Raw genomic sequence first — 455832 nt, forward strand, 5'->3', positions numbered from 1 at the left:
TTCCAGATGATCCTTCATGGCGGCGCTGAGGCCTTCTTTGTCGCCTTTGTAGATCTTCTTCAGGATCGGCAGCATTGCCCACGTAAACCCACCGGCCTGCATACGCTCATAGTTAAAGCTGGCCTGAAGCAGAGAGGAGCGAAACCCCAGGCGAGTAATGTCTTTTTTACTAATTTCAGATCCCATTGCTGTAATCCTCTGCATCGTTTTTCTGGGTTGTCGCCTGCGCCTGGGCGGCATTTTTAGCTTTGGCATTAAAGAATTCATAGACCGCAAACCCGGCGCCTAATACCGCAACCGGCAGCAGGTTACTGACCTGGATATAGCATACGAACAGGAAGCCGGCGATGAGGTAAGGGATGTATTGGGCTTTGAACATGACGCGCAGCAGCAGGCCAAAACCTACCGCGGGCAGTATGCCGCCAGCGACTTCAAAACCATGCGTCAGCCAGGCCGGCATGGCTTTTACCAGCGCCTGCATCGCGCCCTGCGCAAGATAGGTACAGAGAAAGGCGATAACCGCATAGGAGCAGGCGACAATGAGCGTTGTGGTCCAGTTAAGACGGGAGAATGCCGCCGTATTAGCTTCTTTCGCGCACTTATCGGCTTTTGACATAAAGAGTGAAAATGCCGAGTAGAAAAACAGAATGATGTACTGCATCAGCAGGCTAAACGGCAGACCTAAACCAATTGCGGTTTTCGCGTCCACCCCGGTTGTCCAGGCGATGACGGTCGTCATTACGCCTGCCATAATAGGGTTCGGCGGCTGCACGCCTCCGGCAGGCGTCAGGCCTGCAAAAGCCAGCTCGGTGAGGCCGCCGGTGATCAAACCAATATGGATATCGCCAAGAATCGCTCCGGTAAGGGTACAGACAATAATCGGACGAAAAAGGAACAGTGCTTCCAGCCAAAAATCTATCCCAAGAACAAAAACTAACGCGGCCAGGGATATTCCCTGAAGGAGTGTAATTTCGTGCATTTTGTTGCCTCGTAATGGTGACTTTAGCTATTAGAATACCGAGACTCTGCAATTAATCAGGAATGCCCTCTTTCGCATCACCAGGAACGTCCTGAATAAATAGATTAACGCCGCTGCGCTTGATAAATCGTAGATCGTCTAAATCACGATCATCGACATATACCTTGCTGCTGATCTGTTTTTTCCCCTCAGAGAAATGCATATTTCCTACGTTGACATCTTTTAACGACAGGCCGCCTTCGATCAGCTTTCTGACAATGGCCGGAGTGCGGCAGATTAGAAAAATCTTTTGATGAGGGGCTGCCTTTGAAATGATCGCGACTGTTTTCTCGATAGAGAAAAAACGAATGCCGAAGCCATAGGTATCAGCGGTAATGCCCATTAGCTTTTGCTGTATATCGTCATTTGCGACTTCATCATCCACGACAATCAGTAAGTTAGCGCCAATGGTTGATGTCCATGTGACGCCAACCTGTCCATGTACCAGGCGGTTATCAATACGGGTTAATAAAATATTTGGAGTACTCATATTAGTAATTCCTGCCGATATAGGCTGCGAGTTACGCGTTGTTGAAATAATATAATTATGTTTAATTTACGAAAGGGATGGCGAACAGGTCACTAATTTATTCGCTGAGCCGCAGACGTTGATTTTGCTTTTTACCACTTCTTTCATGGCGTCCATCCCGACACGCATGTAATAGCGTGGGTCATTGCCATCAGGATGTTCGCCAAACCATTGTTTTACGGCACCGGAAAACGCGATTTTCAGCTCGGTTGCCACATTGACTTTGCAGACCCCGAGTTCGATGGCGCGACGCACATACTCATCAGGCACATCGCTGGCACCGTGGAGTACCAGAGGAACGTCGACCACCTGACGAATTTCGCCTAAGCGCTGGAAGTCGATTTTTGGACGTTTGGTATAGAGCCCATGTGCGGTACCGATAGCTACGGCGAGACTATCAACACCCGTCAGCTCAACAAAGCGTTTTGCTTCCTGCGGATCGGTCAAAAACGCGCTTTCAGCATCAACGCTCATATCATCTTCCACCCCGCCCAGGCGACCGAGTTCAGCCTCTACGCTGCAATCGCGCGCGTGGCAAAAATCCACGACCGATTTCACCAGCTTCACGTTCTCATCGAAAGGGAAGTGGCTACCGTCGATCATCGCGCTACGCACACCGGCGTTAACCTTGCGGCGGATATCGTCCAGAGTTTCATGGTGATCGAGATGCAGCGCCAGAGGCATCTCATAGCTGGTGGAGTAAGCGCTGCACAGCGCGTAGATCTCCTCCAGCGCGATATGTTTGAAGGTACCCGGCGTACCGGCGAGGATCACCGGCGATCGCATCTCGCTGCAGACTTCGAGGATCGCCTGGATCGTCTCGGCGTTATGAATGTTAAATGCAGGTATCGCATAGCCTTTTGCCTGGGCATCCAGCAGAAGATATTTCGTAGAAATAATGCTCATGATGCGCTCCTCTCAAGCATTCCAGGGGTGAATGACGACGCCTTGCACCACGCGGTTAACCGTACCGCTGGCGGAAGGGGTATCCGGGGTATTGCCAACGCTGATGGACTGCGCGAGCGCGAACGCCTGGGCATACATCAGGAAGCAGAAAGCCTGCTCGACATCGATAAAAGCGCGGGAAGGCGGCAGCAGGATGTGCGGACCCGCAGTGACAGGGGCTGCGGCTTCGGCGGCAATCGCCACCACGCGCATTGCCTGTTTGTCGCGACGCAGTTCAGCCAGCAGGTCGAGGTCGTACTGGCGCGTGTACGGGTGGCTGGAGACAAACACCACCACCAGCGTTTCGTTATCCACCAGTGATTTCGGCCCGTGACGAAAGCCGGTTGGGGAGTCATAAAACGCCGCCAGTTTACCGGCGGTCAGCTCGAGGACCTTGAGGGCCGATTCGCGCGCCGCACCCTGTAATCCGCCGCTGCCGAGATAGACGATCCGTCGCCACGGCTCATTGCCAAATACGCTGCCGCTAAATTCGCCGAGCGAGGTGAGGATCGTCTGACAACGATCCGCCACGTCGCGGAAGGTCCTGCTGTTGATCGCTTCGGGCGCGAACACCGCAAGGCAGCTCGCCATCATGGTGGTAATACTGCTGGTCATCGCGAAGCCGCGGTCGTGCGTTTCTGTCGGCATCAGTAGCGCAAAGGCGTTGTCGCTGTTTACCGCGTTTTGATACAGGCTGCCGGCTTCATTACAGGTAATCGACAGGTGGTAACAGTTCGGGACGAACTGATTGGCCAGCTCTACGGCGGCGACGCTCTCCGGGCTATTGCCGGAGCGGGCGAAGGAGACCAGCAGCAGAGGGTGCGCGGCGTTCAGGTAGTCCATAGGATTGGTTACCAGATCGGTCGTTGGCACCGCGCTGATGTTTTTTCCGGTGTGACGCGATAGCCAGGGCGAAACGATCTCACCGATAAAGGCGGAGGTTCCTGCCCCCGTCAGAACAATTCGCAAATCGTCTTTACGCAGCAATGGCGCGAGGAAGTCGTCGATCGCCGAACGGAGATTGTCGATGTTGGTCAGCGAGCGGAGCCAGCTGGCGGGCTGTTGACGGATTTCGGCTTCTGTCCAGGTGCCGGTCGCGGCGGAGGTTGCGGTATAGGTTTCAGGCATAACTCAGTCCTTAGTCGTGTGAATTCCACATCAGACGCTGGCAAAATTGTCGCTATCTTTCGTTTCGTTTCACTTATTCATGTAATCAGTTAAATAAAATTTATAGCAAAGAAATCGAAAGTTCAATCAAAGAAACAAGAAATAAAATGAAAACTGTGATCAAAAAGCAATGAATTTATATATCTATATGATAAATATATTTTTTTAATTAAATAATCGCGGGGATTGACGCTATTTTCGCAAGAAAAAGAAAGGCCTTGCGCGCAGAGGGCGAAGGCCAACATGACACATAATGAAAGGGCTAAAGGGGGAGAGCCTGGCCCTGAATCCAGATTTGCTGAAGGTGTAGCCTGTCGTTTAGCGCAATAACATTCGCGCATTTCCCCGTGCGTAACGATCCCAATCGGTCGTCGATACCCAGCAGGCGGGCGGGGTGCAGCGAAGCCATATGGATGGCATCTTCCGGCGCAGCACCCGCCAGCTCGACCATGTTGCGAACGGCCGCATCAAGCGAGAGCGTACTGCCTGCGAGGCTACCGGAGGCCGTTCGTACGATACCGCCGCGCATCTCCACCGCTTCGCCGCAGAGCGAATAGCGGCCATCGGGCATACCGGCTGCCTGCATCGCATCGGTGATCAGGACAATGCGTTGCCCGGCGCAGCAGCAACACAGACGCATGGCGGCGGGATGGACATGATGCCCGTCGGCAATAAGCTCCAGCCACGCCTGCGGCGTGGTGAACCCGGCGCCGACCATGCCCGGTTCCCGGTGATGTAATCCGCTCATCCCGTTGTAGCAGTGCACCAGCCCGTCGGCGCCGGCAGCGAAGGCGGCACGGGTCTGGTCATAGGTGGCGGCGCTATGGCCCAGCATCACCCGCACGCCCTGCCGTTTAAGATGATGAATCGCCGCTATTGCCCCCGGCTTTTCCGGCGCCAGCGCCACCACCCGCAGGGTTCGTCGCGAGCAGGTAATCAAGGAGTCCAGCTCGGCGACGTCCAGCTCGCGGAACAGCTCAGGCGGATGGGCGCCTTTATTCTGCGGAGTGAAGTAGGGTCCTTCCAGATAGCTGCCCAGCACCTGCGCGCCGGGGCCACCGGAAAGCACTCGCCGGGCGATGCGTTCCAGCGCGCCGTGGATGGCCGGCAGCGGTGCGGTGACGGTGGTCGGCAGCCAGGCGCCGACCCCCTCGCGCGCTTTATATATTGCCAGCCTGTCGAGCGCGTCCGGCGTTTCGTCCATCACATCAATACCCGCGCCGCCGTGGACGTGAATATCGATGTAAGCCGGGCAAAGCAGATCGGCGTCGCGAGCGGTCACGCCGGCGGGAACCGGCTCGACTGCGGTGATGACGCCAGCTTCTATACGCAACTGATGATCGGCAAGCCAGCCCTGCTCGGTCAGCAGGCGTCTGGCGCGCAGAATCTGCGTCATATCCCTTCCTCTACCGGTTTCTCTTCGCGACAGCGCGCGAGCTCGTCGACCAGGCTGGTTAACCCGCGGTGCCCGCACTCCAGCGCCTGCAGACGAAACGCCTCGCCGTTCAGGCCCTCACGTTCCAGCACCATTTCCAGCAGCAGCTGCAGATTGGTGCCGGTGATCACTTCCCTCCCTGGTTTTTGCATCGCCAGCGTTGAGGCCACGCGAAACGGCGTCCCGCCCAGCAGGTCCGTCAGAAAAACGATATCGTCTTCAGCGTCCAGCTGGCTCACCGCCTGCTCAAGCTGTGAGGTGAGCAGTGCGGTCGTTGAGGTTTCCGGAAAATCGATAGCGATAAACTGCGACTGCTCGCCCAGTATCTGTTTCATCGCCATTGCCATACCGCTGGCAAAGCCGCCATGACCCGTCAAAATAATACCTAACATCGCATACCTCTTTGTATTTACAGAAAGTGGCAGAATTTACCCACGACACCCAGTACGACGGTGAGCGCGATGAGTCGCAGCGGGCTCCAGCCGCGGCGCACCAGCCAGAACATGGTCAGGGTATAAACCAGCGGTAGAAACGCCGGCATCAGCTTATCGATAACATCCGTTTGCAGTTTCACCACCGCATCACCTGCGGTGATCTCCAGCGTGGTGCTGAGGCGAACATAGGTTGCCACCAGCGCGCCAATCACCGTCATCCCGACGATTGACGCCGCGTGCCCGACCTTTTTGGTATTGGCTTTAATTAACGGTATCGCCGCCACGCCCATACGATAAGCATAGTGCGCAAGGCCAAAGCGCAACCCGAGATGCACCACGTTAAACAGCACAATAAACACCACCGCGCCGAGGATAGAACCTTGCAGCGCGAGGCTGGCGCCAATGCCGCCGCAAATCGGCAGCAGCGTCAGCCAGAACATCGCATCGCCAATCCCGCCCAGCGGGGCGCCGACGGCGATTTTAGTGCTCTGGATGCTGTTGACGTCCTGCTTGGAGCGCTCCATCGCAAGGATGATGCCGATGACAAAGGTCACCAGGAACGGGTGGGTGTTGAAGAACCCCATATGACCTTTCATGGCGCGTGCCAGGTCGCGTTTGTTGGTGTGGATCTTTTTCAGCGCCGGCAGCAGGCCGTACAGCCAGCCGGACGCCTGCATACGTTCGTAGTTGAACGAGGCCTGCAGAAGCATAGAGCGCCAGGCGACGCGGTTAATATCTTTTTTCGTCAGCTCCGCACCGAGGGTCTGCTCTTCGTAGACGTTTTCATTTACGCCGGAAAGCAGCGTCTCTTCGGAGGTGGAGGCGCCTGGCAGAGTGGTTTGATTAGATGCCATCTTCGAATTCCTCTTTCTGTGCCGCCGGCGCAGCCGGTTCCGGAGATTTGCGCAGCAGGTCAATGAGCGCCATCGCCAGCGCCGCGGCGGCAATCGCCAGCACCGGTAGCTTCAGCCATGCTGCGGCGACAAAGCCGATGATAAAGTAGGGGATATAGACGTTTTTCATCATGATTTTCAGCAGTACGGCGAAGCCGATAGCCGGCATGATGCCGCCCGCCACGCCGAGGCCGTCAATCAGGCGCTCCGGTAGCACATCGATGGCGGTTTTCGCATGTTCCGCCCCGAAAAAGATAGGCAGGAAGGCGCAGAGAAAATAGAAGATCCCTAACGCCAGCAGGGCCAGATAGTTCACTCGCTCAATACCCCTGGTATCGGCGTTTGCCGCCATGCGGTCGCAGCGGGACATCACGCCGGACATCACCGAGAACAGGAAGGTGATCCCCATCTGTACCGCGACGGCGAAGGGGACGGCGACGCCGACGGCGACATCAGGCTTCACGCCTGTGGTAATGGCAAAGGTGGTACCGACGATAGTGCCGATAATCACGTTTGGCGGCTGGGCGCCCGCCAGCGGGGCCAGCCCCATCCAGACCAGCTCCAGCGTGCCGCCGGTTAAAATACCGGTATGCAGATCGCCCAGAATCAGGCCCACCAGCGGGCCGAGGACCACCGGACGGTGCATATGGGTTAACCCGTTGAACATATCCAGGCCGGCAATAAAGGCAAGAATACCTAATGCAAAAGCCTGCAACAGACTGATTTCCATTATGAATCCCTCAGAGTAGTTTAAAGAGATCCAAAGCGGGTTCTGTTGGAACGCCCTGAACGAAGCATTCCACCCCGGCGGCCTTGAGGCCGTTAAACGCGGCAATATCGTTCGCGTCTACAGAAACCGTTTTGGCAATATGCTGTTTGCCATTGGCGTAGTGCATATTTCCTACGTTGATACGCGTGACGGGAACTCCGCCCTCCACCAGCCTGAGGAAGTCAGCCGGTGTTTTACAGACCAGCAGAATTTTTTGCCTGTCGGCGGCGCGGTGGATATTTTCAATCACTTTTTGCAGCGACCAGAAGCGTACGGCGATCCCCTCCGCCAGCACCATCTCCATCAGATTTTGCTGTACCGAATCTTCAGCAACCTCATCGTTGGCCACCAGCACCAGGTTCGCTCCCGCAAACCCGACCCACTGGACGCCCACCTGACCGTGGATCAAACGTTCATCGATACGACTTAAGACAATGTTTGGCATCGCGTTTTCCTCTTCGTTGTTATGCGTTATGGGACGTAACGCCCTTACAGGCAGCGTGGTACTGCTGCAGTATGTCCTGAATGTGGTCGATGATGAGCTCCCGCGGTGCCGCCTTGAGATCGCCCTCGCGAACTTTGGTGTACTGCAACGGCATATACTGGCTGATGAGCGGCAGCGGAATCGTCCAGTCGGCAAGATTGCGCACCAGGCGTGCAAACGCCTCATCGATCTGGCTGTCCGGCCAGTAGTAGCGGACGCGGTCGGAGTAGCTGTATCCGCGCGCCAGGCGCCGCGCGTTGCCGTCGCCGTGATAGTGGTTTTGCCAATATTCCGGGCGATCGAGCATCACGTTTTCCAGCACCTGACGCAGGCCGGAGCACGCTTTCGCGGGCAGGAGTTCTTCCTCTATTGCCGCCAGCGAGAACAGCGCTTCACGCAGGGCGAAGGTGAGCGCCGGGCCGACCTTCAGAATGGCAAAATGATCTTTCACCAGCTGACGAAGCGCCTGCGGCGTCTGATAGTCCGTGGAGTGGGCTTCAAATATCAGCGTGTCATAAGCTTCCACCATTGCGCTCAGCGCTACGGCTTTCTGCGGCTGATAGTCGATAACGTTGATATGATCGAATTCGACGCCGGGCTGGACCACCAGCCCGATAATGCGCGGCCAGATATTGGTCAACCCGCGCTGCGCAAAGGCATGGCGATGCGCTTCCAGCGTCGCGCGCGCCGCGTCAGGAGTGGTGACCTGCAGTTCGGTAAGCGTTTCATGGGCGCCGCCTGGGACGGGCACTTCGGTGCCTATCACGTAGACCAGGTCGGATTCGCCAAAGTGCTTACGGCAGGTCTCTTCGGCTATCTTTGCCAGTCGGGCGGCGCGATCTGCAACGATCTCATCGGTTAACGGCAGCGGATCGCCCTCGCAGGACATGCTGCAATCGAGATGGATTTTCTTAAAGCCTGCTGCGACGTAGCTTTTAATGAGATCGTCGGCATTGGCCATCGCCTGGGCTGCGGGCAGATTTTGCCAGCGGTTAGGGCCGAGATGATCGCCGCCGAGGATCAGCTGCGACTGGGGAAAATCGAGCGAGCTGGCGAGCTGGCAGACAAAGCCGCGGAAATCAGTGGGCGTCATGCCGGTATAGCCACCGAACTGATCCACCTGATTGGAGGTGGCTTCGATCAGCAGCGGAGCCTGCTGGGCCCGGGCGTAACGAATGGCCGCTTCAAGTACCAGCGGATGCGCGGAACAGACGGCATAAATTCCGCTTGTACTCCCTCGTTTATGCTGTGCCACCATTTCTGTAAGATGTTTCACTTTCCTCTCCATTTCGGATGGTAATGACATTAATCTTTCGTTTTGTTTCATTTAATACTGCGTCATGGTGCTGTAAAAATAAAACGAAAGATAATAGTTTTCCGATCTATTTCACAAAAGAAACATAATGAAAGGTTTCAGCGTCAGGATGTGGACCGCCGTAGCGCGTTGCGGGGCTTGCATTCCGCTAAAAGAAAGGTGTTAATAGGCAAAACGAAATGAAACGAAAGATTTAGCTAAAGGAATACTTATGAGCAGTACCGACTCTTCTGCAGATAAGCGCATCAGCGGCACCAGTGAGAGGCGCGAGCAAATTATCCAGCGGCTGCGGCAGCAGGGAAGCGTGCAGGTGAACGACCTTGCTCTGCTATATGGCGTCTCGACGGTGACGATTCGCAACGATCTGGCCTTTCTGGAAAAGCAGGGCATCGCCGTTCGCGCCTATGGCGGGGCGCTGATCTGTGACGGTACAACGCCCGCTGCGGAGCCGTCAGTGGAAGATAAAAGCGCGCTCAATACCGCGGTGAAGCGCAGCATCGCGCAGGCGGCGGTAGAACTGATTCAACCGGGGCACCGGATTATTCTCGACTCCGGCACCACAACGTATGAAATTGCCCGTATGCTGCGTCAGCATACCGATTTGATAGTCATGACTAACGGGATGAACGTGGCGAATGCGCTGCTGGATGCCGAAGGGGTGGAGCTGCTGATGACCGGGGGACACCTGCGCCGCCAGTCGCAGTCGTTCTATGGCGACCAGGCGGAGCAGTCTCTACAGAATTACCACTTTGACATGCTTTTTCTTGGCGTCGATGCCATCGATCTCGATCGCGGCGTGAGTACCCATAATGAAGATGAAGCGCGTCTGAATCGCCGGATGTGCGAAGTGGCGGAGCGGATCGTTGTCGTGACCGATTCAACGAAATTTAATCGTTCGAGCCTGCATAAGATTATCGACACTCAGCGGATTGATATGATTATCGTTGATGAAGGCATCCCGACCGAAAGCCTTGAAGGGCTGCGCAAGAGCGGCATTGATGTGCGACTGGTGAAGGGCTAAACGTGGCCCCTCTCCTCGCAGGAGAGAGGCTCAACGCTGCGCCGTCCGGCGGTAAATCAGGTTACCGGCGCCGGGTTAAACACCGCCAGCTGGTTATGCAGCCCCCACTGATCTGAGAAGGTTTTCTTCCGGCCGCTGGCGACGTCAAGAATAAACTCAAACAGCTTCAGGCCAACCTCTTCGATACTCTCTTCGCCGGTGGCGATTGTGCCAGCGTTAATATCCATCAGGTCATACCAGCGGTTCGCAAGCTCGGTGCGGGTTGCCATTTTTATGACCGGCACCGCGACGAGGCCGTATGGCGTACCGCGGCCGGTGGTGAATACCTGAACCGTAATGCCTGATGCGACCTGCTGGGTTCCGCAAACAAAATCGCTGGCGGGCGTGGCGGCAAATATCAGCCCGCGTTTCGTCGGGCGCTGGCCCGGCGACAGCACCTCGACAATCGCACTTTTCCCCGATTTGGCGATAGAGCCCAGCGCCTTTTCCACCACGTTGGCGAGGCCGCCCTTTTTATTCCCCGGAGAGGGGTTGGCGCTGCGATCGGTTTGACCGAGGTCGAGATAGTTATCGTACCAGGCCATCTCTTCGAGCAGGCGTTTACCGACCTCCTCGTTCACCGCGCGTGGCGTTAGCAGATGAATGGCGTCACGGACTTCGGTGACCTCTGAGAACATCACCGTCGCGCCGCAGCGTACCAGCAGGTCGGAGGCATAGCCCACCGCCGGGTTGGCGGTGACGCCGGAAAACGCGTCGCTGCCGCCGCACTGCATGCCGACCACCAGCTCGGAAGCCGGACAGGTTTCGCGCTGGCGCTGGTTGAGCTTCGCCAGGTGACGCTCCGCAACCTGCAGAATATCGTCGACCATTGATTTAAAGCCAACGTGATGTTCATCCTGCAGCCGCACGATGCTGGCGCTGTCCACGGCGACAGGCTGGACATCTTCTGTCCCCTGCAGCAGGCGCTCCGGCTGCAGCTTTTCACAGCCCAGGCCAACCACCATCACCTCGCCGCCAAAATTCGGGTTCAACGAGATATTGTGGATGGTGCGGATAGGCACGACGGCCGCCGGCGCGTTGATGGCTACGCCGCAGCCGTAGAGGTGATTCAGGCCCACGACGCCATCGACGTTCGGATACTTCGGCAGCAGGTCGCGTTCGATGATTTTGACCACGTAATCGACAACCCCAGCCACGCAGTGCACGCTGGTGGTGATGCCGAGCAGATTCTTGCTCCCGACGCTGCCGTCGGCATTGCGATAGCCTTCAAAGGTATACCCTTCCAGTGCGGGCAGCGCCTGCGGGACTTTGGTGGCCAGCGGCAGGGTATTCAGCGGCGGCGCGCTGGGCAGTTCTACCGTGGATTCGTCAATCCAGCTGCCGCGCGCGATATCGCGAACGGCGTAGCCGATGACTTCGCCATAGCGGATGATTTCGCCGTGAACGGGAATATCCACCAGCGCCACCTTATGGCCCTGAGGAATATGTTCAATCAGCTCCAGTCCGTCCGGGAAACGACTCCCGGCTTTCAGACCATTATCATTAACAATAATTGCCACATTATCGGTGTCATGTACTTTTATATAAAACGCGCTGGGCGATTCTTGTCTAATTTCGATGTCGGCCATTGTCCAGTATTCTCCAGCCAGGTGGGGATAATAAAATAATAAACTCTATATATTTTGAATCTAATTGAGGATGTTCTCAGTATTGTGGAATTAGAATGTCAGGAGTTCGCCATCAAGAATGTGACCGCGATCACTCATTATCGTGATAGCCGCGCCAGCAGCGGCATCAAAGCGTAAATATGTGCATCAGCGCCCATTATTATATGCATATGTTTAAAGTAATATTTATATTAACCTAATTAATTGTGCGTTTGCACAATGCACGGCGGATGCCTGCTGTTTATACTGAATGACGATTTCATTACGCCAGATTTGCTATTTGATGTTTGTTTTTATTTGAAGGGCATCTTTAGTGTAACGCTCAAATAATAATAAAATAACTTCTCGAGTACCTGAGGTAAATAAAATGATGCTTGATACGGTTGAAGCAACAAAAAAGGGATTCCCCACCCGATATTTAATTTTACTGATAATATTTATCGTCACCGCCGTTAACTATGCCGACCGCGCAACGCTCTCCATTGCCGGAACCGAAGTAGCAAAAGAGCTTCAGCTCAGCGCCGTGTCGATGGGATACATTTTCTCCGCCTTTGGCTGGGCCTATTTGCTGATGCAAATCCCCGGCGGCTGGCTGCTTGATAAGTTTGGCTCGAAGAAAGTCTACACCTACAGTCTGTTCTTCTGGTCGCTGTTTACCTTTCTGCAGGGCTTTGTTGACGTCTTTCCGCTTGCCTGGGCCGGGATCTCGATGTTCATTATGCGGTTTATGCTGGGCTTTTCGGAAGCGCCATCATTTCCGGCTAACGCCCGTATCGTCGCGGCCTGGTTCCCGACGAAAGAGCGCGGTACCGCCTCCGCTATCTTTAACTCTGCACAATATTTTTCACTGGCGCTGTTCTCGCCTCTGCTCGGCTGGTTAACCTTCGCCTGGGGCTGGGAGCACGTGTTTACCGTTATGGGGGTCATTGGTTTTATCCTCACCGGCCTGTGGGCAAAGCTGATTCATAACCCGACCGACCATCCGCGGATGTCAAAAGAAGAGCTGAAGTTTATCTCTGACAACGGCGCGGTAGTGGATATGGACCATAAAAAGCCCGGCGGCAATGCGGCCAGCGGGCCTAAACTCCACTATATCAAGCAGCTGTTAACCAACCGCATGATGCTGGGCGTATTCTTTGGCCAATATTTTATCAACACCATCACCTGGTTCTTCCTCACCTGGTTCCCGATTTACCTGGTGCAGGAAAAGGGGATGTCGATTCTGAAAGTGGGGCTGGTGGCATCCATCCCGGCGCTGTGCGGTTTCGCCGGCGGCGTACTGGGCGGCGTGTTCTCCGACTATCTGATTAAGCGCGGTTTTTCTATCACTCTGGCTCGTAAGCTGCCCATCGTTCTCGGCATGCTGCTGGCCTCAACCATTATTCTGTGTAACTACACCGATAACACCGCGCTGGTGGTGACCCTGATGGCGCTGGCGTTCTTCGGTAAAGGCTTTGGTGCCCTCGGTTGGCCGGTGATTTCCGATACCGCTCCGAAAGAGATTGTTGGTCTGTGCGGCGGGGTCTTCAACGTATTCGGTAACGTGGCGTCCATTGTTACTCCGCTGGTCATCGGCTATCTGGTCAGCGAACTGCATTCATTTAACGCAGCGCTGGTGTTTGTCGGTTGTTCAGCTCTGATGGCGATGGTTTGCTACCTCTTCATTGTTGGCGATATCAAACGTATGGAATTGCAAAAATAATTCACGGTTAAGTGACAAGGTATAAGCGATGAATAACGATATCTTCCCGAACAAATTCAAGGCGGCGCTGGCTGCTCATCAGGTTCAGATTGGCTGCTGGTCCGCGCTGGCCAGCCCCGTTAGCACCGAAGTATTAGGCCTGGCGGGCTTTGACTGGCTGGTGCTGGATGGCGAGCATGCGCCAAACGATATTACGACCTTTATTCCACAGCTGATGGCCCTGAAGGGCAGCTCCAGCGCTGCGGTTGTCCGGGTCCCGACCAACGAGCCGGTTATCATTAAGCGCCTGCTGGATATCGGTTTTTATAACTTCCTGATCCCTTTTGTTGAAAGTAAAGAAGAGGCGGTTAACGCCGTGGCCTCCACCCGCTATCCGCCGGAAGGCATCCGCGGGGTGTCCGTTTCTCACCGCGCCAACATGTTTGGCACCGTGCCGGATTACTTCGCGCAATCAAACAAAAACATCACCATTCTTGTACAGATTGAAAGCCAGCAGGGCGTAGATAACGTCGATGCCATCGCGGCAACCGAAGGCGTTGACGGCATTTTTGTCGGCCCAAGCGACCTCGCCGCGGCGTTAGGCCATCTGGGCAATGCCTCACACCCTGAGGTTCAGCGCGCTATTCAGCAAATTTTTGCGAGTGCGAAAAAGCACGGTAAGCCGAGCGGAATTCTGGCGCCGGTAGAGGCCGATGCGCGTCGCTATCTGGAATGGGGCGCAACCTTTGTTGCCGTCGGCAGCGATTTGGGCGCATTCCGCTCCGCCACGCAGAAGCTTGCGGATTCTTTTAAAAAATAACCCTCGGGATCAAAAGAGAGAGAACGTTATGACGATGAAAGTTGGTTTTATTGGCCTGGGCATCATGGGCAAGCCTATGAGCAAAAACTTGCTGAAAGCCGGTTACTCGCTGGTGGTCTCCGACCGTAATCCTGAAGCGGTTGCCGAAGCGATTGCTGCCGGGGCAGAAACAGCGGCAACGGCGAAGGCTATTGCCGAACAGTGCGATGTGATTATCACGATGCTGCCGAACTCCCCGCATGTGAAAGAAGTGGCGCTGGGTGAAAACGGCATTATTGACGGCGCGAAGCCGGGTACCGTACTGATTGATATGAGCTCCATCGCGCCGCTGGCCAGCCGCGAAATCAGCGAAGCGCTGAAAGCGAAGGGCGTGGATATGCTCGACGCGCCGGTAAGCGGCGGCGAGCCGAAGGCGATCGACGGCACGCTGTCGGTGATGGTCGGCGGTGATAAGGCTATCTTCGATAAATACTACGACCTGATGAAGACGATGGCCGGTTCGGTCGTGCACACCGGAGAAGTAGGGGCAGGCAACGTGACGAAGCTGGCCAACCAGGTGATCGTCGCGCTGAATATTGCCGCGATGTCTGAAGCCCTGACCCTGGCCACCAAAGCGGGCGTCAATCCGGATCTGGTGTATCAGGCTATCCGCGGCGGCCTGGCGGGGAGCACCGTGCTGGATGCGAAAGCGCCGATGGTCATGGATCGTAACTTCAAGCCGGGTTTCCGCATCGACCTGCATATTAAGGATCTGGCCAATGCGCTGGATACGTCCCACGGCGTGGGCGCTCAGCTGCCGCTGACGGCGGCGGTGATGGAAATGATGCAGGCGCTGCGTGCCGACGGTCTGGGTACCGCCGACCACAGCGCGCTGGCATGCTATTACGAAAAACTGGCGAAAGTGGAAGTCACTCGCTAACAAGAAGGGCGCGAAACGCGCCCTGTAATTCTTGCCTTGCGCGGCACTGTCAGGCTACATAACTATGAAAATCGTAATCGCCCCAGACTCTTATAAAGAAAGCCTTTCTGCCATTGAGGTAGCTCAGGCGATAGAAAAAGGATTTCGGGAAATTTTCCCCGATGCAGAGTATGTTTCCGTTCCGGTTGCCGACGGTGGTGAAGGCACCGTTGAGGCCATGATTGCCGCCACGCAGGGTTATGAATATACCGCTCTGGTTACGGGGCCGTTAGGTGAAAAGGTGAATGCCAGCTGGGGAATGTCCGGCGACGGTAAAACGGCGTTTATCGAGATGGCGGCCGCCAGCGGACTGGGTCTGGTTCCGCCGGCGCTGCGCAACCCGCTGCTGACGACATCGCGCGGGACCGGCGAGCTGATTCTCCAGGCGCTGGATCATGGGGCGAAAAATATCATTATCGGCATCGGCGGCAGCGCCACTAACGATGGCGGCGCTGGCATGGTGCAGGCGCTAGGAGCCAGCCTCCGCGATGCTAATGGCAGCGAGATTGGCAACGGCGGCGGGAGCCTCGCCAGCCTGAATGCTATCGATCTCCGCGGTCTGGACGCCCGGCTTCAGGAGTGTGCGATCCGCGTAGCCTGCGACGTGACCAATCCGCTGACTGGTGATGTGGGCGCCTCGCGTATTTTTGGCCCGCAGAAGGGAGCGACCGAAGCGATGATCCTTGAGCTGGATCGCAATCTTGAACACTATGCCGATGTGATAAAAACGGATTTGCGCGTGGACGTGAAACAGGTGGCGGGAGCCGGCGCCGCCGGAGGTATGGGGGCCGCGCTGATGGCGTTCCTGAATGCCGAACTGCGCAGCGGGGTCGAGATTGTCACCCAGGCGCTGAATCTGGAAGAGCATATTCTCGACTGCTCGCTGGTGGTGACCGGCGAAGGGCGGCTTGATAGCCAAAGTATTCATGGCAAGGTGCCGGTCGGCGTGGCGAGCGTGGCGAAAAAATACCATAAGCCGGTGATTGGTATTGCCGGTAGCCTGACCCGCGACGTTGGCGTGGTGCATCAGTTTGGCATCGATGCGGTATTCAGCGTGCTGACCAACATTACAACGCTGGAAGAGGCGTTTCGCGGGGCATCGGACAATATTTATCGCGCGTCGCGCAATATCGCCGCGACATTGCGGGCCGGGATGGCGATGGAGGGATGACAACCGGCGGCAAACCCTCTATACTTCGCGCCGAAGCTGACCAGACAGTCGCCGCTTCGTCGTCGTCCTCCTTCGGGGGAGACGGGCGGAGGGGAGGAAAGTCCGGGCTCCATAGGGCAGGGTGCCAGGTAACGCCTGGGGGGGAAACCCACGACCAGTGCAACAGAGAGCAAACCGCCGATGGCCCGCGCAAGCGGGATCAGGTAAGGGTGAAAGGGTGCGGTAAGAGCGCACCGCGCGGCTGGTAACAGTTCGCGGCACGGTAAACTCCACCCGGAGCAAGGCCAAATAGGGGTTCATAAGGTACGGCCCGTACTGAACCCGGGTAGGCTGCTTGAGCCAGTGAGCGATTGCTGGCCTAGATGAATGACTGTCCACGACAGAACCCGGCTTATCGGTCAGCTTCAACTCATTCGACACCAAACCCGCTCCGGCGGGTTTTGTGCTTTCTGCGCGGATGAATGACTGTCCACGACGCTTTCCATGAAAAGAACGCGGCTTATCGGTCAGCTTCAACTTTATTCAGGAACCCCGCTTCGGCGGGGTTTTGTGCTTTCTGCACGGATGAATGACTGTCCACGATGCTCTTTATGAAAACAAAGCCGCACGGCGGAGGTCAAAATGGCCTGGTCAGGCGGGATGACGCGGCATCGGCCCCGGCAGGAGCCGATTTTGGGTATCAGGCGACTTTTTCTTCATCCTGAAGTCGTATCTCCGCATCGGCGACGATAGCCTCCAGCTCGCTTAGCATCTCTTCGTAGCCAAAGCTGACGACGTTTGTTGTTTCCGGCAAGGTCGGCTGAATCGGCGATGCGCTCTTCTTCGATTTCTTCTTACTCACTGATAAGCTCCATGACTCCCGTTTTTACACCGGTAAATCTATCAGTAAAGCGCGCAAAGGCGTATCGGCAACGAGGGTAATGTTAGCTTCATCACGAATAAATGCGCCGTCGCCGCAGGTCAGCGCCTGCTTTTCCTCTTCATGCGCCACGGCGTGCACGGTCCCGTGAATCGACTGCAGATAGGCGCGTGGTCCGTGAAGCTGCACGTTAATCCGATCGCCTTTAGCGAGATCGAGATGATGGATCCAGACCTGCTGGCGTAGCTGCAAACTATTCTGCGCGCCGTCGGGTGAAGCCAGCAGCTGCCGGGGACCTTCGGTGATACTCATCTTCTGTACCAGCGGATTTTCACGCTCCGGGCAGGCGTCCAGCCACAGCTGCATCCGCGTTAGCGAACGATCTTTACTCAGATTATGCTCGCTGTAGCTGACGCCCGGCTGGGTCGAAATCAGCAGCGCTTCGCCGGCTTTGGCGTGCATGTGGTTGCCGTCGCTATCGCGGTACTCCGCTTCACCTTCCAGGATCAGATTCAGGATATCGACTTTCGGATAGGTACGCGGCTGGAACGATGCGCCCGGTGCCAGAACTTCCTGGTTGAGCACGCGCAGGGAGGCGTAGCCTAACAGTTTAGGGTCGAAGTAGTGTCCAAAGGAAAAGGTGTAGCGGGCCTGCAGCCAGCCGAAATCTGCTTGTCCGCATTGTTTGGCTGTTCGGGTAGTAATCATTGTCTTGACCTCTCTTTACACTAAATCAATGGTAAAGGTATGGACGCTGTATTGTTAGCCAGATATTCTGCCCGGTATATTCAAATTTCCTGAATGAGAGCGCTATGGCTAAAGAGAGAGCATTAACGCTGGAGGCGTTGCGCGTAATGGATGCGATCGACAGGCGCGGGAGCTTTGCCGCCGCGGCTGACGAGCTCGGACGCGTCCCTTCGGCGCTTAGCTACACGATGCAAAAACTGGAAGAGGAGCTGGACGTGGTGCTGTTTGACCGCTCCGGTCATCGAACAAAATTCACCAACGTTGGCCGCATGCTGCTGGAGCGTGGACGCGTCCTGCTGGAGGCGGCGGATAAGCTCACTACCGATGCTGAAGCGCTGTCCCGCGGTTGGGAAACGCACCTGACTATCGTCACCGAAGCGCTGGTACCGACCACCGACTTTTTCCCGCTGATTGAAAAGCTGGCGACCAAATCGAACACGCAGCTCTCCGTCATTACGGAAGTGCTTGCCGGCGCATGGGAGCGCCTTGAGCAGGGCCGGGCGGATATCGTCGTCGCGCCGGATATGCATTTTCGCTCTTCGTCGGAAATTAACTCGCGTAAGCTCTACTCGGTGCTGAACGTCTATGTTGCGGCGCCGAATCACCCTATTCATCAGGAGCCGGAGCCGCTTTCCGAAGTCACGCGGGTGAAATATCGCGGCGTGGCGGTGGCGGATACCGCGCGTGAACGTCCGGTACTGACGGTGCAGCTGCTCGACAAGCAGCCGCGTTTAACGGTCAGTACGATTGAAGATAAGCGCCAGGCGCTGCTGGCAGGGCTGGGGGTGGCGACAATGCCTTACCCGCTGGTTGAGCAGGATATTGCCGAAGGGCGCTTACGGGTTGTCAGCCCGGAATATACCAATGAGATTGACATTATTATGGCCTGGCGCCGCGATAGCATGGGCGAGGCTAAATCCTGGTGCCTGCGGGAAATTCCGCGACTGTTTACCGGGAAGTAAATCAGCGCCGCGTGCCGCCCGAAGGCGGCGCGCGTTGTTCACGATGAAAGGGGTTTTGGATCGGGCCCGAAGCGGTTATTTCCGGGCGTTCCGCTTTGGCAATTGAACACCAGAATCACCAGCCAGCCAATCACCGGGATCAGCAGCAGCAGTAGCCACCACGCCGAGCGGTCCGTGTCATGCAAACGCCGAAACTGTACCGCCCACCACGGCAAAAAGATCAGCACGCCGTAAATCGTCGTCAGGATGCCTTCACCTCCCGCCCGCTGCCAGCCCAGCATTTTATCGATAATGCTGAGCACGCCGGTCAGGATGATATTGACCAGAATAAACATCCAGTACTCTTTACGGCGGGCGCGGCCGCCAAAGCCAATATAGTTTCTTATTACCCGTAGATACCAGTCCATTCTCATGCCTCGATTAGCCGTCAATCACTTGTTTTTAAAGAGATCGTAATAAGAATAGACGTGAATGAAAGGCGGGTAAATATCGCGGCTCTGAAATTTCAGGCGCCGCAAAGGGCGCCCGATACATCAGCGAAAAAGAAGATCGCGGCCGTGCGGCTCGTTGAGATCCTGCTGCGGACCGACGGAGATAATTCCGGTCGGGTTGATGGTTTTATGGCTGCGGTAGTAGTGGTTGCGAATATGGCCAAAATCAACGGTCTCCGCAATGCCCGGCATCTGGTAGATGTCGCGCAGGAAGCCGTACAAATTAGGATAATCGCTGATGCGCCGCTGGTCGCATTTAAAGTGGGTCACATACACCGGGTCGAAGCGCACGAGGGTCGTCCACAGACGAATGTCGGCTTCGGTCAGCTGGTCGCCCGTCAGGTAACGGTGCCGGGCAAGGATCTGCTCCAGGCGTTCCAGCGAAGCAAATACGCCATCAACGGCTTCATCATAAGCCTGCTGGCTGGTGGCGAACCCGGCTTTATAAACGCCGTTGTTCACGCTGTCGTAAATCCAGCCGTTCAGCTCATCGATGTTCTCGCGTAGCGCAGGCGGATAGTAATCTCCGGCCGTCGCCCCAAGCCCGTCGAAGGCGGTATTGAACATACGAATAATTTCAGCTGATTCGTTGCTGACGATAGTTTGCTGCTTTTTATCCCACAGTACCGGCACCGTCACTCTCCCGGTATATTGCGGGTCGGCATGCAGATAGAGCTGATAAAGGAACTGGTGCTGATACAGCGTATCGCCGGTAGCGTCAGGGAAGCTGCTATCGAACGTCCAGCCGTTCTCGAACATCAAGGGATTCACCACCGAGACGGAGATAAACGGCTCCAGGCCTTTTAGCTTGCGCAGAATAAGGGTGCGATGCGCCCAAGGGCAGGCGAGAGAAACGTACAGGTGATAGCGATCTTTTTCGGCAGCGAAGCCGCCATCGCCGCTCGGCCCCGGAGCGCCATCGGCGGTCAGCCAGTTACGGAAGGCCGAAACGGAACGCTTGAATCGTCCTCCGGTGGATTTGGTGTCATACCAGGTATCGTGCCAGACGCCGTCGACTAATTGGCCCATTTTTTCCTCCTTCAGACTGTAGATAGCAAAAGCGAGGAGATATCTCCTCGCTTTTCGATTCAGTATAGTGCGCTTACCACTTTTTATTCAGCACGCGGTCGATGCTAAATGCGCCCGGACCGGTGATAGCCAGCAGCAGGAAGCCGCCTGCGATGGTCAGGTTTTTCATGAACATCAGGGAGTTCATGCCTTCAGCAAAGTTGCTGTGGAACAGGAACGCGGTCAGCAGGGTAAAGCCGGCGGTGAACAGCGCGGTAGTACGGGTCAGGAAACCGAACAGGATTGCCAGGCCGCCGCCGAACTCAAGCAGAATGGTTAACGGCAGTAATGCACCCGGTACGCCCATGGCTTCCATGTATTGTTGAGTGCCGGCATATCCGGTGATTTTTCCCCAGCCTGCGGTGATAAACAGGATTGGCATCAGGATACGTGCTACCAGTACACCAACATCTTCTAATTTTTTCATTTCTTACTCCAGAAAACCCAAAGGGCGGCGATTTTGTTTTTTGGCGCAAACCTGCGTAATTACGCGGGGTTGCTGTCGATGGAGAGAATATTAGCGAGAGGTTGAAGTAATTGTTAGCAAGGAAAACTGTAGATCTTCTTCAAGAATTCTGAGTAATTGCTTATGCGACAGGCAAATAAAAGGACCGGTTAAGGTCCTGAGAGCAGAGCGGGGGAAAAACTCAGCGCGATGATTGCTGGCGCAGCAGGCCTCTGACCATGCGCCAGGTACTCCAGGCGCCGACGCCGCGCCGGGTCCAGCGCAGAAGAAAGCGAGGATGGCGAACTGACCAGATTGCCATGATACCGCTGCCGACCATCGCCCACGAGCGAAGGTTTTGCAGCGTCAGCCAGCCTCGGTCGAGCGGCGCGGTGGCCGTCAGCCAGTCGCGGCGGCCGGCGGTTAAATCCAGCCGCTGCTGCTGGATCTGCCGCAGCAGAAGGGCCTTACGCCGCTCACGTTCCTGTTGACTGCTCACGGTTGATCATCCTCCAGCAGCGCTCTGTCGTTAGCCAGCTCTGTGCGGGTGTGACGCAGGAATGTGGAACGCCGGGCCTTACGTAGCGTCCAGATACCGCCGATCAGCGAAGCGAGCAGCAGCACGACGGTGGTCGCTATCATGACGTTCAGGCGGTACTGCGGATCGACGGCCCAGATAATGAGCACCAGCAGGCTCATCAACCCGAACGCGGCGAACAGCAGGGTCAGCCCCAGAATCAGAAACAGCTGGAAGAGGTTAGACTTCTCTTCTTCCAGCTCCACGACCACCAGACGCAGACGCGTTTCCACCATTTCAACCAGCAGCGAGACGATGCGCTGGCCAATGCCGAAAACGCTCTGACCTGGTCCTTGCGTGCGTTGAGAGTCCGCCATAATTAGCGACGCGTCAGCAGGACACCCAGCACCAGCCCAACGGCTGCGCCAATACCTACGCCGGTCCACGGATTTTCGCGAACGTATTCGTCGGCGCGAGCGGCGCTTTCACGGGTCTGCCTGACGATGGCATCGCCGGTTTCACCCAGGCGCACGCGGCTTTCTTTCAGCGCGCTTTCCGCTTTGCTGCGCAGCTTGCCTATCTCTTCCTTCGATTTATCCGTGGAGGAGTTCAGCACTTCTTCCAGGGTATCAGCCAGAGTCTTCAGTTCTGCACGCAGGTCGTCTGCAACGTTATCTTTAGGCATCTTTCTCTCCTGTAAAGTGATCCATATACATACTAGTACTCACGTGACTCAAGCGCTTTCAGCTCTTGCTGCGCTTCATCAAGTTTACGCTGACGCTTGCTGATTTTCTCAGCATCGCCTTTCTGTTTGGCTTCGCGCAGATCGCGCTGACGTTCGCTAATTTCTTCCCGCTGTTTAGCGATTTTTTGCTGGTGATCGGCTTTAAGCTTGCTGTCGCTACAGTGTGCCTTAACTTCACTCAGCGCCTTGTTGAGGCCATCAATACGGTTCTGATTATGATGTTTCTCGGCATAGCTAATCTCCCGCTGGATATCCTGCTCTTTTTCCTGACAGGGGGAGAGGGCAAAAGCGCTGGTGCTAAGCGAAGTTAAAACCAGGAGCAAAGCGATGCGGTGTTTCATGGATGCTACCTTCCATTGTGTGAGGGCATATTCATAAGATATACCCGATCCAGTTGATTAACGTCAGCCCGGTGGCTCCCGCAGTCTTAAGCATAGTAAGGAAAACAGGAAACCACCAAACTGCGTGAAAATATTCAGAATTTTGGCAATTATCCAAACCTGTGTGGCGTATCGCGCAGGCGGGAGAGCCATGCTGTTGGCGTGTTATCTTCCTCCAGCAAAGCAATAATATAGCCGTGTGGCAGGGCGCGTCCCAGCACTTCTTTCGCCGCTATTCCCTGGGCGCTGGAATCGAATTTGATCAGCAGGCCATCTTTTTGCGGCGTGATGCTTTTAAAACGAATGCCGTTGGCATCAAGATGGTGCCAGACGGAAAAGCCGTCCGGCATGCCAACATCCTGACTTACAGGGTGGATAGCGAGAGTGGCTTCGTGGTGTTGCGCCGCCAGCCAAAGCCAGAACAGGGCGCACAGCAAAAGAGAACCGCCCAGCATCCAGCCTGTCTGACGCAGAGAAGGGCGTTTTTTAACCATCATCAGCCCCGACTTCTGTGTTTTTTCTTCCACATCACAATGAGCGAGCCGATTAAGCCAAACACCAGCAGCACCACCGGCAGCAGCATCAGGCAGGACATGAGCTGATCTTCATATTTCAGGAATACTGGCGTTTTGCCCAGCAGGTAGCCCAGTGAAGTCAGAATCAGTACCCACAGCAGGCCGCTCATCCAGTTAAAGAACTGGAAGCGCGCATTATTCAGCCCCGAGATGCCGGCAATCGTCGGCAGCAGGGTGCGAACGAAAGCGATAAAGCGGCCAATCAGCAGCGCGGAAAGCCCGTGCTTATGGAAAAGATGGTGCGCGCGCTGGTGGTAGTGGGACGGCAGATGCGAAAGCCAGTTTTGCACAATTCGCGTATTGCCCAGCCAGCGGCCCTGAATATAGCTCAGCCAGCAGCCGAGGCTGGCGGCGGCGGTGAGCAGCAGCAGCGTTTCGGGAAAGCCCATTGCGCCCTTAGCAATCAGGACGCCAACCAGAACTAACAGGCTATCGCCCGGTAAAAAAGCGGCCGGAAGCAGGCCGTTTTCGAGAAATAAGATCATAAATAAGACGAAATAGAGCATGCCAATCATGGAGGGATTGGCGAGAGTTTCGTAATCCTGGCTCCACAGAGCATTTAACAATTGGGTTAATAGTTCCATTCACGATTCCTGGTACATCGGTTAACGGTACGTCTGAACGCAGTGTAAATATAGCGACATAGGTTGTTATAGGATTATGGTCGCTGCTGATGCGATCTGAACGGATCCCTGTCTGACATCATCTTCTTCAGGTCGTTCCAGGCTACTTTGCGCGGAAAAACCAGCCCCACGTTGCCGGGTTTTTCTTTCTTTGCCCTCTGAACGCACCCTGAACTGTTTTGTGCATCAGATAAACATAAGCAAATGCGGGCTACAGAACGACGAAATGCATCTAATTGTAACAAAACCGCTGACTTTACGGCAGATAAATTGCAGTTTGTTGCATGTTGATTTTGCTGATTGCGGCGGCGGGTGGCGAGTGTCTTTACACAGGCTGACACTATAGATGTTTGCTTACCTGGTCAGGACTGCGGGCAGACGCTGGGTGCCGGCCCGGAATGAGGATAATCGCTTATTTTACGCCGTTGGCGGCGGTATCAAGGTGAACAACCGGATTTTCCGCAAACAGGTAGCGATCGGCGTTGAATTCAAAATCATCGCTGGTTTCGTTGAACAGCATCAGCTTGGTATTTTCCAGATGCTGCCACATCGCCAGCTTCGCGGCGTGCGGATCTTTACGAATCAGCGCTTTAAGGATCTGGTCGTGATCGTCGCACCAGCTATCGACGGTGCGCATGTCGATATGGTCGTGCAGTTTTTTCCAGTAGGGGTTGTGTACGCGCTGGGTCCACATTTTTTCGACAATAGCCGCGAGCGCGGTGTTCTGGGTCGCCAGCGCAACCTGAACGTGAAACTGGAGGTCCCACTCGGAATCGCGGAAGCACTTCTCTTTCCGCGCCTTCTCCTGGATCTCCATAAGCTTCATGATGTCCTGCTTGGTCACCTGGGTGGCGGCAAACTCGGCGATATTGCTCTCAATCAGCTGGCGGGCCTGCAGCAGCTCAAACGGACCGTAGTTCGCGAACTCCAGGCTTTCGTCGATCGGCTGCTGGTGCTTTGGATGATTGGAGATAACGTGAATGCCTGAGCCTTTGCGCACTTCAACATAGCCTTCGACTTCCAGCATGATAATGGCTTCGCGAACCACGGTACGGCTAACGCTTTTCTCGTCGGCAATGAACCGCTCTGCGGGCAGCTTATCGCCCACCAGGTAGACACCTTGTTCAATACGTGCCTTCAACTCTGCGGCAAGCTGTTGATACAAACGACGTGGTTCTGTGATTTCCATATTCGCTCCCGGAAGATGGCGACAATATTGGATTTGTTATACCACTTTTACGCGCATCCCACCACTGCCAGGCATGAAAAAGCCGCCTTTATAGAGGCGGCTTTAGCGGGTCAATCGAGCGGGGCAGGCGCTAGCTTTGCGTCACCGGTTTACTCGCGCTGAGCGGAGTGGGGTCATCATCGTTCGCCGATTTGTTCTTCAGTACGGTCCAGATGACGACGGCGCCCAGCAGGTCGAAGACTGCCAGCACGGCGAACAGCGGGCTAAAGCCGATGGTATCCGCCAGCGCGCCGACCACCAGAGCAAACATGGTGCTCGCCATCCAGGCCGCCATCCCGGTCAGGCCGTTGGCGGTCGCTACCTCATTACGGCCAAATACGTCGGAAGAGAGCGTAATCAGCGCACCGGACAGCGCCTGGTGAGCAAAGCCACCGATGCACAGCAGAGCGATAGCCACGAACGGGCTGGTGAACAGACCAATCATACCCGGGCCAATCATCAGTACGGCGCCCATGGTGACGACCATTTTACGCGAGACGATCAGGTTGACGCCAAACCAGCGCTGGAACAGCGGCGGCAGGTAGCCGCCAACGATACAGCCGAGGTCAGCGAACAGCATTGGCATCCATGCGAACATGGCGATCTCTTTCAGGTTAAAGCCATACACTTTAAACATGAACAGCGGGATCCACGCGTTGAAGGTCCCCCAGGCCGGCTCTGCAAGGAAGCGCGGCAGGGCGATACCCCAGAACTGACGGTTGCGCAGAATCTGCCACGGCGACATTTTCTTACCGTTGTTGGTCTGATGCTGAGACTCCTGGCCGCCGATGATGTAGTCGCGCTCTTCGGTGGTTAATTTTTTCTGGTCACGCGGATGTTTATAGAACACCAGCCACGCCATTGCCCATGCGAAGCTCAGAACGCCGGAAATAATGAACGCCATCTGCCAGCTGTGCATCACAATCGCCCACACCACCAGCGGCGGCGCGATCATCGCCCCGATCGAGGAGCCAACGTTGAAGTAGCCAACGGCAATAGAGCGCTCCTTTGCCGGGAACCATTCAGAGCTGGCCTTCAGCCCTGCAGGGATCATGGCGGCCTCAGCGGCGCCGACGGCGCCACGAGCCAGCGCTAATCCGCCCCAGCTGCCTGCCAGCGCCGTTGAGCCACAAAAAATAGCCCAGGCGACAGCGAAGAAGGCGTAGCCGATTTTGGTACCCAGAATATCCAGCACGTAGCCCGCAACAGGCTGCATAACGGTATAAGCAGCCGAGTAGGCCGCGATGATATAGGAATACTGTTGGGTGGAGATGTGTAACTCTTCCATCAGAGTTGGCGCAGCCGCAGCCACAGTGTTACGCGTCAGGTACCCCAGCACGGTGCCCAATGTCACCAGCGCGATCATATACCAACGTAACCCTTTAATTTTACGCATGTAAAACCTCATCGTTTATTTTATATCCGCAGCGTGTGCGGCCATCTTCAGTTCTGTAACAGAGATGAAGAGGGAGAACGGAGGGCTCAGGGTGGGAAACCCGTATGGCCCGAACCTTGCCATCAATCGTTATGTTTAAGCCGGCATCCATACCGTTCAATCCGATGCGTGTTGTCATCGGTAATGCATTCCGTCGGTTCATATGTTTCGACGAAAGCAAGATAACTTGTCATACAACTTCAAAGGTTGAGTGCCGTCACAAAAGTGGGAAAGTTTATGGGGGTATTATTCTCTGCGAGCAAAGCCAGTGCTGGCGCGGCCTGGCGAAGCTTTTACTCCTTTGGCGGTAATTTTTTTGTCAGCGTTTATTGATCTAACTCACGAAAAAGATTTCAGCCTCTGGAAATTGGTGTGATAACTTTGTCAGCATTATAGTCAATCATCTGAAGGGCTCCCCAAAGGGGCGAAGAGGAAAAGAAAATGACACCGTTTATGACTGAAGATTTTCTGCTTGATACCGAGTTTTCCCGCCGTCTGTACCATGACTATGCCAAAGACCAGCCGATTTTCGACTATCACTGCCACCTGCCTCCGCAGCAGATTGCCGAAAATTATCGTTTTAAAAATCTGTATGACATCTGGCTGAAAGGCGATCATTACAAATGGCGCGCGATGCGCACTAACGGCGTTGCTGAACGCCTGTGTACCGGCGATGCGTCGGATCGCGAGAAGTTTGCCGCCTGGGCCGCCACCGTACCGCATACTATTGGCAACCCGTTATACCACTGGACGCATCTTGAGCTGCGTCGTCCTTTTGGTATTACAGGTACGGTGCTATCTCCGGCTACCGCCGATGAAATCTGGGATCGATGTAACGAGCTGCTGGCGCAGGAGCGTTTTTCTGCCCGCGGCATCATGCAGCAGATGAACGTGAAAATGGTCGGTACGACCGACGATCCGGTTGATTCGCTGGAACACCACGCGGCGGTGGCAAAAGACGGTAGCTTCACCACCAAAGTTCTGCCGAGCTGGCGTCCGGATAAGGCGTTTAATATCGAACAGGCGACCTTTGGTGACTACATGGCGACGCTTGGCGAAGTATCCGATACCGATATTCGTCGCTTTGCCGACCTGCAGTCTGCGTTAACGAAGCGTCTCGATCACTTCGCGGCTCACGGCTGTAAAGTCTCTGACCACGCGCTGGATGTGGTGCTGTTTGCCGAAGCCAGCGAGGCCGAGCTGGATAGCATCCTCGCACGCCGCCTGACCGGCGCCGTCCTCAGCGAGCGCGAGGTCGCGCAGTTCAAAACCGCCGTGCTGGTCTTCCTCGGCGCAGAGTACGCCCGCCGCGGCTGGGTACAGCAGTACCACATCGGCGCGCTGCGTAACAATAACCAGCGTCAGTTCAAGCTGTTAGGGCCAGACGTTGGCTTCGACTCCATCAACGATCGGCCGATGGCGGAAGAGCTGTCGAAGCTGCTGAGCAAGCAGAATGAAGAGAATCTGCTGCCGAAAACCATCCTCTACTGCCTGAACCCGCGCGACAACGAAGTGCTGGGGACCATGATCGGTAACTTCCAGGGCGAGGGGATGCCGGGCAAGATGCAGTTCGGCTCCGGCTGGTGGTTCAACGATCAGAAAGATGGCATGGAGCGCCAGATGACCCAGCTGGCTCAGCTTGGCCTGCTGAGCCGCTTCGTCGGCATGTTGACCGATAGCCGCAGCTTCCTGTCCTACACGCGTCATGAATATTTCCGCCGCATCCTGTGCCAGATGATCGGTCGCTGGGTCGAAGCGGGCGAAGCGCCGGCGGATATTCAGCTGCTGGGCGAGATGGTGCAAAACATCTGCTTTAACAATGCGCGTGATTACTTCGCCATTGAACTGAACTAAGACCAGAGGTCGGTTGATATGCAATACATTAAAATCCATTCGCAGGATAACGTCGCGGTTGCGTTGGCTGATATGGCTGCAGGTACTACGGTCACTATCGACGATGCGGTGGTGACGCTAAGCCAGGATATCGTCCGCGGGCACAAGTTCGCGCTATGCGGCATTGCGAAGGGAAAAAACGTCATTAAGTATGGTTTGCCTATTGGTCATGCGCTGGCGGATATCGCGCCAGGGGAGCATATTCACGCCCATAATACGCGGACCAACCTGAGCGACCTTGACGAGTATAGCTATCAACCGGATCTCGCCGAGCCGTCGGCGCAGCCCGCCGATCGCGAGGTACAGATTTATCGTCGGGCTAACGGCGACGTCGGGGTGCGCAACGAGCTGTGGATCCTGCCGACCGTTGGCTGCGTCAACGGCATCGCGCGTCAGATCCAGAATCGCTTCCTGAAAGAGACCCAGGATGCGGAAGGCACCGACGGCGTTTTCCTCTTCAGCCATACCTACGGCTGTTCGCAGCTGGGGGATGACCATATCAACACCCGCACCATGCTGCAAAACATGGTGCGTCATCCAAACGCCGGCGCGGTGCTGGTGATTGGCCTCGGCTGTGAAAATAATCAGGTCGACGCCTTCCGGGAGACGCTGGGCGATTTCGATCCGCAACGCGTGCATTTTATGGTCTGCCAGTCTCAGGAAGATGAAGTGGAAGCGGGGATCGAACATCTCCACCAGCTTTATCACGTGATGCGCCAGGACAAGCGCGAGCCGGGTAAGCTCAGCGAGCTGAAGTTTGGCCTCGAATGCGGCGGCTCGGACGGGCTGTCGGGGATCACCGCCAACCCGATGCTGGGGCGTTTTTCTGACTACCTGATTGCTAACGGCGGCACAACCGTACTCACGGAGGTGCCGGAAATGTTCGGCGCCGAGCAGCTGCTGATGAGCCACTGCCGCGATGAAGCGACCTTCGACAAGCTGGTCACCATGGTGAATGACTTCAAACAGTATTTTATTGCGCACAACCAGCCGATTTACGAGAACCCGTCGCCGGGCAACAAAGCGGGCGGGATCACCACGTTGGAAGATAAGTCGCTGGGCTGCACGCAGAAAGCGGGCTCCAGCCAGGTGGTGGACGTCCTGCGCTACGGCGAGCGCCTGAAGGTGCACGGCCTGAACCTGCTGAGCGCGCCGGGCAATGATGCGGTCGCGACCAGCGCGCTGGCCGGCGCCGGTTGCCACATGGTGTTATTCAGCACCGGTCGCGGCACGCCTTACGGCGGCTTTGTGCCGACGGTAAAAATCTCCACCAACAGCGAGCTGGCGGCGAAAAAGAAACACTGGATTGATTTTGATGCCGGCCAGCTGATTCACGGTAAAGCCATGCCGCAGCTGCTGGAAGAGTTTGTGGATACTATCGCCGAGATTGCCAGCGGCAGGCAGACCTGTAACGAACGCAATGACTTCCGCGAGCTGGCGATCTTCAAAAGCGGCGTCACCCTCTGATTACCCGTTATCTTTCACGTCCCTGCCGCGTTTATTCGCCCCGGTCGCTGACTTCAGTAAGCTCCCGGGGTGTCTGAACTTGCCGCCTTGCCGTGGCGTGAAATCTTTTGAGTAATAAAGGGGAGGCGGTTCAAAATCGGCGTTGCAGATAATGCCGCGCCGTTTTGTTTTATAAGGATTTTTCATGACTGCGTATTGGCTGGCCCAGGGCGTAGGTGTCATTGCCTTTCTGATCGGTATTACCACTTTTTTCAACCGCGATGAGCGCCGGTTCAAGCTGCAGCTTGCCGTCTATAGCGCAACCATTGGCGTACATTTCTTTTTGATGGGGGCATACCCGGCGGGAATGAGCGCCGAGCTTAATACCGTTCGAACTCTTATCTCAATGCGCACCCGCAGGCTGTGGGTGATGGCCGTTTTCATTGTGCTTACGCTGGTGCTGGGATTGGCAAAACTTCAGCATGCGATGGAGCTATTGCCGATTATCGGCACGCTCGCCAGCACCTGGGCGCTGTTTCGCTGTACGGGGCTGACCGTTCGCGGCGTGATGTGGTGCGCGACCGCCTGCTGGGTGGTACATAATTTCTGGCTGGGGTCGATCGGTGGCACGTTGATTGAAGGCAGTTTTCTGGTGATGAATGGGCTGAATATCGTTCGTTTCCGACGGATGCAAAAGCGGGGTATCGATCCGTTCAAGGTGGCGACAGCGCAGGTGAAAGAGAGCCCCTCCGCGCGCTAGCGGAGGGGGGCGGATTAGCCACGCAGGGCGTTTTTCGCTAAACGCGCATCTTCCGCCTGGCATACCGCAGCGGTAAACATCACGTCGGTGGAGGAGTTAACGGCGGTTTCGCAGGAATCCTGCAGGACGCCGATGATAAAGCCGACGGCCACGACCTGCATGGCGATCTCGTTGGGAATACCGAACATGTTGCAGGCCAGAGGGATCAGCAGCAGCGAACCGCCCGCGACGCCGGACGCGCCGCAGGCGCACAGCGAGGCGACGACGCTCAGCAGCAGCGCCGTGGGCAGATCAACCGGAATGCCCAGCGTATGTACCGCCGCCAGCGTCAGCACGGTAATGGTGATGGCCGCCCCGGCCATGTTCACCGTTGCGCCCAGCGGAATAGAGACGGAGTAGGTGTCGCGGTCGAGATTCAGCTTTTCGCACAGCGACATATTCACCGGGATGTTGGCCGCCGAGCTGCGGGTGAAGAATGCCGTCACGCCGCTTTCGCGCAGGCACATCAGGACCAGCGGATAGGGATTCCTGCGGGTCTGCGCGAAAACCAGCAGCGGGTTAACCACCAGCGCGACGACCGCCATGCAGCCAATCAACACCAGCAGCAGCTGGGCGTAACCCCACAGCGCGGAAAAACCGGTGGTCGCCAGCGTGGATGACACGAGCCCAAAAATGCCGATCGGCGCAAAGCGGATCACCAGCCTGACGATAAAGGTCACCGCATCGGAGACGTCATTGACAAGGTTTTTGGTGCTCTGGTTGCCGTGACGCAGGGCAAAGCCGAGGCCAACCGCCCAGACCAGAATCCCGATATAGTTGGCGTTGATAAGAGCATGAACCGGGTTCGCCACAATGCTCATCAGCAGGCCGTGGATAACCTCGACGATACCCGACGGCGGGGTAATATCCGTGGCCCCTGTCGTCAGCTGTAGCGTTGAAGGGAAGATAAAGCTGAACAGCACCGCGATCAGCGCGGCGCTGAAGGTGCCCAGCAGATAAAGGAATAAAATGGGGCGAATATTGGTCTTTTGTCCCTGCTGGTGGTTGGCGATAGAAGCCATAACCAGCATCAGAACCAGCACCGGAGCGACGGCTTTCAGCGCGCCGACAAACAGCGTGCCCAGCAGGCCAACGGCGATGGCGGCAGGTTTTGACACCAGCGCCAGCAGCACGCCGAGAACCAGACCCAGTAAAATTTGTTTGACCAGGCTACCCTGGGACAGGCGCTTTAGCAGGCCCGATGGGGGAGTATGAGTCGTCATTATTCATTCCTTCCTGTGATGTTGCGTCCGTTCCGGGGCGTATTCTTTGCTACGTTTATGTCCGGATGTAAGTAAATGTTTGCCCGGTTGAGTATACGGAAACAGCGGCGAGGAGAAAGCGTAAAATGCTGCTTATTGCGTCAGGATGTGATTTTTTAACTGTATTTTAACGGTTTTGTGACATTGGTAGGGATAACGCGCGGTAAACGCGAAGGACCGGGGGAAATGGCGCTCCACCCGGTCCGCAAAGGGCCTACTGCAGCCGTTTTTTCTTATCGTGCTGCTGATTGACCCAGGCGTTAATCAGCAGCGTCAGCGTCAGAATACCGCCTACCGCCCCGAGCGAAACGCCGATCGGGATATGATAGAAATCGACGATCAGCATCTTGATACCGATAAAGACCAGGATGACCGACAGGCCGTATTTCAGCATCGAGAAACGCTCCGCAACGCCCGCCAGCAGGAAGTACATCGCGCGCAGGCCGAGGATCGCGAACAGGTTCGAGGTCAGGACGATAAACGGATCGGTGGTGACGGCGAAAATAGCCGGAATGCTATCGACGGCGAAAATGACGTCGCTTATCTCCACGAGGATCAGCACCAGCAGCAGCGGCGTGGCGAACAGCACGCCGTTTTGCCGGGTAAAGAAGTGCTCACCCTCAATTTTGTCGGTCATCCGCAGGTGGCTGCGGATCCAGCGTACCAGCGGCTTATCGCCGATGCCGGAATCATCCTCTTTCGCCAGCGCCATCTTCACCCCGGTAAACAGCAGGAACGCGCCGAAGATGTAGAGCAGCCACTCAAACTGGGAGATAAGCCAGCTGCCGGCGAAAATCATCACCGTACGCAGCACGATCGCCCCAAGAACGCCGTATACCAGCACCCGACGCTGTAGCGCAGGCGGTACCGCGAAGTAGCTAAACAGCATCAGCCAGACAAAGACGTTATCGACGGCCAGCGCTTTTTCGATCAGGTAGCCGGTGAGGAAGGCCAGCGCCTGCGGATCGGCGACCGCGCGCCCTTCGGTTTGCACCAGATACCACCAGAAAGCGGCGTTAAAGAGAAGGGAGAGAGTGACCCACAGAATTGACCAGCCCGCAGCCTGCTTCATGGTCATGCTATGCGCACCGCGACGTCCCTGAAGCAGCAGGTCGATAGCCAGCATGATCGCTACGACCACAGCGAATCCGCCCCATAACAACGGTGTGCCGACACTATTCATTACGATATTCCTTACATAAAAACAAAACGGCTGACGTCGGAAGACGGCAGCCGCTGCGTGTTTATGCATAGACCTCGCCTTCCGGCAAGGTCTCACTTACAACTCTAAAAGTACCCGCCCACAGGACGCGGCCTTTTATCGTTGCCCGGCGACCGGATGCGCGTTTGACGCACATCGTAATGACGATCCACCGGCAAGGAAGTTACTCCCCTTTGCACGTAACAAAGTATTACAACTCATAAATGGCGTCAATGGTCGCTGACGGCCCCTTTACACTCTTTTACGCCGCCGGCAGGCTATCCGCCGGGAAAACGACTCCGGTCTGACGGCGAATCTCGCTCAGCAGCTGCGCCGTAATGCGGCTAACCTCCAGCCCCGGGTGAGTCACCTGATTGGCTTCAACCAGCCGGGCAAACTCTTCCGCTTCATACAGCATCGTATTGATATGCTGCGGCTGCGTCAGGTCCTGGGCTTTCCCGCCGCGCGGAATAAAGCACACTTTCTGGCATTCGGAGATTTTCTCGATCACCAGCGAGCCGGCTTCCCCCTGGATTTCACTCGGCAGCGTAGAGTCGCTCACTTTTGAATGGTGCAGGGTGACGTCGAAATCAGGATAGCTCAGCACCACCGTGCCCTGGGCATCGACGCCGCTCTCCAGCAGGCTGGCGCTGGCGTGGACGGCTCGCGGCTCGCCCCACAGCGCGACCGCCGAGGCCAGGCAGTAAAAGCCGATATCCATGATCGAGCCGTTAGAGAAGGCCGGATTGAAGGTGTTCGGGTTCTCGCCGTCGAGATAGCGCTGATAGCGCGAAGAGTACTGGCAGTAGTTGATAAAGGCTTTGTGGAGGCGGCCAATTTTGCTAAGCGACTGCTGCAGCAGCTGGAAGTTTGGCAGGCTGGCGGTTTTAAAGGCTTCGAACAGCACCACCTGGTTTTCCCTGGCGGCGGCGATCGCGGCCTCGGCTTCGCGGATATTGGAGGCCAGCGGCTTTTCGCAAATTACGTGCTTTTTATGCGTCAAAAACAGATGCGTTTGCGGGAAGTGCAGGGAGTTCGGGCTGGCGATATACACCGCGTCAACGGCATCGCTCTGCGCCAGATCGTCCAGCGAGGTGAACAGGTGTTCCACCGGATAATCGTTAGCGAAAGCCTGCGCTTGTTCAAGGCTGCGGGAGTAGATGGCGGTGAGCTTATACTTGCCGGTTTCATGGGCGGCATCGACAAACTGGCGGGTTATCCAGTTTGTGCCAACAACTGCGAAACGTATCATAAACGTTGACGAACTCCGTGAAAGGGAACCTTTCGTCACTCTAGCATGCCATCATGACAAAACCAGTGCGCTACTGCGCAGAACGATTTAGCGAAAGGTGCGTTAGCCACAGGCGGGTATCGAACTCCAGCTGGTGATACTGCGGCTCCATATAGCAGCAGAGCTGATAGAACGCTTTGTTGTGGTCCTTTTCTTTCAGATGCGCCAGCTCGTGAACCACAATCATCCGCAGAAAGGCTTCCGGCGCGTCGCGGAACACCGTCGCGACGCGAATTTCAGCCTTCGCCTTCAGCTTGCCGCCCTGCACGCGTGAAATGGCGGTATGCAGGCCGAGCGCGTTGTTCAGCACGTGGATCTTGCTGTCATACATCACTTTATTCACCGGAGCCGCGCCGCGCAAAAAGCGGGTTTTCAGATCCTGGGTATATTGATACAACGCCTTATCGCTGTTGACGTCGTGGCTCTGTGGATAGCGTTTTTCCAGCACCGCGCCAAGGCGCTGCTCGGCAATTAATGTGCGCACCTGAGAGAGTAAACTCTCCGGATAGCCCTGCAGGTAAGTTAGTTGACTCATCAAAGCCCCAAATAAAAAATAAAAAGGGTATACTCACGCACCCTTTTCAGGGATAACGCCAAAATTTTACCACTCAGGAGGGCCGATGAGCCACTTAGACAACGGTTTCCGTTCACTGACACTGAAACGTTTCCCGGAAACGGACGACGTTAACCCGCTGCTGGCGTGGGAAGCGGCGGATGAATACCTGCTGCAGCAGTTGGACGATACGGAGATTAACGGCCCGGTCCTGATTCTGAACGACACCTTCGGCGCATTGAGCTGCGCGCTGGCCGAACATACGCCTTACAGCATCGGCGACTCTTACCTCACCGAGCTCGCCACCCGCGAGAACCTGCGCCATAACGATATTGCGGAATCCAGCGTCAAGTTTCTCGACAGCACCGCCGAATATCCGCAGGCGCCGGGCGTGGTGCTGATAAAAGTGCCGAAAACGATGGCGCTGCTGGAGCAGCAGCTGCGCGCGCTGCGCCTGGCGGTGACGCCGCAAACCCGCATTATTGCGGGGGCTAAGGCGCGGGATATCCATACCTCGACGCTGGAGCTGTTTGAAAAGGTGCTGGGCCCGACCACCACCACTCTGGCCTGGAAGAAAGCGCGCCTGATCAACTGCACCTTCAGCGCGCCCGCGCTGGCCGATGCGCCGGAGACCCTGAGCTGGAAGCTGGAAGGAACGGAGTGGACGATCCACAACCACGCGAACGTCTTCTCCCGTACCGGGCTGGATATTGGCGCGCGCTTCTTTATTGAACATCTTCCTGCAAACCTCGAAGGCGAGATTGTCGATCTCGGCTGCGGCAACGGCGTGATTGGCCTGACGCTGCTGGAGAAAAACCCGCAGGCCAGCGTGGTGTTTGTGGATGAATCACCGATGGCCGTTGCCTCCAGCCGCCTGAACGTTGAAACCAACATGCCCGAAGCGCTGGACCGCTGCGAATTTATGATTAACAACGCGCTGTCGGGCGTGGAGCCTTTCCGCTTCAACGCCGTGCTGTGCAACCCGCCGTTCCACCAGAAGCATGCGCTGACGGATAATATCGCCTGGGAGATGTTCCACCACGCGCGCCGCTGCCTGAAGATCAACGGCGAGCTGTATATTGTGGCAAACCGTCACCTGGACTATTTCCATAAGCTGAAGAAAATTTTCGGCAACTGCACCACCATCGCCACTAACAATAAGTTCGTGGTATTGAAAGCGGTGAAGGCGCGTAAGCTGCGCTGATTGACGAACTTGCCAGCGGCGGTTGCCCGGACGGACGCAGCGCCGCCGGGCAGGCGCGGCTAAATCTCCAGCGCCAGCCGGGTTCCCTGGGCAATTGCGCGGCGGGCGTCGAGCTCCGTCGCCACGTCGCAACCGCCTATCAGATGCACCGTTTTCCCCGCCGCCCGCAGCGGGTCCGCCAGCTCGCGCTTCGGCTCCTGGCCGGCGCAGATAATCACCCGATCGACGCTGAACAGCTGCGCTTCGCCGCCGATGGTTACGTGTAGCCCCTCATCGTCGATCTTCTGATAGCTCACCGCCGGGATCATTTTCACGCCGCGAGCCAGCAGGGTGGCGCGGTGGATCCAGCCGGTGGTTTTGCCTAAGCCGTCGCCGGGTTTACCGGCTTTACGCTGGAGCATGACGATCCTGCGCGGGCTTTTCGGCTGCCGGGCGCCTTCTGCCCGCAGTCCGCCCGCGGTCTGCAGGCTGGTATCAATTCCCCACTCCTCGCAGAACCCGGCAATATCCTGGCTGGTGGCGGGCCCCGGCTGGCTGAGGTACATCGCGGTATCAAAGCCGATGCCGCCGCAGCCGATAATCGCCACGCTATCGCCCACCGGCACTTTATCGCGCAGCACGTCGAGATAGCTCAGCACCTTCGGATGAGTAATGCCGTCGATATCCGGCATCCGCGGGGCGATACCGGTGGCGAGGATCGTTTCATCAAACTCCATCAGCCGATCGGCGTCGATCGGCGTATTCAGCCGCAGATCGACGCCGGTCAGATCCAGCATTCGCCGGTAGTAGCGTAGGGTTTCATAGAACTCCTCTTTGCCGGGGATCTGCTTCGCGATATTAAACTGGCCGCCGATCTCTTTTTGCGCGTCGAACAGCGTCACGTGGTGCCCGCGCGAGGCGGCGTTGACGGCAAAGGCCAGCCCGGCGGGGCCTGCGCCAACCACCGCCAGCCGTTTCGGCGCGGCGGCGGGGGTGACCGGCATCAGGGTTTCGTGGCAGGCGCGGGGGTTAACCAGGCAGGAGGTCACTTTACCGACGAAGATCCGATCGAGGCAGGCCTGGTTGCAGCCGATACAGGTATTGATCTCATCCGCACGGCCGCTTTGCGCTTTCGCCAGGAATTCACCGTCGGCGAGGAAGGGGCGGGCCATCGACACCATATCGGCGTCGCCGCGGGCGAGGATCTCCTCCGCCACCTGCGGATCGTTAATTCGGTTGGTGGTGATGAGCGGAATCGACACCGCGCCTTTCAGCTTGCGGGTCACCCAACTGAAGGCGCCGCGCGGCACAGGGGTGGCGATGGTCGGAATGCGCGCCTCGTGCCAGCCGATGCCGGTATTGATAATCGTCGCTCCCGCCGCCTCAACGGCTTTTGCCAGCGTAATCACTTCCGGAAGGGTGCTGCCATCGTGCACCAGATCGAGCATCGACAGGCGATAAATAATAATAAAGTCGTCCCCCGCGCGCTGGCGCACGGCCCGCACGACCTCGACGGCAAAGCGCATGCGCTGGTTGTAGTCGCCGCCCCACCGATCGTCGCGCTGGTTGGTGCGCGCGGCGAGGAATTCGTTGATCAGGTAGCCTTCCGAGCCCATCACTTCGACGCCGTCGTAGCCCGCTTCCCGCGCCAGCTGGGCGCAGAGGGCAAAATCGTCGATCAGCCGCAGAATCTCATCGTGGCTCAGGGCGTGCGGGGTAAAGCGGTTAATAGGGGCCTGCAGCGCCGAAGGAGCCACCAGCTGCGGCTGGTAGCTGTAGCGGCCGGTATGCAGGATCTGCAGGGCGATTTTGCCGCCTTCCCGATGCACCGCGTCGGTAATGTGCCGGTGATGCGCGAGGTGGCTGGCGTCGTTGAGCACCGCCCCGCCCGCCATCGTAACGCCGGAGGCGGCAGGCGCCACGCCGCCGGTCACAATCAGCGCGACCCCGTGGCGAGCGCGCTCGGCGTAAAAGGCCGCCAGCCGCTCCGCGCCGTCGGCGTGTTCCTCCAGCCCGGTATGCATCGACCCCATCAGCACGCGGTTTTTAAGCTGGGTAAAGCCCAGATCGAGCGGAGCGAATAACGACGGATAGTGGCTCATAATGGCTTCCAGTAGCTAATATGTAACATTATTGTTATGTGGTCGGATGAGTTACTAATTTAGCCGTCGCGGGAGAAAAGGGAAAAGGGGAGTGCGGCGATTGTGATGGGATTCAAAGAATGATGCGCGGCGCCGCGCCATCGGCTCTCAGCGATGGCGCGGTAGCCGGTGGGCTACGTCCGGTGGCGAGGCGCTGTCGGAGAGAGTCCCGGCGCCTGCCACATGGAGGTGGTCAGCCCGCTGTCCACCAGCCCGAGCTGGTCGGCGTAGACCGACTGCCATTTGCTCATCATCTCCTGATAGAGCTCGCGATGCGCCGGGTCAGGGGTAAACACCCGATGCCAGCCCACCAGCTTTTCACCCGTCGCCGCCATATCGTCGTACAGCCCGGCGCCGGTCCCGGCGGCGATGGCGCAGCCGAGCGCGGTGGCCTCGCGCACCACCGGTACGCGCACCGGCAGGCCGGTGACGTCGCTGAGGATCTGGCTCCACAGCGCGCCTTTCGAACCGCCGCCGGCGAAGACCAGGCTATCGAACGTGACCCCCGAGAAGCGGGAGATTTGCGCGAGATTGCAGGCGGAGACAATCGCCGCATTCTCTTCCAGCGCGCGGAACAGGGTCGCCTTATTGCACTTTTCCGGGTCGATGGAGAGGTTAATAAACGACGGCGCGGCGTGGTACCACTGCTTAAAATGCATCGCATCGGAGAAGATCGGCATCACCCCGTGGGAGCCGGCGGGCACCCGGCTGGCCATCTCCTCCAGCAGGGAATAGGCGTCAACGCCGAGGCGCTCGGCCACCAGCTTCTCTTCGGCGCAAAAGGCGTCGCGGAACCAGCGCATGGTGAGGCCGGTAAAGAAGCTAATCGACTCCGCCTGGGCCATGCCGGGAATGACGTGGGGATTGACGCGAATATTCATCTCCGGGTCGGTGCGCGGCTGCGGCAGGTTGACCACCTGCTGCCAGAAGGTGCCCCCCAGCACGGCGGTCTGCCCCGCGCGCACCACCCCGAGGCCGAGGCAGCCCAGCTGCACGTCGCCGCCGCCCATCACCACCGGCGTGCCAGCCCGCAGCCCGCACTGCTGCGCCGCGGCGTCGGTGACCGCTCCCAGCAGCGTGCCGGTCTCTTTCACCGGCGAGAGCATATCGGCGCGCAGCCCGGCCATATCCAGCAGCGCCGGACGCCAGTCGCGGCTGAACAGATCGAGCATCCCGGTGGTGCCGGCGTTGGACGGGTCGACGGCCAGCTCGCCGGAGAGTTTTGCCGCCAGCCAGTCGCTAATCATGGTGATGGTTGCCGCCTGGCGGTAGATATCCGGGCGATGGTGGGCGAGCCACAGCAGGCGCGGCATGGCGCTGAGCGCCAGGGTTTGGCCGGAGACCTCATACACTTCGGACTCAAAGCGGAAATCGTGGATCTCTTTGAGCTCCGCCACCTCGCGGCTGGCGCGCGCGTCGACGTTGGCGCAGGCCCAGATGGCCTCGCCGCTGCGGTCGTACAGGACGATGCCTTCGCGCATCGAGCAGCAGGCGACGGACTGAATATCCGCCGCGCCGAGGTGAGCGGCGGCCAGCGCCTGGCGGATGCACTGGCAGGCCAGCTGCCAGTTGGTGCTAAGGTCGAACTCCATCGAGCCGGGAACATTTTCCACGCTTAGGTGTTTCCATTCGGCCTGGCCGACCGCCACCTGGCGCCCCGCAAGATCGAAAACCACCGCCCGAATGCTGCCGGTCCCGGCATCTAACGCTAACAGGTAACTCATGACATGCGCCTCGCTGGTATTGCGCGGCGCATGGCCATCAGGAGGCCAGCGTAAGAACCGCGCGTGCTGTTGTCTCTTCCGTTACCAGGCCATTAATCCGCTTGCCGATCAGGGCCGCGTAAATCGCCTGCGCTTTTTCCGTTCCTCCGGCAACGCCGACAATGGTCGGCAGCTGCGCCAGTTCGTCAAGGGTAACGCCGAGCAGTTCCCGGTGAATTTCCAGCCCCTCAACCCGCCTGCCGTCGGCCTGCAGGAAATAACCCAAAATGTCGCCTATTGCCCCTTTACGGGCGTACATCAGCTGTTCGCCTTCGCTGATATAGCCGGAGCGCAGGATGGTGGCGTCGCGGCGCTGGTCGATAGCCCCGATGCCCACCACCGCCGCATCCGCCGCGGTGGCGGCGAGGATCACGTCGCGCACGCTCGACTCCCGACGCAGGATCTCGGCGACGTCGGCGGAAGAGACCCGCAGCGGCGCCGGAATAATGCTGACGCTACAGGCGGCGTCCAGCTGGCCGATGCCGGTCATGTAAGGACCCACGCCGCCGGAAAGGGTCACCAGCCGCACCTGCTGAGAGCTGATAAAGCCGCTCAGATGCTGCAGGCAGCTCATGGTGGCCTCGCCAAAACCGACCGCCAGCAGCTGCCCCGGCGCCAGCACGCCCATCAGCGACTGCGCCGCGCCGATCCCCAGGCGGGTGTTCATCGGCGGGGTATTCAGCGCCGGAAGAACGCGCGCAATCTTCAGATCGAAACGCCGCTGCAGCTCGGTCTCCAGTGCCAGGCAGCCTTCGTAGCGGGAGTTGATCTGCACGCGGATCACGCCGGACTGACGGCCTTTCTCCAGCAGCCGGGAGATCTTCAGCCGCGGCAGCCCCAGGCGTTCGCCAATGTCATTCTGCGTCAGGCCATCGTGGTAGTAGCACCAGGCAACCCGAGCCACCAGCTCTTCCTCGGCTAACGCCAGCCCGGCGTAGCGGCTCTCTTCCGTAATGCGTTTTTCGCTCATAAATTGAACTCTTATAAAAATTTAGATCATATGTTCGCTATTGCACGGTCGGAAAATGTGAGCCGGCCGGCAAAACCGATCTTTGGCTGTTCGCTGGTTTTATTCAAACGATCTAAAGCATAAAACTGTGATCATCGCACGGTTGTAAATATAGTTCACGGTCTACGCTTTTGAACATTATTAAATTAAAAAATCATTTGTTCAAACCGAGGCGTGATAATGAAGCCACTGCTTGAAGCCCGCCAAATCTACAAACAGTTCTCCGGCATTAGCGTGCTGAAGGCGATTGATTTCACGCTATTTTCCGGCCAGGTACACGCCCTGATGGGCGGCAACGGCGCCGGGAAATCGACGCTGATGAAGATTGTCGCCGGAGTGGAAACCCCCGACGGCGGCGAGCTCACCCTCGGCGGCAGCACCTTTGCGCGCCTGACTCCCGCGCTGGCTCATCAGCAGGGCGTTTATCTGGTGCCGCAGGAGCCGATGCTGTTTCCCAACCTGACGGTGCGGGAAAACATCATGTTCCGTCTGCCGAAGCGCGCCGATAGCGCCGCGCAGCTGCAGGAAAAGCTGCGGCAGCTCAGCTGCCAGCTGAATCTCGACGCGGCGGCCAGCACCCTGGAGGTGGCGGATCAGCAAATGGTCGAGATCCTGCGCGGCCTGATGCGCAAAGCGCAGATCCTGATCCTCGACGAGCCCACCGCCTCCTTAACGCCGGGCGAAACGGCGCGTCTGTTTTGCCAGATCCGCGCGCTGCAGGATCTCGGCGTCGGCATCGTCTTTATCTCGCACAAGCTGCCGGAGATCCGCCAGATCGCCAGCCACGTCTCGGTCATGCGCGACGGCGCGGTGGTGCTGAGCGGGCATACCGCCGACTACAGCGACAATCAGCTGGTGAGCGCCATGACGCCCGTCGACCGGGAGCACGCCCTCAGCGATACGCAGAAGCTGTGGCTGGCGCTGCCGGGCAACCGACGCACCCAGCCGCAGGACTTCCCGGTGCTGCGGGTGGAAGATCTCACCGGCGAGGGGTTTATCGATCTTAGCCTCGAGATCTACGCCGGGGAGATCGTCGGCCTCGCCGGGCTGGTGGGGTCCGGGCGCACCGAATTTGCCGAAACCCTCTACGGCCTGCGGCCGCTGCGCGCGGGGCGGGTCTGGCTGGAGAACCGCGATATCAGCGGTGCCAGCACCCGGGCGCGGCTGGCCGGCGGGCTGGTCTATCTGCCGGAAGATCGTCAGGTTTCCGGACTGTTTCTCGATGCGCCGGTGCGCTGGAACACGGTGATGTTTAACCAGCCGTCGCTGTGGCAGCAGGATAAACGCGAGGCGGCGGCGGTGGAGCGCTATCACCGGGCGCTGGGGATCAAATTTGCCGATAGCGACCAGCCGGTGCGCACGCTCTCCGGCGGTAACCAACAGAAGGTGCTGCTGGCGCGCTGCCTCGAGGCCAACCCGCTGCTGCTGATCGTCGACGAGCCGACGCGCGGCGTGGACGTCTCCGCCCGCGCCGATATCTACCAGCTGCTGAAAAGCGTCGCCGCGCAGAACGTCGCGGTGCTGATGATTTCCAGCGATCTGGATGAATTTGTTGGCCTGGCCGACCGGGTGCTGGTGATGCATCAGGGCAGACACAGCGGCGAGCTGGCGCAGCAGGCGGTGACCGTCGAACGCATGATGGCGCTGGCATTTGGAGGAGCGGCATGAAAACGTTATTGAAAAATCGCGAACTGAGCGCCTTTCTCGCCATCGTGGTGCTGTTCGCCGGGCTGGTGGCGCTCAATCCGGCCTACTTCAGCCTGCAGACCCTGGGCATGATCTTCGCCAGCTCGCAAATCCTCTGCCTGCTGGCGCTGGGGGCAACCCTGGTGATGCTGACCCGCAATATCGATGTTTCCGTCGGTTCCACCGTCGGCCTGTGCGCCATTGCGGTGGGCGTGGCGCTCAACGGCGGCTATGGCCTGACGGAAGCCATTGCTTTTGCGCTGGCGATTGGCGCCCTGGCGGGGGCCTTTAACGGCCTGCTGGTGGTGGGTCTGCGCATTCCGGCGATTGTCGCCACTCTTGGCACCCTCGGGCTGTATCGCGGGGTGATGCTGCTGTGGACCGGCGGTAAATGGATTGAAGGCCTGCCGGATAGCCTCAAGTCGCTCTCGGAACCGGCGTTTATCGGCGTCTCGCCGCTGGGCTGGCTGGTGCTGGTTCTGCTGCTGGCCGGGGCCTGGATGCTGTCGCGGACCGCCGCCGGCCGCGATTTCTACGCCGTCGGCGATAATCTGACCGCCGCGCGCCAGCTGGGAGTGGCGGTAAACCGCACGCGGATGCTCGCCTTCACCCTTAACGGCATGCTGGCAGCCTGTGCGGGCGTTGTTTTTGCCGCCCAGATTGGCTTCGTGCCCAACCAGACCGGCAGCGGACTGGAGATGAAGGCCATTGCCGCCTGCGTGCTCGGCGGTATTTCCCTGCTTGGCGGCACCGGGACGCTCATCGGCGCGTTTCTCGGCGCCTTCTTCCTCACTCAGATTGATACCGTGCTGGTGCTGCTCAGGCTCCCGGCGTGGTGGAACGACTTTATCGCCGGGCTGGTGCTGCTCGGCGTGCTGGTGCTCGACGGGCGGCTGCGCCAGGCGCTGAGCCGCCACCAGCGAGCGCTGAAATATGCCCGCTTTCAGCCTGGTAATAAGGGGGGAAAGCGCGTAGCCCCGTTTACAAAGCGTAAAAACAAAGAGGTGGCGTGATGAAGCTCAGCTGGGAAAGCGCGCTGCTGGCGCTGCTGGTGGTGGAAATTCTGCTGTTCGGGGCCATTAACCCGCGGATGCTGGATATCAATATGCTGCTGTTCAGCACCAGCGATTTTATCTGTATCGGCATCGTGGCCCTGCCGCTCACTCTGGTGATCATTAGCGGCGGGATCGATATTTCGCTCGGCTCGACCATTGGCCTGTGCGCCATCGCGCTGGGAGTGATGATGCAAGCGGGCTGGCCGATGGGGCTGGCAATCCCGCTAACGCTGCTGCTTGGCCTGCTGTGCGGGCTGATTAACGCGGCGCTGATCCACTACACCGGTATCAGCCCGCTGGTGATTACCCTCGGCACCCTGTACCTCTACGGCGGCGGAGCGCTGCTGCTCTCCGGCATGGCGGGCGCGACCGGCTATGAAGGGATAGGCGGCTTCCCCGACGCCTTCACCGCCTTCGCCAACCTGACGCTGTTCGGCCTGCCGCTGCCGCTGGTGTTGTTTATCGTCATCACCTTTTTCTTCTGGCTGCTGGCCCACCGCGGGCGCTTTGGCCGCCACCTCTTTCTGCTCGGGCAGAACCCGCGCGCCGCGCGCTATGCCGCGCTATCGGTTAACGGCATACCGTACGTGCTGTATGGCCTGGTGGGCGTGGCGTCGGCGGTAGCCGCGCTGGTGATGGTCTCCTATTTCGGCTCGGCGCGTTCGGATTTAGGCCGCGACCTGCTGATGCCGGCGCTGACCGCCGCGGTGCTTGGCGGGGCGAATATCTACGGCGGGTCAGGTTCGGTTATCGGTACGGCGCTGGCGGCGCTGCTGGTGGGATATTTACAACAAGGTTTACAGATGGTCGGCATCCCCAACCAGGTGTCGAGCGCGCTGTCAGGGGCGCTGTTGGTTGTGGTGGTGATGGGGCGCTCGCTGAGCCTGCACCGTGAATGGGTGCGAATGACCTGGCGACGCCTTTCTCGCGCATAAAACAATCGGAGCACACATACGATGAAAACCAAACGAATCCTGCAAATGAGCGCCCTGGCGCTGGCAATGAGCGTGGTGACCGCTCAGGCCGCAGACCGCATTGCCTTTATTCCTAAACTCGTTGGCGTTGGCTTCTTTACCAGCGGCGGCAACGGCGCCAAAGAGGCGGGCAAGGCGCTGGGCGTCGACGTCACCTACGACGGTCCGACCGAACCGAGCGTCTCCGGCCAGGTGCAGCTGATCAACAACTTCGTCAACCAGGGCTACAACGCGATTATCGTCTCCGCCGTGTCGCCGGACGGCCTGTGTCCGGCGCTCAAGCGCGCGATGCAGCGCGGCGTGAAGGTGCTGACCTGGGACTCCGATACCAAACCCGAATGCCGCAGCATCTATATCAACCAGGGCACCCCGCAGCAGCTCGGCGGACTGCTGGTGGATATGACCTCGCAGCAGGTGAGCAAACCGGCCGCTAAGGTGGCGTTCTTCTACTCCAGCCCGACGGTGACCGACCAGAACCAGTGGGTCAAAGAGGCCAAAGCGAAGATTGCCAAAGAGCATCCGCAGTGGCAGGTGGTGACCACCCAGTTCGGCTATAACGACGCCACCAAATCGCTGCAAACCGCCGAGGGAATATTAAAAGCCTATCCGGATCTCGACGCCATTATCGCCCCGGACGCCAACGCGCTTCCGGCGGCGGCGCAGGCGGCGGAGAACCTCAAGCGTCAGGGGGTGGCGATTGTCGGCTTTAGCACCCCGAACGTTATGCGCCCGTACGTCGAGCGCGGGACGGTGAAGGCTTTCGGCCTGTGGGATGTGGTCCAGCAGGGCAAAATTGCGGTTAACGTCGCCGATCGTCTGCTGAAAAAAGGCGATCTTAACGTTGGCGACAGCGTGGAGGTAAAAGATATCGGGACGCTGAAGGTCGAGCCGAACAGCGTTCAGGGCTATCAGTATGAGGCGAAAGGCAACGGCATCGTGCTGCTGCCGGAGCGCGTGGTGTTCACCAAAGAGAACATCAACAACTACGACTTCTGACGGGGGATGAAATGGCAGATTTAGACGATATCAAAGAGGGGAAAAACTTTGGCCTGGACCGACCGCAGCAGAACGCGCTCTACGGGCTGAAGGGCTGCGGATCGCTGGAGTGGGGGATGCAGTCCCGGCTGGCGCGCATCTTTAACCCACACAGCAACCGCACGGTGATGCTGGCCTTCGATCACGGCTATTTTCAGGGGCCGACCACCGGGCTTGAGCGGATCGATCTCTCCATCGCCCCGCTGTTTGATGAGACCGACGTGCTGATGTGTACTCGCGGGATCTTAAGAAGCACGGTACCGGCGGCCACCAATAAGCCGGTGGTTTTGCGCGCCTCCGGCGGTAACTCAATCCTCAGCGAGCTTTCCAACGAATGCGTGGCGGTAACGATGGAGGACGCGCTGCGCCTTAACGTCTGCGCGGTCGCGGCGCAGGTCTATATCGGCAGCGAATATGAGCATCAGTCGATCGGCAACATTATTAAACTGGTGGATGCCGGGAACCGCTACGGCATGCCGGTGCTGGCGGTCACCGGGGTTGGTAAAGAGATGGCCCGCGACGCGCGCTATTTCTCGCTGGCCAGCCGGATCGCCGCCGAGATGGGGGCGCAGTTCGTAAAAACCTATTTTGTTGAAGAAGGTTTTGAAAAAGTGACCGCCAGCTGCCCGGTGCCGATCGTGATTGCCGGCGGCAAAAAGCTGCCGGAGCAGGAGGCGCTGGAGATGTGCTGGCGGGCGATTGACCAGGGCGCGTCCGGCGTCGATATGGGGCGCAATATTTTCCAGTCCAGCGCGCCGCGCGCGATGCTGAAGGCGGTGAAGAAAGTGGTGCACGAGAATATGAGCGCCCGCGAGGCGTATCAGTTCTGGCAGGAGGAGAAGCAGGGGGAGCTGAAATGAACGTGACGCTGGTCGAAATCAATATCAAGCCGGAGCGGGTGCACGAGTTTCTCGACGTCTTTCGCGCGAACCATGAAGGGGCGCTGCAGGAGCCGGGTAACCTGCGCTTCGACGTTCTGCAGGACCCGGAGGTGAAGACGCGGTTTTTTATCTACGAGGCCTATAGGGATGACGAAGCCGTGCTGGCGCACAAAAAAACGCCGCACTATCTGGCCTGCGTCGAGAAGCTGGATGAGATGATGTCGCAGCCGCGGCAGAAGCGCAGCTTTATAGGCCTGCTGCCGGAATAGCATTGGAAACTGGCCTGCGGGCTCGTCCGGCGAACGGATTACCGCAGGCTAAGTCCCGGCTGGAGGGGGGCAAGGGACTTTTCCCTGGATACGGGGATGTACCACTTCAGGAGCCGGGTCATTGGTGGCGATTTTAACGCCGTGGTGAAGATAGATTTTATTGCTCAGTAAACCAAAGGGTGGTTCACAGTATGGGCCTTATCCATTAATTGATCTGGAAAATATAACTTTCTTCGGGAATTTAAATTTTCAATTGAGAGCCTCCTTCCATAAATAACCCTTCCGTACAACAGAATGAATTTATTCTCACGTCGCTTCTGCAATATTAGGTTTTACATGTATCATCCTTCACTATTCTTACCGCAGCGCACGGCGAGCTTTTTGTATTGTTGATATCGTGTGTATGGTTATGTCTCAATACCTATAGCAGCCTCAATGAATCCCACTCTTGATATATTCAGCATGTTTATATATACAGAAATGAACTGCTAACTAAATTATTAATTAACACTCTACGAATGAACAGTTCGAGAGTTTAAGGTGTTTTTTGTGATTTTCATTTGAGTTGTTTGTTTTTTCGGCATATATTTCCATTTAACAATATTAAAAGTAAGGACACTTTATGAAGGCCTCCAGCTATTTAAAGATGAAGTTACAAAGTGACAGGCAGTTAGCTGTTTATGGACAACAGGGCGTGACCTCCACATGGAAAGCAATGAAGGGTATTGGTTCTGATATTTACTCTGGAGTTGAGCGGGTAAGCTGGTATTCTTCTTGTCTTATCCCCCGCTATCATGATGTTTGTAATAAATTAGTTTCTGAAGAACAGCGCATGTATAAGTCGATTCTTTCTGTTTTTCGTTATCACGACGTAATTGGTCATATGTTCTACCTCTATTTTGAAATGATCATTAACGATAGCAAAAATGACAATCAGCAAGGCAGTGTACGATATGTTGACTCCAAAATTACACAAATGGCTACGAAAGTACCCGTTGGTAGAGCAACTCGCTTTGCATTGGCTCTGACTCTTTCGAAAGCTCTTTCTGCATCCGATTTAGTATCTGACGCCGTAATTAAGCGCCTGTCAAAGCGCACACCGGCAATCGTCATGGCTCTTCAGCTTTTTGGTTCTGAGCAAAAATGCGCTATTGCCGCACGACAACTTAAAACACTCGATCCATCGTATTACGCAATCCTTTATAATGCAGAAGTTGAAATGTTGTATTATTTTATTGATCCCATTCTTTCAGATGTTATCAAGCAATATCAAATGCGATTCTATAATAACTACGATGAATTTTATGCTTATCTAAAGAGCCACTACCATGTTTAAAAGCTTGCTATCAATACTCTTTACGGAAATACTTTTCCTCGTTTGGATATTTGCAAGTGGATTAATTTTTATGTATTTAGTCCCTGAATACTGGTTTGTATTGACTGTGGTTTCAGTCATATTGTTAATTATTGTCCATCCTGTTTTATTCGGGCGATTTGATAAGTACGATAAATAATTACTACGAAAAGGATCTTTTATGTCAAACCCAGCTTATTTATGGTTGACGGATGAAAATGGTTCACCAATGGTTGGCCCATCGCTTGTATTGGGTCGTGAAGGTGCTATCGAGTTGAAATCATTCACCCATAATGTCAATATTCCAGTTGACGGCAATACCGGAAAACTGACAGGTACGCGTATTCATATGCCGATTATGTTCCAAAAAGAATTTGATCGTGTAACCCCCATGCTCTATCGCGCGCTGAGTACCGGGAAAACCCTACAATCTGCGATATTCAAAATGTACCAGATTATTGAGGCCGGATTAGAGCAGGAGTACTTCAATATTATTCTCGAAAACGTAAAGCTGACATCAATTACACCGGATTTATACCCAGGAGCAAATACAGGAACGCATCTTGAAACGATTCTTATGCGCTATGAAAAAATTACCTGGAAGCATTGCGATGGCAATATTATCTATACTGACTCATGGAATGAGTGGGCGACATATTAACTTTATGGGCAAACGGCGCATTGCATAAGGATGAAAGCCGGGCGATAACGCGTCTCCCGGGTCAGTATGGCGGAACGGCAGGCGTAAAAAAGCCCGGTGAATATCGCTTCCACCGGGCTTTTTGTTGGCTATCGTCAGGCTTCTTCCACTGAAACCCGCAGCTCGGCCAGCGCGTTCCGCGCCGCCTTCAGCACCAGCTCGCACTGCTCAAGGGTCAGGGTCAGCGGTGGTTCGATGCGGATCGTCCTCGCGTTGTTCAGGGTGCCGGCCACCAGCACCCGCTGGCGGAACATCAGGCTGGCAAAGTCATAGCCGATTTCGTTATCCACGAACTCAATGGCCATCAGCATCCCTTTACCGCGGACTTCGTTCACCAGCTCCGGATACTCGCGAGCCAGCAGGCGGAAGCCGTCCAGCAGCAGATCGCCTTTCTGCTCGGCCTGCGCCGGCAGATTCTCCGTCAGCAGAACATTGATCGTCGCCAGCGCCGCGGCGCAGGCCAGCGGGTTACCGCCGAAGGTGGTGGTGTGCAGGAACGGATTGTCGAACAGCACCGAGAAGACCTCTTCGGTGGCAACCGTCGCCCCAATCGGCATCACGCCGCCGCCGAGCGCCTTGGCAAGGCACAGAATATCCGGATGAACGTTTTCATGCTCGCAGGCAAACATTTTGCCGGTGCGGCCCATGCCGGTCTGCACTTCGTCGAAGATCAGCAGCGCGCCAAACTCGTCGCACAGCTTACGCACCGCGGGGAGATAGCCCTGCGGCGGCAGGATCACCCCACCTTCGCCCTGGATCGGCTCAAGGATCACTGCCGCGACGTCATCGCCGGTTTTTTTACACTCGCTGAGCAGCGTGCGCATGGCGTTGATGTCGCCAAACGGCACGTGACGGAATCCCGGCAGCAGCGGCATAAAAGGCTTACGGAACGTCGATTTGGCGGTAGCAGACAGCGCGCCCAGCGATTTGCCATGAAAGGCGCCGCTGGTGGCCACAAAGGTAAACTTGCCGCGCGGGGACTGGTAGGCTTTAGCGAGCTTCAGCGCCGCTTCGACCGACTCGGTGCCGCTATTGGAAAAGAAGCTGTATTTCAGTTTGCCCGGCGTCAGGGCCGCCAGCGTTTTGGCCAGCATGGCCCGCAGCGGATCGAGCAGTTCCTGACTATGAAGAGGTTGCTTAGCGAGCTGATGCTCTACGGCGGAAACAACGACTGGATTACGGTGCCCTACATTAAAAATCCCAAAGCCACCCAGACAATCAATAAACTCTTGTCCCTGAGTGTCGACAAGCGTATTTAAACTTCCCGCCTGCCACTCTACGGCTCCGTAATCCCCGCCAGCGGTAACAGATTTTCGATACGCTAAAAAACCCGGATTTACGTGCTCTTTAAAGTACTCTCTGACCTCCTGGTTAAGTGCTTTCATCTCCTCATGATCGAGCGTTTGCTTTTCAATGAGATTCAGTGCGTGTGCGCTACAGGCCAGAGCCGATGCGCTGGAAGGTAACCTGTTCAAAGTGGGCTCCTGGGATGGGCGTATCACATGATACTGAATTAAGTATTGCAGGGATTACGCCACTTCGGTGGAGGAGCTGAAAATCGGGATAAACGCAGCGTGAAAGCGCAATTGCGCAATATTTAATCTTCCGGCGATATTTTTGGCATGCTTTACTCCTGAGCGGGCGCGGCATGCGCTCTGCGGGCTCTATGCCGCATGCTTCGCCGCGGTGCGCTTTGCCCAACGCTGGGGCAGAAGAGGGCCGGCTGGCGGGCGGCACGCGGCGATAGCTTAATCGAGCTGGGAGATTTCCATCGCCGCGCGGTCGATGACGGCAATAATCTGCTTTAGCTGCGCTTCGCTGATGGCCTGCTGATTAACTTTTAAATCCAGCACGGCTTTAAAATTTTCCAGCGCCCGCTTCATCTGCGGATTTTTGCGAAGTTCGCAGCCGACCATCCGCGCCTGAAGACGCTCCTGAATGTCGGCCAGGGACTGCAGATTCTCCGCGTGCAGGCGGCGACCGTCTTCGCTAATCGAGATTTTTTTACGCCCGTTTTCCTCCTCAACGCCGATCAGCCCCTGATCCTGCAGCAGGTCGAGGGTGGGGTAGATAACGCCGGGGCTCGGGCTGTAGTTGCCCTGAGTCAGGCTCTCGATCTCTTTAATCAGCTCGTAGCCGTGGCTGGCGCTGCGGGTGAGGATATCGAGGATAACCAGCCGCAGTTCGCCGTGGCCGAAGAAACGCTGGCGCCGCCCGCCGCCTCTCCGCCCGCGATCGCCACGTTCACCGTGATGCTCGCGCGAGTCGTGCTCTTCTTCATGATGGTTGCGCATCGTTTTCTCCTGTCTGTTTTGATATATCTAATTTATATCTAAATGTAATATCATGGCAAGTTTGATTGCTTTGTTTTTATTAAGTAATTGATAGTTATTATCTTTATTTTGTTTTTTGGATTTTCATGTCTTTTGGTTTGACTATATCAAAAAAGAGCTTGCATTCTTTTTTAATGGCAATCATTATCATTTGCAAAGTATTTAGATATATCTGTTTAATTTCACGAAGGCCGCTGATGATGACAACAATGAAAAAAACGCAGTATCCGCAACGCGTACAAAACGAACTCCGTTTCCGCGAGCTCACCGTGCTGCGCGTTGAGCGCGTGGGCGCTGGCTTCCAGCGTATCGTGCTGGGCGGCGAAGCGCTGGATGGTTTCGTTTCGCAGGGTTTTGATGACCATACCAAGCTCTTTTTCCCGCAGGAGGGCGCGACCTTTACGCCGCCGCAGGTGACGGATGAAGGCATTAACTGGGGCGAGGGCGTGCGCCCGGCGAGCCGCGACTACACGCCGCTGTACGATGCCGAACGCCACGAGCTGGCCTATGATTTCTTTATTCATGACGGCGGTATCGCCAGCCGCTGGGCGCTGGCGGCAAGCGTCGGCGATAAGCTGGTGATTGGCGGGCCGCGCGGTTCGCTGGTGGTGCCGGAAGACTACGCCTGGCAGCTGTATGTCGGCGATGAGTCCGGGATGCCCGCGCTGCTTCGTCGCCTGCAGGCATTAAGCCAGCTGCCGGTTCAACCGCAGGTTACGGCGATCGTCACCATTGGCGATGAGTCTTATAAAGACTATCTGGCGGATTTTGATGGCTTCAATATCGAGTGGGTGGTGGGCCATAACCCCGCCGCGGTGGCCGAACGTCTGGCGCAGGTGAGCGTCCCGGCTGAGGATTACTTTATCTGGGTGACCGGCGAAGGCGCGGTGGTGAAATCGCTGCTTGAGCGCTTTAAAGGGGAAGAGATCGACCCGCAACTGGTGCGCTCGCAGGCCTACTGGCACAGTAAATAAGCGGATGCCATGAAGTCCCGGGCCGCGGCTAACGTCCTGTCCGGGCCGCATTGCCAAAATGCCCTGTATTCCCACAGGCGCCGTGCGCCTGCGGGAATGTTTGACTAATCCTGCCTCTCTGCCAGCGCCTTAAACACCATCGCCACCGCGTGAGCGCCCGGGTCCATATTGCCCAGCAGGCTATCGCTGTTCAGATACGATGCGCGCCCGGCGTTGGCTTTGCTGGCGTGAAGGGTGCTTTCTGCGCCGGCCTGAGCCGCAGCGAACGCCGCCTGCAGATTTTCAGGCGCGGCCAGCAGCGACGCCAGCGCCGGCTGCAGCGCGTCAATCATGGTGCGATCGCCTTCGTCCGCCCCGCCGTAAAACTTCATCTGCGCCAGGCCGGCGTTCAGCGCTTCGGCGACGCCTGCGCCCTGTTCCAGCTTCTGCCCGGCGGCGGTAAAGAAAATAGACATCAGCACGCCGCTGGAACCCCCCATCACCACGGTCAGGCGTTCGCCGATCAGCGCAAACAGGGTGGCTAGGTCGGCGAGCGGCAGCTGCTGGCGATGCAGCAGGTCAGCAACGTCGCGCGCGCCCGCGGCGAAGGTCGAGCCGGTGTCGCCGTCGCCGACTTTGGCATCCAGCGCGTTCAGGTGGGCCTCAAGGTCGGACAGCGTTGCGGTCACCTTCCCGACATAGCCCGCAACGAGGCTATTGTCTGAAGGCTGGAACTCCACGCGGCTACTGCGCAGCGAGCAGGGCATGACGCCGACGGCGCGCGGCTGAACCGGCTTCTGCCAGCTGGCGGTTTCCACCTCGGACAGCAGTGCTTTCTCAATGCTCTCTTCCAGCACGATCGCGGTAATCGAGAAGCCTTTCATATCCAGGGCGGTGACCAGCGAAGCCGGGCCAATCAGCCAGTCAATGCGCTGATGGAGCGGGGTATTGGCCAGCTCGCGGGTGAGGATCGCCATCTCCGCGACCGACACGCCGCCGAGATTATTGAGCATTACCGCCAGGCGGCCGGTTGCCGGCAGGGCCGCGGTCAGCTTCTCCGCCATCAGCTGCATAATCTGCCCGCTGTTCTGGGTAGCGATAACCGAAGCGCCGGGCTCGCCGTGAATGCCCATCCCCAGCTCGGCCCGATCCGGATGATGGCGCGGGGCCGTTTCGGCCTCCTGCGGCAGGTGGCAGCTGGAGAGCGCGAGGCCGAGGCTGCAGGTGTTGTTCGCCGCGTACTGCGCCTCGCGCAGCACGGTCGCCAGGTTATAGCCGCGTTCGGCGAAGTAGCCCGCCACTTTGTGTACCAGGATGGTCCCGGCAATGCCGCGCGGATGCTTGTTATCCGGCAGCGAAATATCGTCGCCGACAATCAGCATCTCGACGCTATAGCCCAGACGACGCGCTTTCTCCGCCGCGAGGCCAAAGTTAAGGCGATCGCCGGTGTAGTTCTTGACGATCAGCAGGCAGCCCGCTTCGCCGGTGACGGCCTGGATGGCCGTCAGCACCGCATCGACGCTCGGTGAAGCAAAAATATCGCCGCAGACGGCGGCGGTGAGCATGCCTTTACCAATAAAGCCCACGTGGGCCGGTTCGTGACCTGAGCCGCCGCCGGAGATCACCGCGACGTTGCTCTTATTCAGATCGCTGCGCACGACTACGCGGATCGCCGGATCGCTCTCCAGCCGCGCCAGGTTATTCCACGGGCTGGCGATAATCGCCCCTTCAATAACGTCGCTGACGAGGCTGGTGCGCTGATTAAAAAAGAATTGAGACATAACGGTTCCTGGAGGTTGAGCGAAAACAGAGTCCCCGGAGGCAGTGCCTCCGGCGTAAGGTCAGTGGGGCAGGCAACGGCTTACCCGCGGATAATGCGCTTTTCGGCGATATCAAGGGTGATGGCATCGCCGCCGTGCAGCGTTTTCAACGCGTCGCCCTGCTGGCACAGGCAGGCGATCCCGGCCTGGCGCGCGATAATCGCGCCGTGGGAGACGTCGCTTCCGCCCTGCAGGCAGATCCCTTTGACCTGCCGGGCGTCGAGCTGCAGTACGGTAGAGGGGAAGATATCATCGGCGATGATAATCACCGGTTCATTCACCGCCAGCGGCACCTCGCTGCGGCCCTGAAGATGGCGCAGCGTACGGTGAAGAAGATCTTCGATATCAATATAGCGCGCCTGCAGATAGGCATCGCTCAGCTGGCGATACTGCTGGCTGAGATCGACCAGCACCTGATACCACGCCCACTCGGCGCAGCACTGCTCCTTGCTCAGGATGGCGCAGGCGGCGTCATAGAGGTCCGGGTCGTCGAGCAGGGTATGGTGGCCGGAAAAAATGGCTGCGATATCGGCGGAATAGCGCTCCTCCGCCAGGCGGGTCAGCGCGTTGAGATCCGCCAGCGTCTGGTCAATGGCCTGCTTCAGGCGCCGCTGCTCTTTGGCGCTATTGGCGCTGTTTCGCCGTCTCGGCTCGGCATGCGGCAGGGGATAAAACAGCGCCTTCCCCTGGACACGGGCGGTGGAGGGGGCGGAAGCCGCCGGGGCGGCGTCCGGCTGCTCGCCAAAGTTCTCCGCCGCCAGCGCCTGGAATGCGGCCAGCGCCGCCTCGGCATCCGGCCCGCGGGCCAGCAGCCTTAGCCGGTCGTCGCGGCGCACCTGCAGCAGCGCGATTTTATTGATGCTGTCCGGCGCCACGCACTTCCCGCCTTTCTCCAGCAGCAGATCGGCGTTGAAACCGGCCAGCGCCGCCACCAGGCGCGAGGCCGGACGAACGTGCAGGCCGTTGTGGTTGCTAATCACCACCGAAACCGACCGCGCGCCGTCATCCTCGGCAAAGGGGGTCGCCTCAGGGGCGGCCTGAGCGGGCGACGGTAACCCCAGCTGAACGCGCTTAGCCTCCAGCGCATTCATGGCGTCCTCAATAACCTTGTCGATCGTTGAACCGGTCGCCGCGCTGACCGTGGCCGCCAGCGTACCTTCGACCAGCGGGGCCGCGCAGAGGCGAACCTTAGCGGCGATAGCGGGATCGAGAAGATCCAGCGCCGTCTCGGCGCTCAGCAGGGCGCTGCCGATATCCATCATCACCAGCACGTGATCGGCGTCGGCAACGGATTCAATCGCCTCCATCACCTTAATGGGATCGGTGCCGATCGGGTTCTCAGGATCGTCAATCCCGGCGGCGATCGCCAGACGGCAGCCGTCGCCGATTAACATCTGCCGGGCCAGTTCTCCGACACCTTCGCCCAGCCGGGCGCTATGAGAAACAATCACCAGGTTTACCATCGCTTTTTCCTTACTCTTTGGCTGCCGCAGCCAGCTCCTGAATCATAAACATCACCGAGGTCGCGCCCGGATCCTGATGTCCGATGCTGCGCTCGCCGAGATAGCTGGCGCGGCCTTTGCGCGCCTGCATGGTGATGGTGGAGCGGGTGGCGATTTCCGCCTGCTTGCAGGCGGCATCCAGCGCGGCGTGCATCGATAGATGCTGTTCGCTGGAGTGGCGCAGCGATTCAACGACCGGTAGCCAGACGTCGCACATCGTTTTATCCCCCGGCTCCGCCTTGCCGCGGTTGACCACGCCGTCCGCGCCTTCGCGCATCATCTGATACAGCTCGTCGAGGCTGAGGCTCTGGTGCGCCTGGGTTACCTGGGCCGCGCGGATAAAGAAGGTGCCGAACAGCGGGCCGCTGGCGCCGCCAACGTTGGAAAGCAGCGTCATCCCGGTATTTTTAAGGATAAAACCGATGTCCTTATCGGCAATAGAAGGCAGCTTTTCCACCACCTTGCTGAAGCCGCGATGCATGTTCAGGCCGTGGTCAGCATCGCCAATCTCTTTATCCAGCCCGGTAAGAAAATCCCGCTCTTTGGTAAAGATCTCGCCGCAGCGATAGAGCCAGTTAACGATCTGCGTTCTGTTTAGTGACATGTTGTGCTCCTTAATGGCCCCAGTTCAGCGCCGGGGTATGGACGGGGGCATCCCACAGGGCCAGCGTATCGTCGTCGGCTTTCAGCAGGGTGATGGAAAAGCCCACCATATCCAGAGATGTGCAGTAGCTACCGATAAGGCTGCGGGCGATAGCGATCCCGCTCTCCTCGCAGCGTTCGGCGAGGCGGTTGTAGACGCCGTACAGTTCCGATAGCGGCGTGGCGCCGAGGTTATTGACCAGCGCGATAACGCGGTCGCCGCTCTGTAGCGCCTGTTTACTCTGCTGGACGTCCTGCCAGCTGCCTTTGGCCGGGTCCCACTGGCGCAGGGTGCGGCTGTAGGTACCGTTTTCCAGCAGGGTGGCGAACATTTCGTCCACGGTCTGGTCGAGGGAGCTGAAGGCGCGGCGGTCAATCCCCGGCTCGCCGTGGATGCCGACGCCGAACTCCATTTCATTATCCTGCAGCTCAAAAGAGGGCTGCCCGGCGGCCGGAACGGTGCAGGCCGCGAGGGCGATGCCGATGGAGTGGCCGAGGTTGTTGAGCCTGCGGCCCAGCTCGGCGCAGGCTTCCAGCGAGTCGCCGCGCTCGGCGGCGGCGCCCACCAGCTTTTCAACCAGCACGGTGTTGGCTACGCCCCGGCGACCGGCGGTATAGAGGCTGTCCTTCACCGCCACGTCATCATCGATAACCACGGTGGTGACCTTGACGCCGCTCTCATGCAGCAGCTCGGCGGCGGTTTCGAAATTCAAAATATCGCCGGTGTAGTTTTTGATAATCAGCAGCACGCCTTCGCCGCCGTCGATATTCATCGCGCATTCAAACATTTTATCCGGCGTCGGCGAGGTGAAGATCTCCCCGGGACAGGCGCCGGAGAGCATGCCCTGGCCGATGTAGCCGCAGTGCATTGGCTCATGTCCGCTGCCGCCGCCGGAGAGCAGCGCCACTTTTCCGGCAACCGGCGCATCGGCGCGGGTGACGTACACCGGGTCCTGATGCAGCGTTAATTCGGGATGGGCCTTCGCCAGGCCCGCCAGCTGTTCGCTCAGGACATCTTCGACACGGTTAATCAGTTTTTTCATCTTTATGCTCCGTCGCAGTGGTTCGATGCAGCCTCTCTGCTGGCGGAGGCGGTCATCGTGTAGGGGTTCGCCAGCCGATAAGCGCTGTCCGGCGATGTAGTGATTCTGGCTGAGTTAGCGAAAAAAAAAATCTGCCCGAAGAGGGTTTCATTACGGAACGTGATTGCTGATAAATGTTCCGTAATGAAACGTTTATTGCGAAGAAAAAAGCAAAATGCGACCCAGAGCGGTTTTTTTCATACCGCCGCGAGGCGGATAAGCGGCGATGGCGAAGCGGGTTTTTAGTTTTTTTTCGCGGCCAGGGGCCGATTTCCCGGTGAGCTATGCTGTTTGCCGGGCAAATTTACGCCGCACGGGCGGATCGGGATCGCAATCCCGGCGTTTCATGATGATTAATGTTTCAATATGAAACGCAAAAAAATTTTCTCTGTTCCATATCAGAACAAAATTACGAAAGATTTTTTTGTTCTCCGCTCGCCCTACAGTGGTTGCATCGCTCCGGTAGCGCTCCCGTTCCCCTCATTAGCAGAAGGCGGAGCGGAGTGGCGCCAGGGCTCATTATGTAAAAACATGCACTTAGAGCCTATCCCATTAGGGCTATTTTACTTGCCATTTGGAACCTGGGCAGTGCTCGAAATCCTCACGTACTACGTGTACGCTCCGGTTTCTCCCGCTGTCCGTGTTCAAACTGGCTACGCCAATTACGCCTGGTGGGATAGGCTCTTATTTGAGGATGAAAGGAATGCTAAAAGTTATTCAATCTCCAGCCAAATATCTCCAGGGACCCGATGCATCCACGCTGTTTGGCGAGTACGCCAAAAACCTGGCGGACAGCTTTTTCGTGATTGCCGACGACTTCGTCATGAAGCTGGCGGGAGACAAGGTGCTTAACGGCCTGCATAGCCACAATATTAGCTGCCATGCCGAGCGCTTTAACGGTGAATGCAGCCATGCGGAAATCAACCGCCTGATCGCGATTCTGCAGCAGCACGGCTGCCGCGGCGTGGTGGGGATTGGCGGCGGCAAGACCCTCGATACGGCGAAAGCCATCGGTTTTTACCAGAAGCTGCCGGTGGTGGTTATCCCCACCATCGCCTCGACCGATGCGCCAACCAGCGCGCTGTCGGTTATCTACAGCGAAGCGGGCGAGTTTGAAGAGTATCTGATCTATCCGAAAAACCCGGATATGGTGGTGATGGATACGGCGATTATCGCCAAAGCGCCGGTGCGCCTGCTGGTGGCCGGGATGGGCGATGCGCTCTCCACCTGGTTTGAAGCGAAGGCCTGTTTTGATGCCAGGGCAACCAGCATGGCGGGCGGGCAGTCCACGGCGGCGGCCTTGAGCCTGGCGCGCCTGTGCTATGATACGCTGCTGGCCGAGGGTGAAAAGGCGCGTCTTGCCGCCCAGGCGGGGGTGGTGACCGATGCCCTGGAACGCATCGTGGAAGCCAATACCTACCTCAGCGGTATCGGCTTTGAAAGCAGCGGCCTCGCCGGCGCGCATGCGATCCATAACGGCTTTACCATTCTGGAAGAGTGTCACCATCTGTACCACGGCGAAAAAGTGGCGTTTGGTACCCTGACCCAGCTGGTGCTGCAAAACAGCCCGCTGGAAGAGATTGAAACGGTGCTGAACTTCTGCCAGAAAGTGGGCCTGCCGGTGACCCTTGCGCAAATGGGCGTGAAGGAGGGCATTGAAGGGAAAATTGCGGCCGTGGCGCAGGCGACCTGCGCGCCGGGCGAAACCATCCACAATATGCCGTTCCCGGTTACCGCCAGCAGCGTCTACGCCGCGATTCTGACCGCCGACCTGCTGGGGCAGCAGTGGCTGGCGCGGTGATAGCGTGCCGGTAAGTCTCTTCTCTGGAGAGTAAAGAGACCTCTTCTCCCCTTCGGCAGCTTCTGCCGGAGGGGTTGTCGTTTTTAACACAGCGGAAATGGATATGACTGCGCAGACTCAGAGCTTTTCTTCGGTGATAACCCAGTCATGGCATCGTTGCAGCAAGTTTATGCAGCGGGAAACCTGGCAGGCGCCGCACCAGGCGCAGGGGCTGACGTTTGAATCCATCTGTCGGCGCAAGACCGCGCTGCTGACGATTGGCCAGGCCGCGCTGGAGGATGCCTGGGAGTTTATGGATAACCGCCCCTGCGGGCTGTTTATCCTCGATGAGTCCGCCTGTATTCTCAGCCGCTGCGGCGATCCGCAAACCCTTGACCAGCTTGCTGAGCTGGGCTTTCGTGACGGCAGCTACTGCGCGGAAAGCATTATCGGCAGCTGCGCGCTCTCTTTGGCCTCCATGCTCGGACAGCCGGTGAAAACCGCCGGCGACAGCCACTTTAAGCAGGCGCTGCGGCCGTGGTCGTTCAGCTCGACGCCGGTGTTTGATAACCACGGCCGGCTGTTTGGCTCTATCTCGCTGTGCTGCCTGACGGAACAGCAGGCGACGTCGGATTTATCGCTGACCCTCGCGATTGCCCGCGAGGTGGGGAACTCTCTGCTGACCGACAGCCTGCTGGCCGAGTCCAATCGGCACCTTAATCAGATGTACGGCCTGCTGGAAAGCATGGATGACGGGGTGATGGCGTGGAACGAGCAGGGGGTTCTGCAGTTTCTCAACGCGCGGGCCGCGACGCTGCTGCATCTCGATGTGCAGGCCAGCCAGGGACGCAATATTAACGAGCTGGTGACGCTGCCGGCGCTGCTGCGCAGGGCGATTAAGCACGCGCGCGGGCTGAATCATGTGGAAGTCACCTTCGAAAGCCAGCACCAGTTTGTCGATGCCGTGATCACGCTGAAGCCGATTGTCGAAGAGCAGGGCAACAGCTTTATTCTGCTGCTGCACCCGGTGGAACAGATGCGCCAGCTGATGACCAGCCAGCTGGGCAAGGTGAGCCACACCTTTGAGCAGATGTCGGCGGACGATCCGGAAACCCGGCGCCTGATTCATTTTGGCCGCCAGGCGGCGAGAGGCGCTTTTCCTGTGCTGCTGTGCGGGGAAGAGGGCGTCGGCAAAGAGCTGCTCAGCCAGGCCATCCATAATGAAAGCGAGCGGGCGGGCGGCCCCTATATTGCGGTGAACTGCCAGCTGTACGCCGACGGCGCGCTCGGGCAGGATTTTATGGGCAGCGCGCCGACCGACGACGAAAACGGCCGCCTGAGCCGGCTGGAGCTGGCCAACGGCGGCACCCTGTTTCTGGAAAAAATCGAGTACCTGGCGCCGGAGCTGCAGTCGGCGCTGCTGCAGGTCATTAAGCAGGGCGTATTAACCCGCCTCGACGCCCGGCGCCTGATCCCGGTGGACGTGAAGGTGATCGCGACGACCACCGTCGACCTCGCCAACCTGGTGGAGCAGAACCGCTTTAGCCGCCAGCTGTACTACGCGCTGCACTCGTTTGAGATCGTGATTCCCCCGCTGCGGGCGCGGCGCAACAGCATCACCTCGCTGGTGCATAACCGTCTGCGGAGCCTGGAAAAGCGCTTCTCGTCGCGCCTGAAGGTGGACGATGACGCCCTGGCGCAGCTGGTGAACTACTCCTGGCCGGGAAATGATTTTGAACTGAACAGCATTATTGAAAACGTCGCGATCAGCAGCGACAACGGGCACGTTCGCCTGAGCAACCTGCCGGAGTACCTGTTTACCGAACGTACCGGCACCGACACTTCCTCTTCGCTGCTCCCCGCCAGCCTGACGTTTAGCGCCATTGAAAAAGAGGCGATTATCCACGCCGCCCGCGTGACCAGCGGCCGGGTCCAGGAGATGTCGCAGCTGCTGAATATCGGGCGTACCACGCTGTGGCGCAAGATGAAGCAGTATGACATCGACGCCGGCCAGTTTAAGCGTAAACATCTGGAGTAGACGCCTACTCGCCGTACGGCGTCAGGGCAACGGCGGCGTCGCGGCACAGCCATTGCGTCCGGCGCTGGGCCAGCCCCGTCCGCTGCTGCGCCGTCGGGGGACGCTCGCTGACGACATAGTCAAAATCGCCGACGTGGCCGTTGCGGCACAGCGCCGTGCGGCCAAACTTGGTGCTGTCGATTGCCAGCACCGTGACGTCCGCGCCGGCGGTTAACGCCCGCCGCGCCACCACTTCATCATCGTTAAAATCGTACAGCTCGCCGGCTTCGTCGATGCCGCCGACGGACACCACGCCAATATCAACCCGGTAGCGGCTAAAGAACGCCAGGGCGTCGCCGCCGATAATATCCAGATCGCGCTTGCGGATACGTCCGCCGGCTATCGTCAGCGCACAGTCGGGAAGCTGGCTGAGGGGCTGCGCCGCGTGCAGGTTATTGGTGAAGACGGCGAGAGAAACGCTCTTCGGCAGGGCGTGCGCCACCATCTCCACCGTGGTGCCGGTGCCGAGGAAGCAGCTTTGCGCCCCGCAGAGCAGCTGCGCAACCTGCTCGCCAATCCAGCGTTTGCCGTTGATATTGACGATCTCCCGCTGCTGATAAGCGATGTTTTCGCGCGCGAAAGGCGCGACCAGGCCGTGGCGGCGCAGCAGCAGCCCCTGCGCCGTTAAGTCACGCAGATCGCTGCGTATGGTCTGCAGCGATACGCCAAAGTGTCTGGAGAGCGCTTCAATGCTGATTTCGCCGCGTTCTGTCGCCAGCGCGACAATGGCGCTGCGACGGGTTTCCGGTGTCATATTCCCTTCCTGCCACGCTATTTTCGGCCATGCTAGCGCGGCAATGTGAAGCTATGACTACGAAAGAAGGTGGTCATATTTTTGTCAGATTCCCCTGTTTTAATCGTCGCAACGAAAACACCGGGGACGGAACGATGAATAAAAAAAACGCGCTGGCGGCGATGCTGCTGACCATCATGAGCGCATCGGCTTTTGCCAAATCGACGCTGACGCTCTATACCAGCCAGCCCAACGAAGACGCGCAGACTACCGTCAGCGCCTTTGAAAAAGCGCATCCCGATATTGAAGTGAAATGGATCCGTGACGGAACCACCAAGCTGACCGCCCGCCTGCAGGCCGAGCTCGCCGCCGGCGCCGCCGCGCCGGACGTGCTGCTGATCGCCGATAGCGTCACCATGGAGGCCCTGAAGCAGCAGAACTTACTGGCCGGCTATCGCTCGCCGCAGGCCGCCCGCTTTGACGCTCAGCTGTACGATAAAGACGGCTACTACTACGGCACTAAGCTGATCACCACCGGCATCGCCTGGAATACCAGAGCGCCGGTTAAACCGACCTCCTGGCTGGATCTCCTGAAGCCGGAGCTGAAGAATATGACCACGCTGCCCAGCCCGCTTTACTCCGGCGCGGCGCAGATCCATCAGGCCACGCTGATGAACGCTCCCGATCTCGGCTGGCAATACTACGAGAAGCTAAAAGCGAACGGCGCGATGCCGCAAAGCGGCAACGGCGCGGTGATGAACGCCATCGCTTCCGGCAGTAAGGCCTACGGCGTGCTGGTGGACTACATGGCCATTCGCGAAAAGGCCAAGGGCGCGCCCATCGAATTTACCTTCCCGAAAGAGGGGGTCAGCATCGTGACCGAGCCGGTGGCGATGCTGAAGAACGCCAAAAACCCGCAGGCCGCGAAGGCGTTTATCGACTTCTTACTCTCGACGGAGGGGCAGAGGCTGGTGCTGCAGCAGGGCTACCTGCCGGCCGATGCTTCTCTGCCGGTGCCGAAGGGCTTCCCGCCGCGCGACAGCATTAAGCTGATGCCGTTCGACGCCGCCAAAGCGCTGGCCGATACCGAGGCTAACAAAAAGCGCTTTGCCGACCTGTTCGGCAGCCGTTAATTGATGAGCGATATGACTCTGCGGCAAAACGCCGGCGGCAGCTCGCTGAAGGGGCTGCTGTGGCTATTATTATGCCTCGTGGCGCTGGTCAGCCTGCTGCCCAGCCTGCGCCTGCTTATCGCGGCGCTGATCGACTGGCGGCAGGGCAGCGACAGCAGCCTGTGGCGCGTGCTGAGCAATCCCGCCACCTGGACCGCGCTGTATAACAGCCTGTATACCAGCGGGCTGGGAACGCTGATCTCGCTGCTGCTTGGCAGCCTGTTCGCCTTTTGCCTGGCGCTGACCAATATCCGCTTTAAGCCGGTGTGGGTGTTCCTGTTTATGCTGCCGATGATGATCCCGCCGCAGGTCACCGCCCTGAGCTGGCTGCAGCTCTTCGGGCCGAGCAGCATTCTGCTCAACAGCATCGGCCTGGCGCCGGGATTTGGCAGCGCTAATCCGCTCTACTCCGCCGAGGGCATCGCCCTGCTGCTCGGCATTCAGCATGCGCCGCTGGTGTTTCTGGCCCTGCGCACGCAGCTGCAGTGCCTGCCGAAGGAGCATATCGAAGCGGCCAGGCTCAACGGCGCCTCGCTGTGGCGGGTCTTTTTCGATATCGTGCTGCCGCTGTGCCGCACGGCGTTATGGGGCGGGGCGGCGATTGCTTTTGTTTCCGCGCTCGGCAACTTCGGTATTCCGGCGATGCTGGGGATCCCGATCTCTTTGTTTGTGCTGCCGGTCTATATCTACCAGACGCTCTCCAGCTTCGGCCCGTCGATGCTTAATGAGGTGGCGGCGCTGTCGGTGCTGATGGGCGTGCTGGCGATCGGGATTGTTATCGTCCAGGGCCATATGCAGCGCCGCTACGCGCTGCCGCTGATTGGGATGGCGGGGCGCGCGCTGGGGTTCTCGCTGGGTAAGTGGCGGCTGGCGACGGAGGCGCTGCTGGGCGTCGTGCTGTTCGCTATTCTGGTCGCGCCGCTGCTGGCGCTGATCGCCACCTCGCTGGTGCCGACGCTCGGCGTGCCGCTCAACGGCGAGACGCTGACCTTTGCCGCCTGGCGCGGAGTCGTTGATGCGCAGAGCGCCACCTGGCGGGCGCTGAGCAATAGCATGCTGCTCTCGATTAGCGCCGCGGCGGTGCTGATGCTGCTCAGCCTGCCGCTGGCGTGGCTGCTGGTGCGCCATCCTTCCCGGCCGCTGCGCTGGCTGCACAACCTTATCGATATTCCCTACACCCTGCCCGGCGTGGTGCTGGCAATTGCCTGCATTCTGCTGTTTGCCCGCCCGCTGCCGCTGCTGAATATCAGCCTCATCGGCACGCTGACGATTATCTTTTTCGCCTATCTTGCCCGTTTTCTCACCGTCTGCCTGAAGCCGGTACACAACAGCATGCTGCAGCTGGACCCGGCGATGGAGGAGGCCGCCAGCCTCGCCGGAGCGAACGTTTCGCAGCGCCTGCGCCACATCGTACTGCCGCTGATGGCGCCGGCGGCGTTTGCCGGCGCGCTGCTGGTGTTCCTCTCCGCCGTCAACGAGCTGACGGTATCGGCGCTGCTGTGGAGCGCCGGGAAAGAGACGCTGGGGGTGATGATTTTCAATCTTGATGAGAGCGGAGATAAGGTGCTGGCGTCGGCGGTTTCGGTACTGGTGGTGGCGCTGGTGGCGGTGGTGATGCTGCTGCTCAGCGCGCTCGGCAGATATTTACCCAAAGGAGTGATTCCATGGCAGAACTGAGGCTGGAGCGGCTCAGTAAAGTATTTGGCAACCAGACCGTGGTACGGGATCTCAATCTGACCATCCCGCAGGGCGCCTTCACCGCGCTGCTGGGGCCGAGCGGCTGCGGCAAAACCACCACGCTGCGCATTCTTGCCGGCCTTGAGCAGCTTAGCGATGGACGCCTGCTGCTGGGCGATCGCCTGCTGGCGGATACTGCCGTCCATTTGCCGCCGGAGCAGCGCGATATGGGGATGGTGTTTCAGTCCTACGCCCTGTGGCCGCACATGACCGTGGCGGAGAACGTCGGCTATCCGCTCAGGCTGCGTAAAGTTAACGGCGCCGCCCGGCAGAAGCGGGTGATGGAGGCGCTGGAGGTGGTCGAGCTCGGGGCCTATGCCGGGCGTTCGCCGCAGGAGCTGAGCGGCGGCCAGCGTCAGCGGGTGGCGCTGGCGCGCTGTCTGGTCTCCGAACCGCAGGTGGTGCTGCTGGATGAGCCGCTGGCGAACCTCGATCGGCACCTGCGCGCGACGATGGAGCAGACGTTCCGGGAATTTCACCGCCGTACCGGCGCCACCTTTGTCTACGTGACGCACGATCAGGCGGAAGCGATGGCGCTGGCCAGCCACATCGCGGTGATGCATCAGGGCGCGTTAATGCAGTGGGGCGCGCCGCAGGAGCTCTATCAGCAGCCGCAAAACGCCTGGGTGGCGCGCTTTATCGGTAAGGGGCAGGTGCTGTCGCTGGCGATACCCGGCCAGCAGCGCCAGCTGGACTGCGCTCTGCTGCATGAGGGATTTTCCGCGGGCCAGCATGCGGCAGCGCAGCCGGTGCTGGTGCGCCCGGAACACGTGCAGCTCGCGGAGAGCGGGCTGAGCGCGGAGGTAGAAAACTGTATCTATCAGGGAGAGCGTTATCTGGTGGATTTGCGCCTCGCTGACGGGCAGTCGCTGAGCGCCTTCCACCACTCGCCGCTGCAGGCGCAGCAGAGCGTCCGCGTACGGCTGACCCAGGGCTGGCGTCTGGAGGCGGCGTGAAGGGCGTGAAGATCGAAATCATTAGCGGCTTAAACCGCAAGGCTCCGGCGGCTATTTTGCTGAGCACGCAGCGCCAGCGCATCCTGCTGGATGCCGGCGGCGCGCTGGAGCCGGATGAGGCGCCGTGGCCGGTCCCGGCGGATATCGACGCGATTCTGTTAAGCCACGATCATGTGGATCATATTGCCGGGCTGAGCCGTCTGCCGGCGGAAATTCCCATCTACTGCAGCGCCGTCACCGGCCAGGCGCTGCCTGCGGGGCGCAACGTCCACCCGGTAGCGGTGCGCGGTCAGTTTTCCCTCGGCGAGATAACCGTGACCACCGGCAGCTGCGGCCACGCCTGGGGCGGGATGTGGTTCCATCTGAACGTGGCGGGCGGCCTGTTTTACAGCGGTGATATCAGTATGGAATCCCTGCTGTTCCGCTTTGATGTTCCGCCGCCCGCGCGCCTGGCGCTGGTGGATGCCTCCTACGGTTTATACGATGTGCCGCAAAGCCGGCAGCGGGAAAAGCTGCGCGCGCATCTGCTGCAGCCGACCCTATGCCCGGTGCCGCCTTCCGGACGCGCCGCCGAGCTGGCGCTGTTTATGGCCCGCGAGCGGCGGCCGAACGTCGCCATGGACGCCGCCTGCCTGAGCATGCTGGCGCAGATGGCGGAGCATGACGATGGCAGCCTGCAGCATGGCGTCGCCGCAGAGCTGCGGGCGCTGGCCGCGGCGCTTCCGGTCTTTTCGCCCCACGCGCCGCTGGTATTGGCCGCCGACCCCGACGGCATGAGCGGCATGGCGGGCGCGCTGCGGGCACGGGAGGATTTTCAGCATCGAACCCTGTTTACCGGCCACCTGAATCAGCTCGCTCACCAGCAGTGGCTGGCAGGCGACGTCGATTTTTGCCGCTGGAATGTGCACCCCACCGTCAGCTGTCTGCAAACGCTGATCTCTCAGCTCTCCTGCCGCTATTTCGCGCCGCTGTTTACCGCCATTGACAACCCGCTTCTGTGGCAGCAGGCGTTGAGCTGCCAAATTATGACTCATCCGACGATCGAGATGGAACTATGCCAATAATCTGTAAGCCTTTTGTCTTCGTTCGCCACGGCGAAACGGCCCTTAACCGGGATAAATTAATCGGCGGAAGCACGGACGTACCGCTCACCGAAGAGGGCGAGCTGCAGGCGCAGGAGGTTCGTCCGCTGCTGGGGCGCTATCGCTGGAACGGCATCGCCGTCAGCCCGCTGCTGCGCGCGCGACAAACGGCCGAGCTGGCGCTCCCCGACGTGCCCTATACGGTGTTCGACGATCTGCGCGAGCGGGACTGGGGGGAGTTAGAACGGCGTCCGTGGAGCGAACAGCCGCCGTATGAAGAGACGCCGCCGGGCGGGGAAAGCTGGGAAGCGTTTTGCCACCGCGTGACCGGCGCGCTAAATACGATCCTGACGCAGTACGAGCGCCCGTTGATTATCGCCCATTCCGGCGTGTTTCGGGTGCTGCGCCGCCATGCGCTCGGTACGCCCTACGGCATCCGGCTTGGTAACGTGGTGCCGATGTGGATTTCACCCGGACAGCAGCCGAATGAGTGGCGCATCGTTCCGCTGGAGGAAGCCGACGAGCGCTAAGCTCGCGAGAGCGGGGATGATGCTGGCGGGATCGCCAATAAACTCGGTCCGGAACCGCCGCTCCCGTTAACGCCGCGCGCAGCCTCGATTCACCGCTTTACCCGCCCGCCTGACCTCGAAAATAGGCCATGATTGATAAAGCTGGCGCCGGCCGGTTGCCGGCGCCAGCCTCCCTCCGAACTCTTCCGACGCAGATGCGGCTAAAAAGCTTATTGAAAATGAGAATCATTTATGTGATTTATAGTGGCTTTGATGCAGGCTCTTCAGGGAAAAGTTAATGTCCAATATTGAGCTGCAGGTGCTGTTTGAGCGTCATGCCCAGCCGCTGTTGGCGTATCTGAAAAGCCAACTGCACGATGCGCAGCTGGCTGACGATTTGATGCAGGAGAGTTTTGCCCGCCTCTCCGAACATTATCCACAGGGAAAAATTCAGGACAGTGAATCCTATCTGTTCCGTACGGCGAGGAATCTGCTGTTCGATCATTACCGCCAGCAGCAGCGGCGGCAAACCATGGCGTTCAGCGATGATGAGATGGCCCACTTTCCCAGCGACGATCCGGGCGCTGAACAGCGCGCGATTGACCAGCAGCAGGTTGAGAGGATTATCGGCCAGCTGCTGAATCTGCCGGAACGGACGCAGGCTATTTTTCGTCTTAGCCGGCTTGAGGGGCTGCCGCAGGCGGAAATTGCGACGCGGCTGGGCGTATCGCTCAGCACCGTAGAAAAACATCTGGCGCAGGCGCTGGCAACCCTGATGTGCGGAATACAGAAATAATGGCATTTTTTTTACGGGTTTTACCTGGTTCAAACGTCTTAATGATTAACCCGGATAGTCAGGAAGCAGTGAAATGAGTCAGTTGAGTGAGGCAATACGTCAGCAGGCCGCGCTATGGGCTGTGAAAATGGCCGAGCGGTCGCTGACGGATGATGAGGAGCGGGCGATGGTCGCGTGGCGGGATGCAGATCCGCAGCATGCCGACGCGCTGATTCAGGCGCAGCAGCTGTGGCTTATGCTCGGAACATTGCCGCGATCGGCCCCGGCCGCCTGCGGAGCGGATACGCTATCTCCCACGGTGGTTCCTTTGCCTTTGCCCGTTCCGCCGGCGGCGATCGCTCGTCCCCGCTGGCGCCACTGGGCGACGGCCGCCGTCGTCGTGCTGGCGTCCCTGCCGGTACTGTTGATGCTTCCCGACGCCTGGCTGCGCTGGCAGGCCGATTATTACACCGCCGCCGGCGAAATTCGCCAGGTGACGCTGCCGGACGGCAGCCGGGTCGATCTCGATAGCCGCAGCGCCATCGAGCTGCATTTCAATGCAAAGGAGCGGCGCGTTACGCTCCTCTCCGGACACGCCTGGTTTACCGTGGCCCCGGTCGGCGCCAGCGAGATGCGCCCCTTTCGCGTAGAGGCGAACGGCGGCATTACGCAGGCATTAGGGACGCAGTTCAGCGTCGATATTGACGGCAGCGGAGCGGACGTGGCGGTGCATGAGCACAGCGTGCGGGTCAGCTATAAAGGGCAATCGCTGGTGCTGGCTGAACGGCAGGGCGCGCGCTATGCCGATAATAGCCTGACGCGGCGGCCGGTTTCGCCGGCGCAGTTCGCCTGGCGGCGCGGCTGGCTGATTATCGACAAGCAGCCGGTAAGCGAGGCGGTGGCGCAGATAAATCGCTACCAGAACCAAACGGTTATCGTCGTCAACCCGACGCTGAGAAAGCGGACCGTCAGCGGCGCTTTTGCGCTCAAGCAGCCTGAACGCGCCGTTGAAACCCTGCGCCAGACGCTGGGGGCGAAGCAGGTGACGCTGCCGGGAATGACGCTCCTGTACTAGGTCCTGCGGGGGTTTTTGTGGCCCCATTTTTATATTTTTACTTTTTCTAAAAAATTTTTACGGGTTTGTGTACGTCGTTCGTCTTTATTGTTGAATGAGATTGATTACCATTATCAACGATAATCGAGTACACACATGCACCCATTACAGCCCCAATTTTGCAAAAGCCGTCGTCGCCTTGCTTTTGCCATATCGCTGACGTTAGCGCTGACCGCGCCTGCGCTAAGCCAGGCCGCGTCGGCGGCAACGGAAGCGGTAAAACAGAGCAAAACTTTCGCTATTCCCCCGCAATCCCTGCAAAGCGCGCTGCTACGATTTGGCGAGCAGTCCGGCGTGCAGATCTTTTTTGAAGACCGCACGGTGCAGGGGATGAAGTCGCAGTCGCTTAACGGCACGATGCCGATCGCCGCCGCGCTACGTCAGCTGATTGGCAACAACGCCGTGGCGCCGGAATTTACCGCCGACGGGCAGATTATTCTCCGCACGAAGCGCGCCGATGAAACCCGCATCGGCGGGCCGGTGAATGACGATACCTTGACCGTTACCGCCACCTTAAATTATTCCGCGGATGACTGGGTCTACGAACAGCCTCGCTCCGTCAGCGTGATCGACCGCAAGAAGATGGACGACCGGCCGGCTCGGCACGCGGCGGATATCCTCGAACAGACCGCCGGCGTTTACTCCAGCGTGAGCCAGCAGGATCCGGCCCTGTCGGTGAATATTCGCGGGATGCAGGACTATGGCCGGGTCAACATGAACATCGACGGGATGCGGCAGAATTTCCAGAAAAGCGGCCACGGTCAGCGTAATGGCACCATGTATATCGATCCGGAGCTGCTGAGCGGGGTCACCGTCGAAAAAGGCACCACCGGCGGCATGGGCAGCGCCGGCACGCTGGGCGGCATCGCCACCTTTAACACCCTGAATGCCAGCGATTTTATCTATGACGGCAAAGAGCTGGGCGGCAAGCTGCACGCCAGCACCGGCGATAACGGCACCCGCTTTATCGGCAGCGGCGCGCTGGCGTGGGGCAATGAGACGGGAGATATTCTGCTGGCCGCCAGCGAGCGCCACCTGAGCGACTACTGGCCGGGTAATAAAGGCGATATCGGCGACATTCGCGTCAACAACGACACCGGCAACTACGATCGCTATGCCAGCGCCTTAAAAAACAATCAGATTACCGATAGCCGCTACAAGATGCTGTCGCGTATGGCGAAGGTGGGCTGGAATCTGCCCGCTAACCAGCGTCTGCAGCTAAGCTATCTGCAAACCCAGGTGAGCTCGCCGACGGCCAGCACCCTGACCGCCGTCGGCGAAGGCGATGACCGGACGCTGGGCTGGAAGCAGAGCGGCTACGACGTGGTGATGGCGCGCAACGTCGCCCTCGACTACAGCCTCGCGCCCTACGATCGCGACTGGCTCGATCTGCACGCCAAGCTCTACTACGTCGATACCGACTCGAACAGCGATACTTACGGCAGCGGGACGACGGACGATTACTGGACGCAAACCCGCCTGCGCACCTACGGCGCCCAGCTGCAAAACACCTCGCACTTCTCGCTGGCCGCGGAGCATACGCTGAAGGCGAACTACGGCGCCGAGTTTTACTATGACAAAGCCACCAGCCGCTCAACGTCTGAGGATATGGAGGGCGTGACGCCCGGCGGAAATCGGTCGATATTCAGCCTGTTCTCCACGCTGACCTACGAGTACGACGACTGGCTCACCGTCGAAGGCGGGCTGCGCTATGACCGCTATCGTCTGCGCGGCACCACCGGCATGAACTACCCCGAAGCGACTTACACCATTGATAACCCCTGCACCTCGCGTCGTCTGAGCGGCTGCCTCATTTCCAGCTCTTACCATGAATGGCTGGTGGATCGCGAAGAGTCCCGCGTCTCGCCGACGCTGGCGCTGGCGGTGAAGCCGGGCGTCGACTGGCTGGAGCTGTATACCACCTACGGCCGCTCCTGGCGTCCGCCGGCCATCACTGAAACCCTGACCAGCGGCAGCGCCCACGGCGACTCCACGCAGTACCCCAACCCGTTCCTGCAGGCGGAACGCTCCCGCGCCTGGGAAGTGGGGGTGAACCTGCTGAAAGGCGGTCTGCTGCAGGAGGAGGATCGCCTGGCGGTCAAAGTGGCCTACTTCGATACCAAGGTGTCGAACTATATCAGCATGGCGATTAACCGCGAAAAGCCGGGCATCACGCAGCCGGGGCTGGGCAACACCGCGTACGTCAATAACCTCAACAGCACCCGTTTCCGCGGGATCGAGTATCAGCTGAATTACGATGCGGGCTTTGTTTATACCGATTTCACCTACACGCACATGATCGGTAAAAACGAGTTTTGCTCGCGGAAAGCGTGGCTGGGCGGGAAGCAGCAGGGCGCCGGCAGCGCCAATAACTGGTACTGGGAAGATAATGATGAGGCGAACAACTTCGTGACCTGCGACGGCGGCAGCCAGTTCAGCTCCGCCGCGTTCCTCCCCGGCGATCGCGGCTCGTTTACCCTCGGCGGACGCGCCTTTGACCGCAAGCTCGACGCCGGCGTCACGGTGCGTTTTGCGCCGGGCTATCAGGATCACAGCGTCCCGAGCAACTACCCCTATCTGGCCGACTGGCCGCGCTACACCCTGTTTGACCTTTACGCCAGCTACCGCGTGACTGACAACCTGACGCTGCGCGGCTCCGTGGAGAACGTCTCCAACCGCGCCTACGTGGTCAGCTACGGCGAAACCCTGGGCAATACCTTAGGCCGCGGCCGCACCGTGCAGGGTGGCATCGAATACCGCTTTTAACCCCCGTATGACGCGGCGCAGTTCGGGCGTGCTCTGCACGTAAAAAGGCCGCGATATCTGTAATATCAGGAGACCAATATGGCATTTTCAGTGGATTACGACAGCTCTGTAGGCAGCTATAGCATTCATGATTATCTGGCTGAATGGTCAGCCACGTTTGGTGACGTTAACCATACCAACGGTAACGTGGACGATAGCAACTCTGGCGGCTTCTACGGCGGTGCGCTGTCAGGAAGCCAGTACGCTATCACCAGTACCGCGAATAACATCACCTCATTCGTGGCGGAAGGAAACTTAACCTATACCCTGTTTGCCGACCCGGCGCACACGCTGTACGGCTCCCTTGACGGCCTGTCGTTCGGCGACGGCCTGCAGGGCGGCAGCTCTTCGCCGTACAACATCCAGGCGCTGGACGTTAGCTTCAGCGGACTGGGCCTGAGCAGCGCGCAGTCCGAAGGTCATGACGGCATCGTGCATGAGGTGGTTTATGGCCTGATGTCCGGCGATACCAGCGCGCTGGAAACCGCGCTGAACGGCATCCTCGACCAGTACAACCTGAGCATCGATTCGACCTTCGATCAGATCGCGGCGGTCGTGGGCTCATCGGCAACCGCAGACCATACGGACCTGCTGGCGGCATAACCCTACCGTTTCCCCGCTGCGGCGGGGAAACGGTTCAGGCAGGAGAAAGAATGAGCGAAACTCAGGTGCCTCAGGCGGGACGGCAGGAGATCCTGGCGGCGTTAGCGACCTGCCGGCGCGGCTTCTGGTGCGTGGCGCTGTTCACCGCCGCGATCAATATTCTGATGCTTTCCCCGGCGCTGTATATGCTGCAGGTCTACGATCGCGTTCTGCCGTCCGGCAACCTTATGACGCTGACGATGCTGACCTTGATGATCGTCGGGCTGCTGCTGTTTCTTGGCCTGATGGAATGGGTGCGCAGCGGGCTGGTCATCCGCCTCGGCGCGCAGCTGGATATGCGTCTCAACGCGCGGGTTTTTGACGCCGCGTTTGGCACCAACCTGAAAACGGGTAATGTTCTGGCAGGCCAGGCGTTAAACGATCTCACCAGTTTACGGCAGTTCGCGACCGGCAGCGCGCTGTTCGCCTTTTTTGACGCCCCCTGGTTTCCCCTCTATCTGCTGGTGGTTTATCTGCTGCATCCGTGGCTTGGCGTTCTGGCGACCCTCGGCGCGGCGCTGCTGTTGGCGCTGGCCTGGCTCAATCTGCGCTTAAGCCAGCCGCTGCTGGAGCGGGCGGGAAAGGTAGCGCTCCACGCCAGCCAGCGGGCCAACGGCCAGCTGCGGCAGGCCGAAGCGATAGAAGCGATGGGGATGCTGCAAACCCTGCGTCAGCGCTGGCGCTGCCAGCACGCAGAGTTTTTACATTTGCAAAGTCGCGGTAGCGAGAGAATGGCGCTGATCACCTCCCTGACGCGTACGCTGCGGCTGGCTCTGCAGTCGCTGATGCTCGGCTGCGGCGCGCTGCTGGCGGTCAACGGCGATATCACCTCCGGCATGATGATCGCCGGCTCGATCCTGATTGGCCGCGTGCTGGGGCCTATCGATCAGCTGATCGGCAGCTGGAAGCAGTGGCTGGCGGCCCGCGAAGCCTGGCAGCGGCTGCAGGTGCTGCTGGCCGCGAATCCGCCGCAGCCCGAGCGTTTACCGCTGCCCGCGCCGCAGGGACATTTACGCGTTGAGCAGCTGACGATTACGGCGCCGGGAGGCCGTCAGCCCATATTGATGCAGCTGCAGTTTTCGCTGGCTGCCGGCACCGTTCTGGGGGTGATTGGCGCATCCGGTTCGGGTAAAACGCAGCTGATGAAGCAGCTGGTCGGCGTGCAGAAACCGCTATCCGGCAGCGTGCGGCTGGACGATGCTGAAATCCATCAGTGGGATAAAACGGCGCTGGGTCCGCATATCGGCTATCTGCCGCAGGATATCCAGCTGTTTGCCGGAACGCTGGCGGAAAACATCGCCCGTTTTGGCGAGGTGGATGCCGATAGCGTGGTGCTGGCCGCGCAGATGGCCGGTATCCACGCGCTGATTTTACGCCTGCCGCAGGGCTATGACACGGTGCTTGGCGAAGGCGGCAGCGGTCTGTCGGGCGGTCAGCGTCAGCGGGTGGCGCTCGCCCGCGCGCTCTATGGTTTACCGGCCCTGGTGGTGCTGGACGAGCCGAACGCCAACCTTGATAAAGAGGGCGAAGCGGCGCTGCAGCAGGCGATTCTGACCCTGAAAGAGAAAGGGAAAAGCGTGGTTCTGGTGACGCACAAACCGGCTATTCTGGCGATTACCGATCGTCTGCTGGTGCTGGCCGCCGGCAGAATGCAGCACGAAGGCCCGAGCGCCGAGGTGTTGAAAAAGCTGCCGGGCATGGCCGGCGCGCCGACCTCCGGCGCGGTGACGCCGATCGGCGCGGGCCGGCACGGCGGTTTTAACGTGGGCTATACCGCGGTGCAGCCGCGGGTACGCGCTGAGGGTAAATTATGAGAGCGCTGACGCAGCCCGAACAGCTGGCCTGGTATGAAGGGTCGTTCAGCGAACGCGCCTATTTACGCTGGGGATTATGGCTGGTGATCGTCGGATTCGGCGGGTTTCTCTGCTGGGCCAGCTTCGCGCCGCTCGACCGCGGCGTGCCGGTTTCCGGCAGCGTGGTGGTGACGGGAAACCGTAAAGCGGTACAGCATCCCGGCGGCGGGGTGATTGCGCAGCTGCGCGTTCACGACGGCGAGAAGGTGCAGGCAGGTCAGGTGCTGGTGGTGATGAATACCGTGACTACGCAAACCCGACGCGACGCGCTGCAAAGCCAGCTGCGCAGCCTGCAGCTGCAAATGGCGCGCTGGGCGGCGGAACGAACGGGTGAGAGCGAAATCGTGCTGCTGCCCGATCTGGCGGCGGTCAGGGATGAACCGGAGGTGGTGGAGCAGCTGGCGCTGCAGCGTCAGCTGTTAATCAACCGCCGCGCCGCCCTGCGCAGCGAGCTGGCGGCCATTGATGAAGGCGTGGCCGGTACCCAGGCGCTGCTCAGCGGCATGCAGTCTTTACTGAGCAGCAAGCAGCAGCAAAAGCGTCTGCTCAACGAGCAGCTCTCCGGCATCCGGGGGCTGGCCGCGAAGGGCTACGTGGCGCGTAATCAGCTGCTGTCGATGGAGGGGGAGCTTGCCAGCGTGGAGGGGGAGATTTCACAAACCCACGGCAGCATCGGGCGGCTGCAGCGGCAGGCTATCGAGCTGCGGCTGCAGGCGCAGCAGCGTCGGGATGAGTACAGTAAAGAGGTGAATACCCAGCTGGCGGACGGCCAGGCGCAGATCGCCGCGCTGAAAAACCAGCTGGAGAAAGCGCAGGCCGATCTGCAGGATACGCAGATTAAGGCACCGGTGGCGGGAACGGTGGTCGGCATGGCGGTATTTACCGAGGGCGGCGTTATTCAGGCCGGGCAGCAGCTGATGGAGATCGTGCCGGAGGATTCGCCGATGGAGGTCGAAGCCCGCGTGCCGGTCGAGCTGATCGATAAGGTGCATCAGGCCCTGCCGGTGGAGCTGCTATTTTCAGCCTTCGATCAAAGCACCACGCCGCGCGTGGCGGGGGAGGTCACGATGGTCGGCGCGGACCGCCTGGTCGATGAACAAACCGGGAAGCCCTATTACGCGCTCCGCGTTAAGGTCACGCAGGAGGGGATGGACAAGCTGCAGGGATTAACGATTCGACCCGGCATGCCGGTTGAAGGGTTTATCCGCACCGGCGAGCGTTCGCTGATGAACTATCTGCTGAAGCCGCTGACCGACCGCCTGCATCTGGCGCTGACCGAATCCTGACGGCGCCCGTCGGCGTAAACGGCCCGACGTTGGGAAAGCGGAAGAGGGGACTTGCGATGCACAAGTGGACTGCATCGTCGGCTCTAGCTGAAGCTTTACGCAACCCCCTGCCCGGCAGGGGGCTACAGGCGAAAGGGCTTAGCCAACTAGTTGAATACGCGCCATGATATCGGGAGTGTCGGTAACCTCGGCAAATTCATAGGCCATAGCGCTCAGGGAGATACGCTGAACCTCTGCTGCGCTCACTTCACCAAACCCCATATCAGGATAGGGCATTGCAGCATTTGCATCGCTCAGGGCTATCATTTTGTATTCCCGATGCACGCCATCGCGAATGGTGGTTTCGCAGCAGACGTTGGTCACCGTGCCGCAGACAATCAGGGTGTCGATATCCTTCATTCGTAAAATCGCATCCAGGTCAGTGTTGTGAAAACCGCTGTAAAAAAGCTTATCAACCACAATGTCGCCTGGCCTGGGGGTGAGCGCATCAATGATTTCAACCGCCGGATTACCGCGTCCCAATAGTTCATTAACGTTAGGGTAGAAATCAAGCATCCGCCCGGTATCTTCGCCGTCTCCCCGTACCACATGGCGCAGATAGATCACCGGCATTTTGCGCTGCCGCATCAGGCTGCTGAGGGCCTGAATGTTTTCGATAATATTCGCGGTCTCAGGAACATATAGCCCTTCGCCTTCGACGCAAAACACCTTTTGCATATCCACCACAATCAGCGCGGTACGAGCAGGATCAATAGCCCACGTCACTTTTCCCATCATTAAAGCGTCTCCTCTTCAAGCGCGGGCTTGCGTAAGCCGCGCACAAATACATTGATAATGAGGTTGAGGAAAATCAGCAGGATGATGCCAACAATCATCGGCTGCGCCACAATGCCCTTCAGGGCGTCGGGAAGCAGATTCAGCACCTCTGGCGGTAGATACATACTCCCCATGGAGAGAATGAAGGCTGGTGCTGCCACTGCGAGGTTCAGTTCATCCCAGTGAATTCGCGCCATTATCTGGATCCCGCTCAGGGTTATGATGCCAAACAGAATGGAGGAGGCGGCAGAAAGTACGGGTTGAGGAAGCGACGCCAGCAATAAGCCAACCGGCGGCAGTAACCCGATAAGCAGCGAGAGAACCCCGGCAGCCAATGTGACAAAACGGCTGGCAACGCCCGAGACGCGGATAATGCCAACATTTTCCGGGTACGACGTCGTGCCCAAACCGCCTGCCGCCGCGCCAATGGCGCAGCCGATAAACTCGGTAAACAGCCCGCGATTAATTCGCTGGGTCGTCAGCGTTTGACCGCCCCAGTCGGCCAGCAGTGAATACATGCCCATCGCTTCCGCTGAGGCCTGCAGAAAAGCCAGCATCATTAGCAAAACCACCGGCAGCGACACGCCGAATCCGAAAGCGAAGAAGTGCGGTAACGCGACAAGCGGCGCGTTGGCGAGATCGGGTAGATGCCACGTCGTCAGCAGCTTAAACACCACCACGCCAACGACGATCCCCCACAGCAGCGCACCGCGTTTTATCAGATCATGGCGGCCAAACACCATGCAGCCAATAATCGCGAGAACCGTCGCCAGAGCGGCGATAAAGCTGGTGCCCAGAGTTCCGCCGCTGGCGGTGCTGAACCAGCCAGCAGGACCGATGCTGGCGAGCTGCGCGCCAATAATCACCAGAAGGGAGCCAAAAACGATAGGAGGAGATATATAGCGAATCAGCAGGCCGGTGATCCCTAGCCGCTTCAGCGGCATGGAGAGTACTGCGAAGATTAAAGCCGCCACAAACATCGATCCAAAAGCGGTGCCCAGCCCAACGCTATGCGCCGATCCCAACACGGCGACCATAAAGGCGGCCGTCGGGCCCTGCACGACCGGAAGGCGCAGAAAACGGCCCGATTGCAAAATGGTGACGATACCGGTCGTAAAAAAGCAGGCCTGTACGATGGTGCCGGTCTGCTGGTTGCTGAGATTCAGCGAGGCGCCAATGATGACCGGGAAGACCCATATCCCGGTCAACGCCAGCAGGTGCTGTAGAGCAAACATCAACGTGCGGGTGGGCGACACCTTGTCTTCGATTCCTACCGACAGTACTACCGATGTGTTGAGCATGCTGATACCTGTAAAAGAATGCGATGTTTATTGGCCCATGGCTTAATCAGGCAATAACCGTGCCTCTTGCGAATAAGCTTCCGTCAAGATAATGATATGCAATGGATTATTTTAAAGTCAGCCTGCCAGGACGCTCGGGAATGGCGTCGCTTCGCACCGCCATCGTGCCAAAAAAGGCGATTCTGAGCAGGCCGATGCCTGCCCAGCTCAGCGGTTAAACGCCAATTTTATAGCTGTGCAGCCAGGAGAAATGCTGTTGCAGGCTATTGAGTACCGCATTACGCCTGGTGCGATCCTGTCCGGCCGGAAGGTGAAGGCAATCATTAAGCCGCCTGGAGGATTGCTGAATTTTCTCGCCACGCCCTTTGCGCTCTTGCTCATAGCGTTCAAGCCCGCCAGCAATCGATGTCGTGGCGCTATCATTGAGGATATGCGCCAGGGCTACCGCATCCTCAAAAGAGGAGATCGCGCCCTGTCCGTGGTGCGGCATCATTCCGTGAGCCGCATCGCCAATCAGCACCGCCCGCCCGCGATACCAGGAGGACATCTGGCTAACCTGAAACATGCCCCAGCGCTCTGCCAGATTAACGTGTTCCAGCAGCTGGCCGACGGCAGGGTGCCAGCCGGTAAAATGGCTGCGAACACTCTTCGCATCTGCCGGGACACGCCACGATTCGTCCTGCCATTTTTCCGGCCCATCCATAAACACCACAATGGTCTGGTATTCGAAATTTTTGCCAACAGGAAAATTCAGCACGTGCATGCCGTTACCCATCCAGTCGGTAAAGGAGCGCGGCTCCGGCAGCAGATCGAGATCGGCTGTTTTCGCCAGCCCGCGAAACGCGCTGTTGCCGGTAAACACCGGTGACGCGTCGGGGCTGACATACTGCCGTACGACCGACTTAATGCCGTCTGCGCCCACCACTAAATCGGCGCTGTCCCTTGAGCCATCCGCCCAATGTAATATGATTTCATCGTCTGCCTCTTCCAGCCGTACCAGCTGTTTGTTCAGCCGAATGGTCTGTTTGCCAATCACATCGAGCAACGCCGACTGAAGATGGGTGCGGAATGCCCCGTAATAGGGATAGCCATACTCATTCCGATACCAGTTCTCCCGCGCCAACGGTTGAGATCCGGCCACGCTGCCGTCCTCATTTCTGAAGAACGCCATCTCCGTTTCACAGGATCGTGCCGCCATCTGCGCGGCGATGCCCATCTCTTCAAACAAGCGCGTGCCGTTAGCCCATAAGGAGATACCCGCACCCAGCTCGGCCAGTTCACTGGCCTGTTCATATATAGTCACCTGGTGCTGACCGTTTCTCATGACCGAAGCAAAGGCCAGACCACCCATGCCGGCGCCTACAATTGCGATTCTTGCCATCACGCTTCCTCTTATTTCTGGCCTGGATAGGTCAGATAGCTCATGCCGGTGATCCACTCCGGTACCGATTCATAGGCAACATAGTCCGGACGGGCCCCTTTCATTGCTCCCATTAGCGCCACCCAGTTCAGGGCCTCATGGCCACCGTGGCCGCCGCGATCTTCCACTTCGTCGTAGGTCAGCGCGCGCATGTAGCTGACGTCACCGGCTTCGAAATGTTCCAGCATTTCGCGGTCCCACTCTTCGTTGACCAACGGGTGGCTGTTACCCAGCGGCCATTCCATTTTGCTCATCATTTCAATTTCATACTGAGCGAAATCGGTATAGAGCGTCGGGTCGTTTATCAGGGCCTCTTTGCCGATGGTCTGGTAGACCTTCATACGCTGCAGCAGCTCATCGCCTTCCGGCGCACCTTCCGTCCAGACCGGAGGCCAGTGCGACAGTCCCCCGGTGGCGAGAAAGTGCACGCGGAACTCATCCGGCAGAGCGTCGATGATTTCACGCACTTTCAGACCGAGATCGTAGGCGCGTGAATAGGGCATTAGCGGTGGAGAGAAGACGTTGATATATACCGGAACGACCGGGATATTGAATTCCGGATTAATAAATACCAGCGGCATCATAAGGTTATTACCGTATTCAATCGGCCCCATCCGGGTGGCTTCAAATCCGCCGTGGATCAGCTTTTCCAGGAGCAGTTGTGCAATTTCAGCGTTGCTGGCAATACTGTGCTGTTTATCAAATTTCAGCGCTTCCATCATATATTCGGCTGGGCCGATATTCGCATCACTGACGGGTACGCCTAATGTCGGCATTAAATTACGAAAATTGTTCTCAAAGTGATCGTCTAAAAAGGCAATGATCAGATTGGGCTTAGTTTCATCGATACACTGTTTTAATCTGGCATGAATTTCCGCCAGCCGCTGGCGTTGTTCAGGGGAAGGCGCATCGGCCCAGCCTAATGCACCGGGAACGTGGGACATGCTGATTGCACTGACAATCTTAGCCATAAGGACTTCCTTCTTTTTATCAGATAATGGTATTGGTTAACTGCCCAATTTCATTCATGGAAACCGTCACGCTATCGCCGCGGACAAGATAACGGGGCGGCGTAAATCCTAGACCCACGCCTGCGGGAGTCCCGGTGGCGATGACGTCCCCGGGCAGCAGGGTAATATTCTGACCGATGGTTTTAATTAATCGCGGGATATCAAAAATCAGATCGGAAACGGACGCTTGCTGGCGCAGTTCACCATTCACATGGCAGGAGATCGTCTGGCTACCGGGGAGGCCAAACTCATCGGCGGTGACCAGAACCGGCCCCATCGGGCAAAACCCATCAATTCCTTTTCCCAGCAGCCACTGGCTGTGCAGTTTCTGCAAGTGGCGAGAAGTGACGTCATTCACCAGGGTATAGCCGAAGACGAAGGACATGGGGTCCTCGTCCTGCGCAATCCGTCCCTTTTTACCCAGCACCACTGCCAGCTCTGCTTCATAATCGATGGTGTTGTACGGATCCAGCGTGCTGTCGATGGCGTCATCAGGGCCACAGATGGAAGTGGTCGGTTTGCTGAAGATGATAGGATTCGCCGGTACGTTGCCCGCCGCCGCGCTGGAGTCATAGCCGCTGTTACCGAACTCCTCAGCGTGCGCATAGTAGTTTTTGCCCACACAGAAAATATTTCGCCGCGTGGCCGGGATTGGCGCCAGCAGACGCACGGCGTCAATGGGCACCGCGTTTTTGCCTGCGCCTTCACAGCATAATTTTAAGCTGTTCTCTATTTCCGAAAAATGCTCGATAAGCACATTCATATCATTGGAGTTTACAATGTCGCTGACGTCGATAATATTTCCAGCGTGATTAATAACGCCAATTCTCTTACTGTCTGAATAGACATAAGTTACTAGCTTCATAATTAACCTTTCCTGCAGTCCTGTAATTAATCGCGTGCGCGGGCGACGGCTTCCACTTCAATCAGAAACTCTTCTTTCACCAGACGGTCGACCACCAGCAGGGTATTGGGCGCATAGTCGGAGGTTGCGAACAGGCTGGGAAAAAGCGCTTCACGATTTTTCATGAAGTTTTCGATGTGCTGCGACGCCACCAGATAGGTATTGAACTTTACCACATCATTAAAATCGCAATTGACGGCGCTGAGCACATCTCCGAGATTTTTAAATACCTGTGAAAACTGCGCATCGAAATCGCCTTTCCCGACCACGTTGCCGTCATAACCGACCGCAAGCTGTCCTGAGATATAATAGAGATCGCCTGCGCGGACTTTGGTCAGGTTAGAGTAGAGCCCCTGCGCCGGGCTGGCATTTTCAGGATTGATATATATAACGTTTTTAGACATAGCAACACTCCTTATAGCAGGATAAATAACGGTAAGAATGCTCAACCTATTTCTAATAAATACTGGCGATGAATATCAGTACGATTCGCGACGGCGAAATCGGTCAAGGACTACCGCCAGAATAATGACCACGCCGACAGCAAGCGTCTGGTAATATGCCGATACGCCGACCATGTTCATGACGTTGGAAAGCAGCGTCAGGACCACCACGCCGGTAATCACCTGGCGCAAATTTCCGGCTCCGCCGGTGAGCGCTACGCCGCCAAGTACTACGGCTGCCAGCGATTGCAGCGTCAGATTCGCTGCCGCAATCGGCTGGGCGGAACTGGTCCAGGCGGTGAGGATAATGGCGCCGATACCCGCGCAGAAGCCGCTGACCATATAAACCAGCACCGTATTAAGGCGGACATTAATGCCGGATTTGGACGCGGCGGAGACGTTAGAACCCATGGCGTAAACGTAGCGGCCAAACAGGGTGTATTTCAGGAGTACGCCAATAGCTGCTGTCAGCGCAACGGCAATCCATACCATCACCGGTATCCCCAGCAGCGTGCCGTAACCTACCGCGTCAATATAAACGGCGGGAACGTCATATATTGGCACCCCGCCGGAAAGGATCAGCGCAAACGCCTGAGCGACTGAGAGCATACCCAGCGTGATCACCAGAGGCGAAGTATTAAAAAAGGAGATCAGCACGCCTGACGCCGCGCCGGTTAGGGAACCCACCAGCACCATCACCAGCAGTCCGGCGGGAATGCCGGCGTGATTCATCACCATGACCCCGGCCACTCCTGCCAGCGACATGGCGGAAGAGAGCGAAAGATCGAGTCCTCCTCGTATCACCGCCACAGCCTGTCCCAGAGAGAGTATTAACAACGGCGCGAGCTGGCAGGCCAGGTTAATGCCGTTACTCAGCGATAAAAACCGCGGTTGAATAATCCCCGTAACAATCGCAACAACGACCACCAGCAGCGGCAGCATCCAGTCGGACATCGAGAATTTACGTTTTATCGCCGGTTTCTGTGGGCCTGTCAGGCTGACATCTCTGCTTGTATTCATCACATCCACTCCTGCTTCAGGCTAACGCTTGATTCATTGGGGCCATCATCGGATGCTTCTTGCCCCACCACATCGGCAATAATTGATGCCTTGTCGTGCTCGTCCGGCGTGCGATAAGTGTTCACCACGCAGCCGTGAAACAGAGTCCAGACCGTATCGCACAGGGACATTGTTTCGGCTAAATCACTGGAAAGCAGGATCACCGAGACACCGCTGTTCGCCAGCGCCCGAATGCGTTGATGGATTTCGTATTTGGCATCGATATCCACCCCAGCAGTGGGTTCCTCCAGCACCAGCACTTTCTTTGCGCTTGCCATCGCCCTCGCCAGCAATACCTTCTGCTGATTGCCGCCGCTCAGGCTGGTCAGTAAATCGTGCTTGTCGGCGAACTTAACCCCGCAGGCTTTGAGAATCTTATCGGCGCTGGCATCAGCCTGACGGGAGCGGATGAATCCCGCTATGCTGAAGGCCTTCAACTGCGTCATCATCAGATTTTCAGCAATCGACAGCGTGGGATAAACGCCATTACTGGCCCGACCCGCAGGTAGCCACGCCACGCCGTTTTTCAGCGCATCCACCACGTTTTTGGGACGCCATTCATAGCCATCCAGCCGGAAACGAGACGAGGCGTCATGCGGTGTGGGGATAAAGCCCACCAGGTTTTGCACCAGCACGTCGCCACCGCAACCGACGACGCCGTAGATCCCCAGTATTTCGCCTTTCCCTAAGCTGAAGACCCTGTTACCGCCGCCGCTGACCGGCAGATTTTCAAAGTCGAGCAGGGGAAGGAAATTCTGCTCCCTCTTGTTCTCCACGCGGTGGCTACCCGGCGCTTTGCCCGTCAGCCGCGAGACGATGAAATCTGCCGTTACCTCCGGGCTTACCTGAAAGGCATCCACCACCTGGCCGTTGCGCATAATGGTGACGCGGTCGCTGACGGCGAGTACATCATCGATATGATGCGTGACCAGTATCGACGCGATGCCGGTTTCACGCAGTCGTCGCAGGACGCTGAAGAACATCTCTTTTTCAACGGCGCCGAGCATGGCGGTCGGCTCATCAAAAATAATGACCCGAGGTTGCGACATCAGCGATTTGCCGATTTCAATCAGTTGCTGAATCGCGACCGGAAAATGGCCAACCGCGCTTTCCATATCGATGTCGTCCAGACCAAGCTGGGTCAGGACTTCTATTACCCTGGTCTTCTCCTGAGCGCGACGAGTGAGCGAGAGGAGCGTTTTTCCTTGCTCCGCTCCCAGCCACAGGTTGGCGCGTACGGATAGACTCGGTGCCAGAGACAGCTCCTGATAAACCATGACGATACCTGCGTGCCGTGCTTCCCGGGAGCTGTTGAAGGCTACCCGCTGTTCGTCATACCAGATACTTCCCTCATCAGCGGGATAGAGCCCGCTGATGATTTTTCCGATGGTTGATTTTCCGGCGCCGTTTTCACCCAATAAGCAGTGGATTTCTCCGGCGGCAAACTGAACCGAGACATTGTTCAGCGCCTGGGTTGCGCCAAATCGCCTGGACAATCCGCTGATACGCAACAGGGGATAATTCGGACTCGTGGTGGTCTCTACATTGTGCATCCGTACTTCCCTCTGGTCGCGTTACTGCATCGCCGGGACTTTCCAGTCCGCCGGTGCAATTTCATAGGTTTCAAAGGGATGTGTCGCTACGTTGCTCTTGTCCAACACTTTATTCGGCACGTTATAGTGGGCGTAGCTCAGACCGTCGGCGCCAGCAGGGGCCAGATTGGGCAGGGGTTTATTTTCCATTTCGCGAATGGCGTACTGCACGATCAGGCGACCCATGATGATTCCCGGTTCGGAAACCACCGCCAGCATTTTGCCATCCTCAATCATTGGCACCGCCCGTTTCACCATTGCGGAGCTGACCACGGCAGCATCGCGATGCTGCTGGCGTATCGCCTGAACGGCCCCCATGCCAAGGGTAATCTGCGGGGTATAAATGAAGTTAATATCCGGGTTACGCAGCATCAGGTCGGACGCTTTGGCCAGCCCTTCCTGCAAATCAATGCCGCCGCCGAATGCCGAATCAATCACTGAAACCGGGCTGGTGCATTTCTGCGCTTCAGCTTTAAAGCCCTCGTAGCGTAGACGCACCCACTCGGCACCGGCCGGGCCCGGGATCATCGCCACTTTTTTCGGTTTTGCAGCGGCTTTACACACCGCATCGGCCATCAGTTTTCCAATATAGGTGTCATCCTGAAGCACACCAAAATCGATGTTCTTGCTGTCAACCGGGATACCGACCGAAGCGACCTTAATGCCCGCGTCTTTAAGGGATTTGATTATGGGATCGAAACCGTTATAGGCGGCTGGGGCCAATACGGCGACGTCGGCGCCAATGCTTTTAAAGGCTTCAAGCTGAGCAAACTGTTCACGGACGTTGCCGTAAGCACCGGCTACGGAAACCTGCACGACATTCACCCCAGTCCGTTTGGCTTCATCGGTAATGCCGTAAATGATACCTTTATAAAAGTCATCATTAAGGTGTACTACCGTCACCGCCAGTTTAAATGGCTTTGCTGCTGTTATTGCGGGGATAAGCCCCACCAGGCGATCCTCTTCCGCTCTGGCTGGCGAGGTCATTAATACTGAAAATATTATCGATGTAATAAAACAGGTTAAACGTAAAGATGCAGGTGTATTTTTATATTGAGACAGCCAGTTCATTATTGTTTCCTCGTTTCACAAAACACAGGGACAGATGTATCCCCCCAGATTTAATGGCGTTTTCGAAATAAAAGGCGGCATGTTTCCAGATGTAGTATTAACCCGTAATAATATAATCCGTGATAGCGACCTCGGGTAAAAGAAAAAGGATTAACTAAAAAGCTGATTTACCGCTGACAAAAAGGAGCGGCTTCGTTCAAACGCTACCGAATGCGAGCATCCATGAAGAATATAAAGATCGGCCTGTTTTATCTTTTTTGCCAGCACTTCAGAAGTTTCCGGCGGGAATGGAACATCTTCGCGGCCATGCAGCATGATTACCGGACAATTAATTGCCGACAATGTTTGTTCACTCAGCGTCGTTTGTTCTACATATTGCCGTGGATCGCCGGAAAACATGCTGTTAAAGTAATCGGCATAGCCTTGGGCAAAAACAACCGGCTCACGTGCAGCAATATAGTCATCGTCAATAATGGATGTATCATGAATTAATGTGCTAAGTGCCGCCACTAATTCGACTCGATTTTCCGGGCAGCGCCATATACGTCTGGTTGCGTCGGATACGGAAAAAGGGGCACCAATGGCGCCGGTGGTTAACACTGCGGAAATTCGCCGATCGGCTGATGCCAGCTGCAGGGCGATTGCCGCCGACAGAGAATGACCAATAACGCCGATTTGCGGTGCGTCGATTAAATCGAGCATCGCTTTAGCCTGGCGAACCCACATTCCGAAATCGAAATAGGGCGGCGCAGGTTTGCGGCTGCTGATGCCAAAGCCAATCAGATCCATCGCATAGATGCGGTAACGCTGGCTCAGGTCATCCAGTACCCGGCTCCAGTTTCCCTGACTGGATGCGCCCGGGCCGGAGCCGTGAATCATCATGAGCGGTTCTCCCTCTCCGCCGCTGTAATAACCTACCTCCATACCTTCAAACTCAAAAAATGACCTCTTCAGTGTATGAGACATATCAACTCCTGCGTCGGATGGGGTGTAAGGCTGATAATACCCGGCGAAAAACTTTTTTAAAGTAAAAAATGGATTTTTTTGTTAATTATAAGTTTTTGGTATTAATGTCTTCTTAACATCTTTTGTGCTACTATTAACACAATGATGGACTTTTAAAATTAACTTATTGAAAATTAAACAGAGGTTGCAATGAAAACGCTCAAGGAAGGAAGGTCGCTGAATCAGACGATCTATGCTCGTATCAGGGAACTGATTCTGACCGGACAACTGATACCGGGGAACAAGCTGAAGATTTCTGAGCTGGCCCATCGCTTTGATGTCAGCCTCAACGTTATCAGGGAAGCACTGAATCGTCTGGCGGGTGAATTGCTTGTAGAAGTGGCCCCTCAGCAGGGTTTTAGCGTTCGTGGGCTGGATGCTGATGACCTTCGGGATCTCACCGAGCAGCGAATTCTTTTTGAAAGTATCGCCCTGCGTAAATCAATTGCAACGCGAGATGTGGAGTGGCAGGCACGGCTGGTGGCAGCGAACCATCGGCTGGTGCATACGCCACAAACGCTGGCAGAAGAGCCAGGAAAGCTCAATCCAGGATGGCACTCTCGCCATGAGGATTTCAACTTTATCATGATGGAAAATTGTGGGAGTGACTGGCTGTTTCTGATGATAAAACAGCTGGCTGAGGCTTTTTCTATCTATCAGCGCGTTTTATTACCCGTCACAGCCGAAGAAGGGGAGCGCAACGCCGACCACAATGAGCTTTTGGAGGCGATCCTTGCCAATGATGCCGATCGGGCGACTGCCATACTGACGGAACATCTTAATCAAACCCGGGACGTCATGCTGAGTGCGCTCAATGCGGTTTCTCCCGGGAAGAAGGCATCTTTTATCCCTTGAGTCAGAGGAGCGGTACGTGTGGATAAGCATGAAAGTCGCCTGTTACGCCCGGCCTGCATTCGCCAGATCGCCGACATCAACCCACGAATGACGCGTGTGGTGCTGTCTGGTGAGGCGGTGGCCCATTTTGCTGATGCTCTGCCCGGCGCCTGGGTGAAGCTATTTTTTACCCCGCCCGGCGAGGCTGAGGGCCCTGGCCGGGCCTACACGATCAGCAGCCTGAATCAGGAGGCGCAGACGCTTAGCCTTGATATTGTTCGGCATGGCAGCGGCCCCGCCATGAGCTGGATAAAAAGCGCACGCCCCGGAGAGATTGTTCGCCTTGCCGGCCCCAGAGAAGGGCTGGCCGTCGAGGGGGTCGGCTCCCTGCTGCTGTTCGGCGACGAAACGGCTATTCCTGCCATATTTGCTATTATTCCGACGCTGGCAGCGAATGCCACCGCGCACGTTATTTTGGCTCTTGATGACAAACAAGATTATCCGCCGCCGCCGGTCTGCTGCACGCTTAGCGTAACCCGATTGTCCCCCCGGTCTGATGATTTTTGCACGCACGTGATTAATACAATCCAGCGCCTTGCCCCTGAAAAGGTATGGGGGGCCGGAGAGCATGGCGATGTCATTCAAATTCGTCAGGCGCTATTCAAATCAGGACGTAGCCGGAAAAACGCGGATATCACCGCCTACTGGAAGCTGGGGGAAGCCGATCACCGGGATTGCTGATCTCCTCCCCGTTGATGCGGTTCTTCGTCGGAGAGCTTGTTTCACATTGATGCATCAGCGCGATTTCGTACCGGGCGCTGGCCCTGCAACTTTCTTGATTGCCACACCAGGGACGATAGTCGCCCCTCGGTAAGCGGCCCGCTGTCCCTATGATAAACGCCCACCAGATATGGTCTTTTTTACGCCAGTAATAACATCGTGTAACAAAAAAGCCACTCTTTCGAGTGGCTTAATTATATGATTTTAAATCTAAAATTTGGTGGCCCCTGCTGGACTTGAACCAGCGACCAAGCGATTATGAGTCGCCTGCTCTAACCACTGAGCTAAGGGGCCGTGGCGAGGGATTATAAAGTAACTGGCAGACGCAATCCAGCCTAAAACGCGCGGCTGCTGTTTTTATAAACAACGCATTTTCAATCCTTTATAATCAGCTTTTAGCTATTGAGCAGGGGGCACGATGATTAACGATATTCTGGCACCGAACCTGCGGGTGGTCTTCTGCGGGATCAATCCGGGAAAATCCTCCGCCCATACCGGCTTTCATTTCGCGCATGCGGGGAATCGCTTCTGGAAGGTGATTCATCAGGCGGGCTTCACCGACCGGCAGCTGAAGCCGGAAGAGGAGCTGCAGCTGCTCGACACCCGCTGCGGGATCACCATGCTGGTGGAGCGTCCGACGGTGCAGGCCAGCGAAGTGGCGCTGCAGGAGCTGCGTAACGGGGGGCGAGAGTTGGTGCAGAAAATAGAGCAGTATCAGCCGCGGGCGCTGGCGGTTCTTGGCAAGCAGGCCTTTGAGAAGGCGTTTCAGGCCCGCAGCGTGCAGTGGGGCAGGCAGCAGGAGACTATCGGGGCGACCGAGCTATGGGTGCTGCCGAATCCCAGCGGACTGAACCGGGCGACGCTGGATAAGCTGGTGGAAGCGTATCGGGAGCTTGACGACGCGCTGGCGTCGCGCGGTCTATAGCTTCCGTTCCGGAGGCAAACGCCGGGCAAAAAAAAGCTCCCCGTAGGGAGCTTTTTGCATTTACTGCCTGACGATTAATCGTCCAGGAAGCTACGCAGAACCTCAGAGCGGCTCGGATGGCGCAGCTTGCGCAGCGCTTTCGCTTCGATCTGACGAATACGTTCGCGGGTAACGTCGAACTGTTTACCCACTTCTTCCAGCGTGTGGTCGGTATTCATGTCGATACCGAAACGCATACGCAGGACCTTCGCTTCACGAGCGGTCAGGCCAGCCAGAACGTCGTGGGTGGCAGCGCGCAGGCTTTCCGTGGTAGCGGAGTCCAGCGGCAGCTCGAGGGTGGTATCCTCGATGAAATCACCCAGATGCGAATCTTCATCGTCGCCGATCGGCGTTTCCATGGAGATAGGCTCTTTGGCGATTTTCAGCACCTTACGAATTTTATCTTCCGGCATCAGCATGCGCTCGGCCAGCTCTTCCGGCGTCGGCTCGCGGCCCATTTCCTGCAGCATCTGGCGGGAGATACGGTTGAGCTTGTTGATGGTCTCAATCATATGCACCGGAATACGGATGGTGCGCGCCTGATCCGCGATGGAGCGGGTGATCGCCTGACGGATCCACCAGGTTGCGTAGGTGGAGAACTTGTAGCCGCGACGGTATTCGAACTTATCTACTGCCTTCATCAGACCGATGTTACCTTCCTGAATCAGATCCAGGAACTGCAGGCCGCGGTTGGTGTATTTCTTGGCGATAGAAATAACCAGACGCAAGTTTGCTTCAACCATCTCTTTCTTCGCACGGCGGGCTTTCGCTTCACCGATGGACATACGACGGTTGATATCCTTAACCTGCTCGATGGTCAGGCCGGTTTCTTCTTCAATCTGCTGCAGCTTCATCAGGCCGCGCTGAACGTCTTCTTTGACGTCGTGCAGCTTTTCAGACCACGGTTTGTTCATGGCGACAGCCGCGTTGAACCAGGTTTCGCTGGTTTCATTGCCGGTGAACAGCGTAATGAAGTTTTTCTTCGGCATTTTGCACTGTTCGACGCACAGCTTCATGATGATGCGTTCCTGAGTACGCACTCTGTCCATCATGCTACGCATGCTGCCGACCAGGTAATCGAACTGTTTCGGTACCAGGCGGAACTGTTTAAAGACTTCAGACAGCTTGAGAATTTCTTCCTGTGCTGCGGCGTGGCTACGGCCTTTTGCTTTGATGGTATCGCGGGTCAGTTCGTATTGCGTACGCAGCTCACCGAATTTCTCGCGCGCCAGCTCAGGGTCGATGCTGTTGTCGTCATCGCTGCTGTCGTCGTCTTCTTCTTCTTCATCTTCTTCGTCGTCATCCATCTCTTCCTGAGACAGTTCGGAGCCGACGTGCGTGGCGGTTGGCGCCATGTCTTCTTCGGCGTTCGGATCGACGAATCCGGTGATCAGGTCTGACAGACGCGCTTCTTCAGCTTCAACGCGATCGTACTGTTCCAGCAGGTAGGTAATGGCTTCCGGATATTCGGCAACGGAGCACTGGACCTGATTGATCCCGTCCTCGATGCGCTTAGCGATGTCAATTTCGCCTTCGCGGGTCAGCAGTTCCACGGTACCCATTTCGCGCATATACATGCGCACCGGGTCGGTCGTGCGTCCGATCTCTGATTCAACACTGGACAGAACCTGTGCAGCTGCTTCTTCTGCATCTTCGTCGGTGTTGTTGCTGTTTTCAGCCAGCAGCAGATCGTCGGCATCCGGTGCTTCTTCCATCACCTGAATGCCCATATCATTGATCATTTGGATGATGTCTTCGATCTGATCGGAGTCGACGATATCTTCCGGCAGATGGTCATTGACCTCGGCATAGGTCAGATAGCCTTGCTCTTTACCTCGTTGGACAAGAAGCTTAAGCTGTGACTGCGGGTTTTGCTCCATAAGACGGTATCCACACTTAATTCGTTTGATTGGTGTTGACAGACAAACTGCCAGCATTTAAAGCGAGGGCGTACTTATATTATTGCCGCTGCGCCTCAGCGCGGCTGTCGGGGGCTTCCCGAACGATATTCGGCACTTAAGCCGTGCAATTCATTTTTTTGCCAGCTCCTGGCTGATAGTCCAGAGCTCCCGGCGTTCCTCACTGCTTAAGCCGTGCGTGCGATCGCGAGCTATCAACTCTTCCTGTCGCAGTTCAAGCAGTGAATCAAACATATGGTTGAGCGAGTCGGTGAAGGTTTTTTCTGCGATATCTTTATCTGCTATATCGTCCCACATCGACAGTTTTTCAAGGGTCGTGGCCTCATTTGTGCCGCGATACTGCTCTAAAAGTTGCCCGGTGGTCAGACCCGGCTGAGACAGACAGGTGTTAACCAGTTCGCTGAACAAGCCCAGTCCCGGCATTTTGCGCTGATCCAGGCCTGCCAGAGGCGGTACCAGCGGCGCCAGATCCGGATTTTGCACCAGCAGTCCTATCAGTATACGCATGGTCGTGCGTTTTAGCTGCGGCGCAGGGCGCGGTGCGCCACTTTCTGTCAGTTTCGGCATTAAACGTTCAAGCTGGGCGTCATCTAAAATCCCCAGCTTATTGCCCAGCTCCTGGCGCAAATAAATGCGCAGCGTCTCGCCCGGAACCTGAGTGATCAGCGGCAGCGCCAGCGTGCTTAGCTGCGCGCGCCCGTCCGGGGTGCTCAAATCAACCTGCGGCAGCAGGCTGTTAAACAAAAACGTGGAGAGCGGCTGAGCCTGCTCCATCCGCGCTTCAAACGCGGCCTTACCCTCTTTACGCACCAGCGTATCCGGGTCTTCGCCGTCGGGCAGAAACATAAAGCGTAGCTGACGGCCGTCGGACATATACGGTAGCGCCGTCTCCAGCGCTCGCCATGCGGCCTCGCGGCCCGCCCGGTCGCCGTCGTAACAGCAGATGACCTGATTGGTCGCCCGGAACAGCAGCTGAATATGGTCGGCGGTGGTCGACGTGCCAAGCGACGCGACGGCATAGTTAATGTCGTACTGCGCCAGTGCGACGACGTCCATATAGCCTTCGACAACTAACAAACGCGGCGGTTCGGCGTTGTTCTGCTGCGCTTCATACAGGCCGTACAGCTGACGACCTTTATGGAAAATATCGGTTTCCGGGGAGTTAAGGTACTTCGGCAGGGCATCACCCAGCACGCGACCACCAAAACCAATTACCCGGCCTCGCTTATCGCGGATCGGGAACATCACCCGTTCGCGGAAGCGGTCGTAACTGCGTCCCTTATCGTTAGTCACCAGCATGCCGGCATCGATAAGCGACTGGCGGTTTTCCTGATTGCCGCCAAAACGTTTTAAAACGTTGTCCCAACCGGGGGGCGCGTAGCCAATCGCAAAGCGCGCAATGACCTCGCTGCTTAAACCACGCTTCTCCAGATACTGGCGCGCGGGGTCGGCGGCGGGCTGCTTCAAAGACTGCTGATAAAACGCATTCAGACCATCCATCAGCTGATAGAGACTTTGCCGTTGATGGCGTTCTATCTGACTGGGTCCGTTGCCCGCTTCGTACGGCACTTCAAGGTTGTGCATGGCGGCCAGCTCTTCGACCGTCTCCACGAACTCGAGCTTGTCGTAGTTCATCAGGAAGTCGACGGCGTTGCCGTGCGCACCGCAGCCAAAGCAGTGGTAAAACTGTTTTTCACCGTTGACGGTAAAAGAGGGGGTTTTTTCGTTATGAAATGGACAGCACGCGTGGTAGTTCTTGCCCTGCTTTTTGAGCTTTACCCGCGCGTCGATAAGATCGACGATGTCGGTTCGCGCCAGCAGGTCATTGATAAATACGCGTGGGATTCGTCCAGCCATAGGCCCCGTAAATTATACACCTTATCCATCAAGCTGCTTCAGCGCCGATGCGCCCCTGCCACTGACGTCAGCCAGCTCCTGGGATTCGCTCTTTTGCTGCTTTGGTGCATCCTGAAGGGTGGGGCGTATATGCTAATGCATAAACGAAAATAAGCCGCGCATTCCTTCCGGAAGCACGGCCTTACAACTTACAACTCAGCCTGAATTGAGGGCTTTAGCCCTCAACAGATTAGTACAGACGAGTGCGGCGTGCGTTTTCGCGAGCCAGTTTCTTCGCGTGACGTTTCACTGCAGAAGCTTTAGCGCGCTTACGTTCGGTAGTCGGTTTTTCATAGAACTCACGACGACGAACTTCCGCCAGAACACCTGCTTTTTCACAGGAACGCTTGAAGCGACGCAGAGCTACGTCGAACGGCTCGTTTTCACGTACTTTAATTACCGGCATGTGCCTCTCACCTTTGATTAATTCGGTTTGCTGCTGGCATCAGCGCCAGCTTATTTCAAAATGGTGCGGAATTTTACTGCAACTACTGCTGCTTTGTAAAGCACCTGCGCCCTTTTTGAAAGGACTTTTATAAGGGTGAGGAGTATACACGAGGGTTCTTCCTGGGGCGAACAAAGTTTTATGTCCGCTGCCCCGGAGTCCGTCCCGGGGCCGGCTTTTCTCGCCCGCCCCGCCCGCGTACCCCTTGTGGGCTCCGGGCCGTGTCGCGCTGCTGCCTGGAATTCTTAGGGTATACATCAACCCGCATTGGTCCTAAACTGCGCGGTATTAGAGCGAGGTAAAACAAGACATGCGTGTACTGGGTATTGAAACATCCTGCGATGAAACCGGCATCGCCATTTACGACGATAAGCAAGGCCTGCTGGCCAACCAATTGTATAGTCAGGTGAAACTACACGCTGACTACGGCGGCGTGGTTCCTGAGCTGGCTTCGCGCGATCACGTGCGTAAAACGGTGCCGCTGATCCAGGCGGCGCTGAAAGAGGCTGGGCTGACGGCAAAAGATATTGATGCGGTTGCCTACACCGCCGGGCCGGGGCTGGTCGGCGCGCTGCTGGTTGGCGCAACGGTAGGCCGTTCGCTGGCGTTCGCCTGGAACGTACCGGCGATCCCGGTACACCATATGGAAGGGCATCTGCTGGCGCCGATGCTGGAAGATAATCCGCCGGACTATCCTTTTGTGGCGCTACTGGTTTCCGGTGGCCATACCCAGCTGATTAGCGTGACCGGTATTGGTCAGTATGAACTGCTGGGTGAATCGATAGATGATGCGGCAGGGGAAGCGTTCGATAAGACCGCGAAGCTGCTGGGCCTCGATTACCCCGGCGGCCCGATGCTCTCTAAAATGGCCTCCCAGGGGAGCGAAGGCCGTTTCGTCTTCCCGCGCCCGATGACCGATCGTCCGGGGCTGGATTTTAGCTTCTCTGGCCTGAAGACGTTTGCCGCCAACACCATCCGCAATAATGAAAATGACGAGCAGACCCGGGCGGATATTGCGCGGGCGTTTGAAGATGCGGTGGTGGATACGCTGATGATTAAGTGCCGTCGGGCGCTGGAGCAGACCGGCTTTAAGCGCCTGGTGATGGCGGGCGGCGTGAGCGCCAACCGCACGCTGCGCGCGAAGCTGGCCGAGATGATGAAAAAGCGCGGCGGCGAAGTGTTCTACGCTCGCCCCGAGTTCTGTACCGATAACGGCGCGATGATCGCCTATGCCGGAATGGTGCGCCTGCGGAGCGGAGCGAAGCCCGACCTCGGCGTCACCGTGCGCCCGCGCTGGCCGCTCGCCGAGCTGCCGGCGGCCTGATCCTGCTAACAGGCCGACCTCGCGTCGGCCTGCCTTTCTGAGCTATTCCATACTCTTACACAGCGAGCAAATCGCCCCCTGATGTTTTGCCGAGTGCATCACGTCCGGACGTTCGTACTCTTCCCGGCAGGTAATGCAGCGATACACGGTGGTGGAGGCGTTCCCCTGAGCGTCGTAGCGCGGTTCGGCAATGCCGTCATCGTGCTGTTTGATGTAGTAGCGGCCGCGGGTCAGAATGCCCATCAGCGGCGTCATCACCAGGGCGACAGCCAGCGCAATCAGCGGTGAGAACGGGGCCAGGGTGGTGCCGAGCAGGCCGAAGAATGCGCAGATAGAGAGCCCGGCGGCGAGAGCAAAGGCAACCACGCCCACCGGGTTAACGTTATGGATCATCCCCCGGCGATATTCCGGCTGGGCCGGCGCCAGCTTCAGCAGGCCTTTATTGACGGTAATATCGGTGGCGACCACCACAACCCAGGCAATGGCGAAGTTGGAGTAAAAGCCGAGGATCCACGACAGCGCGCTGAACATATCGCCTTCCATCAGCGCCAGTGCAATGGCGAGGTTGACGACAACGAAGACGATCCGCCCCGGATAGCTGCGGGTGGTGCGCGTCCAGGCGCTGGTCCAGGCCAGCGAGCCGGAGTAGGCGTTGGTGACGTTAATTTTAATCTGCGAGATAACCACCAGCACTACGGCCAGGGTCAGCGCCAGCCAGCCGGGCACCAGATTGTCAAAGACGCTGACGAACTGCTGAACCGGCTCGGTGTTATGTACCGCCGGGAAGCGGGTCAGCAGGTAGAAGCCGAGGAAGGCGCCAATAATCTGTTTAATCGCCCCCAGCACCACCCAGCCCGGACCGGCGGAAAAGACCGCCAGCCACCAGCTTTTGCTGTTCTCCGCCGTTTTCGGCGGCATAAAGCGCAGATAGTCAATCTGCTCGCCGATCTGCATGATCAGCGACAGGCATACCCCGGCGCCCAGCATAATGGCGGTTAAATCCACGCGCGAGGCGTCGTTCTTACCGGCGAAGTTCATAAAGCCATCCACCAGCTGAGGATCTTTAGCGATAAGCCAGGCCACCGGCACGACCATCAGCACCAGCCACAGCGGCGAGGTCCAGACCTGCAGACGGGTCAGGGCCTTCATGCCGTAAACGACCAGCGGCAGTACCATCAGGGTCGCGATGAGGTAGCCCATCCACAGCGGGATCCCGAGGCCGACCAGCAGCCCCTGCGCCATAATCGAGCCTTCAAGGGCGAAGAAGATAAAGGTAAATCCGGCAAAAATGATGCTGGTAATGACCGAACCAAAATAGCCGAACCCGGCGCTGCGGGTGATTAAATCGAGGTCGATGTTATAGCGGGCGGCGGTGATCGCCAGCGGAATGCCGGTCAGGAAAATCACCAGCGCGGCCAGCAGAATCGAGTAAATGGCGTTGGTGGTGCCCCACGCCATGCCAATGCTGGCGCCGATAGAAAAGTCGGCCAGATAGGCAATGCCGCCCAGCGCGGTGACGGCGACGACGCCCGGCCCCCAGCGGCGAAAGCTCAGCGGAGCGTAGCGCAGGGTGTAATCTTCCAATGTTTCACGGGAGCCGGATGTGCCGGTTTGTGCAGGTAGCTCAGTTTTAATATCCAGTGATGACATAGTCATTCCTTAATGGTCAGGTATGACTGTAATTAGCAAACCTTATGCCACTTCGTAGAGCAGGCGCCGCAGGGGGCTGTGGGGGAGGGGAGGATAAAAAGAGGGCGTCGAATGCACCATCCGGGCGCGGGCGCGTCCGGATGGTGCACGGGCCTAGCGGCGCAGCATGCCTTTGTCTTCGAGGAAGGCAATGATGCTCTGCAGGCCGTCGCCGCTCTTGAGGTTAGTAAAGGCCCACGGACGCTCGCCGCGCATCCGCATGGTGTCGCGCTCCATCACTTCCAGCGAGGCGCCCACATACGGTGCAAGGTCGGTTTTGTTGATCACCAGGAAGTCCGATTTGGTGATCCCCGGGCCGCCTTTGCGCGGGATTTTCTCCCCTTCCGCCACGTCGATGACGTAGATGGTCAGATCGGCCAGCTCTGGGCTAAAGGTCGCGCTGAGGTTATCGCCGCCGCTTTCGACGAAGATAAGTTCGAGGTTACCGAATTTTTCGCTCAGCGCTTCCACCGCCGCCAGGTTCATGGACGCGTCTTCGCGGATGGCGGTATGCGGGCAGCCGCCGGTTTCGACGCCGACGATACGTTCCGGCTCAAGCGCGCCGGCTTCGGTGAGGATGCGCTGATCTTCTTTGGTGTAGATATCGTTGGTGACGACGGCCAGCTGATACGTGTTGCGCATGGCTTTACACAGCGCTTCCAGCAGCGCGGTTTTCCCGGAACCGACCGGGCCGCCGACGCCCACGCGCAGCGGATGTTTGTAGTTGTTCATGCTTTCTCCTAAGAACGGAATAATCGGGAATACTGCGTTTCATGCCGGGCGGAGGCGATGGCGGCCAGCGGCGTGGAGGAGCCGATCGCGCCGTCCGGGGCGGCAAGCGCGCTGGCCATATCCGCCGCATAGCGATCGCACAGGCGGATGATCAGCTGCTGCGCGGCCTGTTGCCCAAAAGGCACCAGCTTAACGCCGGCCATCACCGCGCCCTCAATCCAGCTGTAGCCGAGGCTCAGCGCCAGATCGGCAAGGGGGATTTGCCAGCGCACGCCAAGCCAGGCCATCCCGGCAAGCTGGCTTTGCTGGCACAGCGTCCGCCACTCTTTGGGGCACTCCGGCTGCCAGTCGGCAAGCAGTCGGGTGAATGCCGCCCCGCGATTACGCTCCTCTTCGCGCAGCTCGCGGGTTTCTCTGCAGGCGAGCAGATACGCCGCCCAGCGCTGCGCCTCGGGCAGGTTGTTATCTTCGCAGGCGCGATAGAGGCGGGCGAACAGCGGCAGATCGACGGTAAAAAAGCTCTGCTCCATCTGCTGCAGCTGCCAGCGTTCGAAGGCCTGAGTATCGGCCACCCAGCCCGCTTCCACCGCCCACTCCAGCCCCTGCGACCAGCTATAGCCTCCGACCGGCAGATTGCTGCTGGCCAGCTGCATCAGCCGCAGGCGTTTTTCCAGCGACGACATTCAGTGGCTGTGCTCATGGTGGTCATCGTGGCTATGGCCATGATGATGCCCGTGTCCATGCCCGTGGCTCTCGCTGGCGTAGGCGCCGGCTTCCGGTTCGAACGGCAGCCGGGCGAAGCTTACCTGCAGGCCGAACTGGCGCAGCATATCGTCCAACACGTGGTCGTGGTGGTAGCGCAGCTCGCCGGGCATAATCTGCAGCGGAACGTGGCGGTTGCCGAGGTGATAGCAGGCTTTCGCCAGCGTAAACGGGTCCTCGCAGCGCACGACGGAGACGCCCTCATCGGCGGCAATGACTGCGACAAACTCGCTGCCCTCTTCATTACTCAGAACGTCACCGCCACGCAGCAGCAGGCCGCGCGGCAGCAGCAGGCCCGCTTCGCGCCCATCGTTAAGGGTGACTTTGATTCGGCTTTTTACCCGCACATCAATCGGCAGCGTGACGCTGGCCGTTGCCTGCGCCGGCGTCTCCACGCGTTGGGTCAGATACAGCATCCGGACTCCTTAAAACAGAAAGTAACGTTGCGCCATCGGCAGCACTTCTGCCGGTTCGCTGGTTATTAGCTCCCCGTCAATGCGCACCTCGTAGGTTTGCGCATCAACGGTAATATTGGGCTGCAGGCCGTTATGGATCATGTCGGCCTTCTGCAGCGTTCGGCAGCCCTTCGCCGTGGCCGTGGCGCTGTGCAGATTGAGGCGCTGCGCCACGCCGCTGTCTATCGCCGCCTGCGGCAGGAAGGTCAGCCGACAGCGATGGCGGGCGCTGCCCAGCGCCCCGAACATCGGCCGATAGTGCACCGGCTGCGGGGTAGGAATAGAGGCGTTAATATCGCCCATCGGCGCGATGGCAATCATCCCGCCCTTCACCACGCACGCCGGCTTCACGCCGAAGAACGCCGGGGACCACAGCACCAGATCGGCCAGCTTGCCGGCCTCAATCGAGCCGACCTCATGGGCGATACCGTGGGTCAGCGCCGGGTTAATGGTGTATTTAGCGATATAGCGCTTAACGCGAAAATTGTCGTTGTCGCCGCGCTCTTCCGCCAGCGGGCCGCGCTGGACCTTCATGCGGTGGGCGACCTGCCAGGTGCGCAGCACCACCTCGCCGACGCGGCCCATGGCCTGCGAATCGGAAGAGGTCAGCGAGAAAGCGCCGATATCGTGCAGGACGTCCTCCGCGGCGATGGTTTCCCGCCGAATGCGCGATTCGGCGAACGCCACGTCCTCCGCGATGTCCGGGTCGAGGTGATGGCAAACCATCAGCATATCGAGGTGTTCATCGATGGTATTGACGGTGTAGGGCAGCGTCGGGTTGGTGGAGGAGGGCAGAATGTTGGGGTGCGCGCAGGCGGTAATAATATCCGGCGCGTGGCCGCCGCCGGCGCCTTCGGTATGGAAGGTGTGGATGGTACGCCCGCCAATCGCCGCCAGGGTATCTTCGACAAACCCGGACTCGTTGAGGGTATCGCTATGCAGCGCCACCTGAACGTCCATCTCATCGGCGACGGTCAGGGCGCAGTTGATGGCCGCGGGCGTCGCGCCCCAGTCTTCATGGATTTTCAGGCCAATCACCCCTGCCGCCACCTGCTCGCGCAGCGCGTCCGGATTGGAGCCGTTGCCTTTACCCAGCAGGCCGATGTTGACCGGCAGGCTATCCGCCGCCTGCAGCATCCGCGAGATATACCACGGACCGGGGGTGCAGGTGGTGGCGTGGGTGCCCGCCGCCGGTCCGGTGCCGCCGCCGACCATCGTGGTGACGCCGGAGACCAGCGCTTCTTCCGCCTGCTGCGGGCAGATCCAGTGGATGTGCGTATCGACGCCGCCGGCGGTGACTATCTTACCTTCGGCGGCAATGATTTCCGTCGCCGCGCCGATAGGGATGGTGACGTCAGGCTGGATATCCGGGTTGCCCGCTTTGCCGATGGCGAAGATGCGCCCCTCTTTGACGCCGATATCCGCCTTCACGATCCCCCAGTGATCGACGATCAGCGCATTGGTCAGCACCAGATCGACGCACTCCGCTGAGAGCATTTGGCCCTGGCCCATGCCGTCGCGAATCACCTTTCCGCCGCCGAACTTCACCTCTTCGCCGTAGGTGGTGAGATCGTCTTCGACCTCTATCCACAGCTCGGTGTCCGCAAGGCGGACCTTATCGCCGGTGGTGGGGCCAAACATATCGGCATAGGCCTGGCGTGAAATTTCACTCATCGTTTGCCTCCAGTTTTCCCATAACCGCGCCGCGAAAGCCGTACACCGCGCGGGAGCCGGCAAGAGCAACCAGCTCCACTTCTCGCTTTTGCCCGGGTTCAAAACGGACCGCGGTACCGGCGGCGATATTCAGGCGATAGCCCGTCGCCTGCTCGCGGTCGAACTTCAGCGCCGGATTCACTTCGGCGAAGTGATAGTGCGATCCCACCTGGATCGGCCGGTCGCCGTGATTTTCAACGATTATGCTGCGGGTCATGCGGCCAACGTTAAGGGCTATCTGGCCGGGTTTCACTTGGTACTCACCTGGGATCATCGCGGAACCTCAGATTATTGGATTGTGGACGGTGACCAGCTTCGAGCCGTCCGGAAAGGTGGCTTCGACCTGGATGTCGGGGATCATTTCGGGCACGCCCTCCATGACCTGACTGCGGGTCAGGACGTGGCGGCCCTCTTCCATCAGCGCCGCCACGCTATTGCCGTCGCGGGCGCCCTCCATAATAAAGGCGCTAATTAACGCCACCGCTTCCGGGTAGTTCAGCTTCAGCCCACGGGCCAGGCGGCGCTCAGCCACCAGCGCGGCGGTAAACAGCAGCAGCTTATCTTTCTCTCTGGGTGTCAGTTCCATAGCGCTCTCTCAGGTCAGCCAGATTCGGGGAGGAACCGGGGGTTTCCCGGTCAGATGCGGGCGCATAAACTGCCATATATCGCGCATCGCCCGCTGGCACAGCAAATTATCATCACTTAAAAATCGGACCGTCAGCAGGCCGTCGGTCAGGCTGGCGCCGGCGTAGCTGGCGAGCCCGGCGAGCCGTTCGCGCACGCCGTCGAGCAGGGTCTCATTAGCCGGATAGAACAGCAGCGTCCCCACCCACGGCCGCTGCGCGATGCAGGCCAGCTGGCCATCGGCGAGGCACAGCCGTTCCACCAGCAGCGGCGTCTCATCAACCCACACTTCCAGGCGGTTCGCGAGAGTGCCGTGGCTAAACGTTTCGCCAATCACCGGGCGGCCGAGGCACAGCAGATCCCAGGCTAAAAGGGTGCTGGTGGCGCAAAGATGGAAGGTGGTATGCAGATTAGCCCGCGCGCCGGGGAAAAAAATAGCGTCCTGCGGCAGCCATTCAAGAATAGCGTGCGCCGCGACGGTGAAGCGCTGGTGCAGATGCGCCTGCGCGCCGCTGCTGCGGTAAAACTTGCTGGCGCCGGGCATGGTCATCAGCGCGTGGCTGCCGCCGTCGAGGGCGGCCGTAATCGTCAGCTCATCGCCGCCAACGATGCCGCCCGGCGGATGTAATAAATAGAGGTGGCAGGTTTCTTCTTCGGGATAAAAAGGGCGCTGGACGGTTAACGGGCCAACGTGACGGGAAGAGGTCAGGACCGTTTTATCGCCGGTAGATTGAAAGCGGAGATCCAGCGTAGCCTGCCAGCCTTTTTTTGTCTGTGGTAACACGGTGCTGTGCAATGTTGCGCCCCTGCAAACTCAAGATAAAACAGCAGCGATGAGTATTGATCGGCCGCAAAGCATCCCGATCATATGAAAAGCTTATGGCTGTTGCCCCGTAAACCGCCCGGCGGCTGCGGATAGAGTCCGTCCCTGGACCTTCCCCCGCAGGCGGGATAGCTACATGTTGAAAGGTGAGGGGCGGTAAAGGGCGCTCAGCGCGAGCGCCCGGTGGTAACGCTATTTATCCTGATAATCCTCGGCGTCGATATCGTAGCCCGAAGGTTCCCAGCGGATGGCAAGCAGCGACAGCAGGCCGATAAGCGGCGCCGCGGCGATAACCCAAAAGACGCGCGTATCCAGCGCCGCGACCAGCAGCGGGAAGAGGAACAGCGATAGCGTTGAGCTGCTGCGCATCAGGGTTTGGTTCAGGCCGACGCCGACGCCGCGCAGTGAAGTCGGGTAGCTCAGCGAGGCAAAGGTCATGGTGTGCGCGCCGGGGCCAAAGCCCTGGCCGAAGAGGAACAGCGCCAGCATGGCAACCGCGGCGATCCCTTCGGCGGCGCCTTCCGGGCGGCCAATCAGCGCCAGCCCCAGCAGCGCCGCCAGCTGGCAGGCGTATCCCGCCAGCGACATTTTCCATGCCCCAAGGCGCGGCACCAGCCGTACGGCCAGCAGCCCGCCGACGAAGGCGAAGAGCAGGTTCAGCGCCAGCGAGATCAGAATCGTGGTCAGCATCGACTGGACGAAGAAGCTGGAGATAATCACCGGCAGGCCGAAGGCGACGGCGTTATAGGCAAATGATGAGACTACGGAGAGCAGCGTTGCCAGGGTCGTCCGCCGCAGGTAAACCCCCTGGAACAGGCGTAAGTAGTTGCTCCATTGCGCTTTTTTCACCACCGGCGCCGGTTTATCCAGCGCATCCTGCGCCACGTGGGCGTTGATGTTGTAGGCCTGGCGCAGAATGGAGGCCGCTTCACGCAGGTTGCCCTGATTGGCGGCCCAAACCGGCGACTCGCTCATATAGCAGCTGCGAATGGCGATAATCACCAGCGCGGGGATCGCGCCGAAGCCGAGAATCAGCCGCCACAGCCAGTCGCTGTGGCTTTCCGGCAGCGCGGCGTAGAAAAATAGCACCAGCAGATATGAGACGCTGATGGCGGCGTACCAGGTCGGGCACCACATGGCGACGCTGGCGGCTTTGTTGCCCGGCCCTTTGAGTTTAGAAAATTCGCTCAGGAAGGCCATCGCCACCGGCAGGTCGATACCCACGCCGAGCCCCATGACGAACCGGGCGCCGGTGAGGACGTATTCGTTGGGCGCCAGCGCGCAGGCGATAGCGGCAACCACGAAGAACAGCATATCCGCCATAAAGACGCGGTAGCGGCCGATTTTATCCGTCAGATAGCCGCCCAGCAGCGCGCCGACGATGGCGCCGAAGGTGATGGCTGAGGCCACCATGCCGGTGCCGGCGGGCGTCAGGTTGAATTCACGGGTAATGTCTTTCAGGCCAAAGGCCAGGGAGCCAAGATCGTAGGCATCGAGAAAAATCCCGCCTAGCGCGATGCCCATGACGATGCGCGCGTTGCTGCGCCCGCTGCTGCCCTCGTTAATCAGGCGCGAAACGTCCGCCGCGCCGCGTATCCATCGAACTTCCCCGTCAGGCGACCCTGCCGCTGCAATCGGCGCCGCATTGATTACGTCTGTCATATTATTGTTCTGTTGTGTCTTATCAGGAGATTCAGAGTAAACATCGCGGGGCGGGCGAATAAATCATTTTTGGTTATAAGACATAACTAAGTGATTGTAGCGAAAGGATTATCTTTTAAACGGCGGCGCGGTGGAATGATTGGCTGTAAGGCCGGGGGATCAAAAGATATTGTCGGGGAAAATCGTGCCCGGCAGCGCCGGGCGCGGAGATTATTTCTGTTCCGGCTTTTTCTTGTTCTTCTTCAGCCGGGCCCAGATTTTGGTTTCCTGACGGCGCCACAGGCGCTGGATATTGTCATGATGGCGCAGGAGGATCAGGCAGGAGAGCATCGATACCGGAAAGGTGTACTGCGGTTTGAACCACCAGACGTAGAACGGCGCAATAAGCGCGCTGACGATGGCGCCGAGCGAAGAGTAGCCGCTGAGCAGGATGGTCAGTAGCCAGGTTCCGGCCATGACGCCGGTGAGATCCCAGCCGATGGGCGCGATGGCGCCGAAAGCGGTCGCAACGCCCTTGCCGCCGCGAAAATTGAAGAACACCGGCCAGATATGACCAATGCAGGCGGCAATCGCCACCAGGCCCAGCCAGAAAGGGGTCAGACCGAGTGCCCATGCGCCCCAGACCGGCAGCATGCCTTTGAGCACATCGAAAATAAGCACCGTTACGGCCGCTCCCTTGCCGCCAATTCGTAGGACGTTGGTCGCCCCAGGGTTGCCTGAGCCGCTATCGCGAGGGTCGGGCAGGCCAGCGAGGCGGCAAACCAGAATGGCGCTGGAAATTGAGCCGCAGAGGTAGGCAAGGATAACGAGTCCAGGCGCGATTGCACTCATCAGCTGTTCCATTTTGAAAGTGTCGTTTTATCCCCGTCATCCTTGGCGCAGCCGGTGCGTGGGCTCTCCTCGCGCGCCCGGATACATAGTGACGCTATGCTCCCGGAAGCTCGCTGCGCCGCCGCCTTCCTGCAACGCAAATTATTTAGGGGATGTCTTTGCATCTGTGGATAATACGCATAATTCGCCGGAAGTGGTATCCGGTTTAGCCAAAAAGCAGGCAGGTCGTGATGGATATTGTATTTATAGAGCAACTTTCGGTAATCACCACTATTGGTGTTTATGACTGGGAACAAACCATTGAGCAGAAGCTGGTGTTCGATATCGAAATGGCGTGGGATAACCGTAAAGCGGCGTCCAGCGATGACGTGAGCGATTGCCTTAGCTATGCCGATATTAGCGAGCTGGTTATCAACCACGTTGAAGGGGGGCGTTTTGCGCTGGTCGAACGCGTGGCCGAAGAAATTGCCGATCTGCTGCTGGCAAAATTCTCCTCACCGTGGGTGCGAATTAAAGTCAGTAAACCGGGCGCGGTTGCCCGCGCGGCCAACGTCGGCGTCATCATTGAGCGTGGCCTTAATCTGAAACAAAACTTTTAAGGTCATATTGATTAAACAATTTGGGCTTATACAGGTCTTAGTGCCGGCCGTCAGGTTATTTTATTTGCCATATTCTCCTCGAACGGGGCTCGAAATCCTCACGTACTCCGTGTACGCTCCGGAATTGACGCGCCGTCCGAGGCCAAACTGGCTGCACCAATGACGCCTGATGGCATGGCTCGTAGTGCCTGGTTTTTTCATTTTACTTTTAAAGGGTTTATTGGATGAGCGATATACACTCGCTGCTGGTGGCGGCAATATTGGGTGTGGTTGAGGGTTTGACAGAGTTTTTACCTGTTTCCAGTACTGGTCATATGATTATTGTTGGTCATCTGCTGGGATTTGAAGGTGATACTGCAAATACATTTGAGGTGGTCATTCAGTTAGGTTCTATTCTTGCCGTTGTCGTTATGTTCTGGCGTCGTTTGTTTGGCCTGATCGGTATCCATTTCGGTAAACCACCTGCGCATGAAGGGCAGGGCAGCGGTCGCTTATCGCTTATCCATATTCTGTTAGGGATGATTCCGGCGGTGGTGCTGGGCCTGATATTCCACGACACCATTAAGTCGCTATTTAACCCGGTCAACGTGATGTATGCGCTGGTGGTCGGCGGCGTGCTGCTGATTGCCGCTGAGGTGCTGAAGCCGAAGGAGCCGCGCGCGGTAGGCGTTGACGATATGACCTATCGTCAGGCGTTCGTGATTGGCTGCTTCCAGTGCCTGGCGCTGTGGCCGGGCTTTTCTCGCTCCGGCGCGACGATTTCCGGCGGCATGCTCATGGGCGTCAGCCGCTATGCGGCCTCGGAGTTCTCGTTCCTGCTGGCAGTACCGATGATGATGGGCGCCACCGTGCTGGACGTTTATAAAAGCATCGGCTTCCTGAACGCCAGCGATATTCCGATGTTTGCCGTCGGCTTTATTATGGCGTTTATCGTGGCGCTGATTGCGATTAAGACCTTCCTGCAGCTGATTAAACGTATTTCGTTTATTCCGTTCGCTATCTACCGCTTTATCGTGGCGGCGGTCGTTTACGTAGTCTTCTTCTAAGACCCTGGCCCTCAGTCTTGCGGCTGAGGGCAGCGTTCTTCCTTCCACTGCGCGAGCGCCAGAATACGCCGCCGCGTTAACTCCTCGCGAATCTCCGGTCCTTTAAAACCTTCCGCCACCACCTCTTTCGTCGAGACCGACCGGGCGATATGCCACGCTTCCAGCAGCAGGCGCCCCTGCGGATAGTCGCAGGCTTCGAAGCCGGTGCGGCCGCGAACGTCGGCCTCGCTGGTGAGGGCAATTTTTTCCACCCGCTGCGGCTTGCGCCAGGCGTCGATGCTGTCGAACAGCTTGACCAGGGTTTTGGGCTGCAGTATCGGCAGGGTATGAATCAGATCGTGGAATTCGGCGACCAGCTTCGCCAGGTCGCGGATCTCATTCGGGACGCGCAGGCGAGCGCAAAGCTGCTCGACCAGCTTGACGCCGGCCGGCCCGTGGCCGTGATGACGAGGCCAGAGCGCTTTCGGCGTCAGCCCTTTGCCCAAATCGTGGCACAGGGTTGCGAAACGCACGTCGATTTCCGGCGACAGCATTGCCGCCATGGTCAGGGTCATCAGGGTATGCAGGCCGGTGTCGATTTCCGGATGCCATTTGGCCGGTGCGGGTACGCCGTATAGCGCCTCGATTTCCGGGAACAGCACGCCGAGCGCGCGGCAGTCGCGCAGGGTCTGGAAAAAGACCTGCGGGTTGCGGGTGCCCAGCGCGCTCTCGGTCTCTTTCCACACCCGCTCCGGCGTCAGATGCGCCAGCTCGCCGGCATCGGCCATCGCGCGCATCAGCGTCATGGTGTCATCCGCAATGCGGAACCCGAGATGGGCGTAGCGGGCGGCAAAGCGCGCTACGCGCAGAACGCGCAGCGGATCTTCGCTAAAAGCCGGTGAAACGTGGCGCAGCAGGCGCTGGCGCAGATCGGACTGGCCGCCGTAGGGGTCGATAATCTGGCCGTCTGAATCCTGGGCGAGGGCGTTAACCGTCAGGTCGCGGCGGAGTAAATCCTGTTCGAGGGTGACGTCGGGCGCGGCGTAGCAGGTGAAGCCGGTATAGCCGGCACCGGATTTACGCTCGGTTCGCGCCAGGGCGTACTCCTCCCGGCTTTGCGGGTGCAGGAACACGGGAAAATCGCGGCCTACCTGCTGGTAGCCCGCGTCAAGCAGCTCTGAGGGCGCGGCGCCCACCACCACCCAGTCTCTGTCTTTGACCGGTAGTCCGAGTAATGCATCCCGGACGGCACCGCCGACCAAATAAATCTTCACGCCTGATTCTCCCGTATCTACTTTGCGCTGGATGATACGTAAGTCTGGCAGAGAAGACGAATTAGTTCATCCACCGGTCTTTACGCTTGCGGCTCGGGATCAGATGCGGCAGCACCAGCCCAAGCAGCAGGCCAACGCCCAGCACGCCGCCGCCGTACATAAACCACTGCATAATGATGGTGCGCTGCTTATCATCAAGCTGCAGATTCGCGGCATTGACCTTTTTCTGCGCGACAACCAGCTCATTTTTCAGCTTCTGGTTCTCATCTTTCAGGGCGTTAATAGCGTTATCGCTCCCGGCGACCTTCTTCTGCATGTCCGCCGTGCGCTGGTTCCAGGTGGTGTCGATGTTGTTAAGCTTGTCGGTCAGGGTCTTAACCTGATTCTCGAGATCCGGTACGCGGGTGCGCAGGCTGGGCTCATTGCTCAGCTCTTTCAGCGGGATCCAGGCGGTGCGGCCGTTGCTGTCGCGGATCTGGGCGTAATTCGTGCTGTCGTTGGTCTGCAGCAGAGAGACCTGCTCCCCGGCATTAATGGTTCCCTGGAGACGATAATTATCGCCAGGACCGGTGCGAACCCAGGTGTTCAGCTCATCAGAAACATAGCGTTTTTCTTCTGCATGAACCGCCGTAGCGGCGCTAAGCGCCAGCAAAGTTATCGTAATCAGGCGTAATTTTGGCATCAGGTCATCGTTTGGTCATAAAAAGTTGAACGATAGTAGTGGCATCACCATAGCGACGCAAAGTTTTCCGCCACAATCGGAAACATCCAGGAGGTGGCCCGGCAAAATGCGCATTGCATGGCGATTCGCCGCAAAATATTATCTACTGACAAGAAATATCGGCGTTAGTTCGCCGTATTTTCCCTGCAGAGCACAGAAGCGGAAAAATTCAGTCATGGCGCAAGAAATCGAATTAAAATTTATCGTCTCCGATAGCGGTGTGGAAACACTGCGTCAGCACCTTAATACGCTCAATGCGCAGCACACGCCCGCAGGACAGCTGCTCAATATTTACTATGAAACGGCGGATAACTGGCTGCGCCGTCATGATATGGGGCTGCGTATTCGCGGCGATCGCGGTCGTTACGAAATGACCCTGAAAATTGCCGGCCGGGTGGTGGGCGGGCTGCATCAGCGCCCGGAATACAACATCCCGCTGGAAAAACCGGAGCTGGCGCTGGGCCTGCTGCCGGCGGAAGTGTGGCCGCAGGGTGAACTGCCGGCCGAGCTGGCGCAAAGCGTACAGCCGCTCTTCAGCACTGATTTCGAACGTGAAAAATGGGTGGTGAGCGAAGGAGACAGCCAGATTGAAATCGCCCTCGATCGCGGTGAGGTTAAGGCCGGTGAGCATCAGGAAGCCATTTGTGAACTGGAGCTGGAGCTTTTGTCCGGCAATACCGCAGATGTCCTGATCCTCGCCCGTCGTCTGCTGGATACCGGCGCGCTGTGTCAGGGGAGTCTGAGCAAGGCGGCGCGAGGCTACCATCTGGCTCAGGGCGACGGCGAACGTCCGCTGACCGCGCTGGATATTCTGCCGGCTGTAGCGAAGGCCAGCGTTGAGCAGGGAATGGAGGCGGCGCTGGAGAGCGCCCTGGCCCACTGGCTTTATCATGATGAAGTCTGGAGCCGCGGCAACCCGGCGGCAAAAGGCGAAATTCTGCGGGCGATTGCCCGCCTGCGTCATACGCTGGCGCTGTTCGGCGGCATCGTGCCGCGTAAAGCCACCGCGGCGCTGCGCGAGCAGCTAAGCGAAGCGGAGGCGGCGCTGTCAGCGGCTGAAAATGCGCAGGCGGCGCTGTTCAGCATCGCCACCGTCAGCGCGAAGCTGATGCTGACGGAATGGCTGGTAAGCCGCGGCTGGCGCGAGTTTCTCAACGAGAACGCGCAGAAGAAAATTGCCGGGTCTTTTAAACGCTTTGCCGATATTCAGCTTTCGCGGGCGGCGGCTGAATTGAAAAACGCGTTCCTGCAGTCGCTGGGCGATGAGTATGAGGGCCAGCTGCCGCGCCTGGCGCGCGAAATCGACACTATTCAGCTGTTAGCCGGCGCTTACGCCGACGCCGCATCGTCATGGCTGGAAAACTGGAAAGAGCTTCGTCGGGCCGTTGAGCACCGGGACAGCAGCGTCATTGAATATTTCCGTCGTCAGGCGCTGGCCGCGGAACCGTTCTGGCTGCATAGTGGAAAACGATAATTTCAGGCCAGGGAGACCCCTATAATGCCGCTTTCTTCGCAGTTACAGCAGCACTGGCAGACGGTTGTAGACCGGCTACCAGCGGATTTTCCATTACAAACGTTAAGTCCGCAGGCGCAGTCGGTTATGGCGTTCAGCGATTTTGTCGAGCAGAGCCTGGTTGCCCAGCCGCAGTGGCTGGTAGAGCTGGAGAGCTCGGCGCCGGAAGCGGATGAGTGGCGCCACTATGCCGACTGGCTACGGACGGCGCTGGCGGAGGTCAATGACGAAGCGGCGCTGATGCGCGAGCTGCGCCTCTTTCGCCGCCGGATTATGGTGCGCATCGCCTGGGCCCAGGCGCTGTCGCTGGTCAGCGAAGAGAGTAGTTTGCAGCAGCTCAGCGTGCTGGCGGAGACGCTGATTGTCGCCGCCCGGGACTGGCTATATGCCGCCAGCTGCCAGGAGTGGGGCACGCCCTGCAGCGCCGAAGGCAAGCCGCAGCCGCTGCTGATCCTCGGGATGGGTAAACTTGGCGGAGGAGAGCTTAACTTCTCCTCCGATATCGACCTGATTTTTGCCTGGCCGGAGCACGGCGCAACCCGCGGCGGGCGCCGCGAGCTGGATAACGCCCAGTTCTTTACCCGCCTCGGCCAGCGTTTAATTAAGGCCCTCGATCAGGCCACCCAGGACGGTTTTGTCTACCGCGTGGATATGCGCCTGCGCCCGTTTGGCGACAGCGGCCCGCTGGTGCTGAGCTTCGCCGCGCTGGAGGATTACTACCAGGAGCAGGGGCGAGACTGGGAGCGCTATGCGATGGTTAAGGCGCGGATCATGGGCGATAACGAAGGAATCTATGCCAGCGAGCTGCGCGCCATGCTGCGGCCGTTCGTCTTCCGTCGCTACATTGACTTCAGCGTGATCCAGTCGCTGCGTAATATGAAAGGGATGATTGCCCGCGAGGTTCGCCGCCGCGGGCTGAAGGACAATATCAAGCTCGGCGCCGGCGGGATCCGCGAAATTGAATTTATCGTTCAGGTATTTCAGCTGATCCGCGGCGGCCGCGAGCCCGCGCTGCAACTGCGGGCGCTACTCCCAACCCTGGCGGCTATCGACGAACTGCATCTGCTGCCGGAAGGCGATGCTTCCCGGCTGCGCGAGTCTTACCTGTTTTTACGTCGCCTCGAAAACCTGCTGCAAAGCATCAACGATGAGCAGACGCAAACCCTGCCGCAGGATGAGCTCAACCGCGCTCGCCTGGCGTGGGGGATGCAGGTTGCCGACTGGGAGACGCTGAGCGCGCAGCTGGAAGAGAAAATGGCCAGCGTACGGCGGGTGTTCAACGAGCTGATTGGCGATGATGAAGCGCAGTCGCCGGATGAACAGCTCGCCGAGTACTGGCGCGAGCTGTGGCAGGACGCGCTGGAGGAGGATGATACCAGCCCGGCGCTGACGCATCTCGATGATGCCGATCGGCGCAGCGTGCTGGCGCTGATCGCTGATTTCCGTAAAGAGCTGGACAGGCGCACCATTGGCCCGCGCGGGCGGCAGGTGCTGGATCAGCTTATGCCGCACCTGCTCAGCGAAGTGTGCGCGCGCGCGGACGCGCCGGTGCCGCTGGCGCGCATTACGCCGCTGCTGACCGGCATCGTGACCCGCACGACCTATCTTGAGCTGCTCAGCGAGTACCCCGGCGCGCTCAAGCACCTGATATCCCTGTGCGCCGCCTCGCCGATGGTCGCCAGCCAGCTGGCGCGCCACCCGCTGCTGCTGGACGAGCTGCTGGACCCGAATACGCTCTATCAGCCGACGGCGACCGACGCCTATCGCGATGAGCTGCGCCAGTATTTACTGCGCGTACCGGAAGAGGACGAAGAGCAGCAGCTGGAGGCGCTGCGTCAGTTCAAGCAGGCGCAGCTGCTGCATATTGCCGCCGCGGATATCGCCGGCACGCTGCCGGTGATGAGAGTGAGCGATCACTTAACCTGGCTGGCCGAGGCGATGATCGATGCGGTTGTCCAGCAGGCGTGGATGCAGATGGTGGCGCGCTATGGCCAGCCGACGCACCTGCGCGACCGTCAGGGGCGCGGCTTTGCCGTCGTGGGCTACGGCAAGCTGGGCGGCTGGGAGCTGGGCTACAGCTCCGATTTGGATCTGGTATTCCTCCACGACTGCCCGCCGGAGGCCATGACCGACGGCGAACGCGAGATTGACGGCCGCCAGTTCTATCTGCGTCTGGCGCAACGCATTATGCATCTCTTCAGCACCCGCACCTCTTCCGGGATCCTGTATGAAGTGGATGCGCGCTTACGTCCGTCAGGCGCCGCGGGCATGCTGGTCACCACCGCCGATTCATTCGCCGACTATCAGCAAAATGAAGCCTGGACCTGGGAACATCAGGCGCTGGTCCGCGCGCGCGTGGTCTACGGCGATCCTGAGCTGCAGATCCGCTTTGATGAGATTCGTCGCGCTATCCTCACCCGCCAGCGCGAGGGGGCGACGCTGCAGACGGAGGTGCGGGAAATGCGTGAGAAAATGCGCGCCCATCTTGGCAATAAGCAGCGCGATCGCTTTGATATTAAAGCCGATGCCGGCGGGATCACCGATATTGAATTTATCACCCAGTACCTGGTCTTACGCTATGCCCACGACAAGCCGAAGCTGACGCGCTGGTCTGATAATGTGCGCATTCTGGAGCTGCTGGCGCAGAACGACATTATGGATGAAGAAGAGGCCCGGGCGTTGACTCATGCTTACACCACGCTGCGCGATGCGCTGCACCATCTGGCGCTGCAGGAGCAGCCGGGAAACGTCGCGCCGGAGGCCTTTGCTCATGAACGTGAGCAGGTCAGCGCCAGCTGGCAGAAGTGGTTGATGGCTTAACTAAAAAACCGGGTGTGCTATTATCGCGCGCAAAGTTTGCATCTCGCAGGAGAGAGTAATGAAAGTAACGCTGCCGGAATTTGAACGAGCAGGAGTGTTGGTGGTTGGCGATGTGATGCTGGACCGCTACTGGTATGGTCCCACCAGCCGTATTTCCCCTGAAGCCCCGGTGCCGGTGGTGAAAGTGGAAAATATCGAAGAACGTCCCGGCGGCGCGGCAAACGTTGCGATGAATATCGCGTCGCTCGGTGCGACCTCGCGGCTGGTTGGCCTGACCGGGATTGACGATGCCGCCAGGGCGCTGAGTAAAGCGCTGGCCGACGTCAACGTGAAGTGCGACTTCGTTTCGGTGCCGACGCACCCGACCATCACCAAGCTGCGCGTGCTGTCACGCAACCAGCAGCTGATCCGTCTTGATTTTGAAGAGGGCTTTTCCGGCGTCGATCCGCAGCCCATGCACGAACGTATTCAGCAGGCGCTGGGTTCTATCGGGGCGCTGGTCCTGTCTGACTATGCGAAAGGCGCTCTGGCCAGCGTGCAGACGATGATTAAGCTGGCGCGGGATGCGGGCGTCCCGGTGCTGATCGACCCGAAAGGCACCGATTTCGAGCGCTATCGCGGCGCCACGCTGCTGACCCCGAACCTCTCTGAGTTTGAAGCGGTGGCGGGGAAATGTAAGGACGAAGCGGAAATCGTTGAGCGCGGCCTGAAGATTATTGCTGATTTTGAACTGTCCGCGCTGCTGGTGACCCGCTCCGAGCAGGGCATGACGCTGCTGCAGCCGGGCAGACCGCCGCTGCATATGCCAACCCAGGCGCAGGAAGTGTATGACGTCACCGGCGCCGGTGATACGGTTATTGGCGTACTGGCGGCGACGCTTGCCTCAGGCAATACGCTGGAAGAGGCGTGCTATTTCGCCAACGCGGCGGCCGGCGTGGTCGTCGGCAAGCTGGGCACCTCAACCGTTTCACCGATCGAGCTGGAAAACGCGGTCCGCGGGCGCGCGGAGACCGGTTTTGGCGTGATGAATGAAGAAGAGCTCAAGCAGGCGGTTGCCGCGGCGCGTAAGCGCGGTGAGAAAGTGGTGATGACCAACGGCGTGTTTGACATTTTGCACGCTGGCCACGTTTCGTATCTGGCAAACGCGCGCAAGCTGGGCGATCGCCTGATTGTTGCGGTTAACAGCGATGCGTCGACAAAACGTCTGAAAGGAGAGTCCCGTCCGGTGAACCCGCTTGAGCAGCGGATGATCGTCCTGGGCGCGCTGGAGGCCGTTGACTGGGTGGTCTCTTTCGAAGAGGACACGCCGCAGCGCCTGATCGCCGGGATCCTGCCGGATCTGCTGGTGAAAGGCGGTGACTATAAGCCAGAACAGATTGCCGGAAGCGAAGAGGTCTGGGCAAACGGCGGTGAGGTACTGGTGCTGAATTTTGAAGATGGCTGTTCGACCACTAACATCATCAAAAAGATCCAGAAAGATAGCGGGAAGTAATGTTTTACTGCTAAGCGGCGGCTCGATCATCGTCCCGGTAAGCACGACGCGGTCGGGAAGGTAGCGAGAAAGTCATGCTGGAGAGGCCTGCGATCGTCCGATCGCGGGCTTTTTTTATTTAATTGATGACGGAAATGATTCAGCGCAATAATTGTTCTTATTTTGCGCATTTTTCGCGCAAAAAAAGTTAACGTAAGGATAAATACTGAAGTCAGTAAAGCATATGACCAATCAGAACACCAACGGCTGAAGGAGTATGCGGATGAACCATAACGACCTGTATTCAATGAATAATTTCGATTTTCTGGCACTGAGCTTTGCCAGAATGCGCGCGCAAGGCCACGTCGTTGATCTTGAGGCAATTGTCGGCAATATGGATGAGGATCATCGTGAATGGTTTTGCCAGCGGTATGAGCTCTACTGTCGTCAGGTCAGCCAGGCAGAGGCGCCGACGCGAGAGCTGGAGCACTGATACAACAACGGGCCTGATGGCCCGTTATTTTTTACTGCTTCTCTTCGACGATCGGCGCGGCCGAACGGCTTTCCAGATCGCTAATGCGCTGTTCGAGTAAAGCCAGCTTTTCGCGGGTGCGCAGCAGCACCTGAGTCTGCACGTCAAACTCTTCACGGCCTACCAGATCCAGGCGGGTCAGCTGCGACTGGAGCACCTGACGGATCTTTTTCTCCACGTCTTCCCCAAGATCACGAAGGCCTTTCGGCATCGATTCATGGACCTGGCGGGCGATCTGTTCAATTTTTTTCGGGTCAATCATGGTGGTTTCCTGCTCTGGTCGATTTACCGTCCATTGTAGTGCGATCGGCGCCGCCTATAAACCAGAAATGTTTGAAGCTTATGCATTGCCGAGGATAATCAATAGCGTTATAGTTATCTCGCTTATTCTCAGGGCGGGGCGAAATTCCCCACCGGCGGTAAATCAACCATAGCGTTGAAAGCCCGCGAGCGCTTTTTGCGAAAGCAGAAAGGTCAGCAGATCCGGTGTAATTCCGGGGCCGACGGTTAGAGTCCGGATGGGAGAGAGTAACGGCTCAGTCGGATTGCATCCGCTTGCGTTGACTTTTGCCGCTTAACCGGCACTCCTAAGACTGCCCTGATTCTGGTAACCATAATTTTAATGAGGTTTTTTTACCATGAATCAGACGCTCCTTTCCTCTTTTGGTACCGCTTTTGAACGTGTGGAACACGCTTTAAATGCACTGCGCGAAGGCCGCGGTGTGATGGTGCTGGATGATGAAGATCGTGAAAATGAAGGCGATATGATTTTCGCCGCCGAAACCATGACCGTTGAGCAGATGGCGCTGACCATTCGCCACGGCAGCGGTATTGTTTGCCTGTGCCTGACCGATGAACGCCGCAAGCAGCTTGACCTGCCGATGATGGTGGAAAATAACACCAGCGCCTACGGCACCGGCTTCACCGTGACCATCGAAGCCGCCGCTGGCGTCACTACGGGCGTCTCTGCGGCCGACCGCGTCACCACCGTACGTGCTGCGATTGCCGATGGCGCAAAACCATCCGACCTGAATCGTCCTGGCCACGTATTCCCGCTGCGCGCTCAGGCGGGCGGCGTGTTGACCCGCGGCGGCCACACCGAAGCCACTATCGATCTGGTGACTCTCGCAGGCTTCAAGCCGGCTGGGGTTCTGTGTGAGCTGACTAACGACGATGGCTCTATGGCCCGCGCGCCGCAGTGCATCGAATTTGCTCAGCAGCACAATATGGCCGTGGTCACCATTGAAGATCTGGTGGCCTATCGCCGCGAGCACGAGCGTAAAGCCAGCTGATCCGGCTTCGCTGCATCCCAAAGCCCACGTAATCGTGGGCTTTGTTGTTTTTGGCGTTAGCCAATCCCCATCGCCTGCAAAGCCACGAGGCTAAATCCCATCACCGACATACCGCACAGCACGCCATAGCTTGGGTTGCTTTGCGGATCGATCTCTTTTGCCAGCGGCATGAGCTCATCAACCGACAGCGCCACCATAATCCCGGCGACGGCCGCCATAATGGCGCCCATCACCACCGGCGATACCAGACTGCCGAGGATCAGCCAGGCCAGCAGGCCGCCGAGGATCTCGGCCATTCCGGATAGCCCGGCCCAGAATACCGCCTTGCGGCGTGAGCCCGTCGCGGCATACACCGGGCCCGCCACCGCCAGCCCTTCGGGAATGTTATGCAGCGCGACGGCCAGCGCGACGCCTATGCCCAGCTCCAGGTTGTTGCTGGCCGTCACGAAGGTGGCGATGCCTTCCGGGAAGTTGTGCAGGCTGATACCGAGCGTCAGCAGAATTGCGGCGCGGCGCAGATTGCGCGGGCGGGGGACGCCGGGCGACATCAGATCCTGCGGATGGGCGTGCGGCAGCATATGGTCCAGCGCAAAGTAGCCCAGCAGGCCGATAACAAACATGCCGTAACCGAGCAGCGCCGACATTCCCTCGGCGTTCAGCGCGGCGGGCAGCATCTCCATCAGCGAGATAAGCAGCATGATCCCGGCGGCGAAACCCAGAGAAAAACCCAGCAGGCGGTTGGAAGGTTTCTGGCCCAATACGCCGAAAATCGCGCCGATAAAGGTCGCGCTGCCGGCCAGCAGGGTCAATATTAGGGGGGATGACATCACTCAGCTCCTTTGATAATGATTATCATTCATAATATCCATATTGTCTGACGGCAGCGAGAGGGAAATGAGTCCTTTACCGCGACTTACATTCAAATTTTCTGATGATGATCATCACGCTTATCTGAGTTTATCCTGATGCAAAAACGCGTAATGTGAAGGCATCAAATCTCCTCTACTCAAGGATATCATCATGTCCCTTACCCGAATGCCAGCGTTGTTTTTAGGCCACGGCAGCCCGATGAACGTGCTGGAAGATAACATCTATACTCGCGCCTGGCGGCATCTGGGCGAAACGCTGCCGCGTCCGCGGGCGATTGTGGTGGTCTCCGCACACTGGTTTACGCGCGGTACCGGCGTCACGGCGATGGAAGCTCCGAAAACGATCCACGATTTTGGCGGCTTCCCGCAGGCGCTGTACGATACGCACTATCCGGCCCCCGGTTCCCCTGAGCTGGCGCAGCGTCTGGTTGAGCTGCTGGCACCCGTACCGGTGACGCTGGATAAAGAAGCCTGGGGCTTCGACCACGGTTCGTGGGGTGTGCTAATCAAAATGTACCCTGATGCCGATATTCCGATGGTGCAGCTGAGCATCGACAGCAGCAAGCCGGCGGTCTGGCATCTGGAGATGGGGCGCAGGCTGGCGGCGCTTCGCGATGAAGGCATTATGCTGATAGCGAGCGGTAACGTGGTGCATAACCTGCGCACGGCGCGCTGGCATGGCGAAAGCACGCCGTATCCCTGGGCGGAGTCGTTTAATGAGTATGTGAAAACGAATCTGACCTGGAAAGGGCCGGCTGAGGAACATCCGCTGGTGAACTATCTGGCGCATGAGGGCGGGTCGCTCTCAAACCCGACGGCGGAACACTTCCTGCCGTTGCTGTACGTGCTGGGCGCCTGGGACGGCGAAGAGCCGATTTCCGTGCCGGTAGAAGGAATGGAAATGGGGTCGTTAAGCATGCTGTCAGTGCTTGTCGGCGCGTAGCGGGGAAATGGAGATGCCCCGGCAGGCGCAGTGCTGCCGGGGCGGGATACTACTCGACGAAAATGTGCGGATAGAAACGTGAAAGATCCTGGGTGATCAGCGCCCGATCTTCACGAACGCCGATCCCGGCTGGCTTATCGTTGATCAGCCAGCTGCCGATCAGCGTATAGCTATCGCCAAACTTCGGCAGCGGATAGAACTCCTGCACGATGGTACCTTCTTCGCCGTACGGGCCTTCTACCGCTTCCACCACCTTGCCGTTTTCAACAATCGACACGTTTGCGCCTTCGCGGGAGAAAATCGGCTTGATGACGTACTTCTCCATTTCGGGATGCGCGTCTTCGCTGAACCAGGATGCCAGCAGGTTAGGGTGGTTCGGGAACATCTTCCACAGCAGCGGCAGCAGCGCCTTGTTGGAGATAATGCTCTTCCATGCCGGCTCAAGCCAGCGTACGCCGGCGTCTTCCAGCTTGGTGGAGAACACCTCGCGCAGCATATACTCCCACGGATAAAGCTTGAACAGATTGCCGATAACCTGATCCTGAACATCGGTAAACTGGCCTTTTTCGCCCAGACCGATATCTTCGATATAGAGGAATTCAGTGGCGACACCGGCTTCGGCAGCGCAGTCCTGCAGATACTGTACGGTACCGCGATCCTCTTCGGTATCGCGGCAGCACGCCATGTGCAGCAGCTGGAAGCCAAACTGTTCGCGAAGCTCGGTAAAGCGCTCAATCAGCTTTTCCTGCAGGCTGTTGAACTGGTCGCTGCCTGCCGGCAGCTGGCCGGCGTTGAGCTGATCTTCCAGCCAAATCCACTGAAAGAAGGCCGCCTCATACAGCGAGGTTGGCGTATCGGCGTTGTTCTCCAGCAGCTTTGGTTCCCCAACGCCGTCCCACGCCAGGTCGAGGCGCGAATAGAGCGACGGCTGGTTGGTTTTCCACGACTGGCGCACGAAGCCCCAGGTGTGTTTGGGGATACGGAATTTGGCCATCAGCTCATCGCTGCCGATCACGGTTTCTACCGCCTGCAGGCACATCTGATGCAGCTCGGCGGTAACGTCCTCCAGCTTCTCAACCTGCGCCAGGGTCAGCTTGTAATAGGCCTCTTCGCTCCAGTACGGCTCGCCGTACATGGTATGAAAGCTAAAGCCATATTCATTCGCCTTTTCGCGCCAGTCCGGGCGCTCCGTGATGCTGATTCTTTCCATGAGTGTTAGCCGCCCATTGAGCGTTTGGATGAGGTGGTACCAGCGGCGCTACGCTGCATGGCGGACTGTTTCGCCACCGACTCGCCGAAGCCGCCGCGGGTCACGGTGCTGGTGGTCGCTGGTTTTGGCGCCATCGCCGTCTTCGGTACGTTCATAGAACGACCCGGCTGCGCGGCGCCGTAGCTCTTGCCGCCGGCATCGGTGTACTGACCATAGGCCGGGCTGGCCGGGTTTTTCGAGCTGAACAGCGGCTGCTGCGCGCCCATGCCGCCGCCCATCATGCGGCCCATCATGTAGCCGGCCATCAGCGGCATCCAGAAGCTGCCGCTGCTTTGTGCCTGAGCCTGATTTTCCGGCGCTACGCCTGCCTGAGCCGGCGTTTGCTGGCACTGGCCTTCACCAAACTCCGCCACGCAATCTTCACGCGTGGCGTATTTTGGCGCGGTACGTTCGGCTTCTTTGGTCGCGTTATTAAAGGCGGTTGTGCACTCTGCGCCTTTGCCAGGGTTGGCTGCAGAGCAGTCATCGGCATTTTGATACAGAGAAACCGTCTCGTCGGTTTTTTCGCAGCCGGCGAGCATAAAGACGGCCGTCACGGCAAGAGCGACCGGCGTCAGATGGCGTGCGCTCCAGCTTTTGCGGAACGAGGCATGATTAATATTTTTTGTCCGTTTCATTTTTGTCTTCCTGGACCCAGTGGTATGGCGGTTTGTTAACGCTCAGGATAGAGGATGAGTGGTGGAAAATGAAGCGAATAGGGGCGGAAAGGAGGGGATCTTTACGTTGCCTTACGTTTAGCGCTCCGCTTAACGCAATCCGTTAAGCGAAGCGCTATGACGCAACGAAGATTATTGGCGGAAAGGATTCGCGCCGCTGGTTTTCGTGGTGTGAGCTGCCGCCGGTTTAGCCGCTGGCGCTGCGCTGTTGCCGTAGCCGTCGGCGCTGGCGTCCTGCTGCGGGGTTTCCGGCGCAACGCTATCCGGTGAGGTCGCGACAGGTTTGCCCAGCGTATTGTTCAACGCAACCAGATCCTGCTCATTCAGGGTACCGAGCGCGGACTTGATGTTCAGCTGGTTAATCAGGTAGTTATAACGCGCGCTGGAGAGCTGCTGCTTGGCGTTATACAGCGTAGTTGTCGCATCCAGCACATCAACGATGGTACGCGTACCAACGGAATAGCCAGCTTCCATCGCATCAAGGGAGCTCTGGGCAGAGACCACGGCCTGTTTGTAGGCATTGATGCTGCTGATTGAGGCGTTGATGTTATTAAAGGAAGAACGAACGGTCTGCACCACGGTGCGGTGCGAGCTTTCCAGCTGCTCGCTGGCGCCGACGAAGTTGTACTGCGCCTGTTTCACCTGCGAGTTAACCATCCCGCCCTGATACAGCGGCAGCGAGAAGCTCAGGCCGATTTTGTTCTGGCCCGCGTCGTTGTCGTTATACTGGTTGCTGTTATGGGTTTTTGAACCGCTATAAGAGGTGTTGGAGACACCTGTGGAGGCGGTTAAATCCAGAGTCGGCATGTGGCCGTCCTGCGCCTGGCGAATTTGCTCACGCGCCAGATCCTGGTTCAGACGGGCCTGCAGCAGCGACAGGTTGCGGTTTTCCGCTTCCTTCAGCAGCGCGTTAACCGTTTCCGGCTTGTTGGTTTTGAAGCCGTCAACGTTCAGCGACGACAGCTGCGGATAGTAGTTGCCGGTCACCTGACGCAGCGCTTCAACCGCATTATCGAGGTTGTTACGTGCGGTGACTTCGTTCGCCAGCACGGAGTCGTACTGGGAACGGGCGTTCTGCACGTCGGTAATGGCAACCAGGCCCACGTTAAAACGCTGAGTGGTCTGATCCAACTGACGATAGATCGCCTGTTTCTGCGCTTCGGTATAGGAGAGCGTATCGATGGCGCTCAGCACGTTAAAGTAGGCCGTAGCGGTGTTCAGGATCAGCGTCTGCTGGTCAGTCTGATAGGTGACGTCCTGAATACCGGCCGTTTTTTCCTGCAGCGTCAGGGCGCGCCATTTCGACATATCGAACAGCGTTTGCGTTAACTGCAGCGACCCGCTGGTGACGTTAGAGTTAATGCCGTTGCTGTCGCGATAGCCGTTGGTATAAGTATAATCTGCACCCAGACCGAGCTGAGGCAGTAACGGGCTACGTGCTTCGTTGATCTTTTCGAATGCAGCATCACGATCGGCTGCTGATTTACGCAGGTCAGGGTTGCTGATGCGCGCCTGCTGATAAACCTGCATCAGGTTTTCTGCCTGGCTTATGGCGCTGAAGCCAGTCAGGCCCAGGCCGATAAGGATGGGGAAAAATTTCTTCATTTGCATTCCTTGTTGTGAAGCATAAAGCGCTGCCCAAAATCTAAATATATCTGCTGATTGTATAGAGTCTGTCGCCGTAAAAAGTTGGCGTTACGTGCCATCCGGCGGTAATTTGCACCAATCTAACATACGGACTGTAAAACGGTAGCCAAACGGCTTATAAATCCCTACTTTCGAATTCGCAGGACACCGACAATGAGCAAGCCCAACAAGCAGGGAATTACCTTCGCTAAAAACGATGTAGAAATTATTGCACGCGAAACGCTTTATCGTGGTTTTTTTTCGCTGGATTTATACCGCTTTCGCCACCGTCTGTTTAACGGCGGGATGAGCGGCGAAGTGACGCGCGAAATTTTTGAGCGCGGGCATGCCGCCGTCTTGCTACCCTTTGACCCGATACGTGATGAAGTTGTGCTGATCGAGCAGATTCGCATTGCCGCATATGATACCAGCGAGAGCCCGTGGCTGCTCGAAATGGTTGCCGGCATGATTGAAGAAGGCGAAACGCCTGAGGACGTCGCCCGGCGTGAAGCGGTAGAAGAGGCGGGCCTTGAAGTCGGACGGACAAAGCCGGTGCTGAGCTATCTGGCGAGCCCCGGCGGCACCAGCGAGAGGCTGTCGATTCTGGTGGGGGAGGTCGATGCGACGACGGCAAAAGGCATCCACGGCCTGGCGGATGAAAATGAGGATATTCGGGTTCATGTGGTAAGCAGGGAGCAGGCTTATCAGTGGGTAGAAGAAGGGAAGATCGACAACGCAGCTTCTGTCATCGCGCTGCAATGGCTGCAGCTGCACTATCAAAATTTACGTAATGAGTGGCTAAAATGAAGCGTTATACACCTGACTTCCCGGAAATGATGCGCCTGTGTGAAACCAATTTTGCCCAGTTGCGCCGCCTGCTGCCTCGAACCGATGCAGTGGGCGATATGGCGGGCTACCAGGTGGGCAGTGCGCAATACCGGCTAACTATCGTTGAATCGACCCGCTACACTACACTGGTGTCGATTGAGCAAACGGCTCCGGCGGTAAGCTACTGGAGTTTACCGTCCATGACGGTACGCCTGTATCATGACGCGATGGTGGCCGAAGTGTGTTCGAGTCAGCAGATTTTTCGCTTCAAAGCGCGGTATGATTATCCTAATAAAAAGTTGCATCAACGCGACGAAAAGCATCAAATTAACCAGTTCTTAGCCGACTGGCTGAGATACTGTTTAGCACATGGAGCGATGGCGATTCCGGTTTGTTAGCGTCGTGAAACCTAAGGACACCATTTGGAAAGCCTGTTAAACCTTCCTTTGGCTGGTGAGGCCAGAGTCAGGATATTACAAATTACTGATACTCACCTGTTTGCTGAAAAACATGAAACGCTGTTAGGCATCAATACCTGGGAAAGCTATCAGGCTGTGCTGGATGCCATCCACGCCTCACAGCGCCAGTGCGATCTGATTGTCGCGACAGGCGATCTGGCACAGGACCACTCGGCCGCGGCCTATCAGCACTTCGCTGAGGGTATCGCGAGTTTTTCTGCGCCCTGCGTCTGGCTGCCGGGGAATCATGATTTTCAGCCGGCAATGTACAGCACGCTGCAGGAATCAGGCATTTCCCCCGCCAAACGCGTTCTGCTCGGCGACCACTGGCAAGTACTGCTGCTGGACAGCCAGGTATTCGGCGTTCCCCACGGTGAGTTGAGCGATTTTCAGCTGGAGTGGCTTGAGCAGAAGCTCGCGGCAGAACCTGAACGCTATACGCTGCTGCTGTTACACCATCATCCTCTCGCCTCGGGCTGTAGCTGGCTGGATCAGCATAGCCTGCGCAATGCCGGGGCGCTCGATCGCGCGTTAGCCGCTTTTCCCCGGGTCAGGCATCTGCTGTGCGGTCATATTCACCAGGAGCTGGATCTCAACTGGAGCGGGCGACGCATGATGGCCACGCCATCGACCTGCGTGCAGTTTAAGCCGCACTGCGACAACTTTACGCTGGATACCGTTTCTCCCGGCTGGCGCTGGCTGGATCTGTATCCCGACGGCACCCTGACGACCGAGGTCTGCCGCCTTAGCGGCGTGAAATTTCACCCGGATATCGCTTCTGAAGGATACTGATGGCTACGCTCCTCTATCTGCACGGATTTAACAGCTCTCCGCGATCGGCTAAAGCGACGGCGCTGAAGGCGTGGCTGGCGCAAAATTATCCTGAAATTAACATGGTGGTGCCGGAGCTGCCGGTTTACCCTGCTGAAGCGGCGGAGCTGCTGGAAGCGATTGTTCTCGAACATGGCGGAGAACCGCTGGGCGTCGTGGGCTCCTCGCTGGGAGGCTACTACGCAACCTGGCTATCGCAGTGTTTTATGCTGCCGACAGTGGTTGTAAACCCGGCTGTGCGCCCGTTTGAGCTGCTGAACAATTTCCTCGGCCTCAATGAGAATCCGTACACGGGGCAGCAATATGTGCTAGAGTCTCGCCATATTTACGATCTCAAAGTCATGCAAATCGACCCGCTGGAATCGCCTGATTTACTCTGGCTGTTACAGCAAACGGGCGATGAAGTGCTGGATTATCGCCAGGCCGTTGGCTACTACGCCTCATGTCGGCAGACGGTAGAGGAGGGCGGCAATCATGCATTTGTCGGCTTTGAAGATCATTTCACTCAGATTATCGATTTTCTGGGCCTGCGCTAAGCATTCCTGGACTACCTACGAATACACACCATGACGCAATCTTCATACAACGCTGATGCCATTGAGGTACTCACCGGGCTAGAGCCGGTTCGCCGCCGCCCGGGGATGTACACCGACACGACACGTCCTAACCATCTTGGTCAGGAAGTTATTGATAACAGTGTGGATGAAGCACTGGGCGGCCACGCTAAACGCGTGGAAGTCATTCTTCATGCCGATCAATCGCTGGAAGTTATCGACGACGGGCGAGGAATGCCGGTCGATATCCATCCTGAAGAAGGGGTTCCGGCGGTTGAGCTGATCATGTGTCGGCTGCACGCGGGCGGCAAATTTTCAGGCAAGAACTACCAGTTCTCCGGTGGCCTGCATGGGGTGGGGATTTCGGTGGTTAACGCCCTGTCGAAGCGCGTTGAGGTTAACGTACGTCGCGACGGCCAGGTCTACAGCATTGCGTTTGAGAATGGCGATAAGGTTGAAGAGCTGCACGTCACCGGCACCTGCGGTAAGCGTAACACCGGTACCAGTGTGCATTTCTGGCCGGATGAAAGCTTCTTCGATAGCCCGCGCTTCTCCGTATCGCGCCTGACCCATTTGCTCAAGGCCAAAGCCGTACTGTGCCCCGGCGTGGAGATCGTCTTCCGTGACCTGGTGAACAACAGCGAGCAGCGCTGGTGCTATGAAGATGGCCTGACGGACTATCTGCGCGAAGCGGTGAACGGCCTGCCGCTGCTGCCGGAACAGCCGTTTGTCGGCAACTTCTCCGGTGAAACCGAAGCGGTCGACTGGGCGCTGCTGTGGCTGCCGGAAGGCGGCGAGCTGTTAACCGAAAGCTACGTTAACCTGATCCCGACCATGCAGGGCGGGACGCACGTTAACGGCCTGCGCCAGGGTCTGCTGGAGGCCATGCGCGAGTTCTGCGAATATCGCAATATTCTGCCGCGCGGCGTCAAGCTCTCGGCGGAGGATATCTGGGATCGCTGCGCCTACGTGCTGTCGGTAAAAATGCAGGATCCGCAGTTCGCCGGCCAGACCAAAGAGCGCCTCTCCTCGCGCCAGTGCGCGGCCTTCGTTTCCGGCGTGGTAAAAGACGCCTTCAGCCTGTGGCTGAACCAGAACGTCCAGGCCGCAGAGCTGCTGGCCGAAATGGCGATTTCCAGCGCCCAGCGCCGGATGCGCGCCGCCAAGAAGGTGGTGCGTAAGAAGCTGACCAGCGGCCCTGCGCTGCCGGGTAAGCTGGCGGACTGTACCGCTCAGGACCTCAACCGTACCGAGCTGTTCCTCGTGGAAGGGGACTCGGCGGGCGGTTCTGCCAAGCAGGCGCGCGACCGTGAGTATCAGGCGATCATGCCGCTGAAGGGCAAGATCCTCAATACCTGGGAGGTCTCTTCGGATGAAGTGCTGGCCTCGCAGGAGGTGCACGATATTTCGGTGGCGATCGGTATCGATCCGGATAGCGATGATTTGAGCCAGCTGCGCTATGGCAAGATCTGTATCCTCGCGGATGCGGACTCCGATGGCCTGCACATCGCCACGCTGCTCTGCGCGCTGTTCGTTAAGCACTTCCGCGCGCTGGTTAAACATGGGCACGTCCACGTGGCGTTGCCGCCTCTGTACCGTATTGACCTCGGCAAAGAGGTTTACTACGCGCTGACTGAAGAAGAGAAAGCCGGAGTGCTTGAGCAGCTCAAGCGCAAGAAGGGTAAGCCGAACGTTCAGCGCTTTAAAGGGCTGGGTGAAATGAACCCGATGCAGCTGCGTGAAACCACGCTTGACCCCAATACCCGCCGTCTGGTTCAGCTGATTATCAGCGATGAGGACGAGCAGCAGACCAACGCGATGATGGATATGCTGTTAGCCAAGAAGCGCTCGGAAGATCGCCGCAACTGGCTGCAGGAAAAAGGCGACATGGCGGATATTGAAGCCTGAGCCGACCGACCGGGACAAAAAAGGGAGCCATTGGCTCCCTTTTTGCTGGCCTGATACCGCAGGCCCGCTCGTTTACGTATTTGCTTAAACGCCCGGCTGCAGGATGCGAATGCTGGTTTCCAGCACGTCGCCCTTCACCGCTTCGCCATACGCTTTCATATGCGGGGTTTGCAGGTGCGCTTCGAGATGCGCCACGCTTTCCCACTGCTCAACCATGACGATAGAGTCAGGCGAGGTAGTCTGAAAACTTACGCCAGCGGCGTGGTCGACCAGCGGGGCATAGCCGTGGCAGCCCTCTTCTTGTAAAACCGTCGGAATAATTTTCGCGAACTGATCGAGCACGGCCTGGCGATGGCGCTGGCCAGGGCGGGTGCGAATTTCGGCAATCACTGTCAACATGATGTACTCAACTCCTTCTGTATGTAGACCTTTAGTTAACCAAAAATCTGCGCCAGATGCTTGCGATATTCTGCGATGTAATGCGGAACATCAGGCATTTTAATCACGTCGTTAGCGATAAACGTCGGCAGGGCGGTCATGCCGAGGAACTGATTGGCCTTGTGGAACGGCAGGTAAACGCCGTCAACGCCGACGCCGTGGAAGAACTGTTCCTCATCGGTAAAGGCGTCCATCGGGGCGTTCCAGGTCAGGGAGAGCATGTAGCGCTTGCCCTGAATTAAACCGCCTGAGCCATATTTTTTGCTGGCATCGGAGCGGGTGCGGCCGTCGCTGGCGTACAGCGAGCCGTGGCCTTCGGTGAAAACATCATCGATATACTTTTTCACGGTCCAGGGCGCGCCCATCCACCAGCCCGGCATTTGCCAGATAATAACGTCGGCCCAGAGGAAATTTTGTACTTCTGCTTTAACGTCGTATTCGCTTTCGGCGCGGACGATTTTAACATCATGCCCGGCGTCGCGCAGATAACCATCCGCGACCTCGGTCAGGGTGTCGTTCAGCTGGCCGTTAGAGTGGGCGAATTTTTTCGCCCCGTTGACAATCAGAATTTTGCTCATTTTTTACCCTTGGGGTTTCAATTTTGTCGACTATTTTACCCCGCATGGCGGGGCGGTAAAATGAGCAAAATGTGCAAAGTCTTTTGCTTTTTTCGCAATAATCCCGCTACCAGCTGACCCGCGCTTCAAAGCCGCCGTCTGGGGCGTTACGGAAGGTGACGGTCATGCCGTGCAGGGCGGCAATGCGCCGGACGATAGACAGCCCCAGCCCGCTGCCCGGCTCATCCTGGCCGGGAGGGCGATAAAAGCGCTCGCCGATACGCGCCAGCGCTTCGGGGCTGATACCCGGACCATTATCGCAAACGCGAAACCCGCGGGCGTCGAGGATGATATCCACCCGGCTTCCGCGCGGGCTGTAGCGTACGGCGTTATCCAGCAGATTGCGTACCAGCAGGCCAAGCAGCAGCGGCTGACCAACGCGCGTCACCTTAGCGGCATGCGGATGCAGACGGAGCTCGATGCCCGCCTGCTGCGCCGCATGGTACATCTCCATCACCGCTGACTGCAGCAGCTCGTCGATGGCGATGCTATCCACGTCTTCGAGCGCGGCCAGGGAGTCGAGGCGCGACAGCGTCAGCAGCTGATCGACCAGCCGGGTTGCGCGATCGATCCCGACGTGCAGTTGCGCCAGCGCCTTTTCACGTCCCTGCGGGTCGTCCATCGACAGCTGGGCCACCTCGGTTTGCACCTTCAGCGCCGCCAGCGGGCTACGCAGCTCGTGGGCGGCGTCGGAGGTAAAGCGGCGCTCGCGGATCATGGCGTCGTGGGTGCGAGCAAACAGCTGATTCAGCGCATCGACCAGCGGACGAACTTCGCTGGGGATACTATCGACGTTAAGTGATTCCGCTGAATCCGGCGCGCGCAGGCGCAGGGTGCGGGCGAGCCGTTTGAGCGGCGCCAGCTCCCGGCTGAGCAGGACAATCAGCAGCAGAAACATCAGCGGCAGCGCAACCAGCCAGGGGGTGAGCTGCGAGGTGACGATATCCAGCGCCATCTCCCGGCGATAGTCCCACTCCTGGCCGACGACAATGCGGTAGCGGCCGTCGGCGGTGGTGAGCTGAAGAAAGCGCCACTCATCATCATCGTTATGCAGGTAGCCGTCGCTGAAGCCTTCTCGTCGGTTATCCCACGGAATATCCTGCCCGTTTTCGCTATCGTGCAGCACCATGTTGCCGTCGGTGGTGAAAATGGCGAATGCCAGTGCGTCGTCGTCAAGGTGGCCATGCCTGACCTTCTTTTTCGCCCGCACCTGCGGGGGAGAGGTATGCAGCTCGTCGAAATTCATCGCGCTCAGACGGCGGGCAAACAGCAGCTGCTGAGTATCAAACAGCTTATCCAGCTTGTGGGTGGTCTGCTGCCAGGCAATAAACGAGGCGCTTCCCCAGGCCAGGCTGGTGAGCAGGAAAAAAAGCAGCGTCAGGCGAACGCGCAGGCTTAGCCGACCCAGCCGCTTCATGCGTCCCCCAGGGTGTAGCCAATGCCGTGGACGGTGCGGATAAACTCGCTGCCGAGCTTGCGGCGCAGATGGTGTACGTGGACCTCCACGGCGTTGCTGGAGACATCGTCGTCCCAGCTATAGAGCTTTTCTTCAATGAGCTTGCGCGGCAGCACGCGCCCGGCGTTACGCATCAGCAGTTCGAGCAGGGCGAACTCTTTGGGCTTCAGCGCCAGAGGCTCCCCAGCCAGAGTGACCGTCAGGCGGCCGGGGTCGAGGGTGACGTTTCCGTGGCGCAGCTCGCTGCTGCTCTGGCCGTGGGCGCGACGCATCAGCGCCTCCAGGCGGGCGGCAACCTCAATAAGCGCGAAAGGCTTACACAGATAGTCATCGGCGCCGAGCCGAAGCCCCTCAACCCGCTGGCTGAGCGCATCGCGCGCGGTGAGGATCAGCACCGGCTCGTGGCGACCTTTATCGCGCCATTCGCGCAGGATATCGAGACCGTCGATGCCGGGCAGCGTCAGATCGAGGATGACCGCGTCATAGGGGGCGGCGTAGAGCGCGGCTTTTCCCTCTTCGCCGCGCGTGAACCAGTCGATGCTGAAGCCCATTTTACTCAGCCCGGCCTTGATGCCGTCGCCGATGAGTTTGTCGTCTTCCACCAGTAAAATACGCATTGGCCTGCTCCTGTGGCTCGCGGATATACGCGCAGTAAAACGCGTTGCTGCGCCCTCTGTACAGCAATAAAATTTCTTTTTTCCGCTTAAGAAGTTGTTAAGTTTTGCCAGCTTTAATGGTGGCGATATCAACATAAAGGGAGAACACATCATGAAGAAAATCGCCGCAATTACCGCGATCGTTGCTTTAGTTTCTATGCCGGTACTGGCTGCCGAACAGGGTGGTTTCTCCGGCCCTGGCGCAACGCAAACCAGCCAGACAGCCGCGCAAAAAGGTGGCTTTATTGGCCCGAACGGCAGCGTGACGACGGTAGCGAATGCGAAATCCCTGCGTGACGACACCTGGGTGACCCTGCGCGGTAAAATCGTTGAGCGTATTTCCGACGATCTTTATAAATTTCAGGATGCCTCCGGCACGGTGAATGTCGATATTGACCACAAGCGCTGGAATGGCGTAACCGTGACGCCGAAGGATACGGTGGAAATTCAGGGTGAGGTCGATAAAGACTGGAACTCGGTGGAAATCGACGTGAAACAGATAAGCAAAGTCGGCCCGTAAAGCCTCTGAGCGGGCCGCCGTCGCCGCTCTCCATTGCAGAATCCTCAACCGGTCTAACGCCCTGTGACTCAGGGCGTTAGATAGGGTATTATCGCGGGTAGTTTTGCCGTCCGAACGGTCGGTACGCAGATTGAGGATTCACGATTAATGAGCGATATGGCAGAGCGCCTTGCGCTGCATGAATTTACGGAAAACGCCTACCTGAATTATTCCATGTACGTCATCATGGACAGGGCGTTGCCGTTCATTGGCGATGGCCTGAAACCGGTCCAGCGGCGCATCGTTTATGCGATGTCCGAGCTGGGTCTGAACGCCACCGCTAAATTCAAAAAATCCGCCCGCACCGTCGGTGACGTGCTGGGTAAATATCACCCGCACGGCGACAGCGCCTGCTATGAGGCGATGGTGCTGATGGCGCAGCCGTTCTCTTACCGCTACCCGCTGGTGGACGGTCAGGGCAACTGGGGCGCCCCGGACGATCCCAAATCCTTCGCCGCGATGCGCTATACCGAATCCCGCCTGTCAAAGTATGCGGAGCTGCTGCTGGGCGAGCTGGGACAGGGAACCGTTGACTGGGTGCCTAACTTTGACGGTACGATGCAGGAGCCGAAAATGCTGCCTGCGCGTTTACCGAATATTCTGCTCAACGGCACCACCGGTATCGCCGTGGGGATGGCAACCGATATTCCGCCGCACAACCTGCGCGAAGTTGCCAAAGCGGCCATCACCCTGATTGAAAAGCCGCAGACTTCGCTCGACGAGCTGCTGGATATCGTTCACGGACCGGATTACCCCACCGAAGCTGAAATCATTACCCCGCGCGCCGAGATCCGCAAAATCTATCAGAACGGCCGCGGCTCGGTACGCATGCGCGCGGTCTGGAAAAAAGAGGACGGCGCGGTGGTGATTAGCGCGCTGCCGCACCAGGTTTCCGGCGCCCGCGTGCTGGAGCAAATCGCCGCGCAGATGCGCAATAAAAAGCTGCCGATGGTTGACGATCTGCGCGACGAGTCGGATCACGAAAACCCGACCCGGCTGGTGATCGTTCCGCGCTCCAATCGCGTGGATATGGATCAGGTCATGAACCATCTGTTCGCGACCACCGATCTTGAAAAAAGCTACCGCATCAACCTGAATATGATTGGCCTGGACAATCGTCCGGCGGTCAAAAACCTGCTGGAGATCCTGACGGAGTGGCTCACCTTCCGTCGCGATACCGTCCGTCGCCGCCTGAACTATCGTCTGGAGAAGGTGCTCAAGCGCCTGCACATCCTTGAGGGTTTGCTGGTTGCGTTCCTGAACATCGATGAAGTGATCGAAATCATCCGCCACGAAGATGAGCCCAAGCCGGCCCTGATGTCGCGCTTTGGCATCAGCGAAACGCAGGCGGAAGCCATCCTCGAACTGAAGCTGCGTCATCTCGCCAAACTGGAAGAGATGAAAATCCGCGGCGAGCAGGGCGAGCTGGAAAAAGAGCGCGATCATCTGCAGGCTATTCTGGCGTCCGAGCGCAAGATGAATAACCTGCTGAAGAAAGAGCTGCAGACCGATGCCGACACGTTTGGCGATGACCGCCGTTCGCCGCTGCGCGAGCGTGAAGAAGCTAAGGCGATGAGCGAACACGATATGCTGCCGTCTGAACCGGTGACGATTGTGCTGTCGCAAATGGGCTGGGTACGCAGCGCCAAAGGTCATGACATTGACGCTCAGGGGCTAAGCTATAAAGCCGGCGACAGCTGGAAAGCATCGTCGAAGGGCAAGAGCAATCAGCCGGTGGTGTTTATTGATACCACCGGGCGCAGCTACGCAATCGATCCGATTACGCTGCCGTCGGCCCGCGGCCAGGGCGAGCCGATTACCGGCAAGCTTACGCTGCCGCCGGGCGCCAGCGTCGAACATATGCTGATGGAAGGCGACGACCAGAAGCTGCTGATGGCCTCCGACGCCGGCTACGGCTTTGTCTGCACCTTCAACGACCTCGTCGCGCGCAACCGTGCCGGTAAGGCGCTAATCTCGCTGCCGGAAAATGCGCGGGTGATGCCGCCGCTGGTGATTGAAGACGAGTCCGACATGCTGCTGGCTATCACCTCTGCCGGACGCATGCTGATGTTCCCGGTCAGCGATCTGCCGCAGCTGTCGAAAGGCAAAGGCAATAAAATTATCAATATTCCGTCTGCGGATGCCGCTTCCGGGCAGGATGGCCTGGCGCATCTGTTTGTGCTGCCGCCGCAGAGTACGCTGACGATCCACGTCGGCAAACGGAAGATCAAGCTGCGTCCGGAAGAGCTGCAAAAAGTCACCGGCGAGCGCGGTCGCCGCGGTTCGCTGATGCGTGGACTGCAGAAAATCGATCGTGTGGACATTGATTCGCCTCATCGCGCCTCGGCGGGCGATAGCGAAGAGTAATATGGGCATCCTCCTCCGCAGGGAAGAGGATGTTAACATTTGCCGCCAAACCGTTGTTTATTCGGCCGTTGCGATTAACAATAGACGCAAAATCATTCAAGATAGCCCGGGGGCGTCAGTCGCTCCCGGCGTCTTCAACGGGCGAACAGCGAATCTGTATCCTGATTAATACCAGCGGCGGCCCGTAAGGGTCGGACAGTGCAGCCTGCGCGCGAGCAGCCTGCGGTATAACGGGTATTATTCTCTGCGGTTTGGGTTTTAGAGGTAGCTATGCTATTTATTTTTCGACTAATTATCGTTGTTATTTACTGTATTTTTGTCTGCATATTTGGCTGTATTTACTGCTTATTCAGCCCGCGTAACCCGAAACACGTGGCGACCTTTGGCCATCTTTTTGGTCGGCTCTCTCCGGTATTCGGTCTGAAGGTGGAAACGCGCAAGCCCGCCGATGCGGAAAGCTATGGCAACGCGATATACATCGCTAATCACCAGAACAACTATGATATGGTGACGGCAGCAAACATCGTGCAGCCGCCAACCGTCACCGTGGGTAAAAAGAGCCTGATGTGGGTTCCGTTTTTTGGCCTGCTGTACTGGCTGACGGGGAACCTGCTGATCGATCGTAATAACCGGGCGAAGGCGCACGGGACGATCGCTCAGGTGGTGAATACGTTTAAAAAACGCAAAATATCTTTTTGGATGTTCCCGGAAGGAACGCGCAGCCGTGGCCGTGGCCTGCTGCCGTTTAAAACCGGTGCTTTTCACGCGGCTATCGCCGCTGGTGTGCCGATTATTCCGGTATGCGTTTCCAATACATCGAATAAAATTAATCTCAATCGCCTGAAAAACGGTCTGGTGATTGTTGAAATGCTGCCGCCGGTTGATACCAGCGAGTTTGGTAAAGACGGCGTTCGCGCGCTGGCGAAACACTGCCGCGAGCTGATGGCTGCGAAGATTGAAGAGCTGGATCGCGAAGTAGCGGAACGTGAAGCCGCAGGTATGAAATAAACAGGAAACGCCGGGCTAACGCGAGCCTGGTGCTAGCGGGAAACGAATTCCCTTTTTGATTTATCAGTATTTCATGGAGTTAATATGTCACTCAGTCGGCGTCAGTTTATTAAGGCTTCAGGCGTAGCGCTGTGCGCGGGAGCCGCGCCGCTGAACGCACATGCCGCCGGCCAACAGCCAGCACTGCCCGTTCCTCCGCTGCTCGAATCCCGCCGCGGCCAGCCGCTGTTTTTGACCCTGCAGCGCGCGCACTGGTCATTTACGCCGGGCACCCGCGCGTCGGTGTGGGGCGTAAACGGTCGCTATCTTGGGCCGACTATTCGCGTGTGGAACGGCGATGACGTTAAGCTGATTTACAGCAACCGCCTGGCTGAAAACGTCGCCATGACCATTCGCGGCCTGCAGGTTCCCGGCCCGCTGATTGGCGGCGCGGCGCGGATGATGTCGCCGAACGCCGACTGGGCGCCGGTGCTGCCTATCCGCCAGAGCGCCTCCACCCTGTGGTATCAGGCGAATACGCCAAACCATATGGCCAAACAGGTCTACAACGGCCTGGCGGGGATGTGGCTGGTGGAAGACGAGGTCAGCAAAAATCTGCCCATTCCTAACCACTACGGCGTGGATGATTTTCCGGTCATTATTCAGGACAAGCGGCTGGATAATTTCGGCACGCCGGAATACAGCGAGCCCGGCAGCGGCGGCTTCGTCGGCGATACGCTGCTGGTTAATGGCGTACAGGGCCCGTACGTAGAGGTCTCGCGCGGCTGGGTGCGTCTGCGCCTGCTGAACGCCTCTAACTCCCGCCGCTATCAGCTGCAGATGAGCGATGGCCGACTGCTGCACGTTATCTCCGGCGATCAGGGGTTTCTGCCGGCGCCGGTTTCGCTGAAACAGCTCTCTCTGGCTCCCGGCGAGCGGCGTGAGATCCTGGTGGACATGACCAACGGCGATGAGGTGTCGATTACCTGCGGCGAAGCGGCGAGCATCGTCGATCGCATTCGCGGTTTCTTCGAGCCCTCGAGCATTCTGATTTCGACGCTGCTGTTAACCCTGCGCCCAACGGGCCTGCTGCCGCTGGTCACCGACAGCCTGCCGGTACGCCTGCTGCCGACGGATATTTTGACCGGGACGCCGACCCGCAGCCGCGATATCTCGCTCGGCGACGATCCGGGGATTAACGGTCAGCTCTGGGATCCGCAGCGCATCGATATTACCGCCCAGCAGGGAACCTGGGAGCGCTGGACGGTACGCGCCGACAGACCGCAGTCGTTCCATATCGAAGGGGTGATGTTCCAGGTGCGCAACGTCAACGGTTCCACGCCGTTCCCGGAAGACCGCGGCTGGAAAGATACCGTCTGGATCGACGGGCAGGTGGAGCTGCTGGTGTACTACGCCCAGCCCTCCTGGTCACACTTCCCATTCCAGTTCCTTAGCCAGACGCTGGAGCTCGCCGACCGCGGCTCGATTGGCCAGATCCTGGTTAACCCGGCGCCGTAATACCCGCTACCCTAACCGGCTAACGGTTAGGGTAAGAGAAAAACTCCCTTCATTTCCTGTGGCAATCCGGCTTATAATCGCCGCCCTTTGGTTATTTTTTTATCATTTTTTCCCCCGGAAGCAATATGAGCGCAATATCCCTGATCCAACCGGATCGTGACCTTTTTTCCTGGCCGCAATACTGGGCCGCCTGTTTTGGCCCCGCGCCGTTTTTACCCATGTCACGCGAAGAGATGGATCAACTTGGCTGGGATAGCTGCGACATCATTCTGGTAACCGGCGATGCGTATGTCGATCACCCAAGCTTCGGCATGGCTATCTGCGGCCGCATGCTGGAGGCGCAGGGGTTCCGCGTCGGGATTATTTCCCAACCGGACTGGAATAATAAAGATGACTTTATGCGCCTGGGTAAACCGAACCTGTTCTTCGGCGTAACCGCCGGCAACATGGACTCGATGATCAACCGCTACACCGCCGACCGCAAGCTGCGCCATGACGACGCCTATACCGCGGGCAACGTCGCCGGCAAGCGGCCGGATCGCGCGACTCTGGTCTATACCCAGCGCTGTAAAGAGGCGTGGAAAGACGTCCCGGTTATTCTCGGCGGCATTGAGGCCAGCCTGCGCCGTACCGCGCACTATGACTACTGGTCCGATACCGTGCGTCGCTCGGTGCTGGTTGATTCGAAGGCCGATATGCTGATGTTCGGCAACGGTGAACGCCCGCTGGTAGAAGTGGCGCACCGCCTGGCCGCGGGCGAGCCGATTACGCAGATTCGCGACGTGCGCAATACCGCAATCATGGTGAAAGAAGCGCTGCCGGGCTGGAGCGGCGTCGATTCCACCCGTCTCGACACTCCGGGCAAAATTGATCCGATCCCGCATCCGTACGGCGAAGATCTGCCGTGTGCGGACAACAAAACCGTTCAGCCGGCAAAACAAGAGGTTAAACCGGTCACCGTTCAGCCGCCGCGCCCGAAACCGTGGGAAAAAACCTACGTCCTGCTGCCGTCCTTTGAGAAGGTCAAAGGGGATAAGGTCCTGTACGCCCACGCGTCGCGTATTCTCCATCATGAAACCAACCCGGGCTGCGCGCGCGCGCTGATGCAAAAGCACGGCGAGCGCTATATTTGGGTTAACCCGCCGGCCATTCCGCTGTCGACGGAAGAGATGGATAGCGTGTTTGCGCTGCCGTATCAGCGCATTCCGCACCCGGCGTACGGCGATAGCCGCATCCCGGCATATGAGATGATCCGCTTCTCTATCAATATTATGCGCGGCTGCTTTGGCGGCTGTTCCTTCTGTTCGATAACCGAGCATGAAGGGCGCATTATTCAGAGCCGTTCCGAAGATTCGATCATTAACGAAATCGAGGCGATTCGTGACACGGTTCCCGGCTTCACCGGGGTGATTTCCGACCTCGGCGGCCCAACGGCCAATATGTATATGCTGCGCTGCAAGTCGCCGCGTGCGGAGCAGACCTGCCGTCGCCTGTCGTGCGTATATCCGGACATCTGCCCGCATATGGATACCAACCACGAGCCGACGATTAATCTTTATCGCCGCGCCCGCGATCTGAAGGGGATCAAGAAAATCCTCATTGCTTCCGGGGTGCGCTATGACATTGCCGTGGAGGATCCGCGCTATATCAAAGAGCTGGCGACCCACCACGTCGGCGGCTATCTGAAGATCGCCCCTGAGCATACCGAAGAAGGGCCGCTGTCGAAGATGATGAAGCCGGGGATGGGCAGCTACGATCGCTTCAAAGAGCTGTTCGATAGCTACTCAAAACAGGCGGGGAAAGAGCAGTATCTGATCCCGTACTTTATCTCCGCGCACCCGGGCACCCGCGATGAAGATATGGTGAACCTGGCGCTGTGGCTGAAGAAAAACCGTTTCCGTCTGGATCAGGTGCAGAACTTCTATCCGTCGCCGCTGGCGAACTCAACCACCATGTATTACACCGGCAAAAACCCGCTGAGCAAAATTGGTTATAAAAGCGAAGACGTGGTGGTACCGAAAGGGGATAAGCAGCGCCGCCTGCATAAAGCGCTGCTGCGCTACCACGATCCGGCAAACTGGGTCCTGATCCGCCAGGCGCTGGAGGCGATGGGTAAAAAGCACCTGATCGGCTCACGCCGCGACTGCCTGGTGCCTGCGCCGACGCTGGACGAGATGCGTGAAGCGCGTCGCCAGAATCGCCATACTCGCCCGGCCTTGACAAAGCATACGCCGGTTGAGCATCAGCGGCAGACGCCTGCCGGCGGAGCGAAAAAACGCGTTCGCTCAGCGTCCCGCTAAGGCGAAGTGCCCCGGCAGCACAGGGCTTGCCGGGGTGATGGAGTAAAGGGATGAGGTTGCCCGGAGAGGGCGGCCGCTGCGCCACCGTCCGGGATAACCGAAAAACCGCCCTGCGGTCAGGAAGGAAGGTTAACCGCCAAACTGGTCAGGGTCTGGCCCGAGGCGCTTGTTAATATCCAGCTTCGCCATTGCTCCCAGTTCGTCTTTATCGAGACGGAAGTCCCAGACGTTAAAGTTCTCCACGATACGCGAAGGGGTCACCGATTTAGGGATCACCACCAGGCCGTTATCGAGATGCCAACGGATCACAATCTGCGCCGGCGTCTTGCCGTACTTATCGGCCAGCTCGCGGACGATTTTCTGATCGAATACGCCTTCGCCCCCCTGAGCCAGCGGGCTCCAGGATTCGGTCTGGATTTTGTGCGTCGCGTTCCAGGCGTGCAGCTGGCGCTGTTGCAGCAGGGGATGGAGTTCGACCTGATTAATAACCGGTACCACGCCGGTTTCATCGAGCAGCCGCTGCAGATGGTGGACCTGGAAATTACAGACGCCAATGCTTTTTGCCAGCCCCTGTTTTTGGAGCTCAATCATGCCCTTCCAGGCTTCAACAAAATGGTCGATCGCCGGAACCGGCCAGTGCATTAAATACAAATCGACGTAGTCGAGCTGCAGCTTGTTCAGGCTCTCCTGCAGCGCTTCGTGCGGGCGTTTTTGATCGTCGTTCCATAGCTTGGTGGTGATAAACAGCTCATCGCGAGGGACGTCAGCCTGGCTCAGCGCGCTGCCGACGCCGGCTTCGTTTTGGTACGCGGCGGCGGTGTCAAAAGAGCGATAACCGACTTCCAGCGCCTTGTGAATGGCGGAGACGACCTCCTCGTTGCCTGCTTTCCACACGCCGAGGCCCAGCTGTGGCATCAGGTTGCCGTCGTGCAGTTTTATCACGGTTGGATGTGTCATGCCTTCCTCCTGTTAATGAAACTTAGCGGGGTACATTTCGCTAAGGGGTAGCATTAAGTCTGGACGAAATAGCTAAAAACGGTAGTTAAACTCCTCTCCTTCGCGTCCGATGACCCGAAGGAGAGGGCGTATCAGCAGGGGAGAATTAGCGTGCAGCCTCGTAAATACGGCGGCTGACGTCGAGAGTGATATCCTGGTTTTCACCGAGCTGAGTCATACCGTGCTCTTCCAGTTTAGCCAACAGCGCCGGGATGGAGCTACCGTCAAGACCGTAGCCGCTCAGGCGAGTCGGTACGCCGAGCTGCTCGAAGAAATTGCGCGTTGCGGCGATAGCCGCGTCGATACGCTCATCTTCAGGACCTTCGGTGATATTCCACACGCGGGCGGCGTATTGCAGCAGCTTAGCGCGTTTGGTATCGCGTTTTTCATTCCACAGCACCGGCAGAACAATGGCCAGAGTCTGGGCATGGTCAAGGCCGTGCATGGCGGTGAGCTCATGTCCCAGCATATGCGTTGCCCAGTCCTGCGGAACGCCGGCGCCGATCAGGCCGTTTAACGCCTGGGTCGCGGCCCACATAATGTTGGCGCGCACGTCGTAGTTTTCCGGCTCTTTCAGCGCTTTCGGGCCATCTTCGATCAGGGTCAGCAGGATGCCTTCGGCAAAGCGGTCCTGGATTTTGCCATCAACCGGATAGGTTACGTACTGCTCAACGGTATGGACAAATGCGTCAACCACGCCGTTGGCAACCTGACGCGGAGGCAGGGTGTAGGTGTAGACCGGATCGAGAATCGCAAACACCGGCTGCACGTGGGAAGACATAAAGGCGCGCTTGTCCCCGGTGGTTTTACGTGAAACTACGGCACCTTTATTGGACTCGGAGCCGGTCGCCGGCAGCGTCAGCACGGAACCCATCGGGATGGCGCTTTTGACATTTTTACCGTAGGTTTCGAGGATTTCCCACGGATCGACGCTTTCATCATAATGCGCGGCGGCCGCGATAAATTTCGTCCCGTCGAGCACGGAACCGCCGCCAACCGCCAGCAGGAAGGTGATCTGCTGTTCACGGGCAATTTTGACCGCGTTCATCAGCGTTTCGTAGGATGGGTTCGGTTCAATACCGCCGAATTCCAGCACCTCAAAATCGCTGAGCGCGCTCAGGGCCTGATCCAGCACGCCGGTTTTTTTCACGCTGCCGCCGCCGTAGGTGACCAGAATACGGGCTCCCGCCGGGATTTGATCGCGCAGGTTTTCGATGGCACCTTTACCAAAGAGGATACGGGTTGGGGTATACAGATCGAAATTGTTCATTGCTCATCACCTCAATAAGAGAAAACTGCCGGCAGAGAAGATATCCCGGCCAGATGACGGACATTGTGGTCCCCTCATCCGTTCCCCTCAATGCACATTCCTGCCGATGTCTTGCCCATTTCTCCGTGGGGCTGGAGAAAAAGCTGCGGAATGCGCACAATGAAGTCGTGAAAAAACGACTGGAGAGTCACCGTAAATGAAGCGTTCCCAGATATGTCAGCTGCTAACTGAAAAGGTTAACAATCTGAAAAATAACGAAGAAAAACTCAGCGAACTCCTGCCTGATATTCGGTTATTGTACGGCACGCAGCCGGGAACGCGCACGCCGGTGATGTATCAGCCAGGCATCGTTTTTCTCTTTTCGGGTCATAAAATTGGTTACATAAATGAGCGGACTTTTCGTTACGACACCAATGAATATCTGCTGCTGACGGTACCGCTGCCGTTTGAGTGCGAGACCTTCGCGACGCCGGAGGTTCCGCTGGCGGGGCTACGGCTGAACGTTGATATTCTGCAGCTGCAGGAGCTGCTGATGGATATTGGCGAGGATGAGCGCTTCCAGCCCGCGGTGGCATCGAGCGGAATCAACTCGGCGGCGCTCTCTGAGGAGATTTTGTGCGCCGCTGAACGGCTGCTGGACGTGATGGAGCGGCCGCTGGATGCGCGCATTCTGGGCAAACAGATTATTCGCGAGATGCTTTACTACGTGCTGACCGGGCCGTGCGGCGGGGCGCTGCTGGCGCTGGTGAGCCGGCAAACCCACTTCAGCCTGATCAGCCGCGTCCTCAAGCGCATTGAAAGCCAGTACACCGAGAACCTGAGCGTCGATCAGCTGGCGGCAGAGGCCAACATGAGCGTCTCGGCGTTTCATCACAATTTTAAATCGGTCACCAGCACATCACCGCTGCAGTATCTGAAAAGCTATCGCCTGCATAAAGCGCGGATGCTGATGATCCACGACGGGATGAAGGCCAGCGCGGCGGCGATGCGCGTAGGCTACGAAAGCGCGTCGCAGTTCAGCCGGGAGTTTAAGCGCTATTTTGGCATGACGCCGGGCGAAGATGCGGCGCGGATCAGAACGATTCAGGGGATGTGACAGGAAGCGTACGCTCCGGGGAAGGCGCGCCGGCGCCCTCCCGGGAAGGTCAATCAGGCGCTGCAGAACTTTTTCTTAATGACCACCACCAGCGTACCCAGCAGGCCGGCAACCAGCAGAGCGATAGGCAGGATCATCAGGCAGGTCATCACCTGATCTTCGTGGCGCTTGACGAAAGGGATCATGCTCAGCGCATATCCGAGTCCGGTAACCACGCCGACCCACAGCAGCGCGCTGAGCCAGTTGAAGAACTGGAAGCGGCGGTTGGAGAGCCCGGAAATACCGGCCATTGTTGGCAGCAGGGTGCGCACAAAGGCCAGGAAACGCCCGGCCAGCAGGGCCAGCAGCCCATGCTTATCAAACATGCAGGTCGCACGCTGATGATATTTTTGCGGCAGATGGGAAAGCCAGCCCTTAACGGTCTCGGTATTGCCGAGCCAGCGCCCCTGGACATAGCTCAGCCAGCAGCCGAGGCTGGCCGCCGTCGTCAGAATGGCGAGGGTGGGCACAAAGTCCATGACGCCTTTAGCAATCAGCGCGCCGGCGAGCAGCAGCAGGCTGTCACCGGGTAAAAATGAGGCCGGCAGCAGACCGTTCTCGAGAAACAGGGTCGCGAACATGACCAGATATACAACGCCCACAACGTGAGGGTTCGCCAATGCGGCAAAATCATGTTGCCAGAGCGCGGCGACAATCTCTTGAATAACAACCATGGACTTTCCTAAGTGGTACCGTATTTTTGACTAGTGTACTCCTGAAGAGGCCCGAACACCTTGATCCCGGGCGCAACAAAAGCGGCCGCCTCTAACAGAACGTCCGCAATTATTGCCACTGGCTGTCACTTTACACGATACGCGCGAAGCCCGCCGCTAAATCCGCCAACAGATCGTCAACATTTTCTAAACCGATATGGACGCGGATCAGCGTGCCGCTGAAATCGACTTCAGCCTCAGGACGGATGGCGGCGATGTGCTCCGGCTGGTTAGCCAGGATCAGCGATTCAAACCCGCCCCAGGAGTAGGCCATGCTGAACAGGCTGAAGTTGTCCAGATAAGCGGACAGCTCGGCATCGTTCAGCCGCTTATTGAGAATAAACGAGAACAGACCGCTGCTGCCGGTAAAGTCGCGCTTCCAGAACTCATGCCCTTTGCTGCCCGGCAGCGCTGGATGGTTGACCCGCGCCACCTGCGGGTGCTGCGCCAGCCATTCGGCGATGCGCAGGCTGCTCTCGTGGTGCTGACGCAGGCGCACGCCGAGGGTGCGCAGGCCGCGGCTGGTCATATAGGCGGTATCCGCGTCGAGCATCTGCCCCATCAGATAGGCGTTCTCACGCAGCTGGTCCCAGCAGCGCGCGTTGGCGACCGCGGTGCCGACCATCGCATCGGAGTGGCCAATCAGGTATTTGGTGCCGGCCTGAATAGAGATATCGACGCCGAAATCCAGCGCCCTGAACAGCACGCCTGCCGCCCAGGTGTTGTCGATCATGATGATCGCTTCCGGGGCAACGCTGCGCACGGCCGCGACGATCGCCGGAACATCGTGGACCTCCATAGTTATCGACCCCGGAGATTCGAGAAATACCACGCGGGTATTCGGCTGGACCAGACGGGCGATATCGGCGCCAATCAGCGGATCGAACCAGCCGGTGCTCACGCCGAGTCTGGCAAGCACTTTGGTACTAAAATCCTGGCTCGGCTCATAGGCGGTATTGGTCATCAGAACGTGGTCGCCCTGCTCAACAAACGCCAGAATCGTATTGGCCACCGCCGCCGCGCCGCAGGGGAACAGGGCGCAGCCGGCGCCGCCTTCCAGCTCGCACATGGCTTCCTGCAGCGAGAAGTGGGTCAGCGTGCCGCGGCGGCCGTAAAACAGCTCGCCTTTCGCCCGGTTGCGGGTGGCATGTTTCTTATCTTCGACGGTATCGAATACCAGCGATGAAGCGCGCTGAATCACGCTGTTTACCGATCCTAAGGTATATTTTTTACTGCGCCCGGCGTGGACCAGAGCGGTATCAAGATGTTTGTCAGCCATGTTTTTGCCTGTTTTTATACGTCTGGACGTCTAAACTAGCATGAATACCCGGATGTGTACCGGCTAACGGCGGATACAGGCAAAAATTTTACCAAATCCCCGGCGGCCACTTTTTTACTGCGTAAGCGCAAGGAAAATAAACGTGATTTGCTGCACAGTGTAAATACTAATGAGAACCACTATCAATTCGATGCCGTTTTGATATTATTATGCTCAGATTTTGTGATTTACGTCCTGGAGACTCAGAGTGGGTAATAATTTGATGCAGGCGGATCTTTCCGTTTGGGGTATGTATCATCATGCCGATATTGTCGTTAAGGTCGTGATGATCGGCCTGATTCTGGCGTCGATAGTCACATGGGCTATCTTCTTCGGCAAGGGTGCGGAAATCCTCTCCAGCAAGCGCCGCCTCAAGCGCGAACAGCAGTTACTTGGCGAAGCACGCTCCCTCGATCAGGCCAGTGATATCGCCAACGCTTTCCATCCTAAAAGCCTGAGCACGCAGCTTATCAATGAAGCGCAAAACGAGCTGGAGCTTTCGGCCGGCGTCGAAGATAACGAAGGCATTAAAGAACGTACCGGTTTCCGCCTTGAGCGCCGCGTGGCGTTTGTGGGTCGTTATATGGGCCGCGGTAACGGCTATCTGGCGACCATTGGCGCCATCTCCCCGTTCGTCGGCCTGTTTGGTACCGTCTGGGGCATCATGAACAGCTTCATCGGCATTGCCCAGACTCAGACCACCAACCTCGCGGTTGTCGCGCCTGGCATCGCGGAAGCGCTGCTGGCAACGGCAATTGGCCTGTTCGCCGCTATCCCGGCGGTGGTTATCTATAACATCTTCGCCCGTATGATCGGCAGCTACAAAGCCACCCTCGGCGACGTTGCCGCCCAGGTATTGCTGCTGCAAAGCCGCGATCTGGACCTTAGCGCCAGCGGCACTTCCCCGGTACGTACCGCGCAGAAATTACGAGTAGGTTGATGCTTTATGGCAATGCATTTTAACGAAAACCTCGATGATAACGGCGAAATGCACGATATTAACGTGACGCCGTTTATCGACGTCATGCTCGTGCTGCTGATTATCTTTATGGTGGCGGCTCCGCTGGCGACGGTTGATGTGAAGGTGAACCTGCCCGCGTCCTCCAGCCAGCCGCAGCCGCGTCCGGAAAAGCCGATCTATCTGTCGGTGAAAGCGGATAAAGCCATGTTCCTCGGCAACGATCCGGTCACCGAAGAGAACATGATCGGCGCGCTGGATACGCTGACTGAAGGTAAGAAAGACACCACCGTCTTCTTCCGCGCGGATAAAACCGTGGACTATGAGACGATGATGAAGGTCATGGATACCCTGCATCAGGCGGGTTATCTGAAGATTGGTCTGGTGGGCGAAGAGACCGTTAAAGCGCAGTAGCCCTCACCGACATCTCTCCCCAGGCTGGCCTTGTGCCAGCCTTTTTTATGTCTGCCGATCCGCGCGCTGACGGGATGTTGCATTCACGCTGGCAGGTTGCGATATAATGCCGGTCGTTTTTTTTAACTTACAGGGTCTTATGGAACGTTTTCTGGAAAATGCCATGTACGCCTCACGCTGGCTGCTGGCACCGGTTTATTTTGGCCTCTCTCTGGGGCTGGTGGCGCTATCGATCAAATTTTTTCAGGAGATTCTCCACATCCTGCCGCATATCTTCAGCGTGGGGGAGTCGGACCTGATTCTTACCCTGCTGTCGCTGGTGGATATGACGCTGGTCGGCGGTCTGCTGGTGATGGTGATGTTCTCGGGTTATGAAAACTTTGTCTCTCAGCTGGATATCAACGAGGGTAAAGAGAAGCTCAGCTGGCTGGGGAAAATGGACGCCACCTCGCTGAAAAATAAGGTGGCGGCCTCCATCGTCGCTATCTCCTCGATCCACCTGCTGCGGGTGTTTATGGATGCGAAGAACGTGCCGGACAACAAGCTGATGTGGTACGTCATTATCCACCTGACATTCGTGCTGTCGGCGTTTGTGATGGGCTATCTCGATCGCCTGACCAAAGTTAAGCACTGATCCCTGCTTGCCCGGCAGCGTTTGGCTACCGGGCCAGCGATTTACTTATCCGACGAAGCCTGCCACAAATTCAGCTCACCATCCGCCACGTGCTGGTCGATCTGCGTCAGCTCTTCGGCGCTGAAAGTCAGGTTTTCCAGCGCCTTTACGTTCTCTTCTAGCTGCTGCGGACGGCTGGCACCAATCAGTACCGACGTCACCCGGCTGTCTTTCAGCAGCCAGCTCAGCGCCATTTGCGCCATGCTCTGACCGCGGCCGTGCGCCATCTCCTGCAGCAGGCGCAGGCTCCGGACGTTTGGCTCGCTGAGCATATTTTCCGTCAGGCCACGATCTCTCTTCCCTTCATAAAACATTCGCGAACCTTCCGGGATCTGCTGGAGATACTTGCCGGTCAGCAGGCCCTGTGCCAGCGGCGTAAAGGCGATGCAGCCTACGCCGTGCTCCTCCAGCGTATCCAACAATCCGCTGCTGTCGACCCAGCGGTTAAGCAGGTTATAGGAGGGTTGATGGATCAGCAGCGGAATTTTCCACTCGCGCAGAAGCGCGGCCATCTGCTGCGTGCGTTCCGGCGAATAGGAGGAGATGCCGACGTACAGGGCCTTACCGCTCTGCACCGCCTGCGCCAGCGCTGCGGCGGTCTCCTCCATCGGCGTGTTCTCATCAACGCGATGAGAATAGAAAATATCGACGTAATCCAGCCCCATGCGCTGCAGGCTCTGGTCGAGGCTGGCCAGCAGATATTTTCGTGAACTGCCGGAACCATAGGGCCCCGGCCACATGGAATAGCCGGCTTTGGTCGAGATAATGAGTTCGTCACGGTGGGCGGCAAACTCTTCCCGCAGCAGGCGACCAAAGTTTTCCTCGGCGCTGCCGGGCGGCGGCCCGTAGTTATTGGCCAGGTCAAAATGGGTAATGCCCAGATCGAAGGCCTTGCGAAGCAGGGCTCGCTGGTCATCCAGCGCGTTACCGTGGCTAAAGTTATGCCACAGGCCCAGCGACAGCGCGGGCAGCTGTAGGCCGCTTTTGCCGCAGTAGCGATACTGCATCCGATCGTAGCGGCCAGGGTTAGCGAACCAGGACATGATCTCTCCTTTTTAATTTAAAACGACGTTCTACTTTAGACGCTAAGTCGCCGATGAGGCGTTTGCTGGATCACACTGCGCGAGATTTCTGGCATCCCGGCGAGCTTATGCTTTGCTTAAAGGGCCTTCACTTACGGAGAACATGCGATGACGCGACTGACGGCCAAAGATTTTCCACAACAGCTGCTCGAGTACTATGACTACTATGCCCACGGAAAAATCAGCAAACGCGAGTTTCTCCAGCTGGCGGGGAAATATGCCGTGGGCGGAATGACCGCGCTGGCGCTGTTTAACCTGCTGAAACCGAACTATGCCCTGGCGGAACAGGTGGCGTTTACCGACCCGGATATCCGCGCGGAATATATTCACTATCCCTCTCCGGACGGTCATGGCGAAGTGCGCGCTTACCTGGTGACGCCGACGAAGATGGCCGGCAAAGCCGCGGCGGTGGTGGTGGTACATGAGAACCGCGGCCTCAATCCCTATATTGAAGACGTTGCCCGGCGGGTAGCGAAGGCGGGCTATATCGCCCTGGCGCCGGATGGCCTGAGCTCCGTCGGCGGCTATCCCGGCAATGATGATGAGGGGCGAGAGCTGCAGCAGAAAGTCGATCCCGTGAAGCTGATGAACGACTTTTTTGCCGCGGTGGCGTTTATGGCGAAGCATCCGCAGGCGACGGGAAAAGTCGGCATCACCGGTTTTTGCTACGGCGGGGGCGTTTGCAACGCCGCCGCGGTGGCGATCCCTGAACTGGCCTGCGCGGTGCCGTTCTACGGCCGACAGCCGCCGCTCAATGAAGTCGACAAGATTCAGGCGCCGCTGCTGCTGCACTACGCCGGCCTCGATAGCGGAATCAATCAGGGCTGGCCGTCCTATGAAGAGGCGCTCAAAGCGCAGCATAAGGTCTATGAGGCTTATATTTACCAGGGGGTTAATCACGGATTTCATAATGACTCCACGCCGCGCTATGACCGGGCCGCTGCGGAGCTGGCGTGGCAGAGAACCCTGGACTGGTTCGGGAAGTATTTACGCTAGCGCGATCGGCTGAAATAGCGCTACCCATTGCTTAAAAAATCGCTATATAATTTTGTATATAACGATTGAGGGGAAAGCGATGGATAACCATTTTGGTAAAGGTTTAATGGCCGGGCTGCAGGCGGCTCAGGCTGACAGCGCCAGCAGCGCCGCGAATTTCTGTGCCGACTATAAGCGCGGGTTTGTACTCGGCTATTCTCAGCGGATGTTTGAAAAAACCGGCGATCGCCAGCTTAGCGCGTGGGAGGCCGGGATTCTCACCCGTCGCTATGGCCTGGACCGGAACATGATTATGGATTTCTTTAAGGAGGGGAGTTCCTGCACTGCGATGCGCTACTTTATGGCGGGATATCGCCTGGAGCGCTAATAGCCGAAGGCCGAAACCTTCGGCTGGCGTGGCCTTATGCCTGGCGCTTGTCTTCCGTTTGGCTGTCGAAGTCGCTGGCGCTATGGCGCTCGTGAAGCTGTTCGTCGAGCGGGCCGTTGGTGCGGTTAACGATCCGCCCGCGCTGAACCGCCGGACGGCTGCCTACGTCCTGCGCCCAGCGCAGGACGTTTTTATAGCTCCCGGCGTCGAGGAATTCAGCGGCGTTATAGACGCCACCGAGTACCACGTTGCCGTACCACGGCCAGATAGCCATATCGGCGATGGTGTACTCTTCTCCGGCAACGTAGCGGTTATCGGCGAGCCGTTTATCCAGCACGTCGAGCTGGCGCTTGGCTTCCATCGTGAAGCGGTCGATTGCGTACTCGATTTTCACCGGCGCGTAGTTGAAGAAGTGGCCAAAACCGCCGCCGAGGAACGGCGCCGCGCCCTGTAGCCAGAACAGCCAGTTCAGCGTTTCGGTGCGCCCGGCCGGATCTTTGGGCAGGAAGAAACCGAACTTCTCCGCGAGATAAAGCAGAATGCTGCCGGATTCAAACACGCGCGTTGGCGGCGTGGTTGAGCGATCGCTCAGCGCAGGGATTTTTGAGTTCGGGTTCACCGCAACAAAGCCGCTTGAGAACTGATCGCCTTCGCCGATCCGGATCAGCCAGGCGTCATATTCCGCATCGCTTACTCCCAGCGCCAGCAGCTCTTCCAGCAGGATCGTCACCTTCTGGCCGTTAGGCGTTCCCAGGGAGTAGAGCTGAAGCGGATGTGAGCCGACCGGCAGCTCTTGTTCATGAGTTGCGCCGGAGACAGGACGGTTGATGTTGGCGAACGCGCCGCCGTTGTTCTGCTTCCATTCCCACACTTTCGGGGGTTGGTAGTTATTCTCTGACATGCTGGTCTGCCTTTGTAGTGAGGTGTTCAGGGAGTGTAGCAGGTGGAATATTAAGGATTTAACAGTGTGAGGCTTATTCACCCGCTGCCGATATTCCCGGACGGCTTCCCCGGCCGCGTTACGCTCGCCGGGGCAGCGCCCTAAATCAGGCCATTATCCGCGCGGCCCAGACGCTGATATCGTCGCCGCTGCCGAGATCCGCCTGCACCAGCCCGTTGACCATAAAGGTCGGCGACACGTGGATACCGTTCTGGCGCGCATATTTGCTATGCCATTTGATCTCCGTCTGCAGCTCCGGGCGGGCGAACGCGGCGGAAAGCAGAACGTGGCTGTAGCGCTCGATACGCTCAACAATTTGCTGCGGGGTGGCGTTCATATTCGGCCCGCTGCAGTGGTCGGTAAATTCGAATTCTTCGCGATGGTCGGCAACCGCTTTCAGCACCTTATGCGCCTGCTCTCTGCCGTGCGGCAGGGTGGAGGCCGCCAGAATACAGCGCACGATGACCCCCGAGAACATATGCCAGGGCTGGGACTGCAGGCGAACTTTGATGGTCACGTTATCCGCGCCGACCTCGTCGAGCAGGTCGTCGAGCTTGTTGAATGCGCGTACCGAATACGGGCAGGTTGGCTCCAGGAAAACCTCAAAAGTACGCGGACCATGTCCCCAGACCAGCGGTTGTGCTTGCAGATGTGGTTGTGTGCTCATAATCAACTCCTGACGTTAATTCGCGATTTGTTGTTATATCTCAGATAAACGATATCACTTTTGCCCTGCGGCGCAGGGTTATTTTCCGTAAGGGCACAATTAGCGAATCGAATGAGTGGTATCATTATTCCACCTCTGTCTGGTAAGTGCCTGCGGCAGGATAAGAAGAGGGAGTTTTGTTCCGCCAACTGCCCGGGCTGCATTAATTTGAGGTCAGGCTAATGAGTAAAGGATCGACAAGCAGTGATGCCCCTTTTGGTACATTGTTAGGCTACGCGCCGGGCGGCGTGGCAATCTATTCATCGAACTACAGCAGCTTAAATCCGCAAGACTATCCGGATGACGCCACGTTCCGCAGCTATATCAATAATGAGTATATGGGGCACAAATGGCAGTGCGTTGAGTTCGCGCGCCGCTTCCTGTTTCTCACCTACGGTTTTGTCTTCACCGACGTCGGCATGGCGTATGAAATCTTCTCCCTGCGCTTTCTGCGCGAGGTGGTTAACGACAACATTCTGCCGCTGCAGGCCTTTGCTAACGGCTCGCGTCGTCCGCCGATGGTGGGTTCCCTGCTGATCTGGCAGAAGGGCGGCGAGTTTAAGCATACGGGCCACGTGGCGGTGATTACGCAGCTGGTGGGTAATAAGGTCAGGATCGCCGAGCAAAACGTTATCCACACGCCGCTGCCGCAGGGCCAGCAGTGGACGCGTGAATTAACCCTCGACGTGAAGGACGGCATCTACACCCTCAAAGATACCTTTACGGACACTCAGATCCTCGGCTGGATGATCCAGACCGCCGATACCGAGCACAGCCTGCCGCAGCCGGTGCTGCCGGGCGAGGCGATGGCCATTCGGGGCGCCCGGCTGCCGAATAACGGGCAGTTTCGCGGTAAGTGGCTGAATGAGAAAGATACGCTGCAGAAAGCCTACGTTGACGCCAACGGCCACTTTATTAATGCCGATCCCTACCAGTATTTCACCATTACCGAAAGCGCCGAGCAGGAGCTGATCAAAGCGACCAACGAGCTGCATTTGATGTACCTGCACGCCACCGATAAGGTGATGAAAGACGACAGCCTGCTGGCGCTGTTCGATATCCCCAAAATTCTCTGGCCGCGTCTGCGCCTCTCATGGCAGCGACGTCGCCACCATATGATTACCGGCCGCATGGATTTCTGTATGGATGAGCGCGGGCTGAAGGTCTATGAATACAATGCCGACTCCGCTTCCTGCCATACCGAAGGCGGGCTGATCCTCGAACAGTGGCTGAAACAGGGCTACTACGGCAGCGGGCATAACCCGGCGGAAGATCTGCTGGATGAGCTGGCGGGCGCGTGGAAGCACAGCCGGGCGCGGCCTTTTGTGCACATCATGCAGGATAAGGATCTGGAGGAGAACTACCACGCGCTGTTTATCCAGCGTTCGCTCACCCAGGCCGGATTCGACAGCAAAATCCTCTTTGGTCTTGATGAGCTGCGCTGGGATGCCGCCGGGCAGCTGATTGACGGCGACGGGCGCCTGGTTAACTGCGTCTGGAAAACCTGGGCATGGGAAACCGCCATCGAGCAGGTGCGTGAGGTCAGCGCTGACGAGTACGCCGCCGTGCCGATCCGCACCGGACATCCGCAAAATGAGGTGCGGCTGATTGACGTCCTGCTGCGCCCCGAGGTACTGGTATTCGAACCGCTGTGGACGGTGATCCCCGGCAACAAGGCGATTCTGCCGGTGCTGTGGTCGCTGTTCCCGAATCATCGCTATCTGCTGGATACCGATTTCGTCGTCAACGACGATCTGGCGAAAACCGGCTATGCGGTTAAGCCTATCTCCGGGCGCTGCGGGAACAATATCGATCTGATAAGTCCTGACGACGAGGTGCTGGATAAGACCAGCGGGAAGTTTGTCGATCGCAAAAATATTTACCAGCAGCTGTGGTGCCTGCCGAAAGTGGATGGTAAATACATCCAGGTATGCACCTTTACCGTTGGCGGTAACTATGGCGGCACCTGTCTGCGCGGCGATGATTCGCTGGTCGTCAAAAAAGAGAGCGATATTGAACCGTTAATTGTGCTGAAAGACAGCGATAGACGATAATTCTGGCGGCGCCGAATCGCACGGGCCGCAAAAGCCCCGGTAAGCGTAGCGCTGCCGGGGCTTTTGCGGTAAAAATTGGTACCAAATAGTTAACAAACCACAACAACAAGACAGACAAAAAAGGAACATAATATGCACGATCGGCGACTCGCCGCCCGCGCGGGTGAACTCAAACCCTCCGCCGTCCGCGAACTTCTCAAGCACAGCAAACTGCCCGGCGTTATCTCTCTGGGTGGTGGGATCCCGGCTCCGGAGCTGTTTGATACCGAAGGTCTGAATCTGGCGGTGCAGCAGGTGATGAGCGGGCGTTTCAACGATGCGTTCCAGTACGGTTTGACCGAAGGCTATCCGCCGCTGCGTCAGGCCGTTAGCGAACTGTGTCAGGCGCGCGGCGTTGCCTGCCCGGCAAGCCATGTCTATATCACCTCAGGTTCGCAGCAGTCTTTGGATATTGTCGCGCGTACGCTGCTCGATCCGGGCGATGCGATCGTTGTCGAGCGCCCGACCTACCTGGCCGCGCTGCAGGTGTTCCAGCTGGCTCAGGCTAATATCCTCAGCGTCGATACCGACGACGACGGCATGCTGGTGGAGCAGCTGGCGGATCTGCTGGAGACCACCAGGGTGAAGGCCGTGTATCTGGTGCCAACCTTCGGCAACCCGGGCGGCAAAACCCTGAGCGCCGATCGCCGCCGTCGGGTGGTTGAGCTGGCGAAGCAGCATGATTTCGTGATTATCGAAGACGATCCCTACGGTGAAATCAGCTTTACCGACGAAGTCCGCCGCCCGCTGTATCAGTATGCGCAGGAGCTCGGCTGCGAGGAGCAGGTGGTGTACACCTCGACGTTCTCCAAGATCCTCGCCCCAGGCATGCGTATTGGCTGGATTGTGATGCCGGACTGGCTGGCGCAGCAAACGGTGATCGTTAAGCAGGCGGCGGATCTCCACACCAACATGCTGTCGCAGGTGATTACCGCGGAATATCTGGCGATGAATCGTCTGGAGAACCAGATAGCCCTGATCCGCGAAGACTATCGCAGGAAGTGCGTCGCGCTGGCCGATGCCCTTGAGAGCCAGCTTGGCGAGCATCTGGAGTTCAGCCGGCCAAAAGGCGGCATGTTCCTGTGGGCCCGTTTCCGCTATCCGTTCGATACTATGGAATGGATGAAAAAGACTCTCGAAAACGGCGTGGTCTACGTGCCGGGTGAAGCGTTCTATAACGACAATCCGGACACCCGCACGCTGCGCCTCTCCTACTCAACGGTGTCGGAAGCGGGTCTGCTGACCGCCGTCGAGCGCCTGGCGAAATCGCTGTAACGACCGCGCTTTCACTCCGCGTCGCGAAACGGCGCGGAGCCTTCACGCTTTCCCGCAGAACGGTGAGTTTATCGGGTGCAGCTGGAACAGCCCGTAGCGCTGCACGACGAGCGCATACGGGCATGTAAAATAAGAGAAGGGAACTGCGCGCCGGGGTTTAGTCCTGCTCGCTGATGCGATCGTCGAGCCAGATCAGCATTAATGAAGAGAGAAAAGCAACTGCCGCTGTGCCAATAAATAGCAACATAAGAAATACCTCAGAGGTTTTTAATTATTTTTCTAATTTTACCGGTGAGTGGGTGTTTTTGTCGGAGATGGTGATTTTGGTTGCGTGTTGGGATGTCGCGAGGGTGAAGAAATCATCGGCATCAATATCAAAATTAAGAACTATTTCCTTATATTTCCCGCAGTTAACTAACTCTTTAGCTTCTTTCATACTACCAGCTGTAATAGTAGGCATCGTTTTATCTCGTTTGAAAAACTGATAAGCAAAATAAGAGCTTGTGCGTATCAGATCAACTACTTTTTATGGTAACAGCAGCCATTGCCAACGGTGATGATGGCGAACTATCTGATTTTTTGAAACATAATTTTTGTTTTGCCTTTACGCATGGCGTAACGTTTTGCCGATCCGCCTGCATTCTGCGCAAATAATCGGCGGCGACGAAATTAATGACGAAATAGTTACAGCGTCGGCATCCGGCGAACGCCCGCAGGGTCGCGGGCGTTCGGGTCATCAGGTTGGCGGGCCTTCGGCAAGGGTAATCATCGCTTCGCCAACGGGCAGGGTGTTACAGCAGGCCGGCTTCCTTCGCCGTACGGTCGATAGCGCGTTTGGTCTTTTCGACCAGCTCATCCAGTTCGCTACGTCCGGCGATCAGCGCCGGCGCCATAATCATGCGCCCCAGCGTCGAGCGAATAATCACCCCCTCCTCAAAACCGATTGTCCGGCAGCGCCAGGCCAGCTCGTTCTCATTGGCGAAGCGGCGACGGGTGCTTTTATCTTCCGCGAACTGCAGGGCCGCGACGAGGCCTGCGCCCTGAACTTCGCCGATCAGCGGATGATTGTCGAACACCTCCCGCAGGGTTTTTTGCAGATACGGGCCGGTGTTATCGCGTACGTTGGTGACGTGATTTTCATCACGCAGCGCCTTCAGGTTGGCAATCGCCACGGCGGCGGCAACGGGGTGGCCGGAGTAGGTCAGACCGTGGGCGAAGACGCCGCCTTTTTCAACCAGCACTTCCGCCATGCGCTTGCTCAGCACCAGGCCGCCCATCGGCACGTACCCGGAGGTCAGCCCTTTGGCGATGGACAGCGTATCCGGCTCGAAGCCGAAGTACTGATGCGCGAACCACTCGCCGGTTCTGCCAAAGCCGCCAATGACCTCATCGGCGCACAGCAGGACATCGTACTTCCGGCAAATACGCTGGATCTCAGGCCAGTAGCTTTCCGGCGGGAAAATCATCCCGCCCGCGCCCTGGAACGGCTCGGCGATAAAACCGGCCACGTTTTCCGCGCCCAGCTCGAGGATTTTCTCCTCAAGCTGACCGGCGCAGCGCAGGCCAAACTCATGCGGCGTCAGGCTGCCGCCGTGCATGTACCAGTAGGGCTCGTCGATATGGGCCACGTCGGGGATCATGCCGCCCATGGCGTGCATCGCCTTCATCCCGCCGAGCGCGGTGGCGGCCAGAGTTGAGCCGTGATAGCCGTTCCAGCGGCCAATCATCACCTTCTTCTGCGGCTTGTCGAGGATCTGCCAGTAGCGGCGAACGGTGCGGATCAGCACTTCGTTCGATTCAGAGCCTGAGTTGGTGTAAATCGCATGGCTGTAGTGCGGCGGCAGCAGGCTGAACAGCAGCTCGGAGAGCTCGATCACCGTCGGGTGGGTGGTATGGAAGAACATATTGTAATACGGCAGCTTTGCGAACTGCGCCGCTGCCGCATCCGCCAGATCCTGGCGGCTGTAGCCGAGCTGGGTGCACCACAGGCCGGACATCCCGTCGAGATACTTGTTGCCGTCGTTATCCCAAAGGTACAGACCCTCCCCGCGTACCATCACGCGGGGCCCTTCGGCATTCAGCGCCTTTTGGTCGAGAAAGGCGTGGATATGGTGTGCTGCATCCGCGCTTTGATAATCCGGGGTGCTGCGCTGCGGGTTATTCGGGGTAGTCATCTTCTTCTCTCCTGTAAGCGGAATCTAAAAATGCGAAAGCTGCCGGGTGCTAGCGAAACTGGAACCAGGTCGTTTTGAGACTGGTGAACTTGTCGAAGGCGTGCAGCGACAAGTCGCGACCAAAACCAGACTGTTTATTGCCGCCAAACGGCACGGTGACGTCCAGCGCGTCGACGGTATTCACCGATACGGTCCCGGCGTTGAGCATTCCGGCAACGCGATGGGCGCGGCGGAGATCGTCGGTCCAGAGCGAAGCGGCGAGGGCGTAAATGTGCTGATTGGCCAGGGTGACGGCCTGCTGTTCGTCGTCAAAAGGCATCACGGCAAGCACCGGGCCGAAAATCTCCTCCTGCCACAGCGAGGTATCGGTATTTGCGACTTCGATCAGCGTCGGTTCAACGTAGTTAGCGACGCCGTCGATCTCAATCTCGCGACCGCCGATAAGGACGCGGGCGCCGGCGCGCTCGGCTGCGCGGATGGCGCTCATAACCTTTTGCGTATGCGCCGCGCTGACCATCGCGCCCATTTTGGCTTCAGGATCGAAGGGATGAGACGGCGCCCACGCCTGCATTTTTTCCCGCAGCTTAGGGATAAATTCGGCGTAAATTGTCCGCTCGACCAGCAGGCGAGAGTTAGCCGAGCAGACCTCGCCCTGGTTGAAGCAGATGCCGAAAGCCGCTTTTTCGGCGGCCAGATCGAGATCCCGGCAGTCGGCGAAGATGATATTGGCGCTTTTGCCGCCGCACTCCAGCCAGACCTGCTTCAGGTTGGACTGCGCGGAGTAGGCCATAAAGGCTTTACCGACGGCGGTAGAGCCGGTGAAGGTGATGGTATCGACGTCGTTATGCAGGCCTAAGGCGCTGCCGGCTTCAGTACCCAGCCCGGTGACGACGTTCAGCACGCCCGCCGGGAGACCCGCTTCCAGCGCCAGCTCCGCCAGGCGCAGCGCCGAAAACGGCGAGTTCTCGGAAGGCTTGAGGATCACGCTATTGCCGGCCGCCAGCGCCGGGCCGAGCTTCCATGAGGCGAGGTCGAGCGGGAAGTTCCACGGCACGATGGCCGCCACGACGCCAATGGCTTCGCGGGTGATGGTCGCCAGAGAGTCCTTCCTGGCGGGCGCTACCTCGTCGTAAATCTTATCCACGCTTTCAGCGTACCACCTGAAAACGTGCGCCGCGCCGGGAACGTCAACGTTCAGCGCATCGTTGACCGGTTTACCCATGCTCGCGCTCTCCAGCAGCGCCAGCTCTTCGCGATGTTCGAGGATCAGCCCCGATAGCCGCAGCAGAACGGCTTTGCGCTCCTGCGCGGATAGCCCTGACCAGATGCCTGAGTTAAAGGCCCTACGGGAAGATTGTACTGCGATAGCAATATCTTCTGCCTGAAGCGCCGTGACCTCGGCGAGCACCGCATTGGACGCGGGGTTGATGACCGGGAAAACGCGGCGGCTTTTGGCGATGTAGGGTTGGCCATCGACGATGGCATGGCCGATCAAGCGCTGCTCCTGCAGCCTGCTCTGCCAAAAGGTTCTGTCAGTCATAAGCCTCTCCGTTTTCGTGTTGCGTAATTGTTATTTATTTGTTGCCGTTAATTCATGATGCCGGAGGGGGGAGAAGTGAGAAAGGACTAAAAATCTAGGTAACCTCCATAAAAAACTTTGTTAGCCCGGCAAAGCGCTGCGGGCCGATGTTTTTGCCGAGGAAAATTTGTGTGACGCCGCTCAAAGGAGTTCGTCAGCCTTGATTTTAATATTATGTAATTAAAGAGTTTTTATTTTATCTGCGGATTTTTAATACCGGCTCGCTATGCTGTCTCTGACAATGTTTAATATTCTCAGGCGCCTACTTAAGGAATTAAAAAAATATAGGCGGCTTTTTTATCTTCAGCCGTCACGCCGCCGTCCCGTGACGGGGCCGCCGTTTTTTCAGCGCCTGCATGTTAATTTTCTGTAAAAACCTGACCGATGTCGGATTGTTGATCTTTATTTGCTGGCGGGGTTGCGCATGAGGGGGAGCATAGTTTAATCCTGTTTAATCCGTCTCTTTGCCAACAAAAAATAAGGTATCGTATGCCCCATTTCACTCTGAAACAGCTCAAATACTTTGTTGCCGTTGTCGAAGCGGAGAGCATTGCCGAAGCCTCCCGGCAGCTCCATATCGCGCAGCCCTCCATCTCTATTGCGGTTAAAACCCTGGAAGATATGTTTGAGCAGCAGTTTTTTATTCGCCACCATGCGCAGGGGGTTTCCATGACCTCCAGCGGGCAGCGCTTTTATGAAAAAGCGAAGGAGCTGCTCCGGCTCTCATACCAGTTCGAGCAAAACTCCAGGGCGGATAATGAGCTGGTGTCAGGGGTGGTTTCTGTCGGCTGCTTCGAGACCGCGGCGCCGCTCTATTTACCCTCACTCATCGCCGGGTTTAAGACCATTTATCCGGATATCACCATTAAAATTTACGATGGCGAGCAGCATGAAATTGCCCACGGCCTGCACCGCGGCCGCTTCGACCTGGCGTTTATGTACGATCTCGAGCTGGATATTTCGATTCACACCGAGAGCCTGAACGCCCCGCAAAAGCCTTACGCGCTGCTGCCGGCAAATCACCCGCTGGCGCAGCGGGCGTCGGTCAAACTATCGGAGCTGAGCCACCTGCCGATGGTGCTGCTGGACGTCGTCCCCAGTCGTAACTATTTTATCAGTATTTTCAAAGACAAAGGCTACAACCCGCAGGTTGCCTATAGTTCGCCGTCGATTGAGATGGTGCGCTGTATGGTCGGCCAGGGGCTGGGCTTTTCGGTTCTGGTGACCCGCCCGGTTTCTGATATCACCTACGACGGGCAGCAGGTACGCTGCGTCGATATTCAGGATGAGATGGCCAACTCGACGCTGGTAATGGCCCATCTGCGCAGCAGCGAGCCCACTAATCCCGCCAAACTGTTTATGGAATATTGCCGCAACGCGGTACTCAGCCCGCCGCAGCAGGAGGCGCGGGTGGCCTGACCCTGGTTTTATTCATCACAGCGGCTCGCGTTAGCGGCGGGTCGTTTTTATATTTAGCGGATCATTTACTGAATATAAAAAAACGATTCTCTGAATATATTTTTTATATCCCCTCGGGGGCGCTCCCGTGCCGTCGCTAAATAATCGCTAAGCGCAAAATTATCTGGCGAGTTATTTTGCGATAAATCTACTTTTATCTTTTAGATTCAATATGCTGCGTTCTGCATCACTATTTTATTCTCAGGATCTAAATTTATAATAATTTACCTGTTTGTTACTGTTTATTAACCTCGGTCCTGCGCAGTGGTTTATTCCTGGCGATTGAACTCCATTCGAAGGACACATGTATGACCGTAGAAAAAACACAAATTGATACGCTGATTGTTGGCGGTGGTCAGGCCGGTATTGCCATGAGTGAGCATCTGACTCAGCAGGGGATCTCGCATCTGGTTATCGAGAAAAACCGTATCGCGGAGGCCTGGCGTACCGGGCGCTGGGATTCGCTGGTGGCGAACGGCCCGGCGTGGCACGACCGTTTCCCGGGAATGGAGTTTAAAGGCGCCCAGCCGGATAGCTTTATTCCCAAGGACGACGTTGCGCAATACTTTGAAGATTACGTCAGGAAATTCTCCCTGCCGGTGCGTACCGGCGTGGAGGTAAAAAGCGTGGTTCGCAACAGCGGGTGCCCAGGATTTACCGTTGAAACGACGGATGGGGTGATCGAAGCGCAGCGTATCGTTGCCGCGACCGGGCCGTTCCAGCAGCCGGTTATTCCGCCGATTGCGCCGAAAGAGGGTAACATTCATCAGATCCATTCCGCCAAATACTACAACCCGGAGCAGCTGCCTGCCGGCGCGGTGCTGGTGGTTGGCGCGGGTTCTTCCGGCGTGCAGATCGCCGATGAGCTCCAGCGCGCGGGCCGCCAGGTCTATCTCTCCGTCGGCGCCCACGATCGGCCGCCGCGCGCCTACCGCAACCGGGATTTCTGCTGGTGGCTGGGGGTGCTGGGCCTGTGGGATGCCCCCGCCAGCGAGCCGGGGAAAGAGCACGTCACCATCGCGGTGAGCGGCGCCCACGGCGGGCGGACGGTGGATTTTCGCGAGCTGGCGCAGCGCGGCATCACCCTGGTCGGGCTGACGAAGGCGTTTGCATCCGGCGTCGCGACCTTCCAGCCGGACCTGGGCGACAACATCCGCCGCGGCGATGAAAACTACCTCTCGCTGCTGGACGCCGCTGACGCCTACGTTGCGGCCAACGGCCTCGATTTGCCGCCGGAGCCCGCGGCGCGCGAATTCTTAGCCGACCCGGCGTGCATGACGTCGCCGATCCTCTCTCTGGACCTGGCGCAGGCAGGCGTGACGAGCATCATCTGGGCGACCGGCTACGCCGTAGACTACGGTTGGCTCAACGTTAACGCCTTTAACGCGCAGAATCGCCCTCAGCACCAGCGCGGCGTCTCCAGCGAACCGGGGGTCTATTTCCTCGGTCTGCCGTGGCTGTCGCGCCGGGGTTCGACCTTTATCTGGGGCGTTTGGCACGACGCGAAGCACATTGCCGACCATATCGCCACCCAGCGGAAATACAGCCAGTACCGGGATGCCGGTCAGCGCTGAACTGTAGCTATTAATCAGGATAAAAATGATGCCGACACATACGCGTATTCGCATGTTTAACACCAAAGAGACCTATCCTAATCAGACCCTGGACAACGATTTGTGCCAGGCCGTGCGCGCCGGTAACACCGTCTACGTGCGTGGCCAGGTGGGCACGGACTTTGAAGGCAATCTGGTGGGGCTGGGCGACCCGCAGGCGCAGGCCGAACAGGCGATGAAGAACGTCAAGCAGCTGCTGGAAGAGGCCGGAAGCGACCTGTCGCATATTGTGAAAACCACCACCTATATTATCGACCCGCGCTACCGTGAGCCGGTCTATCAGGAAGTCGGCAGGTGGCTGAAGGGCGTATTTCCTATCTCCACCGGGCTGGTTATTTCCGCCCTGGCGCAGCCGCAGTGGCTGATGGAAATTGACGTGATCGCCGTGATCCCCGATGACTTTGTGAAATAAGGAGCAGCCATGACGTTTTCTATCGCGGCATTCTGCCCGGAAACCGGGCAGTTTGGCATTGCAATAAGCTCCTCCAGCATTGCCGTCGGCGCCCGCTGTCCGTGGCTGCAGGCGGGAGTCGGCGCGGTATCCAGCCAAAATATCACCCTGCCTGCCCTCGGCCAGCTGACGCTCGCGCAGCTGGAGCAGGGGCTGGCGCCGGAAAAGGCGCTACGCAAGGCGCTGGCGGAGGATGATTTTAGCCGCTATCGTCAAATTATCGCCATCAACGCCAGCGGGGAAACGGCCTCGTTTAGCGGCGATAAAACCCTCGGCATCTATCACGTCGCCGAAGGGGTGAACTGTATCGCCGGCGGCAATATGCTGGCCAGCCCCGCGGTGGTTGAGGCGATGGTTGCCGAATTCCAGCAGGCCGAAGGGGAGATGGCGACGCGCCTGCTGGCCGCCCTTCAGGCAGGGCTGGACTGCGGCGGCGAGGCCGGGCCGGTGCACTCTGCGGCGGTGAAAGTGGTGGATGATTACTCCTGGCCGCTGGTCGACCTGCGCGTTGACTGGCATGAGCAGGATCCGATTGGCGAACTTAGCGCATTGTGGCTGGCGTACGAGCCGCAGATGCAGGCCTATATTACGCGCGCGCTCGACCCGCGGGAGGCCCCCAGTTACGGAGTACCCGGTGATGAATAGCGACCTGAAACGGATCCTGGCAACGCTGCTGGCATTCGACACCACCAGCCGCGAATCGAATCTGCAGCTGATTAACTATATCGATGAGTATCTCCGCGGTTATGGCATAACCACGCGGCTTTTCTTTGATGAGGAAGGCAAAAAAGCCAACCTCTACGCCCGCTTTGGCCCGCAGGGGCCGGGGGGCGTGATGCTGTCGGGGCACACCGATGTGGTCCCGGTTGACGGGCAGCGCTGGACGGTGCCCCCGTTTGAACTCACCCTGCGCGACGACCGGTGCTACGGCCGCGGCAGCACCGATATGAAAGGCTTTATCGCCTGCGTGCTGGCCGCCGTTCCCGACTTTCTCTCCCAATCTTTACGCATGCCGCTGCATCTGGCTTTTTCCTACGATGAGGAGGTCGGATGCCTTGGCGTACGTAGCCTGGTGGACCACCTTAAAGCCTCAAAGGACAAGCCGGCGCTATGCATCATCGGCGAGCCCACCGAGATGCGTCCGGTCTACGGCCATAAAGGCAAGCTGGCCATGCGCTGTACGGTGCAGGGCAAGGCCTGCCATTCGGCCTACGCCCCCCACGGCGTAAATGCCATCGAGTATGCGGCAAAGCTGATCACCCGTTTAGGTTCGCTCGGCGAAAAGCTGGCGCAAAGCCAGGATACCCGCTTTGATCCGCCTTACAGCACGCTGCAGGTTGGGGTGATTAACGGCGGGGCGGCGCTCAATATTGTGCCGGAAAGCTGCCAGTTTGATTTTGAAATTCGCCATCTGCCGGACGTCTCGCTTGAGCCGACGCTCGCCGAGCTGCGCGGCTATGCCGCCGGCGAGCTGCTGACCTCGATGCGGGCGGTTGCGGCGCAGGCGGATATTACCTTTCGCCCGCTCAGCCGCTATCCGGGCCTGCTAAGCGACCCGCAGTCGGAATTTGCCGGCTGGCTGGCGCAGTGGGCGCAAAGCGAGGCGTTTTCCACCGTGGCCTTCGGTACCGAGGGCGGTCTGTTTGATGAAGCGGGCGTAGCCACGCTTATCTGCGGGCCTGGAAGTATGGAGCAAGGACATAAAGCGGATGAGTTTATCGCCCTGGATCAGCTGGAGAAGTGCCTGACGATGCTGGGTAATTTGCGCCGCTGGATGGCTCTGTCTTAACGTTTACGCGCCTGAATTAAGGCGCGTTTTTTACCCCCCGACCTGTGCCTGTCCCTCCTTCCTTCTGTGTTTCAGCCTTGCTCTGTAGCCGTATATGGATAAAAAAACTCCGGATGGTTTATCCGGAGTCAGTAAAACGTACTGAATATACCCGCTATACCTCAAGCTGCCGCCTTCCTGATGTTCGGGTTATTTCGGGTATAGAAAGCGAAGCGCTAAACTTTCTCTTTCACCAGGGCGATATTCTTCACCGCCTTCGCTTTAGAGAGGGTGTAATAGACCGGTGAAACCACCAGCAGGCCAATAATCCATGATAAATCAGCCCCGCCAAATGCGGTTGCAACAGGGCCGGTATAGATCGCCGTCGACATAAACGGCACCTCAACTAATATCCCCAACAGGTAGCAGAAGATGGCGGTAGCATTAAAGTAGCCATATATTCCGCCGTCACGCTTAAAGAAGGACTCAACATCATATTCACCGTGCGCGACCAGGTAATAATCCACCAGGTTAATTGCCGTCCACGGCACCAGAACATATAGCAGGATGGTAATAAAGTTGGTATAGATTAATAAGAAGTTTTCCTGTCCATAGATCGCCAGCGCTATTTCGAGGAGCATCGTGAGGATGGCGGTGATTATCCTGGCGCGAGCCATCGGCGACCAGCCGTCAATAAAGGTCTGACCCAGAGTCAGCGTACAGAGCACGCCGCAGTACAGCATCATGGAGTTAGTGGCGGCAATCCCCAACGCCAGCACCACGATGACCACCGCGCCGAAGCCGCCGGTGAGGTCAATAATGCCTTGAATAATATCATCGCTACCAATACTGGTCGCCACCAGCACCCCGAGAACCATCGGCAGATAAGAGCCTAAGATGCAGCCAAAGTAGCTGGCGTAAAAGACGCTTTTATCGTTGGTGCTGTAAGGCATATAGCGCGAGTAGTCAGAGACATAGGGGGCGTAGGCCAATTGCCACAGTGCGGCAATAGAGACCGCGCCGAGGAAGCCGACTTTGTTGAAGCCGCCGCGATCGAGAAAATCGACCGGCAGCCCGTGGATAAAGACGATCCACAGAAAGGTTGCGGCCAGCACAATACCGGATATCCACGACATAATTCTGGCGTAGGAGTGAATGATCTTATAGCCGAAAATTGTGGCAAACAGGCTCAGGGCGCCGACGATAATAATCCCCACATCGGAGTTCATCGGCTTATAGATGGCGTGCATGGACTGCCCGCCTAATACCAGACTGGAGGCAGTAAATCCGATATACATTAATACGACGATGGACACCACCAGCACCGAACCATAGGAACCAAACTGGCCCTTGGTTTGCACCATTTGCGGCACCCCCAGCCTGGGACCCTGTGCGGAATGCAGGGCCATAAACAGCCCGCCGACCAGGCTGCCGATAAACAGCGCAACGACTGACCAGAAAAAAGAAAGATGGAAAATGGTTACCGACATCGCCCCGGTGATAACGGTTAACAGCATGATGTTAGAGCCAAACCAGATGGTAAACAGATCGCCCGGTTTGCCGTGTCGCATATTCAGAGGGATAGGTCTGATGGTATTGCTTTCGAGATTTTCAACGTTGACAGGTTGATGTTTAGTCATGGTGCTCTCTCATCACTGCGGGTCTATACCGTGAATGATTCGGGCAACAGCAGGCCGCTAGCTGAGCGAACGCAGCCAACAACGATGGCGCCTGAAGCATCATGGGTATAAATCAGCGTTAGATTGATATTCCAATGAGGAGTACAGCTAATCTACTCATCATAACATTTCGTTTACTATTCTCACAATCTCGTATCATTTTGGAAATTATTAAAAATGTCGAACGTCGATATAAAAAAAGTGCTTTACCCGGGACCCGTGGCCTGATTGTCGTTTCCGGACGGCCATCTTCCGCTTTTTTTTAGAAGTTTATGCTGCGGCCTTGCTTGTTTTATATTTAACAATCTGGGCGGGTATTTTAAGCGAGATAATTATTCGAGCAGGAAGATGCGGTGTGGAATGATTGATTGTCTGAAATAAAACCAAAGGCCTGTTTATTGTAGGGAATATAAAAGGCGCTTTAATTCGGCAACCCATGACCATAAATCAGAGAAATGGTAAATCTAATCTGAGGTAAATCATCGCGTTGCTGAGCGGCATCTGCGGAGATCAGCTGCTGCGCATAAATAAAATATGCGAGGTTCTTCACAATAAAATTGATTTATTCATAGTGTGCGATGGATCAATATTTAAAACACGTCGCGTCGGCTTTTATCTGATTCACGGGGAAGAGATGGCCTCTGCATATATAAATAATAACCCGCCAGCATCACGGGTTATTATCATCGGGCGGAGTATCAGTAGCCGACGGTGTATATCCGACCGCTCTGGATCCCCTCCACGCTGCGGCGATACGCCTGGGCCACCGCAGCGGCCGGGACGCTGGCAAAGCCCGGGAAGAACCCGTCATAGGTGGCGGCTGATTCGGTCAGCACCGTAGGGCTGATCAGATTGATGCGGATCCCGCGCGGCAGTTCGCAGGCGGCGGCGCGGACGAAGCCCTCCAGTCCGGCGTTAACCGTTGTGGCGTTGACGCCCTGGGCAATCGGCTCATGCGCGACAATTCCGCTAATCAGGGTAATGGAGCCGCCGTCGTTCAAATAGCGCTGGCCGGTTAGCGCCAGGCGAATTTGCCCCAGCAGCTTGTCCTGCAGACCCTGGTTGAAATCCTCGTCGGTCATGGTGGCCAGCGGGCCAAAGAACAGGTTTCCGCTCGCCGAGACAATCGCATCAACCTGACCAGTTTTCTCAAACAGCGCCTGCACGCTGTGCTGGGAGGTGATATCAACCTGATGGTCGCCCTGAGTACGACCGACGCGAATGACTTCATGCTGACGACTAAGTTCTGCGGTGACCGCACGGCCCACGGTACCGCTGGCGCCGATAACGACGATTTTCATGGCTGACTCCTGATAAGTTGTGAGCCTCTATTCTTTAATGAAATGGATATCGGATAAACTGGCAAAAAGTTAGATGATTACTAACCAGAGGTTTGGAATATGGATAAGCTGCGCGGAATGGAAACGTTTATCGCCGTGGTGGAGTACGGCAGTTTTACCGAAGCGGCATCGCACCTGGAGATGTCGGCGGTGATGGTGGGCAAATATATCGCCCTCATCGAACGTCAGCTGGCGACCCGCCTGCTTGAGCGTAATACCCGTCGTCAGAGCCTGACCGACGCCGGGCGGGTCTACTATGAAGAGGCGAAACGCGTTCTGGAGCAGGTCTCGATCGCCGAAAGTTCGGTTGAACGACTGCGGCTGGCGCCCGCGGGGACGCTGCGCATCAGCGCGCCGACCTCATTTGGCGCCTGCGTCATGGCGCCGCTGACCGCCACTTTCCTCCAGCAGTGGCCGGACGTGCGCGTGGAGCTCGATCTGACCAACCGGCTGGTCGATCTGGTGGATGAAGGGTTCGATCTGGCGGTCCGCATTGGCGATATTCACCAAACAGACCTGGTGGCGAAATATCTCTGCGCCTACCGGATGGTGATCTGTGCCGCTCCCGCCTATCTCAACCGGCACGGCACGCCGCTCACGCCTGCCGATCTTGCCGGCCATCTCTGCCTCTCCCATACGGTGTGGACCGCGCGCAACGAGTGGAAGCTGCCGGGAATAACGGAAGAGGTGCGCTGGAGGCGCGATGCGATCCTCCGCTGCAACGACGGCTACGGCCTGAGGATGGCGGCCATCGCCGGAGCCGGCCTGCTGCTGCAGCCGGAAGTGCTGCTGGCGGAGGATCTTGCCAGCGGAAAACTCGTCCGCATACTTGAGGCCTATACCCCCGAACCGCGCCCGGTACATCTGCTCTGGCGTCAGGATCTTCGTCCGTTGCCGAAGCTGACCCGGTTTGTCGAGCACGCGCTGAACGAGGGCGGGCGCTATTTATGAACTATTATTATCTGGTCTGGTCTGATGAACGTTCTTCATAGATCACTTCTGCTAAAAGGAGATTGGTATGAGTTTATTGAGTTTTGTGAAAGAAGCGGGCGAGAAAATCTGGGATGCCGTTTCGGGCGGGGACAAAGAGAGCCAGGCCGATAAGCTGAAAAAGCATATCGATGCGCTTAATCTTCCCGGCGCGGATAAGGTCAGCATCACCGTGGCCGAAGACGGCACCGCGACGGTCAGCGGCGACGTCGGCTCGCAGGAGGATAAAGAAAAAATTATGGTGGCGGTGGGTAACGTCACCGGCATTGCCCAGGTCAGCGACAACGTTAGCGTGACGCAGAGCGGCGCCGAGAGTCGCTACTACACCGTGAAATCCGGCGATACGCTGAGCGCTATTTCTAAAACCGTGTATGGCTCGGCGAACGACTATCAGCGGATCTTTGAAGCCAACAAGCCGATGTTGAAGCATCCCGACAAGATTTATCCGGGACAGGTGCTGATTATCCCGAATAAGTAAGGCGGGAAAAGCGGCGTTTATGCACGATCTATTGTTACGGAGTCGGTAATGGGACTACTTGATCAAATTGGCGGCATGCTCGGCGGCCAGGCCGGTAAAGCGGAGCAGCTGCAGGCAATCATGGCCTGGGTCCAGCAGCAGGGGGGCGTTCAAGGGATCCTTGAAAAATTCCGCAGCGGCGGCCTGGGCGAGATAGTTGAATCCTGGATCGGCCAGCAGGGCAATATCCCGGTCTCCAGCGACCAGGTCACCTCGGTTTTCGGATCGCCAGCGCTGCAGGATCTTGCGGCAAGGCTCGGGATCGACCCGCAGACCGCCTCGTCGCTCATCTCCGAGTATCTGCCGAAAATTGTCGACGGTTTATCCCCTGAAGGCGAGGCTCCTGCGCAGCAGGATCTGCTGTCTGAAGGCGTGAACCTGCTTAAAGGCAAGCTGTTTGGCTGAGCGCGGTTACGCGCAGCCGATACGCCAAAAGTAAAACCCGCCGGCCGGCGGGTTTGTTGTTTAGTCCCGCAGCGCCTGCTGCCAGTCGGCAATCAGATCCTGCGCGTCCTCAATGCCGACGGAGAGGCGAATGAGCTGGGGCGTAATGCCGTTTGCCAGCCTCTGCTCCAGAGGAATGGAAGCGTGGGTCATGCTAAACGGCTGGCTGACCAGGCTTTCCACGCCGCCGAGACTCTCCGCCAGCGTAAACAGGCGCAGCCTGCCGATAACCTGCTCCGCATAGCGATCGTCGCCTTTCACCACCAGCGAAATCATACCGCCAGGCAGCGCCATCTGCTTATGCGCCAGCTGATGATGCGGGTGCGACGCCAGCCACGGGAACCACACCTTTTCCACCTGCGGCTGCTGTTCCAGCCATTCGGCGAGCGCAAGCGCGTTGCTGCTGTGGCGCTCCATACGCAGAGCGAGGGTGCGAATACCGCGCAGTGTCAAAAAGCTGCTGAAGGGGTCGAGCACGCCGCCCACCGCATTTTGCAGATACCCGAGCCGGTCCGCCAGCTCGGGGTTGTCGCCGACCACCGCGAGGCCCGCCACCACGTCGGAATGGCCATTCAGATATTTTGTCGCCGAGTGCACGACGATATCAAACCCCAGTTCGAGGGGACGATGAATGACCGGTGAGGCGAAAGTGTTATCGGTGACGCTGATGAGATTGTGCCGCCGGGCAATCGCCGCGATGGCGCCGAGGTCCGCCAGCTTGAGCAGCGGGTTGGTCGGCGTTTCAACCCAAATCATTCGCGTGTCCGGCCTGATGGCCGCCTCAATCGCCGCCAGGTCGTCGGGTTTGACCCAGCTTACCCGCAGGCCGGCGCTGCGGCGACGGACGTTTTCGATCAGCCGCCAGGTTCCGCCGTACACGTCGTCGACGGCGACCAGATGGCTGTCTTTATCCAGCAGCTCAAGCACCGTGGAAATCGCCGCCAGCCCGGAAGCAAAGGCGTAGCCGCGGGAGCCGCTCTCCAGTTCGGCAATGGCCGTTTCCAGCGCATGGCGGGTAGGGTTGCCGCTGCGCGAGTACTCATAGCCCGTATGCTGCCCGGGTGCCGGTTGTGCGAAGGTGGAGGTGGCATAAATGGGCGGCATGACAGCGCCGTGCGCATCATTAAAGGTGCCGCCGTGGACGCTCAATGTATTTAAGTTTTTCATGGACGATCCTTAGTGTTCAAGTCGGTTACGCCAGGTGGTCAGCACGTCGCTGCGGGTGATCAGGCCGAGAAAACGATCGTTATCGGCGATGACGGCCACCAGGCCGCGATCGAAAATGGCTTTTAGCGCGCTTTCCGGCGCGCGTTTATCGAGGGTTTCGACGTTGCGGGTCATGGCCTCTCTGACCGGCAGCGCAAAGCGCTGGCTGTCGCCCTCGACGTGGCTAATCAAATCCCACTCATCGACGATCCCAACGACGCGGCCATTTTCCAGTACCGGCAGCTGGGAGATGTCGTACAGGCGCATGCGCGCAAGAATGGTGGCCAACGTGTCGTCCGGCGCGGCGGTGACGGTGGCGTCTTCGTCATGGCGCAGGGCGATAAAATCGGTTAAATCGCCGCGCGAGGGGCGGGTCAGCAGCCCCTGCTGGCGCATCCAGTCATCGTTGAACATTTTCGACAGATACTTGTTGCCGCTGTCGCAGGCAAAGGTCACCACGCGCCTGGCGCTTGTCTGCGCCTGACAGTAGCGCAGGGCGGCGTGCAGCAGCGTTCCTGTTGAAGAGCCGGCAAGAATGCCTTCGGCCTGCAGCAGCTCACGCGCGGTAGCAAACGCCTCCCTGTCGGTGACGCGATAGGCGGTATGAACGCCGTCAAGATGGGCCAGCGGCGGAACAAAGTCTTCGCCAATCCCCTCGACCAGCCACGATCCCGCCTCGCCGGAGCGGCCGGTTTCTACCCGATCGGCGAGGATCGATCCCGCCGGATCGGCAAGAATAAATTCCGTTTTCGGCGAGTGTTCGGCAAACCACGCCTGCAGCCCGCCGAGGGTACCGCCGGAGCCGACGCCAACGACAATGGCGTCGATATCGCCATCCAACTGGGCGAAGATTTCTGGCGCGGTGGTGCTGATATGCGCCAGCGGGTTGGCCTCGTTATTAAACTGATCGATATAGAATGCCCCCGGCGTCTCCTCCGCCAGGCGACGGGCGTAATCCTGATAGTAGGCCGGGTGGCCTTTATTAACATCGGAGCGGGTGAGCAGCACCGTTGCCCCCAGCGCCCGCAGATGGAATATCTTCTCGCGGCTCATTTTGTCGGGGACGACGAGGAGCAGGCGGTAGTTCTTTTGCGCCGCAATGAGCGCCAGGCCGAGCCCGGTATTGCCCGCGGTGGCTTCAATAATCGTGCCGCCTGGCTTTAGCTTACCGAGGCGTTCAGCCTCGTTAATCATCGACAGCGCGACGCGATCCTTAATAGAACCGCCGGGATTTTGGTTTTCCAGCTTCAGGAACAGGCTACAGGGGCCGGTCTCCAGCTTGTGCAACTGAAGCAGGGGCGTGTGGCCGATAAGTTCGCTAACAGAATGAAAGAGTGACATGACTATTTACCCATTCGTATCGAGATGACGAATGGTAGGTCTGTGAATTTGGCAAATTAAAGAATATTTAACCGCTCATAAGAGCAAAATGGAATATAAGATTCTATTTAGCCATCCGGAGGGAAAGGTTGTTAGCCGCCTGGGTGTATTGATATCTGAAAATTACTATTTTTGGCGTAATTTTCAGCGATTAATGCATTTTTGCGGCGACGCAAATGCGTTTTTCAGAAAAGGATGGCTAAAAAAATCATAGCGACAAATATCCAGGGGGAGGTGCCTGAATCAGGCTGCTGGAGCATAGCTTTTTATCGAAAACAAATAACAAAGCCAGATATTCAATACCGTTTTTGATAGATACGTGAGAGCCCGGGCGCATGATAACCTTTATTAAATTAGAACGATTTGCTATTGCGTCCGGGCTTATTCAGCAAGCGCCGGAAGAAAAGGTGAGATGTGCCTGAATTTATATCATTAGCGATAAGTTCATTCTGGCCGATGCTTTATGCCGGGCTGGTTTTTACTATCCCTATTACGTTAATTTCGTTTGCTCTCGGCCTCGGGCTGGGGTTTGTCGCGGCGCTTATCAGGCTGTACGGGCCGCGGCCGCTACGGCTGCTGGTGCGTTTTTATGTCTGGGTTATTCGCGGCACTCCGCTGCTGGTGCAGCTGTTTCTGATTTTTTACGCGCTGCCGGGTATCGGAATTACTCTCGACGCTTTTCCTGCCGCGGTTATTGGCTTTACGCTGAACGTCGGGGCCTTCACTTCTGAGGTTATCCGGGCGACGCTGCTTTCCGTCGCCAGGGGACAGTGGGAGGCCGCGCACTCGATCGGCATGAACTGGTGGCAGTCGCTGCGCCATATTATTTTGCCGCAGGCCGCGCGGGTGGCCGTACCGCCGTTATCGAATACCTTTATTTCGTTAGTGAAAGATACTTCACTGGCGTCAGTGATTACCGTGCCGGAGCTTTTTTTAGCTGCTCAGAGAATTGCCGCCGTGACCTATCAGCCATTAATACTGTATACCGAAGCCGCTATTATCTATTTATTAATCAGCTCGGTGCTGTCGTACCTGCAATCCAGGCTAGAGGCCCGGTTAGAAAAAAATACCTCAGGCAAGGAACATAATAATGATAACCCTGTCCGGGCTTGAGAAAAGTTTCGCTGGGCAAAAGGTCCTGCACGATATTTCGTTAAATATTGCCGAGGGGAGCGTTACCGCGCTTATTGGGCCATCGGGAAGCGGCAAAAGTACGCTATTACGCTGCATTAACCTACTTGAGCTGCCGCAGGCCGGGAAATTAACTATTGGCCAGGAAAATATTGTGTTCTCCGCCGATGCGGCGCCGAAGAGAAAGGATATCAGGCGTATTTGCCAGCAAACCGGGATGGTTTTCCAGAATTTTCAGCTGTTCCCTCATTTGTCGGTACTTGAAAACATTATGACGGGGCTGATTGTGGTGCAGAAATGGCCTGTCGAACGCGCGAGGGCCCGCGCCGAGGAACTGCTGGCGAAGGTGGGTCTGCTGCATAAGCGTCATGCCTGGCCGGCGATGCTGTCCGGTGGCCAGCAGCAGCGCGTGGCTATTGCCCGCGCGCTGGCGCCTTCACCTAAGGTGCTGCTCTGCGATGAGCCAACTTCGGCGCTCGATCCTGAGCTGTCGCTGGAGGTGATTTCTGTTTTGCGTCAGCTGGCGCAGGAGGGGACAACCATGCTGATGGCCACTCACGATCTGCGGCTGGCTGCCAGTATAGCCAGTCAGGTCGTGTTTCTTGAGTCCGGACAGATTATCGAGAGCGGTAGCTCGCGGGATATTTTTACCCATGCGAGGAAAACGCGGACGCAAATTTTTATTTCCACATTGACCGAAACGTTTCCTGATTCCTGGGAAATTTAAAACAACAACACGGCATAGCAGACTAAGGAGTTAATGATGAAAGTACTGATGACGGCATTACTGGCTACCGCGATCCAACTGGGCGTGGCGCATGCGGCGGCTGCGCAGGACGACCTGGCAAAGATAAAAACAGCGGGCGTGTTTAAAGTCGGCACCGAAGGGACCTTCCCGCCGTTTACCTACCACAATACGGCGGGAAAGCTGGTGGGTTTTGATGTTGATATCGCGCGTGAAATTGCCAAACGGATTGGCGTAAAGGCCGAGTTCGTTGAAGGTAAGTGGGATGGCCTGGTGGCCGGTCTGGATGCTAATCGCTACGATGCGGTGATAAACCAGGTATCCATTACGCCCGAGAGGGAGGCGAAGTATGACTTCTCCGATCCCTACATTTCCCCTAAAGCCGTACTGATCGTGAATGAGAAAAACACCGACATTCATACCTTTGCTGATTTAAAAGGCAAGAAATCGGCGCATACCTTGACCAGTAACTATGCGCAAATTGCCCGCGAAAATGGCGCTGAAGTGGTGGGAACCGATGGCTTCGATCAGTCTATCGCGCTGGTGTCGCAGGGACGCGCGGATGCGACTATTAACAGCAACCTCTCGTTCCTCGATTTCAAAAAGCATAAGCCCGACGCCCCGGTAAAAATTGTGGCGGAAAGGGCCGATGCCGAGCGGGAGGCGGTATTAATCCGCAAGGGGAATCCGGATCTGCGTCAGGCTATCAATACGGCGCTGGCGGGAATCAAATCCGATGGCACCTACCAGCGGATCTCCAACGAGTATTTCGCCGCAGACGTATCAAAATAAGACGCCGGCGGCGGCGCTCGTTACTGGTAGGAAAACGTAATGCTCGCGAGGGCGTTTGCGCTGCCCGGCACCAGCTCCCCGGTGCGGACGTACTGCGCCTGGAACGGTAGCGACACTATTTGGGTCGTCGCCGTGGTCTGGATAAAGAACTGGTTTACGGTACCCGCTGCGGAGCTGTCCGGCCCCATCATCAGCGGGCCGCTGCCGTTATAGAAGAACTGTACGCCGATGCCGGAGGCGGTAGAATCGTTGGTCAGCGTAACGACAGAGGAAGTGTTGTCTGGCGTGGTCTGGTCCGTCATTACCGCATAGAGCGCCACCTGTTCGTCGCAGGTCAGGCTGACGTTAAATGAGCCCGATAGCGAGGTGCTGCCCACGTTGGGCAACGTATGAATATCCGGAGCGCCGAGATCGATGCTGGCGCTTTTGGTGCTCACCGTACAGCCGCTGGCCGTCACCGTAATGGTCGTCGGGTTGATGATCACCTGTGCCGTTTTGGTTTCGTTATTATAAGCCGTCAGGATTGCGGCGTTGATGGCTGGGATCTGGTATACGCCTGACTTCAGCGCGCTGTCCGTTTTAATGTACGTTAATTTTGCCGACCAACCTAAATCGAAAGCCATGCCGTTGGTGCCATCGGCGGGGTAGCTTTGGGTCACGCCGGTTTGTAGCGGCACGTAGGTTGTGCCGTTAAAATCCTTCAGGCCGATGATATAGCCGATGCCGGGGATGCCGGTTTCAAAAACGCTATAGCTTACGCCATCGACGTTGACGGCGATCCCCGCAGACACGGCGCTGCTGCCGGGTTCGAGAGTTCCTTTGGTACAGACGAACAGGTATCCGCACCAGAACACCCGCTGCACGCTGGCCGTGGCGCTCCACGCTGAGCCGATAATATTTCCCGGCATAACGGAGTCCGCGGGGCCGGTGTAGGTCATCGGCTGGGGCGAGAGCGTAATGTCGGATACCCAATCCAATGCCAAAACCCTGGCGCTGACGCACAGCCAGCAGACAAGCAGTAAGAAACGCATTATTGATACTCCGTAGTCCAGGTCGCGATGGCCGAAACGTCACCGGCGCTGACGGCGGCGCCGTTGGCCGCCAGCCGGGCATAAAATGTCATCTGCACGCGTTCGTCTCCCGACGCCCCGTAGGCCGCCGTTTGGGCTTCCAGCGGGATCGGTACCCCGTCTTTATCGAGGATTTGTACCGCCACGCCGCTCGCTCCGCCGTCGTCTACCTTAATCAGCTGTGGGTTGAGGTCATCCGGCGTGCCGCTAAAGCGGATCTTCACTCCGATAAAGGTTGGGCCGCACTCTTCCAGCGTGAGCGTGAAGGCCCGTTTGATATTGCTTACCGCTCCCGGCGAGTGAAACTGCTTCATGCCGATGGTGCCCAGCGGGACGGTTTGTTCTGCTGAATCGGCGGAAACCACGCAGGTATTGCCGATCAGGTTTCCGGTTACGGAGACCAGCACGTCGTAGCCGCAAGCCGGGGCGGCGAGGGCAATAAGCAGCGCTATGCCTGATATCCGGGCTGCTACTGACATACCGCCTCCTGCGTATAAAGGCCCGTGCGGGCGCTGTAATCCTCCGGGTTCAGACGATATTTAACGACGCACCTTTTGTCGCTGTCTTGTCCCCAAACGGCGCTGAGCGTGCCTTCAGCCGGCAGGCCGGCGAGATAAAGGCTGCCGCCATCCCCCACGATGCCGCTGGTCTGCTCATCGGCGAGCGATACGATGGCGCCAAACGGCAGCGCCTCGTTGCGGTAGCCGATCGTGAACAGGGCCTTCGCGCCCCGGCGGGTGACGATGGTTGCGCGCACCAGCGCGCCATCGGTCGGCGTTTTGCTCACGATGGCGTTCTCCAGCTCAACGTTGTTTCCGGCGGTAGTGACATCCAGCGCGACCTGGTTGATGCGATACGGCGTGGCGTAAGGAATGACGGCATAGCCGCGGCTATCGGTTTTGACTCCTTTATGATTAAGCACCGCCACGCTACCGGCCCCCGGCGCTTTGATCAGGATGTTAGTATTCCCCAGCGGCTGGCTGAGCGTCAGGCCATCTTCATGCAGCACCGCGCCGCCGCTCATGCCGTAGCTGAGGCTGCGGGAATCGCTGGAGTAGCTGTAGCCCAGGCTGTAATCGCCGCGCTGGCCTTCGTACTGCAACGCGGCATCGCCGCCGTACCGCAGCTGCGCGCCGTAGCGCTGATTAACGTTATAGAACAGGCTCTCCTGCCCGGGAACGTAGCCGCTTACGCCGGCGCTGCTGGTGGCTCCCGTTGAGTCCGCATGGGTGGTGGTAAAACGCGCCCTGGTGGCCAGCTGCGGGTTGCCGAACGGCACGGAAAGCGACATCGCCACAACGTTATCTTTATGGTTATCGAACAGGCTGGTGCTGCGCTGAAAGCTCACGCCAACCGAGACGTTGCGAACCATAGCGTTCCACGCAAACTGCATGCTTTGCGTTTTGCTGGCGGTGCGCCAGTAGGTTTGCCGATCCCATGACAGAGAAAGCGAGCCAAACCTGCCCATTGGCTGCGACAGCAGCAGCTGATTTTTCGCTTTGCGCGACATATGCAGGTTATACACGTTCTCATAGCTGGTGGTGACGGTGCCGTCTGCCTCCGTGACCTGCTTCGTCATACCGCCCGTCATCCCCTTATAGGCGGTATCGCTGAGGGTGTAGAACCCCTGCGTTGAGTAGCGCAGCGAGTAGAAGTTAAAGCGCGTGCCGAAATTGTTCAGCAGCTTGCTGTAGCGCAGGCGCACGGAATCCCCGGTGTAGGGCCGATCGTCGGCCAGTATGCTGCGCGCGTGGGTCACATCGACGGAATACGCGCCAAAGCGCCCGAGATTTTGTCCAATGCCCAGCGCGAGCCCGCTGTAGCGCTCTGCAAGCTGGGCGCCGCCGTAAAAGGTGAGGCCGTATTCCCAGCCGAAAAACAGCTCTCCCTGGGCAAACGTCGGTGTGTTCTGATTGCCGACGGCGCGAAGTTTCCCGGCGCCGAAGGCATATTTTATCTGCCCGCTGCGCACGAGGTTCGGCACGCTGGCAAACGGAACGGTATATTGCGTTTTGCTGCCGTCGCTCTCCTGAATCGTCACCAGTAAATCTCCGCCGGACGATGTGGGGTAGAGATCTTTCAGCATAAACTCCCCGGAGGGGACGCTGGTCTGATAAATGGTGTTGCCGTTCTGCTGGACGGTAACGGTCGCGCTGCTGCGGGCGATGCCGCGAACCTCCGGCGCATAGCCGTTCAGGCTGGCCGGCAGCATGTTATCGTCGGTTTTCAAGGCGATACCGCGTAGGCCTACGGAGTCAAAGACCTGAGCGGAAGTGTAGGTTTCCCCAGCGTACGCCTGCGCCCGTAGGGCGGGTATATCCCGCTGCAGCCAGGTTTGTACGTGGGTAAGCGTATTCGCATCTTTGGTCCACGTCGTGTAGTCGCGCAGCCGCCACGCGCCCAGGTTCACACCGCTGTTCAGGCTAACGAACAGCTGCCGGGTGCGGGTGCGCTTATTGCCCCGGTACTCATTGTTGGCGCCGTTAACGACATAGTTCAGCCACGCAGCAGGGATCCCGGACTCCCAGCTCTCAGGGCTGACGTATCCACGCGGAAGATTACGCATATAGCTCTGCGGCAGGCTGAGATTGAGCGTCAGCGTCTTCTGGTCGAAGTCAAAGCTGGCGCCGGGGAACGCGTGATTTAAAAAATAGCATTGCCGGGTCAGCGGCAGCCGCTCTTCTGCGGCCTGGCGGCTATCAATGCCCAGGGCGGCAATCTGCTGCGCCGTGACGCAGGGCTGGGCGTCGTCCTGCGCTGTATTTTTATCAACGCTGAATGCCACGTTTCCGGTGAAGGCGTAATTTTTATTGATATATACGTTAATGTTGTATTCGCCCGGCGGTAAGGCGCTCCCCGCATTGACCCATGAGAGGTCGACAATATTTCCACTTTCACCGTTGAGGAACGCAGGATTAAATTGCAAATCGTTCTCTGCGGCAGAGACATACCGAATGGCATGGCAGATCATCAGGGCACAGACGATTTTTGCTTTCACGCGATCGCACCTTTTTTATTTTATTTCCGGTTCAACGACAGGCTGACGGTGGGCGTCCATGCGCCGTAATCATTGATGGTCTGATAGCTAAAAGCGCTTGCCTGACTGAATGAGCCCGCCAGCGTGACGCTTGCTTTTGGTGGGACCATCGCCGGCTGCACCGGCTTACCATCGACTTTTAAATTGATGGTGGTGAGGTAATAAGGCGTTGGGTTATTGAGCGTAATTTTGCCCGCGCGGTAGTCGCCGGTTATTTTTTTCCACCCCTCGCTGGCGCCGCTTTGCAGCCCTTCCGGGCGGTAAAAAACTTTTATGCGGTTTGCTGAGGCAAACTGCAGAGAATTGCTGGAGGCGCTTTTGGATTGCTGCGGAATGGCTTTGACCGTAATCCAGTACAGCGTTTCCCGGTCCTGCGGCAGAGATTTACCGCTAAACATAATTTTCACCACGCTCTCGGTTGCCGGTTTTAAGACATACAGAGGCGGCGTAATGACGAAATCGTTGGAGCGCCGATCTTGCTCATTTTCAACCCATGACTGGATGAGGAATGAGGCGTCGGGATGCGTATTTCTGACCTGCAGCATCGACTGGTTCGCGCTGCCGAGGTAGACCATTCGCGTTGCGCCCAGGCCCACGCCGCCGGCACAGGCTGCGGATGAGCACAGCGAGCCGAGCAGACAAATCCATGTTAATGAGCGCATAGCGTCTCTCCTGAAAGTTGAGCCTGGCCCGGCGACCCGCCCGGGCCAGAGGATTACGAATAGGTTACGGTGTAGGTGGCTACAGCGCTGGCATCGCCAGCCGTGGCGTTGCCCTGCGGAGAGTAGTATTTGGCGCTGAAGTTCAGGGTGTTCGAGCCGCTACGCAGCTCGACGGGCGCGGCGGACTCGCCAAGCCTCACGACGTTGCCCTGTTCGTCATACAGGCGAATAGCGACGTTTTGCGCCGAGCTGCTGCTGCCGTTTGAGCCGACGGCCAGGCCGTCAGCATCGGTGCTATCCGGGATGCCGGTGAAGGTTACGGAAACCGTAGTCGCCGGGATTGGGTTTTCCTCGGTGCCGGCGGAGGTATCGGCGATTTCACAATCTTCAAGGGTGATGGCGAACGCTTTTGCCGTGTTGGCTTCACTGCCCGCCGCGGCCAGCGTGGCGGTACGAACTTCACCCAGATCGACGTCAATGTTGCCACTGTTGGCGCTGATGGCGCAGGCTGAGGTCACGACGCTGCCGCTGAAATTTACGGTGCCGCCGCTGGTGGTGGCAGCCAGCGAGGAGCCCGCAGGCAGCAGGGCCGCAATGCCCAGCGCCAGCAGAGTTTTGCTATTTAAGTAAGCTTTCATTTTTCTGATTCCATAGTTTTGTTATTACGAGACTGGCTCTGAAGGCTGCAGATTTAGCTGGTTAAAAACACCAGTAAATCTGTTTTATTCCTGAGCCCGAGTTTTCTTATTGCTGAGCTTTTTAACGCGCTGACACGGCGGTATGAAAGCTTCTCTATTTCTGCTATATAACGTATATCCAACCCATTTCTCAGTTTCTTCAATATCCTCCATTCCCCTGGCGTTAGCGAAAGCGCCATTGATTTCTTTTTCGGTTGATAGCGGCTTTCCGCCACTTTTAATAAACAGGTTCGCCAGCGATAAAGCGGATCCTGTAATGAAATATAGGCATCAATATCACCGTGTACCCACAACAATGAATTCACTGCTGCGGAATACATATATATAAGTACCTCCGGGTAACTGGCTTTAATCGTTTTGATGTACGCCAGACAATCCATTCCGGTATGGTGTTTTTCTATACCTGAAATAAAAATAACGTCAATTTTGGTCATTGCTAAAAGATCGTCAAGGTGCTGGTAATCATTCGTCGATGTTGTGATTTGAATACCAGAATACATTCCTTGCAATAAGGCGGTAATGCCACAGCGTGCAAAGCGATCGCCACCGATTAACGCAATATTTAAATGATGCTGTAGTTCAAGCTTACTCGCCATGTTATTCCCTCGATTTATAATAATAATGAGGTCAGCCCGTATGCGTATGACAGGTATCAACCTGTATTCCTGTATTTTTAAAGCAATTAAGCCCTTCACTCTGTGGAACTACTATACCCCGGGAGATGACTACGTAATCTCAATTAATCTTAATTTATATTAATTGCAAAGCGTGAGGCCGTCCGATGAACCCGTTCGCCGAACTATATTGGCTTAATCGTGGACGAACGGGCCTCAGTTCCCCGCGCCGACAGGTTTTTCGTACTCCTTATTATCGTTTTTTCTCAATGCCTAAACCGCGCGTTAAGCGAAGTTCATATTTTTATTTTTCCTTTTGTATCAGTTGCTTGATGGAGGTTTTCTACGGGAGATATAGCGGCGAAGCGAATGGTCAGGGCACGGGAATCGGGCCGCAGGAAAGCGCTCTCCCGTCGGTTGAGTGAAGATAAGATCTACTTAAGAAAAGATAAGAGAAGGGCGTTGACGCCCGTCAGGCGGCGCTCGGGAACGGGGTGAGGAATGGGGTTAGCGTTTATTGTACTTCAGTTAACCTGCAGAGCAATGACAGGAAAATAAGATGTTTCGCCAGTTGCTGTGATATACAGCAACGAATTTATCGGCCATATTACCCCCAGAGAGGAGAAGGATTAATCTCTTCTCATCCATATGGTGATAAGACCTGGGTACTACCGACATGCTTTAACCGGAGATTTTTCACCGATTGTATGCACAAGCATTATATTATCAATGAAATAGTTGAGTTTCATCCTGTGGACGGCACGCTGCGCGATCTCAGCAACCCGGATCGCGTGGTGGTACTCAATTCGCCCGCAGGGCGCTGTTTATTATTATTAATAGAGCGAGCCGGCGCCATTGTCACGCAACAGGAGTGCATGGATATCGTCTGGCAAAGGCGAGGGATGCTGGTTTCACCCAATACCTATTACCAGAATATTTCTGTTCTACGCAAGGGATTGAAAAAAATTGGCTTCAATAGCGATCCGATCGTCACGATCCCGCGTATTGGATTAACATTATCCAGCGAAACTACGATAACGATTAAAGAGGTTCCGCGGCAAACGTCAGATGATGAAGTATATGATACTGCGCTTTCGGATGCGGAGAGCGTTCCGCAGGCTGAACCTACAGTGCAGCCTGTAATAGCGGCTTATTCACCTAAACGCCTGCGGTGGTGGACGAAAGCGTTATTTTTAGTTTTGTTATTCACAGGCGCAGGAATGATTAATCATAGTTTTTCCCGGGAAACTCTTTTTATCGATGGTTATTACTTTGCGGGTACGGTGGGAGAGTGCCGGGTTTATCTGACCAATAGCATCCAGACGCAGGATGAGCGGGCCAGGGCGCTGACCTACGCCGGGCAATTTAAAGATGGCTGCGTGAATTATCCATGGGTGTATATCGGCAGGTATGCTCTGCTGCCTCGAGCCTCCGTTATTCGGTGCGATCGGTCGATGAAGGAGCCAAACCGCTGCATTTCGGACTATTTTATTGAGGATCGTTAGCATGGCCCATCATCGTCAGGTGCTTTACCTGTCCTGCTTTTGCCTGCTGCTCGGCGCCGTGCTGGCGAGTTATTTTTTGTGGTGTCGCTATTATGTCGCGCCGTTCTCCTGTCGGGTGAGTTTTGTCCAGCATCATCCGGATACGACCCTCATTCTGTGGATGAATTACACCGTAGACGGGAAGAGCGGGACGCTCAGCATTAACGGTCACGTGCAGGGGGAGCCGAACAGAGTTATTAACCGTAAAATATCGTTTTTGGTGACGCGCAAAGGCCGTGTCTGGTACCTGGTATCAGAACACAATATTAAATTCCCGGACGATAACGTGCCGGATAGCTGGCTGGAAAAATATGAGCCGCTGTTTTTCGTCTACCCGGGAAAAAATATCTATATGCGTATTAATGAACAGAAAAATGGTAGCTATCTCTTTCTTTTGGGAACGCTGCCGACCTATATGTGCAGTAGCGCCACGCGTCCGGCTGCGAAAATGTAAAAGCCAACCACGGGCTGGGTTTTCTGTTTACCGCTCCTGCGCGCCTGTCCGCGCACTCATTGCGAGACGCTCTCTCTCATCACTCATCGCCAACTGTCGCCTGTAGCCGGGCCAACGCGGAGCGGTCTGGTGAGACGCTGCGCCACGGCGCGGCCGTTCTCAATGAAACCACGGGGGCGTGACGGACGTCTGGCCGCGTGCCGGCAAGTCTGATGCAGATAGCGACGGCAGTCATTCAGCGCTCTGAGGTATTAAAGCGCCTGAAAACAGAACGCCGAAATAATCCGACCGCAGCGGCTGTTGAAAATAAAAGATGAGTTATATTGTTGGCACGTTCTTTACGCCACCGGTACTTACTCCCCTTATATTGGAGATATCTGTATGAAACTATTACAACTAATCGCACTGGTTCCTGTATTACTGCTGCCAGCTGGCGCATTTGCCTCCTCAGGGGCCGCGTGGAAAGAATTTGATAAAACTATCCAACGCTCCTGCCTGGCAAAGAGCGACCTGCTGCATAAAAAGGTGACAGGACAGCGCATAGATTTTAGTGATGATGTCGGTTACTCGGCCCTCATTATTTCCGGTAAAAGAATGGATAATGGCAAATCGCAAACGATGAAATCTCTCTGTCTGTATAACCGGCAAAAACAAACTGCCAGTCTTGCTGATATGCCATGAGTCGACACCCTTCCCCCTGAAGGGCGACATTTCCTGCAGCATTCGGATCGAAGCTCCGCCGGTTTCGGCCTCTGCGGCCATCAGCCAAATTTACGCGGAAGTATCATTTTTAATATTCTCTAATCTTCTGTTTTTAAAGAAATATAAATTGTAGCGCTCCCACCTCTCCCTGCCCGGCGAAAGTTATCACAAATTTGTGAACGTTTCGGGAGGATTTGATAAGAACTTCCTCTGTAAGTTGACATCATTCCTCTTCCACAAAACGCGGGGCGATGATGTTAAACCGACGAAATTTTCTGCTGGGAGGCAGCGCGATCGCGGCCGGCGTACTGGCGGTAGGGCGCTTCCCCTCTTTGTTTGCCGCTGATGGCAAAGCGACTGCTGCCCCGGCGGGGGCAAAGTTTGCCATAACCCATAGCCCGCAGGAGTGGCAGAAGCTCCTGACGCCTCAGCAGTATTACATCCTGCGGGAGGCGGGGACCGAGAGACCTTATTCCAGCCCGCTGAACGATGAACACTGGCGCGGCACCTTCGTCTGCGCGGGCTGCCAGCTGCCGCTTTTCTCCTCCGCCGCTAAATTTGACAGCCGCACCGGCTGGCCCAGCTTCTGGCAACCGCTGGATGACGCGGTGGCAGAGAGCCGCGATAGCTCATTTGGCATGGTGCGCGACGAAATTCATTGCCGCCGCTGCGGGGGGCATCTGGGCCACCTGTTTAGCGACGGCCCGGCGCCGACCGGACTACGCTATTGCATGAATGGCTATGCGATGCTGTTTAGACCGGAAAAAATATAGCCCCCACAGTCCACAATAAGGACGCTGATTATGCTGGTTATTTTTCTTGCTTATCTTGGGGGCCTGTTGACCATCGCCAGCCCCTGTATTTTACCCGTGCTGCCGTTTGTTTTTGCCCGTTCGGATCGGTCGTTTATGCGCACCGGTCTGCCGCTGCTGGCGGGAATGGCGATAACCTTTACGCTGTTTGCCACGCTGGCTGCCGTGGGCGGAGGCTGGGTGGTGGCGGCCAACCAGTATGGTCGTGACGCCGCGCTGGTGTTGATGGCGCTATTTGGGATAACGCTGCTGTTCCCCCGCCTGGCGGATCGGATCATGCATCCGCTGGTCTCTGCCGGGAATTCCCTGTCAAACCGGATTACCGTCGGTAAATCCTCCGGCGCGGGCAGCTCGTTTTTGCTGGGTATTGCCACCGGTTTGCTATGGGCGCCGTGTGCCGGGCCGATCCTCGGGCTGGTACTGACCGGTGCGGCGCTGCAGGGCGCGAATATCAACTCCACCTTGCTGCTGCTGGCTTATGCCGCCGGCGCGGCGACCTCGCTGGCGCTGGCGCTGCTGATTGGCGGTAAAGTCTTCGCCACTATGAAGCGCTCGCTGGGGGTTGGGGAGTGGATCCGCCGCGCGCTCGGCGTCGGTATGCTGATGGGCGTGGCGGCGATCGGTTTCGGACTGGACACCGGCGTCCTGGCGCGGATTTCGACGGCATCAACCGGCGGTATTGAACAATCCTTGATACAAAAACTCTCTCCGGGCAGCGGAAAATATGCCTCGGCGCCTGCGGCAACCCCCGCCAGCGCCGTGGCCGCGGCCAGTACGGCTGATAACGGTATGTCATCTTTGCTGAGCGATGGAGGATTGGCGCCGCCGCTGACCGGCGCCGTGCAGTGGCTGAACTCGCCGCCGCTGACCCCGGAAGCGCTGCGCGGCAAAGTCGTGCTGGTGGACTTCTGGACCTACTCTTGTATCAACTGCCTGCGTTCACTGCCTTACGTTAAAGCCTGGGCGGAGAAGTACCGCGATCGGGGGCTGGTAGTGATTGGCGTGCACGCGCCGGAATTCGCCTTTGAAAGAGATATTCGCAACGTTGCGAAAGAAGCGAAAAAGCTGGGGGTCACTTATCCGGTTGCGATCGATAACGACTACCGCATCTGGCGCGCCTTTCATAACCAGTACTGGCCAGCGCACTACTTTATCGATGCCAGCGGGCATATCCGTTACGAACATTTCGGCGAAGGCGATTATGACCGCTCCGAACATGTGATTCAGGAGCTGCTGCGTCAGGCGGGGGCGAAAAATGTCGATAACAGCGTCAGTACGGTTTCAGCTACGGGCGTTGAACAGGCTGCCAGCGGTCAAAGCAATATTTCACCGGAAACCTACCTCGGCTATTCGCGCGGAGCAAACTTTGCCTCCGATAAGGTCAGCGAAGACCAGCCCGCTGATTACCATATTGCGGCGCTGCCCCTCGATTCATGGGGGCTGGAAGGGCGCTGGACCATCGGCGACGAGCATATCACGCTGAACGGCGGCACCGGCAAGATTGCCTATCAGTTCCATGCTCGCGACCTGCATCTGGTTCTGGGGCCGGGTAAGGACGGGAAACCCGTTCGCTTTAAGGTGTTGGTCGATGGCCAGGCTCCGGGCAGGATGCACGGCGCCGACGTGGCCGCCGACGGTAGCGGCACGGTGACGGAACAGCGTTTGTATCAGTTAGTTCGCGGGTCTGATGGGGTGGGGGAACACACCTTCAGCATTGAGTTTAAAGATCCGGATGTAGACGCATACGCTTTCACATTTGGTTAATACAGGTGGCTACGAAGATGAAAAAAATGACCCGTTGTATCCGTGCCGTAGGCGCTTCGGCTCTGGTGGTTAGCGCGCTGGTATTCCAGAGCGTCGCCTGGTCTGAAGCTGAACCCGCGGTAATTATTCCCGCGCCGCTGCAGGATGAGGCTCCTGGTTCGACGCGTCTGGAAACCGCCGTCCTTGCCGGCGGCTGTTTCTGGGGCGTGCAGGGCGTTTTCCAGCACGTCAAGGGCGTCACTAATGTGACTTCCGGTTATGCCGGCGGCAAAGCCCGCACCGCGTATTACGATAGCGTGAGCACCGGTATGACCGGTCATGCCGAGTCGGTACAGATCACTTTTGATCCGCAGCAGGTAACCTACGGCAAGCTGTTACAGGTTTTCTTCTCGGTCGCGCATAACCCGACGGAGCTGAACCGGCAGGGGCCGGACTACGGTACGCAATATCGCTCAGCGATATTCCCGATGAATGATTCGCAGGAGAGCGTAGCGAAGGCCTATATTGCCCAGCTTAACGGCAGCCACCGTTTCAACGCGCCGCTGGTGACTACGGTTGAGGAGCGCGCCAGCTTCTATCCGGCGGAGAAATATCATCAGAACTTCCTCAACGACAACCCCGATTACCCGTACATTGTGATCAATGACAAACCCAAAGTTGAGCAGCTGAAAAAAAACTTCCCGGCGCTGTGGAATAGCGAACCGGTGCTGGTGAAAGGTTAATGATTCCCCACCGCGTCGCCGTCAGGGGGCGCGGTTTGCCCTACGGGGCGGCATTTTTTCCGGCTAGCAGCCGGCCGACATCGGGAGAAGAGATATTTTACGACCGGCTGCTTATGTTGCGCTTTCGACCGCGGGGGAAAATTTATATCCCATTCCCCAGACGGTTAGCAGGCGCTCCGGTTCCGCCGGGTTATGTTCAATCTTGATCCGCAGGCGGTTAATGTGCGTATTGACCGTATGCTCATAGCCTTCATGCTGATAGCCCCAGACCTGATTGAGCAGTCTCATGCGCGAGAACACTTTGCCGGGGTTTTTAGCGAAAAAATAGAGCAGATCGAATTCACGCGGCGTGAGTTCCACCGGTTTGCGATCCAGATGTACTTCACGCGCGATGGGATCTATCACCAGGCCGGCAAAACGCAACATTCCTGCATCCATTTTCATGGCGCTGATCATCGCTTCCTGACGGCGAAACAGGGCCTTGATGCGGGCGACCAGCTCCAGCATGGAAAACGGTTTTGCCAGATAGTCGTCAGCCCCCAGCTCCAGGCCAAGCACGCGGTGTATTTCGCTGGAGCGGGCGCTGATAATAATGATGGGCGTATAGCGGGCCATATTACGCGCGCGACGGCAGATCTCCAGCCCGTCGATACCGGGGAGCATTAAATCGAGGATCAGCGCATCCCAGCCGCCGCTTTCCAGCAGGGCGACGCCTTTATTACCGTCATTAGCATGGGTAACGTCATAGCCCTCATCATGCAGGTGAAGGGCGAGAAGGTCGGCAATGTCGGCGTCATCTTCGACGATCAGGATTTTTTTTGCGGTTACGCCTGTCATATTTAACCCCCCATTTTCCCGTCTACTCTTGCAGCTTACACAACTCCCTCTGCTGCCGTTGAAATATCACATTTAATTTAAATTTGCGTGAGGCTTTGGGGAACAGATGTGGCGGATAGTCGGTAATGGTATCGCGGGTGTATCGACAATAACTGAGGAAAATATTATGAAAAAATTAGCTATTTTCGCACTGTCAGCCGTCTGTGCTATGGGCTCCGTGACGGTGAGCTATGCGGCAGATACGACGAGCGAAACGTCATCGACCACCATGATGAAAGCAGACCATAACTCCGGCGCGATGATGAAGGCCGATGATCATTCCGCAACCATGATGATGAAAGCTGATAAACATCCTGGCACCATGATGAAGAAGGAGAAAAAGCCTGGCGCCGGGATGGCGATGAAAAAAAAGGACGAAGTTAAAAAATCCATGTAACGGGAGGCGCTGGCGCGGCGTTTCGGTGAAAGGCACGCCGCCAGCGTTTTTTGTGGAAACGTCGCAGTTCGGCGCTGCCGAACTGTCTTGATGCGCAGCGCAATCAGTACAATAATCGCGCATATGGATGTTTCCTCCCTGAATACAGGCTGCCATGATCATAAAAATCGTTTGTCTGAGTCTTCTTTGCATCATCCTGCTCTCTCTTGGCGCCAGCCTGGCCCAGGCGATGCATCAGCGTGAGCAGCGCTCGCAGGAGGGCTGGTGGTCCGCCCGCCGTGACTCAGCGGGGCTGGCGCCCGACCCTCAGCAAAACGCCAGGCTGGCCATTGTGCAGGTCTACGCTGCGCCGACCTGGGGATGGAGAGGGGTGGTGGCGGTACATCCATGGATCATCTATAAACGCGCCGGCGAGACGGAATATAGCCGTTACGAAGTGATTAGCTGGGGAGGCGGGGAAAAGGTGCGCCGCAATCGCAACCCTCCGGATGGCTACTGGTTCGGGGCGAAGCCCCGTTTGCTGGTGGAACACCGGGGGCAAGAGGCCGAAGCCATGATTCCGCAGATTGTCGCGGCCATTGCCACCTATCCCTGGCCGGATACCTACCACGCCTGGCCAGGGCCCAACAGTAACACCTTTATTGCCCATATTGGGCGCGAGGTGCCTGCACTCAAACTGGATATGCCCGCCAACGCGGTGGGGAAAGATTTTCGCTCGCTGCTGGATCCCATCGGCCTCCCGCCATCCGGACGCGGGGTACAGGTGTCGGTGCTGGGGATTGCCGGTGTTACGCTGGGGGCTGAAGAGGGATTTGAACTCAACCTGCTGGGGCTGAACGTGGGGCTGGATTTCACGCCGTTACGTATACGTCTGCCGTTTATTGGCGGCCTGGGCGATGACAATTTGCGAAATGACCCTGCTAAATAACGCTAATGTCCACCGCGCTGGCATGGATTCGACGGCCGGATGAACGGGGACGACCCCACGGGGCCCGGGGACCTCCTTGAACGCTTGCGCTACGCGGTGATGTAAACAGATGAACGTCGCCTTGCGGGCTGCACCTGGAGTTAAACAAACATTGTTTATATCCCCTCTTGCCGGCAAGAAAGAGCGGTATTGGCATTTTTATTGTTATGTTATGACTTAAACTAGCGCCAATATATTACTCAGATTTATCGCTAGAATATTCAATTCGATAATATTTGCACTCTAAAGAGGCAAGTATTGAATTATCGCCCTGAACGCGCGGGAAGCCCGGAAACCTGATACGGCTATGCAAGCCGATATACATCCGGTAGCACTGGAGATCCGGAACCTGAGTTTTCGTTATGACGGTCAGTCTGCGCCCGTTTTCAGCAACCTGAACACCAGTATAAAACCAGGAGAAATTGTGGCGATTATCGGGCCTTCAGGTTCAGGGAAAATCACCCTGGTAAAGGTACTGTGCGGGCTGTTTGTACCCGAGTCCGGCAGACGGTACGGATATCAGGTCGCTGGGTGTCAATAATTATCACAGAATGATTGCCTGTGTGATGCAGGATGACCGGCTGTTTTCAGACTCTGTTCGAGAAAATATCTGCGGTTTCGCTGAAAATATCGATGGGGCGTGGATGGTGGAGCGCGCCGCCAGATCCAGCTTTATTCACGAAGTTATCATAAAAATGCCCGTGGGTTATGAGGCGCTGATTAGCGAACCGGTAGCAAGATTTTCTGGCGGGCAGAAACCGCGGGTTTTTATTGCACAAGCGCTTTACCGTTGTCCCGGTATTTTATGCATGGATGAGGCCATAAGTGCGCTGAATACTGAGAGTGAAAATTATGTTAATCAAGCGATAAAACATCTTAATATAACACGGATAATTATCGCTCACGGAGAAATAACAGTAAAATCGGCCGCGCGGGTAGTTTTATTGAATGCGTCTGCAGGACACGACTAAAGCAATGCTATTAATATTTCTTCGTCAAAGGCAGGTATCCAGCCTGTACTTACTTACCTGAATCATTCGATACTAAATAAATCTGGTCAAATGAAGAGGAAATGTAACACACTACTACCTGACGAGTCCGAGGCCTTACGCGATGGTAAATTTCGGGTAGAGGCTTAAGTTATTGACTTATATCAGGAATGATGAAATGGAAGACAAAAAATACAGCTGTGAATATATTGAAAGAAACAAATCCGTATCCGGATGTTTTGCTATGTTCATACTGTTTTTCGGGATAACCTTTATCCCCTTATTTTTAAGAAACGGTGCAGAACTTATGGCGCGAGGGCTTCTGATTCCGTTACTCATTACTCTGGAATTTATGTTCATTATTCCTCTCTATTATATCTTTTTCCGTAAAAGAGAAGGCATGGGGGTCGGTAGTTTTCGGCTTAAAACGTTTATGATACTGTTTCTTATTATTCTGCTTGTTCAGTATCTTTTCCCTTATCTTTTCGGGATAAATAAAGCTGAAAAGTGGTCCGAATCCCAGGCGACTCTCGGAGGATACATTTTTTGGATTAATGCCATTCTGCTAATTTTCATTGCGCCTGTCTATGAAGAAATCGTCTTCCGTGGATGCCTGTTTAACATACTTAAATTCTGGTTTCGGGGAAATATTTATGGTGCCGCTATCATCGTGTCCTTGATATTTTCGGCCGTCCACTTGCAGTATACGGAAATAAGGACGTTTATCATGTTGTTTTTGGTTTCTTTAACCCTCACGGCGGCGCGGGTGAAGAGCCGGGGGCTTTTGATGCCAGTGATTCTTCATATGCTGATGAATGCAGTAGTTACCGGTACACAGTATGCGGCTTACATACTTTTAGCCCCTCAAAGTTAATTATTTGGTGTAAAGGATTTTCGTTATGCCTGAGATATTAAATGCAACTCAGTTCCCGGTACTCGGACTACCGGCGGTGACACACTCAGCATTCCGCTGATGACGCTCGACAGCGGATGGCAGGCCGCTTACATTGAAGCAATCTTCAGTGACGGGTATGTAGCTATAACACAGGTGTATAGTACGCCTGACGAGAAATATCCGGAAGCAGCCCCGTCCGGCCGCAGAAATGCAAAAAGCCGCCTTTTGGGCGGGTTCTTTAAATAGTGGTGCCCGGCTCGGACTAACGCCGGAGGCGTTGAACGGCGCGCCTGCCGCGCCGGCCCCGCAGGGGTGAGCCGCTGGCGGCGAATAATCGAACGTAGTTCGATGGAGAGTCCGGCCGCAGAAATGCAAAAACCCAGCCATCGGCTGGGTTCTCTGAATAGTGGTGCCCGGCTCGGACTAACGCCGGAGGCGTTGAACGGCGCGCCTGTCGCGCCGGCCCCGCAGGGGTGAGCCGCTGGCGGCGAATAATCGAACGTAGTTCGATGGAGAATTCGGCCGCAGAAATGCAAAAACCCAGCCATAGGCTGGGTTCTCTGAATAGTGGTGCCCGGACTCGGACTAACGCCGGAGGCGTTGAACGGCGCGCCTGCCGCGCCGGCCCCGCAGGGGTGAGCCGCTGGCGGCGAATAATCGAACGTAGTTCGATGGAGAGTCCGGCTGCAGAAATGCAAAAACCCAGCCATAGGCTGGGTTCTCTGAATAGTGGTGCCCGGCTCGGACTAACGCCGAAGGCGTTGAACGGCGCGCCTGTCGCGCCGGCCCCGAAGGGGTGAGCCGCTGGCGGCGAATAATCGAACGTAGTTCGATGGAGAGTCCGGCCGTAGAAATGCAAAAACCCAGCCATAGGCTGGGTTCTCTGAATAGTGGTGCCCGGACTCGGAATCGAACCAAGGACACGGGGATTTTCAATCCCCTGCTCTACCGACTGAGCTATCCGGGCAACGGGGCGCATTAAAACCGATTCGCCTCGCTGCGTCAACGAAATTTCATCAAATCAACGCAGGATGGACAATCTATCACCACATTGCATTAAAAGCACGCAGCTTCAGGCGAAAAAGAGGCTCCAGGCTGCCGATAGCGGCATTGCCAGCACCAGCGCCGGCAGCATATTAACCACCGCAAACATTTTGATACCGCAGATGCGCAGCCCGGTCGCCAGCAGCAGCATTCCGCCAACGGCGCTGAAATCGGCCATCATCATCGGGGTCGTCAAGGGCATAATTAACGCAGCGCAGGCCGCCAGCGTGAGCTGGATAACCAGCATCGGAACGCTTATCGCCGCGACGGCAATGCCAAGAGAACAGGCAAAAATGGTGGCGGTGAAAAAGTCGAGGAACGCTTTGGCAATAAGAATGCTGGCGTCGCCGGTCATGCCTTCGCGCATCGCGCCGAAGATCCCGGTTCCGCTGGCGCAGAACAGCACGATAATCGCGACGTAGCTCTGAACAAAAGAGTCATGGGCGGCAACCCGCCGCTTGCCCTTCGGCGAAAATATCTGCTGGAGCTTGCCGACCAGCGCGTTGGTCCCTTTCTCCATATTACACACTTCGCCAAGCAGGGCGCCCAACAGGGTGGCGAGCACCATCACCGGCAGGTTGGCGCATTTAACCACTAATAAAATACCAATGCCCAAAGAGGCGAGACCAAAAATAGAGGTCATCGATGTGCGGATGCGCTCCGGCAATCTCTGGCTTAACAGTGCGCCAATGATGCCGCCTGACAGCACCGCGCAGGCGTTAATAAAAGGTCCTGTAACCACAGCGTGCTCCCGTTAATTATCCCTAATAAATGCATTATTATGAACCTGCCACGGCGTAAAGGCTCGTGGAACAGTGATGTGACTGCATATGTAATTCATCTTGCCTGGGTATGGCAAAGGTGACATTATTGCGCGAATTTTCTTCTCTTCAACTATGAGGCCGCCGGGATGACCACATCGCCAACGCATTGCCGCCGCGCGCAGATGCGTAAGCCGCCTCATCTTGCTACTCTTAGTCTCGATCCTCTTCCCCGCATGCGGTGAAGGCAGCGTATGCTCACTGCAGGACAACAGTAAAAGCGGACCCGGTCTGCTTTTACTGATGTCGGGCGGTCGGAGCTGGAATCCAGTCGGACCCTGACATTTCGTTGGACAAGGCATGAACGCCCTGTCTGAGGCCTTTTACTCTCCGGAAACGGGTATTCGCGCTAATGAAATCAATGCACATTGCCGCCAGCTGCGAGCTGGTCCCCCATCTGTCCACCCACCGTCGCGTGGTCGCGCTGGACAATACTGATTTTACCGATGTGGCGGCAGTCGTCATTACCGCAGCGGACAGCCGCAGCGGCATCCTCTCTCTACTTAAGCGTAGCGGGTTTAACCTGCCGGTCTATCTGCTTAGCGAGACCGAAATGGCAAAGCCGGACGGCGTCGCGGCGGTGATGACCGGCAAAGAGCAGGATTGGCTGGAGCTGGAGGCGGCGGCCTGCCGCTATGAAGACAACCTGCTGCCGCCGTTCTTTAATACTCTGACTCAATACGTCGAGATGGACAACAGCACCTTTGCCTGTCCGGGACATCAGCACGGGGCATTTTTTAAAAAACACCCCGCGGGCCGTCAGTTCTTTGACTTCTTTGGCGAGAACATCTTCCGGGCCGATATGTGCAATGCCGACGTCAAGTTGGGCGATCTGCTGATTCACGAAGGCTCCGCCAAGCACGCGCAGAAGTTTGCGGCGAAGGTGTTCAACGCCGACAAGACCTATTTCGTCCTTAACGGCACTTCGGCGGCGAATAAGGTGGTCAGCAACGCGCTGCTCACCCGCGGCGACCTGGTGCTGTTTGACCGTAATAACCACAAATCCAACCACCACGGCGCGCTGATTCAGGCCGGGGCCACGCCGGTCTATCTGGAGGCCTCGCGCAACCCGTTTGGCTTTATCGGCGGCATCGATGATCGCTGCTTTGATGAAGGCTACCTGCGCAACCTTATTCGCGAAGTGGCGCCGGAAAAGGCCGATGCGCCGCGGCCGTTCCGTCTGGCGGTGATTCAGCTTGGCACCTACGATGGCACCGTCTACAACGCCCGTCAGGTGGTGGATAAAATTGGCAGCCTGTGCGACTACATCCTGTTTGATTCCGCGTGGGTCGGCTATGAGCAGTTTATTCCGATGATGGCCGACTGTTCGCCGCTGCTGCTCGATCTGACTCCTGAAGATCCGGGCATTTTCGTCACCCAGTCGGTGCATAAACAGCAGGCCGGTTTCTCGCAAACGTCGCAGATCCACAAAAAGGATAACCACCTGCGCGGCCAGGCGCGATTCTGCCCGCACAAGCGGTTGAATAACGCCTTTATGCTGCACGCGTCAACCAGCCCGTTTTACCCGCTGTTTGCGGCGCTCGACGTGAATGCCAAAATTCATGAAGGCGAAAGCGGCCGCCGGCTGTGGGCAGAGTGCGTGGCGCTGGGTATCGAAGCGCGTAAGGCGATCCTCTCCAGCTGCAAAATGATTCAGCCCTTTGTTCCGCCGACGGTGGCCGGGCGTCCGTGGCAGGATCATCCGACCGAAGCCATCGCCCGCGAGCGGCGCTTCTTCAGCTTTGAGCCGGGCGCCAACTGGCACGGCTTTGAGGGCTATGCGGGCGATCAGTACTTCGTTGATCCCTGCAAGCTGCTGCTGACCACGCCGGGCATCGACGCGCAAAGCGGCGAATATACCGACTTCGGGATCCCGGCGACGATTCTGGCGCACTACCTGCGCGAAAACGGCATTGTGCCTGAGAAGTGCGATCTGAACTCGATTCTGTTCCTGCTGACGCCGGCCGAGAGCGCTGAAAAAATGGTGCAGCTGGTGGCGATGCTGGCGCAGTTTGAACAGCATATCGAAGCCGATACCCCGCTGGCTGACGTGCTGCCGACCATCTATAACAAATATCCGGTGCGCTATCGTGATTACACTATCCGCGAGCTATGCCAGGAGATGCACAATCTGTACGTCAGTTTTGCGGTTAAGGATCTGCAAAAAGAGATGTTCCGCAAGCGGAGCTTCCCGCGCGTGGTGATGAATCCGCAGGATGCGAACCGCGAATTTATTCGCGGTAACGTCGACCTCGTGCGCCTGAGCGAGGCCGAAGGTCGCATTGCGGCGGAGGGGGCGCTGCCGTATCCGCCGGGCGTGCTGTGCGTGGTGCCGGGCGAGGTGTGGGGCGGGGCGGTGCTGCGCTACTTCCTCGCGCTGGAGGAGGGCGTCAATATGCTGCCCGGCTTCTCGCCGGAGCTGCAGGGCGTCTACAGCGAAACGGATCCTGACGGCATCAAGCGGCTGTACGGCAACGTGCTGAAGGCATAAAAAAACGCCCCGGCGCGAGCTCGGGGCGTGGCGTGTTGTTGCCCGGCAGGCGTAGCGCCGCCGGGCTGTTATCAGGCGCTCTGCTGGACTGCGGCAGGCTGTCTGACGTGTTTGTACTTAAACAGCGCGACGAAGGCGAAGGCCAGAACCAGCGAGTATCCGGCGAAGATCAGCCACACCGGCTGCCAGTTGGTGATGCCGTCGGTGGTATACATCTCTACCACTTTCCCGCTCACCACGCCGCCGAGAATGCAGCCAAAGCCGTTGGTCATCATCAGGAACATCCCCTGGGCGCTGGCGCGAATTTCCGGTCTTACCTCTTTCTCGACAAACACCGAACCAGAGATGTTGAAGAAGTCGAAGGCGCAGCCGTAGACAATCATCGACAGAACCAGCAGCACGGTGCCGAACGGCGTTGGGTCGCCGTAGGCGAACAGGCCGAAGCGCAGCATCCACGCCACGATACTGATCAGCATGACGTTCTTAATGCCGTAGCGGCTCAGGAAGAACGGAATGGTCAGGATAAACAGGGTTTCGGAGATCTGGGAAATCGACATCATTACCGACGCATGCTCGACGATAAAGCTGCCCGAGAACAGCGGGTTATTGTCGAAGCTGTGCAGGAAGGTATTACCGAACATGTTGGTGATCTGCAGTTCAGCGCCTAACAGCATGGAGAAGATAAAGAAGATCGCCATCCGCTTGTTTTTGAACAGGGCAAATGCGTCCAGGCCCAGCATGGTGCTCCAGCTCTGGTTTTTCTGCTGGTTAGAGACCGGAATATGCGGCAGCGTCAGGGTGAACAGCGCCAGCACGACGGAGAGCGTTGCACCGATATAAAGCTGCATATGGCTCAGCTCGAAGCCGGCGAAGCTCACGGCCCACATCGCGATGATAAAACCGATGGTTCCCCAGATACGGATAGGCGGGAAATCGGCGACGATATCCATGCCGGCGGATTTCAGACGATAGTAGGAGATGGTGTTAATCAGCCCCAGCGTTGGCATATAGGCCAGCGAGTTGAGGAGAATAACCAGGAACATCTCACCCGGCGTGGTGACCTGGGCCGCCATAAACAGCGTTCCCGCCCCGACCAGATGGCATAGCGCATACACCCATTTCGCGCTGATCCACTTATCCGCCACGATACCCAGCAGCGTAGGCATGAACACGGCGGCAATACCCAGCGAGCTGTACACGGCACCGATAGACGCTCCGTCAAACTTAAGCGTCACAAACATATAGGAGCCCAGCGTAGTCAGCCAACTACCCCAAAGGCAGAACTGCAGAAACGACAATATTTTAAGCTGCAGCTTAAGGTTCATGTTATTTTCCTCACGAGTAAGCGGGGGAGCTGTTGTTATGGTTACATTCAGGACTACGATTTGATGAAATTCTATCAGCAAGCGGCATCATGTTTTGTTACCTTCCGCAAATAAATGCAATCCATATTAATTTGCAGATTAGATTGTGATGCAAATAACGTTTTCGTATGGCGCGTAGCGAAAAGGGCGCCGAACGACCCGGCTCTCGTGCGCGTAACGAGAGCCGGGTAAAGGATAAAGACCCTATTTGCGGCGGTAGGATTTCTGCGCCGTGTTGACTTTATACAGGTAGCGGCGGGATTCCCCGGAGGGGTGGCGGGTGGTGAGCGTCGAGTAGACATCGCCCGGCGTCATGCTGTTAATGATGTTGGCAGCCTGAACCTTATCGCTGGAGAAGACCCGCAGTACGCTTCCCGCGCCGCCGTTATAGGCGGTGATGACGGCGTAGCGCCGCGAGGTGGGGTTGTCGATACCGGCAAGATAGACGTTGTTCAACATCGCCAGGTACGCGGTGCCGGTATCGATATTACTGGCCGGATCGAACAGGAAGCTGCGGCTCGGCAGGCCCGATTTTCCCTGGGAACGGAAAACGTCTTTCCCGGCGCTGTGCTGGACGACCTGCATCAGGCCGAGCGCGTCGGCATGGCTGACGGCGTAAGGGTTAAAAGAGGACTCGGTCTGCATTATCGCCAGGATCAGCGACTCATCAATGCCGTACTTCCGCGCCGACTGGCGCACCATGCCGATATATTTATGCGCACGCTTATCGAGGTGGTTCGGCACCAGGTTGATGGTGATGCTGTAAATGATTCGCAGGCCGTTGCTGCGGCTTTTCAGCCGCGTCTGCAGCAGATAGTCGGCGTAACGCGAGGCGCGCCACTCCCAGCGAATCGGATCGCCGTGATTGTCCACCACCTGGCCGTACAGGAACGGCTCTTTCGAAATCTGGATATCGTCGGTATCGGAATAGAGGTCAATGGAGCCCGGATCGTCCCCCATCAGCAGCGTTTTAATGATCGTCTGACGAAGACGCCCGGTGGGATCGGTTCCGGCGAGGGTCTCGACGGTGATGGTGCCCTCATCAAAGTTGATGTGGCTGCGGGTCTGGTACCCGTCGGTATATTTAACGTAGTCTTTCGGCCCGGCGAGCAGGACTTCGTTATACCCCCAAATATTTTCGACGTTATGGGCAAACTGTCCCATCAGGATATCGAAGCCGTTAGTGTCCTTTACCCACGCTTCGTCATACCCGGCGCCCTTTTTATTCGAGCTGGAACACGAAACGAGCAAAGGCGCAATGAGCGCTAGCGCTAAATATTTTTTCATCATTCCGGGAGCGTGCGTTGTGTTGGTGGGGGCAAGAGCCGTCGGCCCTTACCGTTTTTCCTGCGGCGTATAGCCTTCGATATGCACATCTTTCCCTTCAAACAGGAACTGGATCATCTCCTGCTCCAGCAGCTTGCGGTGCTCCACGTTCATCATGTTGAGCTTCTGCTCATTGATCAGCATGGTCTGCTTGTGCTGCCACTGGGCCCAGGCCTCTTTGGAGATCTCGTTATAGATGCGTTTGCCGAGATCGCCCGGGTACAGCTGGAAATCCTGGCCATCCGCTTCGCGCTGCAGGAAAGTACAAAAAATAGTTCTGCTCATGATTCATCCTCTTTAATTCGCCAGAACGCTATACCAGCGCCCCGGCCTTCAGCTGTTGCAACAGGCGTTCCACGGGAGCCGCCAGACCGACCGACGGCGGCTGCGCTAAGTTATACCAGAGTGCGCCGCCTTCATCCATGCATGCGCCGGATGAGTGCACTGTAAGCCACATCGGTACAATATCCAGGTGGAAATGGCTGAAAGTGTGGCGAAACGCGGTCAACTGCGTCAGATTATCGGCCTTAATCTGCCGCTGTACCAGCCACTCGCGCAGCGTCTCTTCATCTTCAAACTGCGGAAAACAGAATAATCCGCCCCATAATCCCACCGGCGGACGCTGGGCGAGAAACACCTCGTCGCCGTGCTGCATCAGCAGAAAATAGCCGGTGCGTTCCGGAATAGTCTGCTTCGGTTTCTTGCCTGGATATTGAGTCCATGAATTATTGGCGTACGCCTCGCAGCCGTTATTCAGCGGGCAAAGCGCGCATTTGGGCTTCGAACGGGTGCAGACGATCGCCCCGAGATCCATCATCGCCTGGTTAAAACGCTCGACCCCTTTGGCCGGCGTGACCTCTTCGCTAATCCCCCAAAGCCGCTTCTCGACCTCTTTTTTTCCCGGCCAGCCGCTTACCGCATAGCAGCGGGCCAGCACGCGCTTTACGTTGCCGTCGAGAATCGGATAATGCTTGCCCAGAGAGAGCGATAAAATGGCGCCCGCCGTCGAGCGCCCGACGCCGGGCAGCGCGGCCACTTCATCAAAGGTCTGCGGGAATTCGCCGCCGTGCTGGTTTGCCACCTGCTGCGCCGCCTTATGTAAATTGCGCGCCCGGGCGTAGTAGCCGAGGCCGGTCCACAGATGCAGGACTTCATCCAGCGGGGCATTCGCCAGATCGATAACCGTTGGGAAACGCGCCATAAAGCGTTCAAAATAAGGGATAACCGTTGCCACCTGCGTTTGTTGCAACATCACCTCGGAGAGCCATACTTTGTAAGGCGTTTTGCCGATTTGCCATGGCAGGGTTTTACGCCCGTATTTGTCGTACCACTCCAGCACCTGGGTTGAAAATTGCGCGGCGAGAAAAGTCAAAGCTGCAGCTCCGGAATTGCGATAACAGGGTGGCAGATTGCAGCACAAGGGCGAGAGGCTGTAAACCCTTGCATCCGTCGGGTAACTTTGGATAATGCCCGTTTTCCGCACACATTCACAAGCAGACCTAACCTTTATGAAAAACGACGTCATATCTCCGGAGTTCGATGAAAACGGCCGTCCTCTGCGCCGCATTCGTAGCTTCGTCCGCCGCCAGGGCCGCCTGACCAAAGGGCAACAGCACGCGTTGGATACTATCTGGCCGGTGATGGGCGTTGAGTTCACCGGTGCGCCGCTTGATTTAGCTTCGCTGTTTGGCCGCGAGGCGCCGGTCACCTTAGAGATCGGTTTTGGCATGGGCGCCTCGCTGGTGGCGATGGCCAAGGCGAAACCGGAGCAGAATTTCCTCGGTATTGAAGTCCACTCTCCGGGCGTCGGGGCGTGCCTTGCTTCCGCTGAGGAAGAGGGTGTACAAAACCTGCGCGTGATGTGTCACGATGCGGTCGAAGTGTTGCACACCATGATTGCGGATAACTCCCTTAATATGGTGCAGCTGTTTTTCCCTGACCCGTGGCATAAAGCGCGGCATAATAAACGCCGCATCGTGCAGGCGCCGTTTGCTGAACTGGTGAAAAGCAAGCTCAAGCTCGGCGGCGTCTTCCATATGGCGACCGACTGGGAGCAGTATGCCGAGCATATGCTGGAAGTGATGTCTTCGCTCGACGGCTATCGTAACCTGTCTGAAAGCAACGACTATGTACCGCGCCCGGAATCGCGCCCGGTAACCAAATTTGAACAGCGTGGCCATCGTCTTGGCCACGGCGTATGGGACTTAATGTTCGAGAGGGTGAAATAATGGCAAAGAATCGTAGCCGTCGTCTGCGTAAGAAAATGCATATCGACGAGTTTCAGGAAATGGGCTTTTCTGTCGCCTGGCGTTTCCCGGAAGGGAGCAGCGAAGAGCATATCGACCAGACCGTAAATGACCTGATCAATGAAGTGATCGAGCCGAACAAACTGGCGTTTGACGGCAGCGGCTACCTCTCCTGGGAAGGTCTGATCTGCATGCAGGAAATCGGTAAATGCACCGAAGAGCATCAGGCCATTGTCCGCAAGTGGCTGGAAGAGCGCCAGCTTGCCGACGTGCGCACCAGCGAACTTTTTGACGTCTGGTGGGACTAAGTTTGACAAGGGTCGGCAATTGCCGACCCGCTTTGTCTGAAGGGAGCTTTATGATGCGCAAAACGCTGCTGGCGGTGGCGCTGTCCGTCACCGCTTTGACCGCGCATGCGGACTACCAGTGTAGCGTCACGCCGCGTGACGACGTGATCCTCAGCCCGCAGAAGGTGCAGGTGAAAGGGGAGAACGGCGATCTGGTGATTATGCCGGACGGCAGCCTTACCTGGAACGGAAAACAGTATTCCCTGAACGCGGCCCAGCGCGAGCAGGCTCAGGATTATCAGGCCAGCCTGCGCAGCAGCCTGCCGTGGATTGACGACGGCGCGCGCGCCCGGGTTGAAAAAGGCCGCACGGCGCTGGATAAAATCATCACCGAGCAGGTGGGAACCAGCAGCAGCATGCACGGTCGCCTGACCAAACTGGACGCGCAGCTAAAAACGCAGATGAACCGGATTATTGAACGCCGCAGCGATGGGCTGACCTTCCATTATAAAGCGATCGATCAGGTCCGCGCCGACGGCCAGCAGCTGGTCAATCAGGCGATGGGCGGCATCCTGCAGGACAGCATTAACGAGATGGGCGCGAAGGCGGTTCTCAAGGGCGGCGGCAATCCGCTGCAGGGGATCCTCGGTAGCCTGGGTGGCCTGCAAACGGCGATTCAGGAAGAGTGGAAGAATCAGGAAGCGGATTTCCAGCAGTTCGGCAAAGATGTCTGCAGCCGGGTGGTTTCCCTTGAAGATAGCCGCAAGACGCTGGTGAGTTCACTGAAATAACCTTTTCATTGCGCGGCCCGTAACGCCCGAGCCGCGCACTATTCTCTTTAATCCTCTCGATTCAGGCACGCCCGTGCGATACGCGGGAGCGGCGGGCCAGAGAGTCGATAATCACCGCAATCGCCAGCACGCAGCCGGTAATGATATAGCGCAGGGATGACGGCAGATTCAGCAGCGTCAGACCGTTCGAAATCGACTGAATCACGATGATCCCCAGCAGCGCGGACCAGGCGCTGCCGCGCCCGCCAAACAGGCTGGTGCCGCCGATCACCGCCGCGGCGATGGCGTTGAGGTTAACGTCGCCGGTACCGGCCTGCTGGCTGGCTGAGGCCAGGCGCGAAGCCGCCAGAATCCCCCCGAATGTCGCCAGCGTCGCGCAGAGCACAAAGGCGCTGACGTAAATGGCCCTGACGTTAATCCCCGAGCGCCGCGCGGCCTCCCGGTTGCCGCCGACCGCAAACATCGAGCGGCCCCATTTTGTCCGCTTCAGCGCATAGTTGAGCACCATAGCCGCCGCGACAAACAGACCGAAAATCCACGGTACGCCGCGGCCCAGGTTGAGGTAGAAAACGGCAGCCTCAAAAATCACCGTCAGCAGCGCCGCGCGCAGCAGCAGCGAGCTGACGGACTCCGCGGAGAGGTTGGCCTGCAGGCGGCGTACGCGGGTTTTAAGGCCAAACGTCAGCAGCGCCAGACCGGGCAGAAGGGCCAGGGTATGGGAGAACCAGCCCGGCATGACCATCAGCTGGCCGAAGCGAACCAGCGGCGAAGCGTAGGGCAGGTTGATGCTGCCGCTGGGGCCAAGAATGTACAACTGCATCCCGAGCAGCGCGAGCAGGCCGGCGAGAGTCGCCACGAAGCTCGGCATCCCGACGCGGTTATAGAGCAGAGCGTAAATCAGGCCGACGGCGATACCGCACAGCAGCGCCACGCCAATAGCCGCCGCCACCGGCCAGCCCGCGTTGACCCACAGGACGCCGACGATTGCCGAGGCAAGGCCGCTCATCGAACCTACCGAAAGGTCGATTTCCCCTAGCATCAGCACGCAGACGATCCCCAGAGAGATAAAGCCTACGGTGGCGCAGTCAAAAAGCAGGTTAACCAGGTTATTCGGCGCAATAAACACCGGGTTGAGCCAGGTAAACACCAGGGAGATAACAATCAGTCCGGCAATCACCGGGGCGGTGCCGAGATCGCCGGTCCTGATACGATTGATTTGCGCACGCACCACGCCGAACAGACCATCGTTGTGCTGGACGCGCTCGTCGCTGCGATCCAGGGCCGGGCGGGATTCTGTCTTGCTGTTCATAAAATTAAATCACTCCAGAAGAACTTAACTGTGATTTACGTTCAACGCGGCGCGAAACGGCGTTTTCCGTTGCGCCGGTAATGGCGGCGACCAGATCCTGGTTGGAGGCGTCGGGGGTGAAGATCCCTTTATTACGCCCGAGGCGCAGCACCACGATGCGATCGGCAACCGCCCGGACGTCTTCCATGTTATGGCTGATAATAATGACGCCGAGGCCGCGTTCGCGAACGCGCTCGATCAGGTTGAGCACTTCCGCCGTCTGGGCGACGCCGAGCGCGGCGGTCGGCTCATCCAGCATGATAATTTTGGGATTCATCAGCAGAGAGCGGGCAATGGCTACGGTTTGACGCTGGCCGCCGGAGAGCGAAGCGATGGGCTCTCGCACCGACGGAATACGAGCCGCCAGCTCCTGCAGCAGCGTCCACGCCCGTACCTCCATGGCAACCTCATCCAGCTGTAAAGGCGAGATCTCCTGGCCTAAAAACAGGTTGGCCACCACGTCCAGGTTTTCGCACAGCGCTAAATCCTGAAAAACCGTGGCGATACCGTATTCCAGCGCTTTCCCCGGACTATCAAGCGTGACGACCCTGCCGTCGAACTCAATGGTGCCGTCGGTAGGCTGATGCACGCCGGCGAGAATTTTAACCAGCGTAGATTTTCCCGCGCCGTTATCGCCAACCAGCGCCACCACTTCACCGGCGTGGACCTCCAGCTCGATATCCGCCAGGGCGCAGACGGCGCCAAAGTGTTTAGAGACGTTGCTTAGCTTCAGGATCGGTTGCCCGGCCGTCGATACTTTCTCTTGTTCTTGCGACATGGAAGAGACCTCAATTATTGCGAAACTACGCCCGCCGTTGGATGACGGGCGTATGGGCAAAATTACTTTTCGATGCCTAACTTCTGGCAGGCTGCAGCGTATTCGCCGGTACAAACCTGAGCGTAGGTCTGGATCTTTTTATCGAAGATTTCCGCTTTAATATTTTTCGCGGTGATCACCGCCGGGGTGAAGAGCTGCGACGGGGTGTTGTACAGGGTGGTGCTGGCCTGAGGCTTCTTACCCTCAATAAACTCAACGGCCACTTTCGCCGCCGCCGCCGCGACGATTTCAGAAGGTTTTGAGATGGTGTTGTACTGGTCGCCGGCAATGATGAGCTGCAGCGCGGCGATGGTGGCGTCATTGCCGGTGACCGGCGGTAACGGCTGGACGCCAGCGGCTTTGAAGGCGGCAATCGCCCCGCCGCCGGTGCCGTCGTTGGCGGCAACCACGCCTTTAATTTTGTCACCAAAGCGGGTTATCTGCCCGGCAGCCCACTCCTGCGCTTTTGGCGGCGCCCATTCCGGCGTATCAAATTCCGCCAGGGTTTTGTAGCCCGACTCTTTCAGGCCGCGGTGGATACCGTCGCGGATCAGTCCCGCCGCCGCGTCGGTAGGGGAGCCGTTGATTTGCAGCACGCCGGCATCCTGCGGTACGCCGCTCTCTTTCAGGTGGCTGGTCAAGGATTTAGAGATGGCATAGCCAATCCCTTCGTTATCAAACGAGACGTAGAAATCTGCCGGTTTCGCCGGGATAGGGCGGTCGTAGGCGATCACTTTGACATCCTGCGCCTGGGCGTTGGCAACCAGCGCGGCGGCGGCGGAAGAGTCCACCGGATCGAGAACGATGATTTTCGCTCCCTGGGCAATGACCGAGTTGAACTGCTGCTGCTGCAGGGTGGCGCTGGCGTTGGCGTTTTGATAAATGACCTTGCAGTCGGCGCACAGTTTGCTCATTTCCGCCTTGAAGCCGGGAAAATCATGCTGCTCGTAGCGCGTCGATGCCTGGTCGGGCATTAAAAAGGCGACCATGGCGGATTCCGCTGCCTGTGCTGAAGCGGTAATGCCGGCGGATATTGTTGCAAGTGCGATAAAAACTTTACGGTAATTCATTGCCTTACCCTCTTTTTTATATGCTTGAGCCCGCCGGCCTCGGCCGACGTCATAAAGACTTTTTTAATAAGAGTTACCAATAATTCACATGTAGGATACTTCGGTTTTACATTTGCTCAACCGATGAAGCAGGATTACCACTGCGCAAAAAAGGAGTCAAGAAATGGAAAAATATCGATGTGTATTTGTGATTGGCTGCAAAGATCTGAATAAAAAAGGAGCAGGCGCTTTGACCGAAGCGCGGAGGAAAAAACGACCTTGAAAAGGGGGATCGTGCGGCAAAAAAACGGGCGGCGAAGGGCCGCCCGGATGCTTAATCTTCGCTCAGAAACAGCTCCAGCAGAGAGTTTAAAAACAGCTTACCGTGCTCGGTTATCTGCCAGCAGTGCGCGTCTTCAGCCAGGTAGCCCTGGGCGATGGCGGCGGCAATTTGCGGACGAATCACGCTCTCATCAAGGCCGGTATAGCGGCTGAATTCGTCACGCGGCGCGGCTTCCAGCAGGCGGAAACGGTTCATAAAGAATTCGAACGGCTTATCCGCCGCCTCGACGTCGTGCTGGCGCTCAAGGTAGCGGCCTTCCATGTACCCGCGCGGATGGCGCGTTTTTGCCGTTCGCAGAATGCGTCCGTCAGGGAAAGTCACCTTACCGTGCGCCCCGCAGCCGATGCCGAGGTAGTCGCCAAAGCGCCAGTAGTTAAGATTGTGCTGACACTGGTAGCCGGGTTTGGCGTAGGCGGAGGTTTCATACTGCTGATAGCCTGCCGCCGTCAGCAGCTGATGCCCCTGTTCAAAAATATCCCACAGCGCATCGTCATCCGGCAGCACCGGCGGACGGGAGCCGAAGAGGGTATTGGGCTCAATCGTCAGCTGATACCACGACAGGTGCGGCGGGTTGAGCTCGATGGCCTGGCGCAGATCGTCCAGCGCTTCATCCAGCGACTGGTCCGGCAGGCCGTGCATCAGGTCGAGGTTGAAGCTGCGCAGACCGAGGCCGGTGGCCAGATGCGCCGCGCGTTTCGCCTCGGCCGGGCCGTGAATACGTCCCAGACGCTGCAGCTTTGCCTCACTAAAGCTTTGCACGCCGATGGAGATCCGGTTGACCCCCGCGCGCTGATACTCGACAAAGCGATCGGCCTCCACGGTGCCGGGGTTGGCCTCCATGGTGATCTCGGCATCTGCTGCCAGCGGCAGGCAGGCGCGAACGCCGTCGAGCAGGGTCCGCATCGCCGGCCCGGAGAGCAGGCTAGGCGTACCGCCGCCGATAAAAATAGTCCTGACTTCACGGCCCTGGGCGTAGTGCGCGTCGGCCCGCAGATCGTTGAGCAGGTGCTGCACGTAGTCGTCGTGCGGTACCTCGCCTTTCAACGCGTGCGAGTTAAAATCGCAGTACGGGCACTTCTGCACGCACCACGGGATGTGAATATACAGGCTCAGAGGTGGCAAATTAGCCATTACGTAATGCTTCCAGTAACAGTTTCAGCGCGCGCCCGCGGTGGGATATCGCGCTTTTTTCTTCACGACTCAGCTCCGCCGCGGTTTTACCCTCAGACGGAACAAAGAAAATAGGATCGTAGCCAAAGCCGCCGCTGCCTGCCGCGCTGCGGGCAATCACGCCGGGCCAGCTGCCGTGACAAACAATCGGCGTTGGATCTGCGGCATGACGCAGGTAGACCAGCACGCAGTGGAACTGCGCCTGACGCTTATCGTCAGGGACGTCGCGCAGGGCGACGAGCAGCTTTTCCAGGTTCTGCTGGTCGCTGGCATCTTCGCCGGAGTAGCGCGCGGAGTAGATCCCCGGCGCGCCGCCTAGCGCATCGACCGCCAGGCCGGAGTCATCGGCAATCGCCGGCAGGCCGGTAATTTGTGCGGCATGGCGGGCTTTCAGAATGGCGTTTTCGATAAACGTCAGGCCGGTTTCTTCGGCGTTGTCGACTCCCAGCTCGGTTTGAGCAACGATATCCAGACCAAAATCTTCCAGCAGCGAGGCCAGCTCGCGGACCTTTCCGGCATTGCCGGTGGCGAGAACAACTTTTTGCATGATTAATCCTGTTTAGAGCCAGGCTCTTATTCTGTCAGCGCCGCGACCTGAGTCGGGATCTGTTGCGGGTTAATGATTTTTATCTGCTTGTGCCGGCCCAGTTCGCCTTTTTCAAGAAGCACCTGGCTTTTCGCGACGCGAAACTGTTTGGCGAGGAACTTAATCAGATGGGCGTTTGCCTGACCATCAACGGGCGGGGCGGTAATGGCGACTTTGAGCTCGTCGCCATGTAAACCAACGATGCTATCACGGCTGGCCTTGGGCTGAATATACAGCCGCAAGACCAGCCCGTCGGCGCAGGCTTCGACGGCACTCATAGCGCCATCCACAGCCCCGGAAGCAGAACGTTACCGGTTGCCTGCAGCAGTTCGGAAATGCCCATGTTAATCACGTACAGCAGCAGAACCAGCACCATCGGCGAGAAGTCGATCCCGCCCATTGACGGCAGCAGCTTGCGAATAGGGCGCAGCAGCGGGTCGGCGAGCTGCATCAGCACGTATTCAACCGGGCTGCGGCCCTGGCTCACCCAGCTCATAATCGCCATCAGCAGCAGCACCCAGAAAATCAGCAGGCCGATAGTCTTAATCAGGATCAGCAGCGCGGAAATCCAGATGATCGGCTGGAAGGTGACCACCATAAACAGCACGATGGCTTTGATGACGCAGAGAATAAAGGCCAGCAGCATCGAGGCGCTGTCGAGCGGCCCCAGGGCCGGGATAATGCGGCGCAGCGGCCCAACGACAGGCTGGGTTGCCTTCACCACAAACTGCGAGAAGGGGTTGTAAAAGTCGCAGCGAGCCCACTGCATCCAGACGCGTAACAACATGATCATGGTGTAGAGTTCAATGACCGTTGAAAGCAGGAAAGTCAACGTCTTCATGGCGTTCCTCAGATTCCTTAATTTTTGCTGTAGTCGCGCGCACCGAAGATTGCGGTACCGATGCGCACCATAGTGCTTCCCGCCGCGATAGCGGCTTCCATATCATCCGACATTCCCAGAGACAGCGTATCGACCGCAGGGTAGTGCGCCTTAAGTCGCGCAAATGCTACCGCCATTTGTTGGGCGACGGCAAACTGCCTTACATACTCTGACTCTGGGGCCGGGATGGCCATTAATCCGCGCAGCTGCAGATTCGGCAGGGCGTCTATCTCTGCCGCCAATGCATCCAGCTCCTCAGGCGGGATCCCTGATTTGCTTTGCTCGTCGCTGATATTAATTTGAATCAACACGTTAAGCGGCGGCAAATGCGCCGGACGCTGCTCGCTAAGCCGGGCGGCGATCTTCAGCCGGTCGACGGTGTGGCACCAGTCGAAATGTTCCGCCACCAGACGACTTTTGTTGGACTGCAGCGGGCCAATAAAGTGCCACTGTAGATGGCGAACCCCGGCATCCTGAAAGTGGCGAATTTTTTCCACCCCTTCCTGCACGTAGTTTTCACCGAACGCCCTCTGACCGGCAGCCACCGCTTCTTCAACCGCGCTCGCAGGTTTGGTTTTACTGACTGCAAGCAGCGTAACTTCTTCTGGCGAGCGGCCGCAGCGAGCGGCAGCGCCTGAGATTTTGTCCCGGACCTGTGCCAGGTTATGCGCAATATCGTTCATATTCCGAGGATGAGTTATGGAGCTGGAAGAAATAGTGGCCCTTAGTGTAAAGCATAACGTCTCCGATCTACACCTGTGCAATGCCTCGGCGCCGCGCTGGCGTCGCCAGGGGAGGCTGGAGCCCGCGCCCTTTACGTCGCCGGAGATCGGCAAAATACTCGCGCAGTGGCTCAATGATGAACATCAGGCCCAGTGGCAGGCCGGCGGACAGGTTGATTTTGCGCTGGCGCTACCCGGCGGGCCGCGCCTGCGCGCCAGCGCATTCGCCCACACGCGCGGGCTGTCGCTGGCGCTGCGCCTGCTGCCGGAAGCCTGCCCGCGGCTTGATGAACTGAGCGTCCCCGCCGCGCTAACCGAGCTGCTCAATGAAGAGAGCGGGCTGATCCTCGTGACCGGCGCTACCGGCAGCGGTAAATCGACCACCCTCGCGGCGATGGTTGGCTATCTCAATCAGCGCCTCGATGGCCATATCCTGACCCTTGAGGACCCGGTGGAGTTTGTCCATGACAGCGAACGATGCCTGGTCCAGCAGCGCGAAATTGGCCGCCACGCCCCGTCGTTTGCGGCGGCGCTGCGGGTGGCGCTGCGCCAGGACCCGGACGTCATTTTGCTGGGCGAGCTGCGCGACAGCGAGACCATCCGCCTGGCGCTGACGGCGGCGGAGACCGGGCACCTGGTGATGGCCACGTTGCATACCCGCGGGGCCGCGCAGGCGGTTGAGCGCCTGGTTGACGTTTTTCCTGCTCAGGAAAAAGATCAGGTTCGCGGCCAGCTGGCGGGAAGTTTATGCGCCGTACTGGCACAAAAATTATTGCCGGATATATCTGGCGGGAGAGTTGCGCTATTCGAGCTTTTGGTAAATACACCGGCGGTGGCAAATTTGATCCGCGAAGGTAAAACCCATCAATTACCCGGAGTGATGCAGACCGGACAGCAGAGCGGGATGCAGACTTTTACGCAAAGTTTTCAACAGCGTGTGTCATCAGGCCGCCTGTAGCCGGAGGTTTAATATTCAGTCGTCATGCCAGTTTGTTGTTATCGTAATGTTTTATTAATGTTCTTTGATATTGATTATAAATATAGATGAACGTAAATGATTGACGCAGAATAATGAGCGGCGGGAATTGATTTAGACATTATCCTCGCAGAAATGGGAAAAAATTTAGATTATCTTTTGACACTTTTAATGAATTCGACTTATGCTGTTTATGGGCATAGGATGATTCCCATAAAATATTTTTTTTATTATGTAAGCTTATTTCAGTTTATTAATGGATATGTGATTTTTTGTTTTTAATTCATTTAACCACCATGATGGTGGATGCTTGCTAAGGAGAGTTTTAAGTGATTAATTTATCAGGTAATTCAAATCATTCTCGGCAGATTGTCTTTATTACTCATCCCTCGATTCAGAGTAAGTTTTTTGTCGCCAGACTGGCGGAAAAGCTATCGATTGCGGTGACCCTGCATAATATCAATAAGCCTCTGATGCAGCGCTTAGCGAAAGGCTCCGTAATATTATTTGATATTGCCGTGTCGAATAAAAAGCTGAACGGAGTGTGGCGAGATATTATTCGATCGCAGGTAGAGAACCCGCGCCTGCTGATTATCAACAGCGCGCAAAAGTATGAACTCTATGAGATGGCGCAGTGGCCCGCGCTCTACGGAGTCTTCCGCCATGACGATGATGAATCGCGTTTAATTGAGGGCGTTAAGGCCGTGCTGAACGGCCAACAGACGGCTGAATTGAGCGTGATGCACCCGGCGATGTACGCTGCGAATCATACATCGGTACCGGCGGAAAGCTCTCCGCTGACGGAACGTGAATGTGAAATCTTAAACGAGCTGCGCTGCGGTGCGACGAATATGGATATTGCTCGTGCGCTGTTCATTAGTGAGAATACGGTGCGCACTCATCTGTATAACGTCTTTCGCAAGCTGAGCGTGAAGAATCGTACCCAGGCGGTGAGCTGGGCTAACGAGCATCTCCGTCACTAGGTCATAGCGATGATGGCGCCGGTTCGGCGGCGCCATCATCGACGGGCTTAAAAACCCTGCTCGAAGTAGCTTTCCAGAATAACGACCGCCGAGGCCGAGTCGATGCTGCCTTTATTCAGGGCGCGGAATCCGCCGTGCTCGAAAAGCCCGGCGCGGGCCTCCACCGTACTCAGACGCTCATCGTGCAGGGTAATCTGTACCCCAAAGCGGCCGTGAATTTTATTGGCGAAGTTGCGCGCGCGCGCGGTTAGCGGCTGCTCGGTGCCGTCCATATTCAGCGGCAGGCCGACGATAACGGCTTCCGGCTGCCACTCTTTCAGCAGCTTTTCGATAACGTTCCAGTCCGGTTTTCCATCCTGCGCTTTGAGCGCAGGAAGAGGGCGGGCGGTGCCGGTAATGCGTTGCCCTATCGCGACGCCGATGCTTTTGGTGCCAAAATCAAAGCCCAGTAAGGTTCCGCTCATTATGCGTGCCCCGCAACGCCGGGCATCGTCACAATATCGATCCCAATCAGCTTTGCCGCTTCGCGCCAGCGATCGGCTATCGGCGTTTTAAACAAAATATTCTGATCGGCCGGGGCGGTGAGCCAGGCGTTATCAAGCAGCTCCTGCTCCAGCTGTCCCTTCTCCCAGGAGGCGTAGCCCAGCGCGACCAGTACGTTGCTCGGCTGTTTATCGGTTCCGAGGGTTTCCAGCACGTCCCGCGACGTGGTGATCACGGTATTGTCGGAAATACGGATACTGGAAGAGAAATCAGAGGGCGGCGAGTGCAGAATAAAGCCGCGATCTTCCGCCAGCGGGCCGCCAAGCATGACCGGCTTATCGAGGCGAATATCGGGATTGCGCGGCTCAGCGACAATTTTCAGCTTCTCCAGAATCCCGTCAATCTGCAGATTTTCCAGCGGTTTGTTGACGATAATACCCATGGCACCATCATCGTTGTACTCGCAGATATAAACCACGGAGCGGCGGAATATGGGGTCCTGAAGAGCAGGCATGGCAATCAAAAAGTGATGCTGTAAATTCATTGTCAGAGGTTCTGTTCCTGGTTCAAAAAAGCAGCACCTAGTATGCGGGCAAAGTGCCGCTCTGTCGATTCAACTTTATCTTTCACGCTACAGGTGCGTTGGCTTCCTCACTCGCCCCGGTCACATAGTAAACTATGCTCCCGGGCGCTCGCTGCGTCGCCGCCTTCCTGTAACCTGAAATCTTTCGTTGAATCAGTTTGGCCGATTATCGGTTCGAAAAGGGCGAAGAGTAAAAAGCGAAAGATAAAGGGTAAAAAGCGAAGAGCAAGGAGCAAAGAGCAAGAGAACAAAAGAGTAAAGGGGCGTTGGCCCCTTTACTCTTTAGCTTTCGTTGAAGCAAGCTGGCTTGTCCCGGATGCAACAAGGACGCTGCGTTTTCAACTGGCTCATCCGTGAGCCTCGGGCTTACTTAGCGATGCGCTTCTCAATGGCGTCCATCAGCATGCCGGTGATGGAGATCGGGAAGGCCGCCTCAATCTCGCGCACGCAGGTTGGGCTGGTGACGTTAATTTCCGTCAGGCGATCGCCGATGATATCCAGACCGACGAAAATCAGGCCCTTGGCCTTCAGCGTAGGGCCGACGCGGCGGGCGATTGCCCAATCGCTCTCGGTTAGCGGGCGCGCTTCGCCGCGACCACCGGCGGCGAGGTTACCGCGCGTCTCTCCGCCCTGCGGAATACGCGCCAGGCACCAGGGAACCGGCTCGCCGTCGACAACCAGCACGCGCTTATCGCCGTCCTTGATGGCCGGCAGATAGTTTTGCGCCATGCAGTAGCGGCTGCCGAGATCGGTCAGCGTTTCCGCAATCACCGGCAGGTTAGGATCGCCCTCTTTCACGCGGAAAATAGATGAACCGCCCATGCCGTCCAGCGGCTTGAGAATAATATCGCCGTGCTTTTCCCAGAAGGCTTTCAGCTGCGCCTTGTTACGGGTGACCAGCGTTTCCGGCGTCAGGTCGGCAAACCAGGCGGTAAACAGCTTTTCGTTACAGTCGCGCAGGCTCTGCGGCTTGTTGACGATAAGCGTGCCCTTATCTTCCGCGCGTTCCAGAATATAGGTAGCGTAAATGAACTCGGTATCGAACGGTGGGTCCTTACGCATCAGAATCACGTCGAGATCCGCCAGCGGCAGATCCTGCTCGCCGCTGAACTCGTACCACTTGTCGTAGTTCTGCTCTACGCTCAGCGTGCGCGTACGGGCGCGGGCCTCGCCGTTGATTAAGTACAGGTCGTTCATCTCCATATAATGGAGTTCGTAGCCGCGACGCTGGGCTTCCAGCAGCATGGCGAAGCTGGTGTCTTTCTTGATGTTGATGGTTGCGATGGGGTCCATCACGATGCCGAGCTTGATCATTATTATTCTCCGTTAACGCTTCAACCTAAGTCGCCAAAACGCACCTGTAGCGCGGTAATGGCAGTTAGCGCAGTTGTCTCTGTACGCAGAACGCGCGGTCCCAACAGAATATCAGTAAACTGGTAACGAGCGGTCATCGCGATCTCTTCCGCTGACAGCCCCCCTTCAGGGCCAATCAGCAGACGAATGCGCTCCACCGGCAGCGGCAGCGTGTTAATGCTGGCGCTGGCGCGAGGGTGCAGGTTCAGCTTCAGGCTATCATCCTGCTCCGCACACCAGGCCTCCAGCTGCATGGCCGGGCGAATCTCTGGCACCACGTTGCGGCCGCTCTGCTCGCAGGCGGCAATGGCGATTTTTTGCCACTGCTGGATCTTCTTCTGCAAGCGTTCGGCATCCAGTTTAACGCCGCAGCGCTCGGAAAACAGTGGCGTAATGAGGCTTACTCCGAGCTCGATCGATTTCTGGATGGTGAATTCCATTTTTTCGCCGCGCGACATCACCTGGCCGAGGTGAATATGCAGCGGCGATTCGCGATCGTCCCTCTCGCCGCTGACGATCTCAACCGTCACGTTTTTCTTGCCCGCGTCGACGATAGTGGCTGCAAATACCTGATTACTACCGTCAAAAAGCTGAATGGCCTGGCCTTTACCCATTCGCAATACGCGGCCAACGTGGTTCGCCGCGTCGTCGGAAAGGGCTATCTGGCTACCGACGATAATCGGCTCAGGGTGGTGGATGCGGGGAGTGCGCATGCTTGATATTCCGTTCTTCGCGCAGGTCCTCTCTTTCCCGCGGTCGCGGGAGAATAGCGGGACCTGCAAATTAACAATTGCCGCTAGTGTAGGTTAGCTCTTTTGCGCCTGGCAAGCCTGCTGGACGTAAGGATTGTGGTTGCCCTGAACTTTAGCGATACGCTCATCGCGTTCGCACTCCCAGCGGGTTACCGGGTAGGTCTTATTCCAGGCGCTAAAAAGCTGGGTTTGCTGACGGGAAAGCGTGAGCTGATAGCTATCGCGCATATAGAAGTAGGTCCGCGCAATTGCGCCGCGAGCGCGCACCGGCGGCTCGGCAACCTTCTCTTTAAAATCCACCTTCATCGCGCACTGACCGTACTGGCCTTCGCCGCCGTTCCACTGGCTGTACATATAGTTAGCGCGGTCGCCGTTGACCTCGCCGACCGCCGGCTGCAGGTTGTGCATATCGCTTTCCATCCTGCGGTAAACCGGATCTTTGGCGCAATTTTTACGCCCGCCGTCCTGCCAGCACTGGCGCTGGTGGCCAAACTGCCACGCCGGAACGACGTGCTCCCACTCGACGCGGCTGGCGCGGTTTTCGTTTTTACGCACCTTATAGCCGCAGGATTGCAGGTTAATAACGCCTTTTTTACCCTGCCAGTCGATTTTGCAGCCACAGTAGAAGTCACCGGGGGCATCGGCGTTAACCTTCGCTCCGGCGGCTTTTGCCTGGGAAAAACTATTGATTCCTTCGGCCATAGCCTGACCGCTACAGGCCGCAGTCAGCAACGCTGCGGCAAAAATATGAGTACGGGACATCGTGAACTCCGTGTCAAAACGAGCCCGCAACGTAGCGAATGAGATTGTCAGATGCAATCAGTCAGATCAGAAAATTTCCAGTTATACCCGATATTTACTCTTCAGCTACCAGCAGATCGCCGCAGCGAACGCAGCGGTAGGTTGCTTCCCCACGCATCACGCGATTATGACGGCGAACGGTCAGCTGGTGCTGCTGGCATTGGCAGCGGTAGGGGAAGGTATTTCTGCGCACGGAATCAAGTTCGAAGCGATGGGTGCGTCGGGCCGGCACTTCCAGCACGCTTTCCATCATCCATTTCCACTCTTTGCCGTGCGGCGCCACGCGGCCGAAGTGCTTCCACACCAGCAGGTGCGCGAGCTCGTGCGGCACCACCTCATCGATAAACGCCTGCTGATTTTCCAGCAGCAGTACCGGGTTGAGGCGAATTTCATTCTTTTCCAGCCAGGCGGTGCCGGCGGAGGTTCCCCGCTGCTGATAGACCAGCGCGGGTTCCGGATAGCGGCGCTCAAGCTTGAGGTTCGCCAGGGCGAGTTTTTCCCGCAGGCTGCGCATCACGGCCTGCTGCGTAGCGATGGGAATTCGGGGTGTCTTCATAGCGCCAGAGGATAGTGCGGCGAGGAGATGAGAGCAAGAAGAAGCTTCCTCCCGCGGGGGGAGGAAGCGCGGTGATGACTAGTCGCGAGCGCCGATTTCACGCAGCGGGCGGCCCTTCATCAGGTTACGTTCGATATGTTCCAGCGAAACGTTTTTGGTTTCCGGAATAAGCCACAGGGTCAGGAAGATGAACAGGATATTCAGACCGCCATAGACCCAGAAGGTGTTCGCGCTGCCCAGCGAGTTCAGCATGGTCAGGAAGGTCGCACCGACGATCATGTTGGCGATCCAGTTGGTGGCCGTGGAACAGGTGATGCCGAAATCGCGGCCCTTCAGCGGCTGAATTTCTGAACACAGCACCCAGATCAGCGGGCCTGCGCTCATGGCGAAGCCGACGATAAACATCAGCAGCATCAGCACGGAGAAGTACTGTGCGATCGTGGAGTGGATGCCGATATGCATCATGCTGCCCAGCACGCCCATGCCGACGGCCATGACGATAAAGCCGAGGATCAGCGTTGGCTTACGGCCCCAGCGGTCAACCAGGCCGATCGCGATAAAGGTCGCCAGCACGTTGGTCAGGCCGACGATAACCGTCCCCCACATCTGCTCGGTGGTGTTGGCGTAGCCCGCCAGTTCAAAAATCTTCGGCGCGTAGTACATGATGACGTTCATCCCGGTGAACTGCTGCATCACCTGCAGCAGAACGCCGAGGAACACCGCGCGGCGGAAGTTGCTGTTCTCTTTAAACAGCTCCCAGCCGGACTGTTTGACCTTCAGGCTTTCACGGATTTCATCGAGCTCACGTTTGGCTTCCGCGCTGGTATCGCGCAGGCGCAGCAGCACGCGCTCAGCGTCGACAAAGCGGCGTTTGGCGGCAAACCAGCGCGGGCTGTCCGGCAGGAAGAAAACGCCAATCAGCAGCAGAATGGCCGGGATGATTATAACCCCGAGCATCCAGCGCCATGCGCCGCTGTAGCTGAACGCGGTATCCGACAGATAGGCGCCGAGAATACCGATGGTGATCATCAGCTGATACATCGAGATCATGCTGCCGCGGATTTTCTCCGGCGCAATTTCGGACAGGTACAGCGGGGCGGTGTAGGAGGCGACGCCCACCGCGAGGCCGAGCAGTACGCGGGAAATCAGCAGCACTTCAACGTTCGGCGCGGCGGCGGAGCACAGGGAGCCGACAACGAACAGGATCGCGCCGATCATCAGGCTTTTCTTACGGCCCAGTTTGAAAGAGAGCCAGCCGCTGCCGACCGCGCCGACCGCGGCGCCGAACATCATCGAGCTCACCACCCATTCCTGAGTGTGAGCGGTAATTTGAAACTCGTTGGCAATAAAGGGCAGGGCACCCGCAATGACGCCGATATCAAGGCCAAAAAGCAGGCCGGCCAGTGCGGCGAGGAAACAGACAAAGAACGTCATCGTTTTGTTCGAGCGCCCTTGTTTTTTGTTGTCAGGCATAACGCCCTCCAGTTGAGTTATTGATTCTGTCGATGCTTAGAGTAGGGGAGTGCGTAGCAAAAAAATGTGATTGTAATCACGGCTGTGTAATCGCTTACACTAAGGTAAAGAAACGTAATCAATAAATAAACATATAAATCAGTATTATATGTAATTTTAGTCGACGAGATAAAAAACGGGAATCAGACTTTCCTGAAACAGTATGTAACATTGTGAAATTTTGTTTCATTGACGCCGCATCGCAGCTAACTAATGGCTGTTAATCTTATGTAATCGCTTTCATTTTTTTGACATATAAGAGCGGAGAAGCGGAAAGACGCGGAGCGCAGGGGGATGGTATGGAGAAGAGATAAAGAAAAAGGCCAGCGCGAGGCTGGCCTTCGAAACGGTAAAGCGTGCGCTTATTTCAGGCCGGCAGCTTCGCGCAGCAGGGCAGCTTTGTCGGTTTTTTCCCATGGGAAATGTTCGCGACCAAAGTGACCGTATGCCGCGGTTTCTTTGTAGATTGGGTGCAGCAGATCCAGCATCTGAATCAGGCCGTACGGACGCAGGTCGAAGAATTCGCGCACCAGCAGAGTCAGCTGCTCGGAAGCAATTTTTTCGGTGCCGAAGGTTTCAACCATGATAGAGGTCGGTTCAGCCACGCCGATAGCGTAGGAAACCTGAATCTCACAGCGATCGGCCAGGCCTGCGGCAACGATGTTTTTCGCTACATAGCGCGCTGCGTAAGCTGCGGAACGGTCAACTTTAGACGGGTCCTTACCGGAGAACGCGCCGCCGCCGTGACGAGCCATGCCGCCGTAGGTATCAACGATGATTTTACGTCCGGTCAGGCCGCAGTCGCCCATCGGGCCGCCGATAACGAAGCGACCGGTCGGGTTGATAAAGAATTTGGTGGCGCTGTTCAGCCATTCGGTCGGCAGAACCGGCTTAATGATCTCTTCCATCACCGCTTCCTGCAGCGATTTCTGATCGATATCTTCCGCGTGCTGAGTCGACAGCACCACCGCATCGATGCCGACGATTTTGCCGTCGTCATACTGGAAGGTCACCTGGCTCTTCGCATCCGGACGCAGCCACGGCAGAGTGCCGTTTTTACGCACTTCAGCCTGACGCTGCACCAGACGGTGAGCATAGGTGATCGGCGCCGGCATCAGCACGTCGGTCTCGTTCGTGGCATAGCCAAACATCAGGCCCTGGTCGCCCGCGCCCTGCTCCAGCGGATCGGCACGGTCAACGCCCTGGTTGATGTCCGGGGACTGCTTGCCGATTGCGCTCAGAACGGCGCAGGAGTTGGCGTCAAAGCCCATATCGGAATGCACGTAGCCAATTTCACGAACCGTATTACGGGTGATCTCTTCGATATCAACCCATGCGCTGGTGGTGATTTCACCGCCAACCAGAACCATGCCGGTTTTGACGTAGGTTTCACACGCGACGCGGGCCTTCGGATCCTGTTCAAGGATCGCGTCAAGCACGGCATCGGAGATTTGGTCAGCAATTTTGTCTGGATGCCCTTCTGATACGGACTCGGACGTAAAGAGGTGTTTTGCCATGTTTTATTTTACCTGTGGAGTATTCGTATAGCTCATACTGTTGTGTGGAGAGGCTTTGTTAGACGACTCTACCAAAGCTTGCAGGTAGTGACACGAGCAGTCTGAGTGTTAATCAGTATAGACGGATTAACTTCTGGACGGCTATTTTAGGTCAAATCTTAATCCCATTTCCAGACTTTTTTGATGCGCATCGCATTTATGCGCAATAGTCGGTGGAAATTTTTCCTGCCAGACGCGGCAACACGCATATTTTTATTTTGCATTTTAGCCTGCTTATCGGTATAAAACGCCGCGCGCGGCTCATTATGACAGCGCACGAAGAGTACCTCGTGACGCCACTTCCAGCCGGGTTAAGCACTCTGTATTGACAGAATCCCGCAGCGGCCTTTGCGCCTGCTGCCAGGTATATAGCTTTGGCTTGTCGCTGGCCCGTTTCGGGGCAGTGTGGAGGTGATACCAGATAATGAACCCACGTTTTTCACCTGATTCGTCGCGTCGTTCCGTCGCGCGTCAAGATCCCGCAATCTGCATCTCTTTCATGCATACCTGCCGATGTTCTACCCATCTCGGCGCTTCTCAGGATTCCAGGGCCGGAAGGTCGTCAGAAAACTGAACAAGGGCTCTCTTGCTCTCTATCGCAAGAGTTTTCTCGTGGTTTCTCCGGACTGTCACACTACGTTCGGGTACGTGTTTTATTATCATATGAAGAAGAAACCGGTCGCGCAGTCGCAGCGCCAGCACTATCTGCTGGGGTTTAGGACTGTTCATGGGTTGTTATCGCGTCTTTGGACTGCGATAGTAGTTAACTGTCTTACACTTATTATTAAAAATTGAGGTTCGCTATGTCTGACGACATGTCTATGGTTTCGCCTTCGTCAGCAGGCGAACACGGTGTACTACGTTCTATGCAGGAGGTGGCGATGAGCTCCCAGGAAGCTAGCAAAATGCTACGTACTTATAATATTGCCTGGTGGGGTAATAACTACTACGACGTCAACGAGCTGGGCCATATCAGCGTTTGCCCGGATCCTGACGTACCGGAAGCGCGCGTCGATCTTGCCGAATTAGTCAAAGCGCGCGAAGCGCAAGGGCAGCGCCTGCCTGCACTGTTTTGCTTCCCGCAGATTCTGCAGCATCGCCTGCGCTCGATTAACGCCGCCTTCAAGCGCGCGCGCGAATCCTACGGCTATAACGGTGACTACTTCCTGGTTTACCCGATCAAGGTTAACCAGCATCGTCGCGTGATTGAGTCGCTGATCCACTCCGGCGAGCCGCTGGGTCTGGAAGCCGGTTCAAAGGCCGAGCTGATGGCGGTGCTGGCGCATGCGGGCATGACCCGCAGCGTGATCGTCTGTAACGGCTATAAAGACCGTGAATATATCCGCCTGGCGCTGGTGGGCGAAAAGATGGGCCACAAGGTCTATCTGGTCATCGAAAAGATGTCGGAAATCGCCATCGTGCTGGAAGAAGCCGCGCGCCTGAACGTGGTGCCGCGTCTTGGCGTCCGCGCGCGTCTGGCCTCGCAGGGCTCCGGTAAATGGCAGTCCTCCGGCGGCGAGAAATCCAAATTCGGCCTCGCGGCAACGCAGGTTCTGCAGCTGGTTGAGATTCTGCGCGCGGCGGGGCATCTGGAAAGCCTGCAGCTGCTGCACTTCCACCTTGGCTCGCAGATGGCCAACATTCGCGATATCGCCACCGGCGTGCGCGAATCCTCACGCTTCTACGTCGAGCTGCATAAGCTGGGCGTCAATATCCAGTGCTTTGACGTCGGCGGCGGTCTGGGCGTGGACTATGAGGGCACCCGTTCGCAGTCCGACTGCTCGGTGAACTACGGCCTCAACGAGTACGCGAACAACATCATCTGGGCGATCGGCGACGCCTGCGAAGAGAACGGCCTGCCGCACCCGACGGTGATTACCGAATCCGGGCGTGCGGTCACCGCGCACCATACCGTGCTGGTCTCCAACATCATCGGCGTTGAGCGTAACGAATACACCGAGGCGACCCCGCCTGCGGAAGATGCGGCGCGCCCGCTGCAGAGCATGTGGGAAACCTGGCTCGAGATGCACGAGACCGGCAACCGCCGCTCGCTGCGCGAATGGCTGCACGATAGCCAGATGGACCTGCACGATATTCATATCGGCTACTCTTCCGGCACCTTCAACCTGCAGGAGCGCGCGTGGGCGGAGCAGCTGTATCTGAACATGTGTCACGAAGTGCAGAAACAGCTCGACCCGAGCAACCGCGCGCACCGTCCAATCATTGACGAGCTGCAGGAGCGGATGGCGGATAAAATTTACGTCAACTTCTCCCTGTTCCAGTCGATGCCGGACGCGTGGGGTATCGATCAGCTGTTCCCGGTGATGCCGCTGGAAGGGCTGAACATGGTGCCTGAGCGCCGCGCGGTGCTGCTCGATATCACCTGCGACTCCGATGGCGCTATCGATCACTACGTCGACGGCGACGGGATCGCCACCACCATGCCGATGCCGGAATACGATCCTGAGAACCCGCCGATGCTGGGCTTCTTTATGGTCGGCGCCTATCAGGAGATCCTCGGCAACATGCACAACCTGTTCGGTGATACCGAAGCGGTGGACGTATTCGTCTTCCCTGACGGCAGCGTCGAAGTCGAGCTCTCCGACGAAGGAGATACCGTGGCGGATATGCTGCAGTACGTGCAGCTGGACCCGAACACGCTGCTGACCCAGTTCCGCGATCAGGTGAAAAACTCCGGTCTCGACGAGGCGCTGCAGCAGCAGTTCCTCGAAGAGTTCGAAGCGGGTCTGTACGGCTACACTTACCTGGAAGACGAGTAACATGCCGCGCGCCCTCTCTTGTGAAGGAGGGGGCGTCAGGTCGCACAAACGCGATACCGACTTGAACCCGCATGCATTAACGGCGATAATTCGCCCAACAAGCAGTCACCCTATTCAAACCCTTCCTCGTCGGGCCTAACGACGCGGAGGGGTTTTTTTATGTGCATTTTTAACACTATCGCCTGTAAAAAGAGGTCACACCCATGAGCACTTTAGGTCATCAATACGATAATTCCCTGGTCTCTAACGCGTTTGGTTTTTTGCGTCTGCCGCTGAACTTCCAGCCGTACGACAGCGACGCCGACTGGGTGATCACCGGCGTTCCTTTTGATGCGGCAACCTCCGGTCGCGCGGGCGGGCGTCACGGCCCGGCGGCGATTCGTCAGGTTTCCACCAACCTTGCCTGGGAAGGCAACCGCTTCCCGTGGAACTTCGACATGCGTGAACGTCTGAACGTTGTCGACTGCGGCGATCTGGTTTACGCCTTCGGCGATGCGCGCGACATGAGCGAACGTTTGCAGGCCCACGCTGAAAAACTGCTGGCGGCCGGGAAACGTATGCTCTCCTTCGGCGGCGACCACTTCGTCACTCTGCCGCTGCTGCGCGCGCACGCAAAACATTTCGGTAAAATGGCGCTGGTGCATTTCGACGCCCATACCGACACCTACGCCAACGGCTGCGAGTTTGACCACGGCACCATGTTCTACACCGCGCCGAACGAAGGCCTGATCGATCCGAACCATTCCGTACAGATCGGTATCCGCACCGAGTTCGACAAAGACAACGGCTTTACCGTGCTGGATGCGGGCCAGGTTAACGATCGTACCGCTGACGATGTTATCGCTCAGATCAAACAGATCGTTGGCGATATGCCGGTCTACCTGACCTTCGACATCGACTGCCTGGATCCGGCGTTTGCGCCGGGTACCGGCACGCCGGTGATCGGCGGGCTGACCTCGGATCGCGCGATCAAGCTGGTGCGCGGCCTGAAGGATCTGAACATCGTTGGCATGGACGTGGTGGAAGTGGCGCCGGCCTACGACCAGTCCGAGATCACCGCCCTGGCGGCGGCGACTCTGGCGCTGGAAATGCTCTATATCCAGGCGGTGAAAAAGGGCGAATAATCCCTAAGCGCTCACGGCTGCTGCGCGACGCATGCGCAGCAGCAGTACCCCTCCGGCAAGCAGGGTGACCACCTGTGACGCCACCAGTACCGAAAATCCTGAACTGACTGACCCAACCGACTTCATCACCAGCCCCATCAGCAGCGGGATAAACGCCGCGCAGATATTGCCGATACCGTTAATGATGCCGTAGGCGCTGCCTACCGCCTCCTTCGCCGCGTGATGCTGCACCACCGCCGGTATCGCCGCCCCCTGAAGCCCCCAGAAGATATTGGCCGACAGCATAAACAGCGCCAGCCACGCCGGCTGGTGGCTGAGCATCAGCGCCAGTATCGAGCAGGCCGTCAGAAAGCCGCCGCTGATAAACAGCAGCGGGGCCTGTTCAGGACGCATTTTATCGAGCAGCACGCCGCCAAGAAGTTTTGAGCCCAGGCTGAGCAGAAAGGGGATCGCCGCCAGAACGCCGGTGGCCTGTAGCGAGAAGTGATGCTCATCGCGCAGCCAGGCCGGCAGCCAGGCGCTGCTGCCCCACAGATAGCTGAGGGTGGCGATCTCGACCAGCAGGATCCAGCCGAGGAGCGGCGTACGCCAGGCTAGCTGAAACGTCTGCCTGAAGCCGGAGCGAGACCTTTGCGCCGCCGCGGCCGGAGCCGGCAGGAAGCGCCAGATCAGCCCGCCGCCGAGCAGCAGATTAAGCGCGGCCAGGCTATAGAAAGAGCCTTGCCACCCCTGATGCTCGATTAAAAAAGTGACCAGCGGGAAGCCCACCGCCAGCCCCAGCGAGACCCCGAGCGCGGTGACCGCGTTCGGTTTGCCGATCTCGCTGGCGGCGAAACTGTCGCTGATAAAGCGCGTTTTGAGTGAAAATAGCGGCCCTTCCGCAATGCCTAAGATAACGCGGGCGATCAGCATCCCGAACAGCGAGCCGAGCAGCGGAGAAACGGCGCATACCGCCGCCCAGATAGCGATGCTGATTAATAGTCCCTGCCGGTAGTGCAGCCGGTTTTCTATCACCGGCGTTAAGAGTAATGCCGAAATGCCATAGCCCACAAGAAAGCAGGTCATCAGCATTCCTTGTAACATTCTGTTTTCATTTAACTGGAAGTGGGCAGCAAATTCAGGGTTCAGTATCATCACTGAAATATTTACCCGATCAATATAAGAGATGATAATTAACAACAGTAGCGCGATTGTTCCTTGCCATTTTGCGGTCATTTTTATTCTTTTCCCCCGGTCATTTATGAATCAGCTTCATTATTTTTAAATAGCGGTGATAGTCACGGATGTAAAATGATTCATAGGTGAAACTCATTGTTTTATAAAAAATTAATTAAAATTTGTTTCACCTGTGAAACTTGATGTGAAGCCGGCTTTATCATTTTTAATGATTATATGGAAAAGAAGTCAATAGTCGTTTTCGAAAAGTTAAGTTCCCGCTTAATTTATTTTCACGCCACGTTTTAAATATCACAATTTCATATTACCGCAATTTTTCGTGATCGATTGCACACTTAGCTAATTAAATCACGACTACTTAACAAATCCTTCACATTGCCGCTTGACGAAAGATTGAACGCTTTTATATTGACCGTATTAAATAAGAAACAGAGTTTCATATATGAAACAAAGCCTGGAGGATCGTGATGAGCTGGATAGGCGTATGTGACGCAGAGCAGGTACAGGAAGATTTCCCTTATAGCGGCAATATCGACGGTAAAGAAATCGGCATTTATCTGATTGATGGCGAGTATTACGCGCTGGAGGACGTATGTCCCCACGCCTACGCGCTGTTAAGCCAGGGCTTTGTGGAAGACGGCAAGGTCGAATGTCCGCTGCACGAAGCGGTATTCGATGTGAAAACCGGTCAATGTCTGCACGGTCCGGGCGGTCGTAACCTCAATCGTTACCCGGTGCGGGTATTCGACAATCAGATCCAGATTACTTTTATCGAGGAGAGCGTGGCATGAGCGAAACCCTGAACTTCAACCCGGCGCTGCCGGAAAGCCGCCAGTTTACGCCGCCCGCCGAAGGCGGAAACGGCAATATTCACAAGCCGGGCGACTACGAAAATCTTATCTGGCAGACCCGCAGCCGCGTCCCGGAAAGCTGGGAGCTGCAGCTTATCGCCACCCTTGAAGGGCTGTTTGAGCAGGGGGCGGAAAACCTGACGCAGCTGGTGGACGGGCTGAATGGCCTCAGGATGCACGACCAGCAGGGCGAACCGTGGAGTGAAGCCAGCTTTGAGGCTTTTTTGCAGGTAAACGGATACTGAGGACACAGCGATGACGACAACGGTACAGAACTATCTCGATAAAGGTTTACGCGGCCTGTGGTATCCGGTGCTGGCAAGCTGGGAAGTGCAGTCCGCGCCGGTAGGCATCACCCGTCTCGGCGAACAAATTGTGGTGTGGCGTAACAAAGACGGTCAGCTGCAGGCGCTGGAAGACCGCTGCCCGCACCGCGGCGCGCGCCTGTCGATGGGCTGGAACCTCGGCGACCGCATCGCCTGCTGGTATCACGGCGTGGAAGTGGCGGGGAGCGGCGAAGTGAAAGATGTCCCGGCGGTCGACAAGTGCCCGCTGGTGGGCCAGCAGTGCGTGCGCAGCTATAGCGTTCAGGAAGCGCACGGGGCGATTTTTTTATGGTTTGGCGCGACGGCGAACCAGCAGCCGGATGAGCTGAGCTTCCCGGAAGAGCTGGCTAACGGCGACAAATACAGCAACTTTCTCTGCACCGCCGCGTGGAAATGCAACTATCAGTACGCGCTGGAAAACGTTATGGACCCGATGCACGGCACCTACCTGCACTCCTCTTCACACTCGATGGCGGAAGGTGAGCGTAAAGCGGACATGGTGCTTCAGCCGACCAAAACCGGCTTTATCTTTGAGAAAAAAGGCCAGAGCGGCGTCAACTTTGACTGGGTGGAGCTGGGTAACAGCGGGGCCTGCTGGATGCGCCTGTCGATCCCGTACCAGAAACGCTTTGGGCCAGGAGGCCACTTCTTTATCGTCGGCATGGTGGTACCGGAAGATAATGACAACTGTCGGGTCTTTTTCTGGCGTATCCGCGGCGTACAGGGCTGGCAGCGCGATATGTGGCGCTTTATGTACCGCAACCGTCTGGAAAAACTGCACTGGGAAGTGCTGGAGCAGGATCGCGTGGTGCTGGAGAGCCTGGCGCCGAACGCCCGCGATCATGAATACCTCTATCAGCACGACGTCGGGCTGTCGCGCCTGCGCCGCATGATGCAAAAAGCGGCCAAAGAGCAGCTGGCGGCGCGGGATGAACAGCAGGGCGCCGCCTGATGAACGGACTGCTGAACGGAAAACGCATCGTCGTGACCGGGGCCGCGCGCGGGCTGGGCTATCACTTCGCCAAAGCCTGCGCGGAGCAGGGAGCGAAAGTCGTGATGTGCGACATCCTCGAGGGCCAACTGGCCGAGAGCGCGCATGGGCTCAGCGAACGGGGTTTTGCCATCGAGTCTTACGTTATCGATCTGGCCGATCCGCGCTCAATCGAGCAGGTTTTTAGCGCGATTGGCGAACGGGGCTCCATCGACGGGCTGGTGAATAACGCCGCAATGGCCACCGGCGTCGGCGGCAAGAATATGATCGATTACGATCCGGATCTGTGGGATCGGGTGATGTCGGTTAACGTCAAGGGCACCTGGCTGGTCACCCGGGCGGCGGTACCGCTGCTGCGTGAAGGCAGCGGGATCGTTAACGTGGCGTCGGACACCGCGCTGTGGGGCGCGCCCCGCCTGATGGCCTACGTCGCCAGCAAAGGTGCGGTCATCGCCATGACCCGCTCAATGGCGCGGGAGCTTGGCGAGAAGCGCATTCGCATTAACGCTATCGCTCCGGGGCTGACCCGGGTTGAGGCAACCGAGTATGTTCCGGCTGAACGTCATCAGCTGTATGAGAACGGCCGGGCTCTGAGCGGCGCCCAGCAGCCGGAGGATGTTACCGGCAGCGTGGTGTGGCTGCTCAGTGAGCTGTCGCGGTTTATCACCGGACAGCTGATCCCGGTCAACGGCGGATTTGTTTTTAACTAAAGAGGCGAGGCGGTATGGCAAACGAGCGGGAAGTGAAGTACCTGGTGCCGGGCCTGGAGCGGGGGCTGGAGCTGCTGCTGGCGTTTGGCGAGCAGCATCGCGATCTCACCTTTGCCGAGCTGCATCGGCTGGTGGATATGCCGAAAGCGACCGCCTATCGCGTGGTGCAGACGCTGGAATATATGGGCTTTCTGGAGCGCAATCCGCGCACCAATACCTTTTCGCTCGGGATGAACGTCCTGCGTCTTGGCTTTGAATATATCGCCTCCCTGGATGTGGCGCAGGTCGGCCAGCCGGTGATTGAACAGCTGCGCGATACCAGCCAGTGCAGCAGCCACCTGGCGATCCGCGACGGGCGCGACATTATCTATATCGCCCGCGTCAGCGCCGCCGGCTCGCGCATTAATCAGGTCAGCATCGGCACCCGGCTGCCGGTCCACTGCACCTCGCTTGGCCGCATGCTGCTGACCGACGTCTCCCGCCGCGAGTTTGAACAGCTGTTCCCTGACGAACGGCTGCCGGGCAATACGCCGGGGCAAATTCACGACCGCGAGGCGCTGTGGCAGATGGTGCAGCAGGATAAAGCGCGGGGCTTTGTGATTGGCGAGTCCTTCTACCGTCACGGGATCTCCTCCATCGTTTACCCGGTCTACGATCGCAGCGGACGGGTGGCGGCGGTCGTCAGTATCCTGGTGCCGTCGGATGAGATCCCGCAGGCCGACCGCGAGCGGCTGCAAAACGATGTCAGCATGGCGGCGGACAAAATTTCAGGCTTCCTCGGGCATTTAGCTCAGGCTATTTAAATCAATACGTTAACTGCAGGCGCTTGGGTGCGTCGGGCATGTTTTACGCCCAAATCCGGGCGACAGAACGGTAAAGAGGCAACGAACGATGAGTGTAACCGGAATTGAAAAGCTGGAATTTGGCGTCGACGACCTGACCCATAGCGCCAAATTTATGCGTGATTTTGGCCTGACGAGCGATGCCGACGGCCGGCGTTTTACCACCCTGAGCGGCGCTCAGGTGCTGCTGAACCCGATCAACAGCCCGGATCTGCCGCCCGCCTTTGAGGCGGGTAATACCCTGCGCCGGATGACCTGGGGCGTGGCGGACCAGGCGGCGCTGGACGCGCTGCGTCCGAAGCTGGCGCAGCAGCCGGCCTTTCGCGAAGTGGACGGCGCTCTGGAGTGCCAGGACCCGAACGGCATGACGCTGCGGGTCCAGGTGAGCCGGCAGACGCCGGTCGCGCTGGAGGTCGAGCCGATAAACCAGTGGGGCGACGTGCGGAGGATCGATACGCCGAGCCCGGTTTATGACCGCGCTCAGCCGATCAACATCGGCCACGTGGTGTTCTTCGTTGAGGAGCTGGCGGCGGTAGAGACCTTCTACCGCGAGGTGCTGGGTTTCCAGGTTTCCGATCGCTATATCAACCGCGCGGTGTTCCTGCGCTGCGGCGTCCGCGGCGGTCATCACAATCTCTTTTTATTACAGCTGCCGACTCGCAAGCGCGGCCTTAACCACGTCGCCTTTACGGTGCGCGATATTCACGAAGTGATCGGCGGCGGGATCGCGATGAACAAAAGCCAGTGGAGCACCTTTATCGGCCCCGGCCGCCACCCGGTCTCTTCGGCCTATTTCTGGTACGTCAACAGCCCGACCGGCGGGGCGTTTGAGTACTACACCAACGACGACTATCTGACGGAAAACTGGCAGCCGCGCGAGCTGGAACACTCCCTGGTTTCCTTTACCGAGTGGGCGGTGGAGGGCGGTATCGACCACGATACCCGCCGCCAGCAGAAAAAGCCGGAGGCGGTATGACGGTGCGGATAGTGATTATCGGCGGCGGCCAGGCCGGCGGCTGGGCGGCAAAAACGCTGCGTGATGAAGGCTTTGACGGCGAGATTTGCGTCATCGCCGAAGAGGAGTGGGATTTTTACGAACGTCCGCCGCTATCGAAAGCGGCGCTGCTGGAGGCCGAACCGGCGCTGCCGCGTCTGTTTAGCGCGGAAGCTCAGCAGGCGCTGAACCTGAAGTGGTATCGCCCGCAGCGGGCGGAGGCCATCGAGCGCGAGGCGAAAATCGTGCGCCTGAGCGGCGGCGAGCGGCTAACCTACGACCGCCTGCTGATCGCCACCGGCGGCCGCGCCCGCCTGCCCGGCGAGGCCTGGGCGCAGCATCCCCAGGTCTACACCCTGCGTCACTGGCAGGATGCCCGGCGGCTGAAGCAGCGTCTGGCGGCCAGCACCCGGCTGGCGATCGTCGGCGGCGGCTGGATTGGCCTGGAGATTGCCGCCTCGGCGCGCAAAAGCGGCGTCGAGGTCACGCTATACGAACAGCAGCCGGCGCTGTGCATGCGCTCGGTGAGCGGCGAAGTGTCGCAGGAGCTGGAATGGCTGCACCGGGATCAGGGGGTCAACGTCCGCACGGGGTGCGGCGCGCTGGGCCTCGAAGATAGCGACGGCCTGCCGGTGATCCGCTGCGACGGCCGACGTCAGACCTTCGATGCGGTGGTGGTGGGGATCGGCGTCGATCTTAATCTGGAGCTGGCGCAGGAGGCGGGCCTGCCCGTCGATCGCGGGATCGTGGTCGATGCGCAGGGACGAACCGCCGATCCGGCTATTTTCGCCGCCGGCGATGTCGCCCGCCATCACCGGTTCGGCCTGTGCATTCAGTCGTGGGCCTTTGCCCAGAATCAGGCGGTGGCGACGGCAAAAGCGATGCTCGATCCGCAGGCCGAGGGCTACGACGAAGCGCCGTGGCTGTGGTCGGATCAATACGCGCACAATATTCAGATCCTCGGTATTCCGCAGCCGGGAACCCGGACGGTGGTTCGCCGCGATCCCAAAGGGCCGCTGTTTTTCTCGCTCGATAGCGACGGCCGGCTCAGCCAGCTGGTGGCGTTTAACGATGCGCGCACCGTCAAGCTGGCGAAGCGCTGGATGGCGGCGGGGAGGGATCTTTCCGCCGTGCCGCTCGACGATCTGACCTTTTCGCTGATGTCATTGCGATAACACCCGCGCACCCTTAAGGGGGAGAGATGACCACATTAGAGACCAACACCGCGCCCTCCGTGGCGGGCGGTGAGGGCGTCCACGCGCCTGAAAAAGCGGTTCGCTGGGCCATTCCGCTGTCGTTACTGGCCTGCGTGCTGCTGGCGTTCTTCGACAAAATCAGCATCGCGGCGCTGTTTTCCGATAGCCATTTCCAGCAGGCGATGGGCATCTATTTTGATACCACCCGCCTCGGCATCCTGATGAGCGCTTTTTTACTAAGCTACGGTTTCTCCTCGGTTCTGCTCAGCGGGCTGGGAGACCGCATCGCGCCGCTGCGCCTGCTCACCGGCATGATGGTGGCGTGGTGCGTATTGATGGTGATGATGGGATTCACCCACAGCTACAGCGCCATGATCGTGCTGCGCGTGCTGCTCGGTATCGCCGAAGGGCCGCTGTTTCCGCTGGCCTTCGCCATCGTTCGCCACACCTTCCCGCAGCGTCTGCAGGCGCGCGCCACCATGCTGTGGCTACTCGGGACGCCGGTCGGCGCGGCCATCGGCTTCCCGCTCTCCATCTGGCTGCTCAGCACCTTCGGCTGGCAAAGCACCTTCTTTGCGATGGCGATGCTGACGGCGCCGGTGCTGATTTTTGTCCGTATCGGCCTGCGCGGCATCCAGCTGGAGGGCAAAACGTCCGCAGCCGAGAGTTCGCAGGAAGAGCGGCGTAGCGCCCGCCGGGAGCTATTTGTCAGCCCGCACTTTTGGATGATTTGCGTCTTCAATATCGCCTTCCTCGCCTATCTGTGGGGCATCAACGGCTGGCTCCCCGGCTACCTGATTAAGGGCAAGGGTATCCACCTGGAGCACGCAGGCTGGCTGTCGTCGATGCCGTTTATCGCCATGCTGCTTGGCGAAATTATCGGGGCGTGGCTTTCAGACCGGGTGGATAAACGCGCGGCCGCCTGTTTTATCTCGCTGGCCGGAGCGGCGGTGGGCCTCGCGGCGGTGATGCACTTCACCACTCCGCTAACGGTTATCGCGGCGATGAGCTTTAGCACCTTCATGTGGGGAACCGGCGCCCCCAATATTTTTGCGCTGCTGGCGAAGGCGACCCATCCCCGGGTCAGCGCCACGGCGGGTGGGATTTTCAACGGGTTGGGAAACTTTGCCGGCGCCCTGTCGCCAGCGGTGATGGGCGCGCTTATCGCCTTCACCCATAGCATGGATTCCGGACTGATCTTTCTGGCGGTGATGGCGGTCGTGGGCTGTCTCCTGTTGCTGCCGCTGCTAAGACGTTACTGAGGAGAAGACGATGACAGATACAAGCGTAACTGCAAAACAGGGCCTCAAGCCTGAGCACCTGACGATGGAAGAGTGGATTGAGTCGCGCATCGCGCGCTTTGAGGGACGTAAATATGACTGGAACGCGCTGAAGTTCCAGGCCGATTTCGACCCGAAATACCGCCGCGCCCAGATGCGCTACATCGGCACCGGCGCCACCGGCGTCGCCAGCGATACCAATACCGTGGCGGCGGAGAATTTCACCTTCTCCACGATGGTGCTGCCGGCGAAGTGCGAAGGGCCGCTGCACCTGCACGACGATGTCGAAGAGGTATTTTTCATGCTCAAGGGGCAGATAACCCTGATGGTTCAGGACGGCGATAGCTACACCGAAACCGTGCTGCGCGAGCGCGACCTGATCTCCGTCCCGCCTGGGATCTATCGCGGGCTGTTTAACCACGGCGAGGAGGAGGCGTTGATGTGCGTGATGCTCGGCACCCGCAAGCCGAATATCCCGACCTACCCGGAAGATCATCCCCTGTCGAAAGTGAAGCGGAATTAAGGAGGCGGTATGACGGGTTTTCGTCAACAGGGGAGCGGCACGCCGCTGATGCTGCTGCACGGCATCAGCTCCGGCGCGGCCTCCTGGCATAAACAGATGGCGCTGCCCGGCTACCGCGTGCTGGCCTGGGATATGCCCGGTTATGGCGAAAGCCCGATGCTGCCGGTCGCACAAGCCGATGCCGGCGACTATGCCGAGGCGCTGGCGCGCCTGCTGGACAGCGCCGGCGTTGAGCAGGCGGTGCTGGTGGGCCACTCGCTGGGCGCGCTGGTGGCCAGCGCCTTTGCGGCAAAGTATCCCGGGCGCGTTCTGCGCCTGGTGCTGGCCGATGCCGCTCAGGGCTACGGCCGGGCAGAAGCCGCGCAGCGTGAAAAAATCTGGCTGGGCCGCCGGCAGCAGATGGCCTCCGGCGGCGAAGCGATGGCGCAGAGCCGGGCCGCGAAGCTTCTGCACCCCTGTACGGATGAGGCCAACGTCGTCGTCGTCGCCGCCGGCATGCGCAGGCTGCGCGCCGAGGGCTATCTTGCCGCGGCGTGGATGCTGGCCCATGACGATATTCACCGCTGGCTTGGCGATTTCGGCGGCCGCTTTGAGGCGTGGTGCGGTGAGCAGGATGCCATTACCCAGCCGGAGCTGGTGCAGGGGCTGGCGCTACGCTACGCCATGCCGTTCGTCGGCATCCCGCGAGCGGGGCACGCCAGCTATCTCGATAACGACACATTTTTCAATCAACAGCTTTTACGGGTAAGGGAAGAGGTGCGCGATGAATGCACAAATTGAAGGCCGCGTAGCGGTGGTTACCGGCGGGTCGTCAGGGATTGGCTTTGAAACGCTGCGCCTGCTGCTGGGGGAAGGGGCGAAGGTCGCCTTCTGCGGCCGCGATCCGGACCGGCTCGCCGGCGCCCATGCGGCGCTGCAAAACGAATATCCCGGAGCGGAGGTCTTCTCTTACCGCTGCGACGTGCTGAAAGAAGACGAGGTGCAGGGCTTTGCCGACGCGGTAGCGGCCCGCATTGGCGATGCCGACATGCTGATTAATAACGCCGGCCAGGGGTACGTGGCGCACTTCGCCGATACGCCGCGGGAGGCGTGGCTGCACGAGGCGGAGCTCAAGCTGTTCGGGGTGATTAACCCGGTGAAGGCCTTTCAGGCGCAGCTCGAGCGTTCGGATATCGCCTCGATCACCTGCGTGAACTCGCTGCTGGCGCTGCAGCCGGAGGAGCACATGATTGCCACCTCCGCGGCGCGCGCGGCGCTGCTCAACATGACCCTGACGCTGTCGAAGGACCTGGTTGCCAAAGGCATTCGGGTGAACTCCATTCTGCTCGGCATGGTGGAGTCCGGACAGTGGCAGCGGCGCTTCGAGAACCGCACGGACAGGAGCCAGAGCTGGCCCGAGTGGACGGCGGATATCGCCCGCAAGCGCGGGATCCCGATGGCGCGCCTCGGCAGGCCGAACGAGCCGGCGCAGGCGCTGCTGTTCCTCGCCTCGCCGCTGGCGTCGTTTACCACCGGTGCGGCGCTGGATGTCTCCGGCGGCTTTTGCCGTCATCTGTAAGGAGTTGAGATGAAAAAGATCATGCTCATCGGCTATGGCGCAATGGCGCAGGCGGTGATTGAACGGCTGCCGCCGCAGGTCGCCCTGGGCTGGGTGGTGGCGCGCGAGGCGCACCACGCGGCGATCCGCCAGCGCTTCGGCGATGCGGTAGCGGTGCTGGAGGACCCGCAGGCCTGTACGCAAACCCCGGATCTGGTGCTGGAGTGCGCCAGCCAGCAGGCGGTGGCGCAGTTTGGCGAAGCCATTCTCAGGCGAGGCTGGCATCTGGCGGTGATCTCTACCGGCGCGCTGGCGGATAGCGAACTGGAAAAACGCCTCAACGGCGCCGGAGGCCGGCTAACCCTGCTTTCCGGCGCGGTGGCCGGTATCGACGGCCTGGCAGCAGCGAAAGAGGGCGGTCTTGAGCAGGTGACCTACCGGTCGCGCAAAAGCCCGGCCAGCTGGCGCGGCAGCTATGCGGAAATGCTCATCGACCTCAACGCGGTCAGTGAAGCAAAAATCTTTTTTGAAGGCAGCGCGCGCGAAGCGGCCCGCCTGTTTCCGGCGAACGCCAACGTTGCGGCAACCGTGGCGCTGGGCGGCATCGGGATGGACGATACCCGGGTACAGCTGATGGTCGATCCGACGACCAAACGCAATACCCATACGCTGCATGTACAGGGCGCGTTTGGCGAGTTCCACCTGGAGCTCAGCGGATTACCGCTCGCCAGCAACCCAAAAACTTCCACCCTGGCGGCACTGAGCGCGGTTCGCGCCTGCCGCGAACTGGCATAGCGCAAAGAGGCGGCGATGGATGAGTTAAAGATTTTTATCGGCGGTCGCTGTCGCTACGGCGGCGGCAACGTGATGCACAGCCTGTTTCCGGCCGACGGCTCGGTCAACGCCACGCTGCATGCGGCAAGCCTTGACGATCTGCATGAGGCGATCGCGCTGGCCGAAAGCGCCTGGCGCCAGCCGGCGTGGCGCAGCATGCTGCCCCATCTGCGGGCAAAGATCCTGCATAAAGTGGCGGATATTATCGAATCCCGCCTTGATGAGCTGGCGCGGATGCAGAGCCGTGACAACGGCAAGCCGCTGGCGGAGGCGCGAGGCCTGGTGATGAGCGCCGCGGGCAGCGCCCGCTACTTCGCCGCCGCCTGCGAACTGCTGGAGGGCGAACTGCCGACCCCCCGGCAGGCGGATCTGCTGACGCTCAGCCGCTACGAGCCGCTGGGCGTGGTAGCGGCGATTACGCCGTGGAACTCGCCGATCGCCAGCGAAATGCAAAAAGTGGCCCCGGCGATCGCCGCCGGTAACGCGGTGATCCTCAAGCCGGCGGAGGCCACGCCGCTGATGGCGCTGGAGCTGGCGCGGATCTTCGAACAGGCCGGCCTGCCGGCGGGCCTGCTCAGCGTGCTGCCGGGGAAAGGATCGGTAATTGGCGACGCCCTGGCCCGCCACCCTCTGGTGCGCAAGATTTCGTTTACCGGCGGCACCAGCACCGGACGTCATCTGGCGCACGTGGCGGCGGAAAAGCTGATCCCGGCGTCGCTGGAGCTCGGCGGCAAATCGCCGACCATCGTGCTGGAAGATGCCGATATTGAGCAGGCGGCGCGGGGCATCTGCTACGGCATCTTTAGCTCCGGCGGCCAGGCCTGCATCGCCGGCTCGCGGCTGTTTGTGCATGAAAAGGTCTACCCGCAGCTGATGGCGCGCCTGCTGGAGCTGACCCGCGGGCTCAGAATCGGCCATCCGTTTAGCGCAGAAACCCACGTCGGGCCGCTGATTAATGCTAAGCACCGCGACAGCGTGCTGGAGTACGTCGAGCTGGCTAAACGCGAAGGCGGCCGGGTGCTGTGCGGCGGCGAGATCCCGGCGGACCCGACGCTGGCGGCAGGCAGCTATTTTCAACCGACCATCGTTGAAGGGCTGACCAACGCGGCCCGCGCCTGCCGGGAGGAGATCTTCGGCCCGGTGCTGGTGGCGATGACCTTCAGCGATGAGGAGGCGCTGATCCGCGAAGCCAATGATTCCGTCTACGGCCTGGCGGCGGGGATCTGGACGCGGGACAGCGGACGCGCCCTGCGCTTAAGCGATCGTCTGGAAGCCGGGACGGTGTGGATCAACACCTACAAGGTTTTCTCCATTTCCACCCCGTTTGGGGGCTTTAAAGAGAGCGGCCTGGGCCGCGAAAAAGGGATTCAGGGGCTCAAGGCCTGGATGCAACAAAAGAGCATTTATCTGGCGATGGGTAATAGCGTCAACCACTGGTGCGACTAAGAGAAGGGTGTGCAATGAGCGAAATGATAACCGTCGGCGAAGCCATCGCCAGAACGCTGGAGCAGTACAACGTTGAGGCTATTTACGGCGTCATCTCTATTCACAACCTGCCGATCGCCGATGCGGTAGGCCAGCGCGGAAATATCCGCTTTGTTCCGGCGCGCGGTGAGGCCGGATCGGTCACTATGGCCGACGCCCACGGGCGCTTTTCCGGACTGGGCGTGGCGTTGACCAGCACCGGCGCGGGGGCCGGCAACGCGGTAGGGGCGCTGGTCGAAGCGATGAACGCCTGTACGCCGCTGCTGCACCTCACCGGCCAGGTGGAAAAAACCTGGCTCGATGCCGACACCGGCTTTATTCACGAAACCCGCGACCAGCTGACCTTCCTGAAGGCCAGCTCGAAGCGCGCGTACCGCATCAGCAACGCCAGCCAGGCGCTGGCTATCCTGCATAAGGCGATTCAGGAGGCGCAAACGCCGCCGTGCGGGCCGGTCTCGGTTGAAATCCCGATTGATATTCAGGGCGCTAAAATCCCGGCATCGCTGGTGACCGCCGCGCTGAAAGCGGCCCCGGCTGCGGCTGCCGATAGCGCCGCCGTCGATGCGCTGTGGGCGCAGCTCAGGCAGGCTAAACGGCCGCTGCTGTGGCTGGGCGGCGGAACAATAGGCAGCGCGGCGGCGGTGAAAAAACTGGCCGATGCCGGAATGACCGTGATCTCCAGCACCCACGGCCGCGGCGTGCTGCCGGATAGCCATCGCGCCAGCCTGCGCGCGTTCCACAATTCGCCGTCCGTTGAAGCGCTGATGGCGCAGTGCGATTTTACCCTGGTGGCGGGCTCGCGCCTGCGCAGCAACGAAACCCGCTCCTGGACCCTGGAGCTGCCGTCGCCAAGGGTGCAGATTGATATCGATCCGGCGGCGGCCAGCCGTAACTATCTGATGGATAACACGCTGATCGCCGACTGTGCCACTTTGCTGGCGGCGCTGGCGGAAAAAGCGCAGGGGCGTGAATGGGGGAACGATCGGTGGGATGCGCAGGTCAAAGAGGCGGTCGCGCTGGCGGATAGCGGGCTGCGCGAGCAGTGCGGCGCCTACGCGCAGCTGAACGACGCCATCGCGCAGGCGCTGCCTGACGACGGGATCCTGGTGCGCGATATCACCGTTTCCGGCAGCCTGTGGGGGAGCCGTCTGTTCCGCGCCCACGGCCCGTTAATGAACATCCACTCGCTGGCCGGGGCGATTGGGATGGGATTGCCGATGGCGATCGGCACGGCGATTGCCAACCCGCAGCGTAAGGTTGTCGGCCTCGTCGGCGACGGTGGGCTGAGCCTGAACCTGGGGGAGCTGGCGACGCTGGCGCAGGAAAAAGCTAACGTCACGCTGATTATCATGAACGACGGCGGCTACGGCGTGATGCGCGGGATTCAGGATAAGTATTTCGGCGGCCGCCAGTATTACAACGAGCTGCATACCCCGGATTTCACGCTGCTGGCGCAGGCCATCGGCCTGCAGGCGTGGAGCGTTGAGCGGGCGGAGGATTTCCAGTCGGTGATGACCGAAGCGCTGGCGATGCCGGGGCCGTCGGTGGTGGAGATCAAAATGGGAGAGATTGGCGCCCTGCGCTTTGCCGGGCCGCCGCAGAAAACGCTGTATTAAGTCGTTCCCCCTCTCTGGCGCGTGCAGAGAGGGGCGCCGGGATTATTTAATGCCGTCCGCCTTCATGCGATCGCGGATGTGCTGAGCGCGCTCCTGCGATGCCGGGTGATCGTCAAACATGGTGCTTTGACGCCCGGCTTCCAGTTTAGCCAGCTTCTCGAAGCTGGTGGCCAGTCCCGACGGATTGATCCCGCGCTTACGCAGCAGATCGTAGGAGTAGTCGTCCGCTTCGGACTCCTGGCGCTGGGAGAACTGCGAGTTCACCAGCTTTTCGCCCAGAGCGCCCAGCTGAGACTGCGACAGGCTGCCGACGATACCGCCCGCCGACGCGGCGGCGGCGCGAACGGCGTTGGTGCCGAGCGCCACCTGCATGCCTTTCTTCACATGACCCAGCGCGACGTGGCCCATTTCGTGGCCGATAACCGCTTCCACTTCGTTATCGTTCATGATGTCCATCAGGCCGCTATAGACGCGGATGCAGCCGTTAGCCATCGCAAACGCGTTGACGTCTTTGGTTTCATACACTTTGTAGTTGACCGGCTGGCCGTTGATATTGTCGCCCAGCGCGGCGGCGATTTTATTCAGACGCTTGCTGTATTCGCTGCCGGCCGGCGAAAGGGTAGCCTTGCTATCCATCTCTTTACAGGCCTGGTCGCTGAGGGTTTTGACCTGCGCGTCGCTCAGAGAATAAGCCTGAAAAGCTTCGGCGCCGGAGCTGAGGAGGGCGTTGGAGTCCATGTTCTGACATCCGGTAAGGGTTGCTGCAATCCCAAGGGCAAGAATAGTTGAGCGAATTTTCATTTTTATCTTCCACAATCTTACGATTTTTTGTCTGAAAAAGGCGACGATAAGCATGTCGCATCCTGCACAAATTATAAAGAGTATTGCGTGATACGGGCGAGAGGATTCCGGGGCAGCACAACGTGTTCCGGAGATTTCTTAAACCACAAAAGGATGCTCCATGTACATGCTTTGTCGCTTGGGTTACATTGTTGACACTTTTTTCTGGCGTAGCCCAAAACGCGCTCTCGTCAAGTCGTTAAGGGTATGGCCTTCAACAGTCCGAACTGGAGTCAAAATGTCCTCACGTAAAGAGCTTGCTAACGCTATTCGTGCGCTGAGCATGGACGCGGTACAGAAAGCCAAATCCGGCCACCCGGGTGCCCCGATGGGTATGGCTGACATTGCCGAAGTCCTGTGGCGTGATTTCCTGAATCATAACCCGAACAACCCGACCTGGGCTGACCGCGACCGCTTCGTGCTGTCCAACGGCCACGGCTCGATGCTGATTTACAGCCTGCTGCATCTCACCGGTTATGACCTGCCGATTGAAGAACTGAAAAACTTCCGTCAGCTGCACTCCAGAACCCCGGGCCACCCGGAAGTCGGCTACACCGCCGGCGTTGAAACCACCACCGGCCCGCTGGGCCAGGGGATTGCCAACGCGGTCGGGATGGCGATTGCTGAAAAAACCCTGGCGGCGCAGTTCAACCGTCCGGGCCACGATATCGTTGACCACTTCACCTACGCCTTCATGGGCGACGGCTGCATGATGGAAGGCATTTCTCACGAAGTGTGCTCCCTGGCCGGTACCCTGAAGCTGGGCAAGCTGGTGGCGTTCTATGACGACAACGGCATCTCCATCGACGGTCACGTTGAAGGCTGGTTCACCGACGATACCGCTAAACGTTTCGAAGCCTACGGCTGGCACGTGGTGCGCGGCGTGGACGGCCATGACGCCGACGCCATCAAACGCGCGGTGGAAGAAGCGCGCGCGGTGACCGACAAACCGTCCCTGCTGATGTGCAAAACCATCATCGGCTTCGGTTCGCCGAACAAAGCCGGTACCCACGACTCCCACGGCGCGCCGCTGGGCGACGCGGAAATCGCGCTGACCCGCGAGGCGCTGGGCTGGCATCACCCGGCGTTTGAAATCCCGTCTGACATCTACGCGCAGTGGGATGCAAAAGAAGCCGGTCAGGCAAAAGAAGCGTCCTGGAACGAGAAGTTCGCGGCCTACGCCAGCGCCTTCCCGCAGGAAGCGGCTGAATTCACCCGTCGTATGAAAGGCGAGATGCCGGCCGACTTCGGCGCGAAAGCGAACGAGTTCATCGCGAAGCTGCAGGCTAACCCGGCGAAAATTGCCAGCCGTAAAGCGTCGCAGAATGCGATTGAAGCCTTCGGCCCGCTGCTGCCTGAATTCCTCGGCGGCTCAGCTGACCTGGCGCCGTCGAACCTGACTATCTGGTCCGGTTCGAAAGCCATCAACGAAGACACCGCGGGTAACTATATCCACTACGGCGTGCGTGAGTTCGGGATGACCGCGATTGCCAACGGTATCTCCCTGCACGGCGGTTTCCTGCCGTACACCTCCACGTTCCTGATGTTCGTGGAGTACGCGCGTAACGCGGTGCGTATGGCGGCGCTGATGAAACAGCGTCAGGTGATGGTCTACACCCACGACTCCATCGGACTGGGGGAAGACGGCCCGACGCACCAGCCGGTCGAGCAGGTGGCTTCGCTGCGCGTGACGCCGAACATGAGCACATGGCGTCCGTGCGACCAGGTGGAATCGGCGATTGCGTGGAAATACGGCGTGGAGCGTCACGACGGCCCGACGGCGCTGATCCTGTCGCGTCAGAACCTGGCGCAGCAGGAGCGTACGGCAGAGCAGCTGGCGAACGTCGCCCGCGGCGGCTACGTGCTGAAAGATTGTGCCGGCCAGCCGGAGCTGATCTTCATCGCCACCGGTTCAGAAGTGGAGCTGGCGGTTGCCGCGTGGGACCAGCTGTCTGCGGAAGGGGTGAAGGCGCGGGTGGTATCCATGCCGTCCACCGACGCGTTCGACAAGCAGGATGCGGCGTACCGTGAATCGGTGCTGCCGAAAGCGGTTTCGGCTCGCGTGGCGGTGGAAGCGGGTATCGCCGACTACTGGTTCAAATACGTGGGCCTGAACGGCGCTATCGTCGGCATGACGAGCTTCGGCGAGTCTGCGCCGGCCGAGCTGCTGTTCGAAGAGTTCGGCTTCACCGTTGAGAACGTTGTCGCTAAGGCGAAAGCGCTGCTGTAGTTCTGAGCAACGCGCGCCGCGACGCGAGTATAAGAATGAGCCGGGCTAACGCCCGGCTTTTTTGTTGCTGTTATTCCCGATGCTCGTCATGAAGCTGCATATTATTCCAGTAAAAATGTGATGTAGGTCAGATTACAGGCTTCTTGTGCTGGACAAGCATTCCTTTTATTCCTCGTTTGGCTTATTCTAGCTGAAGCGTTTCAGTCGTCTAAATGTTCGACAATTAATCAATCAGTCGCAGTTTGCGACGGGTAAGGTTTCCCTCCGGGCGTTGCTGGATTACTCTGTCAGCCACCTCACATCAGGGATAACCTTGCAGGAGACCTATGACCATACGCATTGCGATTAATGGCTTCGGTCGCATAGGACGCAACGTGGTTCGCGCTTTATATGAATCCGGGCGTCGTGCGGAAATTACCGTGGTGGCAATCAACGAGCTGGCGGATGCTGCGGGCATCGCGCACTTGTTGAAATATGACACCAGCCATGGGCGCTTTGCCTGGGACGTTCGCCAGGAGCGAGAGCAGCTTTACGTTGGCGATGACGTCATTCGCCTGCTGCACGAAGCTTCAATAGAGGCGCTACCCTGGCAAGAGCTGGCGGTTGATATCGTACTTGATTGTACCGGGGTTTACGGCAGCCGTGAGCATGGCGAAGCCCATCTTCAGGCTGGGGCGAAGAAAGTCATCTTTTCGCATCCCGGGGGTAACGATCTCGATGCCACCGTCGTGTTCGGCGTTAACCATGATGAGCTACGTGCAGAGCACCGCATCGTCTCCAACGCCTCCTGCACCACCAACTGCATTATTCCGGTCATTAAACTGCTAGATGATGCCTACGGCATTGAGTCAGGGACGGTAACGACGATCCACTCCGCCATGCACGATCAGCAGGTTATAGACGCCTATCATCCGGATTTACGCCGTACGCGTGCGGCCAGTCAGTCAATTATTCCGGTTGATACTAAACTTGCGGCGGGGATCGCGCGTATTTTCCCTCAGTTTAACGACCGTTTTGAAGCGATTGCGGTTCGTGTACCGACGATAAATGTGACGGCGATCGACCTGAGCGTAACGGTGAAAAAACCGGTAAAGGCTAGTGAAGTCAACCAGTTGCTGCAAAAAGCAGCGCAGGGAACATTTCATGGTATAGTTGACTATACGGAATTACCGTTAGTCTCGACAGATTTTAACCACGATCCGCACAGCGCCATCGTTGATGGCACCCAGACGCGGGTGAGTGGAGCGCATTTGATCAAAACGTTGGTCTGGTGCGATAACGAATGGGGCTTTGCTAACCGGATGCTCGACACGACGTTAGCGATGGCCGCTCAAGGTTTCAGGTAAGACTTACCGTGTACGGAATCTTCAGGTTGCGTCGAGGCGGCAGCTGAATGAATCCCAGGCGTTTACAAAGTAGGTGACTGGGGTGAGTGGGGCAGCCAGCAAAGAGGCAGCTTGCAGGATGAAGCGCATGGCGTCTGCAAAACTTTATGAATCAAATTGAGAGGATTCACCATGTCTGTAATTAAGATGACCGATCTGGATCTGGCTGGTAAACGCGTTTTTATCCGTGCCGATCTGAACGTACCAGTTAAAGACGGTAAAGTAACCAGCGACGCGCGTATTCGTGCTTCTCTGCCGACCATTGAGCTGGCTCTGAAGCAGGGCGCTAAAGTGATGGTCACTTCTCACCTGGGTCGTCCGACCGAAGGCGAGTACAACGAAGAATTCTCTCTGCTGCCGGTTGTTAATTACCTGAAAGACAAACTGTCCAGCCCGGTACGTCTGGTTAAAGATTACCTGGACGGCGTTGAAGTTGCCGCCGGTGAACTGGTTGTTCTGGAAAACGTTCGCTTCAACAAAGGCGAAAAGAAAGACGACGAAGAGCTGTCTAAAAAATACGCGGCGCTGTGCGACGTGTTCGTTATGGATGCATTCGGCACCGCCCACCGTGCCCAGGCTTCTACCCACGGTATCGGTAAATTTGCCGACGTAGCCTGCGCCGGCCCTCTGCTGGCTGAAGAGCTGGACGCGCTGGGTAAAGCGCTGAAAGAGCCGGCTCGCCCGATGGTTGCCATCGTCGGTGGTTCTAAAGTTTCCACTAAGCTGACCGTTCTGGACTCCCTGTCTAAAATCGCTGACCAGCTGATTGTCGGTGGCGGTATCGCCAACACCTTCGTCGCCGCTCAGGGCCACAACGTCGGCAAATCCCTGTACGAAGCTGACCTGGTTGACGAAGCTAAGCGCCTGCTGACTACCTGCGACATCCCGGTTCCGACCGACGTTCGCGTAGCGACTGAATTCTCCGAAACTGCGACCGCAACCCTGAAATCTGTTAACGACATCAAAGATGAAGAGCAGATTCTGGACCTCGGCGACGTTTCCGCGCAGAAGCTGGCTGATATCCTGAAAAACGCCAAAACCATTCTGTGGAACGGCCCGGTCGGCGTGTTCGAGTTCCCGAACTTCCGTAAAGGGACTGAAATCGTGGCTAACGCCATCGCCGACAGCGAAGCTTTCTCCATTGCAGGCGGCGGCGATACCCTGGCTGCAATTGACCTGTTTGGCATCTCGGACAAAATTTCCTACATCTCTACTGGCGGCGGCGCGTTCCTCGAATTCGTGGAAGGCAAAGTACTGCCAGCAGTAGCAATGCTCGAAGAGCGCGCTAAGAAGTAAGTTTGTACAGGCGGGTAACACCGCCTGTTTTTCAAATTCTATTCAATTGTCGCTCTAAATAATTCGCGTTGCCGGAAGGCAGCGACACGGCGAACCCCGGCGGCTTACGCAAGTTAGCGGCGGCGGTAAGCGAGAAGAGCCAACGCACTGGCAGCACGAATTGTGACGAGCAGAAACGGCCGAAGATACAGGACTACGTAACATGTCTAAAATTTTTGATTTCGTAAAACCTGGCGTGATCACTGGTGATGACGTTCAGAAAGTGTTCCAGGTAGCTAAAGAGAATAACTTCGCACTGCCAGCGGTTAACTGTGTGGGTACTGACTCCATCAACGCCGTTCTGGAAGCAGCTGCAAAAGCTAAATCTCCGGTTATCGTTCAGTTCTCTAACGGCGGCGCTGCGTTCATCGCGGGCAAAGCGGTTAAAACCGACGTTCCTCAGGGTGCGGCAATCCTGGGCGCTATCTCTGGCGCGCATCACGTTCACCAGATGGCTGAACACTACGGCGTGCCGGTTATTCTGCATACCGACCACTGCGCGAAGAAACTGCTGCCGTGGATCGACGGTCTGCTGGACGCGGGTGAAAAACACTTCGCCGCTCACGGCAAACCGCTGTTCTCTTCCCACATGATTGACCTGTCCGAAGAGTCCCTGCACGAAAACATCGAAATCTGCTCTAAATACCTGGCGCGCATGGCCAAACTGGACATGACCCTGGAAATCGAACTGGGCTGCACCGGCGGCGAAGAAGACGGCGTGGACAACAGCCACATGGACGCTTCCGCCCTGTACACCCAGCCGGAAGACGTTGATTACGCGTACACTGAACTGAGCAAGATCAGCCCGCGTTTCACCATCGCTGCTTCCTTCGGTAACGTACACGGCGTGTACAAACCGGGCAACGTGGTTCTGACCCCGACTATCCTGCGCGACTCTCAGGAATATGTTTCTAAGAAACATAACCTGCCGCACAACAGCCTGAACTTCGTCTTCCACGGCGGTTCCGGTTCTTCTGCTCAGGAAATCAAAGACTCCGTAAGCTACGGCGTGATCAAAATGAACATCGATACCGATACCCAATGGGCAACCTGGGACGGTATCCTGCAATACTACAAAACTAACGAAGCTTACCTGCAGGGCCAGCTGGGCAACCCGAAAGGCGAAGACCAGCCGAACAAGAAATACTACGATCCGCGCGTATGGCTGCGCGCTGCTCAGACGTCCATGGTGACTCGTCTGGAGCAGGCATTTAAAGAGCTGAACGCGATCGACGTTCTGTAAGAAAATTCCGTTTCTTACCCTGAAGCCCGCTTAATTGCGGGCTTTTTCGTTTCTACTCAAAAGGATATTCCAGGGAGAAACTGTGATCGGCTTGGCAAAATACGTGCTTATTGTTTACCCTTAACCTACCTGCCGTTTTGCAGGCCTGGTTTTTTATTTCCCGCCCGGGTATTTATAAGGAATGTTAAATGGAAGATTTGAACGTTGCCGATAGCATACACAACGCCAGCTCATGGCTGGTGCGTAATCAGGAGCTGCTCCTGAGCTATGCCGTCAACATCGTCGCGGCGATCGCGATTATTATCGTCGGGATGATCGTGGCGCGCATGGTGTCGAACACGGTTAATCGTCTGATGCTGGCGCGTAAGATTGATGCCACCGTTGCCGATTTTCTTTCCGCGCTGGTGCGCTACGCCGTTATCGCCTTTACCCTGATTGCCGCCTTAGGCCGCGTAGGCGTGCAGACGGCGTCGGTGATTGCCGTACTCGGTGCCGCCGGTTTAGCCGTTGGTCTGGCGCTGCAGGGCTCGCTGTCTAACCTCGCCGCTGGCGTGCTGCTGGTGATGTTCCGCCCGTTCCGCGCGGGTGAATACGTCGATCTCGGCGGCGTGGCCGGTACCGTGCTGAACGTGCAGATTTTCTCCACGACCATGCGTACTGCCGATGGCAAAATTGTGGTGATCCCGAACGGTAAAATTATCGCCGGTAATATCATTAACTTTTCGCGTGAGCCGGTTCGCCGCAACGAATTTATTATTGGCGTTGCCTACGATGCCGATATTGATAAAGTGAAACAGCTGCTGACCAATATTATCGAATCAGACGATCGTATCCTGAAAGATCGTGAAAGGACCGTACGCCTGAATGAGCTGGGCGCGTCGTCGGTTAACTACGTGATCCGCGTCTGGAGCCAGAGCAGCGATCTGCAAAGCGTTTACTGGGATGTTCTGGAGCGTATCAAGCGCGACTTTGATGCCAACGGTATCAGCTTCCCGTACCCGCAGATGGACGTGCACGTTATCCGTCCGCAGGAGCAGGCGGAGTAGCTCAGCGCCAGCAATAACCTAAGGCCAGCACCTGCTGGCCTTTATTGTATCTGTATTATTAGCCTGGCTTATTAATGATTAATATTATCAATTTCCTCTAATGATTTGTTCGCGCTATATTCACCTGCATTAACGACCTCATCGGAAAAACCACTATGTTATCGTATTACTTTCAGGGGCTTGCCCTGGGAGCGGCTATGATTTTGCCGCTTGGCCCGCAGAATGCGTTTGTAATGAATCAGGGGATTCGCCGCCAGTATCATCTGATGATTGCGCTGCTGTGCGCCATTAGCGATCTGCTGCTGATCTGCGCCGGTATCTTTGGCGGCAGCGCGCTGCTGATGCAATCGCCGTGGCTGCTGGCGCTGGTAACCTGGGGCGGCGTGGCCTTCCTGTTATGGTATGGTTTCGGCGCGCTGAAAACGGCTTTTAGTAACAATCTGGAACTGGCGAGTGCGGAGGTGATGAAGCAGGGGCGCTGGAAAATTATTGTCACCATGCTGGCGGTAACCTGGCTGAATCCGCACGTCTATCTCGATACTTTCGTGGTGCTCGGCAGCCTGGGCGGGCAGCTGGCGGTTGAGCCGAAGCGCTGGTTTGCGCTCGGCACCATCAGCGCCTCGTTCCTGTGGTTCTTCGGCCTGGCTCTGCTGGCGGCCTGGCTGGCGCCGCGTTTGCGCACCGCCCGGGCGCAGCGGATCATTAACGTGCTGGTTGGCCTGGTGATGTGGCTGATCGCCGTCCAGCTGGCGAAAGATGGCTTTTTACACGTACAGGCGCTGCTCAACCAGGCTTAGTCCGATGGACTTTTCGCTTATACGCGTTAAGCTTGCTGGCATGCGTCCGTATATGGGCGACCAATGTAGATGGAGAAACGACAGTGAAGTTAAAGCTCATGGCCCTGGCGGCAGCGATCGGATTCAGCTCAATGGCAGCTCAGGCAAATGAATTGCCAAATGGCCCCCACATTGTGACTTCGGGGACCGCCAGCGTTGCTGCGGCGCCCGATATTGCGACCCTGGCAATTGAGGTCAACGTGGCCGCGAAAGATGCCGCATCGGCGAAAAAGCAGGCCGATGACCGCGTTGCGCAATACCTCTCTTTCCTGGAAAAGAACGGCATCGCCAAGAAGGATATCAACTCCGCGAACTTACGCACCCAGCCTGACTATGATTACCAGAATGGCAAAAGCATCCTGAAAGGCTACCGTGCCGTGCGCACTGTCGAAGTGACGTTGCGCCAGCTGGACAAGCTTAACGGTCTGCTGGACGGCGCGTTGAAGGCCGGTCTGAACGAAGTTCGCTCCGTATCGCTGGGCGTTGCGCAACCGGATGCCTATAAAGATAAGGCGCGTAAGGCGGCGATCGACGACGCCGTGCACCAGGCTCAGGAGCTGGCTGCCGGCTTCCATAGCAAGCTGGGCCCGGTTTATAGCGTTCGCTACCATGTCTCGAACTATCAGCCGAGCCCGATGGTTCGCATGATGAAAGCCGCCGATGCCGCGCCGGTTTCCGCCCAGGAAACCTACGAGCAGGCGACGATTCAGTTTGACGATCAGGTGGATGTGGTCTTTGAGCTGCAGCCAGCCCAGCCAGCCCAGCCAGCCCAGCCAGCCCAGCCAGCCCAGCCAGCCCAGCCGGCGGCGCCGGAGAAACCGGCCGCCGCGGCGCAGTAAGCCAGATGCAAAAAAGCCACTTCAGCTGAAGTGGCTTTTTTTATGCCCGGCGTTTAGTCCTGGCGCAGCACCTTGTGACCGTAGGCAATCAGCGCATCGGTGACCCGGCGCATCATCCGGCTTTCCGGCGCGAAACGATGCCAGTAGAGCATCCGGCGCTGGAACAGGCCCGGCGTTAAATCGATAAGCTCGCCGCTGTTCAGCTCTTTCTCAATCTGCAGATGCGGGATCATACAGCAGGTGGTGCCCTGACGGGCGAGCTGCACAAAGGCCTCCGATGAGTTAACGATATGACAAGGCACGCTGCCCGGCGGCAGATCGAAGTTCTGCTGCAAAAACGCCTGGTGCATGTCGTCGAGATGATCGAAGGCCACCACCGGCGCTTTGAGCAATGCCGAGCGGGTTACGCCATTGGGAAAATAGCGTTGCGCAAACTCTTTCGAGGCGACAAACAGGTAGTCCAGCGCCCCGAGCTGATCGACCAGGCAGCTTGGCAGCGCCTGCGGCTGAATACTGACCGCCCCGACAACCTCGCCGCGGCGCAGGCGCTCCTGGGTGCGGGTTTCGTCTTCCACCTGCAGGTTCAGGCGAATAGGGGAGTCGGAAAGCACGCTGGAGAGCGCCGGCAGCAGCCAGGTCGCCAGACTGTCGGCGTTCACCGCCAGCGACAGCAGCAGCGGCGTGGATCCGGTTTGCTCATCTCCCAGCCACTCCTCTTCCAGCAGCTCAACCTGGCGCAGCAGGGCCAGCAGCTTCTGCCCCTGCTCGGTAGGACGCGGCGGTACGGTACGCACCAGCAGCGGCTGGCCGAACATGTTTTCCAGCTGTTTAATACGCTGAGAGACGGCGGACTGTGTAATGCATAGCTTCTGCGCGGCGCGCTCAAACCCGCGTTCTCTTATCACCGCGTCCAGCGCTTGTAGTGTTCTGTAGTCCGGTCGTTTCATTGCTCTGGCGTACCCCCATAACTTTTCATTAACTCGCACTATGACATAAATTTCTTTTTGATGAAGACGAAAATAGTCTGCTCAGTTGTGTGATCCCCGTCGCAGGGACAATAACACCCCCGATGTTCTATAATGCGCCTCAGGTATTCACATCTCGGACCATAATCATGACGCAAGATGAACTGAAAAAAGCAGTAGGCTGGGCGGCATTGCAGTATGTACAGCCGGGCACCATCGTCGGTGTCGGCACCGGCTCCACGGCCGCGCATTTTATTGATGCGCTGGGCACAATGAAAGGGCAGATCGAGGGTGCCGTTTCCAGCTCCGATGCCTCCACCGAAAAACTGAAAAGCCTTGGTATTCCGGTTTTCGATCTCAATAGCGTCGACCGTCTGGGAATTTACGTTGACGGCGCCGATGAGATCAACGGCCATATGCAGATGATTAAAGGCGGCGGCGCGGCGTTGACCCGCGAGAAGATTATCGCCTCGGTTGCGGACAAGTTTATCTGTATCGCCGACGCCTCCAAGCAGGTCGATATCCTCGGCAAATTCCCGCTGCCGGTAGAAGTTATTCCTATGGCTCGTAGCGCCGTGGCGCGTGAACTGGTGAAGCTCGGCGGCCGTCCGGAGTACCGCCAGGGCGTGATCACCGATAACGGTAACGTTATCCTCGACGTTTTCGGCCTCGAAATCCTCGACGCGATCGCGCTGGAAAATGCCATTAACGGTATCCCTGGCGTAGTGACCGTGGGGCTGTTTGCCAACCGTGGCGCCGATGTCGCGCTGATCGGCACCGCCGATGGCGTCAAAACCATCGTAAAATAATCCGCTCGGAGGGAGCGCGAATCGCTCCCTCGCAAATATTTTTTCTCCAGGCTGAATTTGGTGACTTCTGTCACATTTATGCAACTAGCCTGAGTAACAATCTACCTTTCTTTCCCTTTCTGGTTTTTTGTCCTGCTATTTCCCTCTGAGTGATATTTCTTCAGGACGTCGACGCAAACGTTCATATTGCCGCGATAGTTTTTTTTGATATGTTGCTGGGATGAAGTGTCGTTCCGCACGACATCAGATAAGACAAAAACAGGACGGGGAAATGGCTAAGGTATCACTGGAAAAAGACAAGATTAAGTTTCTGCTGGTTGAAGGTGTGCATCAAAAAGCGGTGGATAACCTCCGCGCTGCAGGCTATACCAACATTGAATTTCACAAAGGCGCGCTGGATAGCGAAGCGCTGAAAGCATCGATCCGTGATGCCCATTTCATTGGCCTGCGCTCCCGTACTCATTTGACGGAAGAGATTTTCGCTGCCGCAGAAAAACTGGTCGCCGTCGGCTGCTTCTGTATCGGAACCAATCAGGTTGATTTGGACGCTGCGGCCAAACGCGGTATCCCCGTTTTTAACGCCCCGTTTTCTAACACCCGCTCCGTTGCCGAACTGGTCATTGGCGAGCTGCTGCTGATGCTGCGCGGCGTCCCTGAAGCTAACGCCAAAGCGCACCGCGGCGTGTGGAACAAACTGGCGGTCGGCAGCTTTGAAGCGCGTGGCAAAAAGCTGGGTATTATCGGCTACGGCCATATCGGTACGCAGCTGGGCATTCTGGCCGAATCGCTGGGGATGCACGTCTATTTCTATGATATTGAAAGTAAACTCACGCTCGGTAACGCCACCCAGGTGCAGCATCTCTCCGACCTGCTGAACATGAGCGACGTGGTGAGCCTGCACGTGCCGGAAAATGCCTCCACCAAAAATATGATGGGCGCGGAAGAGCTGGCGCTGATGAAGCCTGGCGCGCTGCTGATCAACGCCTCTCGCGGCACCGTGGTCGATATCCCGGCCCTGTGCGATGCGCTGGCGAGCAAGCATCTGGCAGGCGCGGCAATTGACGTCTTCCCTACCGAACCGGCGACCAACAGCGATCCGTTCACCTCGCCGCTGTGCGAGTTCGACAACGTGATCCTGACGCCGCATATCGGCGGCTCTACCCAGGAAGCGCAGGAGAACATCGGTCTGGAAGTGGCGGGCAAGCTGGCGAAGTATTCCGACAACGGCTCAACCCTTTCTGCGGTTAACTTCCCGGAAGTGTCGCTGCCGCTGCACGGCGGCCGCCGTCTGCTGCATATCCACGAAAACCGTCCGGGCGTACTGACCGCAATCAACCAGATCTTTGCCGCTCAGAGCATCAACATCGCGGCGCAGTATCTACAAACCACCCCGCAGATGGGCTATGTGGTTATCGATATTGAAGCCGAAGAGGATGTGGCGCAGCAGGCGCTGCTGGCAATGAAGGCGATTCCGGGCACCATCCGCGCGCGTCTGTTGTTCTAATCTTTTTGCGACTGGCGGGCCGGCTAGCGGCCTGCCTGAATCAGCTTAAAGCGTCATCCGCGTCGGTTAACCCGGCGCTTTACCAGCTCCAGGTTTTCGACGGCGTAACCACCGCGGGCAGCGGGATATCCCACTGCTCCGTCGGCAGCGCGTCGACCTGCTGGCAGTCGTGGGCGTAGCCGACGGGCTGCAGATGATACTGCCGCCAGTTTTGCAGCGTCCTGTCGTAAAATCCCCCACCCATTCCCAGGCGCTGACCGAGCGCGTCAAAGGCGACCAGCGGCGTAATCAGCACATCAAGCTGGGACAGCGGCAGAACGTCGCGCACGTCAAGCTGTGGCTCGTGAATTTTCAGGCGGTTTATCACCAGCTCGCTTTGCGGATGGTAGTGCAAAAACAGCAGGTTTCCCGGGCTGAAAGGGTGGAGCACGGGGAGATAGACGCGTTTTCCCGCCCGCCACAGCTGTTCAATCAGCGGTTGGGTATCCAGCTCGCCGTCAAATGAAAGAAACAGCGCGACGGTTCGCGCGAGGGTCACCGGCGGATAGGCCATCATGCGGTTCGCGCCAAGCCCGGCGAAGCGTGCCTGCTGTTCAGGCGTCAGCGCGCGTCGAAGCTGGCGGATGTGTTGGCGAATCTGCTGTCGGGTTGAGCGGGTATCAGAAATTTGGGTCATGATAGATCGCCTGATTTGGCATTATCACGTCACGACGTGAGCCGGTTATGCATGTAGGCGTAGTGTAATACACAGAAGGTGAAATGCTGAAAGCGAAGTCGTGCGAAATGAAGCGCTAAAAGAAGGGAATCTCCGAGATGCCGCCGCAGGCTGTAACCCTTGAACCCTTGGTTCAAGGTGAATGCGTCGTCACAGTTTTAAGGCTTCTCGGACGAACCGAGCATGCTCACCAACCGTGGAGCGCCACATTCTTGTGGTATGAAATATCGGCTCAGGGGACTGGCCCGCTTGCAAACATCTCAGAGAAATTTTGTTCTTGCGATTACTCTAACACAGTTAATTGCAAAGTGTTATTCAAACTTCGGCCCGGTTCTTTCGCTTATGCGACCTTGCTCAAGCAACGCTTGTTCGATGGTCTGCTGAAGCATCCGAATACGCTGTTCCATACTGGAGGCGTAGTCGCGGGTTTTCGCTTTTTCCTGAGTTAACTCATAGCTGATGTTCAACGCGGCGATGAAGACCAGCTGCTCAGTATTTGTGACTCTAGTGCGTTCTTTTAAATCTTGCAACCGCTGATTCAGGTCGTCAGCTGCCTGACTCAAGGCATCCCTTTGTTCAGGCGGGCAATTCACGCGGAGTGAACGGCCAAAAATTTGGAGATCGACGGGTTGTGCAGACATGCCACCTTCCTGCTGATTGACTGCGCGGCCTTCACGCCCATACCCCGGGCTACGAAGGGGCGACACTATAGCTACCCTGATGCGAAGGTACAAGCCCTATTCTGGTTCACCAGGGTCCAAAGTGGTAGCATATCATGAATATTCCTCCCAACGATGACGAATGCGCATGTCTATACAGAACGAAATGCCTGGTTACAACGCCGTAGACCAGTTACTGAACCAACAGGGCGTGGGCTTAACCCCGGCCGAAATGCACGGTTTGATCAGCGGTATCCTGTGCGGCGGCAATAAAGACAGCAGCTGGCAGCCGCTGGTGCATGACCTGACTAACGAAGGTCTCGCGTTTGGCCACGAGCTGGCGCAGTCTCTGCGCAACATGCATTCCGCAACCAGCGACTCGCTGGAAGACGATGGCTTTCTGTTCCAGCTCTATCTGCCGGAAGGGGATAGCGTGACCGTATTTGAACGCGCCGATGCGCTGGCCGGTTGGGTTAACCACTTCCTGCTAGGCCTTGGGGTGACTCAGCCGAAGCTCGATAAAGTCAAAGATGAAACCGGCGAAGCTATCGACGATCTGCGCAACATTGCGCAGCTGGGCTACGACGAAGACGAAGACCAGGAAGAGCTGGAGATGTCGTTAGAAGAGATTATCGAGTACGTACGCGTTGCCGCGCTGCTGTGCCATGAAACCTTCTCGCGCCAGCAGCCAACCGCACCAGAAGTACGCAAGCCGACACTACACTAATTACAATTTGTTGAGGGGGCGTCATGACACAGCAGGAATTTCTTTCTCGTCGCCAGGCTCTGTTAGCGCAGATGCAGCCAGGCAGCGCGGCGCTCATTTTCGCCGCGCCGGAAGCGGTACGCAGCGCAGATTCAGAATATCCCTACCGGCAGAACAGCGATTTTTGGTACTTCACAGGCTTCAATGAGCCTGAAGCCTTGCTGGTGTTGATTAAAAGCGACGAGACCCATAACCACAGCGTGCTGTTTAACCGCGTCCGCGATCTGACGGCGGAAATCTGGTTCGGCCGTCGCCTTGGGCAGGACGCCGCGCCCTCGAAGCTCGGCGTCGATCGCGCCCTGGCGTTCAGCGAAATTAACCAGCAGCTGTTTCAGCTGCTGAACGGCCTTGACGCCATCTATTTTGCGCAGGGCGAATATGCCTACGCCGATAAAATCGTCTTCACGGCGCTGGAAAAGCTGCGTAAAGGCTCGCGCCAGAACCTGCTGGCGCCAAATTCCGTCATCGACTGGCGGCCGATAGTGCATGAGATGCGCCTGTTCAAATCGCCAGAAGAGCTTGAGGTGCTGCGCCGCGCCGGAGAAATTTCCGCGCTGGCCCACACCCGGGCGATGGAAAAATGTCAGCCGGGGATGTACGAATATCAGCTGGAAGGCGAAATCCTTCATGAATTCAACCGCCACGGCGCCCGCTTCCCTTCCTATAACACCATCGTTGGCGGCGGCGATAACGGCTGCATTCTGCATTACACCGAAAACGAGTGCGAGCTGCGCGATGGCGATCTGGTGCTGATCGATGCCGGCTGCGAATACCGCGGCTATGCGGGCGATATCACGCGCACCTTCCCGGTGAACGGCAAATTTAGTCCGGCCCAGCGCGAGATTTATGACATTGTCCTCGAATCGCTGGAAACCGCGCTGACGCTCTATCGCCCGGGAACCTCTATTCAGGAGGTAAATCAGAAAGTCGTGCGGATAATGGTCGTCGGCCTGGTACGCCTCGGCATCCTTAAAGGAGATGTTGAAGAGCTGCTGGCTAACAATGCGCACCGCCCGTTCTTTATGCACGGCCTGAGCCACTGGCTGGGGCTGGACGTGCATGATGTCGGAAACTACGATGTCGACCGCTCGCGGGTTCTCGAACCGGGCATGGTGCTGACCGTTGAGCCGGGGCTGTATATTGCGACGGACGCCGACGTGCCGCCGCAGTATCGCGGTATCGGTATCCGCATCGAAGACGATATTGTGATAACCGCTGACGGCAATGAAAATCTGACCGCCGGAGTGGTGAAAAGCGCGGACGACATTGAAGCGCTGATGGCCGCGGCACAGCGATCATGAGCGTGCTGATCGTTGGCGGCGGAATGACCGGCGCGACCCTGGCCCTGGCTATCTCCCGGTTGACCGACGGCGCGCTGCCGGTTCATCTGGTGGAAGCGGCGGCGCCGGACTCCTCGCAGCATCCTGGATTTGACGCCAGGGCGATTGCGCTGGCGGCAGGCACCTGCCAGCAGCTGGCGCGCGTCGGTATCTGGCAGGAGATCGCCGACTGCGCGACGCCGATTCAGCGCGTGCACGTCAGCGACCGCGGCCACGCGGGGTTCGTCACTCTGGACGCGCAGGACTATGGCCTGGCGGCGTTGGGCCAGGTCGTCGAGCTGCACGACATCGGCCAGCGCCTGTTTGCGCAACTGCGCGATGCGCCGGGTATTACTTTGCACTGTCCGGCAAAAGTAGAAAACGTCAGCCGATGGGAGGAGGGCGTCAGCATCACGCTGGACAGCGGCGAAACGATCGACGGCAGGCTGCTGGTGGCGGCGGACGGATCGCGCTCGACGATCGGCGCCCGCTGCGGTATCAGCTGGCAGCAGCAGCCCTATCAACAGCTGGCGATTATTGCCAACGTTAGCACCGCTTTGCCCCACGAGGGGCGCGCCTTTGAGCGGTTTACCGAGCACGGTCCCCTGGCGATGCTGCCGATGTCGCAGGGCCGCTGCTCGCTGGTGTGGTGCCATCCTCAGTCACGGTATGACGACGTCCTGAGCTGGTCTGATGAACGTTTTTGCCACGAGCTGCAGCAGGCGTTTGGCTGGCGGCTGGGGCGTATTACCCACGCCGGGGCGCGCAGCGTTTATCCGCTGGCGCTAACCACTGCCACCCGCGTGGTTTCCCATCGCCTGGCGCTGGTCGGCAACGCGGCGCAGACGCTGCATCCCATTGCCGGGCAGGGGTTTAACCTTGGCCTGCGGGATGTGATGAGCCTGGCTGAAACTGTGGCCCAGGCCAGCGGCCGCGATCCCGGCGATTATGCTTTGCTTGACCAGTATCAGGCGCGGCGAGCGGATGATAAGTCCGCCACTATCGGCGTGACCGATGGCCTGGTTCATCTGTTTGCCAACCGCTGGGCGCCGCTGGTAGCGGGGCGCAACGTCGGCCTGATGGCGATGGAATTATTTACTCCGGCGCGCGATGCGCTGGCGCAGCGTACCCTCGGTTGGGTCCCCCGTTAAGGAGTTGAACGTGCAAAGTGTTGATGTGGCCATTGTGGGCGGTGGCATGGTGGGGCTGGCGGTGGCCTGCGGATTGCAGGGCAGCGGGCTGCGCGTAGCCGTACTTGAGCAGGCTGAACCACAGCCGTTGAGCGCCGATGCGCGGCCAGCGCTGCGGGTCTCAGCGATTAACGCCGCCAGCGAGAAGCTCCTGAGCAAGCTTGACGTCTGGCCAACAATTATCGCCCGGCGCGCCAGCTGCTATCACGGTATGGAAGTGTGGGATAAAGACAGCTTTGGCCGCATCAGCTTTGATGACCAGAGCCTGGGCTTCAGCCATCTCGGGCACATTATTGAAAATGCGGTCGTTCACCACGCGCTGTGGCAAAAGGCGCAGCGCTGTTCTGACGTCACGCTGCTGGCCCCGGCGCAGCTGCAGCAGGTCGCATGGGGTGAGAACGAAGCGTTTCTCAGCCTGCAGGACGGCAGCATGCTGACCGCCCGGCTGGTGGTCGGCGCCGACGGCGCCAACTCCTGGTTGCGCAACAAAGCCGATATTCCGCTGACCTTCTGGGACTATCGCCATCACGCGCTGGTGGCCACTATCCGCACCGCAGATCCGCATCAGGCTATTGCGCGCCAGGCCTTCCACGGCGACGGTATCCTCGCCTTCCTGCCGCTCAGCGATCCGCACCTGTGCTCTATCGTCTGGTCGCTATCGCCGCAGGAAGCGGAGCAGATGCAGCAGGCGGATGAGGCGGCGTTTAATCAGGCGCTGAGTATTGCCTTCGATAACCGCCTTGGCCTGTGCCAGCTTGAGAGCGAGCGCGAAGTGTTCCCGCTCACCGGCCGCTATGCGCGCCAGTTTGCCGCCCATCGGCTGGCGCTGGTTGGCGATGCCGCTCACACCATCCACCCGCTGGCCGGGCAAGGGGTGAACCTGGGCTTTATGGATGCCGCAGAGCTTATCGATGAGATCCGGCGCCTGCATGCCCAGGGCAAGGATATTGGCCAGCATCTGTATCTACGTCGCTATGAGCGCAGCCGCAAGCACAGCGCCGCGCTGATGCTGGCGGGGATGCAGGGCTTTCGCGAAATGTTTGCCGGCAGCCATCCGGCGAAGAAGCTGCTGCGCGATATCGGTCTCAAGCTGGCCGATACGCTGCCGGGCGTGAAGCCGCAGCTGATCCGCCAGGCGATGGGGCTAAACGACCTTCCGGCCTGGTTACGTTAAGCGCGTCACACTTCTCTCTCCCGGCCCTCGCGCCGGGTTTCCCCCTCTCATTTGAAATAATCTAATCTCACCCGTTTTTTCGCATTAGTTTTATTAATGTCTCTCTTTTTTTGTGAAAGAAATCAGGCCCGTTTATTCGCATAAAATATCATCATCACCTGCTTAGTTCTTTTGTTATGTTAATTTTATGTGGCATAAATCGCTTTTTGCCAGTCAATAATTCTGTAGAGTTTTCGGCGAGATTTGGTCATAAGCTAATGTGATGTCCTGATTTACCTTATGGTTTAACGCCGGTTTCGGTGGTAAGTTCAGGCCAAAGGTAACGTTTGCGTCGGCGCCAGCGAAGGGCGTCGATGCCGGATTTCGCGGGGCGAAATCGCCGCCAAAAAAAGTAGCTGGTTCCGTTTTATTCGACGAGGAAAAGATGGCTCAACAGACTCCGTTGTATGAACAACACACGCTGTGCGGCGCTCGCATGGTGGACTTCCACGGCTGGATGATGCCGCTGCACTATGGTTCCCAGATTGATGAGCACCACGCGGTGCGCCGCGATGCCGGCATGTTCGACGTCTCGCACATGACCATCGTCGACTTCCACGGTAGCCGGGTTCGCGAGTTCCTGCGCTATCTGCTGGCTAACGATGTGGCGAAGCTCACCGTCCCGGGCAAAGCGCTATACAGCGGAATGCTGACCGCTTCGGCGGGCGTTATCGATGACCTGATTGTCTATTTCCTGACGGAAGACTATTTCCGCCTTGTGGTTAACTCCGCGACCCGCGAAAAAGACCTCGCCTGGATCGGCGAGCAGGCTGAACCTTATGGCCTGGAGATAACCGTGCGCGACGATCTGGCGCTGATCGCCGTTCAGGGGCCGCAGGCGAAAGAGAAAGCCGCCACCCTGTTTAACGAGCAGCAGCGCCAGGCCGTCGCAGGCATGAAGCCGTTCTTTGGCGTGCAGGCGGGGGAGTTATTTATCGCCACCACCGGCTATACCGGCGAGGCGGGCTATGAGATTGCGCTGCCGAAAGAGCAGGCCGCAGATTTCTGGCGCAGCCTGCTGGACGCGGGCGTGAAGCCTTGCGGCCTCGGCGCTCGCGATACGCTGCGTCTGGAAGCCGGGATGAATTTGTACGGCCAGGAGATGGACGAAGGCGTCTCCCCGCTGGCGGCAAATATGGGCTGGACCATTGCCTGGGAACCTGCCGATCGCAACTTTATTGGTCGTGAGGCGCTGGAGCTGCAGCGTGAAAAAGGCACCGAGCAGCTGGTTGGCCTGGTGATGACCGAGAAGGGCGTGCTGCGCGGCGGTCTGCCGGTGCGCTTTACCGACGCTGACGGTAATCAGCAAGAGGGTATTATCACCAGCGGGACGTTCTCCCCTACGCTGGGCTACAGTATTGCACTGGCACGCGTACCGGCAGGCATCGGTGAAACGGCCGTCGTACAGATCCGCAACCGCGAAATGCCGGTAAAAGTGACTAAACCCGTTTTTGTTCGTAACGGCAAAGCCGTTGCGTGATTCCCCCTTTTGGAGATGAATTGATGAGCAACGTACCAGCAGAACTGAAATACAGTAAAGAACACGAATGGCTGCGCAAAGAAGCCGACGGCACCTACACCGTTGGCATCACCGAGCACGCGCAGGAGCTGCTTGGCGATATGGTTTTCGTCGATCTGCCGGAAGTCGGGACGGCCGTTGACGCCGGCGATGACTGCGCCGTTGCGGAATCGGTAAAAGCGGCCTCGGATATTTATGCCCCGATTAGCGGCGAGATCCTTGCGGTGAACGAAGAGCTGAACGACTCCCCGGAGCTGATTAACAGCGAACCGTACGCCGCTGGCTGGATTTTCAAAATCAAAGCCAGCGATGAAGCTCAGGTCGCGGCGCTGCTGGACGCGACGGCCTACGCCGCGCTGTTAGAAGACGAGTAAGTACCTCCATCCTTCACGCCGCAGGCTTTTGTCAGCACCAGGGGTGTCGCTGCCCGCCGCGTGAATGATTTTGCGTATTAAAGCCCGGCGAGCATTAGTGCTCCACCGGGCAAACCAGTCAGACAATTACGATTCACTGCACGTTTCAGGAACCATCGCTCATGACTCAGACTTTAGGTCAGCTTGAAAACCGCGGCGCCTTTATTGAACGTCACATCGGTCCGGATGCTCAGCAACAGCAGGAGATGCTGAAAACCGTTGGCGCCGATTCGCTTAACGCCCTGATTGGCCAGATTGTGCCGCAGGATATTCAGCTGGCAACGCCGCCTCAGGTCGGCGATGCGACGACGGAATTCGCCGCTCTCGCGGAACTGAAGGCGATCGCCGGGCGTAACAAGCGCTTTAAGTCTTACATCGGCATGGGCTACACCGCCGTGCAGCTGCCGCCGGTTATTCAGCGCAATATGCTGGAAAACCCGGGTTGGTATACCGCGTATACCCCTTATCAGCCGGAAGTGTCGCAGGGCCGCCTGGAATCGCTGCTGAACTTCCAGCAGGTCACGCTCGATCTGACCGGGCTGGATATCGCCTCCGCCTCGCTGCTGGATGAAGCAACCGCCGGCGCAGAAGCGATGGCGATGGCGAAGCGCGTCAGCAAGCTGAAGAACGCGAACCGCTTCTTCGTGGCTGCCGACGTGCATCCGCAAACGCTGGACGTAGTGCGCACTCGCGCGGAAACCTTCGGCTTTGATGTTATCGTCGATGACGCGGAAAAAGCGCTCGATCATCAGGACGTTTTCGGCGTGCTGCTGCAGCAGGTCGGTACTACCGGCGAAGTGCACGATTACTCAGGCCTGATTGCCGAGCTTAAAGCGCGCAAGGTCGTGGTGAGCGTCGCCGCCGACTTTATGGCGCTGGTGCTGCTGACCGCGCCGGGCAAGCAGGGGGCCGATATCGTCTTCGGCTCCGCCCAGCGTTTCGGCGTGCCGATGGGCTACGGCGGCCCGCACGCGGCCTTCTTTGCAGCAAAAGATGAATTCAAACGCTCCATGCCTGGCCGTATTATCGGCGTATCGAAAGATGCCGCCGGCAACACCGCGCTGCGCATGGCGATGCAGACCCGCGAGCAGCATATCCGCCGCGAGAAAGCGAACTCCAATATTTGTACTTCCCAGGTGCTGCTGGCCAACATCGCCAGCCTGTATGCGGTCTTCCACGGACCCGCTGGCCTGAAGCGTATCGCCAGCCGCATCCATCGCCTGACGGATATTCTGGCCGATGGCCTGCAGAAGAAAGGGCTCAAGCTGCGCCACGCGCACTACTTTGACACCCTGTGCGTCGACGTTGCCGACAAAGCGGCGGTGCTGGCGCGCGCCGAGGCGCTGGAAATTAACCTGCGCAGCGACATTCACAACGCGGTCGGCATCACCCTTGATGAAGCGACCACCCGCCAGGATGTGCTGAACCTGTTCCGCGCGATCCTTGGCGACGCGCACGGGCTGGATATCGATGCGCTGGACAAAGACGTGGCGCTCGACAGCCGTTCGATCCCTGCCAGCATGCTGCGCGACGATGCGATCCTGACCCACCCGGTATTTAATCGCTACCACAGCGAAACCGAGATGATGCGCTACATGCACTCGCTGGAGCGTAAAGATCTGGCGCTGAATCAGGCGATGATCCCACTGGGATCCTGCACCATGAAGCTTAACGCCGCGGCGGAAATGATCCCGATCACCTGGCCTGAGTTTGCCGAGCTGCACCCGTTCTGCCCGGCGGAACAGGCGGAAGGCTACCATCAGATGATCGCCCAGCTCTCCGACTGGCTGGTGAAGCTGACCGGCTATGACGCCGTCTGCATGCAGCCGAACTCCGGCGCGCAGGGGGAATATGCGGGCCTGCTGGCGATTCGCCACTACCACGAAAGCCGCAATGAAGGCCATCGCGATATCTGCCTGATCCCAAGCTCGGCGCACGGCACCAACCCGGCATCCGCGCAGATGGCAGGGATGCAGGTAGTGGTGGTAGCCTGTGATAAAAACGGCAACATCGATCTCGCGGATCTGCGCCTCAAGGCGGAGCAGGCGGGGGAAAATCTCTCCTGCATCATGGTGACCTACCCGTCAACGCATGGCGTGTATGAAGAGACCATCCGCGAAGTGTGCGAGATTGTGCACCGCTTCGGCGGCCAGGTTTACCTCGACGGCGCGAACATGAACGCTCAGGTGGGGATCACCTCTCCGGGCTTTATCGGCGCGGACGTGTCGCACCTCAACCTGCATAAAACCTTCTGCATCCCGCACGGCGGCGGCGGCCCGGGCATGGGCCCAATCGGCGTGAAGGCGCATCTGGCGCCGTTCGTGCCGGGCCACAGCGTGGTGCAAATTGAAGGCATGCTGACCCGTCAGGGCGCGGTTTCCGCGGCACCGTTCGGCAGCGCTTCTATTTTACCTATCAGCTGGATGTATATCCGCATGATGGGCGCGGAAGGGCTGAAGCAGGCCAGCCAGGTGGCGATCCTCAACGCTAACTACATTGCGACGCGCCTGAAAGAGGCTTTCCCGGTGCTCTATACCGGCCGCGACGGCCGCGTGGCGCACGAATGTATTCTGGATATTCGTCCGCTGAAGGAAGAGACCGGCATCAGCGAGCTGGATATTGCCAAGCGTCTGATCGACTTTGGTTTCCATGCGCCGACGATGTCCTTCCCGGTGGCCGGTACGCTGATGGTTGAGCCGACCGAATCGGAAAGCAAAGTTGAGCTGGACCGTTTTATCGAGGCGATGCTGGCGATTCGCGGCGAGATCGACCGCGTGAAAGCGGGCGAGTGGCCGCTGGCGGATAACCCGCTGGTTAACGCCCCGCACACCCAGGGCGAGCTGGTTGCCGAATGGGGTCATCCGTACACCCGCGAGCTGGCGGTGTTCCCGGCAGGCCTGGCGAACAAATACTGGCCGACGGTGAAGCGTCTGGACGATGTTTACGGCGATCGTAACCTGTTCTGCTCCTGCGTTCCGCTGAGCGAATATCAGTAATTAGCTGATTAGACTATCTTTTAAAGGCGCTGCGGCGCCTTTATTTTTTGGGAGAATGCGATGACGGTAGCACTGATTAGCGGCGCGAGCCGCGGAATTGGCAGGGCGACGGCGCTGCTGCTGGCGCAGGAAGGCTATACCGTGGCGGTGAATTATCATCACAACGTGAGCGCGGCGACGGAAGTGGTGAATGAGATTATTGCCCAGGGCGGCAAGGCTATCGCGCTGCGCGCGGATATCAGCGACGAAGCGCAGGTGGTGGCGATGTTTGCCGGCATCGACCGCCTTGGCGAACCCCTGGGCGCGCTGGTGAATAATGCCGGCATTCTGTTTACGCAGAGCTCTGTTGAAGACCTGACCGCCGAGCGGATTAATCGGGTGCTGAGCACCAACGTCACCGGCTATTTCCTCTGCTGTCGCGAGGCGGTGAAGCGGATGTCGCACCGTCACGGCGGCAAGGGCGGGGCCATCGTCAACGTCTCTTCGGCGGCGGCGCGTCTGGGCTCACCGGGGGAATACGTTGATTACGCCGCGTCGAAAGGGGCGGTCGATACGCTGACCACCGGCCTGTCGCTGGAGGTGGCGGCGCAGGGTATTCGCGTTAACGGCGTGCGTCCGGGGTTTATCTATACCGACATGCACGCCTCCGGCGGCGAGCCGGGGCGCGTGGAGCGGGTGAAAGCGGCGCTGCCGATGCAGCGCGGCGGGCAGCCGGAAGAGGTCGCCCAGGCGATCGCCTGGCTGCTGAGCGATAAAGCTTCCTACGTGACCGGCAGCTTCCTTGAGCTGGCCGGAGGAAAATAACCTCCGGCCAGTGCGCAATACGGGCGGCGGCCTGCGCTTTGCCCGGGTTCATGAGGTTATGACGCCAGCCATAGCCGCAGGCGCACTCCCCAGCCGCTGGTCCAGCCGGTGGCGATGGATTTCACCTCGCCGCGAGAAATCACCTCCAGGGCTGGCGTGACCTGTACGTCCCGCTGGCCTGAAAGCCGCCCGTCGGGGTCGTTAACCGTCGGCAGCGCCATTTTTTTGCGCGCCAGCCACCTCTCCAGCCCCGCCATACGCTGCGCATACCAGCACCACCAGACAGGCAAGGACTACAAAGAAGAATGGCTTTTCGCTGTCGCTTAATCATGATCGCCTCAGTTATTCACATGGCCTATCTTCGCGGGTGGAAGCGTTTTGGCAATGCGAAGCTGTAAAGACGTGTCCGGGCGGGGGGACTCCTCTCCCGGCAGGGGAGAGGAGGAGGCAGAGCATGAAATCAGAGCTTTTCGCCGTTGCTGGCAATCACTTCTTTATACCAGTTGAAGCTCTTCTTACGCGAGCGGGACATATCGCCGGTACCGTCATCGTGCTTATTGACGTAGATAAAGCCGTAGCGCTTGCTGTACTGGCCGGTAGTGAAGGAGACGCAATCGATGCAGCCCCACGGGGTGTAGCCCATCAGCTCGACGCCATCGTAAGTGACCGCTTTTATCATCTCTTCAACGTGGGCGCGCAGGTAGTCGATGCGGTAGTCATCGTTGATGCTGCCGTCCTCTTCTACCTTGTCATAGGCGCCAAAGCCGTTTTCAACGATAAACAGCGGCTTCTGATAGCGTTCGTACAGCTCACACAGCGAGTAGCGCAGGCCCACCGGGTCAATCTGCCAGCCCCAGTCGGAGGCCTTAACGTGTGGGTTCGGTACGCTGCCTTCAAAGCCGGAAATGGCATCGCCGCTGCCGCCTTCGGCCTTCACCGCGTTGGTCATGTAGTAGCTGAAGCCGAGGTAGTCGCAGGTGCCTTCGCGCAGGATCTGCTCATCGCCCTCTTCCATCCTGATGCTGAAGCCGCGTCGCTCCCACTCGTTCAGCACGTAGGTTGGGTAGTAGCCGCGCAGCTGCACGTCGGTGAAGACGTAGCGTTCGCGCATCGACTCCTGAGCGAACATCACGTCTTCCGGCTTGCAGGAGAACGGGTAGAGGGCGACCATCGCCAGCATGCAGCCAACCTGCATCTCCGGGTTGATGCGTCGCGCCGCCTTCACCGCCAGCGCGCTGGCCACGAACTGATGGTGCAGCACCTGGTACATGGTCTCTTCCGGGTTTTCATGCTCGGTATAGACCACGCCTGAGCAGCAGTAGCCGAACAGCGGCGCACGCCAGTTACGCTGGTTGTTGATCTCGTTAAAGGTCATCCAGTATTTCACTTTGTGCTTATAGCGCTCGAAGACCACTTCGGCAAAGCGCACGAAGAAATCGACGACTTTACGGTTCGTCCAACCGCCGTACTGCTGCACGAGGTGCAGGGGCATTTCAAAGTGGGAGAGGGTGATAACCGGTTCGATATTGTACTTCAGCAGCTCATCGAACATGTCGTCATAGAATTTCAGCCCCTCTTCGTTCGGCTGAGTTTCGTCGCCGAGCGGGAAGATGCGGGTCCAGGCGATGGAGGTGCGGAAACATTTGAAGCCCATCTCAGCGAACAGCTTGATGTCTTCTTTGTAGCGGCCGTGGAAATCAATGGCTTCGTGGTTCGGGTAATATTTACCCGGCTCTACCTGGTGGGTAATCTCGCGCGGCACGCCGTGGGCGCCGCCGGTCAGCACGTCGCAAATGCTCGGGCCTTTGCCGTCTTTATTCCAGCCGCCTTCCACCTGGTGCGCCGCGACCGCGCCGCCCCATAAAAAATCTTTCGCTAAAGGTATTTTTTTCATTGTTGCTAATCTCGTCTGATGTTTCGTTGTTTTCGAGTCTAGCAAAGAGCATATAAATGTCACGATATAACAATTTCCCGCGCCTGGAATATGTTACATCGAAAAAACAGGGTGTTATTTTCAGGCTATTTTGCGGGCTAATTTACGCCCCAGACTTTCAAGAATATAAATAACCGGAATTTGCGTCGTAATATCGTAGACGCCGCCGATGCGCGTTTGCGGTATGTGCCAGGAGAGGTTGAAATCAGCCAGCTTCGCCAGCCGCGAGTGTTCGTGGCTGGTTATCGACATCACTTTACAGCGATGCAGGCTGAACTGGCCGGCAAAGCGCAGGATCTCTTCGGTTTCACCGGAAACGGAGAGGACGATTGCCAGCGCGTTGCGCGCCATATCGTTAGTCACCGGAAAATAGGGATCGTCGATATGGTTGCTGAATTTCCCGACGTTGGAGAAGAACCGTGCGCCATATTTCGCCAGCGCGCCGGAGGTTCCGGCACCGACGAAAATAATACGCTCTGAGGCGAGGATAATATCCACAGCGCGTTCGAGTAAATCATCAAATTCATCGTTATTGACGCTTTTAAAAAAGCTCATAATTTCGCTGGCGCCGATATTTGCCTGTTGAGGCTCATTCTGCTCCAGATATAATTTAAAGCGTATGCGAAACTCTGAGTACCCCTCACACTGCAGCTTGCGGCAGAAACGCAGCACGGTGGTGGTGGAAACGCCGGCGGCTTCCGCCAGCTCGCGGATGGTCATATACATCACTTTGTCACGATTCTTAATGACGTAGTGGTAGACCATCATCTCAAGATTATTGAGACTGGCAATAGCGGCGTGGGAGAACATACTCACAGTAATAACTCACAATTCAGAATGACCAGGACGGAATGATATCATGCAGCCGAATGACATAACCTTTTTTCAGCGCTTTCAGGACGACATCCTTAGCGGCCGCAAAACGATCACCATCCGCAATGCCGCGGAGTCGCATTTCAAAGTCGGGGACGTGCTGCGCGTCGGGCGCTATGAAGATGACGGCTATTTTTGCACGATTAGCGTGGTCGCAACCTCAACGGTAACCCTGGCGACGCTGAGCGAACGGCATGCACAGCAGGAAAATATGACCCTCGCGCAGCTGCGGCAGGTCATCGCGGAGATCTACCCGGATGAAGACCAGTTTTATGTCATTGAATTCAAACTGCTTTGATAAATAGCGAACGACTGTTAGGTGAAATTTAGATGTAACATGATGATTTTAAACTACTTACAAATATTCATCGTTTTATTTTAGCTAACAGGTGTTCACTGGAATCATTCTCAGTTACCCTAGGTGGGCGTTGAAAGCTTTCACGTTTTCGGAGTCAAATATGGTTCGCAAACCATTAATCACCCAGGGATATTCTCTGGCAGAGGAAATTGCCAACAGCATCAGTCACGGGATTGGGCTGGTGTTTGGTATCGTTGGCCTGGTGCTGCTGCTGGTGCAGGCGGTGGACGCTAACGCCAGCGCTATGGCGATTACCAGCTACAGCCTCTACGGCGGCAGCATGATTTTGCTGTTCCTCGCCTCTACGCTTTATCACGCGGTTCCGCATCAGCGGGCGAAGCTATGGTTGAAAAAATTCGACCACTGCGCCATTTATCTGCTGATTGCGGGTACCTATACTCCTTTTCTGCTGGTGGGGCTCAACTCGCCGCTCTCGCGTGGCCTGATGATCATTATCTGGAGCCTGGCGCTGCTGGGGATCTTGTTTAAGCTGACCATCGCGCACCGCTTTAAAATTCTGTCTCTGGTCACCTATCTGACGATGGGCTGGCTGTCGCTAATCGTGGTTTATCAGCTGGCGATTAAGCTGGCGGTTGGCGGGGTGACGCTGCTGGCGGTCGGGGGAATCGTCTATTCGCTGGGGGTTATCTTCTACGTCTGCAAGCGGATACCCTACAACCATGCCATCTGGCACGGCTTTGTTCTCGGCGGCAGCGTTTGTCACTTTCTGGCGATCTATCTGTACGTCGGGCAGGTTTAAATAACTCAGCCTGCCCGGGCGCGGCGAAGGTTTTGTCGCGTGGGTCGCGTGGATAGTAGCGTCAGCGCAGAGCGCTGGCGCCATTATCCGCGAACGGAAAGCTACTCTTCTTCCAGCGAGTACGGCAGCGGGGTGATGCTTAACGTTCCGGCATCATCGCGTACGCGGAACACGCTGTCCGCCTCCATGTCGTTATTCATCACCACCTGTACCAGCAGATGACCATCATCTAACTGTACGGCGGCCAGCACGGTGCCGGTTCGGCGCCAGTTCTCGCCCATCTGCAGCTCAAGATCTTCCCCGGCCTGCGGAACGCGGCTGGCTTTCCCGGTCAGAGACCACAGCGCCCGCTTGTTGGCTCCGCGGAATTTTGCCCGGGCGACCATCTCCTGCCCGGTATAGCAGCCTTTTTTAAAGCTGATGCCGCCCAGCGCCTGCAGGTTGGTGGCCTGCGGCAGAAACTGCGCGCTGTTGGCGCTATCGATGACCGGCAAACCCGCTTCAATATTCAGCGCCAGCCACTGCTGGCTATTATTCAGCTGCGCATCGCTGCGCAGGGCTTCGGTCACCCGGACGGCGGTCTCAGCGTCGGTAACCAGCAGGAAACGTTCCGCCGGATGCGCAAACCACAGCAGGCTGGTCGCGCCGTCGGTAACCACCTGCTTATCGGCATTCGGCAGTTCGCTGAACAGCGGAGCCAGCGCGGCGCGGGCCTGGAAACCGGCGACGCCCAGCAGGACGTGTTCATCATCCGCGGCGATGGTCACTTTAGAGAACACCGCGTACTTTTTCAGTTCGGTCAGCTGCGCGTCGCGCAGGCTGCGGCGCTCAATCCACGCGAAGCCACCGTCGCGGTGAAACACGCGCAGGTTGCTCCACATTTTACCCTTGGCGTCACAGTGCGCGGCCAGCAGGTGGCGATCGTCAGCCAGCGCGCTGACATCAGCGGTGATCTGCCCCTGCAGATATTTCTCCGCATCCTGACCGGTGATTGTCGCCAGCGCCCAGTCATCCAGGGTCATCAGCGTTAACGGCAGCCGCGCGGAAGAAGAGGGCTGACGTGGAGGAAAAGGTGTAAAAGCCATAGTCATGTCCTGAATAGCTTAACGCAGAGTGAATGACTAATGGTAAAAGAGCTATGGTGCAATGCAAGCGCTTTCGGCAGGCCATTTGTGCCCTAAGGGCGTAAGGAGGCGAACGAAGGAAATGGATAAAACCATAATAAATTTACGGTTTTTATGGAATGCTGCTCGCGCTTCTCGATAATGCTGTAAAGTAAGAGCTAAAAACGGGTTAAACTAACCTATAGCCTAAATAATTCGAGTTGCAGGAAGGCGGCAAGTGAGCGAGTCCCCAGGAGCTTACTCGGGTAAGTGACTGGGGGGAACGAACGCGGCTAACGCACATGCAACTTGAAGTATGACGGGTATATCCCTTTACGCTGGAAGGATAACATGGACATTACTAACAAAGCCCGCATCCACTGGGCATGCCGCCGGGGTATGCGTGAACTCGACATCTCCATCATGCCGTTTTTCGAGTATGAGTACGATACGCTCAGCGATGAAGACAAGCTGCTGTTCATCCGGTTGTTAGAAAACGACGACCCGGATCTGTTCAACTGGCTGATGAATCACGGCGAACCCTCCGACGCGCAGCTGCAGCGGATGGTAAAATTAATCCAGACTCGGAATCGGGAACGTGGTCCTGTGGCAATCTGATTTACGCATTTCCTGGCGTTCGCAGTGGTTCTCGCTGCTGCTCCACGGCGTGGTGGCGGCTATCGTCCTGCTGATGCCCTGGCCGCTCAGCTACACCCCGCTATGGCTACTGCTGCTCTCTCTGGTGGTGTTTGACTGCGTACGCAGCCAGCGGCGGATCCACGCCTGCCAGGGAGAAATAAAGCTGATGACCGATTCCCGACTGCGCTGGCAAAAAGCGGAGTGGGAGATCGTCGGCATACCGTGGGTGATCAACAGCGGGATGCTGCTGCGTCTGCGCCATACGCAAACGCGTCGCAGCCAGCACCTGTGGGTGGCGGCTGATAGCATGGATGCGAGGGAGTGGCGCGATTTGCGCCGGCTGGTGTTGCACAAACCGGCGCAGGACTAAGAGCCTGGCGCGTCAGGCTCGCCGCTAAACTCAGGCGAACTGTTCGGCCATTTCCCCAAGGATTTGCTCGCACCAGCTCTGGATACGATCGTCGCTCAGGTCATACTGGTTCGTTTCATCGAGCGCGAGGCCAACGAACAGTTGGCCATCGGCGACGATTGGCTTCTGGCTGGTGAACTCATAGCCTTCGGTCGGCCAGTAGCCGATAAACTTCACGCCCCGGGTAGCCAGCCTGTCGTGCAGCATGCCCAGCGCGTCGAGGAACCACTCGCCGTAGCCCAGCTGGTCGCCCATGCCGTACAGCGCCACTATCTTATCCTGCAGATCCAGCGTCCCGAGCTGCGGCCAGATAGCCTCCCAGTCTTCCTGAATCTCGCCGAAATCCCAGGTCGGGATGCCGAGGATCAGCACGTCGTAGCGGGTCATCAGCTCAGGGGAGTCATCTTTCAGATTGTGCAAGGTCACTAATTCAGGGCCGATAATATCGCGGATTTTCTCCGCAGCCATTTCGGTGTAGCAGGTACTGGAACCGTAAAAAAGGCCTATGTTCATGGCGTAAACATCTCAATTCATGCTGTGACTTTGCGTCTAGTCTACCAGAAAGGTGATGATACCCGTCATACTTCAGGCAGCCCGTCGCCGCCGTTTTTGTCCAGTCGTGCGGCTTATTTGGGTATACTGGGGACGATTTAACGAGCAAAGAGGCCGATGTGGAACAGGATCTGGCACAAATCGAACAGTTTCTTGATGCCCTGTGGCTGGAGCGTAACCTCGCGGAAAATACGCTGAGCGCCTACCGTCGGGACCTGACGATGGTCGTGGAATGGCTGCATCATCGCGGGCTGACGCTTGTCAGCGTCAGCGGGGAGGACCTTCAGTCGCTGCTGGCCGAAAGGCAAACCGGCGGCTATAAGGCCACCAGCACCGCGCGTTTGCTAAGCGCGGTGCGCCGTTTTTTCCAGCATCTGTATCGGGAAAAAATCCGTACCGACGATCCCAGCGCGCTGCTGGCGTCGCCAAAGCTGCCGCAGCGTCTGCCGAAAGATCTCAGCGAAGCGCAGGTGGACCGCCTGCTGCAGGCGCCGCTGGTGGAGCAGCCTCTGGAGCTGCGCGACAAGGCCATGCTGGAGGTGCTGTATGCCACCGGACTGCGCGTCTCGGAGCTGGTGGGCCTGACGATGAGCGATATCAGCCTGCGCCAGGGCGTGCTGCGGGTGGTGGGGAAAGGCAACAAAGAGCGGCTGGTGCCGCTAGGCGAAGAGGCGGTGCTGTGGGTTGAGAACTACCTTGAGTACGGACGTCCCTGGCTGCTGAACGGCGTAGCTTCCGATGTGCTCTTTCCCAGCCAGCGCGCGCAGCAAATGACCCGACAGACGTTCTGGTATCGAATTAAGCACTACGCGGTGCTGGCGGGGATCGACAGCGCGAAGCTCTCCCCGCACGTTTTACGTCACGCGTTTGCGACGCATTTGCTAAATCATGGCGCTGACCTACGCGTGGTGCAGATGCTGTTAGGACACAGCGATCTCTCGACGACGCAGATTTACACCCACGTGGCGACCGAGCGTCTGAGACAACTTCATCAACAGCACCACCCGCGGGCGTGAGTGCTGAATAAAAAGGATTGAGTATGAAAAAAGGTTTACTGATGTTCACCCTGCTGGCGGCAACGCTCTCCGGCGCAGCGCACGCCGACAGCGCGACGATCAAGCAGTCGCTGGCCAAGCTGGGCGTGCAGAGCACGGACATTCAGCCTTCGCCGGTTAGCGGCATGAGCACCGTACTGACCGACAGCGGCGTGCTGTACGTGACCGACGACGGTAAGCACGTAATTCAGGGACCGATGTATGACGTCAGCGGCGCCCAGCCGGTTAACGTCACTAACTCGCTGCTGGTGGGTAAGCTGAACGCGCTGGAAAAAGAGATGATTATCTATAAGGCGCCGCAGGAAAAACACGTCATCACCGTCTTTACCGATATCACCTGCGGCTACTGCCACAAGCTGCATGAAGAGATGAGCGACTACAACGCGCTGGGCATCACCGTTCGTTACCTGGCCTTCCCGCGCCAGGGGCTGCAGAGCCAGACGGAGCAGGATATGCAGGCCATCTGGTGCGCCAAAGATCGCAACAAAGCCCTGGATGACGCGATGGGCGGCAAAGGCGTACAGCCGGCCAGCTGCGGCGTGGATATCAGCAAGCACTACACGCTTGGCGTGCAGTTCGGCGTCAACGGTACGCCGGCAATGGTATTGAGCAACGGCTACGTGCTGCCGGGCTATCAGGGACCGAAAGAGCTGAAAGCCTTCCTCGATGAGCATCAAAAACAAACCAGCGGTAAATAATTCGCGTGAAACAACAGACACAACTGCGCCGCCGTGAGGCGGCCGATGGCGCGGAGCTTCCCGCCGACCTTTCGCCGCTGCTGCAGCGGCTCTACGCGAGCCGCGGCGTACGCAGCGCGCAGGAACTGGAGCGCGGCGTTAAAGGCATGCTGCCGTGGGCGCAGCTGAACGGCATCGATAAAGCCGTGGAGATGCTCTACGACGCCTTCCAGCAGGATTTGCATATTGTAATCGTCGGCGATTTTGACGCTGATGGCGCCACCAGCACCGCCCTGAGCGTGCTGGCGCTGCGCGCGCTGGGCTACGGCAACGTCTCCTATCTGGTACCGAACCGTTTTGAAGATGGCTACGGTCTGAGCCCGGAAGTGGTCGATCAGGCCCACGCCCGCGGCGCGCAGATGATTATGACCGTCGACAACGGCATCTCCTCGCATAGCGGCGTCGATCGCGCGCACGATCTGGGGATCCCGGTGGTGGTTACCGATCACCACCTGCCGGGCGACACGCTGCCGGCGGCGGAAGCTATCGTCAACCCGAACCTGCGCGACTGCGGCTTCCCGTCAAAATCGCTGGCCGGAGTCGGGGTGGCGTTTTACCTGATGCTGGCGCTGCGCACCTTCCTGCGCGATAAAAACTGGTTCGAAACGCGGGGAATTGCCGCGCCTAACCTCGCGGAGCTGCTGGATCTGGTCGCGCTGGGAACGGTGGCTGACGTGGTGCCGCTGGATGCTAATAACCGCATCCTCACCTGGCAGGGGCTGAGCCGCATTCGGGCGGGCAAGTGCCGTCCGGGGATTAAGGCGCTGCTGGAAATTGCCAACCGCGACCCGCAGAAGCTGGCGGCCAGCGATCTCGGCTTTGCCCTTGGCCCGCGGCTGAACGCGGCGGGAAGGCTGGACGATATGTCGGTCGGCGTGGCGCTGCTGCTGTGCGATAACGCCGGCGAAGCGCGGGTGCTGGCCAACGAGCTGGATGCCTTGAACCAGACGCGCAAAGAGATTGAGCAGGGGATGCAGGCGGAAGCGCTCACGCTGTGCCAGCAGCTTGAACGCAGCAGTGAAGCGCTGCCCGGCGGGCTGGCGATGTATCACCCGCAGTGGCATCAGGGCGTGGTCGGTATCCTGGCTTCGCGAATTAAAGAGCGTTTTCACCGCCCGGTTATCGCCTTCGCGCCGACGGGCGACGGGCTGTTAAAAGGCTCCGGCCGCTCTATCCAGGGGCTGCACATGCGTGATGCGCTGGAGCGTCTCGACACGCTGAACCCGGGGCTGATCCTCAAATTTGGCGGCCACGCGATGGCGGCAGGGCTGTCGCTGGAAGAGGCCCGCTTCGAGGAGTTTCAGCAGCGCTTCGGCGAGCTGGTGACCGAGTGGCTGGACCCCGCGCTGCTGCAGGGGGAGGTGGTTTCCGACGGCCCGCTGGACGTCGGGGAGATGAGCATGGAGGTGGCGCAGATGCTGCGTGAGGCCGGGCCGTGGGGGCAAATGTTCCCGGAACCGCTGTTCGACGGCCGTTTCCGCCTGCTGCAGCAGCGTCTGGTGGGCGAGCGACACCTCAAGGTGATGGTCGAGCCGGTTGGCGGCGGGCCGCTGCTGGACGGGATTGCCTTCAACGTCGATACCTCGATTTGGCCGGATAACGGCGTGCGCGAAGTCACTCTGGCCTATAAGCTCGATATCAACGAGTTTCGCGGCAACCGCAGCCTGCAGCTTATCATTGACCATCTTTGGCCGGTCTGATGAAAAAACCGGCAACAAAGAGGCCGCCTGAAGGCTGAAGTGTGTATAAAAGAGAGCGGGGATCCGGTACAATTCCGCTCTTATCACCGCATTTTGACCAATCCATTAAAAGAAAATCGATCATGTTTGAAATAAATCCGGTAAAAAACCGTATTCAGGACCTCACGGAGCGCTCCGACGTTCTCAGGGGGTATCTTTGACTATGATGCTAAGAAAGAGCGTCTGGAAGAAGTAAACGCCGAGCTGGAACAGCCGGACGTGTGGAACGAACCCGAGCGCGCACAGGCGCTGGGTAAAGAGCGTTCTTCACTGGAAGCCATCGTTGACACCCTCGATCAGATGTCCCAGGGCCTGGAAGATGTTTCCGGCCTGCTGGAGCTGGCTGTCGAAGCCGAGGACGAAGAGACCTTCAACGAAGCCGTCGCCGAGCTCAATGTGCTCGACGAGAAGCTGGCTCAGCTTGAATTCCGCCGCATGTTCTCCGGCGAGTACGACAGCGCCGATTGCTACCTCGATATTCAGGCCGGCTCCGGCGGCACCGAAGCGCAGGACTGGGCCAGCATGCTGACGCGCATGTATCTGCGCTGGGCCGAAGCGCGCGGCTTTAAGACCGAAATTATCGAAGAGTCTGAAGGTGAAGTGGCGGGCATCAAGTCCGTGACCATCAAGATTATCGGCGATTACGCCTACGGCTGGCTGCGTACCGAAACCGGCGTCCACCGCCTGGTACGTAAGAGCCCGTTCGACTCCGGCGGCCGTCGCCATACCTCCTTCAGCTCCGCGTTCGTTTACCCGGAAGTCGATGACGATATCGACATCGAGATCAACCCGGCGGACCTGCGTATTGACGTTTACCGTGCCTCCGGCGCGGGCGGTCAGCACGTTAACCGTACCGAATCCGCGGTGCGTATTACCCACATTCCAAGCGGGTTAGTCACGCAGTGCCAGAACGACCGTTCACAGCACAAAAACAAAGACCAGGCCATGAAGCAGATGAAAGCCAAGCTTTATGAACTGGAAATGCAGAAGAAAAATGCCGAGAAGCAGGCGATGGAAGATACCAAATCGGACATCGGCTGGGGCAGCCAGATCCGTTCTTACGTGCTGGATGATTCCCGCATTAAAGATCTGCGCACCGGGGTGGAAACCCGCAACACTCAGGCGGTGCTTGACGGCAGCCTGGATCAATTTATCGAAGCAAGTCTGAAAGCAGGGTTATGAGGAACCAACATGTCTGAACAACAAGCACAGGGCGCTGACGCGGCAATTGACCTTAATAATGAACTGAAAAGCCGTCGTGAAAAGCTGGCTGCGCTGCGCGAGCAGGGTATTCCGTTCCCGAACGATTTTCGTCGTGACCATACCTCTGACCAACTGCACGCTGACTTCGATGCGAAAGAAAACGAAGAGCTGGAAGCGCTGAACGTTGAGGTCTCGGTGGCTGGCCGCATGATGACCCGTCGTATCATGGGTAAAGCCTCCTTCGTGACCCTGCAGGACGTCGGCGGCCGCATTCAGCTGTACGTGGCGCGTGACGATCTGCCGGAAGGCGTCTACAACGAGCAGTTCAAAAAGTGGGACCTCGGCGACATCATCGCCGCGCGCGGCAAGCTGTTCAAAACCAAAACCGGCGAGCTGTCTATCCACTGCACCGAGTTGCGTCTGCTGACCAAAGCCCTGCGCCCGCTGCCGGACAAATTCCACGGCCTGCAGGATCAGGAAGCGCGCTATCGCCAGCGCTACCTGGATCTGATCTCCAACGACGAATCCCGCAACACCTTTAAAGTGCGCTCGCAGATCCTGGCCGGCATTCGCCAGTTCATGGTCGGTCGCGGCTTTATGGAAGTTGAAACCCCGATGATGCAGGTGATCCCAGGCGGCGCCTCCGCCCGTCCGTTCATCACCCATCACAACGCGCTGGATCTGGACATGTACCTGCGTATCGCGCCGGAACTGTACCTCAAGCGTCTGGTTGTCGGCGGCTTCGAGCGCGTGTTCGAGATCAACCGTAACTTCCGTAACGAAGGCATCTCCGTACGCCATAACCCTGAGTTCACCATGATGGAACTCTATATGGCGTATGCGGACTATAAGGATCTGATCGAGCTGACCGAATCCCTGTTCCGTACCCTGGCGCAGGATATTCTCGGCAACACCGCGGTGCCTTATGGCGATCAGACCTTTGACTTCGGCAAGCCGTTTGAAAAGCTGACCATGCGCGAGGCTATCAAGAAATACCGTCCGGAAACCGAGATGGCGGATCTGGATAACTTCGACTCTGCGAAAGCGATTGCCGCCGCCGTCGGCGTCAAGGTTGAGAAGAGCTGGGGTCTGGGCCGCGTTGTGACCGAGATCTTTGAAGAAGTGGCCGAAGCGCACCTGATTCAGCCGACCTTCATCACCGAGTACCCGGCTGAGGTTTCTCCGCTGGCGCGTCGTAACGACGACAACCCGGAAATCACCGACCGCTTTGAGTTCTTCATCGGCGGACGTGAAATCGGTAACGGCTTCAGCGAGCTGAACGATGCTGAAGACCAGGCGCAGCGTTTCCTCGATCAGGTGAACGCCAAAGCCGCCGGCGACGACGAAGCGATGTTCTACGACGAAGACTACGTGACCGCGCTGGAGCACGGCCTGCCGCCGACCGCTGGCCTGGGCATTGGTATCGACCGCATGGTGATGCTGTTTACCAACAGCCACACCATCCGCGACGTGATCCTGTTCCCGGCAATGCGCCCGGTTAAATAAGACCGATCGCGAATGATAAAACCCCGGCCTGCGTGCCGGGGTTTTTTATTGGTGCGCCGCGATCCTGCGCGATGGCCGTATGAGGCGAAGCTCAGCTCAGTGACGCAACGTATTTTTGCAGCGCCGCGCGGGCGGCCTCATCCGTGGCCTCCAGCACCATCCACGGGCTGAAGGCCCACGGCGTTATCGCCAGCGCGTTTAGCAGATCTTCCAGCCTGCACCATTGATAGTCCATAACCTCATCGCTATTCGGCCGCAGCGGGCCGGTGACGCGGGCGGCGTATACCGGGCAAACTTCGTTCTCGACGATGCCGTTGGGGGCGACGGCCCGGTAGCGGAACCGAGGCGCGACCGGCGCGATGCCGGTAATTTCGACGCCGAGCTCAAAGCGGCTGCGCCGCGTGACGGCCTGCTCGAACGTTTCGCCCTCCTGAGGGTGCCCGCAGACCGAATTGGTCCACACGCCCGGCCAGGCTTTCTTCTCCAGCGAACGCCGGGTGACCAGCAGCTGGCCCCGTTCATCAAACAGCCAGCAGGAAAACGCGAGGTGTAGTGGGGTATCTAAGGTGTGAGCGGCATACTTTTCCAGCATGCCGGCTGGCTTATCCTGCTCGTCCAGCAAAATGACGTGTTCCCCGGTCATGACGACTCCTGAAAATAAAAAATGACCCGGTACAAACCCGCCGGGCCATGTACTCAGGCCGTTAGGGTAGATCATTTGCGGACGAAAGGCATTATCAAAACAAGCCCAGGCTCCTCGCGGACGGCGGGAAGGCGCTATATTGGCCGCTCTCCGCCGGACGTTTAATCCTTAAGGATAAGAGGCGTATCGATTGGGGATCCGGCTATGGGCTGGTATGATATTCGTCCATTCTGACGAGGTGAGAGTTTGTGTTGAGTGCAGGACGCCTGATGAGAAAACGCTTTTATATCACGATGATGTTGGTTAGCAGCCTGGTGATTGCCGGATGCTCCAGTTCATCTGATTCTGGTTCCGCCTATACCGTCAAACGCGGTGATACGCTGTACCGAATTTCCCGCACCACCGGCACCAGCGTCAAAGATCTGGCCCGGCTGAATAATCTTTCGCCGCCTTATACCATTGAAGTGGGACAGCGCCTGAAGCTGAACAGCGCGTCGGGAGCGAGCGCCGGAAAGGCCGCTAAGAAAAGCAGCGCGACCCGCACCGCTGCGGCTAAGCCGCCGGTATCGTGGCCGCCGGTAGGGCAGCGCTGCTGGCGCTGGCCGACCAGCGGTAAGGTCATCCTGCCTTATTCCTCAAACGATGGTGGCAATAAGGGAATTGATATCGCCGGTACGCGCGGCCAGCCGGTGTATGCGGCCGGAACGGGGAAGGTGGTGTACGTCGGCAGCCAGCTGCGCGGCTACGGTAATCTGATCATGATTAAGCACAGCGATGATTACATCAGCGCCTATGCGCATAACGATAAAATGATGGTCAATAACGGCCAGAGCGTGAAGATAGGCCAGCAGATCGCCACGATGGGCAGCACCGATGCCGACTCCGTGCGTCTGCACTTCCAGATACGCTACCGGGCAACGGCCATCGATCCGCAGCGCTATTTACCGCCGCAGGGCAGTAAGCCTAAGTGCTAACGGGTTATTTTATCAGCAGTTAGCATGGTTCAGTCTTGTCAGACGGTGCGTAAGGTCTATAATGACCCTCGCACCTCTTTGCGGGCGTAGTTCAATGGTAGAACGAGAGCTTCCCAAGCTCTATACGAGGGTTCGATTCCCTTCGCCCGCTCCAGATCTCTCCCCTTGTGGAGAAGCCTTAAAAGCCTTCTCTATCAGCAACTTAAATAGTTACCTATTTTAGTCGCCTATGGGTTCTACCATTGTGATCCGCCCTTGGTAACTGTCACGCTAAGTTACATGGTGAGATGACAGTATAACTCAGCGTTGGCGGCAGTTGCATCCTCACACCGCGACAGTAAAACGTGAAGAAAAAGCCCACCCTGGCATTGTTATGTCATCGACAGATTGATCACACGCATTTTAAGCCCGATGTACGGCCTTGTGGCTGTGTATGTAGTGGTTTACTGAATTTGGCCACCTGAACAGAGGTGATATGCTCACCTCAGAACATTACAGGTGCCTCAATGAAAAAAAGAAATTTCAGTGCAGAGTTTAAACGCGAATCCGCTCAACTGGTCCTTGATCAGAACTACACCGTTGCAGCTGCGGCCAGTGCTATGGACGTGGGGCTTTCTACCATGACGCGATGGGTAAAGCAGTTGCGGGATGAATGACAGAGCAAAATACCTAAAGCCTCCCCTATAACCCCGGAACAGATTGAAATACGTGAGCTAAAGAAAAAGCTACAACGCATTGAAATGGAAAACGACATATTAAAAAAGGATACCGCGCTCTTGATGTCAGACTCCCTGAACAGTTCTCGTTAATCGGGAAACTCAGAGCGCAGTATCCTGTGGTCACCCTCTGCCACGTATTCGGAGTTCATCGCAGTAGCTACAAATACTGGGAAAAAAGCTCCGAAAAGCCAGACGGTTGGCGAGCTATGTTACGCAGTCAGGTTCGAGAGCTGCATAACATCAGCCATGGCTCTGCTGGCGCAAGAAGTATCGCCATTATGGCAACCCTGAGAGGCTTTAGAATGGGACGCTGGCTTGCCGGCCGGCTCATGAAAGAACTGGGGCTGGTGAGTTGTCAGCAGCCTACCCACCGGTATAAACGTGGTGGTCATGAACACATCGCTATCCCGAATCGCCTTGAGCGACAGTTCGCAGTGACAGAACCTAACCAGGTGTGGTGCGGCGATGTGACGTACATCTGGACAGGCAAGCGTTGGGCTTACCTTGCTGTTGTTCTCGATCTGTTCGCAAGGAAACCTGTGGGCTGGGCAATGTCATTCTCACCGGACAGCAATCTGACTATCAAAGCGCTGCAAATGGCGTGGGAAGCTCGCGGTAAACCAGCCGGAGTGATGTTCCACAGTGACCAGGGCAGCCACTATACAAGCAGGCAGTTCCGGCAGTTACTGTGGCGTTGCCGGATCAGGCAGAGTATGAGTCGACGTGGAAACTGTTGGGACAACAGCCCGATGGAGCGCTTCTTCAGAAGTCTTAAAAACGAGTGGGTGCCAGTGGCAGGTTATATAAACTTTAGCGAAGCTGCTCATGCGATCACAGACTATATCGTCGGGTATTACAGCTCGCTAAGGCCGCATGACTATAACGGTGGGTTACCCCCAAACGAATCGGAAAATCGATACTGGAAAAACTCTAAAGCGGTGGCCAGTTTTAGTTGACCACTACATGGTGGCAACAGGATGAAAAAATGCGACGTGCAGACAGGCTGTTTCAGATTCTCCAGATACTCAGGCGTTCGACGCTTCCGGTCACCGCGGCGAAATTGGCCGAAGAGCTTGAAGTATCAAAGCGAACCATTTACCGGGATATTGCGGATCTCGCAGGGCAAAGGGTTCCGGTAGAGGGGGAGGCGGGTTGTGGCTATGTTTTAAGTGCAGATTACGACATGCCGCCTTTGATGTTTACGGCCGAGGAGCTGGAAGCCATCTTTCTTGGCGCAGAGCTGGTGCGGCGCTTACCGGATGCGACTCTGGCGAATAACGCCAGCGATGTGCTGGCAAAAATCGCCTCGGCAGTCCCCGCACGGCTGCTCGGTTATTTATCTTATTCGGCGGTAGGGATAAAACCGGATGAGTCAGGCAGCTTCAAACCCGATACGCGAAAAATACGCATCGCCATTCGGGAAGGCAAAAAGCTGTTGCTGGATTACTGCTCCAGGTCCGGTGACATCACTCAAAGAACCGTTTGGCCGGTGGTGTTGGGCTATGACCAGAACTGCTGTCTCCTCATTAGCTGGTGTGAGCTACGCGGCGGCTTTCGTCACTTCCGGGCTGAGCGCATACGCCAGGTGACGATATTGCATGAAGATATTGGCACCAGCAGGAGTGAGCTCAGGAACCGTTGGGAACGCTGGCGGGATAATGAGATGAGACAGCTCAATGCAGAGTAATGTACAGGCACCCTCGGCTATTCGAGGACATCGCCGCCTGGGGAAAATCAGGCCGATCTCCGTTCGCAAATATCTCTCATCATCCCCGATAGGTCCGGGCGACGGCTCCGCTATCATTTTTTGTGCGGGCCCTTTTCCCGGTTCAGCTAAATCCTAACGCGCGCTACCAGCAGCCTCTCCGCTACCTGTCCATTTCCCATCTGCCCGCCGTTGCTCAGTTCACCACAACCTTTTGTCAGCCAGCGGCTAAGCATTTTCTTGTTCCGTCCAGCTTTCTCCACTCATTGTTGCTTACATCACAAAAACAACTGATCAATTAACGATCAACATCACGTTAATATTTCACTAACACATCTACCATTGGTATTACCACTACAGACCACTGGTGAGATCACATGGAAATCAGGCGCGAAAAGACAGAAGCCGGCAGCGGCTACGACCGAGTTGTAAAATTTTTGCGGGATCAGCTACTCAACGGCGAACTGAAAGCCGGAGACAGCCTTCTGCCGGAGCGCGAGCTTTCGGCAAAGTTAGGCGTCAGTCGGCCGGTACTGCGCGAGGCGCTGCGGGCGCTCGCCATGGTCGGGGCGGTGGAGATCCGCCACGGCGTTGGTACCGTGATAACCAAACCTGATGTCTCCATTCTCGGTGAATTCTTTACTTTTGTACTTGCCCACCAGCCCAACGTGGTAGATGACGTCATGCAGGCACGAATCGCGATTGAGCGTCAGGCCGTTCGCTTAGCCTGTCGCCGCGCAACGCAAAGTGACTACGATCGCCTGGCCGCCTGTCTCGGTGAAATCATTGAGACCATTCGCACCCCCGAACTCGGTGCCTTAGCGGATTTCAGGTTTCATGAAAGCATCGTCACCGCATCCGGTTCGCCCACGCTTATCAATATTTACCAGTCCATCAGCATGTTGATGCGTCGTTCACACCTTGACCGCCGCGAGCAGATCATTCAGGTCGAGGGGATTGAGGAGTTCCTCATTAACCATCATCGCGCCATTTTTTCCGCCATCGTCGAACGTGATGAGAATAAAGCCGATGAGTTACTTGGCCGCCACTTCGAGATTGGCTCAGATTTTCGCCGCCGCGCCACCATCCTCAAGGCCAGCAGCAGTTCATCGACCTTCACTACTCCGTAAAAGGAAAACAGCAGATGCAGATTGTTATTGGCAGTGACCACGCAGGATTTCACCTCAAGCAGGAGCTTAAACAGTGGCTACATCAGGCCGGATATCAGATTGACGATGTCGGCAGCCACGACCCCGAACCGGTTGATTTTCCGGATATCGCCTTAGCGTTATGCAGCAAGGTGCGCAGCAGCGCAGATCGGCGCGGCATTCTGGTATGTGGCACCGGCGTCGGGGCGGTTATCGCCGCTAACAAAGTAAAAGGTATCCGCGCGGCGGTCTGCCACGACGTGCACTCCGCGCACCAGTCGGTGGAGCATGACGATGTCAACGTCATGTGTATGGGGGCGCAAATTGTCGGGCCGTGGCTCGCTCGCGATCTGATTATGGCTTTCCTCGAAGCGAAGTTTGTGCATGACGACGACTTTGTTCGTCGCGTCGCGAAGCTCGCTCAACTGGAACAACTTAACTAACCATCAACCTGGAGCATAACGATGAGTAACAGCACTTCCGGCATTGTCGGGTTTATTGGACTTGGCGTCATGGGCCGCGAGATGGCGCGTAATCTGGCACAGGCAGGTTTTACCGTTCGCGCGTTTGATGTCGTCACAACAGCAGGTGATGCGCTCCGCCAGTATGGCGTGGACGTGGTCAGCGATCTTTCCAGCGCTATCAGCGATGCCGATATCGTCATCTCCATGCTGCCCGACACCCCGCAGGTTGAAGAGATAGTGCGCGGTGCCGGCGGACTGCTGAGCAACCCGCCGCGCGGGAAACTGTTTGTTGATATGAGCACTATCGCACCCGCCGCGACGCGCCAGCTAAGCGAATCTCTGGCAACAATTGGCGTCACGATGCTGGATGCTCCGGTTTCCGGTGGCCCGGTCGGCGCAAAAAACGGCAATCTGACGATCATGGTGGGCGGCAGCGCCGAGGGCTTTGCTCAGGCTACTCCTTATTTGCGCGCGATGGGCACCACGCTCAATCACGTTGGCGCATCCGGCGCGGGGCAGACGGTAAAGCTATGTAACCAGCTGATTTGTGGCATCAATATTCAGGCGATTTGTGAAGCGTTAGCGCTGGCGCGCGCCTGGGATATCAATCTTCCTCAGATGCGCGAGGTGCTGATGGGCGGTTCGGCAGCCTCCTGGATGCTCGATAAGCTGGGGAGCGCCATGATTGACGGTGATGTCTCCGCAGGATTTCGCATCGATCTGATGATGAAGGATCTGCGTCTTGTGCTGGAGGCCGCTCAGAAGCATCCGGTCCCACTGCCCGCTACCGCGCTGGTCGCTTCACAGTATCAAAACGCGCAGGCCTATGGCGAAGGTGCCAACGGCAATCAGGCGCTCTTTAAAGTTTACGACCGCCTGACCGGCCAGCAAAACAGCGTAACAAAATAACCGGGGTTGACCTTATGATGCTCGATTTCACAGCAATTCTCGCGCAGTGGCAGCTTCTGTGGAGTGGCGCGCTACTCACCGCCAAACTGGCTTTGGTGACGACGTTAACCGGTTTTCTGATCGGCACGCTTTGCGCAGCGGCGCGTCGTTCTGATTCGGTTTGGTTGGCGCGCCTGACGGGCGTTTATGTCGAGTCGATTCGCAATACGCCTTTTCTGGTGCAGATCTTCCTGGTCTATTTTGGTCTCTCCAGTCTGGGCTTCTCATTCAGCGCTTTCACGGTTTCAGTCATTGCACTCACCATCAATGTCGGGGCGTATACGGCAGAGATTATGCGCGCCGGCTTCGAGTCGATTCACAAAGGCCAGTGGGAAGCCGCCGAAACGCTGGGGCTGAATCGCTGGCAGCAATACTGGCATGTGGCGCTGCGCCCGGCGATTGAGCGCGTTTACCCCTCGCTAACCAGCCAGTTTATTTTGCTGATGCTGGCATCATCGGTGACATCGCAAATTTCAGCGGAAGAGCTCACGGCAACGGCCAATTTTATCCAGTCAGAAACCTATCGCCCCTTTGAAACGTTCTTCATCGTGGCCTGTATTTACATCGCGCTGTCGCTGTTGATGCGAGTGATATTCTGGCTATTTGGTCAGGTGATTTTCCCTCGCCGCCGCCGTCTTGGCACGTCGATTTAAGGAGAGTCGTAGATGAATATTCCTCTTAACTTTGCCCATCTACAGTTTCTGCTTGATGGCACGCTGTGGACGGTGATTTTGTCACTAATGGCCTTTGGCGGTGGCGGTGGCGGTCTGGTGGGGTTCCTCATTGCGCTGGGACGCATTGCGCCATTGAAGCCGCTGCGTCTTCTGGTCAGCGCATGGGTGCAGCTAATTCAGGGTACGCCGCTACTGATCATCATGTTTATGGTCTACTTCGGCTTACCTCAACTCGGTTATTCGATAGCTCCTCTGCTGGCAGCAGGTATCTCTCTTACCATTTATGCCAGCGCCTATCTCGGTGAGATCTGGCGCGGCTGCATACAAGCGGTTCCACGCGCACAGTGGGAGGCGGCCGAATGTCTGGCACTGTCGCGCACTCAGCGCATGTTCAAAGTGATTATGCCGCAAGCAATCAAGCTGGCAACGCCACCTACCGTTGGATTCTCGGTACAGATAATCAAAAACACCTCGCTGGCGTCGGTGGTGGGTTTTGTCGAGCTGGCGCGTGCTGGCCAGCTCATCAACAACTCGATTTTCCAGCCCTTTATTATCTATCTGATCGTTGCCGTCATTTACTTCTGCCTGTGTTTTCCGGTTTCAGCATTAAGCCGCAGGCTGGAACGCGGAGCACCACAGAAACAGGCTAAGCGCCTGCAGGCCATTGCGGCGCGCGTTAATCGAGGATAAGGATAAAGTTATGTCAATCATTACCTTAAGCAACGTACAGAAGAGTTTTGGTCATAATTCAGTGCTGAAAGATGTCTCGTTTTCAGTGAATCAGGGCCAGGTCGTGGCGCTGATTGGTGCCAGCGGCTCGGGCAAAAGCACTGCGCTCCGCTGTATCGATCGGTTAGAAACCATCAATGGCGGCAGTATCGAAGTGTGTGGCTATAAAGTGGAGGATCCCAAAGTCGATTTGCGTAAGTTACGCCAGGACGTTGGTATTGTATTTCAGAGCTACAACCTGTTTCCCCATCTCACCATTGAGCAGAACGTTACGCTTGGTCCGGTCGCGGTGAAAAAAATGCCGAAAGCAGAAGCCAGAAGGCTAGCGCTCTCCGTTCTGGAACAGGTCGGGCTCGCGGATAAAGTGGACAGCTATCCTGAGCAACTCTCCGGTGGGCAGCAGCAGCGTGCCGCTATCGCCCGCTCTCTGGCGATGAAACCAAAAGTGATGCTTTTTGATGAGGTCACTTCGGCGCTGGATCCTAAATTAACCGGCGAAGTGCTGCGCGTTATTGAGCGGCTGGCTGGGAGCGGCATGACGATGATCATGGTGACGCATGAAATGAATTTTGCACGCAAAGTCGCCGATAAAGTGATCTTCATGCATCAGGGAAAAGTGCATGAAAGCGGGAGTGCCGCCATTTTGCAAGCGCCGGAAACCGAGGCCTTAAAGGAGTTTATTGCCAACGATCTGTAATTCACCCGATACCCTGTACCCATCCTCATCAGGAGAATAATAATGAAATACGCAAAATCGATTGCCCTACTCGCCAGCATGGTAACAGCACTTATCGCCCAGCCGGCCTCGGCAAACGCGCTGGAAGACATTCAACAACGCGGTGAGCTGCGTGTCGCCACCGATATGTCACTGCCGCCTTCAGGCATGCTGGACGCCTCGATGAAGCCGGTCGGCTCCGATGTCGAAACCGCTGAACTGCTGGCGAAGGATTGGGGCTTAAAGCTGAAGTTTATTGAAACAACCGGACCGACGCGTATTCCGAACCTGCAAACGGGTAAGGCAGATATCGTCATTTCAACCCTGTCCGTCACGCCACAGCGTGCGCAGGTGATTGATTTTACCCGTGCTTATGCAGGCTTGCGCTCTGTTATTGCCGCACCTGCCGCCACCAAAGTCAGTGACTGGGCCGATTTAAAAGGGCATGCAATTACCGTTACGCGCGGCACCACTCAGGACTCAATGCTGAGTCAGGATGCGATGAAAAAGGGCTATAGCATTCAACGCTATGATGATGATGCAACCTTAGTCACCGCCACCGTTAGCGGTCAGGCATATGCGGTCGCCACTTCCGCCACGCTGGTTAACCAGATTAAAAAACAGAATCCTAAATTAAGCTTTGAGCCCAAATTAACCCTAACGGTATTTGATTTAGCTATCGGAGTTAAAAAAGGTGAGCCAGAGTTGAAAGAAAAATTAAATGAATGGATTGTCACCAATCTGAAAAATGGAAAACTAAATGCCATTTACGAAAAATACCACGGCGAAGCTATCCCGGCGGAAATAATAAACCGTAAATAGTTTATCGCCCCTTGTCACAGGGTAATTGCAGGCAGCGCATCCATTTAGCTAACCCGGGTGGAGGAGGGGGACTTGCCGACGAAGGTAACGGCTCCAGGCTGCAACCCGGGGAGGTAAGGGCCGCTTACCGGCCCCGATAGCGCGCCTGCCTGCCCCTGGTTAAACCAGCCGGTTCTCCCCATCCTCAGCGGTGATTTTCCTCCACAGCGCTTCGCCAACGGGAGGAGCTTGCTGAAAATAGTCCATCAGGAAATCGATGCATACCTTCAACCCCTGTGCGATCCCCACACCAGCGCCATGCCTTCGCTCTCCGGGCGCACCAGCTGAAAGCCAAATTTTTTATACAGCTCGGGAACGTCGGCGACCAGGCTGACGTAGGCGCCCGCCGGCGCATGCAGCTCAAGCCAGGCCATCAGATGCTCCATGATTTTTCGCCCCAGCCCCTTTCCCTGATGCGCCGGATCGACGGCAACATCGACGATCTCGAAGTTAAGCACGCCGTCGCCAACGATGCGTCCCATGCCGACAATCAGCCCGGAATACTCCACGTATACGCCGTGGCAGCTGCGGGGCAGCGCGCGTTTAGCCGCCTCAAGAGGGCGGGGCGTTAAACCGGAGATGACGCGCAGGCGGCAAAAATCGTCTGCCGGGGGAACGGTTTCCACAAAGGCGTATGCTGCTGACATGTATTGATCTCGATAGTGGGCGTTCCCCTGTTTACCATCAACAACTCATTCGCTCAACCGCTACGCGCGTCGCCGGTAAACCGGCTCATTGCCGATCCGCCGGCAAAAATAGAAATGAATAAAAACGGGTCCAGGCGCGTTTACCGGCTATCGACACTGAGGATAACCCACTATGACGCGCACTGTTTCCGCTATGGCCTTCGGGCTCTTGCTCGGCCCGGCGCCGCTGTACGCGATGCCGGTTAGCTACGGCATCAGCACTCCCGACACCGCTATCGGGCTTTCATGGCACGCTTTCGGCGGCACCTCGCAGGCGCATCTTGCCGGCGTAACGGGGGAGCTGACGCTGGATATGGACAATGACATGGACGATCGTCTGAGCGTCAACATCCCTGTCGCCACCCTCGCGGCCTCCAATAGCCTGCTGACCTGGCAAATGAAAAGCAGCCTTTTTTTCGACGCCGATCGCTACCCGGCGATCCGGTTTACCAGCAGCCGGGTGGTGGCGCTGGGAGGCGGCCACTTTCGGGTCTTTGGCTACCTCGGCGTAAAAAATATTCTGCGCCCGGTCATTCTCGAGGCGACCCTCCAGGAGCCGACGGGCACGCCTGCCGGCCGGGAGGGGCTATCGCTGCATGCCACGACCGCCATCTCACGTGCGGCTTTTAATATGGCCAGCATGGCGGCGCTGGTGGGGGATACCGTCACCATTGATATCGCCATCGAGGCTAAAGTCCGGCATCGGGCCTAAACTCCCCCGCGCGCTATTCGCGCGGGAGGGCAGGGATTAACGGCCGGTGCGACCGGGCAGCATGCGGGACAGCACGTTATCGCGAAACAGGTAGTGGTGGGCCAGCGCCGCCAGCGCGTGGGCGCAGGCGAGAATAATGAGCGCCCACGCCACGTTGTTGTGCCACTCCCCCAGGCTATGCCTGAGCGCGGGATCGATGTTCACCCAGCCGGAGAGATCGAGCCCGCCAAAAAAGCGGAACGGTTCCTGTTGAGCCCAGCGAAACAGAAAGCCCAGCGCGGCCTGGGCGAACAGCAACAGGTACAGCATCCCGTGGACGGCGTGCGCGGCAAGCTTTATCGGGCGCGAATCCCGGGTCGGCGGCAGGGCGTAGCGCGGGGAGCGCTGGCTGATAATACGCCACAGCAGGCGCACGACGATCGTCAGCGCCAGCACGATGCCGCATGAGATATGCAGGGCCTGCAGCTCTTTTCTCAACGGCGTGCCGCGTTCCAGCCACGCCCAGATGTGGGCGCTGGAAAAGAGAAAGATGACGCAGGCGGCGGTCAGCCAGTGCAGCGTCAGCGTCAAGCCGTCATAGCGCTGGCGCTGCGCGGTGGGGGATAGTTCTGTCATAACAAGGGACTCCATCAGCGGTGTTGGTGATGGGTAAACGCGGCAGGGGGAACATCTATTCGGAAAATTTTTCTATCGGGCGATCTTCTGTAGGGAGCGGTTTATTGCAATTTTGTTACATGCATTACATAACGGCGGCTGCGGCATTGCCTGCGCCGCGGTAACAGGCATCATAAAACGACCTTCCGGCAAGAGTATTTCATCATGATCAAAGTCGCCCTGGTGGATGACCATGTGGTCGTTCGATCCGGTTTTGCCCAGCTATTAAATCTGGAAGACGATCTTATCGTGGCGGGACAGTACAGCAGCGCCGCCGAGGCGTGGACCGCGCTGATGCGCAGCGAAATTGACGTTGCGGTGCTCGACGTCGCCATGCCGGACGAGAACGGCCTGAGCCTGCTCAAACGCCTGCGCCAGCAGCACCCCGGATTTCGCGCCATTATTCTCAGCATCTATGACACCCCGGCTTTTGTGCAGAGCGCCATCGATGCCGGGGCGAGCGGTTATCTTACCAAACGCTGCGGCCCGGAGGAGCTGGTGCAGGCGGTACGTTCGGTGGGGATGGGCGGCCACTATCTGTGCGTTGATGCGCTCAAAGCGCTGCGCGGCGGCGAATCATCGCCAAAAGCGCTCGACGTCCTGACCCCGCGCGAGCGGGAGATATTCGAGCTGCTGGTGAAAGGGGAGAGCGTTAAGGCGATCGCCTTCAGCCTGGCGCTGAGCCATAAAACCGTCCACGTGCACCGGGCTAACGTGCTGGGTAAGCTGCAGTGCGGCAGCACCATTGAGCTGGTGCATTTCGCTCTCGATAATCAGCTGCTGACGGGCCATTGATGACACGCGCGTCCCGTCATCTGATCCTGACGCTGTTTATCACCCTGGCCTGGGGAAGCGGCTGGCTGATGCTGTGGACGCTCAGCTTTTATTTGACCCACAACGGCCAGCAGGCGGTGCTGTTCCTGCCGCAGGGCGTCTATCTGGCGCTGCTGATCCTGCTACCGCGCCGCTTTTGGCCGGCGGTTGTCCTGCCGCCGCTGGCGGCGATCGTCTGGCTGCGAAGCGAGCAGCTGCTGACCGGCTACACGATTGCGATCGTCCCGCTGGTGGGCATGCTGTCGGCGTATATGGCGCAGCGTTTCTGGTACCGTTTTCCGCTCTACTGGCAGCGGCTGTCGCTGCTGATTGCGGCGGTCAGCGCCAACGCGCTGCTCCAGACCTTGGCCCTGATCGCCTTTTTGCAGAGCCCCGCGACGCTGCTCGGGCTGGCCTCGTTTACCGGCGGCGTGCTGCTGGCGCCGTTTGTCTATCTGATGTTCGAGTTTTTGCGCCAGCAGCATCGCTATCAGCTGCTGGGGCTGGATACCAGCAACCCGCCGCTGCGCGCCTCGCTGATTATCTGGTGTAGCCTGTTTTTTATCATCGGCATCGGCACCCAGATGGTGCTCTCCCCGGCGCTGGAGCGGCTGCTGCTGATCGTGGTGTTTTTGCCTAACGTGGTGATGGCGTGGAAGTTTGGCTGGCAGGGCGGCGTGCTGTCCGGTCTGCTCGGCAGCATGATGATCGCCATCGCGCGCCAGGTGGGCGGCGGATTTACGGACCTGCTGGAGCTTGAAATTTTCCTCGCCACCCAGTCGCTGCTGGGGATCGGCCTTGGCATCGCCATTAGCCGCCAGCAGCATCTGGCGCTCAATCTCGATCGCTATCGCCGCCGGCTGGAGCAGGAGCTGCAGACGCGGCGCGAGCTGACGGAGAAGCTGATCCACACGGAGGAGGACACCCGCAAGCATCTCGCCCGCGAGCTGCATGATGAAATCGGGCAGAACATCACCGCCATTCAGATCCAGTCGCAGCTGGTGAAGCGGGCCGGCGGCACCGCCCTGGCGATTGAAGCCGCCGGACAGATCGGCGAGCTGGCCCAGCGCATTCACCACTCCACCCGCCAGCTGCTGCGCCAGCTGCGCCCCCCGGCGCTGGACGAACTGTCGCTCAAGGAGGCGCTGCACCATCTGGTGAAGGAGTTCGCCTTTGCCGAGCGCGGGATTAACTGCCGCTTTGACTACCGGCTGGCGGCCCCGCCGGCCAACGAAACCCTGGTCTTTACCCTCTATCGCCTGCTGCAGGAGCTGCTCAATAACGTCAGCAAGCACGCCGGCGCCAGCGAGGTGGCGATCCTGCTTTGCCAGCAGGGCGACGGCCTGTACCTCGAGGTGCGGGACAACGGCAGCGGCCTCGGACCGCAGAATACGCCGGGCTTTGGCATGCAGGGCATTCGCGAGCGCGTCCACGCCCTCGGCGGGGAGCTGACCCTGGAATCACGCGGCGGCACGCGCGTAATTGTTAACCTGCCCACATTTTCGTCACAAACACTTCGCTAACCAGGAAAAAGTCTTAGCCGCACCGGACTTTCTCTCATCCATTTTGCCCCGCGCTTTTATATCGTCAGCCTAAATGGAGAATGCCATGCCCTCACTGTCTGCTGAACAGATCGCTCAACGCTACCGAACCCAGCGCCCGAGGCTGCTGCTGTGCATGGTGATTGGCTACGCCGCGTTCTACCTGACGCGTAAAAGCATCAACTACGTGCTGCCGGTTTTGCAGCTGGACATGGGGCTGAGTAAAAGCGACATCGGGCTGATCGGCTCGCTGTTTTATCTGAGCTACGGCCTGTCGAAATTTGCCGCCGGATTGTGGCATGACGGCCACGGGCAGCGGGCGTTTATGGGGATTGGCCTGCTGGCGACCGGAGTCCTGAACGTGCTGTTCGTGTTTAGCCACTCCCTGCCGGTGCTGCTGTTTATCTGGACGCTAAACGGTTTTTTCCAGGGATGGGGATGGCCGCCCTGCGCCCGGCTGTTAACCCACTGGTATTCGCGCAACGAACGCGGCTTTTGGTGGGGATGCTGGAACACCTCCATCAATATCGGCGGGGCGATCGTGCCGCTGATTTGCGCCTTTGCCGCCCACTTTTGGGGCTGGCGGGCGGCGATGCTGGCGCCGGGTCTCATCAGCATCGTGCTCGGCATCTGGCTGACCACGCAGCTGCGGGGTACGCCGCAGGAGGAGGGGCTGCCGACGGTTGGCGAGTGGCGCAACGATCCGCTGGAGCTGCGCCAGGAGCTGCAGAGCCCGCCGATGGGGCTGTGGCAGATGCTGCGCACCACCATGCTGCAGAACCCGATGATCTGGCTGCTGGGCGCCTCATACGTGCTGGTGTATCTGATCCGCATCGCGCTCAACGACTGGGGCAACATCTGGCTGGCGGAGAGCCACGGCGTCAACCTGCTGAGCGCCAACGCCACGGTCATGCTGTTCGAGGCCGGCGGCCTGCTCGGGGCGCTGTTTGCCGGCTGGGGTTCTGATTTGCTGTTCAGCGGCCAGCGCGCGCCGATGCTCCTGCTGTTCACGCTGGGGTTAATGGTCTCGGTCGCCGCGCTGTGGCTGGCGCCGGTGCACCACTACGCGCTGCTGGCGATGTGCTTTTTTAGCGTCGGTTTTTTTGTCTTTGGTCCGCAGATGCTCATTGGTCTTGCCGCCGTTGAGTGCGGGCACAAGCAGGCGGCGGGGTCGATCAGCGGTTTTCTCGGCGTGTTTGCCTATCTGGGGGCCGCGCTGGCCGGGTGGCCGCTGTCGCAGGTTATCGAACGCTACGGCTGGTCGGGGATGTTCAGCTTGCTCTCGCTGGCCGCCGTATTGATGGGTTTATTACTGATGCCCCTGCTGATGGCGGGCGTCACCGTTTCTCGCAATCACACAACATCCTGAAGGGCTGAATAATGAAAATAACGCTTCTCTCTACCCTCATGGCTTCCGGGCTCGCGCTCGCCGCCCTTACCGGCGCGGCGCAGGCTAAAGGCCGCCTGGTGGTCTACTGCAGCGCCACCAACGAAATGTGCGAAGTCGAAACCAAAGCGTTCGGCGAAAAGTACGATGTTAAAACCTCATTTATCCGCAACGGCTCCGGCAGTACCCTGGCGAAGGTGGATGCGGAGAAGAAAAACCCGCAGGCCGACGTCTGGTACGGCGGAACGCTGGACCCGCAGTCGCAGGCCGGTGAAATGGGGCTCCTGCAGGCCTACCCGTCGCCAAATCTGGCGCAGATCATGGAGAAATTCCGCGATCCGGCGAAGGTGAAAGGCAACCTCTCCTCGGCGGTTTACGTCGGGATCCTCGGCTTCGGCGTCAACACGCAGCGGCTGAAAGAGAAGAATCTGCCGGTGCCAAAATGCTGGAAAGATCTGACCAAAGCGGAATACAAAGGCGAGATCCAGATTGCCGATCCGCAGAGTTCAGGCACCGCCTACACCGCGCTGGCGACCTTCGTTCAGCTGTGGGGTGAAGACCAGGCGTTTGATTATCTGAAACAGCTCAACGCCAACGTTTCCCAGTACACCAAATCCGGCATCGCCCCGGCGCGTAACGCCGCGCGCGGCGAAACGGCGATCGGCATCGGCTTCCTTCACGACTACTCGCTGGAAAAAGAGCAGGGCGCGCCGCTGGAGCTGATCTCCCCGTGCGAGGGAACCGGCTACGAGATTGGCGGCGTCAGCATTCTGAAGGGCGCGCGCAACGCGGAGAACGCGAAGCTGTTCGTTGACTGGGTGCTGTCGAAGGATGCCCAGGAGCTGGCGTGGAAGAAGGGCAAATCCTATCAAATCCTCACCAACACCACGGCGGAAACCTCGCCAAACTCGCTGAAGCTCGATGACCTCAAGCTTATCAGCTATGACATGGATAAGTACGGCTCAACGGAAGTCCGCAAAGCGCTCATTAACAAATGGGTCGCCGACGTGAAGATGGGTCAATAAGCCCGCGACAAGTGGTTATCGCCCGGCGTCCGCGTCGGGCCAACAACACCCGGAAAACTTATGTCACACACATTAGCTCTTCATCCCGCGAAAAAACGGGATGCGGTATTCCTGTGGGTTTTACTCGGCTGGCTGGCGTTTGCCCTGCTGCCGGGCTGGAGCCTGGATTACGGCCTGCTGGAGTCGACGCGCGATGAGATCCTCGCCGCCTACGGCTGGTCACAGGTCAACGTTAGCTGGCTATGGTATCTGCTCCCGAGCCTGCTGCTGGTCCGCCCGCTGAGCGAAGCGCGCCGCGAGCAGCGGGTCCGCCACTATTTTGACGCCGGCTGGGCGCTGCTGTGCATGGCCTTTATCGTCATCAGCGCCAGCGTAGAGGGCCGGGGTTTAGGCTACGCCGCCATCGTGCTGTTCGTGGCGCTGGGCGCGATCATGACCCTGGCGCTGACGCGCCTCGAATGGCTGGGCGGCGACCGCTTTGTGATTGGCTCGCTGATTACCATCATCGCGCTGATCGGCATTTTTATCGTCTGGCCGAGCATCGCCATTTTTATCCCGATGTTCACCAATGCGGCCGGGGAGTTCGCGCCGCTGGCGTTCCTCAGCGTCCTCTCCCAGGCGCATATCGTGCAGGTCATTATCAACTCGATCCTGCTGTCGATTGCCGTCGGGATCGGCTGCACCTTCTTCGGCCTGGTGCTGGCGATTTACACCACCCGCATCGCGAAGCGCAGCGCCATCATCGGGCGCATCTTCTCGATTCTGCCGATCGTCACGCCGCCGTTCGTGGTGGGGCTTGGCGTTACGCTGATGATGGGGCGCTCCGGCTACGTGACCGAATTTATGGTGACGTGGTTTGGGCTGACCAACACCAACTGGCTGTACGGTTTTACCGGCATCTGGCTGGCGCAGGTGCTGGCCTTTACCCCGATGGCGTTTATGATCCTCGACGGCGCCATCAAGACCATCCATCCCTCGCTGGAGGAGGCGTCGTATACCCTGCGCGCCAGCCGCTGGCAAACCTTTAACGGCGTATTCGTCCCGCTGCTCAAGCCGGCGCTGGCGAACGCCTTCCTGATTGTTATCGTGCAGTCGCTGGCCGACTTCAGCAACCCGCTGGTGCTGGGCGGCAACTTCGACGTGCTGGCGACGCAGATCTACTTCTACATTACCGGCTCGCAGCTGGATTATCAGGCCGCCAGCACCCTCGGCGCATTCCTGCTGCTGTTCTCGCTGCTGGTGTTCTGCGTGCAGTATATGTGGATTGGCAAGCGCTCCTACGTGACCGTTTCCGGCAAGTCCTACCGCGGCGACGTGCAGCCGCTGCCGGCGATGCTGGTGCGGGGCGTGGTGGCCCTGCTGGCGATCTGGATTGCCTTCAACGCCCTGCTCTACGGCAGCATTTTCTACGGCAGCTTCACCGTCAACTGGGGCGTGGACTATACCCTGACGCTGGATAACTTTATTAAGCTGTTTGGCCAGGGGATGAGCGACGGCGCGTGGCCTTCGCTGCTTGATACCCTGCTGTACGCCGGGATTGCGGCGCCCATCACCGCAGGTTTTGGCCTGCTGATCGCCTGGGTCGTCGTGCGCCAGCAGTTCAAGGGCAAAAAGACCATCGAATTTACCACCATGCTGTGCTTCGCGGTTCCCGGCACCGTGGCGGGGGTGTCGTACATCCTGGCCTTCAACAGCGCGCCGGTTTATCTCACCGGTACGGCGGCGATTGTGATTATGTCGATGGTGATGCGCAACGTGCCGGTCGGCATTCGGGCGGGCATTGCCGGCCTGGGCCAGATCGATAAATCGCTGGATGAGGCCTCGCTCAGCCTGCGCGCCGGGAGCCTACGCACCATTACCCATATCCTGCTGCCGCTGCTGCGGCCGGCCATTTTGTCGGCGCTGATCTACAGCTTCGTCCGCGCCATTACCACCGTCAGCGCGATTGTTTTCCTCGTCACGCCGGATACCCGGGTGGCAACGGCCTACATTCTCAACCGGGTAGAAGACGGCGAATATGGCGTGGCGATCGCCTACGGCTCCATTCTGATAGTCGTGATGCTGGCGATTATTTTCCTCTTTGACTGGCTGATCGGCGAGGCGCGAATCTCCCGCTCAAAAGCCAAAAATCAGGCGTAATTCTATGACTCAAAAACATTTCGTTGAGCTGCGCAACGTCGGCAAGCGCTTTGGCGATAACACCGTTATCGAAACCATTAATCTTGCCATTCCGCAGGGGCAGATGGTGACGCTGCTCGGCCCGTCCGGCTGCGGGAAAACCACGGTGCTGCGGCTGGTGGCCGGGCTGGAAAAGCCCACCAGCGGGCAGATTTTTATCGATGGCGAAGACGTTACCCACCGCTCCATCCAGCAGCGCGATATCTGCATGGTGTTCCAGTCCTACGCGCTGTTCCCTCATATGTCGCTGGGGGAAAACGTCGGCTACGGCCTGAAGATGCTCGGCGTATCGCGCAGCGAGACAAAAGCGCGGGTGAAGGAGGCGCTGGCGATGGTCGACCTGGAGGGCTATGAGGATCGCTTTGTCGATCAGATCTCCGGCGGGCAGCAGCAGCGCGTGGCGCTGGCCCGGGCGCTGATCCTCAAGCCGAAGGTGCTGCTGTTCGACGAGCCGCTGAGCAACCTTGACGCCAACCTGCGCCGCAGCATGCGGGATAAGATCCGCGAGCTGCAAAGGCAGTTCAATATTACTTCGCTGTACGTCACTCACGATCAGAGCGAGGCCTTTGCGGTCTCCGATACGGTGCTGGTGATGAACAAAGGCAGCATCATGCAGATTGGCTCGCCGCAGGCGCTGTACCGTCAGCCCGCTTCGCGCTTTATGGCCAGCTTTATGGGCGACGCGAACCTGTTCCCGGCCAGCTTCAGCGCCGATTGCGTGGAGATCCACGGCTACCGTCTGCCGCGTCCGCCGCATTTTACCGCCAGCGGAAGCGGCACCGTTGGCGTCCGCCCGGAGGCGATTACCCTCAGCCAGCAGGGGAGCGAGAGCCAGCGCTGCGTCATCCGGCACGTGGCCTATATGGGGCCGCAGTATGAGGCGATCGTTGAGTGGCACGGCCAGCAGATTTTGCTGCAAATCAACGCCACCCGCCTGCAGCCTGACGTCGGGGATAGCTACTTCCTGCAGATTCATCCGTACGGGATGTTTATTTTACAGGACGCCGCATAGGCGTCTGGCCCCCTGCTTAGCGGCGGGGGGCCGCTGGCGCCCGACGACCGGCGCCAAATCAATAGCCGTATTTATCAGCCTTTCCCGACACAGACTCTGCCAACCGCGTATTTACCCTACTTTTAATCACGTTATTCCGCCGCCGCTGGCTATCCATCTTTGCTGAATGGATATTCATTAACTTTATGTTTATAAACAATAAAATTATAAAAATCCCCGAGATGGCAATGTCAACAGCATTCACACCTGGACCAACTTAAAATCTATAAAAGTAGACGTTTGTCGACTTTTCATCTAAAAAGTCTGGGTAAGGGGCTAGACAAAACCACTATCCGGTTATCAAATGGTTAAATAATATTAAATTTTAAGTAAATGATTGGCCAAATGAAAAAATGGTCAACGCGCTTTCCGCGATTTACAGGCGCTTCGGCGCACCTTATTGGGAGAAGTTATGCATTCCTCTGTTAATAAAAACGAAAGTCGGACCTTCTTTGGTCATCCCTATCCGCTAGGGTCGCTGTTTTTTACCGAAATGTGGGAGCGATTCTCTTTTTACGGCATTCGCCCGCTATTAATCCTGTTTATGGCCGCCACCGTCTATGACGGCGGAATGGGGCTGGCGCGCGAAAACGCGTCGGCGATCGTCGGTATCTTCGCCGGCAGTATGTACCTTGCGGCGCTGCCGGGCGGCTGGCTGGCGGATAACTGGCTGGGTCAGCAGAAGGCCGTCTGGTATGGCTCGATTCTGATTGCGCTCGGCCATCTGTCGATTGCCCTCTCTGCCTGGATGGGCGACACCCTGTTCTTCATCGGGCTGATGTTTATCGTGCTCGGTTCCGGCCTGTTTAAGACCTGTATCTCGGTGATGGTCGGCACGCTGTATAAGAAGGGCGACGCGCGCCGCGACGGCGGATTCTCGCTGTTCTATATGGGCATCAATATGGGCTCGTTCATTGCCCCGCTGATCTCCGGCTGGCTGATCAAATCCCACGGCTGGCACTGGGGCTTTGGCATCGGCGGTATCGGGATGCTGGTAGCGCTGGTTATCTTCCGCCTGTTCGCCGTTCCGGCCATGAAACGCTATGACGGTGAAGTGGGGCTGGACTCCACCTGGAATAGTCCGGTGGCGAAGAAAAACGGCGTCGGCGCCTGGCTGCTGGCGCTGGCGATTGGGGTTGCGGCGGTGATTACCCTGATTGCTCAGGGCATTATCGTGATTAACCCCGTGGCGGTCGCCAGTACGCTGGTGTACGTCATTGCGGCGTCGGTCGCGCTGTACTTTATCTATCTGTTCGCCTTTGCCGGCCTGAGCCGCAAAGAGCGCGCGCGCCTGCTGGTGTGCTTTATCCTGCTGGTCTCAGCCGCCTTCTTCTGGTCGGCCTTCGAGCAGAAGCCAACGTCGTTTAACCTGTTCGCCAACGACTACACCAACCGCACCATCGGCAGCTTCGAAATTCCGGCGGTATGGTTCCAGTCGATTAACGCCCTGTTTATCATTCTGCTGGCGCCGGTATTCAGCTGGGCATGGCCGGCGATGGCGCGTAAAAACGTCCGTCTGAGCAGCATCACCAAGTTTGTTATCGGTATTCTCTGCGCCGCCGGCGGCTTCGGTCTGATGATGCTGGCCGCTGAAAACGTGCTGAGCAACGGCGGGGCAGGGGTATCGCCGCTGTGGCTGGTCGGCAGTATTCTGATGCTGACGCTGGGCGAGCTGTGCCTGAGCCCGATTGGTCTGGCGACCATGACGCTGCTGGCTCCGGAAAGAATGCGTGGTCAGATGATGGGGCTCTGGTTCTGCGCCAGCGCGCTGGGTAACCTGGCCGCCGGCCTGATTGGCGGGCACGTGAAGGCCGACCAGCTGGATATGCTGCCGGACCTCTTCGCCCGCTGCTCGATCGCGCTGCTGATCTGCGCCGCCGTACTCTGCGTGCTGATTGTTCCGGTACGCCGGATGCTGGAAAATACCCAGACCAAAACCGCACAGCAGCCGGCGGCGAACGCCTGACGGTAAAAGAAGCGAGATCCTGCAAGCCGGCGCCTGATGCGCCGGCTTTTTTTCGTCTGCGAGCTACGGCTCCCGGCGCGTGCAGCGGTAAATGAGCGGCACGGCAAACGCGTACAGCACCACCACCGACAGCCAGATGGCCCCGGGCCACCATGTTCTGAGTCCGAAATAGAGCGACGAAAAGGCCAGCGGCGCGACGATCGACGCCAGGCTGACGGTGGAGGCCAGTACGCCCTGCAGCTGCCCCTGCCGATCGGCGTTGACCTGGCGGGTTGCCAGCGCCTGCAGGGCGGGCGCGCCGATGCCCCCGAGGGCGATCAGCGGCATCACCGCAAAGACAACCCAGCCCTGGCGGGCCAGCGACAGGATAATCAGCGCTATGCTGGCGCTGGCGATGCCGCAGAGAATAGCCCCGCGCTCGCCGAGCCTGCGGGCTGCCGGGCCGGGCAAAAACGCCTGCGCCAGCGTCTGGCACACGCCGAACGCGCCCAGCGACAGGCCGACCCACAGCCCGTTCCAGTGAAACATATCCTGCCCCCACAGCGTCCAGCAGGTGCCGTAGACCTCCCCGGTGGCGCTTAAGAAGAAGAACACCAGCGCGATGCCGAGCAGCCCTTTGGCCGAGAATAGCCAGCGCATAGGCCGGAGGGGATTGAGTTCGGCGAGCGCCATTTTGCGCTTCGCCGGCCGGCGCGACTCCTGCAGGGCCAGCAGCGCCAGCAGGAAGTTAGCGCCGTTCAGCACCGCGGCGACGAGGAACGGCAGGCGCAGGGCGTAATCGCCGAGCACGCCGCCGAGCACCGGGCCGATGATAAATCCCGCGCCGAAAGTGGCGTTGAACAGCCCGAAGCGGCCGGCGCGCTTTTCCGCCGGCGTCACGTCCGTCAGCCATGCCATCGCCACCGAAATGTTGGCGCTGGTGAGGCCGGCGATAGCCCGCCCGAGCAGCAGCGGCCAAAGATGGCTGGAGAAAGCCATCACCAGATAGTTGAGCGCCGCCCCGGCCAGTGAAATGAGCAGTATCGGGCGGCGGCCGAAATTATCGCTTAGCGCGCCGAGCAGGGGGGCGAAAATAAACTGCATCAGGGCGTACAGCGCCGCCAGAATACCGATGTAAGGGGCGATATCGGCGGTGTGAACCGCCTCTTTAAGCAGCTGCGGCAGCAGCGGGAAAATAAGCCCGATGCCGACGGCGTCGAGCCAGATAGTGATAAAAATAACGCTCAGGGTTCTGTTCATGGTCGGCTCAACGCGGGGCGCTACGCATAGGGAGTATCCTGCGCGGCGGCGCTGGCGGCATGAAAACTACGTTCGAGAAGCGCGAGGAAATGCTCGCGAACGGCGTCTGCGGGCTGGTCCTGCTGCAGGCGCAGCGCGTCGCTAAAGGCAATGCGCCAGCCGTTGAGCACGATGCTGGCGATCAGCTGCGCCAGCGGGTCCCGGTCGGGCCGCTGAAGGCGCGACGAGATCACGGCGCCTAGCGCCTGGGTCAGGAGGGCAAACTGCTCAAGCGCGTAGGCCTGCAGCGACGGGCTGGCGTGAACGCCCTGCCAGAACGCCGCCACCCGCCGATCCATTCTGACCAGCGGATGCTGCTGGCTCATCAGCTCCTGGACCAGCGCGGAGAACACCGCGACCGGCGCCAGCCCGGGATGCCGATCGAAGGCCTGCTGCAGCAGCTGGTGGATTTCGTCGATGCGATCGAAATAGAGTTCCTCTTTACGCGGGAAATAGTTGAACACGGTCATTTTCGAGACGCCGGCCGCGGCGGCAATATCGGCAATGGTGACGTTATCAAAACCGTGCTGAATAAACAGTTCGGTGGCGGTATTGGAGAGCTGCTGACGCGTAAGGCGCTTTTTTTGCTCACGCAGCCCCTGGGTATGCTGGGGGGTATTCACGTATTTGCTCCGTCGGGCTGATGTCGATGTCGACAGGATAATTTTATATCGGGTAAAATATTATGATCGATATAAAATTAAGTCCAGCGCTATGATGCATAGCCGGCAGGCGTGCGGGTGAAGTTAAGCGAGAAGTTAAGTCAGAAGTTAAGCGGCAGAAGGCGTGCGGAAGAAGGGCAATACCAGCCGAACCGCGGGGTGAAAGCGGCCCGGCTTCAGGATTTAGCGGTAGACGATGCCGCCATCGATCAGGATCGCCTGACCGGTAACGTAGTCAGAGTCCGGGCCCGCCAGATAGGAGACCAGGCTGGCCACGTCGTCCGGCGTTTCGGCACGGCCCAGCGCGATGCCTTCCACGTATTTCTTGTAGGTTTCACCCACCGGCGTGCCGGTAATCTCGGAGAAACGTTTGTCGATTTCGGTCCACATGCCGGTACCGACAATCCCCGGACAGTAGGCGTTGACCGTGATGCCGCGGCTGGCATACTCTTTGGCCGCCGCCTGGGTCAGCGCGCGTACGGCAAATTTGGTTGCGGAATAGATCCCCAGCAGGGCGAAGCCATCGTGTCCGGCAATGGAGCAGGCGTTGATGATTTTACCTTTCTGCTGGCGGTCGATAAATTTTTTCGCCGCCGCCTGAATTCCCCACAGCGTGCCCTGGACGTTGATGCGCATGATGCGATCGACCTCTTCCGGGGTCACGTCGGCCAGCGCCTGCACCTGAGCAATACCGGCGTTGTTAACAATAATATCAAAGCCGCCCAGCTGCTTTTCCGCCTCGTCAATTGCGGCGTAAACCTGATCGCGGTCGGCAATATTCGCCACGAACGTGGCCGCCTTGCGGCCCAGGGCCTCGACCTCAGCCGCGACGGCGGCAATTCCTTCCGGGTTGACGTCGACGAGCATCAGCGACGCGCCATCTTTAGCCAGACGTAAAGCAATCCCGCGGCCAATGCCCTGACCCGCGCCGGTGACCAACGCCACTTTATTTTCGATAGCCATTCTGTACTCACCTTGAACTGATTAATAAACGATGGCGGCCCGATGCGTAGCAGGCCCGGCGCGAGAAGGGCGCAGCGGGCCAGGGGAGCATCAGCGCCAGAGAATGGAACTACTGTATAGCGGCGGATAAACGTGGCCTACCCCCCAGCTGGGGGGGATAAGGGGGCCAGCGACGAAAAGGCGGGCGGCGCCCTGGGATCGCAGCGATGGCTTGGTTCAACCTCCTCTCCTTGGGTTACACTCGGGGGATGGACTGGATGAAAAGGTAACGGCACGATGGAATTTTTGCCCTTAACGGATGACTCGCTGAGTGAATTTGTTCCCGAACAACCTTTGGGTTTTACGCGCAAACTGCCGCTTATCGCCACCCGCTTTACGCCGCCTCGTTCACCCGGCTCGCTGCAGCTGCGCGACCGCCTGCTGCAGCGTCTGGATGCCGCCGCCGGCAGCGCGCTGACGCTGGTGTGCGCCCCGGCCGGGTTCGGCAAAACGACCCTGCTGGCCCAGTGGTACCATCATCGGCAGCAGCAGGGGGATGCCATCGCCTGGCTGAGCATTGATGAAGACGACGGCCCGCCGCCGCTGTTTATGCGCTATCTTCAGGCGGCGCTGGCGCCCTTGTGGCAAGGGTGGAGCCCGGCGTTTCTCCAGCAGGCTGATGACAGCCTTGCGGCCGATTTCACGCTGTTTCTGGCGGAGCTGGTTAACCAGCTCCACCGCTGCCCGCACCCGCTGTATCTCATTGTTGATGACTACCAGAACATCTCCCACCCGGCGATCCATGCGGGGCTAAGCTGGCTGCTGAACCACGCCCCGCCCGCCCTGCACCTGATTATCGGCAGCCGCTGCCAGCCGACGCTGGCGCTGAGCCGGCTGCAAATGCAGGATCAGCTGGTGGAGGTGGACGATAGCGAGCTGCGCTTTAACGTCGGCGAAGCCAGCGCCTATTTTTCCGCCGCGCTATCGCCGGGATACAGCCAGCAGGAGATCCCCCGGCTGGTGGCCCTGACGGAAGGCTGGGTCGCGGGGATGAAAATGGCCACCTTATCCAGCGGCCGCGCGCCTTCCCATCCGGCTGCAGGCGGGCTGAACGCCGGATCGCGCTCAATCGCCCGCTATCTTGACGAAGTCATTTTTGCCCCTTTGCCCGCCGAGGTGCTCGACTTCCTTCTGCAAACGTCGGTGCTCAACCGGCTGCATCCGGCGCTGTGCGACGCCGTGACCGGCAAAGCTAACGGCGAAGCGATGCTGGCATGGATTGCGCAGCGCAACCTGTTTCTTTCCGCCCTCGACGAGGGCGGGCTGTGGTTTCGCTACCATCCGCTGATGCGCGACGCGCTGCTTTCTCGCCTGCAGCACGGCGGCGAGGAGGATATTCGCCAGCTGCACGAGCGCGCCGGCAGCTGGTTTGCCGGACAGCAGCTGTGGGCGGAGGCGATACGCCACGCCCTTGCCGCGGGTAAGGGCGGCGCCGGGCATGCGGAAGCGGGGGCGCAGTCGCTGGCGGAAGAGGGGGATATCGACACGATGGTGCGCTGGCTCGGCTATCTGCCGGCGGATCTGGACCCTTCGCGGATCGAGCTGCAAATTAACCTCGCATGGGCGCTGGCGCACCGCTTTCGCTTTCAGGATGCCCGCCGGCTGCTTGATGCGCTCGAAACGCTGGCGGCGGCCAGCGGCGAAGGATTAGCCCACAGCTCGTGGGTGAAGCTGCGCGTGGTGCGGGCGATTTGCGAAGCCTTTGCCGAGAATATTCCGCAGAGTATTGCCATCGTCGAGCCGCTGCTGCGGGAGGTGCCCTGCGGCGACGTGTGGGTCGATGGCCTGGTGTGCAATATTCTCAGCTACTGTCATCTGGCCGACTCCCGGCCTCAGCAGGCGCTCGACGTGCAGCAGCGGGTATCGGGCGCGCGCGAGGCCAACCGCAATCTGTTCGTCGGCGTGTACCGGGCCTTCGTCATGGCCCAGGGATACCTGCGCCAGGGCAATCTGGCGGAGGCGGAACGCCAGGCAAGCCGGGCGTTGCACGCTGCGGAACGGCAGACCGGCGCCCGCTCCAGCAGCGGCGCGACGCTGGCGCCGATCCTCGCCGAAATCGCCTGGGAGCAGGGGGAGACGCAGCGCATTGATGCTCTGCTGACGCTGCGCCTGGAGATGATCGATGATTTTTGTCCCCCCGACGGCTTCAGCCGCTGCTACATCGTGCTGGCGAAGCTGGCGCGACTCAACGCCCGCAGGGAGGACGCGGCGTCGCTGCTGCTGCACGCCGAAGGGCTGGCGGTTCAGCGCGGGTGGCTGCGGGCGCAGGCTCCGCTGCTGGCCGAGCGAATCAGCCAACTGCTGCAGGACGGCGATACCTCCGCCGCCGAAGCGCTGCTCTCCCGGCTGCAGGCGCTGGCCGGCGACGCGGGCAAAAGCGATGTGGCGCACGCCTCGCTGGCCTTAAGCCACAGTCGGGTGCTGATGGCCCAAGGGGAGCCGATGGCGGCGGCGCAGCGGCTCGATGCGCTGGCGACCGCCCAGGAGCGCTGCGGGGAGTGGCTGTTCGCCGTGCGCCTGCGGCTGCTGCAGGCGCAGGCCCTGTGGCAGGCGAATGCCCAGGATCAGGCCGTCGCGGTCGGCGTTCCCGCGCTGCGGCGGGCAATACGCCAGAAGCTGCTGCGCAGCCTGCTGGACGGCGGCCCGGCGCTGGCGTCGTTACTGCAGCTGATCGCTAAACGCGGCGCGGCAGGGGCGGAGTTCAGCGCCGATCTGACGCAGCTTTTGGCGCAGTTTGCCGCCGCCGGAGTCCCGGTTAACGCCGGGCGCTCCGCGCCGGTAGCCGTACGCTTAACCGAGCGGGAACGGCAAACTCTGCGCCTGATTGCCGAAGGCTACTCGAATAAGGGAATGGCGCGGGAGCTGGGGATTTCGGCGGAAACCGTGAAATGGCATCTCAAGCAGCTGTACGAAAAGCTGCAGGTCAGCGGCCGCATCCAGGCGGTCAATCAGGCGCGAGAGTGGCAGCTATTAAACTAAGCGCGCGGTCACTTCTGCGGGGCTGCGTTCGCCGCCCCGGACGCGTTACTTCGCGCTGATTTCAGCCAGCGGGCTGCGATAGTCGCCGCCCAGCGCTTTGATCAGCGTCACGTCGGTGCTCAGGCGCTGAGCCTGGATATCCAGCAGCATCAGCCGCTGGGCGATGGCCGGCCGACGCGCTTCCTGGGCGGCGTAGTAGCTGATCAGCCCGCGCTGATAGTGCGCGCTGGCGCTGTGGGTGGTGGCCAGGGCGGCGGTCACCTTCAGCTTCTGTAGCGCCGCCTGCTGGTTGAGATCGTTGAGCTGGCTTGAGCTTATCGCCACGTCGCGAACGGCGTCGAGAACGGCCTGGTTGTACTGCTTAATCAGAATATTGCTGGCGGTGCGCACCGAGCGCAAGTTGGCGTTCAGGCGGCCGCCGTCGAAGATCGGCAGATAGAGGCCGGGCAGCAGGTTGATCTGCTGGAACGTCGATTTAAACAGATCCCCGACGCTCAGCGCGTTATATCCCCAGAAGGCCTTGATATCAAAGTGCGGGTAAAACGCCGCCTTCGCCGCATCGACCTGGCTTAACGAAGCGCTGACGTAGCCGCGCAGCGCCTGCAGATCCGGGCGGCGGGCCAGCAGCTCGAAGGAGAGCGAGTCGGGCAGCGTTTCCTGCAGCGTCGGCAGCGGAACCGGGTGGAGCTCCGGCATGCTGTGCGCGTCGGCGCCAATCAGCGCGCGCAGGGTTTCGCGATACTGGGTCAGGGTGCCTTTGGCGGCAATCGTCTGCTGCTGCGCCGCCAGCAGCTCGGCCTGGGCGTTGGCGATATCGACGCTATCCTCCACGCCCCGGCGGGTGCGGTGCTCGTGCGCCTGCACCGACAGGCGGGCAATCTCTTCCAGCTGGTTGAGCAGCTCGATTTTCTGGAAGGTGGCCTGCATCGCGAAGTACAGCTGCGCCACGCTGCTGGCGAGATCCAGCTCGATACCGGCGGTTTCCGCCTGGCGCGCGTTCTTCTCGCCGATGGCCGCCGCGACGTGGGCGCGGTCGGCGCCCCATAAATCGATATTCAGCGTCGCGCCGACGCCCACCGTATTCAGGGTGTACCAGGGGCCGTTTTTATCGACCGGCAGAGAGTAGGAGTAGGGCCAGGTGAACTGCTTATTGGTCACCCGCAGGCGGTTTTGCGCCGCCACCGCGGTGGCCTGCACGCCCATTGCCGACTGCGCCAGCTCTACGGTTGACTGCGATTGCGAAATGCGCAGCCGGGCGGCCTGCATGGTCGGGGAATTCTGCAGCGCGCGGTTCACCAGCATGTTGAGCTGGGCGTCGTCATAGCCTTCCCACCATCTGGCCGCCGGCCAGCCGCTGTTCGCCAGATGAATCACCTGCGCAAGCTCCGCCTGCTGAGGGTTGACTATCCTGACCTGCGCGGGCTCGTCCTGAATCAGCGCGCACCCGGCGAGCAGGAGGAAAGCGAGGGGTGAGTAGCGCAGATAGCGTGCTGCGGTGTCCATTTTTCTCATGACTTATCTGCCTGTCGCGGAATAGCTGAAGGTGCGGACGACCACGTCGGTAACGTCGTCAGTAATGTCGCCAGCGGCGGACCAAAGGGATTGCGGCGATCCGGATGAAGCCCGCGGAGCGGCTCCGGCGCGGCCTGCTGGCGTTCGATATCATCAGCGTAGGCCTGAAGCTGCGCGGCGCTGCGCTGCAGGAAATCATCTCCCGGCGCGGCGTACAGCCGGTAGCCTTCGCTTAAGCGCACGATCTCCTGGGCCTGGAGCCAGGTCGCTTTGACCGGCCAGGTTTTGGCCTCCGGATGCGGGTGGGCCCAGGCGTTGAGCGGCTCGGCCGCCACCCGATGCATCAGCGTTTCGGCACCGTTCAGGGAGTGGAACAGGGGCACCAGCTTGACCTCATCATCCCCGGCGCGCAGGTAGCCGGCGATCTGCCGGTAGAGCCGCGCCAGGCGAGATTTTAGCTGCACGGCTTCGCTATCCGGCCACAGGTAGAGGTGGACGATCGAAGAGACCAGCACCCCGAGCAGGATGCCGATAACCCGATCGCGCAGCTCGGTTAAATTGGCCAGCGGCCCGAACCAGTTGAGGAAGGCCAGCGAAAAGGTAAAGCCAATCTGGATCCCAGCGTAGGCGATGCGCTCCGAGCCGGCCGCGATCCAGGCCGACAACGCCATCACCGGTAGAGTCATCCCCAGCAGCCCGACGATAGACTCGGTATGCGGCTGAACGTAGACGATCATCAGCAGCGCCAGCAGGGTCGCGAGCAGGGCGCCGCCGATGCGCAGCCAGGTCTTCTGCAGGGTCGCCCCTAGCCCCGGCTGGGCGACAATCACGCAGCTCAGCATAATAGTATGAATACCCTGCCAGTCGGCGGCGGTATAAAAAACGTAGCACAGCAGGGTCGCCAGCAGCGTTTTGAGGGCGAAGTGCAGGTAGGCCGGATTGCTCCAGGCATCGGGAAGCAGCAGCGGGGCTTTTTCCTCTTCCCCGGCCGGTAGCGCAACCGCTTCGCCGCGGGCCAGCTTGCCCAGGGTGGCGGCCATCTCCTGCAGGATCACGCCGTTGGCGGTATCCCGGGCGACGATCTCCGGCTGCGCGGGCAGCGCGTCGGGGTACAGGTTCCCGGCCAGCGCCGAGAGCGCGGCGGAGAGCTGCTGGCGCTCCGCGGGATGGTCATCTCCCGGCTGAAGCAGCGCGGCAAGGTGATAGCAATGCAGCGCGGCGGCCATCAGCGATTGCCACCCCTGCGGGTCGGCGGCAATCTCCGGACTGGAGCGGGTGGCCTGCTTATAGAGCGAGTTTAGCTGGGCAAAGTTTTCGGCGATCTCTTTAAACGTCGGCTGGTTTTTCAGCGGCCCCGGCTGAACGAGGAGCTGCGCAACCTGGCGCAGCAGGACGACGATCCGCGCCTTGAGCTGGTAGCCGGGAAACGCCTGCTGAAAACAGGCGTTAACCAGCAGCGTGACCACAATGGCGGTATTAATAACCACCCACAGCCACAGCAGCAGGCGCACCAGAATCTCGCTCTGGCTGGTCATCGACGGGAAGGTTTGCGCGTAGATAACCACCAGCGCCACCACGAAGAAGGCCATCCCCAGCTTGCCCAGCACCCGCATCAGGTAGATCGCGCCGAAAAACAGGAATACCGAGGCCACCAGGCGGATCAGCGGATAATCATAGGTCCATTTGATGATCAGCAGCACGCTGCCCAGCGCCACGCTGACGGTGATAAAAAACACCACGCTCACCAGCTTAATCATCAGCACGTTAGGCTGGCTGACGTAAAACACCACGATCAGCGCGACGGCCAGAAAGGGGATCTGCAGGGTCATAAACAGGACTATCAGCACCGCGCAGCTCAGCGTCAGGCGCAGGGTATAGTTGGCCCGGCCCGGCACATCGCGGAGTTCCCGGCTCAGAAATGACCACATGTTTTGCATGCCTTCCCCTTACTGCGGCTGAAGCACGGCGCTGGCGGAGGCGCCCATGCGGAACAGTTCAGGGTCGGGATCTTTGACGGCGATCTTCACCGGGAAGCGCTGGGAAACGTGGACCCAGTTGATGCTCTTCTGAATAATCGGCAGGCCTTCAATCACGCTCCCGCCCTCGGGCAGCACCCCGGAGCCCACGGAGTCCACCACCCCGGCGAAGGATCTGTCGTGGTTGGTCATGACGGTGACCCGCGCCGGAACGCCGGGGCGGACGTTTTTAAGATCGGTTTCGCGGAAGTTGGCGATCACGTACCAGCGGTCGTCATCCATTAAGGTAAATACCGGCTTGAGCGCCGAGGCGTACTGGCCGACGGTGGTTTTCAGCGCCACCACCACGCCGTTGAAGGGGGCATGGACTTCGGTAAATTCAAGGTGCAGTTCCGCCAGCGCAATCTGCGCCAGAATCCCCGCCCGCTGGGCAACCATCGCGTCTACGCCGGAGACGGCGGCGGAGGCCTGCTTCGCCTGCAGCAGCGTCGCCTCCAGTTCGGCGCGGGCGGCCTTTTCCGCGGTTCTCGCCTGGTCGAGATCTTCCTGCGAGGCAAAGCCCTGCGGCACCAGCGGCTCAAGGCGGGTGCGGGAAGAGGTGGTCTGCTTAACCAGCGCCCTGGCGCGCTCTACGGCGGCGGCCACCGACCGGGCGTTGTACTCCTGGGCCTTAACCGTGCGCTGGGTCAGCATGATTTGCGCATCGAGGGTCGTCAGCCGGGCTTTGGCATCGTCGAGCATCGCCTGGTAGGGGCGCGGATCGATGCGGAACAGCAGATCGCCTTTTTTCACCCGCTGATTGTCGCGGATCGGCATCTCGACGATCCGCCCGCTCACTTCCGGCACCACGTCAATGGTGTCGGTATAGACGTAGGCGTCGTTGGTGGCCGGCGAGGTCTGGAGCTGCCAGATAACCACAATAAGCGCCACGATCGCGGCGAGGACGAGGGCCAGCAGGGGCCACTTTTTCCGTAATACGCTTGGGCTGGAGTTTGTCATAGCGGCTTAGTTAACAAAGAAAAGGAACCACAGGATCGTGGCGAACAGGAACATCAGCGCCAGATAGCTGAAGACCAGCGGCGAAAATCGCGACTGCCAGCCCCGGCGGACGATCAGGATATGGCAGGGAATGAGTAAAAATACGCCGCCCAATAAACAGAAGAACCAGCCTGGAAATGCGGCGCCTAATACCGGGATCGCCGGCGATAAAGAGCAGCCGGAAATTAAAGGCGAGGTTAATAATAGTGCCGGAGGGGCCAGCTTCACTATACGATTCAAGGGAGGGTACCTGCGCGCTCATATCATTGTGAAATGAGTTTAATCCCCCTGCGAGCAATCAGGAAGACTCAAGGCCTATATTTCTGCCTCCGGTTGAGGCTCGGTTTTACAAAACTGGTGAATATCAACGCATTTATTTTGCATTAATGGCGCCGGGGCCGGCGAAATAGGGGCGGAGGGTTTCTGTTGCTGCCCGTAGTCAGCGCCTCCCGCCAGGACTATGCTTAGGATCTGAACAATAAAAATAATGGGGCAATGTCATGGATAAGCAGCTACTGGACGCGGGGTTTCGCGCCTACAGGGGAGAGAAAATCGATGTCTACTTCAATACGGAAATTTGCCAGCATTCGGGGAATTGCGTACGCGGTAGCGCGAAGCTCTTCAATCTGAAACGTAAGCCGTGGATCGTGCCGGATGAGGTGGATGTCGCCACGGTCGTGCGCGTCATCGAGACCTGCCCGAGCGGCGCCCTGAAGTATCGCCAAAAATAAGTGAGGACGTGATGGAAATACTGGAAGGTCACAACAAGTTTTACGTCAATGACGCCGAGGGCAATCAGGTTGCCGAAATTGTTTTTGTGCCCACCGGGGAGCATCTCAGCATTATTGAACATACCGACGTGGACGCGAGCCTGAAAGGGCAGGGCGTAGGTAAACGGCTGGTGGCGAAGGTGGTGGAAAAAATGCGCGGCGAGCAGCGTAAAATTATCCCGCTATGTCCGTTTGCTAAACATGAGTTTGATAATACCCGCGAATACGATGATATCCGCGCCTGATATAAATACGCCGGCTTTCGCCGGCGCTAAATTTCAGGGATGAACGCAGGCGCGCTCCTCGCATCCGGGATCTATTTTTTGGCGCTTATTTCGTTGAGAAAGAGCTTAGCCATAATTTTTTGCCGGAGCCGTGCCCGTCAATATTATTTCAGCAGCACGTTTCCGGCTTCGCGCATAAAGTACGCCGCATCTCCAGGCTTTGTTTCTGCTATCAGCGGGTGCCTTCATTTTCCAGCTTCTGCCTTTTACGCAGATGCGGGAAAATGGTCATCCATACCGCCACCACCACCAGCGTGCCAATCCCGCCAAGCGCCGCGGCCGGTACGGCGCCCATCCACGCCGCCAGCAGGCCGGATTCAAACTCGCCAAGCTGGTTTGAGGTATTGATGAAGATGGCGTTCACCGCGTTCACCCGGCCGCGCATATCATCCGGCGTATCCAGCTGCACCAGCGCGCCGCGAATGACCATGCTCACCATATCGAACCCGCCCAGCGCGGCCAGCGCCAGCAGGGAGAGCCACAGCTTCGTCGAGAGCGCAAACAGCAGCGTCGCCAGGCCAAAGCCGGCCACCGAGGCGAACATGATCAGGCCCACGTTCTTCTCCAGCTTGTTGCGGCTGAGCCAGACGCCCACCAGCAGCGCGCCGACCGATGGCGCACCGCGCAGCATCCCCAGCCCCCAGGGGCCGGTGTGCAAAATATCCTGGGCGAAGATCGGCAGCAGCGCCGTCGCCCCGCCGAGGAGCACGGCAAACAGATCGAGCGAGATCACGCCCAGCACGTCTTTTCTCTCGCGGATAAAATGCACGCCGGCAAACAGGTTCTTGAGGTTCATCGGCAGGCGGGTTTGCGGCGGCCGCTCGTAGCGCAGCCGGCTCACCAGCACAATCGAGAACAGATAGAACAGGGCGGAGACGCCGTACACCACTTCCGGACCCGCCACGTACAGCAGGCCGCCCAGGGTTGGGCCGATAATCACCGCCGCCTGTCCCCCAACGGAGCTGGCCGCCATCGCGCGGGCGAGGATCGGCGGCGGCACCAGCGCCGGCAGCATCGAGGTGATCGCCGGCCACTCCAGCGCTTTTGCCACCGAGATTAAGAAGACCAGCCCCCAAATCTCAATTTTGTCCGCCCAGTGCAGCAGCGTCAGCGCCACCAGCCCGAGTAAGGCCGCCCATTCGATGAGCTGGCCTAACAGCACAATGCGCCGGCGATCGAACTGATCCGCGAGGTGTCCGGCGGGCAGGGCCAGCAGCACTGAGGGGAGGAACTGCATCAGGCCGATCATCCCCAGCGCCATCGCGCTGTGGGTGATGGCGTAAATTTGCCAGCTAACGGCAACCGAAAACATCTGAAAGCCAAACGATGAACAGGTGCGCGCCAGCCAAAAAGTGACGAACGACCTGTGCCGCAGCAGCGAATCGTCCGCTGCGGATACCAGTGAACCCATAGTCTTATCCCATTCAAAGCCAATATTCCGGCCGGCATCGTGGTACCGGCCTGGTGAGCAGCCCGTAACGGGCGCTTGTTATCTTTTTTTGCACATTGCAGAGTGCGGCATCTTGTCCGTGCGGACAGTGGCGAGGCGTGCGCTTAGCATGCGGTTGATTATCTTAAATGGGTTTCAGCATGCGCGTCTAAGTATTAACAGGCCTGTAATCCGGGGGGAGCGGCAGGTAAATGGTTTCGGTTACGGCGGGAGGTCAGGGCGGCCGCAATGAGCGGCGCCGGATATCGCACCTGCGTGCGGCCGCGGTCCTGCAAAATGCCCGTATGCTATAGTTTTAAGCTTCTCGGTGAATGAGAAGACGTTTAATCCCCCCACCACGACAGGAAATGTAATTTGCCTCAACCCCCGGAACGGTCGATGCGTCGGACCGCATTTATTGCAGATACCGCTGCGCTGATCCTCTTCTTCACGACAACCGGCATTATTAACGAACGGGTGATAGCCGGTATGACGTGGGAGCAGGTTCTCCACGCCCGTCTTCTGGGAGCGGCCCTGATGGTTCCGGTCGCAAGACCCTACGGCATCTGGCGGGATTGGCTGATGCGGCGCGCCGGCCCTGGGCGGGTGTCTCAGCTGCTATGGGACAGCGCGGCCCTGGTCAGCTTCCAGGTGCCGATCTATGCGCTGATCATTGCCTTCAGCGGCGCCTCGGGAAGCGGGCTGATTCGAGGCACTCTCGGCGCCGCGCTGATGATGCTTTGTCTGGGCAGGCCTTACGGCGCGTTTCTGAACTGGGTGCGTCGGTTATTTGGCCTGCCTCCTGGGGGGAGTAAGCCGATGTCATTGAACAGCTGAACGGGGCTACGACCCGCTGCGCCTTTAGAGTCCGGGCCACATGCCACCAACGCGGCCCATCGGAACCTGGGCGAACATGGGAAGCACCGACCGGTCAATGTCTTCCCACCGCGCATCGTAAGCCAGCCCGATATTTTTAGCCGTTTGACGAAAGGCTTTATCCAGGCTGGAGCTATGAATGGTGCCGGGTGAAACGGTATTCACCGTTTGCAACCGCCCCGAACAGGAATAACGTTATGTAATCTCCCGGCCTTCGCCGCAGCATAATCTGGCCTCTTGTCCGGCGGCATCAGCGCTGCCAGGCTCGAAATATTAATGACTCTTCCCCATGCCTGAGCGCGCATACCCTTTCACCGAGATTTCTTTCCGCTGGTTTTCTGCGCCATCGTGCCGGTCCATCGCCACCAGGTATAGATACGGGGTGCTTACACCTTCATTGACTCCGTAAAAACAGGCGGTGAAAAAGATCGGTCAACAGGTTAGAGACAATAAACACGCAGGCGGCGAAAATGGTGGTGCCAATCACTACCGGGAAATCGCCGTCCAGCGCCGCATCAATCGCCAGCCGTCCGACGCCGTCGAGGCCGAACATCTTCTCGGTGACAATTGCGCCGCCCATAATCGCCGCCAGCTCCAGCCCGGTGAGCATCAATACCGGGCTAAGCGCTGGCTTTAACGCGTGATCGAAGTATACCCGCCACTCGCGCACCCCTTTTGCCCGCGCGGTACGGATATAGTCCTTGTGCAGCACGTCGAGCATACTGCTGCGCAACACGCGTTGAAAAATAGCTGTTTCAGCCAGCGTCAGCGTCAGCCACGGCAGCGCCAGATGCCGCGCCCACTGCCACGGGTCATCGCGCAGGGCCACATAGCCGCCAGCAGGAAACCAGTTTATGTTATGCAGCGACAGCTGATAAAACAGGAAGAAGATAATCAGCATCCCGCTCAGGAAGGTGGGTAGCGACAGCGCGACGTAGGCGAAGAACGCCAGCAGGCGGTCGACAAAGCGGTCGCGGTAGCGTGCCGCCAGCACGCCGGTGAGCAGCGACACCACCGTCCAGATAACCAGCGCCCCCAGCGCCAGCGACAGCGTAACCGGCACCTTCTCCAAAATCAGCTGGGTGACCGGCGTCTGGAAACGGAACGAGTAGCCCAGCGCTGGCGGCCAGTGCAGCATGCCCACCGGCGCGCCCTGGATCTCCGGGCCACGCAGCAGGAAATAGCGCAGCTGCTGATACCAGGGATCGTTGAGGTGCAGCGCCCGGGCTATAGCCGCAACGGCCTCTGGCGTGGCGTTTCGCGGCGCCAGCATCACCGCCGGATCCTGATAGGCGATACGGGTGAGTGAAAAGGCGACGATCAGCACCAGCAGCAGCGTCAGGGCGCTACGCAGCAGCGTGTTAAACAGAGTAGAAAAAGTCATGACTATCGTCTCTCCAGATGAGGGTCCAGTACGTCGCGCAGGCCGCTACTGAGGCAGTTAAAACCGAGGACGATGAAAAACAGCGCCAGCGCGGGGGCAGCCAGAAACCACGGCTGTACCTGATACATCGCCGAACGCTGCACGTCGGCAATCATATTGCCAAGGCTTGCGGCGGGCGCGGGAATACCTACGCCAAGGAAGGAAAGGGTGGCTTCAGCGATGATGTTGGTAGGTAGCTGGATGGCCCAGTACACGCCCATCGTCGGCAACACGCCGGGAATAATATCGCGCCACAAAATGCGCCACTGGCTTTCACCCATCAGCACCGCGGCAGCCACGAACTCCTGCTGGCGCAGATCCAGCACCAGCCCTCGGCTCAGGCGCGCAAAGTAGCCCCAGGAGAAGAAGGTAATCACAAAGATCACGACCCACACAGGGTCGACGCGCGGACCGCTCTCGCCGCCTTGATTCAGCGCCAGCAGGCTGAGCGCCGTGACCACGAACGGAAACGAAAGTACCAGATTGATCAGCTGTTGACACAGCGCGTCAATGCGCCCGCCGCGATAGCCGCCAAACAGCCCGACGAACAGGCCAATCAGCATTGCCAGAGTGGTGGCGGGGACGGCGATCAGCAGCGAAATGCGGGTGCCGTACAGGGTGCGCACCAGCACGTCGCGACCGTTATCATCCGCGCCGAGCGGAAACGCTGCACTCGGCCCTACGGGAAGGCCCATATCCGACAGCGCGCTATCACGGAACTGCCCGGTTTCGCTATGACCTAGCCATGCGGCGACCATTGGCGCAGCTAGCGCCGCAAGTACCATCAGCGCCACAATCACCAGTCCACGACGGGCGCTCGGTTCCCGCCACAGCCTCTGCCAGAACGTCACAGGCGGGAGGGCGAACGGCTCAGAAAGCAGCGGCTGACTCATAGACTACCTCCTCGCTAAAACGATGGCCGGTGCCGGGAATGGCCGCAAGCAGCAGGCGCGTCCATGCGTGCTGGGGCCGCTGGAAGATCTGCTCGGTGCTGCCCTGTTCGATAATGTGCCCTGCCTGCAGTACCAATACGCGGTCGCACAGCGCTGCCACCGCATCGAGGTCGTGCGAAATAAACAGAAGTGACAGGCCATAGCGGCTACGCAGTCGGATAAACAGCTGAATGATGCGGTGCTGGGTGGTGATATCCAGCGCCGACACCGCCTCGTCGGCGACGATAAGCTTCGGTTTCATCGCCAGCGCACGGGCAATAACCACCCGCTGGCGCTGGCCGCCGGACAGCTGCGACGGGTAGCGCGAGGCCGCTAAAGCGGGCAGCTCCACCTGCGCCAGCAGATCGTCGATAGCCGCCCTGAGCGCCAGCGGCGACAGCGGCTGGCCGCGTTCGCGTAGGGCGGTTAGCTGCAGCGGTTGAGCCAGCGTGTCGTCAACGCGCCGCCGTGGATTGAGGCTGCTGTAGGGATCCTGAAACACCATCTGCACCGCGTGGCGTTCCGGGTGATGGCTACCCGGCTCCCTCCACGGCTGGCCCGCCAGCGTCAGCGTGCCGCCGTCCGGGCGGTCCAGTCCGACGACGATGCGCCCCAGCGTGCTCTTCCCGGAGCCGGACTCGCCGACCAGGCCGAGAATCTCCCCCTCATGCAGACTAAAACTGATGCCATCCAATACCGGCGCAGTTGCTTTTCCCGGCCAGAGCCGCGAGGGTCTGACAAAGCTGCGCGAAACCTGACTCACCTCCAGCAGCGGCGTCGCCTCGTCGTAACGGAAGGGAGACGGGGCGCGCGGATGCCAGCCCGCCTGCAGCAGTGAGCGGGTATAGTCATGCTGCGGCGCGTCGAAAAGGGCGCGTGCTGCACCCTGTTCGACAACCTGGCCGTGCTGCATTACCACGATCCTGTCGGCAATATCAGCCACCACCCGTAGGTTGTGGCTGATAAACACCAGCGCGCAGCCATGCTGGCGCTGGAGCCGCTTCAACAGGCGCAGAATTGAGGCCTGGACGGTGGCGTCCAGCGCGGTAGTTGGCTCATCAGCGATAATCAGCGACGGATTCAACGCAATGGCGATGGCGATCATCACCCGCTGGCGCTGGCCACCGGAGAACTTCGCCGGACGCTCGTGATAGCGGCGGGCGGCATCCGCAATGCCTACCTCCGCCAGCAGCGATAGCACCTGCGTGCGTAGGGCCTTACGCCCCACACGCCGGTGAGCGAGGATCGCCTCCTCGATTTGCCGCCCGACGCTTTTCAGCGGGTGCAGATTGCTTAGAGGGTCCTGCGACACGTAGCCTATCTGCGCGCCGCGCAGCTGGCGCTTTTGATTCGCCGTAAAGGCGTGCAGCGGCTGGTCGTTAAAGACAATCTCTCCCTGCACGCGCATCTGCGTCGGTAACAGGCCAAGCACCGCCAGCAGGCTCAGGCTTTTCCCCGACCCTGACTCGCCCACTACCGCCAGCGTTTCTCCCGGCTCGACGTGAAAACTGACGCCTTTGACCAGCGTACTACGCGGGTCAAGGCCAATTGTTAAGTCGCGTACATTGAGTAATGGCATGACGCCCCCTTAAGGCTTCAGCGCAATATTGGTGATATCGGCCTGGGTCGCCAGCGAAGACCACGTCCAGTTTGTGACGCGCTCAGACGTCACCGCAATGCGGCGTTTCTCAAACAGCGGGATCCACGGCAGGTCAGCGGAGACCAGGCGGTCAGCTTCCTGCCAGATAGGGCCAGGGTTGTCCGAGCTGTAGGCCTGCTTCGCTAACTGGTTCAGCTTGTCGTTGCTGTAGCAGATGGCGTAGACGTTGCCGCGCCCGCATGGCGAGGCATCTGAATTCAGCCAGCCTCCGAGCAGCATGCGCGTCGCCGGACCTTGCCAGTCAGGGGAGGTCTGACCGAGTGCAAGATCCCAGCGGTTTTCCGGGCTTTGTAAATACGACATAAACTGCGGCGGCGGCACCGGGATCAGGTTCAGGCGAATCCCCGAGCGGGCCAGATCTTCTTTGAGGATCACCGCCAGGGTGCTGAACTGGTTATTGGCGCGATAGACCAGATCCAACGTCAGCCCATCCGCCAGTCCGGCCTCTTTCAGCAGCGCTTTGGCTTTTTCCGGGTCGCCTTTACTGTCCGTGGTGGCGTACGGATCGAACGGCTCATGGCCGAGCAGGGTGCTGGTGATAATCTGCCCCAGCGGCAGCGCGGCGATTTTCCCACCCTGCGCCTGCACCAGGTGCGACTTGTTCACCGCGTAGGCCAACGCCTGGCGCACGCGCAGGTCGCGCAGGGCTGTTGCGCCGGCGCTCTTCGCCTGCGGCTGAGCGTTAATGGCGATGAAGTTCGCCGCACCGCTGTTGGCGGCGTGCAGATACGGGCTCTTTTTCAGCAGATACTGACGAACCGCGGCCTGCGGCGGTACGTCAAGGTACAGCGACAGATCCGCATCGCCCGCCTGAATACGCTGCATCACGCTGTCTTCGTTGTTGCCGGTAAAACTCACCTCGATGGCGTCAACCCAGGCTTTACGCGCCGGGTCCTCCGCGTGGTTGTAGTCTTTCACTTTGCTTAATACCAGCTTCTGGCCGCTGGCGTAGCTGGCGACTTCATACGGCCCGCTGGACGGAAAGTTTTTGCGAAACTCCTGTGAGTCCGGGAAGTAGCGCGAAGCGACCTCTTCCGGCAGCGGGGTGACGAAGTTCATCGACAGAATGTTGAGGAAGTCGTAGTTTTTGCTGTCGGAGCGCAGTACCAGCGTTTTGTCGTCTGGCGCGCTGACGCCTGCAATCTCGTGGCCGTCAATGAACGCCTTGCTGGCGGCAAGATCGCCGGTAGCGACTTTACTGAACGCCTGGCAGTAATCGGCAAACCCGGAGAAAGCGAGGTTAAAGTAGTTCACCGCCGCCACCTGCTTGTTGGGATCGCAGAAACGCTTGATAGCGTAGACGAAGTCTTTTGCCACAATGGGCCGCGTCGTCGGCCCGGCGAAGCGAATACCGTCGCGCAGGTGGAAGGTGTAAGTTTTGCCATCGGCGCTGACGTCCCATGATTTTGCCAGATCGCCAACCAGCGTGGTGTCATCCTTCAGGCTGCTGGTCGAGCCGGGGTAGGTGACCAGCTGGCGGGTGACCGCCCGCAGGATCTCCCACGAGTCAACCGAGTAGCCGGTCAGCGGATCGAAGGCGTCAAGATCCGGCTGTAATGAGGCAATCTTCAGCGTGCCACCGGGCTGCGGCGCAGCCTCTTCGGCAAACGCCGGAACCATTGCGCTAGTGATGAAGGCAACAAAAAGGGCCTGGCCCATCAGGGGCCAACGAATGCTGTGCATCAAAAAATCTCCAGAAAAAGTTAGAAGAAAATTCCCGACCAGGGATGTTCATGACAGGCCAGCAAGCGCGTCAAACGCGCGGTGGACTGCGAGTGGTGAGGCTGAATACGGCGTGCGGCCACGAGCTGGTGAGCGGTGTATTCGCCGAGCAGCAGCATGGCAAGCGCATCGATACCAAGCGAGATATCCGGTTGGCCGGCGCTGCGCTGAATGCCGCTAGACGATAGCCGCCAGACGCCGCGGTTTGCCTCAATCAGAGGGTCATCAATCGCCAGCGTGAGCGCCTCGCCGTCGCCAAGGGCTCGGGCGTTAAACGTCCGCTCGACGTTGAGGATTCGCAGCCAGCTTTCGTCGACGCGCCTGACTTGCTGCACCGCGCGGGGATTTGCCAGCAGCAGCGGCAGGGCGTCATCCACCGGGCGGTGCGGCAGTTCGATATAGCGCGCGATATCAAGCTGCAGCAGATAGCCGAACAGCTGTGCGGCTATCTGCGGGTCAGCGGCGTGCAGATCGTCAACCACCAGCGTGCGCTCAGTGCTGTACAACCAGTTGTCGTCGGGCCTGGCGTGATAACGCACAAAGCCCTGAGGCTCGCCATCCTTGAGCGCCAGCGCCACATAATGGTTCAGGCTGCTGTGCGCCAGACGATGCTGCTGGAGCGCCCACCACTGCGGCCAGCGGGTCAGCGTGCCGGCGTGGCGCTGCGGGTAGCGCGTCACGACGGTTTGTTGCGCCTCCCAGGCGTCGGCGTGAGGCAGCAGGCGAATATCACCTTCGGCGGCGGGCAGCGATGACAGCTCGCGTTTATCAACTCTAAGATCCTGAATAGCCGTGGCGATACCGTAGCCGAAGCGCCCGTAAATGGTGCCCTGCGAAGCGCGCAGCGTGGCGACGGCTACCCCCTGCTGGTAAAGATCGGCCAGCTGTTGGCTGAATAGCGCCCGCAGCACGCCGCGACGGCTGAAGTGGGGCAGGACGCCGACGTGGGTGACGGCGGCATGCGGCACGCGCTGGCCGCCCGGCAGAGTCAGTTCGCCGGGGAAACTGTTGCTGGTGCCCGCTAATTGGCCGTCGAACGAAGCGGTATAAACGCGCCCCGGCACCACGTAGCGTTCGGCCCACGCCTCCACCGGCGTGACGCCCCCGGGGAGGCCGAACATCGCCTGGCGAAACAGCGTCGCGGCAGCGAGCAGCTCGGCGGGGTCATAGATAATCCGAATCTCCGGCATCGTCGCTTCCTTAGCGTTTCGGCGGCGAGTAGACGCGCGGCGTCGGCAGCTTGCCGCTCAGCACGTAGTCGCCCACTTCTCGCGTACGATAGGTCACCGGATCGTGCAGCGTGTGGGTACGCACGTTACGCCAGAAAACGTCCAGCCCGTACTGATTGCTGGTGGATCGCCCGCCGGTCAGCTCAAAGATCTCGTTGCTGATTTTTAGCGCCACGTTGTTGGCAATGACCTTGGCCTGGTCGGTTAGCAGCGCCAGTTCGCCCCATTGGGTTTCGGTGAGATCGTCGCCGGCATGGAAGGCATCCTGGAAGGCGTGCGCGGTTTTTTCCGCCAGCGCGATCCCGGCGGCGAGATCGGATGAGAGCTCGCCCGCTTTCAGCCGGTGATACGGGTCTTCCAGCGCGCTCTCCACGCCGGACTCCGGCCACGGGCGTACGGTGTCACGGAAATAGGCGGCGGCCTGCTTCAGCGCGCCTTCGGCAATGCCGAGGTAGAAGTGGACAAAAATCAACTGGCTGAACTGGTTGCGCAGGGCGTTGCGCAGCAGCGCGCTCTCCGGCTTCTCCTCCAGCCCGGTGAGGCGATCTTTCTCCTGAAGACGCACGCGGTTGAACTCCAGCGTACCGCTGGCGGTCAGGCGCTGGCCGAGGTTGTCCCAGTCATCGTTAAAGACGATCCCCGGCCGATCGGCGGTAACCTGGTACTGCACCAGCCGATCCTCTATCCATACAGCGATGGTCATTACCTGCGAAACGGCAGCGCCAGTGGCAAAAGTGCGACGCCCGGTGACGTAGAGATCGTTACCGTCCCATTCCAGCTTCAGGCGCGGGTCACGCGGGTTGCTGATGCTCGACTGGAACCAGCCTTCGTTGGCGACGCCGCGGGCGATAAACTCCCACTGCTCGCGGTTGCCGAGAATGTAGCTCCAGACGCCGTTGGAGTAGTGGTAGGTGATCAGCTGGCCGATCGAGCCGTCGGCAGCAGAGATAATGCGGCCAATCTCCAGCGCCTGCACCAGATTCGCCCCTCCACCGCCCAGCGACTTCGGCACCGCCAGCTTGAGCAGGCCGCTCTGACGCAGCCAGTCTATCTCTTCAAACGGATGTTTATTGGCGCGATCGCGCTCCAGCAAGGTGGCATAGAGACGGTCCGCGACTTCCTGAGCCACTACTTTCCAGTGGACGAATTCCTGGTGGTTAAGTCCTGCATAAATGTCCTGAGCATGGCTCATAGTTCCTCTCTTAGGGGCGATGTTTTTTTATGGTTGGTGTGGTGAGTGCAGCAGTCCGCTGCGGCGTAGCAGGGCACCTGCGCCCTCGGCAAACCAGTAAGCTTCTTCAAGATGCGGCTGACCGGATAAAATAAAGTGTTCAATGCCCAGCGCGTGGAAGGCCTGGATCTTCTCCGCGACCTGCTGGTGGCTGCCGACGATGGCGGTACCTACGCCGCCGCGCACCAGCGCGTAGCCGCTCCAGATGTTAGGGGCGATCTCCAGCAGACGGACGTTTTCCGGCGTTACCTTCTCGGCCTGAATATCGTCAAGCAGAGCACTCATGCGCTTTTGCCCGACGGATTCGGTGCGCCCCAAAAGCAGCTGGGCGCTTTGAATGCGCTCCGGGGTTATGCCGAGCAGCAGGCGGGCGGCCTCACGCCAGGCCTCTTCTTCGCTGTCGCGGCTGATGACGTGAAAGCGGATGCCGAAGCTCGGCGTACGCCCTTGGGCGGCGGCCAGCGCGCGCACCGTCGCCAGCTGCTGCGCGACCTGTTCGGGCGGTTCGCCCCAGCTAATCCAGGTGTCGGCCTGCGCGGCGGCAACCTGCTGGGCAGCCGGGCTGGAACCGCCGAAGAACACCGGCGGCACTGACCACGGCGAGGGTAGCAGGGTGGCCTGCTCAAGCTGATAGTGCTCGCCGTGAAAATCGAACGGCTGGCCGCTGTTCCTGGCGTGACTAACGCCTTTAAACGCGGCGATAAACTCGCCGCTGCGGGCGTAGCGCTGGTCGTGATCCAGCCGGTCGCCGTAGCGGCGCTGCTCAACCGGATCGCCGCCGGTGACGATATTGATCATCAACCGTCCCTCGGTCAGCCGCTGGAAGCTTGCCGCCTGATGAGCGGCCAGCGTTGGCGAAATAAAACCCGGACGGAAGGCAACGATAAACTTCAGCCGCTCGGTGTGTTGGCTAATAGCCATGGTGCTGAGCCATGCGTCTTCGCACCAGCTGCCGGTCGGTGTCAGTACGCCTTCAAAGCCCAGGCGCTCTGCGCTGCGGGCAATATCGATCAGATAATCGAGGGTGGCGGGGCGGAACTGGCCGCTGATGCCGCTGATGTGCTGAGAGTCATCGCCTGCGCCGACGATCCCCCGGCTGTCGCCATTGGTCGGCAGGTACCAGTGCAGATGGATGCTCATTGCACCTCCTGAGGATAGCCGTCTGTTAGTTGACGAAAGCGGGTGCCGGGGTGATCGTCGCGCAGCCGCTGCTGCCCGTGACCCTGCAGGCGTTCGCGTAGGGTGAGCGACGTACCGTCCGCCCGACGCATGCGTCCCCGCGCCTGAAGTTCCGGCACCACCCAGCGGACAAAATCTTCGAAACTGCCGGGGCTGATGGCGTAGGCGAGGTTGAAGCCATCAACCCCGGAGGCGTCGGCAAAGGCTTCCAGCTGGTCGGCGACGCTCTGCGGACTACCCACCAGCGTCGGGTGAATGCCGCCGATGCCGATGTAGTTACTGATATCGCCCACCGTCCACTGGCGCTCGGCGTCAATGCGCGTCAGCCCGGCCAGCGCCGAGCGGCTGGCGTTGGTTTCGATATATTTGAGCGGCTCGTCCAGCGACCAGTCGGACCAGTCCACTCCCGTCCAGGCAGAGAACAGCGCCAGCGCCGCTTCCTGACTGGTGTAGTTGAGGTAGTCCTGGAATTTGGCGTGAGCCCTGGCATCGTCCTCATCGACCACCACGCTGATGGCGGTGATAAAGCGAATTGCCTCGGCGCCGCGCCCCTGTTCATGCGCCAGCGTGCGAATTTTGTCGATATTCTGCGCGATCGACTGCGGCGTGGTGCCGCCGAGGAACACGACTTCGGCATTCTGTGCGGCAAACAGACGACCCCGGTCAGAGGTGCCTGCCTGGAACAGCACCGGCGTTCGCTGCGGGCTGGGTTCAGAGAGGTGCGCGTCCGGCACGGTAAACCAGCGCCCCTGATGGCGGATCGGGTGGACTTTGGCGGGGTCGGTATAGACGCCCGCCTCGCGGTCACGGCGTACCGCATCGTCTTCCCACGAGCCTTCCCACAGCTTGTAGGTCACCTCAAGGAACTCCTGCGCACGCTCGTAGCGTTCGTCGTGGTCCATCTGTTTTTCCAGCCCGAGGTTACGCGCGGCGGACTCCAGCACCGACGTCACGATGTTCCACGCCACTCGCCCCTTGGTCAGGTGGTCGAGCGTGGTGAACTTGCGCGCCAGCAGATACGGATGCTCGTAGGTGGTTGAAACGGTGATGCCAAACCCCAACTGTCGGGTGGCGGCGGCCATCGCCGAGACCAGCAGCAGCGGATCGTTGACCGGCGACTGCGCGGCGGTACGCAGCGCGGCATCGGGTTTGCCCTGGTAGACGTCTATCTGCCCCAGCGCGTCGGCGATAAACATAGCGTCAAAACCGGCCTCATCGAGCAGGCGCGCAATGTGCAGCCAGTAGTCGAGAGTCGTGTATTCGCTGGCTCGGTCATCGGGGTGCCGCCACAGTCCGGCGGAGACATGGCCGACGACGTTCATCATAAAGCCGTTGAATAACAGCTGTTTTTTTGCGGTTGTCATGGTGCGTCCTTATTAAAATGGGTCAGGCAAAACGTTTTAACGCCGCGTCCGTCGTGCCCGTTGGCAGCAGGTAGCTGGCGGCCAGCAGCTGCCGGGTGATCGGATGACGATCCGCGGCGTACAGCGCGTGGCGCGGGAAATCGTCCACTATCTGGCCGCGGGCCATCACCACAATGCGCTGGCAAAACTGCGCGACCAGGGCCAGGTTGTGACTGATAAACAGGCAGGTCAGGGCGTGCTGGCGATGCATGCGCGTGAGCAGCGCCATTACCTGCGCCTGTACCGTGAGATCCAGCGCGGAGGTGGGTTCGTCGAGCAGCAGGAAGCGGGGATTCACCGCCAGGGCGCGGGCGATATTGGCGCGCTGGCGCTGACCGCCGGAGAGCTGGTGCGGATAGCGCTGCAGCAGAGCGACGTCCAGCCCAACTTCGCTAAACAGGGACCTGGCGCGCGCTACCGCCTGCGGGCGCTGTGCGACCGTGCCAAGACGGAACTGCGGGCGAACCAGCTGCTCTTCCAGCGTCAGACGCGGGTTGAATGAGGCCAGGCTGTCCTGAAAGACGCACTGAAGCTGACAACGCAGAGTAGTGATGCTGTCCTTATCCTTGTTGCTCACCAGCTCGCCGGCAAAGCGCATTTCGCCGCGATCGCCTGGGATCAGCTGCGCCAGCAGCCGCGCCAGGGTGGATTTTCCGGACCCGGACTCGCCGATAATGCCGACAATTTCGCCGCGCTGAACGGTCAGGCTGACGTCGTTAACCGCCGTAACGGCCACCTTTTTCGGCCACCAGCCCCGCGTCTCCCGGCGCCAGAAATCTTTTCCCAATCCGCGGGTTTGCAGCAGCGGCGCGTCTTCGTCGTGGTATTCGGCCACCGGCGTGGTGTTCGGCCACGGTACCGCCGCCAGCAGCGATTGGGTATACGGGTGCTGCGGCGCGGCGATAAGGTCAGCCGTTGACCCCTGCTCAACGATGCGCCCGTGCTGCATAACTGCGACGCGGTCGCTTAACGCGGCCACCACGCCGAAATCGTGAGTAATGATCAGCAGCGCCATCTGCTGCTGCTGGCACAGCTCTTTGAGCAACTGGAGCACCTCGCGCTGCACGGTGGCGTCCAGCGCGGTGGTGGGCTCATCGGCAATCAGCAGCCGCGGGCGGCACATGGCGGCGAGGGCAATCAGGATGCGCTGGCGCATACCGCCGGAAAGCTGGTGCGGATAGAGCGCCATTACCTGCTCCGGCTGACGGATTTTCATCCGGGTAAGCCACGTCAGCGCCTCATCACGCAGAGCACGCCGCCCCAGCGCCGGATGCAGGCGGCGCAGATTGTGCAGCAGCTGCTTGCCCACTCGCCATGACGGGTCTAGCGTGGAAAGCGAGTTCTGAAACACCATCGCAATATCGTGTCCGCGCAGACGATTAAGCCGCGCGGTGGATTGGTGCAACAAGGGCTGGCCGTCAAAAGCGATGCTGCCGTTGACCGTCGCCTGGCCCGCAGGCAGCAGGCCGAGAATGGCGGCGGCGGTGACGCTTTTTCCGGAACCGGATTCGCCCGCAAGCGCCAGCACTTCTCCGGGAGCAACGGTCAGGGAGACATCGTCCACCGCCTGCACGTTCTGGCGGTGAAAAAGCACGTTAAGGTGGGCAATCTGCAGCAGGCTCATGGTTGCCGCTCCTTATTGGTAAGGGTCAAGGAGATCGCGCAAGCCGTCCCCCAGCCAGTTAAAAGCCAACGACAGCAGCACGATCGCCAGGGCTGGAGCGGTAGCGACGTGCGGCGCACCGAGGATCATCATCTGCGCGCCTTCGCCAACCATGCGTCCCCAGTCCGCCTGCGGTGGCTGTACGCCGAGGCCGAGGAAGCTGAGGCCGGCCAGAAATACCACCATGCCGCCGAGCAACGAGGTGGTGTAAACCAGCAGCGGCGTCGCCACGTTGGGCAGGATTTCACGGAACAGAATGTCGACGGTCGACGCCCCCTGGGCGCGTAGCGCCTCGACGTACTCTTTCGCCGCCTCGGCGCGAGTATCCCGATAGACCACGCGGGTGAGGTAGGGAATGACGCTGCAAATCAGGGTGATGATGAGCGTCGGATAGCCGCTGCCCAGCACCGCTGAGAGGCCGATGGCCAACAGCACCATCGGGAAGGCGAACAGCATGTCCATACTGCGCATAATCAGTTCGGAAAAGGCCGAGGCGCGAAAACCTGCCAGCATGCCGAGCGCGAGGCTAATCAGCGCGGCGAAGATAATCGGCAGCACCGAAGCCGTAAGCAGGCTACGCCCGCCCCAGATGATTCGGCTCAGTACGTCGCGCCCCTGATTATCCAGGCCGAGTAAATGACCCGGCGTTCCCGGCGGCGCCAGGCGCAGGCCGTCAAACGAAGCGAGCGGGTCGTATGGCGAAAGCCACGGAGCCAGCAGAGAGACCAGCAGCGCGGTGAGCAAAATAAACAGGCCGAACAGTGCCAGCCCGTGTCGGGAGAGCCGGCGCAGGAACAGGGTCGTGGTCATGATTAGCGGGCTCCCTGGTGGCGCGGGTCGAGCCAATCCTGCAGGATGTCGCTGAGCAGGTTGACGGCGAGGAAGCAAGCGGCAATCAGCATCACCCCGGTCTGAATGGTGGGGTAGTCCTGGCCAGCCGCGGCGTTGTATAGCTGGGTGCCAATGCCGGGCCAGGCGAAAATTTTCTCGATAAAAATGACGCCGCTCAGCAGGTAGCCGATTTGCAGCCCGGTAATGCTGACAATTGGCGCCAGAAGATTGCGTCCGAGATGCCGCCATAGCAGCAGCGCGGTGGGATAGCCTAGCGCACGGTAGGTGCGGATGTAGTCGGCATTCATAATGCCAATTACGCTGTTACGCACCTGACGAGCGAGGATCAGCATTGAGATCAGCGCCGTCGAAAGCGCCGGTAAAAACAGATGGTGCAGAAGATCGCCGAGTCCGCGATCGCCTCGCATGTCGTACATGCCGGAGACCGGAAACCAGCGCAGCTTGACGGCGAACAGCCAGATGAAAAACACCGCCAGCCAAAAGATGGGGACGTTGTGGCCGAGCTGCACCAACAGCATCACCAGACGGTCACGGCGGGTGTTCTGCCACAGGCCGCACGCCACGCCGACCGCCACGCCGGGGATCAGGCACATCAGCACCGCGGCGCCGGTAAGGATGGCGGTATTGGCGAAGGCGCTACTCAGTACCTCTACCACCGGCGCGCGCAGGGTCAGCGAAGTTCCCCAGTCACCGCTGAACAGATTTTTCAGCCACAGCAGGTACTGGACCGCCGCCGGTTTATCCAGCCCGTAGACGTGACGGATCTGCTCGATAGCTTCGGCGGAGAGCTGGCCGGCCAGCGCGTTGGCGATCGGGTCGCCGGGTACCAGCTTAGCAATCAGGAACACCAGCAGCGAGATCAGAAACAGCAGCGGGACGGCCTGCGCCAGCCGAAGCAGTACGATGCGTATCATGATTTCAGCCACACGCGGGTCAGGTCGTAGAAGTTCTGCGCCGGTACGTTAAAGCCCTGGACGGCAGGCGATGTGGTAAACACGCGGTTCAGCTCCAGCAGCGGGACGAACGCCGCCTGCTGCTGGAACTGCTGGTTGACCTGGTGCCACAGGGTCAACGCTTTCTGACGGTCGATGGTTACGCTGGCCTCGGCAATCAGCGGCGCGACGCCGGTAATCACCTTTTCGCCTTTGCCCCGCGAAACCACGTAGTTTTTCCACGCCACGTTCAGCCACTGCGGGCTAATCAGCCCCCACTCCATGGTGAACAGCCCGGTATCATCGGCGAGGTTGGCCAGATGCGAGCTGTAGGTGATCCACTCCTGCGACACGACCTTCACGGTAATGCCGACCTTGCTGAGATCGCGCTGGATCCACTCGATAACCGGCTGGTTCTGGTCATAAGTGATGATGGTGAAGCTCACTTCGCCGGGCTGGTAGCCCGCATCGGCCAGCAGCTTTTTCGCCCCTTCCGGGTCGTAGGCATAGTCTTTCTGCTCGGCCAGAAAAGCTTCATTAGAACGGTTGAGTATGCTGTAGCTCGCCACCGCGTGGCCGTTGAGCAGCGATTTCACCAGCTCTTCGCGGTTGATGGCCTTAATCACCGCCTGACGGACCGCCAGCTGGCTGGTATATTTATTGGCAAAGTTCCAGCCGAGGAACAGCTGGTTGGCCTCTGTGCTGTCGTGCACCGTATAGCCGCTTTGTGAGAGCAGATCTACCGCGTCGGTCGGGGTACGTGACAGGATATCCACCTGGCCTGATTGCAGCGCGCTGACGCCAGTGCTGCCGTCGAGAATTGGACGGAAGATCAGCCTTTCCATATACGGCTTTTTGCCCCACCAGTCGTCGTTGCGAACCAGCTCGGTGCGGTCGTTGCGTACCCGCAGCACAAAGCGGTACGGGCCGGTGCCGGTAGGGTGCTCCGCCAGCCCGTCCTGACCCCATTTTTTCAGCGCCTCCGGGCTGAAAATACCGGAAACCCAGTTGCCCTGCGGCAAGAAACGCAGGAAATCAGGGAAAGGCTGGTTGAAGGTGTAGCGGACGGTAAGCGGATCAACGACCTCAATTGCTTTCAGATCGTGATAGACCTGAGCCATGGTGGCCTGTGAGCGGGCGTCATAGTATTCAAACTGTGGATCGGTATAACGGCGCACGTTAAAACGCACCGCTTCGGCGTCAAACGACGTGCCGTCATGGAACTTGACCCCTTCGCGGAGATGGAAGGTAAAGACGGTTGCATCATCATTGATTTCCCAGCGGGTCGCCAGTCCGGGGACGATCGGCGGGGTGCCCTGCGCCGCGGGTACGGAGAGATCTTCTGCGACCAACGACTCGTAAATATGTTTATCAACCCGGTAGGTTTCATAAGAATACTGTCGGTTAGGATCGTAAATCGTCGGTTCCAGAGCCTGACCAATAATTAAGATTTTGCCATAACGAGATTTCTCATCGCTATCCTCAGCAAAGGACAAACCGGGCAGTCCTAATCCCATTAATAATGTGGTGGAAATAGCCGTAAGCTGTAATAGCTTACGACGAGATAATAATATCCCGGATGGAAAGTTCTTGTTTTTCATGGCGATGTCCAAGTTTTGACTGCAGGTCTTTGTAATATTTGCCTGAATTTTTTGTCTTTCCATCAGGTCTGAAGGCGATGTTAGCACTGGAAAAAAAAGAGCATAAATGCGCATTTGTGATTTTATATTCTATTTTTTTAATTTGCGGTTTTCGACTTTGGTTTGCCGGATTTAATAATTGTCGATAAAAATGGTTTTATTTATTGTCAGTTCTTTTTATTTCGGTAAATGACATGCGCAATAACATTATTCTCAGCGGGTTTACGATGGCGGCAGTTTCACATATTAACTACGGCATGTGGCGCGACCCGCAGGACCAAAGCCATCGTTATACCGATATTGAGTACTGGGTAGGTCTGGCGAAGCTGCTGGAAGAGAACGATTTTGACTGCCTGTTTATTGCCGATGCGCTGGGGCTGATTGACAGCTGGCAGGGCAGCCCTGCGGCCTCGCTTAAGCAAGGCATCCAGTCTCCGCTTATCGATCCGCTGCTGCTGGTCTCCGCCATGGCGGCACAGACAAAGCGGCTGGGGTTAGGTATCACCGTCTCCACTACCTATGAGCAGCCTTACCTGCTGGCGCGGAAATTTACCACTCTCGATCACCTGACCAATGGGCGTATTGCCTGGAACGTCGTAACCTCACAGTTGGAGAGCGCGGCGCGCAATCTCGGACTGGAAAAGCAGATCGATCATGACGAACGCTACGAGCGTGCCGACGAGTTTCTGACAGTTAGCTACAAATTGTGGCAGCACTCCTGGGAGCGGGCGGCGCTGAAGCGTGATAAGACGGAGGGTCTTTATACCGACCCCGCCAAAGTCCACCCGATCCGCCATCAGGGGCGCTGGTTTACCGTACCGGACGCGCACCTCTCTGAACCCAGCCCGCAGCGGACGCCGGTCATTTTTCAGGCCGGGGGCTCGCCACGCGGCATTGATTTTGCTGCTCGTCATGCGGAGGTGGTGTTTGTCGCCGGGCTGGACGCCAGCGGCGTCCGTCGACAGGTCACGGCCATTAAGTCGCGGGCGGCGGAGTTTGGTCGCTCGCCGGGGGCAATTAAGTTTATCAGCGCGGTAACGGTCATTACCGCAGAGACCGAGAGTGAAGCGCAGCAGCGCTATTCAGAACGACGCGCGCGCTATGATTTACAGGGCGCGTTGATCCATTATGGCGCCAGCACCGGCGTCGATCTTTCCGGCCATTCGCTGGATGCGCCGCTGGCATGGCAGCAGACCAACTCTAACCGCTCGCTGCTGAAAATGGTCACCGGCGAGGATGGACAACCGAGCCGCACGCTGCGCGAAGTATTTCATCCTGAGCAGGGGCTAGGGCGGCAGAAGACCTTTGTCGGCAGTGGTGCCAGCGTTGCCGGGCAGTTGGCGCAGTGGCTGCAAGAGAGCGATACCGATGGCATTAATCTTGCGCAGTGGCTTTCTCCAGGCTGTTTTGAGGATTTTGCCCGTTGGGTGATCCCGGAGCTGAAACAGCGCGGCCTGTTAGGGAACCCGACTGAGACGCTGACGCTGCGTCAGCGGCTTTTCCCCGACGGCGGTGCCGAGCCTGCAGCCGATCATCCGTCGCAGCAAAATTAGCGCACAGAACGAAAGTCGGAAGCTGCATATCTGAGTGGTGTTAGTCCAGGGGACGCGAATAGCATTGCACCTGAGTTTAGTGGGAAATATCTATTAGTTGAGTGTTATGAAACGAATGAAGGGCAGCAGGGAAGCCGTAATAAACTCGCCTGGCTGCAAGAATTCAACGTATTTGTCCCGGTCTCTATGCAAGTAGGTGATAAACCTGAAAGTTCAGTGAAACTGGAAAATGTTAGCGTGATACGTTAATAAGCAGCAGGCTCACCGTTTTCGTCGGTGAGCCTTTTATGACCCTGGCTCGAGTATGGTCCAGACCTGGTCAAGATTAACTGGCGGTGAGAACAATTTCGAATTTCCTCTACTCGCTCAAATCGGCCATTTAAGTCGCTAGTTAAGCGATTAGCAGAAGAACATTCCTGTCAGTGATTATAATCCCTCAGAAAAACTGTCAGCACATCTTTCGGAGGAATACCCCCGCACAAACACGATCCTTTCATTTCAAACCTTACTGGTCCAGTCCGATAATGCTCAAAACAATATTATTTTTCACTGCGCTGAAAAGCATTCAATTATTACGGTTGTTATCAGTCTGAGGGTGCTGGCGGTGGTACTGCAAAGAACTCTTTATTAAATTAAATATGAGAACTGGGCAGACTCAGAAGAGAAAAAGGCCGCCTCATGGCAGCGGCCAGTGAATGACTATAGAGGTGATACCGTCTGGACATTGTGTTGGAAAACGTAAGGATCAGATAGCAACTCAAATTGCTCGTCATCCGGATAGGTGACTGCAATCTGGTACTGTTCGCCTGCGAATGCTTTCACGGCATCAAGATCTTTCCAGTAAGTTGCCAGGAAGAAATGCTCCCATTCACCCTGCGTCTCTCTGCGTACATATGCTCCCAGATTTCCTGGTGTCCCTTCAGAATGTTCAACACCTGTCTTTTGCAGATGATTTGCAAAGCCTTCTGCATGCCTGAACGGTACGCATCCGTGCCATGTTCTGACTACCATGCATCTATCCTCATGTTATGAAAGTTTTTAACCATAACATGGTATGGGAGGAAGTGTGATTCGCGATCGGGATGTTATGGTAGATTGCTTGTCAGTTAGAAAGCAGCCTAACCAAACAACCAGGGAAAGGAGAGTCATCGGTATGACGATTTTAGTGACGATACAGGCTCAGCTCATTACTGGAGAAGCGCAGGTGATAAAAAGCCTGGCTCCTGAGGGGATGCTGGCCGCCGTATTTGAAGACGACGGCCAGACCGGGTATTTCTACGCGCTCGATGAGTCCGTTGATGGAAACCCGATTCAGGATGCAGTACATATCTAAAATGTCGAGGATATTTCAGACGGCCACATTCCTTCTGACGTTAAAATCGGCTGGTCAGAAGACAGTCAGAAGTGCGTGCTCCTTATCAACGGATATCCGCATGGAGCGTTCGATTTCGTGGGGAAAAATGGGTACTGCAGAAGCGGATTTCCTCCCCCGATAAACAAGGTATGGTCTGTGTCCGGCCATGAGTGGAGCGATTCGGTGGATGACTTTTTCCGGTGAGTTACGGTGGGCTTAACGCCTGACTTTATTCTCTATCCATATTTATAATGTCACTCTGAAGAGGGCGGACGATTTCCTGGACTCTCAGGAGATAAACTATGTATTCCGAATGTCCGCTTCTCGCTCAGCGCTGCCCTTTAGTGCTGCCGTTCACCTCGTTGCCTGCACTCTGCTCGCCCCCGTGTCCAGGGTATGGGAGGAGGTGTTCGACAGCCAGCCATTCTTGACGGAGGGCAGGGGATACATACCATCAATACCGCTACTGATGGCAGAAAAACTGTGTGTCCTTATTAATAATGCAACGTACATGAAGTTATATTATTTCCTGAATCCACTTCGCAATAATCAACAATCTTTATGCAATATATACTGTGTTTTTATTCAGTGCGATATAATGAAGCCAGATAAAACTTCGCTTGTCATAACGGAAGGATGGAATAGGTAGAAAGATTATTAAAGAGCGCGGTAAGGAGGTGGTGGAACACCTTCATACCGCTAACCACAGACAACTAAACGGGAGTTGAATATGGCTGAGAAGAATTTTAAGCCAGAACGTGCTATTGCCAAAATAGATTCTGATGAATCAGAAACTAGTGGCAAAAATTGCGAGCTGTTACGTAAAAAATCCGTTAAGCACTTGCAGAATAGATCCACAACGGAGTCATCACAACCGCTTAACCGCACGGAGTTTTATGACCGTATGCGGCATGACTATATCCCGCTCCAGGGGGACTGGCTTTCGCAGGCCGGATTTACGCCGGGTATGCCGGTAAAAATCAGAGTGATGCCAGATTGCATTGTGATCACCGCCCAGAACAGCCGGGAGCTGTTCGGTTGTGCCGAAGGGCTAAGCGCGGCTCATTTCAGCAAGAAGAAAATGGACTTGTGGATCAAGACGTTCCCCGGTGCGCTTAATGATACCGGTGACCTGCCGGTCATCCGGCGGGAGAAGCCCCGCTATGATTGCCTGAAGCGAAGCCGTGACTGACCCTCAAGGTAAAATCCCGGCTCGGCGGCCGGGATTTTTGTGAAGATCAGTCCGGATCTGAAGGAGGCTTTTTACGAGAGTTAAATTTATCTATCAGATTAAAAACTATTGTGGCCAGTGTAATTGCAGAACCAGCTACACACCCAAACACAAATATTCTTTCCACATGGTAGACAGGAAAAAAGAAGTATCCTTTTGTTAGATATATAAATAATGCTGCTCCTCCTATAAGCAAGAAACCAAATGCAATGCAAAAGATACATGAATATATGAGTAATGTAATATAAGGAATCATTCCTTTCTCTCCAGATGCCTTTCAGTCGAAGGCCGACAAACTATCCTAATAGCGGCCGCTATAGATCCAACATTAGCCAGGTCCGTTGATTATTGCGCTCACCATAGCAGATATCGTACCGTTGCTCAGCTTATTTCGAAATTATTTACTGGCTTGGCATGGATATTACCAGATATTATGGCGACTATTTCCGCTGAATAGGCACCGGCCGGAGCACTGTTACCTTACTATGCATTATTTCCAGGAGCCCGGAGGGTCATATCCGTCAGGGGGTGCTGATATCTGACTGGTATACAAACAAGATATTGATATGATTATCCAACTTTTGTGAGAACTTCACAAAAGTTGGAACTCTGCATTCATTGTGTTTTATATACGATTTATATTATTTTTTTTCAAAGCATACTTGCTACCTAAAGCAACAACCTCAGTATCTCTCTCGTCAAAATGACCTAAGAGGAAGAATATGACCCCATCATTGTGGAGTATATTATTTATCCAATGAGTCAGGCGATCAAATTGAGGGTTGTCCTCAATGTTAACATTTGGCTTTATATTTGAAAAAAACAATCTCTCTTCCGAGTTTATTAATTTCTGAAGTTCATTGTCCACATGCTTGATAATATATCCAGTCCCGGTTAATATAAGCCCTTTAACGCCATTGTCAATAAAAGAGCTTTTATCGTAAATGTAGTTTGTGTTTACTCCTGAATTTTCAATTAATCTCCATGTTTTTTTATATTTAACTATTGCGGTGTTAGGCTGCTCGGGAACTAATTGCACCATGACGTGAATATTCTCAGCACTATCATCAGTAACATATGTATACATATCCTTCAATAGTTTTTCGCCATACTCTCTCCGTGTGCAACCGGGTAATTCCCAGCTTACAGCTGAAATTCCATCCAATGAGAAAGATAGCTTATCGAAATTAGTTATGTCATTTTTGACATTTAAATCGGCGGCATATCGTTTTACACAATTAATAGTCATAGTGGTTGCCTTGCTCATCGTTAAAGTGTGGGCCACGGTTTTGGCTGGCATCATCTCCATAAAAATGACCACCGGCATCATCACGAATATACACCTTTTGAGTTCCTCCACCTGGCTTCGGCACATCAAATTCATATATATAGCCGGGTTGAACATTGCCACGTCTATCAGCGTTTGGAGATACTTTACTTGGACTTTGGCTAACAGGAATACCAGATTGCCTTTTAGCTTCATTGAATGCACCAGCCCTTGCTGAACCTTCTGGTGATAAGTTTGCTGGTTTATCTCCTGTAGCCAGGTAAGCCAAATCATCCTTATTCGGCCCATCCGGGATCGGCGTTACTGTGGTATTTCCACCTGTATCCGGCGTATCCTCAGTATTTCCAGTATTACTCCCTCTTTGATCGCCAGACTGATCCGGCGTGATAAGCGACGTTCCCTTATTCTCATCCTGAATCGGGTTTACCAGTTTTCCACCCGTCAGATCATCATTCACCGGCAGAGTTTCAGTTCTGCTTCCTGACCCGTCCGCATGTTTCTGACTCTGTTGTGCTTGAACCACAGCCATCAGCACGCACATTTCATTCGCCAGACAACCTGCACTCAGTCCTTCTTTCACTTTCTTCGTCAGCGCAAGAGCTGCCTGAAACGGAACTGTGGTTGATTCTGAAAGCAAAACTCCCAGCTCGATGAGCGGGAGTTTTTACAGTGACAAGAGATAGATTGCTATTCTGATAGTTCAATATCATCAGGATAAACTGTTAAAACATCTAATGTATCTCCCTCTCTATCAACGAACTCTACTTCATAGCCTATTGTGGGTTTTTGGTATACCAAAACGACTGCACCTAGACATCCTTGTGAAACTGTGGCAGACAAGTTTTTCTTTGCTTTTACTACATCATATTCTTTAAGCATAAAGTAAATACCAGTATTTATTTCTTAGCTGGGATAGCAGTTACAAGTCTAACTACTCCGTCATTATTCTTAATCCAACCAAATTTTACGTTAATAGTTCTACCATTCGTACCAGTTATTGGTATTACCTGATCGTATTTAATACCAAACTGCGTTTCCGTTGTTTTAACGGCTTTAGCAGGATCGAAAACTATTTGTTTTGAAAGCTCGCTCGAGTTTGTTTTGTTAAAACCAAGAGCACTATCGAACCACTCAGCCTTACTTCCTCCGACAGGATGTTGTTTATCCAACAAATAGTTAGCTAATTTCTGCTCGACACTAGATTGTGTTTCTGCTGTATTTTTAATCGAATTTATGACTGTACCATTTCCGGAGTTTTTCACCGAATTAGCTGCCATAGCTTCGGCTTTCGCAGCCGCCGCTTCTGATGCCGTTTTACCAATCCCTATCGCACCACCGGCTCCAACGCCACCTGGAACCAGCGCTTCTGCTGTAGCTATACCAGCATCATTTAGACAAACTATAGGAGCTAATTTACAACCAGCAAGCGCAGTCCTTGCCAATACAGCCACTTCCGCAGTTGCTGCAACTATGGTTACTTCACCCGCAGCGACTATCAAGTTACCTTTCGCTACTCCTTCTGTGATATTCGCTTTACAGGTTGTGTCACAATCCGGTGTCTTCCCTAACCAAAAACCAAGATCTGAACCAGCAGTCAGTGCGTTATTCTCAACCGTCGTCTTTCCGGCCTGCGCGCCGGAAACCGCAGAGGTGCTGCTGTCACCGGCCAGCCCACCCGCCAGTCCCGCCGCCAGCGTTGCCAGGGTCGAGATGGTCTGTTTCTGAGTTTCGTCCAGTTCGCTGACCGTTTTGCCGTACATCTGCGTGGCGATGATGCCGATCAGTTCGCCGGTTGCAGCGCCAGCGGCACCGGCGAGGGCGTTCTGGTTCTGCGCGGCGGCAAGGGCGGCGTTGACTACCGCATGCGCGGCGACCTTGCCCGCATCGTCCAGATTGCTGTAGTGGCCGATAACCTCCGCCACATACGGCGCCGCGCCGCCGGCCAGCGCCGCCTTCAGGTCGCTGCCCGCCAGCCCCTGCACGGCGGCGGTCGCCGCCTGAATCGCCTGCTGGACGCTGCTGCCGGTACCCCATTGCTGCTGCGCGGCCTTATAGCCGTCGGTGGCGGCCAGCTGAGCGTTATATTTCTCCCAGGCCTCCTTGCTGGCGCCTTTCTCCGGCTCGTTGATCTTTTCCTTCGCCAGCTCGGCCTTGCCTGCGTTGATGGCGTTAATCTGTCCCTCGGTGCGCGCAATACCCGCCACCTGGTTGCCAATCTCGCCGATCAGCTGGGTCTGCTGCAGGCGCTGCTGCTCCTTCTCCTTATCGAATATCGGTGACAGGGTCTGGTTGGCATGCTCCACGTCGCGGCTGAGGTTCGCCACGTTCTGGGTCTGCTGGCCCTGGTCGCGGACAATTAGCGTACCATCGCTGACCGCCGCGTGGGTGGTGCTGCTGTCGTGGCCCTCGTTGTTCCCGCCGGACAGCAGGCCGTTGGCCATGTTCCCGGCAAACTGGCTGCCGATGCTGCCGCCGCTGCTGAAGCCGACGCTCTGGTGCTCGGTTTTAAAATCGGCGCGGTTGTCGATATCGCCCCAGCCCAGCGTGCCGGTGTCGAGGCGGTTTTTATCTACGGTGGCAGTGCTGCCAATCACCGCGCCATCCAGCTGCGTATGCTCGCCGACGGTGATGTCATAGCCGCCTTTGCCGGCAAAGATGCCCGTCTGCTCCACCACGGAATCGTAGTTGCTGTGCATCTTGTCCTTGCTGAGGTTGACGCTGGCGGAGCCGCTCATGGAGCCGAAGGTGAAGCTGCCCCCGGCGCTGGCGTTCTGCTGTTTTGAGTCGTAGCGGTCGCTGTCCTGCTCAGAGGTGAGGGTCAGGTTGCGGCCGATATCGGCGATAACCGTGTCGCCGCTGACCTGGGCGCCGGTAAGGGTGGTGTCGCGCCCGCTGTTGAGGATCAGATTGTTGCCGGCATCGACGGTGGTTTCGCTGTGGGTGGTGCCGTTGCCGCTTTCGCTGCCTTTGCCCTTGTTGGCGCTGGCGGAGACGCTGATCCCCCAGCCGCCGGAGCCCACGCCAATCCCGACGCCGACCGTGCCACCTTTGCTTTCGTTTTTGCCTTCAAGCAGCGAGGTGTTTTCAGCAGAGACCAGGTTCAGGTCGCGGCTGGCGGAGAGGGCCACGTTGTTGCCCGCCTTCAGCTGGCTGCCGACCGCGCTCAGATCGCCTTCGCGGGCGGTGATGCTGAGGTCGCGCCCCGCCGTCAGGCTGCTGCCCTGGGCGGTGGTCTGCTCGCTGCGCCGGGTCGATTTCGACGACTGGCTGCCGTAAGAGAGGCTGACGCCAACGGTATTGTTGTTGGTCGGATCGTTGCCCTGCGCCGCATCCAGACGGGCGGCCTGACCGGCCTGCACGCCGGAGAGGGCCGCCTTCACGCCCTGCAGGGCCTGCAGGCGGCTGCTGCCGGCGGATTTGGCGTCCTGGGTGGCCTGAACAACGCTGTTGAGGGCGCTGCCCGCCGTGCCGGAGAGGGCCAGGGTCAGGCCGGAGGTTTTCTGTTCGACCACGTGGGTCTGCCGGCTCTGGTTTTCGGCGGCGGTAATGGCGACGTTTTTGCCGCTCAGGGCCATGTCCTGGCCGGCGATCAGATCGGAGCCGTTGACCGTCAGGTTGTCGCCCGCGCGCAGGGTCAGGTCGCCGTTCACGCTGCCGACGGTGCTGCCTGCCCGGGTAACATCCGCCCCGGTATCGGTGGTTTTCACGCTCTGGGTGCCGTAGCTGAAGCCGATCCCGCCGGAGCTCATCAGCCCCGATTTTTTCTCCTGCTTCAGGTGCTGCTCGCTGTTGTACTCATCCTGGGTGTCGATCCGCAGATTGTTGCCCGCCAACAGCGCCACGTCGCCGCTGCCGGCCACGCTGCTGCCGCGCACGGTGAGGTCGTTGCCGGCGGTGATGCTGACGCTGTCGCCGTTCAGCTCGCTGCCCTGGGCCGTCTGCCGCGACACGCTGTCCTCGGTGCGGGTGGTGGTTTTGGACAGCCAGCCGCTGCTGCCGGTGACCTTGTGGCGCTCGTCCAGCGCCTGGCTGTTTTCGCCCGCCTCGAGGGTGAGGTTATTGCCTGCGCCGAGGTTCAGCGCTGCGCCGGAGGAGAGGAGGGCGCCGCGGGCGCTGAGGTCGTGCCCGGCGCTCAGCGTGACGCTGCCTTTGCCGGTCACTTCGCTGCCGGTGCTGCTGCTCTGGCTCTGGCTGAGGGCGTTGTCGGCATCCCACACCAGACTATCGCGCCAGGCGGTGGTGACGTCGTTGAGCTGGATATCGCGCCCGGCGACCAGCTGGACTTCGCCGCGTTCGCCGCTGGCGACCACCTGCGCGCCGCTGAGGGTGATATCGCGGCCGGAGTGCAGCGTCAGACTGCCGTCATCGCCCTGGACATAAATGCCGGAGACGCTGTCGATGGTGGTGCGGCTGAAGCGGTTATCGCCGCTGACGCTCTGCGCGTCGGCGAGGGTGGTGGTGGCGTTGATGTCCCGTCCGGCCACCGCCTGCAGGCTGCTGTCGCCCTGGATGATGCCGCCGATGTTATTGATATCGTTGCGGGCGCTCAGGCGCACGTCGTCGCCGGTCAGGGTGCCCGCCCGGTTGGTGATATTGTCGGCGTCAAGCTGCAGGACGCGGCGGCCGTTAAGGGTGCCGCTGTTGAAGAGATCGCCGTTGAGCCTGATGCTGACGTTATTCCCGGCGAGCAGCGCGCCGGAGCCGTCGATGTCGCCCGGTTTAACTTTGGCGTAGACCTGCGGCACCAGCACGCTCTGCAGCGAGCCGTCCGGCATCTTCACCGTGGTGTTCACCAGCCAGACGATATCCCCGGTCAGCAGCGCCATCTGCTCGGGGGTCAGCGCCACGCCGCTCTTCAGCGCGTACTGTTTGCCGAAGGTAATACCCTGATCCATCAAGGCTTTAAACTGCTCTTCGTCGCTGGTATAGCCGTCAAGGTAGCGCTGGCCGGTCAGGGCGATCACCTGCTCGCGGATCAGCCGCTGCTCATAGTAGCCGTCTCCCAGCCGTTTCAGCGTCGTGTCGCCATTGCCGGCCAGCGCCTGCTGCATGTAGTCGCTGCCGAGCCACTGCTTCTGGTTGGTGAAGCGCGGATCGGTCTCCACCAGATACGGCACGTCGCTGGCGGGGTTGACCGTAAACAGGCTGTTATCCGGCAGAGTGGTATTCGGGCCGACGATGCGAATCGCCCCTTCCGCGGGCGTGACCTCAAACTGCTGGCCCGCCGGCGGCGTGACCGGCTCGCCGGGCGAAACGGTGTGCTGACCGGCGACGGCGCCCGCCACGCCGATCGCCGCCGCCGTGCCCTGCGGGGTCAGCGGCGCGATGATGAGCGGCGTGCCCTCGACGCTGCCGCCGCTGATAAGCTGCCCCGGCTTCAGGGAAATGCTCTGAATTTCGGTCGGCGGCGTATATGCGGTACGGTCGCGGCCCTGCTCGTCGCCCCCTTTGTGGCGAATGCGGTAGTAGTGGGTGGCGGTACCGACGTCGGTGGTTCGCCGCTCGCCCGTTACGGCGTCGTTTTTCACCTCCTGCAGGCCGGCGATCGCCAGGGTACCGCCGGCGATGACCTGGCTCTTATCGTTCAGCAGGCGGTCGCCGGTGAGCGTTATATTGCCGCCGGCGAGGATCTTCGCCGGGTCGGATTCGAGGACCCGCGTCTCTTCCACCGTGCGGGTATAGTCGAACTGGTTGAAGCTATCGTTATTACTGCCGGTGTCGTCCGGGGTATTCAGATTGCGCAGGCCATCGGCGGAGTTCCTGTCGACAAACACGCCGTCGTCCGCGGCGTTCCAGCGGTTGGGGGAGCCGGTGTGCTGATATTCGGTCACCTGCTCCTGAGCAACGGTGACGATCCCGGTGGTGAAGCGATCGTTGATGTTGTTGATCTGCCCGGCGGCGATCGTCATATCCCCGGCGGACTCGATCGTCGCGCTGTGGTTATCGATCGTTCCCGCCCGGCCGATCGCGGCGCCGTTATCCCCCAGCGCGCCGCCAATCAGCAGATCGCCGCCGCTGTAGATCAGCCCGTGGTCGCGGTTGTTCAGGGTCTGCACCCCGAGGTCGACGCGCTCGCGCCCGGCAAGGGTCGCCGCCGTGCCGTTTTCCGCCAGGTTGTTGAAGGTGACGGCGTTGACGCCAACGGCGTTGCCGTAGATGCGCCCGCTGCCGCTGTTGGTGAGGGTTCCGGCGTTAATCCGCGTATAGCCGCCGTCGATCAGCCCGGCGTTGAACAGCGTGTCGCTGACGTTAAGCGTGTTTTGCCCGGCGTTAATTTCGCCGCTGGTCTCGTTGTTCAGGCTGCGGCTGGTGAGGTCGAGCCTGCTGCCCGCCAGCAGCTTACCGCCGTTGGTGATATCCCCCGCAGAGATGAGCGTGAAGCTGCCGTTGGCCACCATCGTCCCGCTGTTATTCAGCGACTGGCGGCTGCTCAGCGCCATATCGCCGAGCGACAGCAGCTGGCCGCCGCCGTCGAGGCTTTCCGCGTCGATGCGCAGCATCTCGCCGGCTTTCACCGTGCCGCCCTGGTTTAGCAGCGCCAGCCCGTCGCCGCGAATATCCACCGTCCCGGAGGCCGCCAGCCCGCCGCTGCGGTTGTTGAGCTCGCCGCCGTTGCGTACCGTCAGCGATTTATCGGCCAGGATCATCCCGCTCTGGTTATCGATCGTCTCGGTTGCCAGGGCGATGTTCTGCGCCTCCAGCCCCTGATTGTCGCCGAGGGTATTCTGGTTGATAAGCCTGGCGGCCGTGAGCGTTAGCGTCGCGCCGCTGCGCATCAGCCCGGAAATATTGTCCACGATGCCGCGGGCGCTATCGATCAGCAGATCGCCGACGCTCTGGATCTCTCCCCCGCCGTTGTGCAGGTGCCGGCTGCGCAGGGTGGCGGCTGCGCTGCTGATGATGCTGCCGCTGCGGTTGCTGATATCGTCGGCGGCGAGCGTCAGGCCCTCGCCGCTCTGGATCAGGCCGCCGCTATCGTTGACCAGCTGCCCGCCGTTAACGCTCAGCGTCCGCTGCGCCGCCAGCTGGCCGCCCTGGTTGTCCAGCCGGTCGGCGTGGAGCAGGGCATCCGCGTTGCTGAACAGGGTGCCCTGGCGGTTGTCGAGGCTGGTGACGCCAACGTCGAGCGCGCCGCCTGCGCCGACGATCCCGCGAGCGTTGTCCAGCGTGCCGCCGTTCAGCGTCATCGCGCCCAGCGCCTTCAGGCTGCCCTCGTGGTTCTGGAAGGCGCTGAAGCTGGCGTTCAGGGCCTGCTCCGCTGCGAACTGACCGGCACGGTTATCAACATCGCCCCCTTTGAAGGTGAGCGTGCCGCCGCTGGCGAGGTAGCCGGACTGGTTATTGAGCGCGCCGCTATAAATAGCCAGCGCGCCGTGCGAATACAGCGATCCGGACTGGTTGTTGAAGGTGCCGTCGGCGAGCGCCAGCGTGGCCCCGTCGGCGACGATAACCCCCTGCTGGTTATCCAGCCCGGCGGCGCTGATGATCTGCGTTTTGGCCGCTTCGATGCGCCCTTTGCCGTTGCTGACCGCCTGCGTACTGCGGATCTCGCCGCTGCCGGTGGCGGCGGAAATCAGCCCCTCGTTATTATTGAGAATGCTGGCGTCGAGCCGGGTATCGCCCGCCGCGGCGAGGGTGCCTTTGCGGTTATCCAGCGTCGTCCCGGCGTGTGCCGTCAGGCTGCCGCCCTGCGCCGCCAGCACTTTCCCGCCCTGGTTATCGACGGAGTGCGCCGCGAGCTGAATATCGCCGTTGGCGGCAATCTCCCCCTCCCGGTTATCGATATCGCCAGGCAGATTGACCGCCAGGGTGCCGCCGCCGGTCTGCACCAGCTTGCCTTTGCGGTTCGAAAGATGCCGGGCGGAGAGCGTTATCGCGTCGGCGCTGAGCGTGCCGCCGTCGTTGTTGAGCGTTTGGCCGCTGCGCAGGGTCAGATCCCGGGCGTTGACCTCGGCATTTTGGGTGAGCAGGTGGCCCGCGCCGCTGTCCAGCTCGACCCGTTGGCCCTGGGTCCGGCTGCCGCTGACGTCCACCCCCTGGCCGCTGGCGTGCAGGTTTCCGCCGGCCAGCGTCTGGCCGTGGACGCTCAGCTGGCCATCGGCGTGCAGCCGCAGGTCGCCGCTCTCCGCCAGCTTACCGTCATTTTGTACTCCGGCGGCCATCACGCTGCCGCGGCTACTGGTGAGGCTGGCCGCCTGAATGTCCACATTATGGCCGGCGGTCAGCGCGCCGCCGTTGCTGAACTCGCCGGCGGTACGGACGGTGGCGTTTTCGCTGGCGCGCAGCGTGCCGCTGTTTTCAATGCGGCCGTCGGCGGTCAGGTTCACGCTCCCGGCCTGGGCGCCAATGGCGCCGGCGTTGCGCACCCCGACGCCGCTCTCCGTGCCGACCATGCGGATTTTACCCGCGTACATGCCGCCGAGGCTGGCGACATCCACCGCCAGCTGCGGACGCGTTGCCGGATCGTCGCCGGTTTTTTCGATGCGCTGGTGGGCGGCATCCACCCGGTTGCGTCCGGTGGTGACCTGCAGATCCTTCGCCCACAGCCCGGCGTTAACCTTCACCGAGCGGGCGATAATATCTGTGTAATCGGCCCCCGAGCTCTCCATCCCGGCGCCTTCGATGGTCACTTCGCCGCGTTCGACCTGATAGCCGGTGAGATTGCCGTTATTAATCTGCGCCTGGCCGGTGGTCAGGGTGGCGCGGTTGGCGTTGATAAAGCCGCAGCCGTTACAGGTAATGCCGGACGGGTTGGCGATCACCACCTGGGCCTTTTTCCCGGCTACTTCTATCATCCCGTTTAGCCGGCTGGGGTCGCGCGAATTCACCTCGTTCAGAATGACCTTCGCTTCCCCTTTCGCCAGCCAGGGGTTCCCCGCCACCATGCCGCCCAGCTGGGTCTGCACGTTTTTATGCGAGTTATTGAGGATCGCCCCCTGCTGGTTGACGTCGAACTGGCTGTAGGTATTGCGCGATACCCCGGCGGCCGACGGGGTCTGAATATTGACCTGCGGCGTACCGTTGGCGCTCGGCAACACCGTTGGCTGCTGGTTTTTCGGCGCTCCGGCGTCGGCGACGATATTGGCCTGCGCCGGATGAATAACGCCCATCGCCAGCCACAGGCTGAGGCTGATGGCGCTGACCTTGCCGTGCAGCTGGCGCGGGAGGCGTCCCGGCGCGGAAGAACGTGCGGAGCCGGCGCGTCCGGATCGGGCGATGTCCGCCACCACCATCAGCATGCCGCGCGCTTTGTTGAACACAATACGGTAGAGGTTCTTATTCATGGTTTAGTCCTTTAAACGCTTCCGGCAGGTTGACGGCGAGCGGGTGAGTCCGCCGCCAGGCCCTGGCCTGTTCGCGGCTGACGCGGCGGCCGTGGAACGTCACCACCCGCTTGCCGCGCTGCTCGCCCCGGTGATAGAGCGCCCGTGCGCAGTGGTCGGCAAAGATGTCCTGGCGCATCAGGGCGTTCATGGCGGCGGTATGGCCGAACGGCGCGATCCAGTCGCAAAACCACATCCGGTCGCCGCTGTCCCAGTCAGTCTCGCGCATCTCAATCGCCGGACGGGTGAGGTAGCGGGCTTCCGACTCCCGGCTGAGCCACGCCCAGCTGAGAAAAAACACCGGCCGCTCGTTTTGGATAACCAGCACATACTGACGGCGCTTGATGATCGGCATCAGCAGCGTGGGCAGGGCGTGCAGCGGGGCATCCCGGTGCATCGGCGAATGCATCCATAGCCAGACGCTGGCCCCCAGCACTTCGGCTTCGTTGTCAGCGCCGCCGAAGATCAGCGGCGCCTTAATCTCGTATTGTCCAACGCGCATCACCAGCTCCAGTTCAGGTTGAAGCCAAGAGTCACGGCGCTGGTGTGGAACCCATCCGGCTTCGAGAATGGCGTTCCGGCGAACAGGTCATAGCCGGTATTGAAGGCGCTGCCGCGAACGCCGATCGCGCCGCCCGCCAGGTGCTGGCCGATGAGGTAATCAGAGCTGTAGCCGCCGACCTCACCGTAGTCCGCACCGAGATAGAGCTCCTGGCTCTCCAGCGGGGTGCGCCAGGCCAGATCGTTGCGGACGTACCAGCCGTGGCTGGCGCTGAGGGTGCGCTCGCCGTCGAATCCGCGTACCGTCCAGCGGTTGCCGATGGCGAACTGATCCTGCGGCGTCAGCGGGGTGTTGCTGATCTGGCGTAGATACTGCACGTTGTAGCGGAAATTTTGTGTCCCAAGGGTAAAAGGCAGGTCGAGCTGGGCGTTGAGCTGGGTGATTTTGCTCAGCGCGGTGGCATCGCCGACGTACTCTTCCGGCGCGGGCCGCGCGCCAAACCAGCGGGTGCCGCGCTGGTAGCTGGCGCCGAGGTCGAGAGTGGCCTGACCGATATAGTGGCGATGCTGTAGCCCCACGCGCCAGGCTGCCGTCTGGCGACGCTGTACGCCGACTTCGGTATCGTCGATGTAGTTGCGGGTTTCGCGGGCCAGAACGTCGTAGGTGAAGGTCGTTTTCTGCGTACCGCTGCGGTGCAGAACGCGGCTTAGCTGCACGTCGAGATTTTTACTTTTGCCGCTGTAGCGGTAATCGCTGTTGAGGCCTGCCACCGTCTGGTGATAGTCGTAGTCGCTGCCGGTGACCCCTAGCATCCAGTAGCCGTAAGGCACCGAGTAGTGGGCAATGTAGTTGCGGCTGCTCTTGCCGCCGCTATCGTTCAGATCGTGGCTGGCGGAGAGATAGAGTAAATCGCTTAGCGAGAAGGGGTTGTCCAGAGATAGCGTCACGCCGCCCTGATAGCGGCCGGTGGTTTCCGTGCCCGAGTCGTCCAGCGAGAGCCCCAGACGCCACATCTTCGACTGTTTGCGCGTAATAACGATATCGCTCTCGCCGGGATTGTCGCCGGGGACAATTTCCATACTGGCCTCGACGGTAGGCAGACGCTGGAGATTTTCCAGCCCCTGTTCGATATCGCGCAGGTCGAGCAAATTGCCCTCATGGGCCGGAAAGGCGCTATACAGCCGGATATAGTCGTCGCTCCGATCCGTCAGCCGCACGTGGCGCACGTAGCCCGGCACAATAGTCAGCTTCAGGGTGCCGCTTTTCAAATCCTGGGAGGGCGCCAGCACACGGGTGGTGATCCAGCCGCCGTCGACCAGCCGGTTTTGCAGGGTGCTCATCAGCAGGTTAATCCCTTTCCCTCCGAGACAGCGCCCCTGGGCCTGGTCGGCGATGCGCTGCAGCGGCAGCCAGCGGGGGAGCGCCTGCTGGCCGCTCAGCGCCACGCGGTGGATGGGAAAACAGGGGGTTTCCGTCGGAAAAGGGATACGCCCGAAGCTGGAAGAGGGCTCAGAAAGGCGCACGTCCGGCGTCGGCGGCGTCAGCTGCTGTTCCAGCGCCTTCTGACGCTGCTGCTGAATAATAAACTGATCGTCAGGGCCCGCGGCGTGGGCCGGCAGCAGAAAAAACAGGCCTATAGCTGAGGCGATCGCTTTGCAAATAATGGCTTCGCGGTTCATTGGCATCCTTGCAATGTGAAAAATGAACAAATGTGAGTTTGTGTAAAATTGTTCAATTTTTGTCAAGGAAAGGGAACCAGGCATATTCCGAAAAAGAGCGCCCCCCCTGCCGGGATGCAGGAGAGTGGAGGGTGGGAGCCGGCATAAACCGCCGTGATTTCAGTAAGAAGCGCGCGTTACCCGGCAACGGGCGTGGCATATCGCCCCGGTGAAAAGCGTTGAATAAGATCTTCGAGGTTTTCGCGATTGACCGGGGGGGAGATCAGATAGCCCTGAAACCTGTCGATCCCCAGCGCCTTCAGCATATTCAGCTTTTCCAGGCTATCCACCCCCTCGGCAATGCAGCGGCTTCCGGTCAGCTGGCAGTAGTAGATCAGGCTTTTTACCAGCGCCAGCGCGTGGGCGTCGTGCTGGAAATCATTCACGATGCTCATGTCGAGCTTGTACTCGCTAAAGCGCACCGCGCGGACCGGAAACATCACGCTGCTTTGTGAAAAGCAGTCGTCGAGCATAATACGAAAGCCCTGCTGCTGTAATTTCACGATATTGTTGCCGATCTTGCCCTGACGGTTGAGATCGACGGTTTCGGCAAATTCCAGTACCAGCCTCTCCGCCCAGCGTGGTTCAAGCAGCTGCTGGCGGGCCGCTTCCATCATGCGGATGAGATTGTCATGACCGGCGATGACCGGCGGGACGTTCACCGAGAAGTAGTATTCGCCGCTATGCTGGTTGATCCCCTGTACGGCTTCCCGCAGCGCAAAGGCCGTTAGCAGCAGCCACGCATATTCCGCACGCACCTGCGGCAGAAACTCGCCGGGCAGCAGCACATTGCCGTTGCGTCGCCAGCGCGACAGCACCTCGATCCCCTTGAGCATCAGCCGGCCATCGGTAATGGGCTGGAACACCGGAAACACCTGCCGACAGTGGATCGCGTGCACGAACTCGCGCTCAAACGCCGAAAGCGTGGCGAAAGCCTGCGCTTTGTGCCCTTTTGCCTGGCTTCCGGGGAAGCGGGTGGCGAGATGCGGATGATGTTCCACCATCTTTTTCAGTCCTGACAATCTCTGGTTATAAAGGGTTTTATGGCTAACGCCCCGCAGCTCGGCCTGGCGAGTGATGCTGTATCCGCGCAGCCAGTCCAGCGCGGCGTTGAATTCGGGTTTGCTCAGGCCCGTCGGGGGAATGCCGCGCGCGGCCGACTCTTCACAGGCCAGCGTCTCCAGCGAAGGGTAGTCCGGCGCAGCCTGGCCCAGCAGCGAGGCCAGCTGCCGGCAGGGCAGGTCGGAGGCGACGGTTTTGACGGCGGCAAGGCGGCGCCGGCTGCCCACCAGATACAGCAGCGTTTGCCACAGCCAGCCGGCGGGGCTGCGGCTGAGGATCAGCATCGGCAGCGCGCTGGCGCTACGGTCGAGCAGCAACGCTGCCTGGCGCAGGGTAAACAGCAGCCAGAAGGGATCGTCGGGCAGAAACACCACGATCCGCCTGATGGTCGCCGGGTCGGGAAGCGACGGCGCGTCATGAGCCTGAGGAGATAAAAACGTTGGCCGCCGCCCTCCCGCGCCGAGCATCGAAGACAGTCCTTCCGCGGCCATCGAACACGGCGAGAGGATGCAGTCCACCGCTGGGGCGGGCGGCGGGATCGGCGCCTTACTGGTAGACAAACGTCACCCCAATAATTGACTGCACGTTGCCGGCGGTGACCTGCCCGCTGGTGCGCGCATACTCTGCCGTCAGCCCAAGGCTAACCGGCGACGTTCCGACCGTACCCAGCGATACCGGGCTGTTGGCGGCCACCGCCGTACCGCCGCGGGTTAGCTGCACGCCGATCCCCTGCGCCGGCGAGGCGGAGGCGGTATTGGTGAAAATCGCGTTGCCGGAGCCGGTGGTGGTGCCCGACAGGTAGTAGCCCAGCGACTGGTTCTGCGCGCAGTGCACCGTCAGCGGGACGGCCATCGAGCCGGGGTAGTCCGGCAGCGTCACCGTCACGTCGCGGGCGGAGACGTCGCAGCCGCCGGTCGGGACCACCACGTCGTTATTGGCATAAATGTTCCAGACAAACTGGTAGGAATCGCTGTTGTAGTTGTTGGTCTGATGGAGGATCAGCACGGCGATAAGCGAGCCGGAGGTAATGGCGATCCCGCCGGCGGTGCTGACCGGCGTCAGGTAGAGCACGGCTGGCCACGGCTTATCGGTGGTCGAGTCGTAAATCACCCGCGAGGTTTCCGTGGTGGTCGGGAACGGATAAGAGCTGCCGTTGTATTTTACGGTACCGGAGAAGCTCGATAGCACGCCGCCGTAGGCGGAGCCGCGCTGCAGGGTCACGTAGTCGGTGATGGTCTGCGGATAGTCGTTATGGCAGAAAATCTGCGTCGACAGATCGACCACCAGGTTTTGCCCGACGCTCACCGCGGGAGAGAGATTCACGTAGACGTTGGCGCTGCCGCCGCCGATGGGGATCGTTTGTCCGCTAGCGGTTTTACAGGCGAAGGACCAGGCGTTGATCGACCAGCCCATCATCGCCAGCGCGGCCAGCAGGGTGACTATTTTTTTCATAAACGTACTCTCCTGATTCAGGCGTAGGTGTAGGTGACGTTAATCACCGCCTGAATGGTTCCCTGGGTGGCGCCGCCGTTTACCGTCAGCGCTCTGACCTGCAGCGGGAAATGGGCGGACTGGGTGGCGTCATCGACCTGCACCGATTTATTGGCGCCGTTGTTCAGCGTGGTGCCGCCGCTGTCCTGCAGCTCAAGCTGGATATTGCCGGCGGTGCCCTGGTTTTTGTAATAGCCGGTGCCGTCCGCGGTGCCGCTGAAGGTGGCGACCACCCGCGAGGTGCCCACCGGGCAGTTGCTTAAATCGAGCGCCACGCTGTGCCAGGCCGAAGCGGCCCCCGCCGAGACCAGGCTGAAGGTGTAGAGATCGCCGAGGTCGACGGTGGCGTTCGTGGTCGACACCGTGCACGGTTTTGCCACCACCTTGCCGTTAACGGTGATGGTGACGTCGGCGGCCTGTAGCGAGAAGGCGGCCATGAGCAGCGCTCCGGCCACCAGCCATCCTGGGTGAGTCCATTTCATCTCAGCCTCCGGTTACTGAAATTCCAGCGTAAAGGTCGCTGTGGCATTAACGTGTCCGGCGGTGACCGGGATCTGGGTCGCCATCAGGCGGGCGTAAAAGTTCAGGATATTGGTCTGCCCTGGCGTCAGGGTGGTCCAGGCTATCGCCGAGGAAGCGGCGTTCAGCGGCAGCATCGCCTGCTGAGTATCGAGGATCTGCACCCCCATCCCCGCCGCGGCCGACGCGCCGCTGTCCAGCTTTAACAGGCTGGTGTTGTTGTTATCCGCCACCCCGGTGAAGCCAACCTTTACCGCGGTAACCGAACTGCCGCAGGGCGACAGGACGATGCGAAACGGCACCACGGGAGTGGTTGCGCCGACGGCATGAAACTGTTTGGCGGCGTTATCCAGCAGATCGACGGTAAAATCCTTTGATTCTCCCGCCACCGCGCAGGCGTTATCCCGAACATAGCCGCTGATGGAGATCGTGCTGTCGGCGGCGAAAGCGTTGGCCACGGCAAGCGACAGCACGGCCATCAGCAAATAGAGCGATTTTGTCATCATGATCCTTTCCTTAGCGGCACACGGCAGATAGCTGGCTGAGCGCCTGCTGCTGGCTCTCCGGCGGCAGGCGATAATCGGCCACGCAGCCGGCATCCGGCCCGTCTCCCCACTTCACCTGTACCTGACCGGCCAGCGGCATCCCGCTCAGGTAGACCTGCCCGTTATCGGCGACAATGCTGCCGCTCTGATTACTCGCCGAGGTCACCATGGCGCCGAACGGCACCGGCTTGCCGTTGCGGGTGAGGGTCATCAGCAGCTTCATCCCGACGTGGGCCTTGAAGTCGGCGCGCACGATCGCGCCATGCGTTGGCACCACGCTGACCACGGCGTCGTCAAGATCGACGTTGTCGGCGAGGGTGTTGGTATCCAGCGCGATCCGGTTCTCCCTGTACTCGGTGGCGTAAGGCAGCACCGCATAGCCGCGCCAGTCGGTGCGCACGCCGGTCTGGTTTTCCACCTTCACTTTTTCCGCGCCGGGCGCTTTGATAAGGACCACCGTGTCGTTCAGCGGCTGGCTTAAGGTCACGCCGTTGGCATGGGCCAGCACGCCGCCGCTGACGCCGTAGTAGAGCTGCTTAAAGCCGTCGCTGCGGCTGTAGCCCACGTTGGCGTTGCCGTAGCCGCCGCGGTAGTTCAGCGCGGTATAGCCCGTGCCGCCGCTGTTGCCGGCGCCGCCTCCGGCATAGCCGGTCTGCACGCTGTAGCTCAGGTTGTTATCCTCCAGCAGCGTGCCGTAGAGCCCGGCGAGGTTGGTCATCCGGCCATCGAGATCGTGCGACATGCTGTAGCTGGCGCTGGCGTGGCGCCACGCTGATTTGCTGTCCGAGCGCAGCCAGTGGCTGAACGGAATGTTGACGTTGACCGCCAGCATCTGGTCGCGCCCCTGCTGCCAGGCGTTTTTGGTCAGGCTGTAGCTCAGCGTCCAGTTGATATCGTCCACTGCGGCGTTCAGCCCGGCCTGCAGCTGCTGGTCCGCTTTGCCGGTTGACCAGTAGGTTTGATGGCTGCCGCTCAGGTAGAGCGTGGCGGTGCGTCCCAGCTGCTGGGTGACGCTGACCTGCACCTTGCCGCGCTTGCTGTAGGCGAGGTTGTAGTAGTCGGTGAATTTGGGCTTCACCTGGATAACGCCGTCCTGGGTCTCGACGTCGTAGCCGCTCATCCGGCTATAGGTGGTATCGGCAAAGCTGTAATAGCCCCGCGTGGAGTAGCGGTAGCCGACCAGCTGAATATTGGTGCCGATTTCGTTAAGCGATTTGTTATAGAGAAAACGCAGCGACTGCCCCTGATGCTTGCTGTCGTCCGGCAGGGTGGCGTTTGCCTGGGTCACGTCCAGCGACACGGCGCCGAACTCGCCCATGTTTTTACCTACGCCGAGGTTAAAGGCGCGGTAGCGGTCGGCCAGCTGGGAGCCGCCGTACAGCGTCCAGCCCGCCGCCAGGCCGTGCAGCAGCGTCCCCTGGAAGAATTTCGGCTTCTCCTGCTGGTCGTTGCCGCTGCGATATTCCCCCGCCGTCAGGGCGAAGCGCGAATGGCCCTCGCGCTGCAGCACCGGCACCGTTGACCACGGCACGGTAAAGACCTGGCGGGTGCCGTCGGTCTCTTTGATGGTGACCTGCAGATCGCCACCGTTACCTGCGGCATAGAGGTCGTTGATGGTGAACGGCCCGGGCGGCACCGTGCTCTGATAGATCTCGTAGCCGTTTTGCCTGATCGAGACCTGCGCCGTCCCGCGGGCAATCCCGTGAATGACCGGGGCGAAACCTTTCTGGCTGTCCGGCAGCATATTGTCGTCAGAGGCCAGCTGGGCGCCGCGGAAGTTGATGCCGTCGAACACGTCGCCGTTGGTATAGCTGTCGCCGAGCGTCAGGCGCGAGCGAAGGGGGACAATATCCCGCTCCAGCCAGCTGTTAACGTGCTGCCACTTATTCTCGTTGCTCGATGAGCTGCCGCCGCTGCTGTAGCTCCAGGTGGTGTTATCGCGCAGGCGCCAGGCGCCGAGGTTGAGGCCGCTTTGCAGATTCAGGTAGGCATAGCTGCTGCTGCCGCCAATATCGTTGTGCACGTTGTTGCCGGTGAAGTTGTAGTTCAGCAGCCCGGCGTTAATTCCGTCATCCCAGAGCTCAGGGGGAATATAGCCGCGCGCGCGGTTGCCCATAAAGGCCTGGGGAACGGTCAGGTACAGGCGCTGCTGGCCGACGTCGAAGCGGCTGGTGGACTCTTTGATCATGGTGGTCAGCGGTACGCAGGCATCGGCGGCCAGCGCATCCATTCCCGACACGGCGGGAGTATTGACGCCCATACTCGCCAGCTGTCCGCGGGTCAAACAGGGCGCCAGCCGATGATCCTCTTCCCCGGCCTTAAAGGTCACGTCGCGGGTGGTCATAAAGCCGTTGTTCAGGTAGATATCGACCCGATAGGTGCCGGGCGGTACCTCCTGTCCCTTTTCGAAACTGGAGAGGTCCGCTACCGCCGCCGGATCGTCAGCCAAAAAACGCGGGTTAAAATAGAGTTCCGCCCGCGCGGCAAAGGCCTGCGTTGCAAGCGCAAGCAGCAGCGGGAACTGCACCAGCCGTCGTGCAAAAAGCGGGGCATGACGCCGGGCGCGAGGAGAAACCAAACGGTTCGGTCCATATTTCAGATGTGACATAATCCCTCCGGTCCGAAGTCGCCCGGCAGTCAGTTCTTATTATATTTCAGGGGATAACGCTGGTTTCCCCGTAGCTATTGCGCGACGCCCTTCATCCGCGGGGTCAGCGCGCCGTAGTCGTTAATCGTCCGCCAGGAGATCTCGCTGCCGGCGCCCGGCGGTAGCTTCACCGAGGCTTCGCCCATCGGCGGAACCAGCGCGTTTTCCAGCACCCGGGTTCCGGCGTTGAGTTCGGTCACCGTCAGGTAGTAGGGAGTAGGGTTAATCAGCGTGAGGGTGTTCGCACTGCGGCGAAAGCGCAGCTTCTCCGTCGCCTGGTCCGGCGAGAGCGCCAGCTTAGCCGGGCGATAGTAGAGCTTGATGCGGCTGATAATCGCCAGCTGTAGGGTATTGTCGCTGAGCTTCGATTTATCCATCGACGGGATCGCCTTAACGTTCATCCAGAACAGGCTTTCGCGATCCTGCGGCAGCTGATTGTTGGTGGCGTCGATGATCCGCAGGGTGTTCTCTTTTTTACCCTGCATGGCGAACAGCGGCGGGGTGATCACAAAGCGTCCGTCCTTCTGACCGTCGGCATTTTCTACCCACGACTGAATCAGATAGGTGCTGTTGTCATCGTTATTGGTTACCGCCAGCTGGACCTGTTTTTGTCCGGCAGGATAGATGACCCGGGTGGCTCCCAGCGCCACGCCCGCATCGGCATAGGTGCTAAACCCGCCGGTGGCTATCATCAAAAATCCCGCTAACAGGCTGCGCGTTATCCCCAGTCTCTTTCTCACGTTTTCCCCTTTTATACTCACCGTTGTTTCCCGTATCCGGTATGCCTGCTGGCTGGTTACTGATAGGTCAGCGAAAACCAGGCCTGAGCATTTGCGGCTCCGCCGGTCACCTGACGTCCGGTCGCCCGATATTTGGCGACAAAATGTAGCGTGGTTGGTCCCGTATACAGCTGTGACCAGGTCGTTGGTGGGCTATTAAGCGGGATCAGATGGTCCTGGCTGTCAAACAGCGCGACGCCGACGCCGGTAGCGATCCCTGGGCCTTCGCCCACCGAGAGCACGTCCGGATTTTTGCCATCAGCAACGCCGTGAAACGTCATTCCCACCCGCTGGCTGACCGCGGTGCTGCAATCCTGTAAATGGATCGCGAAAGGGACGGGGTCAGTATCTTCTCCTGCTGAATGAAACCGATTGCTGCTGATTTGCCCCATATTGACCGTCAACTGCCGATCCCCTGCTTCAACGCGGCAGGATTCGGCGATAATGACGCCCTGGAAACGCATGTTGCCGCCGGGCAGGGTTACGTTCCACTGGTTACCGGCCAGCGCCAGCGGCGGCAGCAAAAAGATCAACAGACCTGATTTCATTCCTTGCATCGTGATTACCCCAGTCCTGTATGGATAACGGGCCATCCTGGCCCGACGAGCATCCGTGCGTGATGTGTCAATTACTCGTACTGAACTTTGAAGGTCGCGTCGGCGTTAGCGGTACCGGCAGTTGCCGCGCCGGTTGCATAGTAGCGAGCCTGGAATGGAATGATGTTGGTGCCATCATTCAGCGTGGTGGCGGCACCGAAAGTTGCGCCGTCAAGCGCCAGCGCGGTGCCGGTGCTGTCGAGGATCTGTACGCCGACGTTAGTTGCGCCGCCGGCTGCAGAGTTTTGCAGCGCCAGTACGGTAGTGTTGGTGCTATCGACCGCCGTGCCGGAGAAGGCGACGGATGCTTTAGTTGCAACGCTGGTATCACAGTCATCCAGCTGGATGTTGAAACCAACGGCGGAGCTGGTGCTGCCCGCGGTAGCGAGTTTGGCTGAACGCACCTGGCCCAGCTGTACGGTTTGATCGATAGAGCCGGCGTCTACTGCACAGGCTGCGTTGACCACTTCCCCTTTAAAGTGCACCGTCCCGCCGTTTACCGTGGTGGTATCGGCCAAAGCCGCCGCGGAGCTCAGGGACAGGGCTGACAGAACAACGATTGCCAGTGTTTTGATTTTCATGTTGTTTTCCTTTAAACAATGTCGATATTACGAACCGAAATTGGCAGTCTTTGTGCCTTCCAGGCATTCCATATGTCAGCCGAATGGTCCGACTGCCGGCTCTGCTCAGTTTTTGCCCCAACGATGAGTCAATTGGGGCCATTTTGACTCATTGGACTAAAATGCTTAAAGTGTGGATTTTTCAGTGTTTATTTGTCTTTTAAGGCCTTTGTTTTTCTATTTTGTGGTTTTTTATGCTGTATTTTTATTTTTGGTAGCGTAGGCAGAGCGGCTGAGTCAGCGGAGAGGACAAGGCAGAGTTACGAATGGTATGGAAATGAAAGTAAATAAATGTCGGGGTAAAAAGTGTTTTTAATCAATTAGATATTTATTATTTTTGGAAATATATGCACTTGCCAGTTGCAAAAGATTACAAAACATTTTTATGATATAAACAGTTTGGCCCCAATTGACCTGTTCATTCACGAAATTTATCTTATTTATCAAAGTAATAATTTATTTCTTCTGCTCAGGCACGCTTTTATCCAGCAAATTATTTCTTTCCCATAATCCGGCAAAACGTGCGGCATTGCTGGCGGTATAGCGCACCGTATGGCGAATATTTCGATGTCCCAGATAATCCTGAATCAAACGCGTATCTGTCCCTCTTTCGGCGAGCTCATAGCCGCAGGCGTGACGCAGCATGTGCGGGTGGGTGTGGGTCGCGGTTCCGGCCTCTTCGCCGGCGCTGCGGATAATACGATACGCCTGCTGCCGCGAGAGCTGGGTGCCGCGGCGGGAGATAAAAATAGCGTCGCTTGTTTGCGCGGCCTTCCAGCCGGCGCGGACCTGAGTCCAGCGCTCAATCGCCTCCAGCTCGTCAAAGCGCAGCGGGTGGATGGTTGAAAATCCGTTCTTCAGCCGGCGGACGTTGATGCGCCCCTCGCTGAGGTCAAGATCGCGGTAGTGCAGGTTGAGTAATTCACTGATTCGCATGCCGTGGCGAAACGCCAGCAGAATAAGACAATAATCACGTTCGCCGGTTGGTCCGTGCCGTACGGCCAGCATCATAGCCTGAACTTCTTTGGCGGTAAGAAAACGACGTCGATTCACAATACATTGCTCCTGTATTTAATTTACACGAAGGCCTCAGCCTGAAAAAATGTTCAGGCTGATTAAAAAATAATCCGCGATGTTAAAACCGTATTATATTAAGGTATTTAAGTTCAAATAGGCGATCACATTACATTTACACATAGCCAAAATATCGCCACGCGATAATTCTTATTTTTATGGATTTTATTCAATACCACAATAGAGTCGCCGGTAATCGTTGCCAGGTCCATAAAATCAAAAGGGAAAAAGCTATTGGTGGCGATATTATAGATGAAAAATAGCGCTGAATGGTTTCGAAGCTATCCCGTCAGGCTATTTATTTGCCACGTCCTGCAGGGCGCTCCAATGGGTAAACGTGGCGAATAATCCTTACGTACCAGGCGTACGCTCCGGATGCTCCGCGCTGTCGGTGTCCAGACTGACTGCGGCAATTACGTCCGGCGGGACAGGTTCCTGGTCTGGTTATAAATAGCGAATGGATATCCGGAATATATACAGGGATATCGCTATTTGATTCTTTGCTGAGTAAATAAGAACTTGCGGGAACATTAATCTCAATTAACGCATGGTTAATATTTATTAATGTTTCCCCGCTTACTGCTCGTGACAACGCCTTCCCTGGCGTCAGGTAAGATTACTGGATAAGGCTAATACGCCGCTTCTCTTTGGCGTTGTCCCAGATACCGTAAAAGCGGCCGGCGTTACTGGCGGTGTACCAGACGGTATGGCGGATATTTCGATGTCCGAGATAGTCCTGGATTAATCGCGTATCTATTCCCATGTTGGCTAACGCGAATCCACAGGAGTGGCGGAGCATGTGCGGATGTATTTCCAACGACAGCCCGGCATGGCCTCCGGATGAAGAAATAATTTGGTAAAACTGCTGGCGTGAGAGGGGATTGCCTTTACGTGACAAAAATAGCCACTCGCTGTCGCTATCGGGATAGCCGGTACGGATATCCAGCCAGTTTTTTAATGCCTGAATCTCTTTATTTAGTAACGGGTGGGTAGTAGAGAATCCTTTTTTCAGACGATGAATATAAATACATTTTGAACGGAGATCGATATCGGATATTTGCAGGCGGCATATTTCACTGGCGCGCAGACCATGAATAAAACACAATAATGTCAGGCAGTAGTTACGCGCGGCGTGCACTCCTGTATTGGCAGCTTTCAACAGCGACTCTATTTCGGCTTGAGTCAGGAAGTTCCTTTTTTTGATATCGGTGTTATTTTTCATTATCATCCCTTTTAATTGCAGGCATACATTACGTTCTGGCCATCGTCAGCAGGCCAGCTTTTACATCCGACTGTAATTTGTAATCGTTAACTCTACCTCTCCGCGGTACTTTCAGGGGCGCAGGAAAAGTATTCCAGCATATATTACTGCCGGCAGGTCATTATGTTTGAGATAATGAATGAAACATAAAGATCCCCGCAGTTGAGGAGCGGTGGCTTCATAAAGAGTGACGGATGGTTTTTTATCTTGTTGAAAGAATACGGTTTTCCTGGGGGCTTCAACGTCCGGTTCATCCTGCTTTTCTCCTGATTATGCGCTCCGTAAATATAGAGGCATAGGCTATGGGTCTGGAGCTTTCCTGACTCATAGTACTGTAATAATTAAACTCCCGGCGGGCTCGCCATCATTCCCTGACGGAGGGTTCTGGCCGCGTACCGCAGATGAATATTGCGTAAATGTCCCGCAGCTTGCGAAGAACGATATGCACGCCGGATAGCATTCACTGCATCACTACAACAGCGGTTAAACCATACTGCAAAATTCAGGCGGAGAATAGTAATAATAAGTAAAGCGATATGTGTGGCGCCAGCGATCAATTATTAACGCGGCGGGTGAGGGCGAAATCTCCCCGGCGCCGCTGAACCAGCTGAACGCCTTGTTTACGGGGGTTTGGAGTCTTTTGGAGCTATCTGGAATTTTCGGTGCCGGTGTTTTTTACGCCTGAATAAGCAGGCTAATTCTATCGGGTTTTTTGACGCTATTATTATTTGCGTCTGAAGCGATCTTTTTGATCCGCACCGAAGGGTATTCCATGAGGCGGAATCCACGCCGGGAGGCTGACCAAAATAGTGCTGGCCGCTGCGCCATAAATTTACGCAGCGGCGTCAGGGATTAAACGATCAGGACGATATTTCTGCCTTTGCGCCCGTACGGCGGCATTATCCGAGCTGCTCGTAGAATAATAACAGGGCAATTATCACCATGATGATGCCTGAAAGTATGCTGACTCTTTGCGCCATCTGGGGTCGGGTGCCTAATACCGTTTTCGATCCATAGCCGACCAGTAAATAGATAAACGTGCAGGTTATCAGGTGCAGGCAGCCAAGTGCCGACATCTGCATCGCCACCGACCAGCTGCCTTGCGGATCGGTAAACTGCGGCAGCAGGGCGAGGAATAAAAGAAAGACTTTTGGATTCAGGCCGCTAATGCAAAGTCCTTTTATTGCCCAGCCTTGCCAGCTATCCGCCCGCTGCTCTGCGGCCGACGGCGCCGACGGATGGCGCAAAATGGCGATACCGAGCCACAGCAGATAGGCCGCGCCGAACAGCGTGATGGTCGACAGCGCCAGCGGATGCCCGGCGATCAGCACCCCAACGCCGGCGACCACCGCGAGGGTTGCCAGCAGATGCCCGGACATCAGTCCTGCTACGGCAGGAACCACCCGTCGCCCGTGAATACCGGCGCTGATAGCGTAGGCCCAGTCGGCCCCTGGCGTGATAATCAGCAGAAAAGAGACCAGCCAGAAGCTCGCGATAAAACTCATTTCCATAGTGAGCGGTCCCCACCGTGGTTTGGTGCATTTTGCATGGCGATTGCGCTCAAACTCTTGCGAAAAGTTAACAGCAAGAATATCGGGAATGATGCGCAATGAGCTTTCAATGTTATGCTTAAAACACCCTTTAAAAGTGAAAATCTTCCAAATGGACAGCATAGATCGAAAAATTCTTGCCGAGCTGCAGGCCGATGGCCGCCTCTCGATAACTGAACTGGCGGAGCGGGTCAATCTTAGCCTCTCGCCGTGCCATCGACGGCTGCGCGCGCTGGAGCAGGACGGTACTATCACCGGCTATCGCGCCAGCCTCGACCCGGTAAAAATGGGCTTTAACTTTACGGCGATCGTCTTTGCAACCTTAAAAGAGGGGGACAGGCGAGCGGTGAGCGCCTTTGAAGAGGCGGTTGAAGAGATCCCGCAGATCGTGCTAGCGCAGCGCCTGTTTGGCGATCCGGATTATTTGATGCACGTGGTGACCCGCGATCTTCCGGCGTTTCAAAAACTGTATGACGACAAGCTATCCGCGATGCCCGGCGTTCAGCACCTGCGATCGACGCTGGTCATGAAAACCGTGGTGCAGGATCGTCCGTTTCCGCTGGAGAGCCTGAATCCGTCGCGATAGCGCCGCTGAAGGCGCGGTGAGTGAGGGGATAGGGGGATTCTACGTGTGATGAACGGCCGCGCCCGTCGCTGGCGCTGACGTGGGTGGTCAGCAGGCCATCGTCGCGCAGGCGGCCGACAATTTTGGTGACGGTGGGCATTTTGCTGACGGCGTATTCAGTGATGCGGGAGATGCTGGCCCGGTGGTACTGATGAACCAGCATCAGCACTTGAAAGCGGGAGAGGTCGATGTCGATTTTTTTTAATTCGACTTCCATCTGCCGGGTATACTTTGCATAGACGTTGACCACCCAGAAAAAGGGGAGCTCTTCTTTATGGAAGCGGCTTTCGTGGCTGTCTGGGCGCTCAGAAGCGGTATGGTGTTCCACAAGCATCTCCTTGCCTGACGACGATAGATTGGGCTGATGTTATGCGTATTTAGCGGGCTGGCGGAGGAGGAACGTAGGCCGCCCGGCGGTAAATTCAGATCCACTTAATGGCGAAAAATGATGACAACTCGCATTCTCGCGCGTGACTGGCGCCTGCTGTCGCTGGGCTTGCCTGCGCTGGCGTTATTGTCGTGCGGATGGGGGCTCCATGCGCACTGGGGCGCATTTATTCAGTGGTGCCTGGCAACGCAGATCGCGCTACACCGCTATCTGGTGATGTATCTTTTGCAGCTCAACAACCATCAATATAGCGGCGGAGTATGGCTGCTGGGCGGGGCGTTCCTCTACGGCGTGCTGCATGCCGTGGGGCCGGGGCACGGAAAATTTATCGTTACCACCTATCTCAGCACTAATCAGGAGAGCCTGCTGGCGGCGCGGGCGGTGCCGTTTCTCGGCAGCCTGATGCAGGGCGTGTGCGCCATCCTGTTTGTTTTTATTCTGGCGGTAGGGCTGAATCTTGCCTCCGGCGATCTTAGCGCCAGCCGCTGGTACGTGGAAAAAATCAGCGCGCTGATGGTCGGTGCCTTCGGTGCATTTATTATTTATCAAACGCTTAGAAACCTACGGCCGCGAAAAATAGCGATCGGCACGCTGACCCCTCTGCACGACCATAGTCCGAACTGCGGCTGCGGCCACCACGGCGTCGGGCGCGAGCTGGCGCAGGTGGACTGGAAAACCCGTCTCGGGGTGGTGCTGGCGATAGGCGCGAGGCCCTGCAGCGGGGCGATTATGATCCTGCTGTTTGCCAACGCGCTGGGGATCGTTAGCTGGGGGATTGCCGCGGTGATGGCCATGTCGCTGGGGACGGCCCTGTCGATCCTCGGCCTGTCGCTGGCGGTACGCTACGCGCGCGAACGGGCGGTCAGCCTGTTTGCCGGTAACGGTGGTCGCCTGAAGCTGCTGGTTCCGGCGGTGAAGATTGCCGGCGGCATCATTCTGATTCTGTTTGCCTGCGTGCTGTTCCTGACGGTGATCCCGATTAGCGCCAACGGCGACTATATCGCCGCCGGCTGCTAATCCTCTTCCAGCAGGCGCATCAGGACCGTCAGCGCGTCATTCAGCCGCTGGCGCTGTTCTGCAGAGAGTCCCGCCAGCAGCTGGCGTTCGTTTTCGACGTGGGTTTCGACCGCGCGATCGATTCGCTCCCGCCCCTCTGGCGTCAGGGCCACCAGCATGCTTCGCGCGTCCTGCGGATTCGCTAAGCGGTGTATGAATCCCCGTTTTTCCAGCGCTTTCAGACGGTGGGTCATGGTGCCGGAGGTGATCATCAGCGTTGAAAAAAGCTGGGTCGGCGAAAGGGTAAACGGTTCTCCCGCCCGGCGCAGGGTCGCCAGCATGTCAAATTCCCAGCGCACCAGATCGTGGCGGATAAACGCCGCTTCGACGCGCGGTTCCAGCAGCATGGCGCAGCGCTTCAGGCGGCCAATCGGCCCCATCGGGCTACAGTCAAGATCGGGACGTTCCCGCTTCCACTGTTCAAGAATTCGATCTACGGCGTCTGCCTGAGGTGATTTGTCCATTTGTGCCCACTTACCTTGATATCAAGATATCTATCGATACATACTTTGCTGACTAATTTACCTTGATGTGAAGATAAAATCATGACCTTTCTCTCGCGCTCGCCCGTTTTTGACCTGCTGTTGACCGCCCTGGCTCCGGCTATCTGGGGGACGACCTATATCGTGACCTCGCAGCTATTACCGGCGGACAGGCCGTTTATCGCGGCGCTGCTGCGGGTGCTCCCGGCGGGGATCGCCCTGTTAATCTGGTGCCGCCGCTTTCCTCTTCGCGATGAGTGGTGGAAGCTGATCGTCACCGGGATCCTCAATATTGGCGCATTCCAGGCGCTGCTGTTTATTGCCGCCTATCGCTTACCCGGCGGGCTGGCGGCGGTGATCGGCGCCATTCAGCCGCTGCTGGTGATGCTGCTGGCCTGGTCCGTGGACAGGCAGCGATCGCCGTGGATGGCGGTTGCTTCGGCCTGTACCGGTATTATCGGCATGGCGCTGCTGCTGCTTTCTCCGCAGACGGTGCTGGAGCCGCTGGGCATTGGCGCGGCGTTTTTAGGGGCGCTAAGCATGGCGCTGGGCACCTGGCTCTCCCGACGCTGGGCGATATCGCTCCCGGTGGTGGCGCTGACGGGCTGGCAGCTGCTGATTGGCGGTATAGTGCTGGCGCCGATTGCGCTGCTGGTCGATCCTCCTTTACAGCAGGTGACCCTGACCCAGGCGGCGGGCTATCTGTGGCTGTGCGTGGCGGGGGCGATGCTGGCGTACGGTCTGTGGTTCCGCGGGATTAGCCGCCTCTCGCCGGTGGCCGTATCGGCGCTGAGCCTGCTCAGTCCGGTTACCGCGGTGCTGCTGGGCTGGATTGTTCTCGGGCAGAAGATTCAGGGGCTGGCGCTGGTGGGGCTGATCGTGGTGCTGCTCAGCGTGCTGTCGATTCAGCGCGCGCTAACAAAAAAGGCCCCATAAAGGGGCCCGACATTGCTGCATGGTTATTGCGCGGCGGGAGCCAAACGGGCCGCCTTCAGGCGACCAGTCCGGCAGCTCCCTCTGCAACCATTCTCTTATTTGGACAGCTCGGCGGTCATATGAACCTGGTTACCGGTATAGGCTTCGGTAATGTGGTAAGACGCGCCCTGATCTTTAGCGATGGTCGCGATTTTAGCTTCCGCGTTGTCCAGAGTATCTGCGGTCACGCTGACCGGGTGCTGAGCGAAGCTAGCAAAAGAAACCAGGGACAGCATACCGGCGGCGGCAAGTAATTTTACGTTTTTCATGGTGTTTTTCCTTTTAACTTTTCAGGTGGAAAGCGCTGTGCTTTCGATGGGTTTATAATAAGCTTGCTAACTATAACGTGCGTTGCAAAAAGTGCGATTTAGATCACACTTTTGTGCCATTAAGATGACGGTGAGGTGACGTTTTAATTTTACTTAATCAATAAAAACAGCAGGTTGTTGAAATTCTCTGTGATTTATTGCTCAGGCGAAATAAACGCCGACGGCGCTGAGATTTTTCTTCCCCAGGGCCTTAGCTATTGTTTTGGTGAATGCATTGGCGGTTTTTTGACCCGTTCGGCGCAGGGAATACTTCGCCCGGCGGCGAAGCATTGGGGGCGCGGGAGGCATAGAGTGGCGGCATCGCTGAATAAATAAGGATGACACAATGATTGCCGTACTCTTTGAAGCCGAGGTTGCGCCAGCAGGCCAGGCGCGTTACCTGGAGCTCGCGGCGGAGCTTCAGCCGCTGCTCAGCACCATCGATGGTTTTATCAGTATTGAGCGTTTTCAGAGCCTGACGACGCCGGGGAAGATCCTGTCGCTTTCCTGGTGGCGCGATGAGCAGGCGGTGCTGGCCTGGAAAAATAACCTCGCCCATCGGGAGGCCCAGCAGGAGGGAAAAACGAATATCTTTGCCGCCTATCAGATTCGCATTGCCCGGCTGATCCGCGAATACGGCGCGGAAAAGGGCGAGGATCGCGGCCATGTATGATATTTATGTGATTCTGCCAAATCGGCCGGGAGCGCTGGCGCTGCTCGGGCAAACCCTCGGCAGCGGCGGCGTGGGCCTGGAGGGCGGGGGCGTTTTCACCGTGAACGACCAGTGTCATGCCCATTTTCTGGTAGCCGACGGCGCGCGCGCCAGAGCGGTGCTGGAACAGGCCGGGATCCCGGTGATGGCGGTCACTCAGCCGCTTATTCGCCGGCTGAAGCAGGAGCTGCCGGGAGAGCTGGGGGCTATCGCCCGCGCGCTGGCCGGGCAGGGGGTTAATATTTTGACCCAGTACAGCGACCATGATAATCGCCTGATTCTGGTTACCGATAATTTCCCGCTGGCGCAGGAGGCGACGCGCCGCTGGGCCACTAACGCGTGAGGCATTATGCTCAAACCTGCCGCAGTCATTACCGATGATGAGTCGTTGGCCGTCGCCGTGGCGGCGATAGCTTCCGCCATGGCCGATAGCTCGCGGGTAAAGATGCTTTGCGCCCTGATGGACGGCCGGGCCTGGACGGCTACGGAGCTTTCCACGGCGGCGGACATTTCCGCCTCTACTGCCAGCGCGCACCTGAGCCGCCTGGTGAACAGCCGCCTGCTGGTTTGCCTGGCGCAGGGGAGGCACCGTTACTACCGGTTGGCGGGCGCGGACGTCGCCGGCCTGGTGGAGAATATGATGACTATGGCCGGGAAGGGCGCGCTGACGCTGACGACCCGGACGCCGGTTAATTTACGCCGGGCCAGGACCTGTTACGATCACCTCGCCGGCGAGCTGGCGGTGGGCATTTATCACTTTTTACTGCGCGAGGCCTGGATTACGCCCGACGGTTCGGCTGTGACGCCGGCAGGCGAAGCGCACTTTTCCCGTCTTGGGATCGTATTAACCGGCGATAGCCGACGCAAAGCGTGCTGCGCCTGCCTGGACTGGAGCGAAAGGCGCTTTCATGCCGGCGGGAGCGTCGGCGCCGCAATATTACGGCATGCTCAGCAGAAGGGCTGGCTTGTTCTGACGCCGGGCTTTCGCGAGGTTTCCGTTAGCGAGGAAGGACAGCGCGCCCTGGCCCGGCACTTCCAGCTGCAGCTGTAGGGCCAGCGGGCGCCGGGCGCGGCCGTCACCTCAGCGCGGCGGCAGAACGTTTTGTATTGGATTTTGCGTCACCCCATCATCGCTATTATTCAGATTGTTCCCGATGGTCATCAAATAGCAATATTTGTCATTATATTTATCCCCCACAGATATATCCTTTGCGCCTTATCCTTCCTGAAGTAAATAACAAACACATCGTTTTTGGTTATTGTTTATGGATAATTAATAGGTGATGGCTATCGTCAGCGTGATGTAACAAGTTATAAGCAAATGTATATTTATCAGCGAAAAATAGCATTCTTTGACGCCGACAGCATTATCGAATTCATTATTTGAATTCGCGTCCTGACGCCTTAAATATTGCGGCTTCCGGTCAGTCGAAGTTTCTATTCACAGTTGCAGCGGTGGGCATCGCATAACGCTTCTTATCGTCTGCAGATTTACTGTTGGTTTATTGATACAAAACTCACTCTGACAAGGAAATGGCAATGAAAAAGGTTCTTCTCTCTGCAGCAATGGCAACGGCATTTTTCGGTATGGCAGCGGCAAATGCGGCTGATACCAGCGTTGGCGGTGGCCAGGTTAATTTCTTCGGTAAAGTTACCGACGTATCTTGTACTGTTTCCGTAAACGGTCAGGGCAGCGATGCTAACGTTTACCTGTCTCCGGTAACCTTAACTGAAGTGAAAGCGGCGGGTGCAGACACCTACCTGAAACCGAAATCTTTCACCATTGACGTCTCTGATTGCCAGGCTGCCGACGGCACCAAACAAGACGACGTATCTAAACTGGGCGTGAACTGGACCGGCGGTAACCTGCTGGCTGGCGCTGCCGGCAAACAGGTTGGCTACCTGGCTAACACCGAAGCTGCCGGTGCACAAAACATCCAGCTGGTTCTGTCTACAGACGATGCCACTACTCTGAACAACAAAATCATCCCGGGCGACAGCACTCAGCCTAAAGCAACTGGCGATGCTTCTGCCGTTCAGGATGGCGCGCGCTTCACCTACTTCGTTGGCTATGCTACCAGCACCCCGGCTACCGTAACTACCGGCGTGGTTAACAGCTACGCGACTTACGAAATTACCTACCAGTAATTATCGTCTGAAAATAAACCGCCTTGATTGAGGCGGTTATATGCATTGATAAAGCGGCAGCCGCTGCCGCTTATTTTTCCCGTCTGAGGTCAGCATGAAGCGTATTGCCCTTTATTTCTGTTTCATTTTTAGTTTTGCGGCCCACGCCAATAATATTATTGTTAACGGCACCCGCTTTATTTATCCCGGAAATGAAAAAGAAATAACGGTACAGCTTTCTAATACCGCAGATCGCCCGGCGCTGGCGCAGGCATGGCTGGATAACGGCAACGCCGACGCCACGCCGGATACGATTACCACGCCATTTATTATTACTCCGCCAATATCCCGCGTGGATGCTAAAAGCGGGCAAACATTACGTATTAAGCTTGGCAGCAGCGCCGGGCTTGCCAAAGATAAAGAGACGCTGTGGTGGCTTAATCTGCTGGAAATACCGCCGGTAGAGGCTAATCAAAAAAATGAAGGACAGAACATCCTGCAGCTGGCAATTCGTTCGCGCTTTAAGTTTATCTACCGCCCGACCGGATTGGGCAACCGTGACGCTGCGCCGGAGAAATTAGCGCTTTCAGCCAGCGGTAGCAGCCTGTCGGTCAGCAACCCTACGCCATTTTATCTCACCGTGAGCCGTATTTCCCGTGACGGCGGCAAAGCCCTGAACAGCAAAACGGTGATGCTTGCTCCACAGTCCAGTCAGACCGTTGCCCTCTCTTCTGCCGTTAGCCGAGGCGAGACCCTGACGATTAATAATATCAATGACTATGGTGCAGATGTGGCAGTGAAAGTAGCCGTTAAATAAGGGACACTATCATGAAGCAGAGGACCATCTGCCCGGGAAGGTTAAGTTCGGCGATCGCCATGGCGCTGTTCTGCTTTCCGCCATTTTCCAGCGGACAGGAAAACCCGGGAACGGTATACCAGTTTAACGACGGTTTTATCGTTGGCAGTCGGGAAAAGGTCGATCTGTCACGCTTCTCCGCCAGCGCGATCTCTGAGGGGACCTATTCGCTCGACGTCTATACCAACAACGAGTGGAAAGGGCGCTATGAGCTGAAGGTTACCCGTGATAAAGACGGCAACATGGGGATCTGCTACACCAAAGAGATGCTCGAACGTTACGGCATTGCCGCGGAAAAGCTCAACCCACAGCTGGGGAAGCAGGAAGGCTACTGCGGGCGCCTGAAGGAGTGGCGTAGCGAAGAAAACGTTAAAGACAACCTGATCCAGTCCTCTCTGCGCCTGGAAATTTCCGTGCCGCAAATCTACGAAGATCAGCGCCTGAAAAACTATGTCAGCCCGGAATTCTGGGATAAAGGCATTGCGGCGCTGAACCTCGGCTGGATGGCGAATACCTGGACCAGCCACACCTCGGCAAATAATGGCTCTGATAACAGCAGCGCCTATCTGGGGCTTAACGCGGGTCTCTCCTGGGACGGCTGGCTGCTCAAGCATGTCGGCAACCTGAACTGGCAGCAGCAGCAGGGGAAAGCGCACTGGAACAGCAACCAGACCTATCTCCAGCGGCCGATCCCGCAGATCAACTCGATCGTCAGCGGCGGGCAGATTTTTACCAACGGTGAATTTTTCGACACCATTGGTCTGCGCGGGGTAAACCTGGCGACCGATGACAACATGTTCCCTGACGGAATGCGCTCCTACGCGCCGGAAATTCGCGGCGTGGCGCAGAGCAACGCCCTGGTGACGGTGCGTCAGGGAAACAACATTATCTATCAGACCTCGGTACCGCCGGGTCCGTTTACTCTGCAGGACGTATACCCTTCCGGCTACGGTAACGATCTTGAAGTCTCGGTCAAAGAGGCCGATGGCTCGGTGCAGGTGTTTAGCGTTCCCTATGCCTCGGTGGCGCAGCTGCTGCGTCCGGGGATGACCCGCTATGCGCTGTCGGCCGGTAAGGTCGATGACAGCGGGCTGCGGAATAAGCCGATGCTGTACCAGGCAACCTGGCAGCACGGCCTGAATAACGTCTTTACCGGCTATACCGGCGTTACGGGATTTGATGACTATCAGGCGTTCCTGCTGGGGACCGGGATGAATACCGGTATCGGCGCGCTGTCGCTAGATATCACCCACTCCCGGCTGAAAAGCGACACCCTCGACGAGAGCGGCCAGAGCTACCGCGCCACCTTTAACCGGATGTTTACCGATACCCAGACCAGCATCGTGCTGGCGGCCTATCGCTACTCCACCAAAGGCTACTACAACCTGAACGACGCGCTGTACGCCGTCGACCAGGAGAAGAACCGCAACAGCAGCTACACCCTGTGGCGGCAGAAAAACGGCATGACCTTCACCGTTAACCAGAACCTGCCGGACGGCTGGGGCGGTTTTTATCTGAGCGGCCGGATCTCCGATTACTGGAACCGTTCGGGCACCGAGAAGCAGTATCAGCTCAGCTATAACAATATGTTCGGCCGCCTCTCGTGGTCCGCCAGCGCGCAGCGCGTTTATACGCCGGACAGCTCCGGCCACAATCGCGACGATCGCATCTCGCTTAACTTCAGCTATCCGCTGTGGTTTGGCGAAAACCGGACCGCCAACCTGACGTCGAATACCTCGTTTAATAACTCCCGCTTTAGCAGCTCGCAGATCGGGATCAACGGTTCGCTGGATAGTGAGAACAACCTCAACTACGGCGTTTCAACGACCACCGCCACCGGCGGCCAGCATGATGTCGCGCTGAACGGAAGCTACCGCACGCCGTGGACCACGCTGAACGGCAGCTATAGCCAGGGCGAGGGGTATCGCCAGAGCGGCCTGGGCGCCAGCGGGACGCTGATCGCCCATCGCCACGGCGTGGTGTTCTCGCCGGAAAGCGGCAGCACGATGGCGCTTATCGAAGCGAAAGATGCCGCAGGCGCTATGCTGCCAGGCTCGCCGGGCACCCGCGTCGACGGCAACGGCTACGCCATCCTGCCATATCTGCGCCCGTACCGGATTAACTCCATCGAGATCGATCCGAAGGGCAGCCAGGATGATATCGCTTTCGATCGTACCGTGGCCCAGGTCGTGCCCTGGGAAGGTAGCGTCGTGAAGGTCTCGTTTGGCACCACGGTACAGAACAACATTACGATTCAGGCGCGCCAGGCGAATAACCAGCCGCTGCCGTTCGCTGCCAGCATTTTCGATCCGAGCGGCAAAGAGATTGGCGTTGTCGGCCAGGGCAGCATGATGTTTATCAGTGACGCCAGCGTTCAGCACGCGACCGTTAAGTGGAGCGGCGGGCAGTGCACGGTGGAACTGGGCAAGGCAAAATCAAAGGAAAGGGTATGTCGCTGAGTAAACAACTGACGCTTTTTATTGGCTTAATGGCGCTGGGGACCACCTCCGCCTGGGCCGCCTGTACGCGCCTTTCGCAGCCTACGGTGAACCTGGATATGGTGGTCGGCAGGGTTGTGGTTCCCCCCGATCTGCCGGTGGGCTCGGTGATTGTCTCCCGGGACTGGACGATGAATGCGCCGGGCGGGGCCAGCTACAGCTGTACCGCCGGTACCAACCGCTTTGCGGCGAAGATTGTCTCTACAGGCTCCACCGATCTGGGGAATAAGATCTACTCCACCAACGTGCCCGGTATCGGCATGCGCTTTAGCCGCGGCGGCGCGACGGTGAACATCACCTATCCCGACGTTTTCTCATCCACCATCAACCGGACCACCAACTACTCGCTGGAAGGCTCCCGCTTTACGCTGGAGATTATTAAAACGGCCGCGACTACCGGCAGCGGTACTCTGGCGGCGGGGAAATATACCTCCTACGACTGGGAGCGGGGCAACAACCCGATTCTGGAAACCTACCTGAGCGCGAATGCGATTACCGTGGTCTCGCCGTCCTGTACGGTACTCAGCGGTAAGAATATGAACGTTGATGTCGGGACCATTAAGCGCAGCGATCTGAACGGCGTCGGCACTTACGCCGGCGGCAAAAATTTTAATATTGAGCTTCAGTGCAGCGGCGGGCTAAGCGCATCCGGATATGCCAATATCGAGGCCTCTTTCTCCGGTACCCTGGCTACCGGCACTACCGTCACCCGCGGAGCGCTGCTGAACGAAAAAGCCGGCAGCTCTATTGCCAAAGGGATTGGGATTCAGGTGCTGAAAGACGGCGTGCCGGTTGAGTTCAACAAGAATTACAACGTCGGCACCTTGAGCAGTCAGGAAACTCGCTACATCACGTTGCCTTTCCTTGCGCGTTTTTATCAGTATGCGGCGGCCACGAGCACCGGCGAGGTTGAGTCTCATATGATCTTTAACCTGACGTACGATTAATTCGGGAGGCGGGTATGAAGGAAAATGGATATAAGAAAAACGGCAAACGACTTGTCGGCCTGATGGCGATGAGCGGCCTGCTTGTCGCTTCTTCCGCTTCGGGTTTTATGACCAACTATGATGACGGGCGGGTGGATTTTGTCGGCCGGGTCACCGATATCTCCTGCAGCGTGGCGCTTAACGGTGGCCATAATGCCGGCAGCGGCAGCGTCTGGCTGGCGCCGGTAAGCCTGGCGGAAGTGCACGATCGCGGGGCCGGGGCCTTTATGAAAGCGCAGCCTTTTACCCTCGAACTGTCGAATTGCCAGCTGCGTCACGATGGCGGTGCGGCGGATCAAAGCGAAGTCCGGTCGGTGAACGTTCGCTGGATCGACGGGTTTATGGTGAACACCGTCGACAATGAAAATGCGGGCTATCTGGCGAACACCCTGCCGGACGGCGCGCGTAACATTTATCTGGCGCTGTCGACCAATGACAATAATACGCTGGATAAGAGCAATAAAATTGTGCCGGCCGATCCGCTGCAAAATCGGGTACAGATTAAAGAAAAAGCGGTCGATGGCGGCGTATTTACCTATTATATCGGGTACGTTTCCCCGGCGCCGGAAAAAGCCACCTCCGGTCCGATGACCAGCTGGGCAACCTGGGAGCTGGTTTATAATTAAGAGCCTATGTCAGCAGGCTCAAAAACGCGCGTTGCGGCGGATCGTTTACATTATCCGAACGAAAAAAATGCCGGCGAGCCCGGCATTTTTTAAATCACTTTATCTTCTTCGACCAGCTCTTCAATGCTGACCTCTTTCCAGTAGTGGCCCTGGATCGCAAACCACGACATTCCCTGTAGCCACTTTTTATGCGCCTCGCTTTCGACCCCTTCAATAATAACGTTGTGGTTATTATGGGACAGGAAGGTAACCAGCGCATCCATTAGCGGTCGACCGGACTCTTTTTGCATTAAATGCCAGAAAAAGTCTTTGTCGATTTTTACATAATCGAAATGATATCCCCGAATGGCGTTAATGCCCGCATTGCCGGCGCCGAAATCATCCAGCCAGAGGGTGGTGGTTTGCGTACTTTGCCAGGCGCTAAGTGCATTATTAAGCAGGTTATTAGAATTTTCCGTCACTTCAAAATGTACGCAGCCCAGGCGCTGGATATACTCTTCGATCTGCGGCTGGCGTAAAATGCTGAGGATATGGTCGTCCACGTTGATGGTGGCAGAAATATTATTCTTAATAAACCACGCTTTATGCTTCTCAATCAGCGCCAGCTGCTCCATGAAAATACTTTCACGGAGCGCTTTATTGGCGTGGCGGAAGAAATACTCAGGCGCCACGGGAATATGATCGAAGCGGCTCAGGCATTCCACGGCAACCAGTGTGTCCTGCGGTGAGAACATTTTCTGAAAAACATAACGAACAGAGATATCGCCACGTGATAAGTTATGGTCTGAAAATATATTAGCGTTCATTTTCTCGTGTCGGAAATTTAGCAAGCGTAGGCTGCAGGGTGAAAATATTATAAGTGACCTTTATGCCGATGTGAATTTTTATTAAAAGCAAGTGACCAATTGATGACAGTATTTTGATTGGTCACTTGCTTTTGTTTTCAGGCCGGGTCGAAAAAAACGTCTAACACTGATGCATGTGGACTATTTTTGTATTCATAACCCGGGAACTGCCCATGCCGAGTTTTTTCATGATGTGAATTCGATGGCTGTGTACCGTTTTATGGTCAATGTTGAGAACCGCGGCGATACGCTTGTTGTTATAGCTGGCCATAATCAGTTCCAGCACCTGAACCTCTCTCACCGAGAGCTTTTTTTGGGTTAACAGAAACCGGTAATCCACGGCGGAAGTCGGCATGTTTGTTATGTCTGAAAAATCGTTAAGTGATGATTTTTCAGTTAAAATTATCAAGTTTTCCAAAAAAATCAGCTCCCGACACAGTCCGGCGATATCGCTTCTGACGATCAGCACCAGCCGCACGCAGCGCGCCAGGCAGAAGCGCAGTTTGTTAAGTAAATGCACCGTGTCAGCAGCAGAAATATCCTTATGAATAACGTTGAAAATAATGATTTTAGCCTGGGGGACGGCGGCGCCCCGCATGATGTTCTGATAACTTAAGGCGGTAATGTTTTTATCGTTATCAATCATGTAACGATGTATTGATTGACCAATGAGGTTATCATCGGTGTATAGCAATATACTGTCCAAGGGCTTAAACTCTCTTTTTTCTCTTGGCTTCCAGAATCAAATCAAGCAAGATTTTCTCTATCTTTCTCTTATCATCGTGATGTCGAAACTTAAACTGACAGGAAACCTGATGATAGCTTTCCCCCTTTTCATCATCCTCATCGAGGGTCACCATCACGACATTTTTGACCACCAGGTCGACGGTGATTTCTCCATATTCGGCGACGGAAAGAATCGAATTTTTGAGGATTGAATTGTGGGTGAGAAACTTGAGGTTGGGATTTTTGGCCATCAGCGCACAGCCGCCATCTGAAATATCTTTAATTTCAAACGTGTAGTTCTCCCCATTTTTATGGCGGCCATGACAAAAAAAATCATGCTTATGCTGTAAGCGAAATCGCGGGTCCCGCCGTCTTTGAACCACCTGGATACATTCAGGTAGGGTAAATGAGACTTTATTGCTTTTAGCCGTACCACTCCCTGAATGTTTCTTCAGGGTTGAACAGAACTCTATCTTCCCTGAATCGCTATGCAGAACAAATTTGAATTTATGTCCCGGAGGGATTTTACTGTTGGTGACGATGTGGAATTCTGAAAAATCTACACGCGCCAGTTGTGTAATGAAGTTTTTGTTATTATAGAAAATTTCTATCTCAGACTGTTTTCTGAGTTCCTCCCTGAAAATAGCAATGATCTCATACTTACTGGTCTTTATTGTTCCCTCTGTCATGTGAAGTCCTTGTTAATTTTATATTGTGTGTGTGGATTTTTTTTTATAGCAATGACAACATTCTGATTGTGTTAATCAGATGTTTTAATGAGCATTTGATGTTATTAGCTATCTTTGCAGCTAAATTGATTTGTATAAACGTCGAATCAGCGGTTGTTTTTCCTGTAATCAAGAGTTCAAAAAATTAGGATAGATACAAACGACCGCGGCCTCCAATAAGGAGGCCGGTCGAAATAGTATAAAATGATGCTATGTATAGGGTTACTTGCGAAAGGACGGCTGGGGCAAATACCCATTTGTAGGATCTATAGTGCCAGCAGCGTTGAGTTAATTCCAGGCAAATATTAGCGACAGAATACCCCTGTCGCCATGGGCTTAGAAATGCCATGGGCAGGGGAGTGGCTCAGACTTTGAGGTTATCTAATATGCTGAGCGCATCGGCGGGCAGGGTTAAGGTGGCGGCGGCCAGGTTTTCTTCGAGATGCTGGAGCGATGAGGTGCCGGGGATCGGCAAAATATTGGCTGAACGCTGCAGCAGCCAGGCGAGGGCGACCTGCATTGGCGTCGCCTCAAGCGCGGCGGCGATATCGTTCAGCTCCTGTGCCTGAAGCGGAGTAAAACCCCCCAGCGGGAAGAAGGGAACGTAGGCAATATTCTGTGCGGCGAGCGCGTCGATAAGCCCATCGTCCAGGCGATTCGCGACGTTATATTGATTCTGAACGCAGGCAACTGGCGTCAGCTTTTGCGCGTCAGCGACCTGTTTGGCCGTGACGTTGCTGAGCCCAATATGGCGGATTAACCCTCGCTCTTTCAGCTCAAGCAGCGTCGTCAGCGGGCCTTCCAGCGACCCTTCCGCCGGGCCGTGGGTACCCAGCATACTGCGCAGGTTCACAACCTCCAGCACATCGAGATTGAGGTTTCGCAGATTATCCTCGACCGCCTGGGTCAATTCCGCCGGCGACATGGCCGGGAGCCAGTTACCTTTTTCATCGCGGCGGGCGCTGACTTTCGTCACGATACACAGATCGTCAGGGTAGGGATGCAGCGCCTTGCGGATCAATTGGTTGGTGATATGCGGACCGTAAAAATCGGAGGTATCAATATGGTTGACCCCCGCGGCCACCGCCGCCTGCAGTACGCGAATCGCGTTGTCAGGATCTTCCGGCGGGCCGAATACGCCCGGGCCTGCCAGCTGCATTGCCCCGTATCCCAGACGATAAACCTGACGGTCGCCTAAAGTACCGGTTCCGGATAGCTGTACGTTGGACATGGAAACTCCCCCTGATAATGTGCAAGTCCTAAGTGTAAACCGGTCAGGAGGTTTCTAGCGGCGGGAATATTAGCAGAACGTGCGGCAACGGCAGTGGCCGTCGCCGCGGGGGGAGAATTAGCTGAAGAACATCACCGAAACGCACAGCAGGCCGACGACCAGGGTGATGAAATTACCCAGCGATCGGTACGGCTTGAGGGCGGGAATGATGTACGTCGATAGCGTCGGCATGATGAACAGGATCATGGCGATCAGCGGTCCGCTGATGGCATATATCATCGAGATAGCGTTGGGATTGATAAAGCACACCGCGAAGGTCAGCGCCGAGACCAGCAGGATCGACATCGCGCGGTTAAAGGCGCGGCTTTTGCGAATTCCCATCTGCCCCAGCGAGGTTTTCACGATTTCGCTGGCGCCCTCAATCACCCCGAAATAGGTCCCGAGGAAGGATTTTGACATCGCCACGACCGCAACGATAATTCCGGTGACCGCCAGCCAGGCCGGTGAGCCGGGCATCATCGATAGCGCGGACAGGATGGTGACGCCTTCATTTCGCGCGCTTTCAATATAAGAGGCCGGTATCGCCAGCAGGCAGCTGACGACAAAAAACAGCACGCTGGCGCAGATGATGGTGTAGGCCACTTTCATGATTTTTTTGCATTTACCCATGGCCAGCTCGCCGTATTTCTCCTGCTGGTCGATAGCAAAAGTTGAAATAATCGGCGTATGGCTAAAAGCGAAAACCATCACGGGGATTGAGATCCAGACCTGGTGGAACGTATGCGAGTTCAGCTGCATCTGGCTGGTGAGGTGCTCGGGCTGCCAGTCGCCGATTAAGTAGATAGACAGGAACAGGAAGCAGGCAATCAGCGGGAACACCAGAAAACCCATCACCTTAATCGTGATGTGACGACCCATCAGGAAGATCAGGTTCAGCACCAGGACGACGGCGAGGCTGAGCAGCGCGCGGACGCCGGCGGTAATCGGCATATGTCGTGCCAGCTGTTCGGCAAGAGAGTTGGTGATCGCCACGGCGTAAATCAGGACCACCACGAAAAAGGCGAGGAAGTAGAGCCCGGTGATCAGATTCCCGACCTTCTTACCGTAATAGTGGTTGACCGCACCGGTGATGCCAACGCCGGGAGCAACCTTAGCGGAGAGGATAAATTGACTCAGCGCCTTGTGCGGCCAGTAGGTCAGCGGCCACGCGACCAGCGCGGTGATGAGCAGAACAACGGCGCCAGCGGACCCTAGCTGGATCGGCAAAAACAGAGTGCCGGCGCCTACGGCAGTGCCATATAAGGCAAAACTCCAGAGAGTTTCTTCTTTAGACCAAATTTTAGACATTGTATGAATTTATCAACCGTAAAACCAAAAAAAAGGAGTGTAATTTACCACATCTATGTTTTGGTCGTGGCGATAGTTTTATACGATGGGTAGCACGGCGGATCGCCGGGAGCTCCCGCGGCGATCCGCCGGCGCTTAGCTACGCGCGGGGATCCGCTGCCGGCGGCGCTTCAGCACCCGCACGCGCAGCGTGTCCCATGCCCAGTTGAACAGCATGGTGTAGGGCAGGAAGAACAGCATAAAGCCGATTTCCAGCATAAATGCCTGCATCAGCGACACGCCGAGGAGCAGCGCGACGGCGGTGACGCCGATGATGATAAACCCGCTCTCAAAGCCAATGGCGTGCAGGGCGCGAACCTTCAGGTTTCTTGTGACGCGGGAAACCGGCCAGATACGGTCAAAGGCCGCGTTATAGATCAGGTTCCAGACCATCGCCAGCGTCGCGAGCAGAACGCTCAGGCCGCCCATTTCGACCACCGAACGCTGCATCAGCCAGGCCGCGGTGGGGGCGAGGATCAGCGTGGCGAGGCCCTCAAAGCTGACCGCGTGAATAATACGTTCCATCAGCGACTTACGCTGCAGGTTGCTCTGTTGCATGGTTTTTACCTCCGGGTAAAGCCGTCGTTCGCAGCCGTTTAATCGCGATGCCGGCTGAACGGGTGATAAGAAATTACTCCGCATTTTATGGGAAAATATGATAAACAAAAGATAGTTCCCATCGATAAAGTAGATAGGTCATGCGCTATTCTCCCGAAGCTTTAACCGCTTTTGTCGAAGCCGCTGCCTGCGGATCGTTTTCTGCCGCCGCGCGCCGCTTGCGTAAAAGCCAGTCCACCGTCAGCACCGCCATCTCCAATCTTGAAGCCGATCTCGGCGTGACGCTGTTCGATCGTTCAGCTCGCCAGCCGGTGCTGACGCCGCAGGGCGAGCAGGTGCTGGGCTATGTGAAAGCGATTCTGGCGGCAAGCGACCGGCTGGACGAGCTGGCTATTTCTCTGTCCGGCGAAACGGAAGCCCGGCTCACCTTTGTGCTCTCCGATACGCTGCATCCCGATGTCCTTGAAGATCTGCTGGAGCAGTTCGACCGCCGTTTTCCGCACACCGAATTTGAGTGCCTGATCGGCGAGGATGAGGACGTCGTCGACCTGCTGCAAAAGGAGCGGGCGCAGGTGGGGCTGATTGAGGCCAGGGATAGCTATCCTCCGGAAATCGGCTGTACGCGCCTGCCGCTACAAACCGCGATGGCGATTTACGTGGCGCCCCGGCACCCGCTGGCGGCGCAGGGGAGGGTTGTCTGGGATGAGCTGCATAGCTGGCGCGAGCTGCGGCTGAGCACCTACCTGGAGAGCCGGGCCGATCCTGCCCAGGGACAGGTGTGGTCGGCACCCAACTATCTGCTGCTGCTCAGCATGACGGTACAGGGGCTGGGGTGGTGCATTTTGCCCTGCGCGCTGGTTGAGGAGTTTGCCGGCGTCGGAACGCTGGTGCCGCTCGACATTGCGGGCTGGCCGCGGGCGATATCCGTGGATTTATTATGGAATAAGCGGGCGCCTCCGGGAGTCGCGGGGAGCTGGCTACGCCAGCATTTACAGCGCCAGGAGCAGTAAAATCGCCGCAAATCTTTGTGATTCACCTCACTTTTTTTAAACATTTGCGAAATTTTTTGATAACAATTCTCTACTATGTTGTTGTTTCTTTGCACAGAGGCAGGCAGAGGTAGAGGATGAAAGATGTCGTGATCGTTGGCGCGCTGCGGACGCCTATTGGCTGCTTCCAGGGGACGCTATCCCGCCACTCGGCGGTGGAGCTGGGGAGTCTGGTGGTTAAGGCTTTAGTCGAACGCGCCGGAATCGATCCCCACGCTATTGATGAAGTGATCCTCGGGCAGGTTCTAACCGCCGGCACCGGGCAGAACCCTGCGCGCCAGTCGGCGATCCGCGGCGGGCTGCCGAATACCGTTTCGGCGATCACGATTAACGACGTTTGTGGCTCCGGGCTGAAGGCGCTGCATCTCGCCACGCAGGCCATTCAGTGTGGCGAGGCGGATGTGGTGATTGCCGGTGGCCAGGAGAATATGAGCCGCGCGCCGCACGTGTTAACCGATAGCCGCACCGGGGCGCAGCTGGGAAACAGCCAGCTGATCGATAGCCTGGTTCACGACGGCCTGTGGGATGCGTTCAATGATTATCATATGGGCGTGACGGCGGAAAATCTGGCGCGGGAGTACGGCATCAGCCGCGAGCTGCAGGACGCCTGGGCGCTGAGTTCACAGCACAAGGCGCGGCGGGCGATCGACTCCGGGCGCTTTCGCGACGAGATTGTCCCGGTGATGACCGAGCAGAACGGCGCGCCGCGGCGGGTGGATACCGATGAGCAGCCGCGGGTTGACGCCAGCGCGGAAGGCCTGGCCTGTCTGCCGCCGACCTTCGACCGCCTGGGTTCGGTGACCGCAGGCAATGCCTCCACGATTAATGATGGCGCGGCGGCGGTGATGATGATGAGCGAGGCGAAAGCGCTGGAGCTTGGCCTGCCGATCCTCGCGCGGATCCGCGCGTTCGCAAGCGTAGGCGTCGATCCGGCGCTGATGGGTATTGCGCCGGTACATGCGACCCGCCGCTGTCTGGAAAGAGCGGGCTGGCGGCTGGACGAGGTTGACCTTATTGAAGCCAACGAGGCGTTTGCCGCGCAGGCTATTTCGGTGGGCAGGGTGCTGGAGTGGGACGAGCGGCGGGTCAACGTCAACGGCGGTGCCATTGCCCTCGGCCACCCTATCGGCGCCTCCGGCTGCCGCATTTTAGTTTCTCTGGTCCATGAAATGATCAAACGGGACGCCCGTAAAGGGCTGGCCACGCTGTGCATCGGCGGCGGCCAGGGCGTCGCGCTGGCGGTGGAACGAGAGTAGCGGCCAAAAAAGCGTTCCCCTTCTTAGCCTCCTGTTATCAGGGGGCTTTTTTTTTCGCCACCGGGCACGATTTCCGCGATAAATCTCAGCAAAAAGGGCGAATAACGGCCCTATTTGTTGAGCTTTGTCACGTCTTTATGTGCCATGTTTTTTGAAACAAATAATTACGATCTCGATCACTAAAACATCATCCCTTAAAAAATAAAATGCAGTTTCATAAAATAGAAACATAATTTTACTTTTGAGGGGTACCCTATGTTTGCACGATCTCTGGCCCTTGCTGCTCTCTGCGCCGCGTCTTTTGCTGCTTCGGCCGTCACGGTGGATTTGCGTCATGAATTCATCGACGGCGGTAAAACCGATAAAACCAACGCCGACCGAGTCTCCGTGTCGCACCGGTTCGCCAACGGTTTTGGTTTCTCCGTTGAGGCAAAGTGGAAATCAGGAGGGGATAACACCGATCAGCCTTATTCAGACTTTGTTGGCAACGGGCATGAAGAAACCATCAGCTGGCAGTGGAAGGCGAACAAGAATTTCTCCGTAACGCCGGGCTTCAATATTGAAAGTAACGACAGCCGCTCGATCTATAAGCCGAATTTGCGCGTGCAGTATAGCTTCGATAACGGTTTCTACGTTGCCGCCCGCTACCGTTATGACTACACCCGCTATCCGGCAAACGCGGGCAAAGAGGATGATAAAGTTAACCGCGGCGATGCGTGGGCTGGCTTCGTGATGGGCGACTGGCGTACCGAGCTGAACTACGTTTATGCCCGCAGTAGCGAAGGCGTAAATCGTAACGACAATAAACCCTACTCCCAGGAATATAACGTTAAGCTGGCCTATAAGCTGGATAAAAACTGGGCGCCCTACGGCGAGGTGGGTAACGTTGGCGTCAATGACCGCAGCGACCGCCAGACCCGCTTCCGCGTAGGCGTGGCGTATACCTTCTGACATAAACAACAGCCTCATCGTTTACCCCGGCGCAGTTAGCCGGGGTTTTGTCGTTAATCAGCCGCCGTCATCCGTTGATTATTACGCGCGAGGGCGGCCTGAATGTGGCCGGCAGCAGGCCAAAAAAAGCCCTCCGTAAAGGAGGGCAAGGCCAGTGACAGAAACACTCAATCAAACTCAGGTCACAACGCGCTATGCCTGCAGCATTTCGCGCTGCTCAGGGATCTTCGCGATATAGATAGCCGGTTTACCGTCTTTATCGGAGCTAAACAAAATCGCGCTGTCGTCCGGCGTAAAGGAGGGGTGCGGATGGGTCACCTGGCGGCTGTTGGCGATCGTCGCCCATGAAGTATCGTGGCGCGCAACGCGGAAATAAGCCCGTTTCGCCACGTCGAAAACGTACAGATAGGGGTCGTTATCGATGGTATAGCCGCTGGTATCTTTCACGTCCACCGGGGTGCCGGAACCGTCGCCCACCAGCAGCGTGCCGTCAAAATTACTCATCAGATGCGAACAGGCGGGCATCTGCATCAGCGCTTCGTTCACGCCGCTATCCGGGTTAAAGCTGTAAATGGTTCGTCCCTGCTGACCCTTCAGGTAGGAGACGTACACCAGCGCGGAGCCGTCCGGCACCCAGAACTCGTGGGTGCAGCTTTCGCCTTGCGCATGTTCTTTGACTTTACGTACGCCGGTGCCGTCTTCATTCACCATCCACATGCGCGCATCAACGAGATCGTGCGGGCCTTCGTGGCAGAAGGCGACGGTGTGGTCATCAAACGGCCGATAAATAGGATGACCCAGCCAGTTTTTCTCTTCATGGATGGTGCGGCTTTCGCCGCTTTGCAAATCGACGCGCAGCAGGCGGCAGTGCGGGCCTTTATGGAAGAAGTCGTGGAAAGTCTGCCAGTCGTTAAGCGGCGTCCAGTCGCTTTTGGCGATCTCAATGCCGACCAGCTTGCTGCAGTCGCTGTTGGCGACCCAGGTTCCGTAGCCAACCCACTCATCGGCGACGCGATAGACTTCGCGCTCCTGCAGCGTAGTGAGGTTAACTTCCAGCAGCGTGCGGTCATTTTTAACGTAATAGAGCGAAGTATCGTCCGGCGAGAGGAAGCCGCCGAAGGTATTGTCGCCGGCCCCTTCGGTGAGCTGGACGGCTTCGGCCGCGGCGATATCCAGCAGGTAGTAGTTCCAGTGTCCGTCGAATTCACCGGCGAACAGCAGGTGGCTACCGTCATTGAAAAAGCATTTCTGATAGAAATAGTTACGATGGCAGGTCACTTCCGGTGGGGTTAAGCGGGTGACCTCTGCCCCGGTATCGGGGTCGCGGCTGACTTCATAGTTGAGTTTTACCCGCATGCCTTTAGCCATGATGTACTCCTTTTTCCTTCCTGCGGTATCGCTTCCCAAAGGGACGTTTTACCAGATGAGATTGATTTAAAAGATGGGTGTCAATTTATCAAAACATTGTTTCATTATTTGTGATGGCGAGCGCAGTTCGCAATAACTTCCTGCTCTGGATCGCACTTTTTTTGGCTGCTGAGAGCGGTATAGAGAGGGGGACTTTGTTTTTATGCTGACTTTTTACGATCTGATGCCGATTTTCTAAGTTTATATAATACATTGTATTTAAATGAATTTAATTCGTTTTTCCCTCATGTCTGGCCAACGCTTCGTGATCTGTTTTGCATTTTTAGCATTTGCTTACCTAAAAATTGAAACGATGTTTTAATAATAATTGAAAATGGCTTTGCCCGGAGATAAGATGGTTCCACTAGCAAAACGGAACTCTGTTTTATTTTTATGATGGGGCCGCCCCAGAGAGTTCTTCTTACCATAATGGCCAGCGCAAGCAGCCGGTCGAACCGATAGAACCTCGCCTGTGTAGTACGGGCTATCTGAAAGATAAAGGAACCAGGTATGATACTCGATACATTCTCTCTCCAGGGTAAAGTGGCCGTTGTGACCGGATGTGACACCGGGCTGGGCCAGGGCATGGCGGTAGGGCTGGCGGAAGCGGGCTGCGATATTGTCGGTATCAATATTGTTGAGCCAACGGAAACGATTGAGCGCGTTACCGCGCTGGGCCGTCGTTTTCTCAGCCTGACCGCCGATCTGCGCCAGATTGAGGGGATCCCGCAGCTGCTGGAGCGCGCCGTCGCTGAATTTGACCATATCGATATTCTGGTCAACAACGCCGGCTTGATTCGCCGTCAGGATGCCCTCGAGTTCAGCGAAAAGGACTGGGATGACGTGATGGATCTGAACATCAAGAGCGTGTTCTTTATGTCTCAGGCGGCGGCGAAGCATTTCATTGCCCAGGGCAACGGCGGCAAAATCATCAACATCGCTTCCATGCTCTCTTTCCAGGGCGGCATTCGCGTTCCCTCCTACACCGCCTCGAAAAGCGGCGTGATGGGCGTGACCCGGCTGCTGGCGAACGAGTGGGCGAAGCACAATATCAACGTTAACGCGATCGCGCCGGGCTACATGGCGACGAATAATACCCAGCAGCTGCGCGCCGACGAGCAGCGCAGTGCCGAAATCCTTGAGCGCATTCCGGCGGGCCGCTGGGGTTTGCCGGGCGATTTGATGGGGCCGGTGGTGTTCCTCTCTTCCAGCGCGTCTGATTACATCAATGGCTATACCGTCGCGGTTGATGGCGGCTGGCTGGCGCGCTAATTTTTCCCGCTGTGCCGTACAAAAACCTGCCGCAGACGGCAGGTTTTTTTATGTGTGAACATTAATCGTCCATATCGATAAACTAAAAAAATCCATATTAATTAGTTATAGAGTGACAATGAATCGCATGGATATTAAGAATTTTTATGTTGATGAGAAATCGTCTCGCCTTTATGAAAGTTGAATGTCCATCACAAAACGATTGATGGTAGCTATTTAGTCCATATCTTTGGCATCTCCACCCTGACACATTGCCCCGCCGATCCCGTACTTTCTGATCACGTCTTACTATGTTCTGGCAGGGAAAAATGACCTCAATTAATAATGACTCTACGTTAATGCCGCGTACGCAGCGCGATACCCGGCGCATGAACCAGTTTGTCTCCATTGCCGCTGCGGTGGCCGGGCTCCTTTTTGGCCTCGATATTGGGGTAATTGCCGGGGCATTGCCCTTTATTACCGATCATTTTGCCTTATCCAGCCGCCTGCAGGAGTGGGTGGTGAGCAGCATGATGCTGGGCGCCGCTATCGGCGCGTTGTTCAACGGCTGGCTCTCTTTCCGCCTCGGGCGTAAATACAGTTTAATGGTCGGGGCGATACTGTTTGTTGCCGGCTCCATCGGCTCCGCCTTTGCCGGCAACGTGGAGGTCCTTCTGCTGGCGAGGGTTCTCCTTGGCGTTGCCGTCGGGATCGCCTCCTACACCGCGCCGCTTTATCTCTCTGAAATGGCCAGTGAAAATGTCCGCGGTAAGATGATAAGCATGTACCAGCTGATGGTGACGCTGGGTATCGTGATGGCGTTTTTATCCGATACGGCATTTAGCTACAGCGGCAACTGGCGCGCCATGCTGGGGGTGCTGGCGCTGCCTGCGGTCCTGCTGATTATTCTGGTCGTGTTCCTGCCCAACAGCCCGCGCTGGCTGGCGGAGAAGGGGCGGCACGTCGAGGCGGAAGAGGTGCTGCGCATGCTGCGCGATACCTCGGAAAAAGCCCGGGACGAGCTCAATGAAATTCGCGAAAGCCTGAAGCTCAAGCAGGGCGGCTGGGCGCTGTTTAAGATCAACCGCAACGTCCGTCGGGCGGTGTTCCTCGGTATGCTGCTGCAGGCGATGCAGCAATTCACCGGGATGAATATCATCATGTACTACGCGCCGCGTATTTTTAAAATGGCGGGCTTCACCACCACCGAGCAGCAGATGATGGCGACCCTCGTCGTCGGCCTGACCTTTATGTTTGCCACCTTTATTGCGGTGTTTACCGTGGATAAAGCCGGGCGTAAACCGGCGCTGAAAATCGGCTTTAGCGTGATGGCGCTGGGCACGCTGGTGCTCGGCTACTGCCTGATGCAGTTTGATAACGGCACCGCCTCAAGCGGCCTGTCCTGGCTTTCCGTCGGCATGACCATGATGTGTATTGCCGGCTACGCGATGAGCGCCGCCCCGGTGGTGTGGATCCTGTGCTCGGAAATTCAGCCGCTGAAATGCCGCGACTTCGGCATCACCTGTTCCACCACCACCAACTGGGTGTCGAATATGATTATCGGCGCGACCTTCCTGACGCTGCTCGACGCGATCGGCGCCGCCGGCACCTTCTGGCTGTATACCGTGCTGAACGTCGCCTTTATCGGGGTGACCTTCTGGCTGATCCCGGAAACCAAAAACGTCACCCTTGAGCACATCGAGCGCAATCTGATGTCCGGTAAGAAACTGCGCGATATTGGCAACTGATTACAGCGAGTCCCTCGGAAGCCAGGGGCTGGCAACCCGCACCGTATCCCGATGGCTGTCGCCGTTAATAATATGCAGGGCGCTCAGGCGCCCTATTTCATAATGCGGAAGCTGTACCGTTGAGAGCGGCGGTAAAAACAGATCGCCAATGCCGACCATATTATCGTAACCCACCACCGCCACGTCCTGCGGGATGCGCAGGCCCTGCGCCAGCAGCGTCTGATAAACCATAAAAGCGATACGATCGTTACCGCAAATCACCGCATCGAACTGCGGCTTACCCTCGCGGATATTTGCCAGCAGCATCGCCGGAATATCGCGGTAGTGCTCATCGCCATACTCCATGTAGCAGTGTTCGAGCGTATGCGGATCGAGATCCGCTTCCCGGCAGGCGCGCTCCAGCCCCTGACGTCGGCGCACGGTCGCCAGATGTTTAGCCGGCAGATGCAGGCACAGCGGACGGCGATAGCCCGCCGCCAGCAGGGCCTGCACCGCCGTATACTGACCCTGCTCATCGTCCGGGATATAGCTGGCCACCGGGTCGTGCAGGCTTTCGCAGTTGGCCAGCACGCAGGGGATTGTCAGCAGCTTGGCCGGGAGCGGCACCTGGCGCAGCCCCATCGTGGTGTAGATAATCCCGTCCGGCCGGTGGGAGAGCAGCAGATCGACGATGGTTTCCGGGCTATCGTCGGAAAACATATTGACCACGAAGCTGTTCCAGCCGTGCGCCCGCGCGGTTTCTTCGATTGAGAGCGTAATTTCCACCGAGAAGGGGGTGGTGACGGTATCCAGTGCCAGTACCCCGATGGTGTTTGGCGTCGCGTGGGCGCCGCGTATTTTCTTGGCGGAGAGATCGGGGACGTAGTTGGTTTGTTCAATGGCGGACTGGACGCGAGCCAGAGTCTCCGGCTTCAGGCGTTCCGGGCTGTTCAGCGCGCGGGAAACCGTCATCAGAGAGACATTTGCCAGTTTTGCCACATCTTTCAAGGATGCCATATTTACTACTCCAACGTTGCCGCCAGGCAACAGGCTATACAACTAAGTCGCTGATGTAAAAGGATCATGCGATATTCTATCGCAGGTTGTGCGGCCGCGCTGACGAGGAATATTTGATCGCGATCGCATCTCTGTTATGTTAACGTTAACTTATGTGATTAACATCATGTATCTCAGCGAAAGGGCATGAGTTTTGGGTTTTGTTAACGTTACCATTGACGCATTACTCCAACAGAGAACGTCATGATGAAAGCACATCACTCTCACAGCTATCCGATACTCAGCGCCTTACTGTTTTTCTTTTTCGTAACCTGGTCTTCGTCCGGCTCTTTGCTCTCTATCTGGCTACATCAGGAGGTTGGTCTGAAAGCGGGGGATACCGGCATTATCTATGCGGTTCTCTCCGTCTCAGCGCTGTTTGCCCAAATTTGCTACGGCTTTATTCAGGATAAGCTCGGCCTGCGTAAAAACCTGCTCTGGTATATCACCGCGCTGCTGATCCTCTCCGGGCCGGCCTATCTGCTGTTTGGCTACCTGCTGGGCATTAACATTTTTCTCGGCAGTATTTTTGGCGGGATCTACATCGGCCTGACCTTCAACGGCGGTATCGGCGTGCTGGAGTCCTACACCGAGCGCGTGGCGCGCCAGAGCCAGTTTGAGTTCGGCAAAGCGCGGATGTGGGGATCGCTGGGCTGGGCGGTGGCGACCTTTTTTGCCGGCCTGCTGTTTAACATCAACCCGAAGCTGAACTTTGCCGTCGCCAGCTGCTCCGGCCTGGTATTCTTCGTCCTGCTGGCGCGGCTGCGGGTCTCCTCTGCGCCGCAGGCGATGGAGGAAGCGGTGGCGGGCGGCAAGGTGACGCTGGAGGACGCGCTGCGTCTGCTCACCCTGCGCCGCTTCTGGGCGCTGGTGTTTTTCGTCGTCGGCACCTGTATTTACGGCGTCTACGACCAGCAGTTCCCGGTCTACTTCTCCTCGCAGTTCGCCACCCTGCAGGAGGGCAACGCCATGTACGGCTACCTGAACTCTTTCCAGGTGTTTCTTGAGGCGGCGGGGATGTTCTGCGCGCCCTGGCTGGTTAACCGCATTGGCGCGAAAAATGGCCTGATTTTCGCCGGTATGGTGATGGCGCTGCGGATGGTGGCCTCCGGGCTGGTGGAGGGGCCGCTGCTAATCTCGATAACCAAGCTGCTGCATGCGGTCGAGCTGCCGGTTCTGCTGGTATCTATCTTTAAATACAACAGCTTAAACTTTGATAAACGCCTCTCATCGACGCTGTATCTGGTGGGCTTTGCCTGCACCAGCTCGGTTATTGCTACCGTGCTGTCGCCGCTGGCGGGCTATAGCTACGAGATATACGGCTTTGCCCGGTCCTATTTGATTATGGGCCTGCTGGTGTTCTTCACCACCTTTATCTCCATCTTCTTGCTGCGATCGGCTAAGTCGCCTTCGGACCCGCTGATGCCGCAACCCTCCGTTATTTGAATGAAAAGAGTGAAGACTATGACGTACTCAATTAGCAACGCCGAACAGGAACTGCAGGCTAAAAGCGACGCGCTGAACCTGCGCTGGTACCCGCGCTACCATCTTGCCGCCCGCGCGGGCTGGATCAACGATCCTAACGGCCTGGTGTGGTTTGACGGCTGGTACCACGCCTTTTACCAGCATCATCCCTACTCAACGCAGTGGGGGCCGATGCACTGGGGCCATGCGCGCAGTAAAGATTTGGTGCATTGGGAGCATCTGCCGGTGGCGCTGGCGCCGGAAGGCCCGGAGGATAAAGACGGCTGTTTCTCTGGCTCCGCGGTGGTCGACGGCGATACGCTGGCGCTGATTTATACCGGGCATAAATTCCACGGCGATCCGAGCGACGAGGCCAACCTTTATCAGGTGCAGTGCCTGGCGACCAGCCGCGACGGCATCCACTTTGAGCGGCAGGGGATCGTCCTCGATACCCCGCCGGGGCTGCACCATTTCCGCGATCCTAAGGTGTGGCGCGAGGGCGATAGCTGGTACATGATTGTCGGCGCGCGCCTCGGCGATGTCGGCCAGGTGCGCCTGTACCGTTCGGCCGATCTGCGCCAGTGGCAGGATGCGGGCGTGCTTGATGAGGCGGAAAAAGAGATGGGCTATATGTGGGAGTGCCCGGACTTTTTTGCCCTCAACGACAGGCGCGTGCTGATGTTTTCTCCGCAGGGCATGGCGGCGCAGGGCTATCAGAATCGGAACCTGTTCCAAAGCGGCTATATGCTCGGCGACTGGCAGCCCGGCGGCGCCTTTGTGCGCGAAGGCGAGTTTGTTGAGATGGACAGCGGGCATGATTTTTATGCGCCGCAGAGCTTCCTGACTCCGGATGGTCGCCGGATCGTTATCGGCTGGCTGGATATGTGGGAATCGCCGCTGCCGGAACAGCAGGACGGCTGGGCGGGGATGCTCTCGCTGCCGCGCGAGCTGAGCCTGAGCGCGGACAACCGGCTGCAGATGCGCCCGGCTAAGGAGGTCGAAAGCCTGCGCGGGGCATGGTTCCCGTGGCCGGTGAGCACCTTGAAAAACCAGCAGACCATGCTGGTGGAAAACTGTGAGGCGATGGAGGTCATCCTGCACTGGGATAGCGCCAGCTGCAGCGCTGAGCAGTATGGCCTCAGCTTCGGCGACGGCCTGCGGGTCTACGTTGATGCGCAGATGCAGCGCCTGGTACTGGAACGCCATTATCCGCAGCATGGCCTGTGCGGCGTGCGCAGCGTTCCGTTAACCGCCGGGGCGCCGCTCAGGCTACGGGTATTCTTCGACAGCTCTTCCGTGGAGGTCTTCGTTAATGATGGTGAAGCCTGCCTCAGCAGCCGTATTTATCCGGATGGCGCGCGTCGTGAATTAACATTATTTGCCTGGAGCGGATCGGCCAGCTTATCTGAGGCCGGCGCCTGGCAGCTCGAATAATATAATTACTGTTTATTCTGTCGTTAATAACCCGTCTTCGACGATGGGCGGGTTATTATTGTCATCATCGTCGTGCTTTACCCATAACTAAAAAACTTTGTTTTATTAAATAATAAAAGGGTTTACCGATGAATAAAATCTGGGTCGGCTGCATGCTGACGTCTTTATTTACCCCTCTGACCTATGCCGGGCCGTCGTTATCTCTTGAGGAACGGCTGGCGCAAATGGAGCAGCGGCTGCAGGAGACCGAACAGCGGGCGACCAGCGCCGAGGCGGAGATTCGTGCGCTAAAACGTCAGGAGAAGCCAGCCGCGGCGGTCAGCGCCGCGGCGGCTAAACCTACGCTGCAGCTCAATGATTATGGCGAATTAAAATTTTATGGCGACGTTGAGTTTAATATGGACGGCGCCAGCCGCAGCGGTAGCCTGACCTCGGTGAGAACCAGCGCGAATAAAAGCTGGGCGCCGGGGAAAAAAGAGCGCTGGGATATTAACGGGCGTATTCTTCTCGGCTTTGATGGCCAGCGGAAAGGGGCTGATGGCAAGTATGCGGGCTTCAGCGTGCAGCCGCTGGCGGATATTAATGGCAAGATGAATCTGGACGATGCGGCCTTTTTCTTTGGTCAGCAGGATGACTGGAAAATTAAAATTGGCCGCTTCGAAGCCTATGATATGTTCCCGCTTAATCAGGATACCTTTATTGAATATTCCGGCAATACGGCGAACGATCTTTACAGCGACGGCTACGGCTATATTTACATGATGAAAGAGGGGCGCGGTCGCAGCAGCAGCGGCGGCAACTTCCTGCTGAGTAAAACCCTCGATAGCTGGTACTTTGAAGTGAATACGCTGGTGGAAGACGGCAGCACGCTTTTTGTCGATCGCAACTATCACGGCAACGCGCTGGATAACCAGAAAAACGTCGTCTACGTGCGCCCGGTGGTGGCGTGGCAGTCCGGCGCGTGGTCGGCGGCGGCGGCGCTGGAGAGCAACCTCGTCAATAACGCCTACGGCTATCAGGACCCGCGCGGCCGCTGGGTCGATCAGTCGAGCCGTACCGGCTACGGCATGACCATGAGCTGGAACACGCTGAAAACCGATGCCCGGGATGGCGCTGTGGTGAATCTGAGTACCGCCTATCTTGATGCCACGGATGAGCAGGACTTCAGCGCCGGTATCAACGCGTTATGGCATCGCGTGGAGCTGGGCTACATCTATGCGCATAACAAAATCGACCAGTTTAATCTGGCGGGGGTCAGCGCAGAATGCGACAACGATTGTGCCGTGCTCGCCCCGGGGCGTTATGACATCCACACGCTGCATGCCTCATGGCTGCTGCCGAATATCATGGATATGACGAATTTTAATATTTACCTCGGCGCCTACGCTTCGTGGCTGGATTCGTCGGCGGAGAAAAGCACGGGTCCGGACGAACGCTACGGCGCGCGCGTGCGCTTCAAATATCTCTTCTGAGGGTAAAGCAGGTCGCCCGGTCGCAAAGCCCGGCGGGATGATTTTGCCTTTCGTGACGGGCGCCGTGCGAAAAAATCCCCCGCAGCCTGAGCCGCGGGGGAGGTTCGGGGGACGCGTAATTAGCGCATGGCGCGCTTGAGAATGCGGTCTGACTGACGCTGGAAGTCCGCCGCCGTCTCTTCTACGGATTTCTGCCCGTAATCGATGTACTGCAGGGAGGTGCCGAACTGGGCTACGATCTGCGGGTCGTCGAAGTAGGGCGACACGGAGAGTTTCGCCGGCAGGGACTGCGCCAGCTTCAGCCCGGAAACTGCCGGATCGTCGGCCTTGATCGTGCCGTCTTCGGTCAGGTACTGCACCGCCACTTTACTCAGCGGCACGCCGCGCTCGAGTCCTAAGGTATCAACCCCGGCTTTGCTGTTCAGCAGGAAGTTAATGACCTTTGCCGCCGCTTCCGGGTTTTTCGTTGATTTACCGATCGAGAGCATCTGCGCGGGTTTAAAGAACAAACCGGCGTCGGTGGCTCCTGGCAGCATTGGGTATTCACCCAGCTCCAGCTTCGCCGGCGGCTTCAGGTTGTCGGAGTATTTATTGATGGTGGAGTTCCACATGTAGGTTCCCGCCCACTCGCCCTGAATCCACGGCTTCATCTCGTACATATTGCTTTTGCCGAAGGAGGCGTAGTATTTGGTATCCGGCATAACGTGGCTGTCGATAAGCTTTTTATACATCTGGAAAAACTCTACCCACTGCTCTTTGCTGTAAGAGAATTTTTTGGTTTTATCGTCGATAGCCGGCTGGTTGTACTTCTGAATCATATAGGAGTTCAGCAGCGCCAGGGTGTCCTGGTGCTCCAGCACCACCGGGTAGTACTGCTTGCCTAGCTTGCTTTCAAAGGCTTTTCCCGCCGCCATCAGCTCGTCCCAGGTTTTGGGGTAGGCGACGCCGGCTTTTTTCCAGGTTTCGTCGTTAAAGTAGAACACGCGGGCGGTCACGGAAATGGGAATGCCGTTGAGCTTGCCGTTCACGGTGGTGGACTGCAGTTCCTTCGCGTCAAACTGGCTGAGATCGATGACGTCCTTCATCTTATTCAGGTCGTAAAAGCCGTCGCCGTTTTTCGAGAAAATAGGCAGCCAGTTCCAGTTGGTCTGCATCACGTCAGGCTCGGTGCCGCCGGCGATTTGCGTGGTCAGGCGCGAGAGGTGGCCGTCCCAGCCGGTGTATTCCGCTTTGACGTTAATATCCGGATTCTGCTTATGGAATTCTTCCAGCGCTTTCAGGGTCACCTGATGGCGGCCGTTGCCGCCCCACCAGGACATGCGCAGGTCGACATCCTGTGCCAGAGAAGGTAGCGCGGTCAGGCCCAGAGTGGCGGAGATTGCGGCGCTTAAGAGCACTTTTTTCATTTTAATACTCCAGTGATTACAGAGAGATGTTCTGTTCGGTCGCCGCATCAAAGAGGTGGCATTTGTTGAGATCGAACCGGTAATAGACCTTACGATGCAGACCTTTTTCGATCATCGGCCTGGCTTCGTCGGAAGGGACGCGGGCGGTCAGCTCATAATCGGCGACCTTCATATAGACGAAGAACTCGTGGCCCATATTTTCCACGCGAACCATCTCGCCGGAGCCGCAGCCTTCGGCGAACGGCTGGTCCGCAATGGAGACAAACTCCGGGCGCACGCCGTAGAACAGCGTCTGGTCCTTGTAGCCTTCGGCTTTGCTCTGCAGCGCGTCGTTGAGGGGCAGCAGTTCGTCACCGATGTGCATATGCAGGCGGCCGTCGCGCTCAACCAGCTTGCAGGGACGGATGTTCATCTCCGGCGCGCCGATAAAGCCCGCGACAAACATATTTTTTGGCTTGTGGTACAGATTGTCCGGGGTATCAACCTGCATGATGTGGCCCAGCTTCATCACGCAGATGCGGTCGCCCATGGTCATGGCTTCGGTCTGATCGTGGGTGACGTAGACGGTGGTCGCCGGTTTGCCGGACTTCTTCAGCTGCTTGTGCAGATCGGAGATACGAATACGCATTGAGGCGCGCAGCTTGGCGTCGAGGTTAGAGAGCGGCTCATCGAACAGGAACACGTCCGGCTTTTTAACAATCGCCCGGCCAACCGCCACGCGCTGGGCCTGGCCGCCGGAAAGCTGGCGCGGCAGACGGTCGAGCAGCTCTTCCAGCTCGAGGATTTTTGCCGCTTCGTTAACCTGGCTTTCAATCTGATCCTTTGGCAGCTTGCTCAGCTTGAGGCCAAAAGCGAGGTTTTCACGCACCGTCATATGCGGATAGAGCGCGTAGTTCTGGAACACCATCGCAATCCCGCGCGCTTTTGGCGCGAGGTTGTTAACGATTTTCTCCCCGATACGCACTTCGCCGCCGCTGATGGTTTCGAGGCCTGCCAGCATGCGCAAGGTGGTGGATTTGGCGCAGCCGGATGGCCCGACGATCACCATAAACTCCCCGTCAGCGATTTTCAGGTCGATAGCATGTACCGCTTTGAAGCCGTTGGAGTAGACCTTTTCCAGTTTTTTGAAAATAACTTCAGCCATGATATTTCCCTCTTAACCTTTAATTCCGCTGCTGGTGACGCCCTGTACGAAGTAGCGTTGAGCCAGGAAGAATACGATGATGGATGGCAGAATGGAGATGCTCGCCATTGCCAGAATTTCGTTCCACGGAGCGCCTTCCGTGACGTCGATGGACATTTTCAGCGCCAGCGCGATCGGATACTTATCGACGCTATAGACGTAAATCAGCGGACCAATAAAGTCGTTCATTGACCACATAAACTGGAACAGCGCGACCGAGATAATCGCCGGTTTTAAAATCGGCACCACCACGTACCACAGCACCTGGAAGGAGTTGCAGCCGTCAATTTGCGCCGCCTCTTCCATATCGCGCGGCACGCCGCGCAGGAACTGAATCAGCATGAAGACGAAGAATCCCTGGGTGGCGAAGGCCAGCGGCAGGTACAGCGGCAGATAGCTGTTCAGCATGCCCATTTCGCGGAACATCAGGTACTGCGGGATAAGCAGCACGGTGCTCGGCAGCAGCATGGTGGTGATGAGGGTGGCGAACCAAAATTTCTTCCACGGGATCTCGAAGCGGGCAAAGCCGTACGCCACGATGGTGGAGGAGATAATGGTCAGGATCACTTTCGGGATGACGTACTTGAAGGTATTCAGCATGTAGTGGCCGAAGTTGTATTCAGTCCCGGTCTTCCAGCCGTTGATAAACCCGTCCCAGGTCGCGTGAGCGGGCCACAGACTCAAGGTGGTGAAGATCTCGTGGTTCGGTTTGAACGACGCCGAGAACATCCACACCAGCGGGTAGAGCATCAGCAGGCCAACGAACAGCAGGATCACATAGCGGATGCTGGCGTTCATTTTTTCACGCCGCAGCGTTCTGGCAACCTCGCGCTCGGCGATGTCCCGGGCCGCGGAAATTTGTTGGATATCAGCCATTTTTGCCTCCCTTATCGGCGGAGTAGAACACCCAATATTTCGAAGACTTAAAGGCGATAGCGGCAAATACCGCGACGACCAGGAACAGCACCCATGCCAGCGCCGCGCCGTAGCCCATATCGAAGTACTTAAAGGCGGTGTCGTAGATATAGAGTGAGAACAGATAGGTGGAGTAGGTTGGGCCGCCGCCGGTTATCACGTACGGTCCGGTAAACTCCTGGAACGCCTGGGTGGTTTGCATAATGAAGTTGAAGAAAATCACCGGCGTAATCAGCGGCACCGTCACCTTCATAAACATCTGCCACTTCGAGGCGCCGTCGATCATCGCCGCTTCGTATTGCGATTGCGGAACGTTCTGCAGCGCCGCGAGGAAGATCACCATCGCCGAACCGAACTGCCAGACGCGCAGCAGGGTCACCGACATCAGCGCCAGCGACGGCTCGCCGAGCCAGTTGACCGGGTCGAAGCCCAGCACGCCGATAAAACTGTTCAGCAGGCCGTCGATAGCGAACAGCGCGCGCCACAGCACGGCGATGGCGACGGAGCTGCCGAGGATCGAAGGAATGTAATAAGCGGTACGGAAAAAACCGATGCCGCGCAGCTTAAAGTTGAGAACAAACGCGATGCCCAGCGCAAAGGCCAGCTTCAGCGGAATGGTTAAAAAGACATAGGCGAAGGTGACGCCCATAGACTTCCAGAAGAGAGAATCTTCGGTCAGCATGTAGCGATAGTTTTCAATGCCGTTAAATACCGGCGGACTCATCAAATCGTACTCAGTGAAACTGAGGAAGAAAGATGAAACAAAGGGAAAGGCGGTAAAGATTATCAGCCCGATGATATAGGGCGATATCCATGCCAATCCCAGCAGCTTGTTTTCATTCATACATACCTACCTGGCTTACGAGTTTGTAAAACGGATTCGGTTTATACCCGGCGTACTTCAAGCTGCGTGCGTCATCCGCGCAGAAAGCAGCCGGAAAAGTTGATCTGTTGCTGGTGTCTGTGCTGGCGCTTCCTTCCCTGTTGGACCCTGTTTTTGTCATGGTTTGTCACCCGCAGCTCCCTGCTGAGCGTGCACCGGTTCGGCTTTGCTATGCCCGGCGCCTTTAATTTTATAAAACGCCGTTTTAAATTTATTTTATTGCGATTTATTACAGAGTCATTCGATTCATAACGGAAATGTGATCGAAGTCGAAACGATGTTTCAAAAAATGAGATGGCGGGCATTTTGTCCGGACTATAAGGGCTGGTGAGCGATGCCGGGAAGGTGAAGCTGCGCAGGTTTGCGATGTTTTATTGCCCGACTAATGATTGTGTTTGCACATATTTTTTAACAAATAATATTGCGGAGGAGGGATTGCTCGGGCGGGGGAGGGGCATGCCGGACATGCCCAGGGAAGATTAGCTTTGCAGAAAATCCTGACGCACGGGCGTAAAGGTATCCAGCAGGGTTCCCGCCTTCAGGCACACGCAGCCGTGCATAATATTTGGCCGCTTGTAGAGCGTGTCGCCGGCGCTAACCACATGTTTCTCATCACCAATAGTGAATTCGAACTCGCCTGAAAGCACGTAGGTCAGCTGTTCGTGAGGGTGGTTATGCATAGGCCCGATGGCGCCGGCGTCAAAGTTAACCTCAACCGCCATCATTTTGCCATCGTGCGCCAGAATACGCCGGGTCACGCCATTGCCCAGATCGTCGAGGGTGGTCTCTTTATGAAAAATAAACATCCGCTGGTCCTGTGGTTAAGTGAAACAATGTTTCATTTAATTTATCCCACAATTTTCTAAAAAGAAACGATCGACGGGAGAAGTGGAAAGTTGATCACAAGTTTGTTTCACTGGGGGGTAACCATAAAAGGAGCGAATAATGAAAACGATTGGCCTGTTGGGGGGAATGAGCTGGGAATCCACCATTCCTTATTACCGCCTGATCAATGAGGGTATCAAAGCGCGTTTGGGCGGGCTGCACTCCGCCAGGCTGTTGTTACATAGCGTTGATTTCCATGAGATTGAAGCCTGTCAGGCCGCCGGTGAATGGGAACGTGCCGGCGATATGCTGGCGCAGGCGGCGCTGGGCCTGCAGCAGGCGGGCGCCGAAGGCATCGTGCTCTGTACTAACACGATGCATAAAGTGGCCGATGCCATTGAAGCGCGCTGCGGCGTGCCGTTTCTGCACATCGCCGATGCGACCGGGCGGGCGATTGAGAAAAAGGGCATGCGCAACGTCGCCCTGCTGGGGACGCGCTATACCATGGAACAAGAATTCTATCGCGGCCGCCTGCAGCAGCAGTTTGCTATCGAGACGCTGGTTCCGTCCGCTGACGATCGCCAGCGGATCAACCAGATTATCTTTGATGAACTCTGTCTCGGCACCTTTAGCGAGGCTTCGCGCGACTATTACCTGCAGGTTATCGAGGCGCTGGCGGCGCAGGGGGCGGAAGGCGTTATCTTCGGCTGCACCGAGATTGGCCTGCTGGTGCCCGTAGAAAGCAGCCCGCTGCCGGTATTTGATACCGCGGCCATTCACGCCGCGGATGCGGTGGAGTTTATGCTTTCTTAAGCACCGTATCGAGCGGGCGCTGGATCTGCGCCAGGCTGTGCTGCAAGTGGTGAATAAAGGCGTCGACCAGCGCCGAGCCGGGGCGGTGCAGCGGGCGGATCATGCTGACGGTAAACGGCACATCGATGCTGAAGCGGCGCACCGCGACGCCGCTTTCGGCATAATCGAGGGCGGTGAGCGGATTAACCACCGAGATGCCGACGCCCGCGCGCACCATCGCGCAAATCGACGCGGCGCTGTGCGTTTCGACCACCATCCGCCGCTTGACCTGATGTTCAAGGAACAGGGCGTCAAGCAGCTGGCGATAGCTGTCGGTCCGCGACAGGCTGATGTAGTTTTCAGCGTGGAAATCGGCGGGGGTCAGAACCTGCTTCGCGGCGAGCGGATGGCCCTGCGGCAGGACGCAGACTTCATTCAGCGTCAGCAGCGGCGTGCGTTCGGTTCCGGCGGGCGTATGCAGGGTTTCGGTCAGGCCAAGATCGTGGCGCTGGGCGGAGAGCCACTCCTCCAGCAGAGGCGACTCCTGGGGGACGATTTGCAGGCTGACCTCCGGATAGCGCGCCAGAAACGGCTGCAGCAGCAGCGGTAAAAAGGACTGGGAAAATACCGGCAGGCACACCACCGACAGCTCGCCCTGGCGAAACTCGCGCAGGCTTTCCGCCGCGCTGACGATCCTGTCCAGCCCGTACCACGACCGCTGCACCTCTTCAAACAGCCGCAGCCCCTGGACCGTGGGCTGCAGGCGGCCGCGAGCGCGCTCAAAAAGCTTCAGTCCCAGCACCTTTTCAAAGCGCGCCAGCTCCCGGCTGACCGTCGGCTGCGAAGTATGCAGCATGCGGGCGGCCTCGGTCAGATTACCGGTGGTCATCACCGCGTGGAAGATTTCGATATGACGCAAATTGACGGCGGGCATGGCGGCTCTCGGGTGGCATCAGGTGTCCATATCATTTTTGCATAGACTCACGATAAAACGATATTTTTTATTCCCTTCAGGCTATGGCGTAATCATAAAAAACACGCACAACGCAGACAACGCCGGAGTTCACCATGCCACGCTCGCTTTACGCCACCGATACCGACCTGACCGCAGATAACCTGCTGCGCCTGCCCGCCGAGTTTGGCTGCCCGGTATGGGTCTACGACGCGCAGATTATTCGCCGCCAGATTGCCCAGCTCGGCAAGTTTGACGTGGTGCGCTTTGCGCAGAAGGCGTGTTCGAATATTCATATCCTGCGCCTGATGCGCGAGCAGGGCGTGAAGGTGGATTCCGTCTCCCTCGGGGAGATTGAGCGCGCGCTGGCGGCGGGCTACGATCCGCAGCAGCATCCGGAAGATATTGTCTTTACCGCCGATCTGATCGACGACGCAACGCTGGAGCGGGTGAAGGAGCTGCAGATCCCTGTGAACGCCGGGTCGGTGGATATGCTGAGCCAGCTGGGGGAAGTTTCGCCGGGCCATCGCGTATGGCTGCGGGTCAATCCGGGATTCGGTCACGGCCACAGCCAGAAAACCAATACCGGCGGTGAAAACAGCAAGCACGGTATCTGGTATAGCCATCTGCCGGCGGCGCTGGAAGTGATGCGCCGCTATCAGCTGCAGCTGGTGGGTATTCACATGCACATTGGCTCAGGGGTGGATTATGCTCACCTGGAGCAGGTGTGCGGCGCGATGGTGCGTCAGGTGATCGAGTTTGGTCAGGATCTGCAGGCGATCTCCGCCGGCGGCGGACTGTCGATCCCTTATCACGAAGACGAAGAGGCGATCGATACCGATCACTATTACGGCCTGTGGAACGCCGCGCGCGAGCAGGTGGCGAAGCATCTGGGGCATCCGGTGAAGCTGGAGATCGAACCGGGTCGTTTCCTGGTGGCGGAATCCGGCGTTCTGGTCTCCCAGGTGCGCAGCGTGAAGGAGATGGGCAGCCGTCACTTTGTGCTGATTGACGCCGGCTTTAACGATTTGATGCGTCCGTCGATGTACGGCAGCTACCACCATATCAGCGCCCTGGCGGCGGACGGTCGCGACCTCAGCGCGGCGCCGATGATTGAAACCGTGGTCGCCGGGCCGCTGTGCGAATCCGGTGACGTCTTCACGCAGCAGGAAGGGGGGAAAGTGGAAACGCGCCTGCTGCCTGACGTGGCGCCGGGCGACTATCTGGTGCTGCACGATACCGGCGCCTACGGCGCGTCTATGTCCTCGAACTACAACAGCCGCCCGCTGCTGCCGGAAGTGCTGTTCGATAACGGCAGCGCGCGGCTGATTCGCCGCCGCCAGACCATTCAGGAACTGCTGGTCTTAGAGCAAGTCTGATCTAAAAAGGGACCCGTCGTTACCGACTCGCGCAGCACCAGCGTGCCGGTAAACGGCGGGATCGTTTCGATCGGCTGATGGTTGGCAAGCTTGATCGCCTGGTCGATGGCGGTGGTGATCATATTATCGATGGGCAGATAGACCGTCGACAGGCCCGGCTCCAGCCATTTTGCGCTGGGGGCGTCATCAAAACCAAATAGCGAAACGTCCTGCGGGATCCGCAGCCCGGCCTGATGCAGCGCTTTTGAGGCGCCGAGCGCCATATCATCGTTACAGGAAAAAAGCGCGCTGAACGGCGTTTTTTCCTCCAGCAGCTCCCGGCACAGCTCGTAGCCGCGGGTCATCGTTGAATCACCGTATTTAACTTTCTCCGGGTCCCACGCAATACCATTTTTCTTCAGCGCCTTACGGTAACCCTGCAGGCGGGCTTTGCCCGTTGGCGTGTGCATGGGGACGGTCAGGCAGGCGATCTCGCGATGGCCCTGAGTAATCAGATAATTAACCGCCTGGAATGCGGCATCCTCTTGCTCGAAGAACACGCAGCGCTCGCGCGCAAGGCTGACGTCGCGGTTAATCACCACCAGCGGCATATCGACGGAGTCGATCAGCGACATGATCTTCTTTTCGCTCATATGGCGGGTATAGAGGATGATGGCGTCGCACTGGCGATCGGCAAGCATCTGCACCGCTTCTTCTTCGCGCTCCGGCGCATCGTGGCCGTCGGTGACAATCAGCTGCTTGCCCCAGGCTTCCGTCTGGCGCGAAGCCTGCTGCAGCAGACGGCCAAAGTAGAAGCCGTCGAAGGTGGATACCACCAGTCCGATGCTGTTGCTCGTGCGGTTGGCCAGCGAACGGGCGAGAAAGTTCGGCCGATACCCCAGCTCCTCCATCGCTTTGAATACCTGTTGGCGGGTACTCTCTTTTACCTGACCTGTGCCGTTCAACACGCGGGAAACCGTCGCTTTAGAGACGCCTGCGCGAATTGAGACATCCAGCATTGTAGCCATTCATCGATTCCTGATATCACGTGGTGTTTTGCAGTTTATCACAGACATTCAGGGGGATATGACCTCTACGCCGTGCAAAAAACTATCGGGATCACGCTTTTTGCAGGAACTGCGCCGCGGTGAAAGCGATGTCGTCAATGTGGTATGCCAATATTTAATTTTATAAAAATCTGGAATACCAAATAGCGCATTGAGATCTTAATCACAGAAGTTTTTACCACCTCTCACTATTTTTTTGGTATGCCAAAAGGTGTTCGGCTGTACACCTGGCGCGCAAGAAGCCCTTAAACCTGAGGTATCCTTTATGGCATTGCAGGAAAAATTGATCGACTCACTGGGGAGTTTCGCCACGAAATTCAACAGCTACCGCTACATCATGGCGATAAAATCCGCCTTTATTACCCTGATGCCGGTGATCATCGTTGGCGCCTTTTCGGTGCTGATCTCAAACATGGTGCTGGACCCGAAAAACGGACTCGCCAGCTTTCAGTCGCTATCGTTTCTCGCCGCGCTCAAGCCGATTACCAGCGCTATCAACTATGCGACCCTCAACTTCCTTAATATCGGCGCGGTGTTTCTGATCGGCATCGAGCTGGGGCGCATTAACGGTATCAAGAGCCTGTTCCCCGGCCTGCTGGCGGTGATTTGCTTTATCTGCGTCACCCCAACCACCGTCGAGATGATGGTTGACGGGCAGCTGCACGTGGTCAAAGACGTGCTGCTGCGCCAGTTTTCAGATACCCGCAGCCTGTTCCTCGGCATGTTTATCGCCATTTTGTCGGTAGAGATTTACTGCTGGCTGGAGACGCGCAAGGGCCTGAAGATAAAGATGCCGGATACCGTGCCGCCGAACGTGGCGGCGTCGTTTTCGGCGCTGATCCCGGCGATTATTACCACCACCGCCATCGCCACCTTTGGCTTTATTTTCCATCAGCTAACCGGCATGTATCTGTATGACGCGGTCTACCTGGTGGTGCAGCAGCCGCTGGAGCGCGTGGTGCAAAGCCTGCCGGGGATCCTGCTGCTGATGTTCGTCGCCCAGCTGTTCTGGGTTATCGGTATTCACGGCAATCAGATGATCAAACCGATCCGCGAGCCGCTGCTGCTGGGCGCGATTACCGTCAATATGAGCGCCTTTGAGCAGGGAAAAGAGGTGCCGAACATCATCACCATGCCGTTCTGGGACGTCTATATGAGCATCGGCGGCTCGGGGCTGACCATTGGCTTGCTGATTGCGGTAATGATCGCCAGCAAGCGCAAGGAGATGAAAGAGATCGCTAAGCTATCGATTGGCCCGGGGCTGTTCAATATTAACGAACCGGTGATTTTCGGTATGCCGATCATGCTCAATCCGATCCTCGCGATCCCCTTTATCATCACGCCGCTGGTGACCGGCAGCATCGGCTACTTCGCGACGGTGGCCGGGTTTGCCGGAAAAGCGGTGGTGATGGTGCCCTGGACCACGCCGCCGCTGATTAACGCCTGGCTCTCTACCGCCGGTTCGATGGGGGCGGTGGTGACCCAGCTGGTTTGTATCATCGCCGCGGTACTGATTTACCTGCCGTTTGTGAAGATTGCCTCCCGCCGTCTGGAAACCGCGCAGCGGCAGGCGGAAAACTCACAGATTGCCAACAACGCCTGAGGATATGATGAGTACAAAAAGGATTGCGATTCCCGACGATTTTATCCTTGGCGCGGCGGCCTCCGCCTGGCAGACCGAGGGCTGGAGCGGCAAGAAAGAGGGGCAGGACTCCTGGCCCGATCTCTGGTACAAATGCGACCGCCACGTCTGGCATAACGGCTACGGCCCGGCGGTGGCCACCGATTTTATCAACCGCTTTCGCGAGGACGTCCAGCTGATGAAGCTGGCGGGCCTGACCCACTACCGCACCTCAATCAACTGGTCGCGCTTTCTGACCGATTATGAAAACGTCACGGTTGATGAGGAGTATGCGGCCTACTATGACCAGCTGTTCGACGAGCTGCTGGCTAACGGCATCGAGCCGATGATCTGCCTTGAACACTACGAGTTGCCGGGCTACCTGCTGGAGCAGTATGGCGGCTGGGCGGCAAAAAAGGTCGTCGAGCTGTTCGTCCGCTACGCGGAGAAGGTGTTCGCCCGCTATCACCAAAAGGTCACGCGCTGGTTTACCTTCAATGAACCGATTGTCGTGCAAACCCGCGTCTACCTTGACGCGCTGCGCTGGCCCTACGAGCAAAATACCGGGACCTGGATGCAGTGGAACCACCACAAGGTGCTGGCGACGGCGAAGGTGGTCAGGCTGTTTCGCGACAAGGGCTATCGCGGAACGGTAGGCTGCATTCTGAACCCGGAAGTGACCTACCCGCGCTCAGCGGCGGCTCACGACGTGCGCGCCGCCGAAGTTTACGATCTGTTCTATAACCGCATCTTCCTCGACCCGCTGGTCCACGGCGAATACCCGCCAGCGCTATTTGCGCTGCTGGCGCAGCACGACGTCGCCTGGGACTACAGCGCCGAAGAGCTGGCGATTATCCGCGACAATACCGTGGATGAGCTGGGCATTAACCTCTACTACCCGCACCGGGTCAAGGCGCCGTCGCGCGCCTGGCACCCGCAGACGCCGTTCCATCCGGCCTGGTATTACGAACCCTTCGAGCTGCCCGGGCGGCGAATGAACGCCTCCCGCGGCTGGGAAATCTATCCGCGTATCGTTTTTGATATGGCGATGCGGATTAAAAATGATTACCGCAATATTCCGTGGTTTATCGCCGAAAGCGGTATGGGCGTTGAAAACGAAGGGCAGTTTCGCAACGGCGAAGGCACGATTGTCGATGAGTACCGCATTCGCTTTATCAGCGAGCATCTCTGGCAAACGCTGCTCGCACGGGAGGCGGGAGCCAACTGTCACGGCTACATGCTGTGGGCGTTTACCGACAACGTGTCGCCGATGAACGCCTTTAAAAATCGCTACGGGCTGATTGAAATCGATCTGCAGAACGACCGGGCGCGGCGGCCGAAGGCTTCCGCCAGCTGGTTTCGCACGCTGCGCGAAAGCCGCGAGCTGACGCTGGATATCGACGATGAGTTGCGCTAGCCCGGCGTAAATTTTGCTAAGATAGCGCCGATATGGATTCACTCGCAGACAAGGCACAGGTGATATTGTGGAGAAGGCTATCATTCCGCCGGAAAAGAAACCCTACCAGGAAATTGGCGATGATTTACGCGCCCAGATTGCGCAGGGGCGTTACCCCATCGGGTCGCGACTGCCGCCGGAACGCAATATTGCTGAAACCTACGGCGTCAGCCGCACCATCGTCCGCGAAGCCCTGCTGATGCTGGAGCTGCAGGGCACGGTCGATATTCGCCAGGGCTCGGGAGTTTACGTGATGCGTATCCCCCACGAGGATGATAGCGAGGAAGAGCAGATGCTGAGCAGCGACGTCGGTCCGTTTGAGATTCTGCAGGCCCGCCAGCTGCTGGAGAGCAACATTGCCGCCTTTGCGGCAAAAATGGCGACGCGTGCCGATATCGACAACCTTAAGCGCATTATCGAGCAGGAGCAGCGGGCGATTGCCGGCAACGACGCCTCCCAGGATAACGCGCGGATGTTTCACCTGGTGCTGGCCGGGGCGACGCAAAACCAGATGCTGCTGGCAACGGTTGAGCGTATCTGGCTGCAGATGGACAGCAGCCCGCTCTGGCAGCAGTTTAACGCGCATATCGCCAGCCGCGCCTATCGCCTGAAGTGGCTCGGTGAACGGCAGGCGATTCTCGCCGCGCTGCGCCGTCGCGACGTGATGGGCGCCTGGCAGGCGATGTGGCAGCACCTGGAAAATGTTAAAAACAGCCTGCTGGAGCTGTCGGACGAAGACGCGCCGGACTTCGACGGCTACCTGTTTGAGTCGGTGCCGATTTTTCAGGGAAAGCCGGTATGACCATCCTGCCTCTTTACGCCGCGCCGCAGCACGCGCCGCAGGTCGCGGAGTGGCTGTGGCAGGCCTTTGGCGGCGAGACGCTGCCGCGGGCGTTTTTTGCCAGCATCGTCGCCCACAGCCAGACGCCGGGGGCGCTGCCGCTGACCTTTATTGCCGTTGAGGGCGAGCTTCTGCTGGGAACGGTGGGGCTCTGGCGCTGCGATCTGATCAGCCGCCAGGACCTGTTTCCGTGGATGGCGGCGCTGTACGTTGCCGAAGAGGCGCGCGGGCAGGGGCTGGCGGGGAAACTGCAGCAGCATGTTATTGATTATGCCCGCCGGAGCGGCTATCCGCAGCTGCATCTCTACTCCGCCTGCCGGGATTTTTATGAGCGCTTCGGCTGGCGCTATATCGGCGAAGGCCTCGATTATCCGGCCACCGCCGTGCACCTCTACCGCTACGACCTGTCGCTCTCTAATGGGGCGATCACCGAGTGACGGCGAACCAGCGTCGGGCTGAACAGGTGGGTGATTTCCGGCGGCGGGAGTCTGTCCGCCAGCGCTAGCGCCAGTTCGGCCGCCTGGGTCGCCATGGTGACAATCGGGTAGCGCACCGTGGTCAGCCGCGGGCGAACGTAGCGGGATATCAAAACATCATCAAAGCCAATCAGCGAAATCTCGCGCGGTACGTCGATGCCGTTATCGTTCAGCACCCCCATCGCGCCTGCGGCCATCGAGTCGTTGTAGCAGGCGACGGCGGTGAAATTCCTGCCGCGTCCCAGCAGTTCGGTCATCGCCTGTTCGCCGCCGCTTTCATCCGGCTCGGCAAACGTCACCAGCCGATCGTTAATGGCAATACCGCTCTCTTTGAGCGCGTCGTAATAGCCCTGCAGACGATCTTCGGCATCCGAAATCGCATGGTTGGAGCACAGATAGCCGATGCGGGTATGGCCCTGCTGGATCAGATGCCGGGTCGCCAGCCACGCGCCGTAGCGGTCGTCCAGGGCCACGCAGCGCTGCTCAAAGCCGGACAATATGCGGTTGATAAGCACCATGCCGGGAATTTGCTTCATCAGCCCGGCAAGCTCGTCATCGGGGATCATTTTAGCGTGTACCACCAGCGCCGCGCAGCGGTGGCGGATAAGCTGTTCAATCGCCTGGCGCTCTTTTTGGATGCTGTGGTAGCCGTTGCCAATCAGCAAAAAGTTGCCGGTATTGTAGGCGACCTGCTCGACGGCTTTGACCATGGCGCCGAAAAAGGGGTCGGATACGTCGCCCACCACCAGGCCTACGGTTTCCGTTGACTGCTGCGCCAGCGCGCGGGCGTTCGCGTTCGGGTGGTAATTCAGCGTTTCCATCGCCGCGGTGACCGACTGACGGGAAGCCTCGCTGGCTTTCGGGGAGTTGTTGATCACGCGGGATACGGTAGCGACGGACACTCCAGCGAGTCGGGCTACATCCTTAATTGTCGCCATACCAGACCTTTTATAGGGTAAGCGTTTACATTGAGGTTATGTTACGGGAAAGCTCGGCAGATTCAAGGATAAGGGCTAACGGGTTAACGCAAATGTGATGCAGGTTTGCCTTGCTGATGACAAAGTTACACACAGCCGGCGCGGTGAATGAAACGGCGAGCGGTAAATTCACACCTTTGGTTACACTTTGCGATTAGCTGTTGCGAATGTTCGCTGGTTTCTCCGTTCACTGCATTGATATTCTTGTTATCCCAGAGGTATTGATAGGTGGAGTCGACTTCACGTTGACCACTCTAATTACACCAGCCTGCGCAGATGCGCAGGTTTTTTTTGCCCGTCGTAACGCCCCGTGCCGTTCACCCGCAGCGGAAATCATCAGGATGCGCGCACCAACCCCGAACGGAACCTTCCTCCGAACACAGAGAAAGAAAACGTCCTCACCCAAACCAGCCTGAACACAAAAAAACCGCCAAAATCCTCGCACCGTTTTTGCCTGCTATCCGCCGCTGTTACAGTTAGCGAAAATGGTAATAACTGGTTGCACTTAGGCTTATTCCCTTGCGTTTTAACGCTGGTGTCGCGGGGCTAAAAAACCTGACAATCAGGGTCCCAGAGGTATTGATAGGTGAGTTTGTTAAGTACGCATTTCGTACTGATTATCTTGCACCGGCCTGCGCAGATGCGCAGGTTTTTTTTATCCTGAAAATTCTCCCCCACACTGCTTTCAAGCGCCTTCTCGTGTAACCTGCAATGACTTAATAACCGGTCAAATGGAGTTGTTATGCTTTTGGCATTTTTCAGGCTGCTGTTCAAAGGAATGTACCGGGTCAGGCTGACCGGTGACACGCAGGCTCTGCAAGGCAAAAAAGTCCTGATTACCCCGAACCACGTCTCTTTCCTTGACGGGGTCCTGCTGGCGCTGTTTCTTCCCGTTCGCCCGGTCTTTGCGGTGTACTCTTCCATCAGCCAGCGCTGGTTTATGCGCGCGCTGTCGCCGATTATCGACTTTGTCCCGCTTGACCCGACAAAACCGATGTCGATTAAACACCTCGTGCGCCTGATTGAGCAGGGGCGGCCGGTGGTTATCTTCCCGGAGGGACGCATCTCGGTGAGCGGATCGCTCATGAAAATCTATGATGGGGCCGCGTTCGTTGCCGCGAAGTCGCAGGCCACCATTATTCCGCTGCGTATCGAAGGCGCCGAGCTGACCCCGTTCAGCCGCCTGAAAGGGCTGGTCAGACGCCGCCTGTTCCCGCGTATCCGGCTGCACCTGCTGCCGCCAACGCATCTGCCGATGCCGGAAGCGCCGCGGGCCCGCGATCGCCGCAAAATTGCCGGCGAAATGCTGCATCAGATAATGATGGAAGCGCGGATGGCGGTACGTCCGCGGGAAACGCTGTATGAATCTCTGCTGGCGGCGCAGGACCGTTTCGGCGCGCGGAAAAACTGCGTGGAAGATATTAACTTCCAGCCGGATACCTATCGCAAGCTGTTGACCAAAACGCTGTTTGTCGCACGTATTCTGGAAAAATACAGCGCTCAGGGCGAAAAAATCGGCCTGATGCTGCCGAACGCCGGGATCAGCGCGGCGGTGATTTTTGGCGCGATTGCGCGCGGGCGTATTCCGGCGATGATGAACTATACCGCCGGGGTAAAAGGCCTGAGCAGCGCGATTACCGCCGCTGAAATCAAAACCGTGTTCACCTCCCGCACCTTCCTCGATAAGGGCAAGCTCTGGCACCTGCCGGAGCAGCTGACCCAGGTGCGCTGGGTATTTCTGGAGGATTTAAAAGGCGAGGTGACCAGCGCCGATAAGCTGTGGATCTTCAGCCATCTGCTGATGCCGAAGCTGGCGCAGGTCAGGCAGCAGCCGGAAGATGCGGCAATCATTCTCTTCACCTCCGGTTCGGAAGGCCACCCCAAAGGCGTGGTGCATAGCCACAAGAGCATTCTTGCCAACGTCGAGCAGATTAAAACCATCGCCGATTTTACCGCCAACGACCGCTTTATGTCGGCGCTGCCGCTGTTCCACTCCTTTGGCCTGACGGTTGGCCTGTTCACGCCGCTGTTTACCGGAGCGGAAGTGTTTCTCTATCCCAGCCCGCTGCACTACCGCGTGGTGCCGGAGCTGGTATATGACCGCAACTGTACGGTGCTGTTCGGCACCTCAACTTTCCTCGGGAACTATGCCCGCTTCGCCAATCCCTACGATTTTTATCGTCTGCGCTACGTGGTGGCCGGGGCGGAAAAACTTCAGGACAGCACTAAACAGCTGTGGCAGGACAAGTTTGGCCTGCGCATCCTCGAAGGTTATGGCGTAACCGAGTGCGCGCCGGTGGTGTCGATTAACGTCCCGATGGCGGCGAAGGTGGGCACCGTTGGCCGGATACTGCCGGGAATGGACGCGCGGCTGCTGGCGATGCCGGGCATTGAACAGGGCGGTCGCCTGCAGCTTAAAGGGCCGAACATTATGAACGGCTATCTGCGGGTGGAAAATCCGGGCGTGCTGGAAGCGCCGGAGGCGGAAAACCAGCATGGCGAAATGGAGAGCGGCTGGTATGACACCGGGGATATCGTCGTCTTCGACGAGCAGGGATATGTTCGTATTCAGGGGCGCGCGAAGCGCTTTGCTAAAATTGCCGGTGAGATGGTGTCGCTGGAGATGGTCGAGCAGATGGCGCTGGCGGTCTCTCCTGACAGGATGCACGGTACGGCCATCAGGCAGGATGCCAGCAAAGGCGAGGCCTTAGTGCTCTTCACCACCGATAATGAACTGAATCGTGAAAAGCTGCTGCGCTACGCTCGTGAACACGGCGTGCCGGAGCTGGCGGTTCCGCGCGACATTCGCTGGCTGAAGCAGCTCCCGGTTCTGGGCAGCGGCAAGCCGGACTTTGTCACCCTTAAAAGTATGGTTGAAGAGACGGAACATTCTGATGAGTGAGTCAGTACACACTAACAATTCGCTGTACTCGAAGGGGATGGTGGCGGTCATCTGCGCCCAGTTTTTGTCGGCATTTGGCGATAACGCGCTGCTGTTTGCGACCCTCGCGCTGATGAAGCAGCAGCTCTACCCTGACTGGAGCCAGCCGGTGATGCAGATGCTGTTTGTGGGCGCTTACATTCTCTTTGCGCCGTTTGTCGGGCAGTTTGCCGACAGCTTCGCCAAGGGACGGGTGATGATGGTCGCCAACGGCATGAAGCTGGTTGGCGCCGGCTGTATCTGCTTCGGCGTGAACCCGTTTCTCGGCTACACCCTGGTCGGCATCGGCGCGGCCGCCTATTCCCCGGCGAAATACGGCATCCTGGGCGAGCTGACCACCGGCGATAAGCTGGTGAAAGCCAATGGCCTGATGGAGTCCTCGACCATCGCGGCGATTCTGCTGGGCTCGATGGCGGGGGGCATCCTTGCGGACTGGCACGTTCTGGCGGCGCTGGCCCTCTGCGCGCTGGTTTACGGCGCAGCGGTGGTGGCGAACCTGTGGATCCCGAAACTGCCCGCGGCCCGTCCGGGACAATCATGGCGCTTTACGCCGATGACCCACAGCTTCTTCAGCGCCTGTAAAACGCTGTGGCGCAACGGGGAGACCCGCTTTTCGCTGGTGGGAACCAGCCTGTTCTGGGGGGCCGGCGTAACGCTGCGCTTCCTGCTGGTGCTGTGGGTACCCGTGGCGCTTGGGATCGCCAGCAACGCCATGCCCACCTACCTTAATGCGATGGTCGCGGTGGGGATTGTGCTGGGCGCGGGTGCGGCGGCGAAGCTGGTGACGCTGCAGACGGTCTCCCGCTGCATGCCTGCCGGGATTCTGATTGGTATCGCGGTGATCTTTTTTACCCTTCAGCATGCGCTTCTGCCGGCGTTTGGCCTGCTGCTGCTGCTCGGCGTGTTCGGCGGCTTCTTTATCGTGCCGCTTAACGCGCTGCTGCAGGAGCGCGGCAGGCATACCGTCGGCGCGGGCAACGCGATAGCGGTACAAAACCTCGGCGAAAACGTCGCCATGCTGCTGATGCTGGGGCTCTATTCGCTGGCGGTCAAGGCGGGTATTCCGGTCGTTGGCGTCGGGGTTGGTTTTGGTGCGGTGTTCGCGCTGGCCATCGCCGCCCTGTGGCTCTGGGGACGGCGGCGCTAGAAAGTCTTGCACTTACCGGGCTACGACGGTGCGGCTGCCGTAGCCCGGATAAGCCGTTTACGGCGCCGGATAGGTATAAATCCGGTGCACCGCTTCAATCTCCGCCAGAACCTCCTCGCTGAGCTCAAGATGCAGGCTTTCGACGTTGGTCTTCAGCTGATCCAGCGAAGTGGCGCCGAGCAGAGTGCTGGCGACAAACGGCTGACGGCGCACGAAGGCCAGCGCCATTTGTGCCGGATCGAGGTTATGCCGTTTTGCGATATCGACATATGCCGCGACCGCCAGCTGTGTCTGCTCGCCGCTGTAGCGCGTAAAGCGGCTGAACAGGGTGTTGCGCGCCCCGGCCGGCTTCGCGCCGTTGAGATACTTCCCGGTCAGCGTACCGAATGCCAGGCAGGAGTAGGCCAGCAGCTCTACGCCTTCATACTGGCTTACCTCCGACAGCGCAACCTCATAGCTGCGGTTCACCAGGCTATACGGGTTCTGGATAGTGACAATACGCGGCAGGTCGTGCTTATCCGCGAGGTGCAGGTAGCGCATCACGCCAAACGCCGTCTCGTTGGAAACGCCGATATAGCGGATTTTGCCGGCGCGCTGGAATTCGGTTAGCGCTTCCAGGGTATCCAGCAGGGTGACCACCGGCGCGGAGTCGGTCCAGGTGTAGCCCAGCTTGCCGAAGCAGTTGGTCGGGCGCTGCGGCCAGTGAACCTGGTAAAGATCGAGATAATCGGTCTGCAGGCGCTTCAGGCTATCGTGCAGAGCGTCGCGGATATTTTTGCGATCCAGAACGTGATTCGGACGGATGCTGCTGTCGTTGTTACGCGCAGGGCCGCTGACTTTGGAGGCGATAACCAGCTTTTCGCGGCTGCCGTGTTTCGCCAGCCAGTTGCCGACGTAGGTTTCCGTCAGCCCCTGAGTTTCCGGGCGCGGCGGGACAGGATACATTTCAGCGACATCAATCAGGTTGATACCCTGGCTGACAGCGTAGTCGAGCTGTTGGTGAGCGTCGGCCTCGCTATTCTGTTCACCAAAAGTCATAGTGCCCAGCCCCAGCGTGCTGATTTCGAGAGAACTGTGTGGGATACGGTGATACTGCATAGCCGGCTTCCTTTTTTATCGACAAGGTCAGGCTTTCCCCGACAAAGGAGTATCAAAATGGCAGAGGGGAAGAAAAAGAGGAAGTAAAAAGATCAAAAAAGCCGGGCTGGTGGGGTCCGCAGGCTGCTGTCGCGGACGTATCAGGTTTACCCGACTCTTTTCTCAACACCGAGGCTGGTTGCAGAGGGCGCGTTGCCAGGCGATTGCCGGCAAGCGGCGAGCCGCCGCAATCTTTTAGCGCTTAATAATTTGTGAAACGTCGTCACGATTGATCTGCATTTTATTGCCCTGCTGATCTTCGTAGCTGATAAGACCGGTATCGTCGTCAACCGCCGGCTTACCGTCGGTCAAAATCATGCGCCCGTCTTTTGTCGCCATAACGTAATCGCTGCTGCAACCGGAAACCGAGAAGGCCAGTCCTACGGCGGAAATCAACACTGCCCATTTTTTCATCGTTAACACCTCTATAATGGTCGCACCTCACACCAGTGTATTAATAGCCTGATTTGTGAGACATAAAAAGCAGTAAAGTCTTAAAAAAGATTGCAGCCCAGGTTTGGGCTGCATTTTTGCGGGTTACAGCGGATTTTTTTTATTACGCAGCAGGTTGAGGCTTTCGACGGCAATCGAGAAGAACATCGCGAAGTAGATGTAGCCTTTCGGGATATGGATACCGAAGCTTTCGAGCATCAGGGTAAAGCCAACCAGAATCAAAAACGCCAGCGCCAGCATTTTCACCGACGGGTGGCGGTCAACAAAGTCGCCAATCGAGCGGGCGGCAAACATCATCACCAGCACCGCGATAACCACCGCGGCCATCATGATGAACAGATGGTCCGAGAGCCCAACGGCGGTGATCACCGAATCGAGGCTGAAAATGATATCCAGCAGCATAATCTGCACAATTGCGCCCATAAAAGAGTGGACGTTGGTCTTCGGCCCTTCCTCTTCCCCCTCGATCGATTCGTGGATCTCTTTACTGGCTTTCCAGATCAGGAACAGGCCGCCGAGCAGCAGGATCAGATCGCGGAAGGAGACGTCGTGGCCGAACGCGCTAAACAGCGGATTGGTCAGCTTAACGACCCAGGCGATAGAGGCCAGCAGCCCAAGACGCATGAGCATTGCGCCCATTAACCCGATGCGTCGCGCGTGGGCGCGCTGGGCGGTGGGTAGTTTGGCAACAACCAGAGAGAGAAAAATAATATTGTCGATCCCGAGTACGATTTCCAGCAACGTCAGCGTACCCAGCGCCAGCCAGGCGTTAGGATCGGTTATCCATGCAAATAACATTGTTCAAAGTCCTGCAAAAAAGAAAGTAGCAATTATATGCAACCCGGCAGGCAGAACAAAAAATTAATCGTGGCTGAGCAGAAAATGGCGAGCCAGCAGGGCGGCGGTGAAGTTTTTCTTCAGGTAGAAACCGCGCGGCAGGGTGAGGATCGGTTCGCCGTGTGCGCCGATAGCCTCGGTTAAGGCTTTACTGTTGGCGGCTTTCGGGCGCAGCTGCAGCACTTCGCCGTGGCGGGCGGTAATGCGTTCGACCTGACCCAGCACGATCAGATCCATTAACTCTTCCCAGTCCATTCGCAGCTGCCGATCCTCTTCTTCGTTGGGGGTCCAAAGCAGCGGCGCCCCGACCCGACGCTGCGCGAGCGGGATCGCGCGATCGCCCTCTACCGGCACCCACAGTACGCGCTTGAGCTTATGGCGGACGTGGCTGCTCTCCCAGGTGACTCCGCTGTTGCCGGTGAGCGGAGCGACGCAGACAAAGGTGGTTTCCAGCGGCCGCCCCTGGGCGTCCACGGGGATCGTTTTCAGCTCGACGCCCAGCGCGGCGAAATCCTGCTCGGGTTTACTCCCGGCGCTGGCGCCTAGCCAAATCTCCAGCAGGATGCCCGTCCATCCTTTATCGCGCTTCAGATCGCGCGGAATCGGAATACCCGCCAGCGCGGCTAGCTCACCCAGCGAATAGCCCGCCAGCCGCTGGGCCTGGGCTAAAAGCTGCTGCTGGGTTTGCGGCGGTGCAAGCAGGGGCGAGAGGGTGGGCATAAGATGAAACCTCTGGTTAAAAAATAAGCGCTATTTTTGTGCGTTGTGGATAGAGTTTACCTTTTCCTGGGTAAGTATGACAATTTGATGATTCATATGACTTTTTTTTGTCTTTTTTGCCGAGAAAAAAATTACCGCGGCGGGTTTTCCAGAACTGGTCACTGGCAATGAACAGGATCTTACACCATGTTATCCACAGAAAAGTGGGATAACTGGGGAAAAGCGTCACTACTGTTTCCATTTACAGCCTTGACGTGCGACGAAAATCGAATTTTTAGACAAAATATGTCCGATGAGCTCGCGTAATCTGTGGATAAAACCGACATTGTTCGATCTTTCATCAGTTCCGGGATCGCATGTGTGATGATCATCACGTTATGCTGTAATTTATGAAAATAATGCATTCTAACTTAATGAATATAATGCCATTATTAAATATGGCTATGGGTAAGCGTTTAGGACTACTCCGGGTTTTCCCTGGGTAATTCCATACTTCTTCACAACTCTATCCACAGAAAAAGTGAATAAAATGGCGCTGTGATGGCTAACGCTGTTTATAACTCTGCTGATAACTGTGAGTTATTCAAATGTTATTCGTGAGCCGTGTGACAACAGAGTGGTTTACCGTTTCCGGCGAGTGTGAAACAATCGTTCACATTGAAGATTATTTTGAGGTAGTCCGGTGATTGATGACGATGGCTACCGCCCAAATGTCGGTATTGTAATCTGTAATCGCCAGGGCCAGGTTATGTGGGCCAGGCGCTATGGTCAGCACTCGTGGCAGTTCCCGCAAGGGGGCATTAATCCAGGAGAATCAGCCGAGCAGGCAATGTATCGGGAATTGTTTGAAGAGGTTGGGCTAAGTCGTAAAGATGTCCGCATTCTGGCCTCTACCCGTAACTGGTTGCGTTACAAATTGCCTAAACGTTTGGTGCGTTGGGACACGAAGCCGGTTTGTATCGGCCAGAAACAGAAGTGGTTTCTTCTGCAGTTGATCGGCAGCGATACGGAAGTCAATATGCAAACCAGCAGCACGCCTGAGTTCGACGGCTGGCGCTGGGTAAGCTACTGGTATCCGGTTCGTCAGGTGGTATCGTTTAAGCGCGACGTTTACCGCCGGGTGATGAAAGAGTTCGCCAGCGTCACGATGTCGCTGGCCGAAACGGCACCTAAGCCGCAAAGCGCGCCTGCATATCGACGTAAAAGAGGTTAAGCCACGCACATTATGCTCACTCGGTTACGAGAAATCGTCGAGAAGGTCGCGAGTGCCCCGCGTTTAAACGAGGCGCTGGATATCCTGGTTACGGATATCTGCAAAGCGATGGAAACGGAAGTCTGCTCGGTTTATCTGGCCGATCACGACCGACGCTGCTACTACCTGATGGCGACTCGCGGGCTGAAAAAACCTCGCGGTCGCACCGTTGCGCTCGCTTTTGACGAAGGCCTTGTGGGTCTTGTCGGGCGCCTTGCGGAGCCCATCAACCTTGCCGATGCGCAAAAACACCCTAGCTTTAAATATATTCCGGCCGTAAAAGAGGACCGCTTCCGCGCTTTTCTTGGCGTCCCGATTATCCAGCGCCGTCAGCTGCTGGGCGTGCTGGTGGTGCAGCAGCGCGAGCTGCGTCAGTTTGACGAAAGCGAGGAGTCCTTCCTCGTTACCCTGGCGACGCAGATGGCCGCCATTCTCTCCCAGTCGCAGCTGACCGCGCTATTTGGCCAGTATCGCCAGACGCGAATCCGCGCGCTGCCCGCCTCATCGGGGGTGGCAATCGCCGAAGGCTGGATGGACGTCAGCCTGCCGCAGATGGAGCAGGTGTACGAAGCCTCAACGCTGGACACGGCTTCCGAGCGCGAGCGTCTCACCGGAGCGCTGGAAGAGGCGGCCAGCGAGTTTCGTCGCTACAGTAAGCGCTACGCCGCCGGGGCGCAAAAAGAGACATCGGCTATCTTCGACCTCTATTCACACCTGCTCTCCGACGCGCGCCTGCGTCGCGAACTCTTTGCGGAAGTAGACAAAGGGGCCGTCGCCGAATGGGCGGTGAAAAAAATTATCGAGAAATTCGCTGAGCAGTTTGCGGCGCTCAGCGACGGCTATCTTAAAGAACGGGCCGGCGATCTGCGCACGCTGGGCCAGCGGCTGCTGTTTCATCTTGACGATACGACTCAGGGGCCAAACACCTGGCCGGAACGTATCGTCCTGGTCGCCGACGAGCTCTCGGCGACGACGCTGGCGGAAGTCCCCCAGGACAGGCTGGTAGGCGTTGTCGTACGCGATGGAGCGGCCAACTCGCATGCTGCCATCATGGTGCGCGCGCTGGGGATCCCGACGGTTATGGGGGCCGACATTCAGCCTTCATTGCTTCATGGGCATACCCTGGTCGTGGACGGCTACCGCGGCGAGCTGCTGGTCGACCCGGAACCGGCGCTGCTGAAAGAGTATCAGCGCCTGATCAGCGAAGAGAACGAACTCAGCCGCCTGGCGGAAGATGACCTTGAGCGCGCCTCTGAGCTGAAAAGCGGTGAGCGGGTAAAGGTCATGCTGAACGCCGGCCTGAGCCTCGGTCATGAAGAGAAGCTCGGCGGCTTTATTGACGGTATCGGCCTGTACCGCACCGAAATCCCCTTTATGTTGCAGAGCGGCTTTCCGTCGGAAGAGGAGCAGGTCGCCCAGTATCAGGGCATGCTGCAGATGTTTAACGAGAAGCCGGTTACGCTGCGTACCCTCGACATCGGCGCGGATAAGCAGCTGCCGTATATGCCGATCAGCGAAGAGAATCCGTGCCTCGGCTGGCGCGGGATCCGCATTACGCTCGATCAGCCGGAGATCTTCCTGATTCAGGTGCGGGCGATGCTGCGCGCGAATGCCGCCACCGGCAACCTCAGCATTTTGCTGCCGATGGTCACCAGCCTCGATGAGGTTGATGAAGCGCGCCGTCTGATCGATCGCGCCAGCCGCGAAGTTGAAGAGATGATTGGCTACGCCATTCCGCGCCCGCGCATCGGCGTGATGCTGGAGGTGCCATCGATGGTCTTCATGCTGGCGCAGCTGGCCAGCCGCGTTGATTTTATCTCCGTCGGCACCAATGACCTGACGCAGTACATCCTCGCCGTCGATCGCAACAATACCCGGGTGGCGAATATGTACGACAGCCTGCATCCTGCGGTGCTGCGGGCGCTGGCGATGATTGCCCGCGACGCCGAACGTTTCGGCATCGACCTGCGGCTTTGCGGTGAAATGGCCGGAGATCCGATGTGCGTCACCATTCTGATTGGCCTTGGCTATCGCCACCTGTCGATGAACGGCCGGTCGGTGGCAAGGGTCAAATACCTGCTGCGCCGCATTGATATCGAAGAGGCTCAGGAGCTTTCCCGGCGTAGCCTGGAGGCGCAGATGACGACGGAAGTTCGCCATCAGGTGGCGGCCTTTATGGAGCGTCGAGGATTGGGCGGCCTGATTCGCGGCGGTCGATAGTTCTGATGAGGCGTTTGCGCCGCTCTCCGGGTATTCCCGGCCCGGACGGGCGTATCGCGCCGGCCGCAGGGAAATTTTCCGGCGCTTATTCGCATTCGTATACATATCTTTTACACGCCCGGCGCGGATCGCGCCTGGCGCTTATGCTATCATTCGCAACCTTTGGAGCGCCCGTTTTCTGCGAGTGCGCAAGATCACCGCTGTCCACTTTCGGCGGAATAACAAGTCTTTATGGTGACAGATGAATAGTGGCTACCTGCATTTTCCGGAGTTTGATCCGGTAATATTTTCCGTTGGGCCAGTCGCCCTTCACTGGTACGGCATGATGTACCTGGTCGGGTTTGTTTTTGCGATGTGGTTAGCCACCCGTCGGGCCAATCGTCCGGGCAGCGGCTGGACTAAAAACGAAGTTGAAAACCTGCTCTATGCCGGGTTCCTCGGGGTCTTCCTCGGCGGGCGTATCGGCTACGTCCTGTTCTACAACCTGCCGGTGTTTTTGCAGGATCCGCTCTATCTGTTCCGCGTCTGGGACGGCGGTATGTCGTTCCACGGCGGTCTGATCGGGGTGATTCTGGTGATGATCATTTTCGCCAAACGCACTAAGCGCACCTTCTTCCAGGTTGCTGATTTTATTGCGCCTCTGATCCCGTTTGGCCTCGGCGCCGGTCGTCTGGGCAACTTCATTAACGGTGAGCTGTGGGGCCGCGTCGATCCGAGCTTCCACTACACGATGATCTTCCCCGGCTCGCGGGCGGAAGACATGGCGCTGCTGCCTTCGCATCCGGAATGGCAATCGCTGTTCGACACCTACGGAGCCCTGCCGCGACACGCCTCGCAGCTGTACGAGCTGGCGCTGGAAGGTATCGTGCTGTTCCTGATCCTGAACCTGTTTATCCGTAAACCGCGCCCGACCGGCTCAGTCTCAGGCCTGTTCCTGATCGGCTACGGTCTGTTCCGTATTATCGTTGAATTCTTCCGCCAGCCGGATCAGCAGTTCACCGGCGAATGGGTCCAGTACATCAGCATGGGGCAGATTCTTTCGATTCCAATGGTGCTTGCGGGTATCATTATGATGGTCTGGGCGTACCGTCGTCCTCCGCAGCAACAAACTTCTTGAGGAACCATGAAACAGTATCTTGATTTGATGCAGAAAGTGCTCGCCGAGGGCACGCAAAAAAATGACCGCACCGGTACCGGCACGATTTCGATTTTCGGCCATCAGATGCGTTTTAACCTGCAGGAGGGATTCCCGCTGGTGACGACCAAGCGCTGTCATTTACGCTCCATCATCCATGAACTGCTGTGGTTCCTGCAGGGTGACACCAACGTTGCGTATCTGCACGAAAACAACGTCACCATCTGGGATGAATGGGCGGATGAAAATGGCGATCTGGGGCCGGTATACGGCAAACAGTGGCGCTCCTGGCCTGCGCCGGACGGCCGCCATATCGACCAGATTAGCACCGTGATGGAACAGCTGAAAAACGACCCGGACTCGCGCCGGATCATCGTTTCGGCGTGGAACGTCGGCGAGCTGGATAAAATGGCGCTGGCGCCGTGCCACGCGTTCTTCCAGTTCTACGTCGCGGACGGCAAGCTCTCCTGTCAGCTCTATCAGCGCTCCTGCGACGTGTTCCTCGGCCTGCCGTTCAACATCGCCAGCTACGCGCTGCTGGTGCATATGGTGGCGCAGCAGTGCGATCTGGAAGTGGGTGATTTTGTCTGGACCGGCGGGGATACTCACCTCTACAGCAACCACCTTGAGCAGACCGATCTGCAGCTGAGCCGCGAGCCGCGTCCGCTGCCGAAGCTGGTGATCAAGCGCAAACCGGCATCGATTTTTGACTACCGTTTTGAAGACTTTGATATCGAAGGCTACGATCCGCATCCGGGCATTAAAGCGCCGGTGGCGATTTAATTCCGCAGCTATCTCGCGATAAGCAAAGCCGGCGCCCGCCGCGCCCATGCCAGTCAGCTAAGCCGCTGACTGGCATTTTTTTTGCCTTATCCGCTTTTGCTCGCCCGCTTCCTGATTTTCTGCAACTCCCTGTAAATCTCCCGATACTCTTCGACGCGCTACGCTAATGGCTGATCTGCCCCTCGCGCCGGGGCCGGGTCATCCCCATACTCGCCCTATGAACAGACAACGTGGCTATACCCTTATTGAAACCCTGGTGACGCTGGCGCTGGTGATGATTCTCGGCGCCAGCGGGATGTTCGGCTGGAATAGCTGGCAGCAGCAGCAGCGCCTGTGGCAAACCGCCGTTCAGGTCCGCGACTATCTGGTGCTGCTGCGCGATGACGCCAACTGGCACAACCGCGATCGGCTGCTGAGCGTTGGGCAGGCGGAGCTGGGCTGGTGCCTGAGCGCCGCTGATACCCCGGCCGACTGCGCGGCGCAGGGGCCCTTTACGCTGCGCCCGCAGTGGCCAGAAGTCTCGCTGGCTAACATCACGCCGGGCCTGGGCTTTTACGGCCTGCGCAACAGCGCCTGGGCCGGGCATATCCGTCTGCAAAGCGCCGGCGATGGCTGGAATATCATTGTCTCTAACTGGGGACGTATCCGCCTTTGTCGTGGGATGGAGACGGCATCATGTCTGTAGACGCGCGAGGGTTCTCGCTGCCAGAGACGCTGATTGCGATGGCCATTGGCTCCGTTTTGCTGCTCGGAACCGCGCGCTTTCTGCCCGCGCTGCAGCGGCAGGTGCTGAAGCAGACGCAGCAGCAGGCCCTCGATAACGAGCTCTGGCAGCGGCTGTACGCGGTCGCGAAGCACCTGCAGCGCGCCGGCTACTGTCGCGGCAGCTGCGTTGGGCAGCCGCTGCAGATTGCCGGCAGCGGCGATTGCGTTATTGTCCGCTGGGACAGCGCGAGCGACGGCGTCTGGAATACCTCGCCGGAGGCGATGTCCGATGCCACGGGGTTTCGGTTACGCAATGGCGCGCTCGAAACGCGGCGCGGCGCGACCAGCTGCGGCGAGCAAGGCTGGGATCGCATGACCAACCCCAGCGCCATCGAGGTGACCCGCTTTCAGGTTAAGCGCCACAATATTACCGGCTTCGCTCCGGAGCTTAGCATCATGCTGGCCGCGCGCTCGACGCTGGATCACCGCATCACGGCGCAGGCGGAATACAGCGTGACGGGGTATAACCTGTGAACCGTCAGCGCGGGCTCTCTTCGCTGCTGATGGTGCTGCTCCTGCTGGCGCTCGGCAGCCTGCTGCTGCAGGGGCTGAACCAGCAGCAGCGCTCGCTGCTGGCGCAAACCGCCGGCGAAACCCGGGCGCTGCGCGATACCGCTGGCGCGCACTCCGCCCTGCAGTGGGGGAAAACGCTAACCTGGTCAGCGCAGGAGGCGCAGGCGTGTCGACGGTCGGGCGCCGAAGGCTGGCACGTCTGTCTGCGGGTATTTAGCGATGCGTCGGCGCTGCTGATCGCCGCCAGCGGCCGCGTGCTGCTGTGGCACTCTGGCCGGGTTGAGCAGGGAAGCGTGCGCTTCTCACCCCACGGCTGGAGCGATTTTTGCCCGTTGAAGGAGCCGAATTTATGTCAGATCCCCTGACCCGCCAGCAGGGCTTCAGCCTGCCGGAAACGATCCTCGCAATGGCGCTGCTGGTGATGGTGATTACTGCGCTAGGCGGCTACCAGCGCGGGCTGGCCGGCGGCTTTACTCAGCTAAACCAGTATCGCCAGCTGTGGCGCGATGCGTGGCGCTATGCTCAGCTTGAAGCACAGGAATCCCCGGCAAGCGGGAGCATTACCCGCTTGCAGACATCGACAGCAAGATGTGTCAGCATCACGGTAACGATCACCATGCCGCTGGAAAAGCGGGTACAGATGACCCGGCTGCATTGTCCGGTCAGCCAGTAGTCAGGAGCGAATATGTTAAGGGTGTACCACTCAAACCGTCTGGATGTCCTTGAAGCGCTGATGGAGTTTATCGTCGAGCGCCAGCGGCTGGACGACCCTTTCAAGCCGGAAATGGTGCTGGTGCAAAGTACCGGGATGGCGCAATGGCTGCAGATGACGCTGGCAAAACGCTTCGGCATTGCCGCCAACATCGACTTTCCTCTCCCGGCGAGCTTTATCTGGGATATGTTTGTGCGCGTGCTGTCCGATATCCCCGGTGAAAGCGCTTTTAGCAAACAGAGCATGAGCTGGAAGCTGATGACCCTGCTGCCGCAGAGGCTGGATGACGAAGCCTTCGCCCTGCTGCGCCACTACCTCAGCGACGACAGCGACAAGCGTAAGCTATTCCAGCTGGCCGCCAGGGTGGCGGATCTCTACGACCAGTATCTGGTCTATCGCCCGGAATGGCTGATGCGCTGGGAAGCCGATGAACGCGTTGACGGCCTTGGAGACGCCCAGCAGTGGCAGGCGCCGCTGTGGAAGGCGTTAGTCGAACATACCGCCGAGCTGGGACAGCCGCTGTGGCATCGCGCCAACCTGTACCAGCGCTTTATCAGCACGCTTGAGGCCGCGGATGAGCCGCCGGCCGGGCTGCCGTCGCGGGTCTTTATTTGCGGCATTTCGGCGCTGCCGCCGGTCTACCTGCAGGCGCTGCAGGCTCTCGGAAAACACGTTGATGTATACGTTCTTTTCACCAACCCGTGCCGCTACTACTGGGGCGATATTAAAGATTCGGCGTTTCTGGCAAAGCTGATGTCGCGCCAGCGCCGCCACCATCGCGAGCCGCGAGAGCTACCGCTATTTCGCGATGCAGAGCAGGCACCCGGCCTGTTTAACGACGACGGTGAACAGGATATCGGTAACCCGCTGCTGGCCTCATGGGGCAAGCTGGGGCGGGACTACATCTATCTGCTGGCCGGGCTGGAGCGTTACGAAGAGCTGGATGCATTTGTGGATATCGCTCCGGATAACCTGCTGCATAACCTGCAGTCTGACATCCTTGAGCTGCGCAATATGGCGGTGGCGGGGCGTACGGCGCAAGAGTTTGCTCATAGCCGCAGCAAGCGCCTGCTCGCTCCCAACGACCGCAGTCTGAGCATTCACGTTTGCCATAGCCCGCAGCGCGAAGTAGAAGTGCTGCACGACCGGCTGCTGGCGATGCTGGAGGAGGATCCCGACCTTACGCCGCGCGATATTATCGTGATGGTGGCGGATATCGACAGCTACAGCCCCTATATACAAGCGGTGTTCGGTGCCGCCAGCGGCGAGCGCTGGCTGCCGTGGGCCATCTCGGACCGCCGGGCCCGCGAATCGCATCCGGCGCTGCAGGCGTTCATCACGCTTCTTTCCCTGCCCGACAGCCGCTTTGCCAGCGAAGACGTGCTGGCTCTGTTGGATGTCCCGGTGCTGGCGGCGCGTTTTAATATCGACGAAGAAGGGCTGCGCTACCTGCGTCAGTGGGTGAACGAATCCGGCGTGCGCTGGGGCATGGATGACGATAACGTGCGCGAGCTGGATCTCCCCGCCACCGGGCAGCACACCTGGCGCTTTGGCCTCACGCGTATGCTGCTGGGCTACGCGATGGACAGCAGCCAGGGAGAGTGGCAGTCGGTCCTGCCGTACGACGAGTCCAGCGGGCTGATTGCCGAACTGGTGGGCAACCTGGCGTCGCTGCTGATGCAGCTCAACCTCTGGCGTCGGGAGCTCGCGGTTGAACGTCCGCTGGCGGAATGGCTGCCGCTGTGCCGGGGCCTGCTGGACGACTTTTTCCTGCCCGACAGCGAAACGGAAGCCGCGCTGGCGCTGATTGAACAGCAGTGGCAGGCGGTGATTGGCGAAGGCGCGCAGGCGCAGTATGCGCAGACGGTGCCGCTCTCTTTACTGCGCGATGAGCTGTCTCAGCGCCTCGATCAGCAGCGTATCAGCCAGCGTTTCCTGGCCGGCCCGGTCAATATCTGTACCCTGATGCCAATGCGCTCTATCCCGTTCAAAGTCGTTTGTCTGCTGGGGATGAATGACGGCGTTTACCCCCGCGCCCTGGCGCCGCTAGGCTTTGACTTAATGAGCCAGAAGCCGCAGCGCGGCGACCGCAGCCGCCGCGATGATGACCGCTACCTGTTCCTCGAAGCGCTGATGTCGGCCGAGCAGAAGCTCTATATCAGCTATATCGGCCGCTCAATCCAGGATAATAGCGAACGCTACCCGTCGGTGCTGGTACAGGAGCTGGCGGATTATATCGGCCAGAGCCACTGCCTGGCGGGCGATGAGGAACTGGACTGTGACGCCAGCGAGCGGCGGGTCAAAGCGCATATTACCCATCTGCATAGCCGCATGCCCTTCGATACGGCCAACTTCCGCGACGATGAAGAGCAAAGCTACGCCCGGGAATGGCTGGCTGCCGCCAGCCAGCAGGGGGAGGCGCACGGCGACTTTATCCAGCCGCTTCCGGCGGCGGAAATCGACACTCTGCCGTTTGAACAGCTGCTGCGCTTCTGGCAGCATCCGGTTCGCGCCTTCTTTCAGCAGCGGCTGCGGGTAAATTTCCGCTCAGAAGAGAGCGAGATTCCGGACGACGAACCGTTCACCCTCGAAGGGCTGAGCCGCTACCAGCTCAATCAGCAGCTGCTGAATACGCTGATTGAACAGCAGGATGCCTCGGTGATGTACCGCCGCTTCCGCGCGGCGGGCGAATTACCCTACGGAGCCTTCGGCGAACTGGCCTGGGAGACCCAGCGCCAGGAGATGCAGAACCTCGCGGAACGGGTGGTGGCCAGCCGCCAGCCGGGGCAAAGCATGGAAATCGATCTGCAATGTAACGGTGTCAACATTACGGGGTGGCTGCAGCAGGTACAATCTGACGGCCTGCTGCGCTGGCGGCCTTCGCTGCTCAGCGTGGCGCAGGGAATGCAACTTTGGCTGGAGCACCTTGTCTACTGTGCTGGCGGCGGCTCCGGCACCAGCCGTCTGCTGGTGCGTAAAGAGGGCGAATGGCGTTTCCCGCCGCTGGCGCAGGAGCAGGCGAAGGCATATCTTGATGAGCTGGTTGCCGGCTATTTACAGGGCATGTCAAAGCCGCTGCTGCTGCTGCCTGAAAGCGCGGGGGCATGGCTAAAAGCCTGTTATGACGCCGAAAAGGATGTCATGTTATTGGACGACGAGACGCAGCAAAAAGCGCGCAGCAAGTTTCTGCAGGCGTATGAAGGCAATATGGTGATTAGCGGTGAGGGTAGCGATGTCTGGTACCAGCGCCTGTGGCGCACCCTTGAGCCTGCTTACTATGACGAAATTATTGCTCAGGCGCAGCGTTATCTGTTGCCGGTATTTCGTTTCCATCAGTCCGAATAAAATTGTCATAGTATAAAAATTGCGCAGATGACGGCTCTTCAATTATCATGCGCAACGAATCACGGACTGATGTTTTTTATCAACGCTGGCTCTGCGCAGCGAAAAGTTTGTTAATGGTGAGGTCCGTGAATGCCCCGTAGTTTATGGTTCAAGGTTATTGTAGTGCTGGCAGCCCTTTGGGCGCCGTTAAGTCAGGCAGATAGCGGATGGCAGCCCGTTCAGGAAACCATCCGTAAAAGCGAAAAAGATCCGCGTCAGTATCAGGCGATCCACCTCGATAATGGCATGATCGTTCTGCTGGTTTCCGATCCGCAGGCGGTAAAATCACTGTCGGCGCTGGTGGTGCCGGTGGGGTCGCTGCAGGACCCGGAAGAGCACCAGGGCCTGGCGCACTTTCTCGAGCACATGACGCTAATGGGCTCGAAGAACTATCCGCAGCCCGACAGCCTCGCAGAGTTCCTGAAAATGCACGGCGGCAGCCACAACGCCAGCACCGCGCCCTATCGCACGGCTTTCTATCTCGAAGTTGAAAATGATGCGCTGGACGGGGCGGTCGATCGCCTGGCGGATGCCATTGCCTCTCCGCTGCTGGATAAAAAATATGCCGACCGTGAGCGCAATGCGGTCAATGCCGAATTGACCATGGCGCGGACCCGTGACGGGATGCGCATGGCTCAGGTGAGTGCCGAAACCATAAACCCGGCGCACCCGGCGGCGCATTTTTCCGGCGGTAACCTTGAAACGCTAAGCGACAAGCCGGGAAAACCGGTTCTTGATGCGCTGCATACCTTCCGCGACAGCTGGTACTCCGCTAACCTGATGAAGGCGGTTATTTACAGCAATAAACCGCTGCCGGAGCTGGCGAGTATCGCCGCCAAAACCTACGGCCGGGTGCCGAATCATAATATCGACAGGCCGATGATTAACGTTCCGGTAGTGACCGATGCGCAAAAGGGCATCATCATCCACTACGTGCCGGCGATGCCTCGTAAAGTGCTGCGCGTTGAATTCCGCATCGATAACAACAGCGAGCAGTTCCGCAGCAAGACCGACGAGCTGGTGACCTATATGATCGGCAACCGCAGCCCCGGCACGCTGTCAGACTGGCTGCAGAAGCAGGGCCTGGTTGAAGGTATCCGCGCGGACTCCGATCCGGTGGTGAACGGCAACAGCGGGGTGCTGGCGATTTCCGCAACCCTGACCGATAAGGGCCTGGCGCATCGTGACGAGGTTGCAGCGGCGATCTTCAGCTACCTCAACCTGCTGCGCACCCAGGGCATCGATAAGCGCTATTTCGACGAGCTGGCGCATGTCCTGGCGCTCGACTTCCGCTATCCCTCAATCAACCGCGATATGGACTACGTTGAATGGCTGGCGGACACCATGATCCGCGTGCCGGTAGAGCATACTCTGGACGTGGTGAATATTGCCGATCGCTACGATCCGCAGGCGATTAAAGACCGCCTGGCGATGATGACCCCGCAAAACGCGCGCGTTTGGTATATCAGCCCGCAGGAGCCGCATAACAAAACGGCCTATTTCGTCAACGCGCCGTATCAGGTCGATAAAATCAGCCCGCAGACCTTTAGCGACTGGCAGCAGAAAGCCAGCGCGATCGCGCTGAATCTGCCGGTGCTGAACCCCTATATTCCGGACGACTTCACGCTTATCAACAGCGATAAAGCCTATCCGCATCCGCAGCTGATCGTCGATGAGCCGACCCTGCGGGTAGTTTATGCCCCGAGCCAGTTCTTCGCCAGCGAGCCGAAGGCCGACGTGTCGCTGGTGCTGCGTAATCCGCAGGCGATGGACAGCGCCAGAAGCCAGGTGATGTTTGCCCTCAACGATTATCTGGCGGGGATTGCCCTCGACCAGCTCAGCAATCAGGCCGCGGTGGGAGGCATCACTTTCTCTACCGGCGCTAACAACGGGCTGATGGTTAACGCTAACGGCTATACCCAGCGGCTGCCGCAGCTGTTCACCGCGCTGCTGGACGGCTACTTCAGCTACGCGCCGACCGAAGAGCAGCTGGAACAGGCGAAATCCTGGTACGCGCAGATGATGGACTCGGCGGATAAAGGCAAAGCGTACGATCAGGCGATTATGCCGGCCCAGATGGTGTCGCAGGTGCCGTACTTCCAGCGTGAGGAGCGCCGGGCGCTGCTGCCAGCAATCACCCTCAAGGAGGTTCTGGCATACCGTGACAACCTGAAAGCGAAAGGGCGTCCGGAGCTGCTGGTGATTGGCAACCTGACCGCCGGGCAATCCACCGATATGGCGCGCCACATTCAGCAACAGCTGGGCTCCGACGGGAACGAATGGTGCCGGAATAAAGACGTGCTGGTGAATAGCAAGCAGCTGGCCATTTTTGAAAAAACCGGCAGCAGCACCGACTCGGCGCTGGCCGCGGTCTTTGCGCCGCCCAATATCGATGAATACAGCAGCTCTGCCGCCAGCTCTCTGCTCGGGCAAATTATCCAGCCGTGGTTCTATAACCAGCTGCGCACAGAAGAACAGCTGGGCTATGCGGTCTTCGCGTTCTCGATGAACGTTGGCCGCCAGTGGGGCGTCGGCTTCCTGCTGCAAAGCAGCGATAAGCAGCCCGCCTTCCTGTGGCAGCGCTTCCAGGCCTTCTTCCCGACGGCGGAAGCAAAGCTGAGGGCGATGACCCCGGAAGAGTTTGCCCAAATTCAGCAGGCGACGATCGCCCAGATGATGCAGGCACCGCAAACTTTGGGCGGGGAAGCCTCGCAGCTGAGCAAAGATTTCGATCGCGGTAATATGCGCTTCGATTCACGTGATAAAGTAGTGGCTCAGATTAAACTGCTGACGCCGCAAAAGCTTGCCGACTTCTTCCATCAGACGGTGGTGGATCCGCAGGGCATGGCGATATTATCCCAGGTATCCGGTAGCCAGAACGGTAAAACGGATTACGCCCTTCCGCCGGGTGGCAAAGTCTGGGAAACCGTCAGCGCATTGCAGAAATCCTTACCCCTGATGCGAGAGAATGAATGACCGAAACCGCCGAGCCTCTTGACCCCCTGCGCTTGCCCCTGACGGGCGAGCGCCTGATAGAAGCCTCTGCGGGCACCGGAAAGACCTTTACCATCGCGGCGCTGTACCTCCGGCTGCTGCTGGGGCTGGGCGGAGAATCCGCCTTTCCCCGGCCGGTAAGCGTGGAGGAGCTGCTGGTGGTGACCTTCACCGAGGCGGCGACCGAGGAGCTGCGCGGTCGTATCCGCAGCAATATCCACGCTCTGCGTATCGCCTGCCTGCGTGAAACGGCCGCCGACCCTCTCTACGCCGCGCTGCTGGCGGAAATTCCGGACAAAAACCAGGCCGCGCAAACGCTGATGCTGGCGGAAAGGCAGATGGACGAAGCGGCGGTTTTCACCATTCACGGCTTCTGCCAGCGCATGCTCAGCCTCAACGCGTTTGAGTCCGGCATGCTCTTCGAACAGCAGCTGATCGAGGACGAATCCCGCCTCCGTTACCAGGCCTGCGCCGATTTCTGGCGCCGCCACTGCTACCCGCTCCCGCGCGAGATCGCGGCGGTTATCCACGAAGCGTGGAAAGGCCCGCGCGATCTGTTGAAATCCCTCGACCGCTGGCTACAGGGCGAAGCCCCGCAGCTTAAATCCCCGCCGGCGCAGGAAGAGACGCTGGCCGAACGCCATCGGCAAATCATCGATCGCATCGACGCGGTGAAGCTGCAGTGGCGCGAGCAGGTGGGTGAGATTGAAAGCGTGCTGGAAAATTCCGGCCTCGATCGGCGTAAATTCAATCGCGGCAATCAGGGGAAATGGATAGAGAAAGTCAGCCTCTGGGCGCAGGAAGAGACCCTGAGCTACCGGCTGCCGGAGGCGCTGGAGAAATTCTCCCGGCCGTTCCTGCATGAACGTACCAAAGCGGGTGGCGAACCGCCGGTTCACCCGCTGTTTAGCGCGATTGAGGCGCTTCTCTCCGCGCCGCTGACCCTTACCGATCTGGTGATCGCCCGGGCAATGGTGGAGATCCGCGAAGCGGTGGCGCGGGAAAAACGTCGCCGCGGAGAGCTCGGTTTTGATGACATGCTCAGCCGCCTCGATGATGCCCTACGCAGCGAAAGCGGCGAAGCGCTGGCCAGCGCGATCCGTCAGCGTTTTCCGGTGGCGATGATTGATGAGTTCCAGGATACCGACCCGCAGCAGTACCGCATTTTTCGCCGCATCTGGCGGCGGCAGCCGGAGACGGCTCTGCTGCTTATCGGCGATCCCAAACAGGCCATTTATGCCTTTCGCGGCGCGGATATCTTTACCTATATGAAGGCGCGCGGCGACGTTGCCGCTCACTACACGCTGGATACCAACTGGCGCTCCTCTCCGGGGATGGTGGATAGCGTCAATCGCCTGTTTAGCCTCAGCGATAATCCGTTCATGTTCCGCGAAATCCCGTTCCTGCCGGTGAAGTCGGCGCCGAAAAACCAGCATCTGCGTTTTACCGTCGACAACGACGTGGTTCCGGCAATGAACATCTGGCTGATGCCGGGCGAAGCGGTGGGCGCGGGAGATTATCAAACCTTTATGGCGCAGCTCTGCGCAGCGCAAATTCGTGACTGGCTTAGCGCCGGCCAGCAGGGGCGGGCGCTGCTGTGGCGCGACGATCGCGCTCGGCCGGTGCAGGCTTCCGATATCACGGTGCTGGTGCGTAATCGCCAGGAGGCGTCGCTGATCCGCGATGCGCTGCAGGTTCTGGCCATTCCATCGGTCTATCTCTCCAACCGCGATAGCGTATTTGAAACGCCGGAAGCGCAGGAGCTGCTGTGGGTACTACAGGCGGCGCTGGCGCCCGAACGAGAAAACACGCTGCGCAGCGCGCTGGCGACCTCGATTTTCGGTCTGAACGCTCTCGATATTGAAAACCTGAACCAGGATGAGCGCGCGTGGGATGCGCTGGTTGAAGAGTTTAGCGACTATCGCCGCATCTGGCGCCAGCGCGGGGTCATGCCGATGCTGAGAGCGCTGATGACCACCCGGAACATCGCCGAAAATCTGCTGGTGACGAGCGGCGGCGAGCGGCGCTTAACCGATATCCTGCATATCAGCGAACTGCTGCAGGAAGCGGCCAACCAGCTGGAAAGCGAGCATGCGTTGGTGCGTTGGCTGACGCAGCGCATCGCCGAGCCGGATAGCAATGCCTCCAGCCAGCAGATGCGCCTGGAAAGCGACAAGCATCTGGTGCAAATCGTCACCGTACATAAATCGAAAGGGCTGGAATACCCGCTGGTGTGGCTGCCGTTTATCGCCCGCTTCCGTAAGCAGGATCAGGCGTTTTATCACGATCGCGACTCCTTTGCGGCGGTGCTCGACCTTGAACAGAATGAGGGGAGCCTCGAGCTGGCGGAAGCGGAGCGTCTGGCTGAGGATTTGCGTTTGCTATACGTGGCCCTGACGCGAGCGGTCTGGCACTGCAGTCTTGGCGTGGCGCCTCTCAGCACCCGGCGCAGCGACAAGCCGGGCGACAGTGATTTTCACCACAGCGCGCTGGGGCGCCTTCTGCAGGGAGGCGAAGCGATGGATGCCGCGGGGCTGACGGCCCGCCTGCAGGCATTCTGCAGCGCGGATATTGCGCTGCAAACCCCCGGCGTCGCCGATCGGCAACCCTGGCAGGCGCCGCAGGAGGTTCTCCCCCCGCTGTCGGCGCGAATGCTGGCGCGTGCGATCGTCGATGACTGGCGGGTCACCAGCTACTCCGGGCTACAGCAGCATGGCCACAGCCCGGCGCAGGATTTACTGCCCCGTCTTGACGTTGACGCGGCCGGCGTGGGAGAGGTGATCGAGGAGCCACAGCTCACTCCCCATCAGTTCCCGCGCGGGGCGTCGCCGGGGACATTTCTGCACGGCCTGTTTGAAGACCTCGACTTTACCCAGCCGGTTCCCGCCGGCTGGATGGCGGAAAAGCTGCAGTCCGGCGGATTTGGCGAACAGTGGACGCCGGTGCTGACCCAATGGCTGGATGATGTGCTGCGCACGTCGCTGCCGGGCGCCGGTATCGCGCTGAATCAGCTGACTGCGGCGGATAAGCAGGTTGAGATGGCGTTTTATTTACCCATTGCGGCCCCGCTGGATCCACGGCGCCTGGACGCGCTGGTTCGCCGCTACGACCCGCTTTCGGCGCAGTGCCCGGAGCTTGATTTCCGTCAGGTACGCGGAATGCTGAAAGGGTTTATCGACCTGGTGTTTCGTCATAACGATCGCTACTACCTGCTGGACTACAAATCCAACTGGCTGGGGGACGATCGCGAAGCCTACACCCGGCAGGCGATGGCGCAGGCGATGCGCACGCACCGCTATGATTTACAGTACCAGCTCTATAGCCTGGCGCTGCACCGCTATTTACGCCACCGCATTGCTGACTATGACTATGAGCGCCATTTTGGCGGCGTCATTTATCTCTTTTTACGCGGAATGGACGGACAGGACGGCGGGCAGGGGATATTTACCACGCGCCCCGAGCGGCCGCTAATCGACGGCCTGGACGCCCTGTTTGCCGGCGAAGTTCAGGAGATCGCCTCATGACCATGGATGAGCTGCTGCTTGAGGCAGCAAACCAGCGTTTGTTACGTCCGCTTGACGTCCAGTTTGCGCTGATGGTCGCTCAGGATGCGCACCCGGCGGTGAGGCTGGCGGCGGCGATACTGAGCCGCGATGCCGGCGAAGGGCACGTATGCCTGCCGCTCTCCCGCCTTGCGGCGGACGATGCGCTGAGCGGGAAAGCCGCCGCTCTGCGCGAGCAGCTGCTGGCGCAGGCCGGAGCGCCTGATGACTGGTCGACGCTGCTGCTCTCTTCTGCGGCGGTGAGCCGCGGGGAGCGCCCGACGCCGATGATCCTCTGCGGGGAACGGCTTTACCTTAACCGCATGTGGCGTAACGAGCTGACCGTCGCGCGCTTTTTTAACGAAGCCAATCAGGTGCTGAGCGTGGATGAAACGCGCCTGGCGTCGACGCTGGATGCGCTATTCCCCGCCGGGGAGGATATTGACTGGCAGAAGGTGGCGGCTGCGGTGGCGCTGACCCGGCGCATTGCGGTTATTTCCGGGGGCCCAGGCACCGGTAAAACCACCACCGTCGCCAGGCTGCTGGCGGCGTTGATTCAGACGACGGATAGGCCCCGCTGTCGTATCCGCCTGGCGGCGCCCACCGGGAAAGCCGCCGCGCGCCTGACCGAATCGCTGGGCAGCGCGCTGTGCCAGCTGCCGCTGACGGATGAGCAGAAGGCGCAGCTGCCGACAGAGGCCAGCACCCTGCACCGTCTGCTGGGCGCTCAGCCGGGCAGCCAGCGTATGCGCTATCACGCCGGCAACCCGCTGCACCTCGACGTGCTGGTGGTGGATGAAGCCTCGATGATCGATCTGCCGATGATGGCTCGCCTGATTGACGCGCTGCCGGCGCACGGTCGGGTGATTTTTCTCGGCGACCGCGATCAGCTGGCGTCGGTGGAAGCCGGCGCGGTGCTGGGGGATATTTGTGCCTGGGTTAATGCCGGCTATACCGCCGATCGCGCGGCGCAGCTAAAGCGGCTGACCGGCCTGCCGGTACCTGCCGGCGAGGGCGAGGCGGCGGGCGCCCTGCGCGACAGCCTGTGCCTGCTGCAGAAAAGCTATCGTTTTGGCAGCCATTCCGGTATCGGTAGCCTGGCCCGGGCGGTTAACGCCGGCGATCGGCATGGCGTCAAAACGACCCTGCGTCAGCCGTTCGACGATATCGCCCTGCACCCGCTAAGCACCACCGAGGAGTATGAAACGATGCTGACGCAGGCGCAGGCCGGCTACGATCGCTATCTTCGGCTGCTGCGCGAGCGGGCGGAGCCGGAGGCGGCGATTGCCGCTTTCGGCGAGTTCCGGCTACTGTGCGCCCTACGCGAGGGCCCCTACGGCGTCAGCGGGCTGAACGAACAGCTGGAGCTGATGCTCAATCGTAAGCGGGCTATTGCGCTGCCGCGGCATTCGCGCTGGTATGAAGGCCGCCCGGTCATGATCTCGCGCAACGATAGCGCGCTGGGGCTGTTTAACGGTGATATTGGCATTGCGCTGGAAAGGGGAGAAGGGCTTCGCGTCTGGTTCCCGATGCCGGATGGCAGCATTAAGTCGGTGCAGCCGAGCCGTCTGCCGGAACACGATACCGCCTGGGCGATGACGGTGCATAAATCGCAGGGCTCGGAATTTGACCACGCGGCCCTGATTTTGCCTTCCCGCAGCGTGCCGCTGGTGACGCGTGAGCTGGTGTATACCGCGATAACGCGAGCTAAAAGGCAGCTGTCGATTTATGCCGATGAGCAGGTGCTTACTCAGGCTATCGTGGCGCGCACCGAACGGCGCAGCGGGCTGGCGGACATCTTCGCCAGCGGCGGGTAGCCTCAACCTTCAGCGCTTCACCTTTCCCGGCCCGCGCTACGCTTAGCCGGGAAGGGGGCGCTCACTTAGCCAAGGTCGGCCATCATCACCTTGGAACGGCGCTGATAGTTGTACATCTCTTTCTTACTCTCCGGCAGCAGGTCGATATCCACCGGCGTAAAGCCGCGCTCCTGGAACCAGTGGATGCTGCGGGTAGTCAGCACGAACAGTTTGCTTAGCCCCATCTGCTTTGCCTGGGTCGCAATGCGGTTCAGCAGCACTTCCCCGCGCGATGAGCTGCGGTAGTCCGGATGGACCGCCACGCAGGCCATTTCACCGATTTTCTCTTCCGGGAACGGATAGAGCGCGGCGCAGGCAATTGTTGTGTTATCGCGCTGAATGATGGTGAATTTATCTATTTCCATCTCCAGCTGCTCGCGGGAGCGACGCACCAGAATCCCCTGCTGCTCCAGCGGGCTGATCAGCTCAAGAATGCCGCCAATATCGTTGATGGTGGCGCGGCGAATCTGCTCGGCGCTTTCCATGACGATCTGAGTACCGATACCGTCGCGCGAGAACAGCTCCTGCAGCAGAGCGCCATCTTCCTGGTAGCTGATCAGGTGGCAGCGACGCACGCCGCTGCGGCAGGCTTTCACCGCGCCGCGCAGGAAACGCACGGTACCGGAGTTGTAGTCCTCTTCCGCTTCCAGCTCTTCAACCCGCGCCTGGGCTTCGTTCGGGAACAGTTCGGGAACGATCTCACCCTCCTGGCTGTACACCCCTTGTGAAGAGCAGAAGCCGATCATTTTTTCCGCTTTCAGCTTAATAGCCAGCTGGGTGGCAATCTCTTCTGACGTCAGGTTAAAGCTTTCGCCGGTGACCGATACCGCAACCGGGCCCATCAGCACGATGGCGCCATTATCAAGCTGGCGATGGATCGCTTCTTCATCGATACGACGAATGCGCCCGCTGTGGCAATAATCGACGCCATCATCAACGCCAAGCGGTTGGGCAATAATGAAATTGCCGCTCACGACGTTGATGTGGGCGCCCTGGAGCGGAGTGTTGTTGAGGCTCATCGACAGGCGCGCGGTAATTTCCAGCTGCAGCATGCCGGCGGCCTGTTTAACCAGTTCGAGGGTTTTGGCGTCAGTCACGCGCGTCTGTTTGTGGTAAAGCGGCTCATGATGATGTTCGGCCAGGTTGGCGTCTATCTGAGGACGCGCGCCATAGACCACCACCAGGCGAATGCCCAGACTATGTAACAGACCAATGTCATTGACTATGCTGGAGAAATTCTCATGCTCAATGGCTTCGCCACCCAGCATGATGACAAACGTTTTTCCCCGATGGGCGTTAATATAGGGAACAGAATGGCGGAATCCTTCTACCAGTTCGGTGCGACGTTCCTTCACCATGACAACAACCCTCAATGCATGATTATTCGTAATAAGTGTATTTTTATTCTGTTTTCCCCGTAAACGCAAGCCAAAATTTGTCCCGAACCTGCGAAAGAACTGTGACTTAAAGCGCGCTACCAAAGATTGTTTACCCTTTTATTGATGACAGGTTATACGGCTTTCGTTAAAGTTTCTGGTCAATCTGTTTGTTTTGGATACGAATGCGTTTTTATTGCTTGGGAGTGGCATGCCGGGATACAAGTCAGGATTAAGCCGTCGCCGTTTTTTACAGGGGGCGAGCGCTATGTGGTTAATGAGCGTCAGTCCGGTTGGTTTAGCTGCCGTTGCACAGGTCGTCGCCGTGCGCGTCTGGCCGTCGTCAACCTATACGCGCGTTACGGTGGAATCCAACCATGTGCTGAAATATCGGCAGTTTGCGTTGAGCAATCCGGAGCGGCTGGTGGTCGATCTGGAAGGGGTTAACCTTAATTCCGTGCTAAAAGGCATGGGAACCAGCATTCGCGACGACGATCCCTATATTAAGTCCGCTCGCGTCGGGCAGTTCGATCCGCAAACGGTGCGCATGGTGTTTGAGCTCAAACAGAATGTGAAACCGCAGCTCTTTGCCCTCGCGCCGGTTGCCGGCTTTAAAGAGCGCCTGGTGATGGATCTCTATCCGTCTACGGCGACCGATGTGCAGGACCCGCTGCTGGCGCTGCTGGAAGATTACAACAAGGGCGATCTCGATCGTCAGGTGCCGCCGGCAGAAAGCGGGCCGAAGCCGGGTAAAGCCGGGCGCGACCGGCCGATTGTGATTATGCTCGATCCGGGACACGGCGGTGAAGACTCCGGCGCGGTAGGCAAATACCATACCCGCGAGAAAGACGTTGTGCTGCAGATTGCCCGCCGGCTGCGGGCGCTGATCGAAAAAGAGGGGAATATGAAGGCCTATATGACCCGCAACGAAGATGTCTTTATTCCCCTGAAGGTGCGCGTCGCCAAGGCGCAAAAGCAGCGTGCCGATCTGTTCGTCTCGATTCACGCCGATGCCTTTACCAGCCGCCAGCCGAGAGGCTCTTCGGTATTTGCGCTCTCAACCAAAGGCGCTACCAGCACCGCGGCTAAGTATCTGGCGCAAACCCAGAACGCCTCCGATCTGGTGGGGGGCGTCAGCAAGAGCGGCGATCGCTACGTCGACCATACGATGTTTGATATGGTGCAATCGCTGACCATCGCCGATAGCCTGAAGTTTGGTAAGGCGGTGCTGCAAAAGATGGGCAAAATTAATAACCTCCACAAAAACCAGGTTGAACAGGCCGGCTTCGCGGTGCTGAAAGCGCCGGATATTCCGTCGATCCTGGTCGAAACCGCGTTTATCAGCAACGTGGAGGAGGAGCGTAAGCTGAAAACGGCGACCTTCCAGCAGGAAGTTGCCGAGTCGATACTGGCGGGGATTAAGGCCTACTTCGCCGATGGCGCAACGCTGGCAAGGCGTGGCTGATAAAAGGAGCGGGATATGGCTCTGTTAAAGAGCGCGCATGGCGGCAATACGCGGGAGGCGGCGGCGCTGCTGGGCATTAAGCCCGATCGGCTGCTGGATTTTAGCGCCAATATTAATCCGCTGGGCATGCCTGAAAGCCTGAAGCGCGCTCTGATCGATAATCTTGACCGCGCAGAGCGCTATCCCGACGTGGACTATCAGCAGCTGCACGAGGCCCTGGCCGAACATCACCACATTCCCGCCTCGTGGATCGTGGCGGGGAATGGCGAAACCGAATCTATTTTCACCGTCGTAAACGGCCTGAAGCCGCGTCAGGCGATGATCGTGATACCCGGCTTTGCCGAATATCGCCGCGCGCTGAGCTCGGTGGACTGCGCGATCCGCGAGTTCGTTCTGCGTGAAGAGGATGGCTGGCAGCTGACCGAGGCCCTTCTCGCGGCCCTGACGCCAGACCTGGACTGCCTGTTCCTGTGTACGCCCAACAACCCAACCGGACTGCTGCCGGAGCGCCGGCTGCTGGCGGCGATTGCCGAGCGCTGCAAAGCGTTAAGCATCGCGCTGGTGCTGGATGAGGCCTTTATCGATTTTATTCCCGACCAGCCGGGGTTTATTCCTCTGCTGCGCGATAACCCGCATATCTGGGTACTACGCTCGCTGACGAAGTTCTATGCCATACCCGGCCTGCGTCTGGGGTATCTGGTCAACGGCGATGAGCGCGCCGTCGCCCGGATGCGCGAGCGGCAAATGCCGTGGTCGATCAACGCGTTTGCCGCGCTGGCGGGGGAAATTATTCTGCAGGATAGCGCCTACCAGCAGAAGACCCGGCAGTGGCTGGCCGAAGAGGGGCGGCGTTTTTACCAACAGCTCCGCCGGCTTCCCGGCTTAACTGTATATCCGGGTCAGGCAAACTATCTGTTTCTGCGCGCCGATATGCCGGGCATCGACCTGCAGTATGCGCTGCTGCAGCAGCATATTTTGATTCGCAGCTGCGCCAACTATCCCGGCCTCGGGGCGGGCTATTTCCGCGTGGCGATCCGCAGCGCGGAGGAGAATCAGCGGCTGATTAGCGCATTAAGGCGCATCGCTGGCGCGAACGCCTGAAGCGGCAAGCAGGCGGGCGCCGCCCTGCACCATCTTCAGCAGGTGCTGCCGCGGCCAGTGCTCGCTCATGCTCCTCTTCGCCAGCGCCCACTGTATATAGCCGATATCGTGCCGCCGCCGGTCCAGCATCAGGCCGACAACGCTGCCGCTGTGAGCGACGTTCAGACCGTATAAGTCGCACTCTTCCACCAGCGCCAGCAGCGAGGTAAAACCGGGTTTTGCCAGCAGCAGCTGGCTGGCAATCGCGCTAAGCGTCGACGCTTCCCCCATCCGCCGCGGGCAGCCGCTAAGACAGGCATCCTGTATCTTTTCCCACGCCAGCTGTAGCGTAGCCGAGCTGGCGAGCAGCCGGGACCGGCGGGGCAGGCGATGATAATCCGTTGTGCGTAGCGTTACGGGACTTTCGAGAACGTAAAGATCGAGCTGTGGCTGGGACTCGCAGGCAATTTGCGTCGAGGCGTCGTTGTGGTCGAAAAGCGTGAGCTGGCGAAAAATGGTGCTGTCGGTGGGTTCCAGGGAGACGCAAAGCCGCGCCAGCTCGGACTCCGACAGCGTATGGCCGAGATGATGCGCCGTGGCCACCGCGGTAGCGGCAATATCTGCCGTACTGCTGGCCATCCCTTTGGCGACAGGAATCGACGAGTGCACCTCGATACGGATGTCGTGGCTCAGGCCTGCCGGGTATTGCCAGTAGTCTAAAAGCCGCTCGACCATTGCCCGGGAAAGCGGGCGTTCATCAGGCAGAGGCGGCGCGGCGCTCACCTCGACGGTGCTGTACCAGTCGACGGGGCAGGAGACCAGCTTTTCACTGCCAAGGATCCAGCCCTGGATGAGCTCTCCGCAGGATGCGGGACATTGTGCAACGGCCACCGGTTCACCTTTCCACTCGATTTTTCATGGCGCATAGTGTCATGGCGATCCCGCTATTACCATGATTTCACTCAAGCCTGAGGGCGGCTGTTTTACGCCGAAACGCACAGATCCGCCCGCGCGGAGAGGGCGATGCGCATAACGTCGCGGGCGATCATCAGCTCTTCATTTGTATTCACAATCGCCACTTTAACGACCGAGCCGTCGGCCTGGATAAAGGCCGCATTCTGCTGGTTTTTCTCGCTATCGATCGACAGGCCGAGAAAATGCAGGTTATGGCAGATTGCGGATCGCGCGCGCGCGGAGTTTTCGCCAATGCCGCCGGTAAAAATCAGCGCGTCCAGGCCGCTCATCTGCATAATGTAGCTGCCGATCGTCGCGCGGATCCGCTCGGCAAAAAGCGACAGGGCGAGAGCCGCCCGGTGATTGCCTGCATCTGCCGCCTGCTCGACGTCGCGGTAATCATGCGAAACGCCGGAGACGCCGAGCAGCCCGGACTCATTGTTTAACAGATGATTAAGCTGCTGGGGCGTTTTCCCCTCCCGCTGGGCAATCCACGGCAGGATTGATGGGTCAATATCGCCGCTGCGGGTCCCCATCATCACGCCGGACTGGGGCGTAAATCCCATTGAGGTATTGATAGAATGGCCGCCTTTAATCGCGCAAACGCTGCTGCCATTGCCCAGGTGGCAGCAGATCACCCGCAGCGCGCTGAGCGGAACGCCGAGCTGCTCTGCGAGCAGGGCGCTGACGTATTTGTGGCTGGTGCCGTGGAAACCATAGCGGCGGATACCAAGTTCACTGTAATAGCGCCAGGGAAGAGGGTAGAGATAGGCGCGCTCATCCAGCGTCTGGTGAAAGGCGGTATCAAACACTGCGACGGCGGGCGTGGTGGGCAACAGCTGGCGAAAGACGTTAATGCCGAGCGCATTGACCGGATTATGCAGCGGCGCCAGCTCCGCAAGGCGTTCAATTTCAGCCAGCGACCCCTCGGTAATCAGCGCGGAATCCTTAAAGTGCTCTCCACCGTGGGCGACGCGATGGCCGATACCGTCAATCTCATGCAGGCTGCCGATCACGCCGTAGCGGAGCAGCTTTTCCAGCAGCAGAGTCACGGCTTCACGATGATCGGCAACAGGGACCCTCTCCTGCCAGCCGTGGGCTGGCGTTTTTATCGTCACCCGGGCGTCCGCCATACCAATACGCTCTATCAATCCCTGGCAGAGCATTTCACCCTGAGGCATTGCCAGCAGCTGAAATTTTAGCGATGAGCTGCCGGCGTTAATGGCCATTATTTTGTGAGACATAGGGGTTCCTTCGCATTCAAAAAAGCCAGTACGGCGGTGAGTCCCGATTTATTGAGCGCGCTGGTAATAAAGATCCGCTGCGCGCCGGCTTGTTCAAGCCAGCCCTCAATCAGAGAAAGGCGCTGCGGGGGCGCTAAATCGGCCTTGGTCACCAGGCCGATGGTCGGGCGGTTCATCGGGGCGGTAAAACCGGGAGAAAACGGCGACCACTGCGCGTCGGCATTCAGCACCAGTGCGATAACGTCGGCTTCGCAGGCGCTGGCCAGCAGCGCGCTGTAAAGACAGCGGTTTTCGAGGTATTCACCCGGCGTGTCGATGGCCATCGGGGACCATTCAATCGCCTGCGTTTTTTTATAATGGAGCGCTTCGCCGCGCAGGCTTTGGGTCAAGGACGTCTTGCCGCACTGGCTGGGGCCGATAAGCATCAAACGTTTCATGAGCTTAGGTCCGTGTAATTGGGCAAGCGGTGAAGCGCATCATTTCGCCCAGCGTGCGTGTAACCTGCTTCAGCGCATATTCAACGGCGGAAACGTCCCCGGTAAGCACCACGGCGCCGGTAAAGCGATCGAGAAAGCCTATCTCTACCGCGCCCGATTTGGTGGCGATATCGCAGGCAATTATTGAGGCTTCACTGGGGGTAATGGTGAGAATGCCGATCGCCGATACCGCATTCTGCAAACCCAGCTTTTTGAACAGGTCCTGACCTGGATTAGCGATAAGGTGCGCCAGCGTGACCTGTTTACCCGGGACGTATTCCTGAATCATGCGATCTGTTGTTTGCTGCTTTTCCATTATCCCTCCACCATCTGTCGCCACATTGCCTCATGCGGGCGCGGAATCACCGAGCGGTAAACCAGCAGCCCCTTTTCACCCGCGCTTTCGCTACCCACAGCTACCGCATTGTTGACGTCTGAAATCTCACCCGCGACGACCATGTAGCACTTGCCGCCGATACCGAATGCCATATGCACGCGTACCAGCGTAACGTTCGAGGCTTTCACCGCCCGATCTGCCGCGCTAATGCAGGCTGCGACGCTCCAGGTTTCGACGATCCCGACGGCCTGGCGCTGGTCAACGCTATTCAGGCCGCTTATTGCCGGGAGAATATCGCGGTGAAGATTGGGCAGCACCAGACTGTCGACCAGCATTTCTCCGGCAAGCGAGGTGCCGGTTTCAATCGCCTGCTGTACCGCGCCGACGTCGCCGCCGAGCATCAACAGAAATTTACCCGGACAAATGGTCTTGCAGACCAGCAGGTCGACGTTCGCGCTTTTCAGCATCGCATCGCCGAGCTCCATTCCCCTGGCGATGCTGGTGAGTTCTAAAATACCGATAGCCTGAGACATAGTTAACCTCTTACAACCGTAATAGCCTGTTCGCTGATGGCCGAAACCGTGCCGTCAATGCTGGCGTGCACAGGGGCGCCCAGCGCGCCCGCTGGAATATCGGCGACGCATTGCCCGCGCACGACGGGTTGCCCTACTGCCACGCACGGCGCTGCGCTTGCGCCAATATGCTGGCGTAACAACAGCGTGACTTTTTCGGCAGAAGGTTCGCACCCGGACAGCGGCGCTTCCTGATACCAGGGGCTTAGCCCCAGTTTGGCGATCAGCCGCTTCACCGGCACCAGGCGATATTTCGCCATCTGGTCGGCCGGATGCAGCGGCCCTTCATAGCGCAGGTTTTTCGCCCGCAGCTCGCGCTTCAGCAGGCGATTAATGCGCATTGGCGAGATGCCTACCGGGCAGGCTACGCTTTCGCAGACGTTGCACTCCGAACAGGTGAGTGCGCTAAGCAGCAGCTGCGGCGTAGCGCCCTGCAGGTAGTTCACTGCCCGAACCAGCAAATGGGGCGAGAGTTCGTGGCCAATCAGGTGTCTTGGGCAGAGATCGGTGCACAGCCGACACTGTTCGCAGACGGTGCGGGCAACGGAAAGGACCGTGCGGTCGTCCTGCATCCGTCGCTGAATGAGAGGATGGCTTTTCGGTAGCACCAGCAGCCCACCGGTGGTTTTGGTCACCGGAGAGTCCAGCGATTTCACCAGACTTCCCATCATTGGCCCGCCGTTAATAAACCCCGGATTGTCGACGGTTGCCCCGCCGGCAAGGTTGAGGATTTCGCGTAACGACATGCCGATCGGCACGGTGAGCGTTTGCGCCCTGGCAACGGCGCCGTTGACGGTCAGCGTTCGGCGCGTTACCGGATACCGCAGCTCGACCGCTCTGGCAATATTGAGGACGGTTTGCACGTTATTAACGACCACGCCGACGCTGGCCGGCAGCGCGGCAGGCGCGACCCGGCGACCGGTAGCCAGCCAGATGGTCAGCACCTCATCGCCAGCCGGATAGACATCGGGCAGGATGTGGAGCCGGATACCTGCAGGCAGCAGCGGGGTTAGCGCATCGATGGCCCGGCGATATTTTTCTTTCAGGGCTATCACCCCTTCGCGCGCGCCGGTTGCCGTCATCGCGTACTGCACGCCGCGTACAAGACGCGAAGCCTGCTGCCACATCAGCTGCTGGTCAACCTTGAGCATGGGTTCGCACTCGGCGGCGTTAACCAGAAAGATCTCCACCTGCGCCTGGAGCTTGACGTGAACGGGAAACCCCGCGCCTCCCGCGCCAACCACGCCCGCAGCGCGAACGCGCTCACGAATTTCATCCGCGCTATGGGGCATTGCAACGGTGTTGGCGGCGGTACTCATAGCAGTTCCTCCAGCAGTTCCCGAATTTCCTCGGCGCTGGTCGGGCGCGGATTAGTGCGTAGCGTGACGTCAGCCAACGCGGCCCGCACCATTGCCGGAATGCGCGCTGAAAAGTCGGATCTTCCTTCTTTAAGCGCGACGGCCAATGAGGGGAGAGCGCAGCGCTGCTTGAGGCGTTCGATTTGCTGAATCAGCGCATTTATCGCCGTGACATCATTGGCCTCTGGCGGGCAAAAGCCGCAGGCTTTGGCCAGCCGCGCGTAGCGTTTGGCGGCACGTGGAACGCCGGCGTTAAAGCGGATAACCGGGGTTAACAGCAGCGCGTTGGCCAGACCGTGCGGCAGATGAAACTGCCCGCCGAGCTGGTGGGCTATTGCGTGGTTAAGCCCGAGCCCGGCCTGGCTGAACGCCATACCTGCGAGCGTTGAGGCGTTATGCATTTTTCCCCGCGTCGCCACGCAGTCACCTTTTTCCACCGCAGTGGGCAGATAGCGGAATACCAGTTTGGCGGCTTTTTCCGCCAGCGCATCGGTAAAGTCGCTGGCGTGCGGCGAAACCCAGGCTTCCAGCGCGTGGGTCAGCACGTCCATTCCGGTATTGGCCGTGATCTGCGGCGGGACGCTGACCACCAGCTCCGGATCGAGGATCGCCATATCCGGATACAGCGCATTGTTGAACAGCGGGTATTTGATGCCTTTATCAGGGTCGCTAATGACGCAGGCGCTGGTCACTTCTGAACCGGTACCGCTGGTGGTAGGAATGGCAACGCAGGTTTCAATTTCAATGCCGAACCGATGGCTGAACCAGACGATAGCCTTCGCCGCATCCAGCGCCGATCCGCCGCCAAACCCGATGACGACCTGGGGCTGCAGATCCTGCATTTGTGCAATCCCCTGGACGACGGTATCGATAGTAGGGTCCGGCGTTATCTCACTAAAAATAGTGATACGATTATCCGCCGGCAGCGCAGCGCGCAGCGTCCCGATGAGCGGCGAGCTCGCGAGGAAGCCATCGCAGATTATCCAGATATGCTTGTTGGTAAAGCGTCTGAGCACCTGCAGGCTCCCCTGACCGCTGTACAACCGGGTTTGTAGCGAAAAGGTCTTCATTACCCTACCTCGTTAGCGGATAGAAAAGCCGTTGGTCAGTACGCAGCGCCGGGAGCGAGCAAACGTTCGCGCTGAGGTGGTGCCTTCACCCGTTGGCGTAGCGATAGTAAAGGTCGTAAAGCCCTCGCCGCCGACCCCGATACCGGCATAGGACGGCCCATTTTTCACGAAGATGGAGGTCTGCAGCGTGCGGGCTGCGAGGTTCAGGCGTGAAACGTTTTGCGAGTGCATGATGGCGGTGTGGTGCAGGCCGTCTTCCACCTTCAGGGCCAGCGCCAGCGCGCTATCAAAATCGCTCACTTTGACAACGGGCAGCATCGGCATCAGCTGTTCGCTGGTGACCCACGGATCGTCGGCGCTGACGACGGCTATCAGCAGGCGAGGTTGTTTTGCCGGCGCGCTAATGCCGGCCGCCGTCAGCAGAGCTGCCGGGCTTTTTCCGACCAGCTTTTTATTCGCCTGTCCTTCCGGCAGGCAGACGGCGCGGAGCCTGTCGACCTCTGCGGTGGTTAGCAGCAAGGCGCCAAATGCCTGCATTTGCTGTACCAGACTATCGGCGACGCTCTCTACCACAATCAGGCTCTTCTCGGCAATGCACGGCAGGTTGTAATCGAACGCCGCGCCGTTGATGATATCTTCGGCGGCTTTGACTAAATCAGCGGTTTCGTCAACGATACAGGGCGGGTTACCAGCTCCGGCGCCCACGACTTTTTTCCCGCTTTTCATTCCCATAGCGACAATTCCCGGACCACCGGTAATAGCCAGTACGGCAATCTTTGGATGGGCCATCATCTGCTGGGTGGCTTCAAACGTTGGCTCCGCGGCGGTGACCACCAGGTTACGGATACCGCAGCAGCGGAAGGCGATCTCTTCAATCATGCTGATGAGCTTCAGAGAGACGGTTTTTGCTCCCGGGTGTGGGCTAAAATAAACGCTGTTGCCCGCCGCCAGCATGCTGATGCTGTTGTTGATGATCGTTTCCGTCGGGTTAGTGCTCGGCGTAACGGAGCCGATAACGCCAAACGGTGAATATTCAAAAAGCACCATCCCGCCATCGCCGGTGAGCGCGGTAGTGGTTAAATCCTCGATTCCCGGCGTGTTGTCCAGCGCTGCCTTATTCTTGAGGAACTTATCCTCTTTATTGCCCATTCCCGTTTCTGCCGCGCTTTCGGCGGCAAGGGGAGAAAGATGGGGCGTCAGCTCCAGGCGCAGGGCGCTGATAATGGCGCTGCGAGTTTTGAGCGGACACTGCTGGTAGCGTAAGAAAGCCTGGTGTGCGGCATCAACCGCTGCGTTGACGGACTGAAAGACGCCGCTGCCCTGCGGTTGATGAGGCGCTTGTGCCGGGGCCAGCTGCTCGCTCAAAATGGTGCGGATAAGGGTTTCGAGTTCACAAGTATTCATTGATTAGTTCCCACGTTAATAGCCGCTATGGCGGCCTGTGCAATATCCATGTCCTGTTCAACGCTGCCGCCGCTGATACCCAGGCCGCCAATCAACTGGCCTTCACGCCACAAGGGGTATCCGCCGCCAAAGGTGACGACCTTTCCCTGCATCTGGCTCTCCAGACCATAAAGCGGCGCGCCGGGCTGCACCGCGCTTGAAAGCAGGTGAGTGGCTGTTTTCATCGCCACCGCGGTCCAGGCTTTCTTTGGCGCCAGCTCGCTGCTGACCAGCAGAGCGTCAGGCATCCGCCAAATCACCGTTTGCGTGCCGTGCGCGTCGACGATGCCGATCGCTACCGGCACCTCAAGCTGCCGGGCGCGCTCAACGGCGGACCGCGTAAGCTGATGGAGATCGTTGAATGAGAGGGCCATAAGAGTCTCCTTGCTGCGGGGGGGCTGGCTGGCAGCCAGATAGCGCGCGCTGATTTCACTTATGATGCTGTTGCGATGCGCAACGCTATCTTCGGCACGAGCCAGCGCGTACAGGCAGTCCGATAGCCGGTTGAGGTAGCGCATCAATACCTGGCGAACGTTAACTTCTCCCGCCAGCTCAACCAGGCGACGTTCGGCCCGACGGGCCAGCGCACGGGCAAAATGTAGGCGGCTCGCGGCTTCGCTGCGTCCGGGTAAAATAAAACTGTGAAGCGGTTCGACGCGGTCCATCGCCCGATCGATTGCGGCCTCAAGCGCGGAGATCTCTTCGCTGCTGATGTAGCGCTGCTTTGGTGACGGCTGCTCGCTGTCGCTGGCCAGCTCGGCGCTAAACCAGAAAATCTGCTGCTGGATGGCCTCAAGTAAGGTGCGATGGTTTTCATCCGCGGCGGCGCAGGTACACAGGCTCAGCGCCGCATTCAGCTCGTCCAGCGTGCCGTAGGCTTCAACGCGTGGGTGGGTTTTGCTCACGCGCTGGCCGGTATATAGTGAGGTGGTGCCTGCGTCACCCGTTCGGGTATAAATCGCCATAACTTCCCCTTAACGCGAAAGCGTATCGACAATGCCAACCACGGCGAGGTCAATGGCCTCATTCGGCCCGGAAAAAACATGTCTGGCGCTGGAGCCGCTGCTGAGCAGCACCAGTTCACCGACGCCTGCGCCTACGGAGTCAACGGCAACCTCATCGCCTGACGTCGGCGATGCGGGAAGTTCGCCATCGGCGCTGACCCGACGGACCAGCAGCAGCTTTTTCCCTATCAGGGAGGGCGATTTTTGCGTGGAGACAACCGCGCCCGTGACTCGTGCCAGATGCATGATTTACTCCTGCTTGATTAATTGAATATTGCGCTCGCTCGCTGCCTCCCGCGCCAGAGCGGTAACCACGCACCGGCGGTGGAGGACCACGCGCCCGGCGTCCCGACCGGCGACATCGCGATAGCTGAGCACCGGGGCGGCATGCAGAACGAGCGGCTGCCCATGCTCGTCGGTAAACGTCACCGGTAGACGGGCCAGTTTTTTTAGTGGCATAGCCTGCAGCAGACCGCTATGCAGGGCGAGCTCGACGTGGATACCCAAAGCAATGGCGTGATGAATGATCGCGACCCCCGGATCTGCGGTTTCCCTTTGTACAAGCCGGCCCAGCAGGGGAAGGTCGATGAGCACAATGCGCAGCGAAGCGTACTGACAGCACAGGCTCAGGCCGTCCATCTGGCGAAGCTGCGCCACGCTCAACGTGGCCGTGCTGCGGGCGCGCTGCTGCAGCCGGGAGACGACCTCCTCAATAACTCGCCGCAGGGTTTCGCCGTTCATCGCGAACTTACCAGCCTGGCGAAGGCTTGCGGGTTATCGGCACCTGCGGCGTTGGCTTCGTCGGTATCAATATGCATTTCGAGGCGCATTTCCGCCGCCACGCGTACGGCGACGTTGTCGAAGATCAGCCGACGGTCGTTACCTTCAATCGCCACGGAGACCCGGTCGCCGTGGGCTACGCGAAGGATCAGCGCATCAAGGGGCGACATATGAATATGCCGCTGGGCGACGATAACCCCGGAGGGTAAATCCAGTTCGGCAAACGGGCTGACCAGGCGGATGCCGGGCGTCCCCTGCAGGTTACCGGACATTCTTAACGGCGCCGTAATCCCCAGCGTGCGGGCATCCGTGCGCGATATTTCTACCTGACTTGCTGAGCGCAGCGGCCCCAGCAGGCGCACGTTATTTAGCTGGCCCTTCGGACCAACCAGGGTGACGGTCTGCTCGGCGGCATACTGTCCTGGCTGCAGCAGCGCTTTTTTCTCCGCAATCGGGTGGCCGGGGAAAAGCCTCGCGTAATCCTGTGCGGACAGATGGATATGGCGGTTCGAGACGCCCAGAGGAATCGGGCGCTCGCGCATCTCATCGAGAACTTTGCTCACCGTCGAGGCCAGCAGCTGTTTATCCATTACTCTTCACCCCGCTTACCTGAATGCAGGCAGAGTGAACGAGGATCGCCCTTCTGGCGCCGGCATTGTGGGTCCAGACACAGGTTGCAACTGACCCGTTCGGCGGTCGACGACTCTTCATCTGCCGGCGCTTCTGCAACGATGACGTCAGCCGTATCGGGTTCATCGGATTCAGGCGGCATAACGGAGGAGAGAGGGGAGTCCGTAGGCAGGATCCCTTCTCCGGGTCTGGCGATAATCTTGTGGGCAACCAGACCGCTATGCCGTTCGGCAAACTGTTTACCGGTCATGATGGCCGCCTGCACGGAGGCCACATCCCCGGTAATTTTGATAACTATCCAGCCTGACCCATTGGTTTTTTCGAGGGCGACCAGCGTGATAGCAGCGGATTTCGCCATGATATCGGTGCAGCTGATAGCCAGTGCCAGACCACAAACTTCGAGTAATCCCAGTGATTGCTTCACGCGGTGTTCCTTATTGGCTTCGATCAGGCTGATTTCGGTAAAATGGCCTCAACGTCGCTGTGCGGCCGTGGAATAACGTGGCAGGACTTCACTTCGCCAACCACGCTTGCCGCCGCGCTGCCCGCATCGACGGCTGCTTTTACCGCGCCGACATCACCGCGCACCATCACGGTAACAAGGCCGGAGCCAATTTTTTCGTAGCCAACCAGCTGCACGTTGGCGGATTTCACCATCGCGTCAGCAGCTTCAATGGCACCCACTAACCCTTTTGTTTCAACCAGTCCCAGTGCGTTGTTCATACTACGGTTCTCCTGTTGCTTAGCTATTTAGATCCCGAAAAGGGATCCCTTTGACAAGCCGTGCCGCGTTGTTACCTGTACTGCGTTGGGCCTGACTGTCCTGATGGCGCATCAGCGTAAAAAGCGGCGCGGATGCGGATAAATTCTTGTAGTGCACGACCAGCGTGCGTTGGTCGCAGGCGATGCCAACCAGCAGCGGCGAGCTTCGCGCCGCCTGCCATGCGCAGCTGGTTACGTCCCCGGCCGATTGCTGCTGAAGCAGGAATGGAATGCCTTCCTCTTCAATACCCAGCAGCACTTCGCGCCAGAGGTTGATGCAGTCGGCCAGGGCGATAATGATGATTGCCGGCGCGGTGTGGTTACTCTCCATGCGCAACCTCCTTGTACCAGGAGAGGATCAGCCCGGTAGCCACCGCGTTTCTTGGGCCTTCGCTACCGCGAATATTTCCCCGTCCGGCGACCAGCCGGTAGTGGGCCAGCGCATCGGTAACGAGCTGAGGAACTTCAAAATCAAGGGCTGACCCGCCCACTAACACCACAAAAGGAATGTCGCGAATGTTGCCGGTAGGGCTGACCTGACGCAGCGCGCGCAGCGCATTGGTAACAAAAACACGCTCTTTGGCGCTACGGCGAATGGCGCGCACTTTTTCCAGCGCTAAATCGCCGGGAAGAGGCAGCAGTTCATCGGGTTTCACCACGCAGACGCGTGCAAAAACGCCAGCAGGGAGCGGTGTCGGGAAAAACTGGACGCTGCCGTCTTCATGGCGCAGATGGAAAAGGCTTTCAACTTTGGCTAACGGGTATTTTTTAATCTCTTCTGCCAGGTAGCGGTCGCTAAGCCCGAGCTCACGGGCAATAATCATCGTGACCATATCCCCGGCGCCCGCCAGATGGGTTGCGACGATCTCGCCTTGAGGGTTGATGATTGAAGCATCCGTTGAGCCGGCGCCGAGATCGAGAATCGCCAGCGGGCGCGTCGTACCCGGCGTGGTTAGCGCACCTAAAATGGCTGCTTCCGCTTCGGCGCCGCCAACCTGGACGTCAATGCTGAGCTTGTGCTTTATTTCCTGGGCAATCATCGCCATTTGCAGGCGGTCTGATTTCACCATTGAGGCAATGCCTACGGCCTGCTCCAGCGAGAACTCGCCGGCAAGCCCGCCGGTCACGCTAACCGGCACGGAGGTATCGACGGCCAGCAGATCCTGAATAAAGATTTCGCTGCTCGGTTTGTTCGTCAGGACGGCCATCGTCTGACGAACATTCTCCAGCATGCCGCCAATGTTGGTTCCTGCCTCCCCGATGACGTTATCCAGCCGGCTGCAGGCGGAAACTGCTTTCATGATGGTTTCCGCTCCGGCGGCGACATCGACGCGCACGGTTTTTCCCTGCGCAAGCAGCTCAATATTTCCGGCCGGGATAGCGCGGGCTTTGACGTCTCCGGAGGGCGTTTTAACCACCACGGCGGAACGGTTGCCTATGAGCGCGCGGGCCATTGGCACGATGTTTTTTGTCTCATCGGCAGTGAGATTAAACACGGTGGCGATGCCGTAAGGGTTGGAGAGTGTTTCAATAACCTTCCCCGGAACGGCAACTTCAATCGCCGCCAGCATCCCCAGCGGAATACGGTCGATGTGGCGCACTTCATCGATAACCGGCGCTATTTTTTCCAGCCGGTTGCTAACCAGCACACCATCGTCACGCTGCAGAATGACGCCGGTAATCCGATATCCGGCGCGTACCGCAGCGTTAATCATGGTCGCGACATCGGCGAAATCGAAGGCTGATGAAACGACCAGGATATAGGGGCTATCCGCCGGGCGCGTCAGCAGCTCCTCTGGGGTAATCGTCAGCCCAACGCCGATACCCACTCCGCCCGGCGTTTTCGGGTTATGGCCGATCATGGTCGATTCGGTAATGATGGTTTCGGTAATGGTCTCCATGGCGACATCGCCAATAACCGGCGTGGCCTCGTTGATACGAATGAGCGAAATATCGCTGACATTGATCCCTGCGCGTCTTGCCGCGAGGGAGAGCGCTTCCTGAATGCCAAACACGTTACGCAACGTGCCTTTGATTCCGGTCGTCTCCGCCAGCGCGCTGTGGGTCATCGTCAGCACGCCAGCCTCATCAAGTCGCGCCAGCGCGACTTCTGTCGATGAGTTCCCAATATCAATGCCAGCTATATATCTCATCCCGGCTCCTTAATCGTCGCCTTTGAGCTTTTTACGCTCGACGTACAGCACCGCTGCTTCACGAACGAAAGCTGCGCAAATCTTTGCCTGATAACGGCTTTCGAGATCGTCAGCAATAGCCACCAGCTCTTCTTTCGTTGAGCGGTACGGACGAAGAGCGTTATAGATTTCAAGAATGCGGTCATCCGGTACGGCGGTCAGTTCGGCGGCTCGCTCAAAGTTCATCGCCAGCCTGTCGCGGCCCGCATCTTTAGCAATCGACGCCTGTAGACGCAGGGTTTCCGGGGTAATTCGCATATCCTGAGCGGTGACTTTGTTACTCAGTACGTTTTCCAGGGTGAAGTCATCCAGCGTTTTGCCGGTGGCGGTTTTAACCCATTCAGGGTGCTTATTGGCTAGCGGATAGTCGCTCACCTTAGCCTGGCCAGGGGCGCCGCTGCTTGCCGTCGCGGGGGCGTCATCCTGCAGGCTATTCATGCGGCTTAAAACGTCCCGGACCATTGATTCAATTGCTTCGGTATTCATGGGGTTATCCTTTATCAGAGCGCCACGCGCAGTTCCTGCGGGTTTTTGCCTGTCACGACGTATTTGGTCTCTTTAATGTGCAAAATGGCCGACTTCGCCTGGTATTTTGGGCGGGCCATCTGGTCATTTAGCGTCGGGACCGGCTGCGGCGACTCGCGCTTCGCATAGCGCGCGGCGTTTTTACCAATCTGGCGATAGGTTTCCAGCGTCAGAAGCGGAGCCTGGGGGAACAGCTCGAGGTTGGAGAGCGGCGGCAACCCCTGCTGGTGGATAACCGTGGTGCCTTTTGACTGGATACCGATGGAGATTCCTGAGCCGCTCAGCCGGTTGCCTTCAACGGCGACGAACGCCACGTCCGAGGATTTGAAGCAGCGAATTACGCGCGCTTTGATCCCCTCTTCTTCAATACCGGCGATCACTTCACGCAGGATGTTTTTATGCGGTATGCCGACGATATTAACGGTCTGAGACAGGCCGAATGCCGGACCAACGGCGATAATCACTTCGTCCTGCTGCGTGCCCTGGCGGGCTTCTCCAGCTTCTGTCAGAAAGCTGTCGCCAGCGAGCGTTGCGGCCTGTTGGACGGCAGATGCTGCCGGCGCATTAAATGAGACCGGTTTATCGCTGCTCTTCATTTCACTGAGCACATCTTCAATTATCTGGCGCAGCAATTTTTCATTAATTTCCATTTCTCACCCCTTAACCGAGCTCGTTAGGATCAAGTGCGCCAGGGATGTTTTTAATCTCTTCCCAGCGTTCACCCTGCAGGCGATAGCCCGTTGCCGGACCGGCATAATCATTGACGTCATTCACGGCCGAAAGCACCTGTCCGTCGCCGACGATAATGGCCGAGGTATGCAGGTAGTCGCCGGTCAGCTTGGCTTTCTGGATATTGAGCATGTCCTGCGCAACATCGGTAAACCCACCCTGAGCGAGGGCCTTTACCACCTCCAGGCCATTACGGTTCTTATTGATGATTTCCTGGGCGAACTTGATGTCTTCGACGATATTGCGCTCTGGCATATCTTTCGAGCCGTGGGCGTAGGTCGCGGCTTCGACCTCTTCATCGGTAATCGGCGGCAGGCCCATTCCGGCAAATACGGCCTGCAGAGCGCGGGCGGCTTTATTCCGAATTGCGATAACGTCCTCTTCACGAACCGGGCGCAGACCGCCGTCCACTTTCAGGTCACGCTGGATAACGTTGTAGTCGTCAAAATCTTCCGCATCTTCGTTGGAACCGGCGAACATGTTGTCGTAGTTCGGCACCGCGGAATAACCCGAAGAGATAAAGTCGGTGCCCGGCAGGAACTGCATCAGCAGACGCGCGGTGCGGCGCATATCGGAGTGGGTGAAGGTCTGGTCATTGCTGGAGGCGCATTCCAGATCCAGCGCTGAGCAGATCAGGTTTTCCGCCAGTACCGCACGAATACCCGAGGGCACCGCAGAGGGAACGCCGATGCAGCTTACGGAGCCGTTTTGCAGACCCTGCACGCCAGCGGCTTTGGTGATGTAGATGCAGCGAGCTTCCAGATAGAGCATCGATTTACCTTCGGCATAGCCCATTTGAACTTCTGAACCAGAGCCTGAGGTGAAGCGCATTTTTAAACCGCGCGATGCGTAAGACGAGGCGAGAAAGCCTTTCGACCACGGGGTGTCGTCACCGTCGGTGAAGACGGGCTCAGTCCCGTAGACCGAAATGGTTTCGGCGTAGCAGGTGTGGCCCAGCATGCCGAGCTTGAGTTCGGTGGCTTCTTCCAAAGAGCATTGGGTCAACACGCCGGGACGGCCAACCTGTGAGCCAACCAGCAGGGCAATCGCATTAAACGGCGCGTATCTGGCAACGGCGACGGTCGTTTCCTGCTCATCAAACCCGCGCCATGCGCCTTCGGCTGCGTCGGCGGCAATTTGTACCGGGTTATCTTTGACGTTAGTGACATGCGCCTGCTGCGACGGCGTACGACGAGCGCGCATTTTCTGCATCGCCATCATCATCTCAACGACGTTCATATGCGACACGACTTCGACAATTTTTGCCGGGGTCATGGCCGTCGTCAGGGGGACAATATTGCTGCGCTTAACGTTAGGATCGCACAGCATGTTGGCAAGCCTGACCGAGTCCATCGCCATAACTTCTTCGGCACGGTTCAGGTTGATGCCGTAGCGGGCAATAAAATGGTCGATCAGGTCAAATTCGCTGACCGGTTTCCCGTCCAGCTCGGTCACCGCGCCGTTAGCGATTTTAATGGAGGGTTTTGGGTCGTTCGGGCTTTCCATCGCGATAAAGCCTTCTTCGATCCACTCCTTAACGAAGCCGTCCTGATTCACCGGGCGTTTCGCGAGTGCTTCAAATCTTTTCGATCTCATGAGTCAGCCTCGTGGGTATCAAATGTAGGACGGGCGATCGTTTTTCGGTTCGCAACCGAGGGTCGCCAGGACGGTTTTGCCGATTTCCCGGGCGGAGATAACCGCCTGGCGTACCGCCCCCGAGTCGCCGGAAATGACCAGAATGGCTTCGTTGCTAAAGCTGGTGCCATGCGCCGGCGAGCTATAGGCGACAACCTCGACGTTGGCCGACTTAAGCGCGGTATCCGCCATTAGCACCCCAACGGAAGCGGGTGCGCCGACGATAATGCCGCAGGCCCGGCCGATGGGGGCGCCGAAGGCTTTTTCGAGGGCGTAGCTGGCGCGAGCGGTGTACTGGAGCTCGATGTGGCCCGCCTCGTTGGCGTAAACGTCGCCGAAGGTGCGGTCGAGCTCTTTCAGCGCGACTTCGATCCCGCGTTTGACGTCGGAAACGTCGTTACCGCCTAAAATAATCAGCGAACCGTGGCCCGCTCCCCCTTTGGTATCGCGGGGGAGTTCGATGCTGACCACTTCGGTGTTAGTGGCTTTAACCGCTTCGTCTGCGGCCATAATGTGCGGGCCCGCGCCGGTTCGCGCGCCGAGAATGCCAATGGAGCGATAGCGTTTCTCAAGCTTCATCGCTTCCAGCAGGGCGCTATCGACGTTGGCGATAACCAGACCCAGGGTGTCGCCAATGGCGGTCCCGACAAACTCCGTTAAACTGCAGCTTTTCTCTGCCATAGCCGTCTCTCGTATTGGATGGGTTTCAGTAGGGATGACCTGCCGTTCCGGCGCTGCCACTCGGGCAATCACCTGCGCCATGATCTGTTCCACCAGCTCATTGCTGCTCATTGGCTAATTCCCTTCGGTAAGATTTTTTCTACATCTGAGTGGGGGCGGGGGATGACGTGTACGGCTTTCACTTCACCCACGTGGCGTGCGGCTGCGGCACCGGCATCGGTGGCGGCTTTTACCGCACCGACGTCGCCGCGCACGATGACCGTCACCAGCCCGGAGCCAATTTTTTCGTAGCCTACCAGCACCACGTTGGCTGATTTCACCATTGCGTCAGCGGCCTCTATGGCTGCGGTTAAGCCCTTGGTTTCTACCATTCCTAATGCTTCTTGTTGCATAAAGACCTCGCCTGGATTGTTCCAATGCTGATGACTATAAAAAGAAGCAAGGAAAAAGAATGGCTGACTTGAATTTTAAAACGGGGAAATAGTTGTCTTATAATAATAAAAAAACAGATGAATTAATTTTAATGTGTTGTTTTTATTGTCTTTTATTTTTATTTGTTATGTGATTATTTTGTTTTTTATATTCCAGTTTTACATTTTAATAGATGACAGATTAATTGTTGTTTGCTATGTGGCGGAATGCATATGTGATACCGGTTTGAAAAATGACATTCAGGAATTAGCAAAATATTGCTATGTATATTTATCCGGAATATTTGCGGAATAAGGCATCAAGCCTGTGCGGAACAATAGCGGAAGAGCAATAATTTGTTACTCATGAACGATTTTTCAGAGCCCAGCGTCGACAGATTGCCAACAATTTGTGGGCGCCAGTTTCTATAGTGATGCTCGCTGTACCCATTGCCAGCATAGCTTGGTGCTGGTCAGGACACGAACTCTGCTAAGAAGGTGTCACCATGAATGATTCGCTAAAAGCACAATGCACTGCCGAGTTTTTGGGCACCGGGCTGTTTCTGTTTTTTGGTATCGGATGCCTGAGTGCGGCAAAGATCGCCGGGGCAAGCCTTGGTCTTTGGGAAATTTGTATTATCTGGGGGTTGGGGATTTCTCTGGCCGTCTATCTGACCGCCGGGATATCGGGCGCACATCTCAATCCGGCTATCACCGTCGCCCTGTGGCTGTTTGCCTGCTTCCCAGGCAGGAAAGTCGCGCCTTACATTGTTGCGCAGGTCGCGGGGGCTTTTGCCGGCGCGCTGTTGGCGTACCTCCTTTACAGTAGCGTATTTACCGGGTTCGAAGCGACGCATCAGCTGGTGCGTGGAAGCGTTGAGAGTCTTCAGCTAGCCAGTATATTCAGTACCTACCCGGCAGCAGAGCTGAGCGTCTGGCAGGCGGCATTCGTTGAGATAGTGATAACCTCAATTTTGATGGGCATGATTATGGCGCTGACCGATGATGGCAACGGCGTACCGAAAGGGCCGCTGGCCCCTTTGCTTATTGGCCTTTTGGTCGCGGTGATTGGCGCCTCCACCGGGCCGCTCACCGGCTTTGCCATGAATCCTGCCCGCGACTTTGGGCCGAAAATCTTCACCTGGCTTGCCGGCTGGGGCAATATTGCCATGACCGGCGGACGAGAGATCCCGTACTTTATCGTACCGATCGTTGCGCCATTAATTGGCGCCTGCGCCGGGGCGGCCATTTATCGATACTTTATTGGTAATAACCTGCCTTGTAATACCTGCAAGCTGGAAGACAAGGAAGGCAAGTTCCACGATGCGTGACGGTTAATGAAATACTGAAAATGATTCATGAACCGGTATCACGAACTGGTCAAAAAGTCTCCCGCAGGTGGGAGACTTTTGTTATCGTCACCCTACTTTCTATCATGAATTTTAGTTGCAATAATGAAAAGTAAATATGAATAGAATGTTTTATTCATAACAATAAATTAACTGGGAGGTTTTATCATGATTTCTGCGAGCTCGCTTAACTCAGAACTCATTAATAAAATCGCGCAGGATTTTGCTCAGGCCACCAGTCTGGCGGTAGTGGTTGTGAATATTCATGGTGATGAAATTTCTGAGCTGTTTAATTTTACGTCCTTCTGTCAGCTCATGCGCCAACATCCTCAGCATAGCATCCGCTGCCGTATGAGCGATCGCTGTGGTGGCCTTGAGGCCTCAAAATCCGATCAGCCGTGCATTTATCGCTGCCATGCAGGCTTAACGGATTTTTCCATCCCGCTGGTGATCGCCGGGCATCTCGTCGGGTTTGTTCTGTGCGGGCAGGTTCGCCTGCGCGAGGATGTCGAGCTGGTCGATATCCTGAACGTGGATATAGGCTGGCAGGCCGATTCTGAACTATTGAGCGAGTTTCGCAACGTCCCGGAAATGGACTATTCCAGGGTCATTGCCTCGGCCGACCTGCTGAAACTTATCGTGGAAAACTGCCTGAAAAAACAGCTTAACTTTGTTGTTATTAAGGATAATCAGCAGCAGCCGGAGCCCGTGCGAACCCAGCGGGGCGTGAACCCTCACGATGGCAAAATGAAAAAGGCATTGCGCTATATTGACGCGCACCTGTCTGACGAACTACGCCTGGAGGAGGTCGCGAACCATGTTTATCTCAGCCCCTACTATTTCAGTAAGTTATTCAAAAAGTATCAGGGAATTGGCTTTAATGCCTGGGTGAATCATCAGCGTATGGTGAGCGCGAAGGAGCTGCTTTCTCACAGCGACTGGAGTATCGCCAGCATTGCACGTAATTTAGGATTTTCTCAAACCAGCTATTTCTGCAAAGTTTTTCGTCAAACCTATCAGATCACGCCGCAGGCTTTTCGCCAGCAAATAAATTCCGGATCACAAACTGAGCCATTTTAAATGACAATATTTTGTTATGGCTTTTTTTTGATATGTCTACGTATCCGCCTCATTATAAAATAAAAAAATTCCCTCCAAAGCAATAAATTGTCATAGCGCAACAAAATAATGAGCGGAGCAGGATAAGCTGCACCAGTTTTTATTTCTTTGATGGAGTAGAGTGACATCAGAAATTACCTTTCGTTTTCCAGCGTCTGATGAAGGGCGCAGTGACGAAGTAGATAAGCTGAAAATAAGCGATGGCGAGAGCCTCGGAGCTCTGGCCATAAAACCGACAGGTACGGCACGAAACGTGCCAGGGAAGGGGGTGAAAATCCCCCGCAGCCCCCGCTGCTGTGATGCTGACGAACCCATATTTACCTAAATATTCACGTTGCAGGATAACAGGCTCCAGCCGCTTTCAAACCGCGCCTGAGCCGGCCCCGCAGGGATGAGGCCATAGACGGGCCTGCTGCTGTCGCCAGCGGGCGCAACGTGAAATATGCCGGGTAAAAACCACTGATCGCAAGATTGGGAAGGATGGGAGAGGATGACGCTAAGCCAGAAGACCTGCCTGTCCGTGATTACCAACAACTTCGGTGGGAAGTGGGTTGCTCAGAGGCGTACGGTCGAAAGACCAGGGTATATCTCTTACATCATTCAGGTCTCAGCCAGGCGACGACGCGGCGGGGCTCCGCAAGCTTGCAAAAGCAGGTGATCGGGGCGAAAGCGCGGGCCAGCAGCGCTGTCACCTGAGGAATGGCGGGTATACGCACCTTTACATCCCTACCACCCTGAACAGGATCGGGGTATGGCGGCAAGGCTTCACGCATTTATTCTCGCAGGTACCGGCAGCGGCTGCGGTAAAACCACGGTTACGCTGGGGCTGCTTAGCCTGTTGAAAAATCGCGGCATGCGGGTTCAGCCCTGCAAGGTTGGCCCCGATTATCTTGATACCGGCTGGCATACTGCCGTTTGCGGCACGGCTTCCCGTAACCTCGACAGCTTTATGCTGCCCGAACCCGTTCTCAACGCGCTGTTCTGCGAGCGGATGCAGCAGGCGGATATCGCGGTCATTGAAGGCGTGATGGGCCTTTATGACGGCTACGGCACCGACCCCAACTACTGCAGTACCGCCGCGATGGCTAAGCAGCTCGGCTGTCCGGTGATTTTGCTGGTGGATGGCAAAGCGGTCTCCACCTCCATCGCCGCAACGGTGATGGGGTTTCAACACTTCGATCCGAGCCTCAATATTGCCGGCGTTATTGTTAATCGCGTCAACAGCGAATCCCATTATCAGCTGCTGAAAAGCGCCATTGAACGTTACTGCGCGCTGCCGGTTCTCGGCTATGTCCCGCGGATGGACGGCGTTGCCTTGCCCGAGCGGCATTTGGGGCTGGTTACCGCCCGAGAATCGGTGGTCAATCAGCAGCCGTGGCAGGATTTTGCCGACACGCTGGAGCGGACGCTGGATATTACGCAGCTGCTTGCCGTCAGTCGGCTCCCGGCCCTACCCGCCGGGGAGTGTCCCGCGCTGCCTCTGCCTGAGTCCGGCGCGGGCCTGACACTCGCGCTGGCCGACGACGAAGCCTTCAACTTTTACTATCCGGATAACCTCGCGCTTCTCGAACGCTGTGGGGTAAATATCGTCCGCTTTAGCCCCCTGCATGACCGCGATTTACCCGCCTGCCAGATGATCTGGCTGGGCGGCGGCTACCCTGAAATTCACGCGGCTGCGCTTGCGGCGAATACGACCATGCTGGCCCAGCTGCGGTCGGCGCACCAACGGGGAGTGGCCATTTACGCCGAATGCGGCGGGTTGATGTACCTGGGAACCTCGCTGACGGATGCCCGCGGCGAGGTTTACAGAATGGCGGATATTATTCCTGGCCACAGCCAAATGGGCTCACGGCTGACTCGCTTTGGCTATTGCGAGGCGCAGGCCACGCGGCAAACGCTGCTGGCGGCGCCGGGAGAGCGGCTGCGTGGGCATGAGTTTCATTACTCGGATTTTACGCCTGATACCCCCGCAGTTCTGGCATGTCGCAAGGTGCGTGACGGTATGACCCTGCTGGAGTGGTCCGGCGGCTGGCAGGTAGGCAACACTTTTGCCAGCTACCTGCACGTTCATTTCGCCCAGCGCCCCGCAATGCTCAAGCACTGGCTGACGGCCGCAAGGGAGGCGCTATGACGCTGCTGGCCTGGTGCGTGGCCTGGACCCTCGATTTTATTATCGGCGATCCGCAGGGCTGGCCTCATCCGGTACGCTGGATCGGCAACCTCATTACCGCGATCCAGCGCCCGGTGCGCCGCTACTGCCGCAGCGATCGCGCATTAAGGATCGGCGGAGGGCTAATGTGGCTGGTCGTTGTTGGCCTCACCTGGGGGATCTCCTGGGGCGTACTGACGCTGGCAGAAGCGATTCACCCCTGGCTGGGCTGGGCTATCGAGGTATGGATGGTCTTTACGGTGCTGGCCGGGCGCTGTCTGGCCAGCTCCGCCCGGGAAGTCGAACGCCCGCTGCGCGCGGGCGACCTTGCCGAGAGCCGCGAGAAGCTCTCGTGGATTGTCGGGCGCGACACCTCGCAGCTGCAGCCGCAGCAGATTAACCGCGCGGTAGTGGAGACGGTGGCGGAGAACACCGTCGATGGCGTTATCGCGCCGCTGTTCTTCCTGCTGCTGGGCGGCGCGCCGCTGGCAATGGCCTACAAAGCCATTAATACCCTCGATTCGATGGTCGGCTATAAGCATGAAAAATACCGCGCCATCGGTATGGTCAGCGCGCGCCTTGACGACGTCGCCAACGCGATCCCCGCCCGCCTGAGCTGGCTGCTCTTCAGCGTCGCGGCATATTTGTGCCGTCTCGATGGCGCCCGGGCCTTCCGTATCGGCTGGCGCGACCGCTACAACCACAGCAGCCCCAACTGCGCATGGTCGGAAGCCACCGTTGCCGGCGCTCTGGGTATCCGCCTCGGCGGCCCGAATGACTATTTCGGCCAGCGTGTAGACAAGCCCTGGATAGGCGACGCGGTACGCGACGTTTGCGTTGACGACATTTCCCAAACGATTCGACTGATGTGGGTCGCCTCAACTCTGGCACTGGCGCTGTTTATCGCGGCGCGGTACCTGTTGATTGGCGCGGCCTGAGGACAAAACGATGCACTACATCCAGCAGCCGCAGGCAATTGAAGCGAAAAGCTTCGACATTATTGGCGAAATTATTGCGCAAACCCGCCCGGACTACCGCTTTGCCAGCCCCCTGCACGAAGCCATTATCAAACGGGTTATCCATACCACCGCCGACTTCGAATGGCTGGATATCCTGTGGTTTTCCAGCGATGCGCTGGAACGGCTTTGCGCCGCGCTCGAACGTCGATGCGTGATTTACACCGATACCACGATGGCGCTTTCAGGAATCAATAAAACGCTGCTGGCGAAGTCGGGTAGCGAGTGCCGCTGCTATATCAGCGACCCGCGGGTGGTGAGCGCGGCCAAAGCCCAGGGGATCACCCGCTCAATGGCCGCCGTCGATATCGCGGTAACCGAAGAGGGCGAGAGGCTGTTTGTTTTCGGCAATGCGCCAACCGCGCTGTTTCGTCTGCTCGAACACGATGCGGCGGTTAGCGGCGTGGTGGGGGTTCCGGTGGGTTTCGTCGGGGCTGCGGAATCAAAAGATGCGCTGACGAAAAGCCGCTTTCCGGCCATTGCCGCCCTCGGGCGCAAAGGCGGGAGCAACGTTGCCGCCGCCATCGTCAACGCGATGCTCTATTACCTGGAGCGCACACGATGAGCGAGCAATCCTTTGATGCGCCGGTCTGGCACAACGGGAAGGCGCTGCGTAAAGGCTATACCACCGGGTCCTGCGCTACCGCGGCGGCGAAAGTTGCGGCGCTGATGGTCCTGCGCCAGCACCTGATTCATCAGGTCTCGATCGTTACGCCATCGGGCGTGACCCTCTCTCTGAACGTTGAGTCGCCGCATATCGAGGGGCAGCAGGCGATTGCGGCCATCCGTAAAGACGGTGGCGATGATGTCGACGCCACGCACGGGATGCTGATTTTTGCCCGGGTCACTCTCAATGAGAGCGGTGAAATTAGCCTGCAGGGCGGCGAGGGCGTCGGCACCGTGACGCGTAAAGGGATTGGTCTGCCGATCGGCAGCCCGGCGATTAACCGTACGCCTCGGCAAACTATCGAGTCGGCGGTGCGAGAAGCCATCGGCCCCGCGCGCGGGGCGCAGGTGGAGATTTTTGCCCCGGAAGGCGAAGAGCGGGCGCAAAAAACCTATAACTCGCGGCTCGGTATTCTGGGCGGTATTTCGATAATCGGTACCACCGGGATCGTCACGCCGATGTCCGAAGAGAGCTGGAAGCGCTCGCTGTCGCTGGAGCTGGAAATCAAGCGCGCGGCGGGCCTGGAGCGGGTGGTGCTGGTGCCGGGCAACCACGGGGAGCGCTTCGTGCGCGAGCAGATGGGTATTGATTCCCAGGTCGTGGTCACCATGAGCAACTTTGTCGGTTACATGATCGAAGAGGCGGTTCGGCTGGGCTATCGGCAAATCGTGCTGATCGGGCATCCGGGTAAGCTGGTCAAAATTGCCGCCGGTATTTTTCATACCCACAGCCATATTGCCGATGCGCGGATGGAAACGCTGGTGGCGCATCTGGCGCTGCTCGGCGCGCCTCTCGAACTGCTCAAACTGGTCAGCGACTGCGACACCACCGAAGCGGCAATGGAACATATCGACGCCTACGGTTTTCAGCATCTTTATAACCATCTTGCCGAGCGGATCTGCCTGCGCGTGATGCAGATGCTGCGCTTTACCAAAACGCCGCCAGTCTGCGATGCGATCCTGTTCTCCTTTGATAACAAGGTTCTCGGCAGCAGTCGCCCGGTCGCAGAGATTGCGCGGGAGATGGCATGTTAACGGTGGTCGGCATGGGGCCGTCGGGGCTGCACCTGATGACGCCTGCGGCGCGGGAAGCGGTGGCGGCGGCAGACGCTCTGGTCGGCGGCCAGCGCCATCTGCAGCAGTTCCCCGAATTTCGCGGCGAACGCTTTGCTTTGGGCGCCAATATTCCTCAGCTGCTGGCGTGGCTCGGCGAGCGTGAGGCGCAGCGCGTGGTGGTCCTGGCTTCCGGAGACCCTCTGTTCTACGGCATCGGCAGCCGTCTGGTTGCCCACTTTGGCCTGGAACGCGTGCGCATTATTCCCGGTATTAGCGCCGTGCAGTATCTGTGCGCGCGTTCGGGGATCGATATGAACGATATGTGGCTCACCAGTAGCCACGGCCGCAGCGTCAGTTTTGACGAGCTGGCGCGCCATTGCAAGGTGGCAATGGTAACGGATGCCCGCTGCGGCCCTCGTGAAATAGCCGCCCAGCTCACGGCACGCGGCAAAGGGTATCGCTGGATGGTGATTGGCGAAAATCTGGCGATGGATAACGAGCGGATCCACTGGCTACCGGTCAGTGAGGTCGACGCCGAATATGAAATGAATGCGGTGGTGATCCTCGATGAAAGATGAGCTTTTTCTGCGCGGTGAGAAAGTCCCGATGACCAAAGAGGCGGTGCGCGCGCTGGCTCTTGCAAAGCTGGAGCTGCATCAGGCCAGCCATCTGATTGATATTGGTGCCGGGACCGGCAGCGTCTCGATTGAAGCGGCGCTGCAATACCCCTCCCTGCGGGTGACGGCAATCGAACGAAACCCGGCGGCCCTGCGGCTGCTTGACGAAAATCGCCAGCGCTTCGCCTGCGGCAACATCGACATCTACCCCGGTGAAGCGCCGATGGTTATCACCGAGCAAGCCGACGCGATTTTTATGGGCGGCAGCGGCGGCCATCTCGAGGCGCTGATTGACTGGTCGCTGCAGCAGCTCTATCCCGGCGGCCGGCTGGTGATGACCTTTATCCTGCAGGAGAACCTCAGCGCCGCCCTGGCGCACCTGCAGCAGTCCGGCATCACCGGGCTTGATTGCCTGCAGCTCAACGTTTCGTCCCTGACCGCGCTAGGTAGCGGCCACTACTTCAAACCGAATAACCCCGTTTTTGTTATCGCCTGTCAGAAGGAAGAAAACTATGGCTGAGACATTTGATTCCCGTTGTGTATGGTTCGTTGGCGCAGGGCCGGGGGACCGCGAGCTGATTACCCTCAAGGGCTACCGGTTACTGCAGCAGGCCCAGGTAGTTATCTATGCCGGATCGCTTATCAACACCGAGCTGCTGGCGTACTGCCCGGCGGATGCGGAGTGCCACGACAGCGCTGAATTGCATCTCGAACAAATTCTCGGCCTGATGGCGGCGGGCGTAAAAGCGGGGAAGACGGTGGTACGCCTGCAGACGGGGGACGTGTCGCTCTACGGTTCCGTGCGTGAGCAGGGCGAAGAGCTGACCCGTCGCGGCATCGGCTGGCAGGTGGTGCCGGGAGTCAGCGCGTTCCTGGGCGCTGCGGCCGAGCTTGGCGTTGAGTACACCGTTCCGGAAGTCTCGCAGAGCCTGATTATCACCCGCCTTGAGGGGCGCACGCCGGTGCCGGAACGCGAGCAGCTGGAATCCTTTGCCAGCCATCAAACCTCGATGGCGATTTATCTCTCGGTTCAGCGGATCCATCGGGTCGCCGAGCGCCTGATTGAGGGCGGCTACCCGGCGGCCACTCCGGTGGCGGTTATCTATAAAGCGACCTGGCCTGAGAGTCAGACCGTACGCGGCACGCTGGCCGACATTGGCGATAAGGTTCGCGAGGCGGGGATCCGCAAAACGGCGCTTATCCTGGTCGGCAATTTCCTCGGTACGGAGTACCACTACTCCAGACTCTATGCGGCGGACTTTAGCCATGAATACCGTAAAGCCTGAATCCATAGCTCTTTTTTGCCTGACGCCCGGCGGCGTGCTGCTGGCTAAACGGCTGGCGGCGATGCTGCCGGTCACCTGCTTTACCAGCGAGAAGCTGCTGGAGGAGGGATTTACCGCCTTTGACGGCGGGTTTGCCGCCAGCGCGCGCGACGCTTTCGCCAACTATTCCGCGCTGATTTTTATCGCCGCGACCGGCATCGCGGTGCGCGTGCTGGCGCCGCTGGTTAACGACAAGTTTAGCGATCCGGCGGTAGTGGTGATTGACGAGCGCGGCCAGCACGTGATCAGCCTGCTTTCCGGCCATGCCGGCGGCGCCAACGCCTTGAGCCGCTATCTGGCCGGCATGCTGGGCGCCGATCCGGTGATTACGACGGCCACCGACGTCAACGAAATGGCGGCGCTGGATACGCTGGCATTCCAGCTTAACGCCCGGATGAGCGACTTTCGCACGGCGGTAAAAATCGTCAACCAGCTGCTGGTGAGCCATAAGCGCGTCGGGCTGTGGTGGGACGAGGAGCTGGCTGAGGACGTACGCCACTGCGATCGCCGGGGGTTTATCACCGTCAGCGACCTGCAGCGGCTTCCCGCACTCGATGCGCTGGTGTGCGTCAGCCTGCGCAACGACCTTCCCGAGCTCCCGGTTATGCACTGGAAGCTGGTGCCGCAGCGGGTTGTGGCCGGAATCGGCTGTCGCCGCGATACGCCTTTCCCGCTGCTGGCAGCGCTGCTGGCCCGGCAGCTGGCGGCACAAAAGCTCGACCCGCTGGCGCTAAAAGCCATCGGCAGCGTCACGCTTAAAAAAGATGAGCAGGGGCTGATTCAGCTTGCCTCCTGCTGCCGCGTGCCGTTTGAAACCTTTAGCGCCGACGCCCTGCGCGAACATGAACACCGCTTTCCGGTGTCGACGTTTGTCCGCCAGACCGTCGGTACAGGAAGCGTCTCCGGTCCGGCAGCGTGGCTGCTGAGTCATGGACAGCTGTTAGGCGAGACCCTGCGCGAACAGGGCGTCACTATTACTTTGGGAGTTTCACACTGATGTTAACCGTTATTGGGATTGGCCCCGGCTCGCAGGCAATGATGACTATGGAGGCCGTTGAAGCGCTCCAGGAGGCGGAAATTATTGTCGGTTATAAAACCTATACCCATCTGGTGAAGGCCTTTACCGGCGAAAAGCAGGTGATAAAAACCGGGATGTGCAAAGAGATTGAACGCTGCCAGACCGCGATTGAGCTGGCGCAGGCCGGGCACAAGGTCGCGTTGATCAGCAGCGGCGATGCGGGAATTTATGGCATGGCGGGGCTGGTGCTGGAGCTGGTCAGCAAGCAGAAGCTGGACGTCGAGGTTCGTCTGGTTCCGGGGATGACGGCCAGCATCGCCGCGGCTTCCCTGCTCGGCGCGCCGCTGATGCACGACTTTTGTCATATCAGCCTCAGCGACCTGCTCACGCCGTGGCCGGTTATCGAAAAACGCATTATTGCTGCCGGCGAGGCTGACTTTGTTATCTGCTTCTATAACCCGCGTAGCCGGGGCCGTGAAGGCCATCTGGCGCGCGCCTTCGAGCTGCTCTCTGCCAGTAAAAGCGCGAATACGCCGGTGGGCGTCGTGAAATCGGCCGGGCGTAAAAAGCAGGAGAAATGGCTGACGACCCTCGGTGAGATGGATTTTGCACCGGTAGATATGACCAGCCTGGTGATCGTCGGCAACAAAGCCACCTATGAGCAGGATGGCCTGATGATCACCCCGCGAGGCTACACGCTGTGAATGGGGGCGAGGTGCTGGTGATAGGCGGAACCAGCGACGCCAGGGCGCTATGCCAGCAGCTGGATGCGGCGCAGGTCAGCTATACCCTGTCGGTTGCCACGCCCGTCGGCAGGGCGCTGGCCGGTGATATCAAAGGCCGGATACGCTGCGGCCGCCTGGAGCTGAGAGAGATGATCGCCTGGCTGCAGGAAAACCGTACCCGCTGGGCGATCGACGCCTCGCATCCCTACGCCGAGGCGGTGAGCCGCAATATTGTGCGCGCCTGCGCAGCGACAGGCGTGCTGCTGAGCCGCTATCAGCGTCCCGAACAGCTCAGCGAATTGACGCATCCGCAGCTTTATCCCGTGCAAAGTATTGCGCAGGCCTGCGCTGTCGCACGGCGCTTTGGCGAGCGCGTGCTGTTGACTACCGGCAGTAAGGAGCTGGGGCTCTGGCGGGAGGGATTAGCCGGGAAAACGCTGCTGGCGCGCGTGCTGCCCGTTGCTGAGGTGATGACGCAATGCGCCGAACTCGGCTTTGGCGTCGGCGAAATCTTTGCGCTTTGCGGGCCGTTTAGCGCCGAATTTAACGCCGCCTTTTATCGTCAGTGCCGGGCCGATGTGGTGATCACGAAAGCCTCCGGCGCCGAAGGAGGCTATCGGGAAAAAGTTCAACCCTGTCTGGATGCAGGTATTCCCTGCATCGTAATTACCCGTCCGGCGCCGCTGGTGACCGGTGACGAATTACTGGAAAGTCAGGCCGCATTTGCCGGGCGCTTAGCGCGCTGGCTAGCTGCTGCTTAAGGAGTCAGAAATGAAAAAAGCGCTTCTGGTGGTCAGTTTTGGCACCAGCTATCACGATACCTGCGAAAAAAATATTGTCGCCTGCGAGCGGGATCTGGCGGCCAGCTGCCCCGACCGCACTCCGTTTCGTGCTTTCACCTCAGGGATGATTATCCGCAAGCTCAGGCAGCGCGACGCGATCGAGATTGATACGCCGCTGCAGGCGCTACAGAGGCTGGCCGAGCAGGGCTATCAGGATGTGGCGGTTCAGTCGCTGCACATTATCAACGGCGATGAATACGAAAAAGTTGTTCGCGAGGTACAGAGCATGCGCCCGCTGTTTGCCCGCCTGACGCTGGGGACGCCGCTGTTGAGTAGCCACCGCGATTATGCGCAGCTGATGCCGGCGCTGCTCCAGCAGATGCCGAAGCTGGCGGCGAGTGAAAAGGTGGTGTTTATGGGCCACGGCGCCAGCCATCACGCCTTCGCCGCCTACGCCTGTCTCGACCATATGATGACGGCGCAGCGCTTTCCGGCCCGGGTTGGCGCGGTGGAGAGCTATCCGGAAGTCGATGTCCTTATTGAAAGCCTGCGCCAGGAGGGGGTCACCGCCGTGCATCTGATGCCCCTGATGCTGGTGGCTGGCGATCATGCCATCAACGACATGGCTTCTGACGAAGAGGACTCGTGGAAAACGCGGTTCAATGCCGCCGGTATTCCGGCCACGCCGTGGCTTAGCGGGTTGGGAGAAAACCCGGCGGTGCGCGCGATGTTCGTCGCCCACCTGCAGCAAGCGCTGAATCTGGCGATGGAGGAGGCGGCATGAGCGGCAAACTGTACGCCTTGAGCACCGGGCCGGGAGCTGCCGATCTGATCACCGTTCGCGCGTCGCGCATTCTCGGCAAGCTGGATATCCTCTACGCCCCGGCCGGGCGCAAAGGCGGAGACAGCCTTGCGCTGTCGATCGTCCGGGAATACCTCGGCGAACAAACCGAAGTGCGCTGCTGCCATTTCCCCATGAGCGCCGACAGCGCTGAGAAAGAGTCCGTCTGGAACGACGTAGCCGCCGTCCTGGTTCAGGAAGTCGAGGCGGGTAAGCAGGTCGGATTTATTACCCTTGGCGACGCCATGCTGTTTAGCACCTGGGTCTTCCTGCTCCAGCGAATCGGCAGTCGGGAATGGCTGGAAATTGTTCCCGGCGTAACCTCATTTGCCGCCATCGCCGCCCGTTCGCAAACGCCGCTGGCTATGGAGCAGCAGTCGCTGGCCGTTGTCTCCTGCACCGCGCCGGAAGCGGAGATCGAGCGGGCGCTACGGCAGCACGATAGCCTGGTATTGATGAAGGTATACGGCCGCTTTGCGCAAATCAAAGCGCTGCTGATCGGGACCGGCCTGCTGGATTCGGCGCTGATGATGTCCGAGGCCACGCTGCCGGGAGAACGGTGCTGGCGCCGCCTGAGCGACGTGAGCGACGACCAGCCGCTGCCTTATTTCTCGACCATTTTGGTCAACAAACAGTGGGAGTATGCGGAATGAAACTTGAACAACAGCTAAAACAGCTGTCTTTCAGCGGACTGGCTGCGGCGCTATTGCTGATGATTGTCCCTGAGAAGGCGTTTGCGATGCACATTATGGAGGGTTTCCTGCCGCCGATGTGGGCGCTGGCGTGGTGGCTGCTGTTTTTACCCTGCCTGTGGTACGGGCTGGTGCGCCTGCGCCGTATCGTCCAGCAGGACCATAATCAGAAGGTGCTGCTGGCCCTGTGCGGCGCGTTTATTTTCGTTCTGTCAGCGCTAAAAATTCCGTCGGTGACCGGCAGCTGCTCGCATCCGACCGGCGTTGGCCTGGCGGTGATTCTCTTTGGGCCGGGCGTGGTGGCGATCCTTGGGGCTATCGTCCTGCTGTTCCAGGCGCTGCTGCTGGCGCACGGCGGGCTGACGACGCTGGGCGCTAACGGTATGTCGATGGCGGTGATTGGGCCGGTCGTCGGCTACCTGGTGTGGAAGCTGGCCTGCCGCGCCGGGTTCCGTCGCGACGTCTGCGTCTTTCTTTGCGCCATGCTGGCGGATCTGGTGACCTATTTTGTCACCTCGGTCCAACTGGGGGTGGCGTTCCCGGACCCCGCCACGGGCGCGACCGGCTCGATCGTCAAGTTCATGGGGATCTTCTGCCTGACGCAGATCCCGATCGCCATCGCCGAAGGGCTGTTAACCGTGATGATCTACGACCAGTTGACCAAACGTCAGCTGATTACCGCACAAGGACATTAAAATGAAAAAGATGCTGATACTGTTGGCGATGGTGGTTGCGCTGGTGATCCTGCCGTTCTTTATCGATCATGGCGGCGAGTTCGGCGGCTCGGACGGCGAGGCCGAGAGCCAGATTCAGGTTGTCGCTCCGCACTATGAGCCCTGGTTCCAGCCGCTGTATGAGCCGGCAAGCGGTGAAATTGAAAGCCTGCTGTTTACGCTGCAGGGGTCGCTGGGCGCGGCGGTCATTTTCTACATTTTAGGCTATAGCAAAGGCAGACAGCGCCGTGATGACCGGGTTTGACAGGTTAAGCTATCAAAGCCGCTGGTTCCACGTTGCGCCTGAACGTAAGTTCTTGTTTTGGCTCCTTATGATGGTGCTGGCCTTTACCCTGCCTCCGCTGGGACAGGGTATTGAACTGCTGCTTATCGCCGGGCTGACCTGCCGGCTGCTGCGGGTCACCTTCTGGCGCTGGTGCCGCT

Annotated in this window: 423 protein-coding genes, 3 tRNA genes, 2 other RNA genes, 10 pseudogenes and 2 riboswitches (2 of these 440 only partly in view); of the genes and pseudogenes, 219 read left to right on the forward strand and 219 right to left on the reverse strand. The window is 58.0% G+C overall.

What is annotated here, in order from left to right:
- The 11 genes from agaD to kbaZ all read right to left on the reverse strand — a co-directional run.
- A protein-coding gene (gene agaD, locus QFI97_RS04290; protein ID WP_095099821.1) for a PTS galactosamine transporter subunit IID crosses the window boundary here: on the reverse strand, positions 1–186 show its beginning. It extends 606 nt beyond the left edge of the window; 186 of the gene's 792 nt are visible here — the first part of the coding sequence; it begins with the start codon at positions 184–186; the stop codon falls past the left edge of the window.
- Entirely contained in the window at positions 176–979 is an 804-nt protein-coding gene (gene agaC / locus QFI97_RS04295) for a PTS galactosamine transporter subunit IIC (protein WP_346430616.1), read from the reverse strand. The genes agaD and agaC overlap by 11 nt, the downstream gene beginning before the upstream one ends.
- Before the next feature lie 52 nt (positions 980–1031).
- The gene (gene agaB / locus QFI97_RS04300; RefSeq protein WP_095099814.1) at positions 1032–1508 is read right to left on the reverse strand and encodes a PTS galactosamine transporter subunit IIB; all 477 of its coding nucleotides are present in this window, start codon (positions 1506–1508) and stop codon (positions 1032–1034) included.
- A 66-nt stretch (positions 1509–1574) separates the two neighbouring features.
- Positions 1575–2453, reverse strand: coding sequence for a tagatose-bisphosphate aldolase subunit KbaY (gene kbaY, locus QFI97_RS04305; RefSeq protein ID WP_095099812.1), 879 nt, complete (start codon positions 2451–2453; stop codon positions 1575–1577).
- 12 nt (positions 2454–2465) lie between these two features.
- The gene (locus tag QFI97_RS04310) at positions 2466–3620 is read right to left on the reverse strand and encodes an SIS domain-containing protein (RefSeq protein ID WP_095099809.1); all 1155 of its coding nucleotides are present in this window, start codon (positions 3618–3620) and stop codon (positions 2466–2468) included.
- A gap of 301 nt (positions 3621–3921) precedes the next feature.
- Complete coding sequence (nagA, locus tag QFI97_RS04315) at positions 3922–5055, reverse strand: N-acetylglucosamine-6-phosphate deacetylase (RefSeq protein WP_095099806.1); 1134 nt, start codon at positions 5053–5055, stop codon at positions 3922–3924.
- The gene (agaF, locus tag QFI97_RS04320; protein WP_095099803.1) at positions 5052–5486 is read right to left on the reverse strand and encodes a PTS galactosamine/N-acetylgalactosamine transporter subunit IIA; all 435 of its coding nucleotides are present in this window, start codon (positions 5484–5486) and stop codon (positions 5052–5054) included. The genes nagA and agaF overlap by 4 nt, the downstream gene beginning before the upstream one ends.
- A 17-nt stretch (positions 5487–5503) precedes the next feature.
- The gene (agaE, locus tag QFI97_RS04325) at positions 5504–6382 is read right to left on the reverse strand and encodes a PTS N-acetylgalactosamine transporter subunit IID (RefSeq protein ID WP_346430617.1); all 879 of its coding nucleotides are present in this window, start codon (positions 6380–6382) and stop codon (positions 5504–5506) included.
- A complete protein-coding gene (gene agaW, locus QFI97_RS04330; protein WP_095099797.1) occupies positions 6372–7151 on the reverse strand; it encodes a PTS N-acetylgalactosamine transporter subunit IIC in 780 nt (259 codons plus the stop codon). The genes agaE and agaW overlap by 11 nt, the downstream gene beginning before the upstream one ends.
- Positions 7152–7161: 10 nt before the next feature.
- Positions 7162–7635, reverse strand: coding sequence for a PTS N-acetylgalactosamine transporter subunit IIB (gene agaV, locus QFI97_RS04335; protein ID WP_095099794.1), 474 nt, complete (start codon positions 7633–7635; stop codon positions 7162–7164).
- A 19-nt stretch (positions 7636–7654) separates the two neighbouring features.
- Positions 7655–8962, reverse strand: a complete 1308-nt coding sequence (gene kbaZ / locus QFI97_RS04340; RefSeq protein WP_095099791.1) for a tagatose-bisphosphate aldolase subunit KbaZ — start codon at positions 8960–8962, stop codon at positions 7655–7657.
- Between the two features lie 238 nt (positions 8963–9200).
- On the opposite strand from kbaZ, the gene QFI97_RS04345 reads away from it, so the two are divergent.
- On the forward strand, positions 9201–10010 hold the full coding sequence (locus QFI97_RS04345) for a DeoR family transcriptional regulator (protein WP_095099788.1): 810 nt from the start codon (positions 9201–9203) through the stop codon (positions 10008–10010).
- Between the two features lie 56 nt (positions 10011–10066).
- Here QFI97_RS04345 and garD read toward each other — a convergent pair whose 3' ends face one another.
- The gene (gene garD / locus QFI97_RS04350; RefSeq protein WP_331834954.1) at positions 10067–11638 is read right to left on the reverse strand and encodes a galactarate dehydratase; all 1572 of its coding nucleotides are present in this window, start codon (positions 11636–11638) and stop codon (positions 10067–10069) included.
- Positions 11639–12044: 406 nt separating this feature from the next.
- Between garD and garP the strand changes: the two genes are divergently transcribed.
- From garP to rnpB, 5 genes are all read left to right on the forward strand, one after another.
- On the forward strand, positions 12045–13379 hold the full coding sequence (gene garP, locus QFI97_RS04355; protein ID WP_095099783.1) for a galactarate/glucarate/glycerate transporter GarP: 1335 nt from the start codon (positions 12045–12047) through the stop codon (positions 13377–13379).
- 28 nt (positions 13380–13407) lie between these two features.
- The gene (gene garL / locus QFI97_RS04360; RefSeq protein WP_095099781.1) at positions 13408–14178 is read left to right on the forward strand and encodes a 2-dehydro-3-deoxyglucarate aldolase; all 771 of its coding nucleotides are present in this window, start codon (positions 13408–13410) and stop codon (positions 14176–14178) included.
- A gap of 28 nt (positions 14179–14206) precedes the next feature.
- Positions 14207–15097 carry a 2-hydroxy-3-oxopropionate reductase gene (gene garR / locus QFI97_RS04365; protein WP_095099778.1) on the forward strand — a complete coding sequence of 297 codons (891 nt, stop codon included), beginning with the start codon at positions 14207–14209 and terminating at the stop codon, positions 15095–15097.
- A gap of 64 nt (positions 15098–15161) precedes the next feature.
- Positions 15162–16307, forward strand: coding sequence for a glycerate 2-kinase (gene garK / locus QFI97_RS04370; RefSeq protein ID WP_346430618.1), 1146 nt, complete (start codon positions 15162–15164; stop codon positions 16305–16307).
- Positions 16308–16339: 32 nt separating this feature from the next.
- An RNA gene (gene rnpB, locus QFI97_RS04375) (RNase P RNA component class A) lies at positions 16340–16717 on the forward strand.
- Between the two features lie 269 nt (positions 16718–16986).
- Here the strand turns inward: rnpB and QFI97_RS04380 are convergent.
- Together QFI97_RS04380 and QFI97_RS04385 are read right to left on the reverse strand one after the other, a co-directional pair.
- Positions 16987–17148: a protein YhaL gene (locus QFI97_RS04380; RefSeq protein ID WP_157349167.1), complete on the reverse strand. Its 162-nt coding sequence runs from the start codon at positions 17146–17148 to the stop codon at positions 16987–16989.
- A gap of 24 nt (positions 17149–17172) precedes the next feature.
- Positions 17173–17874 carry a pirin family protein gene (locus tag QFI97_RS04385; protein ID WP_095099770.1) on the reverse strand — a complete coding sequence of 234 codons (702 nt, stop codon included), beginning with the start codon at positions 17872–17874 and terminating at the stop codon, positions 17173–17175.
- A 104-nt stretch (positions 17875–17978) separates the two neighbouring features.
- On the opposite strand from QFI97_RS04385, the gene QFI97_RS04390 reads away from it, so the two are divergent.
- Positions 17979–18875, forward strand: a complete 897-nt coding sequence (locus QFI97_RS04390; protein ID WP_095099767.1) for a LysR family transcriptional regulator — start codon at positions 17979–17981, stop codon at positions 18873–18875.
- A 38-nt stretch (positions 18876–18913) separates the two neighbouring features.
- On the opposite strand, the gene QFI97_RS04395 is transcribed toward QFI97_RS04390, so the two are convergent.
- The 11 genes from QFI97_RS04395 to QFI97_RS04445 form a co-directional block, all read right to left on the reverse strand.
- A complete protein-coding gene (locus QFI97_RS04395) occupies positions 18914–19282 on the reverse strand; it encodes a DUF805 domain-containing protein (RefSeq protein WP_095099764.1) in 369 nt (122 codons plus the stop codon).
- Between the two features lie 126 nt (positions 19283–19408).
- Positions 19409–20395: a glutathione S-transferase family protein gene (locus tag QFI97_RS04400; RefSeq protein WP_095099760.1), complete on the reverse strand. Its 987-nt coding sequence runs from the start codon at positions 20393–20395 to the stop codon at positions 19409–19411.
- A gap of 73 nt (positions 20396–20468) precedes the next feature.
- A complete protein-coding gene (locus QFI97_RS04405) occupies positions 20469–20861 on the reverse strand; it encodes a DoxX family protein (RefSeq protein ID WP_095099755.1) in 393 nt (130 codons plus the stop codon).
- 220 nt (positions 20862–21081) lie between these two features.
- Positions 21082–21378, reverse strand: coding sequence for a YqjK-like family protein (locus QFI97_RS04410; protein ID WP_346430619.1), 297 nt, complete (start codon positions 21376–21378; stop codon positions 21082–21084).
- Positions 21375–21773, reverse strand: a complete 399-nt coding sequence (locus QFI97_RS04415; protein WP_346430620.1) for a phage holin family protein — start codon at positions 21771–21773, stop codon at positions 21375–21377. Before QFI97_RS04415 ends, QFI97_RS04410 begins: the two co-directional genes overlap by 4 nt.
- Before the next feature lie 2 nt (positions 21774–21775).
- Positions 21776–22081, reverse strand: coding sequence for an ElaB/YgaM/YqjD family protein (locus QFI97_RS04420; RefSeq protein ID WP_041147347.1), 306 nt, complete (start codon positions 22079–22081; stop codon positions 21776–21778).
- 32 nt (positions 22082–22113) lie between these two features.
- On the reverse strand, positions 22114–22482 hold the full coding sequence (locus QFI97_RS04425; RefSeq protein ID WP_095099746.1) for a DUF1090 domain-containing protein: 369 nt from the start codon (positions 22480–22482) through the stop codon (positions 22114–22116).
- A gap of 149 nt (positions 22483–22631) precedes the next feature.
- Positions 22632–23018: an EnvZ/OmpR regulon moderator MzrA gene (gene mzrA / locus QFI97_RS04430; protein ID WP_189339851.1), complete on the reverse strand. Its 387-nt coding sequence runs from the start codon at positions 23016–23018 to the stop codon at positions 22632–22634.
- On the reverse strand, positions 23018–23680 hold the full coding sequence (yqjA, locus tag QFI97_RS04435; RefSeq protein ID WP_045856710.1) for a DedA family general envelope maintenance protein YqjA: 663 nt from the start codon (positions 23678–23680) through the stop codon (positions 23018–23020). Before yqjA ends, mzrA begins: the two co-directional genes overlap by 1 nt.
- A 451-nt stretch (positions 23681–24131) precedes the next feature.
- Positions 24132–24908: a transcriptional regulator ExuR gene (gene exuR / locus QFI97_RS04440; RefSeq protein ID WP_095099744.1), complete on the reverse strand. Its 777-nt coding sequence runs from the start codon at positions 24906–24908 to the stop codon at positions 24132–24134.
- A 130-nt stretch (positions 24909–25038) separates the two neighbouring features.
- Positions 25039–26343 carry an MFS transporter gene (locus QFI97_RS04445; RefSeq protein WP_331834943.1) on the reverse strand — a complete coding sequence of 435 codons (1305 nt, stop codon included), beginning with the start codon at positions 26341–26343 and terminating at the stop codon, positions 25039–25041.
- Between the two features lie 480 nt (positions 26344–26823).
- Between QFI97_RS04445 and uxaC the strand changes: the two genes are divergently transcribed.
- From uxaC to QFI97_RS04460, 3 genes are all read left to right on the forward strand, one after another.
- Positions 26824–28236 carry a glucuronate isomerase gene (gene uxaC, locus QFI97_RS04450; protein ID WP_095099738.1) on the forward strand — a complete coding sequence of 471 codons (1413 nt, stop codon included), beginning with the start codon at positions 26824–26826 and terminating at the stop codon, positions 28234–28236.
- Between the two features lie 18 nt (positions 28237–28254).
- Positions 28255–29742 carry a UxaA family hydrolase gene (locus QFI97_RS04455; protein ID WP_346430621.1) on the forward strand — a complete coding sequence of 496 codons (1488 nt, stop codon included), beginning with the start codon at positions 28255–28257 and terminating at the stop codon, positions 29740–29742.
- A gap of 184 nt (positions 29743–29926) precedes the next feature.
- On the forward strand, positions 29927–30481 hold the full coding sequence (locus QFI97_RS04460) for a YgjV family protein (RefSeq protein ID WP_095099733.1): 555 nt from the start codon (positions 29927–29929) through the stop codon (positions 30479–30481).
- Positions 30482–30495: 14 nt separating this feature from the next.
- Here the strand turns inward: QFI97_RS04460 and sstT are convergent, their stop codons facing one another.
- From sstT to QFI97_RS04480, 4 genes are all read right to left on the reverse strand, one after another.
- A complete protein-coding gene (gene sstT / locus QFI97_RS04465) occupies positions 30496–31743 on the reverse strand; it encodes a serine/threonine transporter SstT (protein ID WP_095099730.1) in 1248 nt (415 codons plus the stop codon).
- 253 nt (positions 31744–31996) lie between these two features.
- Positions 31997–32965 (reverse strand): TerC family protein, encoded by a 969-nt coding sequence (locus QFI97_RS04470; RefSeq protein WP_095099727.1) that lies wholly within the window; start codon positions 32963–32965, stop codon positions 31997–31999.
- 280 nt (positions 32966–33245) lie between these two features.
- Positions 33246–34235 (reverse strand): Gfo/Idh/MocA family protein, encoded by a 990-nt coding sequence (locus QFI97_RS04475; protein ID WP_331834942.1) that lies wholly within the window; start codon positions 34233–34235, stop codon positions 33246–33248.
- A 70-nt stretch (positions 34236–34305) separates the two neighbouring features.
- Positions 34306–34809 carry a M48 metallopeptidase family protein gene (locus QFI97_RS04480; RefSeq protein ID WP_041147337.1) on the reverse strand — a complete coding sequence of 168 codons (504 nt, stop codon included), beginning with the start codon at positions 34807–34809 and terminating at the stop codon, positions 34306–34308.
- Between the two features lie 85 nt (positions 34810–34894).
- On the opposite strand from QFI97_RS04480, the gene rlmG reads away from it, so the two are divergent.
- Entirely contained in the window at positions 34895–36031 is a 1137-nt protein-coding gene (rlmG, locus tag QFI97_RS04485) for a 23S rRNA (guanine(1835)-N(2))-methyltransferase RlmG (RefSeq protein WP_346430622.1), read from the forward strand.
- A gap of 59 nt (positions 36032–36090) precedes the next feature.
- Here the strand turns inward: rlmG and QFI97_RS04490 are convergent, their stop codons facing one another.
- The 3 genes and pseudogenes from QFI97_RS04490 to lsrR form a co-directional block, all read right to left on the reverse strand.
- Positions 36091–38112 carry an oxidoreductase gene (locus tag QFI97_RS04490; protein ID WP_346430623.1) on the reverse strand — a complete coding sequence of 674 codons (2022 nt, stop codon included), beginning with the start codon at positions 38110–38112 and terminating at the stop codon, positions 36091–36093.
- Between the two features lie 112 nt (positions 38113–38224).
- Positions 38225–39875 (reverse strand): annotated as a pseudogene (gene lsrK / locus QFI97_RS04495) (autoinducer-2 kinase).
- Positions 39876–39912: 37 nt separating this feature from the next.
- A complete protein-coding gene (lsrR, locus tag QFI97_RS04500) occupies positions 39913–40884 on the reverse strand; it encodes a transcriptional regulator LsrR (RefSeq protein WP_045856735.1) in 972 nt (323 codons plus the stop codon).
- 219 nt (positions 40885–41103) lie between these two features.
- Here lsrR and lsrA point away from each other — a divergent pair, with 219 nt between their 5' ends.
- From lsrA to QFI97_RS04540, 8 genes and pseudogenes are all read left to right on the forward strand, one after another.
- Positions 41104–42591, forward strand: a complete 1488-nt coding sequence (gene lsrA, locus QFI97_RS04505; RefSeq protein WP_346430624.1) for an autoinducer 2 ABC transporter ATP-binding protein LsrA — start codon at positions 41104–41106, stop codon at positions 42589–42591.
- Positions 42588–43622 (forward strand): autoinducer 2 ABC transporter permease LsrC, encoded by a 1035-nt coding sequence (lsrC, locus tag QFI97_RS04510; RefSeq protein ID WP_346430625.1) that lies wholly within the window; start codon positions 42588–42590, stop codon positions 43620–43622. The genes lsrA and lsrC overlap by 4 nt, the downstream gene beginning before the upstream one ends.
- A pseudogene (lsrD, locus tag QFI97_RS04515) lies at positions 43622–44624 on the forward strand (autoinducer 2 ABC transporter permease LsrD). Before lsrC ends, lsrD begins: the two are co-directional and overlap by 1 nt.
- A complete protein-coding gene (gene lsrB / locus QFI97_RS04520) occupies positions 44621–45634 on the forward strand; it encodes an autoinducer 2 ABC transporter substrate-binding protein LsrB (RefSeq protein ID WP_095099703.1) in 1014 nt (337 codons plus the stop codon). Before lsrD ends, lsrB begins: the two are co-directional and overlap by 4 nt.
- Before the next feature lie 11 nt (positions 45635–45645).
- Positions 45646–46533 (forward strand): 3-hydroxy-5-phosphonooxypentane-2,4-dione thiolase, encoded by an 888-nt coding sequence (gene lsrF / locus QFI97_RS04525; protein WP_095099700.1) that lies wholly within the window; start codon positions 45646–45648, stop codon positions 46531–46533.
- Complete coding sequence (gene lsrG, locus QFI97_RS04530) at positions 46530–46823, forward strand: (4S)-4-hydroxy-5-phosphonooxypentane-2,3-dione isomerase (RefSeq protein ID WP_331834936.1); 294 nt, start codon at positions 46530–46532, stop codon at positions 46821–46823. Before lsrF ends, lsrG begins: the two co-directional genes overlap by 4 nt.
- A gap of 622 nt (positions 46824–47445) precedes the next feature.
- Positions 47446–48159 carry a hypothetical protein gene (locus QFI97_RS04535; RefSeq protein WP_095099694.1) on the forward strand — a complete coding sequence of 238 codons (714 nt, stop codon included), beginning with the start codon at positions 47446–47448 and terminating at the stop codon, positions 48157–48159.
- A gap of 199 nt (positions 48160–48358) precedes the next feature.
- Positions 48359–48838 carry an Hcp family type VI secretion system effector gene (locus tag QFI97_RS04540; RefSeq protein WP_095099688.1) on the forward strand — a complete coding sequence of 160 codons (480 nt, stop codon included), beginning with the start codon at positions 48359–48361 and terminating at the stop codon, positions 48836–48838.
- A gap of 134 nt (positions 48839–48972) precedes the next feature.
- Here QFI97_RS04540 and ygjG read toward each other — a convergent pair whose 3' ends face one another.
- Both ygjG and QFI97_RS04550 read right to left on the reverse strand, forming a co-directional pair.
- Entirely contained in the window at positions 48973–50352 is a 1380-nt protein-coding gene (gene ygjG, locus QFI97_RS04545; protein ID WP_095099685.1) for a putrescine aminotransferase, read from the reverse strand.
- A gap of 273 nt (positions 50353–50625) precedes the next feature.
- Positions 50626–51171 (reverse strand): PadR family transcriptional regulator, encoded by a 546-nt coding sequence (locus QFI97_RS04550; protein WP_095099681.1) that lies wholly within the window; start codon positions 51169–51171, stop codon positions 50626–50628.
- A 236-nt stretch (positions 51172–51407) separates the two neighbouring features.
- Between QFI97_RS04550 and QFI97_RS04555 the strand changes: the two genes are divergently transcribed.
- The gene (locus QFI97_RS04555; RefSeq protein WP_189339850.1) at positions 51408–52184 is read left to right on the forward strand and encodes a siderophore-interacting protein; all 777 of its coding nucleotides are present in this window, start codon (positions 51408–51410) and stop codon (positions 52182–52184) included.
- Between the two features lie 104 nt (positions 52185–52288).
- Here the strand turns inward: QFI97_RS04555 and QFI97_RS04560 are convergent, their stop codons facing one another.
- The 4 genes from QFI97_RS04560 to dhaK all read right to left on the reverse strand — a co-directional run bounded on the left by QFI97_RS04560 (position 52289) and on the right by dhaK (position 57170).
- On the reverse strand, positions 52289–53944 hold the full coding sequence (locus tag QFI97_RS04560) for a glycerone kinase (RefSeq protein ID WP_346430626.1): 1656 nt from the start codon (positions 53942–53944) through the stop codon (positions 52289–52291).
- A gap of 80 nt (positions 53945–54024) precedes the next feature.
- On the reverse strand, positions 54025–55446 hold the full coding sequence (gene dhaM, locus QFI97_RS04565; RefSeq protein ID WP_095099677.1) for a dihydroxyacetone kinase phosphoryl donor subunit DhaM: 1422 nt from the start codon (positions 55444–55446) through the stop codon (positions 54025–54027).
- 10 nt (positions 55447–55456) lie between these two features.
- Entirely contained in the window at positions 55457–56089 is a 633-nt protein-coding gene (dhaL, locus tag QFI97_RS04570) for a dihydroxyacetone kinase subunit DhaL (RefSeq protein ID WP_095099674.1), read from the reverse strand.
- Positions 56090–56099: 10 nt separating this feature from the next.
- A complete protein-coding gene (gene dhaK, locus QFI97_RS04575) occupies positions 56100–57170 on the reverse strand; it encodes a dihydroxyacetone kinase subunit DhaK (protein WP_331834931.1) in 1071 nt (356 codons plus the stop codon).
- 742 nt (positions 57171–57912) lie between these two features.
- Between dhaK and QFI97_RS04580 the strand changes: the two genes are divergently transcribed.
- Positions 57913–59010 (forward strand): glycerol dehydrogenase, encoded by a 1098-nt coding sequence (locus QFI97_RS04580; protein WP_095099669.1) that lies wholly within the window; start codon positions 57913–57915, stop codon positions 59008–59010.
- Positions 59011–59113: 103 nt separating this feature from the next.
- Complete coding sequence (gene dhaR, locus QFI97_RS04585) at positions 59114–61027, forward strand: dihydroxyacetone kinase operon transcriptional regulator DhaR (protein ID WP_331834929.1); 1914 nt, start codon at positions 59114–59116, stop codon at positions 61025–61027.
- Between the two features lie 4 nt (positions 61028–61031).
- Here the strand turns inward: dhaR and QFI97_RS04590 are convergent, their stop codons facing one another.
- Positions 61032–61820 carry a DeoR/GlpR family DNA-binding transcription regulator gene (locus QFI97_RS04590; RefSeq protein ID WP_346430627.1) on the reverse strand — a complete coding sequence of 263 codons (789 nt, stop codon included), beginning with the start codon at positions 61818–61820 and terminating at the stop codon, positions 61032–61034.
- A 134-nt stretch (positions 61821–61954) separates the two neighbouring features.
- Here QFI97_RS04590 and QFI97_RS04595 point away from each other — a divergent pair, with 134 nt between their 5' ends.
- The 11 genes from QFI97_RS04595 (at position 61955) to QFI97_RS04645 (ending at position 75730) form a co-directional block, all read left to right on the forward strand.
- The gene (locus QFI97_RS04595) at positions 61955–62932 is read left to right on the forward strand and encodes an ABC transporter substrate-binding protein (protein ID WP_346430628.1); all 978 of its coding nucleotides are present in this window, start codon (positions 61955–61957) and stop codon (positions 62930–62932) included.
- A gap of 3 nt (positions 62933–62935) precedes the next feature.
- On the forward strand, positions 62936–64648 hold the full coding sequence (locus QFI97_RS04600; RefSeq protein WP_346430629.1) for an ABC transporter permease: 1713 nt from the start codon (positions 62936–62938) through the stop codon (positions 64646–64648).
- Positions 64636–65664 (forward strand): ABC transporter ATP-binding protein, encoded by a 1029-nt coding sequence (locus QFI97_RS04605; protein ID WP_095099663.1) that lies wholly within the window; start codon positions 64636–64638, stop codon positions 65662–65664. The genes QFI97_RS04600 and QFI97_RS04605 overlap by 13 nt, the downstream gene beginning before the upstream one ends.
- Positions 65661–66728, forward strand: a complete 1068-nt coding sequence (locus QFI97_RS04610) for an MBL fold metallo-hydrolase (RefSeq protein ID WP_346430630.1) — start codon at positions 65661–65663, stop codon at positions 66726–66728. The genes QFI97_RS04605 and QFI97_RS04610 overlap by 4 nt, the downstream gene beginning before the upstream one ends.
- Entirely contained in the window at positions 66719–67276 is a 558-nt protein-coding gene (locus QFI97_RS04615) for a histidine phosphatase family protein (protein ID WP_095099658.1), read from the forward strand. The genes QFI97_RS04610 and QFI97_RS04615 overlap by 10 nt, the downstream gene beginning before the upstream one ends.
- A gap of 277 nt (positions 67277–67553) precedes the next feature.
- Complete coding sequence (locus tag QFI97_RS04620) at positions 67554–68051, forward strand: RNA polymerase sigma factor (protein ID WP_331834923.1); 498 nt, start codon at positions 67554–67556, stop codon at positions 68049–68051.
- A 73-nt stretch (positions 68052–68124) separates the two neighbouring features.
- Positions 68125–69105: a FecR family protein gene (locus QFI97_RS04625; RefSeq protein WP_331834922.1), complete on the forward strand. Its 981-nt coding sequence runs from the start codon at positions 68125–68127 to the stop codon at positions 69103–69105.
- A 135-nt stretch (positions 69106–69240) separates the two neighbouring features.
- Positions 69241–71910, forward strand: coding sequence for a TonB-dependent receptor (locus tag QFI97_RS04630; RefSeq protein ID WP_346430631.1), 2670 nt, complete (start codon positions 69241–69243; stop codon positions 71908–71910).
- Positions 71911–71988: 78 nt separating this feature from the next.
- Positions 71989–72552: a heme acquisition protein HasA gene (locus tag QFI97_RS04635; protein ID WP_159237080.1), complete on the forward strand. Its 564-nt coding sequence runs from the start codon at positions 71989–71991 to the stop codon at positions 72550–72552.
- A 50-nt stretch (positions 72553–72602) separates the two neighbouring features.
- Positions 72603–74405, forward strand: a complete 1803-nt coding sequence (locus QFI97_RS04640) for a type I secretion system permease/ATPase (protein WP_095099648.1) — start codon at positions 72603–72605, stop codon at positions 74403–74405.
- On the forward strand, positions 74402–75730 hold the full coding sequence (locus QFI97_RS04645) for an HlyD family type I secretion periplasmic adaptor subunit (protein ID WP_346430632.1): 1329 nt from the start codon (positions 74402–74404) through the stop codon (positions 75728–75730). Before QFI97_RS04640 ends, QFI97_RS04645 begins: the two co-directional genes overlap by 4 nt.
- A 138-nt stretch (positions 75731–75868) precedes the next feature.
- Here QFI97_RS04645 and QFI97_RS04650 read toward each other — a convergent pair whose 3' ends face one another.
- The 10 genes from QFI97_RS04650 to QFI97_RS04695 form a co-directional block, all read right to left on the reverse strand.
- On the reverse strand, positions 75869–76507 hold the full coding sequence (locus QFI97_RS04650) for a cysteine hydrolase family protein (protein WP_346430633.1): 639 nt from the start codon (positions 76505–76507) through the stop codon (positions 75869–75871).
- Positions 76507–77847: a uracil-xanthine permease family protein gene (locus tag QFI97_RS04655; protein WP_346430634.1), complete on the reverse strand. Its 1341-nt coding sequence runs from the start codon at positions 77845–77847 to the stop codon at positions 76507–76509. Before QFI97_RS04655 ends, QFI97_RS04650 begins: the two co-directional genes overlap by 1 nt.
- Before the next feature lie 214 nt (positions 77848–78061).
- Positions 78062–79228 carry an FAD-dependent oxidoreductase gene (locus tag QFI97_RS04660; RefSeq protein ID WP_331834916.1) on the reverse strand — a complete coding sequence of 389 codons (1167 nt, stop codon included), beginning with the start codon at positions 79226–79228 and terminating at the stop codon, positions 78062–78064.
- An 11-nt stretch (positions 79229–79239) separates the two neighbouring features.
- Entirely contained in the window at positions 79240–80238 is a 999-nt protein-coding gene (locus QFI97_RS04665; protein WP_346430635.1) for a DODA-type extradiol aromatic ring-opening family dioxygenase, read from the reverse strand.
- Positions 80239–80257: 19 nt separating this feature from the next.
- Entirely contained in the window at positions 80258–81142 is an 885-nt protein-coding gene (locus QFI97_RS04670) for a fumarylacetoacetate hydrolase family protein (protein ID WP_331834914.1), read from the reverse strand.
- Between the two features lie 26 nt (positions 81143–81168).
- Positions 81169–81585 carry a RidA family protein gene (locus QFI97_RS04675; RefSeq protein WP_095099631.1) on the reverse strand — a complete coding sequence of 139 codons (417 nt, stop codon included), beginning with the start codon at positions 81583–81585 and terminating at the stop codon, positions 81169–81171.
- A gap of 75 nt (positions 81586–81660) precedes the next feature.
- Complete coding sequence (locus QFI97_RS04680; RefSeq protein WP_346430636.1) at positions 81661–82644, reverse strand: ABC transporter permease; 984 nt, start codon at positions 82642–82644, stop codon at positions 81661–81663.
- Entirely contained in the window at positions 82644–84236 is a 1593-nt protein-coding gene (locus tag QFI97_RS04685) for a sugar ABC transporter ATP-binding protein (RefSeq protein ID WP_346430637.1), read from the reverse strand. Before QFI97_RS04685 ends, QFI97_RS04680 begins: the two co-directional genes overlap by 1 nt.
- Positions 84237–84257: 21 nt before the next feature.
- Entirely contained in the window at positions 84258–85262 is a 1005-nt protein-coding gene (locus tag QFI97_RS04690; RefSeq protein ID WP_223261776.1) for a substrate-binding domain-containing protein, read from the reverse strand.
- Between the two features lie 234 nt (positions 85263–85496).
- Positions 85497–86312 (reverse strand): alpha/beta fold hydrolase, encoded by an 816-nt coding sequence (locus QFI97_RS04695; RefSeq protein WP_346430638.1) that lies wholly within the window; start codon positions 86310–86312, stop codon positions 85497–85499.
- A 189-nt stretch (positions 86313–86501) separates the two neighbouring features.
- Here QFI97_RS04695 and QFI97_RS04700 point away from each other — a divergent pair, with 189 nt between their 5' ends.
- Positions 86502–87206: a GntR family transcriptional regulator gene (locus tag QFI97_RS04700; RefSeq protein WP_132513653.1), complete on the forward strand. Its 705-nt coding sequence runs from the start codon at positions 86502–86504 to the stop codon at positions 87204–87206.
- An 18-nt stretch (positions 87207–87224) separates the two neighbouring features.
- Entirely contained in the window at positions 87225–87926 is a 702-nt protein-coding gene (locus QFI97_RS04705) for a siderophore-interacting protein (RefSeq protein WP_346430639.1), read from the forward strand.
- Positions 87927–88183: 257 nt separating this feature from the next.
- Here the strand turns inward: QFI97_RS04705 and QFI97_RS04710 are convergent.
- A tRNA-Ile gene (locus QFI97_RS04710) sits at positions 88184–88259 on the reverse strand.
- Positions 88260–88383: 124 nt separating this feature from the next.
- Here QFI97_RS04710 and mug point away from each other — a divergent pair.
- Positions 88384–88890 (forward strand): G/U mismatch-specific DNA glycosylase, encoded by a 507-nt coding sequence (mug, locus tag QFI97_RS04715; protein ID WP_095099618.1) that lies wholly within the window; start codon positions 88384–88386, stop codon positions 88888–88890.
- Positions 88891–88964: 74 nt separating this feature from the next.
- Here mug and rpoD read toward each other — a convergent pair whose 3' ends face one another.
- The 3 genes from rpoD to rpsU all read right to left on the reverse strand — a co-directional run bounded on the left by rpoD (position 88965) and on the right by rpsU (position 93150).
- The gene (gene rpoD / locus QFI97_RS04720; protein ID WP_041147303.1) at positions 88965–90809 is read right to left on the reverse strand and encodes an RNA polymerase sigma factor RpoD; all 1845 of its coding nucleotides are present in this window, start codon (positions 90807–90809) and stop codon (positions 88965–88967) included.
- Positions 90810–90959: 150 nt separating this feature from the next.
- Positions 90960–92705: a DNA primase gene (gene dnaG / locus QFI97_RS04725; RefSeq protein ID WP_095099616.1), complete on the reverse strand. Its 1746-nt coding sequence runs from the start codon at positions 92703–92705 to the stop codon at positions 90960–90962.
- 229 nt (positions 92706–92934) lie between these two features.
- Positions 92935–93150, reverse strand: a complete 216-nt coding sequence (rpsU, locus tag QFI97_RS04730) for a 30S ribosomal protein S21 (protein ID WP_001144069.1) — start codon at positions 93148–93150, stop codon at positions 92935–92937.
- Between the two features lie 349 nt (positions 93151–93499).
- Here rpsU and tsaD point away from each other — a divergent pair, with 349 nt between their 5' ends.
- Positions 93500–94513, forward strand: a complete 1014-nt coding sequence (tsaD, locus tag QFI97_RS04735) for a tRNA (adenosine(37)-N6)-threonylcarbamoyltransferase complex transferase subunit TsaD (RefSeq protein WP_095099614.1) — start codon at positions 93500–93502, stop codon at positions 94511–94513.
- Positions 94514–94555: 42 nt separating this feature from the next.
- Here tsaD and QFI97_RS04740 read toward each other — a convergent pair whose 3' ends face one another.
- The 8 genes from QFI97_RS04740 to QFI97_RS04775 form a co-directional block, all read right to left on the reverse strand.
- Positions 94556–96163 carry a purine-cytosine permease family protein gene (locus tag QFI97_RS04740; RefSeq protein ID WP_346430640.1) on the reverse strand — a complete coding sequence of 536 codons (1608 nt, stop codon included), beginning with the start codon at positions 96161–96163 and terminating at the stop codon, positions 94556–94558.
- Positions 96164–96316: 153 nt separating this feature from the next.
- Positions 96317–96934 (reverse strand): urease accessory protein UreG, encoded by a 618-nt coding sequence (gene ureG / locus QFI97_RS04745; protein WP_095099606.1) that lies wholly within the window; start codon positions 96932–96934, stop codon positions 96317–96319.
- Positions 96935–96942: 8 nt separating this feature from the next.
- Positions 96943–97617, reverse strand: coding sequence for an urease accessory protein UreF (locus QFI97_RS04750; protein WP_095099603.1), 675 nt, complete (start codon positions 97615–97617; stop codon positions 96943–96945).
- The gene (gene ureE, locus QFI97_RS04755; protein WP_095099600.1) at positions 97618–98112 is read right to left on the reverse strand and encodes an urease accessory protein UreE; all 495 of its coding nucleotides are present in this window, start codon (positions 98110–98112) and stop codon (positions 97618–97620) included.
- A gap of 9 nt (positions 98113–98121) precedes the next feature.
- Entirely contained in the window at positions 98122–99825 is a 1704-nt protein-coding gene (gene ureC / locus QFI97_RS04760; RefSeq protein ID WP_346430641.1) for an urease subunit alpha, read from the reverse strand.
- A complete protein-coding gene (locus QFI97_RS04765; RefSeq protein WP_133600898.1) occupies positions 99818–100138 on the reverse strand; it encodes an urease subunit beta in 321 nt (106 codons plus the stop codon). The genes ureC and QFI97_RS04765 overlap by 8 nt, the downstream gene beginning before the upstream one ends.
- Positions 100139–100147: 9 nt before the next feature.
- Positions 100148–100450 (reverse strand): urease subunit gamma, encoded by a 303-nt coding sequence (locus QFI97_RS04770; RefSeq protein WP_331834903.1) that lies wholly within the window; start codon positions 100448–100450, stop codon positions 100148–100150.
- Positions 100451–100459: 9 nt separating this feature from the next.
- Positions 100460–101284, reverse strand: a complete 825-nt coding sequence (locus tag QFI97_RS04775; protein WP_095099590.1) for an urease accessory protein UreD — start codon at positions 101282–101284, stop codon at positions 100460–100462.
- Between QFI97_RS04775 and QFI97_RS04780 the strand changes: the two are divergent.
- Positions 101274–101357 (forward strand): annotated as a pseudogene (locus tag QFI97_RS04780) (short-chain dehydrogenase); the annotation flags it as partial. The gene QFI97_RS04775 and the pseudogene QFI97_RS04780 sit on opposite strands and share 11 nt — an antisense overlap.
- Before the next feature lie 146 nt (positions 101358–101503).
- Here the strand turns inward: QFI97_RS04780 and QFI97_RS04785 are convergent.
- Both QFI97_RS04785 and plsY read right to left on the reverse strand, forming a co-directional pair.
- Positions 101504–102973 carry an MFS transporter gene (locus tag QFI97_RS04785; RefSeq protein ID WP_346430642.1) on the reverse strand — a complete coding sequence of 490 codons (1470 nt, stop codon included), beginning with the start codon at positions 102971–102973 and terminating at the stop codon, positions 101504–101506.
- 210 nt (positions 102974–103183) lie between these two features.
- The gene (plsY, locus tag QFI97_RS04790) at positions 103184–103804 is read right to left on the reverse strand and encodes a glycerol-3-phosphate 1-O-acyltransferase PlsY (RefSeq protein ID WP_095100107.1); all 621 of its coding nucleotides are present in this window, start codon (positions 103802–103804) and stop codon (positions 103184–103186) included.
- A gap of 230 nt (positions 103805–104034) precedes the next feature.
- Here plsY and folB point away from each other — a divergent pair, with 230 nt between their 5' ends.
- The gene (gene folB / locus QFI97_RS04795; RefSeq protein WP_095099587.1) at positions 104035–104403 is read left to right on the forward strand and encodes a bifunctional dihydroneopterin aldolase/7,8-dihydroneopterin epimerase; all 369 of its coding nucleotides are present in this window, start codon (positions 104035–104037) and stop codon (positions 104401–104403) included.
- A gap of 224 nt (positions 104404–104627) precedes the next feature.
- Positions 104628–105449 (forward strand): undecaprenyl-diphosphate phosphatase, encoded by an 822-nt coding sequence (bacA, locus tag QFI97_RS04800; RefSeq protein WP_095099585.1) that lies wholly within the window; start codon positions 104628–104630, stop codon positions 105447–105449.
- Between the two features lie 11 nt (positions 105450–105460).
- Here bacA and QFI97_RS04805 read toward each other — a convergent pair whose 3' ends face one another.
- Together QFI97_RS04805 and QFI97_RS04810 are read right to left on the reverse strand one after the other, a co-directional pair.
- Positions 105461–106702, reverse strand: coding sequence for a multifunctional CCA addition/repair protein (locus tag QFI97_RS04805; protein WP_095099583.1), 1242 nt, complete (start codon positions 106700–106702; stop codon positions 105461–105463).
- A 61-nt stretch (positions 106703–106763) separates the two neighbouring features.
- A complete protein-coding gene (locus QFI97_RS04810; RefSeq protein ID WP_346430643.1) occupies positions 106764–107384 on the reverse strand; it encodes a TIGR04211 family SH3 domain-containing protein in 621 nt (206 codons plus the stop codon).
- A 214-nt stretch (positions 107385–107598) separates the two neighbouring features.
- Between QFI97_RS04810 and QFI97_RS04815 the strand changes: the two genes are divergently transcribed.
- The 4 genes from QFI97_RS04815 to glgS all read left to right on the forward strand — a co-directional run bounded on the left by QFI97_RS04815 (position 107599) and on the right by glgS (position 113720).
- Positions 107599–108897, forward strand: coding sequence for a CYTH domain-containing protein (locus QFI97_RS04815; RefSeq protein WP_346430644.1), 1299 nt, complete (start codon positions 107599–107601; stop codon positions 108895–108897).
- A gap of 21 nt (positions 108898–108918) precedes the next feature.
- Entirely contained in the window at positions 108919–111756 is a 2838-nt protein-coding gene (gene glnE, locus QFI97_RS04820) for a bifunctional [glutamate--ammonia ligase]-adenylyl-L-tyrosine phosphorylase/[glutamate--ammonia-ligase] adenylyltransferase (RefSeq protein ID WP_346430853.1), read from the forward strand.
- 58 nt (positions 111757–111814) lie between these two features.
- Positions 111815–113248 (forward strand): bifunctional D-glycero-beta-D-manno-heptose-7-phosphate kinase/D-glycero-beta-D-manno-heptose 1-phosphate adenylyltransferase HldE, encoded by a 1434-nt coding sequence (hldE, locus tag QFI97_RS04825; protein WP_095099576.1) that lies wholly within the window; start codon positions 111815–111817, stop codon positions 113246–113248.
- A 262-nt stretch (positions 113249–113510) separates the two neighbouring features.
- Positions 113511–113720: a cell surface composition regulator GlgS gene (gene glgS / locus QFI97_RS04830; protein ID WP_346430645.1), complete on the forward strand. Its 210-nt coding sequence runs from the start codon at positions 113511–113513 to the stop codon at positions 113718–113720.
- A gap of 31 nt (positions 113721–113751) precedes the next feature.
- Here the strand turns inward: glgS and ubiK are convergent, their stop codons facing one another.
- Entirely contained in the window at positions 113752–114021 is a 270-nt protein-coding gene (ubiK, locus tag QFI97_RS04835; RefSeq protein ID WP_346430646.1) for a ubiquinone biosynthesis accessory factor UbiK, read from the reverse strand.
- A gap of 120 nt (positions 114022–114141) precedes the next feature.
- Positions 114142–114293: riboswitch (FMN riboswitch) on the forward strand.
- A 104-nt stretch (positions 114294–114397) separates the two neighbouring features.
- On the opposite strand from ubiK, the gene ribB reads away from it, so the two are divergent.
- Positions 114398–115051, forward strand: coding sequence for a 3,4-dihydroxy-2-butanone-4-phosphate synthase (ribB, locus tag QFI97_RS04840; RefSeq protein ID WP_095099568.1), 654 nt, complete (start codon positions 114398–114400; stop codon positions 115049–115051).
- A gap of 56 nt (positions 115052–115107) precedes the next feature.
- Here the strand turns inward: ribB and zupT are convergent, their stop codons facing one another.
- Positions 115108–115878 (reverse strand): zinc transporter ZupT, encoded by a 771-nt coding sequence (gene zupT, locus QFI97_RS04845; protein ID WP_095099566.1) that lies wholly within the window; start codon positions 115876–115878, stop codon positions 115108–115110.
- Between the two features lie 193 nt (positions 115879–116071).
- On the opposite strand from zupT, the gene ygiD reads away from it, so the two are divergent.
- On the forward strand, positions 116072–116863 hold the full coding sequence (gene ygiD, locus QFI97_RS04850; RefSeq protein ID WP_095099564.1) for a 4,5-DOPA-extradiol-dioxygenase: 792 nt from the start codon (positions 116072–116074) through the stop codon (positions 116861–116863).
- Positions 116864–116912: 49 nt separating this feature from the next.
- Here the strand turns inward: ygiD and QFI97_RS04855 are convergent, their stop codons facing one another.
- From QFI97_RS04855 to tolC, 3 genes are all read right to left on the reverse strand, one after another.
- Complete coding sequence (locus QFI97_RS04855) at positions 116913–118073, reverse strand: glutathionylspermidine synthase family protein (protein ID WP_095099561.1); 1161 nt, start codon at positions 118071–118073, stop codon at positions 116913–116915.
- A 5-nt stretch (positions 118074–118078) separates the two neighbouring features.
- Entirely contained in the window at positions 118079–118750 is a 672-nt protein-coding gene (locus QFI97_RS04860) for a DUF1190 family protein (RefSeq protein ID WP_045856848.1), read from the reverse strand.
- A gap of 171 nt (positions 118751–118921) precedes the next feature.
- Positions 118922–120394 (reverse strand): outer membrane channel protein TolC, encoded by a 1473-nt coding sequence (gene tolC / locus QFI97_RS04865; protein ID WP_095099557.1) that lies wholly within the window; start codon positions 120392–120394, stop codon positions 118922–118924.
- Positions 120395–120589: 195 nt separating this feature from the next.
- Here tolC and nudF point away from each other — a divergent pair, with 195 nt between their 5' ends.
- Genes nudF through parE form a run of 5 tightly spaced genes read left to right on the forward strand, consistent with a single transcriptional unit; the run spans position 120590 to position 124994 of the window.
- Complete coding sequence (gene nudF, locus QFI97_RS04870; RefSeq protein WP_095099554.1) at positions 120590–121222, forward strand: ADP-ribose diphosphatase; 633 nt, start codon at positions 120590–120592, stop codon at positions 121220–121222.
- Positions 121219–121641: a DUF1249 family protein gene (locus tag QFI97_RS04875; RefSeq protein ID WP_041147275.1), complete on the forward strand. Its 423-nt coding sequence runs from the start codon at positions 121219–121221 to the stop codon at positions 121639–121641. Before nudF ends, QFI97_RS04875 begins: the two co-directional genes overlap by 4 nt.
- 24 nt (positions 121642–121665) lie before the next feature.
- Positions 121666–122493 (forward strand): 3',5'-cyclic-AMP phosphodiesterase, encoded by an 828-nt coding sequence (gene cpdA, locus QFI97_RS04880; protein ID WP_095099552.1) that lies wholly within the window; start codon positions 121666–121668, stop codon positions 122491–122493.
- Positions 122493–123068 carry an esterase YqiA gene (gene yqiA / locus QFI97_RS04885; protein ID WP_045856855.1) on the forward strand — a complete coding sequence of 192 codons (576 nt, stop codon included), beginning with the start codon at positions 122493–122495 and terminating at the stop codon, positions 123066–123068. Before cpdA ends, yqiA begins: the two co-directional genes overlap by 1 nt.
- Before the next feature lie 30 nt (positions 123069–123098).
- On the forward strand, positions 123099–124994 hold the full coding sequence (parE, locus tag QFI97_RS04890; RefSeq protein WP_315299590.1) for a DNA topoisomerase IV subunit B: 1896 nt from the start codon (positions 123099–123101) through the stop codon (positions 124992–124994).
- A gap of 84 nt (positions 124995–125078) precedes the next feature.
- On the opposite strand, the gene QFI97_RS04895 is transcribed toward parE, so the two are convergent.
- The 4 genes from QFI97_RS04895 to qseB form a co-directional block, all read right to left on the reverse strand.
- Positions 125079–125393: a putative quinol monooxygenase gene (locus QFI97_RS04895; protein WP_331834895.1), complete on the reverse strand. Its 315-nt coding sequence runs from the start codon at positions 125391–125393 to the stop codon at positions 125079–125081.
- A gap of 35 nt (positions 125394–125428) precedes the next feature.
- Positions 125429–126010 carry an NAD(P)H-dependent oxidoreductase gene (locus QFI97_RS04900; protein WP_346430647.1) on the reverse strand — a complete coding sequence of 194 codons (582 nt, stop codon included), beginning with the start codon at positions 126008–126010 and terminating at the stop codon, positions 125429–125431.
- A 106-nt stretch (positions 126011–126116) separates the two neighbouring features.
- Positions 126117–127466 carry a quorum sensing histidine kinase QseC gene (gene qseC / locus QFI97_RS04905; protein WP_346430648.1) on the reverse strand — a complete coding sequence of 450 codons (1350 nt, stop codon included), beginning with the start codon at positions 127464–127466 and terminating at the stop codon, positions 126117–126119.
- Complete coding sequence (gene qseB / locus QFI97_RS04910; RefSeq protein ID WP_346430649.1) at positions 127463–128122, reverse strand: quorum sensing response regulator transcription factor QseB; 660 nt, start codon at positions 128120–128122, stop codon at positions 127463–127465. The genes qseC and qseB overlap by 4 nt, the downstream gene beginning before the upstream one ends.
- A 151-nt stretch (positions 128123–128273) precedes the next feature.
- On the opposite strand from qseB, the gene QFI97_RS04915 reads away from it, so the two are divergent.
- The 5 genes from QFI97_RS04915 to QFI97_RS04935 all read left to right on the forward strand — a co-directional run bounded on the left by QFI97_RS04915 (position 128274) and on the right by QFI97_RS04935 (position 135892).
- Positions 128274–128681 (forward strand): YgiW/YdeI family stress tolerance OB fold protein, encoded by a 408-nt coding sequence (locus QFI97_RS04915; protein ID WP_346430650.1) that lies wholly within the window; start codon positions 128274–128276, stop codon positions 128679–128681.
- A 147-nt stretch (positions 128682–128828) separates the two neighbouring features.
- Positions 128829–131087: a DNA topoisomerase IV subunit A gene (parC, locus tag QFI97_RS04920; protein WP_095099535.1), complete on the forward strand. Its 2259-nt coding sequence runs from the start codon at positions 128829–128831 to the stop codon at positions 131085–131087.
- Between the two features lie 270 nt (positions 131088–131357).
- Positions 131358–132095: a 1-acylglycerol-3-phosphate O-acyltransferase gene (plsC, locus tag QFI97_RS04925; protein WP_095099532.1), complete on the forward strand. Its 738-nt coding sequence runs from the start codon at positions 131358–131360 to the stop codon at positions 132093–132095.
- Between the two features lie 84 nt (positions 132096–132179).
- A complete protein-coding gene (ftsP, locus tag QFI97_RS04930; protein ID WP_095099529.1) occupies positions 132180–133592 on the forward strand; it encodes a cell division protein FtsP in 1413 nt (470 codons plus the stop codon).
- 125 nt (positions 133593–133717) lie between these two features.
- Entirely contained in the window at positions 133718–135892 is a 2175-nt protein-coding gene (locus tag QFI97_RS04935) for a YgiQ family radical SAM protein (protein ID WP_499843335.1), read from the forward strand.
- A 129-nt stretch (positions 135893–136021) separates the two neighbouring features.
- Here QFI97_RS04935 and dkgA read toward each other — a convergent pair whose 3' ends face one another.
- Positions 136022–136849, reverse strand: a complete 828-nt coding sequence (dkgA, locus tag QFI97_RS04940) for a 2,5-didehydrogluconate reductase DkgA (RefSeq protein ID WP_095099523.1) — start codon at positions 136847–136849, stop codon at positions 136022–136024.
- Between the two features lie 145 nt (positions 136850–136994).
- The gene (gene yqhD / locus QFI97_RS04945) at positions 136995–138158 is read right to left on the reverse strand and encodes an alcohol dehydrogenase (RefSeq protein ID WP_346430651.1); all 1164 of its coding nucleotides are present in this window, start codon (positions 138156–138158) and stop codon (positions 136995–136997) included.
- 196 nt (positions 138159–138354) lie between these two features.
- Here yqhD and QFI97_RS04950 point away from each other — a divergent pair, with 196 nt between their 5' ends.
- Positions 138355–139254: an AraC family transcriptional regulator gene (locus tag QFI97_RS04950; RefSeq protein ID WP_095099515.1), complete on the forward strand. Its 900-nt coding sequence runs from the start codon at positions 138355–138357 to the stop codon at positions 139252–139254.
- A gap of 53 nt (positions 139255–139307) precedes the next feature.
- Here the strand turns inward: QFI97_RS04950 and yghB are convergent, their stop codons facing one another.
- Both yghB and metC read right to left on the reverse strand, forming a co-directional pair.
- Entirely contained in the window at positions 139308–139967 is a 660-nt protein-coding gene (gene yghB, locus QFI97_RS04955) for a DedA family general envelope maintenance protein YghB (RefSeq protein WP_095099512.1), read from the reverse strand.
- Between the two features lie 130 nt (positions 139968–140097).
- Positions 140098–141285: a cystathionine beta-lyase gene (gene metC / locus QFI97_RS04960; RefSeq protein ID WP_095099509.1), complete on the reverse strand. Its 1188-nt coding sequence runs from the start codon at positions 141283–141285 to the stop codon at positions 140098–140100.
- A gap of 247 nt (positions 141286–141532) precedes the next feature.
- Here metC and exbB point away from each other — a divergent pair, with 247 nt between their 5' ends.
- The 3 genes from exbB (at position 141533) to QFI97_RS04975 (ending at position 143330) form a co-directional block, all read left to right on the forward strand.
- Entirely contained in the window at positions 141533–142264 is a 732-nt protein-coding gene (gene exbB / locus QFI97_RS04965) for a tol-pal system-associated acyl-CoA thioesterase (protein ID WP_095099506.1), read from the forward strand.
- A 6-nt stretch (positions 142265–142270) separates the two neighbouring features.
- Complete coding sequence (exbD, locus tag QFI97_RS04970) at positions 142271–142696, forward strand: TonB system transport protein ExbD (protein ID WP_045856883.1); 426 nt, start codon at positions 142271–142273, stop codon at positions 142694–142696.
- A gap of 139 nt (positions 142697–142835) precedes the next feature.
- The gene (locus QFI97_RS04975) at positions 142836–143330 is read left to right on the forward strand and encodes a TIGR00645 family protein (protein ID WP_041147753.1); all 495 of its coding nucleotides are present in this window, start codon (positions 142836–142838) and stop codon (positions 143328–143330) included.
- 41 nt (positions 143331–143371) lie between these two features.
- On the opposite strand, the gene mgrA is transcribed toward QFI97_RS04975, so the two are convergent.
- On the reverse strand, positions 143372–144412 hold the full coding sequence (gene mgrA, locus QFI97_RS04980; protein ID WP_095099502.1) for an L-glyceraldehyde 3-phosphate reductase: 1041 nt from the start codon (positions 144410–144412) through the stop codon (positions 143372–143374).
- 147 nt (positions 144413–144559) lie between these two features.
- On the opposite strand from mgrA, the gene yghX reads away from it, so the two are divergent.
- Complete coding sequence (gene yghX, locus QFI97_RS04985) at positions 144560–145447, forward strand: YghX family hydrolase (RefSeq protein ID WP_095099499.1); 888 nt, start codon at positions 144560–144562, stop codon at positions 145445–145447.
- Positions 145448–145526: 79 nt separating this feature from the next.
- The gene (locus QFI97_RS04990) at positions 145527–145814 is read left to right on the forward strand and encodes a DUF2623 family protein (RefSeq protein ID WP_095099496.1); all 288 of its coding nucleotides are present in this window, start codon (positions 145527–145529) and stop codon (positions 145812–145814) included.
- Between the two features lie 34 nt (positions 145815–145848).
- On the opposite strand, the gene yghU is transcribed toward QFI97_RS04990, so the two are convergent.
- Both yghU and QFI97_RS05000 read right to left on the reverse strand, forming a co-directional pair.
- Positions 145849–146715: a glutathione-dependent disulfide-bond oxidoreductase gene (gene yghU, locus QFI97_RS04995; RefSeq protein ID WP_095099493.1), complete on the reverse strand. Its 867-nt coding sequence runs from the start codon at positions 146713–146715 to the stop codon at positions 145849–145851.
- Between the two features lie 145 nt (positions 146716–146860).
- A complete protein-coding gene (locus QFI97_RS05000; RefSeq protein ID WP_095099490.1) occupies positions 146861–147421 on the reverse strand; it encodes a DsbA family protein in 561 nt (186 codons plus the stop codon).
- Positions 147422–147642: 221 nt separating this feature from the next.
- Here QFI97_RS05000 and gss point away from each other — a divergent pair, with 221 nt between their 5' ends.
- Complete coding sequence (gene gss, locus QFI97_RS05010) at positions 147643–149514, forward strand: bifunctional glutathionylspermidine amidase/synthase (protein WP_095099487.1); 1872 nt, start codon at positions 147643–147645, stop codon at positions 149512–149514.
- A gap of 132 nt (positions 149515–149646) precedes the next feature.
- Positions 149647–150828, forward strand: a complete 1182-nt coding sequence (locus tag QFI97_RS05015) for an aminotransferase-like domain-containing protein (protein WP_095099481.1) — start codon at positions 149647–149649, stop codon at positions 150826–150828.
- A gap of 271 nt (positions 150829–151099) precedes the next feature.
- On the opposite strand, the gene QFI97_RS05020 is transcribed toward QFI97_RS05015, so the two are convergent.
- The 3 genes from QFI97_RS05020 to QFI97_RS05030 form a co-directional block, all read right to left on the reverse strand.
- Complete coding sequence (locus tag QFI97_RS05020) at positions 151100–151288, reverse strand: hypothetical protein (RefSeq protein WP_095099478.1); 189 nt, start codon at positions 151286–151288, stop codon at positions 151100–151102.
- 331 nt (positions 151289–151619) lie between these two features.
- Positions 151620–153002: an aspartate aminotransferase family protein gene (locus QFI97_RS05025; protein WP_331834886.1), complete on the reverse strand. Its 1383-nt coding sequence runs from the start codon at positions 153000–153002 to the stop codon at positions 151620–151622.
- Positions 153003–153051: 49 nt separating this feature from the next.
- Positions 153052–154542: an aldehyde dehydrogenase gene (locus tag QFI97_RS05030; RefSeq protein ID WP_346430652.1), complete on the reverse strand. Its 1491-nt coding sequence runs from the start codon at positions 154540–154542 to the stop codon at positions 153052–153054.
- 528 nt (positions 154543–155070) lie between these two features.
- Between QFI97_RS05030 and QFI97_RS05035 the strand changes: the two genes are divergently transcribed.
- The 5 genes from QFI97_RS05035 to argE all read left to right on the forward strand — a co-directional run bounded on the left by QFI97_RS05035 (position 155071) and on the right by argE (position 159892).
- Positions 155071–156000: a LysR family transcriptional regulator gene (locus tag QFI97_RS05035; protein ID WP_346430653.1), complete on the forward strand. Its 930-nt coding sequence runs from the start codon at positions 155071–155073 to the stop codon at positions 155998–156000.
- A 347-nt stretch (positions 156001–156347) separates the two neighbouring features.
- Complete coding sequence (locus tag QFI97_RS05040; RefSeq protein ID WP_346430654.1) at positions 156348–157613, forward strand: flavin-containing monooxygenase; 1266 nt, start codon at positions 156348–156350, stop codon at positions 157611–157613.
- Positions 157614–157641: 28 nt separating this feature from the next.
- Positions 157642–158064: a RidA family protein gene (locus QFI97_RS05045; protein WP_095099463.1), complete on the forward strand. Its 423-nt coding sequence runs from the start codon at positions 157642–157644 to the stop codon at positions 158062–158064.
- Positions 158065–158073: 9 nt separating this feature from the next.
- Positions 158074–158748 carry a DUF1028 domain-containing protein gene (locus tag QFI97_RS05050; protein WP_331834882.1) on the forward strand — a complete coding sequence of 225 codons (675 nt, stop codon included), beginning with the start codon at positions 158074–158076 and terminating at the stop codon, positions 158746–158748.
- The gene (gene argE / locus QFI97_RS05055; RefSeq protein WP_346430854.1) at positions 158741–159892 is read left to right on the forward strand and encodes an acetylornithine deacetylase; all 1152 of its coding nucleotides are present in this window, start codon (positions 158741–158743) and stop codon (positions 159890–159892) included. The genes QFI97_RS05050 and argE overlap by 8 nt, the downstream gene beginning before the upstream one ends.
- Positions 159893–160107: 215 nt before the next feature.
- On the opposite strand, the gene QFI97_RS05060 is transcribed toward argE, so the two are convergent.
- Positions 160108–161511 (reverse strand): purine-cytosine permease family protein, encoded by a 1404-nt coding sequence (locus QFI97_RS05060; RefSeq protein ID WP_095099452.1) that lies wholly within the window; start codon positions 161509–161511, stop codon positions 160108–160110.
- Between the two features lie 737 nt (positions 161512–162248).
- Positions 162249–162851, reverse strand: coding sequence for a short chain dehydrogenase (locus tag QFI97_RS05065; protein WP_346430655.1), 603 nt, complete (start codon positions 162849–162851; stop codon positions 162249–162251).
- 99 nt (positions 162852–162950) lie between these two features.
- On the opposite strand from QFI97_RS05065, the gene QFI97_RS05070 reads away from it, so the two are divergent.
- The 3 genes from QFI97_RS05070 to QFI97_RS05080 all read left to right on the forward strand — a co-directional run bounded on the left by QFI97_RS05070 (position 162951) and on the right by QFI97_RS05080 (position 164802).
- Positions 162951–163841 carry a LysR substrate-binding domain-containing protein gene (locus QFI97_RS05070; protein WP_331834879.1) on the forward strand — a complete coding sequence of 297 codons (891 nt, stop codon included), beginning with the start codon at positions 162951–162953 and terminating at the stop codon, positions 163839–163841.
- 67 nt (positions 163842–163908) lie between these two features.
- Entirely contained in the window at positions 163909–164358 is a 450-nt protein-coding gene (gene lysM / locus QFI97_RS05075; RefSeq protein ID WP_095099443.1) for a peptidoglycan-binding protein LysM, read from the forward strand.
- A gap of 48 nt (positions 164359–164406) precedes the next feature.
- A complete protein-coding gene (locus tag QFI97_RS05080; RefSeq protein ID WP_375215800.1) occupies positions 164407–164802 on the forward strand; it encodes a YidB family protein in 396 nt (131 codons plus the stop codon).
- 60 nt (positions 164803–164862) lie between these two features.
- Here the strand turns inward: QFI97_RS05080 and QFI97_RS05085 are convergent, their stop codons facing one another.
- A complete protein-coding gene (locus tag QFI97_RS05085; RefSeq protein WP_346430656.1) occupies positions 164863–166008 on the reverse strand; it encodes a trans-sulfuration enzyme family protein in 1146 nt (381 codons plus the stop codon).
- A gap of 9 nt (positions 166009–166017) precedes the next feature.
- Complete coding sequence (locus tag QFI97_RS05090) at positions 166018–167394, reverse strand: pyridoxal-phosphate dependent enzyme (protein WP_346430856.1); 1377 nt, start codon at positions 167392–167394, stop codon at positions 166018–166020.
- A gap of 489 nt (positions 167395–167883) precedes the next feature.
- Between QFI97_RS05090 and QFI97_RS05095 the strand changes: the two genes are divergently transcribed.
- The 3 genes from QFI97_RS05095 to QFI97_RS05105 are packed head-to-tail and all read left to right on the forward strand — an operon-like array spanning position 167884 to position 170095.
- Positions 167884–168540, forward strand: coding sequence for an amino acid ABC transporter permease (locus tag QFI97_RS05095; RefSeq protein ID WP_157349188.1), 657 nt, complete (start codon positions 167884–167886; stop codon positions 168538–168540).
- Positions 168518–169285, forward strand: coding sequence for an amino acid ABC transporter ATP-binding protein (locus QFI97_RS05100; protein WP_095099428.1), 768 nt, complete (start codon positions 168518–168520; stop codon positions 169283–169285). The genes QFI97_RS05095 and QFI97_RS05100 overlap by 23 nt, the downstream gene beginning before the upstream one ends.
- A gap of 36 nt (positions 169286–169321) precedes the next feature.
- On the forward strand, positions 169322–170095 hold the full coding sequence (locus QFI97_RS05105; RefSeq protein WP_331834996.1) for an amino acid ABC transporter substrate-binding protein: 774 nt from the start codon (positions 169322–169324) through the stop codon (positions 170093–170095).
- A gap of 20 nt (positions 170096–170115) precedes the next feature.
- Here the strand turns inward: QFI97_RS05105 and QFI97_RS05110 are convergent, their stop codons facing one another.
- The 6 genes from QFI97_RS05110 to QFI97_RS05135 are packed head-to-tail and all read right to left on the reverse strand — an operon-like array spanning position 170116 to position 176158.
- Positions 170116–171126: a fimbrial protein gene (locus tag QFI97_RS05110; RefSeq protein ID WP_346430657.1), complete on the reverse strand. Its 1011-nt coding sequence runs from the start codon at positions 171124–171126 to the stop codon at positions 170116–170118.
- On the reverse strand, positions 171126–171644 hold the full coding sequence (locus QFI97_RS05115) for a fimbrial protein (protein WP_095099418.1): 519 nt from the start codon (positions 171642–171644) through the stop codon (positions 171126–171128). The genes QFI97_RS05110 and QFI97_RS05115 overlap by 1 nt, the downstream gene beginning before the upstream one ends.
- Complete coding sequence (locus tag QFI97_RS05120; protein ID WP_346430658.1) at positions 171635–174163, reverse strand: fimbria/pilus outer membrane usher protein; 2529 nt, start codon at positions 174161–174163, stop codon at positions 171635–171637. Before QFI97_RS05120 ends, QFI97_RS05115 begins: the two co-directional genes overlap by 10 nt.
- A gap of 20 nt (positions 174164–174183) precedes the next feature.
- A complete protein-coding gene (locus QFI97_RS05125; RefSeq protein ID WP_346430659.1) occupies positions 174184–174864 on the reverse strand; it encodes a fimbrial biogenesis chaperone in 681 nt (226 codons plus the stop codon).
- Between the two features lie 53 nt (positions 174865–174917).
- Positions 174918–175502 carry a fimbrial protein gene (locus QFI97_RS05130; protein WP_095099410.1) on the reverse strand — a complete coding sequence of 195 codons (585 nt, stop codon included), beginning with the start codon at positions 175500–175502 and terminating at the stop codon, positions 174918–174920.
- Positions 175503–175555: 53 nt separating this feature from the next.
- A complete protein-coding gene (locus tag QFI97_RS05135; protein ID WP_346430660.1) occupies positions 175556–176158 on the reverse strand; it encodes a helix-turn-helix transcriptional regulator in 603 nt (200 codons plus the stop codon).
- A gap of 725 nt (positions 176159–176883) precedes the next feature.
- On the opposite strand from QFI97_RS05135, the gene QFI97_RS05140 reads away from it, so the two are divergent.
- The 6 genes from QFI97_RS05140 (at position 176884) to msrA (ending at position 182174) form a co-directional block, all read left to right on the forward strand.
- Positions 176884–177681: a winged helix-turn-helix domain-containing protein gene (locus tag QFI97_RS05140; protein WP_095099408.1), complete on the forward strand. Its 798-nt coding sequence runs from the start codon at positions 176884–176886 to the stop codon at positions 177679–177681.
- 1 nt (position 177682) lies between these two features.
- Positions 177683–178174: a YqeJ family protein gene (locus QFI97_RS05145; protein ID WP_095099407.1), complete on the forward strand. Its 492-nt coding sequence runs from the start codon at positions 177683–177685 to the stop codon at positions 178172–178174.
- 381 nt (positions 178175–178555) lie between these two features.
- Positions 178556–178855 carry a hypothetical protein gene (locus tag QFI97_RS05150; protein ID WP_346430661.1) on the forward strand — a complete coding sequence of 100 codons (300 nt, stop codon included), beginning with the start codon at positions 178556–178558 and terminating at the stop codon, positions 178853–178855.
- 275 nt (positions 178856–179130) lie between these two features.
- Positions 179131–179649: a peptide-methionine (R)-S-oxide reductase MsrB gene (msrB, locus tag QFI97_RS05155; RefSeq protein ID WP_346430662.1), complete on the forward strand. Its 519-nt coding sequence runs from the start codon at positions 179131–179133 to the stop codon at positions 179647–179649.
- Between the two features lie 30 nt (positions 179650–179679).
- Positions 179680–181452, forward strand: a complete 1773-nt coding sequence (locus QFI97_RS05160) for a cytochrome c biogenesis protein DipZ (protein ID WP_346430663.1) — start codon at positions 179680–179682, stop codon at positions 181450–181452.
- Between the two features lie 17 nt (positions 181453–181469).
- Positions 181470–182174 (forward strand): peptide-methionine (S)-S-oxide reductase MsrA, encoded by a 705-nt coding sequence (gene msrA / locus QFI97_RS05165; RefSeq protein WP_346430664.1) that lies wholly within the window; start codon positions 181470–181472, stop codon positions 182172–182174.
- Positions 182175–182285: 111 nt separating this feature from the next.
- Here the strand turns inward: msrA and QFI97_RS05170 are convergent, their stop codons facing one another.
- Positions 182286–183011, reverse strand: a complete 726-nt coding sequence (locus QFI97_RS05170) for a response regulator transcription factor (RefSeq protein WP_346430665.1) — start codon at positions 183009–183011, stop codon at positions 182286–182288.
- Between the two features lie 166 nt (positions 183012–183177).
- On the opposite strand from QFI97_RS05170, the gene QFI97_RS05175 reads away from it, so the two are divergent.
- From QFI97_RS05175 to QFI97_RS05190, 4 genes and pseudogenes are all read left to right on the forward strand, one after another.
- Positions 183178–183447 carry a hypothetical protein gene (locus QFI97_RS05175; protein WP_331834867.1) on the forward strand — a complete coding sequence of 90 codons (270 nt, stop codon included), beginning with the start codon at positions 183178–183180 and terminating at the stop codon, positions 183445–183447.
- Between the two features lie 154 nt (positions 183448–183601).
- Positions 183602–184375 carry a DUF3750 domain-containing protein gene (locus tag QFI97_RS05180; RefSeq protein ID WP_095099391.1) on the forward strand — a complete coding sequence of 258 codons (774 nt, stop codon included), beginning with the start codon at positions 183602–183604 and terminating at the stop codon, positions 184373–184375.
- Positions 184376–184679: 304 nt separating this feature from the next.
- Positions 184680–185385 (forward strand): annotated as a pseudogene (locus tag QFI97_RS05185) (ATP-binding cassette domain-containing protein); the annotation flags it as partial.
- A gap of 196 nt (positions 185386–185581) precedes the next feature.
- On the forward strand, positions 185582–186277 hold the full coding sequence (locus QFI97_RS05190) for a CPBP family intramembrane glutamic endopeptidase (protein ID WP_095099389.1): 696 nt from the start codon (positions 185582–185584) through the stop codon (positions 186275–186277).
- A gap of 912 nt (positions 186278–187189) precedes the next feature.
- Here the strand turns inward: QFI97_RS05190 and QFI97_RS05200 are convergent.
- A tRNA-Phe gene (locus tag QFI97_RS05200) sits at positions 187190–187265 on the reverse strand.
- 105 nt (positions 187266–187370) lie between these two features.
- Positions 187371–188084 (reverse strand): DUF554 domain-containing protein, encoded by a 714-nt coding sequence (locus QFI97_RS05205; protein WP_095099387.1) that lies wholly within the window; start codon positions 188082–188084, stop codon positions 187371–187373.
- 431 nt (positions 188085–188515) lie between these two features.
- On the opposite strand from QFI97_RS05205, the gene QFI97_RS05210 reads away from it, so the two are divergent.
- Positions 188516–190654 carry an ornithine decarboxylase gene (locus tag QFI97_RS05210; RefSeq protein ID WP_346430666.1) on the forward strand — a complete coding sequence of 713 codons (2139 nt, stop codon included), beginning with the start codon at positions 188516–188518 and terminating at the stop codon, positions 190652–190654.
- A gap of 71 nt (positions 190655–190725) precedes the next feature.
- Here QFI97_RS05210 and QFI97_RS05215 read toward each other — a convergent pair whose 3' ends face one another.
- From QFI97_RS05215 to mutY, 4 genes are all read right to left on the reverse strand, one after another.
- A complete protein-coding gene (locus tag QFI97_RS05215; protein ID WP_095099383.1) occupies positions 190726–191979 on the reverse strand; it encodes a nucleoside permease in 1254 nt (417 codons plus the stop codon).
- A 243-nt stretch (positions 191980–192222) separates the two neighbouring features.
- Entirely contained in the window at positions 192223–193305 is a 1083-nt protein-coding gene (mltC, locus tag QFI97_RS05220) for a membrane-bound lytic murein transglycosylase MltC (RefSeq protein WP_095099379.1), read from the reverse strand.
- Positions 193306–193353: 48 nt separating this feature from the next.
- A complete protein-coding gene (locus QFI97_RS05225) occupies positions 193354–193629 on the reverse strand; it encodes an oxidative damage protection protein (RefSeq protein WP_095099376.1) in 276 nt (91 codons plus the stop codon).
- A gap of 28 nt (positions 193630–193657) precedes the next feature.
- On the reverse strand, positions 193658–194716 hold the full coding sequence (mutY, locus tag QFI97_RS05230; RefSeq protein ID WP_331834863.1) for an A/G-specific adenine glycosylase: 1059 nt from the start codon (positions 194714–194716) through the stop codon (positions 193658–193660).
- Between the two features lie 136 nt (positions 194717–194852).
- On the opposite strand from mutY, the gene trmB reads away from it, so the two are divergent.
- The 3 genes from trmB to QFI97_RS05245 are packed head-to-tail and all read left to right on the forward strand — an operon-like array spanning position 194853 to position 196668.
- Positions 194853–195572: a tRNA (guanosine(46)-N7)-methyltransferase TrmB gene (gene trmB, locus QFI97_RS05235; RefSeq protein WP_346430667.1), complete on the forward strand. Its 720-nt coding sequence runs from the start codon at positions 194853–194855 to the stop codon at positions 195570–195572.
- Positions 195572–195898 (forward strand): YggL family protein, encoded by a 327-nt coding sequence (locus QFI97_RS05240; RefSeq protein ID WP_095099367.1) that lies wholly within the window; start codon positions 195572–195574, stop codon positions 195896–195898. Before trmB ends, QFI97_RS05240 begins: the two co-directional genes overlap by 1 nt.
- Before the next feature lie 50 nt (positions 195899–195948).
- The gene (locus tag QFI97_RS05245; protein ID WP_095099364.1) at positions 195949–196668 is read left to right on the forward strand and encodes a YggN family protein; all 720 of its coding nucleotides are present in this window, start codon (positions 195949–195951) and stop codon (positions 196666–196668) included.
- 61 nt (positions 196669–196729) lie between these two features.
- On the opposite strand, the gene QFI97_RS05250 is transcribed toward QFI97_RS05245, so the two are convergent.
- The 8 genes from QFI97_RS05250 to QFI97_RS05285 form a co-directional block, all read right to left on the reverse strand.
- Entirely contained in the window at positions 196730–197977 is a 1248-nt protein-coding gene (locus QFI97_RS05250; RefSeq protein WP_095099361.1) for a sugar ABC transporter permease, read from the reverse strand.
- 4 nt (positions 197978–197981) lie between these two features.
- Positions 197982–198794, reverse strand: a complete 813-nt coding sequence (locus tag QFI97_RS05255; RefSeq protein ID WP_095099358.1) for an ATP-binding cassette domain-containing protein — start codon at positions 198792–198794, stop codon at positions 197982–197984.
- A 62-nt stretch (positions 198795–198856) separates the two neighbouring features.
- Entirely contained in the window at positions 198857–199903 is a 1047-nt protein-coding gene (locus QFI97_RS05260) for a substrate-binding domain-containing protein (protein ID WP_346430668.1), read from the reverse strand.
- A 313-nt stretch (positions 199904–200216) separates the two neighbouring features.
- Positions 200217–201356: a radical SAM family heme chaperone HemW gene (gene hemW, locus QFI97_RS05265; RefSeq protein ID WP_095099352.1), complete on the reverse strand. Its 1140-nt coding sequence runs from the start codon at positions 201354–201356 to the stop codon at positions 200217–200219.
- Positions 201349–201942, reverse strand: a complete 594-nt coding sequence (locus QFI97_RS05270) for an XTP/dITP diphosphatase (protein ID WP_095099349.1) — start codon at positions 201940–201942, stop codon at positions 201349–201351. The genes hemW and QFI97_RS05270 overlap by 8 nt, the downstream gene beginning before the upstream one ends.
- Positions 201943–201968: 26 nt before the next feature.
- Positions 201969–202259 (reverse strand): DUF167 family protein YggU, encoded by a 291-nt coding sequence (yggU, locus tag QFI97_RS05275; RefSeq protein WP_041147205.1) that lies wholly within the window; start codon positions 202257–202259, stop codon positions 201969–201971.
- Positions 202256–202822 (reverse strand): YggT family protein, encoded by a 567-nt coding sequence (locus tag QFI97_RS05280; protein WP_041147204.1) that lies wholly within the window; start codon positions 202820–202822, stop codon positions 202256–202258. The genes yggU and QFI97_RS05280 overlap by 4 nt, the downstream gene beginning before the upstream one ends.
- A 17-nt stretch (positions 202823–202839) precedes the next feature.
- Positions 202840–203544 (reverse strand): YggS family pyridoxal phosphate-dependent enzyme, encoded by a 705-nt coding sequence (locus QFI97_RS05285; RefSeq protein WP_095099346.1) that lies wholly within the window; start codon positions 203542–203544, stop codon positions 202840–202842.
- A 16-nt stretch (positions 203545–203560) separates the two neighbouring features.
- Between QFI97_RS05285 and QFI97_RS05290 the strand changes: the two genes are divergently transcribed.
- Both QFI97_RS05290 and QFI97_RS05295 read left to right on the forward strand, forming a co-directional pair.
- Complete coding sequence (locus QFI97_RS05290; RefSeq protein WP_346430669.1) at positions 203561–204541, forward strand: type IV pilus twitching motility protein PilT; 981 nt, start codon at positions 203561–203563, stop codon at positions 204539–204541.
- A 347-nt stretch (positions 204542–204888) separates the two neighbouring features.
- Positions 204889–205542: a LuxR C-terminal-related transcriptional regulator gene (locus tag QFI97_RS05295; RefSeq protein WP_346430670.1), complete on the forward strand. Its 654-nt coding sequence runs from the start codon at positions 204889–204891 to the stop codon at positions 205540–205542.
- A gap of 47 nt (positions 205543–205589) precedes the next feature.
- On the opposite strand, the gene ruvX is transcribed toward QFI97_RS05295, so the two are convergent.
- The 8 genes from ruvX to metK form a co-directional block, all read right to left on the reverse strand.
- A complete protein-coding gene (gene ruvX / locus QFI97_RS05300; protein ID WP_095099338.1) occupies positions 205590–206006 on the reverse strand; it encodes a Holliday junction resolvase RuvX in 417 nt (138 codons plus the stop codon).
- On the reverse strand, positions 206006–206569 hold the full coding sequence (locus tag QFI97_RS05305; protein WP_041147199.1) for a YqgE/AlgH family protein: 564 nt from the start codon (positions 206567–206569) through the stop codon (positions 206006–206008). Before QFI97_RS05305 ends, ruvX begins: the two co-directional genes overlap by 1 nt.
- Positions 206570–206974: 405 nt before the next feature.
- Positions 206975–207922: a glutathione synthase gene (gene gshB, locus QFI97_RS05310; RefSeq protein WP_331834858.1), complete on the reverse strand. Its 948-nt coding sequence runs from the start codon at positions 207920–207922 to the stop codon at positions 206975–206977.
- Between the two features lie 20 nt (positions 207923–207942).
- Entirely contained in the window at positions 207943–208674 is a 732-nt protein-coding gene (gene rsmE / locus QFI97_RS05315) for a 16S rRNA (uracil(1498)-N(3))-methyltransferase (protein WP_159237129.1), read from the reverse strand.
- A gap of 93 nt (positions 208675–208767) precedes the next feature.
- Complete coding sequence (endA, locus tag QFI97_RS05320) at positions 208768–209475, reverse strand: deoxyribonuclease I (protein WP_346430671.1); 708 nt, start codon at positions 209473–209475, stop codon at positions 208768–208770.
- Between the two features lie 94 nt (positions 209476–209569).
- On the reverse strand, positions 209570–210070 hold the full coding sequence (locus QFI97_RS05325; RefSeq protein WP_095099327.1) for a SprT family zinc-dependent metalloprotease: 501 nt from the start codon (positions 210068–210070) through the stop codon (positions 209570–209572).
- Positions 210071–210148: 78 nt separating this feature from the next.
- Positions 210149–211543, reverse strand: coding sequence for a sugar porter family MFS transporter (locus QFI97_RS05330; protein ID WP_095099325.1), 1395 nt, complete (start codon positions 211541–211543; stop codon positions 210149–210151).
- A gap of 401 nt (positions 211544–211944) precedes the next feature.
- Positions 211945–213099: a methionine adenosyltransferase gene (metK, locus tag QFI97_RS05335; protein WP_095099323.1), complete on the reverse strand. Its 1155-nt coding sequence runs from the start codon at positions 213097–213099 to the stop codon at positions 211945–211947.
- A 463-nt stretch (positions 213100–213562) separates the two neighbouring features.
- Between metK and yqgG the strand changes: the two genes are divergently transcribed.
- From yqgG to speB, 4 genes are all read left to right on the forward strand, one after another.
- Entirely contained in the window at positions 213563–213712 is a 150-nt protein-coding gene (yqgG, locus tag QFI97_RS23495) for a small protein YqgG (protein WP_428983843.1), read from the forward strand.
- An 89-nt stretch (positions 213713–213801) separates the two neighbouring features.
- Positions 213802–213933 carry an acid stress response protein YqgB gene (gene yqgB, locus QFI97_RS05345; protein ID WP_115191897.1) on the forward strand — a complete coding sequence of 44 codons (132 nt, stop codon included), beginning with the start codon at positions 213802–213804 and terminating at the stop codon, positions 213931–213933.
- Between the two features lie 8 nt (positions 213934–213941).
- A complete protein-coding gene (gene speA, locus QFI97_RS05350) occupies positions 213942–215918 on the forward strand; it encodes a biosynthetic arginine decarboxylase (protein WP_346430672.1) in 1977 nt (658 codons plus the stop codon).
- Positions 215919–216121: 203 nt separating this feature from the next.
- Positions 216122–217042, forward strand: coding sequence for an agmatinase (speB, locus tag QFI97_RS05355; RefSeq protein WP_346430673.1), 921 nt, complete (start codon positions 216122–216124; stop codon positions 217040–217042).
- Positions 217043–217045: 3 nt separating this feature from the next.
- On the opposite strand, the gene QFI97_RS05360 is transcribed toward speB, so the two are convergent.
- Complete coding sequence (locus QFI97_RS05360; RefSeq protein ID WP_346430674.1) at positions 217046–218257, reverse strand: MFS transporter; 1212 nt, start codon at positions 218255–218257, stop codon at positions 217046–217048.
- A 428-nt stretch (positions 218258–218685) separates the two neighbouring features.
- Between QFI97_RS05360 and QFI97_RS05365 the strand changes: the two genes are divergently transcribed.
- From QFI97_RS05365 to QFI97_RS05430, 14 genes are all read left to right on the forward strand, one after another.
- A complete protein-coding gene (locus QFI97_RS05365; protein ID WP_095099312.1) occupies positions 218686–219009 on the forward strand; it encodes a Rieske (2Fe-2S) protein in 324 nt (107 codons plus the stop codon).
- Complete coding sequence (locus tag QFI97_RS05370) at positions 219006–219314, forward strand: recombinase-like helix-turn-helix domain-containing protein (protein ID WP_095099310.1); 309 nt, start codon at positions 219006–219008, stop codon at positions 219312–219314. Before QFI97_RS05365 ends, QFI97_RS05370 begins: the two co-directional genes overlap by 4 nt.
- Before the next feature lie 10 nt (positions 219315–219324).
- Positions 219325–220347, forward strand: a complete 1023-nt coding sequence (locus QFI97_RS05375; protein ID WP_095099307.1) for a Rieske 2Fe-2S domain-containing protein — start codon at positions 219325–219327, stop codon at positions 220345–220347.
- Entirely contained in the window at positions 220347–221096 is a 750-nt protein-coding gene (locus QFI97_RS05380; RefSeq protein ID WP_331834853.1) for an SDR family oxidoreductase, read from the forward strand. The genes QFI97_RS05375 and QFI97_RS05380 overlap by 1 nt, the downstream gene beginning before the upstream one ends.
- Before the next feature lie 14 nt (positions 221097–221110).
- Positions 221111–221899, forward strand: coding sequence for an IclR family transcriptional regulator (locus QFI97_RS05385; protein WP_095099303.1), 789 nt, complete (start codon positions 221111–221113; stop codon positions 221897–221899).
- Positions 221900–221987: 88 nt separating this feature from the next.
- Positions 221988–222914 (forward strand): VOC family protein, encoded by a 927-nt coding sequence (locus tag QFI97_RS05390; RefSeq protein WP_095099301.1) that lies wholly within the window; start codon positions 221988–221990, stop codon positions 222912–222914.
- Positions 222911–224107, forward strand: coding sequence for an NAD(P)/FAD-dependent oxidoreductase (locus tag QFI97_RS05395; RefSeq protein WP_346430675.1), 1197 nt, complete (start codon positions 222911–222913; stop codon positions 224105–224107). Before QFI97_RS05390 ends, QFI97_RS05395 begins: the two co-directional genes overlap by 4 nt.
- A 26-nt stretch (positions 224108–224133) precedes the next feature.
- Complete coding sequence (locus QFI97_RS05400; protein WP_346430676.1) at positions 224134–225390, forward strand: MFS transporter; 1257 nt, start codon at positions 224134–224136, stop codon at positions 225388–225390.
- A gap of 10 nt (positions 225391–225400) precedes the next feature.
- Complete coding sequence (locus QFI97_RS05405) at positions 225401–225931, forward strand: cupin domain-containing protein (RefSeq protein ID WP_331834848.1); 531 nt, start codon at positions 225401–225403, stop codon at positions 225929–225931.
- 9 nt (positions 225932–225940) lie between these two features.
- A complete protein-coding gene (locus QFI97_RS05410) occupies positions 225941–226711 on the forward strand; it encodes an alpha/beta fold hydrolase (protein ID WP_346430677.1) in 771 nt (256 codons plus the stop codon).
- Complete coding sequence (locus tag QFI97_RS05415; RefSeq protein WP_346430678.1) at positions 226695–227489, forward strand: SDR family oxidoreductase; 795 nt, start codon at positions 226695–226697, stop codon at positions 227487–227489. Before QFI97_RS05410 ends, QFI97_RS05415 begins: the two co-directional genes overlap by 17 nt.
- 9 nt (positions 227490–227498) lie before the next feature.
- Positions 227499–228263, forward strand: a complete 765-nt coding sequence (locus tag QFI97_RS05420) for an aspartate dehydrogenase (RefSeq protein ID WP_346430679.1) — start codon at positions 227499–227501, stop codon at positions 228261–228263.
- Positions 228264–228278: 15 nt separating this feature from the next.
- Positions 228279–229748 (forward strand): aldehyde dehydrogenase, encoded by a 1470-nt coding sequence (locus QFI97_RS05425; RefSeq protein ID WP_346430680.1) that lies wholly within the window; start codon positions 228279–228281, stop codon positions 229746–229748.
- Positions 229749–229762: 14 nt separating this feature from the next.
- Positions 229763–231403 (forward strand): thiamine pyrophosphate-binding protein, encoded by a 1641-nt coding sequence (locus QFI97_RS05430; RefSeq protein WP_346430681.1) that lies wholly within the window; start codon positions 229763–229765, stop codon positions 231401–231403.
- 42 nt (positions 231404–231445) lie between these two features.
- On the opposite strand, the gene loiP is transcribed toward QFI97_RS05430, so the two are convergent.
- The gene (gene loiP, locus QFI97_RS05435; RefSeq protein WP_095100098.1) at positions 231446–232204 is read right to left on the reverse strand and encodes a metalloprotease LoiP; all 759 of its coding nucleotides are present in this window, start codon (positions 232202–232204) and stop codon (positions 231446–231448) included.
- A 277-nt stretch (positions 232205–232481) separates the two neighbouring features.
- On the opposite strand from loiP, the gene tkt reads away from it, so the two are divergent.
- The 7 genes from tkt to QFI97_RS05470 all read left to right on the forward strand — a co-directional run bounded on the left by tkt (position 232482) and on the right by QFI97_RS05470 (position 241157).
- Positions 232482–234473: a transketolase gene (gene tkt, locus QFI97_RS05440; protein WP_095099273.1), complete on the forward strand. Its 1992-nt coding sequence runs from the start codon at positions 232482–232484 to the stop codon at positions 234471–234473.
- Positions 234474–234799: 326 nt separating this feature from the next.
- Entirely contained in the window at positions 234800–235819 is a 1020-nt protein-coding gene (gene epd, locus QFI97_RS05445; RefSeq protein WP_041147173.1) for an erythrose-4-phosphate dehydrogenase, read from the forward strand.
- Positions 235820–235990: 171 nt separating this feature from the next.
- Positions 235991–237154: a phosphoglycerate kinase gene (gene pgk / locus QFI97_RS05450; protein ID WP_095099270.1), complete on the forward strand. Its 1164-nt coding sequence runs from the start codon at positions 235991–235993 to the stop codon at positions 237152–237154.
- Positions 237155–237356: 202 nt separating this feature from the next.
- Positions 237357–238436, forward strand: coding sequence for a class II fructose-bisphosphate aldolase (gene fbaA / locus QFI97_RS05455; protein ID WP_045857123.1), 1080 nt, complete (start codon positions 237357–237359; stop codon positions 238434–238436).
- Between the two features lie 188 nt (positions 238437–238624).
- The gene (gene mscS / locus QFI97_RS05460; RefSeq protein WP_095099267.1) at positions 238625–239482 is read left to right on the forward strand and encodes a small-conductance mechanosensitive channel MscS; all 858 of its coding nucleotides are present in this window, start codon (positions 238625–238627) and stop codon (positions 239480–239482) included.
- Between the two features lie 155 nt (positions 239483–239637).
- Positions 239638–240279 carry an arginine exporter ArgO gene (argO, locus tag QFI97_RS05465; RefSeq protein ID WP_331834842.1) on the forward strand — a complete coding sequence of 214 codons (642 nt, stop codon included), beginning with the start codon at positions 239638–239640 and terminating at the stop codon, positions 240277–240279.
- Positions 240280–240362: 83 nt separating this feature from the next.
- A complete protein-coding gene (locus QFI97_RS05470) occupies positions 240363–241157 on the forward strand; it encodes an oxidative stress defense protein (protein ID WP_346430682.1) in 795 nt (264 codons plus the stop codon).
- A 53-nt stretch (positions 241158–241210) separates the two neighbouring features.
- On the opposite strand, the gene argP is transcribed toward QFI97_RS05470, so the two are convergent.
- Positions 241211–242104: a DNA-binding transcriptional regulator ArgP gene (gene argP, locus QFI97_RS05475; protein WP_041147167.1), complete on the reverse strand. Its 894-nt coding sequence runs from the start codon at positions 242102–242104 to the stop codon at positions 241211–241213.
- A gap of 167 nt (positions 242105–242271) precedes the next feature.
- On the opposite strand from argP, the gene rpiA reads away from it, so the two are divergent.
- Together rpiA and serA are read left to right on the forward strand one after the other, a co-directional pair.
- Entirely contained in the window at positions 242272–242931 is a 660-nt protein-coding gene (rpiA, locus tag QFI97_RS05480) for a ribose-5-phosphate isomerase RpiA (protein ID WP_045857130.1), read from the forward strand.
- Positions 242932–243202: 271 nt separating this feature from the next.
- Positions 243203–244435 (forward strand): phosphoglycerate dehydrogenase, encoded by a 1233-nt coding sequence (gene serA, locus QFI97_RS05485; RefSeq protein ID WP_045857132.1) that lies wholly within the window; start codon positions 243203–243205, stop codon positions 244433–244435.
- A gap of 79 nt (positions 244436–244514) precedes the next feature.
- On the opposite strand, the gene QFI97_RS05490 is transcribed toward serA, so the two are convergent.
- The 3 genes from QFI97_RS05490 to zapA all read right to left on the reverse strand — a co-directional run bounded on the left by QFI97_RS05490 (position 244515) and on the right by zapA (position 245791).
- Positions 244515–245111: a 5-formyltetrahydrofolate cyclo-ligase gene (locus QFI97_RS05490; RefSeq protein WP_346430683.1), complete on the reverse strand. Its 597-nt coding sequence runs from the start codon at positions 245109–245111 to the stop codon at positions 244515–244517.
- Positions 245112–245236: 125 nt separating this feature from the next.
- Positions 245237–245420, reverse strand: a non-coding RNA gene (gene ssrS, locus QFI97_RS05495) — 6S RNA.
- A gap of 41 nt (positions 245421–245461) precedes the next feature.
- Entirely contained in the window at positions 245462–245791 is a 330-nt protein-coding gene (zapA, locus tag QFI97_RS05500; RefSeq protein ID WP_041147162.1) for a cell division protein ZapA, read from the reverse strand.
- 166 nt (positions 245792–245957) lie between these two features.
- Here zapA and QFI97_RS05505 point away from each other — a divergent pair, with 166 nt between their 5' ends.
- The 8 genes from QFI97_RS05505 (at position 245958) to QFI97_RS05540 (ending at position 256029) form a co-directional block, all read left to right on the forward strand.
- Complete coding sequence (locus QFI97_RS05505) at positions 245958–246536, forward strand: YecA/YgfB family protein (protein WP_346430684.1); 579 nt, start codon at positions 245958–245960, stop codon at positions 246534–246536.
- 23 nt (positions 246537–246559) lie between these two features.
- Entirely contained in the window at positions 246560–247876 is a 1317-nt protein-coding gene (pepP, locus tag QFI97_RS05510) for a Xaa-Pro aminopeptidase (protein WP_346430685.1), read from the forward strand.
- Complete coding sequence (gene ubiH / locus QFI97_RS05515) at positions 247873–249045, forward strand: 2-octaprenyl-6-methoxyphenyl hydroxylase (protein WP_346430686.1); 1173 nt, start codon at positions 247873–247875, stop codon at positions 249043–249045. The genes pepP and ubiH overlap by 4 nt, the downstream gene beginning before the upstream one ends.
- A 10-nt stretch (positions 249046–249055) precedes the next feature.
- Entirely contained in the window at positions 249056–250258 is a 1203-nt protein-coding gene (gene ubiI / locus QFI97_RS05520; protein ID WP_346430687.1) for an FAD-dependent 2-octaprenylphenol hydroxylase, read from the forward strand.
- Between the two features lie 424 nt (positions 250259–250682).
- Positions 250683–251777 (forward strand): glycine cleavage system aminomethyltransferase GcvT, encoded by a 1095-nt coding sequence (gene gcvT / locus QFI97_RS05525; protein WP_346430688.1) that lies wholly within the window; start codon positions 250683–250685, stop codon positions 251775–251777.
- Between the two features lie 23 nt (positions 251778–251800).
- Positions 251801–252190 carry a glycine cleavage system protein GcvH gene (gcvH, locus tag QFI97_RS05530; protein ID WP_095099238.1) on the forward strand — a complete coding sequence of 130 codons (390 nt, stop codon included), beginning with the start codon at positions 251801–251803 and terminating at the stop codon, positions 252188–252190.
- Positions 252191–252351: 161 nt separating this feature from the next.
- A complete protein-coding gene (gene gcvP, locus QFI97_RS05535) occupies positions 252352–255225 on the forward strand; it encodes an aminomethyl-transferring glycine dehydrogenase (protein WP_331834836.1) in 2874 nt (957 codons plus the stop codon).
- A 60-nt stretch (positions 255226–255285) separates the two neighbouring features.
- Complete coding sequence (locus QFI97_RS05540) at positions 255286–256029, forward strand: SDR family oxidoreductase (protein ID WP_346430689.1); 744 nt, start codon at positions 255286–255288, stop codon at positions 256027–256029.
- Between the two features lie 56 nt (positions 256030–256085).
- Here QFI97_RS05540 and QFI97_RS05545 read toward each other — a convergent pair.
- The 4 genes and pseudogenes from QFI97_RS05545 to QFI97_RS05555 form a co-directional block, all read right to left on the reverse strand.
- Positions 256086–256277: pseudogene (locus QFI97_RS05545) on the reverse strand (thioredoxin domain-containing protein); the annotation flags it as partial.
- A pseudogene (locus tag QFI97_RS23565) lies at positions 256273–256360 on the reverse strand (copper resistance protein); the annotation flags it as partial. The pseudogenes QFI97_RS05545 and QFI97_RS23565, both read right to left, overlap by 5 nt.
- Before the next feature lie 129 nt (positions 256361–256489).
- Entirely contained in the window at positions 256490–257923 is a 1434-nt protein-coding gene (locus tag QFI97_RS05550; protein WP_095099227.1) for a 6-phospho-beta-glucosidase, read from the reverse strand.
- Positions 257924–258043: 120 nt separating this feature from the next.
- Complete coding sequence (locus tag QFI97_RS05555; RefSeq protein ID WP_095099220.1) at positions 258044–258772, reverse strand: MurR/RpiR family transcriptional regulator; 729 nt, start codon at positions 258770–258772, stop codon at positions 258044–258046.
- Between the two features lie 49 nt (positions 258773–258821).
- Between QFI97_RS05555 and yqfB the strand changes: the two genes are divergently transcribed.
- Positions 258822–259133: a N(4)-acetylcytidine aminohydrolase gene (gene yqfB, locus QFI97_RS05560; protein ID WP_095099218.1), complete on the forward strand. Its 312-nt coding sequence runs from the start codon at positions 258822–258824 to the stop codon at positions 259131–259133.
- Positions 259134–259293: 160 nt separating this feature from the next.
- Positions 259294–259953, forward strand: a complete 660-nt coding sequence (trhA, locus tag QFI97_RS05565; protein ID WP_346430690.1) for a PAQR family membrane homeostasis protein TrhA — start codon at positions 259294–259296, stop codon at positions 259951–259953.
- Positions 259954–260054: 101 nt separating this feature from the next.
- Here the strand turns inward: trhA and ygfZ are convergent, their stop codons facing one another.
- Complete coding sequence (gene ygfZ, locus QFI97_RS05570) at positions 260055–261038, reverse strand: tRNA-modifying protein YgfZ (protein WP_346430691.1); 984 nt, start codon at positions 261036–261038, stop codon at positions 260055–260057.
- A gap of 369 nt (positions 261039–261407) precedes the next feature.
- Here ygfZ and sdhE point away from each other — a divergent pair, with 369 nt between their 5' ends.
- A complete protein-coding gene (sdhE, locus tag QFI97_RS05575; protein WP_041147145.1) occupies positions 261408–261674 on the forward strand; it encodes an FAD assembly factor SdhE in 267 nt (88 codons plus the stop codon).
- Positions 261655–262065 (forward strand): protein YgfX, encoded by a 411-nt coding sequence (locus QFI97_RS05580; protein ID WP_095099212.1) that lies wholly within the window; start codon positions 261655–261657, stop codon positions 262063–262065. The genes sdhE and QFI97_RS05580 overlap by 20 nt, the downstream gene beginning before the upstream one ends.
- A gap of 30 nt (positions 262066–262095) precedes the next feature.
- Here QFI97_RS05580 and fldB read toward each other — a convergent pair whose 3' ends face one another.
- Entirely contained in the window at positions 262096–262617 is a 522-nt protein-coding gene (fldB, locus tag QFI97_RS05585; protein WP_095099209.1) for a flavodoxin FldB, read from the reverse strand.
- A 158-nt stretch (positions 262618–262775) separates the two neighbouring features.
- On the opposite strand from fldB, the gene xerD reads away from it, so the two are divergent.
- From xerD to lysS, 5 genes are all read left to right on the forward strand, one after another.
- A complete protein-coding gene (gene xerD / locus QFI97_RS05590; protein ID WP_095099202.1) occupies positions 262776–263672 on the forward strand; it encodes a site-specific tyrosine recombinase XerD in 897 nt (298 codons plus the stop codon).
- Positions 263673–263695: 23 nt separating this feature from the next.
- Complete coding sequence (dsbC, locus tag QFI97_RS05595; protein WP_095099199.1) at positions 263696–264409, forward strand: bifunctional protein-disulfide isomerase/oxidoreductase DsbC; 714 nt, start codon at positions 263696–263698, stop codon at positions 264407–264409.
- A 5-nt stretch (positions 264410–264414) separates the two neighbouring features.
- Positions 264415–266148 (forward strand): single-stranded-DNA-specific exonuclease RecJ, encoded by a 1734-nt coding sequence (recJ, locus tag QFI97_RS05600; protein WP_095099197.1) that lies wholly within the window; start codon positions 264415–264417, stop codon positions 266146–266148.
- Positions 266149–266270: 122 nt separating this feature from the next.
- Positions 266271–267369, forward strand: a protein-coding gene (gene prfB / locus QFI97_RS05605; RefSeq protein ID WP_143350158.1) for a peptide chain release factor 2 whose coding sequence is annotated in 2 segments (ribosomal slippage) — positions 266271–266345 and positions 266347–267369 — 1098 coding nt in all. Because the reading frame shifts where the segments join, the coding sequence is not laid out codon by codon here.
- Positions 267370–267378: 9 nt separating this feature from the next.
- Positions 267379–268896, forward strand: coding sequence for a lysine--tRNA ligase (lysS, locus tag QFI97_RS05610; RefSeq protein ID WP_095099195.1), 1518 nt, complete (start codon positions 267379–267381; stop codon positions 268894–268896).
- A 91-nt stretch (positions 268897–268987) separates the two neighbouring features.
- Here the strand turns inward: lysS and idi are convergent, their stop codons facing one another.
- The gene (gene idi / locus QFI97_RS05615; RefSeq protein WP_346430692.1) at positions 268988–269539 is read right to left on the reverse strand and encodes an isopentenyl-diphosphate Delta-isomerase; all 552 of its coding nucleotides are present in this window, start codon (positions 269537–269539) and stop codon (positions 268988–268990) included.
- A gap of 269 nt (positions 269540–269808) precedes the next feature.
- On the opposite strand from idi, the gene actS reads away from it, so the two are divergent.
- The 11 genes and pseudogenes from actS (at position 269809) to QFI97_RS05670 (ending at position 278437) form a co-directional block, all read left to right on the forward strand.
- Positions 269809–270513 carry an amidase activator ActS gene (gene actS, locus QFI97_RS05620; RefSeq protein WP_331834828.1) on the forward strand — a complete coding sequence of 235 codons (705 nt, stop codon included), beginning with the start codon at positions 269809–269811 and terminating at the stop codon, positions 270511–270513.
- A gap of 80 nt (positions 270514–270593) precedes the next feature.
- Positions 270594–270667: transfer RNA gene (locus QFI97_RS05625), tRNA-Gly, on the forward strand.
- A 352-nt stretch (positions 270668–271019) separates the two neighbouring features.
- Positions 271020–272188, forward strand: a pseudogene (locus tag QFI97_RS05630) (IS3 family transposase).
- A 29-nt stretch (positions 272189–272217) separates the two neighbouring features.
- Positions 272218–272919: a helix-turn-helix transcriptional regulator gene (locus QFI97_RS05635; RefSeq protein ID WP_346430693.1), complete on the forward strand. Its 702-nt coding sequence runs from the start codon at positions 272218–272220 to the stop codon at positions 272917–272919.
- A gap of 395 nt (positions 272920–273314) precedes the next feature.
- Positions 273315–274067 carry a FadR/GntR family transcriptional regulator gene (locus QFI97_RS05640; protein WP_346430694.1) on the forward strand — a complete coding sequence of 251 codons (753 nt, stop codon included), beginning with the start codon at positions 273315–273317 and terminating at the stop codon, positions 274065–274067.
- A 14-nt stretch (positions 274068–274081) separates the two neighbouring features.
- Positions 274082–274528: a ribose 5-phosphate isomerase B gene (rpiB, locus tag QFI97_RS05645; RefSeq protein WP_095099174.1), complete on the forward strand. Its 447-nt coding sequence runs from the start codon at positions 274082–274084 to the stop codon at positions 274526–274528.
- Between the two features lie 21 nt (positions 274529–274549).
- On the forward strand, positions 274550–275458 hold the full coding sequence (locus tag QFI97_RS05650) for an NAD(P)-dependent oxidoreductase (RefSeq protein WP_095099168.1): 909 nt from the start codon (positions 274550–274552) through the stop codon (positions 275456–275458).
- A 14-nt stretch (positions 275459–275472) separates the two neighbouring features.
- The gene (locus QFI97_RS05655; protein ID WP_095099165.1) at positions 275473–276150 is read left to right on the forward strand and encodes an amino acid ABC transporter permease; all 678 of its coding nucleotides are present in this window, start codon (positions 275473–275475) and stop codon (positions 276148–276150) included.
- A gap of 12 nt (positions 276151–276162) precedes the next feature.
- On the forward strand, positions 276163–276861 hold the full coding sequence (locus tag QFI97_RS05660) for an amino acid ABC transporter permease (protein ID WP_346430695.1): 699 nt from the start codon (positions 276163–276165) through the stop codon (positions 276859–276861).
- A gap of 10 nt (positions 276862–276871) precedes the next feature.
- Positions 276872–277597 carry an amino acid ABC transporter ATP-binding protein gene (locus tag QFI97_RS05665; RefSeq protein ID WP_095099159.1) on the forward strand — a complete coding sequence of 242 codons (726 nt, stop codon included), beginning with the start codon at positions 276872–276874 and terminating at the stop codon, positions 277595–277597.
- 42 nt (positions 277598–277639) lie between these two features.
- Positions 277640–278437, forward strand: coding sequence for a transporter substrate-binding domain-containing protein (locus tag QFI97_RS05670; protein ID WP_346430696.1), 798 nt, complete (start codon positions 277640–277642; stop codon positions 278435–278437).
- A gap of 266 nt (positions 278438–278703) precedes the next feature.
- Here QFI97_RS05670 and QFI97_RS05675 read toward each other — a convergent pair whose 3' ends face one another.
- Complete coding sequence (locus QFI97_RS05675) at positions 278704–279123, reverse strand: GNAT family N-acetyltransferase (RefSeq protein ID WP_346430697.1); 420 nt, start codon at positions 279121–279123, stop codon at positions 278704–278706.
- 172 nt (positions 279124–279295) lie between these two features.
- Between QFI97_RS05675 and QFI97_RS05680 the strand changes: the two genes are divergently transcribed.
- The gene (locus QFI97_RS05680) at positions 279296–279874 is read left to right on the forward strand and encodes a YceI family protein (protein WP_346430698.1); all 579 of its coding nucleotides are present in this window, start codon (positions 279296–279298) and stop codon (positions 279872–279874) included.
- A gap of 36 nt (positions 279875–279910) precedes the next feature.
- On the opposite strand, the gene QFI97_RS05685 is transcribed toward QFI97_RS05680, so the two are convergent.
- Positions 279911–280489: a cytochrome b gene (locus QFI97_RS05685; protein WP_346430699.1), complete on the reverse strand. Its 579-nt coding sequence runs from the start codon at positions 280487–280489 to the stop codon at positions 279911–279913.
- A 204-nt stretch (positions 280490–280693) separates the two neighbouring features.
- Between QFI97_RS05685 and QFI97_RS05690 the strand changes: the two genes are divergently transcribed.
- From QFI97_RS05690 to QFI97_RS05720, 7 genes are all read left to right on the forward strand, one after another.
- Positions 280694–281323, forward strand: coding sequence for a response regulator transcription factor (locus tag QFI97_RS05690; protein ID WP_095099147.1), 630 nt, complete (start codon positions 280694–280696; stop codon positions 281321–281323).
- A complete protein-coding gene (locus tag QFI97_RS05695; protein ID WP_346430700.1) occupies positions 281323–282864 on the forward strand; it encodes an MASE1 domain-containing sensor histidine kinase in 1542 nt (513 codons plus the stop codon). The genes QFI97_RS05690 and QFI97_RS05695 overlap by 1 nt, the downstream gene beginning before the upstream one ends.
- 85 nt (positions 282865–282949) lie before the next feature.
- Entirely contained in the window at positions 282950–284251 is a 1302-nt protein-coding gene (gene uhpC, locus QFI97_RS05700; RefSeq protein ID WP_346430701.1) for an MFS transporter family glucose-6-phosphate receptor UhpC, read from the forward strand.
- A gap of 11 nt (positions 284252–284262) precedes the next feature.
- The gene (locus QFI97_RS05705; RefSeq protein WP_346430702.1) at positions 284263–285294 is read left to right on the forward strand and encodes an ABC transporter substrate-binding protein; all 1032 of its coding nucleotides are present in this window, start codon (positions 284263–284265) and stop codon (positions 285292–285294) included.
- Positions 285295–285354: 60 nt separating this feature from the next.
- Entirely contained in the window at positions 285355–287433 is a 2079-nt protein-coding gene (locus QFI97_RS05710) for an ABC transporter permease (protein ID WP_331834817.1), read from the forward strand.
- A gap of 4 nt (positions 287434–287437) precedes the next feature.
- On the forward strand, positions 287438–288484 hold the full coding sequence (fbpC, locus tag QFI97_RS05715) for a ferric ABC transporter ATP-binding protein (protein WP_095099133.1): 1047 nt from the start codon (positions 287438–287440) through the stop codon (positions 288482–288484).
- A gap of 451 nt (positions 288485–288935) precedes the next feature.
- Positions 288936–290489 (forward strand): peptide MFS transporter, encoded by a 1554-nt coding sequence (locus tag QFI97_RS05720; protein WP_095099131.1) that lies wholly within the window; start codon positions 288936–288938, stop codon positions 290487–290489.
- 63 nt (positions 290490–290552) lie between these two features.
- On the opposite strand, the gene QFI97_RS05725 is transcribed toward QFI97_RS05720, so the two are convergent.
- The 3 genes from QFI97_RS05725 to QFI97_RS05735 all read right to left on the reverse strand — a co-directional run bounded on the left by QFI97_RS05725 (position 290553) and on the right by QFI97_RS05735 (position 293392).
- Positions 290553–291728, reverse strand: a complete 1176-nt coding sequence (locus QFI97_RS05725) for a TCR/Tet family MFS transporter (protein ID WP_346430703.1) — start codon at positions 291726–291728, stop codon at positions 290553–290555.
- Between the two features lie 20 nt (positions 291729–291748).
- Positions 291749–292390: a TetR/AcrR family transcriptional regulator gene (locus tag QFI97_RS05730; RefSeq protein ID WP_346430704.1), complete on the reverse strand. Its 642-nt coding sequence runs from the start codon at positions 292388–292390 to the stop codon at positions 291749–291751.
- Between the two features lie 222 nt (positions 292391–292612).
- Positions 292613–293392 (reverse strand): acetoin reductase, encoded by a 780-nt coding sequence (locus tag QFI97_RS05735; RefSeq protein ID WP_041147129.1) that lies wholly within the window; start codon positions 293390–293392, stop codon positions 292613–292615.
- Between the two features lie 276 nt (positions 293393–293668).
- On the opposite strand from QFI97_RS05735, the gene QFI97_RS05740 reads away from it, so the two are divergent.
- Positions 293669–296410 carry a winged helix-turn-helix domain-containing protein gene (locus QFI97_RS05740; protein ID WP_346430705.1) on the forward strand — a complete coding sequence of 914 codons (2742 nt, stop codon included), beginning with the start codon at positions 293669–293671 and terminating at the stop codon, positions 296408–296410.
- Positions 296411–296455: 45 nt separating this feature from the next.
- Here the strand turns inward: QFI97_RS05740 and QFI97_RS05745 are convergent, their stop codons facing one another.
- Genes QFI97_RS05745 through QFI97_RS05760 form a run of 4 tightly spaced genes read right to left on the reverse strand, consistent with a single transcriptional unit; the run spans position 296456 to position 301176 of the window.
- Positions 296456–297922, reverse strand: a complete 1467-nt coding sequence (locus tag QFI97_RS05745) for an MdtP family multidrug efflux transporter outer membrane subunit (protein WP_095099119.1) — start codon at positions 297920–297922, stop codon at positions 296456–296458.
- Positions 297919–299859, reverse strand: coding sequence for an FUSC family protein (locus QFI97_RS05750; protein WP_346430706.1), 1941 nt, complete (start codon positions 299857–299859; stop codon positions 297919–297921). Before QFI97_RS05750 ends, QFI97_RS05745 begins: the two co-directional genes overlap by 4 nt.
- A gap of 9 nt (positions 299860–299868) precedes the next feature.
- Positions 299869–300897: a multidrug transporter subunit MdtN gene (gene mdtN / locus QFI97_RS05755; RefSeq protein WP_331834811.1), complete on the reverse strand. Its 1029-nt coding sequence runs from the start codon at positions 300895–300897 to the stop codon at positions 299869–299871.
- A 6-nt stretch (positions 300898–300903) separates the two neighbouring features.
- A complete protein-coding gene (locus QFI97_RS05760; protein ID WP_095099110.1) occupies positions 300904–301176 on the reverse strand; it encodes a YtcA family lipoprotein in 273 nt (90 codons plus the stop codon).
- A 260-nt stretch (positions 301177–301436) separates the two neighbouring features.
- Between QFI97_RS05760 and yjdI the strand changes: the two genes are divergently transcribed.
- Complete coding sequence (gene yjdI / locus QFI97_RS05765; protein WP_346430707.1) at positions 301437–301667, forward strand: 4Fe-4S mono-cluster protein YjdI; 231 nt, start codon at positions 301437–301439, stop codon at positions 301665–301667.
- Between the two features lie 11 nt (positions 301668–301678).
- Positions 301679–301951, forward strand: a complete 273-nt coding sequence (locus QFI97_RS05770; RefSeq protein WP_095099104.1) for a GNAT family N-acetyltransferase — start codon at positions 301679–301681, stop codon at positions 301949–301951.
- A 211-nt stretch (positions 301952–302162) separates the two neighbouring features.
- Here QFI97_RS05770 and QFI97_RS05775 read toward each other — a convergent pair whose 3' ends face one another.
- Positions 302163–303401, reverse strand: a complete 1239-nt coding sequence (locus QFI97_RS05775; protein ID WP_346430708.1) for an MFS transporter — start codon at positions 303399–303401, stop codon at positions 302163–302165.
- A 417-nt stretch (positions 303402–303818) separates the two neighbouring features.
- Here QFI97_RS05775 and alaE point away from each other — a divergent pair, with 417 nt between their 5' ends.
- Entirely contained in the window at positions 303819–304256 is a 438-nt protein-coding gene (gene alaE / locus QFI97_RS05780) for an L-alanine exporter AlaE (RefSeq protein ID WP_346430709.1), read from the forward strand.
- Positions 304257–304280: 24 nt separating this feature from the next.
- Here the strand turns inward: alaE and QFI97_RS05785 are convergent, their stop codons facing one another.
- The 15 genes and pseudogenes from QFI97_RS05785 to QFI97_RS05845 all read right to left on the reverse strand — a co-directional run bounded on the left by QFI97_RS05785 (position 304281) and on the right by QFI97_RS05845 (position 320017).
- Entirely contained in the window at positions 304281–304460 is a 180-nt protein-coding gene (locus QFI97_RS05785; RefSeq protein WP_198389042.1) for a hypothetical protein, read from the reverse strand.
- Positions 304457–304600 (reverse strand): SDR family NAD(P)-dependent oxidoreductase, encoded by a 144-nt coding sequence (locus tag QFI97_RS23435; protein WP_198389041.1) that lies wholly within the window; start codon positions 304598–304600, stop codon positions 304457–304459. Before QFI97_RS23435 ends, QFI97_RS05785 begins: the two co-directional genes overlap by 4 nt.
- 89 nt (positions 304601–304689) lie before the next feature.
- On the reverse strand, positions 304690–305679 hold the full coding sequence (locus QFI97_RS05790; RefSeq protein ID WP_346430710.1) for an ABC transporter permease: 990 nt from the start codon (positions 305677–305679) through the stop codon (positions 304690–304692).
- 2 nt (positions 305680–305681) lie between these two features.
- Positions 305682–306611 carry an ABC transporter permease gene (locus QFI97_RS05795; RefSeq protein ID WP_095099089.1) on the reverse strand — a complete coding sequence of 310 codons (930 nt, stop codon included), beginning with the start codon at positions 306609–306611 and terminating at the stop codon, positions 305682–305684.
- Positions 306589–308229, reverse strand: coding sequence for a dipeptide ABC transporter ATP-binding protein (locus tag QFI97_RS05800; protein WP_346430711.1), 1641 nt, complete (start codon positions 308227–308229; stop codon positions 306589–306591). Before QFI97_RS05800 ends, QFI97_RS05795 begins: the two co-directional genes overlap by 23 nt.
- A gap of 9 nt (positions 308230–308238) precedes the next feature.
- Positions 308239–309993 carry an ABC transporter substrate-binding protein gene (locus QFI97_RS05805; protein ID WP_095099083.1) on the reverse strand — a complete coding sequence of 585 codons (1755 nt, stop codon included), beginning with the start codon at positions 309991–309993 and terminating at the stop codon, positions 308239–308241.
- 20 nt (positions 309994–310013) lie between these two features.
- Positions 310014–311222 (reverse strand): GNAT family N-acetyltransferase, encoded by a 1209-nt coding sequence (locus QFI97_RS05810; RefSeq protein ID WP_346430712.1) that lies wholly within the window; start codon positions 311220–311222, stop codon positions 310014–310016.
- A 10-nt stretch (positions 311223–311232) separates the two neighbouring features.
- Positions 311233–312453, reverse strand: coding sequence for an acyl-CoA dehydrogenase family protein (locus tag QFI97_RS05815; protein ID WP_095099076.1), 1221 nt, complete (start codon positions 312451–312453; stop codon positions 311233–311235).
- 27 nt (positions 312454–312480) lie between these two features.
- Entirely contained in the window at positions 312481–313632 is a 1152-nt protein-coding gene (locus QFI97_RS05820; RefSeq protein WP_045858063.1) for an LLM class flavin-dependent oxidoreductase, read from the reverse strand.
- On the reverse strand, positions 313629–315035 hold the full coding sequence (locus QFI97_RS05825) for an LLM class flavin-dependent oxidoreductase (RefSeq protein ID WP_346430713.1): 1407 nt from the start codon (positions 315033–315035) through the stop codon (positions 313629–313631). The genes QFI97_RS05820 and QFI97_RS05825 overlap by 4 nt, the downstream gene beginning before the upstream one ends.
- Before the next feature lie 22 nt (positions 315036–315057).
- A complete protein-coding gene (locus QFI97_RS23570; RefSeq protein ID WP_497773265.1) occupies positions 315058–315909 on the reverse strand; it encodes an ABC transporter ATP-binding protein in 852 nt (283 codons plus the stop codon).
- An 18-nt stretch (positions 315910–315927) separates the two neighbouring features.
- Positions 315928–316698 (reverse strand): annotated as a pseudogene (locus tag QFI97_RS23575) (ABC transporter ATP-binding protein); the annotation flags it as partial.
- Between the two features lie 12 nt (positions 316699–316710).
- On the reverse strand, positions 316711–317547 hold the full coding sequence (locus QFI97_RS05835) for an ABC transporter permease (protein ID WP_095099067.1): 837 nt from the start codon (positions 317545–317547) through the stop codon (positions 316711–316713).
- 2 nt (positions 317548–317549) lie between these two features.
- The gene (locus QFI97_RS05840; RefSeq protein ID WP_045858055.1) at positions 317550–318503 is read right to left on the reverse strand and encodes an ABC transporter permease; all 954 of its coding nucleotides are present in this window, start codon (positions 318501–318503) and stop codon (positions 317550–317552) included.
- A complete protein-coding gene (locus QFI97_RS05845; RefSeq protein WP_223261772.1) occupies positions 318500–320017 on the reverse strand; it encodes an ABC transporter substrate-binding protein in 1518 nt (505 codons plus the stop codon). The genes QFI97_RS05840 and QFI97_RS05845 overlap by 4 nt, the downstream gene beginning before the upstream one ends.
- A 338-nt stretch (positions 320018–320355) precedes the next feature.
- On the opposite strand from QFI97_RS05845, the gene QFI97_RS05850 reads away from it, so the two are divergent.
- A complete protein-coding gene (locus QFI97_RS05850; protein ID WP_346430715.1) occupies positions 320356–321714 on the forward strand; it encodes an LLM class flavin-dependent oxidoreductase in 1359 nt (452 codons plus the stop codon).
- A gap of 699 nt (positions 321715–322413) precedes the next feature.
- Here the strand turns inward: QFI97_RS05850 and QFI97_RS05855 are convergent.
- Positions 322414–322725 (reverse strand): hypothetical protein, encoded by a 312-nt coding sequence (locus tag QFI97_RS05855; RefSeq protein ID WP_095099064.1) that lies wholly within the window; start codon positions 322723–322725, stop codon positions 322414–322416.
- Positions 322726–322867: 142 nt separating this feature from the next.
- Here QFI97_RS05855 and QFI97_RS05860 point away from each other — a divergent pair.
- Together QFI97_RS05860 and QFI97_RS05865 are read left to right on the forward strand one after the other, a co-directional pair.
- A pseudogene (locus tag QFI97_RS05860) lies at positions 322868–323272 on the forward strand (DUF2251 domain-containing protein).
- A 526-nt stretch (positions 323273–323798) separates the two neighbouring features.
- Positions 323799–324260 (forward strand): SymE family type I addiction module toxin, encoded by a 462-nt coding sequence (locus QFI97_RS05865; protein WP_346430716.1) that lies wholly within the window; start codon positions 323799–323801, stop codon positions 324258–324260.
- A 664-nt stretch (positions 324261–324924) separates the two neighbouring features.
- Here the strand turns inward: QFI97_RS05865 and QFI97_RS05870 are convergent.
- The 17 genes from QFI97_RS05870 to QFI97_RS05950 form a co-directional block, all read right to left on the reverse strand.
- Entirely contained in the window at positions 324925–325632 is a 708-nt protein-coding gene (locus QFI97_RS05870; RefSeq protein ID WP_346430717.1) for a hypothetical protein, read from the reverse strand.
- Complete coding sequence (locus QFI97_RS05875) at positions 325538–326224, reverse strand: HNH/endonuclease VII fold putative polymorphic toxin (RefSeq protein ID WP_346430718.1); 687 nt, start codon at positions 326222–326224, stop codon at positions 325538–325540. The genes QFI97_RS05870 and QFI97_RS05875 overlap by 95 nt, the downstream gene beginning before the upstream one ends.
- 50 nt (positions 326225–326274) lie before the next feature.
- Entirely contained in the window at positions 326275–326466 is a 192-nt protein-coding gene (locus tag QFI97_RS05880; RefSeq protein WP_346430719.1) for a DUF4926 domain-containing protein, read from the reverse strand.
- 17 nt (positions 326467–326483) lie between these two features.
- Positions 326484–334871: a hemagglutinin repeat-containing protein gene (locus QFI97_RS05885; RefSeq protein WP_346430720.1), complete on the reverse strand. Its 8388-nt coding sequence runs from the start codon at positions 334869–334871 to the stop codon at positions 326484–326486.
- Positions 334864–335412: a toxin-activating lysine-acyltransferase gene (locus QFI97_RS05890; RefSeq protein WP_095099046.1), complete on the reverse strand. Its 549-nt coding sequence runs from the start codon at positions 335410–335412 to the stop codon at positions 334864–334866. The genes QFI97_RS05885 and QFI97_RS05890 overlap by 8 nt, the downstream gene beginning before the upstream one ends.
- Positions 335412–337091 carry a ShlB/FhaC/HecB family hemolysin secretion/activation protein gene (locus QFI97_RS05895; RefSeq protein ID WP_346430721.1) on the reverse strand — a complete coding sequence of 560 codons (1680 nt, stop codon included), beginning with the start codon at positions 337089–337091 and terminating at the stop codon, positions 335412–335414. The genes QFI97_RS05890 and QFI97_RS05895 overlap by 1 nt, the downstream gene beginning before the upstream one ends.
- A 176-nt stretch (positions 337092–337267) precedes the next feature.
- Positions 337268–338710, reverse strand: a complete 1443-nt coding sequence (locus QFI97_RS05900; RefSeq protein ID WP_499843338.1) for an EAL domain-containing protein — start codon at positions 338708–338710, stop codon at positions 337268–337270.
- A 28-nt stretch (positions 338711–338738) separates the two neighbouring features.
- Positions 338739–339644, reverse strand: coding sequence for a fimbrial protein (locus tag QFI97_RS05905; protein WP_095099037.1), 906 nt, complete (start codon positions 339642–339644; stop codon positions 338739–338741).
- A 17-nt stretch (positions 339645–339661) separates the two neighbouring features.
- Positions 339662–340165 carry a type 1 fimbrial minor subunit FimG gene (gene fimG / locus QFI97_RS05910; RefSeq protein WP_095099034.1) on the reverse strand — a complete coding sequence of 168 codons (504 nt, stop codon included), beginning with the start codon at positions 340163–340165 and terminating at the stop codon, positions 339662–339664.
- Positions 340166–340177: 12 nt separating this feature from the next.
- Positions 340178–340705 (reverse strand): type 1 fimbrial adaptor subunit FimF, encoded by a 528-nt coding sequence (gene fimF, locus QFI97_RS05915; RefSeq protein ID WP_346430858.1) that lies wholly within the window; start codon positions 340703–340705, stop codon positions 340178–340180.
- Positions 340706–340718: 13 nt separating this feature from the next.
- On the reverse strand, positions 340719–343355 hold the full coding sequence (locus QFI97_RS05920) for a fimbrial biogenesis usher protein (protein WP_346430722.1): 2637 nt from the start codon (positions 343353–343355) through the stop codon (positions 340719–340721).
- Positions 343356–343429: 74 nt separating this feature from the next.
- Entirely contained in the window at positions 343430–344086 is a 657-nt protein-coding gene (locus QFI97_RS05925; RefSeq protein WP_487333627.1) for a fimbria/pilus periplasmic chaperone, read from the reverse strand.
- Positions 344087–344190: 104 nt separating this feature from the next.
- A complete protein-coding gene (gene fimI, locus QFI97_RS05930) occupies positions 344191–344730 on the reverse strand; it encodes a type 1 fimbrial minor subunit FimI (RefSeq protein WP_143350157.1) in 540 nt (179 codons plus the stop codon).
- Positions 344731–344801: 71 nt separating this feature from the next.
- Entirely contained in the window at positions 344802–345350 is a 549-nt protein-coding gene (fimA, locus tag QFI97_RS05935; RefSeq protein WP_095099025.1) for a type 1 fimbrial major subunit FimA, read from the reverse strand.
- A gap of 495 nt (positions 345351–345845) precedes the next feature.
- Entirely contained in the window at positions 345846–346442 is a 597-nt protein-coding gene (locus QFI97_RS05940; RefSeq protein WP_095099022.1) for a tyrosine-type DNA invertase, read from the reverse strand.
- 637 nt (positions 346443–347079) lie between these two features.
- Positions 347080–347685 carry a tyrosine-type DNA invertase gene (locus QFI97_RS05945; RefSeq protein ID WP_095099019.1) on the reverse strand — a complete coding sequence of 202 codons (606 nt, stop codon included), beginning with the start codon at positions 347683–347685 and terminating at the stop codon, positions 347080–347082.
- 938 nt (positions 347686–348623) lie between these two features.
- The gene (locus tag QFI97_RS05950) at positions 348624–349235 is read right to left on the reverse strand and encodes a LysE family translocator (RefSeq protein ID WP_095099016.1); all 612 of its coding nucleotides are present in this window, start codon (positions 349233–349235) and stop codon (positions 348624–348626) included.
- A gap of 151 nt (positions 349236–349386) precedes the next feature.
- On the opposite strand from QFI97_RS05950, the gene QFI97_RS05955 reads away from it, so the two are divergent.
- Complete coding sequence (locus QFI97_RS05955) at positions 349387–349860, forward strand: Lrp/AsnC family transcriptional regulator (RefSeq protein ID WP_189339848.1); 474 nt, start codon at positions 349387–349389, stop codon at positions 349858–349860.
- Here the strand turns inward: QFI97_RS05955 and QFI97_RS05960 are convergent.
- Complete coding sequence (locus tag QFI97_RS05960) at positions 349799–350227, reverse strand: MarR family winged helix-turn-helix transcriptional regulator (protein WP_438943422.1); 429 nt, start codon at positions 350225–350227, stop codon at positions 349799–349801. The two genes, QFI97_RS05955 and QFI97_RS05960, sit on opposite strands and share 62 nt — an antisense overlap.
- A 120-nt stretch (positions 350228–350347) precedes the next feature.
- Here QFI97_RS05960 and QFI97_RS05965 point away from each other — a divergent pair, with 120 nt between their 5' ends.
- The gene (locus QFI97_RS05965) at positions 350348–351304 is read left to right on the forward strand and encodes a nickel/cobalt transporter (protein WP_346430859.1); all 957 of its coding nucleotides are present in this window, start codon (positions 350348–350350) and stop codon (positions 351302–351304) included.
- On the opposite strand, the gene QFI97_RS05970 is transcribed toward QFI97_RS05965, so the two are convergent.
- Positions 351301–351807: a MarR family winged helix-turn-helix transcriptional regulator gene (locus QFI97_RS05970; protein WP_346430725.1), complete on the reverse strand. Its 507-nt coding sequence runs from the start codon at positions 351805–351807 to the stop codon at positions 351301–351303. The genes QFI97_RS05965 and QFI97_RS05970 overlap by 4 nt on opposite strands.
- An 81-nt stretch (positions 351808–351888) precedes the next feature.
- On the opposite strand from QFI97_RS05970, the gene QFI97_RS05975 reads away from it, so the two are divergent.
- On the forward strand, positions 351889–352761 hold the full coding sequence (locus tag QFI97_RS05975; protein ID WP_095099004.1) for an EamA family transporter: 873 nt from the start codon (positions 351889–351891) through the stop codon (positions 352759–352761).
- 95 nt (positions 352762–352856) lie between these two features.
- On the opposite strand, the gene QFI97_RS05980 is transcribed toward QFI97_RS05975, so the two are convergent.
- Positions 352857–353069: a YdgH/BhsA/McbA-like domain containing protein gene (locus QFI97_RS05980; protein ID WP_095099001.1), complete on the reverse strand. Its 213-nt coding sequence runs from the start codon at positions 353067–353069 to the stop codon at positions 352857–352859.
- Between the two features lie 385 nt (positions 353070–353454).
- Here QFI97_RS05980 and QFI97_RS05985 point away from each other — a divergent pair, with 385 nt between their 5' ends.
- The 8 genes from QFI97_RS05985 to QFI97_RS06020 all read left to right on the forward strand — a co-directional run bounded on the left by QFI97_RS05985 (position 353455) and on the right by QFI97_RS06020 (position 360913).
- Positions 353455–353781 carry an antibiotic biosynthesis monooxygenase family protein gene (locus QFI97_RS05985; RefSeq protein ID WP_346430726.1) on the forward strand — a complete coding sequence of 109 codons (327 nt, stop codon included), beginning with the start codon at positions 353455–353457 and terminating at the stop codon, positions 353779–353781.
- A complete protein-coding gene (locus QFI97_RS05990; protein ID WP_331833581.1) occupies positions 353774–354163 on the forward strand; it encodes an amino acid-binding protein in 390 nt (129 codons plus the stop codon). The genes QFI97_RS05985 and QFI97_RS05990 overlap by 8 nt, the downstream gene beginning before the upstream one ends.
- A 6-nt stretch (positions 354164–354169) precedes the next feature.
- On the forward strand, positions 354170–354871 hold the full coding sequence (locus QFI97_RS05995; RefSeq protein WP_331833582.1) for an ArsR/SmtB family transcription factor: 702 nt from the start codon (positions 354170–354172) through the stop codon (positions 354869–354871).
- A 488-nt stretch (positions 354872–355359) separates the two neighbouring features.
- A complete protein-coding gene (locus QFI97_RS06000; protein WP_095098989.1) occupies positions 355360–355968 on the forward strand; it encodes a fimbrial protein in 609 nt (202 codons plus the stop codon).
- A 94-nt stretch (positions 355969–356062) separates the two neighbouring features.
- Positions 356063–356764 (forward strand): fimbrial biogenesis chaperone, encoded by a 702-nt coding sequence (locus QFI97_RS06005; protein ID WP_095098987.1) that lies wholly within the window; start codon positions 356063–356065, stop codon positions 356762–356764.
- An 11-nt stretch (positions 356765–356775) separates the two neighbouring features.
- Positions 356776–359262 carry a fimbria/pilus outer membrane usher protein gene (locus QFI97_RS06010; RefSeq protein ID WP_095098984.1) on the forward strand — a complete coding sequence of 829 codons (2487 nt, stop codon included), beginning with the start codon at positions 356776–356778 and terminating at the stop codon, positions 359260–359262.
- On the forward strand, positions 359253–360248 hold the full coding sequence (locus QFI97_RS06015; RefSeq protein WP_095098981.1) for a fimbrial protein: 996 nt from the start codon (positions 359253–359255) through the stop codon (positions 360246–360248). Before QFI97_RS06010 ends, QFI97_RS06015 begins: the two co-directional genes overlap by 10 nt.
- A gap of 62 nt (positions 360249–360310) precedes the next feature.
- A complete protein-coding gene (locus QFI97_RS06020) occupies positions 360311–360913 on the forward strand; it encodes a fimbrial protein (RefSeq protein WP_346430860.1) in 603 nt (200 codons plus the stop codon).
- 89 nt (positions 360914–361002) lie between these two features.
- On the opposite strand, the gene mrkJ is transcribed toward QFI97_RS06020, so the two are convergent.
- The 6 genes from mrkJ to QFI97_RS06050 form a co-directional block, all read right to left on the reverse strand.
- Complete coding sequence (gene mrkJ, locus QFI97_RS06025; RefSeq protein ID WP_095098975.1) at positions 361003–361719, reverse strand: cyclic-di-GMP phosphodiesterase MrkJ; 717 nt, start codon at positions 361717–361719, stop codon at positions 361003–361005.
- 160 nt (positions 361720–361879) lie between these two features.
- Positions 361880–362464 carry a helix-turn-helix domain-containing protein gene (locus tag QFI97_RS06030; RefSeq protein WP_189339847.1) on the reverse strand — a complete coding sequence of 195 codons (585 nt, stop codon included), beginning with the start codon at positions 362462–362464 and terminating at the stop codon, positions 361880–361882.
- A gap of 4 nt (positions 362465–362468) precedes the next feature.
- Positions 362469–363173: a flagellar brake protein gene (locus tag QFI97_RS06035; protein WP_095098970.1), complete on the reverse strand. Its 705-nt coding sequence runs from the start codon at positions 363171–363173 to the stop codon at positions 362469–362471.
- A gap of 403 nt (positions 363174–363576) precedes the next feature.
- Positions 363577–364443 carry an aldo/keto reductase family oxidoreductase gene (locus tag QFI97_RS06040; protein WP_346430727.1) on the reverse strand — a complete coding sequence of 289 codons (867 nt, stop codon included), beginning with the start codon at positions 364441–364443 and terminating at the stop codon, positions 363577–363579.
- A 117-nt stretch (positions 364444–364560) separates the two neighbouring features.
- Positions 364561–365790, reverse strand: coding sequence for an amino acid permease (locus QFI97_RS06045; protein ID WP_095098964.1), 1230 nt, complete (start codon positions 365788–365790; stop codon positions 364561–364563).
- A gap of 135 nt (positions 365791–365925) precedes the next feature.
- The gene (locus tag QFI97_RS06050; protein WP_095098961.1) at positions 365926–366387 is read right to left on the reverse strand and encodes a multidrug/biocide efflux PACE transporter; all 462 of its coding nucleotides are present in this window, start codon (positions 366385–366387) and stop codon (positions 365926–365928) included.
- 140 nt (positions 366388–366527) lie between these two features.
- Between QFI97_RS06050 and QFI97_RS06055 the strand changes: the two genes are divergently transcribed.
- From QFI97_RS06055 to QFI97_RS06065, 3 genes are all read left to right on the forward strand, one after another.
- A complete protein-coding gene (locus tag QFI97_RS06055) occupies positions 366528–367397 on the forward strand; it encodes a LysR family transcriptional regulator (RefSeq protein WP_095098958.1) in 870 nt (289 codons plus the stop codon).
- A gap of 116 nt (positions 367398–367513) precedes the next feature.
- A complete protein-coding gene (locus QFI97_RS06060; RefSeq protein ID WP_331833587.1) occupies positions 367514–368692 on the forward strand; it encodes an acetyl-CoA C-acetyltransferase in 1179 nt (392 codons plus the stop codon).
- 255 nt (positions 368693–368947) lie between these two features.
- A complete protein-coding gene (locus tag QFI97_RS06065; RefSeq protein WP_095098952.1) occupies positions 368948–369643 on the forward strand; it encodes a porin in 696 nt (231 codons plus the stop codon).
- 192 nt (positions 369644–369835) lie between these two features.
- Here the strand turns inward: QFI97_RS06065 and QFI97_RS06070 are convergent, their stop codons facing one another.
- Positions 369836–371011, reverse strand: coding sequence for an oligogalacturonate lyase family protein (locus QFI97_RS06070; protein ID WP_095098949.1), 1176 nt, complete (start codon positions 371009–371011; stop codon positions 369836–369838).
- Between the two features lie 549 nt (positions 371012–371560).
- Here QFI97_RS06070 and kduD point away from each other — a divergent pair.
- Positions 371561–372322, forward strand: coding sequence for a 2-dehydro-3-deoxy-D-gluconate 5-dehydrogenase KduD (gene kduD / locus QFI97_RS06075; RefSeq protein ID WP_095098946.1), 762 nt, complete (start codon positions 371561–371563; stop codon positions 372320–372322).
- A 308-nt stretch (positions 372323–372630) separates the two neighbouring features.
- Positions 372631–374049 (forward strand): arabinose-proton symporter AraE, encoded by a 1419-nt coding sequence (gene araE / locus QFI97_RS06080; protein WP_095098944.1) that lies wholly within the window; start codon positions 372631–372633, stop codon positions 374047–374049.
- Here the strand turns inward: araE and QFI97_RS06085 are convergent, their stop codons facing one another.
- A complete protein-coding gene (locus QFI97_RS06085; protein WP_346430728.1) occupies positions 374050–375045 on the reverse strand; it encodes a LacI family DNA-binding transcriptional regulator in 996 nt (331 codons plus the stop codon).
- Positions 375046–375288: 243 nt separating this feature from the next.
- On the opposite strand from QFI97_RS06085, the gene QFI97_RS06090 reads away from it, so the two are divergent.
- The 3 genes from QFI97_RS06090 to QFI97_RS06100 all read left to right on the forward strand — a co-directional run bounded on the left by QFI97_RS06090 (position 375289) and on the right by QFI97_RS06100 (position 379454).
- On the forward strand, positions 375289–376530 hold the full coding sequence (locus QFI97_RS06090) for an MFS transporter (protein WP_331833588.1): 1242 nt from the start codon (positions 375289–375291) through the stop codon (positions 376528–376530).
- Positions 376531–376548: 18 nt separating this feature from the next.
- On the forward strand, positions 376549–377982 hold the full coding sequence (locus tag QFI97_RS06095) for a glycoside hydrolase family 32 protein (protein WP_346430729.1): 1434 nt from the start codon (positions 376549–376551) through the stop codon (positions 377980–377982).
- 128 nt (positions 377983–378110) lie between these two features.
- Positions 378111–379454, forward strand: coding sequence for a carbohydrate porin (locus tag QFI97_RS06100; protein WP_095098932.1), 1344 nt, complete (start codon positions 378111–378113; stop codon positions 379452–379454).
- A 119-nt stretch (positions 379455–379573) separates the two neighbouring features.
- Here the strand turns inward: QFI97_RS06100 and QFI97_RS06105 are convergent, their stop codons facing one another.
- The 5 genes from QFI97_RS06105 to QFI97_RS06125 form a co-directional block, all read right to left on the reverse strand.
- The gene (locus QFI97_RS06105; RefSeq protein ID WP_041147054.1) at positions 379574–380860 is read right to left on the reverse strand and encodes an ABC transporter substrate-binding protein; all 1287 of its coding nucleotides are present in this window, start codon (positions 380858–380860) and stop codon (positions 379574–379576) included.
- A gap of 16 nt (positions 380861–380876) precedes the next feature.
- Complete coding sequence (locus QFI97_RS06110; protein WP_346430730.1) at positions 380877–382004, reverse strand: ABC transporter ATP-binding protein; 1128 nt, start codon at positions 382002–382004, stop codon at positions 380877–380879.
- 12 nt (positions 382005–382016) lie between these two features.
- Entirely contained in the window at positions 382017–382919 is a 903-nt protein-coding gene (locus QFI97_RS06115) for a carbohydrate ABC transporter permease (RefSeq protein WP_045857405.1), read from the reverse strand.
- Positions 382912–383802, reverse strand: coding sequence for a carbohydrate ABC transporter permease (locus QFI97_RS06120; RefSeq protein ID WP_041147051.1), 891 nt, complete (start codon positions 383800–383802; stop codon positions 382912–382914). The genes QFI97_RS06115 and QFI97_RS06120 overlap by 8 nt, the downstream gene beginning before the upstream one ends.
- A 518-nt stretch (positions 383803–384320) precedes the next feature.
- Positions 384321–384647 carry a cupin domain-containing protein gene (locus tag QFI97_RS06125; protein WP_095098925.1) on the reverse strand — a complete coding sequence of 109 codons (327 nt, stop codon included), beginning with the start codon at positions 384645–384647 and terminating at the stop codon, positions 384321–384323.
- A gap of 139 nt (positions 384648–384786) precedes the next feature.
- Between QFI97_RS06125 and QFI97_RS06130 the strand changes: the two genes are divergently transcribed.
- Positions 384787–385479 (forward strand): aspartate/glutamate racemase, encoded by a 693-nt coding sequence (locus QFI97_RS06130; RefSeq protein ID WP_346430731.1) that lies wholly within the window; start codon positions 384787–384789, stop codon positions 385477–385479.
- On the opposite strand, the gene QFI97_RS06135 is transcribed toward QFI97_RS06130, so the two are convergent.
- Complete coding sequence (locus tag QFI97_RS06135; protein ID WP_095098919.1) at positions 385466–386392, reverse strand: LysR family transcriptional regulator; 927 nt, start codon at positions 386390–386392, stop codon at positions 385466–385468. The genes QFI97_RS06130 and QFI97_RS06135 overlap by 14 nt on opposite strands.
- 134 nt (positions 386393–386526) lie before the next feature.
- Here QFI97_RS06135 and lysA point away from each other — a divergent pair, with 134 nt between their 5' ends.
- Positions 386527–387789: a diaminopimelate decarboxylase gene (gene lysA / locus QFI97_RS06140; protein WP_346430732.1), complete on the forward strand. Its 1263-nt coding sequence runs from the start codon at positions 386527–386529 to the stop codon at positions 387787–387789.
- On the opposite strand, the gene QFI97_RS06145 is transcribed toward lysA, so the two are convergent.
- Positions 387759–388787 (reverse strand): LacI family DNA-binding transcriptional regulator, encoded by a 1029-nt coding sequence (locus QFI97_RS06145; RefSeq protein ID WP_189339854.1) that lies wholly within the window; start codon positions 388785–388787, stop codon positions 387759–387761. The genes lysA and QFI97_RS06145 overlap by 31 nt on opposite strands.
- A 313-nt stretch (positions 388788–389100) precedes the next feature.
- Between QFI97_RS06145 and QFI97_RS06150 the strand changes: the two genes are divergently transcribed.
- The 4 genes from QFI97_RS06150 (at position 389101) to QFI97_RS06165 (ending at position 393190) form a co-directional block, all read left to right on the forward strand.
- Entirely contained in the window at positions 389101–390438 is a 1338-nt protein-coding gene (locus tag QFI97_RS06150) for a PTS sugar transporter subunit IIC (RefSeq protein ID WP_095098910.1), read from the forward strand.
- A 7-nt stretch (positions 390439–390445) separates the two neighbouring features.
- Positions 390446–391873, forward strand: a complete 1428-nt coding sequence (locus QFI97_RS06155) for a glycoside hydrolase family 1 protein (protein WP_346430733.1) — start codon at positions 390446–390448, stop codon at positions 391871–391873.
- Positions 391874–391940: 67 nt separating this feature from the next.
- On the forward strand, positions 391941–392714 hold the full coding sequence (locus QFI97_RS06160; protein WP_041147044.1) for a GntR family transcriptional regulator: 774 nt from the start codon (positions 391941–391943) through the stop codon (positions 392712–392714).
- A complete protein-coding gene (locus QFI97_RS06165) occupies positions 392711–393190 on the forward strand; it encodes a GNAT family N-acetyltransferase (protein WP_095098907.1) in 480 nt (159 codons plus the stop codon). The genes QFI97_RS06160 and QFI97_RS06165 overlap by 4 nt, the downstream gene beginning before the upstream one ends.
- Here QFI97_RS06165 and galR read toward each other — a convergent pair.
- Positions 393151–394167: an HTH-type transcriptional regulator GalR gene (gene galR, locus QFI97_RS06170; protein ID WP_346430734.1), complete on the reverse strand. Its 1017-nt coding sequence runs from the start codon at positions 394165–394167 to the stop codon at positions 393151–393153. The two genes, QFI97_RS06165 and galR, sit on opposite strands and share 40 nt — an antisense overlap.
- 781 nt (positions 394168–394948) lie before the next feature.
- Between galR and aas the strand changes: the two genes are divergently transcribed.
- On the forward strand, positions 394949–397108 hold the full coding sequence (gene aas, locus QFI97_RS06175) for a bifunctional acyl-ACP--phospholipid O-acyltransferase/long-chain-fatty-acid--ACP ligase (RefSeq protein WP_095098897.1): 2160 nt from the start codon (positions 394949–394951) through the stop codon (positions 397106–397108).
- Positions 397101–398294, forward strand: coding sequence for a lysophospholipid transporter LplT (gene lplT, locus QFI97_RS06180; protein WP_346430735.1), 1194 nt, complete (start codon positions 397101–397103; stop codon positions 398292–398294). Before aas ends, lplT begins: the two co-directional genes overlap by 8 nt.
- 57 nt (positions 398295–398351) lie before the next feature.
- On the opposite strand, the gene QFI97_RS06185 is transcribed toward lplT, so the two are convergent.
- From QFI97_RS06185 to QFI97_RS23500, 5 genes and pseudogenes are all read right to left on the reverse strand, one after another.
- Positions 398352–399392: an NADP(H)-dependent aldo-keto reductase gene (locus QFI97_RS06185; RefSeq protein ID WP_095098891.1), complete on the reverse strand. Its 1041-nt coding sequence runs from the start codon at positions 399390–399392 to the stop codon at positions 398352–398354.
- Positions 399393–399626: 234 nt separating this feature from the next.
- Positions 399627–399845 carry a YgdI/YgdR family lipoprotein gene (locus QFI97_RS06190; protein ID WP_004867116.1) on the reverse strand — a complete coding sequence of 73 codons (219 nt, stop codon included), beginning with the start codon at positions 399843–399845 and terminating at the stop codon, positions 399627–399629.
- Positions 399846–399968: 123 nt separating this feature from the next.
- Positions 399969–400682, reverse strand: a complete 714-nt coding sequence (locus QFI97_RS06195; protein WP_045857424.1) for a TerC family protein — start codon at positions 400680–400682, stop codon at positions 399969–399971.
- A 63-nt stretch (positions 400683–400745) separates the two neighbouring features.
- Positions 400746–401441 carry a DNA mismatch repair endonuclease MutH gene (gene mutH / locus QFI97_RS06200; protein WP_095098888.1) on the reverse strand — a complete coding sequence of 232 codons (696 nt, stop codon included), beginning with the start codon at positions 401439–401441 and terminating at the stop codon, positions 400746–400748.
- A gap of 88 nt (positions 401442–401529) precedes the next feature.
- A pseudogene (locus QFI97_RS23500) lies at positions 401530–401670 on the reverse strand (hypothetical protein); the annotation flags it as partial.
- Positions 401671–402123: 453 nt separating this feature from the next.
- On the opposite strand from QFI97_RS23500, the gene rppH reads away from it, so the two are divergent.
- The 12 genes from rppH to recD all read left to right on the forward strand — a co-directional run bounded on the left by rppH (position 402124) and on the right by recD (position 420558).
- Positions 402124–402654 carry an RNA pyrophosphohydrolase gene (gene rppH / locus QFI97_RS06210; protein ID WP_095098883.1) on the forward strand — a complete coding sequence of 177 codons (531 nt, stop codon included), beginning with the start codon at positions 402124–402126 and terminating at the stop codon, positions 402652–402654.
- 12 nt (positions 402655–402666) lie between these two features.
- Positions 402667–404913: a phosphoenolpyruvate--protein phosphotransferase gene (gene ptsP / locus QFI97_RS06215; RefSeq protein WP_346430736.1), complete on the forward strand. Its 2247-nt coding sequence runs from the start codon at positions 402667–402669 to the stop codon at positions 404911–404913.
- Between the two features lie 241 nt (positions 404914–405154).
- Entirely contained in the window at positions 405155–406030 is an 876-nt protein-coding gene (lgt, locus tag QFI97_RS06220) for a prolipoprotein diacylglyceryl transferase (RefSeq protein ID WP_095098877.1), read from the forward strand.
- A 6-nt stretch (positions 406031–406036) separates the two neighbouring features.
- Complete coding sequence (gene thyA, locus QFI97_RS06225) at positions 406037–406831, forward strand: thymidylate synthase (protein WP_095098874.1); 795 nt, start codon at positions 406037–406039, stop codon at positions 406829–406831.
- Between the two features lie 217 nt (positions 406832–407048).
- Positions 407049–407516: a prepilin peptidase-dependent protein gene (locus QFI97_RS06230; RefSeq protein ID WP_346430737.1), complete on the forward strand. Its 468-nt coding sequence runs from the start codon at positions 407049–407051 to the stop codon at positions 407514–407516.
- Complete coding sequence (locus QFI97_RS06235; RefSeq protein ID WP_346430738.1) at positions 407507–408070, forward strand: prepilin peptidase-dependent protein; 564 nt, start codon at positions 407507–407509, stop codon at positions 408068–408070. Before QFI97_RS06230 ends, QFI97_RS06235 begins: the two co-directional genes overlap by 10 nt.
- Complete coding sequence (locus QFI97_RS06240; protein ID WP_346430739.1) at positions 408067–408474, forward strand: DUF2509 family protein; 408 nt, start codon at positions 408067–408069, stop codon at positions 408472–408474. Before QFI97_RS06235 ends, QFI97_RS06240 begins: the two co-directional genes overlap by 4 nt.
- The gene (locus QFI97_RS06245; protein WP_346430740.1) at positions 408459–408782 is read left to right on the forward strand and encodes a prepilin-type N-terminal cleavage/methylation domain-containing protein; all 324 of its coding nucleotides are present in this window, start codon (positions 408459–408461) and stop codon (positions 408780–408782) included. Before QFI97_RS06240 ends, QFI97_RS06245 begins: the two co-directional genes overlap by 16 nt.
- A gap of 12 nt (positions 408783–408794) precedes the next feature.
- Positions 408795–412166, forward strand: a complete 3372-nt coding sequence (gene recC, locus QFI97_RS06250) for an exodeoxyribonuclease V subunit gamma (protein ID WP_346430741.1) — start codon at positions 408795–408797, stop codon at positions 412164–412166.
- Positions 412167–412295: 129 nt separating this feature from the next.
- Entirely contained in the window at positions 412296–415181 is a 2886-nt protein-coding gene (gene ptrA / locus QFI97_RS06255) for a pitrilysin (RefSeq protein ID WP_346430742.1), read from the forward strand.
- Positions 415178–418723, forward strand: coding sequence for an exodeoxyribonuclease V subunit beta (gene recB, locus QFI97_RS06260; protein WP_346430743.1), 3546 nt, complete (start codon positions 415178–415180; stop codon positions 418721–418723). The genes ptrA and recB overlap by 4 nt, the downstream gene beginning before the upstream one ends.
- Entirely contained in the window at positions 418720–420558 is a 1839-nt protein-coding gene (gene recD / locus QFI97_RS06265; RefSeq protein ID WP_346430744.1) for an exodeoxyribonuclease V subunit alpha, read from the forward strand. The genes recB and recD overlap by 4 nt, the downstream gene beginning before the upstream one ends.
- Before the next feature lie 65 nt (positions 420559–420623).
- On the opposite strand, the gene argA is transcribed toward recD, so the two are convergent.
- A complete protein-coding gene (gene argA / locus QFI97_RS06270; protein WP_041147023.1) occupies positions 420624–421955 on the reverse strand; it encodes an amino-acid N-acetyltransferase in 1332 nt (443 codons plus the stop codon).
- Between the two features lie 229 nt (positions 421956–422184).
- Between argA and amiC the strand changes: the two genes are divergently transcribed.
- Together amiC and cobD are read left to right on the forward strand one after the other, a co-directional pair.
- Positions 422185–423438, forward strand: a complete 1254-nt coding sequence (gene amiC, locus QFI97_RS06275) for an N-acetylmuramoyl-L-alanine amidase AmiC (protein ID WP_095098850.1) — start codon at positions 422185–422187, stop codon at positions 423436–423438.
- A 15-nt stretch (positions 423439–423453) separates the two neighbouring features.
- Positions 423454–424539 (forward strand): threonine-phosphate decarboxylase CobD, encoded by a 1086-nt coding sequence (cobD, locus tag QFI97_RS06280; protein WP_346430745.1) that lies wholly within the window; start codon positions 423454–423456, stop codon positions 424537–424539.
- On the opposite strand, the gene QFI97_RS06285 is transcribed toward cobD, so the two are convergent.
- The 21 genes from QFI97_RS06285 to pduA form a co-directional block, all read right to left on the reverse strand.
- Positions 424510–425409 (reverse strand): L-threonine kinase, encoded by a 900-nt coding sequence (locus QFI97_RS06285; protein ID WP_159865427.1) that lies wholly within the window; start codon positions 425407–425409, stop codon positions 424510–424512. The genes cobD and QFI97_RS06285 overlap by 30 nt on opposite strands.
- Before the next feature lie 92 nt (positions 425410–425501).
- Positions 425502–426716, reverse strand: a complete 1215-nt coding sequence (locus QFI97_RS06290; RefSeq protein WP_346430746.1) for an acetate/propionate family kinase — start codon at positions 426714–426716, stop codon at positions 425502–425504.
- Positions 426701–427153: a propanediol utilization protein PduV gene (pduV, locus tag QFI97_RS06295; RefSeq protein ID WP_095098838.1), complete on the reverse strand. Its 453-nt coding sequence runs from the start codon at positions 427151–427153 to the stop codon at positions 426701–426703. The genes QFI97_RS06290 and pduV overlap by 16 nt, the downstream gene beginning before the upstream one ends.
- 4 nt (positions 427154–427157) lie before the next feature.
- Positions 427158–427508, reverse strand: coding sequence for a propanediol utilization microcompartment protein PduU (gene pduU / locus QFI97_RS06300; RefSeq protein WP_095098836.1), 351 nt, complete (start codon positions 427506–427508; stop codon positions 427158–427160).
- Positions 427508–428062 carry a propanediol utilization microcompartment protein PduT gene (gene pduT, locus QFI97_RS06305; RefSeq protein WP_346430747.1) on the reverse strand — a complete coding sequence of 185 codons (555 nt, stop codon included), beginning with the start codon at positions 428060–428062 and terminating at the stop codon, positions 427508–427510. The genes pduU and pduT overlap by 1 nt, the downstream gene beginning before the upstream one ends.
- A gap of 2 nt (positions 428063–428064) precedes the next feature.
- The gene (locus tag QFI97_RS06310; protein WP_346430748.1) at positions 428065–429420 is read right to left on the reverse strand and encodes a 4Fe-4S dicluster domain-containing protein; all 1356 of its coding nucleotides are present in this window, start codon (positions 429418–429420) and stop codon (positions 428065–428067) included.
- On the reverse strand, positions 429417–430529 hold the full coding sequence (gene pduQ / locus QFI97_RS06315) for a 1-propanol dehydrogenase PduQ (RefSeq protein WP_095098826.1): 1113 nt from the start codon (positions 430527–430529) through the stop codon (positions 429417–429419). The genes QFI97_RS06310 and pduQ overlap by 4 nt, the downstream gene beginning before the upstream one ends.
- A gap of 12 nt (positions 430530–430541) precedes the next feature.
- Complete coding sequence (pduP, locus tag QFI97_RS06320; protein ID WP_346430749.1) at positions 430542–431933, reverse strand: CoA-acylating propionaldehyde dehydrogenase PduP; 1392 nt, start codon at positions 431931–431933, stop codon at positions 430542–430544.
- A complete protein-coding gene (pduO, locus tag QFI97_RS06325) occupies positions 431930–432937 on the reverse strand; it encodes a two-domain cob(I)yrinic acid a,c-diamide adenosyltransferase PduO (RefSeq protein ID WP_346430750.1) in 1008 nt (335 codons plus the stop codon). The genes pduP and pduO overlap by 4 nt, the downstream gene beginning before the upstream one ends.
- 9 nt (positions 432938–432946) lie before the next feature.
- Positions 432947–433222: a propanediol utilization microcompartment protein PduN gene (gene pduN / locus QFI97_RS06330; protein WP_095098816.1), complete on the reverse strand. Its 276-nt coding sequence runs from the start codon at positions 433220–433222 to the stop codon at positions 432947–432949.
- Positions 433223–433225: 3 nt separating this feature from the next.
- Positions 433226–433717 carry a microcompartment protein PduM gene (gene pduM, locus QFI97_RS06335; RefSeq protein ID WP_346430751.1) on the reverse strand — a complete coding sequence of 164 codons (492 nt, stop codon included), beginning with the start codon at positions 433715–433717 and terminating at the stop codon, positions 433226–433228.
- Entirely contained in the window at positions 433714–434346 is a 633-nt protein-coding gene (locus QFI97_RS06340) for a phosphate propanoyltransferase (RefSeq protein WP_346430752.1), read from the reverse strand. Before QFI97_RS06340 ends, pduM begins: the two co-directional genes overlap by 4 nt.
- Positions 434346–434810, reverse strand: coding sequence for a BMC domain-containing protein (locus QFI97_RS06345; RefSeq protein WP_346430753.1), 465 nt, complete (start codon positions 434808–434810; stop codon positions 434346–434348). The genes QFI97_RS06340 and QFI97_RS06345 overlap by 1 nt, the downstream gene beginning before the upstream one ends.
- A gap of 23 nt (positions 434811–434833) precedes the next feature.
- Positions 434834–435109 (reverse strand): propanediol utilization microcompartment protein PduJ, encoded by a 276-nt coding sequence (gene pduJ / locus QFI97_RS06350; RefSeq protein WP_001057755.1) that lies wholly within the window; start codon positions 435107–435109, stop codon positions 434834–434836.
- A gap of 19 nt (positions 435110–435128) precedes the next feature.
- Entirely contained in the window at positions 435129–435479 is a 351-nt protein-coding gene (locus tag QFI97_RS06355; protein WP_095098804.1) for a glycerol dehydratase reactivase beta/small subunit family protein, read from the reverse strand.
- Positions 435469–437301 (reverse strand): diol dehydratase reactivase subunit alpha, encoded by a 1833-nt coding sequence (locus tag QFI97_RS06360; RefSeq protein ID WP_095098801.1) that lies wholly within the window; start codon positions 437299–437301, stop codon positions 435469–435471. Before QFI97_RS06360 ends, QFI97_RS06355 begins: the two co-directional genes overlap by 11 nt.
- A gap of 9 nt (positions 437302–437310) precedes the next feature.
- Complete coding sequence (gene pduE, locus QFI97_RS06365) at positions 437311–437826, reverse strand: propanediol dehydratase small subunit PduE (RefSeq protein WP_095098799.1); 516 nt, start codon at positions 437824–437826, stop codon at positions 437311–437313.
- A 14-nt stretch (positions 437827–437840) separates the two neighbouring features.
- Positions 437841–438515: a propanediol dehydratase medium subunit PduD gene (gene pduD, locus QFI97_RS06370; RefSeq protein ID WP_346430754.1), complete on the reverse strand. Its 675-nt coding sequence runs from the start codon at positions 438513–438515 to the stop codon at positions 437841–437843.
- A 10-nt stretch (positions 438516–438525) separates the two neighbouring features.
- Entirely contained in the window at positions 438526–440190 is a 1665-nt protein-coding gene (pduC, locus tag QFI97_RS06375; RefSeq protein WP_095098795.1) for a propanediol dehydratase large subunit PduC, read from the reverse strand.
- A gap of 18 nt (positions 440191–440208) precedes the next feature.
- Complete coding sequence (pduB, locus tag QFI97_RS06380; RefSeq protein WP_095098793.1) at positions 440209–441021, reverse strand: propanediol utilization microcompartment protein PduB; 813 nt, start codon at positions 441019–441021, stop codon at positions 440209–440211.
- Positions 441018–441302: a propanediol utilization microcompartment protein PduA gene (gene pduA, locus QFI97_RS06385; protein ID WP_095098790.1), complete on the reverse strand. Its 285-nt coding sequence runs from the start codon at positions 441300–441302 to the stop codon at positions 441018–441020. Before pduA ends, pduB begins: the two co-directional genes overlap by 4 nt.
- A gap of 524 nt (positions 441303–441826) precedes the next feature.
- On the opposite strand from pduA, the gene pduF reads away from it, so the two are divergent.
- The 17 genes from pduF to QFI97_RS06470 all read left to right on the forward strand — a co-directional run.
- Positions 441827–442651: a propanediol diffusion facilitator PduF gene (gene pduF / locus QFI97_RS06390; RefSeq protein ID WP_095098788.1), complete on the forward strand. Its 825-nt coding sequence runs from the start codon at positions 441827–441829 to the stop codon at positions 442649–442651.
- Between the two features lie 186 nt (positions 442652–442837).
- The gene (pocR, locus tag QFI97_RS06395; protein ID WP_095098786.1) at positions 442838–443749 is read left to right on the forward strand and encodes a transcriptional regulator PocR; all 912 of its coding nucleotides are present in this window, start codon (positions 442838–442840) and stop codon (positions 443747–443749) included.
- A 259-nt stretch (positions 443750–444008) separates the two neighbouring features.
- A riboswitch (cobalamin riboswitch) is annotated at positions 444009–444320 on the forward strand.
- Positions 444321–444539: 219 nt separating this feature from the next.
- Positions 444540–445919 (forward strand): cobyrinic acid a,c-diamide synthase CobB, encoded by a 1380-nt coding sequence (locus QFI97_RS06400; RefSeq protein ID WP_346430755.1) that lies wholly within the window; start codon positions 444540–444542, stop codon positions 445917–445919.
- Positions 445916–446875, forward strand: coding sequence for an adenosylcobinamide-phosphate synthase CbiB (cbiB, locus tag QFI97_RS06405; RefSeq protein WP_346430756.1), 960 nt, complete (start codon positions 445916–445918; stop codon positions 446873–446875). Before QFI97_RS06400 ends, cbiB begins: the two co-directional genes overlap by 4 nt.
- A 10-nt stretch (positions 446876–446885) precedes the next feature.
- The gene (locus tag QFI97_RS06410) at positions 446886–447518 is read left to right on the forward strand and encodes a cobalt-precorrin-8 methylmutase (protein WP_346430757.1); all 633 of its coding nucleotides are present in this window, start codon (positions 446886–446888) and stop codon (positions 447516–447518) included.
- A complete protein-coding gene (gene cbiD, locus QFI97_RS06415; protein WP_346430758.1) occupies positions 447515–448654 on the forward strand; it encodes a cobalt-precorrin-5B (C(1))-methyltransferase CbiD in 1140 nt (379 codons plus the stop codon). Before QFI97_RS06410 ends, cbiD begins: the two co-directional genes overlap by 4 nt.
- A complete protein-coding gene (locus QFI97_RS06420) occupies positions 448648–449253 on the forward strand; it encodes a cobalt-precorrin-7 (C(5))-methyltransferase (protein WP_095098777.1) in 606 nt (201 codons plus the stop codon). Before cbiD ends, QFI97_RS06420 begins: the two co-directional genes overlap by 7 nt.
- A complete protein-coding gene (locus QFI97_RS06425; protein WP_346430759.1) occupies positions 449243–449812 on the forward strand; it encodes a decarboxylating cobalt-precorrin-6B (C(15))-methyltransferase in 570 nt (189 codons plus the stop codon). The genes QFI97_RS06420 and QFI97_RS06425 overlap by 11 nt, the downstream gene beginning before the upstream one ends.
- Entirely contained in the window at positions 449805–450578 is a 774-nt protein-coding gene (locus tag QFI97_RS06430) for a cobalt-precorrin-4 methyltransferase (RefSeq protein ID WP_346430760.1), read from the forward strand. The genes QFI97_RS06425 and QFI97_RS06430 overlap by 8 nt, the downstream gene beginning before the upstream one ends.
- On the forward strand, positions 450559–451614 hold the full coding sequence (gene cbiG / locus QFI97_RS06435; RefSeq protein WP_095098770.1) for a cobalt-precorrin 5A hydrolase: 1056 nt from the start codon (positions 450559–450561) through the stop codon (positions 451612–451614). Before QFI97_RS06430 ends, cbiG begins: the two co-directional genes overlap by 20 nt.
- The gene (locus QFI97_RS06440) at positions 451614–452339 is read left to right on the forward strand and encodes a precorrin-3B C(17)-methyltransferase (RefSeq protein ID WP_095098768.1); all 726 of its coding nucleotides are present in this window, start codon (positions 451614–451616) and stop codon (positions 452337–452339) included. The genes cbiG and QFI97_RS06440 overlap by 1 nt, the downstream gene beginning before the upstream one ends.
- Complete coding sequence (locus tag QFI97_RS06445; protein ID WP_346430761.1) at positions 452336–453121, forward strand: cobalt-precorrin-6A reductase; 786 nt, start codon at positions 452336–452338, stop codon at positions 453119–453121. The genes QFI97_RS06440 and QFI97_RS06445 overlap by 4 nt, the downstream gene beginning before the upstream one ends.
- 10 nt (positions 453122–453131) lie before the next feature.
- The gene (cbiK, locus tag QFI97_RS06450) at positions 453132–453926 is read left to right on the forward strand and encodes a sirohydrochlorin cobaltochelatase (protein ID WP_095098763.1); all 795 of its coding nucleotides are present in this window, start codon (positions 453132–453134) and stop codon (positions 453924–453926) included.
- Positions 453923–454636 (forward strand): cobalt-factor II C(20)-methyltransferase, encoded by a 714-nt coding sequence (locus tag QFI97_RS06455; RefSeq protein ID WP_346430762.1) that lies wholly within the window; start codon positions 453923–453925, stop codon positions 454634–454636. The genes cbiK and QFI97_RS06455 overlap by 4 nt, the downstream gene beginning before the upstream one ends.
- Entirely contained in the window at positions 454633–455370 is a 738-nt protein-coding gene (gene cbiM, locus QFI97_RS06460) for a cobalt ECF transporter S component CbiM (RefSeq protein ID WP_095098759.1), read from the forward strand. Before QFI97_RS06455 ends, cbiM begins: the two co-directional genes overlap by 4 nt.
- A gap of 1 nt (position 455371) precedes the next feature.
- Positions 455372–455653, forward strand: coding sequence for an energy-coupling factor ABC transporter substrate-binding protein (locus QFI97_RS06465; RefSeq protein WP_095098756.1), 282 nt, complete (start codon positions 455372–455374; stop codon positions 455651–455653).
- Positions 455640–455832, forward strand: the 5' end (the start) of a protein-coding gene (locus QFI97_RS06470; protein WP_346430861.1) for an energy-coupling factor ABC transporter transmembrane protein. It continues 485 nt past the right edge of the window; only the first 193 of its 678 coding nucleotides appear in the window; it begins with the start codon at positions 455640–455642; its stop codon lies beyond the right edge, outside the window. The genes QFI97_RS06465 and QFI97_RS06470 overlap by 14 nt, the downstream gene beginning before the upstream one ends.

The sequence above is a fragment of the Klebsiella scottii genome (genome assembly GCF_036561945.1).
GTDB classification, from domain to species: domain Bacteria; phylum Pseudomonadota; class Gammaproteobacteria; order Enterobacterales; family Enterobacteriaceae; genus Klebsiella; species Klebsiella scottii.

Bases quoted from the DNA above. Each gene is read 5' to 3' on its own strand.
- QFI97_RS04425 (WP_095099746.1), bottom strand. From the start codon at position 22,482: ATGAAACACCGCATCGCTTTGCTCCTGGTTTTAACTTCGCTTAGCACC.
- QFI97_RS04555 (WP_189339850.1), top strand. From the start codon at position 51,408: ATGATGACAACAATGAAAAAAACGCAGTATCCGCAACGCGTACAAAAC.
- QFI97_RS05280 (WP_041147204.1), bottom strand. From the start codon at position 202,822: ATGAAGACGTTGACTTTCCTGCTTTCAACGGTCATTGAACTCTACACC.
- fldB (WP_095099209.1), bottom strand. From the start codon at position 262,617: ATGAACATAGGCCTTTTTTACGGTTCCAGTACCTGCTACACCGAAATG.
- gcvP (WP_331834836.1), top strand. From the start codon at position 252,352: ATGACTCAGACTTTAGGTCAGCTTGAAAACCGCGGCGCCTTTATTGAA.
- QFI97_RS06000 (WP_095098989.1), top strand. From the start codon at position 355,360: ATGAAAAAGGTTCTTCTCTCTGCAGCAATGGCAACGGCATTTTTCGGT.
- kbaY (WP_095099812.1), bottom strand. From the start codon at position 2,453: ATGAGCATTATTTCTACGAAATATCTTCTGCTGGATGCCCAGGCAAAA.
- QFI97_RS05665 (WP_095099159.1), top strand. From the start codon at position 276,872: ATGTCAATCATTACCTTAAGCAACGTACAGAAGAGTTTTGGTCATAAT.
- lysS (WP_095099195.1), top strand. From the start codon at position 267,379: ATGTCTGAACAACAAGCACAGGGCGCTGACGCGGCAATTGACCTTAAT.
- fbpC (WP_095099133.1), top strand. From the start codon at position 287,438: ATGACTCAAAAACATTTCGTTGAGCTGCGCAACGTCGGCAAGCGCTTT.
- QFI97_RS06060 (WP_331833587.1), top strand. From the start codon at position 367,514: ATGAAAGATGTCGTGATCGTTGGCGCGCTGCGGACGCCTATTGGCTGC.
- fimI (WP_143350157.1), bottom strand. From the start codon at position 344,730: ATGCAAGGAATGAAATCAGGTCTGTTGATCTTTTTGCTGCCGCCGCTG.
- QFI97_RS05175 (WP_331834867.1), top strand. From the start codon at position 183,178: ATGAAAAAATTAGCTATTTTCGCACTGTCAGCCGTCTGTGCTATGGGC.
- sstT (WP_095099730.1), bottom strand. From the start codon at position 31,743: ATGACGACTCATACTCCCCCATCGGGCCTGCTAAAGCGCCTGTCCCAG.
- rlmG (WP_346430622.1), top strand. From the start codon at position 34,895: ATGAGCCACTTAGACAACGGTTTCCGTTCACTGACACTGAAACGTTTC.
- ruvX (WP_095099338.1), bottom strand. From the start codon at position 206,006: ATGAGCGGAACCTTACTGGGCTTTGATTTTGGCACCAAAAGCATCGGC.
- QFI97_RS05815 (WP_095099076.1), bottom strand. From the start codon at position 312,453: ATGAGCCATGCTCAGGACATTTATGCAGGACTTAACCACCAGGAATTC.
- QFI97_RS05865 (WP_346430716.1), top strand. From the start codon at position 323,799: ATGGCTGAGAAGAATTTTAAGCCAGAACGTGCTATTGCCAAAATAGAT.
- QFI97_RS04420 (WP_041147347.1), bottom strand. From the start codon at position 22,081: ATGCCTAAAGATAACGTTGCAGACGACCTGCGTGCAGAACTGAAGACT.
- QFI97_RS06455 (WP_346430762.1), top strand. From the start codon at position 453,923: ATGAGCGGCAAACTGTACGCCTTGAGCACCGGGCCGGGAGCTGCCGAT.
- QFI97_RS05750 (WP_346430706.1), bottom strand. From the start codon at position 299,859: ATGCAAAACATGTGGTCATTTCTGAGCCGGGAACTCCGCGATGTGCCG.
- QFI97_RS05170 (WP_346430665.1), bottom strand. From the start codon at position 183,011: ATGACAGGCGTAACCGCAAAAAAAATCCTGATCGTCGAAGATGACGCC.
- QFI97_RS05490 (WP_346430683.1), bottom strand. From the start codon at position 245,111: ATGACCCAAATTTCTGATACCCGCTCAACCCGACAGCAGATTCGCCAA.
- QFI97_RS04550 (WP_095099681.1), bottom strand. From the start codon at position 51,171: ATGCGCAACCATCATGAAGAAGAGCACGACTCGCGCGAGCATCACGGT.
- pduB (WP_095098793.1), bottom strand. From the start codon at position 441,021: ATGAGCAGCAATGAGCTGGTGGAACAGATCATGGCGCAGGTGATTGCC.
- lsrR (WP_045856735.1), bottom strand. From the start codon at position 40,884: ATGAGCGAAAAACGCATTACGGAAGAGAGCCGCTACGCCGGGCTGGCG.
- QFI97_RS05835 (WP_095099067.1), bottom strand. From the start codon at position 317,547: ATGACCACGACCCTGTTCCTGCGCCGGCTCTCCCGACACGGGCTGGCA.
- QFI97_RS06010 (WP_095098984.1), top strand. From the start codon at position 356,776: ATGAAGCAGAGGACCATCTGCCCGGGAAGGTTAAGTTCGGCGATCGCC.
- msrA (WP_346430664.1), top strand. From the start codon at position 181,470: ATGAAAAAAATGACCCGTTGTATCCGTGCCGTAGGCGCTTCGGCTCTG.
- rpiA (WP_045857130.1), top strand. From the start codon at position 242,272: ATGACGCAAGATGAACTGAAAAAAGCAGTAGGCTGGGCGGCATTGCAG.
- QFI97_RS05980 (WP_095099001.1), bottom strand. From the start codon at position 353,069: ATGAAAAACGTAAAATTACTTGCCGCCGCCGGTATGCTGTCCCTGGTT.
- QFI97_RS05985 (WP_346430726.1), top strand. From the start codon at position 353,455: ATGATTGCCGTACTCTTTGAAGCCGAGGTTGCGCCAGCAGGCCAGGCG.
- QFI97_RS04670 (WP_331834914.1), bottom strand. From the start codon at position 81,142: ATGAAGCTAGTAACTTATGTCTATTCAGACAGTAAGAGAATTGGCGTT.
- QFI97_RS06130 (WP_346430731.1), top strand. From the start codon at position 384,787: ATGAAAACGATTGGCCTGTTGGGGGGAATGAGCTGGGAATCCACCATT.
- garK (WP_346430618.1), top strand. From the start codon at position 15,162: ATGAAAATCGTAATCGCCCCAGACTCTTATAAAGAAAGCCTTTCTGCC.
- QFI97_RS05955 (WP_189339848.1), top strand. From the start codon at position 349,387: ATGGACAGCATAGATCGAAAAATTCTTGCCGAGCTGCAGGCCGATGGC.
- QFI97_RS06055 (WP_095098958.1), top strand. From the start codon at position 366,528: ATGCGCTATTCTCCCGAAGCTTTAACCGCTTTTGTCGAAGCCGCTGCC.
- actS (WP_331834828.1), top strand. From the start codon at position 269,809: ATGAGAAAACGCTTTTATATCACGATGATGTTGGTTAGCAGCCTGGTG.
- QFI97_RS04600 (WP_346430629.1), top strand. From the start codon at position 62,936: ATGAGCGATATGACTCTGCGGCAAAACGCCGGCGGCAGCTCGCTGAAG.
- QFI97_RS05035 (WP_346430653.1), top strand. From the start codon at position 155,071: ATGCCCCATTTCACTCTGAAACAGCTCAAATACTTTGTTGCCGTTGTC.
- plsY (WP_095100107.1), bottom strand. From the start codon at position 103,804: ATGAGTGCAATCGCGCCTGGACTCGTTATCCTTGCCTACCTCTGCGGC.
- QFI97_RS04660 (WP_331834916.1), bottom strand. From the start codon at position 79,228: ATGGCAAGAATCGCAATTGTAGGCGCCGGCATGGGTGGTCTGGCCTTT.
- QFI97_RS05250 (WP_095099361.1), bottom strand. From the start codon at position 197,977: ATGAACAGCAAGACAGAATCCCGCCCGGCCCTGGATCGCAGCGACGAG.
- QFI97_RS04860 (WP_045856848.1), bottom strand. From the start codon at position 118,750: ATGAAACGGACAAAAAATATTAATCATGCCTCGTTCCGCAAAAGCTGG.
- fbaA (WP_045857123.1), top strand. From the start codon at position 237,357: ATGTCTAAAATTTTTGATTTCGTAAAACCTGGCGTGATCACTGGTGAT.
- QFI97_RS06105 (WP_041147054.1), bottom strand. From the start codon at position 380,860: ATGAAAAAAGTGCTCTTAAGCGCCGCAATCTCCGCCACTCTGGGCCTG.
- QFI97_RS05180 (WP_095099391.1), top strand. From the start codon at position 183,602: ATGATCATAAAAATCGTTTGTCTGAGTCTTCTTTGCATCATCCTGCTC.
- QFI97_RS04415 (WP_346430620.1), bottom strand. From the start codon at position 21,773: ATGGCGGACTCTCAACGCACGCAAGGACCAGGTCAGAGCGTTTTCGGC.
- lysM (WP_095099443.1), top strand. From the start codon at position 163,909: ATGAGTTTATTGAGTTTTGTGAAAGAAGCGGGCGAGAAAATCTGGGAT.
- mrkJ (WP_095098975.1), bottom strand. From the start codon at position 361,719: ATGAACGCTAATATATTTTCAGACCATAACTTATCACGTGGCGATATC.
- QFI97_RS04625 (WP_331834922.1), top strand. From the start codon at position 68,125: ATGAGTCAGTTGAGTGAGGCAATACGTCAGCAGGCCGCGCTATGGGCT.
- ureG (WP_095099606.1), bottom strand. From the start codon at position 96,934: ATGAACAACTACAAACATCCGCTGCGCGTGGGCGTCGGCGGCCCGGTC.
- speA (WP_346430672.1), top strand. From the start codon at position 213,942: ATGTCTGACGACATGTCTATGGTTTCGCCTTCGTCAGCAGGCGAACAC.
- dkgA (WP_095099523.1), bottom strand. From the start codon at position 136,849: ATGACACATCCAACCGTGATAAAACTGCACGACGGCAACCTGATGCCA.
- QFI97_RS05125 (WP_346430659.1), bottom strand. From the start codon at position 174,864: ATGCGCTCATTAACATGGATTTGTCTGCTCGGCTCGCTGTGCTCATCC.
- QFI97_RS06070 (WP_095098949.1), bottom strand. From the start codon at position 371,011: ATGGCTAAAGGCATGCGGGTAAAACTCAACTATGAAGTCAGCCGCGAC.
- QFI97_RS04590 (WP_346430627.1), bottom strand. From the start codon at position 61,820: ATGACACCGGAAACCCGTCGCAGCGCCATTGTCGCGCTGGCGACAGAA.
- QFI97_RS05365 (WP_095099312.1), top strand. From the start codon at position 218,686: ATGAGCTGGATAGGCGTATGTGACGCAGAGCAGGTACAGGAAGATTTC.
- QFI97_RS04750 (WP_095099603.1), bottom strand. From the start codon at position 97,617: ATGTCGTCGCTGGAAAAACGCCTGCGGCTGATGCAGCTGGCCAGCAGC.
- QFI97_RS06430 (WP_346430760.1), top strand. From the start codon at position 449,805: ATGGCTGAGACATTTGATTCCCGTTGTGTATGGTTCGTTGGCGCAGGG.
- agaF (WP_095099803.1), bottom strand. From the start codon at position 5,486: ATGTTAGGTATTATTTTGACGGGTCATGGCGGCTTTGCCAGCGGTATG.
- ribB (WP_095099568.1), top strand. From the start codon at position 114,398: ATGAATCAGACGCTCCTTTCCTCTTTTGGTACCGCTTTTGAACGTGTG.
- agaC (WP_346430616.1), bottom strand. From the start codon at position 979: ATGCACGAAATTACACTCCTTCAGGGAATATCCCTGGCCGCGTTAGTT.
- QFI97_RS04455 (WP_346430621.1), top strand. From the start codon at position 28,255: ATGCAATACATTAAAATCCATTCGCAGGATAACGTCGCGGTTGCGTTG.
- pduJ (WP_001057755.1), bottom strand. From the start codon at position 435,109: ATGAACAACGCACTGGGACTGGTTGAAACAAAAGGGTTAGTGGGTGCC.
- QFI97_RS05840 (WP_045858055.1), bottom strand. From the start codon at position 318,503: ATGATACGCATCGTACTGCTTCGGCTGGCGCAGGCCGTCCCGCTGCTG.
- QFI97_RS05425 (WP_346430680.1), top strand. From the start codon at position 228,279: ATGGATGAGTTAAAGATTTTTATCGGCGGTCGCTGTCGCTACGGCGGC.
- QFI97_RS05850 (WP_346430715.1), top strand. From the start codon at position 320,356: ATGCGCAATAACATTATTCTCAGCGGGTTTACGATGGCGGCAGTTTCA.
- QFI97_RS04950 (WP_095099515.1), top strand. From the start codon at position 138,355: ATGAAGCGTTCCCAGATATGTCAGCTGCTAACTGAAAAGGTTAACAAT.
- mutH (WP_095098888.1), bottom strand. From the start codon at position 401,441: ATGCCCACCCTCTCGCCCCTGCTTGCACCGCCGCAAACCCAGCAGCAG.
- sdhE (WP_041147145.1), top strand. From the start codon at position 261,408: ATGGACATTACTAACAAAGCCCGCATCCACTGGGCATGCCGCCGGGGT.
- trhA (WP_346430690.1), top strand. From the start codon at position 259,294: ATGGTTCGCAAACCATTAATCACCCAGGGATATTCTCTGGCAGAGGAA.
- exbD (WP_045856883.1), top strand. From the start codon at position 142,271: ATGGCAATGCATTTTAACGAAAACCTCGATGATAACGGCGAAATGCAC.
- yqgG (WP_428983843.1), top strand. From the start codon at position 213,563: ATGAACCCACGTTTTTCACCTGATTCGTCGCGTCGTTCCGTCGCGCGT.
- metC (WP_095099509.1), bottom strand. From the start codon at position 141,285: ATGGCTGACAAACATCTTGATACCGCTCTGGTCCACGCCGGGCGCAGT.
- QFI97_RS05065 (WP_346430655.1), bottom strand. From the start codon at position 162,851: ATGAAAATCGTCGTTATCGGCGCCAGCGGTACCGTGGGCCGTGCGGTC.
- QFI97_RS06125 (WP_095098925.1), bottom strand. From the start codon at position 384,647: ATGTTTATTTTTCATAAAGAGACCACCCTCGACGATCTGGGCAATGGC.
- yqgB (WP_115191897.1), top strand. From the start codon at position 213,802: ATGAAGAAGAAACCGGTCGCGCAGTCGCAGCGCCAGCACTATCTGCTG.
- QFI97_RS06015 (WP_095098981.1), top strand. From the start codon at position 359,253: ATGTCGCTGAGTAAACAACTGACGCTTTTTATTGGCTTAATGGCGCTG.
- QFI97_RS06425 (WP_346430759.1), top strand. From the start codon at position 449,243: ATGAAAGATGAGCTTTTTCTGCGCGGTGAGAAAGTCCCGATGACCAAA.
- araE (WP_095098944.1), top strand. From the start codon at position 372,631: ATGACCTCAATTAATAATGACTCTACGTTAATGCCGCGTACGCAGCGC.
- pduV (WP_095098838.1), bottom strand. From the start codon at position 427,153: ATGAAACGTTTGATGCTTATCGGCCCCAGCCAGTGCGGCAAGACGTCC.
- QFI97_RS04390 (WP_095099767.1), top strand. From the start codon at position 17,979: ATGGCTAAAGAGAGAGCATTAACGCTGGAGGCGTTGCGCGTAATGGAT.
- QFI97_RS06100 (WP_095098932.1), top strand. From the start codon at position 378,111: ATGAATAAAATCTGGGTCGGCTGCATGCTGACGTCTTTATTTACCCCT.
- hldE (WP_095099576.1), top strand. From the start codon at position 111,815: ATGAAAGTAACGCTGCCGGAATTTGAACGAGCAGGAGTGTTGGTGGTT.
- QFI97_RS04650 (WP_346430633.1), bottom strand. From the start codon at position 76,507: ATGATGGGAAAAGTGACGTGGGCTATTGATCCTGCTCGTACCGCGCTG.
- folB (WP_095099587.1), top strand. From the start codon at position 104,035: ATGGATATTGTATTTATAGAGCAACTTTCGGTAATCACCACTATTGGT.
- QFI97_RS05330 (WP_095099325.1), bottom strand. From the start codon at position 211,543: ATGCCTGACAACAAAAAACAAGGGCGCTCGAACAAAACGATGACGTTC.
- epd (WP_041147173.1), top strand. From the start codon at position 234,800: ATGACCATACGCATTGCGATTAATGGCTTCGGTCGCATAGGACGCAAC.
- QFI97_RS06085 (WP_346430728.1), bottom strand. From the start codon at position 375,045: ATGGCATCCTTGAAAGATGTGGCAAAACTGGCAAATGTCTCTCTGATG.
- QFI97_RS05825 (WP_346430713.1), bottom strand. From the start codon at position 315,035: ATGACAACCGCAAAAAAACAGCTGTTATTCAACGGCTTTATGATGAAC.
- fimG (WP_095099034.1), bottom strand. From the start codon at position 340,165: ATGAAATGGACTCACCCAGGATGGCTGGTGGCCGGAGCGCTGCTCATG.
- QFI97_RS04785 (WP_346430642.1), bottom strand. From the start codon at position 102,973: ATGACAGACGTAATCAATGCGGCGCCGATTGCAGCGGCAGGGTCGCCT.
- QFI97_RS05655 (WP_095099165.1), top strand. From the start codon at position 275,473: ATGATGCTCGATTTCACAGCAATTCTCGCGCAGTGGCAGCTTCTGTGG.
- QFI97_RS04395 (WP_095099764.1), bottom strand. From the start codon at position 19,282: ATGGACTGGTATCTACGGGTAATAAGAAACTATATTGGCTTTGGCGGC.
- QFI97_RS05670 (WP_346430696.1), top strand. From the start codon at position 277,640: ATGAAATACGCAAAATCGATTGCCCTACTCGCCAGCATGGTAACAGCA.
- pduO (WP_346430750.1), bottom strand. From the start codon at position 432,937: ATGGCGATTTATACCCGAACGGGTGACGCAGGCACCACCTCACTATAT.
- tolC (WP_095099557.1), bottom strand. From the start codon at position 120,394: ATGAAGAAATTTTTCCCCATCCTTATCGGCCTGGGCCTGACTGGCTTC.
- serA (WP_045857132.1), top strand. From the start codon at position 243,203: ATGGCTAAGGTATCACTGGAAAAAGACAAGATTAAGTTTCTGCTGGTT.
- dnaG (WP_095099616.1), bottom strand. From the start codon at position 92,705: ATGGCTGGACGAATCCCACGCGTATTTATCAATGACCTGCTGGCGCGA.
- QFI97_RS06040 (WP_346430727.1), bottom strand. From the start codon at position 364,443: ATGTCCAACGTACAGCTATCCGGAACCGGTACTTTAGGCGACCGTCAG.
- QFI97_RS05370 (WP_095099310.1), top strand. From the start codon at position 219,006: ATGAGCGAAACCCTGAACTTCAACCCGGCGCTGCCGGAAAGCCGCCAG.
- pduC (WP_095098795.1), bottom strand. From the start codon at position 440,190: ATGAGATCGAAAAGATTTGAAGCACTCGCGAAACGCCCGGTGAATCAG.
- QFI97_RS05160 (WP_346430663.1), top strand. From the start codon at position 179,680: ATGCTGGTTATTTTTCTTGCTTATCTTGGGGGCCTGTTGACCATCGCC.
- QFI97_RS05260 (WP_346430668.1), bottom strand. From the start codon at position 199,903: ATGAATTACCGTAAAGTTTTTATCGCACTTGCAACAATATCCGCCGGC.
- QFI97_RS05945 (WP_095099019.1), bottom strand. From the start codon at position 347,685: ATGAAAAATAACACCGATATCAAAAAAAGGAACTTCCTGACTCAAGCC.
- QFI97_RS05405 (WP_331834848.1), top strand. From the start codon at position 225,401: ATGACAGATACAAGCGTAACTGCAAAACAGGGCCTCAAGCCTGAGCAC.
- QFI97_RS04770 (WP_331834903.1), bottom strand. From the start codon at position 100,450: ATGGAACTGACACCCAGAGAGAAAGATAAGCTGCTGCTGTTTACCGCC.
- QFI97_RS06440 (WP_095098768.1), top strand. From the start codon at position 451,614: ATGTTAACCGTTATTGGGATTGGCCCCGGCTCGCAGGCAATGATGACT.
- gshB (WP_331834858.1), bottom strand. From the start codon at position 207,922: ATGATCAAGCTCGGCATCGTGATGGACCCCATCGCAACCATCAACATC.
- yqhD (WP_346430651.1), bottom strand. From the start codon at position 138,158: ATGAACAATTTCGATCTGTATACCCCAACCCGTATCCTCTTTGGTAAA.
- QFI97_RS04675 (WP_095099631.1), bottom strand. From the start codon at position 81,585: ATGTCTAAAAACGTTATATATATCAATCCTGAAAATGCCAGCCCGGCG.
- fimA (WP_095099025.1), bottom strand. From the start codon at position 345,350: ATGAAAATCAAAACACTGGCAATCGTTGTTCTGTCAGCCCTGTCCCTG.
- QFI97_RS04580 (WP_095099669.1), top strand. From the start codon at position 57,913: ATGCTAAAAGTTATTCAATCTCCAGCCAAATATCTCCAGGGACCCGAT.
- uhpC (WP_346430701.1), top strand. From the start codon at position 282,950: ATGCCCTCACTGTCTGCTGAACAGATCGCTCAACGCTACCGAACCCAG.
- QFI97_RS04875 (WP_041147275.1), top strand. From the start codon at position 121,219: ATGAAGCGTTATACACCTGACTTCCCGGAAATGATGCGCCTGTGTGAA.
- kduD (WP_095098946.1), top strand. From the start codon at position 371,561: ATGATACTCGATACATTCTCTCTCCAGGGTAAAGTGGCCGTTGTGACC.
- QFI97_RS05810 (WP_346430712.1), bottom strand. From the start codon at position 311,222: ATGCCGGAGATTCGGATTATCTATGACCCCGCCGAGCTGCTCGCTGCC.
- QFI97_RS05420 (WP_346430679.1), top strand. From the start codon at position 227,499: ATGAAAAAGATCATGCTCATCGGCTATGGCGCAATGGCGCAGGCGGTG.
- QFI97_RS05640 (WP_346430694.1), top strand. From the start codon at position 273,315: ATGGAAATCAGGCGCGAAAAGACAGAAGCCGGCAGCGGCTACGACCGA.
- QFI97_RS05110 (WP_346430657.1), bottom strand. From the start codon at position 171,126: ATGCGTTTCTTACTGCTTGTCTGCTGGCTGTGCGTCAGCGCCAGGGTT.
- QFI97_RS05145 (WP_095099407.1), top strand. From the start codon at position 177,683: ATGGCCCATCATCGTCAGGTGCTTTACCTGTCCTGCTTTTGCCTGCTG.
- QFI97_RS05215 (WP_095099383.1), bottom strand. From the start codon at position 191,979: ATGAACCTTAAGCTGCAGCTTAAAATATTGTCGTTTCTGCAGTTCTGC.
- QFI97_RS04480 (WP_041147337.1), bottom strand. From the start codon at position 34,809: ATGAGTCAACTAACTTACCTGCAGGGCTATCCGGAGAGTTTACTCTCT.
- ygiD (WP_095099564.1), top strand. From the start codon at position 116,072: ATGTCCCTTACCCGAATGCCAGCGTTGTTTTTAGGCCACGGCAGCCCG.
- pduM (WP_346430751.1), bottom strand. From the start codon at position 433,717: ATGAACGGCGAAACCCTGCGGCGAGTTATTGAGGAGGTCGTCTCCCGG.
- QFI97_RS23435 (WP_198389041.1), bottom strand. From the start codon at position 304,600: ATGCGCGCTCAGGCATGGGGAAGAGTCATTAATATTTCGAGCCTGGCA.
- QFI97_RS05190 (WP_095099389.1), top strand. From the start codon at position 185,582: ATGGAAGACAAAAAATACAGCTGTGAATATATTGAAAGAAACAAATCC.
- ubiK (WP_346430646.1), bottom strand. From the start codon at position 114,021: ATGATTGACCCGAAAAAAATTGAACAGATCGCCCGCCAGGTCCATGAA.
- QFI97_RS04680 (WP_346430636.1), bottom strand. From the start codon at position 82,644: ATGAATACAAGCAGAGATGTCAGCCTGACAGGCCCACAGAAACCGGCG.
- rpsU (WP_001144069.1), bottom strand. From the start codon at position 93,150: ATGCCGGTAATTAAAGTACGTGAAAACGAGCCGTTCGACGTAGCTCTG.
- QFI97_RS05130 (WP_095099410.1), bottom strand. From the start codon at position 175,502: ATGAAAGCTTACTTAAATAGCAAAACTCTGCTGGCGCTGGGCATTGCG.
- QFI97_RS05080 (WP_375215800.1), top strand. From the start codon at position 164,407: ATGGGACTACTTGATCAAATTGGCGGCATGCTCGGCGGCCAGGCCGGT.
- QFI97_RS05805 (WP_095099083.1), bottom strand. From the start codon at position 309,993: ATGCACAGCATTCGTTGGCCCCTGATGGGCCAGGCCCTTTTTGTTGCC.
- QFI97_RS04815 (WP_346430644.1), top strand. From the start codon at position 107,599: ATGGCGCAAGAAATCGAATTAAAATTTATCGTCTCCGATAGCGGTGTG.
- QFI97_RS04490 (WP_346430623.1), bottom strand. From the start codon at position 38,112: ATGAGCCACTATCCGTCGTTATTCGCTCCGCTCGATCTGGGCTTTACC.
- QFI97_RS05555 (WP_095099220.1), bottom strand. From the start codon at position 258,772: ATGTTCTCCCACGCCGCTATTGCCAGTCTCAATAATCTTGAGATGATG.
- alaE (WP_346430709.1), top strand. From the start codon at position 303,819: ATGCGTCGGACCGCATTTATTGCAGATACCGCTGCGCTGATCCTCTTC.
- QFI97_RS05725 (WP_346430703.1), bottom strand. From the start codon at position 291,728: ATGAACAGAACCCTGAGCGTTATTTTTATCACTATCTGGCTCGACGCC.
- tsaD (WP_095099614.1), top strand. From the start codon at position 93,500: ATGCGTGTACTGGGTATTGAAACATCCTGCGATGAAACCGGCATCGCC.
- QFI97_RS04405 (WP_095099755.1), bottom strand. From the start codon at position 20,861: ATGAAAAAATTAGAAGATGTTGGTGTACTGGTAGCACGTATCCTGATG.
- ureC (WP_346430641.1), bottom strand. From the start codon at position 99,825: ATGAGTGAAATTTCACGCCAGGCCTATGCCGATATGTTTGGCCCCACC.
- QFI97_RS06245 (WP_346430740.1), top strand. From the start codon at position 408,459: ATGTCAGATCCCCTGACCCGCCAGCAGGGCTTCAGCCTGCCGGAAACG.
- qseB (WP_346430649.1), bottom strand. From the start codon at position 128,122: ATGCGTATTTTACTGGTGGAAGACGACAAACTCATCGGCGACGGCATC.
- QFI97_RS06065 (WP_095098952.1), top strand. From the start codon at position 368,948: ATGTTTGCACGATCTCTGGCCCTTGCTGCTCTCTGCGCCGCGTCTTTT.
- QFI97_RS05885 (WP_346430720.1), bottom strand. From the start codon at position 334,871: ATGAATAAGAACCTCTACCGTATTGTGTTCAACAAAGCGCGCGGCATG.
- QFI97_RS05045 (WP_095099463.1), top strand. From the start codon at position 157,642: ATGCCGACACATACGCGTATTCGCATGTTTAACACCAAAGAGACCTAT.
- QFI97_RS05965 (WP_346430859.1), top strand. From the start codon at position 350,348: ATGACAACTCGCATTCTCGCGCGTGACTGGCGCCTGCTGTCGCTGGGC.
- agaB (WP_095099814.1), bottom strand. From the start codon at position 1,508: ATGAGTACTCCAAATATTTTATTAACCCGTATTGATAACCGCCTGGTA.
- mug (WP_095099618.1), top strand. From the start codon at position 88,384: ATGATTAACGATATTCTGGCACCGAACCTGCGGGTGGTCTTCTGCGGG.
- QFI97_RS06290 (WP_346430746.1), bottom strand. From the start codon at position 426,716: ATGTCTCACAAAATAATGGCCATTAACGCCGGCAGCTCATCGCTAAAA.
- garL (WP_095099781.1), top strand. From the start codon at position 13,408: ATGAATAACGATATCTTCCCGAACAAATTCAAGGCGGCGCTGGCTGCT.
- QFI97_RS06035 (WP_095098970.1), bottom strand. From the start codon at position 363,173: ATGACAGAGGGAACAATAAAGACCAGTAAGTATGAGATCATTGCTATT.
- QFI97_RS05890 (WP_095099046.1), bottom strand. From the start codon at position 335,412: ATGCGCGTTGGACAATACGAGATTAAGGCGCCGCTGATCTTCGGCGGC.
- exuR (WP_095099744.1), bottom strand. From the start codon at position 24,908: ATGGAAATCACAGAACCACGTCGTTTGTATCAACAGCTTGCCGCAGAG.
- pocR (WP_095098786.1), top strand. From the start codon at position 442,838: ATGATTTCTGCGAGCTCGCTTAACTCAGAACTCATTAATAAAATCGCG.
- QFI97_RS05990 (WP_331833581.1), top strand. From the start codon at position 353,774: ATGTATGATATTTATGTGATTCTGCCAAATCGGCCGGGAGCGCTGGCG.
- QFI97_RS06410 (WP_346430757.1), top strand. From the start codon at position 446,886: ATGCACTACATCCAGCAGCCGCAGGCAATTGAAGCGAAAAGCTTCGAC.
- argO (WP_331834842.1), top strand. From the start codon at position 239,638: ATGTTATCGTATTACTTTCAGGGGCTTGCCCTGGGAGCGGCTATGATT.
- parC (WP_095099535.1), top strand. From the start codon at position 128,829: ATGAGCGATATGGCAGAGCGCCTTGCGCTGCATGAATTTACGGAAAAC.
- plsC (WP_095099532.1), top strand. From the start codon at position 131,358: ATGCTATTTATTTTTCGACTAATTATCGTTGTTATTTACTGTATTTTT.
- QFI97_RS04695 (WP_346430638.1), bottom strand. From the start codon at position 86,312: ATGTCTCATACACTGAAGAGGTCATTTTTTGAGTTTGAAGGTATGGAG.
- QFI97_RS06420 (WP_095098777.1), top strand. From the start codon at position 448,648: ATGTTAACGGTGGTCGGCATGGGGCCGTCGGGGCTGCACCTGATGACG.
- QFI97_RS05680 (WP_346430698.1), top strand. From the start codon at position 279,296: ATGACGCGCACTGTTTCCGCTATGGCCTTCGGGCTCTTGCTCGGCCCG.
- QFI97_RS05635 (WP_346430693.1), top strand. From the start codon at position 272,218: ATGCGACGTGCAGACAGGCTGTTTCAGATTCTCCAGATACTCAGGCGT.
- metK (WP_095099323.1), bottom strand. From the start codon at position 213,099: ATGGCAAAACACCTCTTTACGTCCGAGTCCGTATCAGAAGGGCATCCA.
- agaE (WP_346430617.1), bottom strand. From the start codon at position 6,382: ATGGCATCTAATCAAACCACTCTGCCAGGCGCCTCCACCTCCGAAGAG.
- QFI97_RS05375 (WP_095099307.1), top strand. From the start codon at position 219,325: ATGACGACAACGGTACAGAACTATCTCGATAAAGGTTTACGCGGCCTG.
- dhaL (WP_095099674.1), bottom strand. From the start codon at position 56,089: ATGTCACTAAACAGAACGCAGATCGTTAACTGGCTCTATCGCTGCGGC.
- QFI97_RS06185 (WP_095098891.1), bottom strand. From the start codon at position 399,392: ATGCAGTATCACCGTATCCCACACAGTTCTCTCGAAATCAGCACGCTG.
- glgS (WP_346430645.1), top strand. From the start codon at position 113,511: ATGAACCATAACGACCTGTATTCAATGAATAATTTCGATTTTCTGGCA.
- ftsP (WP_095099529.1), top strand. From the start codon at position 132,180: ATGTCACTCAGTCGGCGTCAGTTTATTAAGGCTTCAGGCGTAGCGCTG.
- yghB (WP_095099512.1), bottom strand. From the start codon at position 139,967: ATGGTTGTTATTCAAGAGATTGTCGCCGCGCTCTGGCAACATGATTTT.
- QFI97_RS05415 (WP_346430678.1), top strand. From the start codon at position 226,695: ATGAATGCACAAATTGAAGGCCGCGTAGCGGTGGTTACCGGCGGGTCG.
- amiC (WP_095098850.1), top strand. From the start codon at position 422,185: ATGCCGGGATACAAGTCAGGATTAAGCCGTCGCCGTTTTTTACAGGGG.
- QFI97_RS05925 (WP_487333627.1), bottom strand. From the start codon at position 344,086: ATGATAGCCACCGGCGGGTTTAGCACCTATGCCGATGCGGGCGTGGCG.
- QFI97_RS06045 (WP_095098964.1), bottom strand. From the start codon at position 365,790: ATGTCTAAAATTTGGTCTAAAGAAGAAACTCTCTGGAGTTTTGCCTTA.
- QFI97_RS05245 (WP_095099364.1), top strand. From the start codon at position 195,949: ATGATGCGCAAAACGCTGCTGGCGGTGGCGCTGTCCGTCACCGCTTTG.
- QFI97_RS05770 (WP_095099104.1), top strand. From the start codon at position 301,679: ATGGAAATACTGGAAGGTCACAACAAGTTTTACGTCAATGACGCCGAG.
- QFI97_RS04895 (WP_331834895.1), bottom strand. From the start codon at position 125,393: ATGTTGACAGTGATTGCCGAAATTCGCACCCGCCCTGGCCAGCGCCAT.
- QFI97_RS05970 (WP_346430725.1), bottom strand. From the start codon at position 351,807: ATGGACAAATCACCTCAGGCAGACGCCGTAGATCGAATTCTTGAACAG.
- QFI97_RS05995 (WP_331833582.1), top strand. From the start codon at position 354,170: ATGCTCAAACCTGCCGCAGTCATTACCGATGATGAGTCGTTGGCCGTC.
- QFI97_RS05685 (WP_346430699.1), bottom strand. From the start codon at position 280,489: ATGACAGAACTATCCCCCACCGCGCAGCGCCAGCGCTATGACGGCTTG.
- QFI97_RS06230 (WP_346430737.1), top strand. From the start codon at position 407,049: ATGAACAGACAACGTGGCTATACCCTTATTGAAACCCTGGTGACGCTG.
- QFI97_RS05790 (WP_346430710.1), bottom strand. From the start codon at position 305,679: ATGACTTTTTCTACTCTGTTTAACACGCTGCTGCGTAGCGCCCTGACG.
- recC (WP_346430741.1), top strand. From the start codon at position 408,795: ATGTTAAGGGTGTACCACTCAAACCGTCTGGATGTCCTTGAAGCGCTG.
- lgt (WP_095098877.1), top strand. From the start codon at position 405,155: ATGAATAGTGGCTACCTGCATTTTCCGGAGTTTGATCCGGTAATATTT.
- yqfB (WP_095099218.1), top strand. From the start codon at position 258,822: ATGCAGCCGAATGACATAACCTTTTTTCAGCGCTTTCAGGACGACATC.
- QFI97_RS04665 (WP_346430635.1), bottom strand. From the start codon at position 80,238: ATGGCTAAGATTGTCAGTGCAATCAGCATGTCCCACGTTCCCGGTGCA.
- QFI97_RS06165 (WP_095098907.1), top strand. From the start codon at position 392,711: ATGACCATCCTGCCTCTTTACGCCGCGCCGCAGCACGCGCCGCAGGTC.
- QFI97_RS05020 (WP_095099478.1), bottom strand. From the start codon at position 151,288: ATGCCTACTATTACAGCTGGTAGTATGAAAGAAGCTAAAGAGTTAGTT.
- lsrB (WP_095099703.1), top strand. From the start codon at position 44,621: ATGAAAACCAAACGAATCCTGCAAATGAGCGCCCTGGCGCTGGCAATG.
- QFI97_RS06020 (WP_346430860.1), top strand. From the start codon at position 360,311: ATGGCGATGAGCGGCCTGCTTGTCGCTTCTTCCGCTTCGGGTTTTATG.
- QFI97_RS05150 (WP_346430661.1), top strand. From the start codon at position 178,556: ATGAAACTATTACAACTAATCGCACTGGTTCCTGTATTACTGCTGCCA.
- QFI97_RS05695 (WP_346430700.1), top strand. From the start codon at position 281,323: ATGACACGCGCGTCCCGTCATCTGATCCTGACGCTGTTTATCACCCTG.
- QFI97_RS05820 (WP_045858063.1), bottom strand. From the start codon at position 313,632: ATGAGCATCCATCTGCACTGGTACCTGCCGACCAATGGCGACAGCCGG.
- QFI97_RS05395 (WP_346430675.1), top strand. From the start codon at position 222,911: ATGACGGTGCGGATAGTGATTATCGGCGGCGGCCAGGCCGGCGGCTGG.
- QFI97_RS06145 (WP_189339854.1), bottom strand. From the start codon at position 388,787: ATGCTGGATGTCTCAATTCGCGCAGGCGTCTCTAAAGCGACGGTTTCC.
- QFI97_RS06090 (WP_331833588.1), top strand. From the start codon at position 375,289: ATGATGAAAGCACATCACTCTCACAGCTATCCGATACTCAGCGCCTTA.
- QFI97_RS05105 (WP_331834996.1), top strand. From the start codon at position 169,322: ATGAAAGTACTGATGACGGCATTACTGGCTACCGCGATCCAACTGGGC.
- recD (WP_346430744.1), top strand. From the start codon at position 418,720: ATGACCATGGATGAGCTGCTGCTTGAGGCAGCAAACCAGCGTTTGTTA.
- pduQ (WP_095098826.1), bottom strand. From the start codon at position 430,529: ATGAAGACCTTTTCGCTACAAACCCGGTTGTACAGCGGTCAGGGGAGC.
- QFI97_RS04690 (WP_223261776.1), bottom strand. From the start codon at position 85,262: ATGACCTCGCCAGCCAGAGCGGAAGAGGATCGCCTGGTGGGGCTTATC.
- dhaM (WP_095099677.1), bottom strand. From the start codon at position 55,446: ATGGTAAACCTGGTGATTGTTTCTCATAGCGCCCGGCTGGGCGAAGGT.
- QFI97_RS05800 (WP_346430711.1), bottom strand. From the start codon at position 308,229: ATGCCATTACTCAATGTACGCGACTTAACAATTGGCCTTGACCCGCGT.
- QFI97_RS06195 (WP_045857424.1), bottom strand. From the start codon at position 400,682: ATGTTATTTGCATGGATAACCGATCCTAACGCCTGGCTGGCGCTGGGT.
- zapA (WP_041147162.1), bottom strand. From the start codon at position 245,791: ATGTCTGCACAACCCGTCGATCTCCAAATTTTTGGCCGTTCACTCCGC.
- yghU (WP_095099493.1), bottom strand. From the start codon at position 146,715: ATGTCAGAGAATAACTACCAACCCCCGAAAGTGTGGGAATGGAAGCAG.
- QFI97_RS05030 (WP_346430652.1), bottom strand. From the start codon at position 154,542: ATGACTGACAGAACCTTTTGGCAGAGCAGGCTGCAGGAGCAGCGCTTG.
- QFI97_RS06115 (WP_045857405.1), bottom strand. From the start codon at position 382,919: ATGGCTGATATCCAACAAATTTCCGCGGCCCGGGACATCGCCGAGCGC.
- QFI97_RS04400 (WP_095099760.1), bottom strand. From the start codon at position 20,395: ATGGGCCAATTAGTCGACGGCGTCTGGCACGATACCTGGTATGACACC.
- QFI97_RS06310 (WP_346430748.1), bottom strand. From the start codon at position 429,420: ATGAGTACCGCCGCCAACACCGTTGCAATGCCCCATAGCGCGGATGAA.
- pepP (WP_346430685.1), top strand. From the start codon at position 246,560: ATGACACAGCAGGAATTTCTTTCTCGTCGCCAGGCTCTGTTAGCGCAG.
- rsmE (WP_159237129.1), bottom strand. From the start codon at position 208,674: ATGCGCACTCCCCGCATCCACCACCCTGAGCCGATTATCGTCGGTAGC.
- QFI97_RS06110 (WP_346430730.1), bottom strand. From the start codon at position 382,004: ATGGCTGAAGTTATTTTCAAAAAACTGGAAAAGGTCTACTCCAACGGC.
- QFI97_RS06155 (WP_346430733.1), top strand. From the start codon at position 390,446: ATGAGTACAAAAAGGATTGCGATTCCCGACGATTTTATCCTTGGCGCG.
- QFI97_RS04635 (WP_159237080.1), top strand. From the start codon at position 71,989: ATGGCATTTTCAGTGGATTACGACAGCTCTGTAGGCAGCTATAGCATT.
- QFI97_RS04535 (WP_095099694.1), top strand. From the start codon at position 47,446: ATGAAGGCCTCCAGCTATTTAAAGATGAAGTTACAAAGTGACAGGCAG.
- QFI97_RS06005 (WP_095098987.1), top strand. From the start codon at position 356,063: ATGAAGCGTATTGCCCTTTATTTCTGTTTCATTTTTAGTTTTGCGGCC.
- trmB (WP_346430667.1), top strand. From the start codon at position 194,853: ATGAAAAACGACGTCATATCTCCGGAGTTCGATGAAAACGGCCGTCCT.
- QFI97_RS04310 (WP_095099809.1), bottom strand. From the start codon at position 3,620: ATGCCTGAAACCTATACCGCAACCTCCGCCGCGACCGGCACCTGGACA.
- yggU (WP_041147205.1), bottom strand. From the start codon at position 202,259: ATGAGTGCCGTCGAAGCCTGCGCCGACGGGCTGGTCTTGCGGCTGTAT.
- pduU (WP_095098836.1), bottom strand. From the start codon at position 427,508: ATGGAAAAGCAGCAAACAACAGATCGCATGATTCAGGAATACGTCCCG.
- QFI97_RS04470 (WP_095099727.1), bottom strand. From the start codon at position 32,965: ATGAATAGTGTCGGCACACCGTTGTTATGGGGCGGATTCGCTGTGGTC.
- QFI97_RS05410 (WP_346430677.1), top strand. From the start codon at position 225,941: ATGACGGGTTTTCGTCAACAGGGGAGCGGCACGCCGCTGATGCTGCTG.
- QFI97_RS04990 (WP_095099496.1), top strand. From the start codon at position 145,527: ATGGATAACCATTTTGGTAAAGGTTTAATGGCCGGGCTGCAGGCGGCT.
- QFI97_RS05390 (WP_095099301.1), top strand. From the start codon at position 221,988: ATGAGTGTAACCGGAATTGAAAAGCTGGAATTTGGCGTCGACGACCTG.
- QFI97_RS05000 (WP_095099490.1), bottom strand. From the start codon at position 147,421: ATGAGCACACAACCACATCTGCAAGCACAACCGCTGGTCTGGGGACAT.
- QFI97_RS04740 (WP_346430640.1), bottom strand. From the start codon at position 96,163: ATGTCATCACTGGATATTAAAACTGAGCTACCTGCACAAACCGGCACA.
- ubiH (WP_346430686.1), top strand. From the start codon at position 247,873: ATGAGCGTGCTGATCGTTGGCGGCGGAATGACCGGCGCGACCCTGGCC.
- QFI97_RS05325 (WP_095099327.1), bottom strand. From the start codon at position 210,070: ATGAAGACACCCCGAATTCCCATCGCTACGCAGCAGGCCGTGATGCGC.
- yqiA (WP_045856855.1), top strand. From the start codon at position 122,493: ATGGCTACGCTCCTCTATCTGCACGGATTTAACAGCTCTCCGCGATCG.
- ureE (WP_095099600.1), bottom strand. From the start codon at position 98,112: ATGCTGTATCTGACCCAACGCGTGGAGACGCCGGCGCAGGCAACGGCC.
- QFI97_RS05400 (WP_346430676.1), top strand. From the start codon at position 224,134: ATGACCACATTAGAGACCAACACCGCGCCCTCCGTGGCGGGCGGTGAG.
- garR (WP_095099778.1), top strand. From the start codon at position 14,207: ATGACGATGAAAGTTGGTTTTATTGGCCTGGGCATCATGGGCAAGCCT.
- QFI97_RS05305 (WP_041147199.1), bottom strand. From the start codon at position 206,569: ATGAATTTACAGCATCACTTTTTGATTGCCATGCCTGCTCTTCAGGAC.
- QFI97_RS05745 (WP_095099119.1), bottom strand. From the start codon at position 297,922: ATGAGAAAAATGGACACCGCAGCACGCTATCTGCGCTACTCACCCCTC.
- QFI97_RS05095 (WP_157349188.1), top strand. From the start codon at position 167,884: ATGCTTTATGCCGGGCTGGTTTTTACTATCCCTATTACGTTAATTTCG.
- QFI97_RS04615 (WP_095099658.1), top strand. From the start codon at position 66,719: ATGCCAATAATCTGTAAGCCTTTTGTCTTCGTTCGCCACGGCGAAACG.
- QFI97_RS04620 (WP_331834923.1), top strand. From the start codon at position 67,554: ATGTCCAATATTGAGCTGCAGGTGCTGTTTGAGCGTCATGCCCAGCCG.
- QFI97_RS04640 (WP_095099648.1), top strand. From the start codon at position 72,603: ATGAGCGAAACTCAGGTGCCTCAGGCGGGACGGCAGGAGATCCTGGCG.
- QFI97_RS05905 (WP_095099037.1), bottom strand. From the start codon at position 339,644: ATGAAAAAAATAGTCACCCTGCTGGCCGCGCTGGCGATGATGGGCTGG.
- loiP (WP_095100098.1), bottom strand. From the start codon at position 232,204: ATGAAAATTCGCTCAACTATTCTTGCCCTTGGGATTGCAGCAACCCTT.
- QFI97_RS05135 (WP_346430660.1), bottom strand. From the start codon at position 176,158: ATGGCGAGTAAGCTTGAACTACAGCATCATTTAAATATTGCGTTAATC.
- QFI97_RS05070 (WP_331834879.1), top strand. From the start codon at position 162,951: ATGGATAAGCTGCGCGGAATGGAAACGTTTATCGCCGTGGTGGAGTAC.
- bacA (WP_095099585.1), top strand. From the start codon at position 104,628: ATGAGCGATATACACTCGCTGCTGGTGGCGGCAATATTGGGTGTGGTT.
- parE (WP_315299590.1), top strand. From the start codon at position 123,099: ATGACGCAATCTTCATACAACGCTGATGCCATTGAGGTACTCACCGGG.
- QFI97_RS05650 (WP_095099168.1), top strand. From the start codon at position 274,550: ATGAGTAACAGCACTTCCGGCATTGTCGGGTTTATTGGACTTGGCGTC.
- garD (WP_331834954.1), bottom strand. From the start codon at position 11,638: ATGGCCGACATCGAAATTAGACAAGAATCGCCCAGCGCGTTTTATATA.
- QFI97_RS06050 (WP_095098961.1), bottom strand. From the start codon at position 366,387: ATGCAACAGAGCAACCTGCAGCGTAAGTCGCTGATGGAACGTATTATT.
- gss (WP_095099487.1), top strand. From the start codon at position 147,643: ATGAGTAAAGGATCGACAAGCAGTGATGCCCCTTTTGGTACATTGTTA.
- QFI97_RS05385 (WP_095099303.1), top strand. From the start codon at position 221,111: ATGGCAAACGAGCGGGAAGTGAAGTACCTGGTGCCGGGCCTGGAGCGG.
- QFI97_RS04855 (WP_095099561.1), bottom strand. From the start codon at position 118,073: ATGGAAAGAATCAGCATCACGGAGCGCCCGGACTGGCGCGAAAAGGCG.
- QFI97_RS06355 (WP_095098804.1), bottom strand. From the start codon at position 435,479: ATGGAGAGTAACCACACCGCGCCGGCAATCATCATTATCGCCCTGGCC.
- QFI97_RS05660 (WP_346430695.1), top strand. From the start codon at position 276,163: ATGAATATTCCTCTTAACTTTGCCCATCTACAGTTTCTGCTTGATGGC.
- QFI97_RS05675 (WP_346430697.1), bottom strand. From the start codon at position 279,123: ATGTCAGCAGCATACGCCTTTGTGGAAACCGTTCCCCCGGCAGACGAT.
- QFI97_RS05060 (WP_095099452.1), bottom strand. From the start codon at position 161,511: ATGACTAAACATCAACCTGTCAACGTTGAAAATCTCGAAAGCAATACC.
- fimF (WP_346430858.1), bottom strand. From the start codon at position 340,705: ATGACAAAATCGCTCTATTTGCTGATGGCCGTGCTGTCGCTTGCCGTG.
- gcvH (WP_095099238.1), top strand. From the start codon at position 251,801: ATGAGCAACGTACCAGCAGAACTGAAATACAGTAAAGAACACGAATGG.
- pduF (WP_095098788.1), top strand. From the start codon at position 441,827: ATGAATGATTCGCTAAAAGCACAATGCACTGCCGAGTTTTTGGGCACC.
- QFI97_RS06120 (WP_041147051.1), bottom strand. From the start codon at position 383,802: ATGAATGAAAACAAGCTGCTGGGATTGGCATGGATATCGCCCTATATC.
- QFI97_RS05085 (WP_346430656.1), bottom strand. From the start codon at position 166,008: ATGAAAAACTTAAATACATTGAGCGTCCACGGCGGCACCTTTAATGAT.
- QFI97_RS06400 (WP_346430755.1), top strand. From the start codon at position 444,540: ATGGCGGCAAGGCTTCACGCATTTATTCTCGCAGGTACCGGCAGCGGC.
- mzrA (WP_189339851.1), bottom strand. From the start codon at position 23,018: ATGATGGTTAAAAAACGCCCTTCTCTGCGTCAGACAGGCTGGATGCTG.
- QFI97_RS05360 (WP_346430674.1), bottom strand. From the start codon at position 218,257: ATGACCGCAAAATGGCAAGGAACAATCGCGCTACTGTTGTTAATTATC.
- QFI97_RS05735 (WP_041147129.1), bottom strand. From the start codon at position 293,392: ATGGCTATCGAAAATAAAGTGGCGTTGGTCACCGGCGCGGGTCAGGGC.
- yghX (WP_095099499.1), top strand. From the start codon at position 144,560: ATGACGCGACTGACGGCCAAAGATTTTCCACAACAGCTGCTCGAGTAC.
- QFI97_RS04935 (WP_499843335.1), top strand. From the start codon at position 133,718: ATGAGCGCAATATCCCTGATCCAACCGGATCGTGACCTTTTTTCCTGG.
- cobD (WP_346430745.1), top strand. From the start codon at position 423,454: ATGGCTCTGTTAAAGAGCGCGCATGGCGGCAATACGCGGGAGGCGGCG.
- pduE (WP_095098799.1), bottom strand. From the start codon at position 437,826: ATGAATACCGAAGCAATTGAATCAATGGTCCGGGACGTTTTAAGCCGC.
- QFI97_RS06190 (WP_004867116.1), bottom strand. From the start codon at position 399,845: ATGAAAAAATGGGCAGTGTTGATTTCCGCCGTAGGACTGGCCTTCTCG.
- QFI97_RS05270 (WP_095099349.1), bottom strand. From the start codon at position 201,942: ATGCAAAAAGTTGTTCTCGCCACCGGCAATGCCGGAAAGGTCCGCGAG.
- QFI97_RS05895 (WP_346430721.1), bottom strand. From the start codon at position 337,091: ATGAACCGCGAAGCCATTATTTGCAAAGCGATCGCCTCAGCTATAGGC.
- dhaR (WP_331834929.1), top strand. From the start codon at position 59,114: ATGACTGCGCAGACTCAGAGCTTTTCTTCGGTGATAACCCAGTCATGG.
- galR (WP_346430734.1), bottom strand. From the start codon at position 394,167: ATGGCGACAATTAAGGATGTAGCCCGACTCGCTGGAGTGTCCGTCGCT.
- idi (WP_346430692.1), bottom strand. From the start codon at position 269,539: ATGACCGGGGAACACGTCATTTTGCTGGACGAGCAGGATAAGCCAGCC.
- lplT (WP_346430735.1), top strand. From the start codon at position 397,101: ATGAGTGAGTCAGTACACACTAACAATTCGCTGTACTCGAAGGGGATG.
- QFI97_RS06360 (WP_095098801.1), bottom strand. From the start codon at position 437,301: ATGAGATATATAGCTGGCATTGATATTGGGAACTCATCGACAGAAGTC.
- nagA (WP_095099806.1), bottom strand. From the start codon at position 5,055: ATGACGCAGATTCTGCGCGCCAGACGCCTGCTGACCGAGCAGGGCTGG.
- QFI97_RS05040 (WP_346430654.1), top strand. From the start codon at position 156,348: ATGACCGTAGAAAAAACACAAATTGATACGCTGATTGTTGGCGGTGGT.
- aas (WP_095098897.1), top strand. From the start codon at position 394,949: ATGCTTTTGGCATTTTTCAGGCTGCTGTTCAAAGGAATGTACCGGGTC.
- recB (WP_346430743.1), top strand. From the start codon at position 415,178: ATGACCGAAACCGCCGAGCCTCTTGACCCCCTGCGCTTGCCCCTGACG.
- speB (WP_346430673.1), top strand. From the start codon at position 216,122: ATGAGCACTTTAGGTCATCAATACGATAATTCCCTGGTCTCTAACGCG.
- QFI97_RS06095 (WP_346430729.1), top strand. From the start codon at position 376,549: ATGACGTACTCAATTAGCAACGCCGAACAGGAACTGCAGGCTAAAAGC.
- QFI97_RS05975 (WP_095099004.1), top strand. From the start codon at position 351,889: ATGACCTTTCTCTCGCGCTCGCCCGTTTTTGACCTGCTGTTGACCGCC.
- thyA (WP_095098874.1), top strand. From the start codon at position 406,037: ATGAAACAGTATCTTGATTTGATGCAGAAAGTGCTCGCCGAGGGCACG.
- QFI97_RS05855 (WP_095099064.1), bottom strand. From the start codon at position 322,725: ATGGTAGTCAGAACATGGCACGGATGCGTACCGTTCAGGCATGCAGAA.
- QFI97_RS04475 (WP_331834942.1), bottom strand. From the start codon at position 34,235: ATGATACGTTTCGCAGTTGTTGGCACAAACTGGATAACCCGCCAGTTT.
- pgk (WP_095099270.1), top strand. From the start codon at position 235,991: ATGTCTGTAATTAAGATGACCGATCTGGATCTGGCTGGTAAACGCGTT.
- rpoD (WP_041147303.1), bottom strand. From the start codon at position 90,809: ATGGAGCAAAACCCGCAGTCACAGCTTAAGCTTCTTGTCCAACGAGGT.
- cbiB (WP_346430756.1), top strand. From the start codon at position 445,916: ATGACGCTGCTGGCCTGGTGCGTGGCCTGGACCCTCGATTTTATTATC.
- QFI97_RS06150 (WP_095098910.1), top strand. From the start codon at position 389,101: ATGGCATTGCAGGAAAAATTGATCGACTCACTGGGGAGTTTCGCCACG.
- kbaZ (WP_095099791.1), bottom strand. From the start codon at position 8,962: ATGGAGAGGAAAGTGAAACATCTTACAGAAATGGTGGCACAGCATAAA.
- msrB (WP_346430662.1), top strand. From the start codon at position 179,131: ATGTTAAACCGACGAAATTTTCTGCTGGGAGGCAGCGCGATCGCGGCC.
- QFI97_RS04655 (WP_346430634.1), bottom strand. From the start codon at position 77,847: ATGCTCAACACATCGGTAGTACTGTCGGTAGGAATCGAAGACAAGGTG.
- qseC (WP_346430648.1), bottom strand. From the start codon at position 127,466: ATGAAGCGGCTGGGTCGGCTAAGCCTGCGCGTTCGCCTGACGCTGCTT.
- gcvT (WP_346430688.1), top strand. From the start codon at position 250,683: ATGGCTCAACAGACTCCGTTGTATGAACAACACACGCTGTGCGGCGCT.
- ptsP (WP_346430736.1), top strand. From the start codon at position 402,667: ATGCTCACTCGGTTACGAGAAATCGTCGAGAAGGTCGCGAGTGCCCCG.
- lsrA (WP_346430624.1), top strand. From the start codon at position 41,104: ATGAAGCCACTGCTTGAAGCCCGCCAAATCTACAAACAGTTCTCCGGC.
- QFI97_RS05880 (WP_346430719.1), bottom strand. From the start codon at position 326,466: ATGCTTAAAGAATATGATGTAGTAAAAGCAAAGAAAAACTTGTCTGCC.
- QFI97_RS04975 (WP_041147753.1), top strand. From the start codon at position 142,836: ATGGAACGTTTTCTGGAAAATGCCATGTACGCCTCACGCTGGCTGCTG.
- QFI97_RS04645 (WP_346430632.1), top strand. From the start codon at position 74,402: ATGAGAGCGCTGACGCAGCCCGAACAGCTGGCCTGGTATGAAGGGTCG.
- mscS (WP_095099267.1), top strand. From the start codon at position 238,625: ATGGAAGATTTGAACGTTGCCGATAGCATACACAACGCCAGCTCATGG.
- ygfZ (WP_346430691.1), bottom strand. From the start codon at position 261,038: ATGGCTTTTACACCTTTTCCTCCACGTCAGCCCTCTTCTTCCGCGCGG.
- pduD (WP_346430754.1), bottom strand. From the start codon at position 438,515: ATGGAAATTAATGAAAAATTGCTGCGCCAGATAATTGAAGATGTGCTC.
- QFI97_RS05705 (WP_346430702.1), top strand. From the start codon at position 284,263: ATGAAAATAACGCTTCTCTCTACCCTCATGGCTTCCGGGCTCGCGCTC.
- QFI97_RS04445 (WP_331834943.1), bottom strand. From the start codon at position 26,343: ATGCGTAAAATTAAAGGGTTACGTTGGTATATGATCGCGCTGGTGACA.
- lsrC (WP_346430625.1), top strand. From the start codon at position 42,588: ATGAAAACGTTATTGAAAAATCGCGAACTGAGCGCCTTTCTCGCCATC.
- cbiK (WP_095098763.1), top strand. From the start codon at position 453,132: ATGAAAAAAGCGCTTCTGGTGGTCAGTTTTGGCACCAGCTATCACGAT.
- lsrF (WP_095099700.1), top strand. From the start codon at position 45,646: ATGGCAGATTTAGACGATATCAAAGAGGGGAAAAACTTTGGCCTGGAC.
- pduT (WP_346430747.1), bottom strand. From the start codon at position 428,062: ATGTCTCAGGCTATCGGTATTTTAGAACTCACCAGCATCGCCAGGGGA.
- QFI97_RS05240 (WP_095099367.1), top strand. From the start codon at position 195,572: ATGGCAAAGAATCGTAGCCGTCGTCTGCGTAAGAAAATGCATATCGAC.
- QFI97_RS05540 (WP_346430689.1), top strand. From the start codon at position 255,286: ATGACGGTAGCACTGATTAGCGGCGCGAGCCGCGGAATTGGCAGGGCG.
- QFI97_RS06465 (WP_095098756.1), top strand. From the start codon at position 455,372: ATGAAAAAGATGCTGATACTGTTGGCGATGGTGGTTGCGCTGGTGATC.
- QFI97_RS05720 (WP_095099131.1), top strand. From the start codon at position 288,936: ATGCATTCCTCTGTTAATAAAAACGAAAGTCGGACCTTCTTTGGTCAT.
- dsbC (WP_095099199.1), top strand. From the start codon at position 263,696: ATGAAAAAAGGTTTACTGATGTTCACCCTGCTGGCGGCAACGCTCTCC.
- QFI97_RS04915 (WP_346430650.1), top strand. From the start codon at position 128,274: ATGAAGAAAATCGCCGCAATTACCGCGATCGTTGCTTTAGTTTCTATG.
- QFI97_RS05430 (WP_346430681.1), top strand. From the start codon at position 229,763: ATGAGCGAAATGATAACCGTCGGCGAAGCCATCGCCAGAACGCTGGAG.
- QFI97_RS04765 (WP_133600898.1), bottom strand. From the start codon at position 100,138: ATGATCCCAGGTGAGTACCAAGTGAAACCCGGCCAGATAGCCCTTAAC.
- QFI97_RS05775 (WP_346430708.1), bottom strand. From the start codon at position 303,401: ATGGGTTCACTGGTATCCGCAGCGGACGATTCGCTGCTGCGGCACAGG.
- QFI97_RS05285 (WP_095099346.1), bottom strand. From the start codon at position 203,544: ATGAACGATATTGCGCATAACCTGGCACAGGTCCGGGACAAAATCTCA.
- QFI97_RS05380 (WP_331834853.1), top strand. From the start codon at position 220,347: ATGAACGGACTGCTGAACGGAAAACGCATCGTCGTGACCGGGGCCGCG.
- QFI97_RS04560 (WP_346430626.1), bottom strand. From the start codon at position 53,944: ATGTCTCAATTCTTTTTTAATCAGCGCACCAGCCTCGTCAGCGACGTT.
- agaW (WP_095099797.1), bottom strand. From the start codon at position 7,151: ATGGAAATCAGTCTGTTGCAGGCTTTTGCATTAGGTATTCTTGCCTTT.
- yqjA (WP_045856710.1), bottom strand. From the start codon at position 23,680: ATGGAACTATTAACCCAATTGTTAAATGCTCTGTGGAGCCAGGATTAC.
- QFI97_RS04900 (WP_346430647.1), bottom strand. From the start codon at position 126,010: ATGAGCAAAATTCTGATTGTCAACGGGGCGAAAAAATTCGCCCACTCT.
- QFI97_RS05210 (WP_346430666.1), top strand. From the start codon at position 188,516: ATGAAATCAATGCACATTGCCGCCAGCTGCGAGCTGGTCCCCCATCTG.
- pduP (WP_346430749.1), bottom strand. From the start codon at position 431,933: ATGAATACTTGTGAACTCGAAACCCTTATCCGCACCATTTTGAGCGAG.
- lysA (WP_346430732.1), top strand. From the start codon at position 386,527: ATGCCACGCTCGCTTTACGCCACCGATACCGACCTGACCGCAGATAAC.
- cbiG (WP_095098770.1), top strand. From the start codon at position 450,559: ATGAATACCGTAAAGCCTGAATCCATAGCTCTTTTTTGCCTGACGCCC.
- garP (WP_095099783.1), top strand. From the start codon at position 12,045: ATGATGCTTGATACGGTTGAAGCAACAAAAAAGGGATTCCCCACCCGA.
- ptrA (WP_346430742.1), top strand. From the start codon at position 412,296: ATGCCCCGTAGTTTATGGTTCAAGGTTATTGTAGTGCTGGCAGCCCTT.
- QFI97_RS05795 (WP_095099089.1), bottom strand. From the start codon at position 306,611: ATGAGTCAGCCGCTGCTTTCTGAGCCGTTCGCCCTCCCGCCTGTGACG.
- QFI97_RS04685 (WP_346430637.1), bottom strand. From the start codon at position 84,236: ATGCACAATGTAGAGACCACCACGAGTCCGAATTATCCCCTGTTGCGT.
- QFI97_RS05740 (WP_346430705.1), top strand. From the start codon at position 293,669: ATGGAATTTTTGCCCTTAACGGATGACTCGCTGAGTGAATTTGTTCCC.
- QFI97_RS05690 (WP_095099147.1), top strand. From the start codon at position 280,694: ATGATCAAAGTCGCCCTGGTGGATGACCATGTGGTCGTTCGATCCGGT.
- argP (WP_041147167.1), bottom strand. From the start codon at position 242,104: ATGAAACGACCGGACTACAGAACACTACAAGCGCTGGACGCGGTGATA.
- QFI97_RS05255 (WP_095099358.1), bottom strand. From the start codon at position 198,794: ATGTCGCAAGAACAAGAGAAAGTATCGACGGCCGGGCAACCGATCCTG.
- cbiD (WP_346430758.1), top strand. From the start codon at position 447,515: ATGAGCGAGCAATCCTTTGATGCGCCGGTCTGGCACAACGGGAAGGCG.
- mgrA (WP_095099502.1), bottom strand. From the start codon at position 144,412: ATGTCCTGGTTCGCTAACCCTGGCCGCTACGATCGGATGCAGTATCGC.
- yjdI (WP_346430707.1), top strand. From the start codon at position 301,437: ATGGATAAGCAGCTACTGGACGCGGGGTTTCGCGCCTACAGGGGAGAG.
- QFI97_RS04345 (WP_095099788.1), top strand. From the start codon at position 9,201: ATGAGCAGTACCGACTCTTCTGCAGATAAGCGCATCAGCGGCACCAGT.
- QFI97_RS05100 (WP_095099428.1), top strand. From the start codon at position 168,518: ATGATAACCCTGTCCGGGCTTGAGAAAAGTTTCGCTGGGCAAAAGGTC.
- QFI97_RS04605 (WP_095099663.1), top strand. From the start codon at position 64,636: ATGGCAGAACTGAGGCTGGAGCGGCTCAGTAAAGTATTTGGCAACCAG.
- pduN (WP_095098816.1), bottom strand. From the start codon at position 433,222: ATGCATCTGGCACGAGTCACGGGCGCGGTTGTCTCCACGCAAAAATCG.
- mdtN (WP_331834811.1), bottom strand. From the start codon at position 300,897: ATGACAAACTCCAGCCCAAGCGTATTACGGAAAAAGTGGCCCCTGCTG.
- QFI97_RS05550 (WP_095099227.1), bottom strand. From the start codon at position 257,923: ATGAAAAAAATACCTTTAGCGAAAGATTTTTTATGGGGCGGCGCGGTC.
- zupT (WP_095099566.1), bottom strand. From the start codon at position 115,878: ATGTCATCCCCCCTAATATTGACCCTGCTGGCCGGCAGCGCGACCTTT.
- hemW (WP_095099352.1), bottom strand. From the start codon at position 201,356: ATGGCTAATTTGCCACCTCTGAGCCTGTATATTCACATCCCGTGGTGC.
- QFI97_RS04630 (WP_346430631.1), top strand. From the start codon at position 69,241: ATGCACCCATTACAGCCCCAATTTTGCAAAAGCCGTCGTCGCCTTGCT.
- tkt (WP_095099273.1), top strand. From the start codon at position 232,482: ATGTCCTCACGTAAAGAGCTTGCTAACGCTATTCGTGCGCTGAGCATG.
- argE (WP_346430854.1), top strand. From the start codon at position 158,741: ATGAATAGCGACCTGAAACGGATCCTGGCAACGCTGCTGGCATTCGAC.
- lsrG (WP_331834936.1), top strand. From the start codon at position 46,530: ATGAACGTGACGCTGGTCGAAATCAATATCAAGCCGGAGCGGGTGCAC.
- uxaC (WP_095099738.1), top strand. From the start codon at position 26,824: ATGACACCGTTTATGACTGAAGATTTTCTGCTTGATACCGAGTTTTCC.
- agaV (WP_095099794.1), bottom strand. From the start codon at position 7,635: ATGCCAAACATTGTCTTAAGTCGTATCGATGAACGTTTGATCCACGGT.
- QFI97_RS04595 (WP_346430628.1), top strand. From the start codon at position 61,955: ATGAATAAAAAAAACGCGCTGGCGGCGATGCTGCTGACCATCATGAGC.
- QFI97_RS04385 (WP_095099770.1), bottom strand. From the start codon at position 17,874: ATGATTACTACCCGAACAGCCAAACAATGCGGACAAGCAGATTTCGGC.
- endA (WP_346430671.1), bottom strand. From the start codon at position 209,475: ATGTCCCGTACTCATATTTTTGCCGCAGCGTTGCTGACTGCGGCCTGT.
- dhaK (WP_331834931.1), bottom strand. From the start codon at position 57,170: ATGAAAAAACTGATTAACCGTGTCGAAGATGTCCTGAGCGAACAGCTG.
- cbiM (WP_095098759.1), top strand. From the start codon at position 454,633: ATGAAACTTGAACAACAGCTAAAACAGCTGTCTTTCAGCGGACTGGCT.
- QFI97_RS04540 (WP_095099688.1), top strand. From the start codon at position 48,359: ATGTCAAACCCAGCTTATTTATGGTTGACGGATGAAAATGGTTCACCA.
- QFI97_RS04460 (WP_095099733.1), top strand. From the start codon at position 29,927: ATGACTGCGTATTGGCTGGCCCAGGGCGTAGGTGTCATTGCCTTTCTG.
- QFI97_RS05140 (WP_095099408.1), top strand. From the start codon at position 176,884: ATGCACAAGCATTATATTATCAATGAAATAGTTGAGTTTCATCCTGTG.
- QFI97_RS06135 (WP_095098919.1), bottom strand. From the start codon at position 386,392: ATGCCCGCCGTCAATTTGCGTCATATCGAAATCTTCCACGCGGTGATG.
- QFI97_RS05015 (WP_095099481.1), top strand. From the start codon at position 149,647: ATGCACGATCGGCGACTCGCCGCCCGCGCGGGTGAACTCAAACCCTCC.
- QFI97_RS06235 (WP_346430738.1), top strand. From the start codon at position 407,507: ATGTCTGTAGACGCGCGAGGGTTCTCGCTGCCAGAGACGCTGATTGCG.
- QFI97_RS05950 (WP_095099016.1), bottom strand. From the start codon at position 349,235: ATGGAAATGAGTTTTATCGCGAGCTTCTGGCTGGTCTCTTTTCTGCTG.
- nudF (WP_095099554.1), top strand. From the start codon at position 120,590: ATGAGCAAGCCCAACAAGCAGGGAATTACCTTCGCTAAAAACGATGTA.
- QFI97_RS06340 (WP_346430752.1), bottom strand. From the start codon at position 434,346: ATGGATAAACAGCTGCTGGCCTCGACGGTGAGCAAAGTTCTCGATGAG.
- QFI97_RS05025 (WP_331834886.1), bottom strand. From the start codon at position 153,002: ATGACTACCCCGAATAACCCGCAGCGCAGCACCCCGGATTATCAAAGC.
- pduA (WP_095098790.1), bottom strand. From the start codon at position 441,302: ATGCAACAAGAAGCATTAGGAATGGTAGAAACCAAGGGCTTAACCGCA.
- argA (WP_041147023.1), bottom strand. From the start codon at position 421,955: ATGGTGAAGGAACGTCGCACCGAACTGGTAGAAGGATTCCGCCATTCT.
- QFI97_RS05290 (WP_346430669.1), top strand. From the start codon at position 203,561: ATGGAGCTGGAAGAAATAGTGGCCCTTAGTGTAAAGCATAACGTCTCC.
- QFI97_RS05115 (WP_095099418.1), bottom strand. From the start codon at position 171,644: ATGTCAGTAGCAGCCCGGATATCAGGCATAGCGCTGCTTATTGCCCTC.
- QFI97_RS05050 (WP_331834882.1), top strand. From the start codon at position 158,074: ATGACGTTTTCTATCGCGGCATTCTGCCCGGAAACCGGGCAGTTTGGC.
- QFI97_RS05225 (WP_095099376.1), bottom strand. From the start codon at position 193,629: ATGAGCAGAACTATTTTTTGTACTTTCCTGCAGCGCGAAGCGGATGGC.
- rpiB (WP_095099174.1), top strand. From the start codon at position 274,082: ATGCAGATTGTTATTGGCAGTGACCACGCAGGATTTCACCTCAAGCAG.
- QFI97_RS05710 (WP_331834817.1), top strand. From the start codon at position 285,355: ATGTCACACACATTAGCTCTTCATCCCGCGAAAAAACGGGATGCGGTA.
- QFI97_RS04810 (WP_346430643.1), bottom strand. From the start codon at position 107,384: ATGCCAAAATTACGCCTGATTACGATAACTTTGCTGGCGCTTAGCGCC.
- QFI97_RS04700 (WP_132513653.1), top strand. From the start codon at position 86,502: ATGAAAACGCTCAAGGAAGGAAGGTCGCTGAATCAGACGATCTATGCT.
- QFI97_RS05505 (WP_346430684.1), top strand. From the start codon at position 245,958: ATGTCTATACAGAACGAAATGCCTGGTTACAACGCCGTAGACCAGTTA.
- mltC (WP_095099379.1), bottom strand. From the start codon at position 193,305: ATGAAAAAATATTTAGCGCTAGCGCTCATTGCGCCTTTGCTCGTTTCG.
- QFI97_RS05920 (WP_346430722.1), bottom strand. From the start codon at position 343,355: ATGTCACATCTGAAATATGGACCGAACCGTTTGGTTTCTCCTCGCGCC.